The sequence below is a fragment of the Paenibacillus sp. FSL H8-0261 genome, from assembly GCF_045040645.1.
Lineage (GTDB): Bacteria > Bacillota > Bacilli > Paenibacillales > Paenibacillaceae > Paenibacillus_AQ.
The window spans coordinates 6,000,001-6,461,373 of the sequence record NZ_CP150297.1 but is presented as its reverse complement, the minus strand read 5'-3'; the positions used below and the strand labels follow the sequence as shown (position 1 = coordinate 6,461,373).

General features: G+C 44.1%; 414 protein-coding genes, 15 tRNA genes, 9 rRNA genes, 2 riboswitches and 2 other annotated features (2 of these 442 cut by a window edge). Of the genes, 387 read left to right on the top strand and 51 right to left on the bottom strand.

Annotation, left to right across the window (positions count from 1 at the left end):
- From wecB to MHI27_RS28520, 68 genes are all read left to right on the top strand, one after another.
- On the top strand, nt 1-706 hold the 3' portion of the coding sequence (gene wecB, locus MHI27_RS28855) for a non-hydrolyzing UDP-N-acetylglucosamine 2-epimerase (RefSeq protein ID WP_405175189.1). Its footprint begins 455 nt before the window's first position; 706 of the gene's 1,161 nt are visible here — the last part of the coding sequence; its start codon lies beyond the left edge, outside the window; it ends in the stop codon at nt 704-706.
- 177 nt (nt 707-883) lie between these two features.
- Nucleotides 884-1,117 (top strand): AtpZ/AtpI family protein, encoded by a 234-nt coding sequence (locus MHI27_RS28850; protein WP_042192476.1) that lies wholly within the window; start codon nt 884-886, stop codon nt 1,115-1,117.
- Nucleotides 1,110-1,487: an ATP synthase subunit I gene (locus MHI27_RS28845; protein WP_076285650.1), complete on the top strand. Its 378-nt coding sequence runs from the start codon at nt 1,110-1,112 to the stop codon at nt 1,485-1,487. The genes MHI27_RS28850 and MHI27_RS28845 overlap by 8 nt, the downstream gene beginning before the upstream one ends.
- Nucleotides 1,488-1,516: 29 nt before the next feature.
- The gene (atpB, locus tag MHI27_RS28840) at nt 1,517-2,284 is read left to right on the top strand and encodes a F0F1 ATP synthase subunit A (protein ID WP_042192471.1); all 768 of its coding nucleotides are present in this window, start codon (nt 1,517-1,519) and stop codon (nt 2,282-2,284) included.
- A 104-nt stretch (nt 2,285-2,388) separates the two neighbouring features.
- The gene (gene atpE / locus MHI27_RS28835) at nt 2,389-2,604 is read left to right on the top strand and encodes a F0F1 ATP synthase subunit C (protein ID WP_060625974.1); all 216 of its coding nucleotides are present in this window, start codon (nt 2,389-2,391) and stop codon (nt 2,602-2,604) included.
- A 97-nt stretch (nt 2,605-2,701) separates the two neighbouring features.
- Nucleotides 2,702-3,190 (top strand): F0F1 ATP synthase subunit B, encoded by a 489-nt coding sequence (gene atpF / locus MHI27_RS28830; RefSeq protein ID WP_060625973.1) that lies wholly within the window; start codon nt 2,702-2,704, stop codon nt 3,188-3,190.
- The gene (locus MHI27_RS28825) at nt 3,187-3,738 is read left to right on the top strand and encodes a F0F1 ATP synthase subunit delta (RefSeq protein ID WP_405175188.1); all 552 of its coding nucleotides are present in this window, start codon (nt 3,187-3,189) and stop codon (nt 3,736-3,738) included. The genes atpF and MHI27_RS28825 overlap by 4 nt, the downstream gene beginning before the upstream one ends.
- Nucleotides 3,739-3,749: 11 nt before the next feature.
- Nucleotides 3,750-5,261: a F0F1 ATP synthase subunit alpha gene (atpA, locus tag MHI27_RS28820; protein WP_042131369.1), complete on the top strand. Its 1,512-nt coding sequence runs from the start codon at nt 3,750-3,752 to the stop codon at nt 5,259-5,261.
- Between the two features lie 153 nt (nt 5,262-5,414).
- A complete protein-coding gene (gene atpG, locus MHI27_RS28815) occupies nt 5,415-6,284 on the top strand; it encodes an ATP synthase F1 subunit gamma (RefSeq protein ID WP_042131368.1) in 870 nt (289 codons plus the stop codon).
- A 261-nt stretch (nt 6,285-6,545) separates the two neighbouring features.
- Entirely contained in the window at nt 6,546-7,946 is a 1,401-nt protein-coding gene (gene atpD, locus MHI27_RS28810; protein ID WP_042192466.1) for a F0F1 ATP synthase subunit beta, read from the top strand.
- Nucleotides 7,947-8,010: 64 nt separating this feature from the next.
- Nucleotides 8,011-8,427, top strand: a complete 417-nt coding sequence (locus MHI27_RS28805) for a F0F1 ATP synthase subunit epsilon (protein WP_042131365.1) — start codon at nt 8,011-8,013, stop codon at nt 8,425-8,427.
- 196 nt (nt 8,428-8,623) lie between these two features.
- Nucleotides 8,624-8,881 (top strand): DUF1146 family protein, encoded by a 258-nt coding sequence (locus MHI27_RS28800; RefSeq protein WP_076285651.1) that lies wholly within the window; start codon nt 8,624-8,626, stop codon nt 8,879-8,881.
- Between the two features lie 200 nt (nt 8,882-9,081).
- The gene (gene murA, locus MHI27_RS28795; RefSeq protein ID WP_042192464.1) at nt 9,082-10,458 is read left to right on the top strand and encodes a UDP-N-acetylglucosamine 1-carboxyvinyltransferase; all 1,377 of its coding nucleotides are present in this window, start codon (nt 9,082-9,084) and stop codon (nt 10,456-10,458) included.
- A gap of 334 nt (nt 10,459-10,792) precedes the next feature.
- Nucleotides 10,793-11,944 carry a stage II sporulation protein D gene (spoIID, locus tag MHI27_RS28790; RefSeq protein ID WP_405175187.1) on the top strand — a complete coding sequence of 384 codons (1,152 nt, stop codon included), beginning with the start codon at nt 10,793-10,795 and terminating at the stop codon, nt 11,942-11,944.
- Between the two features lie 61 nt (nt 11,945-12,005).
- Nucleotides 12,006-12,740: a M23 family metallopeptidase gene (locus tag MHI27_RS28785; RefSeq protein WP_042192459.1), complete on the top strand. Its 735-nt coding sequence runs from the start codon at nt 12,006-12,008 to the stop codon at nt 12,738-12,740.
- A 271-nt stretch (nt 12,741-13,011) separates the two neighbouring features.
- Nucleotides 13,012-13,299, top strand: coding sequence for a sporulation transcriptional regulator SpoIIID (gene spoIIID, locus MHI27_RS28780; protein WP_019915029.1), 288 nt, complete (start codon nt 13,012-13,014; stop codon nt 13,297-13,299).
- A 129-nt stretch (nt 13,300-13,428) separates the two neighbouring features.
- Nucleotides 13,429-14,427, top strand: coding sequence for a rod shape-determining protein (locus MHI27_RS28775; RefSeq protein ID WP_042192456.1), 999 nt, complete (start codon nt 13,429-13,431; stop codon nt 14,425-14,427).
- 47 nt (nt 14,428-14,474) lie between these two features.
- Nucleotides 14,475-15,353, top strand: a complete 879-nt coding sequence (locus MHI27_RS28770) for a flagellar hook-basal body protein (protein ID WP_149645345.1) — start codon at nt 14,475-14,477, stop codon at nt 15,351-15,353.
- A gap of 52 nt (nt 15,354-15,405) precedes the next feature.
- Nucleotides 15,406-16,227 (top strand): flagellar hook-basal body protein, encoded by an 822-nt coding sequence (locus MHI27_RS28765; RefSeq protein WP_339243781.1) that lies wholly within the window; start codon nt 15,406-15,408, stop codon nt 16,225-16,227.
- A gap of 10 nt (nt 16,228-16,237) precedes the next feature.
- Nucleotides 16,238-16,474 (top strand): DNA-directed RNA polymerase subunit beta, encoded by a 237-nt coding sequence (locus MHI27_RS28760; RefSeq protein WP_042192450.1) that lies wholly within the window; start codon nt 16,238-16,240, stop codon nt 16,472-16,474.
- A 257-nt stretch (nt 16,475-16,731) separates the two neighbouring features.
- Nucleotides 16,732-17,154 (top strand): 3-hydroxyacyl-ACP dehydratase FabZ, encoded by a 423-nt coding sequence (gene fabZ / locus MHI27_RS28755; protein WP_042192447.1) that lies wholly within the window; start codon nt 16,732-16,734, stop codon nt 17,152-17,154.
- Between the two features lie 47 nt (nt 17,155-17,201).
- Nucleotides 17,202-18,923 carry a phospho-sugar mutase gene (locus tag MHI27_RS28750; RefSeq protein ID WP_042192445.1) on the top strand — a complete coding sequence of 574 codons (1,722 nt, stop codon included), beginning with the start codon at nt 17,202-17,204 and terminating at the stop codon, nt 18,921-18,923.
- 134 nt (nt 18,924-19,057) lie between these two features.
- Nucleotides 19,058-21,094 carry a DUF5693 family protein gene (locus tag MHI27_RS28745; protein WP_405175186.1) on the top strand — a complete coding sequence of 679 codons (2,037 nt, stop codon included), beginning with the start codon at nt 19,058-19,060 and terminating at the stop codon, nt 21,092-21,094.
- Nucleotides 21,070-22,206, top strand: a complete 1,137-nt coding sequence (gene csaB / locus MHI27_RS28740) for a polysaccharide pyruvyl transferase CsaB (protein ID WP_405175185.1) — start codon at nt 21,070-21,072, stop codon at nt 22,204-22,206. Before MHI27_RS28745 ends, csaB begins: the two co-directional genes overlap by 25 nt.
- Nucleotides 22,207-22,212: 6 nt before the next feature.
- A complete protein-coding gene (locus tag MHI27_RS28735) occupies nt 22,213-22,968 on the top strand; it encodes a WecB/TagA/CpsF family glycosyltransferase (protein ID WP_405175184.1) in 756 nt (251 codons plus the stop codon).
- A 116-nt stretch (nt 22,969-23,084) separates the two neighbouring features.
- Entirely contained in the window at nt 23,085-24,212 is a 1,128-nt protein-coding gene (locus tag MHI27_RS28730; protein ID WP_042131352.1) for a glycosyltransferase family 4 protein, read from the top strand.
- A 159-nt stretch (nt 24,213-24,371) separates the two neighbouring features.
- Nucleotides 24,372-28,328: an S-layer homology domain-containing protein gene (locus tag MHI27_RS28725; protein ID WP_405175183.1), complete on the top strand. Its 3,957-nt coding sequence runs from the start codon at nt 24,372-24,374 to the stop codon at nt 28,326-28,328.
- Nucleotides 28,329-28,484: 156 nt separating this feature from the next.
- Complete coding sequence (locus MHI27_RS28720) at nt 28,485-28,826, top strand: hypothetical protein (RefSeq protein ID WP_042131350.1); 342 nt, start codon at nt 28,485-28,487, stop codon at nt 28,824-28,826.
- 750 nt (nt 28,827-29,576) lie between these two features.
- Nucleotides 29,577-32,360, top strand: coding sequence for a hypothetical protein (locus MHI27_RS28715; protein WP_405175182.1), 2,784 nt, complete (start codon nt 29,577-29,579; stop codon nt 32,358-32,360).
- 86 nt (nt 32,361-32,446) lie between these two features.
- The gene (locus MHI27_RS28710) at nt 32,447-32,983 is read left to right on the top strand and encodes a hypothetical protein (RefSeq protein WP_234530610.1); all 537 of its coding nucleotides are present in this window, start codon (nt 32,447-32,449) and stop codon (nt 32,981-32,983) included.
- A 153-nt stretch (nt 32,984-33,136) separates the two neighbouring features.
- On the top strand, nt 33,137-33,403 hold the full coding sequence (locus MHI27_RS28705; RefSeq protein ID WP_076285662.1) for an alpha/beta-type small acid-soluble spore protein: 267 nt from the start codon (nt 33,137-33,139) through the stop codon (nt 33,401-33,403).
- A gap of 344 nt (nt 33,404-33,747) precedes the next feature.
- Nucleotides 33,748-34,950 carry a methionine adenosyltransferase gene (gene metK, locus MHI27_RS28700; protein WP_042192431.1) on the top strand — a complete coding sequence of 401 codons (1,203 nt, stop codon included), beginning with the start codon at nt 33,748-33,750 and terminating at the stop codon, nt 34,948-34,950.
- 200 nt (nt 34,951-35,150) lie between these two features.
- The gene (locus MHI27_RS28695) at nt 35,151-39,191 is read left to right on the top strand and encodes an Ig-like domain-containing protein (protein ID WP_405175181.1); all 4,041 of its coding nucleotides are present in this window, start codon (nt 35,151-35,153) and stop codon (nt 39,189-39,191) included.
- Between the two features lie 228 nt (nt 39,192-39,419).
- Nucleotides 39,420-42,152, top strand: coding sequence for a stalk domain-containing protein (locus MHI27_RS28690; protein WP_405175180.1), 2,733 nt, complete (start codon nt 39,420-39,422; stop codon nt 42,150-42,152).
- Between the two features lie 57 nt (nt 42,153-42,209).
- Nucleotides 42,210-43,370, top strand: coding sequence for a sensor histidine kinase (locus MHI27_RS28685; protein ID WP_042131343.1), 1,161 nt, complete (start codon nt 42,210-42,212; stop codon nt 43,368-43,370).
- Nucleotides 43,371-43,374: 4 nt separating this feature from the next.
- Nucleotides 43,375-44,097: a response regulator transcription factor gene (locus tag MHI27_RS28680; RefSeq protein WP_042131342.1), complete on the top strand. Its 723-nt coding sequence runs from the start codon at nt 43,375-43,377 to the stop codon at nt 44,095-44,097.
- Between the two features lie 237 nt (nt 44,098-44,334).
- Complete coding sequence (locus tag MHI27_RS28675) at nt 44,335-44,781, top strand: glycosyltransferase family A protein (protein ID WP_405175179.1); 447 nt, start codon at nt 44,335-44,337, stop codon at nt 44,779-44,781.
- Nucleotides 44,782-44,908: 127 nt separating this feature from the next.
- Nucleotides 44,909-46,921: a DEAD/DEAH box helicase gene (locus MHI27_RS28670; RefSeq protein ID WP_405176813.1), complete on the top strand. Its 2,013-nt coding sequence runs from the start codon at nt 44,909-44,911 to the stop codon at nt 46,919-46,921.
- Nucleotides 46,918-47,736: a ComF family protein gene (locus tag MHI27_RS28665; RefSeq protein ID WP_405175178.1), complete on the top strand. Its 819-nt coding sequence runs from the start codon at nt 46,918-46,920 to the stop codon at nt 47,734-47,736. Before MHI27_RS28670 ends, MHI27_RS28665 begins: the two co-directional genes overlap by 4 nt.
- A 168-nt stretch (nt 47,737-47,904) precedes the next feature.
- On the top strand, nt 47,905-48,315 hold the full coding sequence (locus tag MHI27_RS28660; protein ID WP_076285720.1) for a TIGR03826 family flagellar region protein: 411 nt from the start codon (nt 47,905-47,907) through the stop codon (nt 48,313-48,315).
- A 102-nt stretch (nt 48,316-48,417) separates the two neighbouring features.
- Nucleotides 48,418-48,702: a flagellar biosynthesis anti-sigma factor FlgM gene (gene flgM / locus MHI27_RS28655; protein WP_042192418.1), complete on the top strand. Its 285-nt coding sequence runs from the start codon at nt 48,418-48,420 to the stop codon at nt 48,700-48,702.
- Nucleotides 48,703-48,714: 12 nt separating this feature from the next.
- A complete protein-coding gene (locus tag MHI27_RS28650) occupies nt 48,715-49,215 on the top strand; it encodes a flagellar protein FlgN (protein ID WP_042192416.1) in 501 nt (166 codons plus the stop codon).
- 54 nt (nt 49,216-49,269) lie between these two features.
- On the top strand, nt 49,270-50,853 hold the full coding sequence (gene flgK / locus MHI27_RS28645; RefSeq protein ID WP_405175177.1) for a flagellar hook-associated protein FlgK: 1,584 nt from the start codon (nt 49,270-49,272) through the stop codon (nt 50,851-50,853).
- Nucleotides 50,854-50,868: 15 nt separating this feature from the next.
- A complete protein-coding gene (flgL, locus tag MHI27_RS28640) occupies nt 50,869-51,786 on the top strand; it encodes a flagellar hook-associated protein FlgL (protein WP_405175176.1) in 918 nt (305 codons plus the stop codon).
- 15 nt (nt 51,787-51,801) lie between these two features.
- A complete protein-coding gene (locus MHI27_RS28635; RefSeq protein ID WP_405175175.1) occupies nt 51,802-52,368 on the top strand; it encodes a DUF6470 family protein in 567 nt (188 codons plus the stop codon).
- Between the two features lie 117 nt (nt 52,369-52,485).
- Nucleotides 52,486-52,932, top strand: a complete 447-nt coding sequence (locus MHI27_RS28630; protein WP_341115460.1) for a flagellar assembly protein FliW — start codon at nt 52,486-52,488, stop codon at nt 52,930-52,932.
- A 1-nt stretch (nt 52,933) separates the two neighbouring features.
- On the top strand, nt 52,934-53,179 hold the full coding sequence (gene csrA, locus MHI27_RS28625; protein WP_341115999.1) for a carbon storage regulator CsrA: 246 nt from the start codon (nt 52,934-52,936) through the stop codon (nt 53,177-53,179).
- Between the two features lie 221 nt (nt 53,180-53,400).
- Nucleotides 53,401-54,903 (top strand): flagellin, encoded by a 1,503-nt coding sequence (locus tag MHI27_RS28620; protein ID WP_405175174.1) that lies wholly within the window; start codon nt 53,401-53,403, stop codon nt 54,901-54,903.
- A 173-nt stretch (nt 54,904-55,076) separates the two neighbouring features.
- On the top strand, nt 55,077-55,469 hold the full coding sequence (locus MHI27_RS28615; RefSeq protein WP_341146575.1) for a flagellar protein FlaG: 393 nt from the start codon (nt 55,077-55,079) through the stop codon (nt 55,467-55,469).
- Between the two features lie 18 nt (nt 55,470-55,487).
- A complete protein-coding gene (fliD, locus tag MHI27_RS28610; RefSeq protein ID WP_405175173.1) occupies nt 55,488-57,380 on the top strand; it encodes a flagellar filament capping protein FliD in 1,893 nt (630 codons plus the stop codon).
- A 19-nt stretch (nt 57,381-57,399) separates the two neighbouring features.
- Nucleotides 57,400-57,810 (top strand): flagellar export chaperone FliS, encoded by a 411-nt coding sequence (gene fliS, locus MHI27_RS28605; protein WP_405175172.1) that lies wholly within the window; start codon nt 57,400-57,402, stop codon nt 57,808-57,810.
- Entirely contained in the window at nt 57,803-58,144 is a 342-nt protein-coding gene (locus MHI27_RS28600; protein WP_405175171.1) for a hypothetical protein, read from the top strand. Before fliS ends, MHI27_RS28600 begins: the two co-directional genes overlap by 8 nt.
- A 235-nt stretch (nt 58,145-58,379) precedes the next feature.
- The gene (locus MHI27_RS28595; protein ID WP_019915069.1) at nt 58,380-58,577 is read left to right on the top strand and encodes a cold shock domain-containing protein; all 198 of its coding nucleotides are present in this window, start codon (nt 58,380-58,382) and stop codon (nt 58,575-58,577) included.
- A gap of 387 nt (nt 58,578-58,964) precedes the next feature.
- Entirely contained in the window at nt 58,965-60,401 is a 1,437-nt protein-coding gene (locus tag MHI27_RS28590; RefSeq protein WP_405175170.1) for an S-layer homology domain-containing protein, read from the top strand.
- A gap of 229 nt (nt 60,402-60,630) precedes the next feature.
- Nucleotides 60,631-61,179 carry a ribosome hibernation-promoting factor, HPF/YfiA family gene (hpf, locus tag MHI27_RS28585; protein WP_042131328.1) on the top strand — a complete coding sequence of 183 codons (549 nt, stop codon included), beginning with the start codon at nt 60,631-60,633 and terminating at the stop codon, nt 61,177-61,179.
- 279 nt (nt 61,180-61,458) lie between these two features.
- Nucleotides 61,459-63,966: a preprotein translocase subunit SecA gene (secA, locus tag MHI27_RS28580; RefSeq protein WP_405175169.1), complete on the top strand. Its 2,508-nt coding sequence runs from the start codon at nt 61,459-61,461 to the stop codon at nt 63,964-63,966.
- A 364-nt stretch (nt 63,967-64,330) separates the two neighbouring features.
- Nucleotides 64,331-65,444, top strand: a protein-coding gene (gene prfB, locus MHI27_RS28575; RefSeq protein ID WP_143759238.1) for a peptide chain release factor 2 whose coding sequence is annotated in 2 segments (ribosomal slippage) — nt 64,331-64,402 and nt 64,404-65,444 — 1,113 coding nt in all. Because the reading frame shifts where the segments join, the coding sequence is not laid out codon by codon here.
- A 151-nt stretch (nt 65,445-65,595) separates the two neighbouring features.
- The gene (locus MHI27_RS28570) at nt 65,596-66,480 is read left to right on the top strand and encodes a YitT family protein (protein WP_076297895.1); all 885 of its coding nucleotides are present in this window, start codon (nt 65,596-65,598) and stop codon (nt 66,478-66,480) included.
- A gap of 175 nt (nt 66,481-66,655) precedes the next feature.
- Nucleotides 66,656-67,711: an N-acetyl-gamma-glutamyl-phosphate reductase gene (gene argC / locus MHI27_RS28565; RefSeq protein ID WP_405175168.1), complete on the top strand. Its 1,056-nt coding sequence runs from the start codon at nt 66,656-66,658 to the stop codon at nt 67,709-67,711.
- Between the two features lie 20 nt (nt 67,712-67,731).
- The gene (argJ, locus tag MHI27_RS28560; protein WP_405175167.1) at nt 67,732-68,964 is read left to right on the top strand and encodes a bifunctional ornithine acetyltransferase/N-acetylglutamate synthase; all 1,233 of its coding nucleotides are present in this window, start codon (nt 67,732-67,734) and stop codon (nt 68,962-68,964) included.
- A gap of 41 nt (nt 68,965-69,005) precedes the next feature.
- On the top strand, nt 69,006-69,836 hold the full coding sequence (argB, locus tag MHI27_RS28555) for an acetylglutamate kinase (protein ID WP_076297893.1): 831 nt from the start codon (nt 69,006-69,008) through the stop codon (nt 69,834-69,836).
- Nucleotides 69,837-69,906: 70 nt separating this feature from the next.
- Nucleotides 69,907-71,193: an acetylornithine transaminase gene (locus tag MHI27_RS28550; protein WP_405175166.1), complete on the top strand. Its 1,287-nt coding sequence runs from the start codon at nt 69,907-69,909 to the stop codon at nt 71,191-71,193.
- Nucleotides 71,190-72,158, top strand: coding sequence for an ornithine carbamoyltransferase (gene argF, locus MHI27_RS28545; RefSeq protein WP_341059311.1), 969 nt, complete (start codon nt 71,190-71,192; stop codon nt 72,156-72,158). The genes MHI27_RS28550 and argF overlap by 4 nt, the downstream gene beginning before the upstream one ends.
- A 292-nt stretch (nt 72,159-72,450) precedes the next feature.
- A complete protein-coding gene (locus MHI27_RS28540; RefSeq protein WP_042192353.1) occupies nt 72,451-73,686 on the top strand; it encodes an argininosuccinate synthase in 1,236 nt (411 codons plus the stop codon).
- Between the two features lie 93 nt (nt 73,687-73,779).
- Nucleotides 73,780-75,195 (top strand): argininosuccinate lyase, encoded by a 1,416-nt coding sequence (gene argH, locus MHI27_RS28535; RefSeq protein ID WP_405175165.1) that lies wholly within the window; start codon nt 73,780-73,782, stop codon nt 75,193-75,195.
- A 146-nt stretch (nt 75,196-75,341) separates the two neighbouring features.
- Complete coding sequence (locus tag MHI27_RS28530; RefSeq protein WP_405175164.1) at nt 75,342-76,541, top strand: phosphoenolpyruvate hydrolase family protein; 1,200 nt, start codon at nt 75,342-75,344, stop codon at nt 76,539-76,541.
- Between the two features lie 150 nt (nt 76,542-76,691).
- Nucleotides 76,692-77,900, top strand: a complete 1,209-nt coding sequence (locus MHI27_RS28525; protein WP_405175163.1) for a Tm-1-like ATP-binding domain-containing protein — start codon at nt 76,692-76,694, stop codon at nt 77,898-77,900.
- A gap of 41 nt (nt 77,901-77,941) precedes the next feature.
- Nucleotides 77,942-78,772 carry a phosphoenolpyruvate hydrolase family protein gene (locus MHI27_RS28520; protein ID WP_405175162.1) on the top strand — a complete coding sequence of 277 codons (831 nt, stop codon included), beginning with the start codon at nt 77,942-77,944 and terminating at the stop codon, nt 78,770-78,772.
- A gap of 103 nt (nt 78,773-78,875) precedes the next feature.
- On the opposite strand, the gene MHI27_RS28515 is transcribed toward MHI27_RS28520, so the two are convergent.
- The gene (locus MHI27_RS28515; protein WP_405175161.1) at nt 78,876-79,664 is read right to left on the bottom strand and encodes an alpha/beta hydrolase; all 789 of its coding nucleotides are present in this window, start codon (nt 79,662-79,664) and stop codon (nt 78,876-78,878) included.
- A 188-nt stretch (nt 79,665-79,852) separates the two neighbouring features.
- On the opposite strand from MHI27_RS28515, the gene MHI27_RS28510 reads away from it, so the two are divergent.
- Genes MHI27_RS28510 through MHI27_RS28500 form a run of 3 tightly spaced genes read left to right on the top strand, consistent with a single transcriptional unit; the run spans nt 79,853 to nt 82,723 of the window.
- The gene (locus MHI27_RS28510; protein ID WP_405175160.1) at nt 79,853-80,404 is read left to right on the top strand and encodes a prepilin-type N-terminal cleavage/methylation domain-containing protein; all 552 of its coding nucleotides are present in this window, start codon (nt 79,853-79,855) and stop codon (nt 80,402-80,404) included.
- Entirely contained in the window at nt 80,388-80,924 is a 537-nt protein-coding gene (locus MHI27_RS28505; protein ID WP_405175159.1) for a PilW family protein, read from the top strand. The genes MHI27_RS28510 and MHI27_RS28505 overlap by 17 nt, the downstream gene beginning before the upstream one ends.
- A 14-nt stretch (nt 80,925-80,938) precedes the next feature.
- The gene (locus MHI27_RS28500; protein ID WP_405175158.1) at nt 80,939-82,723 is read left to right on the top strand and encodes a hypothetical protein; all 1,785 of its coding nucleotides are present in this window, start codon (nt 80,939-80,941) and stop codon (nt 82,721-82,723) included.
- A gap of 56 nt (nt 82,724-82,779) precedes the next feature.
- On the opposite strand, the gene MHI27_RS28495 is transcribed toward MHI27_RS28500, so the two are convergent.
- Nucleotides 82,780-87,399: a DUF5057 domain-containing protein gene (locus MHI27_RS28495; protein ID WP_405175157.1), complete on the bottom strand. Its 4,620-nt coding sequence runs from the start codon at nt 87,397-87,399 to the stop codon at nt 82,780-82,782.
- Between the two features lie 375 nt (nt 87,400-87,774).
- On the opposite strand from MHI27_RS28495, the gene MHI27_RS28490 reads away from it, so the two are divergent.
- The 8 genes from MHI27_RS28490 to MHI27_RS28455 all read left to right on the top strand — a co-directional run bounded on the left by MHI27_RS28490 (nt 87,775) and on the right by MHI27_RS28455 (nt 96,240).
- Nucleotides 87,775-89,439 (top strand): GspE/PulE family protein, encoded by a 1,665-nt coding sequence (locus tag MHI27_RS28490; protein ID WP_094871955.1) that lies wholly within the window; start codon nt 87,775-87,777, stop codon nt 89,437-89,439.
- Nucleotides 89,440-89,482: 43 nt separating this feature from the next.
- Nucleotides 89,483-90,532, top strand: a complete 1,050-nt coding sequence (locus MHI27_RS28485) for a type IV pilus twitching motility protein PilT (protein WP_405175156.1) — start codon at nt 89,483-89,485, stop codon at nt 90,530-90,532.
- The gene (locus tag MHI27_RS28480) at nt 90,532-91,737 is read left to right on the top strand and encodes a type II secretion system F family protein (RefSeq protein ID WP_405175155.1); all 1,206 of its coding nucleotides are present in this window, start codon (nt 90,532-90,534) and stop codon (nt 91,735-91,737) included. The genes MHI27_RS28485 and MHI27_RS28480 overlap by 1 nt, the downstream gene beginning before the upstream one ends.
- A gap of 169 nt (nt 91,738-91,906) precedes the next feature.
- On the top strand, nt 91,907-92,374 hold the full coding sequence (locus MHI27_RS28475; protein ID WP_405175154.1) for a type II secretion system protein: 468 nt from the start codon (nt 91,907-91,909) through the stop codon (nt 92,372-92,374).
- 89 nt (nt 92,375-92,463) lie between these two features.
- On the top strand, nt 92,464-93,213 hold the full coding sequence (locus MHI27_RS28470) for a prepilin peptidase (RefSeq protein WP_405175153.1): 750 nt from the start codon (nt 92,464-92,466) through the stop codon (nt 93,211-93,213).
- A gap of 14 nt (nt 93,214-93,227) precedes the next feature.
- Nucleotides 93,228-94,853 (top strand): pilus assembly protein PilM, encoded by a 1,626-nt coding sequence (pilM, locus tag MHI27_RS28465; protein ID WP_405175152.1) that lies wholly within the window; start codon nt 93,228-93,230, stop codon nt 94,851-94,853.
- Nucleotides 94,837-95,442, top strand: a complete 606-nt coding sequence (gene pilO / locus MHI27_RS28460) for a type 4a pilus biogenesis protein PilO (protein ID WP_341146557.1) — start codon at nt 94,837-94,839, stop codon at nt 95,440-95,442. Before pilM ends, pilO begins: the two co-directional genes overlap by 17 nt.
- Nucleotides 95,443-95,637: 195 nt before the next feature.
- Nucleotides 95,638-96,240, top strand: a complete 603-nt coding sequence (locus MHI27_RS28455; RefSeq protein WP_340973148.1) for a DL-endopeptidase inhibitor IseA family protein — start codon at nt 95,638-95,640, stop codon at nt 96,238-96,240.
- Between the two features lie 46 nt (nt 96,241-96,286).
- Here MHI27_RS28455 and MHI27_RS28450 read toward each other — a convergent pair whose 3' ends face one another.
- Both MHI27_RS28450 and MHI27_RS28445 read right to left on the bottom strand, forming a co-directional pair.
- On the bottom strand, nt 96,287-96,688 hold the full coding sequence (locus MHI27_RS28450) for a CBS domain-containing protein (RefSeq protein WP_405175151.1): 402 nt from the start codon (nt 96,686-96,688) through the stop codon (nt 96,287-96,289).
- 151 nt (nt 96,689-96,839) lie between these two features.
- Nucleotides 96,840-98,267 carry a VanW family protein gene (locus MHI27_RS28445; RefSeq protein WP_405175150.1) on the bottom strand — a complete coding sequence of 476 codons (1,428 nt, stop codon included), beginning with the start codon at nt 98,265-98,267 and terminating at the stop codon, nt 96,840-96,842.
- A gap of 229 nt (nt 98,268-98,496) precedes the next feature.
- Between MHI27_RS28445 and ftsE the strand changes: the two genes are divergently transcribed.
- The 5 genes from ftsE to MHI27_RS28420 all read left to right on the top strand — a co-directional run bounded on the left by ftsE (nt 98,497) and on the right by MHI27_RS28420 (nt 104,758).
- On the top strand, nt 98,497-99,183 hold the full coding sequence (ftsE, locus tag MHI27_RS28440) for a cell division ATP-binding protein FtsE (RefSeq protein WP_042192319.1): 687 nt from the start codon (nt 98,497-98,499) through the stop codon (nt 99,181-99,183).
- Nucleotides 99,173-100,087, top strand: a complete 915-nt coding sequence (gene ftsX, locus MHI27_RS28435; protein WP_042192317.1) for a permease-like cell division protein FtsX — start codon at nt 99,173-99,175, stop codon at nt 100,085-100,087. The genes ftsE and ftsX overlap by 11 nt, the downstream gene beginning before the upstream one ends.
- 30 nt (nt 100,088-100,117) lie before the next feature.
- On the top strand, nt 100,118-101,431 hold the full coding sequence (locus MHI27_RS28430; protein WP_339243708.1) for a peptidoglycan DD-metalloendopeptidase family protein: 1,314 nt from the start codon (nt 100,118-100,120) through the stop codon (nt 101,429-101,431).
- A gap of 125 nt (nt 101,432-101,556) precedes the next feature.
- Nucleotides 101,557-103,023, top strand: coding sequence for a S41 family peptidase (locus MHI27_RS28425; RefSeq protein WP_405175149.1), 1,467 nt, complete (start codon nt 101,557-101,559; stop codon nt 103,021-103,023).
- A 382-nt stretch (nt 103,024-103,405) separates the two neighbouring features.
- Nucleotides 103,406-104,758, top strand: coding sequence for a PDZ domain-containing protein (locus MHI27_RS28420; protein WP_405175148.1), 1,353 nt, complete (start codon nt 103,406-103,408; stop codon nt 104,756-104,758).
- A 53-nt stretch (nt 104,759-104,811) separates the two neighbouring features.
- On the opposite strand, the gene MHI27_RS28415 is transcribed toward MHI27_RS28420, so the two are convergent.
- Entirely contained in the window at nt 104,812-105,465 is a 654-nt protein-coding gene (locus MHI27_RS28415; protein ID WP_405175147.1) for a response regulator, read from the bottom strand.
- A gap of 58 nt (nt 105,466-105,523) precedes the next feature.
- Complete coding sequence (locus MHI27_RS28410) at nt 105,524-106,681, bottom strand: sensor histidine kinase (RefSeq protein WP_042192307.1); 1,158 nt, start codon at nt 106,679-106,681, stop codon at nt 105,524-105,526.
- 166 nt (nt 106,682-106,847) lie between these two features.
- Here MHI27_RS28410 and MHI27_RS28405 point away from each other — a divergent pair, with 166 nt between their 5' ends.
- The 6 genes from MHI27_RS28405 (at nt 106,848) to MHI27_RS28380 (ending at nt 115,204) form a co-directional block, all read left to right on the top strand.
- The gene (locus MHI27_RS28405; RefSeq protein ID WP_076297871.1) at nt 106,848-107,783 is read left to right on the top strand and encodes an ABC transporter ATP-binding protein; all 936 of its coding nucleotides are present in this window, start codon (nt 106,848-106,850) and stop codon (nt 107,781-107,783) included.
- Between the two features lie 16 nt (nt 107,784-107,799).
- Nucleotides 107,800-108,972, top strand: a complete 1,173-nt coding sequence (locus MHI27_RS28400) for an ABC transporter permease (protein WP_339243701.1) — start codon at nt 107,800-107,802, stop codon at nt 108,970-108,972.
- Nucleotides 108,965-110,125: an ABC transporter permease gene (locus MHI27_RS28395; protein WP_076285708.1), complete on the top strand. Its 1,161-nt coding sequence runs from the start codon at nt 108,965-108,967 to the stop codon at nt 110,123-110,125. The genes MHI27_RS28400 and MHI27_RS28395 overlap by 8 nt, the downstream gene beginning before the upstream one ends.
- A 117-nt stretch (nt 110,126-110,242) precedes the next feature.
- On the top strand, nt 110,243-110,566 hold the full coding sequence (locus MHI27_RS28390) for an L-rhamnose mutarotase (protein WP_042192298.1): 324 nt from the start codon (nt 110,243-110,245) through the stop codon (nt 110,564-110,566).
- 222 nt (nt 110,567-110,788) lie between these two features.
- The gene (locus MHI27_RS28385) at nt 110,789-111,943 is read left to right on the top strand and encodes a cation:proton antiporter (RefSeq protein WP_042192295.1); all 1,155 of its coding nucleotides are present in this window, start codon (nt 110,789-110,791) and stop codon (nt 111,941-111,943) included.
- Nucleotides 111,944-112,195: 252 nt separating this feature from the next.
- Entirely contained in the window at nt 112,196-115,204 is a 3,009-nt protein-coding gene (locus MHI27_RS28380; protein WP_405175146.1) for an efflux RND transporter permease subunit, read from the top strand.
- 96 nt (nt 115,205-115,300) lie between these two features.
- Here the strand turns inward: MHI27_RS28380 and MHI27_RS28375 are convergent, their stop codons facing one another.
- The 7 genes from MHI27_RS28375 to MHI27_RS28345 form a co-directional block, all read right to left on the bottom strand.
- Nucleotides 115,301-116,488 carry a stalk domain-containing protein gene (locus MHI27_RS28375; protein ID WP_405175145.1) on the bottom strand — a complete coding sequence of 396 codons (1,188 nt, stop codon included), beginning with the start codon at nt 116,486-116,488 and terminating at the stop codon, nt 115,301-115,303.
- Nucleotides 116,489-116,532: 44 nt separating this feature from the next.
- Nucleotides 116,533-117,813, bottom strand: coding sequence for a hypothetical protein (locus MHI27_RS28370; protein ID WP_405175144.1), 1,281 nt, complete (start codon nt 117,811-117,813; stop codon nt 116,533-116,535).
- 16 nt (nt 117,814-117,829) lie between these two features.
- Complete coding sequence (locus MHI27_RS28365; RefSeq protein ID WP_405175143.1) at nt 117,830-119,488, bottom strand: HlyD family efflux transporter periplasmic adaptor subunit; 1,659 nt, start codon at nt 119,486-119,488, stop codon at nt 117,830-117,832.
- Complete coding sequence (locus MHI27_RS28360; protein ID WP_405176812.1) at nt 119,485-121,713, bottom strand: peptidase domain-containing ABC transporter; 2,229 nt, start codon at nt 121,711-121,713, stop codon at nt 119,485-119,487. Before MHI27_RS28360 ends, MHI27_RS28365 begins: the two co-directional genes overlap by 4 nt.
- A gap of 208 nt (nt 121,714-121,921) precedes the next feature.
- Complete coding sequence (locus tag MHI27_RS28355) at nt 121,922-122,170, bottom strand: hypothetical protein (protein WP_036678593.1); 249 nt, start codon at nt 122,168-122,170, stop codon at nt 121,922-121,924.
- A gap of 12 nt (nt 122,171-122,182) precedes the next feature.
- Nucleotides 122,183-122,437 carry a hypothetical protein gene (locus MHI27_RS28350; protein ID WP_036678596.1) on the bottom strand — a complete coding sequence of 85 codons (255 nt, stop codon included), beginning with the start codon at nt 122,435-122,437 and terminating at the stop codon, nt 122,183-122,185.
- 437 nt (nt 122,438-122,874) lie between these two features.
- Nucleotides 122,875-123,348 carry a hypothetical protein gene (locus MHI27_RS28345; RefSeq protein ID WP_405175142.1) on the bottom strand — a complete coding sequence of 158 codons (474 nt, stop codon included), beginning with the start codon at nt 123,346-123,348 and terminating at the stop codon, nt 122,875-122,877.
- 312 nt (nt 123,349-123,660) lie between these two features.
- Between MHI27_RS28345 and MHI27_RS28340 the strand changes: the two genes are divergently transcribed.
- Nucleotides 123,661-124,452, top strand: coding sequence for a LuxR C-terminal-related transcriptional regulator (locus MHI27_RS28340; RefSeq protein ID WP_405175141.1), 792 nt, complete (start codon nt 123,661-123,663; stop codon nt 124,450-124,452).
- A 118-nt stretch (nt 124,453-124,570) separates the two neighbouring features.
- On the opposite strand, the gene gcvPB is transcribed toward MHI27_RS28340, so the two are convergent.
- The 3 genes from gcvPB to gcvT form a co-directional block, all read right to left on the bottom strand.
- Nucleotides 124,571-126,031: an aminomethyl-transferring glycine dehydrogenase subunit GcvPB gene (gene gcvPB, locus MHI27_RS28335; protein ID WP_405175140.1), complete on the bottom strand. Its 1,461-nt coding sequence runs from the start codon at nt 126,029-126,031 to the stop codon at nt 124,571-124,573.
- Nucleotides 126,028-127,380, bottom strand: coding sequence for an aminomethyl-transferring glycine dehydrogenase subunit GcvPA (gene gcvPA, locus MHI27_RS28330; protein WP_405175139.1), 1,353 nt, complete (start codon nt 127,378-127,380; stop codon nt 126,028-126,030). Before gcvPA ends, gcvPB begins: the two co-directional genes overlap by 4 nt.
- Nucleotides 127,381-127,486: 106 nt before the next feature.
- Nucleotides 127,487-128,599, bottom strand: a complete 1,113-nt coding sequence (gene gcvT / locus MHI27_RS28325; RefSeq protein WP_405175138.1) for a glycine cleavage system aminomethyltransferase GcvT — start codon at nt 128,597-128,599, stop codon at nt 127,487-127,489.
- Between the two features lie 185 nt (nt 128,600-128,784).
- A riboswitch (glycine riboswitch) is annotated at nt 128,785-128,883 on the bottom strand.
- 179 nt (nt 128,884-129,062) lie between these two features.
- On the opposite strand from gcvT, the gene gcvH reads away from it, so the two are divergent.
- Nucleotides 129,063-129,455, top strand: coding sequence for a glycine cleavage system protein GcvH (gcvH, locus tag MHI27_RS28320; RefSeq protein WP_042131286.1), 393 nt, complete (start codon nt 129,063-129,065; stop codon nt 129,453-129,455).
- 454 nt (nt 129,456-129,909) lie between these two features.
- On the opposite strand, the gene MHI27_RS28315 is transcribed toward gcvH, so the two are convergent.
- Together MHI27_RS28315 and MHI27_RS28310 are read right to left on the bottom strand one after the other, a co-directional pair.
- The gene (locus MHI27_RS28315; protein ID WP_405175137.1) at nt 129,910-130,746 is read right to left on the bottom strand and encodes a flagellar motor protein MotB; all 837 of its coding nucleotides are present in this window, start codon (nt 130,744-130,746) and stop codon (nt 129,910-129,912) included.
- On the bottom strand, nt 130,743-131,525 hold the full coding sequence (locus MHI27_RS28310) for a flagellar motor protein (protein ID WP_405175136.1): 783 nt from the start codon (nt 131,523-131,525) through the stop codon (nt 130,743-130,745). The genes MHI27_RS28315 and MHI27_RS28310 overlap by 4 nt, the downstream gene beginning before the upstream one ends.
- 277 nt (nt 131,526-131,802) lie before the next feature.
- Here MHI27_RS28310 and uvrB point away from each other — a divergent pair, with 277 nt between their 5' ends.
- From uvrB to galU, 7 genes are all read left to right on the top strand, one after another.
- On the top strand, nt 131,803-133,794 hold the full coding sequence (gene uvrB, locus MHI27_RS28305; RefSeq protein ID WP_339267480.1) for an excinuclease ABC subunit UvrB: 1,992 nt from the start codon (nt 131,803-131,805) through the stop codon (nt 133,792-133,794).
- 118 nt (nt 133,795-133,912) lie between these two features.
- Nucleotides 133,913-136,786, top strand: a complete 2,874-nt coding sequence (gene uvrA / locus MHI27_RS28300; RefSeq protein ID WP_042192277.1) for an excinuclease ABC subunit UvrA — start codon at nt 133,913-133,915, stop codon at nt 136,784-136,786.
- 710 nt (nt 136,787-137,496) lie between these two features.
- Nucleotides 137,497-137,706 carry a DUF2759 family protein gene (locus MHI27_RS28295; protein ID WP_042131279.1) on the top strand — a complete coding sequence of 70 codons (210 nt, stop codon included), beginning with the start codon at nt 137,497-137,499 and terminating at the stop codon, nt 137,704-137,706.
- A gap of 128 nt (nt 137,707-137,834) precedes the next feature.
- On the top strand, nt 137,835-138,968 hold the full coding sequence (locus MHI27_RS28290; protein WP_405175135.1) for a S1C family serine protease: 1,134 nt from the start codon (nt 137,835-137,837) through the stop codon (nt 138,966-138,968).
- A gap of 27 nt (nt 138,969-138,995) precedes the next feature.
- Nucleotides 138,996-140,909 (top strand): stalk domain-containing protein, encoded by a 1,914-nt coding sequence (locus tag MHI27_RS28285; RefSeq protein ID WP_405175134.1) that lies wholly within the window; start codon nt 138,996-138,998, stop codon nt 140,907-140,909.
- Nucleotides 140,910-141,115: 206 nt separating this feature from the next.
- Complete coding sequence (locus MHI27_RS28280) at nt 141,116-143,638, top strand: U32 family peptidase (protein WP_341126698.1); 2,523 nt, start codon at nt 141,116-141,118, stop codon at nt 143,636-143,638.
- A gap of 314 nt (nt 143,639-143,952) precedes the next feature.
- Entirely contained in the window at nt 143,953-144,840 is an 888-nt protein-coding gene (gene galU, locus MHI27_RS28275; RefSeq protein WP_405175133.1) for a UTP--glucose-1-phosphate uridylyltransferase GalU, read from the top strand.
- Nucleotides 144,841-144,911: 71 nt separating this feature from the next.
- Here the strand turns inward: galU and MHI27_RS28270 are convergent, their stop codons facing one another.
- Nucleotides 144,912-147,665, bottom strand: a complete 2,754-nt coding sequence (locus MHI27_RS28270) for an O-antigen ligase family protein (protein ID WP_405175132.1) — start codon at nt 147,663-147,665, stop codon at nt 144,912-144,914.
- A 171-nt stretch (nt 147,666-147,836) separates the two neighbouring features.
- On the opposite strand from MHI27_RS28270, the gene MHI27_RS28265 reads away from it, so the two are divergent.
- The 29 genes from MHI27_RS28265 (at nt 147,837) to MHI27_RS28125 (ending at nt 181,874) form a co-directional block, all read left to right on the top strand.
- Nucleotides 147,837-149,126 (top strand): glycosyltransferase, encoded by a 1,290-nt coding sequence (locus MHI27_RS28265; RefSeq protein ID WP_405175131.1) that lies wholly within the window; start codon nt 147,837-147,839, stop codon nt 149,124-149,126.
- Between the two features lies 1 nt (nt 149,127).
- Nucleotides 149,128-150,204, top strand: a complete 1,077-nt coding sequence (locus MHI27_RS28260; RefSeq protein WP_405175130.1) for a mannose-1-phosphate guanylyltransferase — start codon at nt 149,128-149,130, stop codon at nt 150,202-150,204.
- Between the two features lie 33 nt (nt 150,205-150,237).
- Nucleotides 150,238-151,206: a GDP-mannose 4,6-dehydratase gene (gene gmd / locus MHI27_RS28255; RefSeq protein WP_375104170.1), complete on the top strand. Its 969-nt coding sequence runs from the start codon at nt 150,238-150,240 to the stop codon at nt 151,204-151,206.
- A gap of 18 nt (nt 151,207-151,224) precedes the next feature.
- Complete coding sequence (locus tag MHI27_RS28250) at nt 151,225-152,181, top strand: GDP-mannose 4,6-dehydratase (protein ID WP_405175129.1); 957 nt, start codon at nt 151,225-151,227, stop codon at nt 152,179-152,181.
- Nucleotides 152,182-152,221: 40 nt separating this feature from the next.
- Complete coding sequence (locus tag MHI27_RS28245) at nt 152,222-152,959, top strand: ABC transporter permease (protein ID WP_405176811.1); 738 nt, start codon at nt 152,222-152,224, stop codon at nt 152,957-152,959.
- A gap of 13 nt (nt 152,960-152,972) precedes the next feature.
- Nucleotides 152,973-154,247 (top strand): ABC transporter ATP-binding protein, encoded by a 1,275-nt coding sequence (locus MHI27_RS28240; protein WP_405175128.1) that lies wholly within the window; start codon nt 152,973-152,975, stop codon nt 154,245-154,247.
- 8 nt (nt 154,248-154,255) lie between these two features.
- On the top strand, nt 154,256-155,734 hold the full coding sequence (locus MHI27_RS28235; RefSeq protein ID WP_405175127.1) for a methyltransferase domain-containing protein: 1,479 nt from the start codon (nt 154,256-154,258) through the stop codon (nt 155,732-155,734).
- A gap of 21 nt (nt 155,735-155,755) precedes the next feature.
- Nucleotides 155,756-156,820: a glycosyltransferase gene (locus tag MHI27_RS28230; protein WP_405175126.1), complete on the top strand. Its 1,065-nt coding sequence runs from the start codon at nt 155,756-155,758 to the stop codon at nt 156,818-156,820.
- A gap of 28 nt (nt 156,821-156,848) precedes the next feature.
- Nucleotides 156,849-158,030 carry a glycosyltransferase family 4 protein gene (locus tag MHI27_RS28225; protein ID WP_405175125.1) on the top strand — a complete coding sequence of 394 codons (1,182 nt, stop codon included), beginning with the start codon at nt 156,849-156,851 and terminating at the stop codon, nt 158,028-158,030.
- Nucleotides 158,031-158,206: 176 nt separating this feature from the next.
- Complete coding sequence (locus MHI27_RS28220; RefSeq protein ID WP_405175124.1) at nt 158,207-160,312, top strand: glycosyltransferase family 39 protein; 2,106 nt, start codon at nt 158,207-158,209, stop codon at nt 160,310-160,312.
- A 192-nt stretch (nt 160,313-160,504) separates the two neighbouring features.
- Nucleotides 160,505-161,233: a glycosyltransferase family 2 protein gene (locus tag MHI27_RS28215; protein WP_405175123.1), complete on the top strand. Its 729-nt coding sequence runs from the start codon at nt 160,505-160,507 to the stop codon at nt 161,231-161,233.
- Nucleotides 161,230-161,643 (top strand): DUF2304 domain-containing protein, encoded by a 414-nt coding sequence (locus MHI27_RS28210; protein ID WP_405175122.1) that lies wholly within the window; start codon nt 161,230-161,232, stop codon nt 161,641-161,643. Before MHI27_RS28215 ends, MHI27_RS28210 begins: the two co-directional genes overlap by 4 nt.
- A 346-nt stretch (nt 161,644-161,989) precedes the next feature.
- Nucleotides 161,990-162,937, top strand: a complete 948-nt coding sequence (locus MHI27_RS28205) for a YbhN family protein (RefSeq protein WP_405175121.1) — start codon at nt 161,990-161,992, stop codon at nt 162,935-162,937.
- Nucleotides 162,930-163,940, top strand: a complete 1,011-nt coding sequence (locus MHI27_RS28200; RefSeq protein WP_405175120.1) for a glycosyltransferase family 2 protein — start codon at nt 162,930-162,932, stop codon at nt 163,938-163,940. Before MHI27_RS28205 ends, MHI27_RS28200 begins: the two co-directional genes overlap by 8 nt.
- A 16-nt stretch (nt 163,941-163,956) precedes the next feature.
- The gene (locus MHI27_RS28195; protein WP_405175119.1) at nt 163,957-164,700 is read left to right on the top strand and encodes a sugar phosphate nucleotidyltransferase; all 744 of its coding nucleotides are present in this window, start codon (nt 163,957-163,959) and stop codon (nt 164,698-164,700) included.
- 21 nt (nt 164,701-164,721) lie between these two features.
- On the top strand, nt 164,722-165,273 hold the full coding sequence (gene rfbC / locus MHI27_RS28190) for a dTDP-4-dehydrorhamnose 3,5-epimerase (protein ID WP_405175118.1): 552 nt from the start codon (nt 164,722-164,724) through the stop codon (nt 165,271-165,273).
- A gap of 35 nt (nt 165,274-165,308) precedes the next feature.
- A complete protein-coding gene (gene rfbB, locus MHI27_RS28185; RefSeq protein WP_042192239.1) occupies nt 165,309-166,331 on the top strand; it encodes a dTDP-glucose 4,6-dehydratase in 1,023 nt (340 codons plus the stop codon).
- An 8-nt stretch (nt 166,332-166,339) separates the two neighbouring features.
- Complete coding sequence (gene rfbD / locus MHI27_RS28180) at nt 166,340-167,203, top strand: dTDP-4-dehydrorhamnose reductase (protein WP_341053405.1); 864 nt, start codon at nt 166,340-166,342, stop codon at nt 167,201-167,203.
- Between the two features lie 118 nt (nt 167,204-167,321).
- Entirely contained in the window at nt 167,322-168,344 is a 1,023-nt protein-coding gene (locus MHI27_RS28175; RefSeq protein ID WP_405175117.1) for a glycosyltransferase family 2 protein, read from the top strand.
- A gap of 157 nt (nt 168,345-168,501) precedes the next feature.
- Entirely contained in the window at nt 168,502-169,401 is a 900-nt protein-coding gene (locus MHI27_RS28170; protein ID WP_371916453.1) for a glycosyltransferase family 2 protein, read from the top strand.
- Complete coding sequence (locus tag MHI27_RS28165; protein ID WP_076286915.1) at nt 169,398-170,804, top strand: undecaprenyl-phosphate glucose phosphotransferase; 1,407 nt, start codon at nt 169,398-169,400, stop codon at nt 170,802-170,804. Before MHI27_RS28170 ends, MHI27_RS28165 begins: the two co-directional genes overlap by 4 nt.
- A 121-nt stretch (nt 170,805-170,925) precedes the next feature.
- Nucleotides 170,926-171,792, top strand: a complete 867-nt coding sequence (locus tag MHI27_RS28160; protein ID WP_405175116.1) for a phosphatidylinositol-specific phospholipase C/glycerophosphodiester phosphodiesterase family protein — start codon at nt 170,926-170,928, stop codon at nt 171,790-171,792.
- A 162-nt stretch (nt 171,793-171,954) separates the two neighbouring features.
- The gene (locus MHI27_RS28155; RefSeq protein ID WP_405175115.1) at nt 171,955-172,674 is read left to right on the top strand and encodes a heptaprenylglyceryl phosphate synthase; all 720 of its coding nucleotides are present in this window, start codon (nt 171,955-171,957) and stop codon (nt 172,672-172,674) included.
- Nucleotides 172,675-172,834: 160 nt separating this feature from the next.
- Entirely contained in the window at nt 172,835-175,174 is a 2,340-nt protein-coding gene (gene pcrA / locus MHI27_RS28150) for a DNA helicase PcrA (RefSeq protein WP_076286912.1), read from the top strand.
- A 78-nt stretch (nt 175,175-175,252) separates the two neighbouring features.
- Nucleotides 175,253-177,265 (top strand): NAD-dependent DNA ligase LigA, encoded by a 2,013-nt coding sequence (gene ligA / locus MHI27_RS28145; protein WP_405175114.1) that lies wholly within the window; start codon nt 175,253-175,255, stop codon nt 177,263-177,265.
- A gap of 201 nt (nt 177,266-177,466) precedes the next feature.
- The gene (locus MHI27_RS28140) at nt 177,467-178,174 is read left to right on the top strand and encodes a response regulator transcription factor (RefSeq protein ID WP_405175113.1); all 708 of its coding nucleotides are present in this window, start codon (nt 177,467-177,469) and stop codon (nt 178,172-178,174) included.
- A 19-nt stretch (nt 178,175-178,193) separates the two neighbouring features.
- Nucleotides 178,194-179,306: a sensor histidine kinase gene (locus MHI27_RS28135; protein WP_405175112.1), complete on the top strand. Its 1,113-nt coding sequence runs from the start codon at nt 178,194-178,196 to the stop codon at nt 179,304-179,306.
- A 64-nt stretch (nt 179,307-179,370) separates the two neighbouring features.
- Nucleotides 179,371-179,970 carry a hypothetical protein gene (locus tag MHI27_RS28130; protein WP_405175111.1) on the top strand — a complete coding sequence of 200 codons (600 nt, stop codon included), beginning with the start codon at nt 179,371-179,373 and terminating at the stop codon, nt 179,968-179,970.
- Entirely contained in the window at nt 179,967-181,874 is a 1,908-nt protein-coding gene (locus MHI27_RS28125) for a transglycosylase domain-containing protein (protein ID WP_405175110.1), read from the top strand. The genes MHI27_RS28130 and MHI27_RS28125 overlap by 4 nt, the downstream gene beginning before the upstream one ends.
- Before the next feature lie 21 nt (nt 181,875-181,895).
- Here MHI27_RS28125 and MHI27_RS28120 read toward each other — a convergent pair whose 3' ends face one another.
- Nucleotides 181,896-183,152 carry an MFS transporter gene (locus tag MHI27_RS28120; RefSeq protein ID WP_149645253.1) on the bottom strand — a complete coding sequence of 419 codons (1,257 nt, stop codon included), beginning with the start codon at nt 183,150-183,152 and terminating at the stop codon, nt 181,896-181,898.
- Nucleotides 183,153-183,564: 412 nt separating this feature from the next.
- Here MHI27_RS28120 and MHI27_RS28115 point away from each other — a divergent pair.
- The 76 genes from MHI27_RS28115 to MHI27_RS27740 all read left to right on the top strand — a co-directional run bounded on the left by MHI27_RS28115 (nt 183,565) and on the right by MHI27_RS27740 (nt 248,529).
- Nucleotides 183,565-185,122 (top strand): 16S ribosomal RNA (locus tag MHI27_RS28115).
- 101 nt (nt 185,123-185,223) lie between these two features.
- Nucleotides 185,224-185,299 (top strand) — tRNA-Ala (locus tag MHI27_RS28110).
- A 181-nt stretch (nt 185,300-185,480) separates the two neighbouring features.
- Nucleotides 185,481-188,409: ribosomal RNA gene (locus MHI27_RS28105) — 23S ribosomal RNA — on the top strand.
- 130 nt (nt 188,410-188,539) lie between these two features.
- Nucleotides 188,540-188,656: ribosomal RNA gene (rrf, locus tag MHI27_RS28100) — 5S ribosomal RNA — on the top strand.
- Together the 16S, 23S and 5S rRNA genes with 1 tRNA gene alongside form the textbook arrangement of a ribosomal RNA operon.
- A 420-nt stretch (nt 188,657-189,076) precedes the next feature.
- A complete protein-coding gene (eis, locus tag MHI27_RS28095; protein ID WP_405175109.1) occupies nt 189,077-190,249 on the top strand; it encodes an enhanced intracellular survival protein Eis in 1,173 nt (390 codons plus the stop codon).
- A 386-nt stretch (nt 190,250-190,635) separates the two neighbouring features.
- Nucleotides 190,636-191,097: a CtsR family transcriptional regulator gene (locus MHI27_RS28090; protein WP_042131251.1), complete on the top strand. Its 462-nt coding sequence runs from the start codon at nt 190,636-190,638 to the stop codon at nt 191,095-191,097.
- 30 nt (nt 191,098-191,127) lie between these two features.
- Nucleotides 191,128-191,652, top strand: coding sequence for a UvrB/UvrC motif-containing protein (locus MHI27_RS28085; RefSeq protein WP_405175108.1), 525 nt, complete (start codon nt 191,128-191,130; stop codon nt 191,650-191,652).
- Between the two features lie 28 nt (nt 191,653-191,680).
- Nucleotides 191,681-192,745: a protein arginine kinase gene (locus tag MHI27_RS28080; RefSeq protein ID WP_042192210.1), complete on the top strand. Its 1,065-nt coding sequence runs from the start codon at nt 191,681-191,683 to the stop codon at nt 192,743-192,745.
- A gap of 35 nt (nt 192,746-192,780) precedes the next feature.
- Nucleotides 192,781-195,249 (top strand): ATP-dependent protease ATP-binding subunit ClpC, encoded by a 2,469-nt coding sequence (gene clpC, locus MHI27_RS28075; protein WP_042131248.1) that lies wholly within the window; start codon nt 192,781-192,783, stop codon nt 195,247-195,249.
- A 192-nt stretch (nt 195,250-195,441) separates the two neighbouring features.
- The gene (gene radA, locus MHI27_RS28070; RefSeq protein WP_042131247.1) at nt 195,442-196,809 is read left to right on the top strand and encodes a DNA repair protein RadA; all 1,368 of its coding nucleotides are present in this window, start codon (nt 195,442-195,444) and stop codon (nt 196,807-196,809) included.
- 14 nt (nt 196,810-196,823) lie between these two features.
- A complete protein-coding gene (gene disA / locus MHI27_RS28065; RefSeq protein WP_042131246.1) occupies nt 196,824-197,900 on the top strand; it encodes a DNA integrity scanning diadenylate cyclase DisA in 1,077 nt (358 codons plus the stop codon).
- A 64-nt stretch (nt 197,901-197,964) separates the two neighbouring features.
- A complete protein-coding gene (gene pssA, locus MHI27_RS28060; protein WP_042192208.1) occupies nt 197,965-198,702 on the top strand; it encodes a CDP-diacylglycerol--serine O-phosphatidyltransferase in 738 nt (245 codons plus the stop codon).
- A gap of 179 nt (nt 198,703-198,881) precedes the next feature.
- Complete coding sequence (locus MHI27_RS28055) at nt 198,882-199,970, top strand: PIN/TRAM domain-containing protein (RefSeq protein WP_339267430.1); 1,089 nt, start codon at nt 198,882-198,884, stop codon at nt 199,968-199,970.
- Nucleotides 199,971-200,065: 95 nt separating this feature from the next.
- Complete coding sequence (ispD, locus tag MHI27_RS28050) at nt 200,066-200,764, top strand: 2-C-methyl-D-erythritol 4-phosphate cytidylyltransferase (protein ID WP_405175107.1); 699 nt, start codon at nt 200,066-200,068, stop codon at nt 200,762-200,764.
- Entirely contained in the window at nt 200,761-201,249 is a 489-nt protein-coding gene (ispF, locus tag MHI27_RS28045; protein ID WP_149646630.1) for a 2-C-methyl-D-erythritol 2,4-cyclodiphosphate synthase, read from the top strand. The genes ispD and ispF overlap by 4 nt, the downstream gene beginning before the upstream one ends.
- A 53-nt stretch (nt 201,250-201,302) precedes the next feature.
- On the top strand, nt 201,303-202,766 hold the full coding sequence (gltX, locus tag MHI27_RS28040) for a glutamate--tRNA ligase (RefSeq protein ID WP_339267428.1): 1,464 nt from the start codon (nt 201,303-201,305) through the stop codon (nt 202,764-202,766).
- Between the two features lie 511 nt (nt 202,767-203,277).
- The gene (gene cysE / locus MHI27_RS28035; protein WP_042192199.1) at nt 203,278-203,970 is read left to right on the top strand and encodes a serine O-acetyltransferase; all 693 of its coding nucleotides are present in this window, start codon (nt 203,278-203,280) and stop codon (nt 203,968-203,970) included.
- A 49-nt stretch (nt 203,971-204,019) separates the two neighbouring features.
- Nucleotides 204,020-205,429, top strand: a complete 1,410-nt coding sequence (gene cysS, locus MHI27_RS28030; protein ID WP_042192197.1) for a cysteine--tRNA ligase — start codon at nt 204,020-204,022, stop codon at nt 205,427-205,429.
- Nucleotides 205,426-205,860 (top strand): Mini-ribonuclease 3, encoded by a 435-nt coding sequence (locus tag MHI27_RS28025; RefSeq protein WP_042192194.1) that lies wholly within the window; start codon nt 205,426-205,428, stop codon nt 205,858-205,860. The genes cysS and MHI27_RS28025 overlap by 4 nt, the downstream gene beginning before the upstream one ends.
- A gap of 37 nt (nt 205,861-205,897) precedes the next feature.
- Nucleotides 205,898-206,662 carry a 23S rRNA (guanosine(2251)-2'-O)-methyltransferase RlmB gene (rlmB, locus tag MHI27_RS28020; RefSeq protein WP_042131237.1) on the top strand — a complete coding sequence of 255 codons (765 nt, stop codon included), beginning with the start codon at nt 205,898-205,900 and terminating at the stop codon, nt 206,660-206,662.
- A gap of 2 nt (nt 206,663-206,664) precedes the next feature.
- The gene (locus tag MHI27_RS28015; RefSeq protein WP_076286854.1) at nt 206,665-207,186 is read left to right on the top strand and encodes an NYN domain-containing protein; all 522 of its coding nucleotides are present in this window, start codon (nt 206,665-206,667) and stop codon (nt 207,184-207,186) included.
- A gap of 158 nt (nt 207,187-207,344) precedes the next feature.
- Nucleotides 207,345-207,989 carry an RNA polymerase sporulation sigma factor SigH gene (gene sigH / locus MHI27_RS28010; RefSeq protein WP_036680496.1) on the top strand — a complete coding sequence of 215 codons (645 nt, stop codon included), beginning with the start codon at nt 207,345-207,347 and terminating at the stop codon, nt 207,987-207,989.
- Nucleotides 207,990-208,380: 391 nt separating this feature from the next.
- Nucleotides 208,381-208,530, top strand: a complete 150-nt coding sequence (rpmG, locus tag MHI27_RS28005) for a 50S ribosomal protein L33 (RefSeq protein ID WP_076099620.1) — start codon at nt 208,381-208,383, stop codon at nt 208,528-208,530.
- Between the two features lie 20 nt (nt 208,531-208,550).
- On the top strand, nt 208,551-208,742 hold the full coding sequence (gene secE / locus MHI27_RS28000) for a preprotein translocase subunit SecE (RefSeq protein ID WP_036680497.1): 192 nt from the start codon (nt 208,551-208,553) through the stop codon (nt 208,740-208,742).
- Between the two features lie 21 nt (nt 208,743-208,763).
- Nucleotides 208,764-209,297: a transcription termination/antitermination protein NusG gene (nusG, locus tag MHI27_RS27995; RefSeq protein WP_036680499.1), complete on the top strand. Its 534-nt coding sequence runs from the start codon at nt 208,764-208,766 to the stop codon at nt 209,295-209,297.
- Between the two features lie 75 nt (nt 209,298-209,372).
- Nucleotides 209,373-209,798, top strand: coding sequence for a 50S ribosomal protein L11 (gene rplK, locus MHI27_RS27990; protein ID WP_042131235.1), 426 nt, complete (start codon nt 209,373-209,375; stop codon nt 209,796-209,798).
- A gap of 82 nt (nt 209,799-209,880) precedes the next feature.
- Nucleotides 209,881-210,573: a 50S ribosomal protein L1 gene (gene rplA, locus MHI27_RS27985; RefSeq protein ID WP_036680504.1), complete on the top strand. Its 693-nt coding sequence runs from the start codon at nt 209,881-209,883 to the stop codon at nt 210,571-210,573.
- A gap of 67 nt (nt 210,574-210,640) precedes the next feature.
- Nucleotides 210,641-210,793: a sequence feature (ribosomal protein L10 leader region), on the top strand.
- 64 nt (nt 210,794-210,857) lie between these two features.
- A complete protein-coding gene (rplJ, locus tag MHI27_RS27980; RefSeq protein ID WP_042192187.1) occupies nt 210,858-211,361 on the top strand; it encodes a 50S ribosomal protein L10 in 504 nt (167 codons plus the stop codon).
- 66 nt (nt 211,362-211,427) lie between these two features.
- A complete protein-coding gene (rplL, locus tag MHI27_RS27975) occupies nt 211,428-211,787 on the top strand; it encodes a 50S ribosomal protein L7/L12 (protein WP_036680508.1) in 360 nt (119 codons plus the stop codon).
- A 211-nt stretch (nt 211,788-211,998) separates the two neighbouring features.
- On the top strand, nt 211,999-212,598 hold the full coding sequence (locus tag MHI27_RS27970; RefSeq protein WP_042192184.1) for a class I SAM-dependent methyltransferase: 600 nt from the start codon (nt 211,999-212,001) through the stop codon (nt 212,596-212,598).
- A 423-nt stretch (nt 212,599-213,021) separates the two neighbouring features.
- Nucleotides 213,022-216,567, top strand: coding sequence for a DNA-directed RNA polymerase subunit beta (gene rpoB / locus MHI27_RS27965; RefSeq protein ID WP_042131231.1), 3,546 nt, complete (start codon nt 213,022-213,024; stop codon nt 216,565-216,567).
- A 114-nt stretch (nt 216,568-216,681) separates the two neighbouring features.
- A complete protein-coding gene (gene rpoC, locus MHI27_RS27960; RefSeq protein ID WP_042192182.1) occupies nt 216,682-220,293 on the top strand; it encodes a DNA-directed RNA polymerase subunit beta' in 3,612 nt (1,203 codons plus the stop codon).
- Between the two features lie 179 nt (nt 220,294-220,472).
- A complete protein-coding gene (locus MHI27_RS27955) occupies nt 220,473-220,724 on the top strand; it encodes a ribosomal L7Ae/L30e/S12e/Gadd45 family protein (protein WP_379426063.1) in 252 nt (83 codons plus the stop codon).
- Between the two features lie 133 nt (nt 220,725-220,857).
- Nucleotides 220,858-221,277 carry a 30S ribosomal protein S12 gene (rpsL, locus tag MHI27_RS27950; protein ID WP_036680518.1) on the top strand — a complete coding sequence of 140 codons (420 nt, stop codon included), beginning with the start codon at nt 220,858-220,860 and terminating at the stop codon, nt 221,275-221,277.
- 44 nt (nt 221,278-221,321) lie between these two features.
- The gene (gene rpsG, locus MHI27_RS27945; RefSeq protein WP_036680520.1) at nt 221,322-221,792 is read left to right on the top strand and encodes a 30S ribosomal protein S7; all 471 of its coding nucleotides are present in this window, start codon (nt 221,322-221,324) and stop codon (nt 221,790-221,792) included.
- 47 nt (nt 221,793-221,839) lie between these two features.
- Nucleotides 221,840-223,918 (top strand): elongation factor G, encoded by a 2,079-nt coding sequence (fusA, locus tag MHI27_RS27940; RefSeq protein ID WP_042192180.1) that lies wholly within the window; start codon nt 221,840-221,842, stop codon nt 223,916-223,918.
- Between the two features lie 109 nt (nt 223,919-224,027).
- On the top strand, nt 224,028-225,218 hold the full coding sequence (tuf, locus tag MHI27_RS27935; protein WP_042192178.1) for an elongation factor Tu: 1,191 nt from the start codon (nt 224,028-224,030) through the stop codon (nt 225,216-225,218).
- 259 nt (nt 225,219-225,477) lie between these two features.
- Nucleotides 225,478-226,827, top strand: coding sequence for a protoglobin domain-containing protein (locus MHI27_RS27930; RefSeq protein WP_405175106.1), 1,350 nt, complete (start codon nt 225,478-225,480; stop codon nt 226,825-226,827).
- Nucleotides 226,828-227,053: 226 nt separating this feature from the next.
- Nucleotides 227,054-227,362, top strand: a complete 309-nt coding sequence (rpsJ, locus tag MHI27_RS27925) for a 30S ribosomal protein S10 (RefSeq protein WP_017692074.1) — start codon at nt 227,054-227,056, stop codon at nt 227,360-227,362.
- A gap of 42 nt (nt 227,363-227,404) precedes the next feature.
- A complete protein-coding gene (gene rplC, locus MHI27_RS27920; RefSeq protein ID WP_076286852.1) occupies nt 227,405-228,028 on the top strand; it encodes a 50S ribosomal protein L3 in 624 nt (207 codons plus the stop codon).
- 25 nt (nt 228,029-228,053) lie between these two features.
- Nucleotides 228,054-228,677 carry a 50S ribosomal protein L4 gene (gene rplD, locus MHI27_RS27915; RefSeq protein ID WP_042192174.1) on the top strand — a complete coding sequence of 208 codons (624 nt, stop codon included), beginning with the start codon at nt 228,054-228,056 and terminating at the stop codon, nt 228,675-228,677.
- On the top strand, nt 228,677-228,970 hold the full coding sequence (gene rplW, locus MHI27_RS27910) for a 50S ribosomal protein L23 (protein WP_036680537.1): 294 nt from the start codon (nt 228,677-228,679) through the stop codon (nt 228,968-228,970). The genes rplD and rplW overlap by 1 nt, the downstream gene beginning before the upstream one ends.
- Nucleotides 228,971-228,997: 27 nt before the next feature.
- Nucleotides 228,998-229,828 carry a 50S ribosomal protein L2 gene (gene rplB / locus MHI27_RS27905; protein WP_042192171.1) on the top strand — a complete coding sequence of 277 codons (831 nt, stop codon included), beginning with the start codon at nt 228,998-229,000 and terminating at the stop codon, nt 229,826-229,828.
- Between the two features lie 76 nt (nt 229,829-229,904).
- On the top strand, nt 229,905-230,183 hold the full coding sequence (gene rpsS / locus MHI27_RS27900) for a 30S ribosomal protein S19 (protein ID WP_036652940.1): 279 nt from the start codon (nt 229,905-229,907) through the stop codon (nt 230,181-230,183).
- A gap of 33 nt (nt 230,184-230,216) precedes the next feature.
- Nucleotides 230,217-230,549, top strand: a complete 333-nt coding sequence (gene rplV, locus MHI27_RS27895) for a 50S ribosomal protein L22 (protein WP_036680546.1) — start codon at nt 230,217-230,219, stop codon at nt 230,547-230,549.
- A 13-nt stretch (nt 230,550-230,562) separates the two neighbouring features.
- Nucleotides 230,563-231,228 (top strand): 30S ribosomal protein S3, encoded by a 666-nt coding sequence (rpsC, locus tag MHI27_RS27890; protein WP_042192169.1) that lies wholly within the window; start codon nt 230,563-230,565, stop codon nt 231,226-231,228.
- Nucleotides 231,229-231,230: 2 nt separating this feature from the next.
- Complete coding sequence (rplP, locus tag MHI27_RS27885; RefSeq protein ID WP_042131224.1) at nt 231,231-231,665, top strand: 50S ribosomal protein L16; 435 nt, start codon at nt 231,231-231,233, stop codon at nt 231,663-231,665.
- Nucleotides 231,655-231,852 carry a 50S ribosomal protein L29 gene (gene rpmC, locus MHI27_RS27880; protein WP_019908232.1) on the top strand — a complete coding sequence of 66 codons (198 nt, stop codon included), beginning with the start codon at nt 231,655-231,657 and terminating at the stop codon, nt 231,850-231,852. Before rplP ends, rpmC begins: the two co-directional genes overlap by 11 nt.
- Nucleotides 231,853-231,895: 43 nt before the next feature.
- Nucleotides 231,896-232,162, top strand: a complete 267-nt coding sequence (rpsQ, locus tag MHI27_RS27875; protein WP_042131223.1) for a 30S ribosomal protein S17 — start codon at nt 231,896-231,898, stop codon at nt 232,160-232,162.
- A 38-nt stretch (nt 232,163-232,200) separates the two neighbouring features.
- Nucleotides 232,201-232,569, top strand: coding sequence for a 50S ribosomal protein L14 (rplN, locus tag MHI27_RS27870; RefSeq protein WP_036680556.1), 369 nt, complete (start codon nt 232,201-232,203; stop codon nt 232,567-232,569).
- A 49-nt stretch (nt 232,570-232,618) separates the two neighbouring features.
- Entirely contained in the window at nt 232,619-232,972 is a 354-nt protein-coding gene (gene rplX / locus MHI27_RS27865; RefSeq protein WP_076286851.1) for a 50S ribosomal protein L24, read from the top strand.
- Nucleotides 232,973-233,003: 31 nt separating this feature from the next.
- The gene (gene rplE, locus MHI27_RS27860; RefSeq protein WP_042131222.1) at nt 233,004-233,546 is read left to right on the top strand and encodes a 50S ribosomal protein L5; all 543 of its coding nucleotides are present in this window, start codon (nt 233,004-233,006) and stop codon (nt 233,544-233,546) included.
- 49 nt (nt 233,547-233,595) lie between these two features.
- The gene (locus MHI27_RS27855; RefSeq protein ID WP_013312154.1) at nt 233,596-233,781 is read left to right on the top strand and encodes a type Z 30S ribosomal protein S14; all 186 of its coding nucleotides are present in this window, start codon (nt 233,596-233,598) and stop codon (nt 233,779-233,781) included.
- A 32-nt stretch (nt 233,782-233,813) separates the two neighbouring features.
- Nucleotides 233,814-234,212: a 30S ribosomal protein S8 gene (rpsH, locus tag MHI27_RS27850; protein WP_036680560.1), complete on the top strand. Its 399-nt coding sequence runs from the start codon at nt 233,814-233,816 to the stop codon at nt 234,210-234,212.
- A 30-nt stretch (nt 234,213-234,242) separates the two neighbouring features.
- Nucleotides 234,243-234,785: a 50S ribosomal protein L6 gene (gene rplF / locus MHI27_RS27845; protein WP_042192166.1), complete on the top strand. Its 543-nt coding sequence runs from the start codon at nt 234,243-234,245 to the stop codon at nt 234,783-234,785.
- Nucleotides 234,786-234,869: 84 nt separating this feature from the next.
- A complete protein-coding gene (gene rplR, locus MHI27_RS27840; RefSeq protein WP_042131220.1) occupies nt 234,870-235,238 on the top strand; it encodes a 50S ribosomal protein L18 in 369 nt (122 codons plus the stop codon).
- A gap of 27 nt (nt 235,239-235,265) precedes the next feature.
- Nucleotides 235,266-235,763: a 30S ribosomal protein S5 gene (gene rpsE / locus MHI27_RS27835; RefSeq protein ID WP_036652980.1), complete on the top strand. Its 498-nt coding sequence runs from the start codon at nt 235,266-235,268 to the stop codon at nt 235,761-235,763.
- A gap of 14 nt (nt 235,764-235,777) precedes the next feature.
- A complete protein-coding gene (rpmD, locus tag MHI27_RS27830) occupies nt 235,778-235,963 on the top strand; it encodes a 50S ribosomal protein L30 (RefSeq protein WP_036680567.1) in 186 nt (61 codons plus the stop codon).
- A 40-nt stretch (nt 235,964-236,003) separates the two neighbouring features.
- The gene (gene rplO, locus MHI27_RS27825; protein ID WP_036680569.1) at nt 236,004-236,444 is read left to right on the top strand and encodes a 50S ribosomal protein L15; all 441 of its coding nucleotides are present in this window, start codon (nt 236,004-236,006) and stop codon (nt 236,442-236,444) included.
- On the top strand, nt 236,444-237,742 hold the full coding sequence (secY, locus tag MHI27_RS27820; protein WP_042131218.1) for a preprotein translocase subunit SecY: 1,299 nt from the start codon (nt 236,444-236,446) through the stop codon (nt 237,740-237,742). Before rplO ends, secY begins: the two co-directional genes overlap by 1 nt.
- A gap of 96 nt (nt 237,743-237,838) precedes the next feature.
- On the top strand, nt 237,839-238,483 hold the full coding sequence (locus tag MHI27_RS27815; protein WP_042131217.1) for an adenylate kinase: 645 nt from the start codon (nt 237,839-237,841) through the stop codon (nt 238,481-238,483).
- Between the two features lie 4 nt (nt 238,484-238,487).
- Entirely contained in the window at nt 238,488-239,240 is a 753-nt protein-coding gene (gene map / locus MHI27_RS27810) for a type I methionyl aminopeptidase (protein WP_042192159.1), read from the top strand.
- 11 nt (nt 239,241-239,251) lie between these two features.
- Nucleotides 239,252-239,560 carry a KOW domain-containing RNA-binding protein gene (locus MHI27_RS27805; RefSeq protein ID WP_076300964.1) on the top strand — a complete coding sequence of 103 codons (309 nt, stop codon included), beginning with the start codon at nt 239,252-239,254 and terminating at the stop codon, nt 239,558-239,560.
- A gap of 2 nt (nt 239,561-239,562) precedes the next feature.
- A complete protein-coding gene (gene infA, locus MHI27_RS27800; protein WP_036652996.1) occupies nt 239,563-239,778 on the top strand; it encodes a translation initiation factor IF-1 in 216 nt (71 codons plus the stop codon).
- Nucleotides 239,779-239,831: 53 nt separating this feature from the next.
- Nucleotides 239,832-239,945, top strand: a complete 114-nt coding sequence (gene rpmJ / locus MHI27_RS27795) for a 50S ribosomal protein L36 (RefSeq protein WP_003322638.1) — start codon at nt 239,832-239,834, stop codon at nt 239,943-239,945.
- 19 nt (nt 239,946-239,964) lie between these two features.
- Nucleotides 239,965-240,333, top strand: a complete 369-nt coding sequence (gene rpsM, locus MHI27_RS27790) for a 30S ribosomal protein S13 (RefSeq protein ID WP_036680583.1) — start codon at nt 239,965-239,967, stop codon at nt 240,331-240,333.
- A gap of 19 nt (nt 240,334-240,352) precedes the next feature.
- Complete coding sequence (gene rpsK, locus MHI27_RS27785) at nt 240,353-240,748, top strand: 30S ribosomal protein S11 (protein WP_019908251.1); 396 nt, start codon at nt 240,353-240,355, stop codon at nt 240,746-240,748.
- Between the two features lie 130 nt (nt 240,749-240,878).
- Entirely contained in the window at nt 240,879-241,823 is a 945-nt protein-coding gene (locus tag MHI27_RS27780; protein ID WP_036680585.1) for a DNA-directed RNA polymerase subunit alpha, read from the top strand.
- A 33-nt stretch (nt 241,824-241,856) separates the two neighbouring features.
- On the top strand, nt 241,857-242,222 hold the full coding sequence (rplQ, locus tag MHI27_RS27775) for a 50S ribosomal protein L17 (protein ID WP_019908254.1): 366 nt from the start codon (nt 241,857-241,859) through the stop codon (nt 242,220-242,222).
- Between the two features lie 300 nt (nt 242,223-242,522).
- Nucleotides 242,523-243,317, top strand: coding sequence for a tRNA pseudouridine(38-40) synthase TruA (gene truA / locus MHI27_RS27770; protein WP_042192157.1), 795 nt, complete (start codon nt 242,523-242,525; stop codon nt 243,315-243,317).
- A 217-nt stretch (nt 243,318-243,534) separates the two neighbouring features.
- The gene (gene rplM / locus MHI27_RS27765; RefSeq protein WP_036680589.1) at nt 243,535-243,972 is read left to right on the top strand and encodes a 50S ribosomal protein L13; all 438 of its coding nucleotides are present in this window, start codon (nt 243,535-243,537) and stop codon (nt 243,970-243,972) included.
- A 20-nt stretch (nt 243,973-243,992) separates the two neighbouring features.
- Nucleotides 243,993-244,385, top strand: a complete 393-nt coding sequence (gene rpsI, locus MHI27_RS27760; protein ID WP_025706574.1) for a 30S ribosomal protein S9 — start codon at nt 243,993-243,995, stop codon at nt 244,383-244,385.
- A gap of 235 nt (nt 244,386-244,620) precedes the next feature.
- The gene (locus tag MHI27_RS27755) at nt 244,621-245,313 is read left to right on the top strand and encodes a phosphoadenylyl-sulfate reductase (protein ID WP_042192155.1); all 693 of its coding nucleotides are present in this window, start codon (nt 244,621-244,623) and stop codon (nt 245,311-245,313) included.
- 37 nt (nt 245,314-245,350) lie between these two features.
- Nucleotides 245,351-246,520, top strand: a complete 1,170-nt coding sequence (sat, locus tag MHI27_RS27750; RefSeq protein WP_042192153.1) for a sulfate adenylyltransferase — start codon at nt 245,351-245,353, stop codon at nt 246,518-246,520.
- 78 nt (nt 246,521-246,598) lie between these two features.
- Nucleotides 246,599-247,339: an N-acetylmuramoyl-L-alanine amidase CwlD gene (cwlD, locus tag MHI27_RS27745; protein ID WP_042192151.1), complete on the top strand. Its 741-nt coding sequence runs from the start codon at nt 246,599-246,601 to the stop codon at nt 247,337-247,339.
- Between the two features lie 89 nt (nt 247,340-247,428).
- Nucleotides 247,429-248,529 (top strand): Mrp/NBP35 family ATP-binding protein, encoded by a 1,101-nt coding sequence (locus tag MHI27_RS27740; RefSeq protein ID WP_076300967.1) that lies wholly within the window; start codon nt 247,429-247,431, stop codon nt 248,527-248,529.
- A gap of 58 nt (nt 248,530-248,587) precedes the next feature.
- On the opposite strand, the gene gerD is transcribed toward MHI27_RS27740, so the two are convergent.
- Nucleotides 248,588-249,271 (bottom strand): spore germination lipoprotein GerD, encoded by a 684-nt coding sequence (gerD, locus tag MHI27_RS27735; RefSeq protein ID WP_405175105.1) that lies wholly within the window; start codon nt 249,269-249,271, stop codon nt 248,588-248,590.
- A gap of 129 nt (nt 249,272-249,400) precedes the next feature.
- Here gerD and MHI27_RS27730 point away from each other — a divergent pair, with 129 nt between their 5' ends.
- Complete coding sequence (locus MHI27_RS27730) at nt 249,401-249,991, top strand: KinB-signaling pathway activation protein (protein WP_042132517.1); 591 nt, start codon at nt 249,401-249,403, stop codon at nt 249,989-249,991.
- A 280-nt stretch (nt 249,992-250,271) separates the two neighbouring features.
- A complete protein-coding gene (locus tag MHI27_RS27725) occupies nt 250,272-251,093 on the top strand; it encodes a PPK2 family polyphosphate kinase (protein WP_042192144.1) in 822 nt (273 codons plus the stop codon).
- A gap of 50 nt (nt 251,094-251,143) precedes the next feature.
- On the opposite strand, the gene pdaB is transcribed toward MHI27_RS27725, so the two are convergent.
- Nucleotides 251,144-251,947 carry a polysaccharide deacetylase family sporulation protein PdaB gene (pdaB, locus tag MHI27_RS27720; protein ID WP_405175104.1) on the bottom strand — a complete coding sequence of 268 codons (804 nt, stop codon included), beginning with the start codon at nt 251,945-251,947 and terminating at the stop codon, nt 251,144-251,146.
- 108 nt (nt 251,948-252,055) lie between these two features.
- Between pdaB and MHI27_RS27715 the strand changes: the two genes are divergently transcribed.
- The 20 genes from MHI27_RS27715 to MHI27_RS27620 all read left to right on the top strand — a co-directional run bounded on the left by MHI27_RS27715 (nt 252,056) and on the right by MHI27_RS27620 (nt 259,913).
- Complete coding sequence (locus MHI27_RS27715) at nt 252,056-252,667, top strand: stage II sporulation protein M (RefSeq protein WP_405175103.1); 612 nt, start codon at nt 252,056-252,058, stop codon at nt 252,665-252,667.
- Nucleotides 252,668-252,919: 252 nt separating this feature from the next.
- A complete protein-coding gene (locus MHI27_RS27710; protein ID WP_036680631.1) occupies nt 252,920-253,150 on the top strand; it encodes a hypothetical protein in 231 nt (76 codons plus the stop codon).
- A gap of 358 nt (nt 253,151-253,508) precedes the next feature.
- Nucleotides 253,509-255,066 (top strand): 16S ribosomal RNA (locus MHI27_RS27705).
- Nucleotides 255,067-255,190: 124 nt separating this feature from the next.
- A 5S ribosomal RNA gene (gene rrf, locus MHI27_RS27700) occupies nt 255,191-255,307 on the top strand.
- 45 nt (nt 255,308-255,352) lie between these two features.
- Nucleotides 255,353-255,429: transfer RNA gene (locus MHI27_RS27695), tRNA-Ile, on the top strand.
- Nucleotides 255,430-255,449: 20 nt separating this feature from the next.
- A tRNA-Ala gene (locus tag MHI27_RS27690) sits at nt 255,450-255,525 on the top strand.
- Between the two features lie 170 nt (nt 255,526-255,695).
- Nucleotides 255,696-258,624, top strand: a 23S ribosomal RNA gene (locus MHI27_RS27685).
- Nucleotides 258,625-258,697: 73 nt separating this feature from the next.
- A 5S ribosomal RNA gene (rrf, locus tag MHI27_RS27680) occupies nt 258,698-258,814 on the top strand.
- Nucleotides 258,815-258,820: 6 nt separating this feature from the next.
- Nucleotides 258,821-258,896: transfer RNA gene (locus tag MHI27_RS27675), tRNA-Asn, on the top strand.
- Nucleotide 258,897: 1 nt separating this feature from the next.
- Nucleotides 258,898-258,973, top strand: a tRNA-Thr gene (locus tag MHI27_RS27670).
- 11 nt (nt 258,974-258,984) lie between these two features.
- A tRNA-Glu gene (locus MHI27_RS27665) sits at nt 258,985-259,059 on the top strand.
- 40 nt (nt 259,060-259,099) lie between these two features.
- Nucleotides 259,100-259,175: transfer RNA gene (locus MHI27_RS27660), tRNA-Val, on the top strand.
- Between the two features lie 43 nt (nt 259,176-259,218).
- A tRNA-Gln gene (locus tag MHI27_RS27655) sits at nt 259,219-259,293 on the top strand.
- Between the two features lie 5 nt (nt 259,294-259,298).
- Nucleotides 259,299-259,371: transfer RNA gene (locus MHI27_RS27650), tRNA-Lys, on the top strand.
- 15 nt (nt 259,372-259,386) lie between these two features.
- Nucleotides 259,387-259,470: transfer RNA gene (locus tag MHI27_RS27645), tRNA-Leu, on the top strand.
- Between the two features lie 6 nt (nt 259,471-259,476).
- Nucleotides 259,477-259,551, top strand: a tRNA-Gly gene (locus MHI27_RS27640).
- A gap of 8 nt (nt 259,552-259,559) precedes the next feature.
- Nucleotides 259,560-259,636, top strand: a tRNA-Arg gene (locus MHI27_RS27635).
- A 30-nt stretch (nt 259,637-259,666) separates the two neighbouring features.
- A tRNA-Pro gene (locus MHI27_RS27630) sits at nt 259,667-259,740 on the top strand.
- An 11-nt stretch (nt 259,741-259,751) separates the two neighbouring features.
- Nucleotides 259,752-259,825, top strand: a tRNA-Gly gene (locus MHI27_RS27625).
- 14 nt (nt 259,826-259,839) lie between these two features.
- A tRNA-Pro gene (locus MHI27_RS27620) sits at nt 259,840-259,913 on the top strand.
- A gap of 101 nt (nt 259,914-260,014) precedes the next feature.
- Here MHI27_RS27620 and MHI27_RS27615 read toward each other — a convergent pair.
- On the bottom strand, nt 260,015-260,428 hold the full coding sequence (locus tag MHI27_RS27615) for an ImmA/IrrE family metallo-endopeptidase (protein ID WP_042194594.1): 414 nt from the start codon (nt 260,426-260,428) through the stop codon (nt 260,015-260,017).
- Between the two features lie 31 nt (nt 260,429-260,459).
- A complete protein-coding gene (locus MHI27_RS27610) occupies nt 260,460-260,888 on the bottom strand; it encodes a helix-turn-helix domain-containing protein (protein WP_339267405.1) in 429 nt (142 codons plus the stop codon).
- A 287-nt stretch (nt 260,889-261,175) separates the two neighbouring features.
- Here MHI27_RS27610 and MHI27_RS27605 point away from each other — a divergent pair, with 287 nt between their 5' ends.
- From MHI27_RS27605 to MHI27_RS27500, 22 genes are all read left to right on the top strand, one after another.
- Nucleotides 261,176-261,670 (top strand): ArpU family phage packaging/lysis transcriptional regulator, encoded by a 495-nt coding sequence (locus tag MHI27_RS27605; RefSeq protein ID WP_405176810.1) that lies wholly within the window; start codon nt 261,176-261,178, stop codon nt 261,668-261,670.
- Nucleotides 261,671-262,094: 424 nt separating this feature from the next.
- Complete coding sequence (locus tag MHI27_RS27600) at nt 262,095-262,508, top strand: DUF6838 family protein (RefSeq protein WP_340973021.1); 414 nt, start codon at nt 262,095-262,097, stop codon at nt 262,506-262,508.
- A complete protein-coding gene (locus tag MHI27_RS27595) occupies nt 262,505-262,684 on the top strand; it encodes a hypothetical protein (protein ID WP_340973020.1) in 180 nt (59 codons plus the stop codon). Before MHI27_RS27600 ends, MHI27_RS27595 begins: the two co-directional genes overlap by 4 nt.
- On the top strand, nt 262,684-264,006 hold the full coding sequence (locus tag MHI27_RS27590) for a phage tail sheath family protein (protein WP_405175102.1): 1,323 nt from the start codon (nt 262,684-262,686) through the stop codon (nt 264,004-264,006). Before MHI27_RS27595 ends, MHI27_RS27590 begins: the two co-directional genes overlap by 1 nt.
- A 1-nt stretch (nt 264,007) precedes the next feature.
- The gene (locus tag MHI27_RS27585; protein WP_076285579.1) at nt 264,008-264,478 is read left to right on the top strand and encodes a phage tail tube protein; all 471 of its coding nucleotides are present in this window, start codon (nt 264,008-264,010) and stop codon (nt 264,476-264,478) included.
- A 113-nt stretch (nt 264,479-264,591) separates the two neighbouring features.
- The gene (locus tag MHI27_RS27580; protein WP_042131197.1) at nt 264,592-265,014 is read left to right on the top strand and encodes a phage tail assembly chaperone; all 423 of its coding nucleotides are present in this window, start codon (nt 264,592-264,594) and stop codon (nt 265,012-265,014) included.
- Between the two features lie 191 nt (nt 265,015-265,205).
- Nucleotides 265,206-267,230, top strand: coding sequence for a hypothetical protein (locus MHI27_RS27575; RefSeq protein WP_076300989.1), 2,025 nt, complete (start codon nt 265,206-265,208; stop codon nt 267,228-267,230).
- Between the two features lies 1 nt (nt 267,231).
- Nucleotides 267,232-267,984, top strand: coding sequence for a LysM peptidoglycan-binding domain-containing protein (locus MHI27_RS27570; protein ID WP_076300990.1), 753 nt, complete (start codon nt 267,232-267,234; stop codon nt 267,982-267,984).
- Between the two features lie 9 nt (nt 267,985-267,993).
- On the top strand, nt 267,994-268,956 hold the full coding sequence (locus MHI27_RS27565) for a hypothetical protein (RefSeq protein WP_339243621.1): 963 nt from the start codon (nt 267,994-267,996) through the stop codon (nt 268,954-268,956).
- A 5-nt stretch (nt 268,957-268,961) separates the two neighbouring features.
- Entirely contained in the window at nt 268,962-269,258 is a 297-nt protein-coding gene (locus MHI27_RS27560; protein WP_076301021.1) for a DUF2577 domain-containing protein, read from the top strand.
- A complete protein-coding gene (locus tag MHI27_RS27555) occupies nt 269,255-269,686 on the top strand; it encodes a DUF2634 domain-containing protein (protein ID WP_149647933.1) in 432 nt (143 codons plus the stop codon). Before MHI27_RS27560 ends, MHI27_RS27555 begins: the two co-directional genes overlap by 4 nt.
- The gene (locus tag MHI27_RS27550; protein ID WP_405175101.1) at nt 269,679-270,737 is read left to right on the top strand and encodes a baseplate J/gp47 family protein; all 1,059 of its coding nucleotides are present in this window, start codon (nt 269,679-269,681) and stop codon (nt 270,735-270,737) included. Before MHI27_RS27555 ends, MHI27_RS27550 begins: the two co-directional genes overlap by 8 nt.
- A 1-nt stretch (nt 270,738) precedes the next feature.
- Entirely contained in the window at nt 270,739-271,152 is a 414-nt protein-coding gene (locus MHI27_RS27545; RefSeq protein WP_076300994.1) for a phosphoglucomutase, read from the top strand.
- A 1-nt stretch (nt 271,153) separates the two neighbouring features.
- Nucleotides 271,154-272,176 carry a DUF2793 domain-containing protein gene (locus tag MHI27_RS27540; protein ID WP_405175100.1) on the top strand — a complete coding sequence of 341 codons (1,023 nt, stop codon included), beginning with the start codon at nt 271,154-271,156 and terminating at the stop codon, nt 272,174-272,176.
- Between the two features lie 11 nt (nt 272,177-272,187).
- Complete coding sequence (locus MHI27_RS27535) at nt 272,188-272,523, top strand: phage tail protein (RefSeq protein ID WP_405175099.1); 336 nt, start codon at nt 272,188-272,190, stop codon at nt 272,521-272,523.
- A gap of 4 nt (nt 272,524-272,527) precedes the next feature.
- Nucleotides 272,528-273,139, top strand: a complete 612-nt coding sequence (locus MHI27_RS27530; protein ID WP_405175098.1) for a putative phage tail protein — start codon at nt 272,528-272,530, stop codon at nt 273,137-273,139.
- Nucleotides 273,140-273,150: 11 nt separating this feature from the next.
- On the top strand, nt 273,151-274,734 hold the full coding sequence (locus tag MHI27_RS27525) for a hypothetical protein (protein ID WP_405175097.1): 1,584 nt from the start codon (nt 273,151-273,153) through the stop codon (nt 274,732-274,734).
- 168 nt (nt 274,735-274,902) lie between these two features.
- Entirely contained in the window at nt 274,903-275,025 is a 123-nt protein-coding gene (locus MHI27_RS27520; protein ID WP_405175096.1) for a hypothetical protein, read from the top strand.
- 314 nt (nt 275,026-275,339) lie between these two features.
- Nucleotides 275,340-275,471, top strand: a complete 132-nt coding sequence (locus tag MHI27_RS27515) for an XkdX family protein (protein ID WP_405175095.1) — start codon at nt 275,340-275,342, stop codon at nt 275,469-275,471.
- A 73-nt stretch (nt 275,472-275,544) separates the two neighbouring features.
- Nucleotides 275,545-275,949, top strand: coding sequence for a hypothetical protein (locus MHI27_RS27510; protein ID WP_405175094.1), 405 nt, complete (start codon nt 275,545-275,547; stop codon nt 275,947-275,949).
- Complete coding sequence (locus MHI27_RS27505; protein ID WP_405175093.1) at nt 275,950-276,642, top strand: M15 family metallopeptidase; 693 nt, start codon at nt 275,950-275,952, stop codon at nt 276,640-276,642.
- 13 nt (nt 276,643-276,655) lie between these two features.
- Nucleotides 276,656-276,937 carry a holin gene (locus tag MHI27_RS27500; protein WP_405175092.1) on the top strand — a complete coding sequence of 94 codons (282 nt, stop codon included), beginning with the start codon at nt 276,656-276,658 and terminating at the stop codon, nt 276,935-276,937.
- Nucleotides 276,938-277,039: 102 nt separating this feature from the next.
- Here the strand turns inward: MHI27_RS27500 and MHI27_RS27495 are convergent, their stop codons facing one another.
- The 4 genes from MHI27_RS27495 to MHI27_RS27480 all read right to left on the bottom strand — a co-directional run bounded on the left by MHI27_RS27495 (nt 277,040) and on the right by MHI27_RS27480 (nt 282,166).
- The gene (locus MHI27_RS27495; RefSeq protein ID WP_405175091.1) at nt 277,040-278,350 is read right to left on the bottom strand and encodes an MBL fold metallo-hydrolase; all 1,311 of its coding nucleotides are present in this window, start codon (nt 278,348-278,350) and stop codon (nt 277,040-277,042) included.
- On the bottom strand, nt 278,347-280,026 hold the full coding sequence (locus tag MHI27_RS27490; RefSeq protein WP_405175090.1) for an ABC transporter permease: 1,680 nt from the start codon (nt 280,024-280,026) through the stop codon (nt 278,347-278,349). Before MHI27_RS27490 ends, MHI27_RS27495 begins: the two co-directional genes overlap by 4 nt.
- Nucleotides 280,027-280,031: 5 nt before the next feature.
- Nucleotides 280,032-281,111: an ABC transporter substrate-binding protein gene (locus tag MHI27_RS27485; protein ID WP_405176809.1), complete on the bottom strand. Its 1,080-nt coding sequence runs from the start codon at nt 281,109-281,111 to the stop codon at nt 280,032-280,034.
- Nucleotides 281,112-281,197: 86 nt separating this feature from the next.
- A complete protein-coding gene (locus MHI27_RS27480; protein ID WP_234537508.1) occupies nt 281,198-282,166 on the bottom strand; it encodes an ABC transporter ATP-binding protein in 969 nt (322 codons plus the stop codon).
- A gap of 166 nt (nt 282,167-282,332) precedes the next feature.
- On the opposite strand from MHI27_RS27480, the gene MHI27_RS27475 reads away from it, so the two are divergent.
- The 27 genes from MHI27_RS27475 to MHI27_RS27345 all read left to right on the top strand — a co-directional run bounded on the left by MHI27_RS27475 (nt 282,333) and on the right by MHI27_RS27345 (nt 316,859).
- Nucleotides 282,333-283,226, top strand: coding sequence for a LysR family transcriptional regulator (locus MHI27_RS27475; protein ID WP_042192084.1), 894 nt, complete (start codon nt 282,333-282,335; stop codon nt 283,224-283,226).
- Nucleotides 283,227-283,462: 236 nt separating this feature from the next.
- The gene (gene ppc / locus MHI27_RS27470) at nt 283,463-286,255 is read left to right on the top strand and encodes a phosphoenolpyruvate carboxylase (RefSeq protein ID WP_076285561.1); all 2,793 of its coding nucleotides are present in this window, start codon (nt 283,463-283,465) and stop codon (nt 286,253-286,255) included.
- Nucleotides 286,256-287,136: 881 nt separating this feature from the next.
- Complete coding sequence (sigW, locus tag MHI27_RS27465) at nt 287,137-287,703, top strand: RNA polymerase sigma factor SigW (RefSeq protein ID WP_042192081.1); 567 nt, start codon at nt 287,137-287,139, stop codon at nt 287,701-287,703.
- 121 nt (nt 287,704-287,824) lie between these two features.
- The gene (locus tag MHI27_RS27460) at nt 287,825-288,439 is read left to right on the top strand and encodes a zf-HC2 domain-containing protein (protein ID WP_042192079.1); all 615 of its coding nucleotides are present in this window, start codon (nt 287,825-287,827) and stop codon (nt 288,437-288,439) included.
- A gap of 218 nt (nt 288,440-288,657) precedes the next feature.
- On the top strand, nt 288,658-289,488 hold the full coding sequence (gene cdaA, locus MHI27_RS27455) for a diadenylate cyclase CdaA (protein WP_042192076.1): 831 nt from the start codon (nt 288,658-288,660) through the stop codon (nt 289,486-289,488).
- Entirely contained in the window at nt 289,481-290,938 is a 1,458-nt protein-coding gene (locus MHI27_RS27450; protein ID WP_149647920.1) for a YbbR-like domain-containing protein, read from the top strand. Before cdaA ends, MHI27_RS27450 begins: the two co-directional genes overlap by 8 nt.
- 111 nt (nt 290,939-291,049) lie before the next feature.
- Complete coding sequence (glmM, locus tag MHI27_RS27445; RefSeq protein WP_042192071.1) at nt 291,050-292,390, top strand: phosphoglucosamine mutase; 1,341 nt, start codon at nt 291,050-291,052, stop codon at nt 292,388-292,390.
- A 633-nt stretch (nt 292,391-293,023) separates the two neighbouring features.
- The gene (glmS, locus tag MHI27_RS27440) at nt 293,024-294,856 is read left to right on the top strand and encodes a glutamine--fructose-6-phosphate transaminase (isomerizing) (RefSeq protein ID WP_042192067.1); all 1,833 of its coding nucleotides are present in this window, start codon (nt 293,024-293,026) and stop codon (nt 294,854-294,856) included.
- Nucleotides 294,857-294,993: 137 nt separating this feature from the next.
- Nucleotides 294,994-295,365, top strand: a complete 372-nt coding sequence (locus MHI27_RS27435; RefSeq protein ID WP_094871735.1) for an iron chaperone — start codon at nt 294,994-294,996, stop codon at nt 295,363-295,365.
- Between the two features lie 284 nt (nt 295,366-295,649).
- Nucleotides 295,650-297,419: a sensor histidine kinase gene (locus MHI27_RS27430; protein WP_188114501.1), complete on the top strand. Its 1,770-nt coding sequence runs from the start codon at nt 295,650-295,652 to the stop codon at nt 297,417-297,419.
- Complete coding sequence (locus tag MHI27_RS27425) at nt 297,416-298,219, top strand: response regulator (protein ID WP_042192060.1); 804 nt, start codon at nt 297,416-297,418, stop codon at nt 298,217-298,219. Before MHI27_RS27430 ends, MHI27_RS27425 begins: the two co-directional genes overlap by 4 nt.
- Nucleotides 298,220-298,360: 141 nt before the next feature.
- The gene (locus MHI27_RS27420; protein ID WP_081383083.1) at nt 298,361-299,542 is read left to right on the top strand and encodes an extracellular solute-binding protein; all 1,182 of its coding nucleotides are present in this window, start codon (nt 298,361-298,363) and stop codon (nt 299,540-299,542) included.
- 203 nt (nt 299,543-299,745) lie between these two features.
- Nucleotides 299,746-301,158, top strand: a complete 1,413-nt coding sequence (locus tag MHI27_RS27415) for an ABC transporter substrate-binding protein (RefSeq protein WP_405175089.1) — start codon at nt 299,746-299,748, stop codon at nt 301,156-301,158.
- 62 nt (nt 301,159-301,220) lie between these two features.
- Complete coding sequence (locus tag MHI27_RS27410; protein WP_042192055.1) at nt 301,221-302,207, top strand: carbohydrate ABC transporter permease; 987 nt, start codon at nt 301,221-301,223, stop codon at nt 302,205-302,207.
- Nucleotides 302,197-303,051: a carbohydrate ABC transporter permease gene (locus MHI27_RS27405; protein ID WP_042192048.1), complete on the top strand. Its 855-nt coding sequence runs from the start codon at nt 302,197-302,199 to the stop codon at nt 303,049-303,051. Before MHI27_RS27410 ends, MHI27_RS27405 begins: the two co-directional genes overlap by 11 nt.
- Nucleotides 303,052-303,340: 289 nt before the next feature.
- Nucleotides 303,341-304,306, top strand: coding sequence for a glycoside hydrolase family 43 protein (locus MHI27_RS27400; protein ID WP_405175088.1), 966 nt, complete (start codon nt 303,341-303,343; stop codon nt 304,304-304,306).
- A gap of 301 nt (nt 304,307-304,607) precedes the next feature.
- Entirely contained in the window at nt 304,608-305,441 is an 834-nt protein-coding gene (locus MHI27_RS27395; protein ID WP_042192046.1) for an aldo/keto reductase, read from the top strand.
- A 260-nt stretch (nt 305,442-305,701) separates the two neighbouring features.
- Nucleotides 305,702-306,607: an NAD(P)/FAD-dependent oxidoreductase gene (locus MHI27_RS27390; protein WP_405175087.1), complete on the top strand. Its 906-nt coding sequence runs from the start codon at nt 305,702-305,704 to the stop codon at nt 306,605-306,607.
- 104 nt (nt 306,608-306,711) lie between these two features.
- The gene (locus MHI27_RS27385) at nt 306,712-307,212 is read left to right on the top strand and encodes a cysteine hydrolase family protein (RefSeq protein WP_405176808.1); all 501 of its coding nucleotides are present in this window, start codon (nt 306,712-306,714) and stop codon (nt 307,210-307,212) included.
- Between the two features lie 106 nt (nt 307,213-307,318).
- The gene (locus MHI27_RS27380) at nt 307,319-307,987 is read left to right on the top strand and encodes a Type 1 glutamine amidotransferase-like domain-containing protein (RefSeq protein WP_405175086.1); all 669 of its coding nucleotides are present in this window, start codon (nt 307,319-307,321) and stop codon (nt 307,985-307,987) included.
- A 215-nt stretch (nt 307,988-308,202) separates the two neighbouring features.
- The gene (locus tag MHI27_RS27375; protein WP_379425453.1) at nt 308,203-308,691 is read left to right on the top strand and encodes a DUF2199 domain-containing protein; all 489 of its coding nucleotides are present in this window, start codon (nt 308,203-308,205) and stop codon (nt 308,689-308,691) included.
- 547 nt (nt 308,692-309,238) lie between these two features.
- On the top strand, nt 309,239-310,081 hold the full coding sequence (gene yidC, locus MHI27_RS27370) for a membrane protein insertase YidC (protein ID WP_405175085.1): 843 nt from the start codon (nt 309,239-309,241) through the stop codon (nt 310,079-310,081).
- Between the two features lie 352 nt (nt 310,082-310,433).
- Complete coding sequence (locus tag MHI27_RS27365; protein ID WP_405175084.1) at nt 310,434-310,763, top strand: DUF6678 family protein; 330 nt, start codon at nt 310,434-310,436, stop codon at nt 310,761-310,763.
- Between the two features lie 372 nt (nt 310,764-311,135).
- Nucleotides 311,136-311,540, top strand: a complete 405-nt coding sequence (locus tag MHI27_RS27360; protein WP_038573410.1) for a GNAT family N-acetyltransferase — start codon at nt 311,136-311,138, stop codon at nt 311,538-311,540.
- Nucleotides 311,541-311,608: 68 nt separating this feature from the next.
- Complete coding sequence (locus MHI27_RS27355) at nt 311,609-312,037, top strand: SRPBCC domain-containing protein (RefSeq protein ID WP_405175083.1); 429 nt, start codon at nt 311,609-311,611, stop codon at nt 312,035-312,037.
- A gap of 246 nt (nt 312,038-312,283) precedes the next feature.
- Nucleotides 312,284-312,781 carry an LURP-one-related/scramblase family protein gene (locus MHI27_RS27350; protein ID WP_042192030.1) on the top strand — a complete coding sequence of 166 codons (498 nt, stop codon included), beginning with the start codon at nt 312,284-312,286 and terminating at the stop codon, nt 312,779-312,781.
- Between the two features lie 436 nt (nt 312,782-313,217).
- Nucleotides 313,218-316,859: an alpha-amylase family glycosyl hydrolase gene (locus MHI27_RS27345; protein WP_405175082.1), complete on the top strand. Its 3,642-nt coding sequence runs from the start codon at nt 313,218-313,220 to the stop codon at nt 316,857-316,859.
- A gap of 67 nt (nt 316,860-316,926) precedes the next feature.
- Here MHI27_RS27345 and MHI27_RS27340 read toward each other — a convergent pair whose 3' ends face one another.
- On the bottom strand, nt 316,927-317,520 hold the full coding sequence (locus tag MHI27_RS27340; protein ID WP_405175081.1) for a YdeI family protein: 594 nt from the start codon (nt 317,518-317,520) through the stop codon (nt 316,927-316,929).
- Between the two features lie 188 nt (nt 317,521-317,708).
- On the bottom strand, nt 317,709-318,629 hold the full coding sequence (locus tag MHI27_RS27335) for a phosphotransferase enzyme family protein (protein ID WP_405175080.1): 921 nt from the start codon (nt 318,627-318,629) through the stop codon (nt 317,709-317,711).
- A gap of 202 nt (nt 318,630-318,831) precedes the next feature.
- On the opposite strand from MHI27_RS27335, the gene MHI27_RS27330 reads away from it, so the two are divergent.
- From MHI27_RS27330 to MHI27_RS27270, 13 genes are all read left to right on the top strand, one after another.
- Nucleotides 318,832-319,710 carry an aminoglycoside phosphotransferase family protein gene (locus tag MHI27_RS27330; RefSeq protein WP_405175079.1) on the top strand — a complete coding sequence of 293 codons (879 nt, stop codon included), beginning with the start codon at nt 318,832-318,834 and terminating at the stop codon, nt 319,708-319,710.
- Nucleotides 319,711-319,939: 229 nt separating this feature from the next.
- Nucleotides 319,940-320,503 carry an alkyl hydroperoxide reductase subunit C gene (gene ahpC / locus MHI27_RS27325; protein WP_042192019.1) on the top strand — a complete coding sequence of 188 codons (564 nt, stop codon included), beginning with the start codon at nt 319,940-319,942 and terminating at the stop codon, nt 320,501-320,503.
- Nucleotides 320,504-320,517: 14 nt separating this feature from the next.
- Nucleotides 320,518-322,047: an alkyl hydroperoxide reductase subunit F gene (gene ahpF, locus MHI27_RS27320; RefSeq protein WP_042192017.1), complete on the top strand. Its 1,530-nt coding sequence runs from the start codon at nt 320,518-320,520 to the stop codon at nt 322,045-322,047.
- 225 nt (nt 322,048-322,272) lie between these two features.
- Nucleotides 322,273-323,094, top strand: a complete 822-nt coding sequence (locus MHI27_RS27315) for a methyl-accepting chemotaxis protein (protein WP_076285532.1) — start codon at nt 322,273-322,275, stop codon at nt 323,092-323,094.
- Between the two features lie 114 nt (nt 323,095-323,208).
- Nucleotides 323,209-323,925 (top strand): purine-nucleoside phosphorylase, encoded by a 717-nt coding sequence (gene deoD / locus MHI27_RS27310; RefSeq protein ID WP_076285531.1) that lies wholly within the window; start codon nt 323,209-323,211, stop codon nt 323,923-323,925.
- Nucleotides 323,926-324,162: 237 nt separating this feature from the next.
- A complete protein-coding gene (locus MHI27_RS27305) occupies nt 324,163-325,173 on the top strand; it encodes a cation diffusion facilitator family transporter (RefSeq protein WP_405175078.1) in 1,011 nt (336 codons plus the stop codon).
- A gap of 73 nt (nt 325,174-325,246) precedes the next feature.
- Complete coding sequence (locus MHI27_RS27300) at nt 325,247-325,567, top strand: metal-sensitive transcriptional regulator (RefSeq protein ID WP_042131123.1); 321 nt, start codon at nt 325,247-325,249, stop codon at nt 325,565-325,567.
- A gap of 107 nt (nt 325,568-325,674) precedes the next feature.
- Nucleotides 325,675-325,911 (top strand): glutaredoxin family protein, encoded by a 237-nt coding sequence (locus tag MHI27_RS27295; RefSeq protein WP_042192013.1) that lies wholly within the window; start codon nt 325,675-325,677, stop codon nt 325,909-325,911.
- A 104-nt stretch (nt 325,912-326,015) separates the two neighbouring features.
- Complete coding sequence (locus MHI27_RS27290) at nt 326,016-326,345, top strand: four-helix bundle copper-binding protein (RefSeq protein ID WP_042192011.1); 330 nt, start codon at nt 326,016-326,018, stop codon at nt 326,343-326,345.
- A gap of 207 nt (nt 326,346-326,552) precedes the next feature.
- Nucleotides 326,553-328,985 carry a heavy metal translocating P-type ATPase gene (locus MHI27_RS27285; protein ID WP_340972916.1) on the top strand — a complete coding sequence of 811 codons (2,433 nt, stop codon included), beginning with the start codon at nt 326,553-326,555 and terminating at the stop codon, nt 328,983-328,985.
- 32 nt (nt 328,986-329,017) lie between these two features.
- Entirely contained in the window at nt 329,018-329,641 is a 624-nt protein-coding gene (locus MHI27_RS27280; RefSeq protein WP_076300944.1) for a nitrite reductase, read from the top strand.
- Between the two features lie 238 nt (nt 329,642-329,879).
- Nucleotides 329,880-330,878, top strand: a complete 999-nt coding sequence (locus MHI27_RS27275; RefSeq protein ID WP_405175077.1) for a protoglobin domain-containing protein — start codon at nt 329,880-329,882, stop codon at nt 330,876-330,878.
- 65 nt (nt 330,879-330,943) lie between these two features.
- Entirely contained in the window at nt 330,944-331,528 is a 585-nt protein-coding gene (locus MHI27_RS27270) for a dihydrofolate reductase family protein (RefSeq protein ID WP_405175076.1), read from the top strand.
- 64 nt (nt 331,529-331,592) lie between these two features.
- On the opposite strand, the gene MHI27_RS27265 is transcribed toward MHI27_RS27270, so the two are convergent.
- A complete protein-coding gene (locus MHI27_RS27265; protein WP_156113190.1) occupies nt 331,593-331,763 on the bottom strand; it encodes a hypothetical protein in 171 nt (56 codons plus the stop codon).
- Between the two features lie 201 nt (nt 331,764-331,964).
- Here MHI27_RS27265 and MHI27_RS27260 point away from each other — a divergent pair, with 201 nt between their 5' ends.
- From MHI27_RS27260 to arsC, 11 genes are all read left to right on the top strand, one after another.
- On the top strand, nt 331,965-332,765 hold the full coding sequence (locus MHI27_RS27260; protein WP_405175075.1) for a type II CAAX prenyl endopeptidase Rce1 family protein: 801 nt from the start codon (nt 331,965-331,967) through the stop codon (nt 332,763-332,765).
- A gap of 135 nt (nt 332,766-332,900) precedes the next feature.
- Complete coding sequence (locus MHI27_RS27255) at nt 332,901-335,288, top strand: ATP-binding protein (protein ID WP_405175074.1); 2,388 nt, start codon at nt 332,901-332,903, stop codon at nt 335,286-335,288.
- Nucleotides 335,266-335,922 (top strand): response regulator transcription factor, encoded by a 657-nt coding sequence (locus MHI27_RS27250; RefSeq protein ID WP_076285527.1) that lies wholly within the window; start codon nt 335,266-335,268, stop codon nt 335,920-335,922. Before MHI27_RS27255 ends, MHI27_RS27250 begins: the two co-directional genes overlap by 23 nt.
- Nucleotides 335,923-335,984: 62 nt before the next feature.
- The gene (locus MHI27_RS27245; RefSeq protein WP_405175073.1) at nt 335,985-336,512 is read left to right on the top strand and encodes a DinB family protein; all 528 of its coding nucleotides are present in this window, start codon (nt 335,985-335,987) and stop codon (nt 336,510-336,512) included.
- 16 nt (nt 336,513-336,528) lie between these two features.
- Nucleotides 336,529-336,672 (top strand): hypothetical protein, encoded by a 144-nt coding sequence (locus MHI27_RS27240; protein WP_179085821.1) that lies wholly within the window; start codon nt 336,529-336,531, stop codon nt 336,670-336,672.
- A gap of 370 nt (nt 336,673-337,042) precedes the next feature.
- Entirely contained in the window at nt 337,043-339,004 is a 1,962-nt protein-coding gene (locus MHI27_RS27235) for an ATP-binding cassette domain-containing protein (RefSeq protein ID WP_405175072.1), read from the top strand.
- A 27-nt stretch (nt 339,005-339,031) separates the two neighbouring features.
- On the top strand, nt 339,032-339,700 hold the full coding sequence (locus MHI27_RS27230; protein ID WP_042191977.1) for a response regulator transcription factor: 669 nt from the start codon (nt 339,032-339,034) through the stop codon (nt 339,698-339,700).
- Nucleotides 339,701-341,026: a HAMP domain-containing sensor histidine kinase gene (locus MHI27_RS27225; RefSeq protein ID WP_341146480.1), complete on the top strand. Its 1,326-nt coding sequence runs from the start codon at nt 339,701-339,703 to the stop codon at nt 341,024-341,026.
- A gap of 258 nt (nt 341,027-341,284) precedes the next feature.
- Nucleotides 341,285-341,611, top strand: coding sequence for a metalloregulator ArsR/SmtB family transcription factor (locus tag MHI27_RS27220; protein WP_042191975.1), 327 nt, complete (start codon nt 341,285-341,287; stop codon nt 341,609-341,611).
- A gap of 99 nt (nt 341,612-341,710) precedes the next feature.
- Entirely contained in the window at nt 341,711-343,000 is a 1,290-nt protein-coding gene (locus MHI27_RS27215) for an arsenic transporter (RefSeq protein ID WP_076300950.1), read from the top strand.
- Between the two features lie 20 nt (nt 343,001-343,020).
- The gene (gene arsC, locus MHI27_RS27210) at nt 343,021-343,440 is read left to right on the top strand and encodes an arsenate reductase (thioredoxin) (RefSeq protein ID WP_405175071.1); all 420 of its coding nucleotides are present in this window, start codon (nt 343,021-343,023) and stop codon (nt 343,438-343,440) included.
- A 43-nt stretch (nt 343,441-343,483) separates the two neighbouring features.
- Here the strand turns inward: arsC and MHI27_RS27205 are convergent, their stop codons facing one another.
- Entirely contained in the window at nt 343,484-344,692 is a 1,209-nt protein-coding gene (locus tag MHI27_RS27205; protein ID WP_405175070.1) for an oxalate decarboxylase family bicupin, read from the bottom strand.
- Between the two features lie 169 nt (nt 344,693-344,861).
- Here MHI27_RS27205 and MHI27_RS27200 point away from each other — a divergent pair, with 169 nt between their 5' ends.
- The 9 genes from MHI27_RS27200 to MHI27_RS27160 all read left to right on the top strand — a co-directional run bounded on the left by MHI27_RS27200 (nt 344,862) and on the right by MHI27_RS27160 (nt 354,978).
- Nucleotides 344,862-345,716, top strand: a complete 855-nt coding sequence (locus MHI27_RS27200) for a copper amine oxidase N-terminal domain-containing protein (protein WP_405175069.1) — start codon at nt 344,862-344,864, stop codon at nt 345,714-345,716.
- A 49-nt stretch (nt 345,717-345,765) separates the two neighbouring features.
- On the top strand, nt 345,766-347,322 hold the full coding sequence (locus tag MHI27_RS27195) for an SAM-dependent methyltransferase (protein ID WP_405175068.1): 1,557 nt from the start codon (nt 345,766-345,768) through the stop codon (nt 347,320-347,322).
- 68 nt (nt 347,323-347,390) lie between these two features.
- Nucleotides 347,391-347,651, top strand: a binding site (T-box leader).
- 180 nt (nt 347,652-347,831) lie between these two features.
- Nucleotides 347,832-349,511: a glutamine--tRNA ligase/YqeY domain fusion protein gene (locus tag MHI27_RS27190; RefSeq protein WP_042191961.1), complete on the top strand. Its 1,680-nt coding sequence runs from the start codon at nt 347,832-347,834 to the stop codon at nt 349,509-349,511.
- A gap of 56 nt (nt 349,512-349,567) precedes the next feature.
- Nucleotides 349,568-349,792, top strand: a complete 225-nt coding sequence (locus MHI27_RS27185; protein WP_405176807.1) for a DUF2933 domain-containing protein — start codon at nt 349,568-349,570, stop codon at nt 349,790-349,792.
- Nucleotides 349,793-350,056: 264 nt separating this feature from the next.
- Nucleotides 350,057-351,316, top strand: coding sequence for an Nramp family divalent metal transporter (locus MHI27_RS27180; RefSeq protein ID WP_405176806.1), 1,260 nt, complete (start codon nt 350,057-350,059; stop codon nt 351,314-351,316).
- Between the two features lie 81 nt (nt 351,317-351,397).
- A complete protein-coding gene (locus tag MHI27_RS27175) occupies nt 351,398-352,018 on the top strand; it encodes a TrkA C-terminal domain-containing protein (RefSeq protein WP_256716426.1) in 621 nt (206 codons plus the stop codon).
- A gap of 209 nt (nt 352,019-352,227) precedes the next feature.
- The gene (locus MHI27_RS27170) at nt 352,228-353,367 is read left to right on the top strand and encodes an ABC transporter ATP-binding protein (RefSeq protein ID WP_405175067.1); all 1,140 of its coding nucleotides are present in this window, start codon (nt 352,228-352,230) and stop codon (nt 353,365-353,367) included.
- Nucleotides 353,364-354,020: an ABC transporter permease gene (locus MHI27_RS27165; protein WP_149644861.1), complete on the top strand. Its 657-nt coding sequence runs from the start codon at nt 353,364-353,366 to the stop codon at nt 354,018-354,020. Before MHI27_RS27170 ends, MHI27_RS27165 begins: the two co-directional genes overlap by 4 nt.
- A 43-nt stretch (nt 354,021-354,063) precedes the next feature.
- A complete protein-coding gene (locus MHI27_RS27160) occupies nt 354,064-354,978 on the top strand; it encodes a glycine betaine ABC transporter substrate-binding protein (RefSeq protein ID WP_405175066.1) in 915 nt (304 codons plus the stop codon).
- Nucleotides 354,979-355,050: 72 nt separating this feature from the next.
- Here MHI27_RS27160 and MHI27_RS27155 read toward each other — a convergent pair whose 3' ends face one another.
- Entirely contained in the window at nt 355,051-356,202 is a 1,152-nt protein-coding gene (locus MHI27_RS27155; RefSeq protein ID WP_405175065.1) for an N-acetylmuramoyl-L-alanine amidase, read from the bottom strand.
- Between the two features lie 157 nt (nt 356,203-356,359).
- Between MHI27_RS27155 and MHI27_RS27150 the strand changes: the two genes are divergently transcribed.
- Nucleotides 356,360-357,367, top strand: a complete 1,008-nt coding sequence (locus MHI27_RS27150; RefSeq protein ID WP_042191948.1) for a TIR domain-containing protein — start codon at nt 356,360-356,362, stop codon at nt 357,365-357,367.
- Entirely contained in the window at nt 357,364-357,600 is a 237-nt protein-coding gene (locus tag MHI27_RS27145) for a hypothetical protein (protein WP_076285512.1), read from the top strand. The genes MHI27_RS27150 and MHI27_RS27145 overlap by 4 nt, the downstream gene beginning before the upstream one ends.
- Nucleotides 357,601-357,970: 370 nt before the next feature.
- On the opposite strand, the gene MHI27_RS27140 is transcribed toward MHI27_RS27145, so the two are convergent.
- Nucleotides 357,971-359,056, bottom strand: a complete 1,086-nt coding sequence (locus tag MHI27_RS27140; RefSeq protein WP_076300684.1) for an LLM class flavin-dependent oxidoreductase — start codon at nt 359,054-359,056, stop codon at nt 357,971-357,973.
- Between the two features lie 242 nt (nt 359,057-359,298).
- Here MHI27_RS27140 and MHI27_RS27135 point away from each other — a divergent pair, with 242 nt between their 5' ends.
- The 10 genes from MHI27_RS27135 (at nt 359,299) to MHI27_RS27090 (ending at nt 369,933) form a co-directional block, all read left to right on the top strand.
- On the top strand, nt 359,299-360,654 hold the full coding sequence (locus tag MHI27_RS27135) for a PQQ-binding-like beta-propeller repeat protein (protein WP_405175064.1): 1,356 nt from the start codon (nt 359,299-359,301) through the stop codon (nt 360,652-360,654).
- 149 nt (nt 360,655-360,803) lie between these two features.
- Nucleotides 360,804-362,084 carry an SLC13 family permease gene (locus MHI27_RS27130; protein WP_405175063.1) on the top strand — a complete coding sequence of 427 codons (1,281 nt, stop codon included), beginning with the start codon at nt 360,804-360,806 and terminating at the stop codon, nt 362,082-362,084.
- Nucleotides 362,085-362,268: 184 nt separating this feature from the next.
- A complete protein-coding gene (locus MHI27_RS27125) occupies nt 362,269-363,045 on the top strand; it encodes an ABC transporter ATP-binding protein (protein WP_341129202.1) in 777 nt (258 codons plus the stop codon).
- Between the two features lie 105 nt (nt 363,046-363,150).
- Nucleotides 363,151-363,954 carry an ABC transporter permease gene (locus MHI27_RS27120; RefSeq protein WP_076300680.1) on the top strand — a complete coding sequence of 268 codons (804 nt, stop codon included), beginning with the start codon at nt 363,151-363,153 and terminating at the stop codon, nt 363,952-363,954.
- A gap of 36 nt (nt 363,955-363,990) precedes the next feature.
- The gene (locus MHI27_RS27115; RefSeq protein ID WP_341059467.1) at nt 363,991-364,878 is read left to right on the top strand and encodes an ABC transporter permease; all 888 of its coding nucleotides are present in this window, start codon (nt 363,991-363,993) and stop codon (nt 364,876-364,878) included.
- Between the two features lie 23 nt (nt 364,879-364,901).
- Nucleotides 364,902-366,509, top strand: coding sequence for an FAD-dependent oxidoreductase (locus MHI27_RS27110; protein ID WP_405175062.1), 1,608 nt, complete (start codon nt 364,902-364,904; stop codon nt 366,507-366,509).
- A complete protein-coding gene (locus MHI27_RS27105) occupies nt 366,506-366,838 on the top strand; it encodes a ferredoxin family protein (protein ID WP_076120303.1) in 333 nt (110 codons plus the stop codon). The genes MHI27_RS27110 and MHI27_RS27105 overlap by 4 nt, the downstream gene beginning before the upstream one ends.
- A 48-nt stretch (nt 366,839-366,886) precedes the next feature.
- A complete protein-coding gene (locus MHI27_RS27100; RefSeq protein WP_405175061.1) occupies nt 366,887-367,945 on the top strand; it encodes an ABC transporter substrate-binding protein in 1,059 nt (352 codons plus the stop codon).
- A 39-nt stretch (nt 367,946-367,984) separates the two neighbouring features.
- Nucleotides 367,985-369,595 carry an FAD-binding protein gene (locus tag MHI27_RS27095; protein WP_405175060.1) on the top strand — a complete coding sequence of 537 codons (1,611 nt, stop codon included), beginning with the start codon at nt 367,985-367,987 and terminating at the stop codon, nt 369,593-369,595.
- Nucleotides 369,592-369,933 carry a 4Fe-4S binding protein gene (locus MHI27_RS27090; protein ID WP_076285502.1) on the top strand — a complete coding sequence of 114 codons (342 nt, stop codon included), beginning with the start codon at nt 369,592-369,594 and terminating at the stop codon, nt 369,931-369,933. The genes MHI27_RS27095 and MHI27_RS27090 overlap by 4 nt, the downstream gene beginning before the upstream one ends.
- Before the next feature lie 205 nt (nt 369,934-370,138).
- On the opposite strand, the gene MHI27_RS27085 is transcribed toward MHI27_RS27090, so the two are convergent.
- The gene (locus MHI27_RS27085) at nt 370,139-370,684 is read right to left on the bottom strand and encodes a glutathione peroxidase (protein WP_042191922.1); all 546 of its coding nucleotides are present in this window, start codon (nt 370,682-370,684) and stop codon (nt 370,139-370,141) included.
- A gap of 680 nt (nt 370,685-371,364) precedes the next feature.
- On the opposite strand from MHI27_RS27085, the gene MHI27_RS27080 reads away from it, so the two are divergent.
- The 6 genes from MHI27_RS27080 (at nt 371,365) to MHI27_RS27055 (ending at nt 377,670) form a co-directional block, all read left to right on the top strand.
- Nucleotides 371,365-372,441, top strand: coding sequence for a bifunctional 3-deoxy-7-phosphoheptulonate synthase/chorismate mutase (locus MHI27_RS27080; protein WP_076285501.1), 1,077 nt, complete (start codon nt 371,365-371,367; stop codon nt 372,439-372,441).
- Nucleotides 372,442-372,633: 192 nt separating this feature from the next.
- Entirely contained in the window at nt 372,634-374,076 is a 1,443-nt protein-coding gene (locus MHI27_RS27075; protein ID WP_405176805.1) for a SulP family inorganic anion transporter, read from the top strand.
- Nucleotides 374,077-374,265: 189 nt separating this feature from the next.
- Entirely contained in the window at nt 374,266-374,748 is a 483-nt protein-coding gene (locus tag MHI27_RS27070; protein ID WP_042191916.1) for an Rrf2 family transcriptional regulator, read from the top strand.
- A 21-nt stretch (nt 374,749-374,769) separates the two neighbouring features.
- Nucleotides 374,770-375,768: an LLM class flavin-dependent oxidoreductase gene (locus MHI27_RS27065; protein ID WP_341126863.1), complete on the top strand. Its 999-nt coding sequence runs from the start codon at nt 374,770-374,772 to the stop codon at nt 375,766-375,768.
- Between the two features lie 189 nt (nt 375,769-375,957).
- Nucleotides 375,958-376,731, top strand: coding sequence for a hypothetical protein (locus MHI27_RS27060; protein WP_405175059.1), 774 nt, complete (start codon nt 375,958-375,960; stop codon nt 376,729-376,731).
- A 105-nt stretch (nt 376,732-376,836) separates the two neighbouring features.
- The gene (locus MHI27_RS27055) at nt 376,837-377,670 is read left to right on the top strand and encodes a prohibitin family protein (protein ID WP_042191910.1); all 834 of its coding nucleotides are present in this window, start codon (nt 376,837-376,839) and stop codon (nt 377,668-377,670) included.
- Between the two features lie 96 nt (nt 377,671-377,766).
- On the opposite strand, the gene MHI27_RS27050 is transcribed toward MHI27_RS27055, so the two are convergent.
- Together MHI27_RS27050 and MHI27_RS27045 are read right to left on the bottom strand one after the other, a co-directional pair.
- Nucleotides 377,767-378,759 carry a ketoacyl-ACP synthase III gene (locus MHI27_RS27050; RefSeq protein ID WP_076285496.1) on the bottom strand — a complete coding sequence of 331 codons (993 nt, stop codon included), beginning with the start codon at nt 378,757-378,759 and terminating at the stop codon, nt 377,767-377,769.
- Between the two features lie 10 nt (nt 378,760-378,769).
- Nucleotides 378,770-379,111, bottom strand: coding sequence for a hypothetical protein (locus MHI27_RS27045; protein ID WP_042191906.1), 342 nt, complete (start codon nt 379,109-379,111; stop codon nt 378,770-378,772).
- A 322-nt stretch (nt 379,112-379,433) separates the two neighbouring features.
- Here MHI27_RS27045 and deoC point away from each other — a divergent pair, with 322 nt between their 5' ends.
- From deoC to MHI27_RS27015, 6 genes are all read left to right on the top strand, one after another.
- Entirely contained in the window at nt 379,434-380,111 is a 678-nt protein-coding gene (deoC, locus tag MHI27_RS27040; protein WP_143759565.1) for a deoxyribose-phosphate aldolase, read from the top strand.
- Nucleotides 380,112-380,423: 312 nt separating this feature from the next.
- Nucleotides 380,424-381,716, top strand: a complete 1,293-nt coding sequence (locus MHI27_RS27035) for a homocysteine synthase (RefSeq protein WP_042131076.1) — start codon at nt 380,424-380,426, stop codon at nt 381,714-381,716.
- 209 nt (nt 381,717-381,925) lie between these two features.
- On the top strand, nt 381,926-383,002 hold the full coding sequence (locus MHI27_RS27030; protein WP_405175058.1) for a hypothetical protein: 1,077 nt from the start codon (nt 381,926-381,928) through the stop codon (nt 383,000-383,002).
- Nucleotides 383,003-383,613: 611 nt separating this feature from the next.
- Nucleotides 383,614-385,578 carry a heavy metal translocating P-type ATPase gene (locus MHI27_RS27025; protein ID WP_339798652.1) on the top strand — a complete coding sequence of 655 codons (1,965 nt, stop codon included), beginning with the start codon at nt 383,614-383,616 and terminating at the stop codon, nt 385,576-385,578.
- 156 nt (nt 385,579-385,734) lie between these two features.
- Nucleotides 385,735-386,676: a thioredoxin-disulfide reductase gene (gene trxB, locus MHI27_RS27020; protein WP_042191901.1), complete on the top strand. Its 942-nt coding sequence runs from the start codon at nt 385,735-385,737 to the stop codon at nt 386,674-386,676.
- 69 nt (nt 386,677-386,745) lie between these two features.
- A complete protein-coding gene (locus MHI27_RS27015) occupies nt 386,746-386,979 on the top strand; it encodes a glutaredoxin family protein (protein ID WP_042191899.1) in 234 nt (77 codons plus the stop codon).
- 266 nt (nt 386,980-387,245) lie between these two features.
- On the opposite strand, the gene MHI27_RS27010 is transcribed toward MHI27_RS27015, so the two are convergent.
- Both MHI27_RS27010 and MHI27_RS27005 read right to left on the bottom strand, forming a co-directional pair.
- Nucleotides 387,246-387,446: a hypothetical protein gene (locus tag MHI27_RS27010; protein ID WP_042191897.1), complete on the bottom strand. Its 201-nt coding sequence runs from the start codon at nt 387,444-387,446 to the stop codon at nt 387,246-387,248.
- A 215-nt stretch (nt 387,447-387,661) separates the two neighbouring features.
- Nucleotides 387,662-388,822 carry an ROK family transcriptional regulator gene (locus tag MHI27_RS27005; RefSeq protein WP_076285493.1) on the bottom strand — a complete coding sequence of 387 codons (1,161 nt, stop codon included), beginning with the start codon at nt 388,820-388,822 and terminating at the stop codon, nt 387,662-387,664.
- A gap of 375 nt (nt 388,823-389,197) precedes the next feature.
- Here MHI27_RS27005 and xylA point away from each other — a divergent pair, with 375 nt between their 5' ends.
- The 9 genes from xylA to MHI27_RS26960 all read left to right on the top strand — a co-directional run bounded on the left by xylA (nt 389,198) and on the right by MHI27_RS26960 (nt 404,137).
- On the top strand, nt 389,198-390,514 hold the full coding sequence (xylA, locus tag MHI27_RS27000) for a xylose isomerase (RefSeq protein WP_042131068.1): 1,317 nt from the start codon (nt 389,198-389,200) through the stop codon (nt 390,512-390,514).
- Between the two features lie 272 nt (nt 390,515-390,786).
- A complete protein-coding gene (xylB, locus tag MHI27_RS26995; RefSeq protein WP_076300670.1) occupies nt 390,787-392,283 on the top strand; it encodes a xylulokinase in 1,497 nt (498 codons plus the stop codon).
- Between the two features lie 218 nt (nt 392,284-392,501).
- Nucleotides 392,502-394,289: a sensor histidine kinase gene (locus MHI27_RS26990; RefSeq protein WP_076285491.1), complete on the top strand. Its 1,788-nt coding sequence runs from the start codon at nt 392,502-392,504 to the stop codon at nt 394,287-394,289.
- Entirely contained in the window at nt 394,286-395,827 is a 1,542-nt protein-coding gene (locus MHI27_RS26985) for a response regulator (RefSeq protein WP_405175057.1), read from the top strand. The genes MHI27_RS26990 and MHI27_RS26985 overlap by 4 nt, the downstream gene beginning before the upstream one ends.
- A gap of 728 nt (nt 395,828-396,555) precedes the next feature.
- On the top strand, nt 396,556-397,491 hold the full coding sequence (locus MHI27_RS26980) for a sugar ABC transporter permease (protein ID WP_256716397.1): 936 nt from the start codon (nt 396,556-396,558) through the stop codon (nt 397,489-397,491).
- A gap of 65 nt (nt 397,492-397,556) precedes the next feature.
- Nucleotides 397,557-398,462, top strand: a complete 906-nt coding sequence (locus MHI27_RS26975) for a carbohydrate ABC transporter permease (protein WP_042131063.1) — start codon at nt 397,557-397,559, stop codon at nt 398,460-398,462.
- Between the two features lie 146 nt (nt 398,463-398,608).
- Complete coding sequence (locus tag MHI27_RS26970) at nt 398,609-400,366, top strand: ABC transporter substrate-binding protein (protein ID WP_405175056.1); 1,758 nt, start codon at nt 398,609-398,611, stop codon at nt 400,364-400,366.
- A gap of 118 nt (nt 400,367-400,484) precedes the next feature.
- Nucleotides 400,485-402,857, top strand: coding sequence for a glycosyl hydrolase family 95 catalytic domain-containing protein (locus MHI27_RS26965; RefSeq protein WP_405175055.1), 2,373 nt, complete (start codon nt 400,485-400,487; stop codon nt 402,855-402,857).
- Nucleotides 402,858-402,997: 140 nt separating this feature from the next.
- Nucleotides 402,998-404,137, top strand: coding sequence for a transglutaminase domain-containing protein (locus MHI27_RS26960; protein WP_405175054.1), 1,140 nt, complete (start codon nt 402,998-403,000; stop codon nt 404,135-404,137).
- 77 nt (nt 404,138-404,214) lie between these two features.
- On the opposite strand, the gene MHI27_RS26955 is transcribed toward MHI27_RS26960, so the two are convergent.
- A complete protein-coding gene (locus MHI27_RS26955) occupies nt 404,215-405,693 on the bottom strand; it encodes an amino acid permease (protein WP_405175053.1) in 1,479 nt (492 codons plus the stop codon).
- A 201-nt stretch (nt 405,694-405,894) separates the two neighbouring features.
- Nucleotides 405,895-406,100, bottom strand: a riboswitch (Lysine riboswitch).
- Between the two features lie 103 nt (nt 406,101-406,203).
- Nucleotides 406,204-407,340, bottom strand: a complete 1,137-nt coding sequence (locus tag MHI27_RS26950; RefSeq protein ID WP_405176804.1) for a virulence factor — start codon at nt 407,338-407,340, stop codon at nt 406,204-406,206.
- 243 nt (nt 407,341-407,583) lie between these two features.
- On the opposite strand from MHI27_RS26950, the gene MHI27_RS26945 reads away from it, so the two are divergent.
- From MHI27_RS26945 to MHI27_RS26935, 3 genes are all read left to right on the top strand, one after another.
- Nucleotides 407,584-408,549: an MBL fold metallo-hydrolase gene (locus MHI27_RS26945; protein ID WP_405175052.1), complete on the top strand. Its 966-nt coding sequence runs from the start codon at nt 407,584-407,586 to the stop codon at nt 408,547-408,549.
- Nucleotides 408,550-408,705: 156 nt separating this feature from the next.
- Nucleotides 408,706-410,331: an ABC-F family ATP-binding cassette domain-containing protein gene (locus MHI27_RS26940; RefSeq protein WP_042131056.1), complete on the top strand. Its 1,626-nt coding sequence runs from the start codon at nt 408,706-408,708 to the stop codon at nt 410,329-410,331.
- A gap of 144 nt (nt 410,332-410,475) precedes the next feature.
- A complete protein-coding gene (locus tag MHI27_RS26935) occupies nt 410,476-410,967 on the top strand; it encodes a histidine phosphatase family protein (protein WP_405175051.1) in 492 nt (163 codons plus the stop codon).
- Nucleotides 410,968-411,049: 82 nt separating this feature from the next.
- Here MHI27_RS26935 and MHI27_RS26930 read toward each other — a convergent pair whose 3' ends face one another.
- Entirely contained in the window at nt 411,050-411,235 is a 186-nt protein-coding gene (locus MHI27_RS26930; RefSeq protein ID WP_042191867.1) for a hypothetical protein, read from the bottom strand.
- A 124-nt stretch (nt 411,236-411,359) separates the two neighbouring features.
- Here MHI27_RS26930 and MHI27_RS26925 point away from each other — a divergent pair, with 124 nt between their 5' ends.
- Together MHI27_RS26925 and MHI27_RS26920 are read left to right on the top strand one after the other, a co-directional pair.
- On the top strand, nt 411,360-412,229 hold the full coding sequence (locus MHI27_RS26925; protein ID WP_042191865.1) for a cation diffusion facilitator family transporter: 870 nt from the start codon (nt 411,360-411,362) through the stop codon (nt 412,227-412,229).
- Between the two features lie 201 nt (nt 412,230-412,430).
- Nucleotides 412,431-413,516 carry an SH3 domain-containing C40 family peptidase gene (locus MHI27_RS26920; RefSeq protein ID WP_341146457.1) on the top strand — a complete coding sequence of 362 codons (1,086 nt, stop codon included), beginning with the start codon at nt 412,431-412,433 and terminating at the stop codon, nt 413,514-413,516.
- A gap of 236 nt (nt 413,517-413,752) precedes the next feature.
- Here the strand turns inward: MHI27_RS26920 and MHI27_RS26915 are convergent, their stop codons facing one another.
- Nucleotides 413,753-414,127 (bottom strand): hypothetical protein, encoded by a 375-nt coding sequence (locus tag MHI27_RS26915; RefSeq protein ID WP_076285483.1) that lies wholly within the window; start codon nt 414,125-414,127, stop codon nt 413,753-413,755.
- A gap of 126 nt (nt 414,128-414,253) precedes the next feature.
- Nucleotides 414,254-414,421, bottom strand: a complete 168-nt coding sequence (locus tag MHI27_RS26910; RefSeq protein ID WP_042131050.1) for a DUF1328 family protein — start codon at nt 414,419-414,421, stop codon at nt 414,254-414,256.
- Between the two features lie 188 nt (nt 414,422-414,609).
- Between MHI27_RS26910 and MHI27_RS26905 the strand changes: the two genes are divergently transcribed.
- The 9 genes from MHI27_RS26905 (at nt 414,610) to MHI27_RS26865 (ending at nt 425,099) form a co-directional block, all read left to right on the top strand.
- Complete coding sequence (locus MHI27_RS26905) at nt 414,610-415,116, top strand: DUF948 domain-containing protein (RefSeq protein WP_076285482.1); 507 nt, start codon at nt 414,610-414,612, stop codon at nt 415,114-415,116.
- A gap of 60 nt (nt 415,117-415,176) precedes the next feature.
- Complete coding sequence (locus MHI27_RS26900; RefSeq protein WP_076300663.1) at nt 415,177-415,701, top strand: hypothetical protein; 525 nt, start codon at nt 415,177-415,179, stop codon at nt 415,699-415,701.
- A gap of 235 nt (nt 415,702-415,936) precedes the next feature.
- Nucleotides 415,937-417,109 (top strand): SpoIIE family protein phosphatase, encoded by a 1,173-nt coding sequence (locus MHI27_RS26895; RefSeq protein WP_076285480.1) that lies wholly within the window; start codon nt 415,937-415,939, stop codon nt 417,107-417,109.
- A complete protein-coding gene (locus tag MHI27_RS26890) occupies nt 417,106-420,777 on the top strand; it encodes a response regulator (RefSeq protein ID WP_405175050.1) in 3,672 nt (1,223 codons plus the stop codon). Before MHI27_RS26895 ends, MHI27_RS26890 begins: the two co-directional genes overlap by 4 nt.
- A gap of 87 nt (nt 420,778-420,864) precedes the next feature.
- The gene (locus tag MHI27_RS26885; RefSeq protein WP_042191852.1) at nt 420,865-421,731 is read left to right on the top strand and encodes a protein-glutamate O-methyltransferase CheR; all 867 of its coding nucleotides are present in this window, start codon (nt 420,865-420,867) and stop codon (nt 421,729-421,731) included.
- Between the two features lie 21 nt (nt 421,732-421,752).
- Nucleotides 421,753-423,423, top strand: coding sequence for a response regulator (locus MHI27_RS26880; protein WP_405175049.1), 1,671 nt, complete (start codon nt 421,753-421,755; stop codon nt 423,421-423,423).
- A gap of 99 nt (nt 423,424-423,522) precedes the next feature.
- Nucleotides 423,523-423,861: an STAS domain-containing protein gene (locus MHI27_RS26875; RefSeq protein WP_042131044.1), complete on the top strand. Its 339-nt coding sequence runs from the start codon at nt 423,523-423,525 to the stop codon at nt 423,859-423,861.
- Between the two features lie 18 nt (nt 423,862-423,879).
- Nucleotides 423,880-424,332: an anti-sigma B factor RsbW gene (gene rsbW / locus MHI27_RS26870; RefSeq protein ID WP_042191848.1), complete on the top strand. Its 453-nt coding sequence runs from the start codon at nt 423,880-423,882 to the stop codon at nt 424,330-424,332.
- The gene (locus tag MHI27_RS26865) at nt 424,329-425,099 is read left to right on the top strand and encodes a sigma-70 family RNA polymerase sigma factor (RefSeq protein ID WP_042131042.1); all 771 of its coding nucleotides are present in this window, start codon (nt 424,329-424,331) and stop codon (nt 425,097-425,099) included. The genes rsbW and MHI27_RS26865 overlap by 4 nt, the downstream gene beginning before the upstream one ends.
- A gap of 208 nt (nt 425,100-425,307) precedes the next feature.
- Here MHI27_RS26865 and MHI27_RS26860 read toward each other — a convergent pair whose 3' ends face one another.
- The 3 genes from MHI27_RS26860 to MHI27_RS26850 all read right to left on the bottom strand — a co-directional run bounded on the left by MHI27_RS26860 (nt 425,308) and on the right by MHI27_RS26850 (nt 428,166).
- Complete coding sequence (locus MHI27_RS26860) at nt 425,308-425,640, bottom strand: DUF5665 domain-containing protein (RefSeq protein WP_405175048.1); 333 nt, start codon at nt 425,638-425,640, stop codon at nt 425,308-425,310.
- A 149-nt stretch (nt 425,641-425,789) separates the two neighbouring features.
- Nucleotides 425,790-426,299 carry a YtxH domain-containing protein gene (locus tag MHI27_RS26855; RefSeq protein WP_076285477.1) on the bottom strand — a complete coding sequence of 170 codons (510 nt, stop codon included), beginning with the start codon at nt 426,297-426,299 and terminating at the stop codon, nt 425,790-425,792.
- Nucleotides 426,300-426,405: 106 nt separating this feature from the next.
- Nucleotides 426,406-428,166 (bottom strand): alpha-glycosidase, encoded by a 1,761-nt coding sequence (locus tag MHI27_RS26850; protein ID WP_405175047.1) that lies wholly within the window; start codon nt 428,164-428,166, stop codon nt 426,406-426,408.
- A 453-nt stretch (nt 428,167-428,619) separates the two neighbouring features.
- On the opposite strand from MHI27_RS26850, the gene MHI27_RS26845 reads away from it, so the two are divergent.
- From MHI27_RS26845 to MHI27_RS26830, 4 genes are all read left to right on the top strand, one after another.
- On the top strand, nt 428,620-429,954 hold the full coding sequence (locus MHI27_RS26845; RefSeq protein WP_405175046.1) for a maltose ABC transporter substrate-binding protein: 1,335 nt from the start codon (nt 428,620-428,622) through the stop codon (nt 429,952-429,954).
- 19 nt (nt 429,955-429,973) lie between these two features.
- On the top strand, nt 429,974-431,281 hold the full coding sequence (locus MHI27_RS26840) for an ABC transporter permease subunit (protein WP_340972857.1): 1,308 nt from the start codon (nt 429,974-429,976) through the stop codon (nt 431,279-431,281).
- Nucleotides 431,278-432,114 (top strand): sugar ABC transporter permease, encoded by an 837-nt coding sequence (locus MHI27_RS26835; protein WP_042131038.1) that lies wholly within the window; start codon nt 431,278-431,280, stop codon nt 432,112-432,114. The genes MHI27_RS26840 and MHI27_RS26835 overlap by 4 nt, the downstream gene beginning before the upstream one ends.
- A 364-nt stretch (nt 432,115-432,478) precedes the next feature.
- Entirely contained in the window at nt 432,479-433,483 is a 1,005-nt protein-coding gene (locus MHI27_RS26830) for an asparaginase (protein WP_076285476.1), read from the top strand.
- Nucleotides 433,484-433,560: 77 nt separating this feature from the next.
- On the opposite strand, the gene MHI27_RS26825 is transcribed toward MHI27_RS26830, so the two are convergent.
- Entirely contained in the window at nt 433,561-433,785 is a 225-nt protein-coding gene (locus MHI27_RS26825) for a DUF1128 domain-containing protein (protein WP_042191840.1), read from the bottom strand.
- 144 nt (nt 433,786-433,929) lie between these two features.
- Between MHI27_RS26825 and yyaC the strand changes: the two genes are divergently transcribed.
- The 6 genes from yyaC to MHI27_RS26795 all read left to right on the top strand — a co-directional run bounded on the left by yyaC (nt 433,930) and on the right by MHI27_RS26795 (nt 440,845).
- Nucleotides 433,930-434,457, top strand: a complete 528-nt coding sequence (yyaC, locus tag MHI27_RS26820) for a spore protease YyaC (RefSeq protein ID WP_256716395.1) — start codon at nt 433,930-433,932, stop codon at nt 434,455-434,457.
- 91 nt (nt 434,458-434,548) lie between these two features.
- Nucleotides 434,549-435,355 (top strand): alpha/beta fold hydrolase, encoded by an 807-nt coding sequence (locus MHI27_RS26815; protein ID WP_405175045.1) that lies wholly within the window; start codon nt 434,549-434,551, stop codon nt 435,353-435,355.
- 299 nt (nt 435,356-435,654) lie between these two features.
- A complete protein-coding gene (locus MHI27_RS26810) occupies nt 435,655-436,326 on the top strand; it encodes a DUF6483 family protein (RefSeq protein WP_341126847.1) in 672 nt (223 codons plus the stop codon).
- Nucleotides 436,326-437,132, top strand: coding sequence for a PhzF family phenazine biosynthesis protein (locus tag MHI27_RS26805; RefSeq protein WP_340972852.1), 807 nt, complete (start codon nt 436,326-436,328; stop codon nt 437,130-437,132). The genes MHI27_RS26810 and MHI27_RS26805 overlap by 1 nt, the downstream gene beginning before the upstream one ends.
- A gap of 85 nt (nt 437,133-437,217) precedes the next feature.
- Nucleotides 437,218-438,408, top strand: a complete 1,191-nt coding sequence (locus MHI27_RS26800; protein ID WP_405175044.1) for a class I SAM-dependent methyltransferase — start codon at nt 437,218-437,220, stop codon at nt 438,406-438,408.
- A gap of 244 nt (nt 438,409-438,652) precedes the next feature.
- On the top strand, nt 438,653-440,845 hold the full coding sequence (locus tag MHI27_RS26795; RefSeq protein ID WP_405175043.1) for an O-antigen ligase family protein: 2,193 nt from the start codon (nt 438,653-438,655) through the stop codon (nt 440,843-440,845).
- Here the strand turns inward: MHI27_RS26795 and MHI27_RS26790 are convergent.
- Together MHI27_RS26790 and MHI27_RS26785 are read right to left on the bottom strand one after the other, a co-directional pair.
- The gene (locus MHI27_RS26790; protein ID WP_076285470.1) at nt 440,834-441,487 is read right to left on the bottom strand and encodes an SdpI family protein; all 654 of its coding nucleotides are present in this window, start codon (nt 441,485-441,487) and stop codon (nt 440,834-440,836) included. The genes MHI27_RS26795 and MHI27_RS26790 overlap by 12 nt on opposite strands.
- Before the next feature lie 2 nt (nt 441,488-441,489).
- Entirely contained in the window at nt 441,490-441,825 is a 336-nt protein-coding gene (locus MHI27_RS26785; protein ID WP_405176803.1) for an autorepressor SdpR family transcription factor, read from the bottom strand.
- A gap of 160 nt (nt 441,826-441,985) precedes the next feature.
- On the opposite strand from MHI27_RS26785, the gene MHI27_RS26780 reads away from it, so the two are divergent.
- The 19 genes from MHI27_RS26780 to MHI27_RS26690 all read left to right on the top strand — a co-directional run bounded on the left by MHI27_RS26780 (nt 441,986) and on the right by MHI27_RS26690 (nt 457,551).
- Entirely contained in the window at nt 441,986-442,744 is a 759-nt protein-coding gene (locus MHI27_RS26780) for an SDR family oxidoreductase (protein ID WP_405175042.1), read from the top strand.
- A gap of 357 nt (nt 442,745-443,101) precedes the next feature.
- Nucleotides 443,102-443,716 carry a DedA family protein gene (locus tag MHI27_RS26775; protein WP_042191826.1) on the top strand — a complete coding sequence of 205 codons (615 nt, stop codon included), beginning with the start codon at nt 443,102-443,104 and terminating at the stop codon, nt 443,714-443,716.
- A complete protein-coding gene (locus MHI27_RS26770; RefSeq protein ID WP_042191823.1) occupies nt 443,713-444,279 on the top strand; it encodes a thioredoxin family protein in 567 nt (188 codons plus the stop codon). Before MHI27_RS26775 ends, MHI27_RS26770 begins: the two co-directional genes overlap by 4 nt.
- 4 nt (nt 444,280-444,283) lie before the next feature.
- Nucleotides 444,284-444,913: an MBL fold metallo-hydrolase gene (locus MHI27_RS26765; RefSeq protein WP_405175041.1), complete on the top strand. Its 630-nt coding sequence runs from the start codon at nt 444,284-444,286 to the stop codon at nt 444,911-444,913.
- Between the two features lie 186 nt (nt 444,914-445,099).
- Nucleotides 445,100-445,423: a hypothetical protein gene (locus MHI27_RS26760; protein ID WP_405175040.1), complete on the top strand. Its 324-nt coding sequence runs from the start codon at nt 445,100-445,102 to the stop codon at nt 445,421-445,423.
- A gap of 74 nt (nt 445,424-445,497) precedes the next feature.
- On the top strand, nt 445,498-446,043 hold the full coding sequence (gene sigY, locus MHI27_RS26755) for an RNA polymerase sigma factor SigY (protein ID WP_149644899.1): 546 nt from the start codon (nt 445,498-445,500) through the stop codon (nt 446,041-446,043).
- Nucleotides 446,030-446,365, top strand: a complete 336-nt coding sequence (locus MHI27_RS26750) for a YxlC family protein (RefSeq protein ID WP_405175039.1) — start codon at nt 446,030-446,032, stop codon at nt 446,363-446,365. The genes sigY and MHI27_RS26750 overlap by 14 nt, the downstream gene beginning before the upstream one ends.
- A complete protein-coding gene (locus tag MHI27_RS26745; protein WP_149644901.1) occupies nt 446,362-446,574 on the top strand; it encodes a hypothetical protein in 213 nt (70 codons plus the stop codon). Before MHI27_RS26750 ends, MHI27_RS26745 begins: the two co-directional genes overlap by 4 nt.
- A 52-nt stretch (nt 446,575-446,626) precedes the next feature.
- Entirely contained in the window at nt 446,627-446,818 is a 192-nt protein-coding gene (locus MHI27_RS26740) for a PLD nuclease N-terminal domain-containing protein (RefSeq protein WP_405175038.1), read from the top strand.
- Complete coding sequence (locus MHI27_RS26735) at nt 446,818-447,732, top strand: ATP-binding cassette domain-containing protein (RefSeq protein ID WP_405175037.1); 915 nt, start codon at nt 446,818-446,820, stop codon at nt 447,730-447,732. The genes MHI27_RS26740 and MHI27_RS26735 overlap by 1 nt, the downstream gene beginning before the upstream one ends.
- Nucleotides 447,729-448,499 (top strand): ABC transporter permease subunit, encoded by a 771-nt coding sequence (locus tag MHI27_RS26730; protein WP_076285466.1) that lies wholly within the window; start codon nt 447,729-447,731, stop codon nt 448,497-448,499. The genes MHI27_RS26735 and MHI27_RS26730 overlap by 4 nt, the downstream gene beginning before the upstream one ends.
- A 244-nt stretch (nt 448,500-448,743) precedes the next feature.
- Complete coding sequence (locus MHI27_RS26725; RefSeq protein ID WP_042131017.1) at nt 448,744-449,127, top strand: hypothetical protein; 384 nt, start codon at nt 448,744-448,746, stop codon at nt 449,125-449,127.
- A 122-nt stretch (nt 449,128-449,249) separates the two neighbouring features.
- Nucleotides 449,250-449,537 carry an Asp-tRNA(Asn)/Glu-tRNA(Gln) amidotransferase subunit GatC gene (gene gatC, locus MHI27_RS26720; protein WP_042131015.1) on the top strand — a complete coding sequence of 96 codons (288 nt, stop codon included), beginning with the start codon at nt 449,250-449,252 and terminating at the stop codon, nt 449,535-449,537.
- Nucleotides 449,538-449,564: 27 nt separating this feature from the next.
- On the top strand, nt 449,565-451,022 hold the full coding sequence (gene gatA, locus MHI27_RS26715) for an Asp-tRNA(Asn)/Glu-tRNA(Gln) amidotransferase subunit GatA (RefSeq protein ID WP_405175036.1): 1,458 nt from the start codon (nt 449,565-449,567) through the stop codon (nt 451,020-451,022).
- 11 nt (nt 451,023-451,033) lie between these two features.
- Nucleotides 451,034-452,479, top strand: coding sequence for an Asp-tRNA(Asn)/Glu-tRNA(Gln) amidotransferase subunit GatB (gene gatB, locus MHI27_RS26710; protein WP_405175035.1), 1,446 nt, complete (start codon nt 451,034-451,036; stop codon nt 452,477-452,479).
- Between the two features lie 122 nt (nt 452,480-452,601).
- Entirely contained in the window at nt 452,602-453,072 is a 471-nt protein-coding gene (locus MHI27_RS26705; RefSeq protein WP_149644906.1) for an N-acetyltransferase, read from the top strand.
- Between the two features lie 46 nt (nt 453,073-453,118).
- A complete protein-coding gene (locus tag MHI27_RS26700; protein ID WP_405175034.1) occupies nt 453,119-455,029 on the top strand; it encodes a DUF4097 family beta strand repeat-containing protein in 1,911 nt (636 codons plus the stop codon).
- A 126-nt stretch (nt 455,030-455,155) separates the two neighbouring features.
- Nucleotides 455,156-455,587 (top strand): Fur family transcriptional regulator, encoded by a 432-nt coding sequence (locus MHI27_RS26695; RefSeq protein WP_042191799.1) that lies wholly within the window; start codon nt 455,156-455,158, stop codon nt 455,585-455,587.
- A 242-nt stretch (nt 455,588-455,829) separates the two neighbouring features.
- Nucleotides 455,830-457,551, top strand: coding sequence for a glycosyl hydrolase family 18 protein (locus tag MHI27_RS26690; protein WP_076285463.1), 1,722 nt, complete (start codon nt 455,830-455,832; stop codon nt 457,549-457,551).
- 115 nt (nt 457,552-457,666) lie between these two features.
- Here the strand turns inward: MHI27_RS26690 and MHI27_RS26685 are convergent, their stop codons facing one another.
- On the bottom strand, nt 457,667-458,032 hold the full coding sequence (locus MHI27_RS26685; protein ID WP_042191795.1) for a DUF2614 family zinc ribbon-containing protein: 366 nt from the start codon (nt 458,030-458,032) through the stop codon (nt 457,667-457,669).
- A gap of 127 nt (nt 458,033-458,159) precedes the next feature.
- Here MHI27_RS26685 and MHI27_RS26680 point away from each other — a divergent pair, with 127 nt between their 5' ends.
- From MHI27_RS26680 to MHI27_RS26670, 3 genes are all read left to right on the top strand, one after another.
- The gene (locus MHI27_RS26680; RefSeq protein WP_405175033.1) at nt 458,160-459,038 is read left to right on the top strand and encodes a nucleotidyltransferase-like protein; all 879 of its coding nucleotides are present in this window, start codon (nt 458,160-458,162) and stop codon (nt 459,036-459,038) included.
- 428 nt (nt 459,039-459,466) lie between these two features.
- Nucleotides 459,467-461,024, top strand: a 16S ribosomal RNA gene (locus MHI27_RS26675).
- A 231-nt stretch (nt 461,025-461,255) separates the two neighbouring features.
- Nucleotides 461,256-461,373 (top strand): 23S ribosomal RNA (locus MHI27_RS26670); it runs 2,811 nt beyond the window's last position.

Sequence of the window (461,373 nt, the reverse complement as noted above, 5' to 3'; positions counted from 1 at the left end):
AACGGATTGGTCAGCTAGTAATCTGAGACATGAGAACAAAAAAGAATCAAGTATTTATATCACAGGCAACACTGTAACCGATGTGTTTCAATATACCGTACAGCCTGATTACCGGCATCCTGTTTTGGATTTTGCTTCAGGAAAAAAACTTATTTTGATGACTGCTCACCGTAGAGAATCGCAAGGTGAACCGCATCGGAATATCTTCCGGGCAGTCAAAAGAATCGCTGATGAATTCGAAGATGTAGCCATTGTTTATCCTGTGCATCCGAGTCCTGCTGTTAAGGAACCTGCACATGAAATTTTGGGTGGACATCCAAGAATTAAGCTGATTGATCCGCTGGATGTCGTGGATTTGCATAATTTTTATCCGCATACCCACTTGATATTGACCGATTCTGGCGGTTTACAAGAGGAAGCTCCTTCATACGGAGTACCAGTTCTTGTGCTTCGTGATACGACGGAGCGTCCTGAAGGGATAGACGCTGGAACGCTAGAACTTGTGGGCACGGACGAGGAGAAGGTGTATGCACGGACACATGCTCTTTTGACTGATAATGAGCTCTATCAGTCGATGAGTCGGGCCGCCAACCCGTACGGAGATGGCAAAGCCTCCCAACGAATTGTCAATGCGATTTTGCACCATTTTGGTGTAAATAAGGAGCGTCCTGAAGAGTTTCACAGAATGTTCACAAAAAATAAATAATTTCATTTAAAGTAATATCTGATCTGATTAAAATCAACATACAGTGAAACTGTACGGTTTATATGGTTTTGGAACATTTTGCTGTGATTATTTTCATGTTTTCAAGGGTTTTTGGGCAATGTTCAATGAATTGACAAAGACTCCAGAAATTCAGTAAAATTAGTTGGGATTGTAGCCATGAAAGAACAAAATAGCAGGGACAGCTTGTTACAGACCGCGCTTATCATTGGAAGTGCAGGCACTATACTCGCCGCTTACATTGTTATTGGTTTTTTTGCGGCAAGGTGGCTGAAAGACTTGATGGAGGGGCCGAAATATTGGCTCGCTATTGGCACTATAACCGGAATGATTCTGGGAATTGTGAACGTCGTCCTGTTAATTAAAAAATTTTTGGGGGAGCAGAATGGATAATATGACTCCCATGATCAATACCGTCACTAGAGTTACGCTCGTCCTTATGGCAGGACTCTTAATGGGCTGGGCGCTTCATCATGAGACCAGGGATTTTACACTGGGCATGACTCTGGGTCTGGTGGCGGGATTGGTAAACTTTCGTTATCTGGCCGTCAAGGTTCGACGGGTAACGCAGTCGATTGCGAGCAACGAAGGGAATGCCTTCAGCCTCGGTTTTGTTACACGGATTAGCTTCGCAATTTTGGTCACCATGTTCGCGGTCAAGATTGAGCATTTTTCCCTGGTAGCAACTATTTCGGGCGTATTCATTCCTCAGCTTCTCGCCATTCCTGCGGGGATATATCTGAGTGTGAAGAACAAACTTTAACCAGATTAAAGAGAAAGGGGGATGATACTATGCATGAGATGCCGAAAATCTTTGTCGGGGGAATACCGATAGATATATCAGCCGTATTGATGCTTCTGATCAGTTGTACAGTAGTATTTGTGCTGGTGATGCTGTCGGTTCGTAAGCTTTCGGTTGAGAATCCATCTAAGCTTCAGAATTTTATGGAATGGGTTGTTGAATTTGTAGAGGGTGTCATAAGCAGTGCCATGGACCTGAAGAAAGGAAAACCTTACATATCTTTGGGGCTAACGTTGATTCTGTTTATCTTTGTTTCCAACCTTCTTGGATTGCCTTTCTCAGTTGTAACTGAAGCACATGGACCTGTAACCGTGTTTGGCCATGTGATTGAAGCAACCAGGAACTTGGCGCATGGTGATCATGTTGAGATCTTATGGTACAAGTCGCCGACTGCTGACATTAATATCACTGCAGGATTGGCAATTATTGTGTTTATACTGATGAACTTCCTGGGCATTAAGCTCAACGGCAAGCATTATTTCAAACACTATATTGAGCCGTTTCCAATCTTTTTGCCACTGAACATTATCGAGAACCTGGCAAAACCAGTAGCTCTGGCTATTCGTCTATTTGCTAACATTTTTGCCGGAGAAGTACTGATTACAGTCATTTTGAAACTGGGGATTCTCAGTATTCCTTTCCTTGCTGTATGGCAAGGCTTCAGTATTTTCGTCGGGGCACTACAGGCGTTTATCTTTACGATACTAACGATGGTTTATATCGCACAGATGACGATTCACGAAGAAGAAGCACATTAATGAACTGCTGCGAAGGGAACGGTTATCGTCTGATTTTCTTTCGCGGGAGATATCTTATATCATTAAACACAATATGAACCAAAATTAAAGGAGGATATTTACAAATGGAATATTTAGCAGCAGCAATAGCGGTTGGTTTGGGTGCACTTGGTGCAGGTCTTGGTAATGGTATGATCGTTAGTAGAACAGTTGAGTCCATCGCTCGTCAACCAGAAGCTCGTAATGCGCTTCAAACAACAATGTTTATCGGTGTAGGTATCGTCGAAGTTATTCCGTTGGCAGCAACAGTTATCGCATTCCTAATCATGTTTTCATCTTAATAAACCGTATTTACGGTTTGGCGGGGACGGCCGATGCCATCCGCGCCTTACTTTTGTATACGTCCGCATGACGCGGTAATGGAAGGGAGTGACCTCAGTGGAAATTGTTTGGACAAACATCTTATTTTCAATTGTAGCCTTTGGGATTCTATATTTCTTGCTCAGTAAGTATGCGTTCAGCAAGCTGTTCGCAGTTATGGAGAAACGCCGTGAGCTGGTAATGCAGCAAATGGATGAAGCTGCGAAGACTAGAGAGCAAGCGGTCGCGTATGTGGAAGAGCAGAAGCAGGCGCTGAACAGTGCACGCCAGGAAGCTCAACAGATTATTCAACAATCGCAAATTACTAGTAATCAACAGGTAGAACAAGCTTTGGCGCAAGCTAAAGTTGAAGCTGCACGCGTCAAAGAAGAGGCCGTGCGCGATATCGAGAACGAGAAGAATAAAGCAGTGGAAGAGTTGCGCAGCGAAATTGGAACGGCATCTGTTCGTATTGCTTCTAAACTTCTTAAGAAAGAAGTTAGTGCTAGCAGTGAGCAGGAGCAGCTTGTGAACCAATACCTCAATGAGGTAGGAGGCCGATCATGAGCCGCGATACGGTAGTTGCCAAGCGCTACGCTAAAGCATTGTACAGTGCAGCGGTAGAGAAGGGGATTACCCTTGAAGTAGAAGAACAGCTCAAGGCAGTGGTCGAAGTATTACATTCAGACCAAGAGGTACAGCGCTTTATTCTTGCGCCACGTATCTCGGAGTCCGACAAGCTGAAAGTGCTGCGCACAGCACTTCAAGATAAGCTCTCTCCTATTGTAATGAACATTGTAGAATTGTTAGTAGAGCGAGGCAGAACCGATATTTTTGCCGAACTGCTGGATACGTATATCAAGATTGAAGGAGACGCTCTTGGCATTGGTGATGCTAAGGTATACTCCGTTTATTCTTTAAGTGAAGAAGAACAAGAGGCTGTAGCTGCAGAATTCGGCCAGCTCGTAAACCGTAAAATTCGGGTTACGAATGTGGTGGATCCAAGCCTGCTGGGAGGACTGAAAGTTTATATCGGCGATACGCTGTATGACGGAAGTCTTTCTAGTAAATTGGAACGTCTCGAGAAATCCTTTAATGATAAGCATAGAAGATAGGGGTGAGGATATTGGGCATCAGACCTGAAGAGATCAGCACTTTGATCAAAAGTCAAATTGAGCAATATAAAGCCGATATCGAAGTTGCCGAAGTGGGCACCGTCATTCAAGTCGGAGACGGTATCGCTCGTGTCTACGGTCTGGAAAACGCAATGGCAGGCGAGTTGCTAGAGTTCTCCAACGGTGTAGTGGGCATGGCGCTCAATCTGGAAGAAAGCAACGTCGGTGTTGTAATTCTGGGTGAGTACAAGGAAATTCGTGAAGGCGATCAAGTAAAACGTACTGGACAAATCATGCAAGTTCCAGTTGGAGAGGCCCTTCTGGGTCGTGTTGTTAACGCACTCGGTATGCCGCTTGACGGTAAAGGCCCAATTCAAACGACGGAGTTCCGTCCGGTTGAGAATAATGCTCCTGGTGTTATCGACCGTAAATCGGTTCATGAGCCAATGCAAACTGGTCTTAAAGCGATTGATGCGATGGTACCAATTGGTCGTGGACAACGCGAACTTATCATTGGTGACCGTCAAACAGGTAAGACTGCAATTGCAATCGATGCGATTATCAACCAAAAAGGCAACGGAATGAAATGTATTTATGTTGCCATTGGACAAAAACAATCCACAGTAGCACAGGTTGTAGAAACTCTCCGCCGTCATGGCGCGTTGGAATATACAATCGTTGTAACTGCTTCGGCTTCAGAGCCATCCCCACTGTTGTATATTGCTCCATACGCAGGTTGCGCAATGGGCGAGTACTTTATGTACAAGGGCGAACACGTATTGATCATTTATGATGACCTTTCAAAACAAGCTTCGGCTTATCGCGAATTGTCCTTGCTGCTTCGTCGTCCACCGGGTCGTGAAGCGTTCCCTGGTGACGTGTTCTACTTGCACTCCCGTCTTTTGGAACGTGCGGCTAAGCTTAGTGATGAGCTTGGTGGTGGTTCATTAACCGCGCTTCCGTTCATCGAAACACAAGCATCTGACGTATCGGCTTACATTCCTACGAACGTAATCTCGATTACAGATGGTCAAATCTTCCTTGAATCCGATCTGTTCTACTCTGGTCAACGTCCGGCGATCAACGTCGGTATCTCCGTTTCCCGTGTAGGGGGCTCCGCTCAGATTAAAGCGATGAAGAAGGTAGCTGGCTCGCTCCGTTTGGATCTTGCTCAATATCGTGAACTTCAAGCTTTCTCACAGTTCGGCTCAGATCTTGATAAATCCACGCTTGCTCGTCTGAATCGCGGAGCACGTATGATGGAAGTTCTGAAACAAGGTGTAAATCAGCCGTTGTCTGTTGAGCATCAAGTGCTTAGCTTGTACACAGCTGTAAAAGGATACTTGGATGATATTCCTGTTAAAGACGTAAAACGTTTTGAAAAGGAATTCCTTGCTTACATGGACAGCAGTGCTGCTGAAGTTGCTCAATCCATCAGAGATACCAAGGATTTGACAGCAGATAACGAAGCCGCTCTTAAAGCAGCGATTGATAAATTTAAAAGAGGCTTTGCTACTAGCTAATATAGATCGTACCTAAACGATTCTTACTAAGTGAGCTTTGGCTATGCCGAAGCTCAGGCTATTACTTATAAAGTTGGCTTTGAATTCGTCAAAGCTAAGAAGATGCTTACGAAGTTAGCTTTGACTTCGTCAAAGCTTTAAGGTGGTGAAATCATGGCAAGAAGCATGCGTGATATTAAACGTCAAATTAAGAGTGTTCAAAACACAAGACAGATCACAAAAGCGATGGAAATGGTAGCCGCCTCCAAGCTGAGAAAAGCCCAGGAGAAGGCAATTGCCGCCCGTCCTTATGCTGAGAAGCTGAAAGAGGTTGTATCGAGCATTGCTGCCGGTACAGAAGGCGTTCAGCATCCCATGCTGGTCAGTCGCCCTGTGAAAAAAACTGGTTATCTTATCGTGACCTCTGATAGAGGGCTTGCGGGAGGATACAACGCTAATATTTTACGTAAGGTGACGATGCTCATCGCGGAACGACATAAATCCAAAGATGAGTACGCCTTGTTCGTTATCGGTCGTAAAGGCCGTGACTTCTTACGCCGCCGTGAATATCCGATTGTTCAGGAAGTTACTGAGCTATCGGATGCGCCGAAATTTGCTGACATTAAGTCTATTGCTAATTCGGCAGTACAACAGTTTGTAGACGGTACGTATGATGAGTTGTACGTTTGTTACAACCAATTCGTCAATGCGATTACCCAGATCCCAACCGTTGATCGACTGTTGCCTATGGAAGGCGTAGGAAATCATGAGCATCATGAAGCGACTGCAAATTACGAATATGAACCTTCACCAGAAGGCGTACTCGAAGTACTACTTCCGAAATACGCCGAAACTTTGATTTATAGCGCAATTCTGGATGGCAAGGCCAGTGAGCTGGGTGCGAAAATGACAGCGATGGGCAGTGCAACAAAGAACGCGTCGAAAATGATCGGAGAACTTACCCTTACGTACAACCGTGCCCGTCAGGCGGCAATTACGCAGGAAATTACCGAGATCGTGGCCGGAGCGAACGCTCAGTCTTAAAAATACAAGAACAGTTAAGCAGCGTGCTTGACTTGCCTTGTATTTTACGAGAAACAGTGCCGCATGGAGCGATACATAGTATCGCCCGCTTCTGGAGTATGGCTCCTTAAGAACGGCACTGCAGTTCTTCTTAAAATATAAGTAAGTATAGGTTTTACACTATACAAAATGCTTATATTTCTACGAGAAACGGTTGTCATCTTTATATGACGACAACGTCGTTTCTTCTTGATGTAATAGCTTTCGAGGAGGGAAATGAAGATGAACAAAGGACGCGTTGTAAGCATTATGGGTCCGGTTGTCGATATTGAATTTGAACGCGGCCAATTGCCCGAGATATTCAACGCTATCAAAATTGAAACCGTCTTGGACAATGGTCGCCAGATTAACCTAACACTTGAGGTTTCCAATCACTTGGGAGACAATTTGGTACGTTGTATCGCGATGTCTTCTACAGATGGTCTGGTTCGCGGACTGGATGCGATTGACCAAGGTGGTCCTATTTCGGTTCCTGTTGGGGAAGCGACATTAGGCCGGGTATTTAACGTACTTGGAAATCCAATTGATAATGCTGGTGAAGTTGTTGCTGAAATAAAGAACCCGATTCACCGTTTGGCTCCGACATTTGATGAATTGTCGACACAAGCCGAAATTTTGGAAACGGGTATTAAAGTTATCGACTTGCTTGCACCTTACGCTAAAGGCGGTAAAGTTGGTCTGTTCGGCGGTGCCGGTGTAGGTAAAACAGTAACGATTCAAGAATTGATTAATAACATTGCCCAAGAACACGGCGGTATTTCCGTATTCGCAGGTGTGGGTGAACGTACTCGTGAAGGTAATGACCTTTATCACGAAATGACGGACTCCGGCGTTATTAAGAAAACAGCAATGGTGTTCGGACAAATGAATGAGCCCCCAGGCGCGCGTCTACGCGTAGCTTTGACCGGTCTTACTATGGCGGAATATTTCCGTGATGTAGAAGGTCGCGATACGCTGCTCTTTATCGATAATATATTCCGCTTTACCCAAGCGGGTTCCGAAGTATCCGCTCTTCTCGGACGTATGCCGTCCGCGGTAGGTTACCAACCAACCCTGGCTACTGAAATGGGTCAGTTGCAAGAGCGTATCACTTCTACCAAAAAAGGCTCCGTTACTTCCATTCAAGCAATCTACGTACCAGCGGATGACTACACTGACCCTGCTCCGGCAACGGCGTTTGCTCACTTGGATGCAACAACTAACCTTGAGCGTAAGATTTCCGAGAAGGGGATTTTCCCAGCGGTTGATCCACTAGCTTCCAGCTCGCGTCTGCTAGCTCCGGAAATTGTTGGTGAAGAGCATTACAATGTGGCACAAGGTGTTAAACAATTGCTGCAACGTTATACCGAACTTCAAGACATCATTGCCATCTTGGGTATGGATGAATTGAGTGAGGATGATAAGGTTATCGTAGCTCGTGCTCGTAAAGTTGAGCGGTTCCTGTCACAGCCTTTCCACGTAGCTGAACAGTTTACCGGCTTCAAGGGTAAATACGTGCCAATCAAAGAAACTGTACGTAGCTTTAAGGAAATCCTGGATGGTAAGCATGATGATCTTCCAGAAGCAGCGTTCCTTTTTGTGGGTACAATCGAAGAAGCGGTTGAAAAAGCGAAATCGATGTAACACTGAGCTTATTGAATGCTTTCGAAGCGAGCTTTACTTCGTAAAGCTTTAAGGAGGAATGGAAGTGAATACCTTTTTGTTGGAAATTGTCACGCCGGAGCATCTCGTCTATTCTAAACAAGTGAATAGCTTGACAGTACGGGGAGTCGAAGGCGAGTTGGGTATTTTGCCGGGACACATTCCGCTTGTGACTCCACTTCAGGTTGCTCCGTTATCCGTCAAATCGGACGGTGTTACGATCTCCATCGCCGTTCATGGCGGTTTCGTTGAAGTGCATAAGGACAAAGTAACAGTGCTGGCCGAAAGTGCCGAACTGCCAACGGATATTGATGTTGAACGCGCCGAGGCTGCTAGAGAACGCGCTCAGCGCCGTCTCCAGACTCGTAGCAAACAAGATGATATCGATCACCGCCGTGCGGAGTTGGCGCTGCAACGCGCTGTTACACGGATTAAAGTGTCCACTGGTAAAGGACAACAGTAGGATATAAGCGGTCAAGCTCTAAGCTTGACTGCTTTTTTTGTTATAGTAATCTATGTAGTAAAGGTTAAGTTTTCTTCATTTTTTTGGATATTGGCATTGAATTGTTTAAAAATTTGTAAAAGTACTGGATTCTTTTGCCCTGCGCAAGTATGATATAAGAGTCGATTTCCGAGTAATACGAACACGGAGGGTTAGCATGGGGGATATATTGTCCAATGGATGGTCTAGTGCCGCTGGAACCAGCAGCATGATCTCAATGATTGTTTCTTTGCTCAGTGTTGTATTATCTTGGTGGGCATTGCAGAACCTTAAGCTGGATTTGGTCATAAGATATCCCAAGAGTCCTCAAGGAAGGCTGCTGCACTTGCTTCTGGCTATTGTACTTGGTCGTTTTGTTGCAGGATTCTTTCTGGATTACCTTAGCTGGAGTGGGATGATCCGCTATATGTTTTAGGAATATGTAGTTTGGTTATAAGTGTCATAGGTCGCAATGGTCAAAAAGTGTCGAATAATAAGGTTTTATTATGTCAACACTGAACTTTAAGGAACATGCCCGGCTGAATGGGCGTATTGATGGAGTATGCGAATTTTTTTGCAATTACTTTTAATCTAAAAAATAATTTAAGAAATAATGGACGCGGAGGGAAACCGAAAATGAGCAAATTTATCGTCCGCGGTGGCAACAGATTGACCGGGAGCGTGAAAGTTAGCGGCGCAAAAAATTCCGTATTACCGATCATAGCCGCCTCTCTATTGGCAGAAGAAGGAGTAAGCGTCATTGTGGACGCACCTCCGCTTGATGATGTAATGACGATTTCAAAAATGTTGGAATCTCTGGGTGCAGGGGTTACATATCAAAACGATATTATCCAGGTGGATGCTACAAACATCACTTCCTGTGAAGCACCTTATGAATGGGTACGAAAAATGCGGGCATCTTTTTTAGTCATGGGTCCTCTGTTATCACGGCTTGGTCATACAAGAATTTCTTTGCCTGGTGGCTGCGCCATTGGCACACGACCGATTGATCAGCATTTGAAAGGATTTGAAGCGCTTGGTGCAGAGATTAGTCTCGGCCAGGGCTACATTGAAGCGAAAAGTAACGGTCGCCTGCGCGGAGCCAAAGTGTATTTGGATGTAGCTAGCGTGGGTGCGACCGAAAATATAATGATGGCAGCGGCACTCGCCGAAGGCGTGACCGTGATTGAGAATGCGGCTAAGGAGCCTGAAATTGTCGACCTGGCCAATTATTTGAATGGTATGGGCGGAATCGTTCGCGGTGCGGGTACAGGTGTTATCCGTATTGAAGGCGTAGAACGTCTGCATGGCGTTAAACATCATGTGATTCCTGACCGTATTGAAGCTGGTACCTATATGGCTGCCGCAGCAATTACAGGTGGGGACGTATATGTGGAAGGTGCAATCGCTGATCACTTGGGACCTGTTATTGCTAAGATGGAAGAGATGGGTGTGACCATTATTCCTGATGAGAATGGGGTTCGTGTAATTAGTGACAAACCTCTTAAAGCTGTTGATTTGAAGACTTTGCCGTATCCAGGCTTTCCAACGGATATGCAGTCACAAATGATGGCATTATTGCTGCGCTCTGAAGGAACTAGTGTCGTTACAGAAACTGTATTCGAGAACCGGTTCATGCATGTGGATGAATTCCACAACATGAATGCTGAGATTAAGATCGAAGGTCGCTCAGCAATCGTTACAGGTAATGCGCAATTGGTCGGAGCCAAGGTTTGTGCTACGGATTTACGTGCGGGAGCTGCGCTTATTTTGGCAGGTCTTGTTGCTGAAGGCACTACTGAGGTAAGCGGAACTCATCATATCGACCGTGGATATGTACATTTGGCTGAGAAGCTGTCTGGACTAGGTGCGGAAATATGGCGTATCTCCATGGAAGACACAGCCGCGCAAACGGTGAAGGACGAAACTCTTAAACCAGAAGTAGCCAAGAGCGAATCAAGCAAAAGCGATGAGGTTAAACCTCGCTTTCAGGTTCAAGCAACTTGGGTATAATATCAGTCATTAGGTGAGAACAGGCTGCAGTGATGCGGCCTGTTCTTTTTAAAATATAAGAGTTTATATGTTCTACGCTATAAATTATTCTTATATTTCTCGCATAAACGCTTACCGTCCTTATAGGGACAGCGAAGGCGTTTTTGCTTGTATTATTAGAAAGTAAATCTGAATCCTCATCTAATGAGGATTTTTTTTCGTTTGTGATTTTTTAACGCGGGGCATAGTGATAGATACGAGAAAGCTAGTCTCTTTCTCTCAAATATTGTTCTAGTAGTTGCTGTAAATTCATATCTATAAGAATCAACAGTGACTCACGGAAGGAGCCATAGAGATGAAAGATTTCCGCTACTTGCGACGTAATAAGTCAACGCGCTGGCACTCGCGTCCCCTTGCTCCCCGGCTCAGGCGCCTCGGTCCCGCCGCCTGGCTCGCAGCGCCTATCCTGGCGGCGCTGCTGATTCCACTGGCGGTTGTCCCGCTGCACCGGGGACAACCGGCGCCTCCGGCCTTGCCGACGGTAACGGCTTCACCAGCCGCACCAGCGGGGCCGGAGGCGGCTGCGCAGGAAGCGCCACAGCCGAAGGTCTCCGTCTATTTGTCGCGTAGCGGACAAATAGAGACGTTGCCGCTGGAGGAATACGTCAGCGGCGTGCTTGCGGCCGAGATGCCGGCCAGCTTTGAGCTTGAAGCGCTCAAAGCGCAGGCCGTAGCGGCCCGCACCTTTATCCTTCGCCGCCTGCTGGCTGGCGACAGAAGCGGCGTCCCCGTTCCGGGGGCGGATGTAACAGATACGGTAAGCCATCAGGCTTACGTATCTAAGGACACGCTGGAACGGAAGTGGAAGCTCGGCGGAAGAAGCGCCGACCTCGCAAAGCTTCAGCGCGCGGTCCTTGAGACGCGCGGTATCATTATGACCTATAAAGGACAGCCGATTACGGCCTCCTTTTTCGCCTCCAGTGGAGGATATACCGAGAACTCGGAAGAATACTGGAATGCAGCGATTCCCTATCTGCGCAGTGTAACTAGTCCTTGGGAGAAAGAGATCACCCCAAACTATGCGGTGACATCTACATTCACCATCTCGGAAATACTTACTAGACTTGGGCTAAACGACAGAGTAATCCCTGCTTCAAAAAATACTACCCAATCAGGCATGACAAAAAATATCTCTACTTCCTCTGAATTGCCGGTAGAAGTGTTGTCTCTCACCACCGGACATCGGGTTAAGGAAATCTCTATTGGAGGTACTGTTTTTACTGGAAGAGAAGTGCGAGAAAAGCTAGGGTTACGTTCCAGCCAATTCAGTTGGGGGCGAAAGGGGAATAAAATCTATATAACTACCTTCGGAAATGGGCATGGTGTGGGAATGAGTCAGTGGGGAGCTAATGGGATGGCGAAGGAAGGCGGAACGGCTACTCAAATTCTCAAACACTATTACAGTGGTATCTCTTTTACGCAAATCTCAACTCTTCTGAAAAAATAACTTGAAAGATACGTATAAAAGATAGAAGCCCGGTAACACTGGTTACTGAGGTGATAACCATATGAATGAACAAGACAAAAACAAAACAAACCATGATGAATCTCTCAAAAAATCGCAGGGAGATTCAGGTGCTAAACCTTCTTCATGGAGCAAGATGTTATCTAAACGTTGGGTGTTCCCAGCAGTCTACACGGCGGCAGCGGCAATTATACTAACTTTGGTGTGGGTCTATCAGGATGCCGGCCAAAAACCGCTGGACACCGCCGCCACATCACAGCAAGTAGGAGCTTCGACTAACGAAGCTGGTACTGCAAACAGTAATCCAGATGCCCTTGAAGTTCTTGCTTCAGCGGAAAGCTTGGTTTGGCCAGTAGCCAATCCAGGTGAAGTAGAAGTGGTCAAACCGTATTATGATGAGAATGGTACAGAAGACAATCACGTTGCCGCAATGGTGCAGTATAACGACAAATTTATTCCTAATGTCGGTATCGATCTTGCCCGTGAAGACAACAATACGTTCGACGTCAAAGCAGCGCTTAGCGGTGAAGTTACTAGAGTGGACGATGTTGCAGTGTTAGGTAAGGTCATTGAGATTACCCATCAAGGTAATATGAAGACCGTCTACCAAAGTCTTGGCGAAACGAAAGTGAAACAAGGCGATGTTGTGAAGCAAGGAGATACGCTTGCAACCGCAGGTCGCAGTGAAATCGAGAAGGACCTTGGCAATCATGTACACTTTGAAGTGTATAAGGACGGCAAAGTAGTTAATCCATCAGAGTTACTGCCAGGGCGATAAGAATATTTACTGCAGGGGGCTAATGCCCCCTGTTTTTATGTGAAAAAGGCTTTTCGTAAGCAGCATGCTTATAAAGAGCCTTATTTTTCTATGAGAAACGGTTATTGTCTTTGATGAACCAACGACGTTCCGTCTTGCTAATAACAAGGCTTCTTGGGTTGTCCATTAAATAAAATGAGCCCTCCCAGGCTTGTCATGTCTTGAAAGCGCGAATATATAAGCCCGCCCCTCATATAATGTACCAAACTATCCACAGTTGGGAGGCGGGAGCGTGCACGATTACATCAAGGAACGTACGATCAAAATCGGACGCTGCATCGTGGAAACCAGGCATACGGTCCGGACCATAGCCAAGGAATTTGGCGTTTCAAAAAGCACGGTGCACAAAGACTTGACGGAGCGTCTGCCAGAGATCAACCCTGATCTGGCCGATCAGGTGAAGCACATTCTTGAATATCACAAATCCATCCGACATCTTCGGGGGGGAGAAGCCACAAAAATTAAATATAAAAAAACGACGGGGAAAAAACGTGAGGTTGCTGTAGCATCAAAGCCATAAGATTTTCGGAAATTTAAGGAAATATTCAGCTTTAAAACATTGTGTAGTTCCCCTAAAGTATGTTATTTTTAAATTTAGTACTAACTGCTGTTTTTTCAATTAAAATAACACTTTGGGGGCTCTTTCATTATGTTTAGCAAGGATATCGGAATCGACCTCGGCACGGCCAATGTGCTCATACATGTTAAGGGAAGGGGAGTCGTTCTGGATGAACCTTCCGTGGTCACACTTGAAAGTGATACGAAGAGAGTCCTTGCGGTGGGAGAACAGGCACGTCGCATGGTTGGACGTACACCCGGAAATATAACAACTATCCGTCCTTTACGGGATGGTGTCATTGCAGATTTTGAAGTCACGGAAATGATGCTGAAGTATTTTATCGACCGTGTTGGCGGTCGCACCTGGTATTCACGGCCTCGCATTCTGATATGCGCCCCTACAAATATTACATCTGTGGAACAAAAGTCCATTCGGGAAGCGGCAGAACGCAGCGGGGCTAAGGAAGTATTTATGGAAGAAGAGCCAAAGGCCGCTGCGATTGGAGCGGGAATGGACATTTATCAGCCAAGTGGAAACATGGTCGTCGATATCGGTGGCGGAACGACGGATGTAGCCGTACTTTCTATGGGCGACGTCGTTACCGCTTCTTCGATTAAAGTCGCTGGAGACAAGTTCGATGAGGCCATTTTAAGATATATTAAACAAAAGTATAAATTGTTGATCGGTGAACGGACAGCAGAGGATATTAAGGTTACTATTGGTACGGTTCGACCTGGTTTGATGAAGTCCGAAATGGATATTCGTGGCCGGGACATGGTAAGCGGACTTCCCCAAACGCTCACTATTACGGCGGCTGAGGTAAAGGAAGCATTATGGGATCCGGTTTCTTCCATTGTGGCTGCAGCTAAATCGGTACTGGAGCGTACACCACCAGAATTGTCTGCGGACATCATTGACCGGGGTGTGGTTCTTACTGGTGGAGGTGCTTTGCTTAACGGATTGGACGAGCTACTCTCAGAAGAATTACATGTACCTGTTTGGGTAGCGGAAGACCCTATGCACTGTGTGGTAAAAGGAACAGGAATTATGCTGGACAATTTGGACAAGGTCGTTAAGAAAAAGTTCTAAGCAGCCGATATAAAAGGTAGCATTAGATTCGGAAGGAGACTACCTTCATGATAAGAGGTTTATATACGGCCGCTGCAGGTATGGTTGCGCAGCAACGTAGACACGATACGGCAACACAGAACATCGCTAACTTAAATACTACGGGATATAAGCAGGTTGACAGTGTTAATCATGCTTTTCCGGATGTCTTGATCTCGGCTATGATTAATGGCAATACCACGCCGGTGGGGCGCCTTAACACGGGAGTTTTTGCAGAACAGTCAATATCCCAATATTTACAGGGTGATTTAAGGGAGAGCGGCAAGTCTATGGATTTTGCTTTATCTACAGATTTGCAAGTCGCCGACCCTGTGACGGGTCAAAATATAGCCTTTGATGGTTCAGGGAAATATGTAAGTCCTGAGGGTGAGGTTATTTACCGTCCACAGGCTTTCTTTACCGTTCAGGATGCTGAGGGCAATAACTTATTTACCCGAAATGGAAGCTTCACAGTAAATGCGGCTACGGGAGAAGTGTTGAGCAGTGGAGGCTTCAAGGTTCTGGATTCCACTGGCAAGCCACTTGTCTTGACAGGAAATCAGGACACCCTTAAAGTGGACGGGCAGGGTAATGTACTAAATCCAGTAACAGGACTTCCGACAGGGACCAAGATTGGTGTGAGTGTAGTTACAAAGCCGCAGGAGCTTGTGCGTGATGGTAAAGGTGTGTTTCACGCTGATGATATAGCGGCGGCGGACATTCGTTACTCCAATGCAACTGATAACTTACAGGTGCGTCAAGGGTATTTAGAGGGCTCCAATGTTGACCCTACTCAGGTTACTGTTGATTTGAATGCCGCATACCGGGCATATGAAGCGAACCAAAAGATCGTCCAATACTATGATAGCAGCTTGCAGAAGGCTGTAACTGAAGTCGGCAGGGTATAAGTGCTGCTTATGAAATGGGTTTTACAGGTACAGCTTATAGGAGGTTTGATCTATGAACAACTCAACGATTAGTGCAGCAGTCTCCATGTCCAGCCTTCAGCAGCGGCTTGATATTATAGCGGATAATCTAGCCAATATGGATACAAATGGTTATAAGAGCAAGAAAGGCTCCTTTGAGGATGTGCTGACTCGTGTGCAGCAGCAATCGGATGACTATGATCAGCCGGGCCGCGCTACACCTCTAGGTTTTAATATCGGTTTCGGGACTTATGTGCCTTCGATTACGACTAATTGGGAAGAAGGTCCCCTTAAAGAAACAGGTAATCCAACCGACTTGGCGCTTCAGGGTAATGGGCTGTTTGGAGTTCAGGTCAATGGAACTACAGCTTATACAAGACAAGGTGACTTTCACTTTACGCCTGACACCACCGATACAACCAAGATGGTCCTTGTAGATAATACGGGGAATCCGGTACTGAATACAGCAGGTAATCCTTTAACGGTCCCTGTGGGTGTGAATGCAGCTATCGATGAATCCGGTCGTGTATTAACGAAACAGTCAGAGAATGGACCTGTTCGGGTAGCAGGTACTATAATGATTGTAGAACCTAAGACACAGAATGCTTTAAAGGCAGTGGACGGGAATTTCTATATGCTTGCCGATGGAGTTACAGCACAGCAGGCTTTTGTACAAAGAGCGGCAGGTGAGGCGTCTGGAATTGGAGTACGCTCAGGGTGGCTGGAGCAGTCAAATGTCGATATGACCACAGAAATGACAGAAATGATGCAGATTCAACGTACGTATCAACTCGCAGCTCGGGCGCTTTCTTCCAGTGATCAGATGCTAGGTCTGGCCAATAACATGCGCGGGTAGAGGTGAAGGAATGGAACGTCAGAAAAAGGTGAAGTCGGAAGACAAACCAGAAGACAAGAAAGAGCCGAAGCGGCGAGGATTATCAAAATGGACACTTATCCAGTGGATTCTTATTCCTTTGCTTCTCATAGCTGCACTTGGAGGCGGACTGGTTGTCGGTTACGTTGTCCTTGGCAAAAAAGAGTTTAGCGATGTTCTACAATGGAGCACATGGAAACATGTCTATGATTTGGTTTTTGCTCCATAATTTAAGATGATAACGACTCCCTTCTTGCTTAAGGGAGTTTTCTTTTTTATACGGATAAATGTATAATGGTGGGGGGCCTCGGGCAGCAAAAAGGGCCCTCTCCGCCATGCTATCGCATCCGGTGGAGAAAGCCCCTTATCTCAACCTCCACTTCTGCAGGTGGTGAAGGATATATATAGTTTTTACCGAAGCTGCCTAAATTTATGCAGTTCGGCGAAGAATAAATGAAGTAACATCCGAAAGGAGTTTTGTTAATAATGCTGGATATCAACCAAATTCAAGAAATCATTCCCCATCGGCCTCCATTTCTGCTGGTGGACAAGATCACTGAGATTGAAATGGGTAAACGAGCTGTTGGCATTAAAAATGTAACGATCAACGAACCTTTCTTCGCAGGTCATTTTCCAGGTTATCCGGTAATGCCGGGCGTACTGATTACAGAAGCTCTTGCACAAGTTGGTGCGGTTGCTATTTTAGGGGTAGAAGCGAATCGCGGTCGGATTGGCTTTTTAGCCGGGCTCGATGGATTCCGTTTCCGTGGTCAAGTCGTACCGGGAGATACGCTCACTCTTGAAGTGGAGATTACTCGCCTTAAGGGCAGTATTGGAAAAGGACAAGCTACTGCGTCGGTTGAGGGGAAAGTTGTTGCCTCTGGGGAAATTATGTTTGCGCTCAGCTAATATTAATTAGCGAATATATATTATACATGGAGAAGGAGAGATTCTAAATGACTCAATTAAGCCCAAAAGCGGCAGAAACCTTATCTCGCTGGCTGGAGAACGCATCTGTTGATGAGTCTACGAAGGCGGAGCTGCGCGCTCTGGAGAACGAGCCACAGGAGCTCGAGGAACGATTTTATAGAGATCTAGAATTCGGTACAGGTGGTCTACGCGGTGTAATTGGCGCAGGTAGTAATCGTATCAATCGTTATACGGTAGGTAGAGCTACACAAGGTTTCGCTAAATATATTCTGGAGACGCATACTGGAGCGGGAAGACCTTCTGTTGTTATCGCTCATGACTCCCGTCGTTTCTCGCCTGAATTCACACTTGAGGCTGCTCTTGTATTGGCTGCTAATGGCATTGAGGCTCATTTATTTACTTCTCTGCGCTCAACACCCCAATTGTCGTTCAGCGTGCGCCATTTGAAGGCAACGGGCGGTATTGTTATTACTGCAAGTCATAATCCGCCTGAATATAACGGGTATAAGGTTTATAATTCTGAAGGTGGACAGCTTGTCCCTGACGAAGCCGAAAAGGTCATTTCTTACATATTAGGGGTTGACACTTTTGATGGTGTGAAGCGGATTTCCCAAGAAGAAGCGGAGCGTCAAGGTCTGCTGCACTGGCTTGGTGAGAAGGATGACGAAGCGTTTACCGATACTGTCGCTGCGGTTAGTCTTGCAAGTGAAGAGATCGCCTCTACGCTTGGAAAAGACTTCAAAATCGTATACACCCCGCTACATGGTACTGGTAACCTGCCAGTCCGCCATGTGCTTGAGAAAATAGGTTTCACACAGGTGCATGTTGTACCTGAGCAAGAACAACCAGATTCCGAATTTTCCACTGTAAAATCACCGAACCCAGAAGAACGCGAAGCCTTTACACTGGCTATGAAGCTGGGCGAAGAGTTGAATGCAGACCTCTTAATTGGCACGGATCCCGATGCAGACCGTATGGGGGCAGTGGTTCGCGATAATGAGGGTAAATTTGTTGTTTTGTCGGGCAATCAATCTGGAGCTTTGATGATTCATTATTATTTGAGCCGTTTACAGGAACAAGGTAAGTTGCCTAGCAATGGTGCAGTTGTGAAGACTATCGTGACGAGCGAGATGGGGGCTGCTGTAGCCTCTCATTATGGTGCAACTGTATTTAATACGCTAACGGGATTCAAATATATTGGGGAAAAAATGACTCAATTCGAACAATCCGGAGATTACACATATCTTTTCGGTTATGAAGAAAGCTATGGTTATCTTGCAGGTAACTATGCTCGTGATAAGGACGCCGTTCTTGCGGCTATGTTGATCGCTGAAGCAGGTGCTTATTACAAAGCTCAAGGCAAAACATTATATGATGTTCTTCAGGAATTGTATGAGCAGTTCGGATACTTCTTGGAAAGCCTGGAGTCCCGTACACTGAAGGGTAAGGATGGCGTTGCGCAAATTCAAGGTATCATGAATGATTGGCGTACGAATGCTCCACAAGAAATTGCGGGATCTGCCGTTACAGAGGTGCTGGATTATTCGCTAGGCTTGAATGGTCTGCCGAAGGAAAATGTACTAAAGTATTTGCTGGCTGACGGTTCATGGTTCTGCCTGCGTCCTTCAGGTACCGAGCCAAAGATTAAAGTTTATTTTGCGGTTGTGGGTGAATCCTTGCAGAATGCTAAGGATAAGGTAGCTACACTATCCAAGCAGGTTATGGCTCGTGTTGACGGGGAACAATAAAATAAGAATATAGATCGCGCTCTATATTGTGAAATTATATTTTTTACGTAGAAACGGGTACCGTCTCTAAAAGGATGACGATCCGTTTCTACTTTTGTAAAAAGAGTTTTGAAGTGAAAGAGGAGGTACTTTTGGTGCAGCAAAAATGGCAACGTTGGAATATTTCTTCCCGAAAGTGGCTGTGGATCATAGTTGTGGTTGGCGTTTTAGCTGCCTTGCCAGTTGTCTATGACCGTCTGCAGACGGAGAAGTCTTCCAAGACAGTGGAATTTGTATTTGATTACCGTGATTTAGTTGAAGTAGCAAGCTATCGTGCAAATCCGCAGGATTATATTTCCGAACAGTTAGATCGTCTAAAAGATGCTGGTGTTCAGAGTATGGCGATTTACGAAAGCACGCTGGAAGATTATCGGAAGGCGCGTCGTCTAATGATGTGGGGTGCGGCTGATATCGCTAATCTTACGGATACAATCATTCCGGTGAATGAGAACTATACTTATGTTCTTTTTACTAATCCTGATTACTACCAGGCCCTGGCGCCTGTCATTAAAGAGGCATTCGGTAATCTTGGGATTACTTCGAAGGAATGGAGTTTCCGCGGACAACAAGGTCTTATTATTGAGACTCCAATAGAAGATGCTACACTGAAGCCACTTCAGCCGGATCCATTTACACTGGAGATGCTGCATGACAAAGGGTTCACCATTGTACCGCGTCTTGTGGATTCTTTGACTTATAATAACGCGACAGTTAAGAAGCTGTTAGATCGTTATGAAGAATTGGGTGTAAAACGAATCCTATTCGAGGGAGAGTCCGTTAAAGGGTTTAATGATGATGCCGATACGGCTAGTATCACTGACTTTGCAAATCTCCTTAAGGAACGTGGAATCGGAATTGCAGCAATTGAAAATATTAAGAAGCAGCAGAAGGGCTTTAACAAGCTTGCTTATTTGCTGGACTATAACGTAACACGGTTATACTCCCTTAGCGAAGGGGACTCTGCCTTAGATCCAAAAGTGATCTCAGATCGTTTCGCGCTGGCAACAAAGGATCGCAATATCCGCATGATTTATTTAAATACGATTCCTTCACGGAATACAGCTAAGGCACAGATTACAGATACGCTAGACAACCTTGTCACGAGTCTGAGTGATCCTGGTGGTGCCGTTGAGCAGATCAAAGACAATGGGTTTAAGTTAGGACAAGCTACGGCTTTTGAAGTTGTAGATTCGTCTTATCAGCGTTACTTCAAGCTAGTTGCGGTAGTTGGCGCAGTCTCATTAGTAGCGCTGCTGATTTCTTACTTTATTCCATGGCTTACGATCCCAGCATGGGTGCTAGGATTACTGGGAAGTGCAGGCCTGCTGGTCTTGAAACCAGAGCTATTTGAGCAGGCACTGGCGCTAGCGGCTGCGATAAGTGCACCAACCCTGGCGGTTGTACTTGCCATTCGTAAGGTTAATGAAATGGGACCTCCGCTACGGAACAATACCCTTACCTACAAGGCTATGAGCCCGCAACGTCGGTTTACGCATAGTCTGGTGCTTTATTTGAAGACTTCATTAATTTCTTTGAGCGCTGTGCCATTCGTGATCGCACTGCTCAACAACATAACCTACAGTCTAGTGCTGGACCAGTTCCGTGGTGTTAGTCTGCTCCATATGGCGCCTATCGGCCTTGTAGCACTTTATGTACTCCTCTATCGTGGAGAGTTTGTCTTTAACAAGACAGGTAAGCTGCTGCGTACACCAATCACATTAGCTATGGTTCTTGCCGCTATGGTTCTTGGGGTCGTAGGTATGTATTATTTAAGCCGTACTGGAAATGGTGGTAACGTAACACCTCTAGAAATGGCCTTCCGTACATTCCTAGAGAATACGGTTGGTGTCCGGCCGCGTAATAAAGAGTTTTTGCTCGCACATCCGTTATTAATTCTTGGTGCATTCCTGGCCTTTAGATATCGGAATGCAGCATTTATCATGATCATTGCCGTAATTGGTCAACTCTCCATGGTGGATACCTTTGCACATATTCATTCACCTGTTCTGATCTCGCTGGTTCGTGGATTGCTCGGTCTTGGACTCGGACTGATCATTGGTATAATTGCCGTAATCGTATGGCAGATTGCAGAAGGGTGTTGGAAACGATGGTCGCCACTCCTAAAAAGATAGTTATCTCTGGTTACTATGGTTTCCGTAACAGTGGAGATGAGGCGGTGTTGCAGTCCATTCTAATTGCAATGCAGAAACAGTCTCAAGCTTTGGGTATATCCATTGAGCCTATAGTGCTGTCCATTGATCCTGAGTGGACGAGCGCCACATACGGAGTGAAATCCGTGCACCGGATGAAGCTTGTTGAAGTCCGTCAAGCGATTTATGAGAGCGCTGGTCTGATCAGCGGTGGGGGTAGCTTACTGCAGGATGTCACAGGCAGCAAGAGTATTCCTTACTATTTAGGTATTATCAAGCTTGCGCAGTGGATGGGGAGACCAACCTTTATCTATGCTCAAGGTATCGGGCCAGTGAATCGCAAGCTTTTTCACCCTTTAATCAAATCCGTGTTTCGTAAATGTACTTATATATCTGTGCGGGATGAACAATCCCGCGAGCTTCTCCTATCTATGGGACTGGAACAGAAGAAGATAGAGGTTGTTCCCGACCCGGTTATGGGCTTGTCTTTGCCAGAAGACACGGATGCTACTACACAATCTTCAGAATTATCTGATTCACTTCCGGTGATTGGGATATCGGTGCGTTTTTGGGAGCAAGACCGCAGAGAACTGGAGGCTCTTGCACAAGGCTTGATTAAGGCCAACCGTGAGGTTCCGTTACATTTGCGATTTCTCCCTTTTCACACCCCTTCGGACAATGAGGCTTCACGTTATGTGATGGATAAACTGAAGGGAAATATAACCGAGCATGGTGGGCAGGTCAGTATTTGTGAGGATGCCATTCACCCGCAGCATATGCTACGGGAAGTGGGACAATGCGATGTTCTGATTGGTATGCGACTTCATAGCTTGATCTACGCGGCTGGAAGACGTGTTCCACTGATTGGTATTTCTTATGATCCGAAGATCGATCATTTTCTAGACAGAATTCAGTGCCACCCTGTTGGACCAACGAACACACTTGATGCTGAACATGTTGCTGCCGAGATTGTCCATCTTTTGAATACAGGGCAGGTATGGAGAGCAGCACGGGAAGATGTCCTTTCCAAGTTGATTCAAGAAGCAGAGGCACCAGCTCGGCAAATCGTAGAATATTTTCACCATAAAGGATGATCTAAAGTGAAAGCAGAAAGCGCGGTACCTACAGTTCCTATTTTTGGAATTAGAGTCTCGAAAGTTGATATGGCAGCAACGGTTGCCTATTTGACGGAGGCTGTTCATACCCGTATCCCGCATCAAGTGATTACAGCTAATCCCATTATGGTTATGGCTGCACTGGAAGATCCAGCTTATATGGATATTATGAAATCGGCTGAATTGGTTGTCCCCGATGGGACAGGTGTTGTATGGGCTGCTAATTATTGTAATGAGCCGGTATCAGAACGGGTAGCAGGTTATGATCTGTTACATGAATTGATGCGGCAGGGTGAAAGATATAGTTGGAAGGTATATCTCCTAGGTTCTACGCCTGAAGTGATTCAGGAAACCGCTGAAAGGTTACAATTGCAATATCCGGGTGTTATCATTGCAGGATATCACGACGGTTATTTTGGTCCGGATGCAGATGAAGAAATTGTTGCTGGAATCGTTAAGGCTAATCCTGACTTATTATTTGTTGCCAGAGGTGCGGATAGTCAGGAACCTTGGATTGCTAAATATAAGTCCAAACTGGGCGTTCCGATCATGATGGGGGTCGGCGGCAGCTTTGACGTGATCTCTGGGAAGAGCAAAAGAGCGCCAATAGCCTTCCAAAAAATGAGAATAGAATGGTTGTACCGTCTCCTAAAAGAACCTACACGGTACAAACGAATGCTTGCACTGCCGAAATTCGCATTAAAAGTGGTGCGTGAGAAAGATAAAGTAACAAAAGTCTAGCAAAATGCCGATATTCACCTAGAAAATGAGATAAATAGCCTAAATAAAGGATTGGAATTTGTTTTTGTAACAGCGTATAATTCAATGCGGTAGAGAAATGGGGGTCGACTGATCAAATGTTAATCATATACATCGCTGGATTTATCGTATGCATGGGACTCGCACTTGGCCTCACACCTTTGGTGAAGAAATTCGCCATTAAGATTGGTGCAACAGATGTGCCGAATGCTCGTAAAGTGCACACGAAAATTATGCCCCGCCTTGGCGGATTAGCTATTTTTCTAGCGTTTGTGTTAGGCCTGCTTGCCGTATTGCCGATTATTCCATACGAGTTCACTCCGCGGGAGGTCAACTTCATCAAAGCGCTGCTGTGTGGTGGCGGACTGATTGTACTTATCGGTGCACTCGACGACCGATTCGAATTATCAGCAAAAGTGAAGCTACTGGGCCAAATTATCGCAGCCTGTATCGTTGTTTTCGGCTTTGGTATTACTGTAGATTTTGTGAATATTCCATTTAACAATACGTATTCCTCACTGGAGAGCTGGATTGCTATTCCGCTTACGATTTTCTGGATTGTCGGTGTTACCAATGCCGTTAATCTGATCGACGGGCTGGACGGGCTTGCGGCTGGTGTATCAGGAATTGCAATTGCTACGATTGCGGCAATGGCTTTCGTGATGGGAAACACCATGGTGGCAATGCTGTGTCTGTTGCTTTTGGGTAGCATCATCGGATTCCTGTTCTTTAACTTCCATCCTGCTAAGATTTTCATGGGAGATACGGGTTCGCTGTTCTTAGGCTTTTGCTTGGCATTACTTGCTTTGCTAGGATTTAAACAGATTGCAGTGGTTTCGTTTATTACACCTTTGCTTATTATCGGTGTACCATTGTCGGACACGTTCTTTGCGATCGTGCGCCGTAAGCTGCAAAAGAAACCAATCTTCGCACCAGATAAAGGTCACTTGCATCACTGTCTACGCGAGCTTGGCTTTAGCCACCGCCAGACTGTACTTATTATTTATGGTATTGCTGCGTTTTTCGGTATTCTAGCTGTCATTCAATCATCCGCAGCTCTTTATGAAGCGAACTGGGTTACGTTCGTGGTCATCTGTATCATGCTCTTCTTCCTGCAGATTGGTGCTGAAATCACAGGTTTGATCGGGAAGACTAAACGGCCGCTGATTGATTTCTTTTTAAGAATGCGTATGAAGGCTGATCCGGAAAGAGGCTCTAAGTCCTAAGTGACTAAGCAATTATTCTAAAATTTTCTATAAATAACAAAACTCATCCGATTTCGGATGAGTTTTTTGTTATTTTCCCTAAAAATATCACTACTTATGACCGATAAAGAACAAAGTGAAGGTTTACGAGAACTTATACTCAAAGGAGAGATATAACACATGCAACGCTTTAAGAGACCGTTCGTTTGGCTGATGCTGGCGGCTTTGATCGTTTCTATGTTCCCAGGTAAATACACGCCGATAGCGGCAGCGGCTACCACGAGCTCTACGACTTTCTTCAGTCCGGATGATCTCACATTACGTAATACCGTTTTGTTGAAGCAGGATGTTGTACCAACAACAGATAATCAAAACCCAGAGGGGTTAATTAGTCGTTCTAGTGTCTACAAAATAAGTAATCCTACCTTTTCGATTACAGGGACTTACTCACAGGTAACTTCATCTACAATGAAGGTTACTGTTGAGCAGTTAACTCAGGATAGCTCAACTAAAAAATGGGTAACGGATTCGACTCGCTTGACTACGGGAACAGTTACAACAGATAACAATAGTCCGGACAATCGCTTTGTGGCGTCTGGTCTTGTTTTGTATACGGGGTTTAATAAGATTACTTTCTCCGGTATGCAAGGTAATCTTCAACGTTCAGAATCATTCTATGTGCTATATGATCAAGTGCCTTACGTAACAGAATTAAAAGTATTGGGTGGACCTGCTGCGCTTAATTTGAACGAAGGAACACAGGTTGTTGTGCCGGTATCTACAGTTACTCTTCAAGGTAAAGTAGCGAATGCAACGAAAGTAAGTGTCTCCGTGAATGGCGGGACTGCATTACAGACCTCTTTATTGGAAGATGGAACTTTTTTTACACCTGCTTTGAACTTGAATCCGGGTTTAAGTACTCTTAAAATTGTGATTCAGAATGCTTCGGATTCTATTACCATAGACAGATCGGTATATTTCTTTGATAAGGATCAACCGTTTGCTTCTTTGAACATCAATCATAATTCTGTCGATTATAATATTCTAAATGATAAAGTACCTACATTAACTGCTGATCTTAATCCTAGTGTTGCAGGTTTTACAGGACAAATATTGGTGCCTTACAACGTAGCTCCATTCAAAACAAGTGCTGTACTAACGCTTAATAAAGGTACTACTAGTAGTGAGAAAGTTGTTACGATAAATGAGGTGAAAGAGGAGTTAACTATTCCTGGTCCTGATGGCGTTACTCCCACGTACAAGTTGGTCAAATTTACGACTAACACAAATCTAGATATTCTCCCAGGTGTAAATGACTTTAAACTTTCCGTTGATTATGGCACCCACAGTAGTTCTCATATCTATTCTTATAAATTTTTAAAAGATGAGACTGTCATAACAGAAATGTATTATCTTCCTGGATATACAGGCTCAGGGGCTCTTACAAATATCTCAAAACTGCCTCTAAATGGTCAACAGTTGGAGAGTGATACCTTTTATATTTTGGCAAAAACAAATAAAGCAACTTCAGCTGTTTTAACTGCTAACTATTTACCTTTGAGTAATAAACCGTTAAGTATATCTCCTGTTCCTGAAGCGGTTACCGGTACAAACGAATACGTTTATAAAATTACGGGTTTCTCTAACGGTCAGCAGAAAGTACAGTTCCGATATACAGGATCGGAGTCTTATTATAATGCTGATATTTCATATGTATCTAAAAACTATATTTATGTAAGTAATCTGCAGGACGGACAAACCTACGAATTCGATTCAAGTATCGATAGAACTCTGAATGTTAATGGTGAATATATCGGATTTGAGAATATTGAGAGTGCACAAGTACAGATTAATGGTATTGATAGTAACTATTTACCAGATACTAAGAATTCGGCGGGTACAGTTATTGTAAACAAATTTGCACTTGGTGTAGTGAAGGATGGTTCAACTAGCGACAAGACGACCTTCAATTTTAACTTAGGGATTAGCCAGTCGGGTCCCTTGGTGTACGGTGAGAATAAAATCGTGTTTACAGGGGTCTCTAAAGATAGTACAGGAAATCAGCGGATTATTAAAAAAGAACTGAAACTCTACATCATTGATACCAACATATCTGGGTTGAAGCAGTTCCACCCAACCGTAGGAGATAATCGTCTACCTTTTACGTCAACAACTCTTACTAATGAAGTAGAGCGTAATGCAATTCTTGCATTGCCATCTGAAATTATTTATAAGGACGAAAAATATACAACAAGCAAAGATAAATTTGACTTGGTGCTACAAGGAAGCGGAGCTTCGACGTTAAATCTATATCAGGGTTCAACTCTGGTGTTTACTTCAACAGGACAAGATAAGCTCCTAACAGACAATCCTGAAGGTCCTATTGGTCCAAAACGTTATCCTGATGAGTTGGCTGCAAATGGCCTGTACTATGAGTACATCGGAAGCGCTAAGAACTTTATCTTGCGATTACGTGACATTAAATTTGATGCCCCAGGAAGTCAAGTTTATACACTTGAGCTTATTAATAAGACAGGGGCAAGAACTACACAGCGTCTCGAGGTAGTACGAGAGGTGGCTCCATATCGTCTTCTCTCACCTGTACCAACTGTGGGTAAACAAATCGTTGTTAACAAGAACTTTGTTCGTTTCGATATTGAAGCAGAAGGTGCGACTAAAGTAATTATTGGTAAAGATGAAGCCAAAAAACGCACAGATTTTCCGAATCAAGATCGTTTTACCTATGATTATGTAGGTTTGAAGGCAGACAAATCCACGCCAATTAAGATTCAAATTGTTCGTGCTAACTCTACAATTAGCGATACTATAGATGTCTATTATGCCAGTGCAGTACAGATCGACACGCAGTATATGGCTGAAAAGGTAGCTACGAAGTATAGTGTTTTCAATAAAGCTCTAGAATTGAATTTCCCTAAAGGAACAATTATGAAGGGATTTACTAGCTCTGGTGCTGCGAAATATTATCCTAATACAAAATTATTGTTTGGTATTGCGGATCCCGCTGATGGAGTCGTTGAACGTAAGAATGATTACGGAAATATTATTAACGTCACTGGTAGCGATGACAGAACTGAAGGCGGCGGAGGTCAACTTGTGATCCCGCAGGATCTCGCATTGCGTTTCACATCAACCGTTTCCACGAATAACTTTTCAAGAGTATCCGATATCTACTGGCTCAGCGGTGGCTTAGGAGAAGACGGTGTTAACATTGAAACCAATGGCGTTACTCCGCATTTTGTGGACGCTAGCGGGAAGACGGGGTATTTTACGCAGTACAGTCAAACTCGTAAAATTGTACCTTCTCAACGCGGTGAATTGACGCTTACGTTTAATTCTAGCATCGTAGATGAAGTGGGTTCGACAATTACAGTATTCCGGTATACCGATTCAGGAAAATGGGAAAACGTAGGTGGTGTAGTAGATACGAAGAAACATACCATTACAGTTCCATTTGATGAGTTTGGTTATTATACTGTTATGAAGCTACGTCGTGGTTTTGTTGATATTACGAATCATCCATGGGGCAGAAATATTATGAATGGATTGTACTCTAAGGGTTTCATGACTAATCTTCGTGCAGATGCATTCGGGGCAGATGATTTAACGACTCGTGGCGAGTTTGCTACATTGCTCGTAAAATCATTGAGTATTCCTTTGAACTATGATACCAGTAAACAGACATTCTTCGATATTGTGCCACAAGCGGTTTCGGCCACATGGGATTTCAAACATATTGAGACTGCTGCTAGGGCGGGGATTGTTACAGGACTAAGTGATGGCTTCTTTGGACCTGACCAAGCTTTAACACGTGAACAAGCGGCAGTAATGATCGCTAGAGCGCTGAAGCTGAAGATGTCTTTGAATGACAATAAACTCTTGGCAACCTTAAGTAAATCGTTTGTTGATACGAGTAATATGGATTTCTATTCACGTCCTGCCATTGAGGCTGTGTCCAAAGCTAAGATTATGGAAGGAAGCGCCGTGACGGTTACAGGACAGAAGAAACCCGTATATAACTTTAATCCAAAGGGTAAATTGACTAGAGCGGAGGCTGGAAAGATTACAGTTGCACTCTTGCAAAAGAGTACAAGCATCTTCCCGAAGAACTTTAACTAAAGCAAAAAAAATGTTCACCGGCCTGCGAAAAAATATTCGCAGACCGGTGTTTTAATGTAATGAGAGCAATTACCAAAGACATATATTTTGTATTCTTCTTAGATTTACGATACAATAACGTAGAAAATATTATTTTCTGAAAGGTGAAAGCCAACCATGAAACCGATTTTAGCAAAAGCACAGTTGGATTACATGAAAGCCAAGAATATGTTTGAGAATAGAGCAAAAGTGTTAGAAAAGGAAATTGCGGCTAAGCGGGCACTACAGGAGATTACACAGGAGGTTATGGAGGAGCTTGTGCAGGCTACAGGATTCCATGATTCTTACAATGAGCTTGTCGTTGCTGAGAACGCTCTGATCGAATGGTCTCATACTACAATTAAGCATGAAAAGAGCTATCGCGAGAATCGCGCAGCTATTGATGCAATGTACGACAATGTAAACTCAAGTCCTGAAAAGCGTCAGGAATTGATCCAGTTATCTATGAAGATTCGTTAGACCCTACTGTAATAGACGCAAGCGCCGGCAACGGCGCTTTTTTGTTGCGTTCAACATGGATGCTATCTATTGGGCGGATCACCGAATGGTGACGGTAAGTAGTAGCCATTAGCTTACGAATCATCAAAGTAATGAATCAGGAGGCTAACCAAGAAAGAACATATTTGATTGAACCTATAAGCGAAGGTTTTTAGGTTATAGCTTTAAGAGCTAAAGCTCAGAAGGGGAGCCGCCATATAAACAGCCTACGGTGAATGTGAGAAATCAGGTCTTTCCGCCCCGTTATACTCAAATTTTGTAGGAATGTTTAAATAAATAGCACTAGTGTTAATGATACTTAGTAAATATTGCATAATGACGTTTAGAAAACGACTATGGTATACTATTTTCCGTGGCAACCCAAGATTAACAATAGTTAGTAGAACATACATATGTATCTTCTATTGGGATTGTACCGGGAAACAAAAAAAGAAAAGAATTTTTTTGAGAAACCGCAACTTTTCCAAATCTTCTGCGTTTAAGGTGTAGAGTCATTTACACAGGCAGTTGAAATTAACCGGTGGTAAAGCGAATTTAACAAAATGGAAAAATTAGCTTTACGTGACTTGAGGCACATTGTATAATACTTAGGTATAATTAGGAATCTAGTATTGTCATGTCCTGATCATTGTTTACCAGTTTCTGTGATACCCGTCACAGACATTATTTATACTTAATTTGCTCAACTCTGGAAAGGGGGTGCATCGGCTAATGAGTGACACGAGCTACTCAACTAAAGAAAAATCTCAGTTTATGAACGTCCAAGGAGGAGAAAAAAAGGTTATGAAGAAAATTTTATCCGTAGCATTATCTACAGCAATGGCATTCTCGATGTTTGCCTCTGTAGCGTTTGGTGACGCAGCAGCAACTCCGCAACAAAAATTTGACGCTTTGGCAGCAAAAGGTATTCTCAATGGGTACCCAGATGGTCAAGCTCACCTTGAAAAAGATCTTACTCGCGCTGAATTCGCGAAGATCGTTACTAAATTGTTCGATCTTACTGAAGTAACTAACAAATTGTCTTACAAAGACAAAGGTTACAACACTAAGAACTGGGCAGTTCCTTACATCGAAGCTGTTACTGCAGCTAACTTGATGCAAGGTAAAGATACTGTTAAAGGTATCTTCGACTACAACGGTAAAGTAACAGTTGAAGAAGTAGCGGCTGTATTGTTCCGCGCTTTGAAACTTGAAACACCAGCAACAAGCGACAACAGTGCATCTGCATGGGCTAAAGGTTATGCTCAAGCAGTAATCAATGCTGGCCTGATCGCTAAAGACACTAACTTCAAAGCTAACGCTAGCCGTTCTTTGGTAGTTGAAACTGCTTATGCAGTTGATCAATTGAAAGCAGCTCCTACTGTAGCTTCTGCTGAAGCAGTAAGCCCAACTAGCGTAGTTGTAACTTTCTCTGACAAAACTACTACTACTGTAACTTTGACTACTGCACTTGTAGAAGGCGTTGAAACTTCAATTTCCTTCAAAAACAATAATCATGACTACACTACTAAAGTAACTTTGGCAGCTCCTAAGGTTCTGTCCGTAGAAGCTCCAAATGCTAAACAAGTGGTTGTTAAATTCAACCGCGTAATTAATGCTGAATCTGTAATTGAAGATGGCAAACTGCTTGCTGACACTGTTAAGGTAGTACCGGTTAGCGGTCAAGCTGTAACAGTTGCAGGATCTGATGCGAGCCTGAACCAAGCTGGCACTGAACTGACAGTTACCTTGAATGCTAAAGAACTTGATTACTTGAAAGGTCAATATACTGTAGTAGTAAGTGATGATGTTCTGACAACCGCTGGAACAAAAGTTGCTACTTACACTACTCTGTTGAATGTTGCTGATACAACTGCTGCAACAGTAAAAGCTATCAACTCTGTAGCTAAAGACACTACTAAAGAAATTTATGTTCAATTCAGCGAACCTGTTAAACAATACGGTATCACTGCAACTGTCAATGGCGCACTATCTTCGATCGTAAGAGACTCCGCTGACACATTTAAAATCACTACAAATGCTGATCTGAAATCAGGTACAGCATATGACGTTTCCTTGACTAGCGTAACTGATTTTGCTGGTAACGTAGCAAGCACAATCAAAACAAGTGTTACTGTGACTGCTGATACAGCTGCTCCACAAATCGTTAGTATTACTCCAGTTAGTGATCAATATGTAAATGTTAAATTTAACAAAAAAGTGAACTTCGCTTCTTTGAAAGGTAATGTTTCCTTGTTGAAAGCTGATGGAGATAAAGTTGGTAACATGTATGTTAATTCTGACTCCAACGGAGACACAATTAAATTGCAAGTACCTAGCAATTTTGCATTCCCAAGCTCCAACACTTTCACTGGTACACTGGTATTTGGATCCGCTGTGAAAGATACTTTGGGTAACACACTTGGCTCAAGCCTATCCCAAGCTATCACATTGACTAAAGATACTTCTGCTCCAACTGTAGTAAGTGCTACTTATGGATCTAAGGGTCTTGTAGTTACTTTCAACGAAGATATTAACTATCTGGGAGCATCTGTCAGTGCAATTGAGAATTCCACTGGTAAACTAGTTACAATTGATACTACTGGCGCTGTTAAAAAAGGTGCAAAAGTTACCTTCCCTAAAGTTGTTGGTTTAACTGGTGACTATACACTTCGCATTGCAGCGAATTTGGTATCCGACTTGGCTAAAGACCCTAACAAGTCTGCAGCAACTACAATTGGTTTGACTGCTGAAAAAGTTACTACTAATGATTCTAAGAGACCAGTTGTTACATCCGTAACATATGCAACAGCATCAATTGCTGATATCACTCAACCGGGATATCATCTGTACACTGTAGAAGCTACTGACAATGCTACTGGTGATTCTGGATTGAATGTAGCATCGCTTCGCGATCCAAATAGTTATGTTCTGAATGGTAATGCTCTACCTTCTGGATCTTATGCAATCGTGTCACATTCAGTTGGAGATGTTACTAAACCAACAGCAGCTACAGTTCGCGTGTTTGTTCCAGTAAGTGGAATCACAGAAACTAAAGCTTATAAGTTCGAAGTTGTGGGTATTACAGACGTTGCAGGAAATGGAATCGAAAGCGTTCCTGGAAAAACTTCTACAACGGACACTCTTGTTAATAAAACTGCTCCGAAATTGACTGAAGCTATTATTAACAGTGTTCAAAACAACTACTTGACATTGACCTTCTCCAATGGTATTGCAATTGCAACTTCTGGTACTAACGTTAAACCTGAAGCTAAAGACTTTGTAGTTACCTTGGTTGTTGATGGCAAAGGTGTTACACCATTCGTTTCTGTTGAACCTGGTACAGGTAGTGACAATGGTAAAGTTCACTTGGCATTCTACACTGATGCAACTAAAGCTAAGTCAATCGACTTGAGCACTGCTGATTCTCTCATTGTAAAAGTAGCTAAAGATGCTACCTTCACAGATGGTAATGGCAACGTTGTTACTGGTGAAACTTCAATCACTGTAAGATAATTAGCTTCCTTTACGAAGCAAGAATAGCCTCTTCGGAGGCTATTCTTTTTTTATAGGCATTTACCCCCATAAGAGGAGGAACTTCATTGAAATCGGTATGGAAAGTATCAACAGCAGCTGTATTGCTGGCTGGTGGTGTATGGGCTGGATCACTGTTGAATGTTACTGCTGAAGGTGCAGGTGTTGGTTCACAGCCTGGCACAGCAGATGATCCAGTGGTTACCAAAAGCTATGTTGATCAGCAAATTCAGAAAGCACTTACAGGTGGTACAGGTACAGCTCCAGTAGCTACAGCTACTCCGAGTCCAAGCTCAGCTCCAACAGCTACAACAAACCCGACTACTAGCAGTAATGAATCCGTAATTGTCGATGTGAAACCAGGACAAACCTTAATTGCTTCCGCAGGCGCTGAATTTATCGTTCGTGCGGGTAAAGCGGTTATCTACTCTCAGGATGCAAATGGTGTTGCTGATTTAACGGATGGTAAAGATCTTGCCAATGGAGTAGCTGCACCGACTAACCATTTATTATCTTTCCCTCGTGATGGTCGTGGTATTACTGTGCAATCAGGACAAACTCTTGGCCTTGTTGTCATGGTTCGTGGTGGATATACACTAAAATAATTTGTAATAATATATATTCATAATGCCCGTAAAAGTACTTAATCATACCTTCAAACTGATTTCCAAAGTTACAAATCATTGGCGCGATTGAAGAGTAGCTGTTGGACGCACAATATTCCTGTAATCTTACAAATTCACAGGAGGTGCTGTAACATGGCACGTAACAATCGTACAGTGGTACCGGAAAGTCGGGCAATGCTGAAGCAAATGCAATATGAGATTGCAGCTGAATTTGGTTTATATGGAGCGCATTATGGAGGCGGAGCAGACACAGAGTTTGCTTCTGAATTAGGAGCAATCGGAGGTAGTGGTTCTGGCCGTAGCCAGTATCTTGGACATCTTAGTTCAAGAGATAATGGCTCTGTTGGTGGAGAAATCACGAAGAGACTCATTAAGCAAGCCGAACAGTCTCTTCTTTAATAATATCAGGGGTGAAAGAATTCTTATTAATCCTATCTGATATTTCTTTTTAATACTGTGGAATCAATATTTATACAGTGATGGAGGGGCTTCGGAGTAATTGACACCACCTCCCAAATAAGATAATATGACTTTTGAGGAAAGCCTTAGACCTTTTCCATATGGGAAAGGTTCATTTTTTTGAAGAGTTTAGTGAATATAAACATGAAATACTGCAATCATCCTTCATAAAAAGAACAGGCCCCTGAGTTTCTTTGTTTTATATTTTTTTTATTAATTTGGCCTGTGATTATTAAGGAACTCCTTATACAGTGTCAGACTAACCATAAGGGAGGTTGTTATACTTGTCTATTAAAGGGCGTCATTTGTTTACTTCTGAGTCCGTGACAGAAGGGCATCCGGATAAAATCTGTGACCAGATTTCCGATGCGGTATTGGATGCGTTTTTAGCTAATGATCCAAATGCACGTGTAGCCTGCGAAGTAGCAGTAGCAACTGGTCTTGTTTTGGTGATCGGGGAAATCAGTACCAAATCTGAGTATGTAGATATTCCTGCCATCGTACGCAATACCATTAAAGAAATTGGCTACACACGTGCAAAATATGGTTTTGATTATAATACCTGTGCAGTTTTGAGCTCACTTAATGAACAGTCAGCTGATATTGCTCAAGGTGTAAACTCTGCTCTCGAGCACCGTGATCCAGCACAATTGGCTGAAGAAACAGCAAATATTGGTGCGGGTGATCAAGGCTTAATGTTCGGTTTTGCTACGAATGAGACACCTGAACTGATGCCGCTACCGATCGCTTTGTCTCACCGTATTGCTCGTCGCTTATCTGAAGTTCGTAAGAACGGAACTTTGGAATATCTGCGTCCTGACGGAAAGACACAAGTTACGATTGAATATCAAGATGAGAAGCCTGTACGCGTGGACGCTATCGTAGTATCCACACAACATGCGGAGGAAATCTCTCTTGAACAAATTCAGGCTGATATTAAAGAGCATGTAATTATGCCGGTTGTTCCTGCGGAACTGCTCGATGCTGAAACTAAGTATTTTATTAACCCAACAGGACGATTTGTGATTGGTGGTCCTCAAGGGGATGCCGGTCTAACTGGACGGAAGATTATCGTTGATACGTATGGCGGATATGCTCGTCATGGCGGCGGTGCATTCTCTGGTAAGGATCCAACTAAAGTGGATCGTTCTGCGGCTTATGCTGCTCGTTATGTGGCGAAGAATCTTGTTGCTGCGGGTCTAGCTGATAAATGTGAGATCCAGCTTGCTTATGCCATTGGTGTAGCTACTCCTGTCTCGATTAATGTGGATACATACGGAACAGGTAAAATCAGTGAGGAAAAGATGGTTCAACTGATCAGCAACAACTTTGATCTTCGCCCTGCGGGTATTATCTCCATGCTTGATTTGCGTAAACCAATCTATAGACAGACTGCAGCATACGGCCATTTTGGACGGACTGATGTTGATCTTCCTTGGGAACGCGTAGATAAAGCGGAATTACTCAGAGGTCAGGCAGGATTGTAGTTAATTATATGTTCTTATAATACGTTAAGCCCGCAAGTTGGCACTTAGTGTCAGCTCTGCGGGCTTTTTTTTGTAATGGATAGAATTACTATTGATTCTAATCATAGAGAAGTAGACTACTAAACTTTGTAAGCCCTTTAACCGAAATATAAGAATATACATAAAGACGTTAGTATGGTTTGAGAGGAGTTTATCACGGCATGAAAAGAAAAATTTCAATATGGACGGCAATTTTTCTAGCGGGAGAACTGGTACTTGGAGCAGGGTATCCTTCTATCGGAATTGGAATATCGGCAGTACATGCTGCAGCGGAATTTGGCATTAGTGTGTCGCCAGCACCTGGAGCAACCTATGTAAATATCGGATCATCTCTTAAATTAAGCTTTGATCGTCAAGTAAACCCACAGGCTGGAGAAATTACCATCACTGGTCAGGGTGATAGTACACCTTTTGTGACGATTCCTATTGGTAGTTATGGTTTAATTGGTAGTTCAAAAGATTACGAGCTTAAGTTAGGGCCAAACCAACAATTCACTCCGAATAAGGCATACACGGTCACAATTCCAAAAGGATTGTTCAAAGATAACGAGGGTAATGAATCAGGACTTACTTCATGGGCATTTACCACCGCTCCTGAGAGTAATACGGCTATCACGGCAGGCAACTTTTCACCGGCTAGTAATGCAAGAGTAGATGCCGGGAGTTTAAAGGAACTTAGTCTGACACTAAGTAAGCAGCTGTTAAAAGGTGGGGGCTCTATCCGAATCCTGTCCTCAGCAGATAATACAACAGTGCAAGAGTTCAGAATAAAGGATGATGACACTAGAGTTAACGTTCTGACTGATGCTAACTCTACTACAGTTAAATTAACGTTGGAGAAAGCATTGGCGGCCGGAGGGAATTACTATGTTCTTATTGATTCCTACGCTTTTAAGGATGTTGATAATAGAACGTTCTCTGGTATTTCTAGCGGCAATGTATGGAGTTTCTCTACAAAAGGTGTAGCTGAAATTCCAATGACTCCATCCCCGGCTAACGGTGCAGGCGGTATATCTACCACAGGAGCGTTACAGCTCACTTTTGACCGTCCTATGATGCCTGCATCAGGTGTAATTACGGTGTCTCCAGGGGCAGCTAACGATGCTAGAACAAGATGGCTTAATGTGAACTCCCCAGCCGTTACTGGAGGAAGTAGCAGAACTATAACATTGAATCCAGCATCCACAGCCTCACCTCTGCTAAATGGTACGCAATATACAGTTACGATCCCCCAGGGTGCTTTTTATGATCAAGATGGAAATGTATTTCCTGCCTCGGGCCCGTACACTTGGACCTTCACAACGGTATCTTTGACTGGACTTGGCGTAAGTGCTTTGAATCCATCTGATCGAAGTGAATCTATTGCTAACAACAGATCCTTTTCGATCGCTTTTAATCGGGATGTGAATTACAACAGTGCAGTGGCCAATGGTGTGGCTCTATATAAAAGCGGAGGATCTCAGGTGCCGGTTAACGTTACTCGGAGTACCACTACAGCTAAAGAATTTATAATCACACCTTCTGTAGCGTTAGATAGTGATTCAACTTATTACATTGATATCGCTAAAGGGGCTTTTGTAGACGCAAGTGATGCCAACGTTCTATATGAAGGATTAAGTGGTAAAAATTCATGGAGCTTCAAGACCTTGTCTCTGGACAAAACTGCTCCACAGCTCACATCTGCACAGCTTGAGAACAACCGAACCATTCGTCTGAAATATAATGAGTCTCTCAATTCATCCATAGCGCTGTTAACCTCAAGCTTTGGAGTTACGGTGAACGACGAGAATCGAGCGATTGAAAGTGTTTATATTCAGGGAGGCAGTGCCTACTTGGTGCTGAGTACAGGAGTAGCAGTTGGGCAGATTGTAAAGGTCAGCTATAATGGCGGACTGCGGACGATTCAGGATCCAAGCGGAAATGCAGCGAGCACTTTTAGCTCTAAACAGATCACGAACTCCATTGAGTCCTCCATGCCGACACCTAAAGACGGGCGAATCACGGGGAGATCTGTAGTATTAAATTTTAACGACACACTTAAATCGGTTTCCTATTACGCTCATAACCAGTTCTCAGTGACTGCAGATGGAAGCTCACTTGGGGTCAACTCGATCAGTTCCAGTGGCAATACAGTATATTTAACATTGGGCAGTGAAGCATCAAATGGACAGAACGTTCGGGTGTCCTACTATGCAGGTTCGTATCCTTTGCTGAATTCTTATGGACAAAATATTGCAGACTTTACTGATTTCAATATCCGTAACAGTAACGACACTATTGCGCCAGTGTTTCAAAGTGCAACCGGAGGCGGCACTAAAATCATTTTGAATTATAATGAAGGCTTGTCTACAACCAATCTCCCACTGAATAGCCAATTCTCTGTGTTAGTGGGCAGCACGCCTAATTATGTAACTAATGTATCGGTCAGCGGCACTCAGGTCACTTTGACGCTTCAGACAGCGCTGACGGTGAATCAGAATGTGACTATATCTTATGTGCCGGGTTCTGCCGGGGTGAGCGATTTGAATGGAAACCGAGCGGCGTATATTAACCTGCAGCCTGTATCCATCTCAGAAAACAGCGGCACTACTATACCTGAGATTAATTCAGCGACCGTTTCAGGTGACGAGTTAACAGTTACTTTTGCAAAGAATATGCAGGCATCCGGTTCCCTCTACGCGAATCAGTTTGGAGTTCGAGCAGATGGCAGCAGTTTGGGAGTGCAATCCTACTATATCTCAGGCAATATTCTGAAAATAACGTTATCCTCGGTTGTGAAGACCGGTCAAACAGTGGACCTGTCCTATATGTCTGGTACCGGAACGATTAAGGATTTGAGTGGGAATACACTATCCTCATTCTCAGCTTTATCAGTTCAGAATCTAACTGGCGTGACCACTGGATCTGGAAATCGTCCATCCTACCTAGGAACACTTGCAACGAGTGAGTTTGGAAAAGAGTATGCACTATTAAAGAGCGATTCCTCGCAAATTGTGGATGACCGTTCTGTATATAATCAATCTGTAAAAAGATATACTTTAAACGCAGATCGAATAGCTGCCAGTTATGAATATCTGTATAAGATGAATAATGATGTATTGGCTTTTGAGGTTCCTTCCACGGAGCAAGCAGCTTTTGTAACTGCTCCGCTAAAACCATTACTAGACGCGGTGAATCGTAATAAAAATACTAAGTTCATGATTCGTCATGGAGACAACCTATTTAGCGTAGGGCTCGATGATATTGATATGAATGGGCTGGCGAGCAGCCTAATCTCGGACAGTAAAAATATCTCACTCGTGTTCCGCTTGGATAAAGTTCCAGCAGGTACATTTACACCTTTTGAGCAAAAGCTACAGACGATGGGTATGCGAACTATTACTAGTCTTATGGATGTCCGGGTGACGGCGATCGTTAGCGGTAATTATTCGAATGCCAAGGCACTGACTGTACCAGGAGAATATACCGTACGTACTACTTCTTCATTAAATAGTGCGCAGACATCTGCGGCCAGATTGGACCTTTCCTACTACGATGCGGCTTATCTACCTACAAAGGTCAGTACGGTCGGTAACTATACGGTTATCCGTGCTCGTACCGCTGGTAATCAGATTTTAGGGACTTTCTTGTCCACCAGAGCCTTCACGGATATGGGTAAGCATTGGAGTAATGCAATCGTAGCTGAGCTTAACGCAAAGAATATTATTGATAGCAGCTACGGTAGTGCGTTTAATCCGGAGAAAAAAATTACCCGTGCTGAGTTTGCTATAATGCTCAGTCGAGGTCTAGGCTTGCTAGGAGATCGTGAGACCGCACAACGTTTCCGGGATGTGCAGCCTTCTACACAAACTGGAGACTACATTGGCGCAGCGGCTAAAGCTGGAATTATTACAGGGAACACGGATGGTACTTTCCGTCCGAATGATAATATAACACGCGAGCAGATGGCGATCATGATGATCCGTGCGATGGAATATACCAATCATCCTATTACACTAAGCGGTACTTCTGCCTCAACACTTGCAAGATTCAAGGATAAGGCAAAGATTCAGAATCAAAGTGCGGAGTTCGTCGCAAAGGCAGTGCAGTCAGGGATTATTTTGGGCATGACAGTAAGTGAATTTGGGCCCCAAGGCAATGCCACCCGTGCTCAAGCTGCCGTGATGTTACAACGGATGCTGAAACAGGCTGATTACTTGTAAACAACTCTTATAGATAACCAAACAATTGGTAAAGCCCGGCAATTATGCCGGGCTTTTTTTGTCGTCTAATTATGACAGTTTTGACTCTATAAAGCTTGAAATCTCTCAATTTCGCAACTTTTTGGCTTATTTTCAGTCTATTAAAAGAGTACTAGAAAAATAGGAACCAGTTTCCAGACATTGATATGGACTGATAGAGTACAAAAGAGATGGGAGAGTTACGTTGAAATGAATGAAGTTTTCATGGAGAAGAAGAGTAGCGAGATTGTACGGGGAATAAGATTATCTTCCACTAAAAAGTGGATTGCTGCTTCATTGGCTGGTGTGTTATGGATTATGCCGGTAATCGGCAGTGAAGGTATGATGCTATTTGGTCAGGGGTCTGTACCAATCGCAGCTGCAGCCACAGCTCCTTTTAAAGTAAGTAAGCTGGGAGAAGAAGTGATTACTTCGGGCGCCATTATGATGAAATATAAATATACTACTACACGTTCTGGGGCGAGTGCTTCTGGGCTTGCGGATGTCATTCGTGTAGATCTTAACAATCCATATGTTTCTTTAGATGTAATGACTGGTAAAGGTGGAAACCTGACTACGCGGCAAAGTACTGGCGGGATGGCGAAGGAAACTGGAGCCGTGGCCGCAGTAAATGGCGATTATTTTAATACAGGTGGAGAGGGTGCTCCGATCGGTGGACAAGTATCAGGTGGAGTACTGGTGTCTACCCCTTCACAATTGGATGGAATGTATGCCTTTGCAGTGACAAAAGATCGCAAACCTATTATTGACGAGTACAGCTTCGAGGGGATGGTAACCGCGCCAGATGGCGCACAGTTTGAGATCTCCGGTATCAATAAAGGTGCTTATAGCCCTGAAGGCGGAAGCTCGACTTATAGTCATGCTAATGCTATGTATATCTACACAGATGTATGGACTGCACTCGACCGCCCTAAAAATAGCTCTACCACTCCAACAGAGGTACTTGTTGAGAATGGTGTAGTTACTCAAATCTCAGAAAATGCTGCACTCCCTATGGCGGTTCCAAAGGGAGCTTATATTTTGCGGGCACATGGCTTAGCCGCACGATATGTTACTGCCCATTTGACGGTAGGACAACCTGTAACAAGTGTGTATTCCCTGAAATCTAAGACTACACAGCAATCGCTAGATCCTGCGAGTCTACAAACAATGATTGGCGGACATACGATTCTAGTAAATAACGGAAAAGCAGCAACGTTCTCTCGTTCTACTAGCAGCATTGGAGGCTATCGTGCACGCACGGCTTTAGGATATTCTCAAGACGGACGTTATGTATATATCATAGCTACTGAGAAAAATGGCAATAGTTCAGGGATGTCTCTAACCGAATTGCAATCATTCATGACCAATATTGGAGTCTGGAAAGGTCTTAATCTCGATGGAGGTGGCTCTACAACGATGGTAGACCGGCCCCTCGGTGAAACCTCTACTACACTCACTTTTAATACAGAGTATGGCACAGAGCAACGCAGTATCGTTAACGGGCTTGGTGTCTACACTAACGCACCGCAAGGTGAAGTCAAAGGAATCAAAATTAGCGGAAGTTCCGCACTGCTGGTTGGACAAAAGGCAACATATTCTTTAAAGGGTTATGACACTTACTACAACCCTATTGATGTAGCAGCAGGTAATCCTACATGGGTATCAAGCGGCGGAAGCGCAACGGTAAGTGCAGGTGAAGTAACGGCAGTGAAGCCAGGTACCGTTACCTTAACGGCTAAAAGCGGTTCTGCAAGCGCCTCTACAACTGTTACAGTTCTGGGTGGTAATGATCTATCCAGTATGAGTGTAGGTACAGCTACAGCGCCACTGACAGCCGGAACTACTGTGTCTGTCCCTGTTACAGCGGCAACGAACAGTGGAACAACTATCAATGTTCCGGATTCAGCACTGAAGTGGGAGTTTGTAGGCTTTAAGGGAGCCGTGAAAGATGGCAAGCTTACTGTAAACGCCGTTGATACAGGGGTTACTACAGGTTATGCTATTGCCCGTTATGATGGATTTAGTGCAGTGGTTGTATTATCAACAGCAGCAGCTACAACATGGGAAGATTTCGAGAAGGTAAGCTATCCAATCGACTTTACTACCAATGTTCCAGCGGTACAGGGTACTGCAACAATAGTGGATGGAACGGCTGAAAGAGTAGGCTCCAAGGTGCTGTCACTCAGTTATGATATGACGGCTGGCAGCGGCAAAATGTATGCTTATGCTCAGCTTAATGGTACAAGCGGCAAAACAGTTCCAGCGCTTGCAACTTCGATGTCGGTTGATGTGATGGGCGATATGAGCTTGAATTGGCTGCGTGCTGAATTTGTAGACAACAGTGGAGCTACAGCTTATGTGGATCTTGCGAAGATCATCGATTGGAATGGTTGGAAGAACATTAACATTGACTTGTCAGGCTCAGGCATTAAATTCCCAGCAACGCTGAAGAGACTCTATGTTGTCAACGTAGAGGAAGGCCAAGATGAACGGGCGAAGACGGGTACAGTTGCCGTTGATAATATCAAGTTTACAATGCCATCGCTTTCTAGTGATGCAGGCTTACCGAAAGGTACGGCTTCCATGAGCATTGGTTCAAAAGCAATGACCGTAAACGGAACAAAGAAAGCTATTGATGTAGCTCCAATTGTAAAAGACGGTAGTACTTATGTGCCAATTCGGTATGTTCTTGATGCTTTCGGAGGCAGCGCTACTTGGGATCAGGTGAATAAGAAGATCATGGTATTACGCGGAGCCAAGGCACTGGATCTTACCGTAAATAAAAAAGAATATCTGCTGAACGGCAAACGTCAAAGTGCTGAAGTAGCACCAATCATTTTACAAGGTAGGACTTTAGTACCGTTAAGACTAGTTTCTGAACAGCTAGGATTAACTGTAAAATGGGAACAGAAAACGAAGACCGTAACTATCGAATCGTGATATGTTAATATAAAGGAAAACCTTTAAAACGATTCGATAGAAAAGGGGCAAGCATCCGTGGAATTTCAAGCCGATGCGATTGATCGCGTCATTAAAAATACCATCGACGTGATGGAGAGCAGCAAGTATCAGATTTTTGAAATATTGCAGGTTGCGCGTGATGAACTTGCTGCACTCAACAAAGAACTGCAGCGGGTCATGGACGAAACGGATGAGACATTGAAAAAAGTAGACAAGCTGGAGCTGCAGTATCATCGCTCCAGAATCCGGCTGACAGAGGTCAGCCGGGACTTTGTCCGCTACTCGGAGAAGGATATTCGTATTGCCTATGAGAAGGCTACGGAGCTACAGCTCGAACTCATGATGACGCGTGAGCGAGAGGTCTATCTTCGATCAAGACGTGATGAATTACAGATGCGAGTGCGCAGTGTCGAAAATTCTGTAGAGCGCGCAGAGTCAATTGGTTCGCAAATGAGCGTAGTGCTCGAATATTTGTCGGGAGAACTAGGTCAGGTGACGAGAATTGTCGAATCTGCGAAGAATAGACAGATGATAGGACTCAAGATAATCCTGGCTCAAGAGGAAGAACGGAAGAGAATTGCCCGGGAAATTCATGATGGTCCTGCTCAAATGCTGGCGAATCTAGTCCTTAGGACGGAAATTGTAGAAAGAATGCTGGTAAAGCAGGAATTTGGGTTGGTGCAGGACGAAGTAATAGATTTGAAAGGACAGGTTCGATACAGCCTGGAAGAAATGCGTAAGGTCATCTTTAATTTACGACCGATGGCTCTCGATGATTTGGGATTAATTCCGACTTTGCGGAAATATGTGCATGATTTTGAGGAGAAGACGAAGCTGAGGACGACCTTGGAAACCAGAGGTCAGGAACATCGACTATCTTCAGCCATGGAGGCAGCGGTATACCGATTGGTCCAGGAAGCTTTGTCTAATGCAGCTAAACATGCCTACCCGAGTTTCGTATTGGTAGAGATTACTTACCAAGCGCAGTTAATTAAGATTGTGATTAAGGATAATGGATTAGGTTTTAATGTGCAGAAATTAAAAAATCCGCAGGGCAATCGTGAAAGCTTCGGGCTAGTAGGTATGCGGGAACGTGTAGAGCTGCTTGAAGGCAGAATGGAAATCATATCAGCCGAGAATCAGGGGACAACAATCGTGATCCACATTCCGACGAACGTGGAGAAAGGGAAGGAGTAATGTGATGGAGAACTTAAACTCTACTAAAACGCCCATTAAAGTTCTTTTGGCGGATGATCATCAGCTTTTTCGTGAAGGGCTGAAACGTATTTTGAATATGGAGGAGGATATCGAAGTCATCGGTGAATGTGGTGACGGTATCCAGGTATTAGAGTTCTGTAACGGAACTAAACCAGACATCGTACTGATGGATATTAATATGCCTATTGAGAATGGCGTGGAGGCCACTCAAAAACTGCGGGAGATGTTCCCGGAGGTTAAGGTAATTATTTTATCGATTCATGATGATGAGAGTTATGTGTTTGAAACCCTTCGTAAGGGTGCCAATGGTTATTTATTAAAGGATATGGAGGCTGAATCCCTTATTAATGCGATCCGTTCGGTCTGTGAGGGACACGCTTTTATTCATCCAAAGGTTACCGGAAAGCTAATCAATCAATTGCGGCGCATGACTTACCTTAATGAGACTGGAGTAGCTGCTGATACGGTAGTGAAGGAAGCCGGTGTTAAGTTTGTGGCCGGTGACAACAATCCTCTAACACGTCGTGAAGCAGAAGTACTGCGGCTGATGGCGGAAGGTAAGAGTAACAAAATGATCGGTGAGTATTTATTTATTAGTGAAAAAACGGTCAAAAACCATGTGAGCAGCATTTTGCAAAAAATGGAAGTTGATGATCGTACGCAAGCTGTAATTAACTCGATCAAATATGGTTGGGTAACCTTATAAGAATATTTACAGATTTACGGTACATATAGGAATGAATTCAAGGAGAGCACAGCTTGTTCCTTTAAAATATAAGAAAGTATAAGTTTCACTCCATACTTTATGTCTTATATTTCTCGCTTAAACGCTTACCGTCCTTGCAAGGACGCCGAAGGCGTTTATGCTTGATAGGAACTCTGGGCAGTCACCGACCTTTTAAAGCCGGCATATAGTGTTGGTATACAGAGGAGGTGCATCTCCATGGTAGCCCAGTTGATATGGATTGCGGCTGTTTATGTATCCGCTGCAGTGATTATTCATATGCTGCATAATCGGCAGAAGGTGCGGCAGACACCGCAGTCCGTGAAATGGATTCATTATATTTTGATTACCCGCAATCATGCATCTGTTGTGGAATGGTACATTCGGGCGCTGACATTTCAAGCATGTTTAACCGGAAAACGATTTCGAGTAACGTTCATGGATGATGGCTCGAGCGATGGAACCCTTGGAATTGTTTCCAGGCTGGCTGATAGTGGCTGCTCTATCGATCTTGCAACATCTATGTACACTTTTCAGGTGAGTGAAGAAGAGTTGCAGCAACAAGGGATTGTGGTAGACTTGCGGTTGTCAGGGCAGTCTGTTTCGTTGCCTTTTATGGGGATGGCAGGAAGTAGGGGATGCGAATCAAAGCGCGACAGATTTTAAGTGAATATGTGAGTAACGGGTGAAGCACACTCTCCAAGAAATGGAGGAGTGTGCTTTTTGCGTTTGGCGGTAAGGGGAGTGTTGTGGGGGAGAGTGATTTATGGTGAAAGTTAAGGAGGCGGATTTTATGCGAGCGGCTGTGTATGCCTTGGAATGTAGAGGGATCTGGAGTATTTGGATTTCTTTAGATCTTACAGTAGATAGATGGTGGTGGTCTGGCGCTGGACCGGAGCGTCAAGGCAGAGGCTTAGTAACGGTGGACAAACTGGTCTTATTATCTCCTGTACTGCCGCTGGGGTGGGCGGTGAAGCTCCGCGATTATTTTAAACAAAGGGGCGGAATGAGGAACTGGGGGGCTAAGGAGTGGGGTCAATACGTAAGCAGTGTTCTTGAGCCTGAGTTGAAGGAGGAAAGGGAAACAGGAGGAATGGGAAAGGAAGAGTGCCTTAGTGATGGGGTATCGCTATGGCGACCTTATGAATTAGGTTGGGTAATAGAACAGGGTAAGAAGAACATTGATAGCAGAAGTTACAGTAGAAGAAATGATCTCGATTATGCTTTGCTTGAATCGGAGGCAGAACAACTATCGTGGGCTGTGGCCGGCCGCTCTTTACTGCAGCCGGAAATTGAGGCGCTGCTGGCAGAAGGATTGCCAGAGCTGACAGGTCGTTGGCGCCAGGCGGCACAACTGGCGCATTTGCAGGGGCGGCTGCAACTGACAGCTGCCGTTGGTAGTCGCGCCCCGGCTGAGCTTGGGGCGTGGGCCCGCCAGCTCCCTGCGGGCGCTGGCGCTCTGGCGCGTGCGGCGGCTAGGCTGCCGCACGTATTGTGGCGCGGCGCTGTCGCCCGCCGCGCGGTTTCGCGCTGCCTGCGTTGCGGCAGCGCTCCCACCGGCCGCACGGCATGCGCCGCGTGCGGCCTTATGGGCTGCGCCTATTGCGAGGCCTGCCTCGCACTTGGGCGCAGCCGGGCTTGTGCGCTGCTGCTGCGCAGTGCAGCGCTTCCGGCCGTGCGGTGCACGGCCGCCCTTGACCCCACCGCGGCCGCAGGTCGGTGGGGGCTCAGCCCAGCGCAGGCGGGAGCCGCTGGCGCTGCGCTGGGTTTTCTGGCGGAGCGGCGCGAGCACTCCGCCAAACCGTGCCCAGAGCGGTTCCTGCTCTGGGCGGTGACGGGAGCCGGGAAGACAGAAATGATCTTCCCGCTCCTAGAGGCCGTGCTCGCCGCCGGTGGGCGGGCGCTCGTAGCGACGCCGCGACGCGACGTCGTACTCGAGCTCGCTCCGCGGCTCGCCAAAGCTTTCCCGGCGGAGACTCTCGCCGTGCTTTACGGCGGCAGCGCAGAACGCTGGGTGAGTGGTCGCTTAACGCTCGCGACCACCCATCAGCTGCTGCGCTTCCATCATGGCTTTGATCTCGTTATCATAGACGAGCTGGACGCGTACCCCTATCACAATGATCCTATGCTGGCTTATGCCGCTGAACAAGCCTGTAAGGTAGATGGCTCTTTTATCTACTTATCAGCTACTCCACCACAAGAAATGCAGCGGTTGGTCCGGTTAGGCAGACTTCCACATGCCAGAGTACCTGTTCGCTTCCATGGTCATCCCTTGCCTGTGCCACAGCATCTGACCATGACATCCGTTCAAACATGCCTAAAGCGTGGGATGTTACCTAGATCTCTCATACATACGCTTCGTAAGTCGCTCGAGCGCGAGGCGCAAATCTTTTGTTTTGTGTCGCGTATTGCACATATTGAAGGATTACTGGTTCTGCTTCGTCGGAGCTTTCCCGGCGTAGTTATCGAGGGTACTTCCTCCAAAGATTCCTTCCGGGCAGAGAAGGTAACTGCTTTTCGCGACCGGGCTATCTCCCTATTAGTAACGACTACGATTCTGGAACGAGGAGTTACAGTCCCACGCAGCGATGTATTTATTTTGGATGCGGATAGCGATCTTTTTGACGAAGCCTCCTTGGTTCAGATGGCTGGACGTGCCGGGCGATCTAAGGATGATCCTGCTGGGCGTGTTGTATTTGCCTCTCCCCAATGGACCCGATCACAGCGAGGAGCGATCTCCCAAATCCGTACTATGAACATCATCGCTCGCCGCAAAGGATACATTAGCAAGGAGGCGCCGAGATGAGCTCTCTGTTCTCATGGTTAACCAAATCTCGGGCACTCTTGTCCCCTTCCGTAACTCCATGCTTAACCTGCGGCAAGCGTAATCCTGGATCCTCACAATTTCCTGGAGTTTGCAGAATATGCGTAGAATCCATTCCTTGGATAAGTTCCCCTCGTTGCATGAAATGTGGTCGGCATGTGGGCTGTCCTGACTGTACCCGCAGTAGTGAACCGTCACCGATTATTTGTAATCGGAGTGCAGTGGCCTACACTAGTGTTATGCGAGAATGGTTGGGTCAGTATAAATATCGCGGGAATGAACGGTATGCCCCTTTACTAGGCCTCATGCTGGATAGAGCCTATCTAACCCTAAAAAAAGAGAAGCAGAGCGCTCTTTTATCCCGAAAACCATCCATCATCCATCGTTCTTGGTCTGCTGATTTGTTAGTGCCAGTGCCTGTCAGTGATGCCCGGCTTATGGAGCGAGGATTTAATCAAGCGGAAAGATTGGCGGATGTGCTGTCTAGACGTAGAAAGGTCCCACAGCTTCCGCTGCTAATCCGTACACATCATACGGGAAAACAGAGTTTTAAGAGCCGAGCGGAACGACTAACGGATATGAAGTACGCTTTTGTGGAGAATCCGGCAGTAACAAAACAATTTGCGGATTGGATGAATAGTGAGGTATCTCTAAATCGTCCTCTTCGGATTATTATTGTTGATGATATTTATACAACGGGCAGTACCATTCGTGCGTGCGCTGAGATCATACAACAAATGGGTTCAGATTATGGTTATACGGTAGAGGTGTATAGCCTAACTTGGGCACGTTCCTGAGGAGAGCGAAATGCATGATTGTGAACAGCCCATTCACTTTTTGAAGAGATCCATGCCCGTAATAGCGTTTCTTCCGTCCCATAGACGAATTCTTTGCAATCATGTAATCTAGGAGCATAAGGATATTATGCGTTGTACAGAATGTACGGAGAGGAGCGGCTGCTTGTTATGAATCTAGACAATTGTCCAAGGTGCGGCCGGTTGTTTGTTAAGAATCTTATGGGGTTGTGCCAGCCCTGCATCAAAGAGCTGGAGCATGAATATGAGATCTGCGTGGATTATTTGCGGGAGAACAAAGGAACCAACATTCAAGAGTTGTCCGATGCTACAGGAATTTCGATTAAGGAGATCACCCGCTTTATTCGAGAGGGCCGGATATCTATAGCTAACGCTCCTAATATGATGTATCCCTGCGAGGTGTGTGGAACGCTGATTCGCGATGGGCATATGTGTGATAGCTGCCGTTCTCGGCTAAGGAAGGATCTCTCCAATGCCGCCAAGGAAAGTGCTGCTGAGGATTCTACCAAAAAGACAACAGACGGTGCATATCGTGCCATAGACAAGTTGCGTGACCTATAAAATCTGCAAAAAAACGTTTGCAGCTATAAAGAATGTTTCAGTCTACGCCGATAAACTTAGTAAAGATTATCGGCTTTTTTATATTAGAAGGAAGGTGAAGTTATGAAAATTAACGAGACCGGACGAATTAACGCGATGAATCCGTATCAACGCAGCGCGGATGCGCAAAGGCAGGAACAAATGAAGAAAAGTTCACGCAAGGATGAGGTTTCGATCTCTGATGAAGCAATTCAGCTCTTGCAAGCACAAAATTCTGGTAATGATGCTGAACGTGCGCTTAAGATCGACAGTTTAAAGCAACAGGTCTCCGCAGGTACCTATCAAGTAGATGCAGCTAAGCTAGCAGAGAAACTCGCCCCTTACTTTAAGCAATCCTCCGAGAATTAGGTGAAACCATCCATGGCATTGACGACATTAATAGAACTATTGGAGCGGCTGGACGAAGTGCATAACCAAATGCTGGAGCTGGCCGCTGAGAAAAAACAGACGATTATGGACAACAAGGTGGATGCCTTAATCGACATCCTGAACCGTGAGTCCAAGCTAATGAAGCTGATTGGGCAGCTCGAGGAACAGCGAATCGCGGCAGCGTATACCGTTCTACAAGGCGTAGGTATTCGTTCCAACCTGAACCTGAACCTAACTGAGCTGTCCAGACTTATATTTGACCCTGAAGACAAGGCACGACTGCTGCATATTCAGCAGAAGCTTTCTGGCACTTTGCACCGCTTGAAAGAAGCAAATGAGCTAAATCAGAAGCTGATAGAGCAGTCGCTTACTTTTATAGATTATTCTTTGGATCTGCTGGTCGGAAGACCGAATCAGGATATCACTTATCATCGTCCGTCCGATAAGGGTAATGGCGTGAATCGGTCGGGGATTTTTGATGCACGAGGCTAGAATTGTACTGATGAAGTGTTCTGTCAGAGCAGAACATAAGGAGGAGTAAGCAGCATGACATCCACATTTCACTCGATAGAGACGGCGAGACGCAGCCTTTTTACTCAGACCGCAGCTCTTAATACGACTGGACACAATATCGCAAATGCGAATACCGAGGGTTATACTCGTCAACGTGTAAATATGAAGGCTGCTTTACCTATTGAAGCATACGGATTTAATAAATCTACCGTTCCTGGTCAAATGGGTACAGGGGTGGAATTCTCATCTATCGATCGGATTCGGGAAATGTTTCTGGATGATCAGTACCGTGGTGAGAATTCTGCTTTCGGTAACTGGAAACTTCAAGCAGACACGCTCTCTAAGCTGGAAGCCATCGTTAATGAGCCATCGGATACAGGTATCCGTACCGTTCTAGATAACTTCTGGAAATCATGGTCTGACCTTAGTAAAAACCCTGAGGATCCTACTGCTCGTAAGATTGTAGTGCAAACTGCACAATCTCTGACCGATGCCATGAATTATATGAGCACGCAATTAGATAATCTCGATCGGGATCTAACTACTAATATTGACGTTAAAGCAAAAGAGGCTCAGGGTTACCTGACCGCTATCGCAGACTTGAATAAATCGATCTATAAGATCGAAGGTATGGGCGATCAAGCGAATGATTTACGCGATCAACGTGATCTGATGGCAGACAAGCTATCCAAAATTGCTAATATTACCGTTGTAGAGACGGAAGCTGGTTATAACGTTTCTCTGGGTGGACAGCCATTGGTAGAGGGTGGAGAAGTTACTGCAACCGTAGATAGTGCATTTCTTAATAATGCTTATGCCGCTGGAACTTTGAAGGGCGGCGAGGCCTACGGAATGATTTTCTCCAAAAATACTTATGTTACCGACTACAAGAAACAACTAAACGATATGGCTAGTACGATTGCTACTGGTGACGTTGAAATTACAATACCGGCAGGTTCTAATCTTCCTGAGGGTACCATGTTAACTAATGATGCTAAGATTACTCAAGCGGATGGTACTGTAGTTACTTTGGCCGCTGGTCAGGCAATGCCTAAGGGAGCAACGATGTATGAGGACGCTAAAACCATTGTCAAAGGACTGAACGGACTTCACAAGTTAGGTTATGCGATGGATGGAAGCTCAGGTCGTGATTTCTTTGTAACCTCTGGTGACGCTGGAACGATCAAGTTGAATCCGGAAATTGCTGCAGATGTTAACTTATTCGCAACCTCATTGCGCACTACTGTAGATGCAGCTGGCAACACACAGGTCGTTAAAGGAAATAACACCCTGGCGCTCTTGCTGACAAACCTGAAGGATAGTAAATTCACTACGCCCGACGGTAAAGTTAGCAATACTGTGGGTGGGCTTCTAGGCTCTATGGTTGGCCAATTGGGTATTCAATCGCAGGAGGCAGCGCGTCAAACTGATAACTCAGATTATCTGGTAGAGCAGGTTAACTCCCGTCGGCAATCTGTTAGCGGAGTATCGCTAGATGAAGAAATGTCGAATATGCTAGTGTTCCAGCATGCTTATAGTGCCGCAGCACGTTTTATGACTACTTTTGATGAACTGCTCGACAAATTGATTAATTCCACCGGCACAGTCGGCAGATAAAAGGAGATATAGCGTATGTTGAGAGTAACCTCTAACATGATGAATTCACAGCTTCTGCTTAACCTAAACCGCAATGCACGTACAATGAACGACACACAATTACAGCTTTCAAGCGGACAAAAAATCAACAAGCCTTCCGATGATCCGGTAGGGATTACGTATTCCCTGCGCTATCGTGCGGAGCTTTCTTCTAACGAGCAATATACTAAGAATGTAGATAGCGCTCTTTCATGGCTGGATTATAATGATACCGTCCTAGGTCAAGCCGGAGATGTTGTTCAAAAGATTCGTGAACTGTCTGTACAGGCTGCGACAGGGACTAATCCACAGTCAGCACTGGACAGTATTAATGCCGAAGTGATGCAGTTAAAAGACCAACTTGTGGATATTGCAAATAGTACGTTGAATGGTAAATATATTTTTAATGGTGAGCAATACAACACAAAACCTTATGATTTCACTAAAGGTGCAGATGGCACTTATGATGTATCTAAGGCGATTACAACAGATACCGGACAGATTCAGTTTATTGTAGGTGATGATGTTCGTATGCCTATTAGTACGACTGGCAATGACGTATTTGGTAATACTGGGGATGCTGACAATTTGTTTGCAATCATTAATCAATTATCAGTTGCTTTGAAATCCGGTGATTCCAAAGGAATATCGGCACAACTTGGTTTAATTGATACAAGGATGGAAAAAATTCTGACGGCGCGCTCTGAAATAGGGGCCAAAACCAACCGTGTGGAATTAATGCAGGATCGGCTTAGTGATTTAAATGTAAACTTAACCGATCTCCAAGCGAAGACAGAAGATGCAGACTACGAAGGTTTGATTATGAACTCTAAGATTCAAGAGAATATCTATAATGCCTCCTTATCTGTAGGTGCGAAGATTATTTCAACATCTCTTGTGGACTTTATAAGATAACGGAGGTGGTTCTCGTTGCTTCAGCCGATACTGCAAATCCGTCAGACACCTGCTGTAATTGGAATTGATGCTGATCCGGGCACATACTCAATAACCCAGCCAAAGGCTGAGGTCAATGTTACAACCACTCCGGGGCAATTAACGGTTCAATCCACTCGGCCTGAGCTTACTGTAGATCAATCTCGAGCATGGGAAGCTTATAATGGCGGGAAGATGCTCGATATGAATAGACGGATTTACTCTGGAATTCAGCAGTTGTATCTTCAGGGCATTGCTAGAAAGGTCGAGCAAGGGAATCGTATGGCTCAGTTTTTCAGACCTGGTAACACAATTGCAGAAGTTTACGGCACGGATACCCAGCCCAACTCGTTTCCTGAGATTCGCGGTCCAGCATCATATGACAATGTAGATATTCATATCGAAACGAGAGCCCCGCAAATCGAATTTCGAGCCGCAAAAGTGGATATTCAGGTGGAGAGACGTAATCCAGAAATTGAATATACCCGTGGGAAGTTGAACATATACATGCAGCAATATGCTTCGATTCAGTTTATTCCACCAGAACTGAATGTTCAGTTGTAGCTTCTTAAGCTATAGATGTGCCGGAAAGCGCCTCTATAGCTTTTCTGTTATTTAGAATCCGAATGAAGTAAGTTAAGAACCAGTTTTGCTATGCAGAACTTTTGAGGAGTGAACAACTTGATTATAGAAACACTGTCTTGGGGCAAACTTGAAGTGAACGAGGAACAGCTTTATCATTTTTCTAAAGGAATCCCAGGATTCGACGAAGAAACAGATTTCGCATTGATAGAAATGGCTGAATCTCCCTTCTGGTACTTGCAGTCAGTGAAGAACGAAGGATTATCCTTTCTGCTTGGTGATCCGTTTATATTTTATCCCTCCTATGAATTTGAACTGCTGGATGATGAAGCTGAAGAGCTCCGGATTGGTTCGAATGTGGTTGTCCGTTGCATCATTACGCTGAAGGAACAAGTTGAGCAGTCTACAATCAATCTGCTGGCTCCCATTGTATTGAATCCTGATGGTAAAGCGGGTAAACAAATTGTTCTACACAGAACAGCTTATCACACCAAGCATAGCCTGCTGCAAGAGCAGCCAGCAATAGACGGAAAGGATGGTGGATAATATGCTCGTGCTTTCCCGCAAAAAAGGGGAGTCCATCGTCATTCAAGATCAGATTGAACTAACGGTCTTAAGTGTGGAGGGAGATACGATTAAAATAGGCATTGCCGCTCCCAAGCATGTCGATATTTTCCGTAAAGAAGTATATCTGTCTATACAGGAAGCAAACCGTGAATCGGCTGCTCCGTTGCAATCGGATCTTAATGCGCTGATTCATCGGCTTCGCGTACCCAATGGCAATAACGAATAAGTGTCTACAAAACTCATTCCTGGGGCTGCAGCCTCAGGTTTTTTTGTGATATAGGCAGATTCTCCAAGAAATTTTAAAAAAACTTCGAAATGCTCTAAACAGTTGGGTACATGTCGTCGATATATGTAGTAGACGCTGATCCGGCAGGGCGGCCGACCTTAATGGTTCGGCGTTTACCACATGGATGTGGAACTAACTTAATTTCAGGGAGGAAATATCAAATGATTATCAACCACAATATCGCGGCTTTGAACACTCATCGCCAACTGTCTACAAACACTGCCAACACTAACAAAAATATCGAGAAACTGTCTTCCGGTCTTCGCATCAACCGTGCAGGTGATGACGCAGCTGGCCTGGCAATCTCCGAAAAAATGCGCGGTCAAATCCGCGGTTTGGATCAGGCTTCCCGTAATGCTCAAGACGGTATCTCTTTGATTCAAACAGCTGAAGGTGCTTTGAGCGAAACTCACAGCATCCTGCAACGTATGCGTGAGATCGCAGTGCAATCCGGAAACGATACTAACAACGACCTGGACCGTGGAGAACTTCAAAAAGAAGTTAGTCAACTTGTTGATGAAATCGATCGTATCTCGAACACAACAGAATTCAATACTAAGAAACTATTGAATGGTAACCTTGGAGCTGCAAGAACTGCAACTGCTGGAGTAGTTGAAGGACAAGCTAACTTCAAAAGTTCTTCTACTGCTAATATCACAGGAGCAACCGGTGTTCTTACAGGTAATAAAGTTGGTACACATGAAATTACGTTCTCAACAGGTGTTGCTGGTGAAGTAAAAGGAACAGCTTCTAACTTTAATGGAACAGAAACTCTTGCTTCTCTAGGCATTACAGATGTGGCGGGTCTAGCAGTAGGTGATGCTGGCGCTGAAACTGGACTGACAGGTATTAACCTTAACAGTACTGTGGCAGATTTAATGAATGCAATCACTACACAAACGAATGCTAAGGCTGAATTAGTAGATGGTAAATTGGTTGTTTCCAGCAAGGCAGCTTCAGCTACTGCACTTAGTATTAAGCAAACTACTCCATCTGCAACAGGAGCAACTAATGTTTTGTTCGGAGCAGCAGCCCCAGCTTCGACCAATCACAGCACAACTGCTCTTACAGTAACAGATAAATTCACAGATGCATCTGGTAATGTATCCACTACTGTGGACAGATCCGGTAAAGTTGGAACGGCTGATATCGTTTACAACGGTCTCACTATTAAGAGAGGTGCAGCTGATATAGCTGGTGGAGACAAGCTTGTTGTCGATGGCCTGAAAGCTAAGGATGCTCTTGCAGCAAGAACTGACAGCTCCGCTACTTTCCAGATTGGTGCCAATGAGAACCAAACAATGAAGCTTGACATTGAGGATATGTCTTCTAAAGCGCTTGGTCTTACTATTGGAGGAGAAAAAATCAGCATCGCTACTTCAGCAGATGCTTCCAAAGCTATTACTACAATTCAAAGCGCTCTTGAAAACGTATCTGGTGAACGTTCAAAACTGGGTGCTGTTCAAAACCGCTTGGAACACACCATTAACAACTTGGGAACTTCTTCAGAGAACTTGACAGCTGCTGAATCCCGTATCCGTGATGTAGATATGGCTAAAGAAATGATGCAGCAAACCAAGAACAACATTCTTGCACAGGCTTCCCAAGCTATGTTGGCTCAAGCGAACCAACAACCGCAAGGCGTTCTGCAATTGCTTCGTTAAAATTAATTCTGCTTTGTTCTGGTCCTGGGGATATCCCTGGGGCCTTTTTTTGTTTTGGTAATCAATCTGCTGCTGGAAGTGTTCTTTTTTTTGCTTGACAGGTTAAAGTCCTAAATTATCCCTCAAATAAACCGATATATAGTATAAATCGAGCTTTGTTGGAGGTCGAATTAATGAATATACAATTCTCGCTTACTGCTACTCCCAATATAACGGGACAGAGCGGAGCCGCAGACAACAAGCAAAATACAGGTGCGGGGTCACAGGCTAGTAAAACATCTCTGATCAGAGACACCAGAGATATGAGTGCAAAAGAAATGCAGGGAGTAAACGTGTCAATTGCCGAAAAACAACTCATCCGTACAATTGAACAGGCGGTAAAATCATTACAAGGACCATTGACCACTCTGGAGATTTCAATTCATGAAAAGACGCATGAAATTATGGTGAAGGTACTCAATAAAGACACTGGTGAGTTGATTCGTGAAGTTCCTCCAGAGAAAACGCTGGATCTTGTAGCCAATATGATGGAGATCGCCGGGATTTTGGTAGACGAAAAAATATAACATTATGGGGGTGTTGTTTTGGTTACACGAGTAAACGGATTCTCGGGAATGGATATTGACAGTATGGTCAAGAATATGATGAATGCCAAAAGAGTGCCACTTGAAAAACTTAATCAAGATAAACAGCTTCTGGAATGGAAGCGGGAAGGTTATCGTGAGTTGAACAGTAGGCTCTATGATTTCCGGACTAATAAACTGGGAACTAAGTATGGTAGCAGTTCCGCACTAAATGCTAATAAGGCAGTTGTCACAGGAAATACAGATGCGGTAAAAGCTGAGGCAACGTCGATGGCCAATGGAATTGAAATGAAGATCAGCGTTACTCAATTGGCGACCAGAACGACCTACTCAACACCTGGACTAGGTCAGGGAATAACAGGGTCTACATCATTAGCTAAGCTAGATAATGTTGATCTGTCAGTCATGACCCCAAAAGAAGTGGAAGAGTATCTGAATAAAGGGTTTGATATTAAAATAAATGGTGCAGATTTTAAAGATAAGAATGGTAAGTCGCTTTTTAATGGCAGAACATCCATTTCTACATTGGTAGCAACAATTAATTCAAATGAAAAAGCAAATGCGATTGCAAGTTTTGATGAGATTACAGGAAAGTTAACAATTTCTGCAAAAGATAGTGGTGAGGGTGGAACTGTAGAAATTGTTAATCCCACGCAAGGGAACTCATTAATTGGTCTTTTTTCTAAAACAAAAGTTGTTGAAACAAATGGGTTGGAATCAACGATAGATGCATCTATAACAACAATGGGACAACTGCAAAACTTAACTGTGGAAGAAGCTAATTCGAAGAAATACAATTTTAGTATTAATGGAAAGTCCTTTAATTTCGAGGCAAACACTACAATTGCTAATTTGGTAAAGGAAATTAATGATCAGGTTGGAGCTAATGTTATAGCTAGTTTTGATGGGAAAAAATTAAAAATTGTAGGCAAAGATGATGGTGCAGTAGTAATGGGCGGCGGTTCCTATGAGCTATTAAAGATGTTTAATGGGACAGTGCCAAAAGTAATTGGAAATGATGCTATTGAGAAAGTCATAGATGGGAAGAATGCAAAAGTTACTATCAATGGTGAAAAACTTGATAATATAAAGAGTAATACTTTCACAATTAATGGTTTTCAACTCACTTTGTTGAAGGCGACTGTTGTAAAGGACAGTGGTGGAACAGAGATTGATACCCCCCTTATAGTAAAAAATCAATCTGATCCAGAAAAAGTTTTAGAATCCATCAAGGGATTTATAGAAGATTATAACGATTTGATCAAAATGCTCAACACAAAAGTTGATGAGGCCAAGTTCCGAGATTTCAAGCCATTGACGGACGAGCAGAAAAAGGAATTGAAAGAAGATGATATAAAAAGCTGGACAGAAAAAGCAAAGAGTGGGCTCTTCAAAAATGACGATATCATGAAAACTGTTTTGTCTGAGATGCGCATGGTTATTACTCAACAACTCGGTCCACTCGGTGCGCTTGGTATTACCACAGGAAAGTATATGGAGAACGGTAAATTAATACTTGAAGACGAAACAAAGTTGAAGAAAGCTATCAGTGCCAATCCTCAACTTGCTTTAGATTTGTTTCAAGGTCCAGCAAGTGCTTCAGATTCTGGTTTATTTGATAAGTTAGCTGCTAATATGACAAGTGCGATTCAAAAAATCTCTGATCGAGCTGGTACTAACAGATTTACAATGGACCTGACTAGTAGTTTCAAGGAAGAAAGTGTCATGGGAAGGACACTAAAGGATTATAATAGAAGAATCGGAGTTATGAATAAGAATCTCGTTAATGCTGAAAACCGCTATTACAAACAGTTTACTGCCATGGAAACAGCAATGAGCAAGTTGCAATCCCAGTCCTCCAGTTTACTCTCCAGCTTAGGTCTATCATCATAATAGTTAAAGGGTGAGATTATTGATTAATTCTCCTTACGATAAATACCGGCAGTCTTCTGTTCAGACATCTACGCCTGCTCAACTGGTACTTATGCTCTATGATGGAGCGATTCGTTTCATTCGGGCTGGTTTAGATGGTTTAAAGCGGGATGACCTTGAAAAAACCAATATCAATCTTGGCAAGGCCCAAACCATTGTCAGTGAGCTGATGAGCACTCTTGATAATAATTATGAAGTATCCAAGAACCTGTATTCACTCTATGAATATACAAATTTTCTACTTGTTGAGGCCAATATACGCAAAGATACAACAAAGGCTGAGGAAGCGGTGGGATATTTGATTGAACTACGGGAAACGTGGTTACAGGCTTCCAAAATCGCAGCAGGTCAAGGTCAGCAGCCGTTATCTACGGAAATTTCAAATGGATAAAGATAAGCTTATTATAGAGTTGAAGCAATTGACGCAGAATATAATGGAGCGGTTATACGAAGTCGAATTTGAAGAGTTAGAGTCTTTCGTGGACGAACGTCAGAAATTGATTGATGACATCATCCGACAGTTCTCGTTGATTCCTGCAACGGAAGCGCAAAAAGTCGAAATTGAACGAATTTTGCATCATGATTCAGAAATCACTGCTCGCATGAACACTCTTTGCCTCGAGGCTCTGGACTGGTTGCAGAAGCGTAATCAGGCCAAGGTACAGCGCAGCGCCTACGAGGCCGCTTATACCCCAGATAGTTTTCTAATGGATCGTAGAAAATAATTTATTTCGGTGTTTCACTATAGGAGTAGACGGGTATTAAATACCGTCTGCTCTTTTTTTGATCCTTACGCCGCAGCTATTTCTTGATTATGGTAAATTAAACGTCCTATTTTACGTGGTAAATTATTGCATGTAAACATTTACTTTTCCAATTGACAATGAAGAAGTTACGGTGGTATAGTCGATTTGTGAGCAAGACTCACGTTCATCTGATGACGAAGGGAATGTTTAATCAATGGAAGGTAAAGTAAAATGGTTTAACGCAGAAAAAGGTTATGGTTTTATCGAGACTGCAGACGGTGGCGACGTATTCGTACACTTTTCCGCGATTCAAACAGATGGTTTCAAAACTTTGGATGAAGGCCAATCCGTAGAGTTCGATATCGTTGAAGGTGCACGCGGACCACAAGCAGCTAACGTAATCAAATTATAATCATACGGCTAAGCCGACCTACATATAAGTAGATGGTTAGCAATTTAGACAGCGCTAGCAAGGATCTTGGGATTTCTCCCAAGGTCCTTTTTTTGTGTGCTTGGGGCCCCCGCAAAGTACCTGAGTATGCATCGAAGTAAAGCTCCACTTTGTGGGGATAATTTGTGCTCTCAAAAGCCTCTATTAAGGCAGTTAATAGAAAGAAAATAGCGTACTTTGTAAATTTTTAATATGGAAAATGTTAGAACTCTTCGAAATGTGGGTAATAGCTTTACGTTGAGCTGTTTATCTTACCTCGACGCACACTATGTTAGCCTAGGCCAATACTTCCAAAAAGAGATTCATATAGCCTACGCTATCAAAACTTTTAGGAGGATGATTAGCAGGATGAAAAAGAAGTTGCGCGGTCTCATGACCGGAGTTTTAGGAGTTAGTATGTTATTAGGATCTCTTGGCAGCGTCTCCGCCGCCTCCGTACCTAAGGATATTCAAGGTCACTGGGCCCAAGCTCAGCTACAGGAATGGTTAGATAGTGGATACCTTGGAGGATACCCGGACGGTACGGTTAAACCAAACAAGGCAATTACACGTGGAGAGTATGTGACTCTGGTAAATCGCCTGTTCGGTTTTAAAGAAAAAGCAACTGTAAGCTTTAAAGATATGAAAAGCACAAACTGGAACTACAGTGAAGTGGCTAAAGCCGTGGAAGCTGGCTATATCGGAGGATACGAGGACAATACGTTCCGTCCTAATAGTCCGCTCACAAGACAAGAGGCAGCAGTAATGGCTGCGAAATTACTTAAATTGAGCACCAATAGCACTACTAGCAAATTTAAAGACAACGCACAAATTGCAGCATGGGCAAAAGGTGCAGTAGCCGCTGCAGCGGATAAGAAGATTATTAACGGTTATCCGGATGGAACCTTCGGTCCTAAGAGATCGTTAACACGTGCAGAGGCTGTAGGTATCATCAACACCTCAGTCATTTATTACCCAGGTAGTGGTACAGGTGGTGGAGTAGTTCCTACCCCAACGCCAACGGCTACTCCGACACCAACCGCTACGCCAACGCCAACAGCTACTCCAGGTGGTAGTACAGGTGGTGGATCTGGCGGCGGTAACGGTGGTGACGGAAATGTCACAACACCAACCGTAAGTGGGGCAACCTATGGTAACGTTGGTTCGGTAACAGCCGATGTATACCTGACATCTTCCGTAACTGGCTCAGTGTACTATGTTGTAGCTCCTTATACTGCTAACGTAAGTGCACCGAGTGCATTGCAGGTAGAAAAAGGACAGATCAGCAATGGAACTGCAAGCGAACAACATGGTAGTGTTGCAACTGTAGCCAACACAACGGTTACATTCTCGGTTTACGGATTGAATCCTGGGACGGAATATGCAACATATATCGTAGCAGCGGATGCATCTGGCAATCTGTCTACTGTAACAACAGTTCGATTAACTACTGCTCAGGCAACAGCAAACTCGATTACGCTTTTTGAACCAGGACAAGTAGGTACAGTTACAGCAGATGTGTATGTTAAATATGGCGTGACTGGTGGCACTCCAACACCGGTAAGATATGTAGTATTGCCGGCAAATGAAAAAGCACCTAGCGCAACACAAATTTCTTTAGGGCAGAATAGTGCTGGTAAAGCATTGACTGCTCCATGGACGGACATGCTTACGTTCGCTCCTGGTGTAAAACATACGCATACTTTGACTGGATTAACAGCCAATACCGCCTATAAGGTATACGTTATTACAGGATCAGGTACGCAATTGTCACCGGTAGAAATCATCCATATTCATACCAAGTAACTTAATCTTATACTGTCTCAGTTTGGGAATATAAGAATGGAATTCGTACTATAATAACGACAGGTTTACAATTGGTCCGGTGAGGCGAATAGTTGCTCTTACCGGACTTGTTTTATTTGTGAACACAAGGACAATATTTGTTATCTAATTGTAAGTGCTGTAAGGAATTACTTTTTACTTAGCCTTAACAATTTGGTATAATGAAGGTGTAACTAAAGGAGGAGTGGCCATGCAATTCACCATTCGAGGTCAACAAATTGACGTGACCGACGCTTTGAGAGAGTATGTTGATAAGAAGCTCAGCAAACTTGAGAAGTATTTCGAAGCACCCCCTACCTCTGAAGGGTCTGTGACGCTTGGCGTAGTTCGCGGCCTTCATACGGTGGAAGTAACCATTCCGCTTGCTGGCGTGACGCTTCGTGCGGAAGATCGCAGCGATGACATGTATGCTTCCATAGATGCCGTTGTGGACAAGCTGGAACGTCAAATTCGCAAACACAAAACGAAGATCAATCGTAAGTTCCGTCAAGAGGGACTGAAGACGCTGTTTGTGGATGGAGCTAGTACCGCTGTTGCTGTAGAAGAACAAGATTATGATGATTTAGAAGTTGTGCGGAACAAACGCTTTACAATGAAGCCGATGGATGTGGAAGAAGCAATTCTTCAAATGAACATGGTAGGACATAATTTCTTTGTGTTTTCCAATATCGACACCTCGGAAGTAAGCGTAGTTTACAAACGTGATGATGGTAAATATGGACTGATTGAACAGGGCTAAGATACAATGATGCCAGTTATGCTCTAAGTATAAAGGGCCTCGAGAGTTAGTCAGAACCTAAGAAATTTAAACCGAGCCCCTATTCGCTTGCAGCGAATAGGGCTCTTGTGCGTATAAGCGACTATATTTGAAAAATGTGGCTGATACACCTTGTATTGCGGCATCTCTTACAAACTGTTACAATTTATGAAGCAGCGGAATCGAATTTATAAATGGCCCTTTCAATTTTGTGAGGATGGGCTCGGTTCCACCATCTGTGTTGCATGAAAGGGGTTAACCATGCTAGGACTTGTAAAGAAAATATTCGGAGACACCAACGATCGTGACGTTAAACGTCTCATGAAGACAGTCGATGTAATTAATGGATTGGAACAGGAATTTGTAAAGCTATCTGATGAACAGTTACAAGCTAAGACAGCAGAATTCCGTGCCCGTATTGAAAAAGGCGAAACTCTGGAAGAAATTCTTCCTGAGGCATTTGCAACCGTACGTGAAGCTTCCAAGCGGACACTTGGTATGCGGCATTTTGATGTGCAGTTAATTGGTGGTATGGCTCTGCATGAAGGCCGAATCTCCGAGATGAAGACTGGTGAAGGTAAGACACTAGTAGGTACATTGCCAGTGTATTTGAATGCTTTGCTAGGTAAAGGCGTACACGTAGTAACGGTCAATGACTATTTGGCTCAGCGCGACAGCGCACAAATGGCACAAATCTATAACTTCCTGGGCATGACGGTTGGGGTTAACCTAAGCGGTATGGACCATGCTGATAAACAAGCTGCTTATGCCTGCGATATTACGTATGGCACAAACAACGAATTTGGTTTTGATTATTTGCGTGACAACATGGTGCTTTATAAAGAGCAAATGGTTCAGCGCCCTCTGTATTTCTGTATTATTGATGAAGTGGACTCTATTCTTATTGATGAAGCACGTACACCTCTTATTATTTCCGGACAAGCTGAGAAGTCTACAGAAATGTATTTTTCAGCAGACCGTTTCGTGAAAAAGCTTAAGGCTGAAGAAGACTACACAGTTGATATTAAGGTGAAGTCTGTTGCCTTGACTGAAAAAGGTGTGGCTACTGCTGAGCGCGCTTTTGGTATTGAGAACTTGTATGATCACAGTCATGTAACTTTGAATCACCATATCGTCCAAGCCCTAAAAGCAAATGTAATTATGCGTCGTGACGTAGATTACGTTGTAAACGAGGGTGAGGTCGTTATTGTTGATGAATTTACAGGACGTCTAATGTCAGGTCGTCGCTATAGCGATGGGCTGCACCAAGCGATTGAAGCGAAGGAAGAAATCGAAGTACAGAATGAGAGTATGACTCTTGCAACAATCACATTCCAGAACTACTTCCGTATGTATCGTAAACTCGGTGGTATGACAGGTACAGCGAAGACTGAGGAAGAGGAGTTCAAGAAGATTTATGGTCTTGAAGTTCTTCAGGTTCCTACCAATAAGCCGAACAAGCGTGATGATATGCCGGATGTTGTCTACAAGAGTGAGAACGGTAAGTTCAAAGCTGTTGTGGAAGAAATTGTAGAACGTCACAAAAAGAACCAGCCAGTATTGGTTGGTACAGTGTCGATCGAGAATTCAGAGCTCGTATCTGAAATGCTGAAGCGCAAAGGCGTTAGACACCAAGTGCTTAATGCAAAGCATCACGCTGCGGAAGCAGAAATCATTACCCATGCAGGTCAGCCAGGTACAGTTACGATTGCTACCAATATGGCTGGACGTGGTACGGACATCGTTCTGGGTGAAGGTGTGACAGATCTTGGAGGTCTGCATATCATTGGTACAGAGCGTCATGAATCACGCCGGATTGATAACCAGCTGCGCGGTCGTGCGGGTCGTCAAGGTGACCCTGGTTCTACACAATTCTACTTGTCGCTTGGCGATGAGCTCATGAAGCGTTTTGGTGCTGACAACGTTCTGACTATGATGGATCGTCTCGGATTCGAGGAAGATCAGCCGATTGAGAGCCGCATGATCACGCGTGCTGTAGAATCTGCTCAGAAACGTGTTGAAGGTAATAACTTTGATATCCGTAAAGTCGTATTGCAATATGATGACGTGATGAATCAACAGCGTGAAATTATTTATAAACAACGCCGTGAGATTCTGGAGTCCGATAATATTAAAGATATCGTGCTTGAAATGATCAAGCCTGTAATTGAGCGTATCGTTCTAGCACACTGTAGCGACGATATTCCTGAGAACTGGGAACTGCAAGAAGTTGCTGATTACGTAAACAGCAAGCTTCTTGAAGAAGGTGCTTTGACCCGTGATATTCTATGGGGCAAGGAAGCAGAGGAAATCATCGAGTTCATTTTCGAACTTGTGCTTGAGAAATATGCTGCACGTGAAGAACGTCTGGGTTCAGAACTCGTACGTGAATTCGAGAAGGTAATCGTGCTTCGTTCCGTAGATAGCAAATGGATGGATCATATTGATGCAATGGATCAATTGCGTCAAGGGATTCACTTGCGTGCTTACGGTGGTACGGATCCACTTCGCGAATATCAATTCGAAGGCTTTGAGATGTTTAATACTATGACTGCTACGATTCAAGAAGAAGTAGCTACTTATATTATGAAGGCTCACATCGAGGCGAATCAGGAACGTCAATCCGTTATTGATGAAGACAAGATCTCTACAAACAGCGAACCTGTTGAGAAACGTCCGGTTCATGTTGAGGCTGTGACTGGCCGTAATGATCTTTGCCCTTGCGGAAGCGGCAAGAAGTACAAGAATTGCCACGGTCAAAACGCATAAGACAAACGTTTAGTAGCGCTCATATTCAGGTGTTGAAGATGTAAGTCTTTAACCCTGATCTCTATGGGTATACTAACCATAAAGAGCGGCTGGGCCCGGGGGTATCCCCCGTTTACGGCCCAGTCGCTTTTTTGGATCTTTAGCACTTGAGTGAATGTGGAATGGAGAGAAGGTTTGGAACTGGAGAAACGGAGTGTTCGCCTTTGTTTCGGGATTCCAACCGCTATGCGGTTATCAATTCAAGGAATCTGGAAACAACAGCGATCGGAAGTCCAATCCTTCTCGGAATGGCTGAACATTCACTCATTACTAACTTTCCAATAGCGAAGACCGTAACAACCAATTTTGAAAGGTGAAGTGACCTATGATAGAACCAAATGTAAAGCAGGATCTGCGTGAAATAGGCAAGAAACTAACTGACCTTAGGGGGTCTCTTTGACTTAGATCTTAAGCAAGAGATGATTTCTAACTTTGAAGAGAAAATGGCAGCTCCAGGATTCTGGGATAATAGTGAGCAAGCGCAGAGTGTAATCGCTGAGATGAACGCTGTGAAATCTTCCGTAGATCAATACGAGAAACTTCAACAGGAATACGATGATGCTGCGATGATGGCAGAGCTTGCGGATGAAGAGGGCGATGAGGATCTGGCAACAGAAATCGGAGAGACAATTCGCAGCCTAGGCAGTAAAGTGGATGAATTCGAGCTGCAATTGCTGCTTAACCAACCGTATGACAAGCTGAATGCGATCCTTGAGCTTCATCCGGGTGCAGGCGGAACGGAATCTCAAGACTGGGGTCAAATGTTGCTTCGTATGTACACACGTTGGGCTGAGAAACGTGGATTTAAGGTTGAGGTGCTCGATTATTTACCGGGTGATGAAGCAGGAATTAAGAGTGTTACACTGCTTATCAAGGGCTTCAACGTATATGGATATTTAAAAGCTGAGAAGGGTGTCCATCGACTAGTGCGGATTTCTCCATTTGACTCTTCGGGTAGACGCCATACCTCTTTTGTCTCCTGTGATGTCGTTCCGGAAATTACGGATGATGTTGAAGTTGAGATCCGCACCGAGGATCTTAAGATCGATACGTATCGTGCGAGTGGCGCCGGTGGACAGCATATCAATACTACGGACTCTGCGGTACGGATTACTCACTTGCCGTCGGGCGTAGTGGTAACCTGCCAGAACGAACGTTCACAGATCAAGAACCGGGAACAAGCCATGAAAATGCTGCGTTCCAAGCTCTATGAACGCAAGCTGCAAGAGCAGCAGCAGCAATTGGATGAGATTCGCGGCGAGCAATCGGAAATCGCTTGGGGCAGTCAGATTCGTTCCTATGTATTCCATCCGTATAACATGGTCAAGGATCACCGTACTTCCGTGGAAACAGGTAATGTGGGTGCAGTAATGGACGGAGACCTGGACGCATTCATTGATGGGTACTTGCGTAGCCAGATCAAGGTTGAGGCGGATTAAGGGATTTTTTCGGGAATATAGGAAAGTATAAGCTTACTCCATACTTTATCTTTATATTTTTTTAGGGGAAACGGATACCATTCTTTGATATGGATGGAATACCCGTTTCTTCTTACGTAGAGCAAGATGACACTTTAAGGAGCGCCATGAAATGCAAAAAATCAATTCTCGTAATAAACCCCCGCTGATTCCACTGAATGGACCCGTCCGTCATGTGGTGGATACAATGCTTATTCTGATCGGTTCGCTAATCACGGCATTGGGGTTTAATCTTTTTTTTCTGCCTAATCATATAGCTTCTGGTGGTGTATCGGGTCTTTCTGTACTGGCTGAAGCTTGGTTTGGGGCTGAACCGGCATTTACGCAATGGGCACTTAATATCCCGCTGTTTGTGCTCGGAGTAATCTTCCTGGGTAAACAATACGGCGTTCGCTCGTTGCTCGGGAGCTTTGTGTTGCCGCTATTTATCTTGTTGACAAAAGATTTACCTACACCTACAACTAATCCACTTTTAGCCTCCATTTATGGCGGTATCTGTGTGGGGGTGGGACTTGGCGTTGTGTTCCGCGGACGGGGCTCAACAGGTGGACTTACGATTTTGGCGCAGATCATTCAAAAGATATCCGGTCTCAGCTTCTCGGTTTCCGTTGTGTTGCTGGACGGGACGGTTATTGTGCTGGCTGCATTTATACTCGGTATGGAGCAGGCGCTGTATGCGCTGATCGGATTGTTTGTTACGGGTAAAGCCATTAATGCAATAGAGGTAGGCTTCCGTTATACGAAGGTTGCTTATATTATCTCAGACGAGACAGATGAAATATCTGCGGCGATATTAAATGATCTGGATCGTGGTTTGACGAAGCTGGACGCACATGGCGGGTACACTGGAGATGCACGTACTGTTCTGATGGTTGTGGTAGGTCAGAATGAAGTATCAAGGCTAAAGGCGATTGTCCAATCCGTAGATACAAGTGCATTTGTTATTATTACCGAAGCACATGAAGTGTTAGGCGAAGGATTTAAAAGAGAAGCGTAATCTCTCCTACGGGGGAGGCGACGCTTCTCTTTTTTTCTAAATGAGGTTATATTTAGGATGAATAAAGTTCACATATTGTGTTGTATTTATATTAATAGGGATGTATAATAATACATATTTCTAAGACGGTATGCATTATATTAAATAATATATTCATGATAAGCAGGAAGTGGGGATGACAGTGGAAGGCAAGCTGAGGGCGGCGATTGTTGGATCAACGGGTTATGGAGGCGTAGAGCTGATTCGGCTACTACAAAGTCATCCTAAAGTAGAGATTACTTCGGTAATTTCCTCATCAAGTGCAGGGGATGCGATAGAGGAAGGGTTTCCTCATTTGACGGGCATTATTGACCGAAGGTTGGATGGCGTTGATCCGGCGCAGATGGCTGAGCGGGCGGATGTGGTTTTTACGGCTACGCCGTCTGGTGTAAGTGCAAAGCTGGTGCCGCAGCTGCTGGAAGTTGGACTTAAGGTCGTAGATCTATCCGGTGATTTCCGATTGAAGGATGGCGCAGAGTATGAGCACTGGTACAAACATACAGCTCCTGCTGATGAGTACCTAGAACAAGCTGTGTACGGACTTTGCGAGGTGTTCGGAGAGCGTGTGGCCGGGGTTGATTTTATATCTAATCCAGGCTGTTATCCTACGGCTACACTTCTTGGACTAATTCCTGCGATTCAGGCAGGCTGGATTAAGCATGACAGTATTATTATTGATGCCAAATCCGGGGTTACCGGAGCAGGACGCGGAACGAGCCTGATGGTGCATTATGCAGAGATAAACGAGAACTTAAAAACTTATAAAATAAATAAACATCAACATATACCAGAAATCGAGCAGACACTCACGGAGATTGCTGGAGAAAAGGTAACCGTAACGTTCACCACACATCTCGTGCCTATGAGCAGAGGAATTATGAGTACGATGTATGCAGGAATGACGGGCAATTATACGGAGCAGGATTTTGTGAATTTATATCGTGAATATTATGCGGGCAGACCCTATGTGCGGGTGCGCGATGTAGGTGTGATTCCAGCGACAAAAGAAGTTAGTGGCTCTAATTATTGTGATATCGGATTTGCGACAGATGCTCGTACAGGGCGGGTGACCATAATCTCCGTCATTGATAACGTTGTAAAAGGTGCGGCAGGTCAGGCGATACAGAACCTTAATTTGATGATGGGATGGGAGGAAACCCTTGGCCTCGGCTACACACCTGTGTATCCATAAGGATCAGCGGTACAAATAACATGAGCGAGATTGAATTATTTACTGCCTTGGAAGGTGGAAGCATTACTTCACCTAAAGGATTTAAGTCCGGAGGACTGCACTGTGGATTGAAAAAAACAGACCGCAACGATCTCGGAGTGATTCTTTGTGAGGTTCCAGCTACGGCTGCTGCCGTGTATACGACAAATGTTTTTCAGGCGGCTCCTCTGAAGGTGACGCGTGAAAGTCTTGTGAACGGAACGTTGCAGGCGGTAGTCGTGAACAGCGGAAATGCTAATGCCTGCACAGGCGAACAAGGCGAGGCCGATGCTTATGAGATGCGCGCTGCTGCGGCTCAACATTTGGGTGTAGAGGTTAATGATGTTGCTGTCGCCTCGACTGGTGTGATCGGTGAGCTGCTGAAGATGGATTGCGTACGTAGCGGTATTGCTGCAATACCAGAAAAGCTGGACGGTGGGGCTGCTGGAGCGGAGGAATTCTGTCAGGCCATACTTACAACTGATTTAGTTAAAAAAGAGGTTGCCGTGAAGGTGCTTGTTGGCGGTGTAGAAGTTATTATTGCTGGAGCTGCAAAGGGCTCCGGGATGATTCATCCTAACATGGCTACCATGCTCGGTTTTATGACTACAGATGCTGATATTTCAGCGGAAGATTTACACAGTCTACTTCGTTCTGCTACGAACGTTACTTTTAATATGATTACAGTTGATGGAGATACAAGCACGAATGATATGCTAGTGTCGATGGCTAGTGGGCTTGCAGGTAATGAGAAGCTGACTCGATTTCATCCGGATTGGGACGCTTTTGCTGCTGGATTCACTTATGTGTGCCAGACGCTTGCCAAAGCGATTGCTCGAGATGGCGAAGGTGCAACTCACCTGATTGAGGTTCAAGTGAATGGTGCTGTTCATGACGAAGCTGCTTCAGCGATTGCCAAGACAGTGGTGGGTTCTAGTCTAGTGAAATCTGCTATTTTTGGAGCGGATGCGAACTGGGGACGGATTATTGCTGCGGTTGGACGCGCGGGTGTGCCAGTATCGCCGGAGCGTGTGAACATTTCGTTAGGTGATATCGAGGTGCTACTGCATTCGAAGCCGGTTGCTTTTGATGAGGAGAAGGCTTTGGCCTATTTGCAAAAAAGTGAAACTGTGCTGATCACTGTAGATTTGCATGATGGAACCGGAAAGGCTACAGCTTGGGGCTGTGACCTAACTTACGATTATGTGCGTATTAACGCTGCATACCGTACCTAATTTGTGGCGGCTTAAGCCCACAAGGGAAGGATACCGAACTTATGACGCTAAATAGCGAGCTTGAACTTATTGATGCATTAGATGGTAGTGGATTGTTTGTGATGAAATGCGGCGGCAGTACGCTGGCTGCTCTTCCTGATTCTTTTTTCGAAGATTTACGAGATTTGCAGCAGGAAGGCATTCAACCTGTAATTGTTCATGGCGGAGGGCCAGCCATTTCAGAGAATCTAGCAAAGCTGGGCATTGAAAGCAGCTTCGTGAACGGTCTGCGAGTAACCACCGAGGCAGTACTAGATGTCGTAGAGATGACACTGGCAGGGAGTATCAACAAGGCGATTGTAAGGCGAATTCAAGGAAGTGGCGGTCTAGCTCTAGGGCTATCCGGCATCGATGGAAATATGATTACTGCTAGACCCGTAGCTAATAGCGCTGAAGTAGGGTTGGTAGGAGAAGTAACGGAAGTAAAAGCTGAGATCGTAACTGGTATTGTTGGGATGGGATATATTCCTGTCATTGCACCTATCGGTGTAGATGCTGCAGGTCAGCGCTACAATATTAACGCAGATACAGCAGCAGGGGCAGTCGCTTCTTATGTAGAGTCTCCCCAAATGATCGTAGTTACAGATGTGCCTGGCATTATGAGTACGGTGGAGGGTCGAAAGGTTGTGCTTCCATCCGTTACCGTACAGGAAATCGAAGCTTTAATTGAAAGTGGAGAAATCTACGGCGGCATGATCCCAAAAGTACGGGCAGCTATCGATTGCATTCAAGGCAGCGTTTCAGAGGTTATCATTGTGGATGGAAAAGAACCGCGGGTGCTTAGCCGAGTACTGCAAGGTGAAGCGATAGGCACACGTATTATTCGTTCGTAGAATCATAGATGAATATCAATTAGAGGTGCAGCCTGGTACACAGGAGCACAAGGTGGGAGAGTGACTTAGAATGAGCAAGCTTACACAAGCGGAATTGGATTCGCAAGCAGGGGCACAGCAGACCGATACAGTAGGATCAGGTACACCGGATGTTGCAGCAGGCAAGCTGAGCGCGGTATTCCCTTCTTACGCCAGATATGATCTCAGCTTAGTTAAAGGCAAAGGCACTTGGGTATGGGATGATAAGGGCAATAAGTATCTTGATTTCACAAGTGGATTAGCTGTGACCAGTCTAGGTCATGCTCCTGAAAAAGTCGGTGCGAAGCTGAAGGATCAGATTGATACGCTCTGGCATGTCTCGAACCTGTTCCATATTCCTGGACAGGACAAAGTTGCAAATCTTTTGACAGAAAATAGCTGCGCTGATCAAGTGTTTTTCTGCAATAGTGGGGCAGAAGCGAATGAGGCTGCAATTAAGCTGGCTCGTCGTTACCACCAGAAGATTAAAGCTGTGGATCGTTATGAGGTTATCACATTTGAACAATCCTTCCATGGACGTACATTAGCCACACTAACAGCTACAGGTCAGCAAAAGGTAAAAGAAGGATTCCTGCCGCTTCCAGCAGGCTTTAAGACGGTACCCTTGCATGATCTGCCAGCGTTAGAAGCTGCTATCGGGGATCATACCGCTGCTATCATGCTAGAGATGGTGCTTGCAGAGGGTGGCGTGCTTGAGGTAGAGCCTGAGTTTTTGAACGCTGTAGTGGCACTGTGCAAGAAACACGGATTGCTTCTGATTGTAGATGAGGTACAGACAGGTATGGGACGTACAGGCAAGTTGTTCGCTCATCAGCATTATGGAATTGAACCAGATATTTTCACTTTGGCTAAAGGGATTGCTAGTGGGTTCCCAGCGGGCTTAATGCTTGGCAAAGGGTATTTGCGTGAAGCATTCTCACCTGGCAGCCATGCGTCCACCTTCGGAGGAACACCGCTTGCAACAGCGGTTATGGCAGCGACAATTGAAACGATGCTGGAGGATGAGCTTCCACAACGCGCTGAAGAAATGGGTAAGTACCTGACAGGTCTTTTGAAAGAGAAGCTGGCGGACTGTTCTTTTGTGAAGGATATCCGTGGTAAAGGACTGTTGATCGGGATTGAATGTCAATCACCAGTGGGCGATATTGTTTTGGCTGGACAAAAGAAAGGCCTGTTGTTCGTGACAGCGGGTCCTAATGTCCTTCGCTTACTGCCTAATCTATATGTAAGTAAAGAGGAGATCGACCAAGCGGTAGACATCGTCTCCGAACTCATTCATACTTATGCTAAACAAGCAAACGGGGAGGTAAGCTCATGAGTCAGGGCGTACAGAGTAACAAGCACACCATTGCGCAGCAGCTGAAAGGCCGTGATTTACTGGAGCTGAACGATTACAGCCCGGAGGAAATTACGTATCTGATTGATTCGGCGATTGAGCTGAAGAAGAAGCAGAAGAATGGCGAAGAATTTCAGCCGCTGAAGGGGAAGACGATTGGACTTATTTTTGAAAAATCCTCTACTCGTACGCGTGTATCGTTTGAAGTTGGAATGTACCAGCTGGGAGGGCATGCCCTTTTCTTGAGCAAAAATGACATTCAGCTTGGACGCGGTGAAACGGTTGGAGATACAGCACAAGTAATGTCACGTTATCTTGATGGAATTATGATCCGTACCTTCGGTCATGACAAAGTTGAGGATCTAGCTCGTTACGCTTCTATTCCAGTAATCAACGGTCTGAGTGACCTGGCACATCCTTGCCAAGTGCTGGCGGATTACCAAACCATTTATGAGCACAAAGGAAAGCTCAAAGGCCTGAAGCTGGCTTACATCGGCGATGGCAACAATATGGCGCATTCTTTGATGATTGGTGGAGCCAAGCTGGGTGTTGATGTATCAATCGCTGGACCAGAAGGTTATGAGCCGGATGCAGCAGTTGTAGCAGAAGCCCGTGAGATCGCTAAAGAAACCGGAGCTAAGATTGTGGTTACTAACAGCCCGCAAGAAGCTGTACAAGACGCTGACGTCATCTACACCGATGTGTGGGCGAGCATGGGCTTCGAAGAGGAGCAAAAGGCGCGTGAAGCGGCATTCAAGGACTATCAGGTCAATGAGGAGCTTGTAAAAGGCGCGAAGAGCGATTATCTCTTCCTGCACTGCCTGCCGGCCCACCGTGAGGAAGAGGTTAGCACAGGCGTGATTGACGGCCCTAACTCGGTCATCTTTGATCAGGCTGAGAACCGCCTGCATGCGCAAAAGGCTTTAATGGCTGCGCTGATGAGTTAAGGAATTTAAATAATATAAAATATAAATCACTATATAAATTGAATTAATGTTGAGCGAAGTTAGGTTTTGGACGATGGAGTAATGGAGCGGAATTTTTGGAACTGTAGGAGCGTAGCGTTCGCCTTTATCATCAGATTTCATCCGCATAATGCGGTTTGAAATAAAAGAAATCTGATGATAACAGCGACCAGAAGTCCAAACATTCCGCGTAATTATGATTAATCGTTAAAGTGCTAGCGAGAGCACGGTTATTTTAATTTATGTAGCCCACACGAAAGGAAGTTGCCACACCATGGCTAAAGAAAAAATTGTACTCGCCTATTCCGGCGGACTAGATACATCCGTTATTTTGAAATGGCTTAAAGAAACTTATGATGCTGAGATCATCGCCTTCACAGCCGATATCGGCCAAAAAGAAGAGCTCGACGGTTTGGAGGAAAAAGCACTAGCAACCGGCGCATCGAAAGTATACATCGATGACCTGCGCGATGAGTTCGCTAGCGACTTCATCTACCCTATGTTCCAATCCGGCGCGCTTTACGAAGGCCAATACTTGCTCGGAACTAGTATTGCTCGTCCGCTAATCGCTAAGCGTATGGTGGATATCGCCATCGCTGAAGGCGCTACGGCTATCGCGCATGGCGCGACAGGTAAAGGTAACGACCAAGTGCGTTTTGAACTTGGCGTAGCTGCTCTTGCACCAAACATTAAGGTGATTGCACCTTGGCGTCTGGAAGAGTTCCGCAATCAATTTCCAGGCCGTGCGGAAATGATCGCTTATGCGGAAGCTAATGATATTCCGGTACAAGCATCTGCAGCGAAGCCGTATTCGATGGACCGTAACCTGCTGCATATCAGCTATGAGAGCGGCGTATTGGAAGATCCTTGGTTCGATCCAAGTGCACCTGAGAACAAAGGAATGTTCCTACTGAGCAACGCTCCAGAGGATGCTCCGGATGAAGCGGAATATTTGGAACTCGATTTCGTTAAGGGAGACTGCGTAGCGCTGAATGGTGAGTCCTTAAACCCACTTCAAGTGATGGAGAAATTGAACGAGCTAGGCGGAAAACACGGTATCGGACGTGTGGATATGGTTGAGAACCGTTTTGTCGGCATGAAGAGCCGTGGTGTGTATGAGACTCCGGGTGGAACAATCCTGTTCGTCGCTCATCGCAAAATGGAGTCCATCACGATGGACCGTGAAGTGATGAACCTGCGTGACAGCCTGATCACTCGTTACAGCACTTTGGTGTATAACGGTTTCTGGTTCGCACCAGAGCGTATTGCACTGCAAGCTCTTGTAACACAGAGCCAACAAAATGTAACAGGTACTGTTCGTCTTAAACTGTACAAAGGCAACATCATCGGCGCTGGAGTGAAGAGCCCAGTCAGCCTGTACAACCCTGAAATTGCAACGATGGAAGCTGATCCTACACAAGCTTATGATCAAGGGGATGCAACTGGTTTTATCCACTTGAACGCATTGCGCCTTAAGGTTTCTACAGGTGTAAATGGAGCTTCGAAATAGAACGATAACATAAACTTAAACGGGCATTCCGAAGGCCGTTCCTCCCGTCAGGATAGGAGCGGCCCTCTGGCGTCCAAGAGGAGGAAACTACAGGTGAGCAAGCTTTGGGGCGGAAGGTTTACTAAAGGAACAAACAAGCTGGTGGAGGAATATACGGCTTCCATTGGATTTGATAAGGCTTTGGCCAAAGAGGATGTGCAAGGCAGTCTGGCGCATGTCACAATGCTGGGCAAATGCGGAATCCTTCCACAAGAAGATGTGGAGACGATTAAGCAAGGTCTGAACAAAGTATTGGACAAGGTTAACGCTGGAGAGGTTGTTTTCTCCGTAGCGGATGAAGATATCCATATGAATATTGAAAAACATCTGATCGAGGAAATCGGTCCAGTCGGAGGTAAGCTGCACACAGGACGCAGCCGTAATGATCAGGTGGCAACGGATATGCACCTTTACTTACGGGGGCGTGTAGTTGAGCTAGTTAGCTTGCTGCATGAATTGCAGGAGGCTTTGATCGAGCAAGCCAAAGACAATGTGGAGACGATCATCCCTGGTTATACGCATTTGCAGCGGGCACAGCCGATCCTGTTTGCTCATCACTTGTTGGCTTACGTATCAATGTTCCGCCGCGATGCGGAGCGTTTGACAGACAGCTACAAACGGATCAACGTTCTGCCACTCGGGGCAGGTGCGCTTGCGGGAACGACCTTCCCGATCGACCGTCATTTTGTAGCGGAGCAATTGGGCTTTGACAGTGTGTATGAGAACAGTCTGGATGCTGTCAGCGACCGCGATTTCATCGTTGAGTTTTTGGCAAATGCTGCGCTTGTTATGACTCACCTATCCAGACTCAGTGAGGAATTGGTGTTGTGGAGCAGCACGGAGTTCAGCTTTGTGGAACTGGATGATGCTTTCTGCACAGGTAGCAGCATTATGCCACAGAAGAAGAACCCGGACGTACCAGAACTGGTACGGGGCAAAACAGGCCGCGTTTACGGCAACCTGATTGGCTTGCTGACCGTGCTGAAATCACTGCCACTCGCGTACAACAAGGATATGCAGGAAGACAAAGAAGGCATGTTCGATACCGTTACTACACTGACTGGTGCACTGCAATTGTTCGCGCCGATGATCTCCACCATGAAGGTGAACAAGGGGCGTATGCGTGAAGCCGTGAACACGGACTTCTCGAATGCTACGGATATCGCCGACTTCTTGGTAGGCAAAGGTCTTCCTTTCCGCCAAGCACATGAAGTAATCGGAAAAACAGTGCTCTACTGCATTAACGAAGGCAGGTTCCTGCTGGATCTGACGCTGGAAGAGTTCAAGCAATTCTCGCCGCTGTTCGATGAGAATATCTATGCTGTTCTTCAACCGGAAGCTGTAGTTAACGCCCGTAACGTTTATGGCGGCACAGCCACCGTTCAGGTGAAAGCTGCAATCGAACGCGCGGAGCAAGCACTGCACGAAGCTAATGAATGGGTTGTACAACACGGTGACGCTATATTGTAAACCGTATTAATACCAAATCTTGCCTCAGACTTTTATAGGTCGCAGGCGAGATTTTTTTTATCTAAAGGGGCTCTAATTACAACATGACTGGATTCGCAGTGTTCTTTACGGTTATCCTTAGAGTAGGGATAGGAGGGTGCGTAAGTATGAGTAGAGAGCAAATCCTAGACGAGCTTAGATCCCAATTAGATCTGGGGAATCACATTATTGGAGTAGCCACAGGTGCGGGAATAACGGCAAAGTATGCGAAGCAGGGTGGGGCAGACTTCCTTCTGATGTTAAATTCGGGTAAATTCCGGCAGATGGGGAGGAGCTCTCTCGCTGGGATTTTGCCATTTTGTAATAGCAATGACATGGTGATGGACTTTGCGTCTAGGGAAATCATCCCTTTGGTAAGAGATATTCCTATTATTTTTGGACTCAATGCAACCGATCCGACAAAAGATATGGAGAGCTATATCAGTGAAATAAAGAATAAGGGATTTTCCGGAATTAATAACTACCCCACAGTTGGATTAATAGATGGTCAATTTGGAGAAGCGCTTGAAGAAGAAGAGAATGGTTATCTACTCGAAGTAGAAGCTATAAGAATAGCTCACGAAAAAGATTTGTTTACCATTGCTTTTGTATTTGACGAAATCCAAGCCGCTCAGATGATCGAGGCAGGAGCAGACATTATTTGTGCACATTTAGGCTTAACCGAAGGGGGATTATTAGGAGCAAAAAAAGTATTCTCTCTGGAAGCTGCCAAGGCTAAGGCAGACAAAATTTTTAATACATGCAATGCGCTAAAGCCAGATTTAATTAAATTGGTGTATGGTGGTCCCGTGAAAACGCCAATTGATGTGCAGTATATGTACAGTAATAATCAAAACCTGATGGGGTATATCGGGGGCTCTGCTTTTGAAAGAATTCCCTCGGAGAAGTCCATTACGAATATAACCAAAGCTTTTAAAGTGTCGGGGACGCTGGATGAAGATGATTTTATGGTCAAAATGTTAGATGGCATCACAAAGCACTATGATTATGTTGAATTTGTAAAAGAATACATTGCGCAAAATTATAGGAATGAGATCTTGTTTGCAGATTTAGCTAAGGTGGCGCATGTTTCCCGAAGTTACTTAAGTAGTTTGTTTACCAAAAAAGTAGGCTGCAGCTTTCAAACGTATCTCGTGCAATTTCGGATGGATAAGGCAGCGGAAATATTACATAGAGACCATATCCAGTTATCTGAGCTGGCGCCATTAGTTGGATATCAAGATTATGCGCAGTTTAGCAAAATGTTCAAGAAGTACAAAGGTTTCTCTCCAAAACAATATAAATCTAACATAAACACAAAAACATAAGACATAAAAGCGTTTTCATTCATAATTCAAAGAAGTATGATTAACTCATAAGTTGATCATGCTTTTTTGAAATATAAGAAAGTATAAGTTTCACATTATACATTATCCTTATATTTCTCCTTGTAGATATTTGAAGAGGAGGTTGAAGAAATGAAGACGATTGCCATTGCCGGAACTTTTGACACCAAGGGTGAAGAATATCTCTACATTAAAAATTTGCTGGAAAGCTTGGAGCTAGGTACGTTTACGATTCATACGGGTGTGTTTGAGCCCACCTTTACACCGGATATCTCCAACCGAGAAGTAGCAGCAGCCGCGGGTGTAAGTATAGATGAGCTCGTTGCCAAGAAAGATAGATCATTAGCGACAGAATTATTAGCCAAAGGTATGGAAAAATTAGTACCTGAATTATATAAGCAAGGCAAATTTGATGGAATTATCTCCTTTGGGGGCACTGGAGGGACTTCACTTGTAACCCCTGGTATGCGGGCATTGCCTATTGGTGTACCAAAAGTGATGGTTTCGACCGTAGCTTCAGGGAATACTGCTCCATATGTAGGCACTAGTGATATTGTCATGATGCCATCGGTTGTAGATGTTGCTGGACTGAACTCTATTTCAACAAAGATTTTTACCAATGCAGCCTTCGCCATCGCCGGTATGCTTAAATTTGAGAATAAACAAGTGATAGAGAAAAAACCATTAGTAGCTACAACCATGTTTGGGGTAACAACCCCCTGTGTGACGGCAGCCCGTAATTATCTTGAAGCTAGAGGATATGAAGTGCTTGTATTCCATGCAACAGGTGTAGGCGGCCAGTCCATGGAAGCGCTAATTGAGGCTGGTTTTATTGAAGGCGTATTGGATCTGACGACAACAGAATGGGCGGACGAAATTATTGGTGGTGTGCTAAATGCTGGACCTCATCGGTTAGAAGCTGCTGGAAAACATCATATTCCACAGGTGGTATCGGTAGGCGCGCTTGATATGTGCAACTTTGGCCCTTATGATACGGTACCCGAGAAATTTGCTGGACATAAGTTCTATAAGCATAACCCTACAGTTACTTTGATGAGAACCACGGTAGAAGAAAATGAAGCCATCGGTAAGAAGCTTGTCGAGAAATTAAATATGGCCAAAGAGAAAACGGTTTTAATGTTGCCTCTTAAAGGGATATCCGGCATTGATGTTGCAGGGGAAGCTTTTTATGGCGTAGAGGAAGATCAAATGTTATTTGATACCTTGAGAAATGGTGTGAATAGAAATGTTGTCGAGGTTATCGAAATGGATTGTGCCATTAATGATGTAGAGTTTGCAGAAGCAGCAGCGCAGAAGCTAATAGATCTCATGAGCAAATAACACTAACACAGAACATTTTAATAATGATGGAGGCGTTACACATGAACAAAAATACAAGAACAGAAATCATGGCGAAGTTTAGAGAAGAAGTAGCAAATGGAAAGATTCTTTTAGGCGTGGGAGCTGGCACAGGGATTACTGCAAAAAGCAGTGAAGCTGGCGGGGCGGATATGCTGATTGTTTATAATTCAGGAAGATACAGAATGGCAGGTCGTGGATCACTCGCGGGGTTATTATCTTATGGAGATGCCAACCAAATCGTAGTCGAAATGGGCTCTGAGGTTTTACCTGTTGTGAAAAATACTCCCGTATTAGCAGGCGTATGTGGAACGGATCCTTTTAGAGTGATGGAGGTTTATTTAAAACAACTTAAGGAACAAGGTTTCAGTGGCGTACAAAACTTCCCAACAGTTGGTTTGATCGATGGCGTATTCAGACAGAACCTTGAAGAGACAGGGATGGGGTATGGTTTAGAAGTAGATATGATTAGAGCAGCGCATGAATTGGATATGCTCACAACTCCTTACGTATTTGATCCTGAACAAGCTAAAGCTATGGCAGAAGCAGGCGCAGATATTTTGGTGGCACATATGGGCTTGACTACCAAAGGTACGATTGGAGCTAAAACAGCTCTTACATTGGATGATTGTGTAGAAAGAATTGAAGCGATTATTAAAGCAGGGAAAGCAGTAAATCCAGATATTATGGTGATTTGCCACGGTGGACCGATTGCTGAGCCAGAGGATGCGGCGTATGTAATTGAACGGACAGAAGGTATAGACGGATTCTTTGGTGCATCCAGTATTGAAAGATTTGCTGCTGAAAAAGGGATTACGGAACAGACAGGATTATTTAAAAGAATTACAAAATAAAAGGTTGAAGACAACAAAAGAACCCTCCGAAGAGGGCTCTAAGATAGAGCATATATTAAGGTGTAGCTTATGGCTGCACCTTTTTCTTGTCTTTTCAAAGCAGTTAATTGCTCTTCAAAGGCAACCATGCCAGCACATCGCGGATTTTGGCATCCCAATAGCCCCATTCATGGTTGCCAGGACCTTCATCGTAGGTGAAATCAAGGGAGGTTGCCCGGCATGCATCGCGGAATTTCAAGTTATCTGTGTACAGGAAATCTTCTGTGCCACAACATTGATACAGCGCTGGTTTCGGTCCCGTGGAGCGGTTCGCTTCTTCAAGCAGCCATAGAAGGTCTTCGGGCGTACCGGCGATATCTTCTGTTCCGAAGATCATCTCGTATTCTTTGGTTTTGACGGTAGGATCTTCCCAGTTCATAAAATGATGTGCCATATCGAGTGCTCCCGACAAACTCGCTGCTGCTGCAAAAGATTCGGGTTTACGCAGTCCCAGCTTGAACGCCCCGTAACCACCCATCGATAGTCCAGCTACAAAGTTCTCCTCACGTTTATCTGACAGTGGAAAAAACGAGCGCGCAAGCATCGGCAGCTCTTCACTAATAAAGGTCCAATAACGGCCGCCAACTGCCATATCCGTGTAGAAACTGCGATGTACATTCGGCATAACTACAGCTATTCCCATCTCTGCTACATATCGTTCTATAGAAGTCCGGCGAAGCCAGATCGAATCATCGTCTGACAAACCGTGCAGCAAATACAGCGTAGGGTGAAGTTCACCTCTAGTTACGTTGCTCATCCCGATTTGTGTGGTTGTTTTTTGCGGCAAAATTACAGTCATTGAGGTATTCAATCCTAGTACTTCCGAATAAAATTTGCACTCTATTAAAGCCATTTCATCCATCCCCTCTCTTTCCAAATGATAGCACATAGCAAAAGTGTGAGATATTGTAGAAATATCTGAATTATAAGGGTTTTGAGGATTGCTGTAGCTGGATATGAGAGAATATAATGGAAGTAGAAAATTAAGGAAAAAACGTGCAAATATGAAAGCATTCTCGTAGGCGGGAGGAAGAAAGTAGGATGAAATCAGGCCTAAAGCAGGAAAAAGGATTTACATTGATCGAAGTGCTGGCCGCTATTGTGATCTTATCGATAGTTTCACTGGTACTTACGTCTTACTTTACAAACGCTATGAGTTACTCTAAATCGAACCAAAACAAGACGATCATGGTCAATCTGGCGCGGAACGCGCTGTTTTATGTGGAGAAGCAGGATTTTGATAAAATGAAGGAATACTTTAAATCAGAAGAGAACAATTCGCTAGAAGCATCCAAATGTCAAAAGGTTATCGATGCAGACGATTCTGTGAAATGTGAAGACTATAGACAACTCGTTGAAGATACTACCATCTTAAATCAGGTTTTAAACCCTTCAATCAATGGGGTAAACTATCGAATCGATATTGAGTACCAGCGTAAGTTACATAAAGAAAGTTTAAGTGATTTGGATAAAAAGGATATGGCAGCATATCTATTGCCGGTATTGGTAAAAGTCAGCAGAGTGGATTCTTCTAATGGACCTCAGACCCAATCTGTTGTGGAGGGATATATTACCGATGAGAAAATTCGTTAAGCTTCTCCGCAGAGAAGGTGGCTTTTCATTAGTAGAGTTGATTGTAGCGTTATCATTATTTACGGTGGCTGCTGGAATTATTTCAGGGATCACGATGTTAGGCTTACGCAGCTATCATAAAATATCAATTGAAAACTCTCTACGGGATGAAGGTGATTTGTTGATGTCATCCATTATTACGGAGTTATATACATTTGCACCCGAGAAAGTTACCTCGGCGATCACCCAAAATAGCGAAGAGACGGATAGCTACATTACATTAGAACGGCAAGACGGTATGAAGTCGCGAATTCAGATTGCCAATGGAGTTCTTACGATAGCTAACCCCGATGTAATTAATCCTCCAGAGGACGCAAGAACTACAATTCATTCCAAGTTAGCAGAAGGATCCAAAATTATTTTAGAGTGTCAGAATACCGTTCCGTGTAAAAGTGGTCTGATTTCGATAGATTTATCTCTGGTACAGAGCTATGCGGGAAAAGATTACCCATTAGAATTAAAAAGTACATTCGGATTCTAGGAGGAGTAGAAGAGATGAGAAACCCTAATGAAAGAGGGTCGGCTCTGGTACTGGTTATGTTTGTTGCTCTTCTACTTACCATACTTGGACTAGCTGTACTTGGGGCAACGGTGGGTGGTGCACAGCGAACGGAGACAAGAGAGAATGATGTACAAAGCTTACACTTAGCGCAGAAAGGCTTGGATGAAACGGCTGCATATATACAGACGAAGCTGGATGGTCGGAAGGATATTGATCCTGATCATATGGAAGATGAGATTAAAGATATTGTCTTAGAGATCAAAAACAAAATGGTTGTGGATAGTTATGATGTAAGCACAGATTTATCAGGGGCAGGTGGAACGATCAAGAGTATTGCCTATGAGAAAAAAGATGGGCAAAAATATTATATTAATATAGCTGCCGAAGCCACCGTGAATGGTGTGACAAGACAATTAAAACAACAAGTTGTTATTGATACCTATCCTGATTTTCTGAAGTATGCTTTTGGTTCGGAGGGAACTTTGACGCTAAACGGAGCACCCGCAATTCATGGGAATATTTATGCGGGTGAGAAGCTAGTTATTAGTGATATAGCTAACTATAAATATAAGGGACTAGATTGGCTGTATAAACAGACTCAATACCCGAGAGTAGAGAAAAATCGCACTAGCGCTGCATCTACGGAACCTCTGCCTGAAGTGCATGTACAGTCGCTAGAAAGGATAGAGTATTCGGGGAACGGAGTAGTAAATGCGGCAGTAAATAAAACTAATGCTTCAACCATTCTTCCGAGTATTCTGGGAATTACTAAAGACCAAGTGTTCTTCAAATCGCAGAAAAAGTTCATTCAGATTAATGTGCAGGAATCGTTCGCAGATAAAGTGGTGGAAGCGACAAGCTTGGTAGGATCAAAGGCTGAAATTATGCGGGCTATTGAAAACGGCAGCCTGGGTAACTTCTTAAGTACTATAGCATTGGAAAGATTACCGGATGCTAATCCACCTTTTATTAAACCTACATTAGAAAGCAATCCAACAAAAGAACAAACAGATGCTTACAATCTTGCAATAGCTGATTACGAGATGAAGGTAAGGGTGTATCAGAATAAACTTTTGCTTAATCGGACGGAGTCCGCAATCTATAATAGTGATTTGCTCATTGATGGAATCGAATACAAGCAATTGACGTTTAGTGATGAAGCCAAGATGGGTACCTCTTCTGGCAAACCGAAATGGCTCATTGTGAATGGTAATCTGGAGATAAACAACTATAACTCAGAGCGTTCTAACTTTCTGAATATTCAAGCTAATATTCTGGTTACAGGGAATGTTACGATTAGAGGTCAAGTGAAATTCAATTCCACTATGTTTGTGTTAGGGACAACTACAGTAGAGGATGCTGTCATTCAAGGTCTTGGTGCCAAGGAATTGGTTCTAATTTCTCAAGGGAATGTACTCATTAACCGAATTGATGCTTTTAGTAATCCGCCTGAGGCATCTAAACAGGACGAGTTTTATATGAAAGCTTTTTTTTACACGGATAGTAATGCTGATCTTTACGGAGTTGGGTCAATCTTTTGGCTGAATGGAGGCTTCTTCGCTAAAAAGGATTTAACTGTAAATGCTGCGCTTGGTGAAGTGAAGGAACCTTTAACTCCAGCGGAGGGCTTCGAGGATCAAGGATCAGAACGATATCAAATGGGTCATCGCTTTCAAATCCAATATAACAAGGATGTTTTTACGCATCAGCAGTCCAGTCTCCCGCGTGTACAGCAGGTCAATGTAACGGTTGGACCTTTGGAGCTTGTAAGTCATTAAGCTGTGCTGACAAGATAATAAGGAACCCTTAAGCGAATGCTTAAGGGTTCCTTATTTTAGTATCGATCACCACTATTAGTAGAGTCCGTTACTTTGACTATAATTGTAGCAGTTATTGCTGCTTTACCGGGAATACCAGAATCATAGGTCACTGTAATGGTGGCTGATCCCTTTTTGACACCTGTAACAGTTCCACGGGTATCCTTTTTGGCTCCATTATCGACACTGGCGATTGCAGAATTGTCACTGTCCCAATTTAAGTTATCTTTGATCTGGCCGATCGAGATGGAGGTTGGGAATGCCCATAAAATATCGGTTAGCTGAAAATGATGACCTACCTCAATAGTAATGAACTCATCCCTGAAGCTTAATCCTGTCAGATCAACGATGTTAATAGTATGTGTTGTACTAATGTTACCGGAGTAGACCTTAATTTCCACACCTGCTCTAGCGGTATTCCCAGCCTTTACCGTAACTTTAAAACCATCCGCAGAAGGCGTGAGAGTAGCCAAATTGCGATCAATATCTTGTACAAAATCCCAGGTTAGCGTTGATTCATCTGCATTGGAAGGAGTCCTAATTGTTGCTTCTAAATCAATCTGTCCCCCTACCACAACCGTCGTTGGACCCGTAATCGACAGATCAACTAGTGGGTTAGTGATTGTGATTCGCTTCGTCGCAGTGATTGAATCACGATTACTAGAAGTAACCGTAAGGCTTACTTCGTAGATTCCTGATTGTGGAACACTGAAAATCTGCTTGCTAGGATCATTCGAATACTTTGGGTCGATTGTCATTGCATTAGCAACAATGTCTCCGGTATCAACTTTAGTGACGGTCCAGGCATACTGTGAAATTGCAGATTCTTGATTGTTAAGATTTCCTTGTGAATAGACTCCACTAAAGGGAATATCCTTATTTACTCTACCTGAGTCAGCTCCATCAATTATTAATGAACGATCACTTCGTTTGTCTTTTACAGTTATAGTTGCTGTAGCTGAAGCACTGCTGTTGCCCTCAGCCCTCACAGTAATTTTAGCAGTTCCAACGGCTAAGCCCACAATATCACCGCTGCTAGGATCTACAGACACATTAGATGCGTTATCTGTTGTCCAAGAGAATGCAGAATTACTTAAATCAGAAGGCGTAACGATTGGGATTAGACGGTGGCTCTCATCTAAATAAATTGTTTTGTCATGCAATTCCAGAGACGTAATCCAATAGTCAGCTGTAAAGGTTAAGTTCTCAAATGAAAGCGTAGTACGCGCAACAGTAGGTGGTGATGGGACTGTTGGGACTGGAACAGCTAATGGATAGATTTCCGCTGGTAAATTGCCCGTAAACGGAATATGGAATAAAGTCGCACTTCTCATAGTCATTGATGCGCTTATGATTGTCCCATATACTTGTCCTCCATCAAAGTTTATAGCGGATCTTGGTGCTAGAATGGTTCCGTATACATTGGCTTGTGAAATCCGTATAGGTTTAGAGCCTTGGAAATTAAATATTACACGAGTTCCGTCACTTCCAAGAGGGAAACGAAGGAATGGCTTTTCTGTACCGTCATCTATAACATTAACAATTATAGTTGATCCTTGCGGTACAGTAAGGTTTGAACTCGTAAGCTTACTTAACTTTGATGCAGTGATTTTAACAATATTGATTGGTGAGTTCCCTGACACAGTGAATGTTCCTGAATTTTCATCTGCATTTGATGAAGTATTAGGAACTAGTTTAGCGATGGCATCAGAGAGTGCATGGAGATAACTCTCCTGCTTACTGAAATTCAGAAGTTCTCCATAAGAGATGGTACCATTTTGAATAGAGCCATTTCTTTGATCTCTGACTGCGCCCTTAACTAGTACGTTTCCATACACCGTACCTTCTGGGAGATGAATATCTCCGCCGGTGACTACACCATAGGGTACTGCATTTTTATATTGGCTATTTACATCAATACCAGCGTTGTTAAAGTTGATTGTCCCCCCTGAAGCAATTGGTCCCATGATACTTCCTCCGTTAAGTGAAGTGCCCTGAAGGGCAAAGGAGTTATATTGGTTTGTAATTGCTAGTGGTGATATCGCGTGGATATCGACATAACTAAGTTTGGAATTATTTAAGATGTAGGTTTGGGTCCTGATCGGTTTAACTGTGATTTGGAACGTTATAGGTTGCTCAGGCTCTGGTTTATAGACCTTAGCTCCGTTCTCTGTTTTTAATGAATAAGTAATATTATTTAGATTATGTGTCAGTGTATACCCGCTCGTAACATTCCCTGTGACAACCATGCCGGCAGGGAGTTCTTCTTTAACGATCTCGAGGTTAGGTGGAAGCGTCTCGGCAAATACAATATCTGATATAACCTGTGTGGTGGAGCTTTGGTTGGCCGTGCTTATTTTATCAAAAGGTATTCTCTTTGGAGTAATAGAGTAGCTTATCTTGAGCGGTTCTCCTTTTTTTACGATCCCAGTTGCATGGTCCCCTGTTGCATCATTTTTGGGAAGAGATCGTGTTACGCTCAAGTTAGGTTCCACTTTTTGGACATTTACTCTGATTGTTTTGCTTGAGAGCGCACCACTTGGGTCCCAAGCTTTAATTTCGATGTCGAGTATGCCCCCTTCTGGAAGCGGGTTGTTAACCTCTCTATACATTTTTTGTCCAGATTTGATGTTTGTTCTGCTTATTTCAATATTGGAGATGTAATTGCCTCCCGATTTGAATCGGACTTCGGTTGTCAGGTCACGATCATTAAAGTCCAAGTCAGTAACGGAATAGTCTACAAGTATTGTATTTTGATAAGAAGGAATGATTGATTCATTAGTTGGCGTATGCACAGTAATGTCAGGAGCATGATTGGCACCGATAAAAGCTCGATACATAGTATTAACGAATAGCTTTTGCTCCCATTCAGGGAATTTCTTTAGATTGCTCGGGATATCCGAAACTCCAAAAAAGTGACCGGTACCTGAGTACGTTATATTACCCTTGGAGTATGTGTAATATTGATTCCAGCTATCTTCGATATCACGTTGGTATTGATTGTATTCTCCATTCGGCTTAATTTTGGTGCCTTCAGGCATGCTCTCAATGTTATACCAGGAGACTACCTCAGAGTCTTCTAGATTAAGAGTAAAGTACTGGTTATGTGTGGGTGCAATTTGTGGTTGAATGATATCGATTTGCTTGTTATTTTCATCTCTCTTACTCAGATAAAAAGGGTATTGCATCAGAAGTCCGTCATTCACTGGTTTTACCTTGGTAGATAGGTTGATAGCATTATGACCTAAGTTGGTTTCAGGATCCATTTGGTCTGTGATGCTTTTGAAATTATTGACCCAATCCTTTTTCCCAGAATCTAGATTGATTACAGTATCATGTGTGAACAGAATGCTCTGTTTGAAGGTATCAGTAAATTGTTTTATGGCGTTGATCGCATTAGTGTTTAAATTAGATTTCTTGTAGTATTCGTCAACAAAACCAAAGATGAGCATGTCGTAGGTACCGTTAAGTCCGTAGCTTTGTTTGTTTGATGAATTATATTGAGCATTTACATATTCGTTGAATTCCTTCATTGTTTTGTACTTAATATCGAGCTTGTAATCAGGCTTATCCAAAAATGACTGATCCATATTGTTAGCATATGTGAGATTGCTTTCCGTTAAAGTATCAGGCATGACTTGAAGAATATTTACGATGGTCTTCTCGCCACGGTAACGAATGACGCCGCTGTCGAAGTCTTTTAGTTGCGTATTGTGATAATCATTGACCTCTAGCTTCCAGTACAGTAATCCAGAGTACGTTTTTGGCAAAGTATATTCTATACTCCCACTGGAGGCACTAATCTCAGTTTCAGCAACGAGCTGTTTGTCTCCCATTTTGATAGATTTATCGAGGCCAATATACAGCTTGACGGACAGCGGAGCGCTTTGTTGTGGAGTGGCTGTGAGATTAAAGTTAAAAGAAAGCTTTTCTCCAGGAACATAGATATGGCTATTAGCTGTATTAGAATCGTAGTTAGGAATTCTGTTTGTAATTTGCAGACGGGGGCGTTTTTTGAAGTCGTTTATGTAAGTAGAATTTTGTTTTTTTAAGTCGGCGAAAATATTCGAAAGTCCAGTATCATCAACGAATTTAACCTTTGGGTTAGAGGAGGAAGTACGGTAACTGTTAAAAGCTTGGTACAGAATGCCTTGTTCTGGCTGTGGTCTATTGCTCTTGTCTATAAAGGGCTGGCTATGAAAAATTACATAAAGACCCTTATTGATAAACTCCTTCGTAATTTCATCCGCTTTAAGCTGAGTGATATCATTCTTTACGCTCTTGGTATCCAGTGCCCTTGCTCGATTTTCTTCTGAGGCGGGTTGCTGATTACTCACTTGTGTTGGGCTATAGGTCCCCTTCCCAATATAAATCGCATCATATCTTCCATCCAAATCATCCCGCAGCGCCACAAAGCGCTTCATACTCATGGTATCCACTGTGAAGTTAGATAATCCTGCTTTTAGAGATGTTAACTCGCTGCTTCCACTATCCGTAATTTCAAGCATCCGTATTTGGTAATCATTTGAACTGGCTTCTACATTCATGAAGTGATTTTTGAGTGGCAGAACAAGCAGAAGGAGAAGCAAGATCGTTACTGTAAAAAGATAGATCCGTTTGTTACTGGCAAATTTCATGGTCATCTCTCCCTGATTGTTAACTATTGGTAGATATGGTCGAATTGTATGTTGTATATGCTAGTTTCCGACAGCTTTCTCAGCTGATTTTGTTGTAAAATTATCCAATCTATGTTATATACATTCTAGGACATTTAGCATTGATAGACAACATAAATCTATTGAAATATACCTATAAATTTATTACTAAAGTCCCAAGTCTATTGAAAAATACGCTAGTTTGACAAAAAAGATGAATCCGTAAATATGGAAAAAATAATTTTCGTATTTTGCAGAAATAGAACTGGTAATTTATCTTTGGTTATTCCTAGTATTATCCATTAATGAGGTCAGTGTAAAAGTATAACCAATAACGGCATACGGAGCTGAACGGACATGGCCATCGCCAAAAAGAGACTTGGAGATTTGCTGGTAGAAAATAATATTATTTCGCAGGAACAACTGCTTGAAGCACTTGCGGAACAGCGTAAAAGCAAGCGTAAGCTTGGCGATCTGCTAATCTCTCAAGGCTATATCACGGAGCAGCAGCTGATTGAAGTACTTGAATTCCAGCTCGGCATTCCGCATGTCAGTTTATTTAAATACCAGATTGATCCTGCGATCACGCAGATTATTCCTGAAAGTATGGCAAAGCGATACCAAGTACTTCCCTTCTTAAAAGAAGGCGGTAAGCTGATGGTTGCGATGGCCGATCCGCTGGATTATTTTGCGATAGAAGATTTACGAATGAGTACAGGGTTCCGGATCGAGCCCGCTATTTCCACTAGGGATGAGCTGCAGCGGGCGATTGCGCGTCATTATGGCATGCGTGATTCTATGAATCAGATGTTAGTAGAGCTCCCGACACAGGAAGAAATAGAAGAAACGGAGATTACAGACGAAGACTCTCCAATTGTTCGTTTGGTCAACCAGATGATTCAGCAGGCTGTTGCTCTGCGGGCGTCTGATATACATATGGATCCAGGTGAGAATAATCTAACGATCCGCTACCGCATTGATGGAACCTTACGGACAGAGCGGATTATTCCTAAGCAGATGCAGGGCTTTATCACTGCTCGTCTGAAAATAATGGCCCGACTGAATATCGCAGAACGACGTTTGCCACAAGACGGCCGAATCAAAATGCAGTTTGATTTCAAAATGGTAGATATTCGCGTGTCCTCATTACCTACGATGCACGGGGAGAAGATTGTACTGCGGTTGCTAGATTTGAGTACTGGGGTTAAATCTGTAGATGCTTTGGGATTCAGTGAGGGGAATGCGGAAGCTTTTAAGGAAATGATTGCTCGTCCTTATGGAATTCTGCTAATCACTGGACCTACAGGTAGTGGAAAGACAACGACTTTATATTCAGCGCTGAATCAACTCAATGTAGAAAGTGCAAATATTATCACGGTTGAAGATCCAGTGGAATACCAGCTTGAGGGTGTAAACCAGGTGCACGTAAACTCGGCTATCGGGTTAACCTTTGCCGCGGGATTACGTTCGATTCTTCGGCAAGATCCGAATATTGTAATGGTCGGTGAGATACGGGATGCGGAAACTGCTGAAATTGCGGTTCGTGCCTCATTAACGGGTCATCTAGTGTTGTCTACTTTACATACAAATGATGCCATTAGCTCGGTCTCTCGATTGCGAGATATGGGGGTAGAGCCTTATCTGATTGCCTCTTCACTAATTGGCGTGGTAGCGCAGCGGCTCGTTCGCAAAATCTGCACCGACTGCAAAGAAACCTACAAACCGTCTGAGCAGGAAGCGATTATGCTACGTAGCTTGGGGTTGCCAGCGGATGAACTACATCGTGGCCGAGGCTGCGGTAGCTGTAGCAGTTCTGGTTATCGAGGCCGAATAGCGATTCATGAGGTACTCAGCATTGACGATCATTTGCGGCAGCTTATTACGAACACTGCTTCAGTAGAAGAACTCCGTATCGCAGGCAAAGCGCGTGGACTTGTTCAACTGATGGATGATGGCTTACTCAAAGTTAGTCAAGGGATTACAACGCTTCAAGAAGTAATGCGCGAAACGGTCTCACATTAGGGTCTTTTAGGTGTTTTTCATTTTAAAATAGGGGGAGCAGCGGATGCCAACGTATACGCGGGACATTAGACAGCTTTTGCAGACGGCATACTCCTCCAAAGCTTCCGACTTACATATCTCTGTAGGCTCGCCTCCGGTGATACGTATGAATGGAACACTTCACCCACTTGAGAGTACACCAGTAACAGTCGATGAAGCTGCAGAAATGGCGGAAGCGCTGCTTGGCAGTGAAAGAAGCGAAGTGTTTCGGAATGCAGGCGAGGTGGACTTCTCTTATCCGCTGGATGGCGGCGTAAGATTTCGGGTGAATGTCTATCGTCAGCGGGGTGAGATTAGTATTGCTGCCCGGGCAATTCCAGCAGAGATTCCGAGTCTAGAACAGCTGTCGATGCCTCCAATTTTGTCCACTTTGTCACTTAAACCACAGGGTTTAATACTAGTTACAGGGCCTACTGGCAGCGGTAAATCCTCTACGTTAGCAGCTATGCTGAATTACATTAACAAGACCGAAAGCAAGCATATTGTGACACTTGAAGATCCTATAGAATTTCTGCATAGTCATGGAACCTGTCTGGTGGATCAACGTGAAGTGGGCAGCGACACAGCTAGCTTTGCGAGCGGACTACGCGCCGCATTACGTCAGGATCCGGATGTTATTCTCGTTGGAGAGATGCGGGATCTGGAGACCATTACAGCAGCAGTTACTGCCGCGGAGACAGGTCATCTTGTGATGGCAACCTTACATACAACAGACGCACCACAGACAATTGATCGAATTATTGACGCTTTTCCGGGTCATCAGCAGGGGCAGATCCGTTCACAGCTAGCCTCAGTACTACTGGCAGTTGTCAGTCAGCGGTTGTTTCCAAGGGCAGGAGGACGCGGGCGGATATGTGCAACAGAAATCTTAGTGAATACACCTGCCGTAGCAAACCTCATTCGTACCGAAAAGACACATCAGATTAAAAATGTGATGCAAACCGGACGCTCGCAAGGTATGCATACATTGGATATGAGTATCCGTGAGTATTTATCACAGGAGCTCATTCACCCGGCTGCAGCAAAGGCATTTATGGCGGAGGTGAATAGCTGATGCCTCTTTTTGAATATCAAGTGAAGACAACCGCAGGCAAGTCCATTAAAGGAAAGCTAACCGCAACAGATAAGTCTACGGCCATGGAGGAGTTACGCAAACGGGGCCTTACGGTTTTCTCGCTGATCGAACGCAAAACAACGATTCTATCCATGGATATTTATATCGGTAATCCAGTTAAGCCACTTCATTTCATCATTTATTGTAGGCAGTTTGCCACGCTTATGCGTGCTGGAGTGTCGATTGTAGATGCAACGCGTATTTTGGCAGAGCAGACTGAGAGTAAGCCTCTACGCAAAGCACTTGTGGAAGTCAATTCAAGCCTGATGCGCGGGATCTCGTTCTCACAAGCCGTTCAGGATCATAAAAAAATCTTCCCGCAGCTATTCGTCAGCATGATCCGTGCCGGAGAGGAATCCGGTGATATTGAGGGGACGCTCGACAGACTGGCCATGTTTTTTGAGAAGCAGCATTCCACGACGGAGAAAATCAAATCAGCGCTTACTTACCCGATTACCGTCGGGGTTATGGCAATTGGAGCGGTTATATACCTCCTCTGGGCTATAGTTCCACAGTTTGTAACGATGTTCGACTCGATGAATGCAGAGCTTCCGGCAATTACAAAGATGGTACTGGCACTTAGTAAAAGCATTCAAGGTCAATGGTATTTCTGGATACTCGGAGTTCTCCTCCTAGTGATAGCTTTTCAGATTACAAAACGCACAGAAAAGGGTGCCTACGCGCTCGATTATGCCAAGCTGAAGATTCCGGTGTTCGGCAAGCTGAATCAGAAAGGCTCGATTGCTCAGTTTACGCGAACTTTTTCATCTCTATATGCCAGCTCAGTTCCGATCCTGCAATCTTTGGTGATTGTAGAAGAGGTAGCAGGAAATAAGGTCATTGGGGGATTTATCCGTAGTGCAGGAGATTCGCTGCGACAAGGAAATCCACTTTCTGAACCTCTGAAAAAAGCCTGGGTTTTCCCACCGCTTGTTACACAGATGATTGCGATTGGCGAAGAGACAGGGGCGCTCGACACGATGTTGTCTAAGGTAGCTGATTTCTATGAGATGGACGTAGAAAATACCGTTGATCGTCTGAAGTCACTACTTGAACCTTTGCTGATTGCTTTTTTGGCCGGTGTTGTAGGTGTGATCGTGGCCGCTATTATGCTGCCGATGTTCAGTCTGTACGGTAATATGTGAACCTTGCGGTTCCTTGTAAATATTGAGAGGGGTGACGCCCGAGGGAGCGGGGCAGGGCCACAGATCTTTTGCTGGCGCTGGACAAGGAAGGATCACTAGTGTAGTTGGATTCACTGAAACAAAAAAATATAGGCCTTATTATCACACACCACTTAGAGGGGGAAATAAAATGTTAGCACAAGCCATTAAGAGAAGATTGAGCAAAGAGGAAAATCAAAAGGGGTTTACGCTAATCGAGTTATTGGCAGTTATCGTTATTCTGGGGATCATTGCAGTTATTGCGATACCTTTGATTGGGAATGTAATTAATAATTCGAAAAAAAGTGCAGATGTTGCTACCGCACGCCAAGTGTACGATGCAGCTAGATTATATGTTATTGGTGTGAAAAATGGTGAATTTGCAACTGCTGGTAAAGTGTTAATCAAAGATATTCAAAAGGAGGGTTATTTAGATAAGACATACTTACCTAGCGATAAAAAAGAAATCACTTCAGGATTCGTATATTTTAATGCAAAAGGACAATTAGATAACACTGCTGAAACGGGTAAAACGGATGCTGTTACTTTGGAGACAGGAAGTGAGACAGCAGATATTCATGAATTCAGTGCCGACAAAGTCTTAAGTGCAAAAAACTAGTGGTATTTTAGTAGAATAATAGTCTATCCCTAAAGGAATCGGACTTCCCGATTCCTTTTTTAAAATCCAGAAGTTAATAGAGGACATCCATGACGATATTCATCGCAAGTTACATCACATTACTGGGCCTGACTCTAGGCTCCTTCTATAACGTAGTGGCACTGCGGGTGCCAGCTAAGGAATCCTTGGTTAATCCACCGTCACATTGCCCGAACTGCAATACGCGGCTAAAGGGGCGGGATTTGTTTCCGGTGATAAGCTACATGCTGTCAGGTGGCAAGTGTCGTTATTGCGGTACAAGGGTGTCGCCTTTATACCCGCTAGGAGAAGCGGCAACGGGTTTGCTTTTTCTATGGGTGTACTTACAATTTGGCCTGACGGGGAAGGGAATCCTCGGGTTCGTGTTTGTGAGTTTAGCGGTTATTGTGACGGTTGCGGATTTGAAGTACATGCTGATTCCGAACAAGGTATTGCTATTCTTTTTGCCGATCCTGCTTATTCTTGTATTGCTCTATCCAGAGGGGCCGTTATGGCATCACTTGCTGGGAGCTGTGCTTGGGGGAGGGGCTCTTATCCCCTTTGTTCTGTTTGGAGGGATGGGTGCCGGGGATGTGAAGCTATTTGCGCTGCTGGGCTTGGTGATTGGATTTCCAAATGTGATTTTGGCTTTTCTGATGGCTTGTCTGCTTGGAAGTGTGGTCGGAGGACTGCTAATGCTGCTCGGAATCATCAAACGCAAACAACCGGTTCCTTTTGGACCATGGTTAGCAATAGGGGCTTTAATTAGTTACGGATATGGTTCAGACATCATTGGCGCGTATCTCTCGCTCATCGGATAGGAGGACATCGACATATGCTTGGATTAGGCCCTAAAGTGGCCGGACTTTCAATTGAAGCTACCGGAATTCGTTATATTAGTTTTAAGAATAAACAGTCATGGGAAGTTCGCAAAAAACGGTATCTCCCGCTCCTTCCAGGCATGATCATAGAGAATCAGGTGGCGGATAGCGAGGCGCTTTATGATCGTGTAAGGCAGTGGGTGAGGAAGGAAGGGTTAAGGGGCAGCAAGGTTTCCTTGTCGATTCCACCTTCGCAGATCATTATTCGCAAAATGAGTATCCCAAGTACCAACGATAAGCAGGTTGAACAGCTCGTAAAGCTCGAAGTGGAGACGGGGCTGCATTTGCCATTTGAAAATCCTGTTTATGACTATGTGACGCTCGAAGTGGATGAGGAACATAGCCATTTGCTTGTATTTGCCGCTCCGCGGAAATCGATACAGGATTATGTAGAGATTTTGGAGCGTGCGGGTCTTCGAATAAGCAGTGTTGAAATTTCGGCTACCGCCTTGGCGCGAAGTATAGCAACTGGACATGGGGAAAGCTTTGCGGAAACGATGCTGATTAATCTAGAGCCATCCGTCATGGACGTTTATATGTTCAGAAATGGTAATCCGGTGTTCATTCGTACGATTAACTTGCTTGATCTGCATAAAGGTCGAAATGTTGCGGCATTGGAATTTATGGTAGACAGCGAAGTTTTGGCAGAAACAGCAGTTGCTGTGGAAGAGCAATTATCACCGGAACAAATGGTGGAGATTACTGCGGAAATCTCGCGGATGCTCAGCTTCTACCAATATAGCTTGCACGATGGCTCGACTCGTATCAAAAACTTAGTTATAACAGGTGTCCCTTCCATTCGTAAACAGCTAGATCTAGAGCTTCAGCAGTCGCTGGCAGAACTCGACATTACACCGATAAGCCTAGACCAGATGGGTAAAGATGCTGTATCTGATCTTAAGTTAAATGATTACCGAGTAGCGGCCGGGACAGCTCTAAAAAGCACGATCAGCGTAGACACGATTGACCTACTGCCAAGAGAAGATCGGGAGACGTTATTATTCCCCTATGTGACCATGGGTCTTGTGGCGATCTGGCTGGTGGGAACGATTGGGACGGGGATTTATTTTTCGGCTAATAAGGGTCAAATCTCTAATGGTAAAGAGGAGCTGCAAGGCTTGCAGGATCGCAGTTTAATGCTGCAGGTAGAGCTTGGGAAGCTTAAAAACAGTGGACCTGGGCAGTTAGATCGGAAGACGGCAATCGCAGAGATTCAGAACAATAAGGTAATTGCTGTTCCTATTCTAGATGAAGTAGTCGCAGGGCTGCCGCAGGGTGCTTTTATCCGTGACATTAACTACACCTACCGGACATCAATTGACCTGACTGTAAATGTACCTACTATGGTAGATGCCTCTAACTATTTAAGACAGCTGCGTCAGATGTCCTTCACGGTGGATGCTTCTATTTCGAAGCTGACCGAAGGGACTGTGGATCAGAGTGCGGGGCCAACGAATGCAGCCACTTCCTTAAATATGTATACAGCCATTTATAAAGTAAACTTATTAGCAAATCATCAACAGACAAATGGAACGGATGAAAGCCAAGAGGAGGTGAACAGCGATGGAACAGTTCAATAAGTATCGCTCTCCAATCGTACTGGGTGTATTGATTTTGTTCTTGATGCTGTTTGCCTTTTATATGCTGGGTGTTCAACCGACAAATAAAGAAATATCTGCACAGAACGCCGAGATCAGACAGCTGGAAAAAGAAGCAGAGATTCTTCAAACTAAAATTAATGAACTAAAAAGCAGCGCTACTTCTTTAGATTCCGAACAACAGGAACTTCTGGCAGCACTCCCGAAAGGCGATGACAGCGAAGGCTTGATTGATGATCTACGAGCGGTTGGGATGTCCTCACAGGCACGCTTAAAGGATGTCAGCTTTATTTTGGATGAGGCTAATCCGATTCAGCAAATGACTGGTTCGGCTGAAGTGCTGTTCCCGACGGTCAAACAAGTTAAAATGACTGCTGTAGTAGAGGGCACCTACACAAGCATACGGCAGTGGATGGATGAGCTACAAATACTGGCCCGTATTGTGAATGTAGACTCGTTTAATTTCCAGCAATCCTATGAAGAGCGATCTAAGGATAGTCCTGAAAGTATCTTGACGGCTAACGTAGCTTTCACAGCTTATTATGAGGTTGCTACTCCATCTTCGAATTAGATCTCTAACCGTTGTAATAAGACTATTTCACGACTCCACTTTTCCTGTAAATCAGGAGGGTGGATTTTTTTCTTTACTATAAAATATAAATGCGTTTTCATTCCTCTGTTTATTGGGTATTTTAGCTTGCGGGGTGCATAAGCTGGAACAGTGGCTATCGCCTGTATTTTTCAGATGAAAAAGGAGGAATTCTGAATGAACAAAAAGTGGATGATTGGTTCGTTGGCCCTTTCCATAGGCCTTATCTCAGCAAGTGGGGGAGCTATGGCAGCTTCACCGTCAGCAGGGAGTACGGCAGTCAAGAAGGTGGCTGTGTCTGCGCCTGGGAAAGAGGGCCCTGCTACCATCAATAATTTGACGGTGAAGAGCATCATACCGCTCGTAGTCCATGCAAGAGCTCTTTATTTCTATAGTAATCGAGGCGGAAACATCTTCCCGATAGAAACCTTCACGTATAAAGCGCAGGAGTACCGTTATCTTTCCAGTGACATTGGCACAAAGACGAAGCTGATGAATTACATAAAAAAAGCCTACACTCACAATGCAGCGGCATATTATGTGCAGACTCAATTTTTGGAGTATAACGGAAGAATGTCGCAGGTTAATGCAGATGTGGGCAATTTATTAATGTATGAAAAAGCCACCGCCCGCATGCTCTCTAAAACTGCGACAACCGCTGAATTTGAACTGACCGTTCCTTATCCAGGTGCGCAGGAAAGCAGTGAGTCGGTGTATGTGAAGCTGAAAAAAGTGGAGGGATACTGGAGAATCGACACGTCACCGGATATTCTTTTCTGAGGAAAGGGGAAGGTATTAGAGGAAAGATGATGACAGGGGCAATGAACTAACTACGCTTCAGGTCAGAGATATAAACAACACCTGCGAATTTGCCTTTACGGGTAATGATGACACAGTCATTCTTCATAGGATCTGGGCGGCTCATAGCAGTAGCTAATACGGATTCAAGTGATGTGGAGATATCAAAAATGAGTGGAGTTTTGTTCATGAGCTTCATGGCAGGTTCTTTGTAGAACAGATCTACTCCTGATCTTCCTGTGGCTTTTAAAAAGAAACGGTCGCACATTAACAATCCAAGCGGTTCATTCGTGGCGTTACAGACGACGATGCATTTGGATTCTGGGTGCTGGAACATTACGCGAAGGGCTTCTCTGCAAGTACGTGAGGCGAAAATAGCAGGTGCACTGCGGACAATATTAGAGAGATCATTTACAAGAGCTGTTGACATGGTGTTCATCCTTTCTGATTATAGATCTATTTCTAATGTACCCCCGAATCGTAAATTTTAAAGGCGAGAAAGGTCATCTACAGGTAAAATAGATGAACAAGCAAAAACGGTCAGAACCTCACGAGGTCTGACCGTTTTTTTTGTAGGTAATCTATTCACTTCGAACGCCATCCTCTACCAACTGCTTTCTAGGTGCTTCTGGAATAACAGATTTACTTACGCCTCCACGATTGATGGCGATTAATCGTTTTTGTGCGTAATACACGTCACGGGATAATTTCTTTACCTCAGTGGATTTACCGTCAACAAACCGGGTGCTGTAAGTTTCAACAACATATCCGGTCTTCCCATTTTGTATAACGCGTGAGCCTCCACGGGGGAGGGAAGGGTCGTTTACGTACTTGTCGACTGGAGGCAGTACCTCTACGATTTGTGAGTGGACCTTATATGTAACATTTTTCGGAAAAGTACCGAAGAGCTTGATCGATAGTGATCGACCTTGCACAGCCGCTTTAATGACTAGATATTTGCCAGTCGTATTGCGAAAACGGAAGTTGATATATCCTTCAGCAAAGGTGGCATCCTGGCCTTTGGGTAGATAGTTGACCGGCAAGGAGTGATTGCGGCGCTCCACAATCTCCAGTCCGGTGCGCAAAGCGGCATTGTACAGCGTACTGGAAACTTGGCAGATTCCGCCGCCGACGCCGGCTTGTAGCTTACCGTTCACAATGACTGGCGCTTCGCGGAAGCCGTAATCTATTTTTGCTTTTTCAATAGCTTTGCCATAGTCAAAAACGGCTCCAGGTGGGAGCACGGTTCCGTTCACAGCTTTGGCTGCTGATTCAACGTTGTAGATTCGTCCAGGTCCACTTGCTCCGAGAGAGGTGCTGAATTGCATGATTTTTCGCTCAATGCCTTGCTCCTTTAGAGCGTTTAGAGTGATGTCCGGTTGTAATATGGTTAATGGAACTTCCAAAGTAATTCCCTTCTCTTGCAGCGAGAGTAGTCGACTAAAACGAGTGGGGGCAGCGGCCCATAGTGAGGTCACCATTCCTGTCCAGTCTACCTCAAGGGAAGTCTTCTCGGACGTATACACTACACGATCATCCCCGGTAATTCGCCGTGTAGCATCTACTGGATCACCGAAGGATTCTCTCTCCCAAGCGGGACTTAAGATGGTCTGTAATTGAGCAATATCCAGATGGGCTTCAAGACTCCAATTCTGGGGGAAGCTGTAGCGGGCTTTTACACGATCCCATAGCCGCCCCTCCGTAAGATCTTGTAGACCTTGCTCAAAAGCAGCGGCTTCATAGGTCATTCCAGCTTGTTTAAGCTTGAGGGTAAGCTCAGAATTCCCTTCGACCTGCAACACAAGGGGGATAGATTCAAGGGCCTGTAGCTTTTTCTCCAGTTCGGAACGTACCTCTGACATATTCAGCCCGCCCACCTCCCATCCGGCAAGGGTTGTACCTTTTGGAAGCGTGTTTTTATGACCATATAGTTGAAGTCCCCCATAGATTAATGAGCCGATAAGAATGAGTGCAATGACTATTATGAGGGTAAGATGGATTTTTTTCATGAATAATCTCCTTCCTGAATGGCTTCTGCGAGCGGCACAGTAGGTGCTTTTTATATGTATATGTACAGACATTACAAAACTTTCGAATAGTGGGGCAGTTACGGGGTACTCAATCGGTTACAGATTTGTTACAATAGATACATTGCGGAAATATTGAAGTTTATGGAAACTTAAGCTGTACCCTGTCGATTCACACAAGTGGAAAATGTCATAATTGGGAAGTGAGAAAATGATTGAAATGCAAGATGTATGGAAGACGTACCCTAACGGAACTCACGCACTGCAAGGAGTTTCAGTAAAAATTGACCGCAATGAATTTGTGTATGTTGTCGGTCCATCCGGCGCGGGTAAATCTACTTTTATGAAATTGATTTATAGAGAAGAAGTGCCAACTAAAGGTCAAATTTCTGTGGGAGGCTTTAACATAGGGAAGCTTAAACAACGTAAAATCCCATATGTGCGCCGTAATATCGGCGTTGTGTTTCAAGACTTTCGGTTATTACCAAGGATGACAGCGTATGAGAATATTGCTTTTGCCATGGAAGTTATTGAAGCCCCGAAGAAGGTCATCAAGAAACGTGTGAATGAAGTTCTTGATCTGGTTGGACTCAAAAATAAAGCAAATCGTGAGCCCTCACAGCTCTCAGGTGGAGAACAGCAGCGTATTGCAATTGCTCGGGCTATTGTTAATAACCCATCTGTTATTATTGCGGACGAGCCTACAGGTAACTTGGACCCTGAGACTTCATGGGGCATTATGCAGCTGCTGGACGAAATTAATTTTCGTGGAACAACAATTGTAATGGCTACCCATAATAGAGATATCGTGAATAAAATGCGCAAGCGGGTGCTTGCGATTGAGAACGGAAACATTGTGAGAGACCAGGCGAGAGGGGAATATGGCTATGAGTTTTAAGACCTTCTTGCGACACTTGCGGGAAGGCTTCAAAAGCGTATTCCGTAATGGCTGGATGTCGATTGCTTCGATCACTTCCATCGTCGTCTCTCTTTTTGTCCTAGGTGTATTTATTCTTCTTGTTCTTAATGTGAATGCTGTAGCGGATGAGGCAGACAGCCAGGTACAGATTAATGTGCATTTGGCACTAAATGTAGATCAGAAGTTGCGTGAGACTTTGCAGACTGAAATTGGCAATATGCCGGAGGTCAGCAAGATTACGTTCATCTCCAAGGATCAAGGACTTAAAGATCTCCGTGCAGATATGGGTGAGGACGCGGCTGAGCTTCTGGAAGGGTTCGATGAAGACAATAACCCTCTCCCAGATACGCTTAAGGTAGAAGTTGTCGAACCTACTACGGTATCATTTGTGGCTGAGAAGATTGAAGCACTCAACAAGACACATACTGATCAGCCCATTTACAAAGTGAAATATGGCAAGGGCTCAATAGAAACCTTGTTCAAAATAACACGCGCTGTACGAAACATTGGTTTTATTTTTGTAGCAGGTCTGGGGCTCATGTCTATGTTCCTCATCTCTAATACGATTCGGGTTACGATACTTGCTCGTCGTAAGGAGATTGGCATTATGAAGCTCGTAGGCGCGACAAATTATTTTATTCGCTGGCCTTTCTTTATAGAAGGGGCATTGATCGGTCTGATCGGATCGCTCATTACCTCCGTTGTCTTGTATTTGGGTTACAGCACTTTGGAATCAACCGTACAGGGAGATCCTATGCTCCAATTGCAGCTAATTCCGTTCGATAATATTTGGATGCTGGTCGTCGGTGTACTAGTTGGACTAGGCGTGCTGATCGGCGTCTGGGGAAGTACGGTTTCTATTCGTAGGTTCCTGAAAGTTTAATATTAAAAAGTGAAGGATGGGGAGTGCAAGTTGAAGAAGATTGCTGCCGGACTAGCCGTAATGTTACTAGCTGTCACTATATTCCAGCCCTCTGATGGATATGCCAAAAAAACAAGTGTTGCCGAAATCGATAAGCAGCTAAAGCAGCTGCAAAAAGAGGTGCAGGAAGCTAAGGCGCAGCAGGAGAAAGCGGCGTCCCAAACGCAGGAAGCACAGCATTATAAGAATAAGACGAATCTCAATCTGCAGTATGTCTTACAGCAAGTGGATCAAGTTAAGGGCAAAATGACCGAAATCTCTACCCAAATTTCCGATACAGAACAATCTCTGAATGTTACGGCAACGGAATTGGATAAAGCAGAAGCACGAGTCGCCTCTAGAGAGGAAGTCTTAGGATCCCGTGTTCGATTAATGTATACCGATGGAGCGGTTTCTTACTTGGATGTTTTGCTCTCCTCGACAAGCTTTGCTGATTTTCTGGATCGCGCGGATTCACTTAAGATGATTGTGGATCAGGATCAGGAGCTGTTAGTTCAACATAAGCTGGACAAGCAGACGGTGATAGAGAAGAAACAAGAGCTTGAAGGGCAATATGCCCAAGCCAAGCAGCTGTATACTTCTTTGGAACAACAGAGAAGTTTGCTGAAGGAGAAAGAAGCTGAGAAACAGGAGCTTATCGCATTCTATGATAAGCAAATTCAAGAAAGTGATGATTTAAGTGAAGAGCAGAATGAAAAGCTAGTCAAACTGGCAAGCGAACGCTCTGCGCTGGAAACGCAAAAGGATAAGATTAAGGCGGAGGAAGCCGCTCGCAGAGCAGCAGCGGCTAAGGCGGAAGCGGCTCGTAGAGCTGCGGCGGCTGCCAAGAAGGCTGCAGCTGCAGCTGCAGCTAGTAAGGGAAGCAGTAGTTCTAGCTCCAGCTCTAGTGATACGGGATATTCAGGTGGAGATGGGCCGTTTCTACTTCCTGTAGGATCCGCAAGAATCTCATCCCCTTATGGACCACGGACACATCCAATCACGGGTGAGAAGGGGAAAGTACACACCGGCGTCGATTTTGCGGTTCCACAAGGAACCAATATTCATGCGGCGGATTCCGGAACGGTTATCTTGGCTGAATGGTGGAGCGGTTATGGATATTGTGTAATTATTGATCATGGAGGCGGAGTTTGGACGCTCTACGGACATATACGTAAAGGCGGTCTTAGAGTTAGTGCCGGGGATAAAGTCAATCGCGGAGATGTGGTTGCTGAATCAGGTTCCACAGGTAATTCAACGGGTCCCCACCTTCACTTCGAAGTACGGATTGACGGTAAGATTGTAAATCCTATGCCTTATCTCTAATTTTTAACGAACTTATAACTCATATTATTTGATTGTACGGCATATACTGGAAGAGATACCGTACCTTTCAGGACGGACTTAGGATGTTGTTTACAAGATGGACAAGAAGGGACGGTGGGAACATCATGTTAAAAAAAAGCACCGCGGCGTTTATGATTGTCGCCGCCCTGCTATGCGGTAGTTTAGTAACCTTGGGCGTGACGGGTTATACTCATGTCTTTGGACAAGCTGCAGGACAAGGATTAGCCTCTGCGTTGCAGGTTGCAGGTCTACAGCAGAAGGAATCCCAGAAGCTTGGGACTGCGCTCAGTTTGATTGAGAGCAATTACTACGAGACGGTAGATCGGGAGAAGCTGATAGATGGTGCTGTCAACGGTATGATGGAAGCGCTAGGCGATCCCTATTCCAACTATATGGGTAAAGAAACTGCTGAGAAATTTGAAGAGAGCATTGAGGGTTCCTTTTCAGGTATCGGTGCAGAAGTCTCTTCGGATAATGGTAAGGTAGTCGTGGTCTCCCCAATCAAGGGTTCACCTGCTGAAAAAGCAGGAATTCAGGCTAAGGATGTCATTTTGTCCGTTAACGGAGAATCGCTAGAAGGCATGGATCTAAATGCTGCTGTTGCGAAGATACGCGGACCTAAAGGCAGTAAGGCTACTTTGAAAATACAACGCTCAGGTTCTGTAGAGCCTCTGGAGTTCGCCCTTACACGGGATGATGTGAAGCTTGAGACAGTCTACTCAACCATGGAAAAAGACGGAGTAGGGGTAATCGAGGTTACTCAGTTCTCCCTAAATACCGCAGAACGATTCAAGGAAGAACTTGGGAAGCTAGAGAAGCAAGGCATGAAGGGACTGGTCATTGACGTCCGTAATGATCCAGGTGGTGTCCTTCCGATTGTGATTGAAATGGCTGAAGAGTTCGTTCCAGCTGGCAAAAACATAGTTCAAATTGAGTACAAAGATAAAAAACGCGAAGTTAGTACCTCCAAGGGATCAAGTAAGGCTTATCCAGTGGTAGTGCTAATGAATAAAGGTAGTGCGAGCGCCTCGGAAATATTGGCGGGAGCCTTGCAGCAGTCCGCGGGAGCCAAGCTAATTGGTGATAATTCATTTGGTAAAGGCACGGTGCAGACAAGCTTTGATAAACAGCTTGGAGATGGCAGCTTGCTGAAGGTTACCATTGCTAAATGGCTTACACCGGACGGCACATGGATCCACGGAAAGGGAATCAAACCGGATATCGCGGTAGCGCAGCCGGATTACTTCTCAGTGGCTCCGATTAACAAGAGCGTGACGCTGCAATATAACATGAACAACGGTGATGTAAAGAGTGCACAGACTATGCTGGATGGCTTAGGCTACAAGCCTGGTCGCAAAGATGGTTATTTCGATACTGGTACTAAGAATGCAGTGAAGAAATTCCAGAGTGAAGCGAAACTTCAAGTCACAGGCATGATTGATGCCAAGACTGCGGAGGCGCTGGAGGTGGCACTGATCAAAGTGATCCAGGACCCTGCCAACGACAACCAACGGAATAGAGGGATTGCTGAGATTCAGAAGGAAATTAAGGCGGCAGCGTCGAAAAAGTAAGAAGGCTGAATTCAGCCTTCTTTTTTTCTAGATATATTTAATCGTTCAAGGGTATAGCGCACACGGTGTAGCTCAAAGCTGCTGATGGTTGACTAATTAGTAAGGATAACCGCCGAATAAACCTGCAATAATACATTTATTTTATGGTACGAGAATGGCCGAAACAATAATTCCTGCGAATCTGCAGTAATACTTGCTCCATGAGGAGCTTTCGAGCTATAAGTGAGGTTATTCCTGTACATTTGCAGTATTCGCGCTTAATGAAGAGGATATCTGTACAAAATGCTGCACTTTTACAGGCTTTCTATAGTCTAGCCAAAGTGAATGGTATGAATGAATAAGAGGGATGAACATTTTCACTCTGGTATGTGAACAGGGGTTCATGAAAGTTTTTTTTAGAGTAGGAAGGAGTGTGACGAACAGTTTGAATGTGATTCAGGATTGGTTAGGAAGCTTGGGCACTGCGTTCTTACACTTATTGATCCAGCCATATTACTATATTGCTATTATATTTATTGCGTTGTATTACCGTCGGCAGGTGGCATTAGAACGTAAGCTAATTCATGTGAAGTTACATAGCTGGGGTCAAGAAACGTGGCGAACGGTGTGGAGCGGGCTGGTGATGGGACTAGTGGTTTCTATTGCAGCCATATTGTTAGGAGTATCCTTATCAGGTACAGCTGTGGCCTGCATTTGGGTAGTCAGTATAGTGTTATCGCTATTGCGTGTACGGTATTTGTGCTTCGCTTATTCTATAGGTTTGCTAGGTGTGATTCAATTTGTACTGAATTTCTTTCCAAACGCTTTACATAGCGGAGCGGTCGGGAATATTACAACAGCCATACGGGAGATGGATATTCCCGCATTGCTAGTGCTAGCTGCGCTACTGCACATGGCGGAGGCGCTGCTGGCCCGCTGGCAAGGGGCGAAGCTTGCGACGCCCCTCTTCTTGAAGGGCAAGCGCGGCATGGTTGTCGGCGGCTATCAGCTGCAGGCTTTCTGGCCGCTGCCGCTGTTCCTGCTGATCCCTTCGGGGGCAGGAACGGATCTGCCATGGCAGCCGCTGCTGGGCGGCGGGCTTGGCGTTGTCTCTTTGCCCGTTATCATCGGCTTCAGCGAGATGACGCAGGGCATGCTGCCCGGGCGCAAGGCGGCCCGCACTTCAGGACGGCTGCTGATGTACAGCATCGTCCTGCTCGGCTTAAGCCTGCTTGCCGCTTGGTGGAGCCCGCTGACCCTGCTCGCGGCGCTCGCAGCGATGGTGCTGCACGAAGGGTTAAGCTGGTACAGCGCTCTGGAAGAGCGCAGCATCAGCCCCATCTTCGTGCATCCACCGCGCGGCCGCAAGGTGCTGGCCGTGCTGCCGGGCAGTCCCGGACAGGAGCTGGGCATACTGCCCGGCGAGATTTTACTGAAGGTCAACGGGGTCCTGTTGACCGATGCCGCGCAGCTACATGAGGCGCTGCGCATGAATCCAGCGTTCTGCAAGCTGGAGGTGCAGAACCGTGAAGGGGAGAGCAAATACCTTCAGAGCCCGATCTACGACGGGGACCATCATCAGCTCGGCATCATTCTGGTACCGGAGACAGATGGAGCGGTTACTGCGGAGGCGAAGCCTTCCAGCATCTTCAGCATCATCGCGATGAAGACAGGTACTCGCAGCCGGCATCTTCCGAACGGCCGACTCAAACGGAACAAAGCTACTGAAGCCAAGAAGGAATCAGCGGAAGGATAACTAAAGTCAAGCCCGGACTCTGGAAATAGAGTCCGGGCTTTTTTGTAGAACTCCTATCCACGCCCACCCTTCAAATAGAAAATAGCAATTTGCGTCCGATCTCGCAGCTCTAATTTACTTAGAATATCCGTTATGTAATTTTTGACCGTACCCTCGCTAAGAAACAGCTGTCCGGCGATTTCTTTGTTGGTATGTCCCTGAGCGATGGAGGCGACAACGGCCAATTCCATTTTGGTCAGTCCGAAAGATTCCAGTGGCTGTAGCTGTGGAGATTCTGGACGGGCCGCGGGCTGTAGAAAGGTGGCTAGTTTGCGCGCGATATCAGGGTGAATCAGCATGTTGCCTTCATTAACTGTTTTGACACCTTGTATGATACGGTCAGGCGGTATGTTTTTGAGCAAATATCCACTGGCTCCGTTCCGCAGCGCCTCAATGATATACTCATCGTCATCGAAGGTAGTTAGCATCAGTATCGAAACCTGAGGAAAAGCCTGCTTAATTTTTTCTGTCCCTTCAACACCACCGCAGCCTGGCATCCGAATATCCATCAGAATCACATCCGCCATATTTCCCGCTTGGAGCAAATTCAAGGCCTCATTTCCGTCACTGGCAGCTCCGATCACTTCAATATCGGGGTCCATCCCTATCAGTACTTGCAGACTTTGACGAATAAAAGGATCGTCATCTACAATCATCACCTTAATCATTAGCGTGGCTCCTTCTTCATAATATAGATTTCTTTTTTTGCTTCAAGTCCTACGTTGCCTATACAATCTCTCCCTGCTTATAAATGGGCAACCGCGTAACAATGGTGAATTGAGGCTCCTGCCGCCATTCCAAGGTTCCGCCGATCAGATGTGTTCGTTCGAACATTCCTTTCATCCCGACCCCTCCACTTTCCGGCAGTTTGGTTAGTTTATTGCCTTCGGGAAGCGTCCCGTTGTTGCTGACCTCCATCGTAACTCCAGTATCACTAAAGTCGACTTTAATCGAAATCGCAGTTGCATTTCCGTGACGTAGGGCATTGGTTATGGCTTCTCGGGCGTTCTTATACAAGATCACCTGAATACTAGGATATAGCGGGTAAGGTATCCCATGCACTTGGTATGAGGTCTCAATTCCCGTATCGCGGCCGATCTCTTCTAGCAGACGGTCTAACGCATAAGCTCCCTCTAATTGTGGCGTATAGTTGATACGCTTCACTGCAGAGCGCATATCGTCCATGCTGGCTGACAATTGATCTCGAATGAGCTCCATCATCTGCATTCCGCTTTCAGGGGAGGTGGGTAAGGTGAGTAGCGCGGCTTCCATCATCATTTTAATGCGGATGAGGCGGTGGCCGATATCATCATGGAGCTGGCGGGAGATGCGAACCCGTTCTTTGGACTGGGCTGCATCTTCTATTTGGGCGTTAAACTCCAGCAGTCGGTTGCGGGCTTCATCCAGCTCGAAATGCTTTTTTCGCAGCTCATCGTAAAGATTGAGGGTGTTCTCACGGCCCCGACCCGCCCTCTGTAACAATTCATTGAGATAGGCGATGAGCAGAAAAGTAATATTGATGAATGTGATTATAAGTTTTGGAGAATCCCAGAGCGCTATGTTCAAGGTAATCAGATGCACAACCGTAAACACGAGAGGTACTGCTTGGGGCTGAAGTCTAGAATAATAAAGTAATGCTGAAATGGCCGGGAAAATCATTATGCTGCCGTACTGGTAACATAACCAGGCAGTGAACAGTATTTCCACAATGCTTATTAAGGCATGAAAGGAACGGGGGAGCTTTGGCACCATGACCACAAGGAATAGAAGCATCAGAATATGCAACGTGAAGATTCCATAGTCGGCATATGGATAGATGTAAATGCTAATACAAGCAGGAATTATGATGAGTAGGTATCGCAATAGGGTCAGTTCTCTAGTCACACCTAAGACATCCTTTATAGAGTTTCTTCTAATCTTAGCATATTCGCCTACTTCTTCAGGAGATGACTTAAGTCACCTTCAAAAGATGACTTTTCGTACCTCCGTGGTCAATCCCTTTAAGCTAAAATTGTAAATATAGAAGCGCAAAGACAGGAGCGATGAAAAGATGGCAATCGCCGTATTAACCGATGTGGTGAAACGATATGAAGGTAAATTAACAGTAGATCATGTGAACATGACGATAGAAGAAGGAGAAATCTTTGGCTTGCTAGGCCCGAACGGAGCGGGTAAAAGTACAACGATCAGTATGATCTGCGGCTTGCTTAAGATTGACGGGGGAGACATTGTTATCGACGGTCTGCCCGTGTCCTCGAAATCACTTGAGGTGAAGAAAAGAATTGGTTTGGTTCCACAGGAATTAGCCTTATACGACACGATGACAGCGGCGGATAACGTTACCTTTTTCGGAAGATTGTATGGTTTGCGTGGCAAGCTCTTGAAGGAACGGGTAGATGAGGCTCTTGCGTTCACAGGCCTTAGCGATCGTGCTAAAGAGAAACCCTCAACCTTTTCCGGAGGGATGAAAAGACGTCTGAATATTGCCTGTGCTATTATGCATCGTCCCAAGCTGATTATTATGGATGAACCTACCGTGGGGATTGATCCGCAATCTCGTAATCATATTCTTGAATCGGTTAAGGAGCTCAATCGACTTGGTTCAACGATTATTTATACCAGTCACTATATGGAGGAGGTTGCGGCCATTTGCGATCGGGTAGCCATTATGGATAAAGGGCATATCATTGCTTGCGGCACGGAAAAAGAACTGCGAGAACGCGTTGCCAAGGAAGAAAAAATCGTCATTAAAGCTGCTAATATCACACCGGAGCTTGTTCAGGAGCTGACGCTTCACCCTAGAATTAGACGCGTAGAAGCAAAGGATGAAGTAGTTGAGCTGTATCTGCCTTCTTCACAAGGGGAGCTACAGGACATCCTTTTTATTTTTGCCAAGCATAAGGGGATTATCGGCTCGCTGAATATTGAAGAACCTGATCTGGAGACGTTGTTTCTGAACTTGACCGGAAGGACCTTAAGAGATTAAAGGGGGGATTATTCTGATGAATACTTGGACGATTATGATCTATGAGCTGCGAAGACTATTTAGCTCACGTTCTATGATATTAAATATGTTTTTGCTGCCCCTGTTATTGATCTTTCTCTTAGGTGCTTCGCTCTCCGGTGTCGTTGGTGACAAAGGCTCCACTACTATTGATGTTGTGCGAGTGGCTGTTGTTAATCTTTCTGGTGAGGGCTATGAGAGCTCGGCGATGATGGATAGCTTTTTGAAGTCAACAGAGCTTAAGGATATCATTACTCCGGTTATGGTGGGTAGTCGAGAGGCGGCAGAAAGCGGTCTGCGAACAGGAAAATATGGTTATGCGGTTGTTGTTCCTCCAGGCTTTGATAGTAAGGTACAGAGCGGTGAAGCCGCACAGCTGGAATTTATACTGGGCCAAAAAAGTACAGATAACAGGGTGGCAGGGACGGTTTTCGATAATTTTCTGAGGAATCTTAATTATAAACAGTCTGTGGCGATGACACTGGGTCCAGAAGCTTTGAACGTTATGGCACCTAGTTCCACCAGTAATGAGCCTTCCGTAAAGCTTGGAGAACTGAGCGAGGGAGGATATTCATATACTTCTTCCCAGTTCTATGCGGTATCCATGATGCTGATGTTTTTGCTGTATAGCGGCTTGACGGTATGTACTTCTCTTTTTAATGAAAAAGAAAATCATACCCTCTTCCGGATAAATTCAATGCCAGTCAAAGGCTCAGAACTGTTTATTGGCAAAATGCTTGGTGTGGGTGTTGTAAGTATAGTACAGTGCGCAGCGATTATTATTCTGACGAATGTGCTGTTCGGTGTGAATTGGGGAAATCGCCCGGGCTTGTTACTCCTATTTTGCCTGCTGATGATAGTGGCTTCAATGACCTTATCTATCGTTATTTCTATGTTCAGCAAGACTGGAGCAAGCGCAAGAAGTGTGGTTACGGTACTCACTGTAAGTATGACCTTCATTAGCGGGGGAATGGCACCACTTCCAGAATCGTGGGTGAACTCTATAGGGGCGTTTACGATTAATCATTGGGCAATGCAGGCTATTCTGAAAATGATGTTACATGCCGATGTATCGCAAATCATGCCGAATTTGGGAGTGTTATCGCTGATCTGCCTAGTGTTGTTCAGTGCAGCGGCTATCTCGTACCGGAAGGTGGGTTATCATGGATAAAATCTTAACGATTGCCTGGAACATGGTGAAACGAACCATTGGTACTAGGAAGGGGGTGCTCATCTATATTCTGCTTCCTTGTATTGTACTTGCAGGTATTGTTTCCGTTACTGGAACGATGGGAGAGAACCCAGCTGTTGTGCTATATTCGAATATGGATAACGGGGCAGCAGGTAAGCATTTGCTCACTGAACTAAAGAATTCCGGAGAATATAAATTTGTAGAAAAGACTGACGAGACTGCTTTAAGAGAAGGCGTAGTCGATCAGAATGGAGAAGCGGGGATTCTAATTCCAGCAGGCTTCACTTCGGCACTACTTGCTGGAGAAGAGCCACAAATTAGTGTGTATGAGCTGAAGACGAATGAAACTTCCGTTATGATTAAATTAAAAGCGAGCACAATTGCTGATGAAATGAGGAGTACGGCCGCGATCATAGGGGCAGTTAATAACGGATCTAAGGACGTTGACGCACAATTTACTACGGTTATGCAAAGAGCGGAACAGCACAGTATTGGCAGCATTCGAACTGATTATAATCTATATCCTCGGGAGGGACTGGGAGTCGTTACGGGCTTAACGCTAATGTTTCTCATGAGCCTGGTCACGAGCTCTGTGTCTCTGATTATGGATGATCGGAAAGGCCGGACGATGATGCGAATGTTCAGTGCTCCGGTTCGTTCTTACGAGATTGCTATTGGTAATTTTCTGGGTAGCTTCATGGTCGGACTGATTCAGATCGTCGTAGTGCTCGCCTTAGGTCGCTGGGTGCTGCACTATGATTATGAAGTTCCAATCTATCTCTATTTCCTTGTTCTTGCGGCATTTATGCTGGTGTCTATGGGGATCGCGAGTACAGTGGCAGGATTAATTCGTAATCCTAATAATGCTGGTATGCTGAATTCCCTTATTATCACACCGACTTGTATGCTTGGCGGCTGCTTTTGGCCTTTATCCATTATGCCGGACTATATGCAGAAGGCGGCTAACTTTGTTCCGCAAAAATGGGCCATCCAAGCGGTCGACATCGCTGCAACCGGTGGGGGCTGGAATGAGTTGTGGTTACCCTTTGCCATCTTAGGTCTCATGGCTGCTGTGCTGCTGGCGATTGGTTCTGCCATTCTCCGCCCAAGTGAAGCGGGAATTAATGCTTAGAAAGCATAAGACTAGATATTCATAGCTTGGGCTGTTACCTTCAGGTACAATAATAGGTATCAAATGTATTTGATTCTTATTATGTGCAATAGAGGACATTTCTAGGAGGATGAACAGATGAGCAGCAATAAATTGGCTTGGACATGGCGGGTGAAGGAAGAATGTCTGGAAGAGTATGTAGCGATGCATTTAAATCCTTGGCCAGAAGTTTTGGAGGAGCACAGTAAGGCTGGTATTTCTAACTACTCCATCTTTCAGAATGGTAATCAATTTTTTTATTGCTTTGAATGTGAGGATACAGAAGCGGCTTTCGATTACATTGCTAAAAGTGACGCCTGCAACCGATGGAATGCCATTACTTCAAAGATGGTTGAAGGGTCATTTGATTTCAATGATGAGGTGCCAATGTTGCCTTTACGTGAAGTGTTCTATCTAAAATAGTGAAGCTGATTCTTTATTAACTAAAATTTGCATAAGGTAAAATATCGGCGTATCTTGTTTACAGTCTTTTATATTACGGTTATAATATATTTAATATTGTTTAATTGAATAATTTTTTGTTTTTTGGAGGAGCCTGTCAACAAGGGCTCCTCTTTGTCTTTTTTTGGCTTGGAGATGTCCCTGGTTGGCAGTTCTTATATACAACAAGGGAGTGGATGAAACATGGAGTTTGTTCTATATCTTATGCTGATTATACTATTCACCAAGCTAGCTGGTGATTTATCTGTACGACTGGGACAACCGTCGGTACTGGGTAAGTTAATTGTCGGTATTATACTAGGTCCTGCGGTACTGGGTTGGATTCAAAATGGAGAGTTTATTCATTATTTTTCGGAGATCGGTGTTCTATTGTTAATGTTTATAGCAGGGCTTGAGACTGATCTGGATCAACTGCGCAAGAACTGGAAGTCAGCTTTCGCAGTAGCCGTCGGAGGTATTATTTTACCTTTTCTAGGTGGATTCGCCATCGGAGAAATGTTTGGTTTTGCTTATCATAATGCTATGTTTATGGGTGTCATTCTTAGTGCAACATCGGTCAGTATATCGGTCCAGGTACTGAAGGATATGAATAAGTTGAATACACGTGAAGGTTCTACCATTCTGGGAGCCGCTGTAGTCGATGATATTCTGGTTGTTATTTTGCTCGCTGTATTAATGAGCTTTTTCGGCACAGGAGAATCAGTGTCCATTGGTCTTTTAATTACGAAAAAAGTGTTGTTCTTCGCTGTAGCGCTTGTTGTGGGTTGGTTCGTTGTGCCGCGGGTTATGAAATGGATGGCTCCGTTAAAGGTGACAGAGGCTGTTATCGCAGCGGCGCTAATGATTTGCTTTGCGTTCGCGTATTTTGCTGAAATTATGGGGATGGCAGGCATCATCGGTGCTTTTGCAGCTGGGATTGCTATTTCACAAACCTCCTTTAAGCACACTGTGGAATCTAAGCTTGAGCCTATCGCCTATTCGATTTTTGTTCCGGTCTTCTTTGTCAGTATCGGACTTAATGTTTCCTTTGAAGGGGTTGGCAGTCAACTAGGATTCGTCCTCTTGTTGACGGTGATTGCCATTCTGACCAAGTTGTTTGGTGGCGGTCTGGGGGCGCGTCTTACAGGATTTAATAACCATTCGTCGCTTATTATTGGTTCAGGGATGATTTCGCGGGGTGAGGTTGCATTGATCATCGCGGCAACAGGTCTGCAAAGCGGATTGTTGCAGCAGCAGTATTTTACTTCCGTAATTATTGTTGTCATTGTAACTACACTTGTAACACCACCACTCTTAAAATATATGTTCCGCGATCCAGTGCGCGCTAAACAAAAATAATAATCATAGCAAAAGGGTGTCTCGAAAGCCATTTTACATGGCTTTTGGGGTGCTCTTTTTTTGTTTGCTCTAATTCCCTATCCTTCGGAAGGAGAAAGCCCCCCGTCTTAAGACTGAGTATAAAACCAGCCGTAGGGCTGTTTTGACTTCGACCAAAAATGTCTAAACTAAATCTCGGGATGGAAAATAATACATAATGGGGCAGTCATAAGAGGAGTACCAGAAATATACGGGGTGGAAGGGGAAACGATAATGAAATGGTTAACCAAATGGTCGTTCGGTAACAAGGCGGCGGTAGGGCTTTTAGTGGTAATGGCGCTTGTAGTGGGAGGGCTGAGCTATACTTCGCTACCGATGGAATTTATGCCAGAGGCAGATAATCCGCAAGTGACTGTAACGGTGCTCGGTCCGGGTCAGGATGCCCATGCGATGGAGACGAAGGTTACGAAGCCGATTGAGGCTGGGGCCGCTTTTGTTAAGGGAAAGAAAGAAATACTGTCCACTTCCGGAGACGGATACGCACAGGTGAATATTTTTTATGACTCAAAAACAAATATGAAGGATGCAGCTGGGGAGGTGCAAAAGGTTGTAGATTCGTTGCAGTTCCCTGAAGGGGTGATGGCCCCTTTTGTACTTCAACTGAATACTTCCATGATTCCCGTGTCGCAGGTCACCCTTTCGTTTGACGAAGGTCTGACTAAAGAAAACCTTAAGCTTGCGGAAGAAACGATCATTCCAGAGATGCAACAAGCAGAAGGTGTAGCCAACGTCGCCTTATATGGGAAAGTAACTCCGCAAGTGCGGGTGAAGCTAGATCCAAAATTAATGGCTGAGAAAGGAATTACGACACCTCAAGTACTAGGGTTACTTCAGGGACGTAATGTATCGGCATCCCTTGGGGAGCAGACGATTGGTGGTCAGACAGGTAACGTTAATGTGGTTTCTACAATTGATAGTATCGATACTCTAAAAAAGCTACCCGTATCCTCGGGTGTTAAGCTGCAGGATATTGCTGCCGTCGAATTGAAGGAAGATCAAGAGAGCGTTAGCCGCTCGAATGGGAAAGATGTTCTTTTCGCCATAGTAACCAAAGAAGCTAATGCGAATGCAGTAAGTGTCGGAGATCATATACAGGATACCGTTGCACATATTAACAAAACCATTCCAAATGCAGAGGCAGCGGTCGTATTCAGCACATCAGATATGGTGGTTACCTCTGTGAATAGTATGATGCGTGAAGTATTGCTGGGCGCATTGTTCGCGACGATCGTAATTTTACTGTTCCTACGCAACCTGCGGGCAACCCTGATTACGGCGGTTTCTATCCCGCTTTCTCTAGCTGTTACCTTATATCTCCTTGATATATCCGGCATAAGTCTGAATATTATTACGCTCGGAGGTGTGGCCGTTGCGGTTGGTCGCTTGGTTGATGATAGTATCGTAGTGATCGAGAACATTTACCGTAGGCTGCAAAAAGAACCCTTCTCCCGTGAAATGATTATAAGCGCAACTGGGGAAGTGGCTAGAGCGATTACTTCATCTACGATTGCAACGGTAGCGGTATTTCTGCCGATGGGTCTTCTGCGTGGTAGTTTACAGGCGTTCCTACTTCCGTTTGCCTTAACGGTCACGTATTCACTGTTAACTTCACTCGTTGTAGCTTTGACGGTGGTTCCGCTGTTAAGCTCATGGCTGCTGAGAAGAACTTCAATGAAAGAACACGAGCCGTCTAAATGGTTCACCCGATTCCTCGATTGGAATTTGCGCCGGAAATGGATTACTTTATCGCTAGGTCTTCTCCTTCTGATTGGCTCTATCGCTGCTTATGTGACTATGCCAAAAGGTGCGCTTGATGCTTCAGATGCCAGCTATGTCTCTGTTCAGTTGAATTATCCTAAGGATGTTCCTGTCAAAGAGATTTTAGAAAAAGGAAAGCAGTTAGAGCAAGATTTGATGAAACAGCCTGAAGCGGAAACGGTGATCATGCAATCAGGGAACAGTGCAGATGCGGCCCAGTGGGGGTCTGTCAGCTCGGAGACCTTAGTGGACTATACCGTTGTGATGAAAAAAGGTGCGGATGCGCAAGGCTTCATCGATCATGTCCGTGATGTGAAGGATTCCTACGCTGGGGCAACACTTGTTGCTAATCAAATGAGTATGATGGGTTCAAGCTCCACTAGCGAATATATTGATATCGTGGGTGATAATCTTACAGATATTACTGCTGTTGCAGCAGAAGTTACGAATAAGTTGAAGACTGTGGAGGGTATTCAGAAGGTCAGTAGCAATATGGAGGATACCAAACCTGTCTTTACATTTAAGGTAGATCCAGCACAGACGAATGCACAAGAAATTACCATGCAATTGTCGGCTATGCTGAATCCGATCCCTATGGGGCAAATCGAACTGGACGGTACACTTGCAGGAGTAGTGTTAGATCCTATAGCTGAGCCAAAGTCGGAGCAAGATTTAAAAGCAATGACGCTCATGACTGCTGAAGGTCCAAAGCCGTTGTCTCAACTAGCAACCTATGAGGTTCGGAATGAACCAGCACTGTTGTTCCATAAAGATGGGAAGCCATATGCGAGAATTACAGCGGAAGTGGATCCGAAGAAGGTGTCTGAAATCGGAGCGGATATTAAAAAGCAAACCGATAGTCTTACCCTTCCAAAGGGTGTGACTCTATTTGCAGGCGGAGCCTCGGTTGATCAGTCAGAGGATTTCGCTGACCTTAGTATGACAGCGCTGATCTCCATCGGGTTGGTGTATCTGATCATGGTCCTCACCTTCAAAACCCTTCGTGCTCCTCTGGCAATCATGTTCTCCTTGCCATTGGCTGCGATTGGGGCGATTGTTGGACTGATCGTATCCGGCGTAACACCTGATTTCACTGCCCTGTTCGGGGCTCTGATGCTAATTGGTATCGTCGTCACGAATGCGATTGTGCTTATCGACCGTATTAAGCAGAATGAAACGCATATGGGTATTCGCGAAGCCATTCTGGAAGCGGCAGGAACACGGATGCGCCCGATTCTGATGACGGCAATTGCTACCATTTGCGCCATGACTCCACTGCTGTTCGGCCATGCCGAGATGGGCAGTATCGTCTCGCAAAGCTTGGCGATTGTAGTTATTGGGGGGTTAACTGCGGCAACACTGCTTACGCTGGTTGTAGTTCCAGCGATTTACGAGCTGTTCTACTTCCGTAAATCGGCTAAGGAGCGCAAAAGAGCAGATAAAACTAATGCTCCGGCACTTTAAATAAGCAAACGGCAAGCCTCCGGGTAAATGGGGGCTTGCCGTTATTTTGTGTTACTACCGGTAGGCGAGTTGATTTAGGTCAGGATTCCTCATACTCTATGGAGTCAGCTTATCCACACTAAGCGGATAGGTCTGATCCAGCAACCACTTACCTTCTGTAGATTTCTTTAGCACTGTGACAGAGGTGGAGCGGTTATCCTGAAAGTCAGGACCCTTAAGCTTGATGCTCGTCTGAACCATATATACGGCTGCGGTATCCTTGGTATAATGAATGATTTTAGTCGATTCCAAAGTCGATTTTAGATCATAGGCTGCGAAAATTTGGCTGTAGAGCTGCTTGGTCTGCTCGAGAGCAGGGGACTTAGGATCAATAGTAGACAGCAAGCCTTGTATATTCTCTGCATTGGTATAGTCCAAGTTGCTCTGAAGCACAGCCAATATATCCGTTTCATCCGCTTTCGTTACGGCAGGCTCAGCGTTCAGTAGTTTGTCCGGGAGGATGTATTGTACTGCTTTAATCTGCAAATTGATAATTTTCCAATCTTCAGTGCTGGCAGTACGCGTTAAGCTGTAAATATATTCAGAGGTATTGTCCAAGGTGAACGGGCCGCTGAGATGTGTAGTCGTTTCAAGAGTGTGAACCGTAGCCTCAGTGGGTTGAAGACTGATGATCTCCAATTTGTCCAGCGCCGTGGTCTGATTGTATTGTTCCATTTGAATCTTAATCTGCGGGCCTATGACCGCAAGGGGAGACTTACTGTCTATTAGGCTCATGAATCCGTCGTAGTTCTTATTGTTGGTATAGGTTATGTATTTTTCGAAAAAAGAACTGATTTCCTGCGGGTTTGCCTGATTAGTTTTAGCTGTAATGGCCACTGTCTTCGACTTTGCATTCCAGGAGACCTCATTGCCTGTAGCTTCACCTACGAAGCGTAGTGGAATGTAAGTGGAATTATTAATGAGCTTAGGAGCAACAGCTAGGGGCGTCACCACACCGTTAATGCGGGCATGTTTGCTACCTAATTGAAGAGTAATCGTAAGACCTTTCTTAGTACCGGTGATGGTACCGGTGGCTTGATTCCACTCGATTGAAAGCCCTAGTTTCTCAAAAACCGGGCGGAACGGAACGACAATTGTACCGTTGTCATTGAAGGGAGCCTGTCCCTTCAGTGCGAGCTGTTGCTGATTGATCTGAATGGAGATTGGCTTCTCTGCGGCATGGACAGGCCATGCGATAGCGGTAGAAAGAAGAGTTGCTGCGATTATGCTGGATATGGTTTTCATCTTGTGATTTCTCCTTTGAGTTATGAATGATAATTTAATGGTTATTAGAGGATGACTCCACTAAGAGCCAGAGTAACCTTTGCTTGGAATAAAGTGTACTTTACTTTTTGCTTATCGAATTGCCGATTTAAGTTGAGTAAATCGAGCTTGTTCTGATCTGCCTGAGCTGCTGAAATTAATCCGCTATTTAAGAGAGTATCATTATCCTGGGAGACGCGTACGAGCTCCAGTTGCTGCTCTTTCAGCTCTGAATATTCAAAATCAATTTCATTGGCTTCCGGCCTATAAGTTGCCAGTTTTTCTTCGAGTTGTTGTTGTACTATATTTTTGTGTGAAATCTGGCTGGCCCATAGAACAGAATAATAAGTGACGAGTCCGGCATCGAAAGCTTTGACGGCATCAAGATTATCTTTGGCGAGTGTGATTCGTGCATCTTCCTCGCGTAAATCATAATTGCTAGAGAGGCTGACTACAGTGTTCCAATTCACAGGCTCTGGTGCACTGGAGATGACATCATCCAGCAGGACTTCTGAATAGGATGATAATCCTAACTCAAGCTTAAATTGTTCTAGCTGAGCTTCATAACTCCTAAGGTTACGTTCAAAAGCAGATTTTCGTTCCGCATTTTTACGATTAAAATCGTCCAAACTTCTCTTAGACAGTAGACCATGCTCGTATGATCGCAAGGTATCCACAGAATGTTGAAACCAATATTGGCTTTCTTGTTTGTCATACTCAATCGTTTTTTTTAGAGAAGAGAGTTGATAATATTTCTGCACAGCGTAGTAGCGGATGAGGGCTTCTGTTTTTTGAAGTCGTAACTGATTAATTACTTTATCTGTTTCTAATGTGCGCAACTGGTCACGAAATTCCTTGAGCTGCGCTGTTTTAGTCTCTTGATTGTAACTGTTTTGGCTTTCAGTCTGAGCGCTAACCAATTGATTCAGAGATGTGTTAATCATAATTTGAATGAGAATGGATTGATTAACCCCTGCCTGTTCTTCTTTACTTAAATCAGAGTAACCAGGAATACTATTGATAAAAATATCAGGATTTACTGGCAGCAGTCCGCTAGTTATGACTACATTTTTTTGTTCCAGCTTTTTCTTTTCAGATGATACATACGAGAATTTGGAATCCGTTTCTGCAATATTCCATTGTGAGAGCTTGATATCTACATAGTTAGTTAATGCTAGCTGGATTGTTTCTTCCATGGAAAGCAATTTTGTTGCACTAGATACCTGCGTATCAGCATGAGCTGTAATGGAATGCGGCAATAGGAGTAATAAGAAGGAAAGTATCAAGAGAGCTGTTTTCTTTAACATTTAGCTGGCAACCTCACTATTCCTTTAAGTTGATTTTTTCAAGAACAAAATCAATGATCTTCTTGGAGTCGGTAATAACAGAGGCTTGCGCTATCATCCCTACACGAAGCTCTCCACGTTCACCTCTGCGATCAACAAGTGGGTCATTGGATATCGTTGCTTCCACCAAATAGTAGCTTAGACCGTCTTGCTGAACAATTGAATCTGTGCTGATAGATGTAATCGTACCTTTTTGGGAACCGAAACTTTGTTTAGGGAAGGCTGAAAAGCTGAAATCAACTTTATTGCCAATCGCTATTTTTCCTGCTTCTGCGTTAGGTACGGCGATGCTCATTTTATATTTTGACTCGTTGCTAGGAATAATGGAGATCAAGGCTTCGCCGGATTGTACCATGTCCCCGATGTTGGTTTCTTTTAAAATATTAATGGTCCCAGAAATTGGTGCTATGAGCAGTCTTTTGTTTCGTTCAAGCTCAAGTTGCTTAATAGCCTCTTGCAGCGTAATTAAGGTTCTTTTATTTTCTTCTATTGCTGAATGAATCTGTACAATACGGTCAAGTTTCAACTTTTCCAATGAGGTTTTTTCGGTTGACCGGTTAAGTTTCTCTTGATTCAGTAGATCATTTTGCTGCTCAGCCAGCTGTTTCTTTTGCATTTCTAAAGTTTTTCGTTCTGAAACTGAGGGATCATGCCCATTTATTAGCAAATCGAGGCTGACCTCTATCTCAACCAATTGTTGATTGTAATTGGTGATATTGCTTTCTGCGCTGAGCACGGCTTCGGTTTGGAATTGGTTGATTTGCAAATATGAACTTTCATATAGATGCTGTTCATCTGTAATCTGAGATTGAGGCACAAGGCGGTCCCCCAAGCTGAGCGAACGGTTGTAGATTTCTTTTTTCTCAGCAGATTGTTTAGATAGTTGCACATATTTAATTTGGTATGTATTATATTGTTCCGTCCGTTTTGTATCTGTAGATGGAAGCAGATTTTGATTCTCTTTGATGGATTGCACAAGCAATTTCTCGTTTGTAATTTCAACATTCAGCAGTTTCTTTTTTCGTTCCAGTTCAATTTTATTTTGAAGAGATTTATCCAAACTGGATTCGGCACTAAAGGCAGAAGATTCTTGCAAACCTATATTCTCGTGAATGGCAGCTGTAAGCTGATCCTGGGTTCCTTGATAGGTCTGCTGCTGCTGGCTGTATTCAAGGAGAAATTGTTCTACCATGTCATAATAGTAAACTTCGTCTGCATGTTCAGAAGAAAATTGATTGTTTAAATTGCTAATGCTTTGTTTATAAAGCTCGAGATAGTGCAGTTTCTTAGTGAGCTTATTGATTTCGGAGTTACGATTGGATAATTCTATATCGAGTTCTTTATGCTCAAAGGAAATTAACTGCTCGCCCTGCTTAATTTGCATCCCTTCATGGATATATACCTGTTCCACTTTTCCCACAGATGAAGTCTGAATGGTACTGACTTTTTCATTGGGCCTAACTACAGCAGAGGCTTTGGCGACTTCATCGATCTGGCCAAAATAGGACCAGACCAACGCAGACCCCAATAGAATAAATAAGATAAGTATGAAAATAGAAATCACAGGACTGGTCTTGGATTCCATGATTTCTCTGCTATCGGTCATTTCTGATAAGTTATGTATTTGTGCGCTCATACGAGAGACACCTCGCCTACTCCTGCAGCAGCATATTGAATGGTGTGATCTTGTTTTTGTTCAACCCCGGGGAGTTGATCTTTCCACAAGCCGTAGTACTTTCCACGGTAATCTAGAAGCTCCTGATGTGTCCCACACTCAATAATCCGCCCCTGATCCATGACATAAATTCGGTCACAACGCATGATTGTACTCAAACGGTGAGCGATAATAATCGTAGTCATGTCTTCAAAAGCATTGATCGTCTCCGATACTGCCTTCTCCGTTGTAGAATCCAGGTTACTAGTGGCTTCATCCATAATAAGAATATCCGGCTGTTTGAGCACCGCTCTGGCGATAGCCAGTCGCTGCTTCTGTCCTCCGGAAATATTGGTCGCATTCTCTTCTAACAAAGTGTTGTAGCGGAGTGGAAGCTGATTGATGAATTCGTGAGCCTGTGCGGTTTGGCAGGCGGTAACAATCAGTTCCAAATCCATATCCTGATCGACACCCAGACATAGATTTTCCCGAATTGTTCCGCTAAAAAAGAAAGTATCCTGTGAGATATATGCGATCCGCTGTCTTAAGCTATCTAAATGAATATCTTTAATGTTGTAGTTGTTAATTAAGATATCGCCTTCTTCGTGTTGGTAAAATTGCATAATTAATTTGATTAGTGTGGTTTTACCCGAGCCGCTCTCACCGACAAAGGCAATTTTCTCACCCTGTCTAAGTGTCAAATCGATATCATGAAGTACAAGGGAACGTGTACCGTATCTGAAGCTGACACGATCAAATTTAATATCACCTTTTAATGAAGTAGGTTGAATCTTCTTGTCCTCATCATTATGCTTCTCCGCTTCCAAATCAAGAATTTCTCCTAATCGGTCAGCAGCGACAATGGCCGTTTGCAAAGTGGGCTGGAGGTTGATTAAGTTCTGGATGGGTTGCAGGAAGTAAGCCAATAACGAGTTATAGGTAATCAATTGGCCCATTGTCATATTGCCTTTTATCACTTGTCTTGCTCCGACCCACAGTATGGCTACTCCTCCAACGAGTTGTACAAAACTCTTGAGGGAGGCTTGAATGTTATTGAAAAGACCAAAACTGAAGACAGATCTCAGAAATGAGATGAACTTCTGTTCAGTTTCATAGCCCACTTTCGATTCTGCATGATAGGCTTTAACTGTCTCGATACCATCTATTGATTCAACAATATAGGAGGTGAGCTGAGCATTTTTTTCCATCTGTTCGCGGTTTAAACGGTCAAATGGTTTGTGGAAGCTCCAAACCAATACCAGATACATTGGCACCATAAGTATAGTAATTCCGAACAAAAGAGCACTTTGCGAATATAGAATAATTCCACCGGCAATAACCATGATAATATCGATCATGATGGTTAGTGTTGCGCTGGAAATGGCATCTCGTACTTTCGAAGCATCCATAAGCCTTGATATTATTTCTCCTGTCTTACGTGTACCAAAAAAATTCATTGGGAGCTTTAACACATGGTGGTAATAGCCAAGTATGAGTGAAATATCGAGTTTTTGGCTCAACGTCAGTAAGATATGGCTACGAAAGGCATTTAATAATATTTGAAATATGTAGAGAATGATGACTCCAACAGATATTATGTTAAGTGTTTTTTTTAATCCAAAGGGTAGAATTTCGTCTAAAAGAAATTGGAAATAGAATGCAGCAAGTATACCTAAGATAGTGTAGAGTATAGATGTTAGAAAAATTCCTCCTAGCATTCTTTTTTGAGGAATCAGCAATCCAAAGAAACGAGCAAATAGACCTTTTGTTTGGTCCCCTTTTTTGAATTGAGGAGTGGGTACCATTAAGATAAGGACACTTGTCCAGATTTGGAAGAAATCTTCCGGTGTATATTTAACTATACCTTGGACTGGATCCGCAACAATTATTTCCTTATTTGATATTTTATGGATTACAACATAGTGTAATAAAGTCTGATCTATAATGACATGGGCAATAGCGGGAAGTGGGAAGTTTTCGAAGAAGGCTTCATGGCTTCCCTTGACTCCTTTTGCTGTAAACCCAAGTTTTTCTGCTGCTTTTATGAGTCCATATATATTGGTTCCCATTTTATCAGTTCCGGCTACTTCACGAATTTTAGTGATTGGATATTTGAGACCGTATTGTTTGGAGATAGTTGCTAGACAGGCTGCACCGCAGTCTTTAATATCAAGCTGTTTAATACAATAGTATTTCTTAAACAGAATAAACCCCACCTACTATTAGTGATTTGTACATATTCATTGGGATCAACAATATCTTATCCATGTAGAGAATGATTTCGTAACTGAAACAAAATCTTTTTGTAAATAAGCCTCACTAGAAGATTGCTTCTCTGACCTAATAGAAATCATAATAAGCTCCAAGTGAATGATATTTATTCTCTTGGAGCTACTAAATATTCAGGAAAGTGTTTTATATATTTTTATTAGCAATTCCTGCGGAAATTACAATGATACTAGATGTAGTTAAGGCAGTATAGCCAAAGGCGCATGCTGCTACTACTGGAAGACTAACTGGTGCTGTTGCCGCAACTGCTATTAAAGTGGCTCCAGCAATAACTCCACCTATACCAGTTGCAATTTGTCCCCAAAGAGCACCGCCCTGAATATCGTACAATTCAGATCCTTTTAATAATTCAAAACCACTACTTGAAATTTCCAATTCAATCTCCCCTTATCCAAATATTGCGACTCCTACGCCTGCTACTGCAGCAGCTAAACCTAATGCAGGAAGAGCTGGTACTGTGGCAATTGCTCCTAAGATTGCGCAGCTACTAGCGATTGCTGGTACTCCAGCAGCAGCAACCCCAACGCCCACTACTGAAGAGGCTACGCCGACTGCTTTAGTTAACCAGCCACCACCATTAAGATCCATCAACGAAGATAAATCAAGTTCTTCAAACGTACTATGATTAAAACTGAGTTCCATTATGTCACCTCCTTTAATCATGATTTATATTAAATCGGGAGTGAATGATCAAATGAAAATCCCTGATTTAATTCCATATTCATTTTTCGTGTTTGGCTAGAAAATTCAATCCAATTAATATGAGAGCGATAAATCCTGTGAAACAAAAGGGTATCCATATGGGACCATTAGTAATCCTATTCATTTTGGCTATCAATATAATTCCTGAGCAAATAACTGAAAAATACACCTTCCAAAGCTTAATATTTTGATTTCCCAGTCTAAGCTTATTCCATTCACTGATGATAAATAGATTCAAAATCAAAAGAGTTCCTAATACAGTAATTGTAGTATCTTGAAAGGTATCGATATAATAAATAAAACTCAAGATAGTGAAAATTAATGTGATACTAAAACAGAAAATCACTATTTTTTTTTTCATAGCCGGCTCCTCATTTTTATAAAATAGATGGATTTACACCTACATAAATGTCAATAATCATTTTTTCTAAGGAAGCTTCAGAGTTATCTGAAGTGTACACATTATAAAATGCTGTGATTTGTTGAAGTCCCTTATCTGATATGTACTTTATAATAGATTCATATGTACTTTCTACTCCAACAGGGTTCCCCATGAATCTGCAGGATAGGGCATTAACTAAGTGGAAAATTTTTTTGTGTTTATAAGTTTGATCTGATGGAAAAGGCTTATTGAGAGGAATCATAATCTCCATGTCCATTAAATATTCCCCATTAACAATCTCCGCCGAGAATGTGCTCGTAATAAGGGGTCCTGCTTTCACTGCTTGATATTTTTCTATTATTTTTGCAGTTTGAGCTATTTCTATTTGTAATTCTTCTTGATTCATCTTCTTTCTAACGGAAAGGACATTTTCAAGCAAAATTTCTTGATTTTTTTGAATTTCAAACAATTCAGCACCTCCTAAAAAAGATCATAACTATGTGAATTTTCACAAACCTATCGTAATTGTTAAACTCCCTGATGAGTGGATTAATAACTTTATAGTAACTAGAATATCTATTAAGATACATATCCCTCAGTACATATTCCCTTTTGAGTTAATCTGTGCTAAAATATATTTTTTTTACAATAAATCCACTTTATTTAACAATTTTTTATCTTTTTGATCTAACACAAACCTGACGACTTATGTCATTGTTTTCTTTTGAATGGAGTGTTATGCTCTGTTTAATTAATACCATAAGTTGGGAGAATGGTTTGTTTGGATATTCTTGAATGTGAACGAGCTTGGTTTACGGTAGATGATGTAGATAAAAAATCTAATAATTCCTTGTGTGAATTTTGCCAACCTTGGAGTAACCTCAAAACAGAAAAATCCTTTTCTATAGAAGAGCTGGTTCCCTACGAGGTATTGGTTGAAGTACTACATTCAGAATTGGCGAAAGTAACGGAATTTCTCTTATTGCCCTTTGTTTTTTTCTTAACAGATCAAGCCGGCAATATTATTAATATTGTTAGTCCTTTCGAAGCGTTTCAGAAGAAAGTAGATCATTTTGGAATTAGGAGTGGAACTAACCTTTCGAAGCAATTCTCTGGAGTAAATGCAGTTTCACTAGCGATGGAGGTTAAATCAATTGCAGTAGTGCGTGGAGAAGAGCATAGTATGCCAATGTTTAAAGAGTGGAATTGTGTATGCGCTCCTATAATGATAAATGGTTGTATATATGGATATATCGACATTTCATTTGAAGCCGAGAGGCAAATTGGCTTTTCGATTCTCTTTATTAAACAATTATCCGAAAAGATTGTTCTGAAGTTGAAGGAACGAAGCCCAAAGTTAATTGAGTACAGATTTCAGGAAAAGTGTGATTCGTATCGATTATCGCCCAGAGAAAGGGAGGTAGCGTATCACTGGTCACTAAGAAAAGGTGCGTTGCAAATTTCCAATGACCTTAATGTGAAAGAGGGGACTGTGCGGAATATCGTTAAGAGTATTTATAGTAAGATGGATATCAGCGAGAGATGGGAATTGATAGAAATACTTAAGTTGTAAATTTTGATGATAATCATCAAAATACTCGTTTGTACATAAGATATAAAAGCCATCCTCCGAAATTAATCAACAACGGAGGATGGCTTTTATCTGTCTAGAACATTTTTTTGATAAGTACTTAACCGCAAGAACAATTCAATACCGGCTTACGCGCAGCCTGTGTCTCATCCAATCGGCTAATTTCTGTGGTATGAGGTGCGTTGATTACGATTTCCGGTGTCTCCTGCGCTTCTTTTGCGATCTGGATCATCGTATTAATGAAGCCGTCGAGCGTTTCTTTACTTTCCGTTTCCGTCGGCTCGATCATCATACATTCCTCAACAGTCAGAGGGAAGTACACGGTTGGCGGGTGGTAGCCGAAGTCGAGTAATCGTTTAGCAACGTCTAAGGTGCGCACACCATACTGCTTGAGGTTTTTGCCGGACATTACGAATTCATGTTTACATACGCCCGGATATGGGATTTCAAAATACGGCGCCAGACGGTGCATCATATAGTTCGCATTCAGCACGGCATTTTCGGATACCTCACGCAGTCCGTCTGGACCATAGGTGCGGATATAGGCGTAGGCACGAACGAGAATACCAAAGTTGCCGTAAAAAGCTTTCACGCGTCCAATCGATTCAGGTCCGCCGAAGTCGAGTGAGAAGCTGCTATCTTCGTTTTTCACCACAGTTGGTTGTGGTAGGAACGGAATCAAGATGGATTTTACACCGACAGGTCCGGCTCCAGGGCCACCTCCGCCATGCGGGGTGCTCATTGTCTTATGCAAGTTCAGATGCACAACGTCAAAGCCCATGTCGCCAGGGCGGGTAATACCCATAATGGCATTGGAGTTGGCTCCATCGTAATAGAGTAAGCCGCCTGCTTCGTGCACGATCTCAGCAATTTCGACGATTTGGGTCTCAAACAAGCCGAGTGTGCTTGGATTGGTCAGCATCAATGCGGCTGTGTCACTGCCAACAGCTGCTTTGAGTGCTTCAAGATCAACCATCCCTTTATCTGTGGAAGGGATCGTAATCGTTTCAAGTCCTGCTGCTGAAGCACTAGCAGGATTGGTGCCGTGTGAGGAATCCGGCACGATAACCTTCGTGCGGGTCTCGCCGCGGCTTTCATGGTAGGCGCGGATCATCATGAGGCCGGTCCATTCACCATGAGCACCTGCGGCAGGCTGTAAAGATACAGCATCCATGCCGGTTAGTGCGGATAAGTCATTTTGCAGGGTATACATTAATTCCAGTGCACCTTGAATGCTTTCTTCTGGCTGGTAAGGGTGGATCTTAGCTAGGCCTACGATGCGGGCAACATCTTCGTTAATCTTCGGATTGTATTTCATCGTGCATGAACCGAGTGGATAGAAGCCGTTATCTACACCAAAGTTACGGCGTGACAAGGAAGTGTAGTGGCGAATGACATCCACTTCCGATACTTCTGGAAGCACGACGGGTTCGCTACGGAGTAAACCTGATGGAATCAGAGATTCTAAGCTTTCTTCCTGCGGCACATCGCATAGTGGCAAAGAATAGGCCGAACGGCCGGGACGGCTTAATTCAAAAATTAGACTTTGCTCCGGTTTCATAAACAGCCCTCCAGTGCGCTAGCGAATTGGTCGATTTCGTTTTTGCTTCTTTTTTCCGTAACGGCTACCAGCATATGTCCAGCAAGTTCAGGATAATCACGGCCCAGATCATAACCGCCTAGATAACCTTCCTTCAGCAGCTTCGAATTAATTGCACTTACGCTGCTTCCTTCCGGAAGCTTCACGACAAACTCGTTAAAGAATGGGGAGGAGAAGGTGAGTTCAGCACCTGTTAGTTCGCTTAGTTTATTAGCGGCGTAATGGCTTTTACGAATGTTCAGCTCGCCTACTTCACGCATCCCTTCTTTACCCATTACGGACAGGTAGACGGATGCGCAGAGTGTGAGCAGCGCCTGATTGGAGCAAATATTCGATGTCGCTTTTTCACGACGGATATGCTGTTCACGAGCTTGGAGTGTCAGAACGAAGCCGCGTTTACCGTTACGGTCAACAGTTTGACCAACGATACGACCTGGCATGCGGCGCATTAAATGCTCTGCTACAGCGAAGAATCCACAGGTTGGACCGCCGAGGGAAGCGGGAATACCGAGTGGCTGAGCGTCACCAACTACGATGTCGGCTCCGAGCTTACCTGGTGTTTCTAGTACGCCAAGAGCGATCGGATTTGCACTGACGACGAACAACCCTTTAACAGCATGGATCAGCGGCTCAACCGAGCTAAGATCTTCGATGCTGCCAAAGAAGTTAGGCGATTGCATCAGTACTGCAGCCGTATCACCATCAATGGCCTCAGCAAGCTTAGCCTGATCGGTAACACCGTCTCTATAGTCAATCTCCACTACCTCAAGACCCCAAGCATTAGCTGATGTGCGTAACACTTGGCGCGCTTCAGGATGAACGGTGCGGGAGACAATTAATTTTTTGCGTTTGGTGGCACCAGCTGCGAGGACTGCTGCTTCGGATAATGCGGTTGCGCCATCATACATACTGGCATTGGCAACTTTCATACCGGTTAGTTCGCAAATGTAGGATTGGAATTCGAAGATCGCTTGCAGTTCGCCTTGGCTGATCTCCGGTTGATAAGGGGTGTAAGCAGTGTAGAATTCTGAACGGGAAATGACATGGTTGATCACTACAGGGATGTGATGGTCGTATAGTCCGGCGCCGAGGAAGCTGGCGTGCGAATCGAAGTCAGCATTGCGGTCAGCGAGACCTTTCATGTGACGTAGCAGGGCGTACTCATCGAGTGGTTCAGACATCGGCATAGTGCCTTGATAACGGACGGCTTCAGGGATATCGGAGAACAGCTCATCTATGGACTGAATCCCGACGGTTTCCATCATCTCTACGCGGTCCTGTGCTGTCATGGGCAGATAACGGTGCTTCATTAAGGTTTCACTCCTTGGCTTTTTTAAAATATAAGAAAGTACAATTTTCACGTTATACTTTATCCTTCTATTTCTCGCTTAAAAGTTCACCGTCCTAATATGGACGCTAAAGGCGTTTATACTTGTAAAAAGGGGCCTTAATCACGACAGCCTTAAGCTGCTTGCCGCGTATCTCTACGAAAACCTCTGTGCCTATTTCACTGTAAGCTGTATCAAGCAAAGCTAATCCCAGGTTGCGTTTCAGCGTTGGAGATTGGGTTCCGGTTGTGACCTCTCCGATTTTGATGCCGTCCGCATAGACTGGGTAATGGGAGCGCGGAATGCCTCGATCAATCATTTCTAGACCGACAAGACGGCGGGGAAGACCGGCTTCTTTTTGCTGTATCAACGCATCGCGTCCGATGAAGTCCGCTTTGTCCAGCTTCACGAAGAACTGTACTCCAGCTTCAAGAGGCGTGATGTCAGCCGACAGCTCCTGACCGTACAGTGGCAATTTTGCCTCGAAACGAAGCGTATCCCGTGCGCCCAGTCCAGCAGGTGTTAATCCGTGAGGAGAGCCAGCTGCGAGAAGGCCGTTCCATAACGTTGCTGCCCCATCCAGCGAAGCGTAAATTTCGAAGCCATCTTCACCGGTATAACCCGTACGGGAGATCAGTACTTCTACACCGCAGACGGTTGCGCGTTCGATGAAGTGGAAAGGCTTGAGCGTTGAGATCGGTGCATCAGTAACTTCTGCGAGTATGGTCTCTGCCAGCGGACCTTGCAAGGCGAGCAAAAGCGTCTCGTCAGAGACATTAGTGAGTGTGACTTCACCGAATTCAGAGGTCAGATGCTCTTGCAGCCACTGGAAGTCCTTATCGATGTTGGAGGCATTTACAACGAGCATATAACGGCCTTCACTTAGTCGATACACGAGCAAATCGTCGACCACACCGCCGTTTGGATAACAGAGCAGCGTATATTGTGCCGCACCATCGGTAAGGCGGCTGACATCGTTGGTCGTCATTTTTTGTAAAAAGGCTTCAGCGCCGCTTCCGATCACGATGAATTCACCCATATGCGATACATCGAACAGTCCAGCCTGCTGGCGAACAGCCTCATGCTCCTTCACGATACCTGTAAACTGTACTGGCAGCTCCCAGCCGCCAAAATCAATGCACCTGGACTCCGCATAAGCGGAATAGAGATCATAAAAAGGCGTTCTTTTCAAAGCATCCATGTCGTCACTCCCCTAGTCTGATTACATACGAAAAAAAGGACAGGCAGAAGCAATCATGCATAAATGCACTAATCGCTTTCTGCTCTGTCCTTTGTACCTGAGAGTTACCCTGCGTAACTAACATGCAAGTTTCCCCGTTGGTGACCTGACGCACTCAGCCTCGCGTCTGATGCTCTCCAGAGGTACGTCCGACAAAGGTCCTTTTGCCTGAGAGATTCACCCCTGTTAGGGCTTACTCCTTCGGCGCCGTCTTCAAGTGAGACAGTCTCTCCCTATGCCATCATCCGCAACTGTATTTGTTTCTTATGTCTCCATTAAACGGGTATAGGAGGGCGCTGTCAACAAGAAAAAGTCAAAAAAACGACAAATTTATTTTACTGTTAGTAATATTGACATTATGCTCCGCGATCACTTAGGCTATAACTAAATTTAGAATTCCAATTTGGAAATGAGGCGGCTTGAAATGAGTGAAGTTTTAGATAACCTTCTTTACAGCGAAGAGCATGAGTGGGCACAGCAAGTGGAAGGACGCGTAGTACGTGTTGGGATTACGGATCATGCTCAGCATTTGTTAGGCGATATCGTATTTGTGGAATTTCCTGAAGTGGGTTCGGCCATTTCAGCTGGCGACAGCGTAGGCAGTATCGAATCCGTTAAGACCGTATCGGAACTCTATTCACCCGTCTCAGGGACGGTTACCAAGATTAATGACGGATTAGAAGCTAGTCCGGAGCTGATTAATGATAAGCCGTATGGTGAAGGTTGGATTTTTGAAATTGAAGTGGACGGAGAGTATGCTGATGCTGTAAAAGGACTGCTAGATGCAGCTGGATATCGTGCATTGGTAGGGGAGTAATTCTAATTTTTTTCTGAATATTAATTTCACCGAATGTGATATTTATAGCAGCAAGTTTCCGTTTTTGGGGACTTGCTGTTTGGTGTTTTTATATAGATAGTGGTGGTGATTTTTGAGTTAAATCCTGGGACTCTTTGGAATTATGGGATTTTATTTAAAAGCGAATCTACTGATTGTGGAATTAGGGAAAACCTCCTTATTTTAGACGAATATAGCGTACACAAAGGGTTTTAGGGAATTCCTCCCTAAAATTTCGGTGAAAAGCGCTATTTCTGACTAAATAGGGTATTAATCAGGGAGGAATTCTCTAATTCTGCGCCTGGACAAGGGAATAGGCAGATAATCAGGGAGTATTTCCGTAATAAATAGTGGTGAGCCCATTTGGGTATGTTGATAAGCAGATTCGCTCCCGCACAGGCCTAGCTATTGTAACTAGCTCTGAGTAAAACATTTTTTAGGCACCCTCTTGAAGTTGACGAAGCACAATGATCTCTACACGGCGGTTCTTTTGCTGCCCTGCTGCCGATGTATTATCCGCGGTGGGCTGGGTATCAGCATAACCTGCGTATTGAAAATTGTCGGGATTCAATCCCTCCCGATCTAAGAAAAAGCGAAGCACTGACAGCGCACGAGCACCAGACAGCTCCCAGTTGTCGTTATAGTGAGAAGCCGAAGATACTGGCGTATTGTCGGTATGTCCTTCAATGCTGATCTTTGCGCCGATATCGCTGAACAAGCCAGATAACTGCTGAAGAGCAGGCAGGGCTGGAGACTTCAGGTCTGCCTTACCTATATCGAAGAGAAAACGGTCACTTAGTGTGATTTCTATCCCCTGCGGTTTGTCGGCAACAAAAATTTGTTCTCCGAGATTATTTTCCTCTACATAGTTCGTAATCACACCCATTAATTCAGCAAGTTTAGCCTCTTGTTCTCGAAAAGCAAGTTCACGTGCCGAAGGTGTTTCGTTCTCCGTTTGTTCAGCAGATCCATCATTCGTTCTCGCAGTTGCAGCTGCATTCCCATTCCCGTCTGTACTTTCCGGTTTGTTCTCAATTGATTTCCCAGCATCTAAAATGCCGTTCCCACCCTCAAGGACAGTGCTGCCAGATTTGAAGGTCTCGGATAACGAGCCTGTCACGATGTTATATTTGTCAGTATCCAGGCTGCTCATCGCATACAATATAACGAAAAAAATAAGTAAAAGTGTAATTAGATCAGCATAAGTAATCATCCAACGGTCGTGGCTTTCCCGAGTCTCTACACGCCGCTTGCGCCGGTCTCTTTGTCTCATAGAAGACCTCTAGTTTCCGCACGGTCATTCGTGTCCGTGTCTGAGATGAATGAGTTCAGTTTTTTACGCACCAGCAAGGGGTGATCCCCGTTCTGCAAAGAAAGAATGCCGACGAGCAGCATTTCCATACTATGTAGCTGGCTTTGACTGCGGGATTTGATTTTGGAAGCGATGGGTAAAAATATTAAATTAGCGATGGCAACACCGTACAGTGTTGCGGTAAATGCCACTGCGATAGATGTGCCCAGATTTGACGGATCTGTAAGGTTGCCAAGTACACGGATGAGACCCATCACCGTCCCGATAATTCCCATCGTTGGTGCATATCCACCTGCAGCTTCAAAAATCTTAGCATAGTTATCATGCTTCAATTCTTTAGCATCCATTTCTAATTCAAGGATCTGTCTTACCTGCTCAGGATCAGTGCCGTCGACAATAAGAAGTAGACCTTCACGTGTAAAAGGGTCCGGATGTTCTTCAGCTTGTTTTTCTAACATTAGAACGCCGCCGCGACGGGCCACGGTTGCCATTGCAATAAGTTCTTCTGCTTTTTCTACATCACGATCAGGGTTGCTACCGAAAGCCATGCGTAATGCTGTTGGAATGGAGCGCAGCTTAGATGCCGGGAAACTGATCATAACGGCGGCAAACGTACCCCCGAACACAATCAAAGCTGCATTAAGCTGCAGCAGTCCTGAGAGGCTTCCGCCTTCCCAGAGATAGCCGCCGATTAACGCAGCCAGTCCAGCCAATAGGCCGATTATTGAGGTAATATCCATGCTTCAAGCTCCTAACATTTCTATGTATTATGGTTTGCAACGATCTAGTCAACACTGTATAATGAACGGGAACACATATTCTTATCTTCCATATTTTTTAATTATAAGAAAGTATAAGTTTCACGTTATACTTTAATCCTTATAATTCTCGCACAAACGCTTAACGTCTTTTAGAGACGCCAAAGGCGTTTTAGCTTGCCATCGTATGGAGAGAGAACATTCAGACAACAATTATAATATATTAATCTAGTTTAGACGATAGAGGGGAGACGGGCAAATGAGTGATATTGTCGTCAGTACAAAGACTTTTGAATTGGAGTCCGAGTATACACCCCAGGGCGATCAGCCTCATGCCATAGAGGAATTACTACAAGGCATCCGGCAGGGCAAGAAGCACCAGACGCTGCTGGGCGCGACGGGTACGGGGAAGACGTTTACCGTTGCACAAGTTATTTCCAAATTAAACCGCCCGACGTTAGTTATTGCGCACAATAAGACTTTGGCTGCCCAACTGGCGAGTGAGTTTAAGGAGTTTTTTCCGCATAATTCGGTAGACTATTTCGTCAGCTACTACGACTATTACCAACCAGAGGCGTATATTCCCTCCTCCGATACTTATATTGAGAAAGACTCCAGTATTAATGAAGAGATTGATAAATTGCGCCACTCCGCAACGAGCTCCTTGTTCGAACGGCGTGACGTTATTATTGTGGCGAGTGTGTCTTGTATTTACGGTCTCGGTTCGCCGATGGAATACGGAAGCTTGCTTTTGTCCTTGCGGGTAGGGATGGAGAAGCCTCGAAATGAGATTTTGAGCAGGTTAGTGGATATCCAGTACCAGCGTAATGATATCAATTTTGTACGCGGAACCTTTCGTGTACGTGGTGATGTGGTTGAGATTTTCCCGGCATCTCAGGGTGAGCATGCCATTCGGGTCGAATTGTTCGGTGATGAAATTGAGCGAATCACTGAAATTGATGTACTGACGGGTGAACTGATCGGGGAGCGCGATCATGTCGCTATTTTTCCGGCGTCTCACTTTGTTACCAAGGAAGAAACGATGCGGGTGGCACTGGTCAACATTGAAAAAGAGCTGGAAGACCGCTTAACGGTTCTTCGTGACGCAGGAAAGCTTCTTGAAGCTCAGCGTTTGGAACAACGGACACGTTATGATATTGAGATGATGAAAGAAGTGGGCTTCTGTTCTGGGATTGAGAACTATTCCGGACCGCTCACCTTCCGTGAACCAGGGGCAACACCGTATACATTAATGGATTATTTTCCGGATGATATGCTGATCGTTATTGACGAGTCCCATGTAACGCTTCCGCAGATTCGGGCGATGTATAACGGTGACCGGGCGCGTAAGACGGTACTGGTAGAGCATGGTTTCCGGTTGCCGTCTGCGCTGGATAACCGTCCACTCCAGTTCGAGGAATTCGAAGAAAAGGTGAAGCAGATCGTATATGTTTCAGCGACACCTGGACCCTATGAAATGGAGCACTGCGACACCATGGTGCAGCAGATTATCCGGCCTACAGGTCTTTTGGATCCGATCATTGAGGTTCGTCCTACAGAGGGACAAATCGATGACTTGATTAGTGAAATTCGTGATCGGGTGGAACGAGACGAACGTGTACTCGTCACAACGTTGACGAAGAAGATGTCGGAGGATCTGACGGATTACTTTAAGGAAATTGGGATTAAGGTTCGTTATATGCACTCTGATATCAAAACGCTGGAGCGGATGGCGATCTTACGTGATCTTCGTCTTGGTACATTTCATGTTTTAGTAGGGATTAACCTGCTAAGAGAAGGTCTCGACCTCCCGGAAGTATCGCTGGTCGCTATTCTCGATGCTGATAAAGAGGGCTTCCTTCGTTCCGAACGCTCCCTAATTCAGACGATTGGTCGTGCGGCCCGTAACTCCGAGGGTCGTGTAATCATGTACGGTGATCGAATCACTGATTCGATGGAGAAGGCGATGAGCGAAACGTCGCGTCGTCGCGCCATCCAGATCGCCCATAATGAGAAGCACGGCATTACCCCAACCACCATTAATAAAAAGGTGCGTGACATCATCGAGGCAACGAAGGTTGCCGAGTCCAAAGCGGATTACCTCACGGGTGTTGGTGGCAAGATGAATAAGAAAGAGAAACAAAGCCTGATCCAGCGTCTGGAAGCCGAGATGAAGGACGCTGCGAAGAACCTGCAATTCGAACGCGCGGCAGAGCTGCGTGACGCATTGTTGGAGCTTCGGGCCGAGTAATAAACCTTAAATGCATCACCGATATTTAAAATAAGTAATTGAACGGTGCTGTCCTGGCCGTTCTTTTTGAATAAATAGAAAACAGCTTTGATATTTGATTTATTAAGGAGAGGTTCCGTTGGCGAACGATAATATTGTAATTAAAGGCGCGAGGGCGCACAATCTCAAAAACATCGATGTGACGATTCCACGTGACCGTTTCGTCGTGCTGACGGGGCTGAGCGGCTCGGGTAAGTCTTCGCTTGCATTTGATACGATTTATGCTGAAGGACAGCGGCGTTATGTTGAATCTTTGTCAGCTTATGCTCGTCAGTTCTTGGGCCAAATGGAGAAGCCGGATGTGGATTCGATAGACGGATTATCCCCGGCAATCTCTATTGATCAGAAGACAACAAGTCGCAACCCGCGCTCCACAGTTGGTACGGTTACTGAGATCTATGACTATCTCCGGTTGCTTTTTGCTCGAATCGGTCACCCTCATTGTCCTGAGCATGGAATTGAGATTACTTCCCAGACCGTTGAACAAATGGTAGACCGGATTATGCAGTATCCAGAGAAGACTCGTTTGCAAATCCTAGCGCCTATTATTTCAGGACGTAAAGGTGAACACAAAGGACTCTTCACAGATATTTCTAAGCAAGGGTTCGTACGTGTGCGTGTGGACGGTGAGCTAAGAGATCTGTCTGAGGATATTGAACTTGAGAAGAATAAAAAGCACACCATAGAAGTTGTTGTAGACCGGATCGTCGTTAAAGACGATGTGGAGACCCGGCTGACGGATTCACTGGAGACGGCACTTAAACTTTCGGGCGGTAAAATCCTTGTGGATATCATCGGTCAGGAAGAGCTTCTGTTCAGCTCTAATTTTGCTTGTCCGATTTGTGGTTTCAGTATTGAAGAGCTGGCACCACGTATGTTCTCCTTCAACAGTCCGTTTGGAGCCTGCACAGAGTGCGATGGACTTGGAATGAAGATGGTGGTCGATCCAGATCTGCTTATTCCTGATGCTGAGAAATCCATTGAAGAAGGTGCCTTTTTAGCTTGGACTGGAAGTACTTCTAATTACTATCCGCAATTTCTGAAGTCCGTGTGTGAGCATTTTAATATTCCACAGAACGTTCCAGTGAGCAGCTTAACACCTGATCATATGAATAAACTACTGCATGGTACAGGTAGTGAGAAGGTTCGCTTCAAATATGAGAATGATTTTGGACAAAAGAAAGATGCGATGGTTGCTTTTGAAGGGATTATTCCGAATCTGGAGCGTCGTTACCGGGAGACCGCATCTGACGGTATTCGTGAATTTATTGAAGGATTTATGAGTGCTAAGCCTTGTCATGTCTGTAAGGGTAAACGTCTGAAGAAAGAAATTTTGGCGGTTACGATCAACGAACAAAATATTTCGGATATTACCGATCTCTCAATTGGTGACTGTCAGCATTGGTTTGAAGAAATAAAGTTAAGTGAGAAAGAGACAGCTATCGCCAATCTTATTCTTAAGGAAATCTGCAATCGTCTGGGATTCCTGGTGAATGTCGGATTGGACTATTTGACACTTAGCCGCGCAGCAGGCTCGCTATCTGGTGGTGAAGCACAGCGTATCCGGTTGGCAACTCAGATCGGTTCCAGTTTGATGGGTGTTCTGTACATTCTGGATGAGCCAAGTATTGGTCTGCATCAACGGGATAATGATCGCCTGATCTCTACGCTTGCTCATATGCGTGACCTAGGCAATACGTTGATTGTTGTAGAGCATGACGAAGATACGATGATGGCAGCGGACTATATTATTGATATCGGACCGGGTGCGGGTATTCATGGTGGACAAGTTATGGCGCAAGGAACACCGGAAGAGATTATGAAAGATCCGAATTCCTTAACCGGTGAATATTTAAGCGGTCGTAAGTTTATTCCAGTTACCGCTAAGCGTCGTGCTACCGATGATCGTTGGATAGAAATTCGTGGCGCTAAAGAGAATAACCTGAAAAATGTGAATGTGAAGATTCCATTAGGTGTGTTTACGGCGGTGACTGGTGTGTCGGGCTCCGGTAAATCTTCACTTATTAACGAAATTCTGTACAAGAGCTTGGCACGGCAGCTGAATAAGGCTGTGAAGGTGCGTCCGGGTCAGCACAAAGAAATTCGTGGCTTGGAAAATCTCGATAAAGTTATTGAGATCGACCAATCACCAATTGGGCGTACACCACGCTCTAACCCAGCAACCTATACTGGCGTATTTGACGACATTCGTGATCTGTTCTCGAAGACAAATGAGGCAAAGGTACGGGGGTTCCAAAAGGGACGCTTTAGCTTTAACGTAAAAGGCGGACGCTGTGAAGCTTGCCGTGGGGACGGAATTATCAAGATTGAGATGCACTTCTTGCCTGACGTATACGTTCCTTGCGAGGTATGTAAAGGTAAACGTTATAACCGGGAAACACTAGAAGTGAAATATAAAGGGAAAAACATTTCCGACGTGCTGGAGATGACTGTAGAGGATGCTACAGAGTTCTTCGTGAATATCCCTCGTATTCACCGTAAAATGCAAACGCTGATGGATGTGGGTCTTGGCTACATTAAGATTGGTCAGCCAGGTACAACATTATCCGGTGGTGAAGCGCAGCGTGTGAAGTTGGCTTCTGAGTTATATCGCCGTAGTACAGGCAAGACACTCTATATTTTGGATGAGCCTACAACAGGTCTGCATGTGGACGACATTGGTCGTTTACTTGAAGTATTGCACCGCTTGGTGGATTCCGGAGAATCGGTTCTTGTCATTGAGCATAATCTGGACGTTATTAAGACTGCTGATTATATCATCGATATGGGACCAGAAGGCGGCAGTGGCGGCGGAACCGTACTGGCAACAGGAACACCAGAGAAGATCATTACTGTTACGGAGTCTTACACAGGTAAGTATCTGAAGCCAGTTCTGATTCGTGATACAGAGCGTACTGAAGCGCTTATGCTTGAGACGGCGGAAACTACCTAAGCTATAAATAGCTGGATAGTATAACTACTAAATAATAAAGGTCGCGGCAATTTGCCGTGGCCTTTATTATTTATTGTCCAAAATTATTATTTTGGGAAAACAATTGATCGGTACAATTGCTGGTAGTCACTAGTAAATTAGAGCCTTTATCCGTTCTGATGTGAGTTTTCTAGTAAACGTTATATGACTCCTATAAAAAGAATACTAAATAATAGACGGGATAGGCATATGTAGGGCATGTCCGTCGTAAGATTTAATGAGGAACATGCTGTTACTGTAAGTATACTTAATGGGTAATAGAATAACTGTAGGCTCGATGGTTCCTTGAAAAATAAATAACTAATTGTAATATACATTTTGTTCTATTAAAGGCTTCAGCTACTAGATTGGGGAAGCAGCCTTAGAACTAAAATCAAACCGATAATCGGCTAATTTGAGGGGGCTTAATCCATAACTGATACTTCATTTCATCACCTTCAAAAAATAGAGCATTACTCGTTAGGTTTGTATCGCTTTTGCCGGAAAACATCAAACGTCAATGAACAAAATCATTAATTTATCCGATTTTGCAGTAATAAAATATTTTTTTTGCGACAAATACATAATTTTTCTACAAAACCTATTGCATCGCCCAAATGGTAGCGATAACATAGAAGAGGATATGGGGAATACTGGATCTTGCTTGACAACATTTTTGAGGAGGTAAGGTAATGCTACTTGCAGAAGTTGCCGCGCAAGGACCGTCTAAATTTCATACCTTTGATGTTTTTATGATTTTATTCACCATCCTAATTTTAGTTGGAGTCATTCGGTTACTGAGGGCTCCCCAGAAGAACAAGTTCGCCATTGGTTTCGGAGCGGTTAGTTTATTGGTTTTTATAATCTCTGACTATGCCATGGTGATGCATTGGTTAAGTTAACGGAAGAATTAAATTGAACAGCTTTGCACCAAAAGACTCCTTTAACGCCGTGGGCGCATTGAAGGTGTCTTTTTTCAAATTATATAATGTAAAATTTATCCATTAGCAGAGAGAGGGTCTGGTGAAGGTTGATGAGGATTGGGGAGAAGCTGGTGAAGAAAGGAATGGGCTTGCTGCTGTGCGGTGTGTTGCTGTCAGGAGTATGGAGTGAGTCGGTTTATGCGTTGGGTGATACGACTAAGACGGTTAGCGCGGCGACCACAACCCAGAGAGACAAAATCAAAAATTCAACAGCAGCGGAAGACCCCGTACCAGGGATTATTAAAAGTATCACCCCCTCCGTAGTGGGCATTATCGGCAAAGACGATAGTGGAGGCAATAGCGGACCGGATGATCGATACAATCTGACGCATGGTTCTGGGATTATTGTGAAATCGAATGGATGGATTGTAACCAATGCACATGTCATCAAGGATCTGCAGAATGCTTTGGTAGTGACGTCGGACTCCAAAACCTACAGCATTAAAGAAACATATCTAGATGAAGTTAGTGATCTGGCCCTGATAAAAATCAATGCAACCTCCCTTAAACCTGCAAAGTTTATTCCTTCGACCGGCAAAACCATTGTTGGTGAGAAGGTAGTGGCCGTCGGAACACCGATTAGCTTTTCTCTAAGGAATTCAGCGACCGTAGGGGTTATAAGTGGCCTTAACCGTGAAGTAGCTGCGGCTTATCGTCTGATCCAAAGTGACACAGCGATTAATCCCGGGAATAGCGGGGGCCCGCTAGTGAATATGAAGGGCGAAGTGCTGGGAATAAACAGTCTGAAATACTCAGCGGTGGGCGTGGAGAATATGGGCTTCTCTATACCGTCGGATACCGTGCAGTATATTATGAACCAGCTTTTTAAATACGGTGAAGTAAAACACCCGAGTCTTGGATTGGAGTTAGAGCCGAGTTGGTCCTCGATTGTGGGCTTGCCAACGCTCGATCCCCTGACTGTAACTAAAGTGATTTCTGCTGAAGCACGCAAGGCGGGTGTTGCCGAAGACGACGTCTTGTACAGCATTGACGGCCACCGTGTGGTCTCACTAGTTGATATTAATGAATTGTTTAAAAGCTATTCTCCAGGTACAACGGTACGACTGGTTATGCAAAGTGATGGGGATATCGTCATCCGTAAGCTGGTGCTCACTCAGGGTGATCCCCTATTAAGTGAAGAGGATGCAGGAGCAGATGGAGACGAGCATACGGAAGAGTGATCAGGAAACTTGAGAGGGGGACGGTAAATGGGCTTTAAAGTTTTAAAACAAGGATTGTGTGCGATGCTGGCCTTATTATTGCTATTTTCTATATTACCGATACCAACCGTACGGGCAGCAGAAAAAGACAAGCTGCAGCTGAGTCTTAAAGTTGGCAGTACTTCTGCTACGGTGAATGGCAAGAAGGTGACTATCGAGCGGCCTTATATGGAGAACGGAACGGTTATGGTACCGCTCGGGGTTTTTAAAAAGACATTTGGCAGCACGGTTTCCTTAGAAGGAAATGATGTAGTGAAAGTAACGTATGGCTCTCATACAGGGTTAATGACGATTGGTAGTATTAGTGCCTGGAAGGATGCGACTAAAGTTAAACTCACCTCCGCGCCTCGGATGGTTTCAGGTGTGTTGATGGTGCCGCTGCGTTTTGTGGCGAGTGTACTGGGTGCAACCCTCTCCCAGGGTAACGGTGGTGAGCTGATCATTACCTTAGCTCCTGCTGACAATGAAGGCGATGTGCCAGTGGATACTGGTATTGATAGCGATGTGGGGAAGACGCAAATTGGGAACAGCTATTATCGATGGACACTAAATTATCCGTCTGGACTGATTGCTGGAAATAGCGGTGGTGATGAGAGTGTGGCTACCTTCTCCAGTGCGGACAATCTTTATTATTTGGAGATTCATGCAAGTGATCAGGCAGTTGCTGTTGATGCAGATGGGCTATTAGAACAACTAGTCCGGGAAGTCGAGTTAGGCAGTGAACTGATATTAGACCGGGAGTCGTTCCCGAAAGCCTCTGTACCCTATGCACGATTGGTCAGTAAAGATTCTAGCGGAGCACTCTGGGAAAACAGGCTGATCTATGCTGAAGGTAGACTTTACGAGATTTATTTGACGGATGAGAAAGCCACTAATTATAAGGATTTAGCCAAATATGCGGGGTTACTGAGCTCTTTTCGGCCCTCTTTTGACACTAAGGATAACAAAATCCGTGATCTCTCTACCGTAAAGAATGGCTTAAGTGAAGCCTATAATGAGGACTATGGTATCTCACTACAGGTTCCTGCCGCTTGGACTAAGGATGACCAGCATTTTTATTATGAAAGCAAACAAGGAAGTCATTTGAGTGTGGCGATTACATCGGCACCTGCTGGTTCTACACTAGAGAGCTGGGCTGAAGAGTTGAAGACAAAAACGCAGGAGAACTTTGTAGCGGACGCTTATGTTTTTAAGGATAGCATGAAGTCTGAAATCTCCGGCGTACCTGCGCAAATAAGTGAGACACAGCTGAATTTCGGCAACGGTTGGGCGACAGAATATCAGGCACTCGTACTCAAGAATGGGTACCGTTACTATTTCGAATATGTGACACCTGCTGGACAAGAAGACGATAAGGCCAAATTTAAAGCCATTATATCCTCTATTGATATTGATTTTGATCTGTTGAAGGAGAACTTCGGGCGACTCGCTAGCGATGACTATAAGACAATCAAGAATAAAACGATAACCAAAGTATCTAAAAGATACGGCTATGCCATCGACATTCCACGTTTATGGACACCCAATCAAGATGTATTCGAGACACAGTTGGTAGAGTATCGGTTCATCGGAGGACGTTTCCAGATTAATTCGAAACCTGAGGGCTCAATCGATTATGCGGTGAATATGCTCAAAGATTCTTATCAGAATAAAAATAATGATCCTAAAGGTCCTCGCATTGAAAGTATAGTGGAGTCTACCTTTGCAGGTGTTTCTGCTACGATCCTTAATGTGCATCAAATCAAGAATGGTGTTCCTCTCCGCAGTAAGCACGTTGTTTTTGGCAAAAATGAGGTGGTCTACACGATTACTGTTACGCTGAATGATGCCAATGCTACTGCAGAACAGCAAGCTTTGTTGGATAAAACGCTGCAGTCGTTTCGGTTTACGGGGAATGAGTAGTTTAGAGGTGATTGGAGTTCATGACTAACTAATAGTAGAGTGTAATTCAATTAGATGAGAACGTCCTTGTAGCCTAAATGGCATGGGGCGTTCTTTTCTTTATATAAATGTTGGTAAACACATGGCGCTGAGATGTGATATTTGATACAATTATCAAGTTAATCAACTAGAAATGACCCGCCACATGGCGGTTTGGGAGGATATAAATGAAAGAGCAACAAATACGCAGAGAAGACGTGGAGCTATTGGCACCTGCAGGTGACTGGGACTGCATGCGTGCGGCGGTAGCAAACGGAGCGGATGCTATCTTTTTTGGCGTAGAGAAGTTTAATGCACGGGCGAGAGCGAACAACTTTCGCATGGACGAGCTGACGGAAATTATGGCGTTTTTGCATAGCTATGGTGTGAAGGGTTTCCTGACCTTTAATATACTGGTTTTTGAAAATGAATTGTCCGATGCAAAAGAACTGATTGACGCTTGTGTAGATGCTGGCGTGGACGCGGTGATTGTACAGGATTTAGGTTTGGTCAAAATGATCCGTGAAATCTCACCGGATTTCCCGATTCATGGATCGACACAGATGACCATTACTTCCCCGGAAGCGGTCGAGTTTACTAAGCCTTTCAGTTTGGAACGTGTGGTACTCGGTCGTGAGAACAATCTGAAGCAAATTAAGACGATTGGGGAGCAAGCCCGTCTGCCGATGGAAGTATTCGTGCATGGTGCTTTATGTGTCTCTTATTCGGGTCAATGTCTGACTTCGGAAATGTGGGGCGGACGTTCCGCCAACCGCGGTGAATGCGCTCAAGCTTGCCGTCTGCCTTATGATCTGATGGTGGATGGAGAAGTTAAACCTATGGGTGATGTGACTTATTTGCTCTCCCCTAAGGATTTGGCAGCTATAGATCTTATGCCTGAGTTGATCGAGGCGGGCGTAACTTCTTTCAAAATCGAAGGGCGCCTCAAGAGTCCAGAATACGTTGCGAATGTAGTTAGTAAGTACCGTAAGGCAATTGATCGGTATTTTGATGGCGATATGTCCAAACCATCGAAGGAAGAAGTTCGTGAACTGCAACAAAGCTTCTCCCGCGGTTTCACGCATGGTTTTCTAGATGGAACGAACAATAAAAAGCTCGTAGACGGCACTTTCCCGAAAAGCCGTGGTGTATATCTCGGAACGGTTGAACAAATTCTTCGTGATGGAGTTGTCTGCCGTATTCATGCACCTCTTAAGCGGGGAGACGGAATCGTGTTTGATGCAGGGGATCCGACGAAAAAAGAAGAAGGCGGACGCGTTTACGACCTTCGTCGTAAAGGTGTGAAGCTCGAAGGTGAAGCCGGAGAAGGCTGGATCATCGACATCGTAGCCGGTCGTAATGATGTGGATCTGCGTCGTCTAAATGTCGGTGACCGCATTTGGAAGACAAATGACCCTGCGTTAGACAAGGCGCTGCGCCAGACTTATGAGACAGAGAAGCCGTACCGGGTATTCCCGGTACATGTGCGAGTGCAGGGCTGCGTCGGCGAGAAGCTGACCACCTGGTGGACGGACGTTCAGAAGAACGTTACCGTCCGTGTGGACTCGGAGCTTGCGCTGGAAGCAGCACAAAAGCGTCCGATGGATACCGCGCTGCTGGAAGAACAATTCGGCCGCCTGGGCGGAACCGTGTTCCAGCTTGACGCGCTAGAGTCGCATCTGCAAGGCGACGTCATCGTCCCTATGCGCGAGCTGAACAGCATCCGCCGCCAAGCGGTGGAGCTGCTTGCGGGCGAGCGCCCGAAACCGCCCGTGTACGTGAAACGGGCGATCGAGGTCTACGGCGACGCTACCCGCAGGGGCGTCGCTCCGCAGCGCGCTGGTGAAGCGGAGCTCACCGCGCTGTGCCGCAGCCTGCCGCAGGTGCAGGCTGCGCTCGAGGCCGGCGTGAGAAACATCTACGCCGACTTCGAGTTTATCAAGCAGTTCCCGGCAGCGGTAGATGCGGTACGGGCTGCAGGGGCCAGCATCGCGCTGGCCACACCGCGCATTCATATGCCGGGCGAGAACGGCTACCACGCCAATATTCTGCGCCTGCAGCCTGATGCCGTGTTAGTACGCAATACCGGCGCGCTGTATTATTATCTGCGCCGCCGCCAAGAGCAGCCTGATGCCGTGCATCCACGCCTGATCGGCGATTTCTCATTGAATATTGCCAATCATAAGGCAGTGGATCTGTTCCTTGAGGCAGGCTGTGACATGGTAACACCATCCTATGACTTGAACATTCAACAGATGGTCGACCTGCTTGAACATAGTGATACCTCTCGTATGGAGATCGTAATCCATCAGCATTTGCCGATGTTCCACACAGAGCACTGTGTATACTGTACCTTCATGAGTGAAGGCACAGACTTTACGAACTGTGGTCGTCCATGTGAAGAACATCGCGCTTCTTTGCAAGACCGTATTGGAATGTCACATCCAGTTCGTGTGGATGAAGGCTGCCGTAATACCGTCTATAATGCAGTTGAACAGTCCGGTGCGGAGTATTTGAATAATTTCCGTGATCTAGGCGTATCCTCGTACCGCGTGGAGTTCCTGGAAGAGACACCAGAGCAAGTGGCTGAGGTAATTAGCCTCTATAGCCGCGCACTGCGTGGTGAGATCTCTGGTACGCAGGTATGGAAGAGCTTGAAGGCTACCAACCAGCTGGGGGTTACACGGGGGCAATTGGTTAACGCGAAGTAATTAAGGTTAAGAAATAGGGCTAGGCGACTACCAGAGGGTCTTCTGGTGTTGCTTGGCCCTTTTTTATAGATACGATCTCGTCCTCTTTGTTACTTGCATATACTAGATAATGTATAGGTGAGAGTTAGCAAAGGGGGGGATCTTGTAAAAGACTTATATAATTTCTCCCTCTCCGATTTGATTGGAATAGATATACAAATATAACAAACACTCTGACATTAATCTGTTATAACTGCTATAATTAAAGGAAATATGCCATTTTACTATACAGAGTATTTAAGATGGAAGAGTAACCGACAGAAGGAGTTAATGTGATGAAGATCCGTAAAGCCATTATCCCCGCTGCAGGTCTTGGTACCCGTTTTTTGCCTGCAACCAAAGCAATGCCTAAAGAAATGTTGCCGATAGTAGATAAACCGACGATCCAATATATTGTCGAAGAAGCAGTTGCTTCCGGAATCGAAGATATTATTATCGTGACGGGTAAAGGTAAACGTGCGATTGAAGACCACTTTGATAATTCTTTTGAACTGGAATTTAACTTAGCTGAGAAACAGAAGTGGGACCTTCTTGAATCCGTTCGTAAATCCTCCGAGATGGCTGATATCCATTACATTCGCCAAAAAGAACCAAGAGGTCTTGGACATGCGATTTGGTGTGCGCGTAAATTCATTGGTAATGAGCCGTTTGCTGTTCTGCTAGGTGATGATATCGTTGAGTCGGAGAAACCCTGTCTCAAACAGATGATGGAAGTATATGAGCAGTACAAATCCTCTATTGTAGGTGTCCAACCTGTGCCTTGGGAAGAAGTTTCCCGCTATGGATTGGTGGATGGAACTGAGTTGGCTGAGCGGGTCTATAAGGCCAATCGCCTTGTAGAGAAGCCGAAGAGAGAAGATGCTCCTTCTAATCTAGCGATTCTAGGAAGATATATCCTGACTCCACGCATCTTTGATATGCTTGGTGAGCAGCAGGTAGGTGTAGGTGGAGAAATCCAGCTGACGGATGCGATCTCCCGCTTAAGTGAAGTGGAGCGGATTATTGCTTATGACTTTGAAGGCAAACGTCATGATGTTGGTGAGAAGATGGGCTTCATTCAGACCACCATTCATTATGCACTTCAGCATGAAGAGCTTAAAGATGATTTACTTCGTTATATGAAAGAGCTTATAGATAGCGAAGTTGCTAAGGCAGGGCATTAAATAGAACTCATATCATTGAAAAAAGCGTGCCCTGTAATTACAGCGGCACGCTTTTTTGATTTCTTTCTGTTTTAGAATTGTGAATTTGCGATGGCCTCGATTTGTGCTGCTTCCGCAGGATCAGCTGCGATCAGTGAATTGTATATCGCCTGATCTTCGCCACCAGTTTTCGTCAATGCAGCAAGGTACCAACGGGCAATTTCACGATTCGTTGCATCTGCGAAATCTTGGCTTATGGCTGGTTTCAAGATGGAGACTGCATTTTGTAGCTGTCCAGACATATAATGCATTTTCCCTACCTTCAGTTTCACATCTGGAGCAAGAGTCTTGGAAAGTTCATTATCCGCAAGTACATGATTGTAGGCCAAAAGCCCAACGGCAAAGCCAGCTTTCATATTTTCTAATCTATCTTCATTATCTTGTTGTGCGTAAGCCGCTTGTCCTAAATCAAAAGAACGGCTGATGAGTGAACTGTACCAATCAATATTCCATGGAGTTTCACTATTTATAATATCCGTGTAATTAGCATCTGAACTAAGCTTCAGAGTTGTCTTTGCTGCATCTTCTTGCCCAGATAATAGCTGCATTTTTCCGACGTTCAAAGCCATTGCTGGTGTTACTGAGAAAGGACGCCCTTGCAATTGTTCTGGTGGAAGAGTCTTCAAATGTTCTATACCAGTGAGAACATGATCATAGGCTTCTTGAGCTTCATTGAAATACGCTTGTTTTTTTGTCTCATCCTTTTGGTTAAGGGCTTGCTGACCTAATGCAAAGGAACGGCTGATGAGAGTATCATACCAACTAATATCCCAGTTGAACTTATCAGCATTATCACGGTAAACACCGTATGCAAGATCATTTTGACCTTTTAGGTCATAATAGGTTACTAACTGAGTTAAAATATTTTTGTTGTATGGTTCATCCTCTAGTGCTCGAGTCAGTACACTATAAGCCTCATTTAGAAATTGTTCATCCTGATTCTGCTTAAACACCTGTAGATCTAACGAGGATAGGTATAAGACTGATTCTGGATGACCTGGACGTGTTTTTAAAGCCTCAGTTAATGGTTTCTTAATTTCCTCGTAAGAATTACTAACCCCGATTAGATTTTTACCCTTTAGGGCTGCATTACTGGAACCAATATAGCTAATCGAGAGGAATATCAAGAATACAGTTCCTACTGTGAGAACAGCGGAATATCCAAGCCGCAAACCAGTTTTATTCCAACTTTTACGTAGCTTTTTACTATCCATGACAACTGCCATTCCCGCCAGTCCAAGGAAGACGAGTATTCCCATAAAGGCATAACTCATATTGAAATCTAGTAGACTGTGAACAAGAATGGATAGAGCAATAATTAGATAAAAGAAACCATTCTCAAAATCATTTTTATCCCGTTTCACATACCCACGAATGTATTTATAGAAAATATACAAAATGAATCCCATAAATACGATAAAACCAAGGATCCCAACCTCAATCAAGTATTGTAAAAAGAAGTTATGCACTTGGCGGCTGGTGTAAGGGTTGTTCTGATAGTGCTCATATAATGAGGACCATCCACCACCACCAGCACCAAGAATCGGATAATCCTTAACTACCTTCATCGCATCTTTATAAAAAGTAATCCGCTCAAGAACACTATGTTGCTGGAAGTTGATGTTCTCAAGACGAGTTGCCATATTGCTAGGTAAGATATTTTTTGCGCTTGTACCTATTAGTAGGAAAGCTACAATTCCGACGAGTGCAACAGAACCAAGTGGAATCCATAGACCTGTCAGTTTACGCGACGACCAATTGCTAAGCTTCTTCTCTAGCCAAGGAGCGACAAACCTCTGAATGACCCAAGATACTACAGCAACAGCCATTGAAGCTCCAAGCAGATAACCCCAGCCCTTCAAGGCACCGGAAGAAGTGAAATTCGTATTTAATTCTAATCCTAGGTTAGTCACTGGAGTCGTAATGAGTAACGAAGCAATACCAGCAAAACCAAGATGTAGAATCCAAAGGATTTGCTGTGCAGGTTTCAAGAACATCAGCAGCAATATAAATACTACAGGTAGCAATACTAGGCCACCACGAGATAATGTTAATAAGATTGATACAATGATGGGAACTAACATAAAGCTATGTGTTAACGTTCCGTACCATTTTTTAGAGCGAATAAGAGCAAATATAGCTACAAATAGAAAGGCCATCAAGAACGCTGCGTAGGTATTTGCATATTGAAAGATCGAAGTCAGACGAAGTCCGTTAGAGTCTGTCATAACTGCATCTAAATAGATGCCATTACGAACAGTGTTCGAAAACCAACCTACTAGAACTCCTGCTAATTTATTGCTTCCCAGCCAATTTAGAAGTCCAAAACCTACTATGAAATAAGCAATTGCTAGAATAGCGTTTTGAATGACAACATTTACTTGCTTTTGCTTCAAGAGATAAAAGGCTATAATGAAGACTGCAACATACATGCTCTGAATAAACAACATATTCATTGCCATATAATGCGAAACTGCGACAAACAATGATAGAGCATAAGTCAGAGGCAGTAATATTGAAGCTGAAGCCACTAAGTCCCTCTGTTCATCTAGTTTGAATTTTTTGTAGTATAAGCCAACGCAGACTAGCAGCAAAAGTCCACTTACTAGTGCTGACACATATATAGGCTTCTCGAAGTCTAACTGCTGTCCGTTAAATAATCCCACTTGAAATGGGGCCCAACATAAAAATAAAATAAAAGCAACAACCAAGGCCCATATCGGACTTGCTGTCTTTTCAACATTTCTCGACTGAGCGGCGTTTTTACCGTATACTGGTTTCGACACGTTATAATCTCCTTTTCCTGTAGGTACGACAATATTTTAGCATATAGTATAATCATTGAGCTACTTTAATCCAAGTCTGTGATGTTAAATAACTAAATGTAAAAGAAATACTTTATCTAGATACTGTATGGAGGCTTTATTAAATGAAACGAAACGGGAAGATAAGTTGCTATGTCTAATGCTAAATCTTTTATTTATAAGAGACTTTATAAATTGGCTGTTAAATTAAAACCAATAGCAGTCAAATTATTTTCTTTAGAAACTAGACAGAGGATAAAGAAAGGCTTACTTAAAACTGCCTTTCCAATCCATAAGAATGGCACATCGGAGAATAATAAAGGTGCATTAACGGGTGTGAATTTAGTTGGGTATTCTAGAGCGGAGATGGGTATAGGAGAGTCTTGCAGAATAGCTGCTAAAAGCTTGAATGCAGTAGAAATTCCATTTGGAATTATCAATTTTACAGGTACTAATTCTGCAAGCATGAATGATAATACCTGGGTACATAAGGAAATGGCAGACCCTGAGTATAATCTTAATTTGTTTCATATTAATGCTGAGCAAATGATTGAAGTCTATGCGCATTACGGGAACTCTATTTTTAAAAATCGTTATAATATTGGATTCTGGCATTGGGAATTACCTGATTTCCCAGACGACTGGAAAGAAAGCTTTAATTTAGTAGATGAGATTTGGGCACCTTCTACGTTTGTAGTTGACTCTATTGCTATGAAAAGTCCGGTTCCTGTTGTTAAGATTCCTCATAGTATTGAAGTTAGTATTACTGATGTTAGGGATCGGACTTATTTTAATTTGCCTGAACAAACGTTTCTCTTTCTTTCTATGTATGATCTGAAAAGTTATCAGGCCAGAAAGAATCCTCAAGCTTCTATTATGGCATTTCAATTAGCTTTTCCACCTGATGATGATTCTGTTGGTTTGGTTATTAAGGTGAACAGTGTAGAGCGAGATTCGAAAGAGTTGAATGAATTACATGAGCTTATTGGAAATTACAAAAATATTTTCTTGATAGATAGAACTTTATCTAGAAATGATACCAATGCATTAATTTCTGTAATTGATAGTTACGTATCACTTCATAGAAGTGAGGGCTTTGGCCTTGGATTAGCGGAGGCTATGTATCTTGGTAAACCGGTTATTGGAACAAATTGGTCATCTAATGTGGATTTTATGAACCTTAACAATTCGTGCTTAGTGGATTATAGATTAGTACAGCTAGATCATGATCATGGACCTTATAAAGCTTATCAATACTGGGCCGATCCTGATGTAAAGCATGCGAGCCAATATATGCGTAAACTTTGTGACGATAGGAACTTTTATGAAGCAATTTCGTCTAAAGGTGAGGAACATATAAAGAAGAATTACTCTCCACAAGCGATAGGCGAATTGATTAAAAAGAGATTAGAATATATTTCTTTGTGGAAATTTGGAGGATGAAATGACAATTACTTGTGTAATCATGGCAGGTGGAAAAGGGGAGCGTTTCTGGCCTAAGAGTCGAACGAATCTCCCAAAACAGTTTCTAAATATCTCAGGCAACAAATCGATGATTCAACAGTCAATAGCTAGATTAGAGAAGTTGATAGATATCAGTCAGATCTTCATTGTTACCAATGAACTGTATGCTGAATTGATCAAAGCGCAAATTCCGCATTTACCGCATTCGAATATTATTATTGAGCCAGTTGGGAGAAACACAGCACCTTGTATTGGGTTAGCATCTATTATTATTGAGGACCGGTTTCCTGATAGTACAATGATAGTTATTCCTTCAGATCATATTATTGAGAATGAGGAAGGGTTTATCCAAATTTTAAAAACTGCAGTTGAGGTTGCACAGGATAATAGTAATCTTGTAACTCTTGGTATTCAACCTACCTATCCGGAGACCGGATATGGATACATTGAAAGCAGTGACCAATTCAAGGAAATTAATGAGTTGAATGTTCATAAAGTAAATAAGTTTGTTGAGAAACCTGATTTAGATACGGCTCAAGCTTATCTTGAATCTGGTAATTTCTTTTGGAATAGTGGTATTTTTGTTTGGAAAATCGAGACGATCAGAGGTTACATTAAAGAACTTATGCCAGAGATGCATGATATTTTGGAGACTATGAAAACAGTATTTGACTCTGAAAATCGTGAAACAATCATTCGTTCGGAGTTTCTTAAAATGCCAGACCAATCTATTGACTATGGAATTATGGAGAAAGTAAATAATATCTATGTTATTCCTTGTGTATTCGGATGGGATGATGTTGGTAGCTGGACTGCTCTAGAGAGAATAAGTGATCTCGATGAGAATGGTAATGTTATCAAAGGTAATATATTAAACCTAGATACAAAACGTTGTATTATTGAGAGCAATGGTAAATTAATTGCAACACTTGGTGTTGAAGATTTAATAATTGTTGATACTGAAGATGTAACCTTAATTTGCACAAAAGACAAGGCTCAAGAAGTTAAGCTGCTGCTCAAAGAATTACGTATGCAGAAGCTTGAACAATATTTGTAATTTACAATTAACATTAAAGGGGAAGTTATTACAATGACTAAGCACGCACTCATTACTGGTATTACTGGACAAGACGGTTCATATTTGGCAGAACTTTTGCTTTCTAAAGGATATAAGGTATTCGGTTTGCGACGCAGAACAAGTGTGCCGATTCTTGAGAATATTGAACACTTGAAAAATGAAATAGAATTTATTGACGGGGATTTGCTAGATATGGGCTCTCTGATTAATGCAGTACGCATCTCTAACCCGGATGAAGTATATAACTTAGCGGCACAGTCATTTGTGGCAACTTCTTGGATTCAACCGGTTGCTACAGGACAAGCAACGGGGATCGGCGTAACAAACATGCTTGAAGCTGTACGCTTAGTAAAGCCAGACGCTAGATTCTATCAAGCTTCCAGCAGTGAAATGTTTGGGAAAGTAGTAGAAACTCCACAAAAAGAAACTACGCCTTTTTATCCACGTAGTCCCTACGGAGTTGCTAAAGTATACGGACACTGGATCACTGTAAATTATAGAGAAAGCTACAATATGTATGCTTGCTCCGGTATTTTATTTAACCACGAATCACCTCGTCGGGGTATTGAATTCGTAACACGTAAAGTTACTGATGCTGTTGCAAGAATTAAGCTTGGACTGCAAAATGAACTTCGTTTAGGTAACTTGGATGCAAAGAGAGACTGGGGCTTTGCAGGCGATTACGTGAGAGCTATGTGGTTGATGCTACAACAAGATAAAGCGGATGATTTCGTGATTTCAACTGGTGAAACACATACTATTGAAGAATTGGTGGAAATCGCATTTACCCATGTTGGTTTGAATTGGAGAGATTACGTTGTAATTGATCAGAAGTTTGTAAGACCAGCTGAAGTAGATCTGCTGCTTGGTGACTGCACCAAGGCTAAAGAGAAACTGGGCTGGGAACTTGAAGTTGGTTTTGAGCAGCTAGTGAAGATGATGGTGGATAGTGATTTGGAGAAGTTAAAAAAAATCCACTAATATAAGGATGGATCAAATATGAGAGCTCTTATTACTGGGGTGAATGGTTTTGTTGGGTTACATTTGGAAGAGTTGTTAAAGGTACAAAACATAGAAGTCTGGGGAACTAGTCGTATTCAATCTGATATACAAGATAGTTCACTTAACAGAGTTCAACTTGAATTTAATAATGAAGAAGAAATAATCAAGATTTTGAATGATGTTAAACCTGACTTGATCTTTCATTTGGCTGCTCAAAGTTCTGTAAAGAAGTCCTGGGATAGTATAACTTTTACAATGGAATCAAATGTGATTAACGCTGCTGTTTTTTATGAAGCAATTAGACGTTCTAAGATTGCTGAAATGACTAAGGTCCTTTCCATAGGGTCTTCGGAGGAATATGGTATTGTTTCTGCAGACAATATTCCAATAAAAGAGAACAGTTTCCTTAATCCTATTAACCCCTATGGAATATCTAAGGTCTCTCAGTTTATGTTGGCAAAATTATATGCATCTTTGGGCATGAATGTAGTACATGTAAGACCCTTTAATCATATAGGACCTGGTCAGGGTTTGGGTTTTGTAACTACTGACTTTTCTAATCAAATCGCTAAAATAGAAGCTGGAATGATAGAACCAATAATGAGCGTAGGAAATCTCTCTGCAAAGAGAGATTTCCTCGATGTTAGGGACATTGTTCGTGCATATAGTCAAATAATTCATAGTGGGATACCAGGCGAAGCATATAATATATGCTCTGCTTCCCCACTTTCCATATCGGATGTACTCGATAATCTTATTAAATTATCAACTTATGATATTCAAGTGAACACAGATGAAAGCTTGTTAAGAAATGTTGATATCCCATTATATGTGGGGTCTAATGAGAAAATAAAAAGCTTGATTGACTGGAAACAAGAAATTCCAATTGAAAAGACCCTAGAGGACACTTTGAATTTTTGGCGTGAAAAAATTCAAAAAGAAAGAAGAGTTTAGATTGAAAAAAATATTGCTTGAATTAACGAACTATAGGCAGATGATAAAGAGCATGGTTCTTTCGGACTTAAGAACCAGATACAAAGGATCTGTTTTGGGCTTTTTATGGACGTTTTTGAATCCCTTATTAATGCTATTAGTGTATACGATTGTGTTTTCAACTATTATGAGATTCGACATGCCTAATTACACTATATATATGTTTATTGGTCTTTTGCCGTGGATGAATTTCTCGTCATCGATACTTGGTAGTGCTAGTGTCATTATTCGCAATTCAAATCTCATAAAGAAAATATATTTCCCTCACGAAGTGCTCCCTTTATCAACTGTATTAGGAGGGATAGTGAATTATTTATTTGGTTTGATAATTATGGTGGCTGCTATTTTTATTAGCGGTATGTCAATGTCTGTACATGCCTTTTATTTTCCAATTATTTTATTTTTGCAATTCCTTCTTACCTATGCATTAACTTTGCTCTTTAGTTCATTAAATGTTTATTTTCGAGATTTAGAGCACATATTAGGAGCGATTGTTATGGCATGGTTCTATTTTACTCCTATTATTTATCCAGCAACTATGATTCCAGAAAAATATCAATTTATTTTTAATATCAATCCTATGAAACCTATCGTAGAGTCTTTACAAGATATTTTTTATTATCATCGTAGTCCTGTATTTGGGACTTTGTTGCAATCCTTAGTATATAATTTAGTGCTGTTAGTGGTCTCTTGGGTAATATTCAGAAAACTTAGCAGAAGATTTGCTGAAGAAGTTTAAAGGAGGGAGCGGTTTGTCCTACTCCATAAAAGTTGACAATGTATCTAAAAAATTTAGGCATTATACTGATAAGCAGAGTACCTTGAAGGATAGAGTATTGAATTTTGGAAAGCAAGTTATTAAAGAAGATTGGATTTTGAGAGATATCAATCTAGAGATAGCTGAGGGCCAAGCAGTAGGATTAGTCGGGAGAAATGGATCAGGTAAAAGTACTTTGTTGAAAATTATGACAAAAATTCTCTTTCCGGATAAAGGGATGCTCGATGTTTTTGGTCGAGTTTCTAGTCTTTTGGAATTGGGCGCAGGATTTCATCCAGAGTTTACTGGAATAGAGAATATCTACATGAATGCCTCTATACTTGGTCTCTCTAAAAAAGAAATTGACGCTAAGTTAAAAGAGATAATTTCATTTTCTGAGTTGGGAGAATATATTAATCAGCCAGTCCGGATATATTCATCTGGTATGTACATGCGGTTAGCTTTTTCAGTAGCTATTAGCGTAGATCCGGATATTTTGCTGATTGATGAAGTGTTAGCTGTTGGGGATAGTGCTTTTCAAAATAAATGTATTGAAAAAATCAAGGAGCTGAAGGGTAAGGGGAAAACTATTGTTATAGTTACGCATGATAATAGTATGGTGGAAAAAATATGTGATCGTGCTGTTTGGCTACACAATGGTAAGATTACTGCAGATGGATCTCCTAGAGATGTTATTATGGAATATATGTCATTTCTTTCCGGAGAAGAAAATAAAAGGTTGATAGCTGTTCAAGAAGTAGATAATTCAAATGCGACCACAGTGGAAACTAAACAGATCACAGAAACATTAGAAACATCTAACGTGGAAAGTTTCAAAGATACACGTTTTGGTAATAAAAAGGTGGAGATTGTTGATGTTTGGTTCAGTGATAATCAGGATGAATTGAAAAAGAATTTTAATACTGGTGAATCTATGAATATTAATATCAAGTATAGAGTAAATCACAAAACAGATAGTATTGTCTTTGGTGTTGGTTTTAACACTAGTGATAATATATATTGTTACGGTACAAATACTCATATTGATAGATCAATTAATATTAATGATTTACAAGGAGAGGGGACTCTCCAGTTTAAAATTGACAGATTGTTATTTCTTCCAGGAGTATATAAATTGGATGTTGCTGTTCATCATGAAAATGGAGAACCGTATGATTATTTAACTCATGCATATTCGTTTCAGGTGTCATCTGATATAAATGATGTAGGAGTTGTTCGGTTGGAGCATTCTTGGGAATTGAAAGGATGATTTAGTTAATGAATATTGAAGTAAATGATGAGGAAATAAATGTTCAAGAGATTATAGCGAAAATGAAAGCTGAATTGGGCAAACACAATATAAATGAAGATTTATCATCTGTAACCTTTGAGTACTACGAAAGAACAGATGCTTCCAGCATTGATCTAAAAGAGCTTTACAGCAAGGTCGATATCGTAAATAGATCATGGCATAGCAATCCTGAATTTTCAATTACATCACATCGTAAAGTCCTCGGACCTTTTATTGTCAATGCGAAAAAATTGGTTCGTAAAATGATGCGATGGTATGTAAACCCATATGCGACCTCTCAAAATGAATTTAATGGGAACGTAACACGAACAATGAACGAGATGTTTACACAATTTAAAAATACAGTGGATCAGTTTCAAGTGATTAACAAACAACTTGATGAAGCAAAAGCTAATTTATCAAAGAAAGACGAACAGATTGAGATGCTTCAGAAGCAATATAAAAAAGTCGCAGATAAATATGAAGCTTTAAATAAATCATTAAATGAAGCTGAATATGCAGAACTGAATAAGAAAGTGTTTTATTTAGAACAGTATGTACACTCTATTGAGGGTGCGTTTAATACTAAGCATGAGATTATCGATACTAAGCTTGAGGGGATAAATGCGGGGGCAGAAATAACAACCATAAAAAATAATACTCGAGTTATGGTCGAAAGATTACGGAGAATTGAGAGAAAGTTGAAAGTAATCTCCAATTCAGGGGGTTATGAAGATCACTTTACTCCTATTCTAACTGATCATAATATTTCAAAAGAGAATCAGGGATTGGATTTTGATTATTTTTTATTTGAGGAATATTACAGAGGAAGTAGAGAGGAGATTATTGATAGACAAAAGCAATATCTACCTTATTTCTCTGAGGCAAAAAATGTATTGGATCTTGGATGCGGGCGCGGCGAGTTTACTGAGCTTATGCTTCAAGCAGGAATTAATGTGGTCTCTGTAGACCTAGACGATGATATGGTGGACTATTGCAAAGACAGAGGGTTTAATATTCAAAAAATGAACCTTCTCGACTATCTACAGACCATAGAAGACAACTCTGTAGATGGAATTTTTCTAGGCCAAGTAATTGAGCATATGAAAGCTGAAGATTTAATTTTAATGGTTAAATTGGCTTACAGAAAATTAAAGCCGAATGCTTGGTTAATAGCCGAAACCCCGAATCCGCGTAGCTTATCTATTTTTGCCCAAAGTTTTTATTTGGATCTTACTCATAACAAACCAGTCCATCCATTTACTGCTAAGTTTATTTGGGAAACTGAAGGTTTTAGAGATGTAGAGGTGCAATATTTTTCTCCTAATAATCCTATAGTTCAGCTTCCACCTTTAGAGATTACGTCTATGGACCAAGATGTTTTAAATAAATTTAATACGGGGCTACAACATTGGAATGAGACTGTGTTTGGTAACCAGGATTACTTTGTGGCTGGTAAAAAATAAAATATAAAATGGTGAGATAATATGATTATAAATCAACTTCTCCCAGCGATGAGCTATGGGGATGCAGTGAGTAACTCCGCCTTGAACATGAAGAAGACGATGGAAAGGGCAGGTATTGAATCAAAGATTTACGCAGAACATATTCACCCTAAGCTTTCTAATATTGTTCTACCTGCAAGTTCCATTCCAAAAGATAAGCCAGTTATTTATCATTTAGCTATTGGTTGTGATCTTGCATATGAAATCCCGAAGTTTACTGATAAAAAGATGATTCTGTATCATAATATAACACCCAGCCATTATTTTAGAGGTTACGATGATCAGTCAGGTGATCTCTGTGATAAAGGCAGAGATGAATTGGAGTTCTTAAAAGATTATATCGATGTCGCTTTTGCTGATTCTCAGTATAATGAGTCTGAATTGATTGATGTGGGTTACACTAATACTCATGTGACCCCCATTATTATTAATTATGAAGATTATGAGGGTGCTTACAATAAGGAGCTATTTAAAAAAATACAAAACTCTAAAAAGGGAACCGACTTGATTTTTGTAGGTAGACTTGCTCCTAACAAAAAACAAGAGGATATTATCAAGACATTTTATTTTTACAAAAAGTACTTCGATGTGAATGCAAGGCTATTTTTGGTCGGATCATACACTCGTATGGAGAGATACTATGAGCAACTGAAAGGTCTTGTGAAACAGCTTAGTATAGATGATGTTTATATAACAGGTCATGTACCTTTTAATGATATTCTAACCTACTATAAAAATGCTGATATTTTCTTAAATATGAGCGAACATGAGGGCTTTTGTGTTCCTATACTGGAAGCAATGAAATTCGAAATTCCTATTATTTCATATAAAGAAGCAGCAGTACCTGAGACTATGGGCAATGGCGGACTATTATTCTTGGAAAAAGATTACAAGTCAATTGCGTCATTAATCAAAGTAGTAGTAAGTGATTTGAGTTTACAGGAAAGGTTATTGATAAACCAAAAAGAACGATTACATTATTTCTCGAAAATAAATACTAGTGATATTTTTCTTAAGCAGTTACAAAAAGAGTTTACTTTTGCTTGAAACAAGTGATGGACTATCCGGAGGTAATATGAAGAAGAAAATTGCTTTTGTTGTGCAGAGATATGGTCTTGAGGTTAATGGGGGCTCAGAATTGAGCTGTCGGTTGATTGCTGAAAAGTTAAGTCAACATTACGAGGTGGAGATACTAACAACAAAGGCTCTAGACTATGTAACTTGGGAGAATCATTATACGGAAGATATCGAAAAGATAAACGGTATTACTGTGCGGAGATTTAAAACTGATTTTCCAAGGGAATCAAAAGTCTTTAATAAGATCAATGAACAAGTATTCACTAAACCCCAAAAAAACATTTACGATGAGCTTGAGTGGATGAAAGCACAGGGACCGGCCTCGTTTGAATTAATTGAATATATACAGAAAAGTCAAAATCAATATCATAAAATTATTTTCTTTACGTATCTTTATTTTACAACTTTTTTTGGCCTTCCCCAGGCTGCGGAAAAAGCTATTCTTGTCCCTACTGCTCATGATGAACCTTATATATACTTTTCTATGTTCAAGCCATTATTTCACCTTCCTCAATCTATTGTTTTTCTCACAGAGGAGGAAAAACAATTTGTTCATAAAACCTTTAATAATCAATATATCAATAATGTTGTTGCCGGGGTAGGAGTAGATGTACCGGATAAAGAAATAAATATTCATGCATTTAAAGATAAATTTAAGGTGAATGATGATTTTATTTTGTATGTGGGTAGAATTGATGAATCCAAGGGATGTAAGGAATTATTTGATTATTATCTAGAATATAAAAAAAAGGAACCAGATGCCCCAAAATTATTACTTATGGGTAAATCGGTCATTGATATTCCTAAACATCCCGATATTATCCCCCTGGGTTTTGTTTCTGACGAAGAAAAGTTTGCCGCGATGAAGATAGCAAAAATTCTAATGATGCCATCTAAGTTCGAGAGCCTGTCCATGGTTGTACTAGAGAGTTTGTATTATGAAACCCCGGTATTAGTTAACGGTCATTGTGATGTTTTAGTAGGACATTGTGATCGTGGTAATGCAGGGCTGTATTATACGGACTATAACGAATTTGAATTTTGTCTGAATGTTATGTTAAAGAATAATGACTTAAGAGGCAAGATGGGTACCAGTGGGAAAGAATATGTTATTAAGTATTTTGATTGGGAAATAATCATTAATAAATTTATTGCATGTATTGATCGAGAAAATACTTAGGGAGGCTAAGTCGCCTGAAAAGATAGTGGCATATGGGGACGGATCTTTAAAAAAATACTGATCACGATAAGTAACGTGAAAGAATATACCCTATATATGTGATATTGGGTCGGTAGAGTCTGAACTTCTATGTTCAGGCAATGACGAAAGGCCGCTGGAATTCAGGGAGGAAAAGCATGGTTATAGAAAAAGTCAAAAATTTAAAAGATATATATGTATTGTTAGCCATTTTTTTCGTTAATTTCATAGTTAGATTATACTTAGCAATTAAATTCGTGATTCCAGATACGTTTTACGATGAAGTACTTTGGTATAATTTTGGTAAAAGTATAAATGAATCCTTTGAAATGATATTTAGAGGATTTAATATGGATATTAAAACAATTCTGTATTCAATGTCTATTGCCCCAGCTTTTAATTTGCCTAATGATTACCAGTATATAGGTGTAATATCAATAAATGTATTCCTGATGAGTTCAACTGTATTTTTCATTTATAAAATTATCATAATGCTTACAAGTAGTAGAAAAATTGCATATTTTGGCGTTGTATTGAATTTTCTTATGCCTGAAATGGCATATTCATCCAAAATAGTGCAGGATAATTTGTTTTATCCACTAACATTACTTACTTTATTGGTACTTATTCGATTAATTAAAAGCGATAAAAATAAATATACTACCTCAATTTTGTTAGGGTTCTTAGTGTTTCTATTAACCATTTGTAAGGATTTTGGGTTATCAATATTTATTACGTTAGTTATCTTTTTTGTATGGGAAATATTCAGTAGTAAAAAAGTAAAGCAATCTATTGTAAATTTAGGGAGTTTTGGATGTACATTTATTTTTTTTAACTATGCCTATAGTAAGTGGTTTTACTTTGTTAATAGTGATATAAATAATAATTATGCTACATCATCAATCATTCATGTGCTATTACGGAAATTATTGAATATTGAAGAATTAATCAGATATTTTTATGCGATAAATATATACTTACTTTTATTGTTGCTTTGTACTGGAATATTACCTATTTTATTAATAATTCTTAATTTTAAAAAATTTACAGATTATCAACAAAAGTTTGCTCTAATTGTATTAACGACATGTTTTATTACATTGAGTGTTGCAATAATGTTGACAATTGGTGTTGAATCACCAAATGACTCTAGTATAAGAGTACATTTCAGGTACATTTATAGCTATTTTGTGATTTTAATTACCTTGGGATTATATTCATGGGAGATTGGTGTGAATACTGATCAGCATAAAAAATTGATTAATGCACTGTATATTACTCTTGCTTTTATAAGTATTGCAACATTACGTATTAATGCTGGCTCACCAATTGATTCTCCCATCATTATGAGTTTTCGTTATTTTGATAGATATGCATATGGAGAGTATCTATTGAAAAGTTTTTTTCTTATTGTAATAATTTTAATGTTATATGCAATTCGTAAAAACAAAAAAATAATTTCAATAGGGTTATTCGTGGGCATCCTCGGTTCATTTCTTTTTAATACAATGATTTGGTATAATTGGCAGAATGACACTAAGTTGGGGCAAGAGAGTTTGATTCAGGACATAACTGCAATTAATCATATTGTTGAAAATAAGGATGTATTGGTTATAGGACAAACGGTTGCAAGTGAAAGTAATTTAGAAATGGGTCTTCAGGATGCAGATTATAGATATATGCTCTTTGATGATTTTGTAAATAAATTAAAAGATGAAGGTGATTTTAGTATTGAAAATCTCCCTTTGACTGGATTTCAAATCAATGAACGAGTTGATTTGCCTAATTATCCACAATATATTATTACTCGTATAAACGCACTTCAAAATATAGGTATTGAAGGTTATAAGAAAATGGATACAAATTTAGCGCAATATGATATTTATAATTTGGAATCGATGGATATGAATGTTCAGTACTTAATTAAAAATAGGTATCCTGATAATTGGACTGAGAAAAATTTTAGTATAGAAGCATATGGTTTACAAGGGAAAGAAAAATTTAATCTATACTTGAATATATCCAAAGGAGCAAACCCTAATAGGGTGATTGACATGAAATTTAGTACAGCACAAGCGGATAATCAAATAAAAATAGATAAGGATAATAGTGAAGTATATAAAGTTGAGCTGGAAAAGGATATAAACGAAGATAAAGTTGTTGTAAATGTTTCTTCTGAAAATGCATTCATTCCGAATAATGTTCTTATGAATGGAGATAGTAGAGAGTTACTAGTTCGACTAGAAAGCTTGAAGATAGATTGAATTAAGAAATTTCACAATCTTCTAATGTTTAGTAGTAGTTGTATTGTTATAGCTCATTATTGAAATATTAGGTAGTTGAGAGGCATTTGAGAATAGTTTGATTCATGAACATTTCAGATATCTACTATGTTCAATATCTATACATGTTAAGGAAGCTAAGAACAGTAGATTATTAATAAGAGGTGGGTAACATTGCAAAAAAGAGTCCTTTTAATCATTCCGGCTTATAATGAGCAAAGCAATATTTTAACTCTATTGAATAAAGTTAATAGTCTAAGTATCACTAATGTTGAAATAGAGTATTTGGTTATAAATGATTGTTCCCAGGACAGTACAAGTTTGTTATGTAAGGGGGCTAACGCTACGATTGTGAATTTACCTTGTAATTTGGGAATTGGAGGAGCCGTTCAGACTGGGTATATCTACGCTTACAATAATGATTTTGATATTGCAATCCAGGTTGACGGGGATGGGCAACATGATCCATATTATGTGAAAGATTTGATAGCACCTATTGTTAAGGGGCATGCCGATTTTGTCATAGGGTCAAGATATATAGAGAAAAAAGGATTTCAGTCTACCGTGTTTAGACGAATGGGTATAAGTTATTTTAGTTTTCTGATAGGGATGTTGTATCGTAAAAAAGTAACTGATCCAACATCTGGGTTTAGAGCGTGTAATAAAGATATTATCAAATTGTTTGCTTTAAATTACCCCACTGATTATCCTGAGCCAGAGTCAATAGTGTATTTATTAAGAAATCGATATAGGGTAATGGAAGTAGCTGTAACTATGAAAGAGAGGGTAGGAGGAGTATCATCTATCCAATCTTTTAAGGCTGTTTATTATATGCTTAAAGTTACTCTCGCCGTATTAATTGACACCTTGAGAAAAAGAACAATAATTGAGGTGGAAAAATGATTGAATTAAAACTCCAACTGACCCTGATAATTAGTTCTCTACTAGTATTCATTGTATTAATGAATATGATAAGGAAATATCGTCTTGAGTTAAAATATGCTTTAATTTGGCTAGCTATGAGTCTCTTAATTATTATATTAGCTATATTCCCTGGAATTTCTGTTTATACCGCTCATTCAATTGGCATTGAAACTCCTGTAAATGTATTATTTCTGTTGTTCATACTTTCAAATCTTACAATATCTTTTAGTATGACGATAGTAATATCTAAAAATGCGTCTAAAATTACTAAGCTAACGCAAGAGTTAGGCTTGATTAAAATGGATATAGAACAGTTGAAATCATACCAAATACCAATTAGCAACGAGCAGGTAGAAAAATATCGTATTTATAAAAGTAGTGAAAGGTAAGTGGAAATTATTTTTTAACTATACTATCAGAATAAAATACATCTGTTTTATTGGGGAATCTATAGTTTTCATCGTATTTTATAATTTTCATGAAAATTAAAGTGAATCTTTTTAGATTTAGAGGTAGTGAAAAGCGGTTTTAATAATCATTATTATTGTAAAAAGTAGCTAACGACTAATATATCTAAGGCTAAAGTGCACGAACCTATTCCTCCTTGACTAGTGCTAAGGCTAGTGCTAACCAACTATCAGTGTTTTTTTGATGGGAGATGAATTTGGTGAATTGAAAATTATTGATTGATAAAATAAACGAAGTTATTGTTTATGGAGAGAAGAATGGTGAAAGGTGAATAAAAAAAGACTCTTATATGTTGTTTTAGGGGCTATTTTATGTATTGGATTAATTTTGTTTCTACAGAATAGATTTGGAAATATTAATTATTATTATTTAATTGCAGGATTTTTTGTATATACCTTAGTACTTTTTTTGAGGTCTTTTAAGCTAAATAGAATTCTGAATGTGTACACAAACATTGGTTTTAAGGAAACTTTATCATTAACTGCTTCTAGTCAACTTATGGGTGCATTTATTCCAGGACGGGCTGGAGAAATTCTTGTTTCAGCTTATTTGAAATTTAAATATATAATTGACGTATCTAAGGTTCTACCGATTTTATTCTTAGATAAAATTATAGAGTTACTATGTGTCTTATTGTATTCATTAATTGCAATCTCGATCTTTAGTGGAAATTTATTTTCTTTTGTGAGTGATAATTTTAAAGGTATCCAAGATAACTATTTAATACTGATTGTGGTTATTTTCTGCATAATATTATTTTTTATAATGGTGATAAAAATATTCGGTGCAAGATTAAGGAGTGTTTTAGTTAATATAAAGCAAAGCTTGCTTATTCCCATTAAAGAACCAAAACTCGGCGTTATTATTCTCATTACATCCTTTCTCACAATTATTTCTGAATACTTTTATTTATATTTGATATTTCATGCATTTAATATTGAAATCACAATTGCTAAGATAATCATAGTACATTCTTTAGGTATGATAGTTGGTGTTTTAAGTATGATACCAGGTGGCCAGGGTAGTACAGAAGTAACAATGATTGCTATATTACACTTTTGGGGCTATACAACATTAGCAGTATTATCCCCAATCCTAGCGAGTAAAATCTTAACTTATGTTACATTGTTTATTTATGCTGTTCCACTACTACCTTACAGCATTTCTGTTCTAAAACAAAAGAAGATATCTAGAAAGAAGGTGGATAGTGAATAATTTAATATCTGTCATTATAGTGAATTATAATGGTGCGGATTATATCGGTGAGTCTATTGAATCAATAATCGATCAAACTTACACAAACTTGGAGATTATTGTGTTAGATAATAATTCTAGCGATGATTCTGTGCAGAAAATTAAACAGTATCCCTCAGTAAAACTAATAGAATCAAAGACTAATCTTGGATTTGCTAAGGGTAATAACGTGGCGATCAGAGAGGCTAACGGGGAATATATCGCGCTTCTAAACAACGATGCTACAGCTGAGGCTTCCTGGTTAGAGTCCTTGGCTAAAGTTCTTGATCACAATGATGAGTATGGCAGTTGTGGCTGCAAAATAATCTCATATTATGAGCAAGATTATCTTGACTCAGCTGGTTTACTAATCAATCCTAGTGGAATGTCACGAGCTAGAGGTAGAAATGAAAGTATTCATGATTATAATATTTCCGAACCAATTTTAATACCTAGTGGTTGTGCAGTCTTGTACAGAAAAAAGGCCTTAGATGAGGTTGGATTATTTGATGAAGATTTTTTTTGTTATTGTGAAGATACTGATCTAGGATTTCGCCTTCAAATATCTGGATGGAAGTGCTTCTATGTAAGTGAAGCTGTTGTCTATCACAGATACTCCTCAACTGCAGGGAAGTATTCTCTTTTTAAGACTTACTTAGTTGAACGTAACCATTATTGGTTTGTTATCAAAAATTTCCCGCTTTCTTTGGTTCTAATGAACCCAATGTATACAATTAGACTTTATCTTTATCAACTACTAAATATGTTTAAACAGAAAGGTGCAACTAATGAGTTAATGACTAACACTTCAACGAAAAAATTAGTTTTAACTCTATTAAAAGCGCATAAAGATGTATGGAAAATGCTGTTTGTAATGTTAAAGAAAAGATCTATAAATAATAAGTTGAAAAAAGTAGATAATAGACAAATCAAAGAGTGGATAAAACAGTACAATATATCTGTAGCAGACCTATTTAAGTCTTAACAACTGGAGGTTAGATATGAAAGGTGTCATACTCGCAGGAGGTACAGGCTCACGTCTATATCCTTTAACAAAGGTCACTAATAAACATCTGCTCCCCGTAGGGAAATACCCTATGATTTTTCATTCTGTTTATAAATTAAAACAAGCTGATGTTACAGACATACTAATCGTTACTGGTAAAGAGCATATGGGCGACGTAGTTAATCTATTAGGCAGTGGACGTGAAATGGGTGTCTGCTTTACCTACAAAGTACAAGATGAAGCGGGCGGAATTGCACAGGCTTTAGACTTGGCCGAGCAATTCGTTGGGGATGATCAAATGATCGTTATTCTAGGTGATAATGTATTTGCTGATGATATTTCACCTTATGCACGTAATTTCCGTGAGCAAAAGACAGGCGCAAAGATACTGATTCAGGAAGTCCCTGATCCGAAGCGTTTTGGGGTGCCTGAATTAGATGGCAATCGGATTTTGTCCATTGAAGAGAAACCAAGCGAGCCTAAATCTGGTTATGCAGTGACTGGCATTTATATGTTCGATACCGAAGTATTTAACATTATTAAGACGATTACTCCCTCTGCACGTGGAGAACTAGAGATTACTGACGTTAATAATGCATATATTAAACGTGGAGAATTGACCTTTGATGTTCTTCAAGGTTGGTGGACGGATGCAGGTACACATGCATCATTAGCTAAAGCACACAACTTAGCTCAAGACCTTGTTTTTGGTGAGGAATTCGGAAAGCTGAAACTTTAGATGTGAAGGAGTTTTGTGATTATGAAAGCTACAGCCTTACAACTACAAGGCGCAAGCCTACTAGAACCGGTTGTCCATGGCGACAACCGGGGTTTTTTTATGGAAAGCTACAACGAAGAAATCATGCATAAGCTCGGACTTAACTATCAATTTATTCAAGATAACCAATCCCTCTCAGTAGAGGTCGGTGTTCTACGAGGTCTTCACTACCAACTGAACCCTAAAGCCCAAACAAAATTAATCCGCGTCTTATCCGGTGTTATTTATGATGTTATCGTCGATATCCGTCGTAATTCACCAACATTTGGTCAGTGGGTTGGCGTAATTCTTAGCGAATATAACAAACGCCAACTGCTTGTACCTAAAGGTTTCGCGCATGGCTTCTGCACGTTGGTCCCTAATACCCAAGTGTTATACAAGGTGGACGAATATTATTCCCCTGAGAATGATCGCGGCATATTATGGAATGATCCAGCGTTAGGTATTGATTGGCCGACTTCTAGTCCGATATTATCGGATAAAGATCAACGTCATCCTGTACTGATGGACGCGGAACTTAACTTCGAATTATAAACATAACATTTCATTGAACAAAAGGTGGGCTATAAATGAAACTGCTAGTTACCGGCGGAGCCGGATTTATCGGCAGCAACTTTGTATTATACATGCTGCAACAACATCCTGATTATCAAATCGTTAACGTAGACGCGTTGACATATGCAGGTAATTTGGAGAATTTGAAGTCAATTGAAAATCATCCGAACCACAAGTTCGTAAAAGCAGACATTACAGATGTACAGGCAATGGATGCTTTGTTTAGCCAAGGTGTTGATGTAGTGGTAAATTTCGCGGCTGAATCGCATGTGGATCGGAGTATTTTGGAGCCGGAAGTGTTTGTGAAGACGAACGTGCTTGGAACACAAGTACTTTTGGATGCGGCGAAAAAATATAGCGTTACTAAATTCGTTCAGGTTTCTACGGATGAGGTATACGGATCACTTGGAGCAACCGGTTTGTTTACTGAAGAAACTCCTTTGACTCCGAACAGTCCATATTCGGCAAGTAAAGCTGGTGGCGACTTGCTTGTACGTGCATACCATGAGACATTCGGACTGCCAGTGAACATTACCCGCTGCTCGAACAATTATGGCCCGTACCAATTCCCTGAGAAGCTTATTCCGCTTATGATCTCCCGCGCACTTGCGGATCAAGCGTTGCCTGTATATGGCGATGGGATGAATATCCGTGACTGGTTGTATGTTGAGGATCACTGCAGCGCGATTGATTTGGTTATCCACAAGGGCGTGAACGGTGAAGTATACAACATTGGTGGCAATAACGAACGTACAAATGTGCATATCGTGAACACAGTATTGCAGGAACTTGGCAAACCTGATTCACTGATTACTTATGTTCAAGACCGTCCGGGTCATGATCGCCGCTATGGAATTGATCCTACCAAGATTATGAACGAACTGGGTTGGAAGCCGAAACATACTTTTGAAACAGGTATTAAAGAAACCATCCAATGGTATCTCAATAACCGCGAATGGTGGACTCGCATTCAATCTGGGGAATACCAGAAGTACGCTGAATTACAATATGGCGATCGTTTGGGAGAGTCTCTATAATGGCTCAACTGAAGGTACTTGTTACAGGCGCGGCCGGACAATTGGGTCAGGACGTAGTTTTACTACTCCAGCATCAAGGTCACCAAGTGATGGGCTGTGACCGTCAAGAGATGGATATCACCGATCTGGATCAGTGTATCCAGGTTATTGGTGAGTTTGGACCGGATGCTGTCATTCATTGTGCTGCACATACAGCAGTAGATGCGGCAGAAAGTGACATCGATGCTGCTTATTTAATCAATGCAACGGGCAGTCGAAACGTAGCGCTAGCTTCTGAAAAAGCCGGAGCTAAGCTGGTGTACATTAGTACGGATTACGTATTTGATGGTTTGGGAGTACAGCCTTACCATGAGTATGATAATACAGATCCTAAGAGTATATATGGTAAATCGAAACGTGCGGGTGAGGTGCTCGTTCAATCCCTCTCCTCTAAGTATTTCATCGTACGCACATCATGGGTGTATGGTAAATACGGGAATAACTTTGTCAAAACAATGCTAAAGCTTGGTCAAGAAAAGCCAATGCTTCAAGTAGTCGATGACCAAAAGGGTTCGCCTACCTATACAGTTGATTTAGCTCGTTTCTTGCTTGAGCTTATCCAAACTGAGAAGTATGGTGTATACCATGCGTCAAATAGCGACTCATGTACTTGGTTTGAATTTACACAGGCGATCTTTGCAGAGGCTGAGGATATTTTGGGTTTGAAATTCACCGCTAAGCTTGAACCGTGTGCTACGGAACAGTTCCCGCGACCTGCACCACGTCCTCGGAATTCGGTGATGGAGCATCTGTCGATACGTACGAATGGATTTCAGGATATTCGATCTTGGCGTGAGGGCCTGAGAGATTTCCTCTTAGAGCTAAAAGAATAAGATAGTAGCAATTGAAACTCCCAAATCGTTTATAACGATACGGGAGTTTTTTGTATTCTTTCGTTATAATAAGAAGGGAGTGTGTAGTTAACAAGAAATTACAAAGTCGAGGATACTCATGGATAACAAAACAGTAAGTGTACATATCGTCACCTACAACAGTGCTGACGACATCATAGATTGTATAGAGGCAGTAATGGCACAGGATTATTTGGTCAAAAAAATTGTCGTAGTGGACAACGCTTCAACTGATGGTTCGGCGGATAAGGTCAGAACGTTCTATCGCCAGTTTAACTCGGACTCACCCGCTGCATTCTTGGTGGGGCATGAAGCTATGAACTCCGCAAGGGAGATAAAGCAATATCCAACAATTGACCTTCTGGAGAATGAGCTTAACACAGGCTTCGCCCCAGCCCACAACCAGGCCATTTCGGCCACGAATACAGATTACGTGCTCGTCCTTAACCCTGACCTTACGCTGGCTCCAGACTATATCTCCAGACTAATCACACAGATGGAGAATAATCCACAGATCGGCAGCGCCACAGGCAAGCTTTTGCTGAAGGCGGATCATGGGCTGGTAGACAGCACAGGTCTCCGAATGAACAGAGCACGCCGTGCATTTGATCGCGGTGCGGGTGAGCCAGCTGACCAATGGACGCAATCGGGTCCTGTATTCGGTGTATCTGGAGCGGCTGCGATGTATTCTCGACGGATGATCAACGACATAATTGTTGATGGCGAGTTTTTTGATGCAGACTTTTTTGCCTATAAGGAAGATGTGGATGTGGCTTGGAGGGCGGAGTTATTCGGCTGGCAGGGATATTATGATGCTGAGGCGATCGGGTATCACGAACGTGGCTGGAAAACGTCTGGTCGTAACACTAAGCCGTTGTTCATCCGACGAATATCTTACATTAACCGCTACAAAATGATCTACAAGAATGAACCGACTCGAATTATGCTGAAGACAATCTTCATTTCTCTCCCCTATGAAATTGCAGCTCATGGTTATATGCTTCTGAGAGAGCCACAGTTAATTACAGCGTGGAAATCCTTTTTTACTCAGCTCCCTGCGTTAAAAAAGAAGCGGGAGTATATACAAGCCGCGATAAAAGAGAGAAAGAAACACGAAAGTTAAACCACATCTGGAAAAACCTCCCTAAAACGTCACCTCCTCTCAGGGAGGTTTTATGTTATAATTATTGTCGGTAGATTACTATATTTGTCAGGAGCGTTACGCAGTGAATGTAGATGTAAGCATACTTATTGTTAATTACAACACGTGTCGCCTGACGATGGATTGTCTCAGGTCGGTGTATGACTCTGCAACGAACTATTCCTATGAGATTATTTTAATAGACAACAATTCCAATGATGATTCGGTAGAGAAGATTAGTAGAGAGTTTCCAGGTGTAATGTTGATCGCAAATAACGACAATGTCGGTTTTGCCCGTGCTAATAATCAGGGGATGGAAGCTTCATCCGGACGGTATGTGCTGCTGCTGAATTCAGATACGGTGGTACGTAAGGATACGCTAGAGACGATGATCTCCTTTATGGATAGTCGGCCTGATGTAGGAGCGTCAGGGTGCAAGATTATTTTACCGGATGGCTCACTAGATAAAGCTTGCAAGCGGGGGTTTCCTACACCGTCTGCTTCGTTCTATTATGCTTTTGGATTTAGTAAGCTATTTCCGGATCGTCCGAGGTTTAACGGTTACCAGTTAGGTTATCTGGACCCTGATCTTGATTACCCGATAGATTGTCTGGTTGGTGCGTTTATGCTGCTGCGGCGGGAGACGATTAACCAGGTGGGTGGATTAGATGAAGAGTTCTTTATGTACGGCGAGGATTTAGATTGGTGTTATCGTATTAAAGAGGCTGGTTGGGAGATTTATTATTATCCGAAGACTGCTATCGTGCATCTTAAAGGCGGTAGCGCCAGACGCAGACCGTTTAAGATCGTCTATGAATTCCACCGGGCAATGATTTTATTTCATCGTAAGCATTATAGTAAGAAGTACAACAGTATGATAAATGGAACAGTATATGCCGGCGTAGGTGTGAAGTTCGCACTTTCGCTTTTGCGGAATGCCTTAACTTCGCCTAAAACAGTCCCATCACCTGCTCAGAGTCTTAACTCCGCTAATGAAACAGGTGCACGTAACGAAAAGAATACTGAGGTGAATTTATGATTCGGCGTAATCAGAAATTTTTGACACAGCTCTATATGGTGGCTGACTTTCTTGTCATCCAGCTGTCCTTCCTTATAGCCTGGTGGCTAAAGTTTAGAAGTGGTTGGATGGAGTACGAAAACCCGTTGCCTGTAGAGTCGTACGCTTACTGGAGTATGATTTATGGCGGAATTGCAGTGTTAGTCGGTATACTGCTGTCGCTGTATTTGCCGAAGCGTAAGAAACGGTTTGTCGATGAATTCATTAAGATTTTCCAAGTGCATATTATGGGCATTTTCATTCTGCTTGGTCTGATGTTTTTTGTGAAAGAAATAAATATCTCCCGAACATATCTAGCTCTTTACATGGGATTGAACATTCTTTCTATTATGCTGTACCGTTATGTACTGAAGAAAATGCTTAAATCTTTTCGAGAAAAAGGCTTCAACCGACAGTTTGTACTTATCATCGGTGCAGGTACGCTAGGCAAAAGATTCTACAATAATCTAGAGCAATACCCCGAGCTTGGATATGAAGCGATTGGTTTCCTGGATGACTATCATACTTGGGATGGAATTGAAGAGCAACGATATAAACCGATTCTAGGAACAGTTGACCAGTTGTCTGGAATGCTAGAGATGCTGCCTGTGGATGAGGTTATACTTGCTCTGCCGCTTGATGCGCATTCGAAGTATCCTTCAATTATTGCGGCCTGTGAAAAAGCAGGTGTACGCACACTGATTATCCCTGACTTTTTTGACTACTTACCAGCCCGCCCTTACTTTGATAACTTTGCAGGCATGCCAATGATTAATGTTCGTGATATTCCACTAGATATGACGGGTAATAAGATGGCAAAAAGATTGTTTGATATTGTGTTCTCTTTGTTCGCAATTATTATGATCTCTCCAGTGATGCTTATCGTGGCTCTTGGTGTCCGACTGACCTCTCCGGGACCGATTATATTCCGGCAGGAACGTGTGGGACTGAACCGTCGTAATTTTATGATGTATAAGTTCCGCTCCATGAAGATGCAGCAGGATGGTGAAGAGGATACAGGCTGGAGTACGCGGGAAGATCCTCGTAGAACCAGATTTGGGACCTTTATCCGTAAGACAAGTCTGGATGAGCTTCCGCAATTTTTTAATGTGTTACTGGGACATATGAGTGTGGTGGGACCTCGACCAGAACGCCCATATTATGTGGAACAGTTCCGTGATGAAATTCCGAAGTATATGGTTAAGCACCATGTACGACCTGGAATCACAGGTTGGGCTCAGAGTAACGGACTTCGCGGGGACACTTCCATCGAGGAGCGGATCAAACACGATATTTTCTATATCGAGAACTGGTCTTTACTGTTTGACATTCGAATTATTTTCAAAACAATTCGCAACGGCTTCGTCAACAAAAATGCTTATTGATTCCTGCACTTATTTTGGATTTATTAAACTTTTATACGATCCCCGTTTCTACCTATGGTAGAGCGGGGTATTGTTTTTCTATTGTTTCATAATCTAAACTTCGCAAAGGAAACTATCAACTATGAATAAGAAAAAGATTGTTGCTACCGTAATTGTAATTGGAGCTCTTATCATGTTACTTGTAATCGCTTTTAGTAATGAAGATGAACAGCCTGCAAGCGGCTTTGAAGCTCACAAGGTCATTGCACATGCTATGGGTGGCATTAACGGGCATACATACACCAATGCTTTTGAAGCATTTGTTGCTAATTATGCACAGGGAACTCGCGTATTTGAAGTAGACTTGTTATTATCGGCTGATGATCAGCTAGTAGGTAGGCATGAGTGGTCAGGCAACATGAGTAAGCTTTTAGGTCAGTTGGATGTTCTCCCTGCTAATAAACAAGGGGTGGTACTAGATTTTAAGGAATTCATGGATAGTCCCATCCTGAATATATACACCCCAATCGATGTCAAGAAGTTGCTTGATCTGATGCAGCATTATCCAGATGCCTATATCGTGACCGATACGAAAGAAATCAAACCTGAACTTATAAATAAACAATTTACATTGTTGGTAGAAGCGGCGCAGCGCGGGGATCCAGCCATATTAGATCGGATTGTTCCACAAATATATAATCAGTCGATGCTTGATGAGATCAATAAGGTGTATTCTTTTCCAGAAGTGCTTTACACTCTGTACCAATCCAAGGATACGGATGAACAAGTTATTGAGTTTGTTAATAAAACAGGTGTGGATATTACCATGCCAGTTGGCCGAGCCACCAAGAGCTTTGTTAAAAAGCTGAAGAAGGCTGGCGCTCGTGTATATGTTCATACAGTAAATGAAGAAGCTGAAATTAGGGAACTGGCCCGTATGGGCGTGGATGGTTTTTATACTGATTTTGTACCCGAAGAGGATTTGATTAACATCTCAGGTGTACGTTGAAATCTTAGACTACTTATTACCATTAAAAAATACGAAAAAATGTTCGCATTTTTGTTCGCTTTAAATTGACACACCTGCTGTGCTGGCATAGACTAGATCTATATCTTTTGCGGCGGCAGGAGTGTCTTTGTCTTGCCCAAATGACTATTAAGGATGATTCTCATGAAATCAGTGCAGCAAATGATCAAACCTTGGCGGCATGTATTTAAGCTAGACCCTGACCGGATGATTTCGGATGAGGATTTGGAGGCCGTTTGCTTATCTGGCACGGATGCCATACTGATAGGGGGCTCAACAGGAGTAACCTATGAGAATACAGTGGATCTCCTAGCAAGAGTAAAACAGTTTGAGTTACCTTGTGCACTTGAGGTATCCGAACTTGAAGCTGCTGTTCCCGGATTTGATCTTTATATGATCCCTATGGTGCTTAATACGCCCGATCCAGCTTGGATTGTAGGCCATCATCGCCGAGCTATTGAACGCTATGGATTTATGATTCCATGGGATTCGCTTCTAACGGAAGGTTATATTGTGCTGAATAGTGACTCTTCAGTTGCACGGATTACAGGGGCTGAGACGGCCATTGATGCTGAAGAAGCGGCTGCTTATGCTCAGGTTGCGGACAGGCTGATGTCACTGCCGATTGTTTATCTTGAATACAGTGGTAGGTTCGGGGATATGGAGACTGTGCGGACAGTACGCGAAATGGTGGATCAAGCCCAACTTTTTTATGGTGGGGGCATTACTTGTGAGGCGGAAGCCGAGCAGGCAGCAGCTCTATGTGATACAGTAGTGGTCGGCAATATTATTTATAGTGATGTACAGCAGGCACTGCTAACAGTCGCGGCTGTAAAAAAGACAGTACAAGAGAAATTCGATTAAATTATAAGAAAGTATAAGTTTCACGTGATACATTATCCTTATATTTTTCGCATAAACACTTACCGTCCTTATAAGGACGCCAAAGGCGTTTATGCTTAGTGGTTATTTTTAGGACTACTTATGATTTGTGATTTTATATTTAGAAAGGAGCATGTTACACATGCAACTTATTAGCATACAAGACGCAGTAAGTCGACTGAATCCTCCACAAAGACAGGCTGTCGAAACTACTGACGGACCACTTTTGATTATGGCTGGTGCGGGCAGTGGGAAGACGAGAGTGTTGACTCATAGAATTGCCTGGCTGATTGCCAATCGAAAGGCGCCACCTTGGGCGATTTTGGCGATTACGTTTACGAATAAAGCCGCGCGGGAAATGCAGGAACGTGTATCTAAGCTTGTCGGACCTGAGGGAAGAGATATCTGGGTATCCACCTTTCACTCTATGTGTGTTCGGATTTTGCGGAAGGATATCGAGCGGATTGGTTTTACCTCCAACTTCTCCATTCTGGACTCTACAGATCAGTTATCCGTAATACGTAACTGTATGAAGGAACTGAATATTGATACGAAGAAATTCGAACCAAAAGCTGTGCAGGCTATCATTAGCGCATCCAAGAATGAACTGATCACTCCGGCGCAGTATGAGCAGAAGGTTGGCGATTATTTTGAAGGCTTAGTTGCAAAGGTATATAAGATGTATCAAAGACGTCTAAGAAGCAATAACTCGCTTGATTTTGATGATTTGATTATGAAGACCATCGAACTGTTTAAGGAAGTTCCCGAGGTACTTGATTTCTACCAAAAGAAATTCAAATACATCCACGTGGATGAGTATCAGGATACGAACAGAGCGCAGTATATGTTGTGCCGTATGCTCGCTGATAGCCATCACCGGATTTGTGTGGTAGGGGATAGTGACCAGTCGATTTATCGCTGGCGCGGAGCGGATATTACGAACATTCTTAATTTTGAAGAGGACTATCCAGAAGCGAAGACCATTCTTCTAGAGCAGAACTACCGTTCAACTGCTAATATCCTGAATGCAGCCAATGGTGTGATCGCACTCAATAGTGGACGTAAGCCGAAGAAGCTGTGGACCGATTCCGAGGAAGGCGCCAAGATTAAGGTGTACCGGGCGGACTCCGAGCATGATGAAGGTTACTTTGTAACCGGAGAAATCAGCAAAAATGTGAAACAGGGTCAAGCCTACCAGAATCATGCGATACTGTATCGTACGAATGCCCAGTCACGGGTAATCGAGGAAATTCTAATTAAATCTGATATTCCGTATCAAATCGTGGGCGGGATTAAGTTCTATGATCGTAAAGAAATCAAAGATCTGCTCGCTTATTTACGCCTGTTATCTAACCCTGATGATGATATCAGCCTGACGCGTATTATTAATGTACCTAAGCGGGGATTAGGGGATACAACGGTTGGTAAGCTGGCAGCTGCGGCTGGTGAGCGTGGTGTTTCTATTTTCCGCGTACTGCAAACTGTAGATGATTTGGGCTTTGCCGGACGGACGCGGAATATGCTAGTAGAGTTCTACGATATGATTGAAGCTCTGCACCGTATGGTGGAGTTCTTGTCCGTAACAGAACTGACGGAAAAAATACTGGAGATGTCACAGTACCGTTTGGAGCTGCAAAATGAAAACACTCTCGAATCTCGCTCGCGACTAGAGAATATCGATGAGTTCTTGTCCGTGACGATGGAGTTTGAAAAGAATAACGAGGACAAGTCGCTTGTCTCCTTCCTCACGGATCTTGCACTTATCGCAGATATTGATAGTGTGAATGATGATGAAGAGGACCGTAGTGACGCTGTAGTCCTGATGACGATGCACAGCGCCAAAGGTCTGGAGTTCCCAACGGTATTTATCGTCGGGATGGAAGAAGGCGTGTTCCCGCACAGCCGAGCCTTCCAAGACAACGATGAGCTCGAAGAGGAACGCCGGCTTGCATATGTAGGGATCACCCGCGCCGAGAAACAATTGTTTCTCTCTTGCGCGCGGATGCGTACGCTCTTTGGGCGGACGACGGCGAATCAGCCGTCCCGCTTCATTGAAGAGATTCCGGAGGAGTTGAAGGAAGATACCGCGAAGACGCAGGACCGCTTCCAACGCGGAGGCTCAGAGGTAGGCGGTGCTTACGGCGGACGCGGCTTCAGTGGCGGCAGTCGTGGGAACTTCGGCGGCCGAAGTGGAGCTGCTGGTGCGGCGCCGATTGGCAGCGGAAGCACAGCGTCCGCAGCGACAAGCAAGAGCAGCGTGACCGTAACCTCCGGAGGCGCACAGCGCGCTACTGGAGCAGGGGCTGCAGCAGCTGGCGAATACAAAGCGGGTGATAAAGTTTCGCACGGCAAATGGGGCACTGGCACCGTTGTAGCTGTAAAGGGCACCGGGAATGATACGGAGCTGCAGATTGCTTTTCCGGCACCAGTGGGTGTAAAACGACTGCTTGCAGGGTTTGCGCCGATTACCAGGGTGGAATAATAGTAGGAAACGATTAACGAACGGATATTTAGACCACGCTAACCATTAGGAAACTTATTGACGGAGGGATGTACCTGCATGGATGCTATGCATGTGATGGAAGAGCTTGTTGCGGAGTTAAATAATTATAATTACCACTATTACACGCTGGATGCTCCGCTAGTCAGCGATAAGGAATACGATGTTTTATACGACAAGCTTGTAGCACTGGAGGCTGAGAGTGGCTTCGTACTACCGGATTCACCTACACAACGTGTAGGTGGAGAGCTGCTTAAGGGCTTCACGCCGCATCGGCATCTGGCTCCGCTTTGGAGTCTCGATAAAGCACAGAATATTGAACAGCTGCGGAGCTGGAATACGCGGGTACTCCGCTTAGTGAATGAGTACAATCTTAAGAACCCAGGCAACCCTCTACCTGATCCTTGTTATGCAGTAGAACTGAAGTTTGATGGCTTGACGCTGAATCTAACCTATCGGAATGGTGTTCTCGAACAGGCATCGACGCGTGGTAATGGTGTCATTGGTGAAGGAATACTTGCTCAGGTGAAGACCATTAAGTCTGTTCCATTAACGATTCCTTTTAAAGAAGGTGTTATTGAGGTTCAGGGTGAAGGGATTATGAATCTGTCTGTGCTCGCTGATTATAATACCCGGGCTGCAGAGCCGCTTAAGAATGCACGTAATGCGGCGGCAGGTGCACTGCGCAATCTTAATCCGAAGACTACTGCAGAACGTCGTTTGAATGCATATTTCTATAATGTAGGTTTTGGAGAAGGTGTAGAGTTCGCCGATCATCAGGAGATGATGGATTTTCTACGGAATAACAAATTCAAAGTAAATCCTTATCTGACTTACTGTAATGATTTCGATGATGTGACTGAGCAGCTTGCTGGAATCGAGGAGAGTCGTTCAAGTCTTGATTACCTCATTGATGGAGCGGTGATCAAGGTGACGGATTTCCGTATTCGTGAAGTTCTTGGTTACACTGACAAGTTCCCTCGCTGGGCAGTGGCTTATAAATTTGAAGCTGAAGAAACAACGACCGTGCTTGAGTCTGTTAGCTGGAATGTAGGACGTACAGGTAAAGTGACTCCTTTAGCTCGTGTTGAAGCCGTAGAGCTTGCTGGAGTTACCGTACAGAATTGCACATTAAATAATGTGGGCGATATTGAGCGCAAAAACTTGAAATTCGCCTTAGGCTCACGAGTGTTTATTCGGCGTTCTAATGATGTTATCCCGGAAATTCTCGGCAAGGTAACAGAAGAGAATGACGGAGGAGAAATTATTTTCCCTGAGGATTGCCCGGCTTGCGGATTTCCGCTAGAAATGCGCGGTGCGCATCTTTTCTGTAATAATAAGCTGAACTGTAGACCGCAAATTATTACTCGGATCACCCATTTCGCTTCACGAGATGCGATGGATATTGAGACGTTTAGTGAGAAGACGGCAGGTCAGCTCTACGACGAGCTTAATGTTCATGACTCTGCGGATTTGTATGAATTGTCCTTTGAGCAGCTTGTACAGCTGAACCGTTTCGGGGAGAAAAAAGCACAGAATTTACTGCAAGCGTTAGAAGATAGCAAAGGGCGCGATCTCGCCTCATTCCTCTTTGCGTTAGGAATCCCTAACACAGGTAAAGCAACAACTAAGATGCTGGCTGATCATTTCCGCGATCTGGATGCTGTGATGCAGGCTAAAGCGGAAGAACTTGCCGAGTTGCCGGACATTGGCGGGATTGTCGCCGAGAGCATTGTTAACTTCTTCGCAGATCCTGTAGTCGTGGCGAATGTTGCTCGGTTGCGCGCGCTTGGGGTTGAAGCAAAAGCTCCTGAGGCCCCACGTCCTGTTAGCACGGATTCCTTCTTTAGCGGAAAAACGGTAGTGTTGACCGGTTCATTACAAAAGCTTACACGTGACGAAGCAGCCGAACGTCTGGAAGCACTCGGAGCGAAGGTGTCTGGAAGTGTATCTAAGAAGACGGATTTGGTTATTGCCGGCGAGAAGGCAGGTAGTAAACTGGCCAAAGCACAGCAGCTAGGTATTCAGGTCATCGAGGATGAGGATGAGCTGATTCGACTGCTGGAGATGTAAGCATATTTTTACTAAATTCTAAAAGGGTACCAGTTCCATTTCGTTTAAGTACGAGTGGAGCGGGTACCTTTTTTTGCGTAACCTACTTATTGTCGTTCGATTTTAAGTACATGTTTCTATTTTCGAGGAAAATCATTCGATGGATCTGCTAATATAGAAGCTATAGATAATTATTACTATATTTGAAAGGAAACCCCTCCTGTGAAGAGAGAAACGATATTGTTAGTAGATGATGAGAAGGAAATTGTAGAGCTGTTATCGATATACCTCAGTAATGAGGGCTATCGCCTGCTTAAAGCTTATGATGGGATGGAGGCACTGGCGTGTCTGCAGAAGGAAGAAGTCGATCTAATTATTCTTGATGTCATGATGCCTAAGATGGATGGATTAGCTGCATGCATGAAGATCCGTGAAGAACGGAAGATGCCAATTATCATCCTTTCAGCCAAAAATACGGATATGGACAAAATCTCAGGACTTAGCATAGGAGCGGACGACTACGTGGGCAAGCCGTTTAATCCTTTGGAGATTGTGGCACGAGTTAAGTCACAGCTGCGTCGTTATCACGCTTTCAATAAAGATAGTAGTAGCCTAGGGAGTGACAGCAAACTTAGCTTTGAAGATTTAACTATAGATACGTCTAAGCATGAGGTACATATAGACCAGCAGAAGATTAAGCTGACCCCCCGGGAATTTTCTATTTTAGAGCTTTTGGCAAGGCACCAAGGTCAAGTGCTCAGCTTAGAGCAGATATACGATAAGGTGTGGAACGAACCATTTTTAGATGGGGGTAATACTGTTATGGTACATATTCGTAACCTCCGCGACAAAATCGAAGTGGATTCGAAGCGCCCCCGTTATATCCAAACCGTCTGGGGAGTTGGCTATAAATTAGATGGACCTTCCTGAAAGGATTAGGTGAGGCTTCTTGAATTCAAAATATATAACTACGATTCGTTGGAAGTTTATATACGCCTTTTTGCTTAGTGTGCTTTCCGGTGGATTACTGCTGTTTGCAGGTTACCAGCTCGTTAATTTCATGATCTATCTGAATCCAGTGTCAGAGTCAGCTCCCTATTCACGTATCTTACGTTGGATCATTAATCATATTGGCTCTATGCCACTGCTGACCGCAGCTGGTATTATCAGCTTTTTGCTGTTCTTTTTTATCTATACTCGTAAAGTAGTACTGTATCTGGAGGAGATCACCAAAGGGATTCGGGAAATCACAAGCTCCGGGATGTCGCACCGAATTGAAGTCAGAACCACGGACGAGCTGGGAGTGCTGGCTGAGAATATTAATGAAATGGCTGAACGTTTGCAGCACTCCGTGGAAGAGGAACGTAAAGCAGTGAATGCAAAAAATGACTTGATCACAGGTGTCTCCCACGATTTACGAACCCCCCTTACCTCTGTACTCGGTTTTCTGGAATATATCGAGCAAGATCGATGCCAGGAAGAAGTAGAAATACGATATTACGTGAGCATAGCCTACAACAAATCCCTTGTGCTGCGTAAACTGATCGACGATCTTTTTGAATATACACGCGTAAATAGTGGGGAATACCCTCTGGTTATGGAGCGATTAGATTTAAAAGCATTTATACGGCAGCTAGCGGAGGAGTCAGTTCCCGAACTAACAAAGGCTGAAATGACCTATGAGATCGATGACCAAGCTGGTGAGTTGTGGATAGAGGCTTCCCCTAAAGAATTAGTTCGTGCTTATGAAAATTTGATTACGAACGCGATCCGTTACGGTAGAAGCGGCGGGAAAGTGGAGATTGGTTTCAGTAAAAGGGGAAATGAAGCGGTTGTCCGCATTAGCAATTTTGGAGAGATGATTGCAGAGAGCGATATTCCGTTTATTTTTGAACGATTCTATCGAGCAGAGAAGTCTCGTTCACAGCATACAGGCGGTTCAGGCCTAGGTCTTGCCATTTCCAAAAGTATCATCGAACGCCACAATGGCGTTATTTATGTAGAAAGCTCCCCGCTTCGGACGGATTTTATCACCTATTTCCCATTCTTCATAGAATCTTAAGAAAACTCTTGGCGGGTTCTTAAGATTTGGAAGATATCCTTGTGAGCACAAGGAGGGAATGACTATGCACAAACTTCGGACGGTTCGCATCCATTATCTTTATATTTTTATAGGGAGTGCTCTTTTGAGTGCTGCCTTTCTTTTTGCTGTCCAGCGGGCTGTTGCTTTGCTGTATTCTCATTATTCGGGGAAATCAGGCGTCTTTTTTGTTCGTCTTATCCATTGGACCATTAATCATGTTGGAACAATCCCTAGCGTCATAATTCTATTTGTTCTATTCTTCAGTGGGTTGTTTATTCTCCGTTCACAGAAAATTGCCGACGATTTGCACACGGTATTGATTGGAACCTCAGAGTTAGCAGACAAGGGAGTAACAAAAGAAATCAAGGTTCTCTCTGGAGGAGAAGTAGGCCAAATCGCCGCTAACCTGAATCGCATGCAAAGAATTGAAGTTCCGAATAGAGGCGTAGCAACAGAAACGATGCAGGACACACCAGCTGTAGCTTTATTGATAAGAACTCGGGCAATTCTCCGTGCTCTCCGTGAGGTAGAGGAGGCTGACAACACGGATGATGGGATGGAAGCCCAAGCACTTCTTGAAGCAGCGAGTGTTGAAGCCCGTAGTATGGAGCGGTTCTTAGAGAACCTGATTATAGAATCATGAATGCCGTTACCGAAAAAAAACAAAGTGTAGCCCATTCAGGCAAGGATGGCAGATGGATCGTGCGTACCCGGATACTCCGTCTGGGGTATTTATTATTTGATGGGAGTATCATTGGAATAATAATAGCGCTCGTGGGTTTGCTTTACGTATTTCAATACGGCGGGCAAGTGGTTAAACAGCAAGAGGATAAACTTCAGCTGCCGGAATCGAGCATCATTAAGACCTCGGACGGGACGACATTACGAATGATCCCTTTACCGGGCTCGGGGTATAGACATTCAGCGGAGCTGGAGGAAATGCCTGCATTATTGATAAATACGTTTTTAGCGGTGGAGGACCGGCGCTTTTATAGCCACCAGGGATTAGATTATAAAGGAATTTCTCGCGCTTTTCTAAATAATATTGTGGATATGGATCTCTCCGAGGGCGGGAGTAGTATTACTCAACAGCTAGCTCGCAATCTTTATTTGAACAGGAACAAGAATGTCATACGTAAGCTAAACGAAGCATCCATTGCTCTTGCATTGGAGAGGCAGTTATCAAAACGAGAGATTTTAGGGCTTTACCTCAATCAGATTTACATGGGGCGTGGACAATATGGAGTAAAGGCAGCTGCGGAACGTTACTTCGGCGTATCCGATTTGAAAAAACTAGAAATGTGGCAAATCGCCACCTTGGCGGGAATCCCTAAAGGACCGTCTATTTATAATCCGGTAGACAATAGTACATTATCCAAAACAAGAAGGAATCTCGTTCTACAGATTATGTTAGATCAAGGACTGATTACTAAAGAACAAATGCTTGAGGCCAGAGATAAAAAGTATCAACTTCCCGCTGCGAACAAAGTAGAAGTCATTGGTGTGCATTATGTGGACGCTACGCTTAAGGAAGCGGCTCAGATCACTGGGAAGTCTGTGGAGGAGCTTCGAACGGGTGGCTACACTATCGTTACAGGGTTGAACATTAAAGCACAGCAGGCGCTAGAGCAGGCTTTTCTAAAGGGTTCTTCTTTCCCGCCTGACGGAAAAGATCAGCAGGTAGAAGCAGCTATGACCATAATGGATCATCGTACAGGTGAAGTGGTGGCACTAATTGGTGGGCGTGAACAAAATGAGGGGAGCTTGAACAGAGCTACAATTGATGCGCGGCAGCCAGGCTCCAGCTTCAAGCCGATCATTGATTATGGACCCGCGCTAGAGAGCGGGAAGTTTAGCCCGAATAGCATACTTTCTGATCGCAAATACGCTTATGGAAACTATGTACCTGAGAATTTGAACGGTGTGTATCAAGGTCAAATCACAATGAGTAGAGCGCTGCAAAAATCCGTGAATGCGCCAGCTGTTTGGCTTTTGAAGCAGGTTGGAATCTCTTCTGCACGGCAATTTGCAGCCAAATTAGGAATTGTACTGACAGAGGAGGATAACCATTTATCAATAGCTTTAGGAGGGCTTCATAATGGGGTATCGCCACTTAAAATGACACAAGCCTATGGTGTCTTTGCTAATGGAGGTAAATTCAATGAGGCTCATATGGTACGCACGATAATGGATTCAAAAGGGAAGGTTGTGTATTCACATCTCTCCGAATCACGGCAGGTAATATTGCAGCGAACCGCAGAGGCAATGACGATGATGCTACGTAATGTTGTCAATGAAGGAACGGGCAAAAAAGCGCAAATGAACAGGCCTGTAGCGGGGAAAACCGGAACAACCCAATTGGATCTGCCAGGCGTAAGCAAGAAAGCTAACCGGGATTTGTGGTTTGTTGGTTATACTTCGGAATGGACAGCTGCAGTGTGGATGGGGTTTGATCGTACAAATAAGGATAATTATATGACAGAGGGCAGCGGGAAGGCTGCCGCTCTATTTTCTACAGTCATGAGTAAGGCGTTAAGTGGTTACTGATGTTACTGATGTTACTGATGTTTATTGAGCGGCCCATTCTTCTAGTTTCTCGTCTCTAGGAAGCAGAAGAGCAAGGAAACCCAAAAGAGGTAGGAATCCACAAGCTATAAACACTTTTGAAATTCCAATGCTGTCAATCAGATTGCCGAGTACCAAGGAGCCAATTCCTCCGAGCCCAAAAGCAAGACCAGTGATTAACCCTGAAACTGTTCCGATATTGCCTGGATAAAGCATCTGAGCATAGATTACAGTAACAGAGAAGCTGGACAAAAGGATGAAGCCGCCAATCAGTAAGAGTATAGCTGCCCACATTTGGTTCACGAAGGGTAGAGCCAGTGCGAAGGGCACTGTTCCGACCATAGAGAGAAGAATGAGATTACGCCGTCCGAAGCGGTCTGCCAGTGGGCCTCCAAAGAATGTACCGACAGCTCCAGCTGCCAGATACATAAAAATATAGATTTGGGCCTTATCAAGCGTCATTTGATATTTGTCCATTAAATAGAAAGCGTAGTAACTGCCGATAGAAGCGCCGTACCAAGATCTTACAAAGACTAGGAAAACGAGGATGATTGTTGCCGTTCGAATACTTTTGCGTCGGGCAGGATCGATTGCACGAGCTGTTGATTTTTTATGAAACGTATATCCCGCATCCAGCATCTCTCGATACCAGCGAGCGACATAGGTCTGGACGGCAATTCCGGCAGCCGCAACGATAGTGAAGCCAAGAGCGCCGATCTGCCCAAAGGGAATGAATATCCATTTCGTGAGCATTGGTCCTAAAGATTGTCCAGCATTGCCGCCGACTTGAAAAATAGATTGCGAAAGACCTTTCCGCTGACCGGCGGCCATATGAGCAACACGCATGCCTTCGGGATGAAAGGTAGCAGATCCGAAACCGATCAGCATGACGGAAAACAATACAAGAATATAGTTGTTGGCATAAGCCAATAAAAGTACGCCTAGAAATGTGCTGCACATACCCAGTGGTAACAATATAGGACGAGGCTTACGATCTGCCGCATACCCAATGACTGGTTGGATAACAGAGGACGTCATGTTTAAGGCAAAGGAGATCCACCCAATCTGAGCGAAGGAGAGCATCAAGTTATCTTTGAGAATAGGAAAGATTGCAGGGATGACTGCCTGAATAGAATCGTTAAATAAATGAACAAAGCTGACAGCCAGCAAAATCTTATAGATTGTTGCTTGCTGCAGATTACGCTGCTCCTTGTCCTTGGTGTTTGTTTGGGTCGCAGCACTAGATGGATTGTTTTTCATTTAGACTCCTCTCGTACGTATCATTAGAAGTTAATATATGGGATTACGATAAATTCTATTTAGCCATAAATTAAGGATTATTGGAAACAATTTGTGTTGGTTTGTGCTAGTTTGAAAGTATTTATTCGTAGATTATTTTTATTTCAAAAAAAGCTTGCAAACATAAGAACAGCATGGTATATTATCTCTTGTGCTTATGACGCATCGAACAAATGAAACACAAACGATGAAAAAATAAGTTGACAAGAAATACGACAACATGATATACTATAATTCCTGTGCAAGAGACAGTTGATGTCGAAATGCCGGGAGCAAGTTCTTTGAAAACTGAACAAATGGAACGCGTTAATTTTTAAAAGATTCATTTAATGAATCGTCAGTTTCAAAATGAGCATATCGCTCTTTTCAATACTAATTGGAGAGTTTGATCCTGGCTCAGGACGAACGCTGGCGGCGTGCCTAATACATGCAAGTCGAGCGGAGTTAGTTTGAAAGCTTGCTTTCAAACTAACTTAGCGGCGGACGGGTGAGTAACACGTAGGCAACCTGCCCCTTAGACTGGGATAACTACCGGAAACGGTAGCTAATACCGGATAATTTCTTTTTTCTCCTGAAGGAAGAATGAAAGACGGAGCAATCTGTCACTGAGGGATGGGCCTGCGGCGCATTAGCTAGTTGGTGGGGTAACGGCCCACCAAGGCGACGATGCGTAGCCGACCTGAGAGGGTGAACGGCCACACTGGGACTGAGACACGGCCCAGACTCCTACGGGAGGCAGCAGTAGGGAATCTTCCGCAATGGACGAAAGTCTGACGGAGCAACGCCGCGTGAGTGATGAAGGTTTTCGGATCGTAAAGCTCTGTTGCCAGGGAAGAACGTCCGGTAGAGTAACTGCTATCGGAGTGACGGTACCTGAGAAGAAAGCCCCGGCTAACTACGTGCCAGCAGCCGCGGTAATACGTAGGGGGCAAGCGTTGTCCGGAATTATTGGGCGTAAAGCGCGCGCAGGCGGTCATTTAAGTCTGGTGTTTAAACCTTGGGCTCAACCTGAGGTCGCACTGGAAACTGGGTGACTTGAGTACAGAAGAGGAAAGTGGAATTCCACGTGTAGCGGTGAAATGCGTAGATATGTGGAGGAACACCAGTGGCGAAGGCGACTTTCTGGGCTGTAACTGACGCTGAGGCGCGAAAGCGTGGGGAGCAAACAGGATTAGATACCCTGGTAGTCCACGCCGTAAACGATGAGTGCTAGGTGTTAGGGGTTTCGATACCCTTGGTGCCGAAGTTAACACAGTAAGCACTCCGCCTGGGGAGTACGGTCGCAAGACTGAAACTCAAAGGAATTGACGGGGACCCGCACAAGCAGTGGAGTATGTGGTTTAATTCGAAGCAACGCGAAGAACCTTACCAGGTCTTGACATCCCTCTGAATCCACTAGAGATAGTGGCGGCCTTCGGGACAGAGGAGACAGGTGGTGCATGGTTGTCGTCAGCTCGTGTCGTGAGATGTTGGGTTAAGTCCCGCAACGAGCGCAACCCTTAACTTTAGTTGCCAGCAGGTAAGGCTGGGCACTCTAGAGTGACTGCCGGTGACAAACCGGAGGAAGGTGGGGATGACGTCAAATCATCATGCCCCTTATGACCTGGGCTACACACGTACTACAATGGCCGGTACAACGGGAAGCGAAACCGCGAGGTGAAGCCAATCCCATCAAAGCCGGTCTCAGTTCGGATTGCAGGCTGCAACTCGCCTGCATGAAGTCGGAATTGCTAGTAATCGCGGATCAGCATGCCGCGGTGAATACGTTCCCGGGTCTTGTACACACCGCCCGTCACACCACGAGAGTTTACAACACCCGAAGTCGGTGGGGTAACCCGCAAGGGAGCCAGCCGCCGAAGGTGGGGTAGATGATTGGGGTGAAGTCGTAACAAGGTAGCCGTATCGGAAGGTGCGGCTGGATCACCTCCTTTCTATGGAGAATCGTCTTCTGCAATGAAGACATTCAAATCGGAAGTTAAACTTCCAAAATCATTTAACGCGTATCCATTTGTTCGGTTTTGATGGAATTTGCGGGGCCATAGCTCAGCTGGGAGAGCGCCTGCCTTGCAAGCAGGAGGTCAGCGGTTCGATCCCGCTTGGCTCCACCAACAAACTTCATCTATTTGTTATGTCTAGAATATTTTTAAACTTGATCCTTGAAAACTGGATACCGAAACGAATTTGCGTTTTAGAACATCTTTTAGCTAAAACTTGTGTAAACAAGTACGTTAGTTATTAGCTGGAAGCGAAGATTTTCAATTGTGCGAACAAGCGAAACATCGGAGCGAAGGTTAAGCTAATAAGAGCACACGGAGGATGCCTAGGCGCCAGGAGCCGACGAAGGACGTGGCGAACAACGAAACTGCCTCGGGGAGCTGTAAGCAAGCTTTGATCCGGGGGTGTCCGAATGGGGAAACCCAGCTGTGGTAATTCGCAGTTACTCATCTCTGAACACATAGGAGATGTAGAGGCAGACCAGGGGAACTGAAACATCTAAGTACCCTGAGGAAGAGAAAACAATAGTGATTCCGTCAGTAGCGGCGAGCGAACGCGGAACAGCCTAAACCTAAGAGCTTGCTCTTAGGGGTTGTGGGACGTCTCACATGGAGTTACAAAGGAATATGGTAGGCGAAGAGGTCTGGAAAGGCCCGCGATAGAGGTAAAAGCCCTGTAGCCTAAACTGTGTTCTCTCCGAGACGGATCCCGAGTAGTGCGGGGCACGTGAAACCCCGTATGAATCCAGCAGGACCATCTGCTAAGGCTAAATACTACCTGGCGACCGATAGTGAAACAGTACCGTGAGGGAAAGGTGAAAAGCACCCCGGAAGGGGAGTGAAATAGAACCTGAAACCGTGTGCTTACAAAAAGTCAGAGCCCTATTAATGGGTGATGGCGTGCCTTTTGTAGAATGAACCGGCGAGTTACGTTTAACATGCAAGGTTAAGTCGAGAAGACGGAGCCGCAGCGAAAGCGAGTCTGAATAGGGCGATTTAGTATGTGGACGTAGACCCGAAACCGTGTGATCTACCCCTGTCCAGGGTGAAGGTGCGGTAACACGCACTGGAGGCCCGAACCCACGCATGTTGAAAAATGCGGGGATGAGGTGGGGGTAGCGGAGAAATTCCAATCGAACTCGGAGATAGCTGGTTCTCCCCGAAATAGCTTTAGGGCTAGCCTCGGTATAAGAGTAGTGGAGGTAGAGCACTGATTGGGTGCGGGGTCCGCAAGGATTACCAAGCTCAGTCAAACTCCGAATGCCATATACTTATTGCCGGGAGTCAGACAGTGAGTGCTAAGATCCATTGTCAAAAGGGAAACAGCCCAGACCATCAGCTAAGGTCCCCAAGTGTGTGTTAAGTGGGAAAGGATGTGGAGTTGCACAGACAACCAGGATGTTGGCTTAGAAGCAGCCACCATTGAAAGAGTGCGTAATAGCTCACTGGTCGAGTGACTCTGCGCCGAAAATGTAACGGGGCTAAACACACCACCGAAGCTATGGCTAGATACGTATGTATCTGGGGTAGGGGAGCGTTGTATGTGGGTTGAAGGTGTACCGTAAGGAGCGCTGGACAGCATACAAGTGAGAATGCCGGTATGAGTAACGAAAAGATCAGTGAGAATCTGATCCGCCGAAAGCCCAAGGTTTCCTGAGGAAGGCTCGTCCGCTCAGGGTAAGTCGGGACCTAAGGCGAGGCCGAAAGGCGTAGTCGAAGGACAACAGTTTGAAATTACTGTACCACCGTAATCCGCTATGAGCGATGGGGTGACGCAGGAGGGTAGTGACGCGGACTGATGGATATGTCCGTCTAAGCAGTGAGGCTGATGTGTAGGCAAATCCGCACATCGTTAAGGCTGGGCTGTGATGGGGAGCGAAAATTATAGTAGCGAAGGTCATGATCTCACACTGCCAAGAAAAGCCTCTAGCCAGGAGAAGGTGCCCGTACCGCAAACCGACACAGGTAGGCGAGAAGAGAATTCTAAGGCGCGCGGAAGAACTCTCGTTAAGGAACTCGGCAAAATGACCCCGTAACTTCGGGAGAAGGGGTGCCCCGGTAGTGTGAATAGCACGAGGGGGCCGCAGTGAAAAGGCCCAAGCGACTGTTTAGCAAAAACACAGGTCTGTGCGAAGCCGCAAGGCGAAGTATACGGGCTGACGCCTGCCCGGTGCTGGAAGGTTAAGGGGAGTGGTTAGGGGTAACCCGAAGCTATGAACCGAAGCCCCAGTAAACGGCGGCCGTAACTATAACGGTCCTAAGGTAGCGAAATTCCTTGTCAGGTAAATTCTGACCCGCACGAATGGCGTAACGACTTGGGCGCTGTCTCAACGAGAGATCCGGTGAAATTTTAATACCTGTGAAGATGCAGGTTACCCGCGACAAGACGGAAAGACCCCATGGAGCTTTACTGCAGCTTGATATTGAATTTGGGTACGATCTGTACAGGATAGGTGGGAGCCGTAGAAATCGGAGCGCAAGCTTCGGTGGAGGCGCCGTTGGGATACCACCCTGATCGTATCTAGGTTCTAACCTAGTACCCTTACCGGGTACGGGGACCGTGTCAGGCGGGCAGTTTGACTGGGGCGGTCGCCTCCTAAAGAGTAACGGAGGCGTTCCAAGGTTCCCTCAGAATGGTTGGAAATCATTCGAAGAGTGCAAAGGCATAAGGGAGCTTGACTGCGAGACCTACAAGTCGAGCAGGGACGAAAGTCGGACTTAGTGATCCGGTGGTACCGCATGGAAGGGCCATCGCTCAACGGATAAAAGCTACCCTGGGGATAACAGGCTTATCTCCCCCAAGAGTCCACATCGACGGGGAGGTTTGGCACCTCGATGTCGGCTCATCGCATCCTGGGGCTGAAGTAGGTCCCAAGGGTTGGGCTGTTCGCCCATTAAAGCGGTACGCGAGCTGGGTTCAGAACGTCGTGAGACAGTTCGGTCCCTATCTGTCGTGGGCGCAGGAAATTTGAGAGGAGCTGTCCTTAGTACGAGAGGACCGGGATGGACGTACCGCTGGTGCACCAGTTGTTTCGCCAGAAGCATGGCTGGGTAGCTACGTACGGACGGGATAAGCGCTGAAAGCATCTAAGCGTGAAGCCCCCCTCAAGATGAGATTTCCCAATTAGTAAGACCCCTTGAAGACGACGAGGTAGATAGGTTGGAGGTGGAAGTGCAGTAATGCATGGAGCTGACCAATACTAATCGGTCGAGGGCTTATCCTATACTTAGAACGCAAATTCAATTCGGATTCAGTTTTCAGGCGACTCAAGCCTGTAACACGCTAAGAAATTCATTCTCACTTCTGGTGATGAACGAAATTTCACGCGGCAGCGTCTGTTTCACAGACGCATGTTTGGTGGCGATAGCGGAGGGGTTCCACGCGTACCCATCCCGAACACGACCGTTAAGCCCTCCAGCGCCGATGGTACTTGGACCGAAGGGTCCTGGGAGAGTAGGACGTTGCCAAGCACAATTAGACCACTGTTGAGTAATCGACAGTGGCTTTTTTGCGTTTATTATAGGCTGTGGAAAACTTGTGGATAAACATTTGGATTTGCAGAAAAGTTACGCACATGTGGATAGATGATTGAAAGAGAAATAATCCCTAAATAGTGTGGATTAAATACATATTTATATGGATATGTCAACAGAAAACCTAAGTAGTACACGGGTTGCTGTGGATATAACCGGGATTATGTGGATAGAGCTATTGATAAGTGGATAACTATTTTAACTTGGATGTGACAAGATTTCAAGACTATTTTTAAAACTGCATAGAGCTGTGGATAACTAAAAATAAAGTTATAAATAATGCAATAGATTAGCGCACAATTGACGCTCTTGTTATACTTATCCTAAAAGTAATTTTATAAAGGATGAGGTGAGTTTGTGGTAATAAGACAGTTACGTTCAGAAGAATTCGATGCAAGCATGAACTTGTCAGAATATGCTTTTCAGTACAAGCTTCCTAGTGAAAAAAGGGCAAGTGCTAAGGAAAGATTCAAGGCTGAACAGGTATGGGGTGCTTTTGAGGACGGAACATTGGAAGCTAAATTGACGATTATTCCTTTCCAAGTCTACATACAGGGCAGAGTGGTACCTATGGGTGGTATAGCAGGAGTGGCTACATGGCCAGAGAACCGCAGACAAGGACATGTGGCAAATCTTTTGTCTCATGCACTTCATACGATGAATGAGGCAGGTCAAACGCTCTCTTTTCTACACCCGTTCTTGATTCCGTTTTATCGTAAATTTGGCTGGGAGGTTTATTGTGAATATAAGAAATACTCTATTCCAGTAGCGAAGTTTCCCAAAAAGGTTGAAGTTGAGGGCAAGGTTAAACGGGACATAAAGGATATCGAAGTATTGGATAGCCTATATACTCGATTCGCTGTCAGTTATAACGGGACACTTAAGCGCGATTTGGACTGGTGGGAGAACTCTGTTCTAGATGATGAAGGAAAGAGTGCAGTATTTTACTCCAAGAGTGGTGAACCAGAGGGATATGTGCTGTATAAGGTAGAGAACAGAGAACTGGTCATTGATGAATTTGTTTTTTTGAATGAACAAGCTCGGCAGGGGCTGTGGACATTTCTTGCGAACCATGATTCGATGGTGACCGGTGCATCCTTAAAGCTGGTGCCTTCAGATGACATATTACCTTTCTTGCTGCCAGATCCACGTATAGGACAAGAGAATTATCCTTATTTTATGGGGCGGATTGTTAATGCCAAGTCATTCATTGAAACTTACGCCTTCAGAGGAAACAGTAGTCAAAAGAAGCAGCTTATATATATCGAAGATAAGTATGCACCTTGGAATGATGGGCTATGGGCATGGAATATTTCTAATGAGGGCTCGGCTACTTTGATACGAGTGGAAGGGGAACGGGCGGAAGCAGACTTGAGCTGTGATATAAGCACTTTGACAGCCTTGATGCTTGGATACAAACGACCAACAGAGATGGCTCGTTATGGAAGTGTCTCTGGCCACGCAGCAGCACTGGAATGGTTTGAAGAAATTATTCCACAATCACAGACAGCTTTATTTGATCATTTTTAAAAATATAAGAAAGTATAAGTTTCACGCTATACATTATCCTTATATTTCTCGCATAAACGCTTATCGTCCTAATAAGGACAACGAAGACGTTTATACTTGACAAAAATTAGGCTCTCCCCTTCGAAAGAAGTTGGGAGAGTTCTTTATTTCCGAATACATTCGCTGAAAAAAGTGAAAAATAAGAGAATCCACTTGGAATTAGCACAGAATATGTTATAATATTAAAAAGTCAAAGAAAGTCAAAGTCAACGAAGCTTAATGACAGCGATCCGATCCTCTGAACACGTGGGATTATCCACAAATGTTTAAGTTCAATTAAAGACCATTGTCATTATGAATGCAAGTTGCAATCGGTATTATAAGATTTAAGCACTGGAGGATGAGTGATGCGCAATATCTCTGATATTATCGAACAATATCTGAAGAATATTTTGCATGAAAGTCCCGAAGGTACGGTGGAAATCCAGCGAAATGACCTGGCGGACCAGTTCTCATGCGTACCGTCACAGATCAATTATGTCATCAGTACACGCTTTACTCTAGAAAAAGGTTATGTGGTGGAAAGTAAGCGTGGTGGCGGGGGATATATTCGAATTCAACGTTTTGAATTACCGCCTAACGTGGCACTGCATGCCCATTTAAACCATACTATAGGTGGCGGGATTGATCAGAACGCTGCTGAAGGGCTGATTTATCAGCTGGAGGAAGCTGGTTTTCTAAGTAAGCGTGAAGCGTGCCTTATGCGCGCTGCTGTTTCTCGGGAATGCCTAACGGTTAAGATTCCATACCGGGATGAGATTCGTGCCAAGATTATGAAGGCGATGTTAATCTCTTTGTTAGGCAAATAATTGTCAACCATAAGGGAGGGGCTTTCGCTTATGCAATGCCAGGAATGTGGCGTCAAGCCGGCAACACTCCACTTCACTAAGATCGTGAATGGAGAGAAGACGGAGTTTCATATCTGCGAGAGCTGTGCACGGGAGAAGGGTGAACTCATTCCCGGAACGGCTGGAGGATTCTCCATCCACAGTCTGCTCTCAGGTCTGCTTGATCTTGAAGGTGCCGGCAAGGAGAAGTCGGCTGCAACGAAGACAACGCAGAGTCTGCAATGTGAGAATTGTGGGATGACGTACTCCCAGTTTAGTAAATTAGGCCGTTTTGGCTGTAGCTCCTGTTATGAATATTTTAACAGCGCACTGGACCCGCTTTTTAAGCGAGTGCATGGCAGTACTTCACATGTAGGTAAGATTCCGAAACGTGCAGGAGCTCAGATTGTGTTTAGACGCCAAATTGATGAACTCAAGCAGGAATTACAGGAAAGTATTACACAAGAAGAATTCGAGAAAGCAGCGGAGCTGCGAGATCAGATTCGTAAACTTGAAAAAGAAATAGCACAAGAGTAAAGTCTTTGATATATAGGGGGGATATGACATGTCAAGTCTCCGATTTACTGAACAAGCGCTTAGTGATTGGATGCGTTCTGGAGGTAGTCATTCTGAGATTGTAATTAGCAGTCGTATGCGTATTGCCCGTAATCTAGAGCATCTTCCGTTCCCAATGCTGGCTTCCTTAGAGCAATCGGAAGAAGTATTAGAGCTACTGGCTCCTGTGTTTCATGAGGAAGCAGCTGCAGATTTCGGATCTTTTCAACTCCTAAAGCTTGATGAAGTGAATGAACTGGACAAAAAGGTACTGGTTGAGAAGCATCTAATCAGTCCTAACTTGGCTAATGATTCGCGCAGTGCGGCTGTCTTATTAAATGAAGATGAGTCGGTCAGCATCATGATTAACGAAGAGGACCATCTGCGAATCCAATGTCTGTTTCCTGGTCTTCAGGTTAGAGAAGCATGGGATCGTGCGACGGCGATCGATGATATATTCGAGGCAGCTGTCAATTACGCTTTTGATGATAAAAGAGGATATTTGACTAGTTGTCCCACCAATGTTGGTACTGGGCTTCGTGCCTCGGTAATGCTGCATCTACCAGCGCTTGTAATGACTCATCAGATCAATCGCATATTGTCTGCAGTAAACCAAGTGGGATTGACTGTAAGAGGAATTTACGGTGAGGGTAGCGAAGCAGTAGGGAACATCTTTCAAATTTCTAATCAGATCACTCTCGGTCAAACGGAAAGTGAAATTATAGAGAACCTTCACAGTGTAGTTACCCAGATTATTGAGCATGAGCGAAATGCACGTGAACGGTTGCTTGTTGATTCCGCCCTGAGAATAACAGACCGAGTGAAGCGTTCTTACGGAATTTTATGTTATGCAGCTCTTATGGAGCTTAAAGAATCTGCTCAACGCCTGTCTGATGTGAGACTTGGGGTTGACCTTGGCATTCTGGAAGGTCTTTCGATTTCAGTGCTTAATGAACTTAACGTTAAGACACAGCCAGGATTTCTGCAAAAGATGTTCGGCGATGAGCTGAACGCTACTGAACGAGATATGTATCGGGCAAAACTGCTCCGAGAGACACTGGGAACACAACATTAATATAGATATTTATTATTCATGGAGGTGCAGGAGATATGATGTTTGGAAGATTTACGGAACGCGCACAAAAAGTGCTAGCGCTGGCGCAGGAAGAAGCTGTTCGTTTAGGACACAACAATATTGGTACAGAACATATTTTGCTCGGACTTATTCGTGAAGGAGACGGTATTGCTGCTAAGGCATTAATAGCTTTAGGGCTAGGTCTTGAAAAAATCCAGGACGAAGTGGAGACACTGATTGGCAGAGGTCAAGAACAGCCTACGAACATTGCTTATACTCCTCGCGCTAAAAAAGTGATTGAGCTGTCGATGGACGAAGCCCGTAAATTGGGTCATACGTATGTTGGCACTGAGCATATTTTGCTTGGACTTATCCGTGAAGGGGAAGGTGTCGCGGCTCGTGTGCTTAATAACCTCGGCATCAGCTTGAACAAAGCTCGTCAACAAGTTCTTCAGCTCTTGGGAAGCAGCGAGGCTGCCTCTAGTCATAGCGGGACTCCGGCTAACGTCAGCACACCGACCCTAGATGGTCTTGCGCGCGATTTGACCGCTTATGCTAAGGAAGGTAATCTAGACCCAGTTATCGGCCGTAGTAAGGAAATTGAACGTGTTATTCAGGTACTGAGTCGCCGGACTAAGAATAACCCGGTACTGATCGGTGAACCTGGTGTTGGTAAAACAGCTATCGCTGAAGGACTTGCACAAAAGATTATCAATAATGAAATCCCAGAAACACTTCGCGACAAACGCGTCATGACGCTCGACATGGGCTCAGTAGTGGCTGGAACAAAATATCGCGGTGAGTTTGAAGACCGCCTCAAGAAAATTATGGATGAGATTCGCCAAGCAGGTAATATCGTGCTCTTTATCGATGAGCTTCATACACTGATCGGTGCTGGTGGCGCGGAAGGTGCGATTGACGCATCTAACATTCTGAAACCGGCGTTAGCCCGTGGAGAACTTCAGTGCATTGGTGCGACTACGCTTGACGAATATCGTAAATATATTGAAAAAGATGCAGCATTGGAGCGTCGTTTCCAACCGATTACGGTGGATCAGCCTTCTCCAGAGGAAGCGGTCCAAATTCTTTTCGGACTTCGCGATCGTTATGAAGCGCATCACCGTGTGAAGATTACAGATGAAGCTATTGTGGAAGCAGTGAAGTTGTCCGACCGTTACATCCCGGACCGTTTCCTGCCAGATAAAGCGATTGACCTTATCGATGAAGCAGGATCTAAAGTAAGGCTTCACTCTTACACCATCCCGCCAAATCTGAAGGAACTTGAAATGCGCTTGGATGATATCCGCAAGGAGAAAGATTCCGCAGTGCAGAGTCAAGAGTTTGAAAAAGCGGCGGCCTTGCGTGATACAGAGCAAAAAATCCGTGAAGAGCTTGATACGACAAAGAATCAATGGAAAGAAAAACAAGGTCGCACGGATTCAGAGGTTACACCTGAAGACATCGCACAGGTTGTAGCTAGCTGGACGGGTATACCTGTAAGCAAGCTGAAGGAAGAGGAGACCGACCGTCTACTTAACATGGAGGCTTTACTTCATGAACGAGTGATCGGTCAGGACGAAGCTGTTAAGGCAGTTAGCCGGGCACTACGCCGTGCGCGTGCGGGTCTTAAAGATCCGAAACGTCCAATGGGTTCCTTTATCTTCCTCGGTCCTACAGGTGTAGGTAAAACTGAGTTGGCTCGTGCATTGGCTGAAGCCATGTTCGGCGATGAGAATGCGGTCATCCGTATTGATATGTCGGAATACATGGAGAAACACTCCACGTCCCGCTTAGTCGGAGCCCCTCCTGGATATGTTGGCTATGAAGAAGGCGGCCAATTAACCGAGAAGGTACGCCGTAAACCTTATTCTGTAGTGCTGCTTGATGAAATTGAAAAAGCGCACCCAGAAGTATTCAATATTCTGCTGCAAGTTCTTGAAGACGGTCGTTTGACTGACTCTAAAGGACGGGTAGTCGATTTCCGTAATACATTAATTATTCTGACTTCTAACGTAGGCGCACAAGCGATCAAGAAGAATTCGACACTTGGATTCACAGCTGTGCAAGATGCTGGAGCAGAATACGGTAATATGAAGGGCAAGGTTATGGAAGAGCTTAAGAAGAGCTTCCGTCCTGAGTTCTTGAACCGGATTGACGAAATCATCGTCTTCCATTCCCTCGATGAGAAGCATATTGCTGAAATCGTTACGTTGATGTCTGATGAACTGCGCAAGCGGCTGCGTGAATATGATGTTGATTTCGTACTCACGGATGCGGCGAAGGCTTTCCTGGCTAAGGAAGGTTACGACCCAGCCTTTGGTGCACGTCCATTGCGTCGTGCGATTCAGAAGCATATTGAAGACCGTCTTTCCGAGGAATTGTTGAGAGGAAATATCCAAAAGGGTGATTCGCTCAACATTGATGAAGTTGGCGGAGAACTTGTAGTGAATAAAGTGGATGCTCCTGTAGCGCCATTGCTTGAAAAAGAAGTAGAATCCGAATAAAAAAACGGAATAAAAAAAGCTTCCGCTCCTCAGTTTATAGAGGGGCGGAAGCTTTTTTAATATAAATTTATCACTTAAAAATATACATTTAGTACAAATTCCGAATGACCTTTCGTTAAAGGGGCAGAAATGGTAAACTTTCATTAGAAGAAAATATCCGCAATTTAAAAGTTCGGACCGTAAGGAGAACAAATGGCTAAACCAAAAACTAAATTTTTTTGCACCGATTGTGGATACGAATCGCCAAAATGGTTCGGAAAATGTCCCGGGTGCCAAGCTTGGAACTCCATGGTGGAGGAAACGGAAAGCGTAGTCAAAACACAGGGAATGAATGCCCCTATTTTTCATAGTAAAGAAAAGGCACAATCGATCATAAGTATAGAAAGTGACAAGGAACCGCGCATACTGACAGGTATAGGTGAGCTTAACCGTGTTCTCGGTGGGGGGATCGTACCAGGATCGCTGGTACTAGTAGGGGGAGACCCAGGAATCGGTAAATCTACGCTCTTATTACAGACGTCGCATGCTCTGACAACTCAGGGATTGCGAGTGCTGTATATTTCGGGCGAAGAATCGGTAAGGCAAACTAAACTACGTGCGGATCGCCTCGGTGCGTTGTCAGCTGAGCTATATGTACTATGTGAGACGAATATGGAAAGCATAGAAGAAGCGATTGAACAAATTCAGCCGCAATTTCTTGTTATCGATTCGATTCAGACTGTATTTATGCCAGAAGTAACTAGTGCGCCAGGCAGTGTGACCCAGGTTCGGGAATGTACGACAAGATTTATGCGTATCGCTAAGATTCGGGGAATTGCTACAGTTCTCGTTGGGCATGTCACCAAGGAAGGCGCTATTGCAGGCCCACGGATGCTTGAACATATGGTGGATTGTGTGCTGTATTTTGAGGGAGAGCGGCATCATACGTATAGACTCCTGCGGGCTGTAAAGAACCGCTTCGGTTCAACGAATGAAATCGGCATTTTCGAAATGGGTGAAGTGGGTCTAACAGAAGTAGAAAATCCATCGGAGCTCTTCTTATCGGAGCGTCCACTCGGCGTAGCCGGATCTACAGTTGTGGCTAGTATGGAAGGGACTAGACCGGTGCTTGTTGAGCTTCAGGCTCTTATCGCTGCCACTCATTTCCCCTCCCCACGCCGGGTGTGCACAGGTATGGATCACCAGCGGATGGCACTCATTATCGCTGTACTTGAGAAGCGGATGGGCATGTTCCTGCAAAATCAGGATGCATACCTTAATGTTGCTGGAGGCGTGAAGCTGGATGAACCGGCGATTGATTTAGCAGTAGCTGTTAGTATCGCTTCCAGCTTTCGTGATATTTCAACAAAACCTTACGATGTTTTCTTCGGTGAAGTAGGACTTACAGGTGAAGTAAGAGGTGTTTCACGCGCGGAAATGCGTGTGAAGGAGGCCGCGAAGCTAGGCTTCCGGCGGGTGATCATGCCAGAGAAAAGTTTGAAGGGCTGGAAGCACCCGCAAGATATCCAGATTATTGGCGTCAGTACCGTAGCAGATGCACTATCGGTCGCGTTAGATTAGGGGGCACAGGGATTATGAAAGAATATAACCAATTAGAGAATATGAATGATCTGCTCAGACTGGCGGCACCGGGGACACCCTTTCGGGAAGGTCTTGAGAATGTGCTGCGCGCTAAGACGGGAGCACTAATCGTCGTTGGGTATAGTCCTGAGGTGATGGAGGTAGTGGATGGAGGATTCTCCATTAACTGCGATTTTTCGCCCAATTATTTATATGAGCTCGCCAAAATGGACGGTGCCATTATTCTTAGTGAGGATTTGAAACGAATTTTGTATGCAAATACACAGCTAATTCCGGATTCGTCCATCTCTTCAATCGAGACAGGCATTCGTCACCGGACCGCCGAGCGCGTAGCGAAGCAAACAGGTAAACTGGTTGTTTCTATTTCACAGCGCCGCAATATCATTACCCTGTATCAAGGTTCCATTCGGTATGCGTTAAAAGAAATCGGAGCTATTTTGGCTAAAGCTAATCAAGCGATTCAGACCCTCGAAAAGTACAAAGCGGTTCTTACACAAGGACTGACGAATTTGTCTGCTTCGGAGTATGAGGGAATCGTAACCGTAGCTGAAGTGGTCGGAGTGATTCAGCGGGTAGAGATGGTTCTACGCATAAAAATGGAGATCAAACGATATATAAATGAACTAGGCAATGAAGGACGCTTAATCAGCATGCAGATGGAAGAACTGGTTGGAAATACAGAGGAAGAAGCATGGCTCCTATACAGAGACTATGCTAAGGAAGAGCAAGAAGATAAAATTCGTGAAATTATTGCCGGTCTCAAACGTATTAGTGATGATGACCTAATGGATGACAACCATATTGCTCGATTGCTGGGCTACTCTTCTACGGCAATTTCTTCCGAAGAGGTGGTTACTCCGCGTGGATATCGTCTGCTCAACAAGATTCCGCGGCTTCCAAATGTAATCATTCATAATCTGGTGGAGCGGTTTGAAATGCTGCCTAATTTGATGTCTGCAAGCATAGCTGAACTGGACGAAGTGGACGGAATTGGGGAGGTGCGGGCTCGTAATATTCAGGATGGGCTCAAACGTTTACAGAAGCAAGTTCTTATTGACAGGCAAATGTAAATAACATACAATCACGTAATATTGGAGCTGTTTAAGGCCAATGTGAGAAAATTGAGGTGAAGAAATGATACAAAAATCAATTCCGAGTCTTTTTACCATAGGTAACTTGATGCTCGGAATGTTTGGTATCATGATGGCGTTTGACGGTAAAGTTAGCATGGCCGCTATCATGGTTATTATTGCTATGCTGTTAGACGGATTGGATGGCCGAGTTGCTCGTGCACTTAAATGTGAGAGTGAATTTGGTAAGGAATTGGACTCTTTGTCTGATGTCGTTTCTTTTGGAGTAGCACCGGCTGTTATTATGTACGTCTCAAGCCTGCATGATTTAAATTCTGCATTAGCCTGGACAGTAACTGCAATTTTCCCGGTGTTTGGTGCATTGCGCCTAGCTCGCTTTAATGTTCATCCAGGGGTTCCTGGTTATTTCATCGGATTGCCAATTCCTGCTGCTGGTGGTGTACTTGCCACATTAGCTCTTTTTAATAAAGATGTTTCTGCTCCATTTATGATCGTGGCTACATTGCTCTTATCATATTTGATGGTCAGCACTGTTAAATATCCTAATTTTAAGAAGGTTGGATTACCTAAAAAAGTGGTTGTCGGAGCGCCAGTAGTCATTGTTGTTGCCGTGGCTGTTGCTGTTGTGTTCCCAGAACAAATTGCTAAGCTAATCTTCGTCTTACTTGGGATTTACGCGTTATATGGTTTTAAACAAAACATCGATCGATTGACAGCCAGACGCCGTCACCGTCGTAGAAGACGTTCTGAAGATAAAGTGTATCACTCGAAGAACGGTTAAAGCAGTCTTGTAGTAAGGTTGAACTAATATAATTATAGCTAGAGGCTTTGTCGTCCTTAGGGGATGGCAAAGCCTTTTTGCAATTCCAGCGCTACCCCAAGTTTATCGTCTTGAAAATTGGAACATACTGGTGAGGTATAGATCATTCAAGGATGAATAAAAAGGAGGTGCGTTAGGTTATGTGGAAAAAAGTGATATTGTCTTTTGCTTTAATATGTGGTGCTTGGTCTGGTTTTTCGCTATACCATGCGCTTGAAAAAGGATTCCCCAAGGGGATGGAAAAGCTGAGTGAAAGTTTACCTGTAGAGGGAAGCATTTTATTTACGGTGCTGGGTGCCATTATTTTTTTGTTTGCGGGGTCTTTATGCGCGGAATGGGGAGGTTCAAAACTGCGGGAGGCGGTTCTGTACTGTTCGCGTATACCAATGAATGAATTGGCTGCAGGTGCAGCTGGGCTTACAGGGGGGCTTTTGCTATCTCTTCTGTTATATCCTGCTATGATTTGGCTTGGAAAAGCTGGGCAGTTGCTGCAGGTACCCGTTACGTTAGCTTTTGGATATATGGGGCTGCGGATCGGTCTGGAGAAAAAAGAGGAACTAGCTGCACTTTGGACAACTGGACGCTGGGGGCAAGCGGCTGAACCGGAAGGTCGTGGCCTGGAGGAGCATAAAATCCTCGATACAAGCGTTATTATTGATGGTCGGATCGCCGACATTTGCAAAACTGGATTTATTGAGGGAACGATTGTCATACCGGAATTCGTACTTGAGGAGCTCCAGCATATCGCAGATTCTTCCGATCTACTGAAACGTAATCGCGGACGGCGGGGACTTGATATTCTCAATAAAATCCAAAAAGAGCTCGATGTGAAGGTATTAATCTACGAGGGAGATTTTGAAGAAATCTCTGAGGTGGATAGTAAGCTGGTGAAGTTAGCGAAGGTACTGCGAGGTAAAGTAGTTACCAATGACTTTAACTTGAATAAGGTTTGCGAATTACAAGGAGTCTCAGTCCTGAATATTAATGATCTTGCGAATGCCGTGAAGCCCGTAGTGTTGCCTGGTGAGGAAATCGTAGTTCAGGTCATTAAGGATGGCAAAGAGCATGGACAAGGCGTAGCCTATTTAGACGATGGAACAATGATCGTTGTGGAAGGCGGACGGGAATATATCGGAACTACGATGGAGGTTCTCGTCACGAGTGTGCTTCAAACTTCAGCTGGACGGATGATATTTGCGAAGCCAAAGCTCTTGGAAAAAGCACAATAAGCGTAGATAAAGTGCATGGCAAATGTCCTATGGGTTGGAAATGCCCGCCAAACACGTTATGATGGGAATATACGTGAAAGACAGGAGCCTGAGTAATGTCAAACAGTGTGGGCGTCGTTATTGTGGCGGCAGGCAGAGGAACGCGAATGGGGACTGTAGAGAGCAAGCAATATCTGTTACTGCAGGGTAAACCAATCATCGTTCATACGCTGGAAGTATTTCAGCAGCACGAATTGATATCTGAAATCGTGCTCGTAACCGGTAAGGAAGATATTGAGCGCTGCCGGGAATGGATACAGCTCTATAAGCTGGACAAGGTTAAGGCTATAGTGCCTGGTGGATCTGAGCGTCAGCATTCCGTACATACAGGATTGTTGAAACTTACGACACAGTGGGTAATGGTACATGATGGTGTTCGTCCGTTTGTGCAGCCGAATGAAATTGAGGCATGTTACGAGCGAGCGAAGCAGATCGGTGCTTCAATTCTTGCTGTACCAGTCAAAGATACGATCAAACAGGTAGATAACGAAGGCAAAGTACTGTCTACGCCGGATCGGCGAAGTCTGTGGGCGATTCAAACCCCGCAGACTTTTCGTCTTTCTGAATTGCTGGATGCCTATGCGGCAGCGGAGCGGGATGGATTTCTAGGTACTGATGATTCCAGCTTGGCAGAGCGTGCTGGTATTCCGGTTTCTGTGGTAGAGGGAAGCTACAGAAATATTAAGATTACGACGCCAGATGATTTGGATTTTGCAGAATTCACAGAAAGAAACAGGGGAGAGGGACAATCATGATCGCTGTAGGACAAGGATTTGACGTACATCAACTGGTTGAGGGAAGGCCTTGTATTATTGGAGGCGTTACGATTCCTTATGAAAAAGGATTAATAGGACATTCCGATGCCGATGTGCTGCTGCACGCAGTAAGTGACGCGATTCTAGGCGCACTAGGACTTGGGGATATTGGCAGACATTTTCCTGACACAGATCCAGCGTTTAAGGACGCGGATAGCTTGAAATTATTAGAACAAGTGTGGGCACTTGCTAGCGAGCGAGGTTATAAGCTTGGAAATATCGATTCAACGATTATTGCCCAAAAACCAAAGATGGCGCCATACATTCCACAAATGACGGAGATTATCGCTCGTGCGCTTCACGCAGACCCGTCCAAGGTGAACGTTAAAGCTACGACTACTGAACAGCTTGGTTTTGCCGGTCGTGGTGAAGGAATTGCCGCACAATCTATTGTCTGTCTACTCCAAGATGTGATATCATCTTGAGATGGTCTAAGTAGCAAATCTAAGTTTTAACCATATGAAGCGGAGGGAATATAATGACGGATCAAGTCCGGGTGCGTTACGCACCGAGCCCTACGGGACATTTACATATAGGTAACGCCAGAACGGCGCTGTTTAACTATCTGTTCGCCCGTAATAAAGGCGGTAAATTCATTATCAGAATTGAAGATACAGACGTGAAGCGCAATGTCGCAGGCGGCGAAGAGAGCCAGCTTAAGTATTTGAAATGGCTAGGCATGGATTGGGATGAGAGTGTTGATGTTGGCGGAGAGTACGGACCTTACCGCCAGACTGAACGTCTTGACCTATATCGTGTATATTGGCAGGATTTGCTGGATAAAGGTTTGGCTTACCGCTGTTACTGCACAGAGGAAGAACTGGAAGCAGAACGTGAAGAACAGACTGCACGTGGAGAAACCCCTCGTTATTCCGGCAAACACCGTGATTTGACGGAAGAACAACGCCTTGCCTTTGAAGCTGAGGGACGAGTAGCTAGCATTCGCTTCCGTGTACCAGAAGATCGTACGTACACGTTTGATGATATTGTAAAAGGTACTATTTCTTTTGATACGAAAGAAATGGGTGATTTTGTTATCGTGAAGAAGGACGGAATTCCGACCTATAACTTTGCGGTAGCTGTTGATGATTATTTGATGGCTATCACCCATGTACTACGTGGGGAAGATCATATTTCCAACACACCACGTCAGCTTATGATCTATGAGGCTCTTGGTTGGAAACCCCCAATATTTGGTCATATGACACTGATTGTCGGTGACAACCATAAGAAGCTTAGCAAGCGGGATCAATCTGTAATTACATTTATTGAGCAATATGATGAATTGGGTTACTTGCCTGAGGCTTTGGTTAACTTCATTTCTCTACTGGGCTGGTCGCCAGAGGGAGAAGAGGAGATCTTCAGCAAAGAAGAACTTATTTCTATTTTTGATGCGGACCGTTTGTCCAAAAGTCCGGCTGTATTCGACAAGCACAAGCTGGCGCATCTAAATAATCACTATATTAAGCATGCTGATCCTAAACGGATCTCGGCATTAGCGATTCCACATCTGCAAAAAGCGGGGAAAATACCGGCTGAGCTGAATGATGAGCAGCAGGCATGGGCAGAAAGCCTTGTAGCACTGTATCAAGAGCAGATGAACTCTGCCTCCGATATCGTAGAGCTATCTGAACTATTCTTCCGCAGCCATCTCGAGTTAGAAACAGAAGCGGCGCAGGTTCTGGCGGAAAGCCAAGTGCCTGAAGTCTTGTCTGCTTTCCTAGCTAAGGTTGAAGCTTGTCAGGATTTCAGTGCTAGTAATATGGCTGTACTGATCAAGGAAGTGCAGAAAGAAACAGGGCACAAAGGCAAAGCGCTCTTTATGCCGATACGTGTGGCTTTAACCGGACAAACGCACGGACGTGATCTTAATATAACGATTGCTTTGCTCGGCCAAAACCGTGTCATCGAACGTTTGAAATCACAAATTAAAGGAGCTTAAGGTAGTATTACTTATCATTAAGCCTCTTGTCAGTCCCTTAGCTTTTACGCTAAGATAGAACCATATGATAATAGCTTTGATCAGGAGAAGTACGTCCATAAAGGCAATTGCCAGAGAGAATAACCGAGAAAGGGATACCCTTTCGGGCTGGGAGTTATTCATTTGTCCGGGGCAGAACATGCGCCTGTGAGCTGCACGGTTGAACGATCCTAAAGGCTCGTTAGATCGCGCCGGGTACATCGCCGTTAATGATGCCAAGTGGAACGAAGGAACTCTGCCGATGGTAACAACAGCAGTCTGTTTGATTCGTTCAAGCAGAGTGGAACCGCGGTTAAACGTCTCTGCAGCTTTATGCTGCAGGGGCTTTTTTTGTTTCAGGGTATCTTTTCTAATATAACAAACCAAGCAAACACCCACAGCATATGTATGATAAGAATGATGGATTGGAGACAATACCTTCCTTGTGTACCTGTAAACAGGAGATGGGGGAGTCAAGAAGAGAGGAACCGTGATGTTTAAGCATATTAAGTCGGACATTCGGGCGGTATTTGATAACGATCCCGCTGCCCGCAGCTGGTTCGAGGTTGTCTTCACATATGCAGGGTTGCACGCCATTTGGGGTCACCGGATTGCCCATTCTTTTTTCAAACGCCGCTGGTATACAATGGCCCGTATGGTCTCACAGTTTAGTAGGTTTATGACCGGTGTTGAAATCCATCCCGGAGCTGTCATCGGAAATAGGCTGTTTATCGACCATGGTATGGGGATTGTTATTGGGGAAACCTGTGAAATCGGTGATGATGTTATTATCTATCAAGGTGTTACACTTGGGGGGACAGGGAAAGAAAAAGGTAAGCGCCATCCCACAGTTGGCAACAATGTAGTTATTGGTTCTGGTGCGAAGGTATTAGGATCGTTTCGTATCGGCGACAATTCAAATATAGGTTCGAATGCGGTTGTGCTGCGTGAAGTTCCAAATAACAGTACAGTAGTAGGAAATCCGGGCCGTGTAGTAAAACGTAACGGTGAACGTGTATCCGATCGCTTGGATCATACCAAGATGCCAGACCCGCTTGTAGATTCACTTCGCTTTCTGCAAAAAGAGATCGAAGAGATCAGAGAGAAGCTTGGCGAAGAAGATAAGCAAAAGACCGCGCAGCGGCTAGTCGAAACTCAGCAGTACATTGGTGATTACGAAATTTAAGCATATCCGGTACTTAAGGAATCGGGACAACAGAAAGGGTTGGAATAGGATGGCTTTACAAATTTACAACACAATGACACGCAGCAAGGAGCAGTTTGTGCCCCAAGAGTCGGGCAAAGTGAAAATGTATGTATGTGGTCCAACCGTTTATGGATATATGCATATCGGAAATGCTAGACCTATTATTGTCTTTGATATGGTCCGGAATTATTTGGAGCAACTCGGCAATGAGGTACGGTATGTTACGAACTTCACAGATGTAGATGATAAACTGATACGCAAAGCAGAAGAAATGAACACTTCAGTAGCAGAGGTTGCTGAGATTTTTATTAATGCTTATCGTGAGGATCTTGAAGGGCTTGGAGTAAAACCGGCAACATTGAATCCGCGGGTAACAGAAAGCATGGAGTTGATCATTGGATTCATTAAAGAGCTCGAGGAAAAAGGGTATGCCTACGAGAGTGGTGGCGATGTATACTACCGTACTTCCAAATTTGAAGACTATGGTAAGCTGTCCCGTCAGAATCTAGATGAATTACAGTTTGGTATTCGCGTGGAGGTAGACTCACGGAAAGAGAAACCTGAGGACTTTGTGCTGTGGAAAGCAGCAAAACCAGGTGAAGTGTACTGGCAGAGCCCGTGGGGAAATGGACGCCCAGGCTGGCATATTGAATGCTCGGCCATGGCAAGAGAGTTCTTGGGGGATACGATGGACATCCACGGGGGTGGACAAGATTTGCAGTTCCCGCATCATGAATGCGAATGCGCTCAGACAGAAGCTCTGACGGGTAAGCCACTCTCTAATTATTGGATGCATAATGGATTTATCAACATCGGTGATGAAAAAATGTCGAAATCATTGGGTAACGGATGGCTTGTGAAAGATATCCGTGGGCAATTTAAAGCTGGAACTATTCGTTATTTCATGCTATCGACCCATTATCGTAATCCGTTGAACTTCTCGGTGGATTCAATGACTTCAGCTGAAAAGAGCGTAGAACGTATCTCACTTGCAGAAAGTAACGTTAAGCATCGTCTTGAACTTGCTGCTGAAGGTGCTCAGGGTGAGGTCAGCTTAGAGATTAATGATAAGTTATCTGCTATTGTGGCCAATTTTCATGCTAGAATGCAGGATGACTTTAATACCCCTGATGCGATTACGGCTATGTTTGATTGGGTGAGTCTTGCAAACCATACCCTTGCGAATAGTGAAGCAGCCCCTGCTGATTTTGCTGCGTTGCTGCAAGCTTTTGGGGAAATGAATGCTGTGCTGCGTTTGACACCTGAGCATGAGGAAGAAGAGATCGCGAGTGAAGAAGTTGAACGATTGATCGCGGAGCGGGTTGAAGCGCGTAAAAATAAGAATTGGAGCCGGTCCGATGAGATTCGTGATGAATTAGGTCGCTTGGGCATATTGCTTGAGGATACTCCGCAAGGAATGCGGTGGCGGCGGAAATGAGTGAGGAACGCAAGTTTCAGAACGGGTGGTTTCCTTACGAGCCTTCCAAACCTGCGCGACTCCTCTCGCCAATTGTGCTTGCCTATGTAGGAGATGCCATTTACGAAGTGTCAGTTCGCCAGTATTTAGTATCTCTTCCGAATTTGCGCCCAAACCATTTGCATCGCTCTGCTACAGGACTTGTATCCGCTAAGGCGCAGAGTGCAATTCTTGGATTCTTGGAGCCAAGTCTCACAGAAGAGGAAAAAGATGTCGCCCGTCAGGGGAGAAATGCTAAATCGGGAAGTATTCCTAAGAATGCAGATGTGCTTGAATACCGTCATGCTACTGCTTTTGAGTGTCTGATAGGTTACTTATACTACACAGGTCAACAGGAGAGAATACAAGAAATTGTGAACAGTGGCATACAGTTTATGTTGAAACAGCCGTGATAAGGCTTTTGCGAAATAGAGAATAGGAGAAGTGAACATGGAAGAAGATTTGAAGACAGAAGAGGAAATATTGGCTGGGAAGCATTCAGTGCTTGAGGCGCTTCGTGCGGGTCGTACATTAAATAAAATATGGATTGCAGAAACGGCTCAGAAGCATCTGACCGCACCAATCGTCGCTGAAGCACGTAAAGCGGGGATTGTCATTCAGCATGTGGACAAGCGTAAGCTGGATCAGCTTGCTCCTGGAGTTCAACATCAGGGGGTAGTTGCTCAAGCCGCACCTTTTGCCTATGTCGAGGTAGATGATCTGCTGGCTGCAGCTGAAGCCAAAGGAGAGCCTGCATTCTTGATTTTGCTGGATGAGATTGAAGATCCTCATAACCTTGGGTCCATTCTGCGGACAGCAGATTGTACTGGAGTGCATGGAGTAATCGTACCTAAACGTCGTTCGGCTCAGATTACTGCTACCGTCTCCAAAACATCGGCGGGTGCCGTGGAATATGTTCCGGTTGCGCGGGTCACTAACCTAGGTCAGACCATTGATCGTCTGAAAGAGCAGGGAGTCTGGGTAGTAGGTACGGATGTGGATACAGATCAGAATCTGTTTGGATCCAATATTTTCACAGGACCGGTAGCTGTTGTAATCGGTAATGAGAATAAAGGGATGGGACGCCTGATTCGTGAAAAATGTGATGTATTACTTAAGCTGCCGATGGCCGGAAAGATCAATTCATTAAATGCCTCTGTCGCCGCAGGAGTCATTATGTATGAAGTGGTACGCCTTCGGCAACAGCAGGGATAACTATGGCCGACTGGCGCGATGTGCTGCTTGTGGACGGGTACAATATGATCGGTGGCTGGCCGGAACTAGCGGCACTGTCCCAGATTGGTATGCAGGAAGCACGCGACCGCTTGATGGATTTGCTGGCTGATTACCAGGCTTACTCAGGACGACGAGTTATTGCTGTGTTTGATGCATATCGCGTTCCAGGATTGGGTCGGTCATTTGTCCAGGGCAAAGTCCAGGTGTTTTTCACCAAGGAAAAAGAAACCGCAGATGAATGCATTGAGCGATTGGTTGGAGAATTTAGCAACCGACGTCGGCAGATCTATGTTGCAACAAGTGACTTTGTGGAGCAACATATTATTTTCGCCCAAGGTGCACTGCGGATTTCTGCAAGAGAATTGCACCTAGAAATTGAAGAGAACCAGAAACAAGTGAAAAAAGCTATCGAACCGGGAAGTATCAGTTCTACACGTCATTCTTTGGAAGACAAACTGCCTCCTGATGTGCGGAGTAAACTGGAAAATTGGCGTAGGCAGTGACAATAGGAAAGATTTAGGCAATATTTTTATTCCATTTTATGCTATTCCAGATTGTTTTTGGACAAATCCGGTTGACGGTGTAAGGTAACATAATATATACTGATCCTATATTTCGCGAAGTAACGATGTGTCTTGCGTTGCAGCCGGGGGGATTCTTGGTGAGTGTCGACCTCAAGGAAATAATGCTATCCGAGTATGATTTCATAAGTGATGAAGATATTGTCGAGGCTTTCCGTGGTGGCGACAGTGGCGCATTGGAACACTTAATTAATAAATACCGTAATTTTGTACGTGCTAAAGCCCGCTCTTATTTCTTGATCGGGGCAGATCGTGAAGATATTGTTCAAGAAGGAATGATTGGTCTATATAAGGCTATTCGTGACTTTAAAGGTGACAAGCTCTCTTCATTCAAGGCTTTTGCTGAGCTCTGCATAACACGTCAGATTATAACTGCTATTAAGACGGCCACGCGTCAGAAGCATATTCCGCTCAATTCTTATGTTTCTTTGGATAAGCCCATTTATGATGAAGATTCCGACCGGACGCTTATGGATGTCATTTGTGGAACTCAGGTACTAGATCCAGAAGAGCTAATTATCAATCAAGAAGAATTCATTGGACTTGAAGATAAGATGGCGGAGATTTTAAGTGACCTAGAGCGTAAGGTTCTTATGTTGTATTTAGACGGACGATCTTATCAGGAAATTGCTGAAGATCTGAAGCGGCATGTGAAATCTATTGACAACGCTTTACAACGAGTAAAGCGGAAATTAGAAAGATATCTAGAAGTGCGTGACAATTAATGATATAATGAACACAAGAGGGCTCGTACATCGAGTTCTTTTTTTTAGTCTCATGAAATTGCTTAGATAGAATTAGGAGCTAACACCATAAATTTCTATTTGAGTCGATTTTAGTTGTTGCCGTTGAGGGTAGGTTTATACACAGTCGGAATGCCCCATAATGATAAGGAAGACAGCGAAGTGTGAGGAAGAGATAGACCCAAGGACAGGGTACGGCCATATGACTATAACACCCGAAATTACCCAGTGCAGAACGGAATTCTTTCGTTGACACAGACCTTGACATTATGCTAAAGTGTTTTAGGTAGGCCTAAATTCGCGGCTTTTTTTAGGATCAATATTTACGTCTTCTAATTGTATTGTTAGAAGGACGTCTCGGGAGGTGCACATCATGCGGGTAATTATCACTTTGGCTTGTACAAGTTGCAAACAAAGAAACTATGCGACTACCAAAAACAAGCGAAATCACCCCGACCGCATGGAGATGAAGAAATTTTGCAAGTATTGTAACTCGCAAACTCCTCATCGCGAAACCAGATAGTCTGTGGAGGTGTAGTCGGCATGAAACGTAGTTTCAAGTCTATGTTTTCCTTTTTCACTGAGAGCTGGAGTGAACTCAAAAAAGTTCGCTGGCCAAGTCGTAAAGAATTGACCAACTATACATTGATCGTTCTCGGTACAATTGTAGTTGTCGCTATTTACTTCTGGGTTCTGGACATCGGTATTTCCGCTGTGATTGAAGCGATTATTTAGAGAGGTCCCAGGTGGCTTGATATGGAAAAAAGATGGTATGTCGTTCATACCTATTCTGGGTATGAGAATAAGGTCAAAGCCAATTTGGAAAAGCGCGTTGAGTCCATGGGCATGGAAGACAAAATATTCCGCGTTCTTGTTCCTATGGAAGAAGAAATCGTAAACAAAGACGGTAAGAAAAAAACCGTTATGCGTAAAGTTTACCCGGGTTATGTTTTGGTGGAAATGGTTCAGACTGATGATTCCTGGTATGTTGTCCGCAATACTCCGGGCGTTACTGGATTTGTTGGTTCGACAGGCTCAGGGTCTAAACCAACAGCTTTGCTTCCGGAAGAGGTAGAACAAATTCTGAAGCATATGGGCATGGTTGAACCTAAAGCGAAGATTGATTTCGAAATCAAGGAATCCGTACGTATTATGGTTGGTCCGTTTGCGAATTTTGTGGGATCCGTGGAAGAAATTTTGGCTGACAAGAGCAAGATCAAAGTGCATGTGAACATGTTTGGACGGGAAACCCCGCTAGAGTTGGATTTCACTCAAGTGGAGAAAATATAACATAAGCTAAGGGTTTCTTGTGGGAGAGCGCCAATGGCGTTCGAAGACCACTATTTTTGCAAGGAGGTGTCACTCATGGCTAAAAAAGTTATTAAAATGGTGAAACTGCAGATTCCTGCAGGGAAAGCGAATCCAGCGCCTCCAGTAGGTCCGGCGTTAGGTCAAGCAGGTGTCAACATCATGGCATTCTGTAAGGAATTTAATGCTCGTACTGCCGACCAGGCTGGCTTGATCATTCCGGTTGAAATTACAGTATTTGAAGACCGTTCCTTTACGTTCATCACTAAAACTCCTCCGGCTGCTGTTCTGCTTCGCATCGCTGCTAAAGTAGAAAAAGGATCCGGCGAACCAAACAAGAAAAAAGTAGCAAAAATCGGCCGCGCTGCGGTTCGTGAAATTGCTGAAACAAAAATGCCAGACCTTAACGCTGCATCTGTAGAAGCTGCAATGCGTATGGTTGAAGGTACTGCTCGCAGTATGGGTATCACAATCGAAGACTAGTAGTTTTCGAAGAATCGGTCATTCGTGACCCGCAAGTATGTGGGAGGAATTTCCGCTAACACCACAAAGGAGGAACATTTTCATGGCTAAACATGGTAAGAAATACCAAGAAGCTGCTAAGCTGATCAACAGCGAAGCAACTTACGAGCCTTCAGAAGCTGTAGAGCTTGTGAAAAAGGCAGCGACTGCAAAATTCGACGAAACCGTTGAAGCAGCAGTTCGTCTGGGTGTAGACCCGCGTAAACAAGACCAAGCAGTTCGTGGTGTTGTTGTCCTGCCTCACGGCACTGGTAAAACACAACGCGTGCTTGTATTTGCAAAAGGTGAAAAAGCGAAAGAGGCAGAAGCTGCTGGCGCGGATTTTGTTGGTGATCAAGACATGATCAACAAAATTCAACAAGGCTGGTTTGAATTTGATGTCTGCGTAGCTACACCTGATATGATGAGTGAAGTCGGTAAACTGGGTCGTCTGCTTGGTGGTAAAGGTCTTATGCCTAACCCTAAAGCTGGCACAGTTACATTCGATGTTTCCAAGGCTGTGCAAGAAATCAAAGCCGGTAAAATCGAATATCGTCTTGACAAAGCAGGTCAAATTCACGCGCCAATCGGCAAAGTGTCCTTTGATGCTGCACAATTGAACGATAACCTTAAAGCTCTTATCGACGCTTTGAACCGTGCGAAACCAGCTGCTGCTAAAGGTGTATACCTTAAAGGCATCTCGATTTCTTCCACAATGGGTCCTAGCGCTCGTGTGAACACAACCGTCTTCAGATAAATAAGGGTTGACTCTTTGGGTCAATTTTGATAATCTATAACAGTTGTGAAACTTAAGGTATCAATCTTAACCTTGAATATGCTTACCGTAGACAGTAGGTGCCTTAGTGCTTAATTCCCTACCGAGGTGTTGTGATAGAAACAAGAAGTAACGAGCTCGCTCGTATAACTTTCGTTTTATCAAGCCTTCGTGATTCTGCGGAGGCTTTTCTAATGCCTGCGTAGGAGCGGTGATGCTTTCCTTGGAAAGGACGCCGACACATAAATTTTCAGGAGGTGTATACATTGGCAAATGCAAAAGTAATTCAAGCAAAACAGGATGCGGTTGACGTTGTTACTGCGAAACTGCAAAACAGTCTTTCGACTGTTGTAGCGGACTATCGCGGATTGAACGTTTCCCAAGTGACTGAACTGCGTAAGCAACTTCGTGAAGCTGGCGTTGAGTTTCAAGTCCTGAAGAACACATTGCTACGTCGCGCAACTGCTGCGGCTGAGTTGACTGAGTTGGATGAAGTTTTGACTGGTCCAACAGCTATCGCATTCAGCACAACTGATGCAGTAGCTCCAGCTAAAATTTTGAACGATTTCGCCAAGAAAAACGACGCTTTGAAATTGAAAGGCGGCGTAGTAGAAGGACGTGTCATCGACGCGGACCAATTGAAAGCACTGGCTGAGCTTCCATCCCGCGATGGTTTGCTGTCCATGCTGCTTAGCGTACTTCAAGCTCCAATGCGCAACTTCGCGCTTGCAGTTAAAGCTGTTGCTGAAAAAGAAGAACAAAGCGCGTAAGCCTTTGGCTCTTGCAGCATAAATCAATACCACAAACAAATTTAAATTATAAATGGAGGTTCAATCATGAGTAAAGAAGCAATCTTGGAAGCAATTAAAGGCATGAGCGTATTGGAACTGAACGACCTGGTTAAAGCAATTGAAGAAGAATTCGGCGTAACAGCAGCAGCTCCAGTAGCGGCTGGCGGTGCGGTAGCAGCAGTAGCTGAAGAGCAATCCGAATTTGACGTAATTTTGACAGGCGCTGGCGCTTCCAAAATCAACGTTATCAAAATCGTTCGCGAAATCACAGGCCTTGGCTTGAAAGAAGCTAAAGACCTTGTAGACAACGCACCAAAAGCTATCAAAGAAAAAGTAAGCAAAGACGAAGCCGAAGCTACTAAAGCAAAATTGGAAGAAGCAGGCGCAGCTGTAGAAGTGAAGTAATTCCTTCTATACTGAAAACCCCTTGAACTTGTTCAAGGGGTTTATTTTATAAAAATATAAGAAAGTATAAGTTTCACATTATACTTTATCTTTATATTTCTCGCTTGAACGCTTACCGTCCTTATAAGGACATCAGAGGCGTTTATGCTTGATAGAGTTAGTAGGGTTGTGTGAATACAAACTATTAACATAAAGGAAAGGGAGGATAGAGATGTCGCAACATTATTATTCGCAGCAACCGGAAGTGCGTCATGACAGACGTACCATCGACACCGTTCTAAGAGGCAAAAGCTTTCGTTTCACAAGTGATGCAGGTGTGTTCTCTAAAGGAGACATCGATTACGGTAGTCGAGTTCTCATTGAAGCTATGGATATTCCGGACGGTTCAGCAGTGCTTGATGTGGGTTGCGGATATGGACCGATAGGTATAAGTGCAGCATACCTAGCCCCCAAAGGGCAAGTTACGATGATTGATATTAATAGTCGTGCGGTAGAACTTGCGCGTGAAAATGCCCAGCACAATGGAATCCGGAATGTTACGGTAATGGAAAGCGATGTGCTCGGCGCATTGAATGAACAACAAAAGTTCGATGTGATTCTTACCAATCCTCCGATACGTGCAGGAAAAGCTGTAGTGCATCAGATTTTTGAAGAAGCTTATGAGCATTTAAATGAGGGTGGATTTCTGTGGATTGTTATTCAGAAGAAGCAGGGCGCTCCATCAGCGGTAGCTAAACTTGAAAGCTTGTTCTCAAATGTAGAAGAAGTGGGCAAAGATAAAGGTTATCGTATTATTAAAGCTCAAAAATAAAAATCAATAGGTTATTGACATGTGATAGTGATAATGGTATTATTATAAAATGTCAGTATTAAGATAGGCTCCATGTCTTTAGTTTGCTGAAAATGTCAAGCGATATATTGTCGCCGGCTAGCGCAAGCCGTACGGCAAGTTTTTTGCGAATTGGTTCTCTATGCTCTGGCGTAGCGAGTGTTACGCGGTAATAGATAATAGCGCATAAACTGTTGCTTGGTGACGTATAATATGTACGTTTTGGGCAAATCTACTGGATAAGGAGTATTTTGGTCATGGATAAGTGCGCTCTTTTTTCGAAGATTTCGATAAGGGCTTTTCTTTTATTTATGACTGAATCCTTGTAGTATGGTTCCATTATACGGTTCCAAACAAGGGTTCGCAATCAATTTTTAAGTGAGTAGACATGAGGGGTGAGTAAAGTTGGCAGGACATCTTGTTCAGTATGGTCGACGCACTCGGCGGAGCTATGCGAGAATTAACGAGGTACTCGAGGTCCCGAACCTGATCGAGATCCAACAAAAATCTTATGATTGGTTTTTGGAGGAAGGATTGCGGGAAATGTTTCAGGACATCTCGCCGATCCAGGATTTCACAGGTAATTTGGTACTAGAGTTCATTGATTACAGCCTGGGTGAACCAAAATATACGGTTGACGACGCTAAAGAGCGGGACGTGACGTATGCGGCTCCTCTGCGTGTAAAGGTGCGGCTCATTAATAAGGAGACCGGTGAGGTCAAAGAGCAGGAAGTGTTCATGGGAGATTTCCCGCTGATGACGGAGACCGGCACTTTTATTATTAACGGTGCGGAACGGGTTATTGTCAGCCAGTTGGTTCGCTCTCCAAGCGTCTATTTCAGCACAAAAGTGGATAAGAACGGCAAAAAAACCTACACCGCCACAGTAATCCCGAACCGCGGAGCCTGGTTGGAACTTGAGACCGACGCTAAGGATATTATGTATGTTCGTATCGATCGGACTCGTAAAATTCCTGTTACCGTACTTTTGCGTGCTCTCGGTTTCGGTAGTGATGCCGAAATTCTGGAATTGCTTGGCAATGATGAATATATTCGCAATACGCTGGATAAAGACAACACGGACTCCACGGAGAAGGCGCTTATTGAAATTTATGAGCGTTTGCGTCCGGGCGAACCGCCGACACTAGACAATGCCAAAAGTTTGCTGGTCGCGCGTTTCTTTGATCCAAAACGCTACGACCTAGCTAATGTAGGCCGTTACAAAATCAATAAAAAGCTACACATTAAGAACCGTCTTTTCAATCAACGTCTTGCTCAGCCTTTGGTTGACGAAGCTACAGGAGAAATCCTGGCTGAGTCCGGTCAAATGGTCGATCGCAGACTACTTGATGAATTGATTCCTTACTTCGAAAAGAATGTTGCCTTTAAGAACTATCGTGTTACTGGTGGGGTTATGGACAGCGAAGATATTCCTCTTCAAACGATTGACGTATTCTCGCCAATTGAAGAAGGTCGGGTTATTAAGCTGATCGCTAACGGCAACATCGACAAGTCTGTTAAGCACATTACTCAAGCTGATATTATATCCTCGATCAGCTACTTTATTAATTTGCTTCACGGAATTGGTAATACCGATGATATTGACCATCTGGGTAACCGTCGTCTGCGTTCTGTGGGTGAACTTCTGCAGAATCAGTTCCGTATCGGTTTGTCCCGTATGGAGCGCGTTGTGCGTGAAAGAATGTCGATTCAGGATGCTAATGCAATTACGCCTCAAGCTCTGATCAATATTCGTCCGGTTATCGCGTCCATTAAAGAGTTCTTCGGTAGCTCCCAGCTGTCTCAGTTTATGGACCAGACGAACCCACTTGCGGAACTTACGCATAAACGTCGTCTGTCTGCACTCGGACCCGGTGGTTTGACACGTGAACGCGCGGGCTTTGAAGTTCGTGACGTCCATCACAGTCACTACGGCCGGATGTGTCCAATTGAAACACCGGAAGGTCCGAACATTGGATTGATCAACTCCTTGTCCACCTTTGCTCGTATCAACGAATACGGCTTTATTGAAGCTCCGTATCGTTGGGTAGATCCAAAGACAGGTAAGGTAACTGAACAAATCGATTATCTGACTGCTGATGAGGAAGATAATTATGTAGTTGCTCAGGCTAACGTATTGATCGATGAAGATGGCTCCTTTAAGGAAGACATGGTAATCGTTCGTTACAATAAAGACTCTGACAACATTACAACAATGCCAAGTAATCGTGTAGATTACATGGACGTTTCGCCTAAACAGGTCGTATCCGTCGCTACGGCGCTCATTCCGTTCCTTGAGAACGATGACTCCAACCGCGCTCTGATGGGATCTAACATGCAGCGTCAAGCCGTTCCACTTCTAATTCCTAAAGCTCCGCTCGTCGGAACAGGGATGGAACATAAATCCGCTAAGGATTCTGGCGTATGTGTTGTTTCTAAATATGACGGTATTATCGAACGCTCTTCAGCTAATGAAATTTGGCTGCGCCGGGTTGAAACTGTCGAAGGCAAAGAAGTTAAAGGCGATATCGTTAAATATAAATTACACAAATTTATGCGTTCTAACCAAGGTACCTGTATTAACCAACGTCCTCTGGCTAAAAGAGGGGATATTGTTAAGAAGGGTGACATCCTGGCGGACGGTCCTTCTACAGAAATGGGCGAACTTGCTCTTGGTCGTAACGTAGTCGTTGCGTTCATGACTTGGGAAGGTTACAACTACGAGGATGCGATCCTGTTAAGTGAAAAGCTAGTTAAGGAAGATGTATACACTTCGATTCATATCGAGGAATACGAATCCGAAGCTCGTGACACTAAACTGGGACCTGAAGAAATCACACGTGATATTCCAAACGTTGGCGAAGAAGCTCTGCGCAATCTTGATGAGCGTGGAATTATCCGCATCGGTGCGGAAATCAGTGCTGGTGACATTCTAGTTGGTAAGGTTACTCCTAAGGGTGTAACTGAATTGACTGCAGAAGAGCGTCTCCTACACGCTATCTTTGGTGAGAAGGCTCGTGAAGTACGGGATACCTCTTTACGCGTTCCTCACGGTAGTGATGGTATTATCGTTGACGTTAAAGTATTTACACGTGAGAACGGCGATGAGCTGCCTCCTGGCGTAAATCAATTGGTTCGTGTGTACATCGCTCAGAAACGTAAGATTTCTGAAGGTGACAAAATGGCCGGACGTCACGGTAACAAGGGTGTCGTTGCTCGTATCCTGCCAGAAGAGGATATGCCGTTCCTTCCGGACGGTACGCCGGTACAGGTTGTTCTTAACCCTCTAGGCGTTCCTTCTCGTATGAACATCGGACAGGTGCTTGAGGTCCATATTGGTATGGCCGCATTGCGTCTGGGAATTCACATTGCAACGCCGGTATTCGACGGAGCACGTGAGTACGACGTATTTGATACGATGGAAGAAGCTGGTATGCAGCGTAATGGTAAGACTGTATTGTACGATGGTCGTACAGGTGAACGCTTCGAACGTGAAGTTACTGTCGGTGTCATGCATATGATCAAACTGGCGCACATGGTTGATGATAAGATTCACGCCCGTTCAACAGGACCTTACTCACTAGTTACGCAACAGCCACTGGGTGGTAAAGCTCAGTTTGGTGGACAGCGTTTCGGGGAGATGGAAGTGTGGGCGCTTGAAGCTTACGGTGCTGCATATACATTGCAAGAAATTTTGACTGTAAAATCCGATGACGTGGTTGGTCGCGTGAAGACGTACGAATCCATTGTCAAAGGTGAAAATGTACCGGAACCAGGTGTTCCTGAGTCGTTCAAGGTATTGATCAAAGAACTGCAGTCCCTGGGTATGGATGTTAAGATTCTTAGCGGTGACGAGCAGGAAATTGAAATGAGAGAATTGGACGATGAGGACGAGACGTCAGGCGACAAGCTGAGCCTCAATTTAGAAGGCGCAGAAGTCGGAGTAGAATAATCACGTTGGAACTTTTGAGTTCCATTTTATAAAGGACCGCGCCCTCTTTTGATGTAACAGTCAGAGGAGGGCAAAGCGGTACTAAATCAGGATTAGGTTAAGGAGGGTTGCTCCTTGTTGGACGTTAACAATTTTGAATTTATGAAAATCGGACTCGCTTCTCCGGAGAAGATTCGTTCATGGTCCCGCGGAGAAGTTAAGAAACCGGAAACCATTAACTATCGTACATTGAAACCGGAAAAAGAGGGTCTTTTCTGTGAGCGTATCTTTGGACCGCAAAAAGACTGGGAATGTCATTGCGGTAAATACAAACGTGTCCGTTATAAGGGCGTAGTCTGCGACCGTTGTGGCGTTGAAGTTACTCGTGCTAAAGTTCGTCGTGAACGTATGGGTCACATTGAATTGGCTGCTCCGGTATCTCATATCTGGTACTTCAAAGGTATCCCAAGCCGTATGGGTTTGGCACTAGATATGTCTCCAAGATCACTTGAAGAGATTATCTACTTCGCTTCGTATGTTGTAACTGACCCAGGTGAAACACCACTGGAAAAGAAACAACTTCTATCCGAGAAAGAATATCGTAGCTACCGTGAAAAATACGGTTACGGATTCCAAGCGGGCATGGGTGCTGAAGCTGTTAAGAAGCTTCTTCAAGACATCGACATCGAAAAAGAGCTGGAATTCCTCAAAGAAGAACTGCGTACGGCCCAAGGCCAACGTCGTAACCGGGCGATCAAACGTCTGGAAGTCATTGAAGCATTCCGTAACTCAGGCAACAAACCTGATTGGATGATCATGGATGTTCTTCCGGTTATACCTCCGGAGCTTCGTCCGATGGTTCAATTGGATGGTGGCCGTTTTGCTACGTCTGATTTGAACGATCTTTATCGTCGTGTTATTAACCGGAACAACCGTCTGAAAAGACTGTTGGATCTTGGTGCGCCTGACATTATCGTGCAGAACGAGAAACGGATGCTACAGGAAGCTGTCGATGCTCTCATCGATAACGGCCGTAGAGGACGTCCGGTAACGGGTCCTGGTAACCGTCCATTGAAATCTCTCAGCCACATGCTGAAAGGTAAACAAGGACGTTTCCGTCAGAACTTGCTCGGTAAACGGGTTGACTACTCTGGTCGTTCCGTTATCGTTGTAGGACCGTACCTCAAGATGTATCAGTGCGGACTCCCTAAGAAAATGGCGCTAGAATTGTTCAAGCCTTTTGTCATGAAGGAATTGGTTAATAAGGGCCTAGCCCACAACATAAAGAGCGCAAAACGTAAAGTTGAGCGTGTAAGTCCTGAAGTATGGGATGTACTTGAAGAAGTAATCAGAGAGCACCCAGTACTTCTAAACCGCGCACCAACACTTCACCGTCTCGGTATCCAAGCTTTTGAACCGATTTTGGTGGAAGGTCATGCTATTCGTCTTCACCCACTCGTATGTACGGCTTATAACGCCGACTTTGACGGTGACCAAATGGCGGTGCACGTTCCTCTGTCAGCAGAAGCTCAAGCGGAAGCACGTATTCTCATGCTTGCATCCGGTAATATCTTGAACCCTAAAGACGGAAAACCGGTTGTAACACCTTCCCAGGATATGGTCCTTGGTACTTTCTACCTGACCATGGACAACAAGGAAGAAAAAGGATCAGGTATGATTCTGCGTACCGTAAATGAAGCTGTATCAGCTTACCAACGCGGAACTGCAGGTCTTCATGCTCGTGTAGCTATTCCAGTTAAAGCACTAGGTAAGACTTGCTTTACGGAAAAACAACAAGGCGCAATGTTGATTACTACGATCGGTAAGATTATCTTTAATGAAATTTACCCAAGTAGTTTCCCTTATATCAATGAAGCGACTAAGACTAACTTGCTGCATGGCACGCCAGAGAAATACTTTATCTATGAAAAAGGCGCAGATATTCGCGAGCTGATTGAATCCGCTCCTGAAGCCAGCGCTGTAGGTAAAGAATATCTGGGTCTGATTATCGCACGTTGTTTTGAAACTTATCATACAACCAAAACCTCTATGATTTTGGATAAAATTAAACAACTCGGCTTTACTTACTCCACACGTTCCGGTGTTACCGTTGCTGTGTCGGATGTTATCGTGCCTGAGGAGAAAGTTACGATCCTGAAAGAGTCCGAAGCTAAGGTAGATGTGGTTGCTAACCAATATCGCCGTGGTCTGATCACTAATGACGAACGGTACGACCGCGTTATTGAGATCTGGTCGAAGACGAAGGATGATCTTACAAACATCCTGCTTAAATCGATGGACCGTTTCAACTCAATCATGCTCATGGTTGACTCCAAAGCGCGGGGTAACAAATCGCAGATCACTCAGCTGGGTGGTATGCGTGGTCTGATGGCAACACCTTCGGGTCGGATTTTCGAATTGCCAATTAAAGCGAACTTCCGTGAAGGTCTTACGGTCTTGGAGTACTTTATCTCCACTCACGGAGCGCGTAAAGGTCTTGCCGATACCGCACTTCGTACTGCTGACTCCGGTTACTTGACTCGTCGTCTCGTTGACGTAGCTCAGGACGTTATCGTCCGTGAGGAAGATTGTGGAACGGATAAAGGATTTACAGTTAGTCGTATTCAGGATGGTAAAGAGGTTATTGAGGATCTGTATGACCGTATTGAAGGTCGTTACTGCTTCGAGACTGTTCGTCATCCGGAAACAGGCGAAATCATTGTTCACCGCAACGATTTGATTGACTCCGATAAAGCGGAAGCAATCGTAGACGCTGGTGTAACTAAGCTACAAATCCGATCTGTACTAAGCTGCCGTGCTCGTCATGGTGTTTGTAAGAAATGTTACGGTCGTAACTTGGCAACTGGTAAACACGTTGAGATCGGTGAAGCGGTTGGTATTATCGCTGCACAATCTATCGGTGAACCAGGAACCCAGCTTACAATGCGTACGTTCCATACCGGCGGTGTTGCCGGTGATGACATCACGCAAGGTTTGCCGCGTATTCAAGAGTTGTTTGAAGCCCGTAACCCTAAAGGTCAGGCTACAATCAGTGAGATCGATGGTGTAATCAAGGAAATCCGTGAAACTAAGGATCGTCGTGAAATCGAGGTTCAAGGTGAAGCAGAATCCAAGACTTATTCCATTACTTATGGTTCACGTCTACGTGTCAGCGAAGGCCAAGAAATTGAAGCCGGCGATGAGCTGACAGACGGTTCGATTGACCCTAAAGAAATGCTGCGAATCAAAGGGATCCGTGGGGTACAAAACTACATTCTGCAAGAAGTTCAGCGTGTATATCGTAACCAGGGCGTTGAGATCAATGATAAGCACATTGAAGTTATGATCAAACAAATGCTTCGGAAGATCCGTATCATTGATGCAGGTGACACAAGTCTGTTACCAGGCGCGTTTGCGGATATACATGAATATGAAGCTGCTAACAAGGAAGCCATATTGTCAGGTAAAGAGCCTGCAGTTGCTAAACCGGTCTTACTCGGTATTACCAAGGCATCTCTTGAGACAGATTCCTTCTTATCCGCTGCATCTTTCCAAGAAACTACTCGTGTCTTAACAGACGCTGCTATCAAAGGCAAAGTAGATAAGTTGCTTGGACTCAAAGAAAATGTTATTATCGGTAAGTTGATTCCTGCAGGTACTGGTATGAATCGTTACCGTAATGTTAAGCTAAGTGATCCAAATGCAGAAAGCGCGCTTGAGTCTTTAGAGCCGGTTCCTGCTGAATAAATTAGCAAACATGGTAGTGAATTCGTGTCATACCTATTCATAGGTGTGACACGAATATCTGCTGTGTATAATATTCATAAAAATTATTGCTGAATTTCTTGACACCATCTATTGATAATGCTAAAATGTCTAAGGTGCGTGAGTAGCCATGTTATCCTTGTTCATTGGAGGTAATGATTATGACTGATGATAGAGGACTACAGGATGCTCAGGTCAAGATCGGTACCAAACAAACCGTCAAGGCGGTAGAGTTGGGCCAAGCTGCAGAAGTCTATGTGGCAGAGGACGGAGATCAAAGGCTTACTTCCAGGATAGTTATGCTTTGTAACAAACAAGGTATTAAGATCACATACGTGGATACGATGCTGAATTTGGGCAAGGCCTGCGGAATAGAAGTTGGCGCTGCGATGGCAGCCGTCTTAAAACAATAGCTACGGAAATGTTTTTGTACTGGGGTGAACTCCAGAGGCAAGAACTTTTCATTTGTCTTTTTATGAACCGCCTGGGTCTGTGGGCTTAGAGTTCTTAAATCGGCTATCATTTCAGGAAGGGGGTGGCAACAACATGCCAACAATTAACCAATTGGTTCGTAAAGGCCGTCAAGCCAAAATCGAAAAATCTAAATCTCCCGCTCTTCAAAAAGGGTATAACGCCCTCAAGCGTGAGGCTACAAATTTGAGCGCTCCGCAAAAACGCGGTGTGTGCACTCGTGTTGGTACTATGACTCCACGTAAACCAAACTCAGCGCTTCGTAAATATGCCCGTGTTCGTTTGACGAACCGTCTCGAGGTAACAGCTTATATCCCGGGTATCGGACATAACTTACAAGAGCACAGTGTTGTATTACTTCGCGGAGGTAAAGTAAAGGACCTTGCAGGGGTTCGTTACCATATCGTTCGTGGTGCATTGGATACAGCAGGTGTAGCTAACCGGATGCAAGCTCGTTCTAAATACGGTGCTAAACGTCCTAAAGCTAAGAAATAAGAAAAAATTCTAGAATAATAAACATTTAAGAAAGGGGGATATCCATGCCACGCAAAGGTCCAGTTACTAAGAGAGACGTATTGCCAGATCCGTTGTATAATAGCAAGTTGGTTACTCGTTTGATTAACCGCATTATGCTGGGTGGTAAAAGAGGTGTCGCTCAAAGCATTCTGTACAATTCATTCAAGTTGATTGAAGAACGTACGGGTAAAGATCCGATGGAAGTTTTCGAAGCTGCCATCAAGAATATCATGCCGGTTTTGGAAGTCAAAGCTCGTCGTGTCGGTGGTGCTAACTATCAAGTACCTATCGAGGTTAAACCAGAGAGACGTACTGCTCTGGGATTACGTTGGCTCGTAAACTACTCTCGCAACCGCGGTGAGAAGACGATGGAAGAGCGGTTGGCGGCTGAGATCATCGACGCTTCCAACAACACAGGCGCTTCTGTTAAGAAACGCGAAGATACACACAAAATGGCTGAAGCAAACAAAGCGTTCGCTCACTACCGTTGGTAGGATTAAGGTCATTCAAATAACTTATATTTTGAAGGGAGATCCATTTCATGGCTAGAGAGTTCTCCTTAAAAAATACACGTAATATCGGGATCATGGCGCATATTGATGCTGGTAAAACAACTACCACAGAGCGGATTCTTTTCTATACAGGCCGTACGCACAAAATCGGTGAAGTTCACGAGGGTGCTGCTACAATGGACTGGATGGAGCAAGAACAAGAGCGCGGAATCACGATTACGTCCGCTGCTACGACTGCTGCGTGGAAAGGTCACCGCATCAATATCATTGATACCCCAGGACACGTTGACTTCACTGTTGAAGTTGAACGTTCCCTGCGTGTATTGGATGGGGCAGTAGGTGTATTTAGTGCAAAAGAGGGCGTTGAGCCTCAGTCTGAAACCGTATGGAGACAGGCTGACCGTTATAACGTTCCACGTATTGCATATGTGAACAAAATGGACATTATCGGTGCGGATTTCCTTAACGTAATCGAAACTATGCGTGATCGCCTTCAAGCCAATGCAGTTGCTATTCAATTGCCAATTGGTGCAGAAAGTGATTTCACTGGTATTATCGACCTTGTTGAGCAAAAAGCACACATGTTCAGAGATGATCTAGGCCAAAACATCGAAGTAACGGATATTCCGGAAGAATATTTGGCCAAAGTTGAGGAGCTGCGTCTCGAGTTGATCGAGAAAGTTGCTGAACTTGATGAAGATCTGACTATGAAGTACCTGGAAGGCGAAGAAATTACAGTTCCGGAAATTAAAGCTGCACTGCGCAAAGGCGTAGTTGAAGTTAAATTGTTCCCTGTAATTGTTGGATCCTCCTACCGTAACAAAGGGATTCAGCTTATGCTGGATGCTGTTGTTGATTACTTGCCATCTCCTCTTGACGTTCCAGCTATCACTGGACATCTTGATGATGGAACTGAAGCAGTTCGTCATTCTTCGGATGAAGAACCGTTTGCAGCTTTGGCATTTAAAATCATGACTGACCCTTATGTAGGTAAACTTACGTTCTTCCGTGTATACTCTGGTATTCTAGAGTCCGGATCTTACGTAGTTAATGCTACTAAGAACAAGCGTGAACGTATTGGTCGTATCCTTCAAATGCATGCTAACAGCCGTCAAGAGATTTCCATCGTGTATTCTGGCGACATCGCTGCAGCAGTTGGTTTGAAAGACACCAGTACAGGTGATACACTGTGTGATGAGAAGCATCCAGTAATTCTGGAATCAATGAACTTCCCTGATCCAGTTATCGAAATCGCTGTTGAACCAAAAACAAAAGCTGACCAAGATAAATTGGGCGTTGCTCTCGGTAAGTTGACTGAAGAGGATCCAACTCTTCGTGCTCATACTGATGAAGAAACAGGCCAAACTATCCTGGCTGGTATGGGTGAACTTCACTTGGACATCATCATCGACCGTATGCGTCGTGAGTTCAAAGTAGAAACCAATGTGGGTAAACCACAGGTTGCTTACCGCGAAACGTTCAAGGCACCTGCTCGCGTCGAAGGTAAATTTGTACGCCAATCTGGTGGTCGTGGTCAATACGGTCACGTATGGGTTGAATTTGAACCCCTCGAGCCAGGTACTGGTAGCAAATTCGAAAGTAAAGTTGTCGGTGGCTCGGTTCCTAGAGAGTACATCGCTCCTGCACTTGCGGGTATCGAAGAACAAATGAAAAACGGCGTACTTGCAGGCTTCCCGCTTGTAGACGTTAAAGCTACCATCGTTGATGGTTCTTACCATGATGTCGATTCCAACGAAATGGCATTTAAAATTGCCGGCTCGATGGCGCTTAAAGCAGCTAAAGACAAGTGTAAACCTGTCCTGCTTGAGCCAATCATGAAAGTAGAAGTAACTGTTCCTGAGGAATATATGGGTGATGTTATGGGTATGCTGAACTCCCGCCGTGGCCGTATCGAAGGTATGGATTCCCGTGGTGGAGCGCAAATTATCCGTGCTAAGGTGCCTCTTTCCGAAATGTTCGGATACTCTACAACTCTTCGTTCTGGTACTCAAGGACGTGGCGTATTCTCAATGGAGCTTTCTCACTATGAAGAAGTTCCTAAATCCATTGCGGAAGAGATCGCTGCTAAGAACAAAGGCGGAGAATAATTACTAGTTTTAACTTGCCGTCCGAGTATAATTACTCAGTCATCTAAGATAAACATATATGCGGGCGGCTCAAATATAAGGAACCCCACATTAAGGAGGAACTGTTCAAATGGCAAAGGCAAAGTTTGAACGTAACAAACCGCACGTTAACATCGGTACTATTGGTCACGTCGACCATGGTAAAACGACTCTGACTGCTGCAATCACTACTGTATTGTCCAAAACTTACGGTGGCGCAGCTATCGCATTCGATCAAATCGACAAAGCTCCTGAAGAGCGCGAACGTGGTATCACAATCTCCACTTCCCACGTTGAATATGAAACTCCTAACCGTCACTACGCTCACGTAGACTGCCCTGGTCACGCCGACTATGTTAAAAACATGATCACTGGCGCAGCGCAAATGGACGGAGCTATCCTGGTTGTATCCGCAGCTGATGGCCCTATGCCACAAACTCGCGAGCACATCCTGTTGTCCCGTCAAGTAGGTGTTCCATACATCGTTGTTTTCTTGAACAAATGCGACATGGTTGAAGACGAAGAGTTGTTGGAATTGGTTGAAATGGAAGTTCGTGACTTGCTGAGCGAGTATGACTTCCCAGGCGACGACACTCCAATCATTCGTGGTTCTGCTCGTGAAGCTCTTCAAAACCCAGAAGGCGAATATGCTAAGAAGATTGTTGAAATGTTCGAAACAATCGACGAGTACATTCCACTTCCAGAGCGTCAAACTGACAAACCATTCTTGATGCCTGTCGAAGATGTATTCTCCATCACTGGCCGCGGTACTGTGGCAACTGGTCGCGTAGAACGCGGAACAGTTAAAGTCGGAGAAGAAATCGAAATCGTTGGTATTCACGAAGAAACTAAGAAATCCGTAGTTACGGGCGTAGAAATGTTCCGTAAATTGCTGGATTCCGCTCAAGCGGGCGACAACATCGGAGCTTTGCTTCGTGGTGTAGACCGTACTATGATCGAGCGTGGCCAAGTATTGGCTAAACCGAACTCTGTTAAACCACACACTGAGTTCACTGCTCAAATCTACGTTTTGACTAAAGAAGAAGGCGGACGTCACAAACCATTCTTCACTGGTTACCGTCCACAGTTCTACTTCCGTACAACTGACGTAACTGGCATTATCAACTTGCCAGAAGGTACTGAAATGGTTATGCCTGGTGACAACATCACTGTAACTGTTGCTTTGATCTCCCCTATCGCTATTGAAGAAGGTACTAAATTCTCCATTCGCGAAGGTGGACGTACAGTTGGAGCAGGTAGCGTAGCTTCCATCCAAAAATAAATTCGTTTCTATCTGCGGGTAGACTCTGAATCATAGTGCCCCGGATTCTTCTTGCGGAGAATCCGGGGCTTTTTGTTATTTTATAGGATAAACCATCTTAAATTCGACAATATACGATAAAATAAGTATGAAATTTCGAATAATTCTACAAAATTCAACAAAATTCAACGATAAATTGTTTACAATTTTAATAATCATAGAGTAAAATGAAAGGAAGGTAATATTGTAAAAAAATAGTAATTAAGGGGAGGGTGATAACATGGGAAAATGTCCTTTTTCATTCATGCATGCTATAACATCACGTAATAATAACGAGGATTCTCACACCCCTAATTTAATAGAACATAAACACCAGACTAAGCGTACTGAAGATTTTTTTCATACTCTTGAGGGTTATGACGAACTCAATGAGCAAATGAGAATGATTGATCTATCTGAATCAGATTTGAACTTATTACGTAGGGTGAAGCCTAGCGTTGAAAAGAATATAGACTATATCATTGATCAATTTTATAATTCGGTATTAGGTGTGGATAAACTCGAAGCCATTATATTGGAGCATAGTAGTATCGAGAGGTTGAAAACAACACTCCGCGAGCATATCATTGAAATTTTTGATGGCAAAGTTGATGAAGAATACATAGCAAAGCGAATGAAGATTGCTAATATTCATAAAAGAGTAGGACTTGAGCCTAAATGGTACTTATCTGCTTTTCAAAATCTTCAGAACGTTTTTATACAAGTTATCTATAATGAGACACATGATGACAATACGCGTCTACATGTAGTTAAGACCGTAACTAAGCTGCTTAACCTTGAACAACAACTTGTCCTAGAGGAATACGAGAAGGAGAACGTCAAAGAGAAGGAACAGCAATACCTTTTGGTTAAAAATGAATTAAAGCAGAAAATTGCTGAATTCAGCAGCGAATTAATAGATTTTAGTATCGATACAAATGCCGCTGTGAAGCAGCTAGTAGCCAGTAGCAATGAAGTGAGTAGAACATTCCAACGTACAGCTACATCCGCTGTAGAGTCGCAGGGGTTGGCTACAGATGGACATGAGCATTTGGATAGCTTAACAGGACAGATTAATCTTATTTATCAAAGTACTAGTGAAATGGAACATTCAGTCCACGAATTAAGCAATTCCTCTAATCAAATTCAAAAAATCGTAAACTCAGTTAAAGATATTGCAGATCAAACTAAAATTCTTTCACTTAATGCAACGATAGAAGCCGCTAGAGCCGGAGTGCATGGTAGAGGGTTTAGTGTAGTTGCTCAAGAAGTTAGTCGGTTGGCAGAGGATACGAAGAATACTGTAATTCAGATCGTAGAGCTGACTTATAAATCGGGAAGTCTCACACAACAAGTCGTTGAGGAGATACGTAAGGTACAAGAGCTAACCAAAAGTGGGAAACATCAATCCGTTGAGACTAGTCTTTTGTTTTCCGAAATTGTAGAGGCGATGAGGAGTAGCACACAAGAGATTGTTATAGTAGAAGAAGAAATAAGAACATTGATTCAGACAATAGAGGGAATTGGGTCAGCAACAGCACAGACTGCGGAGTCAGCTGAGATTTTTAAGTCTGTCACTGAGAATCTTTAACCTATTTAATAGTAATAAAGCAACGCATGAAAAAAATATGCGTTGTTTTGTTATTTTAGCTTGCAATACTGCTGCCTATTATATATAATAATAAATGTTGTTCTGAGACGTTGCGATGATGTGAGAGGTTACTGACACACCCGGCCCCTTTGCCATGAGGTCGACGTCAGAAAATTTTCACGGAGTATGTCCGATAATAAATTGGGCGATAGAAGGAGGGACTAAAATGGCAAAGCAAAAAATTCGTATTCGCTTGAAAGCATACGACCACAGAATTCTTGATCAATCCGCAGAGAAAATCGTTGAAACTGCAAAACGTTCGGGTGCTGGTGTATCTGGACCGATTCCGTTGCCAACTGAGAAGCAAATCATTACTATTCTCCGTGCGGTACACAAGTACAAGGATTCCCGTGAACAGTTTGAACAACGGACTCACAAACGTTTGATCGATATTGTGAACCCAACACCACAAACTGTGGATGCCTTGATGCGCTTGGATCTACCGTCCGGTGTAGATATCGAAATCAAATTGTAATTCTATTTTTAGCAACTTAGGAAAAGAAAAGAGGTGTCAACATTGAAAGGTATCTTAGGAAAAAAACTCGGTATGACTCAAGTGTTTACTCCAGAAGGTAACGTAATTCCTGTTACTGTTATCGAAGCAGGCCCTTGTGTAGTACTGCAAAAGAAAGACCTGAATATCGACGGATATGAAGCAGTGCAATTGGGCTTTTCTGATAAAAAAGAAAGTCGCTCCAATAAGCCTGAACAAGGTCACGCCAAAAAGGCAAATGCAACACCTAAGCGCTACGTTCGTGAAATTCGCGGTGTTGACCTCGGGTCTCTCGAGGTTGGACAAGAACTGAAGGCTGATATTTTTGCTGAGGGCGAATTTGTTGACGTAACTGGCACATCTAAAGGTAAAGGTTTCCAAGGTAACATCAAACGTTGGGGACAAAGCCGCGGACCAATGGCACACGGATCGCGTTACCACAGAAGACCGGGTTCCATGGGTTCTATCCAAGCTAACCGTGTTCCGAAGGGCAAACGCCTCCCAGGACATATGGGTCACACGACTATCACGGTTCAAAAGCTTGAAATCATCAAGGTTGACGTTGAACGTAACGTATTGCTGGTTAAAGGCGCTATCCCAGGTCCTAAAAACAGCTTCGTGAAAGTTAAACAAACCGTTAAGAAATAATTACCTAAGAAAGGAGGAACATGAAATGCCAAAAGTAACACTTTTTAATATTAGTGGCAACGAAGTTGGTGAAGTAGAACTGAGCGATACAGTATTCGGTATTGAACCGAATGAGCACGTTCTACACGAAGCTGCGCTTATGCAAAGAGCTTCCCTTCGTCGTGGTACACACAAAGTAAAAGGACGTTCTGAAGTTCGTGGCGGTGGACGTAAGCCTTGGAAACAAAAAGGTACAGGTCGCGCTCGTCAAGGATCCATTCGTTCTCCACAATGGAAAGGCGGCGGCGTTGTCTTCGGACCAACACCACGTAGCTATTCCTGGAAATTGCCTAAGAAGGTTCGTCGTTTGGCGATCAAATCCGCTTTGTCCTCGAAAGTACTCGAGAATGACATTATCGTATTGGATAGCTTGACAATGAATGCTCCGAAGACGAAAGAATTCGCAGCAATCTTGAACAACCTGAAAGTGGAACGCAAAGCTTTGATCGTAGCTACTAGCTATGATGATAACGTAGCACTTTCCGCTCGTAACATCCCTGGGGTGAAATTCGTAGCGGCTGACGGCATTAATGTTCTTGACGTACTGACGTACGACAAACTGATCATCACTAAAGAAGCAGTTCTGAAGGTAGAGGAGGTGTTCGCGTAATGAAAGATCCTCGTGATATTATCAAACGTCCGGTGATTACGGAACGTACTTCCGACTACATGAGCGAAATGAAATACGCTTTTGAAGTGGATATCCGTGCTAACAAAACCGAAATCAAAAAAGCTGTCGAGGCTATTTTCAAAGTAAAAGTAACTAATGTGAACACAATGCGCGTGCCTGGCAAACTGAAACGTTATGGTAAATATTCTGGTTACACTCCAGAGTGGAAAAAAGCCATCGTTAAGCTTAGCCCGGACAGCAAACCGCTTGAATTTTTTGAAGCGGTAGAATAATACTCTTAAAGTAAGGAGGAAACTATAGTGCCAATCAAAAAGTACAAACCGACCTCTCCGGCAAGACGCCATATGTCTGTGTCTACGTTTGAAGAAATCACAACAAACCAGCCAGAGAAATCGTTGCTTTCTCCGCTGTTCAAACATGCGGGACGCAACAACCAAGGTAAAATTACGGTTCGTCACCATGGCGGCGGACACAAACGTAAATACCGTATTATCGACTTCAAACGGACTAAAGACGGCATACCAGGTAGCGTTGCTACAATCGAGTATGACCCGAACCGTACATCTAATATTGCTTTGATCCACTATGCTGATGGAGAGAAACGTTATATCATCGCTCCTAAAGGCCTAAAAGTTGGGGATAAAGTAGAGTCCGGCCCAACAGCCGACATCAAAATTGGTAACAGTCTTGCACTGGAGAACATCCCAGTGGGTACAGTTATCCACAACATTGAGTTGAAACCAGGTAAAGGCGGACAATTGGTTCGTGCTGCTGGTACAGAAGCTCAATTGCTTGGTAAAGAAGAAAAGTACTGTTCCGTTCGTTTGTCATCCGGTGAGGTTCGTAAGATCCTTAGCGTATGCCGTGCAACTATCGGTTCCGTAGGTAACGAAGATCATGAATTGATCAAAATCGGTAAAGCTGGACGTAGTCGCTGGCTGGGCCGTCGCCCTGAAGTACGCGGTGTAGTAATGAACCCGAACGATCACCCACACGGTGGTGGTGAAGGCCGCGCTCCAATCGGACGTAAATCGCCTATGTCTCCATGGGGTAAACCAACCCTTGGTTACAAAACGCGTAAGAAAAACAAGGCATCTGATAAATATATCGTTCGCCGCCGCACAAAATAAGACGCTTCTGGCAAGTTAATAAAGCGCGAAGCGTCGATTCGCGGTTTGAAGAACCGGATGAAGGGAGGATTCACACATGGGTCGCAGTTTAAAGAAGGGGCCGTTTATCGATGGCTACCTGCTTAAAAAAGTTGAGGAACTGAACGAGGCTGAAAAAAAGGTTGTAGTTAAAACTTGGTCCCGTCGCTCAACCATTTTCCCTCAGTTTATCGGACATACGTTTGGTGTATATGACGGCCGTAAACACGTGCCTGTATACGTAACAGAAGATATGGTAGGTCACAAGTTGGGCGAGTTCGCGCCAACACGTACTTACAAAGGCCACGCGGGTGACGATAAGAAAACAAGAAGATAATAATAAGGTCTCTGTTTGAAAGGAGGTTAAACAATGGAAGCAAAAGCACATGCAAGATCGGTGCGGATTTCCGCTCGTAAAGCGAAACTGGTTGTTGACTTGATTCGTGGTAAGCAAGTGGGGGAAGCAATTGCTATTCTTCGCCACACTCCGAAATCCGCTTCTCCGGTCGTTGAGAAGTTGCTTAATTCGGCAATTGCGAATGCTGAGCATAACTATTCTTTGGACGTGAACAGTTTGTTCGTTAGCGAGGTTTTCGTTAACCAAGGACCTACTATGAAACGTTTCCGTCCGCGCGCCATGGGCCGCGCAAGTCGGATCAATAAACGCACGAGCCACATTACACTGGTGGTATCTGAGAAATAAGGAGGGATAACACGTGGGTCAAAAGGTAAATCCAATCGGACTCCGGATCGGGATCATTCGCGATTGGGAATCTAAATGGTATGCAGGAAAAGATTTCGGTACTCTTCTAATGGAAGACGTCAAAATCCGGGAATACCTTAAAGGTAAGTTGAAGGATTCCGCTGTTTCCCATATCGAGATCGAAAGAGCGGCTAACCGCGTGAACGTTACAATTCACACTGCTAAACCAGGTATGGTTATTGGTAAGGGCGGAGCAGAAGTAGAAGTACTTCGCAGCGCAGTTACAGCAATCGCTGGTGGCAAAAAAGTACACATCAACATCAATGAAATCAAGCACCCTGAATTGGATGCAATTCTTGTAGCTGAGAGCATTGCTCAACAATTGGAACGTCGTGTATCGTTCCGTCGTGCACTCAAACAAGCGATTCAAAGAACAATGCGTTCTGGCGCAAAAGGGATTAAAACTCAAGTAGGCGGACGTCTTGGCGGAGCTGAGATTGCTCGTTCAGAAGGTTATAGCGAAGGAACAGTTCCACTTCATACGCTTCGTGCCGATATCGATTACGGAACGGCTGAAGCACATACAACTTACGGTCTTATCGGCGTAAAAGTATGGATCTACCGTGGAGAAGTTCTTCCCCCAGCTAAGAAACAAGCTGCTCAGGAAGGAGGCAACTAATCATGTTGGTACCAAAACGCGTAAAACACCGCAAGCAACAACGCGGACACATGAAGGGTATGGCAAAGGGTGGTACTGAATTGAACTTCGGCGAATTCGGCCTGGTTGCAATGGAACCATCTTGGATCACTAACCGTCAGATCGAAGCTGCTCGTATCGCAATGACACGTTATATCAAACGTGGCGGTCAAGTTTGGATCAAGATTTTCCCAGATAAGCCTATTACTCAAAAGCCTCTCGAGGTTCGTATGGGTAGTGGTAAAGGTAACGTTGAGAAATGGGTAGCAGTAGTTAAACCGGGCAAGATTATGTTCGAACTCGGAGGCGTGTCGGAAGAAATCGCTCGTGAAGCGATGCGTCTTGCCGCTCACAAGCTGCCTGTAAAGACTAAGTTTGTGAAACGTGAAGAATTGGGTGGTGAAGCAAATGAAAGCTAATGAACTTCGCAACTTAACCACTGCTGAGATTGAACAAAAGATCGCTGGATTCAAAGAGGAACTTTTTAATCTCCGTTTCCAATTGGCAACTGGCCAACTGGACAACCCGACTCGGATTCGTGACGTGCGTAAGGAAATAGCTCGTGCTAAAACCGTAATCCATCAAAGAGTGCTTGGGATTAGTTAAGTGAGACGGATCTCAGATCCGTATTCAGGAAGGAGGCTAACTAATGAGCGAAGAACGTAATGCACGTAAAGTGCTAATCGGTAAAGTGGTCAGTGATAAAATGGATAAAACCATCGTAGTCGCTGTTGAAACCTATAAGAAGCATAACTTGTACCACAAACGCATCAAGTCTACGAAGAAATTCAAAGCACATGATGAGGAAAACGTTGCGAAAATTGGCGATACCGTAAAAGTCATGGAAACTCGTCCGTTGTCCAAGGACAAACGTTGGAGACTAGTTGAAGTGGTTGAAAAAGCGGTTATCATCTAAGATAATCAAAAGAGTTTTTCCGGAAGGAGGAAATTATAATGATTCAACCATTTACACGCTTGCATGTGGCTGACAACTCTGGTGCGAAGGAACTGATGTGTATCCGCGTACTGGGTGGTACTGGACGCCGTACAGCAGCAATCGGTGATTTGATCGTTTGTTCCGTTAAACAAGCAACACCAGGCGGCGTTGTCAAAAAAGGTGATGTTGTTAGAGCGGTAGTTGTTCGTACGAAACGTTCCGTTCGTCGTAAAGATGGATCTTACATCGCATTCGACGAAAATGCAGCTGTTGTTGTTAAAGACGACAGAAGCCCTCGTGGAACACGTATCTTTGGACCAGTTGCTCGCGAACTTCGCGATAAAGACTACATGAAGATCGTTTCCTTGGCACCGGAAGTAATCTAATAAACACGAGCACCAATAAGTTGAAGGTTAGTTATAGGAGGTGTAATAAATGCCTAGAGTGAAAAAAGTTCTGGAATCCCATAACAATAAACTGCACGTGAAGAAAGATGATGTGGTGCTTGTGATTAGTGGTAAAGACAAAGGCAAAAAAGGCCGTGTCATCGCTGCTTATCCTCGTGAAAACCGCGTTCTGGTAGAAGGCGTCAATATGGTGAAAAAACACCAAAAGCCGAACCAGCTGAATCCACAGGGTGGAATTATTGAGCAGGAAGCTTCGATTCATGTGTCCAACGTAATGCACATCGATCCGAAGTCCGGCAAAGTAACACGTATCGGTTACAAAGTATTGGACAACGGTAAAAAAGTTCGGATTGCTAAAAGATCCGGAGAGATTATCGACTAATCTAGCCCTTAAGAAAGGAGGTTAAATCTTCATGGCAGCAAGAATGAAAGAACGTTATCTCAACGAAATAACACCTGCTTTGATGCAGAAGTTTAACTATACAACTGTTATGCAAGTGCCTAAGATCGAGAAGGTTGTCATCAACATGGGTGTGGGTGACGCTGTTCAAAACTCCAAAGTACTTGATGCTGCAGTTAATGACATGCAGTTGATCGCTGGTCAAAAACCAGTAATCACTAAAGCTAAAAAATCCATCGCTGGTTTCAAACTACGCGAAAATATGCCGATTGGGGTTAAAGTAACACTGCGCGGCGAGCGTATGTATTACTTCTTGGACAAATTGTTCAACGTAACGCTTCCACGCGTACGTGACTTCCGTGGTGTTTCCACTAAAGCCTTTGACGGCCGTGGTAACTACACACTTGGTCTTAAAGAACAATTGATCTTCCCCGAGATCGAATATGACAAAGTGGATAAAGTCCGCGGTATGGACATCGTTATTGTAACGACTGCTAAGACGGACGAGGAATCCCGCGAGCTGCTGGGTCAGCTGGGAATGCCTTTCGCAAAATAAAGTCGGTTAATCCATTTTCTCCGAAAATGTTTAGGAGGTGTCAGGCTAAGTGGCAAAAACTTCGATGAAAGTTAAACAACAACGTACGCCTAAGTTTAAAGTACGTGCATATACACGTTGCGAACGTTGTGGTCGTCCACATTCGGTACTGCAAAAGTTCAAAATTTGCAGAATTTGTTTCCGTGAATTAGCTTATAAAGGCCAGATCCCTGGCGTGAAAAAAGCAAGTTGGTAAGAAGTTTATAAACGGGAAGGAGGTTTACACACATGACTATGTCTGATCCTATTGCAGATATGCTTACTCGTATTCGTAACGCTAACATTGTGCGTCACGAAACGGTAGAAATGCCTGCTTCTACTATGAAGAAACAAATCGCTGACATTTTGAAGCGTGAAGGTTTCATCCGCGATGCGGAATTCGTTGAAGATAGCAAACAAGGGATTATCCGTATCTTCTTGAAATACGGCCCTAACCAAGAGCGTGTTATTTCTGGTTTGAAAAGAATCAGTAAACCAGGCCTTCGCGTATACACGAAGAGCAATGAAGTGCCTCGTGTACTCGGTGGTCTAGGAATCGCGATTATCTCCACATCTAAGGGAGTTATGACCGACAAAGAAGCTCGTCAATCAAAATCTGGCGGAGAAGTTGTCTGCTACATTTGGTAATAAACGTCACAAGATAAGGAGGTGCAACACATGTCTCGTATTGGTCGTAAACCAATCGCAGTACCTAGCGGTGTAGATGTCACTTTGGACAACGCCGTTATTACAGTAAAAGGTCCAAAAGGTTCTTTGACTCGTGAGCTTCATAAAGACATGAAGGTTACAGTTGAAAATAACGAAATTACCGTTGTTCGTCCGTCGGATAACAAATTGCATCGTTCACTTCACGGCACAACCCGCTCCGTTGTCAACAACATGGTAGCAGGCGTGACTGAAGGTTTCTCGAAATCTCTGGAATTGGTTGGGGTCGGATATCGTGCAAGCAAATCCGGAGATAAAGTCGTTCTGAACGTTGGTTACTCCCACCCGGTTGAAATTACACCGGAAGCAGGTATTGAGTTTGAAGTTCCTGCGAACACGAAGATCATCGTTAAAGGTATCGATAAAGAACGCGTTGGCGCATATGCTGCTAAAATTCGTTCCGTTCGTGAGCCAGAACCGTATAAAGGTAAAGGTATCAAATATGAAGGCGAGCGTATCATCCGCAAAGAAGGTAAAGCTGGTAAGAAGAAATAACCAGTTTGAACTTAATTGTAAGATACCCCGTGCATCTTAAAGTGAAGCTGTTTACGGCAAACTGAAGGGAGTGAAAGGGAAGTCATGATTACAAAAGAAGATAAAAACAAGGCTCGTCTCAAAAGACACCTGCGTGTTCGTAAGAAGATCCAGGGAACTACTGAGCGTCCACGTTTGAACGTATTCCGTTCTTCAAAACACATCTACGCTCAACTGATCGATGATGTTAAAGGGGTTACTATCGTATCCGCTTCTACACTTGATAAAGAACTGAGCGCTAACATCGGTAATGGCGGCAGCGTTGAAGCTGCAGCGAAAGTTGGCCAATTGGTCGCTGAGCGTGCTAAAGAAAAAGGCTATGCAGTGGTCGTATTCGACCGCGGAGGTTACTTGTACCATGGACGAATTCAAGCATTGGCTGACGCAGCTCGTGAAGCTGGTCTTGAATTCTAGAATAATTCTTAAAAGGAGGTTAACGACTTGCGTGTAGATCCGAACAGTTTAGAACTGACAGAAAGAGTTGTACACATTAACCGTGTAGCAAAAGTTGTAAAAGGCGGACGCCGTTTCAGCTTTAGTGCACTCGTTGTTGTGGGCGATGGCAATGGCTACGTCGGTGCTGGTATCGGTAAAGCCGGCGAAGTTCCGGATGCCATCCGTAAAGGCATTGAAGACGCCAAGAAAAACCTGATTCACATTCCAATCGTAGGAACTTCGATTCCCCATCTCGTTACTGGCCACTTCGGCGCAGGACGCGTGTTGCTGAAACCAGCATCAGAGGGTACTGGCGTTATCGCTGGCGGTCCAGTTCGTGCGGTATTGGAATTGGCAGGCGTTGGCGACATTTTGACAAAATCACTGGGTTCTTCGAATTCCATGAACATGGTCAATGCAACTTTGGAGGGACTTTCCCGTCTGAAACGCATTGAAGAGGTCGCGAAACTTCGCGGCAAATCTGTCGAAGAATTGCGCGGTTAAGGAGGGGAACGTCAATGGCAAAATTGCAAATTACCCTCGTACGTAGTGTAATCGGACGTCCAGAAACACAACGTGTTACTGTTAAGACGCTCGGCCTACGTAAACTCAACACGACAGTGGTTCACAATGACAGTCCTGCAATTCGCGGAATGATCAACAAAGTGAGTCACTTGCTATCTGTAACTGAAATTGAAGGCTAATCGCCTCGTATAAATTAACAAACATAAGGAGGTGCAAACGATGAAGTTACATGAACTTGCTCCAGCTCCTGGTTCCCGCAAAGAACGCAATCGCGTTGGTCGTGGACCAAGTAGCGGAAATGGTAAAACTTCCGGTCGCGGTCACAAAGGTCAAAACTCACGTTCTGGCGGTGGTGTTCGTCCGGGCTTCGAGGGTGGACAAAATCCGCTCTATCGTCGTCTGCCTAAACGTGGTTTCGTCAATCCTACCCGTAAAGAGTATGCGATTGTGAACCTTGAAGATCTGAATAGCTTTGCAGAAGGAACAGAAGTGACTCCGCAGTTGTTGCTTGAAACTGGTGTTGTCAAGAATTCCAAAAGCGGCATTAAGATTCTCGGCAATGGTGAGTTAACCGTTAAATTGACTGTACAAGCAAATAAGTTCTCTCAATCTGCGGTAGAGAAAATCGAGGCTGCCGGCGGTAAAACCGAGGTGATCTAATGTTCAAGACGCTTAAGAATATCTGGCATGTGGAAGATTTGCGCAAAAAGATCCTGTTTACCTTGTTCATTCTGATTATCTACCGTATCGGTTCGTTTGTACCGGTTCCTGGTGTGAACAAAGATGTACTGGAAACAGCAAATCAAAGCGGTGACGCTTTGATGGGACTTTTGAACACCTTCTCGGGCGGAGCGCTCAAAAACTTCTCGATATTTGCGATAAGTATTTATCCGTACATTACAGCATCCATCATCGTGCAATTGCTGTCGATGGATGTTGTTCCTAAGTTTGCTGAATGGGCTAAACAAGGGGAGCACGGTAAAAAACAACTAGCGCAAATCACTCGTTATGGTACTGTGATTTTGGCCCTGATCCAAGGTTTTGCTACGTCGATAGGGTTTAACCGGATTTATGGAACTCAAATGATGCCGAATGCGACATTTGCTGACTACTTACTGGTTGCCATTATCTTGACGGCTGGTACTTCTTTCCTGATGTGGCTTGGTGAACAGATTACCGAAAAGGGAATCGGGAACGGGATTTCGATCCTGATTTTTGCGGGAATCGTCGCCGCCATCCCGGGATATATCACGAGTACGGCTAACTCAAGCTTTATTCAGCCGGATCAAGTGTTCCTGAATATTCTTAAAGTCGTTATTGTGCTGATTGTGATTGTAGCGATTATTACAGCAGTTATCTTCGTACAGCAAGGTATTCGGAAGATTCCTGTTCAATACGCTAAACGCGTAGTCGGCAACAAAATGTACGGTGGACAGAATACGCACATTCCGCTGAAAATTAATGCGGCTGGTGTAATTCCGGTTATCTTCGCCGTATCACTGCTTCAGTTCCCAGTTGTTCTCTCCAGTTTCTGGTCAACACATGCCTGGGCTCAATGGATTGCCAAGTATTTGGCAACTGATGCACCACTTGGTATGCTTCTGTATGTAGTGATGATCATCGGGTTCACGTTCTTCTATACGTTCGTGCAGATGAATCCTCAGCAGATGGCTGATAACATGAAGAAGAATGGTGGTTACATTCCAGGTATCCGTCCTGGTAAAGCTACTGAGAAATATTTGACTAGAGTAATGTCTCGTCTGACTATGTCCGGCGCATTGTTCCTGGCTTTGATCTCTGTATTGCCGATGTTCTTCGGTGCTTTATCTGGATTGCCTAAAGAAGTTCGAATTGGTGGTACTTCACTGCTAATCGTAATCGGTGTGGCATTGGATACTATGAAGCAGATCGAGAGCCAATTGATCAAACGCCATTACAAAGGCTTCATCAATAAATAGGCGATAGGTTCCGGTGAAGCGTAATTTTTTATTCTTCCCGGCACCTATTGTGCTGTTTCTTGCTTGGTGGCGAACTTTTGGGGGGAGAGAGAAATCGTGAACATTTTATTCATGGGCCCTCCTGGGGCAGGCAAGGGAACACAAGCGGCTGAGATCATAAAAGAGTTTGGCATTCCGCATATTTCGACAGGAGATGCTTTCCGTTTGGCAATCAAACAAGAGACTCCAGTAGGATTGAAGGCTAAATCATTTATTGATCAAGGTTTGCTTGTACCAGATGATGTGACCATTGGTATAGTTGAAGAACGGCTGCAGCAGTCCGATTGCGAAAAAGGATTTCTATTGGATGGTTTTCCAAGAACTCTTTCGCAAGCGGAAGCGCTGGATGAAATTCTAAGCCGTTTGAATACTTCTTTGGATCATGTCATCAACTTGAATGTTGACCGTGGACTGTTGATGGCGCGTCTTACTGGACGTCGTATCTGCACAGTTTGCGGAGCATCCTACCATTTAATCTTCAACCCGCCGAAGCAAGATGGCATTTGCGACATTGATGGCGGTGAATTGTATCAACGTCCGGATGACAACGAAGAAAGTGTAGGCAAGCGTCTGGATGAGTATGATAATAAGACAGCGCCGCTGCTTGCGTTTTATGATAATAAAGGTCTTTTGCGTCAGGTAAATGGGGAAAACGAAATCAATGTCGTTTCTTCTGAAATCGTATCTTTATTGCGGGGTTAATGTAATGATCATTTGTAAATCCGAACAGGAACTTGCCTTTATGAGGGAAGCTGGTCGAATTGTTGCCGAGAGTCACCGTCTTATTGCTGAGGCCATTGAGCCTGGCATTACAACGGGCGATCTCGACAGAATCGCCGATCAATACATTCGCAGTCAAGGTGCTGTGCCGTCTTTCAAAGGCTACAACGGTTTTCCTGCCAGCATTTGCGCTTCAGTCAACGAACAATTAGTGCATGGATTTCCAGGTAAACGCAAACTGATCGAAGGCGATATTGTAACGCTGGATATCGGTGCAGAGTACCGCGGTTATCACGGTGATTCCGCCTGGACCTACGGTGTGGGCAGCATTTCCGAAGAGGCTCAGCGTTTGCTGGACGTTACGGAAGGCTCCTTGTACGCGGGACTGGCGTTAGTTAAGCCGGATGTGCGCTTGTTTACAATCTCCCATGCTATCCAGCAATACATCGAAGAGGCTGGTTTCTCAGTCGTACGTGAGTATGTTGGTCATGGTATTGGGGCAAAACTGCATGAAGAACCGCAAATTCCGAATTATGGCATAGCGGACCGCGGACCACGTCTGAAACCGGGTATGGTACTCGCGATTGAGCCGATGGTAAACGTAGGAAAGAGACATGTCAGAACGCTGGAAGATAACTGGACTGTCGTTACGGTGGATGGCTCCCTATGTGCTCACTTTGAGCATACAGTAGCAGTTACTCCGGACGGCATGGAAATTTTCACAAAACTGAATGCGTAGGTGATCTCCACTTGAATACTGTGAGCAGCCCGCAGGTTGGTCAATTAGTGAGAATTCTCAAAGGCAAAGATGCCGGAGAGGCAGCCGTTGTTATCGCAGTTGTTGATAGCAGATTTGTATACATTGCAGATGGAGACAAACGTAAGTTTGATGGGCCAAAGAAGAAGAATATTCTTCATCTTGAGCTCATACCCTTCATCAGCAGTGAGGTTGTGAACAGTTTGGAAGAAACTGGGCGGGTAACAAACGGAAAGCTGCGTTTCGCAGTGACGAAGTATGCTGGCCCAACCGGAATAAGTGCTTATGAGAAAGGAGACTAACTGTGGCTAAGGAAGATGTCATTGAAGTAGAAGGTACTGTCCTTGAACCGTTGCCAAATGCAACGTTTAAGGTTGAGCTTGAGAACGGTCATCAAATACTTGCCCATGTATCCGGTAAATTGCGGATGCACTTTATCCGTATTTTGACCGGAGACAAAGTGGTCGTGCAGTTATCGCCTTATGATTTATCAAAAGGTCGTATAACTTACCGTAAATAGATGGGAACTACGAAAAAAGTTTTGCTTCGCAAAACTTTGAGGAGGTAATTAACATGAAGGTAAGACCTTCTGTAAAGCCCATTTGCGAGAAATGTAAAGTAATCCGCCGCAAAGGGACTGTTATGGTGATTTGCGAAAATCCGAAACACAAACAAAAACAAGGTTAAGAAGGGGGTGTAGCGTAAAATGGCTCGTATAGCTGGAGTGGATTTGCCACGTGACAAACGCGTTGAGATCGCCTTGACTTATATTTTCGGAATCGGTAAAACGACTTCTCAGAAAATTCTTAATGAAACAGGCATTAGCGCTAATACACGTGTCCGTGATTTGACGGAAGATGAAGTCAGCAAACTGCGTGAAACGATCGACAAAACGGTTAAGGTTGAAGGTGACCTGCGTCGTGAAATTTCCTTGAATATTAAACGTCTTACTGAGATCGGCTGTTACCGCGGTGTTCGTCACCGTCGTGGATTGCCTGTTCGCGGTCAACGTACTAAAACCAATGCCCGTACCCGGAAAGGCCCGCGTCGTACGGTAGCAAACAAGAAGAAATAATAAGGGGGGATAAGAGACAATGGCTAAACCGAAAAAAGTCGTACGTACCAAACGTCGCGACCGTAAAAATATCGAATCCGGCGTGGCACATATTCGTTCCACGTTCAATAACACCATCGTTACCATCACAGATCCTCACGGAAATGCAATTTCCTGGGCAAGCTCCGGCGGCCAAGGATTTAAAGGTTCCCGTAAGTCGACTCCATTCGCAGCACAAATGGCAGCTGAATCAGCAGCTAAAGCAGCTATGGAGCACGGCATGAAGTCGGTTGAGGTTATGGTTAAAGGACCGGGCGCGGGCCGCGAAGCAGCCATCCGTTCCCTTCAAGCTGCAGGGCTTGAAGTTAACCTTATTAAAGACGTAACTCCGGTTCCTCACAATGGATGCCGTCCGCCGAAACGTCGTCGCGTATAGTGAAATCAGTATTGTAAATGTGGTATAATTCTGACGCATCTGCTAATAATAGGTGTTTAGGCATACTACATGATGCACCTGATGGGGTGACAGTTTCATATAGGAGCGACGTTGAAGGAGGGGTAAACTCGTGATAGAAATCGAAAAGCCGAAGATTGAGACCGTAGAAGCTAATGATGAAGGTACCTATGGGAAATTCGTAGTTGAACCGTTGGAACGTGGGTATGGCACGACTCTGGGGAATTCACTTCGCCGGATATTGCTTTCTTCGCTTCCAGGAGCCGCAGTGACTTCGGTCCAAATTGACGGCGTTCTGCATGAGTTCTCGACCGTTCCAGGCGTAATGGAAGATGTGACGGAGATCATTCTGAACCTTAAAGCCTTGTCCCTGAAGATTCATTCAGACGAGGAAAAAGTGTTTGAGATTGATGCCGAAGGGGAAGGCATCGTTACCGCAGGTGATATCCGTGCGGACAGCGATGTTGAGATCCTCAACCCGGATCTTCACATTGCAACGCTGGGACCTGGTGCGAGACTTCACATGCGTATTTTTGCAGGCCGTGGTCGCGGCTACGTCCAAGCGGACCGGAACAAACGCGACGATCAGCCAATTGGCGTTATCCCGGTTGACTCCATCTACACTCCTATTTCACGCGTTAACTACGGCATAGACAATACACGTGTTGGTCAAGTGACCAACTACGACAAATTGACGCTTGAAATTTGGACAGATGGCAGTATTAGACCGGAAGAGGCTGTAAGCCTCGGAGCCAAAATTTTGAACGAGCACCTCGTATTGTTCGTAGGTCTTACGGACGAAGCGAAAGACGCCGAAATTATGGTTGAAAAAGAAGAAGACAAAAAAGAAAAAGTGCTAGAGATGACAATCGAAGAGCTTGATCTTTCTGTCCGCTCCTACAACTGCCTCAAACGTGCTGGTATTAATACCGTACAAGAGCTTACCACGAAGACTGAAGAAGATATGATGAAGGTGCGTAACCTTGGTCGTAAATCTTTGGAAGAAGTTCAGGAGAAGCTTGAGGAACTTGGTTTGGGACTACGTACAGAAGAATAACTACAGATTGTTACAGTAAAGGAGGGAAAACACATGGCATACCAAAAATTGGGCCGTGATTCCAGTGCGCGTAAAGCGTTATTTCGCGACATGGTAACGGATCTATTTTTATACGAGCGCATCCAAACAACGGAAGCTAAAGCGAAAGAAGTTCGTTCTATCGCTGAAAAGTTGATCACTAAAGCTAAAAAAGGCGATCTTCATGCTCGTCGTCAAGTAGCTGCATTTGTTCGCCGCGAGACTGTTGATGGTGAACAAGATGCAATTCAAAAATTGTTCTCTGACATTGCTCCTCGTTACACAGAGCGTCCAGGTGGATACACTCGTATCCTGAAACTCGGACCTCGTCGTGGGGACGCTGCGCCTATGGTTTATCTTGAATTGGTAGACCGCGCGTAGTATCACAAGTATTGATTTCCGATGCTTCCCTTTCATCCGGCCCTCTTTGGAGTAAAGATGGGGGAAATATCAGCGTTATTGTGCTGCAGAGGCGCAAGACTCTGCTGTACTAATAACCGTGGGAATCACCTTGGTTCAATTGAAGGAGCTCCCGCAGGGGCTCTTTTTTTTGAAGTAATGGAGTGAAGTGTTAATGGATGCCGTCCTTCTAGGGACGGCAAAGCCATTTCTTCCTCTTGAATAAGATCAGACAGTGCTTCGATCGACGTTTCTGCTGAACGGTTTAAAAAGGAGAACGGAATGCGTAATCTATTGATGAAGGTCAATTATGACGGAACAAATTATGATGGCTTTCAGACCCAGCCTCAGGGCAATACGATTCAAGATCGGCTGGAGCAAGCGATACTCCATCTGACAGGTGAGGAGCTTAAGATTACTGCTTCTGGTCGCACAGATGCCGGAGTACACGCCTACGGTCAGCCTTTTAACTTTACGACCTCCTCTCGAATCCCACTTGAACGTTGGTGTCTGGCGCTTAATGCCCGGCTGCCACAAGATATCGTGGTTACTGAGGCTAGGGAAGTACCGCTGACGTTTCACTCTCGTAGAGGAGCTAAGCGTAAAACTTACCGATACACGATTAACGGCAACAGGTTTCCAGACCCGTTTCAACGGCGCTGGCAGCTTCATCATCCGGTGAGGTTGGACATTCCTGCGATGCAGCAAGGCTTAACGCATATTTTAGGGACACATGACTTCACTTCGTTTGCTTCACGGAGGTCTACTAAGGCCTCTCATGTACGAACGATCTTTGAAGCTCATATGGAAGTAGACCGCAGCATGTGCCGACCCTCTTCATTAGATCAGGGAGTGATCCAAACTTATATAACGGGTAGTGGATTTCTTCAGCATATGGTTCGCATTATTATGGGGACTTTGATCCATGTGGGGGAAGGTAAAATAGATGCTGATCATGTTGCTGAGATATTGGCGGCATGTGATCGTTCTGCTGCTGGTCCAACAGCTATGGCCAAGGGGTTGGCTTTGTGGAGTGTAGAATATGACGAGACTGAAAGTGAATCTTTTTTTCTATAAATTTCTTCCTGAATAATAGGCTGAATGTTTAAAAATCACTTGCACTTGTTATGTTTATACTGTAATATAAAAGTTGTGTTTTCTTGATGGCTATCCCACAGCCCCGATCAAGGAAATGCCAAAAAAATGCTTTGCTTAACTCACATAATTGTAATTCAATGAGAAACAAGATATACGAAACAGAAGATTTTCGTACGAGAACAAGGAGGAAACATTCATGCGTACCACCTATATGGCGAAGCCGAACGAAGTTGAACGCAATTGGCACATTATTGATGCCGAAGGCAAGACACTCGGTCGTTTGGCCAGCGAAGCCGCTGCTTTGATCCGTGGCAAACACAAACCGCAATTCACTCCACACGTTGATACAGGAGATTTCGTTATCGTAATCAACGCTGAGAAGATTCACTTGACCGGTAAGAAATTGCAAAACAAGAAATACTACCGTCACTCGATGCACCCAGGTGGCTTGAAAGTTACTAATGCTGAAACTTTGCTGAATACTAAACCAGAACGCGTAATTGAATTCGCTGTTCATGGTATGATTCCTAAGACTCGTCAAGGGGACCACATGAAGCTGAGATTGAAAGTATATGCAGGCGCCGAGCATCCACATGCAGCACAAAAACCTGAAGTTTACGAACTTCGCGGATAAGAATAGAGGAGGACAGTTTCATGGCACAAGTACAATACTATGGGACAGGTCGTCGTAAACATTCGGTAGCACGTGTTCGCCTTGTACCGGGTGAAGGACGCATTGTCATTAACAAACGTGAGATGGACGAATATTTCGGTGTGGAAACACTGAAAATGATCGTAAAACAACCTTTGAACCTGACTGAAACACTAGGCAACTACGATGTAATCGTTCTTGCACATGGTGGCGGCATTTCCGGTCAAGCTGGAGCAATTCGTCACGGTATCTCCCGTGCATTGCTTAAAGTTGACCCTGAATATCGCGGTGCGCTTAAGAAAGCCGGCTTCCTGACTCGTGACCCACGTATGAAGGAACGTAAGAAATACGGCTTGAAGGCTGCACGTCGTGCGCCTCAGTTCTCGAAACGTTAATATTTATCAAGAATTCAACCCTTGGCCTTTACGGTCGAGGGTTTTATTTTTTTTAGCAGCCCCTTTCGAACAAGAAATGGGCTTTTTTTGCATTCATTTACTAATTCTGAGGGTTGAAACTCATTGACTTCCTCAGTAAAAGTTATATACTATTTCATATAGAAATAGTTGGTTTTATTACTTCTTTTACCTCATTTATTCATACGATTAATATTTTGGATGGAGGAATACCTTAATGAACCTGCTCGAGAAAGAAGATTTGATCAGAATAAAGGCCGAAGAATTAGAGAGTGCTTCACCCGAGGATATTATCCGCTGGGCTGTAGAAACATTTCCTAACATTACTTTTGCCTGCAGCTTTGGTGCCGAAGATGTAGTGCTTGTTGATATGCTTCACAAAGTTAGTCCATCTACTGATGTCTTTTATCTCGATACAGATTATCATTTTAAGGAAACCTACGAAACCAGAGATTTGATGGCAGACAAATACGGATTAGAGTTTGTACGAGTGTCTCCGCAACTCACCACGCAGGAGCAAGCACTTCAATACGGTGATGCGTTATGGACGGTTGACCCAAATCAATGCTGTGGTATTCGTAAAGTTGAACCATTGACTCGTATATTATCTCAATATGAGGCATGGATTACTGGAATTCGTCGCGATCAAGCGCCTACCCGTGCAAATGCTAAAAAGGTCGAGTATGATTATAAATTTGGTTTAGTGAAGTTTAATCCTATTGCGGATTGGACGTCAGAAGATGTATGGAACTATATTCGTGAAAATGACGTAATCTATAACCCTCTACATGACCGTAACTATCCAAGTATCGGCTGTGAGCAATGTACACGTCAGGTTATGCCAGGTGAAGATCCGCGTGCTGGCCGTTGGTCTGGATCAGAGAAGACAGAGTGCGGATTGCACAAGTAAGACATATTCCTGTGGGAACATAGAAGGAGAGACTAAGATGACTTCAATACGTCCGCATGGCGGAGCTTTGGTAAACCGTGTAGTAGAGGGTACTGAAAGAGAAGAATTGCTAAATCTCGCACGTGACAGCAAGGCGATTGTCTTGAATACCTGGACTTTATCTGATTTGGATCTTATAGCTGTAGGTGCATTTTCGCCATTAACTGGCTTTTTAAATGAGCAAGACTATCATTCAGTAGTAAAAAGCATGCGTTTAGCAGATGGAACAGTGTGGAGCATTCCAATAACACTGGCTGTAGAAGATGATGTGGCTGCCAGTTTATCAATTGGGGATAAAGTTTCTTTAATCGGTGAAGACGATGGCGAGATTTACGGTTTATTGGATATTGAGAGTATTTATACTGTAGATCAAACGATTGAAGCACAAAATGTCTTCAAGACAACAGATCCTGAACATCCTGGTGTGAGTAAGCTGTTGGCTCGTCCTGCAACTTATGTTGGAGGGCCGATTACAGTCTTGAACCGCCCACAGCCAGAGAAGTTCGGTGAATTTTATTTTGATCCTGCGGATACGCGGAAGATATTTGCTGAAAAGGGCTGGAGAACGGTTGTAGGCTTCCAAACACGCAATCCGGTCCACCGAGCTCACGAGTACATTCAAAAGTGCGCTATGGAGGTTGTAGACGCTCTATTCCTAAATCCACTTGTTGGTGAGACGAAGTCAGATGATGTACCGGCAAATGTACGGATGAAGAGCTATCTGGCGCTTTTGGAGAACTATTATCCTGAGGATCGTACCTTCCTTGGTGTTTTTCCGGCGGCAATGCGTTATGCAGGCCCTAGAGAAGCAATTTTCCATGCAATGGTTCGTAAAAATTACGGCTGTACCCATTTCATCGTCGGTCGTGACCATGCTGGGGTAGGTGATTATTATGGCACTTATGAAGCACAGGAAATTTTCTCGAATTTTAGTGCTGAAGAACTTGATATTACTCCATTATTTTTTGAACATAGCTTCTTCTGTAAAAAATGCGGGAATATGGCATCCAGTAAAACTTGCCCTCATCCTAGTGATGATCACATGACATTGTCGGGTACGAAGGTACGTGCTTTGCTCCGTGATGGCCAATGTCCTCCGCCAGAATTTACACGGCCTGAGGTTGCGCAGATTCTGATTGAAGGTATGACACAAGAAGTTACAGCTTAATCATTAACAGCTAGTACTATTTGACCTTCTTGTCCCATATAGATGAGTATTATCTATCGGGACGAGGGGGTCTTTGTTATGTCTGGCCGAAAGCAGAGTAAAGTCTCGGTCTGGATTTCATGGAGCAGTATCAAAAAAAGTATGCTTGGCGTGATGCTGCTAGCTATAATGATTGGAATTATCGCGTATGACATGCCTACCGCTAAAACACTAAATTATTGGAGTCTGCCCTTGTCAGGAAAAGTTATTGCTCTCGATGCGGGGCATGGTGGAGCTGATGGAGGAGCGGTTAGCCGGGAAGGGCTAATTGAGAAAGATATTAATCTCGCGGTATCGCTTTATTTGCGTGATTATCTGCAGCAGGCAGGGGCTATTGTAGTAATGACTCGTGAAGGTGATTATGATTTGGCTCAGGAAGGTACTAAAGGCTATTCTAAGCGTAAGACAGAAGATCTTAAACAAAGAGTAAGAAGTATCGAAGAAAAAGGCGCAGACCTTTTTATAAGCGTTCACATGAACAGTGTCCCTTCCAATCGTTGGAGTGGAGCACAGACCTTTTACTACCCCAATCACAAGGATAATAAAGCTATAGCGGAGTTTGTGCAGAGTGAGCTGAAGACTACGCTGGAGAATACGGATCGTGTGGCTAAGACAGTGAATACTGTTTATCTGTTAAAAGCATTGAAAATACCAGCGGTACTTGTAGAAGTTGGCTTCTTATCACATCCTCAGGAATCTGCTCTACTTGGAAATGATGTCTATCAGCGTAAGGTTGCGACTAGCATTTATCGGGGGATTCTTCGGTACGCCTCAGAGTAGTCAGGACTACTCATGGGGAGACAGGTAATGCTATAATAGACAAAAACTCCGGAGAATTCTCAACCGGAAAGGAAACAGAGGTGCTTCCCATGCTGACTAAGGAACAAATTCAGGAAATACTGCAGCCATTAACAGACTCTGAAACTGGAAAAAGCCTTGTGGAACTACAGCTGATCCGTGACATTATGATTAAAGAAGACCGTATTTCTTTATCTATCATATGTCTGAATCCTGAAGAGCAAAGTCGCATGGATCTAGAACAACAGGTTCGTGAATTGCTTGAAGCGGGTGGGGTTTCTAATGTACATATCCGGCTTCGTGATGCAACCGATTATGAACGTGCTATACTTCGCGGAGAGAGCGTAGAGGATTTCGATGAACCTGGGAAACTTAAAGGACATGCTGCAGGCCTTGATGACCATGAATTAATTAGCGAGAGCTCTGGCGTGAACTTTATCGCTGTGGCCAGCGGCAAAGGTGGAGTTGGTAAGTCAACCGTAACGGTGAATTTGGCCGTAGCCCTTGCAAGAAAAGGGAAAAAAGTTGGTCTTATCGATGCTGATATTTATGGTTTCAGTATTCCCGATATGATGGGGATCGAAGAGGGACCAGTTGTAGAAGAGGGAACGATTATTCCTGTGGAACGTTTTGGAGTGAAGGTCATGTCTATGGGCTTCTTTATTCGTGAGAATAGTCCAGTTATTTGGCGGGGACCTATGCTGGGTAAAATGCTTCGCCAGTTCTTCAATGATGTTGGTTGGGGTGAACTTGATTATATGCTGCTTGATCTTCCCCCAGGTACTGGTGATGTGGCACTTGACGTGCATCAGATGCTACCTCACAGCAAAGAGATTATAGTTACGACACCTCACGCTACCGCAGCGTTTGTGGCGGCTAGAGCGGGCTCTATGGCTCTACAGACAGATCATGAGATTATTGGAGTCATTGAGAATATGGCTTATTATGAGTGCACTGACTGTGGTAAGAAAGATTATATCTTTGGCAGAGGCGGAGGAGCGAGGCTTGCCGAGACGCTTCATACGGAGCTGCTTGCACAAATACCGCTAGGTGCACCGGACAACCATATTTCCGAACCGGATTTCTCACCTTCTGTATACAAAGAAGAGACACCATCAGGACAATTATTTGCAGAAATTGCTGATAAACTTATTGCCAAATATGAGCACTAACTCTTGTGCATAAAAAAGAGGCCTTCCCACACGTATTAGTGGGATAAGGCCTTTTTTTTTAAGAACTTGAATCATCGCCGCTGCCGCCGCCACTGCCACTGCCACTGCTTTCCTGTTTGTCGCCACCTTCGCTACCCTTTTCTTTTTTCTCTTTTGGTTCAAGTTCTTCTTGTACGACTTTTTTAAGTAAATTCAATACTTCCATGCGAAATAATGGAGTTTGCATGGATTCCTGCATGGTCTTCATGGATTGTTTACGGTAATCAGGTGTTTTAGTGAGATTTAAAAACATTGTCATCATTTCTGGAGACTTCATAATTTCTTCGACTGATTTCTGATAAGTGGGATCCTTAATTAGCTGTAGGTGTAGTTCCTTGCTTTGTGATTGAATGGCTTTAGCAAAATCGCCCGCGAATTTGGGATCAGTCATTATCTTCTCGATTTCCTTCTGATATTCCGGTGCAGTGAGAGTATTTTTAACAGCGAGCTTGATCTCCTCTGTTGTTTGAAGTGGCATCATCTTCATGCTCATTCCACTGGTACCGCTAGAGCTGGAGCTTGATAATGATTCCTCAACCGCTTTTTTACCCTCATCGCTTTTCAATATATCTAAAACCATGGTCTTCGTTTCTTTATAACTGCCTTGTCCGGAAGAAGAACTGCTCTGCTCACTTCCGCAAGCCGTTAAGGCCATAACAAAGCTCAATGCCAAACCCACAGATCCGATAAATCTCCATTTCATTGGCGCTGCCCTCCTTTATAGGATTCTCTAGATGTATTATGCCGAATTAGATCACATTTATGTTGTGGGTGTAATGGTGTTTTGTCGGTATCCTTGGTAAAATAAATCTGACAAGAGGAGGTGAATTGGCTGAGTATAAAAAAATGGTTTCATTTATTTTGGACTACCCTCCTTATAGGAGCGGGTGGGGCTGTAATCGCTGGTCTGGCACTGCAATTCGTAAATGGTAAGATTGATTTCAAAAGTGTCGGGGATTTCTTTTTATACCCGCTGATTCTGCTTGGCTACGGTATGCTTGTAAGCGTTTATTCGCAACTTGGTTTTTTTGCCTATTTGATTTTGAATTATATGGGCAACGGCGTTTTTCCACAAAAGGTTTGGAAATACATACAACTAGTGCTTTCTGTGCTCGCATTGCTTGAACTGATTTTTTTGCGTACCGTCGTTGGTGGAGAAAGAAATGTTATGTCTGATCTAATATTAGGAATCGTTATTTTGCTAGCAGCTATTATTGTGTCTTATTTCAAAGTAAAAAGTACAAACATCTCAGCTTTGATTCCAACCCTCTTTTTTATGACAGCTATTTCAATTGTGGAAGTTATTGGCGTGCTCCGTATAGGTGTTGATAGTGCAACGGTGTTTATTGTTGTTCCGCTTATCGCTTGTAATGCATTCCAAATTTTGATGCTACACCGTATTCTGAAGCCGGCAGCCGGATAATGAATGGGGAAGGCACTAAACAAAGAACCCCGTGCTCTGATCTCAGAAGACGGGGTTTTTTGCTCTAACTGTATCTTAACGATTAAAATCTGATTGTAGAGGTTAATCTTAAAGAACGATACGCTCACAAAACTAAGCGTATGCTTTCGAAGTAAGTTTTGTACGAAGCGTTCCTATGATGTATATGCTTTACAAAACATAGTAGATGCTTCCGAAGCGAGTTTTGTACGAAGCTCCTCAATGATGCATATGCTTTACAAAACTTTTAGGAGGGGAATATATGGACATCAAGCGCTATATGATAAAAGACACAAAAGAAATCCGGCTTAACAAGCTGGATCCGGACGACACAGGTGTTTTTAAATCCAAAAAAGAAGTAGAAGCCAAAACAGAAGAGCTTAAAGCACGTTTGGCAGAGCTCCAGGATATTTTGTTTGCTCAGAAAAAGCATTCGTTGCTTGTTATTCTGCAAGGAATGGATTCCAGCGGTAAGGATGGCACGGTTAAGCATATTTTTTCAGGCATTAATCCACAAGGATTTATAGTGACCAGCTTCAAGAAACCATCTCTAGAGGAAGAGGCTCATGATTTTCTATGGAGGGTTCATCAGAAGACACCTCCTAAGGGATATATCTCTGCATTTAACCGCTCGCATTATGAAGATGTATTGGTACCACGGGTACACGGAGGGTTAAAAAAGGATGACTTGAAGCGTCGCTTTCGTTACATACGGCAGTTCGAGGAAATGCTGGTGGAAGAGGGGACGACAATTATCAAGCTTTTTCTGCATATTTCTAAAGAGAAGCAGCTGAAGAAGATTAAGGAACGGCTTGAAGATCCCAAAAAACATTGGAAATTCGATGCAAGTGATCTCCAGGAGCGGGAGTATTGGGATGATTACCAAGAAGCATATGAAGATGTTTTCAAGGAATCTAGCATAGATAAAGCACCCTGGTACTGGATACCCGCCAATCATCAATGGTACCGCAACTATTTGACCTTATCCATCGTTGTAAAGACACTGGAGAGTCTGGATCTGAGCTATCCGAAGCTGAATACCCCCACACCTGACATATCGGAACTCATTTCTCCACGTCATTAATCCTTTGGACAGATCAACATCCATTACGGCACCAGAGATTGAATATGTTTTTACAGCCCAGCTGCGTCCTCAATGGCATTACTCAGTGAAGCTGAGTCGCGTACTTCTTTACCTTCGGTGTTGCTTTGACTAATCAGCTCAGAGACGGTAACGAATTCATAACCTTGTCTGCGGAGCTCGTCGATAATGAGTGGAAGTGCTTCATGTGTTTGTTTACAGGAATCACTGGCATGTAGAAGGACGATATCACCTGGATGCGCTTTTGTCGTTACACGCTTCACGATATTGTCTACGCCGATGTTCTTCCAGTCCAGGGAGTCTGTATCCCATTGAATGACCTTGTAGCCGAGATCGCTGGCAACCTGAAGGACTCTTTTGTCAAAATCACCATTAGGCATACGAATCAAATTGGGTTCAGTGCCGGTTAATTCGGTAAGTACGGTGTGAGCCGTTGAGATCTGTGTACGAATTTCTTCGTTGCTAAGTGTGCTGTAATTGACGTGTTTATGACCATGACTTCCAATTTCAAAACCTGCATTCTTGATGTTAGCTACAATGTCTGGGTGAGTCTTACTCCATGGAGACGATAGGAAGAAGGTGGCTTTGTCCACTTTCTTGTCTTCAAGTACCTTCAAAATTGGTTCGGGTCTTTTCTCCCCCCAGCTAATATCGAAGGTCAGGGCAATCAGCTTCTTCTCTGTTGGTACACTGTAGATCGCGGAAGGTCCGGATTCAGAAAAAACGGTTATGTTTCCCCTCTCGACATAGACAACTCCAGCAGCAAGAAGCACAGCGGCGAAGATATAGATGAATCGTTTAATCTTTTTGCCGCTGAATACATAAAAAGAATTCATAATGACAGCGCTCCTCTCCCATGCGAAATGCTTGTTTGTTCTAAATGTATGCTCGTACCGCAAGGTTATGACCTAAGAAACAGAGATCACAATTTCAGGAGGGTATTTATGTTGTCGTTCTTCACGTTTATTAAAGATCTAAAAACGATCCGGAAGGCTTTATTGCTATCCTGTCTGCTCTTCGCATTAGGAGCGGTTATAGGGTGGGTAGCTACTAGCAGTCTGGAAAAACTATTGGTTCAGCAATTAGAGGGGCTCAGTGAAATCAGTGGCAACCTTAGAGATTCTTCTAATCCGCAATGGAGCTTCTTTGTATTTATATTTTTGAATAACAGCATCAAGGGTGTTCTTATCATATTTTTAGGAGCGTTGTTCGGTATACTGCCAGCCATATTCTTATTTATTAACGGAGCGGTTATCGGCTATCTGATTCATTTATCAGCACTCCAAGGACAGGATTTATTCGAACTAATAGTAAAAGGACTGCTGCCACATGGGATTATAGAGATTCCAGCAATCATTATTGCTTGTGCATTTGGGCTTCAGTTCGGCGGGAAAGTAGTTGCAAGTCTGTTTAGCTCATCCACTAAAAAAGTGAACAGAGGTGTTGAGTGGTCTTCGTTCATGCGTCAAACACTTACGGCATCTATTTGGACAATAATCCTGTTATTTGTTGCAGCCATCATTGAAAGCACAATAACTTTTTCTCTTTTATCATAAAACTTCCGAGAATGGAGCATAACAGTAAAGCTATTCATCCAAGGATTGCCTAAAGGTCAGAGATATATAATCGTGACGAAACCATAAAGGGAATTTTTAATAATTATGGTTATAAAAAGAGTACTCCGGTTAATCTAGTGTAAGAGGATCTTAAGGCAGCTTTCTCCATGAGATGGACTAACTAATTATGTACAAGGGGTTTTTGGTTTTAGTGAATGTGTTACTTGCAACTTCATGAAGGAGGCCAAGCATATGTTGGGAATGTTGTTCAACGAAAAAGAATGCAAGGAACTGGATTATGTTTTGCGGAAAGAACTTGATGAGATGCTGTTAGATTTGAGCGATCAGCGCTTGGACCAAAATATCAGGCATGCCATCGCCAATAGATATAAGACTGTATTTCGTATGTATGCTCGTTTTGCTCCTCAGAAAGAGCTTTCCAAGTATGCGTGGGGTGGACGTTCTTCTCAGTATAAACACTAAGGATAAGCGGTAAATGCAAGAGTCTTATATAAATTTAAGATTTTTTAATAAAATAGCTTGACTAAAAAGGAGTGCTCGTGATAAATTATATCTCGCGCTCCTTTTGCTTGTGTAAAAGGGAAGCGGAAGGCAAGAAAAGTTGAAAAAAACTTTTTCAAAAAAAAGACTTGCCAAACAACGAAACACTATGATATATTATAAAGGTCGCCGCTGACAAACAACGACGACGAAATGAGAGACATTGATCTTTGAAAACTGAACAACGAGTGAGTAGGAAATCACGAAAGTGAAATCCAAAATTAGAGAATTAATTTTCTCGTCAGATGTTTCAAAATGAGCATATCGCTCTTTTCAATACTAATTGGAGAGTTTGATCCTGGCTCAGGACGAACGCTGGCGGCGTGCCTAATACATGCAAGTCGAGCGGAGTTGTTTTGAAAGCTTGCTTTCAAAATGACTTAGCGGCGGACGGGTGAGTAACACGTAGGCAACCTGCCCCTTAGACTGGGATAACTACCGGAAACGGTAGCTAATACCGGATAATTTCTTTTTTCTCCTGAAGAAAGAATGAAAGACGGAGCAATCTGTCACTGAGGGATGGGCCTGCGGCGCATTAGCTAGTTGGTGGGGTAACGGCCCACCAAGGCGACGATGCGTAGCCGACCTGAGAGGGTGAACGGCCACACTGGGACTGAGACACGGCCCAGACTCCTACGGGAGGCAGCAGTAGGGAATCTTCCGCAATGGACGAAAGTCTGACGGAGCAACGCCGCGTGAGTGATGAAGGTTTTCGGATCGTAAAGCTCTGTTGCCAGGGAAGAACGTCCGGTAGAGTAACTGCTATCGGAGTGACGGTACCTGAGAAGAAAGCCCCGGCTAACTACGTGCCAGCAGCCGCGGTAATACGTAGGGGGCAAGCGTTGTCCGGAATTATTGGGCGTAAAGCGCGCGCAGGCGGTCATTTAAGTCTGGTGTTTAAACCTTGGGCTCAACCTGAGGTCGCACTGGAAACTGGGTGACTTGAGTACAGAAGAGGAAAGTGGAATTCCACGTGTAGCGGTGAAATGCGTAGATATGTGGAGGAACACCAGTGGCGAAGGCGACTTTCTGGGCTGTAACTGACGCTGAGGCGCGAAAGCGTGGGGAGCAAACAGGATTAGATACCCTGGTAGTCCACGCCGTAAACGATGAGTGCTAGGTGTTAGGGGTTTCGATACCCTTGGTGCCGAAGTTAACACAGTAAGCACTCCGCCTGGGGAGTACGGTCGCAAGACTGAAACTCAAAGGAATTGACGGGGACCCGCACAAGCAGTGGAGTATGTGGTTTAATTCGAAGCAACGCGAAGAACCTTACCAGGTCTTGACATCCCTCTGAATCCACTAGAGATAGTGGCGGCCTTCGGGACAGAGGAGACAGGTGGTGCATGGTTGTCGTCAGCTCGTGTCGTGAGATGTTGGGTTAAGTCCCGCAACGAGCGCAACCCTTAACTTTAGTTGCCAGCAGGTAAGGCTGGGCACTCTAGAGTGACTGCCGGTGACAAACCGGAGGAAGGTGGGGATGACGTCAAATCATCATGCCCCTTATGACCTGGGCTACACACGTACTACAATGGCCGGTACAACGGGAAGCGAAACCGCGAGGTGAAGCCAATCCCATCAAAGCCGGTCTCAGTTCGGATTGCAGGCTGCAACTCGCCTGCATGAAGTCGGAATTGCTAGTAATCGCGGATCAGCATGCCGCGGTGAATACGTTCCCGGGTCTTGTACACACCGCCCGTCACACCACGAGAGTTTACAACACCCGAAGTCGGTGGGGTAACCCGCAAGGGAGCCAGCCGCCGAAGGTGGGGTAGATGATTGGGGTGAAGTCGTAACAAGGTAGCCGTATCGGAAGGTGCGGCTGGATCACCTCCTTTCTATGGAGAATCGTCTTCTGCAATGAAGACATTCAAATCGGAAGCTAAGCTTCCACAATAGAACCTTCGGGTTCGAACACTCACTCGTGTTCAGTTTTGAAAGAGTAAGTCTCTTTCATATACGTTTGGTGGCGATAGCGGAGGGGTTCCACACGTACCCATCCCGAACACGACCGTTAAGCCCTCCAGCGCCGATGGTACTTGGACCGAAGGGTCCTGGGAGAGTAGGACGCCGCCAAGCGGACAACCATTCTTTGGTTGATTCACAATGTTATATATGTTATATGGGCTTTTAGCTCAGTTGGTTAGAGCGCACCTCTGATAAGGGTGAGGTCGGTGGTTCGAGTCCACCAAGGCCCACCATATAACTTTATATCTTTTATGGGGCCATAGCTCAGCTGGGAGAGCGCCTGCCTTGCAAGCAGGAGGTCAGCGGTTCGATCCCGCTTGGCTCCACCATAATTTTTAATTCAATACCTTCTTTAAACATTGATCCTTGAAAACTGGATACCGAAACGAATTTGCGTTTTAGAACATCTTTTAGCAACTTGTGCAAACAAGTAAATGTTATTAGTGAGATGATTCCAAAGAGAATGTCATTGTATGATATTTTCCTACGGAAAAATCAAGGTTAAGCTAATAAGAGCACACGGAGGATGCCTAGGCGCCAGGAGCCGACGAAGGACGTGGCGAACAACGAAACTGCCTCGGGGAGCTGTAAGCAAGCTTTGATCCGGGGGTGTCCGAATGGGGAAACCCAGCTGTGGTAATTCGCAGTTACTCATCTCTGAACACATAGGAGATGTAGAGGCAGACCAGGGGAACTGAAACATCTAAGTACCCTGAGGAAGAGAAAACAATAGTGATTCCGTCAGTAGCGGCGAGCGAACGCGGAACAGCCTAAACCTAAGAGCTTGCTCTTAGGGGTTGTGGGACGTCTCACATGGAGTTACAAAGGAATATGGTAGGTGAAGAGGTCTGGAAAGGCCCGCGATAGAGGTAAAAGCCCTGTAGCCTAAACTGTGTTCTCTCCGAGACGGATCCCGAGTAGTGCGGGGCACGTGAAACCCCGTATGAATCCAGCAGGACCATCTGCTAAGGCTAAATACTACCTGGCGACCGATAGTGAAACAGTACCGTGAGGGAAAGGTGAAAAGCACCCCGGAAGGGGAGTGAAATAGAACCTGAAACCGTGTGCTTACAAAAAGTCAGAGCCCTATTAATGGGTGATGGCGTGCCTTTTGTAGAATGAACCGGCGAGTTACGTTTAACATGCAAGGTTAAGTCGAGAAGACGGAGCCGCAGCGAAAGCGAGTCTGAATAGGGCGATTTAGTATGTGGACGTAGACCCGAAACCGTGTGATCTACCCCTGTCCAGGGTGAAGGTGCGGTAACACGCACTGGAGGCCCGAACCCACGCATGTTGAAAAATGCGGGGATGAGGTGGGGGTAGCGGAGAAATTCCAATCGAACTCGGAGATAGCTGGTTCTCCCCGAAATAGCTTTAGGGCTAGCCTCGGTATAAGAGTAGTGGAGGTAGAGCACTGATTGGGTGCGGGGTCCGCAAGGATTACCAAGCTCAGTCAAACTCCGAATGCCATATACTTATTGCCGGGAGTCAGACAGTGAGTGCTAAGATCCATTGTCAAAAGGGAAACAGCCCAGACCATCAGCTAAGGTCCCCAAGTGTGTGTTAAGTGGGAAAGGATGTGGAGTTGCACAGACAACCAGGATGTTGGCTTAGAAGCAGCCACCATTGAAAGAGTGCGTAATAGCTCACTGGTCGAGTGACTCTGCGCCGAAAATGTAACGGGGCTAAACACACCACCGAAGCTATGGCTAGATACGTATGTATCTGGGGTAGGGGAGCGTTGTATGTGGGTTGAAGGTGTACCGTAAGGAGCGCTGGACAGCATACAAGTGAGAATGCCGGTATGAGTAACGAAAAGATCAGTGAGAATCTGATCCGCCGAAAGCCCAAGGTTTCCTGAGGAAGGCTCGTCCGCTCAGGGTAAGTCGGGACCTAAGGCGAGGCCGAAAGGCGTAGTCGAAGGACAACAGTTTGAAATTACTGTACCACCGTAATCCGCTATGAGCGATGGGGTGACGCAGGAGGGTAGTGACGCGGACTGATGGATATGTCCGTCTAAGCAGTGAGGCTGATGTGTAGGCAAATCCGCACATCATTAAGGCTGGGCTGTGATGGGGAGCGAAAATTGTAGTAGCGAAGGTCATGATCTCACACTGCCAAGAAAAGCCTCTAGCCAGGAGAAGGTGCCCGTACCGCAAACCGACACAGGTAGGCGAGAAGAGAATTCTAAGGCGCGCGGAAGAACTCTCGTTAAGGAACTCGGCAAAATGACCCCGTAACTTCGGGAGAAGGGGTGCCCCGGTAGTGTGAATAGCACGAGGGGGCCGCAGTGAAAAGGCCCAAGCGACTGTTTAGCAAAAACACAGGTCTGTGCGAAGCCGCAAGGCGAAGTATACGGGCTGACGCCTGCCCGGTGCTGGAAGGTTAAGGGGAGTGGTTAGGGGTAACCCGAAGCTATGAACCGAAGCCCCAGTAAACGGCGGCCGTAACTATAACGGTCCTAAGGTAGCGAAATTCCTTGTCAGGTAAATTCTGACCCGCACGAATGGCGTAACGACTTGGGCGCTGTCTCAACGAGAGATCCGGTGAAATTTTAATACCTGTGAAGATGCAGGTTACCCGCGACAAGACGGAAAGACCCCATGGAGCTTTACTGCAGCTTGATATTGAATTTGGGTACGATCTGTACAGGATAGGTGGGAGCCGTAGAAATCGGAGCGCAAGCTTCGGTGGAGGCGCCGTTGGGATACCACCCTGATCGTATCTAGGTTCTAACCTAGTACCCTAATCGGGTACGGGGACCGTGTCAGGCGGGCAGTTTGACTGGGGCGGTCGCCTCCTAAAGAGTAACGGAGGCGTTCCAAGGTTCCCTCAGAATGGTTGGAAATCATTCGAAGAGTGCAAAGGCATAAGGGAGCTTGACTGCGAGACCTACAAGTCGAGCAGGGACGAAAGTCGGACTTAGTGATCCGGTGGTACCGCATGGAAGGGCCATCGCTCAACGGATAAAAGCTACCCTGGGGATAACAGGCTTATCTCCCCCAAGAGTCCACATCGACGGGGAGGTTTGGCACCTCGATGTCGGCTCATCGCATCCTGGGGCTGAAGTAGGTCCCAAGGGTTGGGCTGTTCGCCCATTAAAGCGGTACGCGAGCTGGGTTCAGAACGTCGTGAGACAGTTCGGTCCCTATCTGTCGTGGGCGCAGGAAATTTGAGAGGAGCTGTCCTTAGTACGAGAGGACCGGGATGGACGTACCGCTGGTGCACCAGTTGTTTCGCCAGAAGCATGGCTGGGTAGCTACGTACGGACGGGATAAGCGCTGAAAGCATCTAAGCGTGAAGCCCCCCTCAAGATGAGATTTCCCAATTAGTAAGACCCCTTGAAGACGACGAGGTAGATAGGTTGGAGGTGGAAGTGCAGTAATGCATGGAGCTGACCAATACTAATCGGTCGAGGGCTTATCCTATACTTAAGACGCAAATTCAATTCGGATTCAGTTTTCAGGCATCAAGCCTGAGCATTTACGATGTAAATGCCCGTTTGGTGGCGATAGCGGAGGGGTTCCACGCGTACCCATCCCGAACACGACCGTTAAGCCCTCCAGCGCCGATGGTACTTGGACCGAAGGGTCCTGGGAGAGTAGGACGTTGCCAAGCGGATATTCCCTGATAGCTCAGTTGGTAGAGCACTCGACTGTTAATCGAGTTGTCACAGGTTCGAGTCCTGTTCGGGGAGCCATGCTCTCATAGCTCAGCAGGTAGAGTGCTTCCATGGTAAGGAAGAGGTCACCGGTTCGAATCCGGTTGAGAGCTCCACAGATTTGCAAGGCCCGTTGGTCAAGGGGTTAAGACACCTCCCTTTCACGGAGGTAACATGGGTTCGAATCCCATACGGGTCACCAACTTTTACTTGTACTTACCCTTAGAGGGTCCCATAGATATGGAGGCTTAGCTCAGCTGGGAGAGCATCTGCCTTACAAGCAGAGGGTCGGGGGTTCGATCCCCTCAGCCTCCACCATAATCTTCCTGAAAGATTATGGGCAACATAGAGGTACCATCAATGGGGATTAGCCAAGTGGTAAGGCAACGGACTTTGACTCCGTCACTCATAGGTTCGAATCCTATATCCCCAGCCAAGTGCGAGCCATTAGCTCAGTTGGTAGAGCACCTGACTTTTAATCAGGGTGTCGAAGGTTCGAGTCCTTCATGGCTCACTTTTATTATTACATGCGCGTGTGGCGGAATGGCAGACGCACCAGACTTAGGATCTGGCGTTTCACGACGTGGGGGTTCAAGTCCCTTCACGCGCACCACTTATTGCGGACGTGGCTCAGCGGTAGAGCATCGCCTTGCCAAGGCGAGGGTCGCGGGTTCGATTCCCGTCGTCCGCTCCATAATTTTTGCGCCCTTAGCTCAGCTGGATAGAGCGTTTGACTACGAATCAAAAGGCCGGGAGTTCGAATCTCTCAGGGCGCGCCATTTTTTTATTAAGCAATTATAATATTTTAACGGGATGTAGCTCAGCTTGGTAGAGCACCTGGTTTGGGACCAGGGGGTCGCATGTTCAAATCGTGTCATCCCGATTTTCACCTTTGCGGGTGTAGTTCAATGGTAGAACTTCAGCCTTCCAAGCTGATAGCGTGGGTTCGATTCCCATCACCCGCTCCATAATTTTATAGTAACGGGATGTAGCTCAGCTTGGTAGAGCACCTGGTTTGGGACCAGGGGGTCGCATGTTCAAATCGTGTCATCCCGATACTCAGCTTAATTGCTCTTAGAAAGCTCTTACTTCGGTAAGAGCTTTTTTTGTTATGTATAGAATTAAAACACGCATAAATTCATATAACATATGTTCTATCATTCTTCCAAAAGAAACTGTACTTCTGGCGGAATGCCAATCCGTAGATAATAGCTTTTACAGGATTCTTCTTGCTCAGGATTACTGCCTGTGGATAGTAGCTTTACAGCAAAGACATTAGCTTGACGTTCAAGCTTCCCAGGAGAGAAGTAGGAGCTTTCCTCTAGAAAAAAGCGATTAATCCCCTTATGAAGACGATCATGTCCTAATTCATGCGCACAAACGAAGCGCTGCCACTCAACTGGCAACTCATTATGAATGACGATAAATCTTCTTCTTAGTTTTCGGTAATATAATCCCTTTGTGCCTGTCCCAAGGTTCATGAAGCGAATATGAATACCTAGCGCTGAGGCCAGCTCGAACGGACAGTTGGTTTTATATTTTTTAATCAGATTATTGATCAGTTCATCCATATTCTTCACCTGCAGCATGTTAGTGTAGTTATTAAGTGTTGTTGGATTTCTTTCTCTTGTTCATCTGTTTGGCTTCCCAGAATAAGCCGGTCAGTACATCTTTTATCCTCTGTTTGTCATCCTTGTCTAGTGGAATCCCATCAAACATCAGCTCTCCATCATCCTCCAGCATTTTACGGAAGTCACGTTTATCCTTGCTTGTAGCCCACTCTGGGACAATCTCTTCGGTTGGAAGAGTCTGTTCCTGCAAATACCCCGCTTGATCCATTAGCTCCTCGTACGGGACTCCTGTAGCCTCTGCTATTTTGCGTAATGTAGTTGGCTTAGGAACTCCTCTTAGACCATTTTCAATCCGTGAAATCTGTGATCCGCTAATACCTGCTGCTGCTGCCAATTGATTAATAGTGAGTCCCTTAGTTTCGCGAAGTTGCTTCATATAATCCCCAAAATCCTGTTTCATCTCAACCACTCCTTATAGACTGAAGCTTATGTAATTAATATAAGCCATTTTTGCCAATTGGCAAACAACAAAGCGTATATTATTGCCAAAAGGCAAGATAATGGAGGGAAAGCTATTCTTTTTCGCCCAAAACAGACTCAAACGGGGTTTTACGAGATTGGTAGAGAAGTGGTATATTATAGAAAAATACGAACAGAATACGAACACTTTTATATTTTAGCACATTGCTTAGGAAACTTCCGCAATTTAATCTCATTCTGTTAAAACCTAAAGGAGTGCATAAAATGATGAACTTATCTGCTTTACCAGAGTTGGACCGTCGCCGAACCCAGGTCGCTATAGAGAGCATGTTAGAGAAATACCGTATTTTTAAGACCGTTACATTTGAGGCTAAGGAAGCCAGTACTACTTATTCGTATACAGAAAGATTTCATGGTCCTACGAATACTGTTACTGATCAGACTGCTGCGATAGCTTCTTATAATGTGGATATACCGGCTGCCAGAAGGGCTTTTTGCTCGGTGATAGACTCTGTGGTAGAAAGACTCGATACGAGGGAACAGCAATTAGTAAGAGAGCGTTATATGAAAAGAGACGAAACGTACGATTATACGATTTACAATCATGTGTTTGATCCACCGGTAAGTAAGGATACTTACGTGAAGATACGCTCGAAGGCTTTTTATAAGATGGCTTTGGCTTTAACGGATCTCGGTCTACTGTCCCTTAACACTTTAATAACAGCACCTAGAGTGAAGAAAGAGAAGATTAGTATTACTTAAGAGATATAGACGGTTACTAAAGACTGTGTCGTCCGAGCGGATGATGCGGTCTTTTTTTTATGATTTTATATTCCTCCGAAAAACCGCTCTATACCATCCCAAAGCTAGCTTAAACCTCGTCGGTATACCCTCTCTGCAAGGCAAATAGGGGTGTATATTTATAACATGGCAAATGAAGCAAAAAGAACACCGCAAGAGCATGAATGCTCTGCTAATAGTTCAACCCTAGTGGTGATGAGAACAAATCTAGCGGTGAAAGATTCTTTTGGCATTGGCCTAGTGTAGAAGGGTATTATCCAACATCGGATAGTATCCTTTTTGTTCTTAATTTTAGTAGAGGGGGTGTCTTCTTAATGTTAATGCAATTGAAGGTTAACACCATCAAAGATCGGCGATCCGCCGCAGATCAGAAAGGAATGGAGTGATGTCGGTACAACAATTACGAGAACACATTACGAGTGCGCTGGAGAGGTACTTTCCAGATGTGCCTGTATATGTGGAGGGGGAGAAACCTCAGACGGCTTATTTTTATCCCGGACTGATCTCAGCGACTCTGGATCGGCAGCGGGAAGGCCGATATTTAGCGGTCTATCGCTTCGGTATCCGTTATGAACAAGGCAGTCTGCTGGAAGCTGAGAGAATGGCAGATAAGCTGAGTGAGGCAATGGCAGGGATGGAGCAAGAGGGTGGCTCCTTTCGTGTAGCTAGGCAAGCCTGGGAAGCTGGGGTAGAGGGGCATGGGCCGCTTTTTATAACGGACTATATGGTGTATTTGCAAAGTGAGAAGCCTGACCCCATTAAGATGGGACAAATGATAGGAGGAGAAAGACTGAAATGAGCACAAAGGTGAGTAATGGAGAACGTTTTGGTAAAGAGCAGATTGTGAATTCATCGCTTTTTACGGTTAAGGAAAAGGATGTGCTGAACGTTATTTTGCAGGATGACAAAAGTTATACGATCGAAGAAGCGAAGCAATCTATGGGATTGTTTATGAATAAGGAGGTTTTGAACTAATGGCAGGCGGAACATGGACAACTCAAAACAAAGTGCGCCCAGGGGTGTACGTAAATGTAGCATCGAATCAAGGTGCCATCGGCAAAATGGGAGAACGCGGGATTACTGCTTTGGCACTTGCCTTATCTTGGGGAGAACCTGGAGTGATCATGGAGATTACCCCGCAGGACGACGTGAATAAGCTGCTAGGTTATGGTTTGGAACATCTAACATTGCTGCCAGTACGCGAAGCGCTGAAACGTGCGGGAACATTACTGCTCTATCGATTGAATGAAGGGGTTAAAGCGGCGGTCACTAACAATGGTCTACAGGTTACGGCTAAATACGGCGGTGTACGCGGAAACGATCTTTCTGTTGTTATTGAAAAGAATATTGAGAATAATGCTCTTTTTGATGTGAAGACACTGCTGAATGGAACTGAACTGAATAAGCAAACGGTTGGAACGGCTGAAGAGTTGGTCGCTAACGATTATGTACAATTCCAGAAAAATGGCGCAGAAGGCTTGAAGCTAACCGCAGGGATGCCGCTTATTGGCGGAGCTAATGGTACGGTGACAAATGGTGCGCACAGCGATTTCTTGTCTGCTCTTGAGGTGCTTGAGTTCCAAACGGTTGGACTAGTATCGCAGGATAGTACGCTTAAGGCGCTGTATAGCTCTTGGGTAAGACGACTACGGGATACGGAAGGTAAGAAGGTGCAGGCTGTACTATCGGATTATGCTACTGCGGGTCATGAGGGTGTGATCAGCGTGAAGAATGGGGTAGTACTGAGTGACGGAACTAGGATTGATAATAACAATGCTGTTGCTTGGGTGGCCGGTGCTACGGCTGCTGCTGCGGTGAATCAATCGCTGACTTATCAGGGATATGACGACTCCGTTGACGCTGATGTGCGGCTTAGCCATTCTGAGACGACTGCAGCTTTGCTGCGAGGTGAATTGCTCTTTACTTACAGTGGAGGGCGAGCTGTGGTGGAGCAAGATATTAACACGTTTACGGCATTTTCTCCGGATAAAGGCAAAGCGTTCTCCAAAAATCGTGTGCTACGCGTGCTGGATGGGATTGCGAATGATCTGAAGCGTATTTTTGAGAACTACTACATTGGTAAGGTAGCGAATAATGAAGATGGACGGGCTCTGTTCTGGTCACAATGTGCGACTTATATGAATGATCTGCAGGATATGGGTGCGATTGAGGGCTTTAACGCGCAGACAGATGTTGTCGTTGTGGCTGGTGCGGATAGTGATAGTATCGTGCTGGATGTGGCTGTGAAACCGGTAGATTCCGTAGAAAAAGTATATATGAAAGTGAAGGTGGTTTAAGATGGCATTTTTAAAAGCTAGTGATACGATTTCCGGCCAGGAGGGCCGTGCGTATGCCGTGATTGGTACGCAAGCTGAAGAGATGTTCTATGTGAAGACGCTTGAAGCTACGGTAGAAAAAACAAAGGCAGAGGTGAAGACTCTAGGCCGCCGTGGTGTTCAGCATAAAGCGACTGGATGGTCGGGCAGCGGTTCGATGACGATTTTTTATATGACTAGCCGTTTCCGCCAGATGATGCTCGATTATATGAATACAGGTGTCGATCAATATTTCGATATTGAGGTTACGAATGAAGACCCATCGTCCAGTGTGGGAGCACAACGCATTATTTTAAAAGGCGTGAACCTTGATAGTGTCATCATGGCTTCTCTTGATACAGAATCAGATGCGCTGGAAGAAGAAGTGAGCTTTACCTTTGAAGACGTGCAGATTGTGCAAGCATTTGGCGCTCCCGCCGGCTCCGGAAAATAATAAAGACAACTAGATAGGAGCAAGTAAGGCCCGGGCGTGCAGGTGAGCGGCGGGTCTCTTCTCTGTCTAGTTAGTAGTACTAGAAGAAACTAAATCATTTTAGGAGGAAGACAATGAGTGAATTAAGTTTGTTTTTTGCGCAAAATGTAGCATGTGACACGACCGAGGAGTTTGTAGTATCGCAGCGGTTTAAGGATAAGGAAGGAAACGCAGTTGCCTGGAAGCTACGCAGTATGAACGAGGATGAGAATCAGGAATGCCGTAAAGCAGCTACTCGTAAGGTCAAAGGTAAGAACGGAGTGTATACCTCCGAGATTGAACCGAATGATTATATGGCTAAGCTTATGACCTCAAGTGTGGTGCATCCAGATCTGAAAAATGCTGAGCTACAACGTTCTTATGGTGTTCTTGGTGCCGAAACGCTGCTGCGTAAAATGCTGCTTCCAGGTGAATTTGCGGCACTGGGTGAACGGGTACAGGCCTTGAATGGCTTCGGTACAGATATGAACGAGCTGGTGGATGAAGTAAAAAACTAATCAACGAGGGCGACAGTGAAGCGAACTTAGCTTACTACGCCCTCCACGAGCTGCATATTTTACCGCATGAGCTGATGAAGCTGTCTTCGCGCGAACGTGCCGCAATTTATGCGATGATTGCTGTTCGTGTGGAGAAGGAGAAGCGGGATCAGGCACGGAGTAAGGCGAGGAAGAGATGAGGGGGTGAATGAATGGCAGGTATGCAAAACAATATAGCTGGAATCCAGCAAGTCTCCAACCAATGGATCAATGATATAACCAATCAAATTACAACTCAGGTTTCTGCAAATATTTCAAATTCCTTTTCCGCAACCTTAAACCGAATCAGTATGAAAATAGTCAATAAACCCGTGTACAACATTACTAACAATTACAGTGCAGCTTATACCAGAATTCAAGCTTCTATTGGAGGCGCAGTACAGGCTCAGGAGAGACTGAACGGTGCGGCAGAACAAGGAGCAGCAGGGGCTGAACAGCAGGCGGGTACATGGGAAAAGATCACCGGTGCTTTTGGGAAAGCCAAAGGTGTGCTGGAAAAAGTTAAAGGAGTTATGGAAAAGGTGCTTGCGCCTGCAGCTGAACAGCAAAAATGGGAGGATCTTTTTAAAGCGAAAACCGGAAATGCTGATGTTGGTGTGGCAATGTTTGATAAGTTCAAGAAGAGGGCACTAGATACCGGGCAGGATGTAAACAAGTCCATGGAAAGTGTCTTGTCGTTTTATCCTAAAACTCAAAATACGGATCAGTTAGATAAGCTTATGGATTATTCCACAAGGCTAAGCATGATGTCTCCGGAGGGTAAAGATATTGGTGATACTTCATCGGCGATTACTTCTGCTTTTGAGGGGGATTCTAGTGATTTAGCATCCATGCTTCAGGTGGATAAAGAGGATCTGGGTGGACTTGATCTAGTGGCCGGAACGGGCAATATGGAAGCCTTTTTGAGTACTTTGGGAGATATTATGACAACGTCAGGGATGACGAGTGATTCGCTACAAACCATGATGGATTCACCCGTTAATCAATGGCAAGCTCTTCTTGGAAACTATAACAACTCTCTGGCTGGTATGGGAGAAGGTGCTCTTGCGGCATTGTCACCACTATTAGGCATTCTTAACCAGGCATTTTCAGATGGAAGCTTTCAGCCAATTATCGATGGGATAGCGATTGGACTGGCGATACTTGCACAAGTATTCTCGCAGGTCGTACAAGGTGCATTGTATCTCTGGAGTGTTCTTAGCAACCCTGTTGTTTTGCCGATTGTTTTGGGTGTTGTTGCTGGAGTTATTGCCTTAGCAATCGCGATGAATGCCTCAACAATTGCAACTAGAATTTCATCTATTGCTACCGGAATTGCTACCGCAGCCCAAGGCATTTTCAACGCTGTGATGAGTGCTAATCCAATTGCACTTGTAATAGGGCTTATAGTTGCACTTATAGTAGCATTTTTAGGGATTGTGGCAGCCCTTCAGCCTGTGAGGGACTTTTTGGCGAATATGTTCAGGGGACTGGGACAGCTCGTTGCAGAATTTGTGGGCTTTGTTATCGATCTTTGGACCGGATTTGTTAATGGTATTATTGGCGCTGTGAACTTTTTGCTAGATAGTATAAATAAAGTAGTTGGAGCTGTTGGCAAATTTATTGGTATAGAGTCGGAGATCAATCTTCATATTGAAGAGGTTGATAGCAGTCAATTCAAAAAGGATTTGCAAATGGACATTGGAGCTTCTTTTAATTCAGGGGCAGAAAAAATCCAGAATTTTGATATCAATAAGTTTAAAGAAAAATTAAATGTAGGTGGAAATAAGAGTAATAACACCACATTAAATCAGTGGAATACTACCCATTCAGGGGATTTGTCAAAACCTTTGCAAACGCCTACCGTACCTGAAATTCCAGTAGTTCCTACGATGAATACACCTTCAGCTACGGGTTCTTTTCAAAATGCAGGAACTCCAGGTAATCTAAACACCGTAAACCGCGTGAAGCAACTCGACTCCATCAACGACACTGTAGACATCTCTAGCGATGATCTGAAAATGCTGCGTGAGCTAGCGGAGATTCAGGCGATCCAGAATTTTGTGGAGCTTACGCCGACGGTGCAGGTGACGACCGGGAATATTAATAATGCCGGAGACATTGATACGATTATCAACAAGATCGGGCAAAAGCTGAACGAGGAGTTTGTCTCTACAGCGCAGGGGGTGTATACGTAACATGGAAGAGTACGGGATTTTTCTTGGTTTTAATAATCAGGCGGAAGCATTCCGGCTGCCAGTCAACCCGGAGACCTTAGAGATCAAAGAGAGCGGGGATGGAAAAAGCTATACCATTATCGATTTGGGTGAGATCAATACGATTGCTTATCCGAAGCTTACGGAGATTACAATTGAAAGTATTTTTCCGGCACAAAAATATCCGTTCGTATTGGTGCAAGAGGACGGGTTGAAGAGACCTTTTGAATATGTGGAGCTGATTAAGAAGTGGATGACTAGTCGCAGACCTATTCGTTTTGTATTCTCTGGGGTGAGTTATGCTGATGACTTGAAAAAAGCTGATGGGAAGCTAAACAACCCTCAGAAATGGTTAAAGGAATCATCGACTAGTGAGGATAAATCCATAGAAATTGATTTCGGTGTGAACATGGCTATGAGTATTGAAGGTTTCTCTTGGAAGCTCAGTGCGGGTACATCAGGGGATATTGAATATTCTTTATCTCTCAAAAAGTATGTATTCTATCAAGCGGTAGCAGTTAAGGTTGTCAAAGATGAAGTGAAGGTAGAACAGAAGCGGGCTAATGAAAAGCCCAAACCTAAAACGTATATCATGAAATCTAAAGACAATCTATGGAAAATCGCTAAAGAAATTCTTGGAGATGGCAAAAGGTGTGGAGAAATCCAGAAACTTAATGGCATTAAAGATAGTGAGCTGAGGAAGCTTCCAATCGGTAAGGTCATTAAGCTACCGTAGGAGGCTGTTATGGAGCTACTTGTAAAGAATAAGGAAGGACATTTATGGGATATTTCAGGTATCGTCTCCGATATTACATGGAAAACTGCTCGTTCAGGCAAACCATCAACGCTAGAGTTAACACTTGTGGACAGTGGTATCTATCAGCATCCCAAGTTTAGCATCAGCAACGGTGATATTATTCAGTTCAGCAAAGATAATGTGGATGTATTCTACGGGTTTGTGTTCAGCATTGATACAGGCTCGGATCAGGAGATTAAGCTGACTGCTTATGATCAGATTCGTTATTTACTAGGCAATGGTAGTTATGTTTTGCAGGATGTCACGGCTAGCGATGTTATTACTAAAATAACCAAGGACTACGGCCTGAAGACAGGTGTGCTGGAGAATACAGAATACCGAATTCCCTCATTAATTGAAGATGACAAAAAGCTGCTGGACATCATTATGGGAGCGATCGGCAGTGAGCTTCAGTATAAGGGGCGGCTGATGGCTTTTTACGATGACTTTGGTAAGCTGACGCTTCGTAAACCGGAGTCTATGCTGCTTAATCTGGTGCTGGGAGCGGGGCAGTATCTGTACGACTATTCGCTCAAAAAAAGTATTGATGATGATACGTACAACACCATTTTTCTATACAAGGATAACGAGAAGTCTGGTAAGCGTGATTTCTTTCCGGTTAGCGATAAGGATAATGTGAAACGCTGGGGTATCCTGCACTTGTATCAGAAGGCCGATGACAAAGCGAATGCTGCACAAATTCAGGAGAAGGCAAATAATCTGCTAAAAATGCACAACCGTGAAAAGCTTAGTCTCTCCGTACAGGCGATTGGTGATATGCGCGTAAGGGCTGGTAATTTCATTTATGTCCTGCTTGATGAATTCAAGACTCAGGTGTTTCTGGTGGATCAATGTAGTCATAAGATTTCCGGTGGGGAGCATACGATGTCCCTCGATATAAAGGTGGTGTAGAAATGATGTTGGATATTATAAAAAAAGCAAGCTTAGGAGCCGTGGGAAATACAAATCCCGTGGCTTTTTCTTATGGGACAGTAACGGAGGCAGCTCCTTTGCAGATCCAGGTGGATCAACGTTTTATTTTATCGGGGAATGCGCTAGTGCTGCCTGAATCGGTAATGGAATGTAAAGTCGAGCTAGAGGGTAGAGAAGTGGTAGTGCGTCGAGGGCTTGCCTCTGGTGATCGGGTTCTGATGGTTCGGATGCAGGGTGGACAAAGCTATATTGTTCTGGATCGGCTGGTGAGTCCGATATGATTCCTGCGATTGGAAAAGCTGGACCGATAACTGCCCTTCTTGAAGGCGAGGTCAACCTTGAACGTGGGGAAAGCCCCAGTCTAACCTACCGAATGGATTGGGACAGAAAAAGGATCACTGGCCAAGCGGATGGACTTGAGGCAGTGCAGCAGGCAGCGGCCAAAATTCTGCGAACCGATAGATTTGAACATCTGATTTACAGTTCGGATTACGGAACAGAGTGGCAGCTGGTTCTGGGTAAGGATCGGCTGTTGGTCAGAGCTGAAATCAGACGTGTCATTAATGAGGCCTTACTTCAGGATGAACGAATCCTTAGCTTAGAAAATATTGAGGTTTCTTTTACCGGAGAAAACTTAACTTTTGACTGCAAGGTGGTCACACGTTACGGAAATTTTCAGCTGAGAAAGGAGTGGAATGAGGATGTATGAGGATCAGACGTATGAGGCTCTTTTAGAGCGGATGCTGGACCGGGTTCCGTCAGGTCTGGATAAACGAGAGGGTAGCATCATTTATGACGCGCTCGCTCCGGCAGCAGCAGAGCTGGCGCAAATGTACATTGAGCTGGATGTGAATAATAATCTGTATTTTGCAGATACGGCTACCGGTGAGTACTTGGAGCGAAGTATCTCCTGGTCAGGAATTGTAAGGCGTGAAGCGAGCAAGGCGCAACTAAAAGGTATTTTTTATAAAGCGGATGGGGGATTTGTGGATGTTCCTCTCGGTAGCCGCTTCTCACTCGATATGCTGAATTATATGGCTGTGGAGAAGCTATCTCCTGGAGTGTATCGGTTAGAGAGTGAAACCGCTGGAGAAGAAGGAAACCGATATTTTGGTTCTTTGCTGCCAGTAGATTATATTTCAGACCTCGCGCGCGGAGAAATAGCTTCTCTTCTGATCCCTGGAGAGAACGCCGAAAGTGATGAATCGCTACGCCAGCGTTATTTGGATTCAGCCAGACGCCCAGCTACTAGCGGCAATAAATATCACTATATGGAGTGGGCTATGCAGGTTGTGGGGGTGGGAGGTGCACGTGTTTTTCCGTTATGGAACGGTCCTAAGACGGTGAAGGTGATTGTTGTGGATGCCGAGAAACTTCCTGCTTCTGAGCTACTGGTGACTAAGGTTCAGCATTACATTGATCCGGTCTCTGGAGCGGGTGAGGGGCAAGCCCCCGTAGGTGCTGTTGTAACTGTGGCGTCAGCGAAGGGCAAAAGTATTAGTGTAAGCGCAAAAGTAACCCTTGCTTCAGGTTATGCGCTGCAAGCTGTAAATGAAGAATTTAAGGCGATTCTTGAGAGCTATCGCAAAGAGAAGGCTTTTTCAGCAACCTATATTAGCCAGTCTGTAATCGGTGCCCTATTGCTAGCTACTGAGGGAGTCGCGGATTACAGTGAACTGAAGCTGAACGGTGGAGCGGGCAACGTAATGTTGAACGAAGAAGAAATACCTTTGTTCGGCAACGTTTTACTGGAGGTGTAGCATGGGTTACCCGGAGAAAGTTGATATTTTTCAAGAAAAGCTTAATAAAAAAGCAAATGGTGGCAGCTATGTTATTGAAGAGAGATTACCGCTTGTAAATGGCATGTATAGTGGTGCGCTTGCGCATGACAACATCAATAATCAGACCATCGCGGTGTACACAGGGTCACAGTATTCCGGGATCGAGCTACGTAATTTTACGGTGTCTTTTCCGGATGAAGCGCCATGGCGGCGGTTGATTAAGATTTTTGCCGATGTGCCCGAGGTTTATGTGACTTACGAAACCCCCGGGGATACAGTTGAAGCGGATGATATTAATGGTTTGCAGGTAAGTATTACCGCTGTTCAAACTGAAATAGAACGGTATAAGAACAAGGGTCAGATTGACGGAGGATCATTCAGAAGAGAGGTGTAAAATGGCACAGACCATACAAATAAAGCGGGGAACAAAGGCTGAGCTAACGAGTTATGGCGTGTTGAAGGCGGGTGAGCTTGGTTTTTGCAGTGATACTAAGGAAGTTTATATTGGTGACGGCACGTCTAATTCCATGGTCGGAAGGGCGTTGTCCGGGCCAGAAGCTTCGCGTCCGGTTGCAGGAGCCGTTGGCCGTTTGTATTACGTGACTACGGGTACGAATAGCGGATATTTGTATTTTGATGATGGGGCAGCTTGGCGGCGGGTGAACGCGCAGAAGCTTAGCGATCTGACAGGTACAATTGATGATATCGCTGATGGAGCAACCTACGCGAAGGTGCTTAAAGCGGATATTAGTGCGGGACATATCAATAAAGTATCAGATGGCACGAATGTAAAGACTGCCGCTGAGATCAAGACTCACATTGACGATGTGACCAAGCACCGGACGATCAATGATGCCGGGACTACGATTACAGATTTGTGGTCAGCGCAAAAGATTAAAAATGAAATTGAGTTGGCCAAGCATAACATCGAACCGCAAGCGTCGGTAAAAGATCAGAACCTGCTGGCTCCACCTGCCAGTCCGGTTGAGGGTGACCGATACATTATTCCAGCGGGAGCAACCGGGGCATGGGCGGGGAAAACGAATCAAATCGTGGAGTACCAATCTGCTGCTTGGGTATTTTATGTTCCGGTCGTAGGCTGGACCGCTTACGTCGATGATGAGCAAAAGATCTATAGCTGGAATGGCAGCGCATGGGTACGCACGGGTGGTGCGCTACAGACCATTACAGCTGGGAACGGGCTGATTGGTGGTGGTCAGGCCGATGCTGTGACACTGAATATTGGTGCAGGCAATGGAATCACGGTTACTGCAGACGCGATTGCGGTTACGGCTGGAAAAGGGATCTCCGTAGATGGATCCGGTGTAGCTGTAAGTGTGGATGGAAGTAGCATCATTTATGATGCTGCGAATGGCAATAAACTTACCGTAGTCAGTATTGATGGCGGAACTTTCTAGGGGGCTGGACAATGGCTTTAAAGACATTGATTCAAATACGCCGCGGATTGGAAAGTGCGATTGGAGCACTGGCTATTGGTGAGCTTGGCTACTGTACAGACAGTGGGAAGCTATATATCGGTTCTGCTGCTGGGAATGTCTTGCTAGTTGCGGCACAAAGTATCGGGGACATGCTGAAAAGTATTTACGATACGAATAACAATGGCAAGGTGGATTTCGCGCAACAAGCGGATAGTGTAGCTTGGGCGGGGGTAGCGGGTAAACCAGCAGTGTTTCCTCCGGCGGCGCATACACATGATTATTTGCCCAAAGGGCCCCTAACCTGGAATCAACTGAAGGGGGTGTAGGGGGATGAGCTATGGCAACTCTTTATTCAGCGAATTATTGTATTCCGCAGATGAAGATTCGAATCATCCGGGTGAAGTCGAGGCGCCTGATCTAATGCAGTATTTGCCGGATTATTATAAGGATGTCCGTGAAATGGAGAAGCTTCAGGAGACCATCGGGCTAGAAATTGGTGGACTGAAGGTAGGCACTGTAGATGTACTGGATCAAGCGTTTGTTGAAACAGCAACGGTGAGCCTTGGACGTTGGGAGGCTGAGCTTGGACTAAATATTGATTCATCCAAGTCATATGCCACACGCCGAGAGATGATTAAGGCGAAGCTGCGTGGAAACGGGACGACAACGCCGGAGATGATCCAGCGGACGGCGTCCGCTTTTTCAGGTGGAATAGTTGAAGTTAAGGAAGTGCCCGATGAGTACCGTTTTGAGATTCATTTTGTAAGTACGCTAGGCATTCCTCCAAATATGGCAGGGTTGATTCAAATCATCGAAGAGATCAAACCCGCGCATTTGGCTTATGAATTTGTGTTCAGCTATACGTGGTGGGACTCTGTTAAGGCTTTGACCTGGGATAGTGCTCACAATAAAACATGGAACGAATTAAGAACTTATAGATAGGAGAGTGACACATGCAAACGACAGGAAATTTGGGCTTAAAGAAGCCAGAGGGAACAGATATCGTTGATATTGCCGATCTGAACGGGAATATGGACATTTTAGATAATGCCGTTAATGGCAAGGTAGATAAAGTTACTGGCAAACAGTTGTCTACGAACGACTACACCGCAGTTGAGAAAACTAAACTGGCGGGTATTGCTACAGGAGCAACGAACTATACCCACCCAGCTACCCACCCACCAGCTATTATTGCACAAGACGCGAGTAATCGTTTTGTTACTGATGCTGAAAAAACGGCGTGGAATGCGAAAGCCAGTACAGCCGTAGCTACAACTGCTACGAATGGCTTGATGTCTGCTGCGGACAAGACACTACTGAATAACAACACTGGATTCGGTACTACAGCTGGTACAGCCACCGCATATACCATTACACTTAGCCCAGTACCTACTACGCTGATAGCAGGATTGAAATTTAGTTTCAAAACACATATTGCTAGCGGAGCTAATCCTACACTCAATCCTAATGCTTTAGGAGCCAAAGCAATCAAGAAACCCAATGGAAATGCGGCGACACTTGCCCTGAACGGAGTTTACACGGTTGTATATGATGGCACGGCTTTTATCTTACAGGGTGAAGGGGGTGAGTATGGAAATGTATCGGCGCAATTCGTCCTAGTCGGATACCAATTCGGCACCGAGAACGGACTTGCAAACGGAACAATGGTAAATAGGACAAGGGGCGCAGCTGGCGGTTACACTAATGCAGTGTCAACTAGAGGTGATAACTTCGGGAGCTTGGTTATGGAGCCACCTACCGGCTACTATGAATCAGGTAAAAATACTGATGGATTCGGTACTTTAATCGCTGTTGACCCGAATTTTGTACCAGCGAACATTCTACAAGGCAAGCCGATGTTTGGAGTAGATGGCGCGATAGTCAATAGATCTGTGGAGAATAATCACTCCCCGTCAAATGCCGCAGAGATATGGGCGACAGGCGATGTGTTCTTAATGCCGCAAGCGGGCTACTATAATGGGGTTACCTGGACAAAAAGTACATTTCCAACTCTCGTACCTAGTAACGTCCGCGCGGGTGTCTCTATAGGAACCTTAGTTGGCACACTCCAACCCTGGGTCGGTGGGCTTACATCGGTTGACTTTGCAACGCAGGCAGGGGCTAACGGTAAGACTGAGGAAATGTTTAGATTTCCAGCCGGGTTCACTATCGGATCGTTTGCTGGCTCGATTCTTTTCGGAACGTCGAACAACAACAGCCACCAGGATCATTCAATCGTGCTGCAGGACATCCATGGAAATCGGTTAGTGCTAATTCGTCACTTTGTGGACGGATGGTCGATGAGCACAACACAACAAGCTACGGGGCTAATAGTAGATAAGCGGTCGCGGCGAATTACAATGCCTAGTACCATATATATGCAGGGCTTCGGTCACGATGGGGACATTGCGGCGGACGGATCTTTCTCGAAGCCGTTCAATATGGATGGTGAGGTAATGTTGGTTCACGTCGTAGTAGCATCGCTCGGCGGAGGTTACTCTACTGCCTCTGCACGCGGAGCCGCGGTATGGAATTAGAAGGAGGAAAATAGTAATGTACTTTTTGCGCATACAACAGCATCAAAACAGTTTACGCGATCTATCACAACGACTGCAGGCGGTATTACTGTAACTAATTCATATAATCAGATTGTAGCTCAAGAATATAAATGGGTGGCTTAGGGCTAAGAAAGGGAGTGAATATAAATGCAAATAGGCAGAAAAATTTATTATGATAACGCCACAGGTAACGTATTAGTTGATACCGGAGAGCGTTCCAGCGATGTGGTGGAGACAACACAGGCGTTGGATTTAACTATAAAGCACTAGCCGAACGCGTAGCGGAAACGGTGGGTGCTTAGAGCTTGATTACGAGCAATACAAGCAAGACTTTGCAGCGTGCAGCGGCTACAAGGTAAGCATCGAAACGGGAAGATTGGAGTTTAGCTATCCTGACCCTAACATCGAACCTGACGAGCCGCAAGCGCTTGTATATCAAGTACCTATGTCCGAGCGTATCGAGCTTGTGGAATCCGATAATGCCGGGCTGACGCTAGAACTGCGCAAACACAGGCTAGACTCAACCAGGCGGAACAAGACCACGCCGACTTGCTGCTCACTCTTGTAACGGGAGGTGTATTATAATGGATTGGTACGCAATCATTAAAAGCTATTATGACGCAGGATGTTATTCAAAGGATCAAGTTCAAGTATTTGTAACTGCCAACAAAATCACATCAGAGCAAGCTATAGATATTACAGATAGCGCCGCATAGCAGGCGTTTTTATTTTGCCCTCGTATCTGCTACGAGGGCTGTTTTATTTATCACTATAGAGGGGGGCTGTTATATGACCATTGTGGGAGTGAATTCAGGAGGAGGCGATGCTGAAGCAGCGCCCATTGAGCACCGTATAGAAGATGTTGAAAATAGACTCGTAGTCATCCAAGACGAGATCTTTAGATTTGGAACGGAACATCTAAGTTTTAACAATGAGCTTCTATTATTAAAAGAAAAACAATCACGCCATGAGGAAGATGTGAAGCAAATTAAACAATCAACGATAGAAATGAAAATTCAATTTAACGAAATTATGAGGCGTTGGGACACTTTAGACTCACGTGTGTTTCAGTTATTGCAACAATCCCAGACGGACAGCAAGAGCGAACGAAAAGTGTTTGTTGATCTACTTAAATACGTTCTGGCTGGTACTATCTTTGCTATTATTGCCTTTTTATTTAAAGGAGGGGTATAGATGCTCACTTTGTCCCAAATCAAAGAAAAATCAAGTAAACGCCTAACCAACCTACATCCCGTAGTCCGTTCCGCTGCTACTGCTCTAATCGAGCGTTGCTACAAGCTCAACATCTCCATTCTCATTACGCAGGGTCTTCGCACAATTGCCGAGCAGGATGCTCTTTATGCACAAGGACGCACTAAGCCTGGAGCGATTGTCACCAATGCGCGTGGCGGGTATAGCTACCACAATTTTGGACTAGCCGTAGATTTTGCTCTTTTGCTGCCGAATGGATCCAGTGTGTCTTGGGACATGCGCCGGGACGACAATAACAACCAAGTCGCAGATTGGCAGGAGGTTGTAAAAGAGGCCAAGGCACTTGGATTCGAATGGGGGGGCGATTGGACGAGCTTTAAGGACTATCCACATTTTCAGATGGTGTTTGGGTTAACACTCACACAGTTACGAGCAGGGGCAAAGCCCTCAATATCCGCAGTGGAGGCAGCGTACAAGATTATCAATCGGAAGGTGGAAGAAGAATTGAAGGGTGAAGTTATTGCCGCAGTAAAGGTTAACGGAGTAAAAGTTGCAGATGGAGTTCTTGAAAAAGGCATCACCTATGTTCCTGTACGTGTTATTGCAGAAGCGCTAGGTGCACAGGTGGGTTATGATTCCGCCACTAGGACGGTTGAGATTAAAAATACTCACTAAGGAGGTATCTATCATGGAAACTAGAGAGATTTTAGATGATGTTATGGCGTTTGCCTCAATATTAGCTGTATTCGTACTGGCTCTGGTTCAATTGGTCAAAAATAGTATCAACATCCCGCGTAATGCAGTCCCGATGATCGGACTATTAATAGGTTTGCTCATTGGAGCGGCAGCGTATCCTTTTACCGAACTGGATATTGTTCTTCGCCTTTGGGCTGGGGGGCTGGCTGGTTTATCTGCGACGGGGTTGTTTGAGCTAGCTTTTAAGAATCGACCGGGGACGACGAAAGAATAAATGGATAATAGGTACGAATCATAAAAGAGGGCTGTTCCAAAAAGTCTGAATAGACCCAAGGAAGAGCCCCATTGTTTTTTTACGAGATTACATAGTTATTTTTCAGAACGAAAGCGTACTTCCAGGCAGTAAAGAGTACAGCCCTGTAAAACCTTCTCCTTTTAATATAGAAGTGACATGATCGATATGCGATTTGGGAGCATGAACGAGCACCGACCGGCGGCTGGGAACCGTTTGGAGCATTTCTCGAATGTCCGGTAAGCCTTGGTGGACTTTATAGCGAATGAGTGAGATTGTACATCTCGTGTCGCTAGATTCTTCTACCATAGAATGTTTAACGAGACGGTGCCCGAAACTACCTGCCGCCAAATGTCCCGTAAAAATCACATGGTTGTCAGGAGAAGCAGAGAGCTGGTGAAAATACTCTTGTGCTTTTGCCGACTGCATCATCCCGTCATTGGTAAATATGATTGCATTCTTGAGATTCAACAATGCCTTTGCACGTTCCTCTGAATTAGATACAATGCACAAGTTCTTTCTATTAAAAAGCATATCAACGCGCTGAATAGCGCCCTCTTTCAGCCATTCGGTCTTATCGCTCAAACCTCTTAAAGGAGCTATGAGCTCTTCTTCGACGATCAGCTGATCATCGGGGAAGCACTCGCTTGCCCATACGATCAATTCCTGGCTTCTGCCATGGATAGGCACCGGAAGGAGGATTGAACCCCCTTTTTGCAGAGTGTTACAGATCGCTGACTCTAATTGCTGTAACTTTACAAGCTGCTCATCAGGATCCGCGCCGTAGGCGGCATCGATAATGGATAGATCTACGACATCTTTTGTTTCGGCTTCCATAACCGTTGGTGAATCTGCCATGAGCAGCAGCGACTCCTTCGTATAATCCCCTGAGAAAAATACGACTGTTCCATCCCATTCGAGGATCAGCCAAACCGAACCTGCTAAATGTCCGCTGCGCCCCCATTGTACTCGAAGATTAGGCGCAATCCTCAGCCAAGTCTGAGGGGAGATATGGTCCTCTAAATACATGAACTGGATAGATTGCTTATCTATTTCTCCATAAGGTAATGATGCGGACTGAGCAGCCACGTATTTATCCCATGCTTCGAAATAATCGGGAAGCTGTTTAACGGTAGCTTTCGTTGTCCATACCTTACCTGAATATCCATACTTATATAGTAGGGGAAGTGCTATCGAATGATCCTCATGCGCATGGGACAGAAACACTGCCTGCAAATGCGGGATGATGTCTGTATCTAGCAGGGGGTATTCACCTGGGCCTTCTTTTTTGACACCACAATCGAGTAGAATACCAGATTGCCCATCTTTGTTCTGCAAAAGATAGGAGGAACGGCCATGCTCTCCGGCCCCTCCCCAAATCGTTAGTGTGCTCATCGTTGTCTCCGCTTTCTATCTGGGCTTAAATATTCTAATACTAGTAGTAATATAGTAGTAACGCCGACAGAGATTACTGCCATGGCCATCCCCATCGCTACTGCACCTTGTTCAAACTGGGCAAAAATATAGGTCGCCGATGTCTGCATTGAAGGTGGAAGAATGAGTAAGGAGGCTACCAGTTCCCGATTGGAAATGGTGAAGGTCATCATCCATCCAGCCACCATCCCCGGTAGAATGAGTGGGAGCAGGATACGGCGGAACACATAAAGCTTGCTTCCTCCGAATACTTGTCCCGCTTGCATAAGGGAAGAATCGATCTGCCCATAGCTCGCTTTTACATACTGAACAGTATAGGGGATGAATAGTACAACATAGGTAAGTACAACCATCCAGTAGGTATTATAGAGCGGAATAGGCATCCAGCGAGCATTCCATAGCAGGATTAGCCCTACTACAATTACAATTCCAGGAACTGTATTGGGAAGTAGGCTGAATAGATCTGTAATTTTCTGCTTGAATGTAGCACCTTTTCCTACAGTTAAGGCAAACCAAGTCCCAAGAATAACCGCGATACTAGAAGCAACGATGGCTAATGTGAAGCTATTTAATAAGGCCTCAAGACCTTGAGAACCCGGTGATAGCAGCTCTGCATAATGTTTTAAGGTTAAATTGCTCCAAGATACGCCTTCTCCTCGCAGCTTCAATAATGAGGCTGTTATGATTGAAAAATAAGGAATGCCGATAGATGCTAGAAGTAATAGAACAACATACCCCCAACTAAGAACCCCTATGATCGCCGTACTTTTATAACGTTTGGTGCGAGTCCCTTTTCCGCCAATTAGGCGATAAGAGAAGCGACTGCTAATTAGAGTCTGGATGTACCACATGACGAGACAAACCCCGAGCAGCAAGGAAGCTAGTGAAGTAGCCTTTCCAAAATCTATTGGCCAACTAGAGATATACTTATGGATCTCAGAGGTCAGAACGTAAAAGCCGATCCTACGACCAAAGGTCGCAGGGGTACCAAATTCGGCAATCGTTTTGACGAAGATGAGAAGAGCTCCAAGCCCATAGCTGGATAATAGCAAGGGAATGATTACTCTTTTAAATCTGTAAAAGAACGGAGCACCATGAACAGAGGCTGCTTCCTCCAGATTGCCTCCGATCTGCAAAAGCGCATTACGCAGCAGTAAATACAGGAAGGGGAATAAATGCAGGCTCATGATCAGCACCATCCCTCCATAACTAAAGAAATACGGAGTCAGCACGGAGGAAGCGGGCAGAAACTGTTCCATATACCCACCCGTTTGCATAAATAACATCCAACCCATTGAACCAATGTATGGCGGAGTCATAAAAGGGATTAGTAGCACAACATCCAGCCAATTATGATGCCCTAAGTCCGTTTTAGCCATAATCCAGGCCAGAGGTAGTGCAAATAGCGTAGTTAATAGAATAACGCTTACCCCGAGCCCGATAGAATTCAGCAGTACCTCAACCAGATCATGACTACTCATAATGGTTCGTAGTGGCGCGGCTATATCCAGCTGCTCATTGGGATAGATACTGGTCCAAAAAATGAGCAGGAGTGGCAGCAGTACGAGCACTGTCAGTATAAATAAAGCAAGTCCGCCGCTCACCCATTTAAATGAGCGTAAAGAGTTAATATTCATTACGCTTATTTAAAAATTTGTGTGAAGGTCGAGGAAACTTCATCACTATGTTCGTTCATCCATTCCCATTTCACATCAAATGTCTTAATTTCATCGAGATTTGCACGATTCTCTGCTTTCACATCGTTTCTGCCTGGCAATAAGTAGGCTTTAGCAACTAGCGCTTGAGCTTCATCAGATAGAAGATAGTCGATAAAAGCTTTGGCATTATCTACATTCGGGCTTGTCTTAATAATCGCAGCCGGGCGAGGGCTGATCACTGTTCCTTCAGCAGGGTAGACGATATCTACAGGCTCTCCATCAGCTTTTGCCTTATAAGCCATATAATCTACACCCGAGGCAACGACGGATTTAGCACCGGTAATAACCGGATCAAGTGCCTCTTGATTGGCGCCCGCCATCGCTACACCATTGCTTTTGTATTGTTTAAAAAGATCCCAACCGCTGTCCCCTTTAGCGCTTAAATATCCAGTTACAAAATCTAGAGCCGAGCCAGATAGCGAAGGATCTGGAATATTGACGGTTCCTTTCCAATCCGCTTTAGTGAGATCATCCCATGAAGTCGGAGGTGTGCTTACTTTTTTAGTATTGTAGACAATCCCCAGTGCGGATGCGCTATAGCTAAAATAATTGCCATCTGCTGTGTCTGACCAATCGCTAACGAGCTTATCTGCATTAACCGCCTCTTTATATGGAAGCAATAATCCATCATTCTTCATCCCTTGCATGGATGGAAGGGAGGCAAGAACAACAACATCGACTACTGGATTGGACTTCTCTGCTTCCATACGGGCTAGTATTTTTCCAGTAGTGCCTTGGAACATTTCGACCTTCACACCGGTTTTGGCTTCAAAGCCGTCTTTAATTTTATTGGCTAGACCTTCAGGACCTGCGCTGTAGACGACAAGACTGCCACTCAGAGCTTTCTCTGTGGGTTGTGGTGCTTCAGTTTGAGCTGTAGTGTTAGCGGTTGAAGTCGGATTGCTTGCGTTAGCAGCAGGAGTGTTAGTAGAGCTACAGCCGGCTAGACTCGCTCCGATTATAGTTGTTAGAAGAAGTGTACTAAGTCCTTTAGTGTTATTCATTGATTTCAATGTGAATGCCTCCCTAATATTTTTTGCATCTTGCTGCATGGAACAGCATCATACGAGCTATTCCATGCAGTGGACGCTTAATTCAGATGATGGATCTGGTGCTCTGAAGCGTAGACCTGGATCGTTTCTCCAACAGGTAGACGTTGATCATGATAAGCGGTCCAAGTAGTTCGGTTCTCCATGTCCAGAATGACCTCATAGCGATCACCCATATAGCTCACATGTCGAATCGTCCCCGTAAATGGAAGAGAGGAAGCATCCTCCTGAGACCAACGTAAATGTTCCGGACGAAGCATTTGCTTATCGGGAACGATCCAGTTGGATTTTCCAATAAAATGAGCTACAAAAGGATGATTAGGTTTCTGATAAATCTCCTCAGGAGAACCTGTTTGTAAAATAGTTCCACCTTGCATCACGACCACTTCATCTGACATAGACATCGCCTCGGTTTGATCATGGGTGACATATAGAGCGGTAATACCCATGTTCCTCACCAAGGAGGTTAACTCCAGCCTCATTTCATCTCGCAAGACTGCATCCAGTGCACTTAACGGCTCGTCGAACAATACGAGTTGGGGTCTAGTAACTACAGCTCTGGCAAAAGCAACCCGTTGCTGTTGTCCACCGGACAGCTGATGGGGAAAGCGTAGCTCGAGTCCTTCCAGCTTTACGGATCGAAGGGCTTGCTGAACCCTAATCCGTAAATCCTTTTTCTGCTTAGAGGCACGAAGTCCGAAGGCGACATTCTCGAAGACAGTTAGATGCGGCCAGAGCGCGAAATCTTGAAAGACCATGCCAAAGTTGCGGCTATGGATGGGGCGACTAATTTTTTTGTTGCCTGAGAAAATAAACTCGTCATCCATTAGGATTTCTCCAGCATCCGGTGTTTCTAGCCCAGCAATCAGACGGAGTAGTGTCGTCTTTCCACAACCTGAAGGACCGAGTAATGTCGTAAAGCTTCCAGCGGGAATCTTCAGATCTGCAGCCTTCAAGGCATGCACATCTCCGAATTTCTTTTCCAATCTGTGGATTGTAATTTCCTTCATCTCTATCTACCTGCCTGTTCTTAAGCTTGTTCTTAGTGTAAAGGTAAAGAATTCCCGCTATATTTGCTGAATGTAACTGTGATATTAACTTTTTTGCCGATTTATTTTAACATTCATAGAATTCTTCTATGTTACCGTTTAGTGAATAGGCGAGGAGTGGATGATAATGAACCTTAATTTAATCAAGCTGGAAATCGTAGAACTGTTAAATAAACATAAGAAAATAACTACAGTAGCCGATAAACTCGGACTGAAGCAGCCCACCGTTACGTACCATTTGAAGAATTTAGAGCAGCAATTGGGGGAGAAGTTATTTGAATCCAGAATGGATAAAATGATTCTTACGGAGAGTGGAAAAGCGTTTCTTCATTATGCGACTAAAATCAATGCACTAGCTGCAGAAGCGGAGCGGGTTGTAAAAGAGTTCAGTCAGGCGGGGCGAGGAACGCTTAAGATTGGTGCCAGTTACGTTCCAGCTACTTATATTCTTCCGAAAATATTGGGGCTGTTTGGAGAACAACATCCGGGGATTACGATCTCTTTATCGGTTAAGCCTTCCCCTGTAATCAAAGAAATGCTGGCTAGCCATGAGATTGACCTTGGTATTTTGTCTACAGAATCTTTTTATCTACCAGATCTGCATACTCAAGCCTTGTGTGAGGACGAGCTCGTGCTTGTTTTTTCGCCATCTCATGAATTTGCCTCATTTTCTAATCTAAACCCGGCTATGATTGCTTCAGCAAGTTTTATATTACATGACAAGGAGTCGAGTACACGCCAACTGACGGATAAATGGTTTGAGCGTGAGGGGAATGAACCGAGGACCTATATTCTACTGGATTCACTGGAGGCCATAAAGCAATCGCTTATGAGTGGAAAGTACGTTTCGTTTATATCGCGTCTTGCTGTGGAGGATGAGGTAGCCAGAGGAAGATTGCTAATGCGCACCATTCCAGATTATAATTTTCAAAGACATATTTATTATTCGTATAACCGCGATCGTCATTATTCTCCTCTTATTGGCCTGTTCATCGATCAGATTCGAACGCTCCGTATTTAAATACACATAATGAAGGTATGCTAGAGCCATTATATATAAGAAAGAATACATAAAATATAAGGACTGTATAAATTGAGAAATTGGTGTATAATCTTAGATGCTGTGTCGCTTTACAGCGCAAAATAGTTGGAGATTTTCACGCAGTTTTATTGTATGATATGAGGAAACCTTTAATAGGCGATTTTTAGACAGACAATAATTAACACATTGATCCGGAAGAGAATGGGGGGAGCAGCATGACCGAACTTACGACTACCGTCAGCAAAAGCAACTCTAACAATCTGCTGCGACGGGACGTACGGTTCTTGGGGAACATTTTAGGAGAGGTCTTGGTTCACCAAGGCGGTAACGAACTACTAGAGATCGTGGAGAAAATTCGCGAAACCAGTAAATCGCTGCGCTCACTATTTTTACCTGAACTGCACAGTGAATTTAAGGAGTTAATCAATTCTTTGGATCCAGAGAACCGTCATCAGGTAATAAGAGCGTTCGCTATTTATTTTCAGCTCGTGAATATTGCCGAACAGAACCATCGGATTCGCCGCAAACGTGACTATGAACGTTCAGCTGGGGAGACAGTCCAACCCGGTTCTATAGAAAGCGCGATTAAAGAGCTTCGTGAACGTGATTTCTCTCATGAGGAAGTTAACGAGATTATTGCAGGATTATCTCTGGAACTTGTAATGACGGCACATCCAACGGAAGCTATGCGCCGTGCTATTCTCGATATTCATAAGCGGATATCTGATGATGTTATGGGTCTGGATAACCCTACCTTAACCTTCCGGGAGCGTGAACAGCTCCGTGAGAAGCTATTAAATGAAGTGATTACGCTATGGCAAACGGATGAACTGCGTGACCGTAAGCCTACCGTACTCGATGAAGTACGTAATGGGATGTACTATTTCCATGAGACGATCTTCCATGTATTGCCCGATGTTTATCAAGAACTTGAACGTTGTCTCAGTAAATACTACCCAGGGCAGAATTGGCATGTACCAACCTACTTGCGTTTTGGCTCATGGATTGGTGGAGACCGTGACGGTAACCCTTCGGTAACTTCTACAGTTACTTCACAGACCTTGCGCATGCAGCGTAAGCTGGCGATTCGGGAATATCAACGGATTATGCGTGAACTCATGAAATATCTAAGCTTTAGCACAAGTATTGTTAAGGTGACGCCTGAGCTAGTAGAATCCATTGAAGCTGATCGTGAGATCATTAATCTTGGCAAGATGGAAGAATGGCGCAATGATAATGAACCTTACCGTATTAAGCTTAGCTATATGATCTCCAAGACACAAAATGTTCTGGATGATGAGAAAAAAGATACTCTTGAGCGTTATTCTACACCTGAAGAGTTTATCGATGATTTGAACGTGATTGACCGCAGCTTACGGCATCACTATGCCGATTATGTGGCCGACACTTATATTAAGAAATTGATCCGCCAAGTGGAGCTGTTCGGTTTCCATACGGCGACACTTGATGTGCGTCAGCACAGTCAAGAACATGAGAATGCTATGACTGAAATTTTGGCGAAAATGAACATTACGCCGGATTACTCCAAACTGTCTGAAGATGAGAAGATTGAGCTACTGGAGAAGCTGTTGAATGATCCACGTCCAATCACTTCTTCTTATCAGACGTATAGTGAGGGTACAGAGGAATGTCTTGCAGTGTACCGGACGATCTTTGCTTCGCAAGAAGAGTACGGCAAACAATGTATCACTAGTTATTTGATCAGTATGGCAGAAGCGGCAAGCGATATTCTGGAGGTTATGGTCTTCTCCAAAGAGGTAGGACTATTCCGCAAAGATAATGACGGTACAGTCGTATGTACGCTGCAAGCTGTGCCACTTTTTGAAACGATTGATGATTTGCATGAAGCACCACAAATTATGAATAGATTGCTCAGCATGCCTATCTACCGCGATGCAGTAAGAGCAATGAATGATTTGCAGGAAATCATGCTTGGATATTCAGATAGTAACAAAGATGGCGGCGTGGTTACCGCTAACTATGAACTGCGTGTTGCTCTGAAAGAGATTACAGCTACAGCCGATAAGTTCGGAATCAAGCTGAAGTTCTTCCACGGTCGTGGTGGAGCGCTCGGTCGTGGCGGCATGCCGCTTAACCGCAGCATTCTGGCTCAGCCAGCCTCGACGATTGGCGGCGGCATTAAGATCACCGAGCAGGGAGAAGTTATCTCCTCCCGTTATTCGATGCAAGGGATTGCTTACCGCAGTCTAGAGCAAGCGACATCTGCGCTTGTGACTGCAGCGATCAATGCGAGAATTCCACAAGCGGATTTATATGAAGAGAAGTGGGAAGAGATTGTTGCCCGTATCTCTGAAGTTTCGCTTCACAAATATCAGGATTTGATATTCCGTGATCCGGACTTCCTGACTTATTTCAAAGAATCTACACCTCTGCCTGAGGTTGGAGAGCTTAATATTGGTTCACGCCCTTCCAAACGGAAGAACAGTGACCGGTTTGAAGACTTGCGTGCAATTCCGTGGGTATTTGCGTGGACACAAAGCCGTTATTTGCTTCCAGCGTGGTATGCTGCTGGAACCGGACTGCAGAGTTTCTATGAGGGTAAGGAAGAGAATCTGAAGATAATGCAGCATATGTATGAGAACTTCTCATTCTTTACTACACTGATAGATACGCTGCAAATGGCTATTTCAAAAGCGGACCTGATCATTGCTAAGGAATACGCCAGCATGGGCAAGAACGAGGAAGCACGTCAACGGATCTTCGGACAGATTGAAGATGAATTCAAACTGACCTCTGAGTTGATCCTGAAGATTACTGGCCAGCAGGATATCTTGGATAACGTCCCTGTGATTCAGGAGTCGATCAGACTCCGCAATCCTTACGTTGATCCACTTAGCTACCTGCAGGTTCAATTGCTATCTGAGCTTAGAGCGCTCCGTGAAGTTGACGGAGACGATAGCGAATTGCTTCGCGAAGTATTGCTTACCATCAATGGCATTGCCGCTGGTCTTCGGAATACCGGCTGATATAGTCTTAACACAAAAAGTCCGCCCTTTATCGGGGCGGACTTTTTGTGCTGCTTCAGGGTCAAAATGCTGAATTAAAGGGAATTATTACCCGTAAATCGGTATTTTAAGGTCATTTCGATAAAATATAGGGAATTGTTCCCTTTATATCAGCTGAACTTGGTGTAATTAATTGAATTTGGCCAATATACAGGGAGAAATTCCTTATAACTTGGTCATAAAACAGCTGTGACCTAATTTATAGGGAGGTTTTCCCTATAACTTGTTCCATCAAAATGAAACCCTAAACCTACACTGGAGTTCTTACTCGCCAAATCACTGAAAACCCTGCGGAAAGTATAACAATCTCTAATCCATATGCGACAAATTTAAACTAACAGAAGCCTATTCAACCGACGGGATGATTTTGTTGCTTAATACGAGCTACTTTGCTCATAAACTAAATATTGTGCTGCCAAGTGATTCTTTTGTCCTGAAAAATATTGTGGTGCTTTGCCCAATATTGATCTTTCAGGCCCTACCCAAGTAACCGAGATGTAAGCGAAGGTAAATAGTGTGGCACTTATTATTCAGGTGATGGAGTAGCGTAGAGAATGTTTGGAACTGTAGGAGCGTTAGCGATCGCCTTTATTGTCAGATTTCTACCGCAAGTAGCGGTTTTAAATCAGGAAATCTGACAATAACAGCGACCGGAAGTCCAAATATTTCTCGAAGCTGCACTTAATCACCTATACCAAGTTGTCCAGTTTTTAACTCAGTTTACAGAGAAGGTTACAATACAATCCTTGATTTTTACACAAACTTGAATTACGATTTAATTGCTTGTACCGTGGATATTTGAAAATAAATACCAAGGGCGGCAAGTCTGGGGGAGTTAACAGGTGGAGAATTTGGAAGGCAGATTGACAAAGCTCGCCTTAAAAGGCGACCAAAGGGCATTTGCCGAGCTTGTGGAACTATATAAAGACAAAATATATCATTTGGCGTACCGGATGCTGAACAATCGCCATGAGGCGGAGGATATTGTTCAGGAGACCTTTTTGCGTGTGTATAGAAACTTGGATCGGTATGATGATAAACAGAAGTTCTCTACCTGGATTTATCGGATTGGAACGAACCTCTGTATTGATAGATTACGCAAACGGAAACCAACCTATTCGCTCGATGCAGATATGAACGATCAGGAGGGCCTTGACGGCTATTCGTTGATTCCAAGTGATAATGTAACACCTGAGACCGAATTACTGCTCTCTGAGACGCAGGGGCTAATCTATGAGGCCATTGACAGTCTGCCTGTGAAATACAGGTCTGTGATGATTCTTAGATACCTGCAGGATTTGTCGCTTCAGGAAATAAGTGACGTGCTCGACATGCCTGTAACCACGATTAAGACGCGTGTACACCGAGGTCGTGAATTTTTACGTAAAAAATTAGGCCCGAAAATGTAAAAATAGATTTTTTTTATGAAACATCTTTGGGAGAGCGACGTATGTAAGTTAAGCAAGTCTTATGTGTCCTGACCCTTTGTCTTAGGATAATTAAATAGCACTCATGAAAGGATTGGCTCCTATGGAATGCAAACTGGCCGTCTCTATGATGCACGACTACTTGGATGACGACTTGCCCGATCAGCAGCAGAGGGAGTTGAAGGAGCATCTTCTATCCTGTCCAGATTGCCGTGCAAAGTTTAAAGAATTAGAACAGACAGATATGTTGATGTTCTCCCTAATGCATCAGAATCCTGTTGCCTCAGATGATCTTGTGAGCCGGATAATGAGTTCATTGCCAAAGACCAAGAAAGAAAATGCTTTTGTTACCTGGATCAAGAGACACCCTGCACTTACAGCGGCATCTCTGTTTCTTGTCGTAATGCTGATGAGTTCCGTAACTTTTTGGAGTCCAGATAGACAACTTGTAGTTAGAGGTGCAGATCTGGATCAAGTGGTTATCAAAGGGGATACTGTAATCGTACCTTCCGGCAAGATTATTACCGGTGACCTTACCATAGAGAATGGTAAAGCACAGGTATATGGGGAAGTGAACGGCAACGTAACAGTCATTGACGGTTCTCTGTATCAGGCTTCAACAGCTCATATTTCTGGGCAAGTCAAAAGCATAGACCAAGCGGTAAGTTGGCTCTGGTATAAAGTGACGAACATGTTCTCTGAAGTTGCCTACCGTTAAAGAAAGCGACAGTGGTTACCTTGAGCTGGAATATTATTTTGCGCCTCTTTTTCCGGAAAGATGGCGCTTTTTTGTTGCCTAAATTTAGAAAAATTAGAAAATGGGTGAGTGGCTAAACTTGCAACTGGAGCCCGAACGTTATAACCTAGATATTGATACAGATCTAACAGACATTTTACATAAACCCAGCTAATATGAAATGACGGGGGTTTTAGGCAATGAGTTATTTTACAGACTTAACATGGAAAGATTCCATTAAAGATATTATTGATATACTGATCGTCAGCTACATTATTTATAAAGTGCTTAATATGGTCCGCGGAACTCGAGCGATTCAGCTGCTGAAGGGGATTCTGGTCCTGGTTTTGATTTGGGCTGTAAGTACCATGCTAGACCTCTATACGCTCAAATGGCTAATGAATCAAATGTTTACATTCGGGGTGCTGGCGGTCTTTATCATCTTTCAGCCGGAACTACGAAGGGGACTGGAGCAGCTTGGACGAGGTAAATTTTTCGGACGGGCTGGGGAAAGTGATGAAGAACTCAGTAAATTAATTGGCGAAGTGATTAAAGCCGTAAATTATTTATCACATAGAAAAATAGGGGCATTAATCGTATTCGAGCGAGAGACAGGCCTTAATGAATATACGGAATCGGGTATCGCCATGCGTTCTTTAGTCAGCTCTGAGTTGCTGATTAACATCTTTATACCTAACACCCCTCTGCATGACGGAGCCCTTATTATGCAAGGGAATCAGATCGCCGCGGCTGCATGTTATTTACCTTTGTCCGAGAACCCTTTTATTAGCAAGGAACTGGGGACAAGACATCGCGCGGCTATCGGGATTAGTGAGGTTGCGGACTCGGTGTCTGTCATTGTCTCGGAGGAGACAGGACAGATTTCTCTGGCCATCAATGGTCAAATTGTAAGGGACATTAAGGAAGAATCAATGATTTCGAAGCTCCATCAAGAGCTGAGTGTAAGTTCATCGCTGAAGGAGAAAGGTTCAACTTTCTGGAAACGGAAGGGGGACAAAAATCATGGATAAGTGGATGAACAATAACAATTTCAATAAGATTCTAGCCCTTGCATTTGGGATCATACTGTTTACTATGGTTCGTATCGACACTGCGCCTGTTGGACAGACCACGGTCGATACTAAATCGAAGATTATTGAGAATGTAAAGATCGAAGAGATCGGTCTAGATAAAGATAAATTTGTACTGGAATACAAGGATGTAGATAGTGTGAGTATGGAGGTTAAGGGGAAGAACTCGGATATCTCTTTTCAGTTCTCGGACGACTATAAAGTGACCCTTGATTTAAGTAAGGTTGAGCCTGGAGATAATACGTTGCCACTCTCATATTCATTACCTAGAGGTGTAACTCTTGTCAGAATGACTCCTAAAGAGGTCAATGTACATGTAGAGCTGCGAAATACAAAGTCTTTTCCCATAACATTGGTTACCAAGGGAGAACCAGCAGCAGGGTATCAATTAGGTACCCCAGTCTTGCAGCCTACGGATACTGTTGAGGTTACGCTGCCAGATAATGAGTTAAGCAAAGTGGTGAAGGTACAAGGCACCATTGAGCTAAATGGCGAGAACGAAACCTTTAAAGAGAAGAAATTGAAGCTGCATGCTTATGATAATGAAGGAAAAGAAGTAAAGGATGCCGTCATTGAGCCGGCTACCGTTTCGGTGGAGTTGCCAATTACCTTGCCTTTTAAGAGCTTACCGCTGGATATCGGCTTTACCGGACAACTTCCGGGTTCTCTCGTCTTATCAAATGTGACACCTGAGCTGGAATCAGTCGTGGTATATGGCCAAGCCAATGCATTAGCTGCATTATCTACCTATGAAGCAAGTGTCGATCTTAGCGCTATAGATTCTGCAGGAACGAAGCAGCTGAAGGTAGAACTGAAACCTCCGGCAGGAACTGAGAAAGTAATGCCTGAAACCGTGAATGTTTCATTAACGATCTCAGAAATTGCTGAACGGACGGTTGAAGCGGTACCCATCAAGTTACAGGGTGTCGGTGATGAGTTTGAAGGAAGTATTGTTAATCCAACAAGCAAGGATATAGCCCTTACCTTAACAGGTGCACCTACTTTGCTAAATCAACTAAATAAAGACGATATAGGTGTTGTGGCTGATGTGACTGGCCTGACTGCCGGGACTCACGAGGTTTCTTTACGGGTATCACTGCCTAAATTCATCGCACTGGCTAATTCAAGTGTGCCTCTTACGGTAACTGTACAGTTGCTGTCACCTGCAACGCCGGTGCCTACGCCTCATCCAGACACGGGTAGTGTAACTACTCCTGAGCCAAGCTCTGAACCTGTTATAGGCGATGAGGAGGCCACTGAGAAGCCTACACATAGCGGAGAAGTTGGAGCTACAGCGACGCCTGTCCCCACGGATAGCAGTCCAGAGAATAATGGCACAGCTAACACAAGTACGAATTCCGAGAATCCTGTAGGTACAGGGGGCACGTAACCTTTTATTGAAATACGTCTTTTAGGATATGTCCCAAAGGTACACCAAAATAGTATTCAAATCATAGGATAGAACATTAAGCTAATGTAGCGTATTCAAAGGAGAAAAATAATGGGGAAGTATTTTGGAACTGACGGTGTGCGGGGAGTAGCAAACCGTGAATTAACTGCAGAAATGGCTTATAGCATTGGTCGCTGTGGAGGATATGTACTAGCGGGTAATGTGCATAAACCAAAGGTTGTCATTGGGATGGATACACGTATTTCCGGACCTTTGCTGGAATCGGCTCTTATTGCTGGTTTGCTGTCTATTGGGGCAGATGTAATCCGTATAGGTGTAGTGAGTACACCTGCTGTTGCTTATATTACGAGATTATTAAAGGCAGATGCAGGGGTCATGATTTCGGCATCACATAATCCGGTTGAAGATAATGGCATTAAGTTCTTTGGCGGAGATGGTTTCAAGCTTACGGATGAAACTGAGCTGCGTATTGAAGAACTAATGGATGCTGAAGTTGATGAATTGCCTCGTCCTATCGGCTCTGGTTTAGGTATGGTTACGGTTGATAATGACGCCAAGTACCTCTATCTGGAGTATTTGAAGACAACCATTTCTCAAGATTTCAAGGGAATTAAGGTTGTACTCGACTGTGCTCACGGCGCAGCGTATGAACTTGCACCAAGATTGTTCAGAGAGCTAGGCGCTGAGGTTATTTCTATTGGTGCTGAGCCTGATGGATTGAATATTAATGCTGGATTTGGTTCAACACATCCAGAGACTTTGCGTGAGGAAGTATTACGTCATGGAGCGGATTTGGGACTTGCTTTTGACGGAGATGCTGACCGATTGATTGCGATCGATAATAAAGGCGATGAAGTTGACGGAGACTTTATTCTCTGTATTTGTGGGGATGCAATGAACCGTGCTGGTAAGCTGAAAGATAGCACGATTGTATCAACGGTTATGAGTAATATCGGATTCTACAAAGCTACCGAGAAATTATCCCTGAACACTGCTAAAACAGCTGTAGGCGACCGGTATGTGATGGAAGAAATGCGACGTGGTGGTTTTAATCTAGGTGGAGAACAGTCTGGACATGTTATCTTCCTTGATTATAATACAACAGGTGATGGTATTCTGACGGCTATCCAGCTGGTAGATACGCTTAAAGCTTCCGGTAAGCAGCTTAGCGAGGTTAAGAGCATGATGACGAAATACCCGCAGGTGCTGGTCAATGTTCGTGTACAGGATAAGACCAATTATCCTAACAACCAGGCTATCGAAGCAGCTATCGCTGAAGTAGAAGGCAAGCTGGGCGACAATGGACGTGTGCTTGTACGTCCGTCCGGTACGGAGTCTCTAATCCGTGTCATGGCAGAAGGCCCTGATAAGGCAGATCTAGATCTTTATGTGAATCAAATTGTAGAAGTTGTTCAACGCGAATTGGTATAATTCATTACCATACCTATATAGCCGGTGTAGAGAGCCATTCGGACTCGTTACACCGGTGTTTATTATTTTTGGATGGATCGTCTGAACAGGGATTTGTGAAATTTAGGTTGGTGCAGCATTGCCAAAGTAATGTAAGGTGCATATAATAGATTAAGTGTCATTCTAGAAGGAAAGCGGGGATTGTGAGGTTTGCAATAGCAAGCGCCAGAGCTTGGTCGAGCGCGGGGGAGAAGGGAAAGCTGCTACATAGTTATGTAGACAAGGGCTTGAACGGATCACGGCAGACGTAAGCTGACGAGGTGGAGGTGTTCGAAATGTTCGGCGGGGACCTCCCGGTGATGCACCAGAGCCGTAAATGGAGACGGAAAATGGAAGGGCGACCTTTCACACAACGTTTTCATGGGTGCATAAGAAATATAAAATTCATGTGTGCGCGCATCGTAAAGAAACACGTTGGTTCTGCCACGGCAGAGAAGAAGGCTGTGCATTTCATGAACATAAGATGTAAGTGACAGTTTATTTTGTTGATCCAAAAATACAACAGAATATTTGCTTTTTCTCAAAAACATGCCGCACGGCACGTTTCTTTCCTTATGCCGCCACATTACGATAACTCGGACGGGGGAAATAATAATGTGTGGTATTGTAGGATATATTGGTAATCAGAATTCGCAGGGGATCTTGGTTGAAGGTTTGAAGAAGCTGGAGTATCGGGGATATGATTCTGCTGGTATTGCTGTATTCACTGGGGAAGGACTGCAAGTAGTGAAAGCACAAGGCCGTTTGGCGAATTTGCAGTCGAAGCTGGAAGGCAGCCCACTGGCAGGTAGCGCAGGTATCGGACACACACGCTGGGCAACTCACGGTAAACCATCCGATGAGAACTCCCATCCACATACGGATAACAGCATGAAATTCTCGGTCGTTCATAACGGTATTGTCGAAAACTATCTGGATCTGAAAGAAGAGCTGATCGCTGGCGGATGCCACTTTGTCTCCGAAACAGATACAGAAGTTATTTCACACCTGATTGCTCGCGAATATGATGGAGATATCGTGAAAGCTGTGCAAAAAGCGATTACCTTCATGCGCGGTGCTTTTGCATTAGGCGTCCTGACTGAATATGAACCAGATAAATTGGTGGCTGTGCGTCAAGCAAGCCCGCTCATTATCGGTCTTGGCGAAGGAGAAAACTTTATCGGGTCAGATATTCCTGCACTGCTTGAATATACCCGTAACGTATATATTTTGAACGACGGCGAAATGGCAGTCTTGACAAGAGATGCTGTCGAACTGATGACGATTGAAGGAAACTTTATTTCTCGGGAAATGATTACTGTCGATTGGGATGCAGTTACCGCAGAAAAAGGCGGCTACGAGCATTTCATGTTGAAAGAAATTCACGAGCAGCCTAAGGCTTACCGCGACACTATGCGTGGTCGTATTAATGCTGAAGGCAACAAGGTTGTTTTGCCAGAGTTGAACATCACAGAAGAACAAATCAAGAACATCCGTAACATCCAAGTTGTTGCTTGCGGAACGGCATACAACGCTGGTGTGGTAGGACGTACTATGATCGAATCTTTGGTTCGTATTCCAGTAGAGAATGACATTGCTTCGGAATATCGTTACCGTTCACCAATCGTGACCCCGGAAACTTTGGTTATCGTTGTCAGCCAATCCGGTGAGACTGCAGATACTTTGGCAGCTCTTCGTGAAGCGCAAGCTAACGGTGCACATGTTCTGGCAATCACAAACGTAGTGGGCAGCTCTATTGCTCGCGAAGCGAATGATGTGTTGGTAACCTTGGCAGGTCCAGAAATTGCAGTAGCCTCGACCAAAGCCTACACTTCACAATTGGTCGCTTTCGGATTGTTTGCTCTTTACTTGGCTGAAGTTCGCGGTACACAAACCGAAGCACAAGTGGCTAAGATACTAGCAGCTATGCAAGCTCTACCAGAACAAGTGGAAGAGATCCTAGCTCAAAAAGAAGCGATCAAAGGTTATGCAGAACAAATTTCTGAGCACAAGAACCTGTTCTTCATCGGCCGCGGCGTAGATTATGCTGTTGCTCAAGAAGGTTCCTTGAAGCTAAAAGAAATTTCTTATATTCACTCCGAAGCTTATGCTGCAGGTGAATTGAAACACGGTACGTTGGCTCTGATTGAGGAAGGCGTTCCGGTTATTGCCCTGGCAACTCAGGAAGCTGTGCTTGAGAAGACCGTCAGCAACATCAAAGAGGTGAAAGCTCGCGGCGCAGACGTGCTTGCGATCACTCACCAAGAGCATTTGACTGACCTGCTTAGATCAGTGGATCAAGTGTTTGTTATTCCTAAGACATTGCCAATGCTGACAGCAGCGTTGTCCGTAGTACCTCTGCAATTATTGTCTTATTATGCTTCTCTTGCGCTAGGTCATGATGTGGATAAACCACGTAATTTGGCGAAGAGTGTTACTGTGGAGTAGGGTGTAACCTTTCCCACACAATAGTACCGTTATAAAAAGTTGCACCCTATCACCTCGTTAGATATGATAATCTAACGGGGTGTTTTTTTGTAACTACGCCTGAACAAAAGGCGATTCTGAGGTTAGGAGTGATCGACATGGAGGTTTTTGCAGACTATTTAGCGCAAATTGATAACCCGCAGCATCGGGAGCGAATGGAAGAGGTGTTGGCTTGGGTAACTAAGAAATTCACAGATTTAAAACCAAAAATTGCGTGGAATCAGCCTATGTTCACTGATCACGACACCTATATTATTGGCTTTAGCGTATCCAAACAACATATGGCTGTTGCGCCTGAAATCGCAGGAATTAATCATTTCTCAGATGAAATTGTACAGGCAGGCTATGATCACACCAAGCAGTTGTTACGGATCCGATGGGATAGTCCGGTTGATTTCTCATTACTTGAGAAAATGATCGAGTTTAACATTATGGACAAGGCAGATTGTTCAACTTTTTGGCGAAAATAAAAAATGAAGCAGTAGTTAGCCTCGATGATGAATACATCATCGGGATTTTTTTAATTAGGAGTAAGACACTCCTACATAAAAGGTTGCTAGAAATGGAGCTAATGACCTCGCCTGTCGGTATTGGGGGCGAAAATATTAGTTCTTTTTGTCGAATCCATAATTCTTTCTTAGCGGATCATTAGCAAACATGCTAATATAATGACTGAAAAGGTTGAAAGCCCTTACTTTTTTACGGATAGGGGCGATCATCTCATGCTCACATGACAAAGAGAGGAAGAGACTGCATGCGGCGGATACTGTCGATGTTAAAGTTAAATACGCTGCGAAATCAAATGTTGCTCGGTTTTCTCGCCGTCATGCTCATCATTCTGACGTTCGTTGGAGGGATTACGTTCCATTCAGTCTCGACGCTACTCAAGAACAATGCGGAGAAGCATATTCAGCAAACCGCGATTCAGGCTAACGGCCGTTTGGAAAGCGTTCTCGAACAGATTAATTCTCTGACGACGCTGGTCTCGACTAACGATTATATTCAGCAACTCCTTTTACGCGATATAGAGGGTCATCCCGCTACCTTTACGGAACGGCAAGCGCTGCCATCTATTATCAATCTGGTACAAATCTACACGGACGGCATCAAATCTGTTGAGCTTTATAATAAAGACGGAGTGAGGCTGTATCCTCTCGACGGCAGTACCCTTAGAGATAAGGTACCCGAGGATTGGATCGAAATGGCGACGAGAAAGGAAGGCAGTCTCGTTTGGTTCGGTATTGATCCGCTCGATCCTACATCGCTTGTGGCGATTCGACAGATCAGCCTTATTGATCGGCATTTCACAACTGGAGGGTATTTACTCATTCGCTCAGACCGAGATAAGTTTGCACTTAAAGACTCTTTATCCGGGGAAGGGGACGGAGAAACAGTATTACTTCTCGCTCCTGATGGGCAGTTCATCACGTCTAACGATGACAGTATTTCACAAAAGACAGCAGCAAAGCTGGTGGAGGAATCCGACGATCAGAATGTTTCCATCGGCAAACGGTCCTTTATCGTTGTCAAACAGCGGTCTTCCGTGACAGGATGGACGCTACTCATCTTAACCCCGGTTAACGTCATCACCAAGGGGATTTCGGTCTTGCGGACGACCATTGTCGTATCGGCTTTGATGGGTACCTTACTGTTCACCCTGCTTTCTTTTTTCCTATCTATACTTATTACCAGACCTGTGTTCAGGTTGATCAAAGCTATGAGAAGTACCCGTCTAGGCATCCTGAAGCCTATCGAGAATGTATCGTCCACTATGGAAATTCAGGAACTGAATTATTCCTATAACAAAATGGTTGATAATATCAACGAGCTGATCCAGTTGGTTTATGAGAAGGAGTTATCCCGGAGTCATACGGAGTTGAAGGCACTTCAAGCGCAAATTAATCCGCATTTTTTGTTTAATACCCTAGATGTTCTGTACTGGTCGCTGCTGGATAGGGATGAAGATCAACTGGCGGAGTATGTTGTCGCCATGTCTGATTTATTCCGCTATACGATCACCGGCTCGAGTAAAGGGGGATGGGTGAAGTTACAGGATGAGCTGGAGCATGTAAAGCGATATTTGCTTATTATGAAGATGCGATTTGAAGATCGCTTGGAGTGGGAAATTGAGGCTCCTCCTGAATTTTCGAATGTGGAGTTACCCCGACTGTTGCTGCAGCCCCTTGTAGAGAATGCCGTATTGCATGGGGTCGAGAGCAAGATTGAACCGGGATGGATAAAGCTAACGGTTGCTGGAGATGAAGAATGGGTCACCATTACGGTGGAAGATGACGGGATGGGTATGGACGAGGAGATGCTGCGCTCTCTTGTGGAAGGGCTGGATAGCGGAAAGGTATCTTCTTCAAAAGATTCCGGCGTCGGAATCGCTAATGTGCATAGAAGGCTTCAACTATTTTTTTCGAGAGAGAATGAGCAGGGTGCGGCAATGACCATCGATAGCCAAAAAGGTCAAGGCACCCGTATAAACATCAAAATTCCTGTTCGAGGAGACAAAATGCCATGAGAAGCCGAACGATTCTTATTGTCGACGATGAACCGAGATCTAGAGAAGGAATGAAGAAAATACTAGAGGTGTGGGCAGCCGGTCATTATGAAATCCTTACGGCAAGCAATGGGATCTCGGCTATTGAAATTCTGGAGGAAATACCGGTGGAGCTCATGATATCGGATATCCGCATGCCGGGAATCAGTGGTCTTTCTTTAGTTAGCCAAATAAGGGATAAAAAAATACAGCGTCAGCCATCCGTTATTCTCATCTCCGGTCATGCCGAGTTCGAGTATGCTCAGCAAGCGATTCAGTTGTCCGTAGTTGAATATTTGCTCAAGCCAGCCAGCCGGGAAAAGCTAATCGCATCTGTGGAGAATGCCCTGAAGGCAGGGGAGGAGCAGGAACATATCGGCTTCATGCGGAAGATGGCTGATCCACAATTAATGGCCATAAGAGATGAAGATGCCGCATTAAGTGATCCGGTCCGTCAGGCGATAGACTATGTGGAAATGCATATAGAAGAGGCGATCAGCCTGCAGGAAGTAGCCGGACTTGTTCATCTGAACGGGAGCTATTTCAGTTCTCTTTTCAAGGAGCAATGCCAGATGAATTTCAGCGAATACGTCGCCCGTAGAAAATTGCAGAAAGCGAAGGAATTACTGCTGAAAACGAATCTGCCTATAGCGGAAATTGCCAGCCTTACGGGTTACCAGACGGTTAAATATTTCAACAAGCTGTTCAAGGAATACGAAAGAATGAGTCCAGGGCAGTATCGTTCTTCCATGAGGAATGGTATAGAAGCGAATATCCAATAACGGCTCGGCAAGGGGGGAATATCTACGAAGAGGATCGGATTATCCATTACCCTTTTCTTAACATTGTTGTTGATAACAACTGCTTGCAATGGGGATAAGGGGAGTAACAGCAAGAGCGACGGCGAGAAAATCACTTTAAAAATGATGCATCTATGGCCGGATAGCAATAACTCCGCGCAAAACAAAATGGTAAAAGAAATCATCAGAGAATTTGAAGAAGCTAATCCGAATATCACCATCAAGACAGAAGTTCTTGAAAATGAGCAGTATAAAAGCAAACTGAAGGTACTTGCCGCTTCCAACGATCTACCGGACATCGGATTCACCTGGGCAGCAGGCTTTATGGATCCTTATGTTAGGGGAGATAAGTTTGCAGCCGTGGACGATCTTTTACAGGATGAGTTGAAAGGAAAATTCGTAGCTGGTACGACGGAGGGGTACTCCTTTGATGGGAAGACGTATGCCCTTCCTGTCGAACTAAACATAGTTCCGGTCTACTATAATAAAGAAATATTTTCAGAATTTAATCTGCAGCCTCCCCAAACCTTGGATGATCTCAAAGCGATCATTCGAACACTGAACAACAATGGCATAACACCTGTTACTCTTGGAGGCAAGGACGGTTGGCCGGCTTCCTTCTGGTACATGTATCTAGCTGATCGTATTGGGGGACCTAACCTGATGGATAAAGCTGTTGCGGATCAGGACTTCACAGATCCTTCCTTGCTAGAGGCTGCAAGACAAGTACAAGAGTTGGTAAACCTGAACACATTCATCAAAGGCTACAACGGATTATCCAATGATGAAGCCAAGGTACAGTTCATGAACGGAAAGTCAGCCATGTTCGTTACAGGGACTTGGGAGCTGCCAGATTTCACGACCACTACAAATATAGCCCAAGAATTTAAAGTCAACATCGGTTATTTCAAGTTCCCGACAGTTGAAGGCGGCAAAGGCAACGTGGATGATTGGGTCGGTGGTCCGGGCACTGGATTGTTCGTTTCCAAAAATTCGAAGCATGCTCTGGAGGCCAAAGAATTCGTCAGCTTTTTCGTTCAAAAGTGGGGAGAGCATTCTGTTGTCAATGCAGGCGTAATTCCGGCTACCAAAGTAGATACTGCGGCCATCAAGCTACCGCAAATGTTCATTGATCTATTAAACGAGTTAAATAAGGCTAATAAAGTAACTCTTTATCTGGATACACAAATGAAGCCAGTCGCATCTACTATACACATGAATCAGATTCAGGCATTGTTTGGTGAAGCCGTCACACCAGAAGAATTCATCAAGAAACAGGATGATGCGCTAAAAGCGGATAAGTAATGATCAGAAATATAAACAGAGTCATGGAGACGCCAAGGGATAGATCCCTTGGCGTCTCTTTTTTTGCGCTCTATAGAACTGAATCTAAAAATAGTGGAAGTTTTCCTAAAGAGGGTGTCCTTATGCTTAAGGATTGTAGGATCTATAATTATGTATGCGGTTACATAAAACCGAAGTGATAATACAAAAGGGGAGGCAAAGATATGAAAAGTATGAAACGTAGTTTAGTGGGGATCTCTACATTGCTCGTGATGTCATCTGCTCTCGCAGCATGTGGTGGGAACTCGAATTCTAATTCTAATTCATCTAGCTCAAGCCCAACGACTGCACCAGCAGCAAACGCTACCGAAGCTCCATCAAAAGGAACAGGTGAGAAAGTCACTATCAATCTCTGGAGCTTTACAGATGAGATACCTAATATGACCAAGAAGTACATGGAAACTCATCCAGATGCGAATGTTGAGTTCAAAACTACGGTTATTGCAACCACTGATGGTGCTTATCAGCCTGCTCTTGATCAGGCTCTGGCAGCTGGTGGAAAAGATGCCCCGGATATTTTTGCAGCTGAATCAGCATTTGTGCTCAAGTATACACAAGGCGATGCATCCAGCTATTCGGCCAACTATTCTGACCTGGGCCTTGACGACCAAATGGTTAAGGACGCTGGCATCGCTCAATACTCGGTTGACATCGGTAGCCTAGACGGCAAATTGAAAGCCCTCGGCTATCAAGCGACTGGCGGTGCCTTCATCTATCGCCGTTCCATTGCGAAGGATGTTTTTGGAACCGACGATCCAGCCACTATTAAAAATGAAATTGGACCAGGCTGGGATAAATTCTACGAAGCAGCCGCGAAGCTGAAAGCTAAAGGATACGGCATCGTTTCCGGCGACGGAGATATCTGGCATCCAATTGAGAACAGCTCGGACAAGGGTTGGATTGTTGATGGCAAGCTTCATATCGATCCGAAGCGGGAAGAGTTCCTTGACCTCTCTAAAAAGTTAAAAGACAATGGCTACCACAACGATACAACGGATTGGACGGAAGCTTGGTACGCCGATATGTCAGGCTCTGGAGCCCAACCAATCTTCGGTTTCTTCGGTCCTGCTTGGCTCATCAACTACGTGATGAACGGTCAAGTAAAAGACACGAATGGCGACTGGGCGGTTTCCGAACCACCAACAGGGTTCTTCTGGGGTGGCACTTGGCTGCTTGCCAACAAAGACGTCACCAAGGACGATGCCAAGAAACAGGCTGTTGCAGACTTTGTGAAGTGGGTTACACTCGACACCTCCGAAACGGGACTCCAATATTACTGGGCTAACGGTACGATGAAGGAAGGCGAGCAAGGTACGAAGGACAGCGTTGCTTCCTCCGTTGTCATGTCGAAATCAAACGGTGAAGTTCCACTGCTCGGTGGTCAGAACATGTTCGACGTGTTTGTACCGGCCAATGCAAACGCTTCAGGTAAAAACTTGACCCAGTACGACGAAACAATCAACAAGCTCTGGCGTGATCAAGTGCGTGAATACACCGCGGGCAACAAGGACCGTGCCAAAGCGATCGAAACCTTTAAGCAACAAGTCAAAGACCAACTTGGCATTGAAAGCGAATAAGAAGGATTCGGAGGGGCGGGGGAGTAATCCCGCCCCTTCATATCAACTAAAGAGGTGAGAGCATGCGCCGCAAAAATGTGAACTATTCGAAATACGGTTATATTTTTACCTTTCCGTTTGTCCTGGCATTTCTGATTTTCTCACTGTATCCCATTTTATATACCGCAGTCATTGGATTCACCGATATGAAAGGAATAATACCAAAACCGATCCATATTCTTGATAATCCTTTTCAAAACTTCAAAGATCTTCTCTTTGATAATCCTTCGTTCCGGAAGTCTTTGATCAACACTGGATTGCTCTGGATTACTAACTTCGTTCCCCAGATGCTTCTCGCGCTCTTGCTAACGGCATGGTTCACGAATAAGCGTCTCAATATAAAGGGACAAGGCTTGTTCAAGGTTCTGCTCTATATGCCTAATATCATCACAGCGAGTACGATTGCCGTGTTGTTTAGCACTTTATTCGCCTATCCGATGGGTCCTGTAAACAGTTTGTTTCAAATGTTGGGGTGGACCGACGCTCCGGTGTTCTTCCTGCAGGATAAGACGACAGCACGGGGCATTGTCGCGTTCATCCAGTTCTGGATGTGGTACGGCAACACCATGATCGTCCTGATTGCTGGCGTTATGGGTATAAATCCTGCTCTCTTCGAGTCTGCATCGATTGACGGGGCCAACGGGTTTCAAACCTTTTTCCGCATCACACTGCCGAGTCTGCGTACGATATTGCTGTTCACACTGATTACATCGATGGTGGGTGGTTTGACCATGTTCGATATTCCGCAATTATTCCTTGCAGGCGGGCCGGACGATTCTACGCTTACCACGTCCATGTTTATCTACGGGCAAGCATTCAAGGGCAGCTATATGTACAATCGTGCTGCAGCAGCGAGCATGATTATGTTCTTGATTTCGGCAATATTGGCCGGAATACTGTTCTACGTGATGCGTGACCGTGATGCGTCAAGACTTAAAAAAATACAAAAACAAAAGAATAGAAAAGCTGCTATAGCAGCCCGTGAGGGAGGTGTAACACATGGCAAATAATCAGAAAAGCGGAACCGTTAACCGAAAGATCAACAAGACAATTATCTATGTTGTTTGCATCTCTTTGGCGGTGCTCAGTATCCTGCCGTTTTGGATCATGTTTGTAAATGCCACACGCTCTACACCGGAAATTCAAAGCGGACTTTCTCTGCTTCCTTCGAGCCACATGATGAGCAACCTGAGAGTGTTGCTCGATAAGAGCTTCGATCCGCTTCAAGGGTTCCTAAATTCATTTATTATTGCCAGTTCTGCAACCCTCTGTACAGTCTATTTCTCGTCCTTGGCGGCCTATGGGCTCGTCACTTACAGCTGGAAGCTACGGGGGCCATTCTTTACCTTCATCATGTGCGTGATGATGATTCCTTCCCAAGCAAGCGCAATCGGATTCTATCAGTTCATGTATAAATTACATTGGACCAACAATTTTCTCCCGCTGATTCTACCAGCAATTGCTGCACCTGCGGTGGTATTTTTCATGCGTCAATACTTGCTCGCAACTCTGTCGATAGAGATCGTGGAAGCTGCACGTGTAGATGGGTCTGGTGAATTCTTCACTTTCAACCGGATTATCTTACCGCTGATGATGCCGGCAGTAGCAACACAAGCCATCTTTGCCTTTGTGGCTAACTGGAACAACCTGTTCATGCCGCTGATATTGCTGACACAGAAGGAGAAATATACTATGCCAATCATGGTAAGCTTGCTCCGAGGTGATATCTACAAAACGGAGTTCGGCTCGATCTATATGGGTCTGGCTTTGACGGCTTTACCGTTGTTTATAGTTTACTTCTTGTTATCCAGATACATTATCGCGGGCGTAGCGCTTGGCGGTGTCAAAGAATAACCCCGGTAAGCTGGCTTCGAATAAGGTAGCGCAGTGGAACCAATCAAATCCAATCTAGGCCTGTTGATTAGCTAAATTATAGTTATGGAAGTGTGAGAACATTAGCTGAAAATACTTTAGGAGCGCCTTAGTGTACCTTTTTTTGAAATATCAGAAAGTATAAGTTTCACATGTCTACTCATGTTCTGATATTTCTCGCAGAAACGGAATCGTCCCTATAAGGACGGTAAAATCCATTTCTGCTTGGCTAATCAACAGGCGTAATCTCAATCAGGAGGAGAGTCCTATTATGGCAACAAAAAATGAACCGTTAGTTACCCATCTCTATACAGCCGATCCCTCCGCTCATGTATTTGAGGGCAAGCTGTATATTTACCCATCCCATGATATTGACCATGATGGACCTACAAATGATAATGGTGACCAATATGCGATGGAAGATTATCATGTGTTTTCCTTGGAAGATCCTACATCCCCTTGTGTAGATCATGGAGAGGCGCTTCATCTTCGGGATGTGCCTTGGGCTTCGAAGCAAATGTGGGCGCCCGATGCCGCGTACCGGCAGGGGACGTATTATTTGTTTTTCCCGGCCCGGGACAAGGAAGGTATTTTCCGTATCGGAGTGGCTACGTCTACTTCTCCGTCTGGTCCTTTCCAGGCTCAAGAAAGCTATATCGAAGGGAGCTTCAGCATCGATCCAGCCGTATTCGTGGACGAGGACGAAAGAGCCTACATGTATTTTGGCGGCTTATGGGGTGGACAATTAGAAAAGTGGCAAGACGGTATTTTTCAACAAGATGCGCTAGAAAAGGGTCCAGAGGAACCGGCTTACGGTCCTTGGGTGGGTGAGCTGAGTGAAGACATGTTGTCATTCAAATGTGACCCTCAGGAGATTACCATTATTGATGAAGAAGGGAACTCAATCCTTGCGGGTGATGAAGACAGGAGGTACTTCGAGGGTCCATGGATGCACAAGTATAAAGGGAAATACTATCTCTCGTACTCTACTGGCACAACCCATAAGATCGTCTACGCGGTGAGTGATAAGCCTTGCGGACCTTTTGTTTTTCAAGGAACGATCCTGAATCCAGTCGTTGGCTGGACGACTCATCATTCTATCGTGGAATTTAACGAGAAATGGTATTTGTTCTATCATGACGCATCGCTTTCTGGCGGCGTGGACCATAAACGTAGTATGAAATTTACAGAGCTTCATTATGAAGAAGACGGCAGAATCCGGCCGGTAGAGCTCTAACCGAACGACTCGACACTTTCTATGAGTTCCTTATGAAGACCTACTTAAGGATGTCTTGAAGCTAATACTTCAGAGACATCCTTATTTGTCTTTTCATCTTCATATTACAGGAAAAAATTTCTAATATTCTGATTGCTTTTTTTATAAATAAGTTTTAAGTTTTATTGAAGAACTACATTCAACATGGAAAAATAATTGAGACTCCAGAGCTTATTCAAGGAATAGAAAGAAGTTGCTGGAATGCTATCAGAATCGACTGACTCAGCTGATATAAAATAATAGTGTATGGGAGGATTATTCTATGGAAAATTACCTATTAAATAATGGGGTTTTGTTACCAAAAGTCGGATTGGGTGTATACCAAATGAAAAATGAACACGAAGATGCAATCATTTGGGCATTGAGAAATGGATATAAGCATATTGACACCGCCGCTTTTTATCATAATGAGGAACTTGTTGCAAGTACAATTAAAAAATCAGGTGTAAATCGAAAGGATATATTTATTACAACAAAACTGTGGAATTCAGATCATGGTAAAAGAACGAAACAGGCTTTTGAAATGAGTTTGAAAAAACTGGGGACAGATTATATAGATCTTTATTTGATCCATTGGCCATCCCCAAAATATGTTGAGAGCTGGTTGATATTAGAGGAATTGTACAAAGAGGGTAAAATCAGAGCCATTGGTGTGTCTAACTTTGAACAAACGCACCTGAGTGATGTATTGAAGCATGGCTCAATAGTACCTGCAGTAAATCAAATTCATACGAATCCGTTTTTACAGCAGCCCGACTTGCATAATTATATGGTGAATAAGAATATCCAACATGTAGCGTGGAGTCCTTTTGGACATGGAAATAAAAATTTATTCGATAACCCTATATTAACAAGCATTGCTGAAAGACACGGTAAAACAACGGCTCAAGTTATGTTAAGATGGAACATTGAGCGCAATGTTGGGGTTATTCCCAAGTCGGTTAATCCTGCAAGATTAAAGGCGAATCTGGAAATCTTTGATTTTAGTTTATCTGATGAGGAAATGAAACAAATATCGACATTAGATAAAAACAAAAAGGGATTTGTTAATCCTGACAACAAGCTGTTTTTATGGGCTACTACACTTTTGCGGTAATTTAGTTGGAATTCCAAGAGGGCAATGATTAAATAGAAAAATCCTTGCCTTTTAGATTTATTAAAGTTATTATAGATTCACAAAGTCTTTAATTGGAATACTTAAAGGAATTATTCTTAGTATCTAGAAACAAGAAAATAGTGGATCTGGCAACAATTATAATGACGGAGTAAGATCCGTTCTTTTTTTAGGAAAAATTAGAGATAACACAAGTCTCTAATATCTTTAATGTAAATTGAAAAGCGAAAGGGAGAATTAGTATGACTCATGATTGTGTAATTATCGGTGGAGGACCGGCAGGTCTAAATGCTGCTCTGGTGCTAGGCAGGGCAAGAAAAAGTATGGTTGTTATTGATGAAGGACGCGCACGTAATAGGGTTACTCGAGAAACGCATGGCTTTCTTACTAGAGATTCTATAAGTCCAGGCGAATTTAGGAGGATTGCGAAGGAGCAGATTAGTGCCTATCCATCCGTTACTTTTGCGGAAGATACCGCCCTATCGATTACGGGAACCGATGGCGATTTTCAAATTACGACGGTTCAGGGTCAGACTTTTCAAAGTAAAAAAGTGCTCTTCGCCATAGGGATGAAGGACCTCCCGATGGATATTAAGGGACTCTCAGACGTATATGGTAAAAGCGCCTTTATCTGCCCCTATTGTGATGGATGGGAACTAAGAGATCAGCCTCTTGTCGTAATTGTTAAGGGAGCCGATGCAACGCGTATGGCCCAAGTGTTATCTGGTTGGACAAAAAAGATTACCATATGTACTAATGGATCTGATGACTTAACGGATGCACAACGCGAGGAACTTCAGCAACATAACATTCCTGTCTTTGACACACCGATTCAGTCGATCGAATCTGACAATGGCATGGTGCAGCAAGTTGTGTTGAAGGATGGTACTAGCATCGTATGTACGGGGATATTTTTTAGACCGAAGCTTATGATCGGGTCCGATTTGCCACAAGCCATTGGTTGTGAACTCACAGAAACAGGAACAGTCATCGTTGATAATCTCGGTAAAACGAACGTTCCAGGCGTTTATAGTGCCGGTGATGCAGCAACACATCTTCATCAAGCCATTATTGCCGCTTCTATGGGCTCCTTAGCTGGGGTCGGCATTAACAACGAGCTGAATGAAGAGGAATGGCGTAACGTATGATGCTATTGTACAAAATAGTCTAATTCATTTATTCCCTTGAGCTGAATCTACATCCAGATTAATATAGAAACTAGCTATATTTATTCTGAGAGGGGTAGTTCAAAATAAAAATTGGATTCCTAATTGTTGATATGCAAAATCTTTTCTTACACGATCATATGGAGAAATTAAATGTAAGTGAGGCTTGTGAATACATTAATCATGTGTCTGGGTTACTTCGTGCGAAGGACCAAATCGTCATCCATATACAAGACATGGAAGGGGCGAATTCGGATACAGATCCAGAAGCAAGAAATAGTATACCGGAAATTACAGTAGCACCCACGGACATCCAGATGGCGAAAGAATTCTCTAATGCTTTTTGGAAAACGGATTTGGAACAACTGCTACGTGAACATGGTGTTGAATTCATCATCGTTGCGGGCTTCGCCGCAGAACATTGTGTAACCTTTACTATTAACGGTGCACAAGAAAGAGGCTTTCAAGCAGCCCTTTTACAGAAGGCAATCCTTAGCACACGGCCAGATGCTATTACCTCGATTTACCGTGATCGGCATATGATCTCTTACCCGGTGATCGAATTTTTAATGGAGACCATTGCTTGAGATTCTACTAATAGAAGCTATTGTTTATAATTGGAGTTACGTATTAGATAACTAATATGTAACTTCATTTTATTATTGTGAAAAATACATATGGAGGTAATTAAGTTTGAGTACTCACTACTATCTCAGTTGGTTTAATAATTTTTTTCCAGAGAGGCTGGTCCATTGTTTGCATGAGGATATACAAGACAGAAAATCGCTTGTTATGATTAGCGCTGAACCGTCTGGTTATACAGGTGAGCAAATTAACATTGATGATGTTTCTGAATGTACATGGTTAAATCAGGCTAACATTATTTTTGATGAATATCATTTCATCGATTACCGCATGCAGAAGGAAGATGCCCAGCGATTAATTCACAACGCTTCTGTCATTTTTTTATGTGGTGGAGATTCTGTTTTGCAAAACGATTTTTTGGCGGATTATGAATTATCAAATGTTATTAAGAACAGCAATGCCGTTATAATGGGTGCCAGCGCCGGTGCGATAAACATGGCTGCAAAATGGTTATGCTTGAAAAACACTGGCAATGAAGTTGAAACAAGTACTATTTATGATGGTATTGGCTTTGATCATTTTGCCTATGAATCTCATTCTAAACGCGACTATGCTACGTTTGTTCAAGGTTACCTGTTCCCCTTGTCTGAAGAGATTGATGTTTATGCGGCAGAACAGGAGAGTGCAATGCGTGTAAAGGAAGGCAAAATAGAAATAATGGGTCCTGTATATTTAATTTCCCACTCAAAGATTCAGAAATTGGTTGAGACGCTCTAATTAGGCTTACAGCGAATCATCTCAGGTTTTTAATATCCCCAGGACTTATTGTTGGGCAGAAATGATAAATTTTTTAGACCGCCTTCAATGGCGGTCTTTCTATGTCCGGCAGATGCTAGCTGTTCATTTTATTGAACTAACGGGCAGGATAACTCAGTAATTTCGCGAATAAGACGTTATAAGAAATCAGCGAGAAACTATAAGGAGCAGAAAACATGAAATGCCCTCACTGTAACAACGAATTAAGTGAACTTCCTTTATGTTACGGAAGTGAAGCACCCTATTATTTTTACACTGTACCAGAAGAGAAAAGAACAGAATTAATTAGAGATTTTTGTGTAATTGATGAACAGCATTTCTTTATTAGAGGACATATTGAAATACCAATAATTGATAGTAAAGAGAAATTTATATGGAGTGTTTGGGTTTCTCTTAGTGAAGAAAACTTTTTGAAATCTAATGAATTATTGCACGTAGAAGGAAGGGAAACTGAAAAACCTTATTTTGGTTGGTTATCGACTGAACTTTCAATATATCCAATAACTACATTATCGTTAAAGACAATGGTACATACACAAGAAGTTGGTGCTGTTCCGTTAATAGAATTAGAACAAACGAATCATCCACTTGCAGTTGAACAAAGAGAAGGAATTACAATGGAGAGAGTTAAAGAAATTGCTCATTTAATAAATCATAGTCTGTAAGAGAAGAATTTGAAAGTTGCTCTCCTTGGTCTGCTAAGGGTTTTTCGGTGAGGCGTAATCAGCAGATAACCCTGCAAGGCTAAGTCTATCGGACTGGTGCGTAATGTCGATTAAGCAAGCGGGGCACATTAGTGGGATAGCGGTTGCTTCGGCAGCCATTTTTTATTTGTTCAACTAACGGGCAGGTTAGTGAAACCACACAGTTTTCTCTAACGTATAATCATTATTCAAATTTTTCCAATATGGCTCATACAGAGGTGAACTTGGCTGGAGCATTTTTATGACTTGGTTCAATTGGCGTTCTCGATCGCTCTCATCTATTCCTTAGTGTCAATTCCATTCACCTATTTTTCTACACAAGAGATACACTGGGGTTATGAAATTGCTCCAGCCGGTTTAACTTGGTTTGTAGCTGTCAGACTGTCACAACCGAGCAGCATTCAGCGGTGGATAGTACGTACCGCCAGACGAAGAGAAGCACCTAATGAAGAAGACCATAGTCCTTCCCCACATTGATATTCCATACTTTCAATTAGGGAGGACAACGATGAAAAAGATTTTGTTGCTTCAAAAATGGGCCAAGCCCATTCTCGTCATGATGATTGGAGTTATTCCGATCATTGTGCTCAGCGGGTGTTCGACAGCATCCCAATCAAACTCGATTAATGCCGATTCAGCAGGGATATTTAACCACTTTTTTATTTATCCATTTTCGATCTTGATCAAATTCTTCGCGAATGCATTTCACGGAAACTACGGATTATCGATCGTGCTGATGACTTTCATCATCAGACTCGCGATCATGCCGCTCATGATGAATCAAACCAAGAAACAAATGGACATGAAAGAAAAGATGGCCGTCCTCCAGCCGGAGTTAACTGCACTTAAGGAGAAGTATAAGAACGACGGCAGTGCGGATGCAAAAAAACAACAGCAAGTCGAGATGATGCAGCTCTACCAGAAGCATCAATTTAATCCCTTAAATATGGGGTGTTTACCGATGCTTCTCCAATGGCCGATCACCCTCGCATTTTACTACGCCATTCGTCGTACCCCAGAGATTGCAGCGGACGATTTTCTGTGGTTTAGCTTGGGGAAAACAGATATGATTTTGCCGCTTATTGCCGCTGCGGTGTATTACGTTCAGTTCCGCGTGTCTCAATCCGTTTCAGCGCAGTATCAGCAAAATCAAAATAACCAAATGGCTTTCATCGGATTGTTGTCACCGATCATGATGGGTGTATTTTCTTTTCAGATGCCCGCCGCGTTACCATTATATTGGGCAGTTGGCGGTATATTCATTATCGTGCAAACGATCATACTCAATAAAATGTACACGAAGCCAAATGTAGCGAGTAAAAACTTACCCACCGGTGTAGAAGATTTATGAAATTGAACCAGGTCATAAAACAATACTAAATACAAGGCATCTGAGGCGTGACCTCAGATGCTCTGTTTTTTATGTTGGCGGCTCGTTAACGGGGAACATAGTTCAACATAATGAGAAAAATGAAAGGGCCATCCCACAAAAGGATGGCCCTAAAACTTACCGTTACAGACAGCGCGGAGAACCGTATCATAAATAACGATTAAGCTAATGGGAAACTATAGCTCAATAACACCAGAACGAAGCTGCCGACTTGAATCGGCAGCTTTGTTCTGCTAACGGGCAGTTTTGTACAAGAGAAAATGATAAGCTGGAATAAACACTTGCAGTACTGATGGGAGAAAAAGGTGAATATATGGATTCAAATGAACTAAAACCTTTAATGAACAACACAAAATGGGAAGAAATAAGACAAGCAATGCTCAACTATGCTGTTCCAACCAAATGGAGGACTAAAGACATTGATACTGGCTATATCAGCCTTTGGGATGGAGATTGGTATTACCATTTTTCAGATGGTGGCTACAAATTTATTGAGTGGTTAGAAATTCATGCTGAAGATGACTTGATAAAAACTGATTTAATTCAAATCCTGAAAAAAATACATGTTCCAGGTGAAGTAACTACTGACTCCATCATAATTTATGGATATAACAAAACTAATGAATTCATTGATTATATTTGAGTAATTACACCAATGGGTAGCGTTAGCTCAAATACGATTAGGCAGCCGTCAGTCAACGCGATCAGCTGCCTTTATTCAACTAACGGGCAAATTAACGCTATAAACCTCTTAGGATTAGTATGCTTAGGTAAAAGAAGTATTCTCATGAATCCTTTAATGTAAATAAATACAAATTCCACTTCAGTTAATCCATTTTCTATACATATTTTTAAGAGTATATTGAGGTAATTAAAGTGATTATTCACTTTGATAAATCCGAAATTGCTTTGTCTATATTATTTTATGGCTTCGTAAGGATTGCAAAACCATCGAAATATGGGAGTTTAAAACAGATGTTGTGCCGTAGTTAGTTTTATGAAAGGAAGGTATAGGGTGAGTATTTATTACGCTTCAAGCAAAGAGGATATCACTAAGGATGCACTCCAAGAGTTATTTCTTTCGGTAGAATGGGAGTCTGGCAAGTACCCAAACGAGCTTTTACAAGCAATCGGAGGGTCTCATTCAATTGTTACCGCTTGGGAAGGAGGAAAGCTTGTGGGTTTAATAAATGCTTTGTCAGATGGTGTTTTAACGGTATATTTTCATTATATGCTTATTAATCCGAGTTATCAGAGTATAGGTATAGGTAAGGAAATGATGAATATAATGCTTGATAGATATAAAGGGTGTAAAACAAAAGTATTAATTTCTTATCCTCATGCAGTGGATTTCTATAATAAATTTGGCTTTAATACAGAGGATGGAGCTACACCAATGTTCATCTCAGAGTTGATATGATTGATGGTATAATTTTCGTATACAAATAATTACATAAATTAAATCCTTAAAAAAAGGGGATGAGCAATATGGCAAATATCGAGCACTTACAGACCGTGAATGTTCCAGCTTCAACGGTATATGAAGCATTAACCACTGCAAAAGGACTTTCAGAAATATGGACAAATGAACTAATAGTCAATGATCAGATCGGTTGTATAAATGAGTTCCAATTCGGCGGCAAAGGTTTAACAAAGATGCGAGTTGATGAGCTTGTTCCCGATAAAAAGATTTTGTGGCAGTGTGTTGATTCAGATCCAGAATGGATAGGTACGACAATTTCTTTTGATATGAAGGAAAAAAACGGGAAGACTTCAATCATTTTTCGTCAGATGAATTGGGAGGAGGTGACTTCATTTTATCGCGTATGTAATTATAACTGGGCTATTTTTTTGTACAGTCTTAAACAGTATTGCGAAGAAGGCGAGGGTCTTCCGTATCATAAACGGAAGTTTTAGAACCATTGAAAACACGGATGGGTGACTAAAGTACATGATCCCGAGAAATGATTTCGGAAATACTGGGTAAGTACGAAGAAGTTTTCACCCAAGTTTTTACAATCATTCGGTTCAACTATTGGGAAACTATAGTTCAATAATGAGAGGGTTAACGAAAGGTAGTTCATGGTTAGGTGGCTATCACTATTAATATCTATGATGAAATCTGCGCTTTAATAATATGCTTATATCGAAGGAGGTATTGGAATGAAGCAACTTTATATAAAGCAGAAGGTATTCAGTCTAAGTGGTAAATTTACGGTAAAGAATCAGCAGGAGCAGGATGTCTATTATGTAGAGGGCAGTTTTATGCAAATACCAAAGACGTTCTCCATTATGAATACAACAAGAGATGAAGTCGCACTTATTACGAAGAAGGTATTTAGTTTTTTACCGAAGTTTTTTGTTGAGGTCAATGGCCGAGAGGTGTTAACGATTAAGAAGGAGTTTTCTTTCTTTAAAGCACGCTATACGATTGATGCGGCTGACATTGAGGTACATGGTAACTGGTGGGACATGGATTTTCAGGTCTTGCAGCATGGTGTAGTCATAGGTAAAGTGAATAAGGAGTGGTTCACTTGGGGTGATAGCTACAAGGTTCAAATACTAAATGAGGAGATGGAGGCAATCATAATTGCGTTCGTTGTTGCAATTGATTGTGTAAAAGCTGACCAAGCAACTGCTTCCTCATCAGCGACGATTTAATTTAGGGACATACAAAATAATATGTTTAAGGAATTAATATTTCATAAAATCATACTAGAATAGTTACGAAAGTATAGAGCCTAGTTCTATAAATAGCGGTAGTTTAAGATTTTAAAATGCCTTGAACAACTGATGAATGAAAACGATTGAACTTTTGTATTTAAACTCTTAAATTTTTATGTTTTTAGCCTAAAAGATGCATTGACCCGGAAAAGGTTGGAGCCTATAATCATAAACAGGGAAAATTCATTAGATATGGAGCTATCTGTAACCTGAGGATTTCTCAATAGTTCTATTTGTAAACGCATACAATGAGGTTTTTCCATATTTTCTATGAAGGAGGAGATTGATAAGTTAGATTGTTTCTTTTTTTTTCATTTTTGCAAACGTTTGCGCAACGTAATTTGCACTTAAAATTAATGAGGAGGTTATTTAATTGGTACGAAAACAATCTAGGCGGTTTGTTTCTTGGTTGATCATTTTTTCGCTAATCTTTAGTTTATTCGGTTTATCGGGCGGGGCTTCAGCCAGCAACACTGATTATACAGTCTCCTATACGAACACCACAGCATCTTCTGTGACACTGCATTGGACTACGAATAATTGGACGAATACTACGGACACAGTCATGTCTAAAAGTGGAACCACGTTTACGGCCAACCTCAATGTGCAGGAGGGCGCAACACTCATTTATTGTTATCACATCACAGCCCCGACGGATAGCTGGGACAGCAACGGAGGGAAGAACTGGACGGTAGTTATTCCGGTTGCTGGGAAGTATGAAGCTGAGAGCGCAGCCTTGTCAGGTAGCGCAAAAATAAATACGAATCACACCGGATATACCGGCACTGGTTTTGTTGATGGATACACAACCACAGGAGCAACTACCACCTTTAATGTTCAATCTTCCGCTGCAGGCGCCTATAATGTCACGCTTCGCTATGCCAATGCGACTGGCAGTGCCAAGCAAGTTTCCATTTATGTGAATGGAGCAAAGGTAAAGCAGACCACTTTAGCGAACTTGCCAAATTGGGATGCATGGGGTGACCAAACAGAAACGCTCTCCTTACAGGCAGGAAATAATACGATCGCTTACAAATATGACTCGGATGATACTGGGAATATCAATATCGACTATCTAACTCTTTCAGCCACAGAAACGCCAACACCTACCGCAACACCAACACCAACCGTAACACCAACGCCAACCGTGACGCCTACACCAACACCAACCGTAACACCAACGCCAACCGTGACGCCTACACCAACACCAACCGTAACACCAACGCCAACCGTGACGCCTACACCAACACCAACCGTAACACCAACGCCAACAGTGACGCCTACGCCAACACCAACCGTAACACCAACACCAACGCCAACACCAACACCAACACCAACACCAACACCAACACCAACACCAACCGTAACACCAACGCCAACTTCGGCTGGCTTAACGGTTCATTTTAAGAAACCAGCAAACTGGAGCTCAACGATCCGAATCCATTACTGGAATCTGAGTCCGACAACGGTTCCGACAAGCGGAGCTTGGCCAGGAATTCTGATGAAATCGGACGGAAACGACTGGTACAGCTATACTATTGCCAACGCCACCGGCACAAGCCTTATCTTTAATGATGGCAACGGCAAACAGACGGCCGACTTGTCCCGCAATGTAAAAGAGAGCTGGTATAACGCAGATAATGTGTGGTATGACGCTAATCCAGAAATTCCGAAGATCCCCGTGATTTCAGTCTCTCCTACGCCGAAGACATATGATTCTACCCAAACTGTGAAGCTCTCCAGTATCAATACTGGCGATAAAATCTACTATACGACAGACGGGTCGACACCAACGACATCTTCTACCTTATACACGGCTCCAATCCAAGTAGTTTCTACTACGACTATCAAGGCTTTTGGTGTTAACTCCTTAGGTCAAGCAGGCAGTGTAGGCACTTTTGCTTATGTCATTGACCTAAATCTCGACCTGCAGGCCCCAACGATAACCGCGAATTTACCTGTTGGGAATTCAAGCTCTGCGGTTACCGTCTCTTTTAATATAAAAGATAACAAAGCGGCAACGACCACTGCATATTACACAGATAATGGGACGGAACCAACTACCAGTTCAAATCTCTATATCTCGGGCAATGCTTTAACTGCTCTGGCAGGACCGTCCATTCTTATTAATAAGACGACGACACTTAAATTCCTGGTGGTTGATAGTGCCGGAAATGAAACGAAACAGAGCTTTGTTTATACGATTGGAAATAAAGGCGATTTCCGTGAAGACACCATTTATTTCGTAATTACTTCACGATTCTATGATGGTGATCCGAGTAACAATGTACATTCATGGGAGGATGCTAAAGCAGGAAATCCGGATTCAGACCCAGCTTGGAGAGGTGACTTTAAGGGACTGATTCAAAAGCTCGATTACATCAAAGCGCTCGGATTCAGTGCTATTTGGATTACGCCAGTGGTGCAGAATGCCAGCGGATATGATTATCATGGCTACCATGCGATTAACTTTTCCAAAGTAGATCCAAGATATGAATCAGCGGGAGCCTCTTATCAGGAATTGATTAATGCAGCTCATGCCAAAGGGATAAAGGTTATTCAGGATGTTGTTGTAAATCATACCGGTAATTTTGGGGAAGAGAATCTGTTGCCTATGTTCAAAAAAGATCCGACTGCAGCGGACACCATAAATAACATGCTTAAAATTACGGATAAACTGCCAGCTAACTATGATACGATGACCCCTGATCAGCAATATCAGGCCAGACTCGCAATCATGAAAAATGCGGAAACCAACAATAACATGTACCATACCGAAAAAAGTCTTTCCTGGGAATCTTACACCGTACAGACAGGACAGATTGCAGGAGACGCCGTGGACTTGAACACGGAAAATCCTGTAGTGAATCAGTATCTAATTGACAGCTATAATCAGTATATTGATATGGGTGTTGATGCTTTCCGGGTCGATACTGTGAAGCATGTGAGTCGGTATATTTTTAACAAATACTTTGTTCCTGCTTGGAAAACAAGAGGGGGCTCAAACTTCTTTGTCTTTGGTGAAGTGGCTACTCGGTACAGAGATGTATGGAATAGTGGGATTCCGGCAATATCGACTCCATTCTATACATGGAAAAGCTCGAAAGCCTATCCGGGTGATGGACAAAATGACTACGCTTCCAACAAGCTGTCAGTGGAACAAGAGTGGGCAGATAACTCTACTACAGCAGGGCAGCCAACCTCGAACAATGCTTTTTTAATAGGCAATAATTATCACGCGCCTGACTATTCGATGAAATCGGGTATGGATGTTATTGATTTCCCGATGCATTGGGCATTCAAGACTGCGCAGGAAGCATTCAGTATGAAGAGCGGTGATCAATATTATAACGATGCTACTTGGAATGTAACTTATGTTGACTCTCATGACTATGCACCTGACCAAGCCCCAGAGAATCAACGATTTGCTGGGACACAAGACACTTGGGCTGAGAATCTCTCGCTGATGTTCACCTTCCGGGGAATACCTGCGATCTATTATGGTTCTGAAATCGAGTTTAAAAAAGGATCAGTCATCGATGTAGGCCCGAATGCACCGCTTAGCTCAACAGGGCGTGCTTACTTTGGTGATCAAATTGAGGGTAGCGTTACTGTTCAGGACTACGGTAAGTATACAAATGCTACTGGCACACTTGCCGATTCATTAAACTATCCTTTGGCAAAACATATTAGACAACTCAATTTAATCAGAAGAGCTGTTCCAGCCTTGCAAAAAGGCCAGTATTCCACAGAAAATGTATCCGGTGATTTGGCATTTAAAAGAAGATATACCGATAGCGCGAAAGGCATCGATAGCTTTGCGTTAGTTACGATCTCAGGAAATGCAACATTTACCGGAATTCCGAATGGAACTTACGTGGATGCGGTGACTGGCGATACCAAAAACGTTACTAACGGTACAATCACTCTGGTATGCTCTGGAAAAGGAAACGCTAGAGTGTATGTATTGAACGGTAGCGGTGGAATTGGAGTAACCGGAACCTACCTGAAGTAGTAAAGAGAGAAGAAGCAACCTCAGTTCGGATTGTTCACCGATCTAAGGTTGCTTCTTCATATACAACTTAATCATTTAATCCTTTTCCATCCAGAATTTGCGGCATCCATTTTTCAACCCTAGATACTCGAGTTTTGGATTGCTTGGGCTCATTAAAATGATGAAGGTATGCTCTTTGCCGCCCGGGCGTCAAGGCTTCAAAAGCATTTTTCAAGGCAGGCATTTCATCAAGTTTAGTTTGAAATTCATCAGGAATGATGAAATCTGTATTCTTTTTAAATTCCACTTCTAAACCAGCTTTTTCAACTTCGATGGCTTCATAAATATAGTCTTTTATAATGCTTTCTTTTTCAAGGATCTCTTGAACATTGGTGAACCGGATTTGGCGTGCAGCTTGTACATTCTCCGTTTGTTGAATCAGAATCCCATGGGTATCCTTTAATAAGACACCTTTATGAAACAGCAGTGCAATATATTCTTTAAATCCATGGATTAAGACTATGTTTTTGTTCTCAAACGTGTAACAAGGATGCATCCATTTAAAGTCTTCGGTCAACTCACAGTCAAGAACGATATTTCTCAACGTCTCGTATTCTTCCTGCCACTGTTTTACTTTCCTTAGAAATCCGTCCACTTTAGGATTCGTTTTACTATTAGTCATTAAGGAACACCCTTCTTCCTCGTAATCATATTAAGATTTCAACTTGCTTAGCTTGTCCCTTTTGTGGCTGATCTAATTGCATAGTTTGCATACAGACACTAGTAAAGCTAACATAATATTAGATGTCTCTTATGGAAATGGCTAGTAAAACTTATGTTAGCGAGGTATATATGAACCGAATAGAAGTATCAATGTTTAATGCAAACTTCCTGCCACTTCATAAGCCAGTGATATTGTTGATCGCAAAATTCTTTGGATATACATTGTAATCCTTGGCATTGTACTATTCTTGAGATAATTTGAAAATGTCTGATCGCAATAAAATCGAAAATCGCAAGAAGTTCCCTGTCGCTCAGTGTGCGTATTTTACTATATCCATTATAAAAGCGTTCGTATAAACGTAAGGTTTGATCATACATTGATTCATGAAATTCATTAAAATGGGTATCATCACACATATATGCAACATCCATACTCGAATAATCACCTGAAGCGTCGTCAAAGTCAAAGAGAACATATTCGCCATGCTCGTTTCTGATCATATTTCCCGTATGAAGGTCACCGTGACAAAAGTTTTTTGGGAGCCTAGTGATGCGTTCCCATAATTCATTACCGTATTGATTAAGTTCTAGAATTTTTTCTGGATCAAAATGGAGTTCTTTCATATTGGAGATATAGCCATCGATGTAATCGACTTTCGTCCTGTTAATAAGTTTATTGGGATATAGTTTCATTAGGTTATGGAGTTCTGCAATCTGATTTCCGATACTCTCGGCCTCAAGCTTAACCTCGGGCATTGTGCCCTCGACATAATCGTATAATATACCTACGCAGCTACCAACCTGATTACTAAGCATAATATGGCTATCATTTTCGACAGTTCTAACCACAGATACTGCTGGATATGAATTTGCTTTTAAATAATCTAAGATCTGAACCGTCTGCAAGGCGTCATCCGATTTAAAGTTACGGTATATTTTAAACATATACTTTTGTTCTTGATTCTGTAAGTAATATACTTTACCGATCATTTCTCGATGAAGTTCGATATTCTCTATATTTATTTGATAGGCTCGCTTGATTTCACCGATAAGACTATCAACTTTCATAAGCTGAATTCTCCTTTGAGTAGAACTTGGGCTATATAAATTATCTTTACTGTATATCCAATATGTAAATACTAACGATAGCTTATGTCACAAACAAATATACGGAAGTATTTTACAATAATGACAGCGAAGTTGAATATGGGCTGTTCAGCGATATTTTTTATGATAGGTGACAAATAACTTTTGTTTGGAGAGATAAACATTGAATACAATTACCGTCGATTTAGTTGCAAGATTAATTAATGAACAATTTCCCGCGTGGTCCGATTTAGAGATTAGGCCAGTAAAATTCAGCGGGAATGATAATCGTACGTTTCATTTAGGTGAGCATATGAGCGTGAGGTTACCAAGTGCAGCAGCTTATGCTCCACAAGTAGAGAAAGAGCAACTATGGTTGCCCATATTAAGTAAAGAACTCACGTTACCTATTCAAATACCATTAGTCAAAGGGAAGCCTAACGAAGAATATCCATTGCCGTGGTCTATCAATAAGTGGGTAGAGGGTGAGACATTAACGTACCAAAATATTAATAATCTTAACCAGTTTGCAAGAGATTTGGGAGCATTTTTAATAGAATTACAATCTATTGATGCTAGTGGGGGACCTTTAGCAGGAGAACATAATTTCTATAGAGGTGGATCTTTAGCTGTATATGATGAAGAGTCTAGACATGCGATTGAGCATAATAAAGATATTTTTAAAGAAGATCTATTGAGAGAAATCTGGGAATTAGCATTAGATTCTAAATGGAATTCCAAGCCGGTTTGGGTTCATGGAGATATTGCGCCAGGGAATTTACTAGTCAAAGATGGAAAGCTGTGTGCAGTCATTGATTTCGGAATCTTGGGTGTAGGCGATCCTGCTTGTGATGCGGCAATGGCATGGACCTTTTTTGATGAGGATAGTAGAAAGGTATTCAAGGATGTATTACAGATGGATGAAGAGACTTGGAATAGAGCAAGAGGATGGGCTTTATGGAAAGCGTTAATCACATATAATGGAAATCGGTACTCTAACCCAAAGGTAGCGAGAGAATCTTTAAATATTATCAATTTAATAGCAGATGACTTCGAATTGTAGAAATTGCTCTACATAAAACATGTAAACTAACCCATACTAGTTCATAAGTATGATAATTTATGAACATTTAGCGACTGACAACGATTATCATATTAGAATTATTATAAATAACTTGACAGGCCTTAATTTGGTTAATTATAATAATTACAAATAGTATTCAGATATGTGATGTTTGCAGATTTGAATATTGTATCCACAAAAAATAAAACTTAAAGGAGATTTAAATAATATGTCACTTATCGGAACAGAAGTCCTACCATTCAAAGCAAGCGCATTTCAAGATGGGAAATTCATCGATGTATCAGAAGAAAACTTTAAAGGTAAATGGAGTGTAGTTTGCTTCTACCCAGCTGACTTTACATTCGTATGCCCAACTGAACTTGAAGATCTGCAAAACCAATATGAAACCCTGAAACAATTGGGTGTTGAAGTATATTCCGTTTCCACAGATACTCACTTTACACATAAAGCATGGCATGAAAGCTCTGCAGCTATTGGCAAGGTAAAATACATTATGATCGGCGATCCTTCTCATGTGATTTCCCGTAACTTTGATGTTCTGATCGAAGCTGACGGTCTTGCTGATCGTGGTACATTCATCATTGATCCAGACGGTATTATCCAAACCGTTGAAATTAATGCTGGTGGTATTGGTCGCGATGCTAGTGCACTTGTTAACAAAATCAAAGCAGCACAATATGTACGTAATCATCCAGGTGAAGTTTGCCCAGCGAAATGGTCCGAAGGTGCAGAAACTCTTAAACCAAGTCTCGATCTTGTAGGTAAGATTTAAGGAGCGAAAGCTAAATGAAATTAGATCAAGAAATAAAAGCTCAACTAGCTCAATACCTAGAACTCTTGGAAGGCGACGTAGTACTGAAAATCAGTGCAGGCTCTGACGAAGCATCTCAAGAGATGGAAGCGCTGGTTGATGAAATTGCCAAAATGTCAGCTAGGATAACGGTAGAAAAAACCGAACTGCCTAGAACCCCAAGCTTTAGCGTAAATCGTGTGGGTGAAGATACGGGCGTAACCTTTGCTGGAACTCCGCTAGGACATGAGTTTACTTCATTAGTGTTGGCTCTACTGCAAGTTAGCGGAAGAGCGCCTAAGGTTGAGCAAAGTGTTATTGATCAGATCAAAAGCATTAATGGCGAATATAAGTTTGAAACTTATGTCAGCCTAAGCTGTCATAATTGCCCTGATGTTGTACAAGCACTGAACCTAATGAGTATCTTCAATCCTGGCATTACCCATACGATGATTGATGGCGGAGTGTTCAAAGAAGAGGTAGAACGCAAAGAAATTATGTCTGTTCCAAGCGTTTACCTTAACGGTGAATTTTTCGAAAGTGGTCGTATGACGGTTGAAGAAATTCTAGCTAAAATGGGTAGTACTGTAGACGCATCAGAGTTTGACAATAAAGCTCCTTATGATGTTCTTGTTGTTGGCGGTGGCCCAGCAGGTGCAAGTGCAGCAATTTACGCAGCGCGTAAAGGAATTCGCACAGGGATTGTCGCTGAACGCTTAGGCGGACAGGTTAACGACACACTTGGCATTGAGAACTTTATCAGTGTAAATTACATTGAAGGTCCTCAGCTAGTGGCTAAACTCGAAGAGCAAGTGAAAGAGTATGGCATTGATGTGATGAAGTTACAACGTGCCACACGTTTAGATAAGAATGATTTAATTGAAGTTGAACTCGAGAACGGTGCTGTTCTAAAGAGTAAGACGGTCATTCTGTCGACAGGTGCTCGTTGGCGCAATATGGGTGTGCCTGGTGAAGCTGAATTCAAGAATAAAGGCGTAGCCTACTGCCCACACTGTGATGGTCCTTTGTTTGCAGGCAAAGATGTTGCCGTTGTCGGCGGCGGTAATTCAGGGATTGAGGCAGCTATTGACCTTGCGGGTATAGTGAAACATGTAACGGTTCTGGAATTTGCTCCAGAGCTCAAAGCAGATGCTGTACTGCAAGATCGTCTTTACAGCCTACCTAACGTTACTGTGCTTAAAAACGTGCAAACGAAAGAAATTACCGGAACTGATAAGGTAGATGGTATTTCTTATATCGATCGTGCGACAGAAGAAACTCACCATATTGAATTACAGGGTGTGTTTGTACAGATCGGTTTGGTTCCGAACACAGATTGGTTAGGTGACATGGTTGAACGTACTCGCGTTGGCGAGATCGTTGTAGATAGCCATGGTGCTACAAATGTACCAGGAGTATTCGCTGCTGGCGATTGCACTAATAGTGCTTATAAACAAATCATCATTTCGATGGGATCCGGTGCAACTGCAGCTTTAGGTGCATTTGATTATCTGATCCGCAACTAATCGATACTGTTAATAAAAGCAAGTAACCCAAAGCCCTCACTTTTCACAAAGTGGGGGCTTTTTTGGATGTTATCCGTATGATGTGGGAGAAAAAAGGGGATTTGTAAACTTTTTTGGAGGATTTTATGAGAATATCTCGAATACATATTTCAAATATGAATTAAACAAAATTAAGAATTTAGCACGGTTGGAGAAACCTTTTGCTGGAATGGAGACTATATTTCTGTGATTAATAATATTGAATCTTTAGACAAATTTATCGCGATTATACCTATAATAAAATTATCTATTCCGGCTGATTTATCCATAGCCATATGTGATTTGGATCGGTTTGTTGCTTATTTTCCTGGCGATACCATTAATTTAAACATTACCGAAGGACAGCTTTTAAACAAAGAAGAACCGCTTTACATAGCTATACGAGAGAATCAAGCATTAAAGTCCGATGTTCCGGCCAACTTTTATGGATTCGAGTTTACGGGTACAGCGACACCTCTTCACGATAAAAACGGTCAGGTCATTGGCGGGATTGCAGTTCAGATTCGTAGACAAAGTGAATTAAAGGCTATTGTAGAACAGATCTCAGAATCACTGACCCAAGCCAATGAGCAAATCAATAATATTTCGTATGGATCCAATTCACTTGCGGATTACTCTCAGCAACTACTTATTCAATCCCAACAAGCTGGTAGAGATGTGGAGAATACTACAGAGGTCCTATCGATTATTAAAAAGGTTGCTGACCAAACGAATTTACTCGGGCTGAATGCAGCAATAGAAGCAGCTCATGCAGGTGAGAAGGGAAGAGGGTTTGAAGTCGTAGCTAAGGAAATTCGGAAATTTTCACGGGAAACCGTTTCTTCAACTCAAAACATAAATGAAACCATGTTACAGATTAAGGGGATTACGAACCAAATGGCTAATTCGATAGAGAAGATAGCGGCGATCGGACAAGAACAGGCTGCATCTGTTCAGCATACTTCTGCATTTATTGAGGAAATAAAAATAATGTCCCAAAAGCTTAACGAGTTTGCGAATAAATTGTAGCAAGAGAATCAGTTCTTTTTTTGTTGAAACAAAAGAATATTTTAAACGTATATTTAAATTCATGGATGGTATAGTAAGATAGTAGTTGAGTAACAAACTTAGGAGGAATAAATTATGTCAACGCCGCACAATGCAGCACAAAATGGTGAAATCGCCAAAACAGTATTAATGCCAGGAGATCCGTTAAGAGCGAAGTATATCGCAGAAACCTATTTGGAGAACCCAACCCAATTTAATACGGTACGGAATATGTTTGGATATACAGGCACTTACAAAGGTAAAGAAGTGTCAGTAATGGGTTCGGGAATGGGAATGCCAAGTATCGGTATTTATTCTTATGAACTATACAAAAATTATGGTGTGGAAAACATCATTCGCATCGGTAGTGCAGGTGCCTACACAGATAAATTGAATTTATTTGATGTGGTACTGGCGGATAGTGCGTGGAGTGAATCTACATACGCCTATGTGCAAAGTGGTGTAGAAGGAGACGTACAGCTGCCAAGTAAAGAATTGAACGAAGTCATTGAAGAAGCGGCTAAACGTATTAACAAGCCACTTTTGACGGATAGAATTCATTCAAGCGATGTATTCTATCATGAAGATAACGTGCCAGGCCACAATGAATTTTACAATGAACATGGCTGTGTATGTGTAGAAATGGAGAGCTATGCATTGTTCCATAATGCGAAAGTATTAGGTAAACAAGCAGCATGTATTCTTACTATTTCAGATTCATTAGTTACTCATGCAGTAACCACGGCAGAAGAAAGACAAAATTCTTTCAACAGCATGATGGAAGTTGCATTAGAAGCAGCGATTTCTCTTTAAGATTAAGAAGTGAAAGATAAACTAAAACATCTTTATACAGAAATTGTATAGAGGTGTTTTTTTGTGTTTTCAAGACTAAAGAGGATATACCCTTAGGTTCGTTATTGACAAGAAGAAAAATCCAGATCATAATAACATATGAGCACTTGTTCATATGTTATTATGATCTGGAGCTTTTGAATACCACTGCGCGCGCATACAAATACTATCTTGCTGAAGGTAAATAGGAGGTAAATCATGAAGGACAAGAAGAATAATCACAATCATCAGATTGAGCAAGTAGACGGGCAACACTCCGATCACGATCACAGCGATCACAATCACTCCCATGCAGGACATGATCATTCCCATGGGCCTCACGGTCATCATCATTTTGATCCTAGTGGAAACAAAAAAGGACTAATGATTGCATTAATAATTACAGTAGGAATTATGTTTTTGGAGTTTTTTGGCGGACTGATCACTAACAGCTTAGCGCTGCTATCGGACAGTGGGCATATGCTAAACGATGCAAGCTCCTTAGCATTAAGCCTAGTAGCGGTCTGGTTTGCAACTAAACCTGCATCTCCCAATAAAACATATGGATTTCATCGGTTTGAAATTCTAGCGGCACTATTGAACGGGGTCACCTTATTTGTAGTTGCTGGTTTTATCATCGTGGAAGCTTATGGCCGATTCTTCGAGCCGCCTACGGTTGCAAGTGGTTCTATGATGCTGATCGCATGTATAGGTCTTTTAGCCAATGTTGCTAGTGCTTGGTCTCTTATGAGAAAAGGAGATGTAAAGAATAACATTAACCTTCGCAGCGCTTATCTTCATGTGCTTGGCGATGCTTTAGGCTCGGTAGGAGCTATTATTGCAGGTTTAGTTATGATGATTTTTGGCTGGTATATTGCTGACCCGATTATAAGCGTACTAGTTGCTCTATTAATTCTTAGAGGTGCTTGGGGAATCATCAAACATACCGTTCATGTTCTTATGGAAGGTACACCGATTACAGTGAATCCTACTGAGGTGAAGGCAGTTCTAGAAAATATCGAGGGCGTTATAAATGTTCATGATCTTCATATTTGGACAATTACCTCGGGTCTTGATTCACTAAGCTGCCATCTCTTAATCAAAGATCAGGAAGATGATCAACGTATTTTGCAGCAAGCCATTCAGTTAATAGCGGAACGCTTCAAAATCCAGCATACTACTATTCAAATTGAGACATCGGTGATATCCCATGAAGTGATGAAAGTCTAATTATATTTTATATTTTGAATAGATTAGGGGGGCTATAGTATAATAAAACTATATGGAAAGGAGTGATTGGTGCATGGAAGATCATACGCACGAGCACGAATCATGTAGCACGGGTGAACGAAAAAGTCATCACTCTGAGAAGACTAAAAAGAACCTGGTTAGCCGACTCAATAGAATTGAAGGACAAGTAAGAGGGCTAAAGGGATTAATTGAGAAGGACACCTATTGTGATGATGTGCTGCATCAAATCTCTTCGGTCCAATCTGCTTTGAACGGCGTAGGAAAGCTTTTGTTAGAACATCATATGAAGAGCTGTGTCGTAGAACGAATTCAAGATGGTGAAAATGAAGTGTTAGATGAGTTATTAATTACCATCAATAAATTAATCAAATAATTGATAATAGAAAGGATTCGTTGGAATCCTTTTTTATTTAGATTCATATATAGTATAGGGGGGTATACTAATGTTGTTAGAAAATATACTGAAGGAGGACGACCCATATGAACGTAGAGGTATTTACAACACCGACTTGTGAGGATTGCAGAAATTTTAAAAAGTTCTTGAATGAGCATCATATTCCATTTACTGAATTTAATATTGCAGATCATCCTGACCATGCAGATACGTTATTTAATCGAACGGGAAAAAGATTGGTTCCTACCATTTTCATTAACAATCAGGTATTCTTCGGATTTGTGTTCAATCGTCAAGAAATTGAGAAACAGCTGCATGTCTAATGTTCAGTTCGGACAATTTCTCTGAGCATGATAAGTTAGCTCACGATTGGGTATATATAGAGTAGGGGACTATACTAAATTACATCTTGAGAGGAGCTTTTATGATGTCACATCAAAACTACAAAGCGTGTATTGAAGAATGTTTAAAATGTATGGTGGCTTGTAATCACTGTTACTCATCTTGCTTGGAGGAAGATCATGTTGGAATGATGAAGGAGTGCATTCGCCTGGATCGTGAATGTGCAGAAATATGCGGATTCACTGCACATGCCCTGTCGATGAACAGTAAATATGCCAAGGCCTTATGTTTAGCTTGTGCAGAGGCTTGTGAAGCCTGTGGCAACGAATGCAAAAAACATGACCATGATCATTGCCAGCAATGTGCAGAAGCATGTTTTGCCTGTGCGAAAATTTGCCGAGAAATGGCTGCTTAACTCAGTAGGACTCTCTTCAGAGAGGACGGATTCATGAAGGAGTTTTCTCAGAAACAGGATTTCTGTTACTGAGAAAACTCCTTTTTAAGTGCTTTGGTGTATAGCTTGTCGCTTGACAAAATATAGGGTAGGGGGGTATACTAGCGTCAAGAAGATGATGATACAAACAATGGAAATCATCACAAAAGTGAAAGAGGTGTTTATATAATGACTACTGCTGCGGCGGGACAATCGCAAACTTCATTACAAATCACAGGGATGACTTGTGCTGCTTGTGCGAACCGCATTGAAAAAGGCTTGAATAAATTAGAAGGTGTAAGTGAAGCCAACGTAAACTTTGCAATGGAAAGGGCTACAGTGACTTATGATCCGAACATAGTGGACGTTAGTAAGATGGAAGCAAGTATTCAGAAGCTTGGGTACAGCACAGCTAAAGAAGCTGTAGAATTACAGCTTGTAGGTATGACATGCGCTGCTTGTGCATTGAAAATTGAGAAGACTCTGAATAAACTGCCTGGCGTAAGCACTGCCAATGTGAACTTTGCGATGGAAACAGCACATGTCGAATATAATCCCGTTGAAGTTTCTGTATCTGACATGCAGAAGCGGGTGGAGAAGCTTGGATACAAGGCTGTTCCCAAACAAGAGCAAGGTGACCCAGCGGAACAGCGACAACAAGATTTATCCAAGCAAAAACGTAAGCTGCTGATCTCCGCGATTCTATCGTTTCCACTACTGTGGGCGATGGTGAGCCACTTTTCCTTCACTTCGTGGATATGGCTGCCTGATCTTTTTATGAATCCATGGTTCCAATTGATTTTGGCAACACCAGTTCAATTTTATATTGGTAAACAATTTTACATCGGTGCTTATAAAGCACTTCGTAACGGCAGTGCGAACATGGATGTTCTAGTTTCACTTGGGACCTCAGCGGCCTTTTTTTACAGCCTTTATTTAACCATTGTTTGGGCTGTCGAAGGTGGGAGCGCGCATCATGGACCAGAAATGTATTATGAAACGAGTGCAGTATTGATTACTCTGGTTCTTATGGGAAAATTGTTTGAATCCTTGGCAAAAGGACGGACCTCGGAAGCTATTAAATCTTTGATGGGACTACAAGCCAAGACAGCTTTAGTTGTCCGCGACGGTGAAGAATTAAGCATTCCGGTAGAGGAAGTTATTACTGGTGATATAGTACTTGTTCGTCCAGGGAATAAAGTACCTGTGGATGGTGAAGTTCTGGAAGGGATCTCTTCGGTAGATGAATCCATGCTGACCGGAGAAAGCCTCCCTGTTGAAAAGAAAGCCGGAGATTCCGTCATTGGAGCGACGATTAATAAAAACGGCATGCTTCGAATCAAAGCAACAAAAGTAGGTAAAGAAACTGCTCTTGCGCAGATCATCAAAGTGGTAGAAGAAGCGCAAGGCTCGAAAGCTCCTATTCAACGGGTTGCTGACGTCATCTCCGGTATCTTTGTTCCTATCGTAGTTGGAATTGCCGTTATTGCATTTTTAGTGTGGTACTTCATCGTAACACCGGGTGATTTTGCAGGAGCTTTGGAAAAAGCAATCGCCATTCTGGTTATCGCTTGCCCTTGTGCTTTGGGTCTGGCTACGCCAACCTCCATTATGGCTGGTTCCGGACGTGCAGCTGAACTAGGAATCCTGTTCAAAGGCGGAGAGCATTTAGAGCAAACACATAAAATTGATACGATTATCTTGGATAAAACAGGCACAGTAACAAAGGGCAAACCTGAGCTTACCGATATTTTGGTCGAAGGCAACGAGACAGAATTTCTTAGACTGGTGGGTGCAGCTGAGAAAAATTCAGAACATCCACTTGCAGAAGCTATTGTCGCAGGCATCTTGGAAAGAAATATTGAATTGCCAGGGACAGAATCTTTTGAAGCTATACCGGGTTTTGGGGTCAAAGCTGTCGTGGAAGGCAAAGAGCTGTTAATTGGTACTCGGCGTCTCATGGACAAATACGGTGTAGAGGCAAGTCATGCTTATAACATCATGTCTACTTTAGAAGAATCCGGTAAAACAGCAATGCTTGTTGCTATAAATAAAGGGTACGTGGGTATGGTAGCTGTTGCGGACACCATTAAAGAAACCTCTCAGGCTGCTGTCAGTCGGTTGAAAGGAATGGGCATCCAGGTCATCATGATTACCGGAGATAACGAACGTACGGCAAAGGCGATCGCAGCTCAAGTTGGCATTGACCATGTACGCGCTGAAGTGCTTCCAGAAGGAAAAGCGGAGGAAGTGAAAAAATTACAAGCGCAAGGAAAGATAGTAGCTATGGTCGGCGATGGTATTAATGATGCTCCAGCTCTAGCTACTGCAGATATTGGGATGGCAATCGGTACGGGTACGGATGTGGCTATGGAAGCTGCAGATGTTACTTTAATGCGAGGCGATCTATCCAGTATTCCTGATGCCATCTACATGAGCCGTAAAACGATGACTAATATTAAACAAAATCTATTCTGGGCGCTTGGATACAACTCCCTTGGGATTCCAATCGCAGCACTTGGTTTCTTGGCTCCATGGGTAGCGGGTGCAGCAATGGCGCTCAGTTCGGTTTCCGTTGTACTTAACGCGCTTCGTCTACAACGTGTGAAGATCCGTAACTAAATCGCTTGAGGAATGGAGACGGAGATAAGGATATGGGAGAGATAACGAAAATCGCAGTTGCGCCTCCAATTCAAGTGGGAGGAAGCCTGTTCACACCAGAGCAGCTTGCTACTATTGGAGCTATTGTAGGGACAAATGCAAGAATTGAAATGACATCTTTTAAACAGCTATATCTGGAGGTACCTCTGGAACATCGTGAAGAGATTGTGGAACAACTTGAGCGTACGGGCTTGGAAGTATATCCAGCGGGTTTTGTCACGAAAAGCCTGATTGCTTGTAATTTTTGTAAAGGAGCTGAGGAAGCAGGTCTGGCAGTTGCACAGAAATTAAATCAGTCCATCGCAGGGATTGAAACACCTATGCCACTGAAGATTGGTTATGCGGGCTGTGCACTCGGAACAAGCGAGCCTTTGTTGAAAGACATTAGTGTTGTCAAAATGCGTAATACCTATGAGGTTTTTATTGGAGGAGAACCTAAAGGACTTAAGACTTCAATCGCACAATCTCTTAGATCAGGGCTAAGTGAAGATCAACTCATTCCAGTGATTTTGTCATTGATTAACTACTATAAAGCCAACGCCAAAGGCAAAGAGAAATTCAGAAAATTCATTGACCGGATGACGATAGAATTGCTGCAACAAGTTGTTGCAGTGTAGGGTAAGGTTATAATTTTAAGAGGGGCTTCCTTTATAGGAGCTCCTCTTTTTAGTGTGATCTAAGAATAATGCTACGAAATGCAAAGTTTGTAAAATTAATAAACTATTTAAGTAAATAAAGTGTTAAAATTTATAAAAATAATACCTTTATTATCAAGATAAATAGATGCCATAGGGGATGGCATGGAAGATGCGATGATCATTATATAAACAGAATGAGAGGGAAGTTGACCAAATTATGATCAATCTTAGTTCAGAGCGACAACAGCAAGTTAGCTATATTGGGATTACTGAGGCTGATTTAAATGTATTGAAAAGTAAGGAGAAAGAATTCAAGCAAATCGTAAGCTCCCTTGTAGATGAATTGTATAAGCAGATGATAGAGGAACCTGAGCTACTTCACATCATTGAACAACACAGTACGCTTGATCGATTGAAGGAAACACAACAGTGGTATTTTTTATCCATGGCCTCGGGTGTGATTGATGAAGCATTTATTGAAAGACGACTGCTTATAGGCAAAATTCACTCGCGTATTGGTCTGACAACAAATTGGTATTTGGGCACTTACATATTATATTTGGATCTCGCTACAGCTTATTTTGAACGGATATTACCGACTGATTGGAAACCCGTCATTCATGCATTAACCAAGATGTTTAATCTGGATTCACAGTTGGTTCTGGAAGCCTACGAAGTCGATGAAAAAGCAAAAATAGAAAATTTATTAGAAAAGCAAAACCACTTGCTTACAGGTGTTAGTTCTGCGGTTCAAGAATTAGTATCCTTAATGGTTCAACTGAAAGATAGCAGTGAATCCATCGAGGAATTAGCTAGTAAGAATGCTGATTATCAAGAGAAAACACATCAAACTGTGTTATATCTTGACAAAGAGGTAGATTCTATTCATCAAGTGGGTACAATGATTAGGGAGGTTGCTGATCATACGCATCTTTTGGGCTTAAACGCAGCCATTGAAGCGGCAAGAGCAGGGGAGTACGGTAGAGGCTTTGAAGTCGTCGCGAATGAAGTACGCAAGTTAGCTCGTCGCTCTAAAGATTCAATCGGAACGATTGATGAGAAGCTAAATAATATCAACTCTACACTGTCCAAGGTGAAAAAAGAATCGGAACACAATTCCATGTATTCCAGAGATCAGGTGAAGGGCTCTCAAGAACTGGCTTCCTTCGTGAATCTGATTGAAAAAGTGACTGTCGAGTTAGAAAACTTGAAATAAACAAGAATGTCTTATATTGCGGATCGAGTGTTAAGTATTCATATCTGGTACAAGGAGCGATGAGTGTGCCTGTAGATCATCATGAACAAGATGCAGAAAATTCATCTAGAAAGATTGTGGCAGGTTTATTCATGTCGCTGGATGGAGTGGTAGACTCACTTGAGGCCTCACCTAAGAAGTGGGGGAGCAATGAAATGAATGAGACGATTGCTGCCGGTGTTGCACAGGCAGATACTGTACTGCTTGGACCACGTACTTACAAGATGTTAGCCCAGTTCTGGCAGCATCAGAGTGACGATCTACCCATGGCAAGATTCCTGAATCATTCTGACAAATATCTGGTCTCCAGTACGATTACGGAGGACATGCTCGAATGGCAACCTGCGAGTCTGATCAAGGGCAAGCTCTTCGAGGAGATAATGAAGCTAAAGCAACAGCCTGGAAAGAACATTCAGATCCCTGGTAGTCCGAAATTAGTCAGATCCCTATTACAAAATGGATTGTTAGATGAGCTTAGGCTTAATATCTGTCCCGTAGTCGTTGGCTCTGGCATGCGTCTTTTTGACGAGATCACGAATCAAGTACCACTTCATCTTGTGGACTCAAAAGCTTACAGTAACGGTGTAGTAGGCTTAACGTATCGCATATAATCTTTGAAATGAAACACTCCTTCAGAATATTCTGAGGAGTGTTTTTTTTGTTTAACAGTGCGGTTTAGACGTCGGTTTTGGAAACACCGTTTAAGCTGGGAACATAATCGGCAGCTTTATCGATGTTTACCATCTGAGCCGCTTCATTAAAGTTATTGTTATTCTGTGCATTGTTTTTCTTACTTGGTTGATGTTTGCCTGGTTCACCTTTGGGACTGGCGTTATTTTTTGGCATGACATTCACCTCCATATTCTCCCCATAGTATGAGAAGGTAGTTTGAATTTTATGCCAGACAAGGAGGTGATGGGGTGCACCACCGCAAAAGATTTGCGGTTTTAACGGCAGTTATTTTCGGTGAAAAGACCTGGCTGCCATTGTAGAATTGGATTAAATAGGAAAAATAGGCGTTTAATTATAAAAAGGTAGGTGAGAATATTGCTCTCTGACAAGAAACAATCTCTTCTATTTATTATTATTGTGTGGGCAATGGCACTTGGGATGCTTCTACTCCCAGAATCAGCACAAGGTCTGTACGGATTTACCCCGTTACTCACAGTATTTCTCATGATGTTCTTGATTGTACGAGATGGTTATCGTGCTGAGGGCTGGAGAAGGTTAGGTTTCAGATTTAGAGGAGGGAAAGAATACATATTGGCTTTGGTTATTCCCTTAATTTCACTGGGAGCGGGTTATGCTGTTTATTGGACAGGATGGGTATCAAGCTTGATCCCTCCAGATTCATGGATCAAGACGGCTATATATTTGGTCGTTTATATTGTTCTGGGTTCGCTATCTGCATTGGGGGAAGAAATAGGCTGGAGGGGCTGGCTGCTTCCGCGCTTTCAATGGATGGGAAGAGTTAGTTCCAGTATCACAATGGGTTTTATCTGGGCAATATGGCATTATCCAGCGATTCTTGGCCCACGTGCCTATCATTCTTCAGGGGACCGCTGGCTTGTGTTGACCCTGTTCACCTTATCCGTTGTATTTGCGGGAATTATTATTAATGAACTGCGTCTGACCTCTGGTAGCATATGGCCGGCAGTGCTTTTACATGGAACTAATAATGCTATAGATAGTGTGTTGCGCAATATTACTGCGAGTTCATCCCCGATGCTAGAGTATGTAGCTGGAGAGAGTGGTTGGGTCCCGGTAATTTTATATGGCGCTGTAGCTGTTTGGATTCTGAATCGAAACCTCAGGATTAAACGGCAGCCGATCAGTTTAGCGCAATAACACTTGCGTTCGTTTATAAATGAAGGAATATCATGCATAAAAGTATATTATTCCCTATTGAATTCATTTAAAATGGTATAGGATACATGATCTGAATTACAAATATGTATAATTTTGTTCTTCCGGGGGATTCAAATGAGAGTGAAACTCCGTTTTTTTTTCATATCAGGGTTACTTTGCGTTTTTGCCTTTCTTATCATTCATTTTGTGGGAATCATTCACTCCAACATCTTACTTGAAGTTGGTCTGGAGCAGAATGAACAAGGACAATATTATATCGCAGAGGTCGACGTTTCCAGTGAAGGCTATAAGCAGAATTTACGGGAAGGGGATATTTTAGTAGCGGTTAATGGAACACCTATTGAAAAAGTAGATGGACCGGTGAGATACGGAAATCTCACGCAAGTTCAATCCATTGACCTCCTCCGTATTTCTAAAGAGGGTACCCTGATCGCAGAACATTATGATATCAAGAATAAATCCTCGGTATATCATACGTTCACACAGCTTGTAGTACCTGGAGCAACCTTTGTTTTTTTGGTGGTGTTAAGTCTTCTTTTATATCGTAGAAAAAGTGGAGAACGCGCAGCTGAACTGCTAATGTTGTTCTTTTTATTGGTGGGAGTGACGTACTTCGCCGGATATGCCTCAAGCAGATCAGATCTCATCGGTAGAATTACTATGAGTGGCTTGCTACCTCTAATCCCGCTGGTGTTTATCCACTTTGTCCAAGTATATCTGAAACGATTTAATGTTCTATTTCTTTCTGCTTTTCTAATCAAGACATACTACGGATTCGTCATTTTACTTGGTATGGTTTCAAGCTTTAGTTTAGTTATTTACTCCTGGGATAGAGCCTTATATTCCTTTATGCGTCTGATTATTATTGGGCTCTTTGTTGTAGGCATCCTATACAGCATATTTAAGCTGCTCTATGTATACATCAATTACCGGAGCACAGCACTTAAATCGATGCTTAAAATTATGTTAACTGGACAGATCCTTGCGTTTACACCGTTTGTTCTTCTTTCAGCTGTGCCGATTGCGTTTGGGGTCGAATTAATTCCTTACGAAATCACTACGATTTTCTTGTTTTTAATGCCAGTTTCCTATTTTTATCTACTCACTGCTAAACAGCTATTTGATATTGATTTCGCTTTTAGTCGATTTAAATATGATCTGTTCATTGCTTTCATTCCGGCGCTAATGATTGTGGTAGTACTGGCGATCATTCAGAGTAGGCCGGAATATGATTGGATCAAATGGGTTCAGATGTTTTTGGTGGTGTATTTATCGATTACGACTTTCTTATTTTTTAAGGAGAAAATAGATCGTTATTTCCGGCCTAAGCTGGTCCATGAACTTCATCATTATCAAGGGAGTTTGGAAAGATTCTCTAAGCAAATCTCAAAGGTTATGAAGATATCTGATTTGGAAGCTGCACTCAACAAGGAGATCAATGAGATTTTACCGGTTAATCGGTCGGCTTTTTTTGAGATAGATGAGGATGAGAATTTGCGTAGTCTCGAGCCAATCGTGGACGATTCAGGCCAAGACATCCATATACAATTTGTATCACAATATCCTGTTCTTAAAGTAGGGGAGGTCATTCAACTCCAGCAAGGGATCCTACTAGTGATAGGCAGTCATAAAAAATGTGTTCATCTCCTATGGATCGATCATAAGAAGAATCATATCAAGATGAATATGGATGAGCTAAATTGGTTAAATACCATCGCAAACTATGCAAGCATCGTCTATGAGAATTTATATCTGATTGAAGGTCTGATTGAAGACCTTGAAGTTGAAATGAAAAAAGACGAACATGGGGCACCCTGGGTTCTACGCCTGATTTTTAACTTGTCAGAGAATGAGCGAAGAAAGCTGGCGGCGGATTTACATGATTCTGCCCTTCAAGATCAACTTATTTGGCTTCGCAGGCTAGAAACGCTGATCTCCGATCACGACATTCCAACGAAAATCTTACCGGAGCTACTTCAGATCAAAGAGGGACTGCTGGATGTTATCTATCAGATTCGGGAGACTTGCAATGAATTGCGTCCTCCGCTTCTTAGGGAAGCTGGAATTGTGAAGGCGCTGGGAATTTTATTTGAGTATGCTCAGCTGCAGTCCAATTATATTATTAGCTTTACATCAAGTCCGGTAGGCGAGTTAAGTGATGAACTGGTGATAGCCCTTTATCGAATTGTGCAGGAACTTCTGAGAAATGCCGGGAAGCACGCCAAGGCAAATCAGATTGAGATTGAACTGGATCAGAAAGAGCATCTCTATTTCCGTTACAAGGATGATGGGGTAGGCATGAATATCGTAGATATTAAAGAATCATATCAGCATATGGGCTTGTCTGGCATCAAAGAGCGTGTAGCGAGTTTAGAAGGAAAATGTACGTTTAACTCGGAGAAGGGTAAAGGGTTGGAGGTTATTATTTATTTACCGACAACGACTTTTGTGGAGAAGAAAAATAGAGGAGGCGATGACGATGATACGTATCTTGTTGGTTGATGATCATCCTTCAGTTGGAGAAGGAACCAAGAATATGATTGAGCAGGATGCTGATATGGAGGTAACCTTTGTTTTGTCAGCGATGGAAGCTTTCGATATGCTGGAGCAGCAAGGATTTGATGTGATATTATGCGATCTTAATATGCCTACAATTAGCGGACTCGAATTCACCAAAAGAGCCGTTCAGCGTGATCCCGAATCTAAAGTGGTGATTTATACCGGGTATGAAATCAGTGCGCATTATAACCTGTTGATGGAGTCAGGGGTTACAGGATTTATCTCTAAGACAGCTTCCAGAGAACAGCTGTTAAATACCATTCGTTGCGCACTAAGAAATGAGGCTGTCATTCCAGTTTCTTTACTCAAGCAGCTGCGCAGAAGTGATATCAAGATATCCAATAACCGGGATAATCAGTTCATTCAAGAAGTATCTATTAATCAAAAAGAACAAGAAATACTCCAAGAAGTTGCCAGTGGAAAAAGCAACAAAGACATAGCCAGCAAACTTTTAATGTCACAAAGGACTGTGGAGTATAATCTGACGAGAATCTTCGAGAAGCTGAGTGTACATTCCAGATCCGAAGCTATCGTAGAGGGAAAACGGCTGGGACTTGTTAGAACGGAGCAATTTTGAGCTGGACAAATACATAGTCTTGTGAATTTACAATTTCGAAGATAAGAAGGGGAGAACTCATTATGATCGATATGGAACAAATATATCTAATTACGGATATCCCAGGTTATACGCCAGAAATTAGTCGTCTTTTATCCATGATGAACTATGCCAGACACACAACACTACAAGCCGTTGCAGGTCTAACAGTGGAACAATTGGACTACTTATTGGATTCAGAGAGTAACTCTATTGGATCATTATTATTACATTACGCTGCGGTAGAATATGCGTATCAAGTGGCAACGTTTGAGGGAAGAGATTTGTCTGAGGAAGAATTAACAATATGGGGGCCAGCGTTAAGCTTAGGAGACGAAGGGCGAGCGATGATTAAAGGGAATGATCTTAACTATTATTTAGACCGTTTAAATGAAGTAAGAGAAAGAACGTATGCATTGTTCGCAACCGTTGATGATGACTGGTTATATACAGAAGAGGAATTCTGGCATAACAAACAGGCGAACTACTATTTCATGTGGTTTCATGTATTCGAAGATGAAATTAATCACAGAGGCCAAATTAGATTGATACGAAAAAGAGCGCTAGCTTAAAGAAAGGGGAACATAAATGGAGTTCATAGAGAAGAGTATTAAGCCTTTATTTAACAAGTATCCGTTGCTCTCGAAATTTATCTTAGCAGTGCTAATCTTTGATATCGTCTATTACACAGGTAAAGAAGTTGGGCGAATTGCCTATTATATGACTCACTAAATCTTTATAAAATGTGCCTAACAGAAAAAGGCGAATTCGACTCCATGCTGAGTGAGAATTCGCCTTTTTCTATGACTTGACCTAAAAATAAACGGAGGAGAGTTACGAAGGGGCAATTTGGAACTGTAGGAGCGGTAGCGACCGCCTTTGTCTCCGAATTTCATCCGCTAACAGCGGTACAATTCAGGAAATTTGGAGACAACAGCAGCCGGAAGTCCAAAAGTTCCCCGTAGTTACCACTTCCTCCTTAAATGTATTGTCTCAAGATGTGGAGGTATTCCAGTTCATTATCAGTTCACACAAATTTGTTAGGATTGGAAACATCAAAGGCAGAGAAAAAGAGCGTGACCCAGGAGAGGAAGAGATCGGAATGAACATATTAGAGGTTAAGAATGTTAAAAAATCGTATACTTTATATGGTAAGGAAAAGGTTCCAGTACTCCATGATGTGAATTTAAGCTTTGAGACAGGTGAATTTGTCTCTATCCTCGGTGAATCCGGTTGCGGCAAGTCCACACTAATGAATATTATTGGTGGAATGGACTCTGATTATGAGGGCGATGTCCTTGTTCGCGGGAAGAACCTAAGCAAGATGACCGAAAAGGAAATGGATGACTATCGTAAGAATAACATTGGCTTCGTATTTCAAAACTTCAATCTGATTCCACACTTATCAGTCTTGGAAAATGTTACGGTTGCGATGCAGATGACGAATACAAGCGAGAAAGAACGTAATAAGCGTGCTATAGAAATTTTGACTGAGGTAGGATTAAAGGATCATCTGAAAAAACGTCCAAATCAACTGTCCGGTGGACAGAAGCAACGGGTATCCATTGCACGCGCATTGTCGAACAATCCAGATATTATACTGGCAGATGAACCTACGGGTGCGCTGGATAAGGATACAGGTGATCAAATCTTAGTTTTGTTGGACAGCATAGCGAAAAGAGGAATCTTGGTCATTACCGTGACCCACTCGCAGAAAGTAGCTGATTACGGTAGCCGTATCGTTAAGCTTGAAGAGGGATTGGTGAAAGACGATATTCATTTGAAGGAACGTTCCATGGCTACCTATGATGGGGGAGATGGTTCGGCCCGAAATCTCAGCTTAATGGCTTCTTTCAAAATGGCCCTTCAAAATATGAAGCTTAATGCCAAACGTAATGTATTGGTAGCTTTGGGTGGATCGATAGGTATTTTAAGTGTACTCTTGATGCTCTCCTTAGGAAATGGGATCACTAGCTATATTAATAATGAAATTAATTCAAGTATGGACCCTTTGCTGGTAGATATCACTAAGCCAAATCCAGAAGCCAAAGACATGAAAGGCCCAGAAGCGATGATGTTACCGGGTGTTTCGTTTACAAAGGCCGATGTTGAAACGATTCGTAACCTCCCAAATGTAGATCATGTGGAGACTATAACAACGATTACAGGTAAGTCTACTACGGTTTTTGGAGAACAAACGGGTAGTCTCACACAATTAACCACCTTAAACGATACATTTGATAAAGCGACAATTAAAGCAGGGACTTTACCGAAAGAAAATGAAGTGTTATTACCAACAAAAATAGCGAGTCAATTAAGTGGAAATGACCAACCAAATGCTATGGTAGGGAAGTCAATTTATCTGTATATTAATGAAATGGATGCTCATCATAAACCGCTAACGTTGGAAAAAGAAATTACGGTCTCTGGTGTTTATGAAGCCACTGATCCAAGAGCACAAATGTCACCAACAGGATTTATTCCAACACAGACGCTGGAGCAAATGTATACTGATAAAGGGATTACCATTGGTCCGATTCAGGTTAATGCTTTTGCAACGGATATGAAATATGTAAATGATATTAATAAAGCGGCTGTTGATGCGGGTTTCTCGGGCTCTCAAACGGCATCAATCATGGAGCGTATTACGACTTATGTGGATATGGCTACGATCGTTCTATCTGGTATCGCAGGGATATCACTCATCGTATCAGGGATTATGATATTGGTTGTACTTTATATTAGTGTAGTCGAACGGACTAAAGAAATTGGGATCCTTCGTGCGATTGGGGCAAGAAAGAAAGATATCAAGCGAATATTCTTTTCCGAATCCGCATTATTGGGAATATTTAGTGGTGTTTTCGCAATAATCTTTGCAGCGATCATTAGCTTTGGCTTAAATATACTTCTGGAAAATGCTTTTGGCGTAAAGCTTATTAACTTATCTGGATCTTATATCGTATTCGGATTAGTTGTAAGTACAGGGATCAGTATTATCGCTGGTTTGATGCCTTCATCGAAGGCTGCCAAGCTCGATCCAATGGAATCTCTACGATACGAATAAATATAATGTTGGAAAGGAAATTGATGTATGAGCACAATTCTAGTGGTTGATGATGATTCCCATATCCGCAAATTAATACGATTATATCTTGAAAAAGATCAGTTTTCCGTAGTGGAAGCGGAAGATGGTCAAATAGCATTAGACATTCTAGCTCATACAAAAATTGATTTAGCGATTGTGGATGTGATGATGCCTCATATCGATGGTATAGAACTGACAGAAGATATTCGATCTTATATTGATATGCCGATCCTAATGGTTACAGCCAAAGGAGAGTCTAAGGATAAAGTCAGAGGATTTAATGCGGGGTCAGACGATTATTTAGTAAAGCCGTTTGATCCCATTGAATTGGTACTGCGTGTGAAATCTTTATTAAAGAGATATCATGTAACCCCTTCGAATGTTATTCAATTAGGGGGAGTAACGATTGATCTAGGGAATTTAACAGTCGCTAATGCCGATCAAATGGTTGAATTGAAAAAGAAGGAATGTGAACTGTTATTTGCTTTGGCGGGTTCGCCAAGGCAAATATTCACCCGCACTCAGCTAATAGAGAATATATGGGGAATGGATTATGAAGGCGATGAGCGGACGGTTGATGTGCATATCAAACGCTTGAGAGAACGTCTTGAACCCATCCCTCAGTTCATCATTTCTACAGTAAGAGGACTTGGTTATCGTCTGGAGCTAGCCTAGATGGTGAGAAAAAGCCTGCGTCTTCGAATCGTCGTTACGTTCATTGGTATTGTTTTAGTCAGTTTAATTATTTCCTTTTTTCTTTTTATGCAGTTTTCAGAAAAAAATAATACCCCAAACCATATGTTTATTAATATTGCTAAAGATATAGCAAAGGTGACAAATCTGATAGATGATCCGGAAAAAGTAAACGCATTTGCAGATCTGCTTAATCGATTTGGTATAGATATAGCGGTTGTTAATGAGCCAAGTGAGTCTATTTTTTCTTTAGACAAGGAGAAAGTTGCTATCTTATTCAATTCCAACACAACCGATGCGGTCTTTCTATCGGGTAGGGGTGGACTTGCTATCGTAGGGGTTCCTAAGATAGATGATGGAAAAGGTGCTTTCATTATTAAGATTGATTTTTCATCGATTGTAAGAGGCTTGAGAATTACGCTTCTGTTTACACTTTTAGCTGTACTAGTCATCGGAAGCTTGCTTATCTTGTTCATGTCCAGGTATATTGTGAAGCCTATTAAGAAGCTAACTGTTGCAGCAAAGGAAATGGCGTCAGGCAATTTATCTGTCCGATTGACTTATCGTAATAAAGATGAATTTGGTGAACTGATGGAGAGCTTTAATCGTATGGCAAGTGAGCTGCAGAAAATGGACTCAGTTCGTGATGATTTTGTCAGCAATGTTTCTCATGAAATGCAGTCACCACTTACATCGATTAGAGGATTTACAAGAGCGCTGCAAGACGGTGTCATTCCATTAGAAGAGCAAAAAGAGCATCTGGATATTATCTATGAGGAAACCTTACGCCTATCTAGGCTTAGTGATAATCTGCTCCGATTAGCCTCACTCGATTCGGAGCACCATCCGGTTAATCCCACCACATTCCAATTAGACGAACAATTAAGAAGAACGATCGTATTAGCGGAACCACAGTGGGCACGGAAAGATATTATGATTGAATTGGATTTATTGCCTTGCGAGATCACGGTGGATAAAGATTTATTTGATCAGGTCTGGCAGAACTTAATAAATAATGCTATAAAATATACGGGGCAAGACGGTACCATTCATGTTGAAATTGAGATGAACGCGCAATTTGTGAAGGTATATATCAAAGATTCTGGTAAAGGCATTCCTGAGGAAGCACTTCCGCTTATCTTTGATCGATTTTATATGGTGGAGAAAGCGCGTAGCAGCGCTCTTAAAGGGAATGGACTTGGACTTTCCATTGTAATGAAGATTCTGAAAATACATGATTGTAATATTGATGTGGAGAGTAAAGTTGGAGAAGGAACCCAGTTTGTTGTAACGATTCCTAGAACCTAAACCACATACTAAACAAGTCCATAGAAATAGATAAGGCTGATAGTTCTCGCGAGAGAGCTGTCGGTCTTTTTTTATAAATATGATCTGACAGATTTAAACGTAATATTAAGTCATATGAATAGTTAACGGACTGAATCAAAATATAAACTCTGAGAACAATTAAGAGAAGCGAGTACATAAAAGTCTTGCTTCTAAATGTCTAGTTCATTACAATATAAGTATTCGCTTATATAAGTGTTGGAAGGAGGAGAAGTAGGGATGCAGTCACTGACGGATATTGCAGATGATTTGAAGCTCTTAGGAGATAAGACGCGACTGGCCATGCTTTCACTTTTGAAAGAACGGGAATGGTGCGTGTGTGAATTTCTTGATATTTTTGATATATCCCAGCCGGCGATTAGTCAGCATTTACGGAAATTGAAGAATAGAGGGATCGTGAAAGAAAGCAAACGAGGGCAGTGGGTGCATTATTCATTAAATGTCGAGGATAAACCACATCTTAAGGCTGTTCTTCAACAAATGCCCAGCTCAGCCGCGATATTGGCTAGTTTGAATAAAGAAGTTAAAGCACCGTGCTGCGACTAAAATATAGTTGTAGTTTTTTAAAGTGTATATAACTATATAGTTATATGGTGATATAGGATTTATTAGGATTTATTCGTAGATTATAGGAGTGTTGAGAAAGTGGTCATTTTAGCCATACTTATTTTTATGGTAACTTTAATTTTTGTAATCTGGCAGCCTCGAAATTTATCGATTGGATGGTCAGCCTGCGGCGGAGCGATCATTGCTTTACTAGCTGGGGTAGTTAGCTTTAATGATGTTCTGGATGTAACACAAATGGTGTGGAATGCGACGTTGGCGTTTGTTGCAATCATCTTAATTTCCTTAATTTTAGACAGTATTGGATTTTTTGAATGGGCTGCGTTACATATGGCGCGAGCAGCACGGGGGAACGGAACACGAATGTTTGTCTATGTCATCGTTCTTGGTGCGTTGGTTTCTGCCTTTTTTGCAAATGATGGAGCGGCGCTAATACTTACCCCTATTGTACTTGCTATGGTAAGAGCGCTGAATTTTGATGAGAAAAAAGTATTTCCATTCATTATTGCTAGCGGCTTTATTGCGGACACCACCTCATTGCCGCTTGTGGTTAGCAATCTTGTGAATATCGTATCGGCTGACTTTTTTGGAATTACCTTTATGGAGTATGCGGGGAAAATGATTGTACCTACGCTATTCTCATTGATAGCGAGTATCGTGGTGCTTTATTTCTTTTTTCGCAAAAGTATTCCGAAGCGATTTAATGATTCCGAACTAAAAGATCCGCAAGAGGCTATTAAAGATAAGAAGATGTTCCGTCTATCATGGATTGTACTGGCTATTCTTTTAATAGGGTATTTCGTTAGTGGATTCTTGAAGATTCCGGTATCAGTGGTTGTGGGAATCATTGCAATTTTGTTCATGCTCCTCGCGAGAAGAAGCCCTTCCGTCAAGGTGAAACAAGTGCTTACAGGAGCACCTTGGGCGATTGTGTTCTTCTCCATTGGAATGTATGTCGTGGTATATGGACTTCGGAATGCGGGTCTAACTGATCTACTCGCTAAGGCGATAGGAATGATTGCTGATCAGGGTCTATTCGCTGCAACTATGGGTATGGGGTTCATTGCTGCATTGATCTCATCATTGATGAATAATCTGCCTACTGTAATGATTGACGCACTCGCAATTGATGCAACGCATACAACCGGAGTTATAAAAGAGGCATTAATATATGCGAATGTTATAGGTTCAGACTTAGGGCCTAAAATCACCCCGATTGGCTCACTAGCAACGCTGCTGTGGCTCCATGTGCTTTCGGCTAAAGGTGTGAAGATATCCTGGGGAACGTATTTTAAAACGGGCATTATATTAACTATCCCAACGTTGTTTATTACACTTTTAGGTCTTTATCTGTGGTTGTTGATTACTTAATTTGAAAAGGGGAAGATCAGATGGACAAGAAAACGATTTATTTTTTATGTACAGGAAACTCTTGCCGGAGTCAGATGGCTGAGGGCTGGGCGAAGCAATATTTAGGGGGAGAATGGAACGTGTACAGCGCTGGAATTGAAGCCCATGGTCTAAATCCAAAAGCTGTACAAGCTATGAGCGAAGTAGGCATAGATATCTCTGGACAGACCTCGGATATGATTGGTTCTAATCTGCTGAATAATGCTGATTTAGTCATTACGTTATGTGGGGACGCTGCGGATAAATGTCCAATGACGCCTCCGAAGGTCAAACGGGAACACTGGGGCTTCGATGATCCGGCAAAAGCGCAAGGGACCGATGAAGAGAAGTGGGCAGTGTTCCAGCGTGTGCGTGACCAGATTGAGGAAAGAATCAAACGATTTGCGGAGACCGGCGAATAGTTACCCCTTATCCTTATATTTCTCGTAAAACGCTTACCGTCCTTTAGCCTTTAGGGACGCCGGAGGCGTTTTTGCTTGGCTTAGGATATTTCACAACGGGCCATTTCACTTTCCTTAAGGCGTTCATTACCTCTGGTCCAACGTTCAGGTTACTTTGAACCAATTCATGGGGAGTGAGAGCCATCCATTGATTCAGTGAAACGTCGGCAAAACGATCGCTTTTGAACATTTCAAGGAACCATAAGGAGTCGTCGCCTGTATTCTGAATATAATGTCCAAACGCAAAAGGAACATATCCTACATCGCCTGCTCTGTAGTTGAAGGTGCGTGCTACACCATTTCCAGCGAATACGGTCATGCGTCCTTTTCCGGTAAGATAATACTGCCATTCATCGTTATTTGGATGCCAGTGCAGCTCTCTCATCCCTCCGGGTTCAATTTCTACCAATGCGGCAGCTACGGTTTTGGAGATGGGAAAGTTACTGGAATCGACAATTCTGACACTCCCGCCGGGAGTCTTCAGCGGAGGTTGAGCCAATAAGGAATGTTTAAAGGTTTGTGGGATCTCTCCGTATGGAGATTCTACCCTTTGACTTTGCAATGAACCCGGAACCTGATCCTGATAAATATAGACCTGTTCGGTGGGAATGGAGTCAAATGCAGCGGCAGGCACCCCAAAGTTAGCCGAAAGCACTTCTTTCGGAGTATGAGCAAACCAATCGGAAATGGACAAGGTGTTTAGATCAGAGAAACTTCCATCGTCGAATACAAGCAGAAACTCACAGCCTTCTTCAAGACCTTGTATAGAGTGGGGAATACCTGGCGGAAAATACCATAGATCACCTGGCCCCACATCTGCTATGAAGTTTCGACCATTTTGATCTACGGCAGAAATTCGAGCTCGACCTAGCAGCATATAAGACCATTCCGCTTGCTGATGCCAGTGGAGTTCACGAACTCCACCGGGGGTTAGGCTCATGTTGACGCCAGCTAGTGTAGTGGCGATGGGGAGGTCTCTGACCGTCACCTCTCTCGACCAGCCACCATGATTAAGCTGCATATGTGCATCGGAGAAAGAGAATTTTAAATTGGGGACGAGACCGGCATCGGTCACGGGAGGGACAAACATGTCGGGATTCTCCAAATCCCGCATTATATCACGTGGTCCTTTATCTAATCCCCCTGCGCCATCGCTTCGAATGGGCTGAGGGATATTTGTCTTTCTTGGCGAATCCTGTCCATCTGCAGTCATCCATCGCACTCCTTTCATGATTCTAAATAACTCAATGAAAATATATGCGGAATCCTGTCTTATATGATGAATAACAAAAGTGGAACAAGTTGACATGCGCAAGGGGATCATTGATTATTACTAATAGAGGCTTTGTTCTAGACGGAGTAGAGAGGGAGAGGGGTTTGAGATGAATCACATTAAGGAGTCCTTACAACGATTAGGGAGAATAAGAGCTTATGTCATAGGTCTATTGGTAATTATGTTCGCCGCGGGTTCCGCGGTTACACCTACATCGGTGTCGGCAGCTGTCCAGTTAGGGACTCAGGTAATGCCACTGTCATACGGGGGGTATTACGTCCTTTTTCCAGGTAAACTCGCTCCTTATTTTAAATCAGGTAAATTAATGGTGCCGATTCGGGCTTTTTCGAGTGCGATAGGTGCAGATTTGCTCTATGACGCATTAACGAACAGCGTTACAGTTTCACTACTGGATCGCTCTGTAGGGAAGATTAAAGCAGGGCAGCTAGAGGCAGAATTTAATGGAGAGACAGAAGATTCATTAGGCATCGCCCCAGAGATCAAGGATGGAATCCTGTTTGTTCCAGCATCCCCTATTCTAGAGGGGTTAAAGACATTTCGCTGGGAAACTCAGTTCAATAACGTGAATAAATTAACCCTTGGCATTGGCGCCAGAAAAGGGGAGGAATGGGCGAAGCCTGAGGCAGATCGTGCGCTCACGCCTTACCCAGTGGAGACGACAGCACATCCGTATCCGTTATATCCTTTTAAGCTAACACAAGCTCAATCCGGAAAAGAATTCAGACTAACCTTAGGCGTGCAAAATACCTCCGGCTTCGTCATCCCTAAAGGGAATGCGGAACTAGAGCTGGTGAGTGTGGACCGCAAGGGGAATTCTTACTACCAAACCTTAAAAGGACCTGATGTGTTAACCTCCAAGGCGGCATTGTTGTCATTTTCCGTTTCCATTCCTACAGAAGCTGAATACGTCATTTTCAGATCTCGTACATTGAGAGCGGAATAAGTATCATAGGTGTTCTAACAAGATATACAGAGAGCAGGTTAAGAAATAGATGACAGGAAACGAAGGGCAGCACTATCGCTTCAGTGAAGCACCCATTTGGGAATTGCAGCGGGCTTATTATGAAGAACAGGGATTAAAGGCTTGGAATAATGATCAGGTTCCGCAGTATATTACGAGTAATCCTATGATTGCGACTGCATACGCAGAAATGATCTTCGGATTCCTGCAAGATCGGGCTGGACAAGGTCATCTCTCTGAAACAGTCACCATACTGGAATTGGGAGCAGGAGCGGGTCGATTAGCGTACCATATCCTTAAGAAACTATGCGAAATCATAGATTATGCGGGAACTCCGCTTCCTCCTTTTCGTTATGTGATGAGTGATTTACCCGCTAAAAATATAACCAGCTGGCAGCAGCACCCAAGCCTACTTCCATTCGTAGAGCAGGGTATACTGGATTTCGCACGTTTTGATGCAGTACAGGATACTGAACTGTATCTAGTGCACGCTAAGCTCAGCATCAAACCTGGTGATTTACAGCAGCCGCTGCTACTTGTAGCGAATTATTTTTTTGACAGTATCCCGCAGGAATTAATTTATGTGGATGAAGGTAAAATATTTGAATGTGAGGTGTCGATTCAGTATTCAACGGATTCAGATTCGGACAACCCCTCAGATGTACTCGGCAAAATCATTCCTCAGTATCATTATCGCCGTGCGGCTAATTACGAAGCGGAGACCTATCCCTATCATGACGTTATAGCGCTTTATCAGCAAAAGCTGGAGGATTCCCATATCCTGTTTCCGGTGGTGGGGCTTACATGTCTGGAGCGGCTTGCTAGGTTGTCTAAAGAAGGTTTCGTACTACTAACAGCAGATAAGGGAGATCACCGTATCGAGAATTGGGAATTTGCCGAGCCACCTGAGCTTATTCATCACGGAAGTTTCTCCTTAACGGCGAACTATCATGCGATTCAGCATGTGTTGGAGAAAAAAGGGGCTCAATCCTTATTTACCACACATCACTATAAAAACTTGAACATCGGATGTATTCTTATGCTGGACGCGCCGATGAGCTATACGAACACTCGGCTGGGCTACAAACGGTTTGTAGAGCGTTTTGGTCCGGATGATTTCTTCAGTATGAAGGAATGGGGCGACCATCAATTAGACGCTATGGAGATACAGCAAATTTTGGTCTTTTGGCGATTAGGAGGGTACGATGCGGAATGGTTTATCCACAGTGCTGAACGGATTTCTGAGCTATTACCCACTGCAAGTGATGAAGAAATGCTGGATCTTCAGCAGGGGATACGATTAATGTGGACAGGTTACTATCCGATGGAACAGAGCTATGACCTATCACTGGATGCCGGGTTACTGCTGTATGAAATGGATAAGTTCGAGGAGGCGTTAGCCTACTTAGAGCGGTCTATGCATGTCAATTCGGAAGAACCATTAGCCTCGGTGCTTTATAGTATGGCGATTTGTAATTATGAGCTTGGAGCTGAAGGGGCTGCACTGGATTACGCGCGTAGAGCTTTTGCTGTAGAGCCGGATAATGAAGTAGTGTTGGAACTAATAACGGCTCTGAGCGAGGATTAAATCGTAAGAAGACAGAAGTACAGCACCATTTACACAGGACCCTCAATTTGGTATCCTATACAAAATAATTAAACGCGATGACGAGAAGAGTAAATAAAATCATTCCTTCACAGAGAGCCCTGAATGATGAGAACAGGGTAAGGGAGATTTTATCGAAACAAGCCTCTGAGCGGCATATCGGAACCGATCGACGGGGATGGTATGACGGGAGCTCCTGTTATAGAGCTAGAGTATAAGCGCTGCGTAAGCTGCATTGCCGTACTTGATGAGATTAATATGGCGACATATTAATGAACCTGGGGTGGTACCGCGAGAATTTCGTCCCCAAGACCATAAGTCTTGGAGGTGAGGTTCTTTTTATTTAAATATAAGAAAGTATAAGTTTCACACTATACTTTATCCTTATATTTCTCGCATAAACGCTTACCGTCCTTATAAGGACGCCGAAGGCGTTTATGCTTGTGCAGAATAATCAGGCGGATATCACTTATAAACAGGAGGTAATACCAATGAACAAGGAACCGGAAGTATTAGCAGAGAGTTACATCGACAGATTGATTCAAGAAGAGCTGGAAGCTGGGACTTACAGTAGAGATATTTGCACGAGATTCCCACCGGAGCCTAATGGGTATTTGCATATTGGCAGTGCGTATGCTATTCACACGAACTATACGACTGCGAAAAAGTATGGCGGGAAGTTCCATTTGCGGTTCGATGACACCAATCCTTTAAAAGAGGATCTGGAGTATGTAAATGCTATTTGCGAAGATATGCTATGGATGGGCTACCCGCCAGACCATACTTTCTACGGATCAGACTATTCGGAAAAAATATATAATAGCGCGGTAAAGTTAATTCAAAAAGGAAAAGCCTACGTCTGCGATTTATCACCTGAAGAGGTGTCAGCTTATAGAGGAACGCTTACGGAGCCGGGAAAGAACAGCCCTTATCGGGAGCGTTCTGTGGAAGAGAATTTGAAGTTATTCACGGAGATGAGGAATGGAGCCTATCCGACGGGAGCCAGAGTATTACGGGCCAAAATAGATATGAGCTCACCTAATATCAACTTGCGTGATCCAGTGATTTACAGAATCATTCATGCGGAGCATTATAGAACCGGCAACGATTGGTGCATCTATCCGATGTATGATTTTGCCCATCCTATACAAGATGCGATCGAAGGGATTACGCATTCCCTATGTTCTATTGAGTTTAAGGATCATCGACCACTGTATGAGTGGGTACTGAATGAACTGGATACCCCTGAGGCTCCAAAGCAAAGGGAGTTCGGACGCGTGAATATCACCGGCGTCGTTACTAGCAAACGGTATATTAGACAACTGGTTACAGGACATTATGTGGATGGCTGGGATGATCCAAGACTTCCAACGCTTCGCGGACTGCGGAGAAGAGGTTTTACGCCGGAGAGTATTCGGAATTTTGTGAAGGAAATTGGTTTTGTTAGAAATAGCACCATTGTAGATATTGCCATGTTAGAACATTCGCTTAGACAAGATTTGAAGGCGAAGGCAACTAGCGTGATGGCTGTTCTAAAGCCTCTAAAGGTGGTTATTACTAACTACCCTGAGAATCAAAGCGAATGGCTGAAGATTGAGAATAACAGTGAGGATAAGACGCTTGGGGAAAGGGAAGTTCCTTTTTCACGGACGCTTTATATTGAACAAGAGGATTTCATGGAGGAGCCACCCAAAGGTTATCACAGGCTGACTATAGGGAATGAGGTTAGGTTAAAGGGCGCTTACTTCATTAAGTGCAATGAGGTGCTCAAGGACGAAGCAACTGGAGAGGTTATAGAGCTTCGCTGCACCTATGATCCGAGAACGAAGAGTGGAAGTGGATTTAATGAACGGAAGGTTAAAGCGACTATCCACTGGGTATCGGCAGAGCACGCGATCAAGGCGGAAGTTCATCTATATGAGCGGTTGCTAAAAGATAACGACGGTCCTAAAGAAGAGGATGAGCGCTGGGACGCGTATCTTAATCCAGATTCCCTAACCATTCTGAAGGATTGTTTGTTGGAGCCTTCCATGGCGAGTGCACTTCCAGAAGATAAATTTCAATTCATCCGGCATGGATTCTTCTGTGTGGATAAGAAATATACCACAGCAGATAAGCTGGTACTGAACCGAATTGTGCCGCTGAAGGATACATGGAAGAAAAATTCGTAATTCACAGCACATCCTTTCTCCACAACTTTTCTTTATGATATAGAGGTCATAATGAAATTGTAGGAGGTAATGTTATGAATTGGTCTTGGTTAATCACATTGATCTGTCCTTTGATGATGTTATTTATGATGTTCGGACTGGGTGGGAAACATGGACACGGGCACGGGCATGGGTCGAGAAAGCAAGCATCGCCTGATTATCAGGAGCTTCAGAAAGAATTGAATGAGCTGAAAATGCAGAATGAACAAATGAGAAGAGATATTCAAAGTTTCACACCATAAGCTTTCGGAGTAATTGGCTTAAACCGGGCGAAGATCGGGTAATTCCTGATGTCGTCCGGTTTTTTTGTTCTTGGTCGTAGGTGGACAAGCATATGAAAATTTCTAATGAAACATATTTACATTTTTCAGAAATGAGCATATACTTTAAATATAAGTTGCACAGAGGAAACTTTCGTGTATATAGACAACTTTTTTTGGGCAAGAGGAGGAATTGACATGTTGGAACAAACTTTAATAGAAAAACCACATATAGAACAACCGCATATGAGACAACATAAAAACTCCATTTCGGCGCAAGCCGTACTTAATGGGGAGACCAAAGGAATTAAAAGATTACTTCCTTTCTTAGGTCCAGCGTTTATCGCTGCGGTTGCTTATCTGGATCCAGGTAATTTTGCCACCAACATTACGGCGGGTTCAAAATACGGCTATCTCCTATTATGGGTGATTGTAGCCTCGAACTTAATGGCCGTTCTTATTCAGGCCTTATCCGCCAAGCTTGGTATTGCTACAGGAAAGAACCTGCCGGAGATCGCTCATGATCGTTTTCCGAAGAGTGTATCGATCTTCTTATGGATTCAAAGTGAACTGGTGATAATAGCTACGGATCTGGCGGAGTTTATCGGGGCAGCATTGGGGCTTTATCTATTATTTGATATTCCCATGCTGCCGGCAGCACTCATTACTGCGGTCGGTTCATTTGCTATCCTAGAGCTTCAGCGCCGGGGTTACCGTTCCCTTGAGGCAGGAATTGCTGCAATGATCCTTATAGTTGTATTAGCCTTTGCTTTTCAAGTGATTGTAGCTAAGCCAGATATGGGAGCTGTTGCTGTAGGTATGTTTACACCTAAGTTTGAAGGGGTAGACAGTATTCTCTTGGCAGCAGGGATTCTAGGTGCAACAGTGATGCCACATGCCATTTATCTACATTCATCACTTACACAGAACCGTATCGTAGGAGTAAATGAAGCGGAAAAGAAACAGATTTTTAAACTGGAATTCATAGATATTATTATTGCGATGATTATTGCAGGGGCAGTGAATCTGGCAATGGTTATTGTCTCAGCCGCATTATTTTTCAAAAATGGTATCGTGGTTGAGGATTTGGATGTTGCGTTTCAGCAATTTAGTCACTTAGCTGGACCCGTAACGGCGATCTCGTTTGGTTTAGGACTACTCATCGCTGGACTATCGAGCTCTTCTGTAGGAACTATGGCTGGTGATGTAGTGATGCAAGGCTTCATCAACAAAAGAATTAACCTGTACTTACGCCGTGCGATTACGATTATTCCACCTTTGGCTATCATTGGTTTTGGTGTAAATCCAACGAAAGCACTCGTTATCAGCCAGGTGATCTTGTCCTTTGGGATTGCCTTTGCTCTGGTACCACTGGTTATGTTTACAAGCAATCGTCAGATTATGGGCGGGTTAGTGAATCGTAAGGTGACAGCTGCTCTCGGCTGGCTTATCTCTGGTCTGGTTGTATCGTTAAATTTATTTTTGGTATATCAAATATTTGGATAAGGCAGGACATCTTTATTTGGTGAGTGAAAAAAGGTATACTTGAGCATGTTTATAATTCACGCCAGAGTAAGGAGATCGACAATGTCCATGCAAGAAATATCCGGTTATAAGTCTATAGCCCTTGATATTGCACAAAGAATTGTAAGCGGGGAATTTCCCGTACAGAGTAAGCTATCCGGGCGTTCTCTATTGGCAGGGCAATATCATGTTTCTCCAGAAACGATTCGTAAGGCTATGGGATTATTGAAGGATGAGAATATAGTGTTTGTTTCGCAGGGAAAAGAGATTATTGTCATCTCTGATCAAAAGGCGTATGAGTATATCACCAGGAATAACTATCTGAAATCAGCTTATTCATTGAAACAGGATCTACAGCAATTATTGCTTGAAAAGAAGAAGCTCGACGGTAAATTTGAGAAGCTACTAACTGGAATTATCGAGGCATCAGACCGGATGAAGAATTTAAAACCGTACCACCCGGAAGAAATTACAATCCATGAAGAATCACATGTGGTTGGTAAAACCATTGGAGCATTACAATTTTGGCAGAATACAGGGGCTACGATTATAGCGCTTCGCCGAGGTGCTGATATAACCATCTCTCCAGGTCCGCATGTCATACTCAGAGAAAATGATGTACTTGTAGCCGTTGGTGATGAGAAAATGTACCAAAGAACGGAACAATTTATCAATAAAAATTGAGAAAATCATTTATAATAATAGCTTGAAAAAGGCTATCCAGCGGGGGTTATCACTGGATAGCCTTTTTTTTATAATTAACATATTACAATTATTAACAAACAACCTATTGAATGCATGTAGGTTGTCAGTTTGGGGATTGTTTGTTATAGTTTAACTTACAGAGTAATTAGAGAGATGATCTGACGATAGATATTAGAAGGAGGAACCTCATGCTGAAATTTGAAGGAGTAGGTAAGAAGTATGCTAATGGTTATGAAGCAGTTAAGAACATTAGTTTTGAAATCGAAGCTGGAGAAATACTAGTACTGATCGGTCCCAGTGGTTGCGGAAAGACAACAACAATGAAAATGATAAATCGTCTTGTCCCGCATACATCAGGCCATATTTATATCCACGGCAAAGATATTACCAAGGAGAACCCCGTAAACCTCCGCAAGAACATCGGTTATGTTATTCAGCAAGCTGGTTTGTTCCCGCACTACACCATAGAAGACAATGTTGGCCTGATTCCCGATCTAAAGGGGTGGGATGTGAAGAAGAAAAAAGAACGGGTGCTCGAAATGCTCCGTCTAGTCGGACTTGATCCGGTTCTATATGCCAAACGTTATCCGAAACAATTATCAGGTGGGCAGCAGCAGCGTGTAGGTGTAGCCCGTGCATTGGCAGCTGATCCCGAGATTATATTGATGGATGAACCGTTTGGTGCTTTGGACCCTATTACCCGTGAGCAGCTGCAGGATGAATTGCTGCGCATGCAACAAGAAGTGAAGAAGACAATAGTATTTGTAACACATGATATGGATGAAGCACTGAAGCTTGGAGATAAAATCGCTATTCTTAAAGATGGTGAAATCGTTCAACTAGATACACCGTATGAGCTGCTCAGCCGGCCTGCTAATGATTTCGTAGAGTCATTTATCGGCAAAAACCGTATTTACCAAAACCCTGAGTATATCCCCGTAACAGAAGTCATGCGTGACAATCCATCCACATCCCTTCCAAGCCGCACGTTGGGTAAAGCTCTTACCTTTATGCGTCAACGCAAAATGGATACACTACTGGTTGGAAACGAGAAAGGTAAGCTGCTTGGCATAGTCTCCGCTTATGATGTTACCGCTAAAATGGAACAAAGCCTTACTATCGAAGAAATTATGACACCACCTGGGGTGGTGCTGCAGGATACAGCAACAGCAAGAGACGCATTATCATTGATTACGGAAGCTCCATACGGCATTATTCCGATTGTAACCGCTGAGGGGAACATTGCCGGGATTGTTACAAGAGGCAGTCTTCTGACGGCGTTTGCTGCACAATGGGGAGGCGCGAAAGAGGAGGAAGTGTCTGTATGAGAGATCAATCGTTATGGCAACAACTCATATATCAATTAGATTTACGTAGGGAAGATTTGATTCATTCTATGGGAGTGCATATGCAACTTGTGCTCTTGTCCATGTTATTTGCAATTATTGTTGGTATTGCGCTTGGAATTATGATTACACGGGTTAAACCTCTGAAAGGTATTACGCTTGGTGCGGCTGGGATTCTTCAGACAATACCTAGTCTGGCGATGCTCGGATTTATGATTCCTCTATTTGGCATAGGGATGAAGACAGCAGTTGTAGCTTTGTTTCTGTATTCACTGCTGCCAATTATCCGCAACACCTACACGGGAATTACTGATGTGGATCCGTCTATAGTAGAAGCGGCCCGGGGAATGGGAATGAAGAGCTGGCAGATTCTATTCAGGGTTCAACTCCCTTTAGCTTTAAGTGTAATTATGGCGGGGATCCGTACTGCTGCAGTTATTAATGTCGGGACAGCAACACTGGCAGCCTTTATCGGTGCTGGCGGATTGGGTGAATTTATTTTCCTAGGTATTCAACGGAACATCGAAGCACTAACCTTACTTGGCGCTATTCCGGCCGCGATTCTTGCACTCGTGCTGGATTATCTGCTTGGATTGCTTGAACGGTTAACGACTCCAAAGGGATTGAAAGTATAACTAAAACTCTGGTCTCGAAAGAATATAAAAGGGGAGATTATATATGAAAATTCCAAAATTGATGACAGGCGTTTTAACTACAGTATTAATGGGGGCGCTACTTGCCGGGTGTGGTGGCGGGAATAATAATGCTGCTACGGGTAACAGTGGAGAAATCACAATTGGCTCCAAAAACTTCACGGAGAATGTTTTACTCGCTCATATGATGGCAGATCTGATAGAAGATAAAACAGATATTAAAGTGAAGCGCCAGATGAACTTGGGAGGCTCTAATGTAGCTTGGAGTGCACTTGAGAATAATAACATCCAGCTATATCCGGATTACACCGGTACCATTGTAGCTAATTACTATCAGGAGAAGACAGGAAACTCCGAGCAATCGTTGGCCAAAACCAGAGAACTGCTTGAAAAAGATGGACTGGCCTTTCTGGATCCATTCGGCATAAATAATACCTATACTTTAGCTGTTAGCCGCAAAACGGCTGAGAAGTACAATCTAAAGACTTTCAGCGATTTGGCGAAAGTATCTGGAGAAATGGTTCTTGGCGTAGAGTTCGAGTTCTTGGATCGTGAGGACGGGTACCCAGGTATCCAGAAACTTTACGGTATGGATTTCAAGCAGAGCAAAGGAATGGACCATGGTATCATGTACCGTTCGATCGACGATGGGGAAACAGATGTAACCAATGCATATGCGACGGATGCGCAAATTAAAGTACATGATCTGGTGATTCTGCAGGATGATAAAGAATTCTTCCCACCTTATGATGCAGGACCGATTATTCGTCAGGAAACGTTAGATAAATACCCTGAATTGAAAGGCGTCTTAAATCAATTGAACGGACAAATCAGTGACGAAGAAATGCAGCAATTGAACGCAGAAGTTGATGTGGATGCGCTCAAGGAAGAGGATGTAGCTCGTAATTTCCTGATCAAAAAGGGATTAATAGAAGGCTAAATATGAAATATAAACTAAAGCAGGCTAGGGAATTTCCTAGCCTGCTTCTTTGCTGATTATTTATAGGTCTGTCTAGTTTCTGAAGTAGTCTGCCAATCCTTCGGCGATAGCCTTGGCTGCTTTTTTCTGATAGGAGGATTTACGGACAATTGACTCATCTGTAGGGTTGGTAAGAAATCCGAGTTCAACTAAGGTAGCTGGAATTCGATTCTCCCTTAGGATGTGATAATCACCAAAGGATAACCCATTGCTCTTTAGACCGATGCCTTGTCCCAGCCGGGTTTCAATCGCCCGTGCCAGCTTTAGATCATCGGACTCGGAGTAAAAGAAGGTTAGTGTCCCAGATACTTTTTTCGGAGAGGAATTATAATGAATGCTTACAAATGCATTTGCACGCAGGTCCTCACTCATCTGAACACGCCGTGCGAGCGTAGGCTTCTGATCCTCTCGGGTACGTGTCATCTCAACCCGTGCACCTTTAGCTAAAAGGGCATCGCGGAGATAAAGTGCGGTTTGCAGATTCAAATCCTTCTCCATGGTGTTATATGTAGTGCCGAGCATTCCCGGATCACTGCCGCCATGACCGGGATCTACGACGATTAATTTTCCTCGTAAATTTCCTGTGTGCGAAATGCTGCTTGTAGTGCTTGTGCTTCTTGGCGTGGTTCCAGATCGGATGTATTGTGCTGCGACCCAACCGATGTCACCGCTAGCTGTTCGAATTCGTGCCCAATCGTCCTGACGAAGGAGGAGGATAGCTGTATCCTTAGCTTTTAAAGAACCGAGTACCTTATATTGTGTGCCTGGACCGCTTCGAACGCGTAGTGAATCTGCCGTAACTGTAACCTTTGTGGTACTACTCAAGGTGCTGGTTGAGGTGGAAGAAGTAGTGCTGGGTTTGGAAGCTACCGATGATCCAGAAGCGCCAGATTGCTTGGAGCTATTGTTCACCTTTTTAAGGTAATAGCCGGCTACCCAGCCAGAGGTGTTCCCCGTCTTAACCTTCAACCACCCGTCTTGTTCATCGGTCACAGTTACTTTTGCTCCGTTCTTAATAGATCCTACAACAGTTGCATTCTTTGCCGGCTCACTGCGTACATTTAAAGAGTTCGCGTATACCTGAGCGGTATAACTAACTGCTGCCGTTTTAGCTTCAGCAGGCTGTGACGCTGTTATACCCATAAGGCTTGCTGCAAGCAATGTGACACCTATCATTTTTTTCATAGTATCCTCGCTTTTTCAAAGTAGTCGTAATTTTTTACCCACTTTACGAGGTTTAGAATAATATTTTTTGAGAAATTTATGAGAACTTGGCCTCTTTTCCGGTGGTCTAAAGACTTGTATAATTATTACATATTGGGAAGGATGAAGGAGCACTGCCGTGACTAAACCAAAGCTATTCATTGGATCTTCCAGAGAATCCATACGTTATGCAAGAGCGATTCATGAGCAGCTGAAGAGGGATGCTGAAGTACATCCTTGGTATGCCAATGCCTTTCGAGCGAATGAATACACGATGGAGGCACTGGAGAGAAATTTGGATGAGAGCGATTTTGCCGTATTTGTGTTCTCGCCAGATGATGTCGCCAAAATACGCGGTAAATTTTATTATGTGACTCGTGATAATACGGGGTTTGAAATGGGATTGTTTTGGGCCAGATTACGGCGTAATCGTGTTTTTTGCTTAGTGCCGGATCAGGTGACTGCCCGCGACGATTTAATCCCTGGACAGAATGTTGAAGAATATCATCTGTTGTCCGATTTGTCGGGAATTACAGCTTTAGAGTATGAGATGCACCATGATAATCCTACGGCTGCTGTGGATGTGAGCTGTGGTAAGATTATTGATAGTGTCCAGGGGTTTGGAAAATTCCGTGACCCGGTGAAAGATTTAGAGCAGCTAAAGATGGAATTAAGGCGCAAAGAAAGTATCCTTCATTTTTTTTGGCAATATAATAGTAATGTGACCATCTCTGAGGATGGAGAGAAGTATCACGCACTCAGTGAGGCGATCCGCAATTCTTTCTTACCTCCGAAGCATTGTCGTGTGATCGGTGCTGCGATCTGGCAGGCTCAAGAGAAGGAACAGCTTGTTCAGGTGGGAGGGAATGTCGGACGTGGGCACTCCTATTCCTTGACTGTTACGAAAGGGAATGAGAAGCAGCCTAGTGTGGTAGATGCATTTTTATCGAGCAAATGGACTTTTTTTCAACGCACGGAAGTTGCGGAGGTATATATCCTATGCTATCCTCTAGGTAAGAAGTATGTTCTTTCCGTACACTTTTCAGGGAGTGATGGATTATCTGCGGATGATCTTAAGGCGGTAGTTGCGAATAACCAGGATTTATTCCGTACCATCAATCATTTAGTAGGGGAGGATTCAGCATGAAGCGAATAAAGGGTATTAACAACTTATCGGGTGCTGTTCTCCGCTCTGCAAGTGGTGGAAGCAGGAGTGCAGAAGATAATAAGAATACCACAAGCAAAACAGGGTCGAGCCATTCCGCTCAGCAACCAGCTTCAGCTCAAATTTATACTGCGCCTTCTTTAGATGGTGGAGACGATGAATATAAGAAGCTTATTAGCGGGAAGGTAGACAACAATAAACCATCCTTTGCGTGATGAGCATAAGTGCTGTCTCAAAAGTAGTGAATCTACTTAGGGGGCAGCTTCTTTTTTTTGAGAGTAATTAGGGAAAAACTCCCTGAGAATAGCTGCTAATTACTCTAAATGAGTGAAATCAGGGAATTCCTCCCTAAAAATCGGGGAAATATCTATATTTACCGCCGAATCAGGTTAATTATAGGGAGGTATTCCCTAATTGTTAGTCTATTGAGTAGAAATCTCCGATTTTCAGGGAGATATTCCCTAATTCTTGAGCAGAGCATCCGGTTCATTTCTTACAGCAAGACACAATGTTGCAACAGCGCAAAAAGCACTTCTCCACGAGCGGGAGAAGTGCTTTTTTATTAACTGGTACAGCCCCTCAGTTCTATCGGCTATTCTTCTTGGCAATCTCACGTCGTACGACAGGGGCGACCTCAGTTGCCAATAGTTCAATAGCTTTGGCTACCTTGGCGTAAGGAAGGCCGCCGATGTCGAGCTGAGTCATAAAGCGGCTATGGCCGAACAGCTCATGCTGATAGAGGATTTTTTCAATAATTTGCTGCGGGCTACCTACAGCCATCGTGTTATCAGCAGATACATATTGCCCAAAGTCGTCACGAGATACACTGTATTCTTGACCAGGTTTTGGGCTGATGGAATTACGATAACTATAGTAGTATGGGTAATATTCATCGAGCGCTTGCTGTGAAGTTTCGGCAATGTAGCCGTGGCTAGTAATCGCAATCTTTAAAGATTCAGGGGCATGACCCGCCTGAATTCCAGCGCGTCGATAAGTTGCAGCAAGCTCTTGGAAAGGTTCTGGACTACCGCTAAGAATGGCGATGGCCATTCCAGTTCCGAGTACGCCAGCTTTTTCCGCGCTTTCAGGAGAACCACCTACACCAATCCATACAGGAAGGCTTTGCTGAAGAGGGCGTGGTGCAATCTCAGAATCCTTCAAGGATGAGCGGAAGGAACCCTCCCAGTTCATAATTTCATGCTTATTAAGCTCGAGAAGCAGATTAATATTCTCGGCGAATAGTCGATGATAGTCTTCAAGTTCGTACCCAAAGAGCGGAAAAGATTCCACAAAAGCACCACGTCCAGCAATAATCTCTGCACGGCCATCTGACAGTAAATCAAGTGTGGCGAAATCCTCGAATACGCGCACGGGATCAATGGTGCTTAATACAGTAGTGGCGCTCGTCAACTTGATTCTGCGAGTAACCTGGGAGATGGCTGCCAGCACGACTGGAACCGAAGAAATCGCAAAATCAAGACGATGATGCTCACCTACACCGAATACATCAAGCCCCGCCTCATCCGCCAGCTTGGCCGCAGCTACAACTTCGTCGAGTCGTTGTTTCGGGCTGATCTTATTCCCGGTATGACAATCAGCCACAATGTCTCCTAAGGTGTAGATACCGAATTCAAAATCGGATGCTGGTGCTGTGGTTACCTCGTTACTCATAATTACAAACCCCTTGTTATTCATATATTTGATAAAGCTTGTTCGTTTATAGAAGAATGTGATTATTATAACACAATAACTTACAAATTGTAAGTTTATGAGTAAATGTTTTGATTTCTACTCTTGCAGATGTCAAAATGAGGAATAATAATCCATGTTCTTACATTCTGCTCGTCATTAGTATTATATTTTTTTTTGAGAATCTATCCAATTGAGGCATTTATATGAGGAGGCGTGTGGTGGTGAGAGGAACATTATTGAAGTCGTATCTTCGTACTGCGATTATTGGTTTAGGGGTATTGCTTATGGTAAACCCGGTACAAGCTGCTGCGGTTGATTCGCACACCTCGTATGTAGGATCGAATTTTGAAGATTATTATGCAAACCTGCCTGCTGCGAAGGTGGAGTGGTCCACTACAATCGATGTACCAGCTGCTGAAAATTCATCAACGGATTACCTCATGGGTAATGGGGTTGTTTCTGTAGGAGAAGGGAAAGCTTTTATCCTACAAAAGGGTCAACTACTCGCTATTAATGTTCAGACTGGAAAGGTAGTATGGAAATATGGCGCCAAACTAAAGACACCACTGCTCTATCAAGACGGAGTAGCTTATGTGACTTCTGAAGCGGGTACCATTTATGCTGTTCATGCGGCTACTGGTAAAAATAAATGGAGCTCATTCATAAATAGCAAAGGTATCAGTCAATTGGTTATTGATAAAGACCAGCTATTTGCTACCGCAAGTGGTGATATTCAAAGTTACAATCTGAAGGATGGCAAGCTGCAGTGGCGTGATAATTTTAATGCACCGCTGTTTGATCCATTCGTGATTGAAGATAATTTAATATTAGCTGAAAACTCAGAATCCGGCGCTTATACGTATAACATCTTACATGCATTTGATCGTATAACCGGTAAGGAGCTCTGGAATAGTCGGAATCATAGTCTTCCGATTGCAGCAGGTAATGGAACGCTCATCTCACAACGGCAAGCTACCTTGATGGATCTTATCCCTTTGACAACGCTCGATCATCTAGATGTGAAGACAGGTAAGGTTGTAAAGACGGTAGAGTATAATCCTAATAACATTGACCCTGAGAACCCAGTGACAGAAGATGGATATATAAGTAGTGGCGGTATAGCTTGGATTATTGGGGACAGAATATATATCGGGGGACAAAAAGGGGTATTCAGCTATCCAGCAAATGCTGATCCTGCTACCGTAACACGAGATAATTACACTTACGCATCTATGGCAAGTAAGCTGTCCTATGCGGCAGGCCCTTATGATGGAAAAATTCTTTTCAGCGACAATCAAAGTATTTATGGTGTGAAAATGGTGAATAAAACCGCAGTCCAGTACGGCGGATTAAGCAATCCGATTGCCCGCTTCGATCTGCTCGGACATGGCATGTATGTAGCCCAGACGGATGGTAAACTAGTGGCTATAGATTTGATTAGTGCCAAACCGATTTTACAGCTTAAAACATCTGATCGAGTATTTGGACCCACACTGCTTGAGAACGGAATGATTATTGTACAAAGCAAAGGGAAGTTAACTGCTTTCAAGGAGCCTCAGGCTCTGAAGATGAAATAATAAAACGCATCAGCGGCTCGCCGAAGAATATTCGGTCGGGCCGTTTTCTATGAATTGGACTCTAAAATCCCAGTGCGAAAAACACAAATCTAATTTATAATTAATAGGTTATAGGTTTAAAAGATTACTAAGAAGGACCGGGGGATATCATGGAACAGCAAGCGATTTGGGCGATAGGTATTTTTCTACTGATTTATGGACTGATTATTTCTGAGAAAATTCACCGTACGATCTTAGCGATGTTAGGCGCTATTGTTATGGTAGCGATGGGCATTGTGGATCAGGAGACGGCACTACATCACATTGATTTTAATACCATCGGATTACTTGTAGGCATGATGATGATTGTAGGGATTACTGCAGAGACAGGACTTTTCAAATATGCGGCAGTGAAATCAGCAAAGCTGGCGAAAGGGAAGCCGAGAAGAATCCTGATTGCTTTGTTTGTTGTTACTGCTGTGGCTTCTGCTTTCTTGGATAATGTTACAACAGTGCTACTTATGGTGCCAGTTACCTTCAGTATTACAAGGCAACTGCGTATAAATCCGCTGCCTTTTTTGATGTCACAAATTATTGCATCGAATGTCGGTGGGACAGCAACATTGATCGGAGATCCACCGAATATTATGATCGGCAGCGCTGTGAAAGAGCTGACGTTTATGTCCTTTATCAGCAATCTAACGCCTGTGATTATCATCATTATGTTAGCGTATATCCCGCTTTTACTACTGATGTTTGGTAAGCAAATTAAATCCACTCCGGAATTGCAGCAAAGTATCATGAACATGGACGAGAAGGCAATGATTACGGATCATAAGCTGTTGCGAAAATGTTTGATCGTACTTGGAATTACGATTACGGGCTTCTTTTTACATCAGGCGTTACATTTGGAGTCAGCGACGGTTGCCTTAGCGGGGGCTTTTTTACTGCTCTTATTAACCGGAGGAGAACACATGCTGGAAAAAGCTTTTCACAGCGTGGAATGGATTACGATCTTCTTTTTTATCGGACTGTTTGTTTTGGTATCAGGACTCGTCGAGACAGGTGTCATCGCGGAGCTGGCTGCCAAAGCGATTGATTTAACGGGTGGGGATGTGCTCATGAGCTCGATGATGATCTTATGGGTCAGTGCAATTGCTTCTGCGTTTCTTGATAATATTCCTTTTGTAGCAACGATGATTCCTTTGATACAGGAGATGGGGCAGATGGGGATCACCAATCTGGAGCCCCTCTGGTGGAGTCTAGCCTTGGGTGCCTGCTTGGGTGGCAATGGTACATTGATCGGTGCCAGTGCTAATCTGATCGTTGCTGGTCTAGCTGGAAAAGAGGGCTATCCGATTACATTCATGAAGTATTTGAAGGTGGGTTTCCCTTTAATGCTGCTGTCCATTGTGATCTCAAGCATATATTTATATTTAAGGTATCTGTAGTAAACAAGTGTGTCTGAAAAAAGTTTTATTGTTGACAGCTTTTCAAATGGATGATATTTTAAATATTATAATTCCAATTGATTTACTTTGAATAAAAATTACCGACTGTTCCTACAGAGGTATTGCGAATGTAAAAGCGCAATACCTCTGTTTTTTTGTATACAGAATTTAAGGAGGGGTCACGATGGGAGAAGCGTTGCTGTCGATTTCAAATCTAAATAAACGTTTTGAGTCGACCGGAGGTCATGTTCAGGCACTGTATAATGTTGATCTCCATGTGCAAGAGGGTGAATTCATTACGGTCATCGGGCCCAGTGGCTGTGGCAAAAGCACGCTGCTGCGCATCGTGGCCGGTTTGGACAGTGGATATACGGGGAGGGTTACCTTAGGAGGGACGGAGATTGGGGGTCCCGGAATCGATAAGGGATTTATTTTTCAAGAGCATCGTCTCTTTCCTTGGCTCACCGTAGAGAAGAATATTGCTTCTGATTTGCCGCTAGGCAACAAAGAAATTAGACGTAAGGTCGATGAGTTGATTGATCTCGTCAAGTTAAATGGGTTTGAGAAATCCTATCCCCGGGAGTTATCGGGAGGGATGGCCCAACGGGTGGCGATAGCCCGTGCGCTACTGCGAAATCCCAAAATCCTGCTGCTGGATGAACCGTTTGGTGCACTGGATGCGTTCACTAGAGCGCATATGCAGACGGTGTTACTGGACATTTGGCGGGCCAACAAAACAACCATGATTTTTGTAACGCATGATATTGATGAGGCTGTATTTCTAGGTAATCGGGTAGTGATTCTAGAACCTCGCCCCGGGAAAATACGTAAGATTGTCCCGGTTGATTTGCCGTATCCACGTAAAAAAACAACGTCTTCTTTTCAAGAGTTACGCCTGAAGGTGCTGAATTATTTTGAAAAAGTCGATGAGCTTGAGCTTATTGACGGGGCAGGAATATAAATATGTCGACCATACCAATGGAGACCTCCGAAAGTGTTCAATATTCGAGGGTCTCTTTTTGTTATTTAAAGAGATTGTAAAGCTAAAAAAAGGTGGGTGCAGAGCATGACAAACCGGGCTATAGCCGTAAGAACTTCCGGACGCCCCGGAAAGGTAACAACATTTGGACTGGGCCTTCTGCTGCCGGGCACTGTACTGATTCTGTGGCAGACCCTTGGACACTATGGAATGATCTCAGAGATGCTGTTCCCGACGCCGTATACCATTGCAGAATCATTTGTAACTTTGGCTGCTTCAGGGGATTTATGGCCGAACTTTAGGATCAGCTTGGTCAGAGCCCTTGCCGGATTCCTGCTCGGTGGTGGACTTGGTCTGCTATTAGGCATTCTCGTAGGTCTGTTCCGCAGATCAGAGAAATTGCTAGATCCATCCCTGCAAATGATTCGCATGATACCAAGCTTGGCTGTAGTGCCGCTATTCATTTTATGGTTCGGGATCGGTGAGGAGTCTAAAGTGCTGTTGATTGCTAAAGGAGCATTTTTTCCGCTTTATATTAATACGTTCATGGGTATTCGCGGCGTGGATAACAAGCTGTTCGAAGTATCTCGAGTGCTTGGATTCAGCCGGTTAAAACAGGTTGTAAGACTTGTACTTCCAGCGGCATTGCCGAATATTATTCTCGGAGTGCGCCTTTCCTTGGGGCTCTCTTGGTTAGGTCTGGTAGTCGCAGAGCTGATTGCTTCCACTTCAGGCATTGGGTATATGATGTCGGACGCGCGTCAATTCGCGGATACACCTGTGGTGTTCGTGGGAATTATTATTTTTGCCATTGCAGGACTGGTGAGTGATTCTATTGTTCGCTACATTGAACGTCGGCTGCTGAGATGGCAGGACAGCTATCGCGGATAAACAGAAAACGCGCAAGAAACGAAAGGGGGATGCGCCATGAGTGATGGAGCAGAAGCTATTTTGAATAACACTACAAGAGCAAGAGAATCGCTAGATAGCAGTGATATTGCTCCTTTATCGACTAAGAAATTGGAGAAATCCGCGGTACCTATAGCATGGAAATCTCTACTGTCAGATTGGGGAACGGGCGCTATCATTCCGGTGATTACAATAGTACTTTGGCAGCTGGCAGGAAGCACCGGACTGATCTCCGCGCAGTTTCTGCCGACTCCATTGTCGATCGCCAGAGCTTTTACAGGCCTATTGGTGACTGGAGAGTTAACTCATCATCTAGGTGTCAGTATGGGGAGGGCGGGAGTTGGATTTCTTATCGGAGGTGTTCTAGGCCTTTTATTCGGAGTACTGACTGGCTTGTTTCGCAGTGTGGAATATGTGCTCGATCCTAGTGTACAGGTCCTTAGGCTTGTTCCTCATCTAGCTATAGCACCGCTGATTATTTTGTGGTTCGGATTTGGGGAGATGTCCAAAGTAGTGATCATTCTGACAGGGTCATTCTTTCCACTCTATATTAATACGTTTATGGGCATCCGCAATGTGGACAATAAGCTGTTTGAGGTGTCCCGGGTGTTAGGCTTTAGTCCTTACCAAAAGCTGCGCAGGCTGATATTGCCGGCAGCATTACCCGGGATTTTGTTAGGATTGCGGCTGTCATTGGCTGTAGCATGGATCGGTCTTGTTGTAGCTGAACTCATTGGATCACAATCCGGCATTGGATTCCTGATCAATGAGGCGAAGCAGAACTCTAATACAGAGGTTGTGTTTGTAGGCATTATTATCTTTGCTATTGTCGGGAAGCTAATCGATTCTTTGTTCCGAATCATTGAACGCAAGTTTCTGTTCTGGCGCGATAGTTACGAAGGGTAAATCATTTGAGGAGGTCTTGAGCTATGAGTGGATCGATACAAAAAGGATCGTTGAATTTGGTGGCGGATGTGCTTGTTATAGGTGGAGGACCGGCAGGAACATGGGCAGCCCTTACGGCCTCAGCGAAGGGGGCGAAAGTTGTCCTTACAGATAAAGGCTACTGCGGTTCGAGCGGTGCAACGGCCCCCTCAGGAACAGGAGTCTGGTATGTGAAGCCGGATGAGAAGCTCCGGGAGGAGGCCAAAGCAAGTCGTTATACATTGGGCGGTCAGTTGGCTGAATCCCGCTGGATGGACCGAGTGCTAGACCGTACCTATGCCAATATGAACAAACTTGGCGTTTCAGGATATCCATTCCCTGTAGATGAGCAGGGTAACCAGTATCGTAAGAGTCTTCAGGGACCGGAATATATGAAATTAATGCGTAAGCTGGTGAAAAAGGCGGGCGTTAAAATTCTAGATCATAGCCCAGCCATGGAGCTCCTAGCGGATGAGCATGGCGTAGCTGGAGCGGCTGGAGTCCATACGCAGAGTGGCGACACCTGGACTGTTCAGGCAGGAGCGGTTGTTATTGCAACTGGTGGATGTGCTTTTCTAAGTAAGGCGCTTGGTTGCAACGTGCTTACTGGTGATGGTTATTTATTCGCTGCTGAGGCTGGCGCGAATCTGTCAGGTATGGAGTTCTCTAATGCCTACGCAATTTGCCCAACGTTCTCATCGGTGACCAAGACGGCGTACTACAACTATGCCAGCTTTTATTATGAGGATGGAAGCATTGTGGAAGGGGCCGGTTCCAAGAAAGGGCGTTCAGTTATCGCTCGGAATCTGCTAGCAGGCAATCAGGTGTATGCCAAGCTGGATGGAGCGCCCGAGGATTTAAGACCGCTGCTGCGGGTGGCGCAGACGAATTTTTTCTTGCCCTTTGATCGACAAGGGATCGATCCTTTCAAGGATGCTTTTCCGGTTACGCTTCGTCTCGAAGGAACGGTTCGTGGGACGGGTGGTATTCATATCACGGACGAAAGCTGTGGCACAGGTGTTCCCGGACTTTATGCGGCAGGAGATGCAGCTACCCGTGAGCTAATTTGCGGGGGATTTACTGGTGGTGGCAGCCATAATGCGGCTTGGGCTATGTCATCCGGCAGTTTTGCAGGAGAAGGGGCTGCTGTCTATGCGCAGAGCCTTGGCTCGAATGCAGCGTACCGTAATCCAGTCGGCTTATCATCTTCTCCACTGGTTCATCAAGAAGTGAAGCCTGGAGTATCAGCTCATACGTCAGAGGTTGTGTCTGCTGTGCAGGCTGAAGTGAAGCCGTATGACATTAATTTATTCCGTACGGATAAAGGGCTGACCTCTTCATTAGGTCGTCTGGATGAATTGTGGAAAGATCAGCGTAGCCGTGAGATTCAGCGTACACCTGAAGGGGTTAAAGCGCGTGAAGCTGAAGCCATGACTGCAACCGCCCGCTGGATGTACAATTCCGCGCTTGCCCGTACGGAGACGAGGGGCATGCATAAGCGTGAAGATTTTAAGGGAACGGATCAAGAACAGCATCATCGCTTGATTAGCGGTGGATTGGATCAGGTATGGGTGAAGACAGAAGCCGTGGCCAAGGAGGGTGTTCTATCATGATTGAGGTGATCAGCGCTGCTAGATGTGTAGAGTGCAACCAATGTGTATCGGTCTGCCCGACCAATGTCTTCGAACGGGTAGAGGATGGCATTCCTGTTATTGCCCGGCAGAGTGATTGCCAGACTTGCTTTATGTGTGAGCTGTATTGTCCTGTGGATGCTCTATACGTTGCGCCAGATTCAGAGAAAGTGATTGGGGTGACAGAGGCAGGGCTTCAAGAGCAGGGATTACTTGGTGGTTATCGTGAAAAGGTAGGCTGGGGCAAAGGCAGACAACCGGTAGCAAGTCATGACTTTATGTACAAATTGGCGTCGAGGGCAGGGTTCTGACCTTGATTAAGATTAAGATAAATAACATAAATCTAGGGGGAGAAAGAAATGAAACCAGCGTACAGAGAGATTCAAGGGAAAGGTTCTAAAAGGATACGATTTGCACTTTTAACTACGATTATGATGGTTATGCTGGTTCTTCAGGCTTGCGGAAATAACGCTGGAGGAAATGGAGCATCTGCATCCGGCAGCTCTAGTACAGAGAAATCTGGAGGCAAAGCCGAAAGTAACGTTCCAGCGGTACTGAACTTTGGTTTTATAGGCTCTAATAAGCTGAATGTGCCAGGTGGCGCGGAGGGCTGGGGCTTTTATAAAGGGATCATTCAAGAAGAGTTGAAGAAATATGGCATTACTGAAGTGAAGCTTACGGGCTTTCCAAACGGTCCTGATCAGACAGAATCCTTAATTAGTGGTCGATTAGATATCGGCAGCCTTGGGGATACACCTGCTATTATTGCTTATGCTTCTGGCGCCAAGACACGTCTGATTTCACAATCCTCAGCCAACACTATCGGTTATCTAATCGGTAAGAAGGATGGACCAAAGACGGTGAAGGATCTGCAAGGGAAGACAATTGCCATTCAAAAAGGCTCTTTCATGCACCGCTATGTGGTTGGATTACTTCAGGAGGAAGGCGTAACTGACTATAAACTCGTGCATATGCTCATTCCGGATGCTACCGCAGCTTTGGCCCGTGGAGATGTAGATGCTACGACTAATTTGGGTGTACCTGCGCTGAAGTTAATTGACCAAGGTTACACTCACTTAGACGATGCCTCGAAGCATCCGAACTTGCTCGGCACTAGTGCAACTGTCGTGTCCGAGGACTATCTGGCGAAATTCCCTGACTTTCCGAAGGCGTGGAACGAAGCCCGTGAGAAAGCCTTGGCGGATTTGAAACAACACGAGGATGAATATTATCAATTTTTGGCCGAAATCGGAGATACAACGCCAGAGCTGGCGAAGCAAGTAAATCCAATCAGTGATATCAAAGATACCGCGTTCACTGACGAAGGAACCAAGCTACTGGAGGGTACCAAGAACTTCCTTGTCGAAGAAAAATTAGCGAAAAAAGACTTTAATATTAGCGATTGGCAGCTGAAATAACAATTGCTTGGAAAGCGCAAATGCTTGGGAGGAAAAGATATGTCGCAGCTTAAGAAGGAAATGACAGTGGATGTCCTCGTGCTTGGCGGAGGTCCCGCAGGAGCTTGGGCGGCATGGAGTGCAGCGTCACAGGGTGCAAAGGTAGTCCTGGCCGATAAGGGCTACTTGGGCACAAGCGGCGCCACTGCTCCGGGCGGTACAACGCTGCTCGTTATCCCTCCAATTGCCGAGCTGCGTGAGCAGGCGGTTCAATCCAGACTAAAATCTGGTGGATATCTGTCGGAGAATGCTTGGATTCACCGAGTGCTGGATCAGGTAGAGCAGAATCTGGCTCTAGTCGAGCAGTGGGGTTATCCTTTTCCGAAGGATGATGAAGGTAACTCACTGCGTACACATCTGCATGGACCAGAGTACATGCGGATTATGCGAAGAGTTGTCCGCAAGGCGGGGGTCACGATCCTCGATCAGTCGCCAGCGCTAGAGCTTCTTCATGATGAACATGGGGTTGGCGGGGCGCGTGGGATCAACCGTCTGACAGGGGAGTCTTGGGAAGTGAAGGCAAATGCCGTTGTGATGGCAACCGGAGGCTGTGCTTTTCTCAGCAAAGGTCTTGGCTGCAACGTACTGACAGGCGAAGGGCTGTTGATGTCCGCTGAGGTGGGAGCCGATTTGTCAGGCATGGAATTCAGCCGCCAATACGCTCCGAGCTTTGCAGATGGAACTGTAACACGTGGCCGTATGCTAGCTTGGGCAACGCTTTATGATGCGGACGGTCATCCGCTGCATAAAGGGGATCGGACCTTTGGCAGCATCCCTGAAATGATGCTCAAGGGGTCGGTTTATGCCTCGCTGGATCTGGCAGATACAGCGGAGAAACAGGATTTTCTGCGAAAAGCGCATCCGATCTTCTTTATGCCGCTTGAGCGGGCGGGAATTGATGCGTTTAAGCAGAAATTCCCGCTCACCCTGCGCTATGAGGGAACCATGCGCGGCACTGGGGGTCTGCGCCTTACGGGCACGGACTGCCGGACGACCGTGCCCGGACTCTATGCGGCCGGAGATGCCGCATCTCGCGAGAAAGTGACCGGCGCCATCTCCGGCGGCGGGGCTTATAACGCTTCCTGGGCCATATGCAGCGGAAGCTGGGCAGGCCAGGGAGCCGCGCAGCATGCGCGGTCCTGCCGAGGACAGGCGAACAGCCGCAATCTGACCGCAGCGGGACGCTACGGTTTGGCGGCTGGCGCCGACACCTCGGAAACGCTGGAGGTGAAGCCGCTAGTCGCGGCGATCCAGCGTGAAATCTTACCGCTGCAGATTAATTATTTCCGCAGCGAACCGGGCATTTCTTCAGCCTTGAAGCGGCTGAATGCCTTGATGCCCTTGTTGAACGGGCGCGTTCCCGCCACCGTACAGGGCATCGTGCAAGCACGCGAAGCCGCGGCTATGCTCGCGGTCGGCAGATGGATGTACACCGCCGCGCTGGCCCGGAAGGAGACGCGCGGCCTGCAAAAGCTCGCGGAATATCCGGAGCTTGATCCGCATCAAACCCACCGGCTGATTGTATCCGGTATAGAGCAAATAAGCATCGGTACCGAGGCTGTGCCCCATGCTCATGAACTGAATTTACTAAAGGAGGGGCAGGCGATATGATTGAACTAATCAGCGTGGAACGCTGCGTGGGTTGTAAACTGTGCACGAAAGTATGTCCGACAAACGTATTCGAAATGCAGGGGAAGATTCCGGTTATTGCGCGTCAGGAAGATTGCCAGACTTGTTTTATGTGTGAAGCTTATTGCCCTGTAGATGCACTTTATGTAGCGCCACAGGCAGATCAGCTGATCGGTGTAAATGAGGAGGCGCTAATCCAGACAGGGTTGCTAGGGAGCTGGCGGGCTGAGATCGGCTGGGGACCGGGCGCTAATGGCTCAATGGCTGAAAGGGATACCACCCCTTATTTTGAAGTGTTTACCGAGCAGTACCGTACGTGAAAAAGCCGCCCAGAGTTGGAGTCTGGGCGGCTTATTGTTGTATAGAAATTCAATCTATGTAGGCCTTTGTCCCGGGATTTCCACCGCGAAGAGCGGTTTCAATCAAGAAATCTGGGGACAACAGCGGCCGGAAGTCCAATTATTCACCGCAGTGACTACTGTGCTTTAAGTTGATATCATTAGTTCGGTATATATCTAAAAAAAACTATAGCAGTGCTTCGATCGCTGGCTCAATATCCAGCGGATCCACAGTAGATTCGAATCTTGTAATTACATTGCCTTCGCGATCAATTAGAAATTTAGTAAAGTTCCATTTGATTTCGTCATTGTTCAGTGCTTCCGGATCTTTGCTCTCAAGCATGCTTTGAAGCAGCTTTCCTGAAGAATGGTTCATGTCGAAACCTTCAAATCCAGCCTGCTCAGTAAGGTGAGTGAAGAGGGGATGTTTATTTTCGCCCTTTACTTCAACCTTCTCAAAGAGAGGGAACGTAACGCCGTAATTGATTTGGCAAAATACATTCACTTCTTCATTGCTGCCAGGTTCCTGTTCCCCAAACTGATTGGAAGGGAAACCGAGAATTTGGAAGCCACGATCTTCGTATCGCTCATAGAGCTTTTGCAGGTCGGAGTATTGGTGGGTAAACCCACACTTACTTGCTGTATTCACAATCAAAAGTACTTTACCTTTGTATTCCTCTAGTTCGATCTCTTTTCCTCGAATACTGCGTGCTGTATATGGATAAATGCTCATGCTGCTACATCCCTTCAGTTATGTATTGTCAACGCTAAAGCTGCCAGTGAATAAGAACAGGAAATATTTTCAATGATTTAATTGTAAACAATCAAAATATCGCTGTCAACTTCATACATAGAAAGGGATTGGAACCTTTTAATCAGTGGCAGAATAGTATGGGTATGGGTTATTTCATACTTCAAAGCCTATTCTAGCGAGTTGTTATAAGAATAATTGTATCTCATATGATTTTATTGCGTTAAAGCTACTCAGCGTTCCATTATTATCTTGCATCGGAAACATTTTTTGATTAAGATAGCAGAAACCAGCGCAAAAGACGCGCTGACATAAATAAGACTATGACGAAGAGAGTAAGCATTATAGCGGATCTTAACAGGGAAGGTGTGCCGGAGACTGAGAGCACCCTCATGAGACGATTAATGCCGAAGTTCACTTCCGAGTCGGCCCCTGAAGTAGTTTGTCACAGGTCGTGACAGGTATGAGTAGGGAGGCCCGCGCCCCGCGTTACCGGGTTTAAGATAGAGTTAATCTTTAGTCGAGGGAATCCGATTTTCTATTCCTTTGTGCTAGTTTAAGGGTTAATTCTAAATAAGGGTGGTACCACGGCTCCTCGTCCCTTGCGACGGGGGGCCTTTTTGCGTTTCAAATTATAAATAAGAAGAGGGAGTGGAAGGGTAATGAGTAACGTAGAATTGGATGTTCTTAGAGGTCGTCTGGATGAAATTAATGGGCAATTGCTGGAGCTGATCTCCGAGCGGGCTAAAATTGTGCAGGAGATTGGAGTAGTTAAAGAAAAGCAAGGTGTGCCTAAATTCGATCCAGAACGTGAAAAGAAAATGCTGGATCAGCTCGTAGCGAGCAACAAAGGACCTTTCACTAACGGAACCATCCGCAGCCTCTTCAAACAAATTTTTTCAGCATCTCTGGACTTACAATCCGATGAACATAAAAAAACTTTACTAGTAGCGCGTAAGAGTCACAAAGAAGACACTGTGATTGTTCTGCCGGGAGATGTTACTGTTGGCGGTCCTTCTTCACTGATGGTAGCTGGTCCTTGCTCTGTGGAAAGTGAACTACAGACCCGCACCGTAGCTGCAGCCCTGCAAAAAGCTGGTGTACGTGTTATGCGTGGAGGTGCCTTCAAGCCGCGGACTTCTCCTTATGATTTCCAAGGTCTAGGTATGGACGGCCTAAGAATATTACGTGAAGCAGCAAATGATTATGGTCTGCTGACCATCAGTGAAATTGTAGATCCAAGACATATTGAAGAGTCCTTAGATTATGTAGATATTATCCAGATCGGTGCACGGAACATGCATAATTTTGAGCTGCTTAAAGCGGTCGGAGAAGTCAATAAGCCTGTGCTTCTGAAACGCGGATTGGCTGCTACGCTCGATGAATTCATACATGCAGCGGAATACATCATGTCTCGTGGTAATACACAAATCATGTTGATTGAACGCGGAATTCGTACGTATGAAAAAGCGACCCGCAACACGCTCGATATCTCAGCAGTGCCTATTCTTAAGCAGGAATGCCATCTGCCAGTATTGGTCGATGTTACTCACTCCACAGGACGCAAAGATATTCTTATCCCTTGTGCAAAAGCCGCACTCGCAGCCGGAGCCGATGGTATTATGGTCGAGGTTCATCCTGATCCTGCAACTGCGTTGTCCGATGCTGCGCAGCAGCTGAATATTGATGAGTTCAATAATTTCTTTAATGAAGTGAAAGCTTCCGGACTATACCGGTAATCTAGAAATATAGAATTTGAATGATATTTCAAGGATTGGCTAGAAAATGAGGTGAATAAGCGCTTACAAGTCTATCTAATCTTTTTGTGAAGGTGAAGGCGGGTCGAGTACAATAAGGAACATTAGCGTTGCACCGGCCCCGGGTCTTTTTGAAAAGGCCTATATACCTTATTAGTCACAGGAGGAAATTAGATTTTGAAGCAGCTTACCTTAAATAATGGGTGGTTTTCTAACACTCGAACCGATATTTTATCGGGGATGACCGTAGCCGTTGCACTGATTCCTGAAGCGATCGCTTTTTCGATCTTGGCGGGAGTAAGTCCGATGGTTGGTTTATATGCCTCTTTTTGTATTGCAATTGTAACCGCACTTGCCGGAGGCAGACCCGGAATGATCTCGGCGGCTACAGGGGCTATGGCCCTATTAGTCGGAAGTCTCGTACTAGAGCATGGAATAGAGTATCTGTTCGCGGCAACTGTACTGGCTGGTGTGTTTCAGATATTGATGGGGATGCTAAAGCTGGGCCGATTCATCACTTTTTTGCCACAGCCGGTCATGACGGGGTTTGTCAACGCGCTGGCGATACTGATTTTCATGGCGCAGCTTACCCATTTTAAGGGACAAGGCTGGGTGATGTATGGACTGGTAGCTCTGACATTGCTTATTATCTATACGGTTCCTCGGTTTACCAAAGCCGTACCCTCAGCGCTTGTAGCGATTGTTATCGTTTCTGTTCTTAGCATCGCTCTTCATCTGGACGTAAGAACCGTAGGCGATATGGGGAATATTACAGCAACTTTGCCACTATTCCATTTACCGCAGATTCCGTTCACGCTGGATACTCTGCTTATTATTTTGCCATATTCACTCTCGCTGGCCGTAGTTGGGTTATTGGAATCACTGATGACTGCCACCTTAATAGACGATATTACAGGCACAGGTAGTGATAAGAACAGAGAGGCGAAGGGACAGGGGCTGGCGAATGTAGTCACTGGTTTTTTCGGAGGGATGGCAGGCTGTGCGATGATTGGCCAGTCAATGGTTAACATGAAGTCAGGAGGACGCACGCGTCTGTCTACGTTTGTATCAGGGATCTTTTTATTGTTCCTAATTATCGTACTTGGCGATGTGGTTAAGCAGATTCCGATGGGCGCGCTCGTTGGCGTAATGATAATGGTCTGTATCAGCACCTTTGAATGGGGCTCGCTTAAATCTCTAACCCGTGTTCCGCTTAGCGATGCGCTGGTTATGATTGTGACGGTGGTCACCGTGGTGGCTACAGACAATCTTTCTATTGGCGTTTTGTTTGGGGTTCTGCTAAGTGCTTTAACGTTTGCTTGGAAAATAGCTTCGATCCGCTTAACAGTTCAGGAAGCTACCTCTTCCAAAACATATTCGGTTACCGGCCAGCTGTTCTTCGGCACGACAAGCCACTTCATTCATGAATTCGCCTACGATAGCGATCCCGATCATATTATTATCGATTTTTTACATTCCCATGTGTGGGACCAATCCGCAGTTCATGCCATAGCGAAGACGATGAGCAAATACGCCGAGCGTGGCAAAAAAGTCACCATTACCGGACTTAATGATCAGAGCTCACAGCTGGTTCAGCGGGTGGGACTATCCATATAAAAAAAGATTGCGCTATATGCGCGATCTTTTTTTTATAGCAGATATTAACTGTAAGAGAAGACGAGCAGGGTTTTACTTTTGGTGCAAACTGATATAAAGTATAAAGTGGATAATGTTTATCCGCTTTATACGCGGGTGGTATAGTCTACAGTTTATATTAAGCAATTTATGTAGATCGAGGTGCTGTACATGCATATGAAAACAGGGGTAGAACAGTCAGTGTATGCACTGGTTCTGCTTAACATGCTGCCGGACAAAGCGGTGTTGTCTGGAGAAGCGATTAGCCAGCAGCTCGGAGCATCGGCGACCTATTTTCAGAAACTGTTAAGAAAGCTGGTAACCGCAGACATCATCACGTCTGTTCCCGGCATTAAAGGTGGCTTTAAATTAAAGAAGAGACCTGAAGATATTCGTGTATATGACGTTTACCTTGCGGTGGAAGGCCAGCAGTCGCTGTATTCATCCAATGGTATTCTGGTAGACATGTTGGATTTAGAGAAAGAAGATAGCTGCTGCCTGTTAACCAATCTGATGGAAGAAGCTGAATCCTCTTGGAAAGCTGTATTAAAGCGGGAGACTATTGCTTCGTTGTCGGAGGAAATGCGTGGTGAACGCTTTAAAGATAAGATTGCAGCCTTAGAGGAATGGATCAGCAATAAAATGGTCATCTAACCAAAGAAGGGATGTATTCGCATGAGATTAAGCGTATTGGATCAGGCACCCGTGACAAGTGGTAACACAGCGGAAGGTGCTCTGAATAAAGCAGAAGAACTAGCTATTTTAGCAGATGAGTTGGGATATAGCAGAATGTGGATGGCAGAGCACCATGGCGGAAATACATTTGCTAGCTCAGCTCCAGAAGTAACGGCAGCCCGTTTAGCCGCTAAGACCAACCGTATTCGAATCGGCACCGGCGGTGTTATGATGATGCATTATTCTCCGCTTAAGCTGGCGGAAGTATTTAAAACGTTAAGTGCTTTTACCCCAGGGAGAATAGATTTCGGTGTGGGACGAGCTCCTGGTGGCGATACAAGTGCTATGTACGCTCTGTCTGAAGGCCGCGAGTTAATGCTGCATAACATGTATGATAAGCTTGGCATTACTATGCAGCTGCTTAGTGATCAGATTCCGGAAAGTGAGTTGTATACCAAAAATCTTGCCGCTCCAACGAAGGTGGCGCTCCCCGAGGTATGGTTGTTAGGCTCGAGCGGCAACAGTGCGCGAAAAGCAGCACAGATGGGAGTCGGATACTCCTTTGCGCAATTTTTTAATGGTGCGATGAGTAATGAGATTTTGGATCAATATCGGAATAACTACCAGCCTTCTATCTTCATGGACAAACCTGAGATTAGTGTATCCTATATGGTGACCACCGCAGAAACGAAGGAAGAAGCTGAGTATGAGGCATTACCGCAGGATATTTTTCGGTTGATGATGAGCAAGGGCAGAATTACTCAGGTATTGACACCAGAAGAAGCTCAGAACATATCGTTATCGGAAATTGATCGGATGTCAATCAAGGAAAGCCGTAAGATTCATTTGGTTGGTGCGGTTAAAGACATTGCCGTACGTTTGCAAGAAGAACAAGCACAATATGGATTCCAAGAAGCAATGATATGCAGCATCCCACATTCGCAGGAGAAACGGCTAGAGGTTTACCGACTACTGGCGCGTGAACTGCTAGGCTCTTGATTCTTTCCTCTCAAACCCGCATTTGATGCGGGTTTTTTGTGTGCCCAATTTAGCTTTTTGATCGACGCATGCCCTCAAAAGACAATAAATTAACCCTCTCGCCCCCTAAAAGTAACATTTGATTATCTAACTTCATCTATGATTAATGAAAGATTTGATTTTAAAAAGAGGATAGGAAGTGAATAAGAGATGTTTCCTCTACATAAATCCGTTACGCTGACAGCTTTGCTTCTAATGAATCTGCTGGCAGGTTGCCAACATCAGGTGGACCCATCCCCCTCTCAATCGGCTAACGACTACCACACCTCAAGACCGAAGCCAACGGACACCGCTGCAAATCTCATTAAGCTAGAGTGGAAGCTGGTGGATACAATCCCGGTAGTCTCTCAACTAAGTGATCCACCTACAGGCGCTACTTTAATTACAGAGAAGAAGCTGGATAATTTCGGAGGAGTCAAAGTGAGGGTGTATACGATGGCTAGTGACGAAGACTACGTGTATGCCAACATTTCTACTTCCAAAGGACAATACAGTCTAGGGGCGATAGGAACTTATAATTATCGTCAGCCGGAGGATATCAAGGTAGAAGTGGTGCGAATTTTTAGCGAAAAGGTGCTGAAAATCACCGGTGGACTAGGAGCAAATAATTCGCTCACTAACTATTATTTAATCGACGAGAGTGGTAACCCCTCGGGATTGCTGCAGATAGATACCGGACATTCCAAAGAGCTGGATGTTGATGGGGATGGATCTATTGAGGGTGTAGCCGCGCATGGAAATCCGATGAGTGCCTACATTTACCGCTGGAATGTTGATCACGCTGAGGTAACTTACGTTAATGATGCTTTGAAGGCGGACTCCGTAGTGCTAACGGATGAAGGAATATATGAAGCTTTTAATATCGGGGACAAGCAGAGCAAAAGATTCCGATTGACCCTAGAAGGACTGATCCCAGAGCGGTAACGCCATGACCACTGCTGCTGAAATATTTCCTGCGACCAATTCCCTCAAACCTCCGTATAGACGATTAAGCTTAAATGATTATCCATAATCTAGGAGGGGTATTGGATGAATATGCAAATGAATCCGAAATTGAAACAGCTGCGACCGGGGAAAATAGTTAGTGGTGTTGCAGCGGTGCTCATTGTATTGTTGATTGGCGCGAACTCTTTTGTATCTGTGGAATATGGGCATGTAGGTTTGTACAAAACCTTTGGTAAATTAAATGACAATACGTTGTCACCTGGCATTCATTTTAAAGTTCCGTTTATTCAGACGGTGATTCAAGTCAATACGCAGGTAACGAAAGCGGAGACCGATACCTCAGCCTCTTCAAAAGATCTTCAGCCCGTATCCACACATGTAGCGGTGAACTATTCCGTAAATAAGGCTTCTGCCTTTAATCTGATGAACAATATCGGAGGTAATTTTGATAATGTAATTATCAATCCGGCCATTCAAGAAATCGTTAAAGAAGTGACAGCCAAATATCCAGCAGAGGATTTGATTACACGCCGTGATGTAGTGTCGAGTGAGATCAGTGAGCACTTAACCGCTAGGCTGGCAAAATATGATCTGATCGTCAACGATATTAACATTGTTAACTTTAAATTCTCTGAGGCGTTTAACCAGTCGATTGAAGCGAAGCAGGTCGCCCAGCAGCAGGCGCTGAAAGCCGAAAATGATCTCCGGCGGATTGAGATTGAAGCGAAGCAAAAGATCGCCCAGGCGCAAGCTGAAGCCGAATCTTTAAGACTTAAGAAGCAAGAGGTTACGCCTGAGCTGGTGCAGCTGAAGCAAATAGAGGTTCAGGAGAAAGCGCTGGAAAAATGGAACGGCGTACTGCCATCTGTAACAGGGGGAGCCACTCCATTTGTGGATGTTCAATCCCTGACTAAATAATTCATTATTAGATTTCTGATTTATTTCACAAATTGCTAACATCTGCTCCTCTGATGGGAAAGCCCTACTTCTATAGAAGTAGGGCTTTTTATGCTATTAATATTGATAAAGCATTGTAGGAATTTGCCAACCAGCACCAACCGACCAGAAGAAGACATAGTCGCCACGTTTGATTCGTCCGTCTTCGACTCCGCGTTGAAAGGCGATAAAAGGACTGCTTGTAGCCGTATACCCGAACTCGTCACCTACATAGATGAATTTCTCATCAGTAAGTCCAAGACCCTCTTGGATGAGTTCGATATTTTTGAGAGAGAATTGTGAAAGGCAGAAGGCAGATATATCATCTGTAGTCAGGCCGTTTCTTGAGAGAAGCTCTTTCATGTCTGCAACCGCCGCATTTACACAAACAGTACCGTCAAAGGGTGTCCAGCGTATCCGAATTTGCTCAGGTGTAATGTCCTCGTGATAAATATTCGATAAACCGCAAGCAGGGAACATAATATTCTCAGATCCCTCAGAATCAGTGTAATAAAGGGAGTCAATGAAGCCTGATTGCTCGCTACTTCGTTCCAGAATGACAGCTGCTGCGGCATCCCCGAAGTTAGGGTAAGTAATTTCATCATCCGTATTGCAGTGCACTGAGCTATAGTCGCTTCCCACGACGAGTGCGTACCGGATACTAGGATTAGCTTGCATATAACGACTTGTCTGCTCTACAGCAGACACCATTCCTGCACAGTTGGCATTGGAATCTTGCGTAATGGTCCGATGTTTACCTTGTAGCATGCGGTGCAGCAGGAGTGCGTTGGTAGGATAGGTATATTCCGGTGTCTGTGAAGCGAACATGATCATATCCATATCTTCACCTTGTAAATTGGCTTCTTGTAGCGCTTTTTGGGCGGCCTTGAGTCCCATCGTTAGGGCATTTTCATCCTTATCGTTTACGATGTATCTCCGGTCACGACCCATGACTTCTAGGAATCGCTTAATGTCCTTGCCCATACTCTGGAAATGCTCCAGATAATAATCATTAGATACGACATGTTCCGGATGGTAATAAGCGGCTTGGCGGATGGTTATATGTCCCAAATGAAACCTCCTATGCTTCAATAATTTCGTAATTTTCTAATTTTGTTGCCCGGGCTACTCGGCTTAGCTGCATTTTTAGGACAGGGCTTTTGGCAATAATGAAGGTTACTTTTTTAAATCCTGATTCTTTATACAGTATGTAGCATTGCTCAAGCATAGGAAGAGTGTCGGGCGAGGATACGTTTAATGTCTTGCAATCTAAAATGATCTCATATTGTGCTGGGTCAAATGTACTTACGATTTGGTTGTACTCCTGAATGAAGCGCCCGGCGTCCTCCGGTGACATAGAACCTTCTACTTGTACATTCAGTTTTTGGGCTGCAGCGTTTGAGGTGAAATTAAAGTTTCCCATTTTAAATCGATCTCCTCCTAAATATGATGAAAGAAAAATTTAAATAAATAGGCTAAAAAACCCATTTATATAGATATTATCGTATTTTTTAATGGGAAAGTTTAGGGGGATTATCCTTTATATTTTAAAAAATACAAGAAGGTATAAAATTAACTTGAAAAGATAATTTAGTAAATAATGACCTTCTCTAAGTGTATTTATATGAGTTAATCGAGGTTAGGGTGGGTCTGATCGTCCAGTCGACTTTGCAAAGCAGAGTTCTATTGGTATGATTACAGAGATGAAAAAAACTCACTATCCAAATCATGGAGGAATGACAAAAATGAGCGAAATTACACTATCGCGGATTATTGATCATACACTGCTTAAAGCAGATGCACGGAAAGAAGATATCGTTAAATTGGCAGAAGAAGCAAAAGCCTATAAGTTTGCTTCGGTCTGCGTAAACCCTGCTTGGGTAGCTACTGCCCATGAAGTGTTGAAGGATACGCCTGAGGTTAAAGTATGTACAGTTATCGGCTTCCCGCTCGGATCCTCGACAACAGAGACCAAAGCATTTGAGACTACCAATGCTATCGCTAATGGTGCAGGTGAAGTGGATATGGTCATCAACATCGGAGCGCTGAAAGATGGTAACAATGAGTTGGTTAAACGTGATATTGCAGCAGTTGTAGACGCAGCTCGCGGCAAAGCACTGACTAAGGTTATTATCGAGACCTGTTTATTAACGGAAGAAGAAAAGGTTCGCGCCTGCAAGCTTTCTGTTGAAGCTGGAGCAGACTTCGTAAAAACATCCACAGGATTCTCTACAGGTGGGGCAACGAAGGAAGATATCGCGCTGATGCGTGCAACGGTTGGACCTAATGTGGGTGTGAAGGCTTCCGGTGGTGTTCGTAGTGCAGAAGATGCACATGTAATGGTACAAGCTGGTGCAAGCCGTATTGGTACCAGCGGCGGTGTAGCGATTGCTAAGGGAGAAACAAGCCAAAGCAATTACTAAAAGAAGATAAGTAAAATGGTAGCGGTGAGATGAGGTGGACAAGCTTTATCCGCCGCTATTCTGTTTTTTATTGCGTAGATGTTCTGTGTCAGGTACATATGGTTATACATGTTTCTTCGGCTTAAAAATTTTTATTGAAAGCGTTATCTGATGTTCATCGGACATGCTTTCCTTTAAATAAATTAAAATATAATAATTCGCACCGGAATAATAAGATTTTTTTCTTTTCAAATGATGTCGTTTATGAGAGAATGGGTACAATTATTATTTGTTAAAGATTTCTATTCTTATTTATAAAGGGAGGAAATACCTATGTCAGAAGACCGTAAGCTGTCATTTGAAACTTTGACTGTTCATGCAGGCCAGGAAATTGATCCAACTACTTTCGCACGTGCTGTACCGCTTTATCAGACCACGTCTTATGGATTCCGTGATGCTGATCATGCAGCGGATCTGTTTGCGCTCAAAGAATTCGGTAATATTTACACTCGGCTGATGAATCCGACTACAGATGTATTTGAACAGCGTTTGGCAGCACTAGAAGGTGGAGCAGGTGCACTTGCTACAGCTTCCGGGGCAGCGGCTATTTCTTTCTCCATTCTAAATATTGCGGGCGCTGGGGATGAAATTGTATCTGCGGCAAGCCTATACGGTGGAACTTATAATCTTTTTTCTACAACGCTGCCTAAGCTTGGCATTAAGGTGCATTTTGTGGATTCGGATAATCCAGAGAACTTCCGTGCTGCGATTAATGATAAAACCAAAGCTTTGTATGCAGAAACCATTGGTAACCCACAGGGGAATGTACTAGATATTGAAGCCGTTGCAGCGATCGCACACGAACATGGAATTCCTCTTATTGTGGATAATACGTTCCCAAGTCCATATTTACTGCGTCCGATTGAGCATGGAGCTGACATCGTTGTTCATTCGGCAACTAAATTCATCGGCGGGCATGGTACATCTATCGGTGGAATTATTGTGGACGGTGGTAAGTTTGATTGGAAGGCAAGCGGTAAGTTCCCAGGACTTACAGAGCCTGATCCAAGTTATCATGGCGTTGTTTATACGGAAGCTGTTGGACCGATTGCTTATATTATCAAAGCCCGCGTTCAATTACTTCGCGATTTAGGTGCTTCTATTTCACCATTTAACTCTTGGATGCTGTTGCAAGGGCTCGAAACACTCCATTTGCGGATGGAACGTCACAGCCAGAATGCACTAAAGGTTGCGCAATATTTGGAGGCACACGCAGATGTAGAATGGGTAAGTTATTCTGGACTTCCTACTCATCCATCTCATGAATTAGCGCAAAAGTATTTACCTAAAGGTCAAGGCGCGATCCTTACCTTCGGTATTAAAGGTGGAAGTGCTGCGGGACGCAAGCTGATTGAAAATGTGAAGCTGTTTTCGCATTTGGCGAATGTCGGTGACTCCAAGTCATTGATTATCCACCCTGCAAGCACAACACATGCACAGCTGTCGGATGAAGAGCAAACCACAGCGGGAGTAACTCCGGAATTGCTTCGCTTATCGATTGGTACGGAATCTATTGATGATATTATTTATGATCTGGAACAGGCCATTGCCGCCAGTCAACAATAGAACAATGAAGTTCAAGGAAGGCATCTGCTGCTATGTGGCGATGCCTTTTTTGTGATTTAATAAGGCAAATTATTCATATGATTTGGCAACGCTTGCATATTTCATGGGAGGTTCCCGTATTTATAAGTGTGGTAATAAGATGTCGGTAGCATGATGTTTATTTACTAGGCGTACCGGCAGCAATCCAAAGATAAAGGGTGGGTGCGAAGATGAAGGGTGAACGTCAGCAGGATGGTTTTCGGAGTAGTGAAGAGCGCCCGTTCAAGTTCATGTATAAGGCCGGTGATCGGGCTGTTGGGATGGAAATGAGCCAAGCCGGATCCGTTGCCTCCGCTGCCGCAGAATTTATCACCGGAGTAGAGCAGAAGGATGTCGTAGAACCTTTGAACCGTTCTTATTTTAAGCGCCCTGGGGAACAGTCGGCCTTCTTAGTGCTGCGTGAAGGACGAGAAGAACGTGAAGAGCGCCCTACTACAAGAGAAGGAACAAGATCCGTTCAAGCTGGACCTTGTCTGATACGGAGTGAGGAATGGCTGCTTGAACCTGAATTGTTCTGTCTTTATGAGAACTGGTTATCCAGTGAAGATGAGCTGCAGGCTAATCGAATGCTGCAGCGGATTTATTATCGATTGCAGGCAGCGACCACAGCGCTGCTGGAATCGCCGGATGGTGAATGGGCAGCGCTCACCCTGCTGCATCCAGAGGAGCTTGCGGCGCAGCCCGCCAAGCTCACCGCGCTTCAGGACGCGCAGCTCGAAGCGCTTTTTACTGCGGTGGCGGAGAGCCAGCGGCAAGGCGGCGATTGCCGCCTTGACCTGCTGGTCGCCTACACCGCAAGCGGAGCCGAATTCGCGGCAAAGCGCGAATTCATCGAGGTCGTGGCCGATCAGACACTCGGCCACGCTTATGCGGCGGCGTGCCGCATCGGGGCGCTGATCGCGCCCGATGTGGAGCCCTCCGCCGCCGCGGAAATCGCGCGCATCGCCGATTTCCTAGTGCTCGACGGCGCGGCGAGCGAGCTCGCGCTGGAAGGGGCCGCCGCAGAGGGCTTCGCCCTGGCGGCGGGGGAGATCCTTGCCGCCGTGCGGAGCGTGAAGCCGGCAGCGGTAGTTCTCGCCGCGGGGACTCCGGCGGCGTCGGCTTTGGCCGATCTGTATCAGATCGGCCTCAGCGGGATCTTTTGCAGCGCAGGTCAGCGGACCGAAGCGCTGCTTAGAGCAGCCTGTCTGATCTGGATCGCCAGGCAGCAGGAGACACTGGATACTGCCGCCGGTGGAAGGCAGTAGGACAACAACGAAGCGGCTGTCACATAAGCCGCTTTCTCTTCTAAATAAGACGATACGTTTCATTTAGAATCGATAAAAAGACAAAAGAGCAGTGATTCTGCCGTTATTGGAGAATCACTGCTCTTCGTTATTGAATGATCACTGTAATTTATGGTTGGGAGCTCTTCTTCAACAGAGCTTTTAGATAAAATTCGCCACTAAACGGGCAGCTAACACATATTCTGAAATAAATGGCGTTTAGCTGAATAGATAGGCTTTACTTTTTAATTCCTGGTGGTATGATTAAAATATAAGTTGCACTAAGGAAATATAGTTGTACTATTGCAACAATGATTATCATTCTCACTACCTATAGTTATCAATCATGCTGTCCCGGCTAAGCCGGGGCAGCATGTGTCATTTTAGGGGTCTTAATAATGGCTCTCATTCTCACTTGGCAGAAGCAAAACTCCACAAAACAGAGCGTATGCTCACGAACTAAGTTTTGTTTCGAAGAAAAACCAATGAAGTTAGGCTCCACAAAACAAAGCGTATGCTCACAAAGCAAGTTTTGTTGCGAAGTAGAGTCAATGAAGTAAAACTCCACAAAACTTTAAAGGACGGCGATTATTATGCAAGCAACATCAAAACATTTACCCAAGCAGTCATCTATCTCTGGCAGCATGAAGAAGCCAGGCGCTCCAAAGCGCCGGTTCGATCCGCGTGCCATGCTCAGCAATTCTGAAATGCAGGCTGCTCTGGGCAGCGGACTGCTTATGCTTTTTGCTTGGTCAGTTGGTGGATGGTCAGAAATTCTTTCCATAGCGCTCTATGTCATTTCTTATACGATTGGTGGCTGGAACAAGGCAAAGGAAGGCGTAGAAACGCTCGTCAAAGAACGAGATCTCGATGTGAACCTATTAATGATTGCAGCCGCACTAGGCGCAGCTTCCATTGGATACTGGAATGAAGGTGCTATGCTTATTTTCATTTTTGCACTCAGTGGAGCATTAGAGAGTTATACGATGGAACGTAGTAAAAAGGATATTTCCTCGCTGATGGCACTCAAACCGGCTACGGCTATGCGCATTGAAAAAGGAAGTATGAATGAGGTTAATATTGACCAGTTGGTGATCGGAGATCTGCTGCTTGTGCGCCCGGGAGATTTAATTCCGGCAGACGGCAAGGTATATCGGGGGGAATCGGCAGTAGATCAGGCTTCCATTACGGGAGAATCGGTTCCTGTAGAGAAATGTGCCGGTAGCGAGGTTTTTGCAGGCACTGTTAATGGAGAAGGCCCCCTTTATATTGAGGTAACGAAAGCAGCTGAGAACACCCTTTTTGCTAAAATCATCAAAATGGTAGAAGAGGCAGAGACGGAAGTTCCTAACTCCCAGCGTTTTATTAAAAGACTAGAAGCCATCTATGCACGGGTTGTCGTAGCCTCGACAGTGGCGCTGATTATCCTTCCACCGTTTTTGCTGGACTGGAGCTGGAGCGCAACCTTCTATAAAGCGATGGTCTTTCTAGTAGTAGCATCACCTTGCGCTTTGGTCTCTTCCATTATGCCAGCGATGCTGTCAGCCATCTCCAAAAGTGCGCGAAAAGGGGTTCTGTTTAAAGGCGGGGTCCATCTGGAAAATATGGCTCGCACAACGGTTGTGGCATTCGATAAGACAGGGACGCTTACAGAGGGAACTCCTCAGGTAACTGATTTTATTGCAGGTGAAGGCTACAGTCGGCAAGAGTTGCTAACGGTTAGCGCATCCATTGAGCATATGTCCCGTCATCCACTGGCGGAAGCGATTGTGCGTAAAGCAGAAGAGGAAGGTTTAGCGCTACAGGGAGTAGAAGACAGTAAAACCATCACAGGTTGGGGAATTGAAGGTCAAATCGACGGACATCTCTGGAGAATCGGAAAGTCTAATTTGCTCGATGAGCTGACTCCATCTGCTATGAATCCTGAACTAGAGCATTGGAAACTTAAGCGGCAGCAGTTGGCTGAAGAAGGGAAGACCGTCTCCATCATTCTGGACGGTGAGCAAATTGCCGGAATGATTGCTTTACAGGATACGGTTCGCCCACAAGCAGAAGCCGCAGTGCGTAAGCTGCAGGAGCTCGGGATTAAAGTGGCAATGCTTACCGGTGACCGTGACGCTACAGCTCAGGTTATTGCAGGTACTACTGGAGTGGATATGGTATTTGCCGATCTATTACCGGAGGATAAAGTAAAGCATATCAAAGCACTACGTGAAAAGTATGGTCACGTTGTTATGGTAGGTGATGGTGTGAATGATGCACCAGCTTTGGCGACAGCAACCGTAGGCATGGGAATGGGCATGAAAGGAAGCGGCGCAGCACTTGAAATAGCCGATGTAGTGCTTATGAATGATAATATAGAAGAGATCGCTTCAACGATATCATTGGCGCGTCGTTCGCAGCGAATTGTGAAGCAAAATATGATTTTTGCTGTGACTGTGATTGCAGTGCTTATGATCAGCAACTTTGTGCAAGGGATCGCACTTCCTTTTGGCGTGATAGGGCATGAAGGCAGTACGATATTAGTGATTCTAAATGGACTAAGATTATTGCGATAATATTTTTTAAAATTAAATTGTTCACAAAATAGTTTCGGAACTTGGGAGTCTGGCATATTGACATATTTGCTTTCAGTTATCATAATTAACACTACATTATAATTATTTTAAATAAGAAGCGACGTCATTGCCGTTTAGCTCAAGGAGGACATAGATATGTATAAATCAATAATTGTTGGTACTGGACCGGCAGGATTAACCGCCGCTATCTATTTGGCTCGTGCCAATTTGAACCCACTAGTCATCGAAGGACCTCAACCCGGTGGACAATTAACCACAACTACAGAAGTGGAGAATTTCCCTGGATTTCCTGAAGGAATCATGGGCCCTGACTTGATGGATAATATGCGTAAACAAGCTGAACGTTTTGGTGCAGAATTCCGTACGGGCTGGGTGAACAGTGTAGAACTTGGAGAGCGCCCTTTTAAGCTGAATGTTGAAGGAATGGGTGTTCTTACTACAGATACATTGATCATTTCCACAGGCGCTACAGCAAAATACCTCGGTATCCCAGGGGAGCAAGATAACGTAGGACGCGGTGTGAGCACCTGCGCTACCTGTGACGGATTTTTCTTCCGTAATAAAGAGATCGTGGTTGTTGGTGGCGGAGATTCCGCACTTGAGGAAGCGGGTTTCTTGACTCGTTTTGCTTCCAAAGTGACTTTGGTGCACCGTCGTGGAGAATTGCGTGCTTCGAAGATCATGCAGGATCGTGTACGCGCTAATGTTAAAGTAGACTGGAACTTGAACCGTACTCCTCTGGAAGTGACTTCGAGCGAAAGAGGCGTCAATGGACTAAAAGTGCTTAACAATGAGACTGGTGAAGAAGAAATCATCGAAGCAAGCGGCGTGTTTGTTGCGATTGGCCACCACCCTAATACCTCTTTCTTAGGTGGACAGATCACAACCAATGCGGATGGCTATATCATGACGAACCCAGGCACTTCCGAAACTAATATCCCAGGTGTGTTCGCATGTGGTGATGTACAGGATACTCGTTACAGACAAGCGATTACTGCAGCAGGTAGTGGATGTATGGCAGCTATGGATGCTGAGAAATATATCGAAAGCTTGGAGCACAGTGCAGTTATTCTATAATTTGGTTTGAAAAACCCTCAATGCTACAATTGATATCATCACTGTATATCTTTTATAGGAGGTCATACCATGGAGAATGTAATTGTATATACCTCAACAAATTGCCCGCATTGCCGTCAGGTGAAGAGCTTTTTAAGCGAGAAAGGCGTATCCTACGAAGAACGCAATGTCGAGCAGAACGATGATTTTGCGCAGCAAGTATGGGACATGGGAGTGAGGGCTATTCCTGTAACTGTAATCGGTGAGCATAAAATTGTTGGCATGAACAAAACTCAGTTCGACAAAGCACTCGCGACTGTTTGAAAATATAAGAATTTATATGCTGTACAACTATAATATTCTTATATTTCTACGAGGAGCCGATGTCGTCTTAATAGGACGATAAAGTCGTTTCTTCTTGTTAAATAAGATTTCCATAAGGAAATTGTAATGGGCCGCTTCCGATCAGGAGGCGGTCTTTTTTGAAATATAAGAAAGTATAAAATACCTGCGAGCTTTAAGCATACAAAAAATAGTCTGACGCATCTGTGCGCAGACTATTTTTATGAAAGTAGATCTAGAAGTAGAGTTTAGGTTTGAGTGAAAGATGTAATGAGCTGAAATAGTACGTATACAGCAGCGCCGCTGCCAATAAGAATAAATCCTGATTTCTTTTTAGCTTGAAAAAAACGGAGCACGCCGAGGCTGATCAAAGGGGCAATAATGAGCAGAAAAAGCAACACAGTGATGAACATCTGTGCCGAGATATCAGACGTATCAACATAGGTCATGGACTCGCTCTCCATTTCAAAAAAGGGGTTGTAGTGATAAATGTCACACTAGCTTGACCTTTATTATATAGGATTTCTGTTCTTTTTACTGCACTTTTGATTCACTCAAATGCGTCAATTTTACGTCAATTATTTCAAAATATAAGAATGTATATGTTCCACGCTATAAATTATTCTTATATTTCTCACATAAACGCTTCGCTTACCGTTATGGATTATAGGGTCACCCGAATATCGCCCAGGAAATGCATAACAGCAGAGAAACCTGCGCCGATCATCGTTCCACGGCTGCCGAGCTTAGAGAATGTAATTTCGAGTTGCTGCTTATGGTAAGGAAGAGTACGCTCAGCTACAACCCGACGCAGCGGTTCGCCTAGCCATTCTTCAGCCTCAGACAATGCCCCACCGATCACAATAAGCTCTGGATTGAAGCTATTGATTAGATTGGTCACCCCGATACCGAGATATTCACCCATCGTTGAGAAGTGATGCAGGGCGTCTTCTTGCCCGCCGGCTGCAAAGCGAACCAGCTCTGGCGTAGTATGGGCAGGGAGGGAGAGATCGGGATTATCATAAGTTTTCTCAGAGGCATATAACTCCCAACAACCACGACTCCCGCAACTGCAAGGCTTGCCTTGTGCTTCAATCGTCATATGTCCGGTTTCGCCGGCATATCCTCTTGCACCCTTGTACAGCTCCCCACCAATAATAATTCCAGATCCAATCCCTGATCCCGCACTGATGTAAAGGAGATGCCTTACCTCTCGTGCCGCTCCAAAGTTGAGTTCACCCTGTGCACCCGCGTTCGCTTCGTTATCAATGGTGACAGGAACGGAAAATTCAGCTTCGAGTATCGCTCGCAGCTCGACCATTTCCCAGCCAAGGTTGGGAGCGAAGAGTACAACACCATTTTCATCCACCATCCCGGGGACACCTACTCCGATGCCGACGATGCCGTAAGGGGATTCTGGGGCGTTGATAATCAAGCCTGAGATAAGTTTTTTCATTTGTTCCAGAACGTAAGGGAAATCATGGTTTTCTAAAGAGAAATCGCTTTCGTAAAGAATGCCCCCGCTCAGATCACATAAGACCGCTGTTAGCTGCTTTACCCGTAATTCTATGCCGATTACACTACCAGCCATCGTGTTAAAATGCAGCATTAACGGTTTGCGGCCACCGCTTGATTCCCCAGGTCCGACTTCAGTTACCAATTCTTGCGTGCACAGCTCGGCTACCAAATTGGACACAGTAGCTTTATTCAGTCCGGTCATCTCTGAGACCTTCGCGCGCGAGAGTGGAGAGTGTCTTCGAATGGTATGTAGTACAATCGATTTATTTATTTTTTTGACCAGCGCTTGGTCTCCAGTAACCTTCACAAATCACACATCCTTCTTAAATTATAAGAAAGTATAAGCTTCACGGTATACTTTCTCCTTATAATTCTCGCATAAACGCTTACCGTCCTTAAAAGGACGCTAAAGGCGTTTAGCTTGGCATAGTTCCCATTTGTTGTATGCCACTTAGTCTAGAGTGATGTGCTGCAAATTGCAATACGTAGCGTCCAGAGGAAATTTTCCAACAGGGATCTCCTATATTTGGGAAGAGGAGAGAGGAGGCTAGACAGGGTCCCAAAAAATGGACAAAAAAAACTTATCAAAACTTTGTTTAACCAATATACAAAGTCCGAAAGATGTGTTAAGATGATCCTGTAAACGCTTGCGGGCGAAGCACAAATTGAGGAGGATTACACAATGGCTTATTTTGAGACAGTGAACAAAATCTCTTACGAGGGAAGCCGTTCCACCAACCCTTTCGCATTTAAATTTTACAATCCTAAAGAAGTCGTAGCCGGCAAAACTATGGAAGAACATCTGAAATTTGCAATGGCTTATTGGCATACATTAACTGCTGGCGGTTCTGATCCGTTTGGCGCTGAAACAGCAATTCGCAGCTGGAACAAATTGAACGGTCTGGACAAAGCTAAGGCTCGCGCTGAAGCAGCATTTGAATTTATGGACAAGATGGATCTCCCTTACTTCTGCTTCCATGATGTAGACATCGCACCAGAAGGCGCATCTTTGCGTGAATTCTACAGCAACATCGACACCATCGTTGATATCCTTGAACAAGGCATGAAGACTTCCGGCAAGAAATTGTTGTGGAATACAGCTAATATGTTCACTAACCCACGTTATATGCACGGTGCAGGTTCTACACCTAACGCTGATGTTTTCGCACATGCAGCAGCACAAGTGAAGAAAGGTCTGGAAGTTGGTAAACGTCTGGGCGCTAGCAACTATGTATTCTGGGGCGGTCGTGAGGGTTACGAAGAATTGCTGAATACAGATATGGGTCTTGAACAAGACAACATTGCTCGTCTGTTCAGCATGGCTGTAGATTACGCTAAGGAAATCGGCTTTGACGGTCAATTCCTGATCGAGCCTAAACCAAAAGAGCCTACGAAACATCAATATGATTTCGATGCAGCAACAACGATCTCTTTCTTACAAAAATACAACCTCGACAAGCACTTCAAGCTGAACCTTGAAGCTAACCATGCTACGCTTGCAGGTCATACTTTTGAACATGAGCTTCGTGTAGCTCGTATCAACGGCATGCTCGGATCGCTTGATGCTAACCAAGGTGATACATTGCTCGGATGGGATACAGATGAATTCCCAGTTAACATCTACGATGCAACACTTACACTGTATGAAGTACTCAAGAATGATGGTCTTGGCAAAGGCGGAATCAACTTTGACTCTAAAGTACGTCGTCCTTCCTTTGAGCCTGAGGATCTGTTCCTAGCACATATCGCTGGTATGGATACTTATGCAAAAGGCTTGAAGGTAGCTGCTAAATTGATCGAAGATCGCGTATTCGAAGATTTCGTTGAAAAACGTTACAGCAGCTTCAATGAAGGCGTTGGTGCGGACATCGTATCCGGCAAAGCAACTCTGGCTTCCTTGGCTGAATATGCTTTGAACAATGAGAACCCACGCCCTAACCAATCCGGACGCCAAGAATACCTGAGAGCTACCCTTAACCAATACATCTTAGCTGAGTAGTCTTTACAGGGAGCTTGAAGCTTAGGCTTTGAATCCAGTTTGAACAAATGCAACGGGGGTTGCTGAAGAGAGCATTCTTCGGCAGCCCCCTTTTTGTACAAAGATATTCTAGAAATGCTCATAAATCTAAGTGGATGCTTACGAAGCGAGTTTTATTCGAAGTAGTTCAATGAAGCCTATGCTCATAAAACTAAGCAGGATGCTTTCGAAGTAAGTTTTATTGCGAAGAGAATCAAGTAGCTAAGCTCCATAAAACTTTTAGGAGGTAAAAAATGAAATACGTTATAGGTGTAGATTTGGGCACTAGCGCAGTGAAGACTGTTCTAGTGGACCCACAGGGCAAGGTGGCTTTTGAGCATTCCGAGTCCTACCCGCTAAGCAGACCGCAGCCGAACTGGAGCGAACAAAATCCTGAGGACTGGGTAAAAGGCACGCTGGTCAGTCTTCGTCGTTTGATTGAAGTATCGGGCATAGATCCATCACAAGTTGATGGTCTTAGCTTCTCCGGGCAAATGCACGGATTGGTACTAGTGGATAAGGAAGGGCAAGTGCTTCGTCCGGCCATTCTTTGGAATGATACTCGTACTACTGCACAGTGCAGAAGAATAGAGAAGACGCTCGGAGCAAAGCTTATTGAGGTTGCTAGAAACCGTGCACTGGAAGGCTTCACACTTCCTAAAATTCTATGGGTACAAGAGAATGAACCTGAGGTATTATCACAAGCGTATCAGTTCCTGTTGCCAAAAGACTATGTGCGTCTCCGGTTGACCGGTGATTATGCGATGGATTATTCCGATGCTGCAGGAACGCTTCTATTAGATGTAGGTTCTAAAACGTGGAGTGCTGAAATTGCTGAAGCTTTTGAACTGCCGCTTTCCCTTTGTCCTAGACTGGTAGAGTCCTTTGAACAGACAGGAACGTTATTGTCGGATATTGCGGAAGCATCAGGTCTTTTATCATCAACAAAGGTATTTGCTGGTGGTGCGGATAATGCATGCGGGGCTCTTGGAGCAGGTGTCCTTGGTGAAGGCCGGACGATGTGCAGTATTGGTACATCTGGTGTAGTTCTTTCCTATGAGAGCAACAAAGACTTGAATCTCGAAGGCAAAGTCCATTTCTTCAACCATGGTGAAAAAGATGCCTACTATATCATGGGCGTTACTCTAGCGGCTGGTCATAGCCTTACATGGTTCAAAGAAACCTTTGCGGCAGACAAAAGCTTTGATGAATTGCTAAGTGGAGTAGCTTCCATTCCAGCGGGTAGCGGCGGACTGCTCTTTACACCTTATATCGTAGGGGAACGTACACCACATCCAGATGCGAATATTCGCGGAAGCTTTATTGGTATGGATTCTGGGCATACGTTGACTCATTTTACACGTTCCGTATTAGAGGGCATCACCTTTTCGCTACGTGAATCTATTGAGATTGTACGTGATTCAGGTAAAGAGATTACAGAAATCATTGCGATCGGTGGCGGGGCTAAAAATGAGGCATGGCTCCAGATGCAAGCAGATATTTTCAATGCATCCATCGTGAAGCTTGAAAGTGAGCAAGGTCCGGCTATGGGAGCAGCGATGTTGGCAGCGTACGGTAGCGGTTGGTTCACATCACTTAGTGCATGTGCAGAAGCTTTCATCCGACCTGCGGATGTATATAAACCAGATCCGAAGCAAGCGGCAATCTATGACGGCTTATTTAACCTCTATCAGGAAGTCTACGATCAGACCCGTGAACTGAATAACAAGCTGGCAGCGTACCGCCAATAATTAAGGACGCCGAAGGGTTTATGCTTGATATGTCTGATAAAAAAGGTCTTTCGCATATGGCGAAGGACCTTTTTTATGACCATCTCGTTTATTGATCTAAGGATAGGCTGTATTCGAAGTTGTTGCCGTTCCTATTTTTCTTCTGTAAAGTATGGGGTATCTCCAGGGCAGCGTTAAACTCTGCATGAGATAGTGAAGGTTTCGGGGGGCGGAAGGCCATGTTCCAATGGATTGTTAAGCTGTTGAATGACATCAAAATCCGCAATAAGCTGTTGCTTGCTTTTTTACTCACCACGTTACTTCCGGTATTACTGGTAGGCGGTTATCTTACGTTTGAGATGAGAACCATGGCGTTTCAGAGCGCACTGGAACAAGCTTCAATTAACGTAGATCGGGTAAAGAAAAGAACAGAAGAAGTCATCGGTGTATCTCAAGATATCGCATATCGCTTGAGCAATGATGCACGGTTGAAGAGACTTGCCATACGTCAGTATGTTAGCACTTATGATGTGGTGGAAGCTTACCGCGATTATTCGGATATGCGTGAGTATCTAAGGTTGTATAAAGATATATCCAACATTCGCTTATACACTGACAACGCTACGCTGCTTAACAACTGGGAGCTGATCAATCCTTCACCTGAGATTAAGGAGAGCCAGTGGTATCAGAGAGCACAGCGGTACGATAGTCTTGTCGGTTGGGAATATATCGAAGATGAGCGTGATAAGCGGAATTATTTAAGTCTTGTCCGCAAAATCGAGCTGGAGGGCTCCAGTAAGATCGGTGTACTCGTTATTAATGTGAACAGTCAGCAGCTTGCATCCATTCTAAGCCAGGAATCTTTTGATACCATGATCGTCGATGATCAAGACAATATCATTGCAGCGAACCGGAAAGATCGGACAGGTAAAAAGCTGGTGGATGTTTCTTTTGACACGAAGCTCTTGGGGCAGGGAAGTGGAAGCTATGAAGCAGTAGTAGATGGTGAAGCTTCCAAAATTGTGATCGAGGAGCTTAAACCACAAGCCAGCCGAAATGCACTACGAATTATATCTGTTTTTTCGATTGAAAGTATAGTTAAAGAACCCAATCAAGTGATTAAGCTTTCGATTACTGTGGTTGCGATAAGTGTTCTATTGGCCTTTTTAATTATATATAGCTTCTCCTCTTTGTTTTCACGACGATTGCTGCATTTAAGCAGACATATTAACCGAGTCAGTACTGGGGATTTTGATACGACATTAAAGATTGATGGCAAGGATGAAATCGCCCTGTTAGCTCGTCAATTCAATTCCATGGTACGCAGCATTAATGATTTGATGTATGAGGTACAGGAATCCAATGCACAGAATAGTCTGCTGGAACAGAAACAAAATGATATACGATTCAAAATGCTGGCCAGCCAGATTAACCCGCATTTCTTATTCAATGCACTAGAAGCGATTCGGATGGAAGCTCACATGAAGGGGCAAGTGGAAATTGCCCGTGTGGTACGTCTTCTAGGTAAAATGATGCGCAGTAACCTGGAGGTAGGCCGAAGTAAAATTTTGCTTAGTCAGGAATTAGAAGTGGTACGTTGTTACTTGGATATTCAGCAATTCCGTTATGAGGAGAGGTTGAAATATCAATTTACTGTAGACCCTGCCGTTGAATCTCTTTATATGCCCCCGCTTCTTATTCAGCCACTTGTTGAGAACGCAGTAATCCACGGACTGGATAATAAGATGGAAGGTGCATTTGTGACGGTGGAAGTTGTACAAGTTGGGGATCATGCTAAATTTACGATTACAGATAACGGAGTAGGAATATCTCCAATTCAGCTGGAGGAATTACTGAACACGCTTGAGCGTAAGGAAGAGCGTGAAGGTGAGCGAATTGGACTTCGTAATGTACATGACCGGCTAAAACTATCCTACGGCGCAGAATATGGGCTAACGATTGAAAGTAGACCTAATGTAGGAACGGTTATTTTCTTCTGCATACCAATGGAGGACAACAATCTATGATAAAAGTGATGATTGTCGATGATGAGCCGAAGCTACGGGAAGGACTTCGAAGTCTGATCCCATGGGAGAAGCTCGGTTATACGGTGGTAGCTACAGCAGCTAATGGCTTGCAAGCACTTGAAAAGTATCATACCTTCTACCCGGAGCTGATCGTTGCTGATATTCGTATGCCTGGAATGGATGGTCTGGAAATGATTAGTGAGCTTCGTAAAGAAGGCTCAGAAAGTCATGTACTCATTTTGAGTGGACATGCTGATTTTGAATATGCTAAGCGGGCGATTGGATATCGGATCGACGGCTATTTGCTGAAGCCAGTGGATGAGGATGAGATGATCGTATGTCTGGAACAGCTACATGAAACGATCGAGCAGGAGCAGCGGTTCAGTGACTGGAATGAGGAGGAGCCCGCTCGCAATAGGGAAACTTTACTCCGAGCGCTTCTACAGCCAACCTCAGAGGAAGAACTGGAGGAGGACCTTAGCAGACATGTGGATGCGCTAGGACTCGATCAGGGAAATTATGAAGTCATTCTCATTGAGTTAAGAAAAACAGCTGGTGCAAATGATGAGGATCTCCGGGGAATCAAAACAGTAATGGAACAGCATTTTAGTAATCATCCTAGTGCATCATTCTTTACATTGTCACAGTATTTGGGCATTCTCATGAAGGATCCGGACCAGAGCGCGAGCAAGCGGGAAGAATTATATAAGGGATTATCTGCAGTGATAGAACCAAAGGGTTACGACTTCATTGCAGTAGCGGGGGGAGTAGTACCTCGACCTGAAATGGTGGGAGAATCGTTTAATTCAGCACGTGAACTGTTAAGACATTCCTTCTTCTTCAAAAAGGGGATCATCATCAGTACAGATCCTTCAGGATTTCTGATGGAGATGAAGGAGAAGACTGAAGAGGATCAGGAGACGGAGAGTCGTCTGCTGCTTGCAGTAGAAACCGGAAGTCTGAGCGCGATCCGACCGATAGTGCAAACCATCTGTGCTGAACTTATATCTGCGGGCAGTGATGAATTGCGAATTAAAGAGACCTTTGTGAGACTCCTTAGTACTGTTCTGGCTCGTCTGGAGCCTACGTATCCGGAAATTCGCACCTATGCAGCAGAGCATTCCCCTCCAATAGGGGAGCTTTATCAAAGTTATTATTTGTCTGATTTGCAGGATCAGGCTGTCTCATTTCTCGAAGAAATTGCGGGCCAGATGACCAGTGGTCGTGGAAATGAAATTAAGAAAATTACAGAAATAATCAACCGTCGCTACAATGAGAACCTAAAGCTAGAGACCTTATCCGAGTTATTCTGCTACAACAGCGCTTATCTCGGTAAAATGTTCAAGAACACCACAGGAGAATACTTCAATACGTACGTGGATAAAGTGCGGATTGAGAAGGCTAAGGAATTTCTGACGCAAGGGATGAAAGTATACGAGGTGGCCGAGAAGGTAGGGTATATGAACCCTGATTATTTCAACGCTAAGTTCCGTAAATATGTAGGAATCTCACCAACTTCTTATCGGAAAAGCATCTAAGGATAGTGTGGTGTTCTTGTTTGATATACCTGCGGCTGTGGATCAGATGTTTTTCTGAACCACAGCCCGCAGGTCTTTTTTTTCTACTCCCACCAATTGTACGTGGTGAAGTATTAATGCAGTTAAATAGACACCTGCTTAAGCTTATGCGGGTGGAGGGCTAATGCATTTTCTTTAGAATCAGGGCTCTAAACATCTGCTGGTAAAGGAGCGAAGAGGAATTTTTGGAACTGTAGAAGCGTTTAACGCTTCTAATTTTAAAAGGGCGACTGGTAGAAGAACGAAGAGGAATATTTGGAACTGTAGAAGCGGAGCGTTCGCCTTTCTCCTCGGATTTCTACCGCGAGAAGCGGTTCAAATCAGGAAATCTGAGGATAACAGCGATCGGAAGTCCAAATATTCCGCGTAGTGGCTGGTTACCAGAAGCTTAGTTGGAAAATTCGAAAAAGGTGCGATCGAAAGTCCAAATATTCCGCGTAGCGACTAATATCCAGCAGATTGTTTTATGAACCGTATCAAAAGAATAATGCAGACGCAGCAGCATTAGCCCCTCTGTGTCGATGAGAAATGAGAATTCACCCCGGACAAAAATCTCTAATTTTCACCTGATTTTAAGTCGAATTTATAGGGTACTGCAATCGCTTACAAAGTTTTAGAATTAAGGCATAGAGAGGAGGGGCTTTATGAAAGCGGACACAGTAACTGCTCAAATCCCGCCGGACACCCGAATGCGCAACAAAAAGCCTGCTTCAGGAGGACGGTTTTGGAGAAGCTTTAAGAATCAAAAGTATTTGTGGATGATGTCGATACCTTTTGTAATCTGGGCATTCGTCTTCAGTTATCTCCCATTATGGGGCTGGACGATGGCTTTTCAAAAGTACAAGCCCGCACGTGGCTTTTTTGAACAAGAATGGGTAGGTTTTGAACACTTTAAGACACTGTTCAGTGACTCGCAATTTCTTCTGGCGCTGCGTAACACGCTGGCGATGAGCGGAATGGGCTTGGTCGCAGGCTTTATCTTTCCGATAACGTTTGCAATATTGCTCAATGAATTGCGTCTTGGATTTTTTAAACGTTTTGCTCAGACCGTCTCGTATTTGCCTCACTTTGTATCATGGGTGGTTGCAGCGGGAATTGTAACTAAAATGTTATCTAGCGAAAATGGTCTTGTAAACGATCTCTTGTTAACAATTGGATTTATAGACTCACCTATCCAGTTCATGGCTCAGGGCCATCTCTTCTGGGGAATCGTTACTTTATCAGATGTGTGGAAAGAAACCGGATGGAATGCGATTATCTACCTTGCGGCCATCTCGGGTATTGGACCTGAACTGTACGAAGCGGCCCGAGTAGACGGTGCCAGCAGGCTCCGCCAGGTATGGCATATCACCCTTCCAGGTATCCGGCCGACCATTACAGTGCTACTCATTATGTCGATTGGTAATTTGCTGAATATCGGCTTTGAGAAGCAATTCTTGCTTGGAAACAACCTCGTTACCGACTATTCTCAGGTGCTGGATCTGTACTCTCTGAAATACGGACTAGGCATGGCGAGATATTCCTACGGTACCGCGATCAATATATTCAACTCAGTGATCAGTGTAATCCTGCTGTTTACGATTAATGGAATCTTCAAGCGTACAACTAAAGAGAGCCTTCTGTAACACAGAAGGCCCTTCTACCAATCGTGGCAGCAAAATTGCCCTTTTCTTGAAAGGAGAGCGTTACAGTGGGAAATACAGCTATCACCGGAAAGTCGTGGTCAGACCGGATCTTTGACTTCATTGTATACTTTGTAATACTGTTCGTGGTTGTAATCACGATCTATCCGTTTCTGAACGTGCTTGCGATCTCGCTGAATGATTCAGTGGATAGTGTGCGCGGCGGTATCACCATCTATCCTCGGGAATTTACCTGGGACAATTACTTGAAAATCTTCAGTTTCTCAGGGCTGATCACCGGGTTTAAAATATCCGCTTTGCGGACAGTCGTCGGTACTTTGTTCGGTCTGATCAGTGCCTCGATGCTAGCATTTACGATCAGCCGTCCTGATTTTGCAGGCCGCAAGTTCGTCTCCACATTCTTGGCGATGACCATGTATATCTCTGGAGGAATGATTCCAATATACATGCTGATCAAGGATCTCCATATGATGAACAGCTTTGCAGTCTACGTATTGCCTGGATTGGTTAGTGCTTTTAATGTCTTCGTTATCCGCTCCTTTATTGACGGCCTGCCGTATGCACTGCAGGAATCGGCGAAGCTTGATGGAGCTAATGACTTTACCATCTACTGGCGTGTCATCCTGCCGCTGATGAAGCCGGCTCTAGCAACAATCGCGTTGTTCCTAGCGGTAGGTCAATGGAATGCATGGTTTGATACGTATTTGTATAATGGTTCAAGCCCTCATCTGACGACATTGCAATATGAACTGATGAAGGTTCTGCAGAGTACAACCAGTGGTAATGGTGGCGATTATCGCTCCAACATTGCTTCTCTAGCTTCGAATCAGGTCTCGCCAGAGTCTATCAAGATGGCGATTACGATTGTCGTAACCGTGCCAATTTTGTTGGTGTATCCGTTCATTCAGAAATATTTTGTTCAAGGTATGACACTTGGCGCTGTGAAGAGCTAATCACAGCTAACAGGGGAGCATAGTCTCCCCTAAGCTTTAAGAGTATTTTGTATCCGTTTTCTTTTCTTGTGGGAAGTTTTGGGATAAGTATTAACAGGATTTATCTGTGATACGATAGATAAACAATTTTAAGGAGGGTTTATGTAATGGGGAATAATAGAAAAATAAAAGCTAAAGCAACGGCACTTACACTTACTTCTATTATGATGCTCGGCATGCTCGCAGGTTGTGGTGGAAACAACGGCAATAACGCAGCTGGAGATGCAGCTGGAAATGCAACAAATAAGGGGAATGCAGCTAATTCGGCCAATGCGGTTGAGGATACTTCTCCGCTCACGATGACTTTCTTCAGTGCTGACCCTAACCCGAACTGGACAGGCATGCAAGATGAAGTAGGTAATGTGATTACGGAAAAAACGGGAGTTACCTTGAATGCTGAATACGCGGTTGGTGACCCTGCTCAGAAAGTAGCGTTGATCGCAGCAAGCGGTGATTATCCGGATCTGATCAGTGCCAAGACCGACGTAAGCAAGCTGGTGGATGCAGGCGCAATGCTTGATCTGACAGATCTGATTGAAAAATATGCTCCGAACATCAAAAAAGTATTAGGCGAAGAAGGCATGAAACGCTCACGCTACAGTGACGATGACCACGCGATCTATGCTATCCCTACGTATGCAGGTGTGGATAACAAATACTTTGATGCTGGCGGCGGATTTGAATTACAGCACCGTGCTGTTAAAGAAGCGGGATATCCTGCAATTAAAACTGTCCAAGATTATGAGAACGTAATCAAGGCTTACCTGGAAAAACATCCAACCGATGAAAATGGTAACAAAAACATCGGTCTGACCCTAAATGCAGATGATTGGTACATGTACATTACAGTAACTAACCCAGCATTCACTACTACAGGCTCTCCTGATGATGGTGAATATGCAATCGATATCGACACACAAGAAGTAACTTATCACTTCCGTCGTCCTGCTGAGAAAGAATATTTCCGCTGGCTCAACCATATGAACGATATCGGATTGCTTGACCCGGAAAGCTTCGTTCAAAAGTATGATCAGTACAAAGCTAAAATCGCTACCGGCCGTGTTATTGGTTTGATCGACCAAGACTGGGGTTATGGCGATGGAGAAAGAGCATTGAAAGCTGAAGGTAAGCTGGATCAAGGATACGGACACTATCCAGTAACCCTGTCTGAAGAGTACAAAGAAACTTCCTTCTGGCCTACAGGCTTTATGGGTGGTAATGGCATTGGGATCAGCGTAGATGCTAAAGATCCGGTACGTGCAATTAAATTCTTGGACTACTTAGCTTCAGATGAAGGTCAAGTATTGGTTAACTGGGGTATCGAAGGCAAGCATTACAACGTAGTTGACGGCAAACGCGTCATTCCTGAAGATGTGAACAACCGTAAATATAATGACACTACCAATTTCCAAAAAGAAACAGGACTTGGCAATGTCGGATCAAACTACGCTCTGCTTAGCGCTCACTATGGTGACGGCGTATTGGATCCAACTGGAAACTACTATACAACTCGTTTCCCTGAGCAAGTAACAGTAGGCTACAATGCAGTTGAAAAAGAAACACTTGCTGCTTATAAAGCAACAACTTGGAAAGACCTCTTCCCAAATGAAGATGAATTCAAAGTTAAACCTTGGGGCGCGGCATGGAACATCACGATTCCTGGGGATAGCGAAATTGTCGTTCTCGACAACAAGCTGAAGGATATCAGTTGGAAACGGATTCCTGAAGCCATCTTGTCCAAGCCAGCTGATTTCGACAAAGTTTGGGATGCTTACATGGCTGAACTGGATAAAGCTGGTGTGACGAAAGCTGAAGATTTACGTGAAGAGCTGGTTAAACAACGCGTGAAACTTTGGAATGAGTAATTATTCCTGAAACACGGCTAATAAAATAAAAGCATGAAGATGGCGGGAAGTCCGAACGAAAGTCCGGGCTTCCCGCCGATTTGTTTTCATCTGTAATTACAGGATAGGAGGAATATACGTGGAAGAAAGTAAGAACACTGGGCGGCATAAGCTCTGGTATAAGCAGCCGGCAGCTGTATGGGAAGAGGCACTGCCAGTGGGTAATGGCCGTTTGGGCGGCATGATCTTTGGCGGAACGGAAGAAGAACTCATTCAACTAAATGAAGACACCCTATGGTCGGGATTTCCGCGGGATACAGCTAATTATGAGGCGCTGCGTCATTTGGCTCCGGCCAAACAATTAGTGGCAGAGGGGAAATACAAGGAAGCGGAAGCACTGGTAGATTCCAAAATATTAGGCAGACGGACTGAATCCTATCAACCGCTCGGAGACTTGCGAATGAAGTTCAATCTTGGTGGTCCTGTAGAGGGTTATCAGAGGGGGCTTGATTTGGATCAAGCACTTGCTACGGTATCCTATACTGCTGGGGATGTAAGGATTGTGCGCGAAGTTTTGGCCAGCAGACCAGATGAACTTATAGTCATTCATATCCGTGCAGAGGGGAAAGAGGGGCTGGGTATTTTGCCGGATTTCTCAGTGGCTCTGACTTCGCCGCATCCTTTCCGACTAGAGATCACTTCGGATGGCGCGCTGATGATGACCGGTCGCGCTCCATCGCATGTGGCTGATAATTATGTAGGAGATCATCCGCGTGCCGTATTATACGAAGAGGGGCTTGGCATAAGTTTTGCCGCTGCAATGGAGATCCGTACAGATGGCGGCAAATGTAATGCTGAGAACGGCATGTTGTCGGTTTCAGGTGCGCGCTCCATTACGATCCGCCTAGCTGCCGCAACCGATTTTGTCGGGTATGACCGGATGCCAGGAAGCGACGGTAAGCTACCTTCGGAGTTGTGCCTAGAGCAATTGGCTTTGTCCTCTAATGGATATGCAGAGCTGAAGCAGCGCCATCTAGAGGATCATCAGTCCTTGTTCCGCCGTGTGGAGTTGACGCTTGCACCTTCGTCCTCCCGGATAGAGATTCCCACGGATGAGCGACTAGTACGGTATCAGGAGGGGCAGGCAGATTCTGCGCTAGAAGCGCTGCTGTTCCAGTATGGCCGCTACCTGATGATTGCTGGCTCACGACCGGGGACGCAAGCTCTGAATTTGCAAGGGATCTGGAATCCCTATCTTCAGCCGCCATGGAACAGCAATTATACGACTAATATAAACACTGAAATGAATTATTGGCCAGCCGAGTTATGCGGGTTGGGTGAATGCCATGAATCTCTAATCGATTTTATTACGGAGCTTAGTATGGCTGGCAGCCGTACAGCAAATATTCATTATGGCGCACGTGGCTGGACGGTGCATCATAATACAGATTTGTGGCGTATGACGTCTCCGTCAGACGGCAAGGCGATGTGGGCATTTTGGCCAATGGGAGGCGTTTGGCTCTCTCGCCAATTGTGGGAGCGTTACGCTTTCCGTCCAGATGAGGAATATTTGCGAAACACAGCTTATCCTTTGTTAAAGGGAGCCGCGTTATTTTGTCTGGATTGGCTGGTAGAGCTACCTGATGGAAGCTGGACAACGGGTCTGTCTACCTCACCGGAGAATGTATTCTTGACTGCTGATGGCACGCCATGCAGTGTTTCAGCTGGCTCAGCTATGGATTTATCGCTGATCGCTGAGCTGTTCAAGCATTGCATTCAGGCTGCTGAGATTTTGAATACCGATGCCCAGCTGAGGCAGGAGCTACGCCAGAAACAGGCACGACTCGCTCATCCTGGGATTGCACCGGACGGACGTATTCGTGAATGGAATGAGGATTTTGCTGAACAAGAGCCTGGGCACCGCCATGTCTCTCATTTGTATGATTTATATCCCGGGAATGTAATTAGTCCTTCCTTCACACCAGAGCTAGCTGAGGCGGCAGCGTTATCGCTTAAGAAGCGCTTGGAAGGCGGGGGCGGACACACGGGCTGGAGTGCAGCCTGGCTACTTAATCTATATGCGCGTTTGAAGGATGGAGAGAGTGCGTATAGCTGTTTACGTCGTATTTTGCAAGATTCAAGTCTGCCGAATTTATTCGGTAATCACCCTCCATTTCAAATTGACGGTAACTTCGGAACTACGGCCGGAGTTGCTGAGATGCTCTTGCAGAGTCATCAGGAAGGGCTTGAATTATTACCCGCTCTTCCAGAAGAATGGTCTGAAGGCAGTGTGAAAGGCTTGGTAGCCCGAGGCGGCTTTATCACAAATATAGAATGGCGTGAGGGACGCTTAATGAAGGCGGAACTGACCTCGACGCATGGGCAAATATGCAGAATTTACAGTCGCGAGCCTTTACTCATTCAAAGACCAGATGGTTCACGAATAGGGATAGAGATGGAATTTGAAACCGTTATAGGAGAGACCTATATCATTACACCGCAAAGCGAATAAAACACATCGTTCTAGCATATAGGCTGTTCTCAGAGTAGAATTATTCTACAGGGAGCAGTCTTTTTTTGCCTAAACGCTCATTATCTATTAAATGGTAGGGTTCATTACAAGTCTATAGGAGCCGGAGGAACGAAATATATATGTGGAAAAAACGTTTCACATTAGTAAAGATCATTCTGGGAGGAGTGATTATATTCGCTGCTATTCCACCGATGATTTATTGGGGCTGGGGTCATGCTTATGCGGCTTCGAGTTCACCCACCCTTCGTTCTGTAAATGAAGTAGCGCAGAAGCTAACGGGTGCAATGAACAACCGCAGGGAGACCATTACTTTTACTTATGAGAGCAAAGCTTCAAATTTGAAAACGAAAATACAAGCGGCTCTGGATCAAGCGATGGCTAGTGACCCTTATTTGTATTACATTATAGACAGCTACGGATATACTTATCGAGGAAGCGCAAGCTCTGTAAAAGTTACGGTGGAAGTGAAATATTTGGAGACGCTGGAGCAGACGGCTTTTGTGAACAAAGAAGTGAAGGCTGCGCTGAAGAAGATCATAACGCCGGGCATGAACAATCATCAGAAGGTGAAGGTTATCCATGATTGGGTTGTGCTTCATCTGAAGTATGACACTTCGTATCGTAAATATACGGCTTATGAAGGATTGAAGAGTGGCAGCGCCGTTTGCCAAGGGTATTCGCTGTTGACCTATAAGCTGTTAAAGGAGGCTGGATTCACGAATGAAATCGTTGAGGGTACAGCCAAACAGCCTGGAGGACGTAGCCAGTTGCATGCCTGGAATCTTGTGTTGTTAGATGGACGGTGGTATCATCTCGACACGACTTGGGATGACCCGACACCTGATAAGGCAGGTGTGGTTAGCACAGCATACTACTTGAGAACGGATGCGCAGATGCGTCAGGACCATAGCTGGACGAAGTCTTATCCGGCAGCTTCTGTAGGTTATCATAAGACCTTGTCTGCGCTTGTGGAGCGTGGAGGACAGAATGCGGCTGTCTATAAACAGCTTCAGAACGATCTCAATTATGAGCTATATGCCGAGGAGCTAATTGTACGTTCGGTAGGAGATCTGACTCGGCTAGCGAATAAGGCAATTGCCTCCGGTGAGGTGTCTATATTATTCCGTTATCAAGGGAGTGGGACCAAGCTTAAGAATGACCTGCAGGAGCTATATAAGCTTGGACTAGAGGATGTATCTTACTCCAGTTCTGCTTTTGACAATACAGGCGATCTCAAAGTGTTTGTGACCTGGGAATAGAAGGATAACCAAAAAGGACATCCCATAAGCCTAAATGGCTACGGGACGTCCCTTTTTTGTTTTTTACCGGGTCTATTTTATTCTGGGTGAGTACTTAGGTCGCATTTATCCAAAGGAATAATATTACTCTTCCGGAACCAGCGATAGCCGACCCAGATCAAGACAAACAGCGGCAAGCTGATATAGGAAACGGCGATACCATACCAGTCGATATTTCCACCTGAGAAGGCGCCCATATTCTGACCGAGGATAGCTACAATACAAAGTCCTAAGGCAAAGATAGGTCCGAATGGGAACCATCTAGCTCGGTAAGGTAGTTCATCTAGCGAATGCCCTTGTGCTATAAAAGCACGTCTGAAACGGTAATGGCAGACCGCAATACCCAACCAGTTAATAAATCCGCACATACCAGAGGCGTTCAGTAGCCAGTTATATACGGCACCGTCACCAAAGAATGAAGCGAGAAAGGCGAGCATTCCGACAGCCGTAGTTACTAGCAAAGCGCCAACAGGGACACCACGGCGATTGAGCTTACCCAGTGCGCGCGGAGCCATGCCATCCTTAGCCATTGCATACAGGACACGGGTGGAAGCATACATTCCAGAGTTCCCTGCCGACAGTACAGAACTGAGAATGACGGCATTCATTACGGATGCAGCAATTGCAAGCCCGGCTTTATTGAACACGATCGTAAACGGACTGACTCCGATATCATCGATGCCTCCACGCAGAAGATCTGGATTCGTATAAGGAATCAACATTCCGATTACAAATATAGCAAGGATATAAAAGATTAATATACGCCAGAATACTTGGCGGATCGCAATAGGGACGTTGCGGCGTGGGTTCTCGCTCTCACCAGCAGCAACGCCGATTAGCTCGGTACCCTGGAAGGAGAATCCGGCTGCCATAAAGACCCCGACGAAGGCGAAGAAGCCACCGTGGAAAGAGCTGCCCCCGATTTGGAAGTTACTGAAGCCTACGGCTTCTCCACCCATAATGCCGAATATCATGAGGACACCGACAACGAGGAAAGCGATAACGGTAATGATTTTGATAATGGCAAACCAATATTCTGATTCCCCGTAGCCACGAGCAGATAGGAAGTTTAGGCCGAACATCAGCAGTAGGAACACCAGACTCCAGAGAAAGGAAGGGCTGTCCGGGAACCAATATTTAATGATGACGGTAGCCGCTGATAGCTCTGCTGCAATCGTAACCGCCCAGTTATACCAGAAGTTCCAGCCGATGGCGAAGCCAAAGGCGGGGCTGACGAAACGAGTGCCGTAGGTACTGAAGGACCCGGAGTCCGGTAAATAGGTGGCGAGCTCCCCAAGACTAGTCATGAGAAAATAAACCATTACACCCACTGCCGTGTAAGCTAGAAGCGCTCCACCAGGTCCTGCTGAAGCGATCGCGCCGCCACTGGCTAGAAACAGACCCGTACCAATAGATCCGCCAAGCGCGATCATGGTCAAATGTCTTGCTTTGAACGATTTTTTTAGCGCAGGCTGATTTATGTCGCCTTGCGCTGGGTTTTGTTGATTGCCCTGCATGAATATGACACTCCTTATGATCTAATCTTACTGTTCATGAACGGGGAGTGCTGAGCTGTTGACTCCCGCAAGGCGGGAGGTATACTTCGTGATTTCCAGAAGGTTATGGAAGACTGTACGAAACATACAAATTCTGTAAACGCAAAGAAGCCGCAAACTATGTCTGCGGCTTCCATCTATACAGCTCCGCATCATACTCCCTGTGAAGATAGCGCAACACACTGCAGTCTGCTACTTACGCAGGCTGTACAATGTGACAGTTCCGTGCCTTTCGGCAACGGCCCCAGCCTGCACCGCTGTAAGAGCTACAGCGCAAGCTTCGGCGGATATTCCTTTCGGCGTGGTTCATAGACGGCTCTAACGTCTCCACACGCGTACTCTTTATATCCGCGACCTCTACCTCATCTTAGTATGACGAGGCTATCTTTACTTCATTCATTTATAAACAACAGGAATTAGTATAAAGCAAGTTTACTTCTCAAAGCAATGACAAAATCAGGTACTTCCGTGTTAATTACGACGGCGTTCTGACATCTGCTGCCATACGGTGCCTGCTGCGGCTTCACCTGAGGCGATACGCTCCAAAGCCATCTTGGCCTGAAGGCCAACCTCGAACTCTGGATCATCCGCTGCAAGTGTGAGCGCATCTTGAGCTTCGGATGTGCCAACTTCATAAAGAAAACGAGCTGCGCGCCAGCGGACAAGCTTGCTCTTATCTGTTAGCGCCGCCGTCATCACTGGCGTGGCGGCAGGATCGCCGATGTCGGATAGCGTATCGCCAGCCGTACGTCTTACGGCTGGGGCGCTGTCAGCCATCGCCTCATAGAGCAGCTCCATCGCCTCAGGCGTGCGAAGGTCGCCTAGATACACGACCGCAAGCCTGCGAATATGCAGCTTGGAATCGTGTAGTGCCGCCTTAAGCTCCGGCAGGAGCTCCGCCGTCGGCGTAAGATCCTCTAGCGCGGCGTAGCGCACGCGCCAATCCTCATGCTTCAGGTCTCGCAGCAGCTCATCCTGTGTACGAGTTCGTCTCTGCTCGACGAACTCACCTTCGGCTCCGTGCGCAATGGCTTGCTGTACGAGGGAGTCGAGGCGTTCCTGCGGATACGCTGCCTCGATCTCTTGCTCGACCTCGCGCGCAATGTCCGCGGGCTCGCCATAACGCACGCCGTAATCGATGAGCTTGCGCTCTTTGATCATCACGGCGCTAGCCACATCCATAACCGCTTTAGTAAAGCGTTTAGCTAAGGATATGCGCTCTTCATTTGCGCCCGTTTTGACGCGAATTTGCATCGGAATTCCGCGGAATAATTGGACGAAGACTTGCGCTTCCCCAAAATGAGCACCGGCATTCTCGTCAGCTAGGCTCCAATCTCCAGTTACACCTTCGCTGTTAGCGAAGCGGCTTTGAACTTCTCTTAGAATGGCTGCCCAATCGGCATTGCCTTTGCGCTCAAGTGCTGCGAAGTCAGCAGCATGATAAATGCTAATAACGCCCGGTATCGTTAACATTTCACGTGCCCAGGCAGGTGCGGAACGCTCACTTTCTGGAGTATAGGTTCTGCGAATTCCGGGTTCTAAACTTTCGTCCAAATGTAGCTTCATCGTATTTGGACTTGGAGTCGGTTCAATAAAAGTAATCTTCATACGTAGCTCCCCCTTGAACGGTATATGCACCGCCATACTTTATACACATATTATCTCATTTCTGGTGTGAAACCAAAAGAACTCTTCTATTATTTCGCTAAAGTCTGCAATTGTGAGGAATAAAAGGGCGAACCTTTACCATGCTATTTGTATATTTTGCAAAATACGCTGCTGTTCAATATAGTTGTAGTATATTCGCTAAAGCTAGGGTTGCTCGGTAAACTTCTGTAGAAGAGGTGTTGTATGCCTAAAACTCGTTACCATAACGTCGATAATGTAAGTACCGATAAATCATTAAAGGAATTTCGCCAGTGGCGTGAGGAGCGTCGTCGCAAGAAGAAGGACTATTCATATGTTGTACCGAATACGCCGCCCAGATTATCTTATCTGTCTGAGAATCGATTGGAGTCTACCATTACGTGGATTGGGCATTCAACATTTTTCCTTCAATATGAAGGGATGAATATCATTACAGATCCCATCTGGGCGAGAAGGCTGGGCTTTGAGAAAAGACTGGGACAACCTGGGATTCCACTTAGCGAAGTGCCACCGATTGACCTGATTCTGATTTCGCACTCTCATTATGACCATTTGCATATTGCCTCTATCCGCAAATTATATCGGGCAGGGACAACGCTTGTAGTTCCTGTTGGTCTGAAGCGAAAAATGCTTCGCAAAGGGTTCCACAACTGTGTGGAAATGGAATGGTGGCAGGAGATTAAGCTAGGTAAGATCAAGCTTAGTTTTGTGCCTACCCAGCACTGGACGCGGAGAACGCCATGGGATACGAATACTTCTCATTGGGGTGGGTACATCTTGGAGCCCGCTGATTCCGGAAATCAGAAGTCTTCTCCGAATCTTTATTTCGCTGGGGACAGCGGTTATTTTCCTGGCTTTAAGGAGATCGGAAGTCGTTATAAGATCGATATCGCGCTTATGCCGATTGGGGCCTATGAACCGGAATGGTTCATGACCTCTCAGCATGTAAATCCTGAGGAAGCCATACAAGCTTTCCTAGATGTAGGGGCGGAGACCATGATTCCGATGCATTACGGTACCTTCAGACTTGCTGATGATACCGCCCGGGAAGCACTGGATCGCATGGAGAACGCCCGAGTTAAACACGCGATTTCGGAGGAAAAAATTCGTACACTCGGTTATGGAGAAACACTGGTCGTACAAAAGGAGAATCGCACATCTGGGGAATAATTGAAAAAATTCCTCCTTAAAAGTTGTCGCCGTAAAACAGTTGGAATAAGTTTCGTAGGAGAGAGATCAGCTTAAATGCCTATTTCACGGGATTTTTGCACTGATTTTATGCTATAATGAGCCGAAACCCTAAAGTGAAAAGGATGGTAATGCGTAATGATTAGCACAAGCGGCGTAACACTCCGCTACGGAAAACGCGCTCTCTTCGAAGATGTAAACATAAAATTCACCCCTGGTAACTGCTATGGTTTGATTGGTGCCAATGGTGCTGGTAAATCAACCTTTCTGAAAATTCTGTCTGGGGAGATTGAAGCGAACACGGGTGATGTTCATATAACACCAGGTGAACGCCTTGCAGTTCTGAAGCAGAATCATTTCGAGTACGATGAATTCCCAGTACTTGAAACAGTAATTATGGGTCACACTCGTCTTTATGAAATCATGAAAGAAAAGGACGCGCTTTATGCGAAGTCTGATTTCACGGAAGCAGATGGTCTACGTGCCGGTGAGCTTGAAGGCGAATTTGCAGAACTTAATGGCTGGGATGCAGAGCCAGATGCGGCGGCTATGCTGATCGGTCTTGGCATTATGCGTGAACTGCATGATAAGAAAATGGCCGAACTGAGCGGCAATGAGAAGGTACGGGTACTCTTGGCACAAGCCTTGTTTGGCCGTCCAAACAACCTCCTGCTCGATGAGCCTACCAACCACTTGGATCTAGAATCGATTGGCTGGTTAGAGAACTTCCTCATGGATTATGAAGGTACTGTTATCGTCGTATCCCATGACCGTCACTTCCTGAACAAAGTATGTACGCATATTGCGGATATTGATTTTGGCAAAATCCAGATGTACGTTGGTAACTACGACTTCTGGTACGAGTCCAGTCAGCTTGCTCAAGCTTTACAGCGTGATTCGAACAAGAAGAAGGAAGACAAGATCAAGGAACTGCAAGCCTTTATTCAGCGTTTCTCGGCCAATGCTTCCAAGTCTAAACAGGCGACTTCTCGTAAGAAACAACTCGAGAAAATTACGTTGGATGACATTCGTCCATCTAACCGTAAATATCCGTTCCTCAACTTCAAACCTGAACGTGAAGCAGGTAAGCAGCTTCTGACGATCAGCGGATTGACCAAATCGGTTGAAGGTGAGAAGGTTCTTGATGAAATCAGCTTTGTAGTTAACAAAGGTGATAAGATTGCTTTCGTGGGTCCTTACTCCCAGCCTAAATCACTTCTATTTGATGTGATCATGGGTGAGCAGGAAGCGGATGCGGGTGAATATGCGTGGGGCGTCACTACAACTCAAGCTTATTTCCCAAAAGACAACTCCAGCTATTTCGATGGCGTGGACTTGAATCTCGTAGAATGGCTGCGTCAGTATTCTAAAGATCAGGATGAGACGTTCCTGCGCGGATTCCTTGGACGGATGCTGTTCGCCGGAGAAGAAGCACTGAAGAAAGCGAGTGTATTGTCCGGGGGCGAGAAGGTTCGCTGTATGTTGGCGAAGATGATGCTGAACGGTGCGAACGTGCTTGTATTCGATGAACCTACCAATCACTTGGATCTGGAATCCATTACGGCACTGAATAACGGACTGATCGATTTCGACGGGACTATTCTCTTTACTTCCCATGACCATCAGTTCATCCAAACGATTGCTAACCGTATCATCGAGATCACACCTACAGGTGTAATTGATCGCACGATGACTTACGATGAGTATTTAGAGAATCCTGAAATTAAGGAAATGCGCCAACGCATGTATCCTGTAGAAGTATAATATTTTACTTTCCGTTATGCGGAAGGAACCCGTTAAGCAGCTACTCTAATCCTATTAGGATTAGGGTAGCTGTCTTTATAATTTCGATTTTGAAAAGGTAACGGTAGATGAAGCATGTGGACAGAACTATTTTTATTATGAGGCATGGGGAGACTGCTTCGTTATTCGGTGGAGCATCCCTCCGAATGGAAGGTGATTTCAAGTCCACTTGGGAGAGCGCTGCAAAGCACACAAATTTTGTGTGAAATCTTAGGTTATGATTTCAATAAAATAGAAACGGATTCCAGGTTAAGTGAAGTTTCCGTTGGTTCTTGGTCAGGGCTAACGCTCAAGGAAATTGAGCAGGGCTGGCCAAATAGTCTTGAAGATACGAGTATGTATGATTGGTATTTTCGTTCACCAGATGGAGAGAGCTATGAAGCGGTTCAGGAGCGTGTCACAGACTGGCTGGATAGCTTGTCCTCCACTCCGCGGGTCATTGCGGTTACACATGGATTAACAAGTAGAATTCTACGGGGAGTATACGCTGGGCTTACAAGACAGGAATCCTTATCACTTGAGGTTTCCCAAAGCGCATGTTTTCAGTTGTCTAATTGTACAATAAAGAGAATCAGTTATGAATTTGATGAGTTCTAGCCCATCCTTTAAGGCAGACGAACGCATAAAAGGCTGCGTTGTCCCTGAGGGATGCGCAGCCTTTTATGTTTATAAAATAGTACTAGGATCCGCCGGTACGACGGCGTTGGTTGTTAGGCTTTTTGTTATTCTGACTTTTTAGTGGTTTAGCGGATCCGGCCTGAAAAGTTGATCCAGGTTTGGAGGAAGATTGTTGTTTCTTCTGCTCCAGCTTTTGCCGGATAGCTTCAGCTAAATTGATTTTTCCTTTTTCATTGTTTTCGCTCATTATGATAACCTCCTTTGAAGCAAGTCCTTCACTTTATTCTAATTGTTTTTAAATGCTGCTACAAGGGCAAGAATAATTGAAAGAATTCTTTTCTAACAAAACAGAAAACGAGGAGATAGCCAAAATGGTTGATATTTACGAAGATATACGTAAAGGCGAGCGTGGCGCTTGGGTTAGCATAGCGGCTTACCTCATTTTATCGACTTTCAAGCTGGTTAGCGGTTATCTATTCGCCTCTAGTGCATTGGTCGCGGACGGAGTCAATAATTTAACTGACATCGTAGCATCTGCAGCCGTGTTGGTTGGTCTAAAGATTTCGCGGAAGCCACCTGACTCTGACCATGCTTATGGACATTTTCGGGCAGAGACAGTAGCTGCATTGTTGGCTTCTTTTATTATGGCGGTAGTAGGTATTCAAGTGATTGTGGAGGCGGTGCGGTCCTTTTTCGATCGTGCAAAGGAAACCCCGCAGCTATGGTCTGCTGGTGTGGCTCTAGTGTGTGCAGTAGCAATGATGGGAGTATACATATACAACAAAAGGCTGGCTAAGCAGATAAATAGTAGTGCACTCATGGCAGCGGCGAAAGATAATTTTTCCGATGCTATGGTTAGTATAGGTGCTGCTGTTGGGATTGTAGGTGCCCAGTTCGGACTGCCATGGATTGATTCTGCGGCGGCAGTAGTTGTCGGACTGATTATCTCTAAGACGGCATGGGATATTTTTCGTGACTCGACCTACCGGCTTACGGATGGCTTTGATGAAGATAGATTGATGGATCTACGTAGTACGATTGCTCGAACACCGGGAGTAGAGGGGATTAAAGATGTGAAGGCACGGGTTCATGGGAATCATGTACACGTGGATGTTGTAGTGGAGGTAGACGCGAATATTACAGTGGTGGAAGGTCATAGGATCAGTGACTCCATTGAAGAGAGAATGAGCAAGCTACACAATATTATGAATGTACAGGTGCATGTGGAACCTAAAGATTAAATTTGAAAAATTCTATTTTAAGGAAAAAACAAACATATTTAAGGAGGATTCAAGACTTTAGTCCTGTATTTTACCATAAAGTGGCATGATTATATGTGCAATTTGGAGCATGTTCCAAATCCCGGGCAAGCCTATAATGAGGGCATAAAGGAATGTAGTTCACACCTTTGTTGAAATCTCATCATGGTATTGGGGGAACGTATGATTAAATCACATAAGCAATTAACAGCATCCTTATTGGTTTCAGCTGCAATTGTTGCAGGTTTAGGAGTATCTGCTCCTGGAAATGCAGCAGCAGCCTCAAGTCCATCAAATTCAGTTATGGCAGCAGCAGCCGGTCAAACAGCGGTCATCGAGGCAAGTGTTCGCCTTCGCAGTACACCTTCTACAAGTGGAGAAGTAGTGAAGTATTTGCAAAAAGGAGATCAAGTGCAGATTGTGGCACAACCGAATAGCTATTGGTATCAGGTGAAAGCAGCGGATGGATCCGTAGGCTATACAAGTACAGATGATAAGTATATCAGCGTAAATTCATCTTCAGTAGGTACACCAACAGCACCATCAGCACCATCAGCACAAACGGGAACCATAAAGTACGGAGTGAATCTTCGAACTGCTCCTTCTACAAGCGGAAAAGTACTGAGGCTTCTGAAGAAGGGGGAACAAGTACAGCTTCTGGCACAGCCGAACAGCTCCTGGTATCAAATTCAAACCTCTGATGGTAGCATTGGATATATAAGTTCAAGTGATCAATATACTTCGTTCGCTAATAATGGGGGGACTGGGACGGTAACGCCGACACCAACGCCGCCAGCACCAGTACCACCTATTTCTACACCTGGGGCTTCTGCCCAAATCGAGAGTGTAATCTCAGCAGGTATGGGCTATCTGGGTACACCTTATGAGTTTGGTTCCAGCAGATATGATACAAGCACCTTCGATTGTTCTGATTTTATCCGGCAAATTTTCATGGATGCTGTGAATTTGAAACTGCCTGCTGATTCCCGTCAACAGGGAGATTGGGTGAAATCGAATAGTACGGTAGTTACGTCTACTTCCGGTTTGAAGCGCGGCGATCTAATGTTCTTTATGGATTATAAAGGGAACTCCGCTTCAGCGTATGAAGGGATCGACAAATCTAAGGCAAGAATATCGCATGTTGCTATGTATCTAGGAGATGGACAAGTTCTCCATACGTATTCCGTAGCTTCAGGCGGGGTGAAAGTAGATAAATTAAGCGCTTCTTGGACGAATCGTTTCCTCTTCGGGGGATCGGTCATCCGATAATTATATAGGTATACAGAAGCGGCAGCATCGCATGTTTGTGACGGGTGAACAAAGGCGGCGTAAGCGCAAAAGCTACCCCCTCAGTAGAATGATCTACTGAGGGGGTAGCTTTTTGTAAATATAAGAATTTATATGTTCCGTTCTATAAATTATCTTTATATTTCTCGCTTAAACACTTGCCGTCCTTATAGGGACGCCGAAGGCGTTTATGCTTGTTATCATCTTTTTTATACTAATTACATAGTTACATTGGCAGCAACAGGAACCTTTACCCACGCTTTTCCTAGCCAAGTGTAGATTTCTCTCCATTCATTGCCCCAAGTATCCGTAATCACTTCACCTGTGGTATCAAGCGTTTGAGCGCTAAGCCAGCCTGCGGGAATCATACTGCCAACTGAAAAGTGGAAAGCTGTTTTTTCGGTTAGAACAATTTGTGGTGTGGCTGGAGTAATATCCGATGGGGTAATGATCGTTTCAAAAGATGTTGTGTAAGTGCTTCCAGTTCCGGGCGTAGAATCTGTAGTTGTCCCTGTTACCTCAGCGGCTGATGCTGTAGCTGCTATTGAAGCCATAAGTCCCAAGGCAAGTGTAATGCTGGCGAATTTTTTCATGTTAAGTTCCTCCTCATTATGATCTAACTTCAAAACTTTTTCTTATTTTCTCAAGTGACATCTGTGTGGGAATGACCTATACTTTCTGCATGATGAATAAGATATATGGATAGATATGGGAGGAGGCTACATCGATCTACCTCTGCGTCCCGTGAAGAGGGAAACAACAAACAGAACCAAGAATACGAAGAATAGTATCTTTGCAAGACCAGCAGCGGCTGCTACAAGATTGAAGAAACCAAAGATACCAGCGATTACAGCTACAACTAGCAGAATTGCGGACCATTTTAACATTACATATCACCTATCCTTTTTTTGATTTGTAGTCATTGTATAAACGGGGACTTTGATTCTGAAACAAAGGGGAGCAGGGAGTTTTGACAACGCTCGACAGATTGTTTCGGCATATGGTAGTAGGGGTAACTATGCAGTATACAAGGCTGATTAGCCACTATTTATGAGATTTGGAAGGGGTTATGAATATGATCATTGAACTTAGTGTAGCTCTCGTTGCTATCGCATTCGCAATACTTGTTTTCTTTCTAATTAAGACTTTGCAGTCAGCGAAGCAATCCCTCGACAAAGTAAGCCAGACCTTGGTGGAAGTGCAGAAGACGATGGATGAACTGACTTATGAAGTGAAGACTACAGTCAGACATGCAAATGAAATTACCGCTGATGTACAGAATAAAATTCAGAAGATTGATCCTGTCATAGATTCTGTGAAGAATTTGGGAGAAGTTATGAATGAGTTAACCTTAACCGTTAAGCAAGTTTCAGTAACTGTGATTGAGAGATATCGTAAATCACATGAACTGAGGGAGAAGCGTAAGGGGGTATCCATAAAAGAAGCTCCGCTGACTCCAGCTGAGGAACGTACGGTAAACTCTTATGATGCTGTTAATAACGAGAAAGCACCGGGGAAAATAGCTACTGTGTTAAAAAGTGTAGATGTAGCTGCAACTCTTTGGAAAAAATTCCGTCATTAAAGTTAAGGCAGCAAGTCCTCTGTAAATGGCGGCTGCAGATAAGAAAGGTGGGATAACAACATGAACATTATCATACTCTTGTTTAGTCTACTTTCCCCATACTTTGATGCGTCTCCACAGTTGACGCCTATCTCGACTTTTAGTGATCAGCCTAAGACAGTTCTTACATTTGAACATTCCTCAGAAACGAGCCCTGCTATAAATCAGTTTGATTCACTGCAAGGTGTTGCTTTATATGCTACGAAGGAAGAATTGCTTCTGGCCAAGGGCAATCCGCTGGCGGTAACAAATGATCCATTGCAAGGGACAGAGGAGTACCAATACGCAGATGTAACAGTGGGTGTTGGTGAGGGGTTTGTACTGTATGTGCATGTCTCACCTTCTCAAGCACAGCAGTTTGGGCTACAGGTAAATGGGGTGGGAATTGATCCCGTGAAGGATAATGTGCAATCGACCTTGGGTAAACCGTATTTTATTGCCGAAGATGGTGATGTATATATGAGAGGAAACAATGCGCTCAAAATATATCGAAATTTGGCAGGTGAATTTGAAGGTATTGATTTATTTGATAGTATTTCTTCTTAATATGTTTCACTTTTGATCATTTTGGTTAATAAACAGAGGCTGTCTTTACCATAGAGTAACCTCCCGAACCACTACATGTAGTGGTTCGGGAGGTTACTTTGCTGAAGGCGTAAATGAACCTATTACTATATTTACATATATTAAAAATAGAAATAACACATTTAAATAGCGTATGATATAGGTAATGAGTCGCAGAATTTTACGTTCGTAATACTATTCGTGTGAGGTGAAGATGATGAGAATCTTAATCGTAGATGACAATCCGACTAATGTTATCATTATCCGTGAAATCCTGAAAAAAGAAGATTACCGAAATTTCGTAACCGCATCCTCTGCAAAAGAGATGCTTACACGGTTGGGTATCGGTTCTGTGAGTGAAGATGGACGTCCTCGGATGTCAGATATCGATCTGATTTTACTGGATATGATGATGCCGGAAATGGATGGAATCGAGGCATGTCGTGTTGTACAGCAATACGAACACCTAAAGGATATTCCAATAATAATGGTTACAGCTGTTGGCGATTCCAAGAAGCTGGCAGAAGCACTGGATGCAGGTGCAGTAGATTATGTTACGAAACCCATTAACAAAGTGGAGCTGATGGCCCGAATTCGGCTCGCGCTGCGGTTGAAGCGAGAGAAAGATTGGCATAAGGAACGAGATCAGCGAATTCAAGAAGAATTGAGACTGGCCGCACTTGTTCAGAATGCTGTGTTGAGCTTGCCTCTTCAGGAAGAGAATTTTGAGGTCAATGCCATCTATCAGCCATCCTCTGAGCTTGCCGGTGATTTATACGCGTGGTACCCCCTTGGTGATGGCCGATATGGCGTGATCCTGCTGGACATTATGGGACACGGAATATCGTCATCTCTTTTTTGTATGTTTCTTGCTTCTGTGTTAAAGGACACGGTAACTACGTATGTAGAGCCGGAAAAGGTAATTCAGGAGCTCAATCGAAGGTTTAATCAGCTCTATATTGAGAAAAAGCTGATCCAATATTACTTTACGACCATTTATCTTGTGATAGATACCCGTATGAAACGTATTGACTACGTCAACGCCGGGCATCCACCTGCGCTATTTTTTGAAGGTGTGGCTAAGACTCCAGTCATGCTGGAAAGTAACTGTCACCCGGTAGGTTTGTTTGAACGGATTGATATTCAGCCACAGAGCTTAACCTATGAAGATGAAGGGCATCTAGTTCTTTATACAGATGGTCTATTGGAACTGGTTGAGGGCGAACAAGAAGAGCAGCTGAAATTTATGATTCAACATTTAAATGTTGAACATGAGTGGAACGAAGAAGCTATTCGAGCTGCTTTTTTCAATGTTGAGGTTCCTAAAGAGCGTGATGATGATAAGTGTATTGTGTGGATCTCACTGAAGAAGGGAACAGATAGAGAATGAAGATAAAGGCTAAACTCTTAATTGGCTTCAGTGCCATGTTAGCGATTATGCTTGCACTTACGATGATAGGATACGACCGCTTAAATTATATGAATAACCAACTGGAAGGGTATCAGGATAGATATATGAAGGGGCGGTCTTCTTCGGGGATGCGTGGAGAAGTCAATGATATGGCGCGAATATTAACCACGACCATGTTAAGTGCAGATGCATCATCGGTAGAATCTCAAAAGAATGAGATTGATAAAAAGATCACTAAAGCGAATGAGCACTACGAGAAAATAAAAGCGTCGATGACTAGCGCTGAAGAAATGCAAATGGTTAGTCAAATAGATGGTGCGTACACCACTTATTTAAATTATCAGGAAAAGGTATTGAAACTGCTATCGGCTGGTTATTTTCAGAATGCTAGCACGTATTCCAACACAGAGGGACAAGCGATTCAGAATGCCGTGTTAAACGCTCTGAACAGTCTCTCTGATTATAATGCTTTTATTATGAATGAAGAGAGTACGAAGGCCAACGAAGCTTATAAAAGTTCGACTCAGATGGTAGTTCTAATGATGATTATGGGCTTACTTCTCGGACTTGGAGTGGTTCTATGGATCATCCCAAGCATCACTCGGGGGCTTAATGTCGTTTCGATGATGATTACCAGCTTTGGCAACGGTAGAGTGAGGGCCATACGGCGTATAAAGGTTACTACTAAAGATGAAATTGGTGAGGTTGCTCTTGTCTTTAAGAAGATGGCTTTAGATCTTGAACAGAAGCAGGAAATGGAACAGGCCTATGCGCAAGCGCAGAATGACCAATCCTGGCTGAATGCGAATGTTGCTCGGGTGACGGAACTATTGCGAGGTGTTAGCTCCTTGGATCAGGTCTCACAGACCTTCATCAATGAGTTTACCCCTGTGCTGGGAGCACAGTTCGGAGCTGTATATTTAAAAGATGCCAATCGTCCTGATTTTTTACGAAGCAGTGGATATTATGCAGTAGATAATGATAAGAAACCTAAGGACGGGTTTGTGATTGGAGAAGGGCTTGTAGGACAAAGTGCGCTCGATATGCACCCGATCAGACTGGAGAAGGCTCCTGAAGACTATTCATCCGTTAAGTCCGGATTCGTGGATGCGCAACCTGGATATATTTCTATCCATCCGCTTATTTTTGAAGACGAACTGCTAGGCGTAGTAGAATTTGCTTCATTCCAACCTTTTAGCAGTTTGAAAAATGATTTGCTGCAACAACTCGCTAATAATTTAAGTATTATTTTTAATAATATTAGCCGTCGTTTGATCGTGGAAAAATTGTTGCGTGATTCACAAGCTCTTACGGAAGAGCTGCAGTGTCAGTCGGAGGAATTACAGACTCAGCAAGAGGAATTGCGCCGTTCCAATGAGAACTTGGAAGAGCAGACGGATGCGCTTAAACGTTCGGAAGAATTGCTCCAGCGTCAGCAGGAAGAACTGGAGCATTATAATACGGAACTTATTGCCAAGACCCGCGCTTTAGAGGAACAAGTGCAGGAGGTTGAAGAGAAGAAAGATGAAATTGAGCATGCAAAAATTCAATTAGAGAAACAGGCCAAGCAATTATCCGTTACTAGTAAATATAAATCAGAGTTCTTGGCGAATATGTCTCATGAATTGCGAACTCCGCTCAACAGTCTCTTGATTCTGTCGCAGCTACTCACGGAGAATAAGGATGGCAACTTGTCAGAGAAACAGGTTGAATTTGCACATACGATTTATATGTCAGGTGCAGACTTGCTTAAGATGATTGATGAGATTTTGGACTTATCCAAGGTTGATGCAGGCAAAATGGAACTGAACCAAGAAGAAATTAAATTAACGGAGCTGAAGAGCTTTGTGAAGCAGAATTTTGCTCCGCAAGCGCTCAAAAAGGGACTTTCTTTAAAAATTACCTTTAACGAGCCACTGCCAGATAGTGTCATTGCCGATGGTCATCGGTTGAAGCAGGTGCTAAGAAATCTGCTTTCTAATGCCTTTAAATTTACGATGGAAGGATTTATTGAGTTCTCGGTTAGCCAAGCAGATGACAATCTTATTCCGCTAGATCTGCCAGGTGAAGTTGAATATATTGCTATTGCTGTGAAGGATAGCGGAATTGGTATTCCGGCAGACAAAACTGATATTGTGTTTGAAGCCTTCCAACAGGTGGATGGAACTACCAGCCGTAAATTTGGGGGGACAGGCTTAGGTTTGTCCATTAGCCGTGAGTTAGCACGTTTAATGGGTGGAGCTATTGTACTGGAATCCCGTGAGGGCCAAGGTAGTACTTTTACTATGTATTTGCCAGTTATAGGGAATTATATTAAGCAGCAACCTGCAGTAATAGAAGCTGCTGCTTCTAGAGAAGATGCAACCTTCGAGGGGTATATTGGAGATATACTTCCAACCCTTGTACCAACGCAGGCTCATGCACCTATCCCACAATTAGTGATCGATGATGATCGTGATCAATTAACTGCAAATGATAAGGTTCTGCTTATTATTGAAGATGATGAGAGCTTCGCAAAAATACTGCTGGATATGGCTCATGGCCGCAACTTCAAAGGACTGGTAGCCCTCCAAGGGGATACCGGATTGCAGATGGCGAAGACTTATTTACCAGACGCGATTATTCTTGATATACAGCTGCCGGTTATGGATGGCTGGACCATCCTTAGAGAACTAAAGAGTGCATCACAGACTCGCCATATCCCTGTCCATGTCATCTCTGTAAATGATGAAGTGAAGCAGGGGCTTATGATGGGGGCAATGGCTTATTTAAGAAAACCTTCTTCTAGAGAGGCGCTTGAACGGGCTTTCTCGCAAATCGAGAACTACACCTCCAGTACGTTGAAGTACTTGCTGATTGTAGAGGATGATGAGATTCAACGTCGTTCGATCATGGAATTGATTGGTCATGACGATGTGGCTATAACCGCAGTTTCAACTGGCGGGGAGGCACTGAATGAGCTGCGGAAGCAGAGATATGATTGTATGGTTCTAGATTTGATGCTTGAGGATATGACAGGTTTCGATCTGCTGGATCAGATTCGTGATGATGAGGAATTAAATGATCTGCCTATTATTATTTATACGGGTAAGGATTTGGATGGCAAAGAAGAGACGCAGCTGCGCAAATATGCGGAATCAATCATTATCAAGGATGTACGTTCTCCAGAGCGGTTGTTGGATGAGACAACATTGTTCTTGCACCGGGTAGAAGCAAATCTTCCGGAAGATAAACGTAAGATTCTGCAGAAGCTTCATAATAAAGAAGAATTGTTCGAAGGAAAGAAAATATTGCTCGTCGATGATGATATTCGCAATGTCTTTGCGCTCTCCAGCGTACTCGAAGAGTATCATATGGAAGTGAAGTTTGCGGAGAATGGACGCGAAGCGCTGGAAATGCTGGTAGAGCAAGAAGATTTTGATCTTGTACTAATGGATATGATGATGCCAGAAATGGACGGATATGAGGCTATGCGCCGGATTCGCGAGATGCCACAGTATCAGAAACTGCCTATTATTGCGCTGACCGCCAAAGCTATGAAAGAGGATCGTGCCAAATGCATTGAAGCTGGAGCCTCTGACTATATGAAGAAGCCAATTGCAACAGGTCAACTTCTATCTTTAATGCGAGTCTGGCTGTATTCGTAACCTTAATATTGGGGTAATACTTTAAAAGAACTAACAAAAAGCCATTCTTCAAAAGTACGGCGTGTTGATAAGGGAGTCGGGATAACAATGAAAGCAATAGAACACGGATATGAGGAGCAACCCGTTCTGGCGGGAAGTGACGAACTGGAGCAAATTGAGATTGAGCTGCTTCTTGATGGGGTACACCGTTTATATGGCTATGATTTCCGGAATTATGCGTTGCCTTCATTAAAACGACGCATCTGGCATCATGTTCATGCGGAGAATGTACTCACCATATCCGCGCTGCAAGAGAAGGTTCTGCATGATCGGGCTTGTTTTGAACGATTTGTCTACAGTCTCTCTATTCCTGTGACTGAAATGTTCAGGGATCCGGGATTATTTCTAACTTTTCGCCAGAAGGTAGTTCCTTTGTTAAGAACTTATCCCTATATTCGTATCTGGCATGCCGGATGTTCCACTGGGGAAGAAGTTTATTCTATGGCCATCCTGCTTCATGAAGAAGGGCTTTATGATAAGGCTCGAATTTATGCCACAGATATGAATGAGCGTTCTTTACAGCAGGCTAAGGAAGGCGTTTATGATATTAGCAGAATGAAGCAATACACAAAGAATTATTTGGAGGCAGGAGGTACTCGGGCATTTTCCGAATACTATACTGCGAAGTATAACTCAGTTATTTTACAACCTTATTTACGCAAAAATATTATTTTTGCTGAGCATAATTTAGCTACTGACACTTCATTTAATGAATTTAATGTTATTCTCTGCCGGAATGTAATGATCTATTTCAATGATGAGCTTCGTGATCATGTTCACGGGTTGTTTCATGAAAGTCTAAGTCGCTTTGGAATCCTTGTTCTGGGCTCTAAGGAGTCCATTCACTTTACGAAATATAGCGATTGCTATGAATCTTTAGACAGAGTGGAGAAAATATACCGTAACATAAAATAACGCATGTAGGAGGGTGGTCCTATGGGGTTTCAAGAACCAATTCATATACTACTAGTAGACGACCGTCCTGAAAATTTGCTGGCGCTGGAGGCAGTGCTTGAGAGCCAGCATTACGAGCTAATTAAAGCTACCTCCGGTGAAGAAGCGTTGCGCTGTTTGTTAAGGTATGATTTTGCTGTCATTGTACTGGATGTACAGATGCCGGGTATGGATGGAATTGAAACTGCCAAATTGATCAAGGCCAGAGAGAAAACGAAGGAAATTCCGATTATTTTTATCTCTGCCAATAGCAAAGAAGCGGAGCATTTATTCGCGGGCTATTCGGCAGGGGCTATTGATTATATGGTCAAGCCTTTCATTCCGCAAATTTTGAACTCTAAGATACAAGGCTTTGTCGAAATGTACATCACGAGCAAGAAGCATCAGACTCAAACCATGCTGCTGCAGCAAAAGACGAAAGAACTGGAAATCATTAATAGTGAGCTTATCAAGGCAAAAGAAGAGGCGGAGATTGCCTCCAAAGCAAAGTCAGAATTTCTAGCCATGATGAGTCATGAAATTCGTACACCTATGAACGGCGTAGTTGGCATGATCGATCTGTTAATGGAGACGGATCTTACTTCTGAGCAAAAGGAATATTCGGAGATCATTCGGAAAAGTGCGGACACGTTGATTACGGTAATTAACGACATTCTTGATTTTACTAAAATGGAATCCGGAAAAATGGAAGTTGAAGAGCACTTATTTGAACTTCGAAATTGTATTCAAGAGGTGTTCAGCCTCTTCTCGATAGAAGCGGGAAAGAAGAACCTGGAGCTCGCTTATTTTATTGATCAGAAATTGCCTCGGCTTTTATATGGGGATATGGCTCGTTTACGCCAAGTTTTAATTAATCTGATCGCTAACGCAGTTAAATTCACAAATCAAGGTGGGGTCTATCTAGTCGCCTCGATCAAGAGTGTTGCGGATCATAAGATGGAAGTTGAATTCACAATTATGGATACGGGGATTGGTATTTCTCCGGAGAAATGTGACCGATTATTTGAGCCCTTTTCGCAGCTTGATTCTTCCATGACACGGAAATATGGGGGAACAGGTCTGGGACTAGCTATATGTAAATCTCTTGTCGGAATGATGGGCGGAGAAATTCGGGTAGAATCGATGGAGCAAAAAGGAGCTACTTTTATCTTTACAATTCAGGCATCCATGCCAGGAGAAGATTTGATAGGTGGATATCAAGAAGAGGAATCCACGCATCCTGTTCCCAATCAAGAGGGGAGAAGTAGAATCCTTGTTGTGGATGACCATCCGATTAATCAGCGTCTAATGGTCAGCATGCTGGATAAGCTGGGCTATGCGGCCGATATGGCTGAAGATGGTCAACAGGCTGTGGATATGGCGATTAAACATCCTTATGATTTTATCTTTATGGACCTTCAAATGCCAGTGATGGATGGCTTAGAGGCGACCGCTCAAATTCGTCGAGAGGGTGGTCCTGCTGCCGAGAAGACCATTATCATTGCAATGACGGCGAACGTCATGGAAGGGATTCAGAATCGCTGTAAGGCCTCTGGAATGGATGATTACATCAGCAAACCGCTGAAGATGAGTAGTATAAAACAAATTATTTCTCGATATTCTAGCAACGACAATGTATTAGTAGAACCTGATATATCTATTTTCCAAGCGTAATCTAGTATTTACCAATCCGTTTTTTTAACGTTATCTGATTCAAAGGTATATCATTAAGGTTATTAATATAGAAAATATTTGTTCAGGAGAGATCGTCTAATGAATACGCATAAAAGTAACAAGTTCCATGCTAAGACAGAAACCAAAGGGAATGTATGCACAGTTTTCCTGAGTGGTGAACTTGATTTATCAGTTGCTTCCGATTTCCGCCTGGTTATGGAGCCACTTGTGGGAGATACCAAACTTGATCTAGTTATTAATCTAAAAGAATTAAAATACATCGATAGCACAGGGATTGGTATTCTACTTTCGATCCTGAAATCAAGACAAGGAATGGACGTTAAGTTTATGGTTGAGGATGTTCCTCCACAAATTCAGAAGCTGTTTGACATGACTGGTATTTCCAAGTTTTTTGCCTCCCAAGAGAATTCCCACTAGGAAAGGATAGAACAAAGAATGAGTGATGATGTGCAAAAAGTAATTCTTCAGTTGCCTGCTAGCGCAGAGTATGTGGATATTGTTAGGTTGAATTTATACGGAATTGCCTCGAAAATGGGTTTCACCTATGAGGATATAGAAGACATGAAAGTGGCAGTGTCAGAGGCGTGTAACAATTCAGTATTATATGCTTATGGCCAAAAAGACGGAGTAGTAGATGTTATTTTTGAGGTAGAAGAAAGCTCCTTATCCATTACAGTCAAAGACGAAGGGGAGAGCTTTGACGGCTTGGACAAGTCTAATGAACGTATGACACTGCACGATAAGGAGTTAAGTGACGTTCAGGTTGGCGGGTTAGGGTTCTACTTAATGCAAGCGTTGATGGATGACGTTAGTGTCGTAAGTGAAGCCGGAAAAGGGACGGTGGTAACTTTGAAGAAGCACCTTAATTTTAGCGAGGAGAAAGTATGAGTGACAAAGTGACTCCCCCCGAGTCCATGAATGAAGCAGTCACCCAAATTTGGGAGTATCAGCAGACCAAGGATAACGATCAGGCGACGTTGCTGATACAGAAATATGAGCCTATGGTGAAAATGGCTGCTGGGAAGATTTCCCGTAATCGCCCCGACTTGTATGAGGATTTATATCAGGTCGGGCAAATGGCGCTCATCCGGTTACTGCAGCAATATGATATCAGTCTCGGAATCCCTTTTGAGCCCTATGCGATGAAAAGCATGATTGGACATATGAAGAATTATTTGCGTGATAAATCTTGGTACATACAGGTTCCTAGACGGATTAAAGAAAAAGGAGCGCTTGTTCAACACGCGATTGATGAACTTACAGTGAAGCTTGAGCGTTCTCCTGCGGTCGATGAGATCGCTCATTATCTTGATCTGTCTGTTGAAGAAACTGTAGAAGTACTGGCAGGCAGAGAATGTTACCATTACGTATCTCTAGATTCACCGCTTTCTCAAGAGGAGACTGGAGCTACGCTAGGGGAGCTTATCAGCTCTGATGCGAACGATTACGAGACTGTAGAGAAACGAATGGATCTGCAGCAAGCACTAGGACAATTGAAGGAGCAAGAGCAGCAAGTGTTGCTGCTAGCCTTCCAAGATGGTCAATCCCAGCGGGCAATTGCTCAGAAGCTGGGGGTTTCACAGATGAGCGTTTCACGGATACAGAAGCGGGCCACTGAGAAGTTAAAGCAGATTATGGCCAACTCATCCTATTGAGCTCCTTTATGTGTAATATACATTACCTGGATTTGAATTCTACTGTTCGACGATAAGGACATGCCTCTCTCCGTGCCTGGAGAATAGCATGTCCTTTATTTGTGTTCCACAACGCCCTTACCCCGCTTGTCCGGCTAATCCTTCACGGTTAGCCGGACAAGCGGGGTAAGGGGGAGCGGTGATAGATGGGCGATAAATAGCCCACTTGTTAGCTGTTCGCATCAATGTATTTTTTGATCTCGCCAATGTACTCACCGATCACGGGAACATCAAGAAATAGACTAAGAATGTAGCCCAGAACACCAAGGACTACGAACGTTCCGAGAGATAGGCCGAGACCTCGGGATATACCGGCCATCAAGTTTGTGATAATTCTTTTTTTGGGATCTGAGTAGTTATCAAGGATGTCCTTAAATTCTGATTTTTCTAGTGAGTCAGCAATCTTATCCAGACGATTGTTTAAGCGTTTGACCTCATGCCGTAATTCGAAAGGATGTTCATCAATTTCATATGCTTTTGTTTGGCTATTTGATTCTCCCATGGAGCACCCCTGCTTTCTGTAGCCCGATCGGGCATTCATTAAGGATCTATTCAATCAGATGAAACTTTATATAGGGTATAACTAAACAACAGCCAGCTGCGGACAGCTGGCTGTTGTCGAATGAAATGATAGCTGTATTATGCCGCAGATTAGTAACTGGATTTATAGGAGGATTTAACATCCTCTTTCGCATCTTTAGCCTCATCGGCGACTTCTTTAGAGGATGCTTTGGCTTCGTCAGCCACTTCTTTAGAAGCGTCTTTAACATCAGAGGCTACATTATTTGAGGCTTCACTTACAGTGTCACCAATTTTGCTGCCTGCGTCTTGAAGGGTAGCGGCAATTTGCTGCTTGCTATCACTGACAGTAGTGTAGATATCAGAGGCTTTGACTGAAACCGTACTAGCCAGATCGGTTGCTTTTTCACCTACCGTTGTGGCAATGGCTTTGGTCTTGTCAGTTACGACACCAGCAACTTCTTTTGTTTTGTCAGTAGCAAGCGTAAGTTTATCGGACAGATCACTGCGCATTTCACGACCAGGCTTTGGTGCAAATAATAGGGCTGCTGCAGCACCTATTAAGCTACCAATAAAGATGCCTTTGAAAAAGTTGCTTCCGTTTTCTACTTCATGCTCTACTTTATGTTCTACGTTACTCATCACCAATCACTCCTTATAAGTTATCTTACTTCGTATTTAAACTTTGGCGTATAGGCTGAAACAATTGATGAGCAAGGCGTAGATGGCGAGGGGCTCTTGTTATGGACTATTTATTAACAGCTTGGAATACCGCATAGCCAAATTCGGGCAGATTCAGATGTAGTAATGATGTGGATTTTTCTGTTCGCTTCTGCGTCTCTAGGTTTACCCATATAGCGTCCATCCTGGGTACAGGAATAGTGGCGTTGACTAACACCTCTTCATTGTTGAGCACGATTAAGAAGCGGTTATGTTCGTCCCACCGTTCATATACAAGCAGACTTGGGTGGTCCGGGATCTCCAGCGATTTAAAGCCGCTACTACGGAACGCAGTATACGACTTACGAAGACCGATCGTCCAGCGATAGTATTCGAACAGTTCCCTGTTCTGTTTCTGGATGTCCCACTCCATACATTTACGATTATCTGGGTCATATTCACCTTCCATACCGATTTCATCGCCATAGTAAATACATGGTGCTCCCTGAAAGGTCATTTGGAACAAAACGGCCAGTTTTAATCTCCGGATGTCACCACCGCAAAGGGTCAGGAAACGAGTTGTGTCATGGCTGTCTAATAGATTAAAAGTGGCCTCTGTAATTTGCTGCGGGTAATTTGCTAGCATAGTAGCAATCGATAGAGAGAATTGTGAAGCATTAATTTGTCCGTGAGCAAAGAAATTAATCTGAATATTGGTTAGTGGGTAATTCATAACGGCGTCAAATTGATCGCCAAGTAGCCACGGCAAGGAATCATGCATAATTTCGCCTACAAGATAGGCTTCTGGATTAATGCTTTTGATCGTATTACGGAATTGTCGCCAGAACGTATGAGAGACTTCATTCGCGACATCAAGCCGCCAACCGTCTACACCGATTTCCTCAATCCAATAACGACCAACGTTCAACAGATAATCTCTGACTTCAGGATTCTCAGTGTTGAATTTTGGCATGATAGGCTCGAATGCAAATGTGTCATAGGTGGGAATTCCGTCGATGACTTGTGGTGGCCACTCACGCACATGAAACCAATCGGCATAACGGGAAGAGCGCCCGTTGGTGAGCAGATCAACAAATGGCGGAAAGGTATGGCCGCAATGATTAAAGACACCGTCTAGAATGACGCGGATCCCTTTGGAATGACAGGCGTCGACAAGTTCTTTTAGCAAAGCGTTGGTTCCCAAATGAGGGTCCACCAAGAAATAATCCTTTATATCATATTTATGATTGGTGGTTGCCTCAAACAGAGGATTGAAATAGATGGCGGTAATGCCCAATTCACAGAGATAATCCAAATGATCTAGTACACCTTGCAAGTCTCCTCCGAAGAAATTCCGGGGACTCGGCGTACCACCCCAATCTAGCACATCTGCCGGATCGTTAGTAGGATCGCCATTTGCGAAACGCTCTGGAAAAATTTGATAAAATACTGCATCCTTCACCCATGCTGGAGGGGAGTGTACATCTTCACGGTTCAAGAAAGGAAAGTCGAATAAGCCCTCATATATTATGACTGGAGGCTCTGAGAAGAAGCCTTTTTCCAAATAATAAAGGACCTCATCTTTGTTATAAAGTGCAAAATAATAAGTGAGTCTGCGATAAACAGGACGGACCGCAGCCTGCCAATAATCGAATAAGCTGTCAGAAGCCATGTGCTGCATGGGAATAACCTCATGGGTTTTGTCCCAACCGTATTTATCTCCGCAAAAAAGATCAATCTTTGACACGTTATCCCGTTTAGTTTTTATGCGAATATGCAGTGTAGACTCATCGTAGGCATATGACCAATTCTGCCCCATGCGATGATAAACGGCTTCTTGTTGAATCATAATCAATTTCCATCCCTTCGCGGCATGTAAACGCAAAAAAGGGCCAACCTCATGATAATCAGAGGTTGAACCCTTGGCGGTTTCATTGCCTTTAAATTTTGTCTGAATCTTATCATACCCCTCAAGATTAAAGCAAGAGATTATTTCACATGAATTCACAATATGGAATATTTAGTATGTAGTTAAAAAAAGGAGAAAATATAAGGAAAAACAAGAAAAGTGCTATTAAATAACCCCATTCGGATCTATACTCTGATTGCAATCCAAATTATGGGTATTATAGAATGAGGGCGAACGAACTTGATTTTTCTTAATACGCAAACAAATTAAAGGCACTGTTACCTAAAAGGTACAACCTCGGCACTTTGTGCGAATGAGGTTGTACCTTTTTTGCATGCTCTTTTTCTATGCGTGTTAGGTCTGATCACTTATGAATAAAGGGGAGATGAGCAAATGAAGAAGAGTAAACGATCTAAAATGCAAGCGGTATCATTTAGTTTGACCCTAAGTCTGCTGTTGGCATTGACGGTTACGGCTTGCGGTTCAGGCAATGGGAACTCTACGGCTCAGCCGAATTCAAGCCCGAATTCCACAGTGAACGAGCCGGGGGGAACTACAAATGAGACGAATCCCGCCGAAGAGGAGCTGAAACCGGAAGCTGGGGCCGAATTAACGGTCTGGGAAGCCAAGGAGCAGGTTGAGTACATGAAGCAGTTAGCCGCTGATTTCGAAAAAGAATACGGCGTTCCTGTCAAGGTTGAGGAAATGGCGGGCGGCGATCAGGGAACAAGGTTGGCGACAGATGGCCCGTCCAAACTAGCGGCCGATGTGTTGACTCTCCCGCATGATCAGATCGGTCAGGCTGTCAAAGCGGGATTGCTTTTGCCAAATGATGTGTTTGAGGAAGAAACGAAATCAACTATGGTGGAGACAGCTATTCAGGCATCGACTTATGACGGTATCCTTTACGGCTATCCTAAATCGGTGGAGACCTATGCGCTGTTCTACAACAAGGATCTGATATCCGAAGCTCCAAAAACTTGGGATGAGGTGATCGCTTTTGCCAATACGTACAATAAGCCGAAAGAGAACAAATTTGCGATCATGTGGGAATTCGTCGGGTATTACAGCTATCCATTCATTGGCAGCTTCGGCGGATACATTTACGGGGACAACAATACGAATGTCAAAGATATCGGCTTGAATAATGAAGGCACCGTCAAAGGATTTACCTTTCTTCAAAGCTTAAAAGGAATTCTCCCATTGAATGCAGGAGATATCACCTATGACGTTAAAACTCAATTGTTTCAGGAAGGCAAGCTGGCGATGAACATCGACGGGCCTTGGTCCATAGCGATGTTCAAGGATCATGTCAACCTTGGAGTGGCGCCTCTTCCGAAGGGCCCTGAAGGACAAGACAGCATTTCTTTTTCCGGTGTTAAATCGTATTATGTCAATTCCTATACGGTATATCCGGTCGCTAGCCGCTTGTTCGCACATTTTGCAAGCAGCAAGGAGAATCAGCTAAAGAACTTTGAAATGACGGGTGCGATTCCTGCGAGCATTGAAGCTGGAGAAGCGCCGGTAATCAAAGATGATCCGATTATAAGTGGATTCTTCGAGCAATTCCAACACTCCGTGCCGATGCCTTCCCTATCGGAAATCAAATCCGTCTGGGAACCGCTAAAGGCAGCATTTGTATCCCTGTGGAACGATCCGGGTCTTGATGTTAAGCAGACGCTCGATAAGACTGTATCAACGATTCAGGCCGATCTGGATTCGAAGTAAAGGACAGGTGATTTGAGCTATGCACAAAAAAACAGGTGCAGCGCTACTCTCGGCTATTATTCCGGGACTGGGCCAGTTCTTCAATCGACAGTGGCTGAAAGGATTAGTATTCCTGCTGGTGGGGTCTGCTGGAATCTATTTTATTGCTCATGATCTAATGGGTTATTTGCGGGGGTTGATCACACTTGGTGAATTTCCAAGCCGTATGGTCAAGGTAGGTAAATTAACCCGGATGGTGGAGGGCGATCACTCCATTTTTATGATGATCAATGGTCTGATGTCATTGCTGGCGCTGCTGTTTTATACAGCTTTTCATTTACTGAATATCAGGGATGCCTTTCTAGTTGGAGCTGCGCGGGACCGGAATGAGCCCATTCATTCATTCGGTGAATCGCTCAGACATATGGGGCGTAGAAATTTCGCTTATCTTGTACTTGCGATTCCTTTTGTGGCAGTGGTTTTTCTGACGATATTGCCGCTTGTTTTTTCGGTGCTACTGGCGTTTACGAACTATGCCGACCCGATTTTACCGCCTGCGCATCTAGTAGAATGGGTGGGTTTCGGTAATTTTAATAAAATGCTAAGTTTGGATGTATGGAGTTCAACCTTCGGCGGAGTGCTGACTTGGACACTGATCTGGGCGATTATTGCTACTGCGACGACTTACATTGGAGGTGTGCTCATCGCCGTACTTATTCACCAGCCCCGTGTTCGGTGGAAAAAGCTTTGGCGTACACTGCTGATCGTTCCCTTTGCTATTCCTAATATGATTTCTCTGCTCGTCATGCGTAATATGTTCAATAATCAGTTCGGACCGATCAATAGTTATGTAAGAGCTTTGGGATTGGAGGGGGTGGCCTGGCTGACTAATCCTTTCTGGGCAAAGGTCACCGTAATTCTGGCTAATATGTGGATCGGAATTCCGGTTACCATGATTCTGGCCTTTGGGGTACTGACAACGATTCCAAGGGATATGTACGAAGCTGCTGAAGTGGACGGAGCTGGGGCATTCTACAAATTCCGCATGGTTACACTGCCTATGGTGCTGTTCGCGACCGCTCCAATCCTGATTATGCAGTTTGCCGGTAACATTAATAGCTTTAACGTCATTTACCTGATGACCAACGGAGAACCGGTTAATCCGAATTACCAGTATGCGGGCCATACCGATCTGCTGGTGACTTGGCTCTACAAACTGGCGCTTAACCAATCGCAATACAGCTTTGCTTCCGTAATCGGGATTGTCATCTTCCTGTTGGTCGCGACCTTCTCCATCTGGAGCTACCGCCGAACGCGATCCTACAAAGAGGAGGATATGATTGCATGAAGCCAAAACTGACAGAAGCGTTTAAAACGATTGGAAGCCATTTGCTACTGATTGTGCTCAGTTTTATTAGTCTTTTTCCAGCGTTTTGGATTATTATGTCTTCATTCAAGACGGGAAACAGTTTGTTCAGCGACTCGTTGATTCCTAAAAATTTCACGTTCATTCATTACAAGGAACTGTTTGAGCAAACTAAATATTTGATTTGGTTCATGAATACACTAAAGGTTGCAGCGCTGTCTACTCTACTTGGCACTTTTCTGCTGCTGTTGACTTCGTATGCCATCTCTCGCTATCGGTTCACGGGCAGAAAAACGACACTGACCGCGCTTCTAGTTCTGCAAATGTTTCCGGGATTCATGGCTATGATTGCAGTTTACGTGCTGCTGAACACGCTTGGGCTACTGAATTCCCATTGGGCACTTGTGCTTGTATACAGCAGTGGCGCCATTATCACCAATGTGTTTGTGGCTAAAGGTTTTTTTGATACTATTCCTAAAAGTCTGGAAGATGCTGCGCGGATGGATGGGGCGAGTCATATGAAAGTTTTTCTATCTATAATGATCCCGCTGTCCAAACCGATGCTTACCTATGCCAGTCTTATGATATTTAATGGCTGCTTTGTGGATTTCATATTCGCTGACCTTGTATTGCGTACGGAAGAGACGAGAACGCTCGCTGTCGGGCTTTTCCGGATGGTGAATCAAAGCAATTCGACCGAATTCACATTGTTCGCCGCCGGAGCGGTGCTGGTTGCTCTCCCGGTCACGCTACTGTTCATTTTCCTTCAGCGTTTCCTGGTGGACGGTCTGACCGCAGGTGCAAGTAAGGGTTAATTCGATTTGCGCTCCCTCTCTACAGCAGTACTGAATTCCATAAAAACCACTTCCTTTTCAGAAGAGCAAGAATCTGAGGCGGAAGTGGTTTTTTAATTTAAAAGCTTCATTTATGTTCCTGTCATTCAGGATTTATTGCTGATGGAATTGTTTTTGTGTGGTTTCTAAAATCTTCTTGGTGCGGAGAGGATTGAAGAATGATGAAAATAGGAGTAGAATTCCTCATGGAACTAACACTTAAGGGAGTTTGTGATGTACAAAAAATCCCCGGAGCACGGGGTTATTTTCTAGCATTTATTAAATGTAGAATCCTAATAAATCCTTGTGAGTTATAGAGCAGCAAAGAGAAAAGAGGAGAGTTACCATGGAAACAGTATTAGTAAGAGAATATCGGTCAGATTTGCTGGAATGTGTCCATAGCGGACATATTGCAATCGTAGGAGAACACGGGAACGTAAAGGGCTATGCAGGTGATCCTGAGTTTGTATCCTTTACCCGTTCTGCGGCCAAGCCACTTCAGGCTATCCCAGGCATTCGTGGAGGAATCGTGGAGCATTATGGTTTTACACCCGCAGAGGTTGCCCTAATGACTGCTTCTCACCGAGGAGAGAGCTACCATGTTGCCGCGCTAGAGAGTATTTCCTCCAAGATTGGGATCGATGAGCAACAAATGATATGTGCCACTAGCTATCCACTGGATTATACGAGTAGAGAGAATGCCATTCGCGGCACGGGCAAAAGAAAGTTCTATCATAACTGTGCGGGCAAGCACATGGGGATTTTGTCATATAGTAAGCTCAAAGGACTACCACTTGAAGAATACTCTCAGCCGGAGCAAACGGTTCAGCGTGAAATTATAGATACAATTGCTTATATGGCTGGTGTAGCACCAGACAGTATTGGTCTAGGTACGGATGGATGCGGTCTGCCGGTATTTGCCATGCCTTTGACAGCCTTGGCGACTGCGTATTTGAAATTAGCCAATCCTGATTTAATTGCTGACGAGGCAACTCGCAAAGCGGTTACTACGATTACTGCGGCCATGAATGCTCATCCGGAGATGGTTTCTGGGTCTGGTCGCCTTGATTCAATCCTTTTGGAAGATGAAAATATTATTGCTAAGGGTGGATTTAAAGGCGTATATTGCTTTGGGTTGCGCCGCGAGCGACTAGGCATTGCCTTCAAGATTCTGGATGGATCAGAAGAAGAGTGGGGACTTATTGTACAGGGGATTTTAAATCAGATTGGATACAGTCAGAAAAATACTTTGGAAAAGCTGCGTAATACATTTTCAGGTGTGATCTACAATGATGGTGGTACACGGGTAGGTCATGCAGATACAGAATTTCAGCTTCATTTCATGAAATAGGAACTTAAAAAGGAGCCCGTCGCTGCGCATCCATCTCGGATTCGCAGCGACGGGCTCCTTTTGTAAACGAAGAACAATTATTTCTGACGTAGACGGCCGAGTTCGGAGACGAGCGCTTCCACCTGAGAAATACTGAGTCTATCGCTGCCCATGGCTACCTCATAGACATCGAAGATATCTTCATATTTATCTACTGAAAAAGCGGAGGCTTGCATTGCAGCAGCACTTGCCATCTTCAGTTTGTTCTTGATGGCCTCGATCATATATTCAACATTTTCCTGACTAGGTTGTGTTAAATCCATAGGGTTATTAACATCCTTTCTGTACACTGATTCATGTATTTTACCATGATTGTGAGCTTGATCACCATTTTTTTGTCGGGCTCACAGAAATCATGTTAAATTAAAGGCATGAAATCAAAAATATCATCGAAAGGAGGAAAGGTATTGGCAATTAGAGAACAGGGAAGCAGTAAACGAAGCAAAATGGACGATGTAGGATTGGTGTCCTTTTTTATGGAAATTGCAGCGCTACATTCAGCTAAGAAAGTTACCTTTCTGTGTATCGGAACGGATCGATCTACAGGTGATGCTCTCGGTCCACTAACAGGCAGCAAACTTCTGGAATATGGCTTTCCGCACGTAATCGGTACGTTGCCATCTCCTTGCGATGCAGATAATTTGGTGGCCAGAGTCGCTGAGATTCCATCTGAGCATATCATTATTGCTGTGGATGCTTGCCTAGGACCTCCAATAGCTCTTGGATATTACTTCGTTTCGAATGAGCCGCTTCAGCCAGCACAATCGGTGGGGGTATGCCTTCCCGCAGTGGGGCATTATAGCTTGGCGGCGATTGTAGATATCAACGGTCCCAAGCCCTATCGGACGCTGCAGACGACTCCACTACATAGAGTTATGGTTATGGCTGAACAAATTGCCGCCGCAGCAGCAAAAGGGTTTGGAATTGGGCGTTAAGAATAGGATGCCGGTTTCAAGGAGAGCTGTTTTGCTTAATAATAGATATTAGTTAATATATCTTAAGTATTTTGGAAAGAGGGAAGCAGCCATGGAAAGAGTACGTTGTGACGGAAGCAATATTTGCTACAGTGATCAGGGGAAAGGCGAGGTTATTGTATTACTGCATGGCTTTTGCGGAAGTGCTGAATACTGGGAACAAATCATTCCCATCTTAAGCAGCGACTACCGAGTGATTGCTCCCGATTTACGTGGTCATGGAGCTTCAGAGGCTCCACTAGGCCCTTATACTATTGAACAAATGGCAGACGATGTTCTGGGCTTGTTAGATACACTAGAAATTTCTGAATGCACCATGCTGGGACATTCTCTTGGTGGGTATATTACACTTTCGTTCGCACAGCGGTATGCCTCTCGATTGAAGGGCTTCGGATTAATCCATTCTACTGCGTATCCGGATAGTGAAGAAGCTCGGGAGAATCGATTGAAAAGTGTCAGCAGGATTCAAAATGAAGGCATTACTCCTTTTGTGGACAGCTTCGTCCCAGGAATTTTTGCTAAAACAACCGCTACTGCATCACCACAGCTGCTGGAGCGAGCCAAAGAAATTGGTTACAAAACGCCTCCACAAGGAGCAGCGGGAGCTGCACTGGCGATGCGCGAGCGTCCAGATCGACGTGATGTGATCACAGCTACCACGTTGCCGGTACTACTTGTTGCTGGCGAGCAGGATGGACTGATTCCTGCGGAGCGCACCTTTACTTCGGATAAACCAAATATAACGCAAGCTACGATTTCTGGAGCGGGCCACATGAGCCTCTTTGAAGCTCCTGAACGGTTAGCTGAGGTTATCAGGGAATTCACCCAAGCTACGGTTAGTATTAACAGCCATTCGTGATCGCTGAAATAATAATTCAAAAAGAGGCAGCTCCGCGTCAAAGTAACTGGCGTGGGCTGCCTCTTTTTTAGGAGACTATTGAAATTTACGGATTCCCAATCCGGCAATAGCTATGATTGTTACGCCGCTAATGAGGCACGGCATTTAATGTCAATAAGTAGAAGGATTCTAGTCATTATTTTTCCCGGAATTGCTTTAGTGGCATAGCGTAGTGCAATGGTTTAAGATAAATGAATAAAACACATATAATACCTAGATACAATAGCTTCACAGTTACAGTATGGAAAAGGGGGAAGTTCATGTTCCGAAGAGACTATATTGTCCGAATGATTGAAGATATGACGGCGATGGTTGCAAAGGTTCTAACGCTGAAGCAAGAGCGGAAGACAACGGAAGCCTTATGGGAAATTGATGAGCTATTGAACCGACATTTTCCGCTGAACTCACGTCTTTTAAATTCACTATCTGTAGAAGATATTATAGATATGTTCCGGTTTAATGGTGTATTGGAGTCAGATAAGCTTCAAGGTGTAGCTAAGCTACTTAAGGAAGAGGGCAGCATTTATGCTGCAAATGGCGATCATGACGCGGCACTATTCAGAAGTATGAGATCGCTGCATTTATATTTGTACGCAGATTTGCACGGCGCTGATCGAGAAATGCTGCAGATGACAGAGGATATTAATGAACTTCTGGAGGAAGTCAAAGCGTATCGTCTTCCAGCCAAGACGGAACGGCTGCTTCTAGATTATATGGAGTCAATCGGACATTATAGTAAAGCGGAGGACAGTCTGTATCGACTATGGGAGCAGGGGGAAGATGTCTCACTGGAAGGTGATGAGCTGTACAGACGGCTGCTGCTTAAATCACCGGAAGAATTGGAACAAGGCTCGCTTCCTATCCATGAAGTGGAACAAGGATGGAAAGAGTGGCGCCGGATCACAGAAGTTCGAAGGGAGTCGGAAGCCTAATGAATACCCCTTTATTTATTATCGATGCCTTTGCAGGAAAAGCATATTCAGGAAATCCGGCAGCAGTATGCTTGCTGAAGCATCCAGTCGACGAGGCATTTATGCTTAAGACAGCAGCAGAAATGAACTTGTCAGAGACGGCATTTCTCTGGCCGGAGAATGATGGATATCGCCTGCGCTGGTTCACGCCCAAGGTTGAGGTTAATTTATGTGGCCATGCTACTCTAGCGAGTGCACATATATTATGGGAGGTGGGATTGCTGGATCCAGAGGTGGAAGCTAGATTTTATACACGCAGTGGGTTGCTTAGAGCTTCTCGTGCGGATGACCTCATCTCACTGTACTTCCCGCCTTATGAGCTTAAGTCTTCTCCTACAATTCCGGCTCTTATAGAAGCACTTGGTATTACAGAAGCAAATGTGGTAGAAACTATGCTATATGCTGACAATGTACTTGTACGGCTTGATCAGGAATCCCTAGTTCGTGAACTTAGCCCAGACTTTGGGGCTTTATCCCGGCTTGAAGAGCGAGCCTTTGCGGTTACTGCAGAAAGCTCCATCGAAGGCATTGATTGTGTGTCACGGTTCTTTGCACCGAAGATGGGGGTAAATGAGGATCCGGTCACAGGCTCAGCGCATACTGCGCTAGCACCTTTCTGGGCTAGTCGACTTAACCGTACGCAGTTGACCGCTTATCAAGCTTCCGAACGAGGAGGCTTACTTCAACTTGAGGTAAGCAAAGATCAGATTAAGATGTCTGGCCGAGCAATAACTATTGTTAGTGGAGAGCTGCATGTGAAGCCCTGATAGGATAACTCTTGTAGAGCCGTGATATAATGGAACGATGATGGTTAGGAGACAATGATTCTCCATTTTTAATCCCGAAAGTGAGATGTGCGTTGTGGAATCTTTAAAAGCTCTTATTGAACAACTGATTAGTGACCGAACCTTGATTATGGCTACCTTAAGCCAAGTACGTAACAAAGGGGAGACCTGTACCAAGGTACAGATTAAACCTGTCGAACTAAAAGGTAAGTTGCATTATCAGTTTGCGTCCTATATTGGTACAAAGGTTGAACATCGCAACGTACCGGCAGAATTAGCAGCGGAGGACATGACTCTTTTATTTAGAGAATCATATCGCCAAGGCTTGTTATGCACGGTGGAAGCGGATTATCAGGTGCTGATTAGCAAGAAATTCAAAGTATCCATCCTTACCAAGTCTCCCAGTAAAAAAGAAGAGCCGGATCTAGCACACAACCGCCGCAAGCGTTATGTGCTGGAGGATGGAGAACCTGTGCCATTTCTTGTGGAGCTTGGCATAATGAACAGAGAAGGAAAAGTGCTGGCCAAGCGATACGATAAGTTCCGGCAGATCAACCGTTTCTTGGAGATGGTTGAGGATGTGCTTGCCGATCTGCCAACGGGACGGGCATTAACGATTGTTGATTTTGGATGTGGTAAATCCTATTTGACCTTTGCTCTTTATCACTATCTGACCGTCCGCAAGAAGCGGGAGCTTAATATTATTGGACTTGATTTGAAAGCGGATGTAATTGAGCATTGTAATGAGCTTGCTGCGAAAATCGGTTATGATCACCTGAAGTTCCTTGTGGGTGACATTGCCGAGTACGATGAGCTGGATCAGGTAGATATGGTTATAACGCTTCATGCTTGTGACACAGCTACAGATGCTGCACTCGAAAAAGCAGTACGTTGGGGCGCCTCCGTCATTTTGTCTGTGCCTTGCTGTCAGCATGAATTGTTCGCGCAGATTGAGAATGAAGTAATGAGTCCGATGCTGTCGCATGGGATACTTAAGGAGCGTTTCTCTGCCTTGGCTACGGATGCTATCCGTGCCAAATTGCTCGATATGATGGGTTATAGCAGCCAGCTGCTGGAATTTATCGACCTGGAGAATACACCGAAGAATATTTTAATCCGCGCCGTTAAAAGCTCGGGTGGTGATAACTCCGTCAAATGGCGTGAATACACCGCATTCCGTGATTTTATAGGGGCGAAACCTTACCTTGAGCGCGTATGTGCTGACCTGCTTCCAAGTGAAATTTCGGTGGAGGGGTAGCACGAGCAATTTTCCCCATCCGGCGGGATTTTTCGAAAAATAGTTGTACATTATGCAATTACATTAGGATACAGTAGCGAATATCAGAGGTTAGTTGCACTCTTTGTAACTATCAAGCTTTTTTGATGAGAATTGGGACGGTACAGCTCCTTCGTGGAGAGGTATCGTCCTTTTTGCATTCTAGTTTTGCGAAGGGGAAATGTGGAAAGGATAGAGATAACTTAACGAATATAGGGGTATCTAAATGGGGAGCGTTAACAGAGAGCGGAGTCTGGATTCAATAATCGTATATTTTAGTGCAGCCTTAGTCATCGCAGCCGGAGTAGGAGCTTGTTTGCTGCGTGGATTTTTTTTTACAGAGGAGATGTACCTCTTTCTGACCCTATGGTTTGTGATGTGTTCTGTGGCTTTGCTTTATTTGTACATTGGAGTAGGCAAGTGGAGAAGTAGCACAGGGGGAGCAGGTGGAGTACGTAGAGCTTTGAAAATAATGTTGACTGCACCTTTAATAGTTCTATCACTCTATCTGATTCATTGGCTAAGAGATCCTCTTTCGGCACAGGGAACAATGAATGAAATATTACGGTGGGGCTTGTATGCTAGCTTTGCATTTTTGGTTTGTTTTTGCGCGTTGAATCGGGTGGGGCGTCAGCTTATCATTGCTGCGTGGTCTATTTTGGGCATGTTCTTAAGCATAAGTGCTTTGCTGGCAGTGTGCGGGGTGGTAGAGTTACCTTTCGCTATAGCTTACAGCAATTCATCGGAAGTAAGCATTACAGGTGCCAGATTAGCAGGGGTGATGGAATATCCTAATGCCTTTGGTGCTGTGATGGCTGTTTTTCTACTGGAGCGGCTGTTTGCTGTCGCTGCTTATTATGAAAGACCTCAGAAGAGTGTGGATGGATGCGATAGATTGGAGCGGCGAGAACCGCGAAGCACGGCCGCCGCGCTGCTGCGCTTGCTGCCGCTGTTCCCGTACGCCGCCGCGCTGCTCCTCAGCGAGTCGCGCGGCGCGTGGCTGACGGCGGCTTGCGCCTGCGCCGCCGTCTTGCTCTGGAAGCGGCAGCTCATCGCGCCGCTTCTTGCCGCTGGTGCCGCGCCCGTGGTCGCCGCGGCGCTGATCTACCGCCAACTGGCCCGTGCCGGGTTGGCGGTAGATCCTTTGCCCGGCCTGCTGTTGCTGGCCGGGCTTTGGGCCGGCGCGTTGCTAGCCGGCCTATGGCTGTGCCGCCGCCAGCGCAGCGCGGCGGGTATTGCCCGAGCCGCCATGCTGGCATTGGCGGCAGCAGGTTGGACGGCGGCGGGCACCGCCGTCCTCCTGCACGTGCGCGAGCGGATCACCGGACCGTCATCGACGGTATCCGCGCGTGGTCTGTTCTACCGCGACGCCTGGCGGCTGGCGGTAGAGGCACCTTGGCTGGGGCGCGGGGGCGAGACTTGGCGGAGTTCATACCTCGCCGCCCAATCTCGCCCTTATGTTGGCAGCCAAGTGCATAACGGTTATCTCGACATCCTGTTGAACCTAGGATTTGTTGGCCTGGCAGCCATACTGCTTATGCTGCTAGCAGCAGGCTGGCTGCTGGCTAAGAGATCGCCGCGTCTGCTGCCGCCATTTTTGGTTATCGTTATGCATAGCGCAGTCGATTTTGACTGGAGCTACGGATTAATCTGGCTGCTGCTTTTTTGGCTGTCAGCACTTGCCCTGTCTGAATATGAGCAGAAACATCAATCTGCGAATACCCGCTTTACGTCCATAAGTTTGCTCACCACTCATTTCGCATCCGCGAACCTCGGCGCCACTATCCCTGCATTCGCGAGCCTGTCACATCCATATCCCCGCCGACTATTTATCACTGTCGCCTGCTGCCTTTGTCTCATGCTATCTGTATTGTCCCTTCAGGCCGCACAAGGAGAGAGGTACTACCGGCAAGCAGTTCAGACGGTTGATCCCTCGGTGAAGGTAGATTTGCTAGAGCAATCACTAGCGTGGAATCCCCAGTCTCCCAAAACAGCTGTAGCATTATCCAGGCTACTTACGGGTGAACAAAGCGTGAGTATACTCCAGCAGAGTTTGAAATATTCTCCGGATAATGCAAGTTTAAACTGGGAAATGGCTAGACGATGGATGTACAGTGATGATCCGGGAGCTGCATTATATTGGATACGTCGAAGTATTCAGCTTGATAAATACAACTCTGTTAAGTGGGTCAAAGGGATTGAAGGCATGCTTATGATGGGCCGGAAAAAGTTAGCGGAAGGGAATCGAATGGAGGCCATAAGCTGTATTGCCTCAGGGAACGAGCTTCTGCGGGAGTATAGAGTGTTGGCAGAATACGAGGGAAGTAAAGGTGAGCAGCATAATGACCGGAAGTTCCAAATAACAGAACAAGCCGACGACCTGAGTCGACGGCTTAGTGTACTTGCTTCACGATTTTAACTGACGTGAAATGATCCAAGAGTATAGAACAGGAACGAGAATAACAAGTACAAGAGCTGTAATAATAAGGGTCTGAGACAAGACGCCGCTCAAAAAGGCTCCCCCAAAAATAAGCAACCCGCCGATCATCCACATTCTTCCGGAAAGACGATGTGTTTTTCGCCACACCTCTGGGCTAGAGAGCGTCCATGCTGTGCGAACACCGAACAAATAATTATCTTTTACCTGTGGCATGTAGTTGCCGAGCGCAATAAACATCACTCCTAGGGCTCCTATAGCAATTTTACCCACATTAATATCTTTACCCAGACCGTAAGCAACCGTGAGCACGAGCATGAGATTAAAAAGCACCCCAATGGCGAGTCTGCTCATAGCATAGGCATTTTCGAACTTCTTATAATTTTCCCGTTTAGGATCGATGCTACGTGTGAATTGCATGATCAGCGGAAGCACAATACCCAGGATTCCGAACATAAAAATAGCTATGTTTTTATCCCAATACCGGTTGACTTTACCCGAAATTCCCCACTGCGCGGGCAGCTCCTGTGGCAGCTTGCCATAATTGATTAAAGCATAAGCTAATGAAGCTAAACCTAATATCACAATCAGTGTATCTTGCCATCTCCATTTAAAATCCTTCATCTTCAATCAGCCTCCTTCTCAGAATCCATACCACGGCTTTGTTTTCCGTCCAGTGATTTGCTTTCCGTCTCCGTTTGCTTTCCCATACCTGTAAGCTCGAGCAACCAGCCAAGAACCTCTTCGAGAACCGTCGTATTTAATGAATACATAATGAATTGACCTTTTCGTTCATCCTGTACGAGATCGGCATGCTTCAGTGCATTCAGATGGTGAGAAATGCTTGGTTTTGACATGTTGAAAAAATCAGCAATTTCACCTGCGGTTCGGTCCTTCTCCCTTAGTAACCGAATGATTTGGCGACGGGTAGGGTCAGCTAGTGCTTTGAAAGACTCATTCATATTCTTATCTGTCAATGTGTATTCTCCTCATTTTAATTGAGAAAGAAATTGTCACCGAATCTTTGAATTTACCGCCGTTTGAGGCTATGCCCTTGCTAATACTAACTGTGGGCAAGTACTCGATGAATGGTTCGAAACATAGAAGCGGAGGAGAGGATATATGATGCTGACGAATAAGGTTGCAGTTGTTACAGGTGCGGGTTCTGGGATTGGAGAAGCAATTGCTCTTCTTTTTGCCCAGCAGGGGGCTAAGGTTATTGCAGCGGACATCCATCTGGGGGGTGTTGAAGCGGTGGCCAAGAAGGCAGAACAAGGTCATGGCAACGGGGTGGTGTATCCTGTAAAGGCAGACGTTTCGAAGGAAGAGGACACTCAGCGGATGATTGATGCCGCAAGTACACAATTTGGTGGACTTCATATTCTCGTTAATAATGCGGGGATCATGGATAAAATGACCCCGGCTCATGAAATCACAGACGACTTATGGGAGAACGTAATTGCAGTGAACGTCACCGGACCCATGAGAGCCATTCGTAAGGTCTTACCGATTTTCATGGCACAAGAAGGTGGATGTATCATCAATGTAGCATCGATCGGCGGCTTAGAGGGATCACGTGCAGGAGTGGCCTATACTGCCTCCAAGCATGCTGTCATCGGTATGACTAAAAATGTAGGGTATCAGTACTCGAAGCTTGGAATTCGCTGTAATGCTATAGCACCAGGTGGGGTAAAGACGAATATTGATTTGTCTAATCCGAGTGCTTTTGGTAGTCAAAAGGCAGGAGAGGGTATGGCGTCAATGCCGCGAACAGGGGAAAGCAGCGAGATCGCATCGATAGCTTTATTCCTGGCTTCAGAAGCTGCGAGCTTCGTGAATGGAACGGTAATAACGGCGGACGCCGGATGGACCGCTTATTAAACAGCTTTTACATTTTAGACAAAGAGGTGTCCATTTCCATCTTCTTTGCTGGAAGTGTACACCTTTTCTGGTTATACAGGTTGTTCTAACTCTTTTTAAGAGAGGGTCGATATAGGGTAATGGCCTCGCCGCTGTAAGTAGATGTGATAAGGTTGCTTGTGCTAGAATAGGCTAAGAGAAACTGGAAAATAGAGCAGAGCGGCAGAGCTTTTAAAAATATAAGAAAGTAAAAGTTTAGTATCTATACTTTATGTTCTTATATTTCTTGCTTAAACGCTAAGCGTCTTTATATAGACGCCAAAGATGTTTATGCTAGATACATAGCCATATTCTGCGGAAAAGGGAGGAGGAGTACGGTTGCATGTTATTTCTGATCTGATCTCAACATTGTTTGAATGGATTCAGAGTCTTGGTTATTTTGGGATTATGATCGGACTTATGATTGAAGTTATTCCGAGTGAAATTGTACTGGCTTTCGGTGGCTTTTTAGTATGGAGTGGAGATATTAATTTTTTTGGCGCCGTATTATTCGGTACGATTGGCGGAGTCATTGCACAGATTTTTGTATATTGGATTGGTCGTTATGGTGGCAGACCCGTTTTGGAGAAATACGGGAAATATATTTTCATTCAAAAGAAGCATATTGACCATTCGGAAGAGTGGTTCAATAAATACGGGACTGGCGTAATCTTTACAGCTCGTTTTATTCCGGTTGTTCGTCATGCCATTTCCGTTCCAGCTGGGATATCGAAAATGCCTTTAGGTAAGTTCACTTTGTTGACTACGCTTGCTGTTATTCCATGGAGTGCTCTGTTTGTATATCTGGGTATGACCTTGGGGAATAAATGGGAAGATATTGACAAAGTAGCAGCTAAGTATACCAACGAAATTATACTTGTAGCGATCGCTCTGATCATCATTTACTTTGTGTTTAAATGGTACAAATCCAAGAAAAAGGGGACTACAAAATGAAGCAGAATGTAGCTCAAAAGTTTGGAAAAGGCCTAACACCGCGCCAATTCGTAGAAAGTATGACGAAGAATCAACAGGCTTTTGAATCCTGGTATGAGAAGTTTAATTGGGAAGATGAGAGCGATAAGGAATATTTCGAAAGTCTGAACCATCGCGACGATTTGCGGGTACTTATCCTAGCAGCGGATTGGTGTGGAGACGTAGTACGCAATGTTCCTGCTGTATTCCGTATTCTGGAGACAGCGGGAATGAAGACAGAGGTATTTATTTTGGAAGAGAATCCGGAGCTTATGGATGATTTCTTGACCATGGGTGGGAGATCTGTCCCAGTCGTGATTTTTGCAGACACTGGAGGATATGTGCTCGGACATTGGGGTCCTAGACCAGAGCATGTGCAGCGTATAATGAGAGAGTTCAAACGTGAGAATCCTGACCGTGAGGCCGCTGATTACGACAGCAAAATCGCAGAAGCACGCAAGGCCATGGGGCAAGCCTATGGGGAAGGAACGGAATATCAGGCAGTTATCGCAAAAGAACTGCGTAGTCTGATTTCCGGATTCTAGACCGATGCTAAATATACGTTCATTTAATCTGGGTCCGCTTCAAACGAATGCCTACCTACTGACAGGTGCGGATCCTACGAAGGGTATCATCATAGATCCTGGTATGAATCCTGCTGCATTAGTGCGGAGTATCGAAGGAATGGAAATCGAAGCTATTTTGTTAACACATGCACATTTTGATCATATGGGCGGTGTAGACGAAATTCGTAAAGCTAAGAAATGTCCTGTTTATTTACATCCACTTGAAAGTGAATGGCTAAGTAGCCCCAAGCTGAACGGTTCACTAATGTGGTCGGAGGTGTCACCTCCTCTAGCTACAGATCCTGCGGAATATGATCTGGCAGAAGGGCAAGTTCTGCAGTTCATTGGACACACCTTCCGTGTGTACCATACACCTGGTCACTCTCCAGGCAGTGTAAGTTTCCTTTGTGGAAATGATCTATTCTCCGGAGATGTACTCTTTAAAATGGGAGTTGGGCGCACAGATTTACCTGGTGGTAGGGAACGGGATCTGTTCGATTCTATTCGTGGCAAGCTATACAAAATGGATGACGAAGTGAAGGTTTATCCAGGACATGGTCCACGGACAACCATTGGATTTGAAAAGATTCGCAACCCTTATGTTCCTCAATAGATGTTGGTTCTAGTAGAACCGACAAAAACCGAGGAAGTTTTAATAGACAAAAGACTACAAAAGGACTAGAATGAGGTTAATTAAATGTAACATTAACCTCGCGAAGCACGCAGACTGCGGAATTAATCCCGGTTTGCGTTCTTTTTTTTGTCTTCATATAGGCTTAAAAGCATGGAGGGAAGTAGAATGGAGAAGAATATATACTACCCGCTGGACTACGGTTGGTATGACTCCAAGGAGAAATGGAACCATTTTTGCAGCAGTAATTGCCGATTTTTTTCGGAGTGTTCAGGAAAGGGTGGCTTTTGTTCATCCATAGAACGTAGAGACATACAATTTGAAAATAAGGAACTTCGTAATGGCTTGCTTCAGGAGACCTGTGGGGTTTACGGGGGAGTACCAGTGGTTTCAGGAGGCGAACTTAGAAGAACGCCTCTTTTTTGGCATTTTCCGGCAAGGGTAGGGATAATTCAGCCCTGGCGGCGCAAGTTGTGGGATCTCAAAAAATAATTATTAGCGGAATGAACGATTCATAATACATATTCGTACTACAGATAGAAAAGAAATCTTGAATGGAGGGGCAGATGAGCGATCAGTCGCTGGAGAGAATCAGACGGGCTCAGCAGGGAGATACTTCAGCACTGTCTTCACTGCTGCGAGAACACTATACTTTTTTATTCAAATATTTAATCAAGGTGACCATGGACCCGTTGCTGGCAGAGGATCTTGTACAGGACACCATGGTCAGATGTATGGAGAAGATCAACACCTATAACGGAACTTCTTCCTTTTCCTCTTGGTTAATCACAATTGCTACCAGAATATTTATTGATCGAAAGCGGCGCTGGAAGCGTGAAGCGGAATGGAAACAGCGGGAGCAACAGGAACAGGGGATCCGTTCGATTCGTTGGCGATTTGAGAGCAGGGGGGAAGAGTGGAGTGAAGTGCTGGATTCCCTCTCCAGATTACCTTCTGCGCAAAGAGTGGCCGTGCTACTGAAGCATTACTATGGCTATAGTTATGACGAAATTGGCGAAATCCTGCGAGTTCCTTCAGGTACAGTCAAGTCGCGTGTATCCCTTGGACTTAACCAACTACGAAAGGAGCTGAATGAGGATGGAGAAGGATAAAGATAAGGAGCCTGAGTTGTATTTGCATAAGCTTTCAGATGAGCTTGACCGGTTAGATGCACAATATAATGACATCACACCACCTTCATTACAGGAACTGGAGAGGTTAATAGTTGATGCCTCTGTGCATAGAAAGAGCATGGAACGTAAAGAGCTGTTGTTATTCTGGGGCATATCGCTGATTCTGATCAGTGTATTTCTATCCATTCTCGGTTCTGCACCGATGATCTATTGGATTATTCAAGCGCTTATTCCTATTGCGGGACTCAGTGCTCTAGGAATAGCGAGGATCAGGAGGAACAGAGAAGGTGCGCGAGAATGAATGAGCTGCAGGATGTGCCTCTATGGTTATGGTTTTGCATAGCGATAGCATTAATGCTGCAAGGGACATTGCTATTCCGGGACGCAAGACGACGCGGAAGAAAAGCCTGGTTCTGGGGTCTATGGGCTATAACTACAGTTCCTTCACCCGCTTTGGTCTATTTACTTGTTGTCATTCTACCGGAAAGACGTAGGAGAAAGAATTTGTGAAGGTCCAGGATATGAGCTCGTTCCTTTCATAACACAAAAGGAGTGGTACTTCATGGAAGCTGTAAATTGGGGCTTAATTATGCCGTTAATCATTCTGCAGGCTTTGCTTGCTATTATTGGACTGACATCTCTGGCCAAAGCGGATAACGTTCGTGGTCCAAAATGGATGTGGATTCTTATCATTATTTGCGGAAATATATTAGGCAGCGTAGCTTATTTTACAATAGGAAGGAAAGATGTCTGATGTCACTCCTTCAAGTTACAAATTTACGCAAAAACTATGGGGCGCATATTTCCGTACATGATATAAGCTTTGATATTGAAAAAGGGAGATGTGTCGCTTTACTAGGACCCAATGGTGCAGGCAAGACGACCACACTACGTATGCTGGCGGGTCTTCTAGAACCTACCTCTGGAATGATTTCGTTTGAGGGGAGCCGTCCTGGAGCAGAATATCGCAGAGGACTAGGATATGTACCGCAATCTCCAGCCTTTTACGGTTGGATGACTGGACAGGAATATGTTGTGTTTGCTGCAAAGCTTAGTGGAATGGGAGCTAAAGAAGCAACAAGCAGCGCTTTGGAATCGCTTATACGTGTAGGCCTCAAAGACGATGCACGCCGCAAGATTGGTGGATATTCCGGGGGGATGAAGCAGCGGTTGGGTCTCGCACAGGCACTTGTGCATCGCCCTCGACTGCTTTTACTGGATGAGCCCGTATCTGCACTTGATCCGATCGGCCGCAGGGAAGTGATGGAATTGCTACGAGAAATACGTGAAGAGACAACGGTAGTTTTCTCCACGCATGTGCTGCATGACGCGGAAGAGATTTGTGATGATATTATTTTAATGAATCATGGACGCATTGCTGAGCAGGGGTCTCTGTCGCAGCTTCGTTCACAATACAGCCTTCCTGTTATTCGTTTACGTACCGAGAAGCACAAAGAAGCCATTCAGTGGCTGGAATCTCTTGCCTCCAAGCCGTTTGTACTGGATTCGGAGTTGTTTGGAGATCATGCGGTATTTAATGTGCATGATGTAGAAAAGGCCCGCCAGACGATTTTGCAAGAAGCAGCGCAGCTCGAAATTCCATTGCTGCAATTTGAAGCAGGCTCTTCCACATTAGAGGATTTATTTATGAAGGTGGTGGGCGTATGAGCAGCACCTGGGTCCTTTATCGAAAAGAAATGCTCGAGATGGCTCGCAGTTATAAGCTAATCTGGATACCTGTCGTGTTCATCATTTTAGGCATTATGCAGCCTTTAACTATTTATTATTTGCCGGAAATATTAAAAGCCTCCGGGGATGTGCCCCCAGGTCTGCTGGAAGGGTATGAAATACCGCATGCCGCAGTTGTGATGGCGCAAGCACTGGGACAGTATGGAACAATTGGAATGCTGGTATTGGCGCTAGGCTCGATGAATACTTTAGCTGGAGAACGCTATAGCGGAACTATGGAGTTAATTCTAGTAAGACCTGTTTCTCCCGCAGCAATAGTGATCGCTAAATGGACAGCTCAACTGACCCTGCTTGTTGTTGCGCTTGGATTGGGTGCAGCGGGTGCAGCTTATTACACGGAGCAGCTAATTGGTTCAGTACCGTGGGGCGATGCTATCGCAGCTTCAGGAGTATATGGTTTGTGGTTATTATGTGTTGTCTCGGCTACGTTGTTGTTTAGTGCCTTTTTAAGACCGCCAGTAGCTGCTTTTTTAGCACTGGCGTTAATGGCTGGATTGTCATTAGGCTTAAGCTTATTGCCTACATGGTTTGACTGGACACCCGCAGGACTTTCCGGACTGTCAGCAGGAATTCTTACAGCTGGAGAGGGCTTTAGAGCAGGTCCATATCTTTCTGCAAGTGTATTGATCATAATTTGCCTTGTTGGGGCTGCGCTTTTGACAAGAAAGAACAACTTTCCCGATTGATTATTAAGCTGTACTGTATCGAATATAGTATATTTAAAAATATAAGAAAGTATAAGTTTCACACTATACATTTTCCTACTATTTCTCGCATAAACGCATATCGTCCTTAGGGGACGCCGAAGGCGTTATTGCTTGGTAGAATTTTCAGGATCGTCCGGCCTGCCGCTAGACAGTTCTATCTTTTTTTAGTAGACTGTTGAAACAAGCAAAATCATGATAGATTTTGGGGTCAGGAGGTAGGGCGATGCTGCGTTTAGGAGAAAAGATTGTCATTGTTGCGGACGCTTTTGAGCAGAGTCTTCCTATCGGGGAATACGGCTACCTAATTGCTTACGACCGCAATCCCGATAATGCGTTTGACTATGTTATACGTGTACCGGAAGCCAACAGGAACTTTTATGTTCCGGCTGAAGACATTGAGGCGGAAGAACATTTATTAGTAGCTGAGGCTGAAAGAGCAACGCATGAAGCGTTAATTGATTATGCTTTGTCCACGTACAATGAGAAGCTGTTCCATCATTTGATGAACGGTGAAGATATGGATACAGAAGAGACGGAAACAACGTCAACCGAAAGCATGTCCCAAGCAGATTTCATCAAACAAGTGAATCTTAGAGCTTGGATTTAAGGAAGGCCGGCGAAAGCCGGCTTTTTTGTTATAACCCCATCATTGAATTGTCCAAGCTTCTACAATATAATTAAAAACGTTATCCGGGCGCTTTAGCCCTTTAAACAGGAGGGATTTATCTTATGAGCATTACCGTTAAAGATGTGCAGCATGTGGCCAAGCTGGCTCGTCTGCAATTGAGCCCGGAAGAAGAGGCAACCTTTACAGAACAAATGAATGCTATTTTACAATATGCTGAGAAGTTGAATGAGCTAGATACGGAGAATGTGAAGCCGACCACGCATGTACTGCAGGTCAGTAATGTGATGCGTGATGATGTTGTGAAGGAAAGCCTAACGCAAGAGGAAGCACTTCTTAACGCGCCGGATGATGAAGACGGACATTTCAAGGTTCCAGCTGTTTTGGAATAACTACATAATTAGAAAGGGGGAAGAATCTTGAGCCTGTTTCAAAATCGATTGCCTGAAGTACATCGCATGTTAACTGCTAAAGAAGTATCGGTCAGTGAACTGACTGAAGAATCGCTGGCGATTATCGCTGAGCGGGATAAGAAAGTAAATGCATTTTTGACCTTGAACGAGGAGGGCGCTCGTAGCACCGCACGCGCTTTGGACGACAAACTGGCATCTGGAGCAGCACGTGGATTGCTGTTTGGTCTTCCTGCCGGAATTAAGGATAATATTGTAACTAAGGGACTACGCACGACCTGTGCCAGCCAATTTTTGAAAGATTTCCAGCCGATTTATAACGCTACTGTGGCTTCTAAACTGCAGCAGGCAGATGCTGTAACGATCGGTAAATTGAATATGGATGAATTCGCAATGGGTGGATCTAATGAGAATTCAAGCTTTGGTCCTGTACGCAATCCTTGGGATTTAGAGCGTGTGCCCGGCGGTTCCAGTGGCGGATCTGCTGCTGCAGTAGCTGCTGGCGAAGTATTCTTCTCACTAGGTTCGGATACTGGGGGTTCCATCCGCCAGCCTGCTTCCTATTGTGGTGTTGTAGGTCTCAAACCTACTTATGGTCTTGTATCACGTTATGGACTGGTAGCCTTTGCTTCCTCACTCGATCAGATTGGACCATTAACACGTAATGTAGAGGATTCTGCATATGTGCTTCAAGCGATTGCTGGTTATGATGCCCAGGACTCTACTTCAGCTAAAGTTGAAATTCCTGATTATTTGAGTTCTCTGACTGGTGATGTTTCCGGACTTCGCATTGCTGTACCTAAGGAATACTTAGGAGCAGGTGTCGATGCTTCTGTGCGTGAGACAGTCTTGTCCGCACTTAAGGTGCTGGAAGGAATGGGTGCTGTCTGGGAGGAAGTTTCGTTACCACATACGGAATACGCAGTAGCAGCTTATTATTTGCTGTCCTCTTCGGAAGCTTCATCTAACCTTGCGCGTTTTGACGGTGTGCGTTATGGTGCACGTGTAGATGAAGGCGGAGGGTTGCTTGATCTATATCTTAATTCCCGCAGTCGCGGCTTTGGCCCTGAGGTCAAACGTCGTATTATGCTAGGGACTTATGCGCTTAGCTCCGGGTATTACGATGCTTATTATTTAAAAGCACAAAAAGTGCGTACTTTGATTAAACAGGACTTTGATGACATCTTTAAAAAATATGATGTGGTCATCGGGCCAACAGCGCCTACGGCAGCATTCAAATTAGGTTCACAGACGGAAGATCCGCTGACCATGTATCTGAACGATATTCTCACGATTCCTGTGAGCTTGGCAGGTATTCCTGCCGTTAGCGTTCCTTGTGGCTTTGCGGAAGGCATGCCAGTAGGTTTGCAAATTATCGGTAAAGAATTTGACGAGAGTACGATTCTGCGTGTTGCTCACGCTTTTGAACAAAATACTGATCATCACAAGCAGCGTCCACAGCTGTAGTAAAGGAGGGAATGGGACTACTTATGTCTAAATACGAAACGGTCATCGGCTTAGAGGTTCACGTAGAGCTTCATACCAACTCTAAAATCTTTTGCGGATGCTCCACTGAATTTGGAGCCCCGCCTAACACGCATACCTGTCCTGTCTGCCTGGGTCACCCCGGCGTATTGCCAGTTCTAAACAAACAAGCGGTAGATTACGCTATGAAAGCAGCGATGGCGCTAAATTGTACCATTGGTGATGTTAGTAAATTCGACCGCAAGAACTATTTTTACCCGGATTCACCGAAAGCTTATCAGATTTCGCAGTTCGATCAGCCTATCGGTTTGAACGGCTGGATTGACATTGAAGTTAATGGAGAGACCAAACGAATCGGCATTACTCGTCTTCATTTGGAAGAGGATGCAGGTAAGCTCACTCACGTTGATGGCGGTTTTGCGTCGCTTGTCGATTTTAACCGAGTGGGAACACCGCTTATCGAAATCGTATCTGAGCCAGACTTGCGCACGCCAGAGGAAGCTCGGGCTTATCTGGAGAAAATCCGTGCGATTATGCAATACTGCGACGTATCCGATGTCAAGATGGAAGAGGGATCGATGCGCTGTGACGCGAACATCAGTCTACGACCAGAAGGACAAGAGGAATTCGGCATTAGAGCAGAGCTTAAGAACATGAACTCCTTCCGCGGAGTACTGCGTGGACTGGAGTATGAGCAATATCGTCAAGCTGAGATCCTGGATGATGGTGGAGTGGTTGTGCAAGAGACTCGCCGCTGGGATGAAGCACAAGGAAAAACTTTATCTATGCGTGGGAAAGAAGAAGCACACGATTATCGTTATTTCCCAGATCCAGATCTGATCGTGCTGCATATTGACGATGCCTGGAAAGAATCCATTCGTTCGACGATCCCGGAACTACCGGATGCAAGACAAGCTCGCTACAGTGAAGAACTGGGTCTTACAGCTTATGATGCTGGCGTGATTACTTCCTCTAAACCGCTAGCGGACTTTTTCGAAGGATGCCTTACTTATACGCAGGATGCCAAGGCTGTAGCTAACTGGATCATGGGTGAGTTGCTTGCTTATTTGAACAGTAATAACCTGGACTTGTCTCAGGTCAAAATTACGCCGCAAGGGCTCGGGGAAATGATCGGCCTCATTGCAGGCGGAACCATCAGCAACAAGATCGCTAAAACGGTATTTAAAGAAATGCTAGAGAGCGGTAAATTGCCTGCTGCAATCGTTGAGGAAAAAGGTCTGGTACAAATCAGCGATGAAGGTGCCATTAAAGGAATTGTGGAAGCAGTCGTAGCTGCTAACCCGCAATCTGTAGAGGATTATAAAGCAGGTAAACAGAAAGCCATTGGCTTCCTTGTGGGACAAGTTATGAAAGAAAGTAAAGGTAAGGCAAATCCAGGTCTTGCGAATAAACTTCTGATCGAGGTATTGAGCAATTAAAACGATTATCGTCTTTAGTAGTCGATAACGTTGTTTATACTTGGGGTAATATACTTATGTAATAAGCTAAGGGCTTGTCGGCAACGGCAGGCCCTTAGCGGCATATAAGGGGACTAGTAGGGATGAATACAATTATTAAGCTAAACCTCCAGGATGATAGTACCGTTAATGAACTATGGAGCCTCCAGCATAAGGCCTACCGGCTAGAAGCGGAGTTAATAGGGTTTCGTGAGATCCCACCGCTTATGGAGACGAGGGAGATGCTCAGCCACTCTAAAGAGGATTTTTACGGCTGCTTTGATGAAGATGAAGAACTGATGGGTGCTATTGCTATAGAAGAAGAATCCCCGGGCAAACTCACGATTACACGGATGATGGTGGGACCGGACTTTTTCCGCAGGGGTATTGCAAGCAGTCTCTTGGAATATGTATTTGAACATTTTTCAGGGATGGAGCAATACATCGTATCTACGGGGAAGCTAAACCTGCCTGCCGTTTCTTTGTACAGCAAGCATGGTTTTGTACCTATGGGATCGCAGGAAGTTGCTCCCGGTGTGGAATTGATTGATTTTTATCGGAGTGGTTCACTTTGAAGAAGCATATACACAGACCCATGTTTACGAAAGGAGGAGCCGAGATATGACAAATGATTCTGCAATACTCTCAGCGCAGGAAGAGCAGCGGGGTTCAGCCGATCTTGAGACTACGGAGAGTGAGATTCAGAAGAAGATAATCCCTCCACGTCCAAAACGGCGCCGCCGCAAACGCAAATTTATCGCTGGACTATTGGCAGCTCTCATCCCAGGAACTGGGCACTTATACTTTGGGCTTCTCCGCAAAGGAATTACCTTTATCTTCTTGATACTATTGGATATCTCAGCTTTAATTTATTTTTCATCCATTGGAATGCAGATTAATGTTCCGTTGCTTATTTTACTTGCACTAATTATTCCGGCGATATATTTCTATAATGTGTATGATGTACTGCAATCAGCGGACAAGATTCTCCGTTACCCTGAAGATCAAGAGCTTGATGATTCTGTGGCAAAAATAACTACACCTCCTAAGCGTCGTAGTATCGTCAGTGAACCTGGCGTATCCTTTGGATTTCTACTTCTTTTAGGGGGAGCGCTTCTCATTCTGTTTCGCCAAAAGCCAGCATGGCTGCAATTTTTTATTGAGCATTACTCCGAAGTGGCCGTGTCTGCAGTTTTATTATGTGGTGGTATATATGTAGGAGCGAGAGAAATTGTCAGAGGAATCGTTTCGCGCAAGAAAAATGAGTCTCATAACCGGCGAGTAGGAAGATATACGGCATCGGTCTTGCTTATTGCTATTGCCATCCCGTTGTTTCTGGATTGGAGAGACGGGTCGGATTATATGCTTTTACTCTTGAAGTGGTGGCCGGTCATCCCAGTGTTATGGGGGATTGAGTTCCTGTTCATGTATTTCTTCTCTGGTCGTTCAGGCTCTGTACAAAAGGGAACAAGAATCAGATTGGATTTACGCGGCCTTTTATCTGCTATATTGCTTGCTGCGAGTGTGTTTATCGTTGCCGAACAAGAACATTACTTATATCTGTGGAAAAATGTGAGTCTCAACCTTACAGCAGCTGCAGTCGACTATGGCGAGGCGAAGGGAAGTAAATTTCAGAAGGCTCCACTTATTGTTCCGGTGAAGCTAAATACAGCCAAAATATCCGTTGATGGTATTAATGGGGATATTTTATTGCACCGGGCTCCCGTAGATAATATTCAAATTACTACTACAGTTTGGGTAGATCAATTGGAAGGTCCGATGGCTGAGGCCATTTCGGAACAGTCCTTTGTGGATGTTGTTGAAGGACCAACTATAAAAATCACTTCAAACAGCAAGGCGTACGGAGAATCAGGTAAGCGTCAGCCGCGAATGGATTTGGACATTTCTTTGCCGGAAGACCGCCGGTTTAATCTCGATGTTCGCACTATGAATGGTGGGATCACCCTGCAGAACATAGAAGCGATCGAAGATATTTCGCTGGAAACGGGGAATGGAGAACTTATTCTTCATCGTATCTTTGGTAATGTGAAGGGGAAAACACTGAATGGAGCTGTGCGTGCGAGATCCGTCCAGGGCAGTGTTGATTTATCAACGAGCGGTGGCAATATGAATGCTTGGAATGTCACAGGAGCCTTGAAATTATCAACGGCAGTTGGCAATATCGGTGCAACCGGGAATGAAGCCGAGATCGATATTTCTAGCAAAAATGGTAATTTAGAGATTGATGGAGCCAGATCAAAGCTGCATGCAGAATCCTTGAATGGCATCATTGATGTTCGTTCGCATGAAGTCGGAGGAGACTGGGACATTTATAGTGCAGTTGGCGATATTCAATTGTATTTGCCGCAGTTAGGGAACTATAAGTTGAATGGCTCAAGTGGATATGGCGATATTATTTCAGATTTACCTACCTTAACCATTGATAAGAAGAAGATATCTGGTGAAGTGGGCACAGGTGAGTTCAAGATTCAGGTTGAGGGAAACAGCAACTTAAATGTGAGAGGTTATTGAAAAAAGTAATTTTTCTTATATAATAATGAATATAATGTATCGACTTCGTTGACAAGATTGAAAACCCAGTCTTACAATTATAAGAAATATTTCTTTTATTTTTAAATTTAAAAGGCGGTGACAGTCATGGGGAGTGGCGTACAACATGCATTGGAACAATTAAAAACAACAGGTGTCCGTATAACGCCCCAGCGTCATGCGATTCTTACGTATTTGATGGAAGCAATGAATCATCCTACAGCTGACGATATATATCGGGCATTAGAGCCTAAATTTCCGAGCATGAGCGTGGCAACCGTATATAATAATCTCAAGATGTTTATGGAAGCTGGCATGGTTCGTGAGTTGACCTATGGGGATAGCTCCAGCCGTTTTGATGCCAATGTGTCTGATCATTATCATGTTATATGTCAGAAATGCGGTAAGATTGAGGATTTCAGTTATCCTTCGCTTAGGGATGTAGAGCTGCATGCTGAGCAAGCTACAGGCTTTAAGATTACAGGATTGCGTATGGAGCTGCATGGATTTTGCAAAAGTTGTAGAGAGAAGCAGCATTAAGACTAGAATAGAACGGTATCAAGGCGATCTACCAAGTTATCACTAAACGTGCGAAATCCGAAAGCGGAGGACTCACGTTTTTATTTTTTTACAAATATAAGAACGACAACGTCATTTCTTCATGAATATAACAATTTGTAGGATAAATGACTATTTTCTACTGGTTATATGAAACCAAGTGGATGTTATAATCGTAATGTTAGACTCTATTAAAAATCATATTATTATCTGGAGGATATATTTTGGACAGAAGACTGGGACAGAGGCGCGTCAAAAAGCGCGGAGGTTTTTTTAGGCGGTTATTTGGACTTTTAATCATTGTAGCAGCAGCATATTGGGTAGTGTTTTATGTATTGCCAAATCGTCAGCACATAGATGTAGATTGGAAAGCTCAAGCGCACCCCATCTTTGTAAAAGGAGAGCATACAGGTTATTCTGCCTCGGGGACTGGAGATAGCATGCTATTACCATTACCATTGTTGCAAGAGTATGTGGATCCTTCCATTCGTTATGAAGAGAAGACGAAATCGGTCATCCTATCAACGGATAGTGAGCTCCTTTACATGCAGGAGGATAAAACCGATGCTAGTCTGAATAATCGTCCGCTGCAGCTGCGGTTAGCGCCTGAAGTAAAGGAAAAAGTGACCTACCTTCCTGCGGATGTATTAGAAGATCTATATGGGTTTGAAATACAGGAGGATACGAATACCGGAGCAATACTACTAATGACGGCAGGAGAGTCTGTCTCGTTAGGAAAAGTTAAAGGTGAAAAAGGCGACAAGTCAGTAGCTCTACGAAATGAGGCATCCATCCACGCACCTATAGTTGCGGATATGTCTCCTGGGGCAGTCGTGAATATTTGGAATGAAGAAAATAAGGACTGGCTGTTTGTACAATTAAGCAGCGGGTATGCAGGTTATGCCAAGGCAAGTGACATTGTTCGGGATGGTCAAAAGACAGTGGAACCGAAAAAACCCACGCCAACACGCGCTGAACGTAACTGGAAAGGGAAGTCAGTGAATTTGTATTGGGAGGCTGTTTACCAACGCAAACCTAACCCAGAAACCTTCGGTGAGCTACCAGGCGTTAACGTGGCTAGCCCAACATGGTTTAGTATTATAGATGGCGATGGCAATGTGCGCAGTCAGGCCGACAGTGCGTATGTGCAGTGGGCGCATGGGCGCGGGTTAGAAGTATGGGGGTTGCTTAGCAATAGCTTCGATCCAGACATGACTACTGAGGCATTGTCCAGCTATGAGAAACGGATGAATGCAATCGTACAGATCTTAGAATATTCGGATTTATACAATTTGGATGGAATTAATATCGATTTTGAGAATGTGTATACGAAAGACGGAGAGAATGTCACTCAATTTATGAGAGAGCTAAAACCGATGGCTCAGGCTAAGAATCTAATCGTCTCCATAGACGTGACACCTAAATCCAATAGCGAGATGTGGTCAGCATTCCTTGATCGTAAGGCTCTTGGGACATTAGTCGATTATCTAATCGTGATGGCTTATGATGAACATTGGGCAGCTAGCCCTATCGCGGGCTCTGTTGCCTCCTTACCTTGGGTAGAGAATTCAATAAGCCGGATCATAGAGGAAGACAATGTGCCGCCTGAGAAGGTGATTTTGGGGATCCCATTGTACACCCGCATCTGGACTGAGGCTCAAGTAGATGGCAAGACAAAGGTAAGCTCCAAATCCGTTAGTATGAATGCCGTTGAAAAAATTATCAAAGAGAAGAAGCTAACTCCTACATTTGATAAGGCTGCTGGGCAGAATTACGTAGAGTACAAGGAAGATGGCGCTCTTAAGAAAATATGGATAGAAGATAAGGTGAGCTTAAAATCAAGAGTTGAGCTTGCTAAGTCCATGGGGCTTGGAGGCATCGGATCATGGAATCGCAGTTTTAGCAATCCATCAGCATGGGAAGCATTACAAGAGATTCATAAGTAATCATAATTTCATTTATAACAAACAAAGAGGCTCCCATATCGGGGGCCTCTTTGTTGTATTAGCAAATATTTGAGTGCATTTTAACTAGTTAGTAGTGAGCCTCTGTAAGGTGTGTTTAGTGGTTTAGTTGCTGATGCTCAAGCTGATCTGCAGTAATAGTGGCCTCGGCCGGATCCATAGTAAGAATGGTGTGGCAGAACATACAGCGGTCTGTTTTACCGAGCATCTTGGTCAGCTTGTGACACTCAGGGCACTCTAGCTGAACTGCACTTGTTGAGAGCATGCCAGCCCAGAAATAGATCGCAAGACTTGCCATCATGGAAATTAAACCGATTACAAGTCCGATTCCAGCGAATACTTTCCCAGTCGATCCCCAGAATACGATGCCTGCTGTACCCAAAACCATAAGTCCCATTCCGAGCATTGTGAGCAGTAATCCCCATGTGCGAAAAGCGTTGATCTTAGCCGTTTTAAACTTCATGAGTGTTTGCTCCTAACTAAATATAGTTGGGTTGTCCAGAAGGAACTGTCTTTCATATGTAGAATAATAATTATAACTGAATTATAACTGACTGGACGCAAATTCGCCAAATTTAATGGAGGGAAGCATGGAATTATCCAATGTAACTTTGTTGAGTGGAGAAACGTTTGAAGAAAATGTTTTAGGAGCTGTCGCTTTGCGGCAGAAAGGGAGTACTCCTTTTCAAAGCGCGCTACTTCACGATTTTGATATGATTGTGTTAGTTTTACATGAGGAACAGGATTTAGAACATATTGTTCGCCACACCATTGCCGGTGACACACGGACCCAGTCAGTCCATATTGGCCTTTCCGCTTTGGAGCGGGCTGTCATGGCGGGAGATAATAACGAGCTCCTTACTAGTTTGATGATTGGGGAAGTGATCTGGGATCCCAAAGGAATACTAGGGGATATGCGCCGGGAGATTTTACAATTTGAAGGGCCTCTTAAGGAACGAGTTGAGTTCATGGAGTTTGCACGATTCTTGCATTTGTATGTGAAATCTAAACGGTATATAGAAGCTGGCTACATTATGGATGCATATAACTGTGTATTGATGGCTCTATATCATTGGGCAAGAATAGAAGTGAGTGAATCTGGTTCATTTCCAGAGCCGGCTGTTTGGGAGCAGGTTAAAAGTATGAACACTTCTGTCCATAAACTATATGAGGAACTAACCATCAGCACGGAGACCTTAGAGCAAAGAGTAGAGCTTGTTCTTCTAGCATGTGAATTTGGGATCATGTCCAAAATGACGGATTGTTGTGCATTGCTTTTCAATATTCTGAATAGCCGTAAGGAAGCGTGGAGTATAAAAGAATTACTACAGCATTCTGGCCTGTGTCAATTAGAGGCTGAGTTGCCCCTAGTTTTACGAAAGCTTGTTTCTCGTTCGCTAATCCGTGAGATTACTTTATGGGCTGACGGTCATGGGGGAGAGGGTCATGCGATCCGATATACCTTATAGAGAAGAAATTAGATGCAGGATTTGCCGGTAATCTATAGATAAAATAAGTAGGGATAGGGAGAGGCTGAGCACTCTCTTTTTTGTTTGTTCGCTATTATGATGCGCTCATATTTATTCTAATAAATTTATGGTTGACTCTTTCCTAGTTCATGTGTTAAATTATAACTCGTCCCTCTGACACAGAGATGTGCTTTCGAAAACATTCGAAAGACAACCGAAAAAAGAAATTAAAAAAAAGGTTGACTAAAACGAGGACGCTGTGATATATTATAAAGGTCGCTGCTGAACAACACAACGACGAAACAAACAGCTTGATCTTTGAAAACTGAACAACGAGTGAGTAGGAAATCACGAAAGTGAAATCCAAAATTAGAGAATTAATTTTCTCGTCAGATGTTTCAAGATGAGCATATCGCTCTTTTCAATACTAATTGGAGAGTTTGATCCTGGCTCAGGACGAACGCTGGCGGCGTGCCTAATACATGCAAGTCGAGCGGAGTTAGTTTGAAAGCTTGCTTTCAAACTAACTTAGCGGCGGACGGGTGAGTAACACGTAGGCAACCTGCCCCTTAGACTGGGATAACTACCGGAAACGGTAGCTAATACCGGATAATTTCTTTTTTCTCCTGAAGAAAGAATGAAAGACGGAGCAATCTGTCACTGAGGGATGGGCCTGCGGCGCATTAGCTAGTTGGTGGGGTAACGGCCCACCAAGGCGACGATGCGTAGCCGACCTGAGAGGGTGAACGGCCACACTGGGACTGAGACACGGCCCAGACTCCTACGGGAGGCAGCAGTAGGGAATCTTCCGCAATGGACGAAAGTCTGACGGAGCAACGCCGCGTGAGTGATGAAGGTTTTCGGATCGTAAAGCTCTGTTGCCAGGGAAGAACGTCCGGTAGAGTAACTGCTATCGGAGTGACGGTACCTGAGAAGAAAGCCCCGGCTAACTACGTGCCAGCAGCCGCGGTAATACGTAGGGGGCAAGCGTTGTCCGGAATTATTGGGCGTAAAGCGCGCGCAGGCGGTCATTTAAGTCTGGTGTTTAAACCTTGGGCTCAACCTGAGGTCGCACTGGAAACTGGGTGACTTGAGTACAGAAGAGGAAAGTGGAATTCCACGTGTAGCGGTGAAATGCGTAGATATGTGGAGGAACACCAGTGGCGAAGGCGACTTTCTGGGCTGTAACTGACGCTGAGGCGCGAAAGCGTGGGGAGCAAACAGGATTAGATACCCTGGTAGTCCACGCCGTAAACGATGAGTGCTAGGTGTTAGGGGTTTCGATACCCTTGGTGCCGAAGTTAACACAGTAAGCACTCCGCCTGGGGAGTACGGTCGCAAGACTGAAACTCAAAGGAATTGACGGGGACCCGCACAAGCAGTGGAGTATGTGGTTTAATTCGAAGCAACGCGAAGAACCTTACCAGGTCTTGACATCCCTCTGAATCCACTAGAGATAGTGGCGGCCTTCGGGACAGAGGAGACAGGTGGTGCATGGTTGTCGTCAGCTCGTGTCGTGAGATGTTGGGTTAAGTCCCGCAACGAGCGCAACCCTTAACTTTAGTTGCCAGCAGGTAAGGCTGGGCACTCTAGAGTGACTGCCGGTGACAAACCGGAGGAAGGTGGGGATGACGTCAAATCATCATGCCCCTTATGACCTGGGCTACACACGTACTACAATGGCCGGTACAACGGGAAGCGAAACCGCGAGGTGAAGCCAATCCCATCAAAGCCGGTCTCAGTTCGGATTGCAGGCTGCAACTCGCCTGCATGAAGTCGGAATTGCTAGTAATCGCGGATCAGCATGCCGCGGTGAATACGTTCCCGGGTCTTGTACACACCGCCCGTCACACCACGAGAGTTTACAACACCCGAAGTCGGTGGGGTAACCCGCAAGGGAGCCAGCCGCCGAAGGTGGGGTAGATGATTGGGGTGAAGTCGTAACAAGGTAGCCGTATCGGAAGGTGCGGCTGGATCACCTCCTTTCTATGGAGAATCGTCTTCTGCAATGAAGACATTCAAATCGGAAGTTAAACTTCCAAATCTCAGGTTTAGGCCTGTTACTCACTCGTTGCTCAGTTTTGAGAGTTTAAGCTCTCAGTAAGACTTGATCCTTGAAAACTGGATACCGAAACGAATTTGCGTTTTAGAACATCTTTTAGCAACTTGTGCAAACAAGTAAATGTTATTAGTGAGATTTTTCTTAGGAAAAATCAAGGTTAAGCTAATAAGAGCACACGGAGGATGCCTAGGCGCCAGGAGCCGACGAAGGACGTGGCGAACAACGAAACTGCCTCGGGGAGCTGTAAGCAAGCTTTGATCCGGGGGTGTCCGA

Bases quoted from the DNA above. Each gene is read 5' to 3' on its own strand.
- MHI27_RS28850 (WP_042192476.1), top strand. From the start codon at position 884: ATGAAAGAACAAAATAGCAGGGACAGCTTGTTACAGACCGCGCTTATC.
- MHI27_RS28845 (WP_076285650.1), top strand. From the start codon at position 1,110: ATGGATAATATGACTCCCATGATCAATACCGTCACTAGAGTTACGCTC.
- atpB (WP_042192471.1), top strand. From the start codon at position 1,517: ATGCATGAGATGCCGAAAATCTTTGTCGGGGGAATACCGATAGATATA.
- atpE (WP_060625974.1), top strand. From the start codon at position 2,389: ATGGAATATTTAGCAGCAGCAATAGCGGTTGGTTTGGGTGCACTTGGT.
- MHI27_RS28825 (WP_405175188.1), top strand. From the start codon at position 3,187: ATGAGCCGCGATACGGTAGTTGCCAAGCGCTACGCTAAAGCATTGTAC.
- atpG (WP_042131368.1), top strand. From the start codon at position 5,415: ATGGCAAGAAGCATGCGTGATATTAAACGTCAAATTAAGAGTGTTCAA.
- atpD (WP_042192466.1), top strand. From the start codon at position 6,546: ATGAACAAAGGACGCGTTGTAAGCATTATGGGTCCGGTTGTCGATATT.
- MHI27_RS28800 (WP_076285651.1), top strand. From the start codon at position 8,624: ATGGGGGATATATTGTCCAATGGATGGTCTAGTGCCGCTGGAACCAGC.
- murA (WP_042192464.1), top strand. From the start codon at position 9,082: ATGAGCAAATTTATCGTCCGCGGTGGCAACAGATTGACCGGGAGCGTG.
- spoIID (WP_405175187.1), top strand. From the start codon at position 10,793: ATGAAAGATTTCCGCTACTTGCGACGTAATAAGTCAACGCGCTGGCAC.
- MHI27_RS28785 (WP_042192459.1), top strand. From the start codon at position 12,006: ATGAATGAACAAGACAAAAACAAAACAAACCATGATGAATCTCTCAAA.
- MHI27_RS28775 (WP_042192456.1), top strand. From the start codon at position 13,429: ATGTTTAGCAAGGATATCGGAATCGACCTCGGCACGGCCAATGTGCTC.
- MHI27_RS28770 (WP_149645345.1), top strand. From the start codon at position 14,475: ATGATAAGAGGTTTATATACGGCCGCTGCAGGTATGGTTGCGCAGCAA.
- MHI27_RS28765 (WP_339243781.1), top strand. From the start codon at position 15,406: ATGAACAACTCAACGATTAGTGCAGCAGTCTCCATGTCCAGCCTTCAG.
- MHI27_RS28760 (WP_042192450.1), top strand. From the start codon at position 16,238: ATGGAACGTCAGAAAAAGGTGAAGTCGGAAGACAAACCAGAAGACAAG.
- fabZ (WP_042192447.1), top strand. From the start codon at position 16,732: ATGCTGGATATCAACCAAATTCAAGAAATCATTCCCCATCGGCCTCCA.
- MHI27_RS28750 (WP_042192445.1), top strand. From the start codon at position 17,202: ATGACTCAATTAAGCCCAAAAGCGGCAGAAACCTTATCTCGCTGGCTG.
- csaB (WP_405175185.1), top strand. From the start codon at position 21,070: ATGGTCGCCACTCCTAAAAAGATAGTTATCTCTGGTTACTATGGTTTC.
- MHI27_RS28730 (WP_042131352.1), top strand. From the start codon at position 23,085: ATGTTAATCATATACATCGCTGGATTTATCGTATGCATGGGACTCGCA.
- MHI27_RS28725 (WP_405175183.1), top strand. From the start codon at position 24,372: ATGCAACGCTTTAAGAGACCGTTCGTTTGGCTGATGCTGGCGGCTTTG.
- MHI27_RS28720 (WP_042131350.1), top strand. From the start codon at position 28,485: ATGAAACCGATTTTAGCAAAAGCACAGTTGGATTACATGAAAGCCAAG.
- MHI27_RS28715 (WP_405175182.1), top strand. From the start codon at position 29,577: ATGAGTGACACGAGCTACTCAACTAAAGAAAAATCTCAGTTTATGAAC.
- MHI27_RS28705 (WP_076285662.1), top strand. From the start codon at position 33,137: ATGGCACGTAACAATCGTACAGTGGTACCGGAAAGTCGGGCAATGCTG.
- MHI27_RS28695 (WP_405175181.1), top strand. From the start codon at position 35,151: ATGAAAAGAAAAATTTCAATATGGACGGCAATTTTTCTAGCGGGAGAA.
- MHI27_RS28690 (WP_405175180.1), top strand. From the start codon at position 39,420: ATGAATGAAGTTTTCATGGAGAAGAAGAGTAGCGAGATTGTACGGGGA.
- MHI27_RS28680 (WP_042131342.1), top strand. From the start codon at position 43,375: ATGGAGAACTTAAACTCTACTAAAACGCCCATTAAAGTTCTTTTGGCG.
- MHI27_RS28675 (WP_405175179.1), top strand. From the start codon at position 44,335: ATGGTAGCCCAGTTGATATGGATTGCGGCTGTTTATGTATCCGCTGCA.
- MHI27_RS28670 (WP_405176813.1), top strand. From the start codon at position 44,909: ATGCGAGCGGCTGTGTATGCCTTGGAATGTAGAGGGATCTGGAGTATT.
- MHI27_RS28665 (WP_405175178.1), top strand. From the start codon at position 46,918: ATGAGCTCTCTGTTCTCATGGTTAACCAAATCTCGGGCACTCTTGTCC.
- MHI27_RS28660 (WP_076285720.1), top strand. From the start codon at position 47,905: ATGAATCTAGACAATTGTCCAAGGTGCGGCCGGTTGTTTGTTAAGAAT.
- flgM (WP_042192418.1), top strand. From the start codon at position 48,418: ATGAAAATTAACGAGACCGGACGAATTAACGCGATGAATCCGTATCAA.
- MHI27_RS28650 (WP_042192416.1), top strand. From the start codon at position 48,715: ATGGCATTGACGACATTAATAGAACTATTGGAGCGGCTGGACGAAGTG.
- flgK (WP_405175177.1), top strand. From the start codon at position 49,270: ATGACATCCACATTTCACTCGATAGAGACGGCGAGACGCAGCCTTTTT.
- flgL (WP_405175176.1), top strand. From the start codon at position 50,869: ATGTTGAGAGTAACCTCTAACATGATGAATTCACAGCTTCTGCTTAAC.
- csrA (WP_341115999.1), top strand. From the start codon at position 52,934: ATGCTCGTGCTTTCCCGCAAAAAAGGGGAGTCCATCGTCATTCAAGAT.
- MHI27_RS28620 (WP_405175174.1), top strand. From the start codon at position 53,401: ATGATTATCAACCACAATATCGCGGCTTTGAACACTCATCGCCAACTG.
- MHI27_RS28615 (WP_341146575.1), top strand. From the start codon at position 55,077: ATGAATATACAATTCTCGCTTACTGCTACTCCCAATATAACGGGACAG.
- MHI27_RS28600 (WP_405175171.1), top strand. From the start codon at position 57,803: ATGGATAAAGATAAGCTTATTATAGAGTTGAAGCAATTGACGCAGAAT.
- MHI27_RS28595 (WP_019915069.1), top strand. From the start codon at position 58,380: ATGGAAGGTAAAGTAAAATGGTTTAACGCAGAAAAAGGTTATGGTTTT.
- MHI27_RS28590 (WP_405175170.1), top strand. From the start codon at position 58,965: ATGAAAAAGAAGTTGCGCGGTCTCATGACCGGAGTTTTAGGAGTTAGT.
- hpf (WP_042131328.1), top strand. From the start codon at position 60,631: ATGCAATTCACCATTCGAGGTCAACAAATTGACGTGACCGACGCTTTG.
- secA (WP_405175169.1), top strand. From the start codon at position 61,459: ATGCTAGGACTTGTAAAGAAAATATTCGGAGACACCAACGATCGTGAC.
- MHI27_RS28570 (WP_076297895.1), top strand. From the start codon at position 65,596: ATGCAAAAAATCAATTCTCGTAATAAACCCCCGCTGATTCCACTGAAT.
- argC (WP_405175168.1), top strand. From the start codon at position 66,656: ATGACAGTGGAAGGCAAGCTGAGGGCGGCGATTGTTGGATCAACGGGT.
- argJ (WP_405175167.1), top strand. From the start codon at position 67,732: ATGAGCGAGATTGAATTATTTACTGCCTTGGAAGGTGGAAGCATTACT.
- argB (WP_076297893.1), top strand. From the start codon at position 69,006: ATGACGCTAAATAGCGAGCTTGAACTTATTGATGCATTAGATGGTAGT.
- MHI27_RS28550 (WP_405175166.1), top strand. From the start codon at position 69,907: ATGAGCAAGCTTACACAAGCGGAATTGGATTCGCAAGCAGGGGCACAG.
- argF (WP_341059311.1), top strand. From the start codon at position 71,190: ATGAGTCAGGGCGTACAGAGTAACAAGCACACCATTGCGCAGCAGCTG.
- MHI27_RS28540 (WP_042192353.1), top strand. From the start codon at position 72,451: ATGGCTAAAGAAAAAATTGTACTCGCCTATTCCGGCGGACTAGATACA.
- MHI27_RS28530 (WP_405175164.1), top strand. From the start codon at position 75,342: ATGAGTAGAGAGCAAATCCTAGACGAGCTTAGATCCCAATTAGATCTG.
- MHI27_RS28525 (WP_405175163.1), top strand. From the start codon at position 76,692: ATGAAGACGATTGCCATTGCCGGAACTTTTGACACCAAGGGTGAAGAA.
- MHI27_RS28520 (WP_405175162.1), top strand. From the start codon at position 77,942: ATGAACAAAAATACAAGAACAGAAATCATGGCGAAGTTTAGAGAAGAA.
- MHI27_RS28515 (WP_405175161.1), bottom strand. From the start codon at position 79,664: ATGGCTTTAATAGAGTGCAAATTTTATTCGGAAGTACTAGGATTGAAT.
- MHI27_RS28510 (WP_405175160.1), top strand. From the start codon at position 79,853: ATGAAATCAGGCCTAAAGCAGGAAAAAGGATTTACATTGATCGAAGTG.
- MHI27_RS28505 (WP_405175159.1), top strand. From the start codon at position 80,388: ATGAGAAAATTCGTTAAGCTTCTCCGCAGAGAAGGTGGCTTTTCATTA.
- MHI27_RS28500 (WP_405175158.1), top strand. From the start codon at position 80,939: ATGAGAAACCCTAATGAAAGAGGGTCGGCTCTGGTACTGGTTATGTTT.
- MHI27_RS28495 (WP_405175157.1), bottom strand. From the start codon at position 87,399: ATGAAATTTGCCAGTAACAAACGGATCTATCTTTTTACAGTAACGATC.
- MHI27_RS28490 (WP_094871955.1), top strand. From the start codon at position 87,775: ATGGCCATCGCCAAAAAGAGACTTGGAGATTTGCTGGTAGAAAATAAT.
- MHI27_RS28485 (WP_405175156.1), top strand. From the start codon at position 89,483: ATGCCAACGTATACGCGGGACATTAGACAGCTTTTGCAGACGGCATAC.
- MHI27_RS28480 (WP_405175155.1), top strand. From the start codon at position 90,532: ATGCCTCTTTTTGAATATCAAGTGAAGACAACCGCAGGCAAGTCCATT.
- MHI27_RS28475 (WP_405175154.1), top strand. From the start codon at position 91,907: ATGTTAGCACAAGCCATTAAGAGAAGATTGAGCAAAGAGGAAAATCAA.
- MHI27_RS28470 (WP_405175153.1), top strand. From the start codon at position 92,464: ATGACGATATTCATCGCAAGTTACATCACATTACTGGGCCTGACTCTA.
- pilM (WP_405175152.1), top strand. From the start codon at position 93,228: ATGCTTGGATTAGGCCCTAAAGTGGCCGGACTTTCAATTGAAGCTACC.
- pilO (WP_341146557.1), top strand. From the start codon at position 94,837: ATGGAACAGTTCAATAAGTATCGCTCTCCAATCGTACTGGGTGTATTG.
- MHI27_RS28455 (WP_340973148.1), top strand. From the start codon at position 95,638: ATGAACAAAAAGTGGATGATTGGTTCGTTGGCCCTTTCCATAGGCCTT.
- MHI27_RS28450 (WP_405175151.1), bottom strand. From the start codon at position 96,688: ATGTCAACAGCTCTTGTAAATGATCTCTCTAATATTGTCCGCAGTGCA.
- MHI27_RS28445 (WP_405175150.1), bottom strand. From the start codon at position 98,267: ATGAAAAAAATCCATCTTACCCTCATAATAGTCATTGCACTCATTCTT.
- ftsE (WP_042192319.1), top strand. From the start codon at position 98,497: ATGATTGAAATGCAAGATGTATGGAAGACGTACCCTAACGGAACTCAC.
- ftsX (WP_042192317.1), top strand. From the start codon at position 99,173: ATGAGTTTTAAGACCTTCTTGCGACACTTGCGGGAAGGCTTCAAAAGC.
- MHI27_RS28425 (WP_405175149.1), top strand. From the start codon at position 101,557: ATGTTAAAAAAAAGCACCGCGGCGTTTATGATTGTCGCCGCCCTGCTA.
- MHI27_RS28420 (WP_405175148.1), top strand. From the start codon at position 103,406: ATGAAAGTTTTTTTTAGAGTAGGAAGGAGTGTGACGAACAGTTTGAAT.
- MHI27_RS28415 (WP_405175147.1), bottom strand. From the start codon at position 105,465: ATGATTAAGGTGATGATTGTAGATGACGATCCTTTTATTCGTCAAAGT.
- MHI27_RS28405 (WP_076297871.1), top strand. From the start codon at position 106,848: ATGGCAATCGCCGTATTAACCGATGTGGTGAAACGATATGAAGGTAAA.
- MHI27_RS28400 (WP_339243701.1), top strand. From the start codon at position 107,800: ATGAATACTTGGACGATTATGATCTATGAGCTGCGAAGACTATTTAGC.
- MHI27_RS28395 (WP_076285708.1), top strand. From the start codon at position 108,965: ATGGATAAAATCTTAACGATTGCCTGGAACATGGTGAAACGAACCATT.
- MHI27_RS28390 (WP_042192298.1), top strand. From the start codon at position 110,243: ATGAGCAGCAATAAATTGGCTTGGACATGGCGGGTGAAGGAAGAATGT.
- MHI27_RS28385 (WP_042192295.1), top strand. From the start codon at position 110,789: ATGGAGTTTGTTCTATATCTTATGCTGATTATACTATTCACCAAGCTA.
- MHI27_RS28380 (WP_405175146.1), top strand. From the start codon at position 112,196: ATGAAATGGTTAACCAAATGGTCGTTCGGTAACAAGGCGGCGGTAGGG.
- MHI27_RS28375 (WP_405175145.1), bottom strand. From the start codon at position 116,488: ATGAAAACCATATCCAGCATAATCGCAGCAACTCTTCTTTCTACCGCT.
- MHI27_RS28370 (WP_405175144.1), bottom strand. From the start codon at position 117,813: ATGTTAAAGAAAACAGCTCTCTTGATACTTTCCTTCTTATTACTCCTA.
- MHI27_RS28365 (WP_405175143.1), bottom strand. From the start codon at position 119,488: ATGAGCGCACAAATACATAACTTATCAGAAATGACCGATAGCAGAGAA.
- MHI27_RS28350 (WP_036678596.1), bottom strand. From the start codon at position 122,437: ATGGAACTCAGTTTTAATCATAGTACGTTTGAAGAACTTGATTTATCT.
- gcvPB (WP_405175140.1), bottom strand. From the start codon at position 126,031: ATGAAACCGGAGCAAAGTCTAATTTTTGAATTAAGCCGTCCCGGCCGT.
- gcvPA (WP_405175139.1), bottom strand. From the start codon at position 127,380: ATGAAGCACCGTTATCTGCCCATGACAGCACAGGACCGCGTAGAGATG.
- gcvT (WP_405175138.1), bottom strand. From the start codon at position 128,599: ATGGATGCTTTGAAAAGAACGCCTTTTTATGATCTCTATTCCGCTTAT.
- gcvH (WP_042131286.1), top strand. From the start codon at position 129,063: ATGAGTGAAGTTTTAGATAACCTTCTTTACAGCGAAGAGCATGAGTGG.
- MHI27_RS28315 (WP_405175137.1), bottom strand. From the start codon at position 130,746: ATGAGACAAAGAGACCGGCGCAAGCGGCGTGTAGAGACTCGGGAAAGC.
- MHI27_RS28310 (WP_405175136.1), bottom strand. From the start codon at position 131,525: ATGGATATTACCTCAATAATCGGCCTATTGGCTGGACTGGCTGCGTTA.
- uvrB (WP_339267480.1), top strand. From the start codon at position 131,803: ATGAGTGATATTGTCGTCAGTACAAAGACTTTTGAATTGGAGTCCGAG.
- MHI27_RS28295 (WP_042131279.1), top strand. From the start codon at position 137,497: ATGCTACTTGCAGAAGTTGCCGCGCAAGGACCGTCTAAATTTCATACC.
- MHI27_RS28285 (WP_405175134.1), top strand. From the start codon at position 138,996: ATGGGCTTTAAAGTTTTAAAACAAGGATTGTGTGCGATGCTGGCCTTA.
- MHI27_RS28280 (WP_341126698.1), top strand. From the start codon at position 141,116: ATGAAAGAGCAACAAATACGCAGAGAAGACGTGGAGCTATTGGCACCT.
- galU (WP_405175133.1), top strand. From the start codon at position 143,953: ATGAAGATCCGTAAAGCCATTATCCCCGCTGCAGGTCTTGGTACCCGT.
- MHI27_RS28265 (WP_405175131.1), top strand. From the start codon at position 147,837: ATGTCTAATGCTAAATCTTTTATTTATAAGAGACTTTATAAATTGGCT.
- MHI27_RS28260 (WP_405175130.1), top strand. From the start codon at position 149,128: ATGACAATTACTTGTGTAATCATGGCAGGTGGAAAAGGGGAGCGTTTC.
- gmd (WP_375104170.1), top strand. From the start codon at position 150,238: ATGACTAAGCACGCACTCATTACTGGTATTACTGGACAAGACGGTTCA.
- MHI27_RS28250 (WP_405175129.1), top strand. From the start codon at position 151,225: ATGAGAGCTCTTATTACTGGGGTGAATGGTTTTGTTGGGTTACATTTG.
- MHI27_RS28245 (WP_405176811.1), top strand. From the start codon at position 152,222: ATGATAAAGAGCATGGTTCTTTCGGACTTAAGAACCAGATACAAAGGA.
- MHI27_RS28235 (WP_405175127.1), top strand. From the start codon at position 154,256: ATGAATATTGAAGTAAATGATGAGGAAATAAATGTTCAAGAGATTATA.
- MHI27_RS28230 (WP_405175126.1), top strand. From the start codon at position 155,756: ATGATTATAAATCAACTTCTCCCAGCGATGAGCTATGGGGATGCAGTG.
- MHI27_RS28225 (WP_405175125.1), top strand. From the start codon at position 156,849: ATGAAGAAGAAAATTGCTTTTGTTGTGCAGAGATATGGTCTTGAGGTT.
- MHI27_RS28220 (WP_405175124.1), top strand. From the start codon at position 158,207: ATGGTTATAGAAAAAGTCAAAAATTTAAAAGATATATATGTATTGTTA.
- MHI27_RS28210 (WP_405175122.1), top strand. From the start codon at position 161,230: ATGATTGAATTAAAACTCCAACTGACCCTGATAATTAGTTCTCTACTA.
- MHI27_RS28195 (WP_405175119.1), top strand. From the start codon at position 163,957: ATGAAAGGTGTCATACTCGCAGGAGGTACAGGCTCACGTCTATATCCT.
- rfbC (WP_405175118.1), top strand. From the start codon at position 164,722: ATGAAAGCTACAGCCTTACAACTACAAGGCGCAAGCCTACTAGAACCG.
- rfbB (WP_042192239.1), top strand. From the start codon at position 165,309: ATGAAACTGCTAGTTACCGGCGGAGCCGGATTTATCGGCAGCAACTTT.
- MHI27_RS28175 (WP_405175117.1), top strand. From the start codon at position 167,322: ATGGATAACAAAACAGTAAGTGTACATATCGTCACCTACAACAGTGCT.
- MHI27_RS28170 (WP_371916453.1), top strand. From the start codon at position 168,502: ATGGATTGTCTCAGGTCGGTGTATGACTCTGCAACGAACTATTCCTAT.
- MHI27_RS28165 (WP_076286915.1), top strand. From the start codon at position 169,398: ATGATTCGGCGTAATCAGAAATTTTTGACACAGCTCTATATGGTGGCT.
- MHI27_RS28160 (WP_405175116.1), top strand. From the start codon at position 170,926: ATGAATAAGAAAAAGATTGTTGCTACCGTAATTGTAATTGGAGCTCTT.
- MHI27_RS28155 (WP_405175115.1), top strand. From the start codon at position 171,955: ATGAAATCAGTGCAGCAAATGATCAAACCTTGGCGGCATGTATTTAAG.
- pcrA (WP_076286912.1), top strand. From the start codon at position 172,835: ATGCAACTTATTAGCATACAAGACGCAGTAAGTCGACTGAATCCTCCA.
- ligA (WP_405175114.1), top strand. From the start codon at position 175,253: ATGGATGCTATGCATGTGATGGAAGAGCTTGTTGCGGAGTTAAATAAT.
- MHI27_RS28130 (WP_405175111.1), top strand. From the start codon at position 179,371: ATGCACAAACTTCGGACGGTTCGCATCCATTATCTTTATATTTTTATA.
- MHI27_RS28125 (WP_405175110.1), top strand. From the start codon at position 179,967: ATGAATGCCGTTACCGAAAAAAAACAAAGTGTAGCCCATTCAGGCAAG.
- MHI27_RS28120 (WP_149645253.1), bottom strand. From the start codon at position 183,152: ATGAAAAACAATCCATCTAGTGCTGCGACCCAAACAAACACCAAGGAC.
- MHI27_RS28090 (WP_042131251.1), top strand. From the start codon at position 190,636: ATGCGCAATATCTCTGATATTATCGAACAATATCTGAAGAATATTTTG.
- MHI27_RS28085 (WP_405175108.1), top strand. From the start codon at position 191,128: ATGCAATGCCAGGAATGTGGCGTCAAGCCGGCAACACTCCACTTCACT.
- MHI27_RS28080 (WP_042192210.1), top strand. From the start codon at position 191,681: ATGTCAAGTCTCCGATTTACTGAACAAGCGCTTAGTGATTGGATGCGT.
- clpC (WP_042131248.1), top strand. From the start codon at position 192,781: ATGATGTTTGGAAGATTTACGGAACGCGCACAAAAAGTGCTAGCGCTG.
- radA (WP_042131247.1), top strand. From the start codon at position 195,442: ATGGCTAAACCAAAAACTAAATTTTTTTGCACCGATTGTGGATACGAA.
- disA (WP_042131246.1), top strand. From the start codon at position 196,824: ATGAAAGAATATAACCAATTAGAGAATATGAATGATCTGCTCAGACTG.
- pssA (WP_042192208.1), top strand. From the start codon at position 197,965: ATGATACAAAAATCAATTCCGAGTCTTTTTACCATAGGTAACTTGATG.
- MHI27_RS28055 (WP_339267430.1), top strand. From the start codon at position 198,882: ATGTGGAAAAAAGTGATATTGTCTTTTGCTTTAATATGTGGTGCTTGG.
- ispD (WP_405175107.1), top strand. From the start codon at position 200,066: ATGTCAAACAGTGTGGGCGTCGTTATTGTGGCGGCAGGCAGAGGAACG.
- ispF (WP_149646630.1), top strand. From the start codon at position 200,761: ATGATCGCTGTAGGACAAGGATTTGACGTACATCAACTGGTTGAGGGA.
- gltX (WP_339267428.1), top strand. From the start codon at position 201,303: ATGACGGATCAAGTCCGGGTGCGTTACGCACCGAGCCCTACGGGACAT.
- cysE (WP_042192199.1), top strand. From the start codon at position 203,278: ATGTTTAAGCATATTAAGTCGGACATTCGGGCGGTATTTGATAACGAT.
- cysS (WP_042192197.1), top strand. From the start codon at position 204,020: ATGGCTTTACAAATTTACAACACAATGACACGCAGCAAGGAGCAGTTT.
- MHI27_RS28025 (WP_042192194.1), top strand. From the start codon at position 205,426: ATGAGTGAGGAACGCAAGTTTCAGAACGGGTGGTTTCCTTACGAGCCT.
- rlmB (WP_042131237.1), top strand. From the start codon at position 205,898: ATGGAAGAAGATTTGAAGACAGAAGAGGAAATATTGGCTGGGAAGCAT.
- MHI27_RS28015 (WP_076286854.1), top strand. From the start codon at position 206,665: ATGGCCGACTGGCGCGATGTGCTGCTTGTGGACGGGTACAATATGATC.
- rpmG (WP_076099620.1), top strand. From the start codon at position 208,381: ATGCGGGTAATTATCACTTTGGCTTGTACAAGTTGCAAACAAAGAAAC.
- secE (WP_036680497.1), top strand. From the start codon at position 208,551: ATGAAACGTAGTTTCAAGTCTATGTTTTCCTTTTTCACTGAGAGCTGG.
- nusG (WP_036680499.1), top strand. From the start codon at position 208,764: ATGGAAAAAAGATGGTATGTCGTTCATACCTATTCTGGGTATGAGAAT.
- rplK (WP_042131235.1), top strand. From the start codon at position 209,373: ATGGCTAAAAAAGTTATTAAAATGGTGAAACTGCAGATTCCTGCAGGG.
- rplA (WP_036680504.1), top strand. From the start codon at position 209,881: ATGGCTAAACATGGTAAGAAATACCAAGAAGCTGCTAAGCTGATCAAC.
- rplL (WP_036680508.1), top strand. From the start codon at position 211,428: ATGAGTAAAGAAGCAATCTTGGAAGCAATTAAAGGCATGAGCGTATTG.
- MHI27_RS27970 (WP_042192184.1), top strand. From the start codon at position 211,999: ATGTCGCAACATTATTATTCGCAGCAACCGGAAGTGCGTCATGACAGA.
- MHI27_RS27955 (WP_379426063.1), top strand. From the start codon at position 220,473: ATGACTGATGATAGAGGACTACAGGATGCTCAGGTCAAGATCGGTACC.
- rpsL (WP_036680518.1), top strand. From the start codon at position 220,858: ATGCCAACAATTAACCAATTGGTTCGTAAAGGCCGTCAAGCCAAAATC.
- rpsG (WP_036680520.1), top strand. From the start codon at position 221,322: ATGCCACGCAAAGGTCCAGTTACTAAGAGAGACGTATTGCCAGATCCG.
- fusA (WP_042192180.1), top strand. From the start codon at position 221,840: ATGGCTAGAGAGTTCTCCTTAAAAAATACACGTAATATCGGGATCATG.
- tuf (WP_042192178.1), top strand. From the start codon at position 224,028: ATGGCAAAGGCAAAGTTTGAACGTAACAAACCGCACGTTAACATCGGT.
- MHI27_RS27930 (WP_405175106.1), top strand. From the start codon at position 225,478: ATGGGAAAATGTCCTTTTTCATTCATGCATGCTATAACATCACGTAAT.
- rpsJ (WP_017692074.1), top strand. From the start codon at position 227,054: ATGGCAAAGCAAAAAATTCGTATTCGCTTGAAAGCATACGACCACAGA.
- rplD (WP_042192174.1), top strand. From the start codon at position 228,054: ATGCCAAAAGTAACACTTTTTAATATTAGTGGCAACGAAGTTGGTGAA.
- rplW (WP_036680537.1), top strand. From the start codon at position 228,677: ATGAAAGATCCTCGTGATATTATCAAACGTCCGGTGATTACGGAACGT.
- rpsS (WP_036652940.1), top strand. From the start codon at position 229,905: ATGGGTCGCAGTTTAAAGAAGGGGCCGTTTATCGATGGCTACCTGCTT.
- rplV (WP_036680546.1), top strand. From the start codon at position 230,217: ATGGAAGCAAAAGCACATGCAAGATCGGTGCGGATTTCCGCTCGTAAA.
- rplP (WP_042131224.1), top strand. From the start codon at position 231,231: ATGTTGGTACCAAAACGCGTAAAACACCGCAAGCAACAACGCGGACAC.
- rpmC (WP_019908232.1), top strand. From the start codon at position 231,655: ATGAAAGCTAATGAACTTCGCAACTTAACCACTGCTGAGATTGAACAA.
- rpsQ (WP_042131223.1), top strand. From the start codon at position 231,896: ATGAGCGAAGAACGTAATGCACGTAAAGTGCTAATCGGTAAAGTGGTC.
- rplN (WP_036680556.1), top strand. From the start codon at position 232,201: ATGATTCAACCATTTACACGCTTGCATGTGGCTGACAACTCTGGTGCG.
- rplX (WP_076286851.1), top strand. From the start codon at position 232,619: ATGCCTAGAGTGAAAAAAGTTCTGGAATCCCATAACAATAAACTGCAC.
- rplE (WP_042131222.1), top strand. From the start codon at position 233,004: ATGGCAGCAAGAATGAAAGAACGTTATCTCAACGAAATAACACCTGCT.
- rpsH (WP_036680560.1), top strand. From the start codon at position 233,814: ATGACTATGTCTGATCCTATTGCAGATATGCTTACTCGTATTCGTAAC.
- rplF (WP_042192166.1), top strand. From the start codon at position 234,243: ATGTCTCGTATTGGTCGTAAACCAATCGCAGTACCTAGCGGTGTAGAT.
- rplR (WP_042131220.1), top strand. From the start codon at position 234,870: ATGATTACAAAAGAAGATAAAAACAAGGCTCGTCTCAAAAGACACCTG.
- rpmD (WP_036680567.1), top strand. From the start codon at position 235,778: ATGGCAAAATTGCAAATTACCCTCGTACGTAGTGTAATCGGACGTCCA.
- rplO (WP_036680569.1), top strand. From the start codon at position 236,004: ATGAAGTTACATGAACTTGCTCCAGCTCCTGGTTCCCGCAAAGAACGC.
- secY (WP_042131218.1), top strand. From the start codon at position 236,444: ATGTTCAAGACGCTTAAGAATATCTGGCATGTGGAAGATTTGCGCAAA.
- map (WP_042192159.1), top strand. From the start codon at position 238,488: ATGATCATTTGTAAATCCGAACAGGAACTTGCCTTTATGAGGGAAGCT.
- rpmJ (WP_003322638.1), top strand. From the start codon at position 239,832: ATGAAGGTAAGACCTTCTGTAAAGCCCATTTGCGAGAAATGTAAAGTA.
- rpsM (WP_036680583.1), top strand. From the start codon at position 239,965: ATGGCTCGTATAGCTGGAGTGGATTTGCCACGTGACAAACGCGTTGAG.
- rpsK (WP_019908251.1), top strand. From the start codon at position 240,353: ATGGCTAAACCGAAAAAAGTCGTACGTACCAAACGTCGCGACCGTAAA.
- rplQ (WP_019908254.1), top strand. From the start codon at position 241,857: ATGGCATACCAAAAATTGGGCCGTGATTCCAGTGCGCGTAAAGCGTTA.
- truA (WP_042192157.1), top strand. From the start codon at position 242,523: ATGCGTAATCTATTGATGAAGGTCAATTATGACGGAACAAATTATGAT.
- rplM (WP_036680589.1), top strand. From the start codon at position 243,535: ATGCGTACCACCTATATGGCGAAGCCGAACGAAGTTGAACGCAATTGG.
- rpsI (WP_025706574.1), top strand. From the start codon at position 243,993: ATGGCACAAGTACAATACTATGGGACAGGTCGTCGTAAACATTCGGTA.
- MHI27_RS27755 (WP_042192155.1), top strand. From the start codon at position 244,621: ATGAACCTGCTCGAGAAAGAAGATTTGATCAGAATAAAGGCCGAAGAA.
- sat (WP_042192153.1), top strand. From the start codon at position 245,351: ATGACTTCAATACGTCCGCATGGCGGAGCTTTGGTAAACCGTGTAGTA.
- cwlD (WP_042192151.1), top strand. From the start codon at position 246,599: ATGTCTGGCCGAAAGCAGAGTAAAGTCTCGGTCTGGATTTCATGGAGC.
- MHI27_RS27740 (WP_076300967.1), top strand. From the start codon at position 247,429: ATGCTGACTAAGGAACAAATTCAGGAAATACTGCAGCCATTAACAGAC.
- gerD (WP_405175105.1), bottom strand. From the start codon at position 249,271: ATGAAATGGAGATTTATCGGATCTGTGGGTTTGGCATTGAGCTTTGTT.
- MHI27_RS27725 (WP_042192144.1), top strand. From the start codon at position 250,272: ATGGACATCAAGCGCTATATGATAAAAGACACAAAAGAAATCCGGCTT.
- pdaB (WP_405175104.1), bottom strand. From the start codon at position 251,947: ATGAATTCTTTTTATGTATTCAGCGGCAAAAAGATTAAACGATTCATC.
- MHI27_RS27715 (WP_405175103.1), top strand. From the start codon at position 252,056: ATGTTGTCGTTCTTCACGTTTATTAAAGATCTAAAAACGATCCGGAAG.
- MHI27_RS27710 (WP_036680631.1), top strand. From the start codon at position 252,920: ATGTTGGGAATGTTGTTCAACGAAAAAGAATGCAAGGAACTGGATTAT.
- MHI27_RS27615 (WP_042194594.1), bottom strand. From the start codon at position 260,428: ATGGATGAACTGATCAATAATCTGATTAAAAAATATAAAACCAACTGT.
- MHI27_RS27610 (WP_339267405.1), bottom strand. From the start codon at position 260,888: ATGAAACAGGATTTTGGGGATTATATGAAGCAACTTCGCGAAACTAAG.
- MHI27_RS27605 (WP_405176810.1), top strand. From the start codon at position 261,176: ATGAACTTATCTGCTTTACCAGAGTTGGACCGTCGCCGAACCCAGGTC.
- MHI27_RS27600 (WP_340973021.1), top strand. From the start codon at position 262,095: ATGTCGGTACAACAATTACGAGAACACATTACGAGTGCGCTGGAGAGG.
- MHI27_RS27595 (WP_340973020.1), top strand. From the start codon at position 262,505: ATGAGCACAAAGGTGAGTAATGGAGAACGTTTTGGTAAAGAGCAGATT.
- MHI27_RS27590 (WP_405175102.1), top strand. From the start codon at position 262,684: ATGGCAGGCGGAACATGGACAACTCAAAACAAAGTGCGCCCAGGGGTG.
- MHI27_RS27585 (WP_076285579.1), top strand. From the start codon at position 264,008: ATGGCATTTTTAAAAGCTAGTGATACGATTTCCGGCCAGGAGGGCCGT.
- MHI27_RS27580 (WP_042131197.1), top strand. From the start codon at position 264,592: ATGAGTGAATTAAGTTTGTTTTTTGCGCAAAATGTAGCATGTGACACG.
- MHI27_RS27575 (WP_076300989.1), top strand. From the start codon at position 265,206: ATGGCAGGTATGCAAAACAATATAGCTGGAATCCAGCAAGTCTCCAAC.
- MHI27_RS27570 (WP_076300990.1), top strand. From the start codon at position 267,232: ATGGAAGAGTACGGGATTTTTCTTGGTTTTAATAATCAGGCGGAAGCA.
- MHI27_RS27565 (WP_339243621.1), top strand. From the start codon at position 267,994: ATGGAGCTACTTGTAAAGAATAAGGAAGGACATTTATGGGATATTTCA.
- MHI27_RS27560 (WP_076301021.1), top strand. From the start codon at position 268,962: ATGTTGGATATTATAAAAAAAGCAAGCTTAGGAGCCGTGGGAAATACA.
- MHI27_RS27555 (WP_149647933.1), top strand. From the start codon at position 269,255: ATGATTCCTGCGATTGGAAAAGCTGGACCGATAACTGCCCTTCTTGAA.
- MHI27_RS27550 (WP_405175101.1), top strand. From the start codon at position 269,679: ATGTATGAGGATCAGACGTATGAGGCTCTTTTAGAGCGGATGCTGGAC.
- MHI27_RS27545 (WP_076300994.1), top strand. From the start codon at position 270,739: ATGGGTTACCCGGAGAAAGTTGATATTTTTCAAGAAAAGCTTAATAAA.
- MHI27_RS27540 (WP_405175100.1), top strand. From the start codon at position 271,154: ATGGCACAGACCATACAAATAAAGCGGGGAACAAAGGCTGAGCTAACG.
- MHI27_RS27535 (WP_405175099.1), top strand. From the start codon at position 272,188: ATGGCTTTAAAGACATTGATTCAAATACGCCGCGGATTGGAAAGTGCG.
- MHI27_RS27530 (WP_405175098.1), top strand. From the start codon at position 272,528: ATGAGCTATGGCAACTCTTTATTCAGCGAATTATTGTATTCCGCAGAT.
- MHI27_RS27525 (WP_405175097.1), top strand. From the start codon at position 273,151: ATGCAAACGACAGGAAATTTGGGCTTAAAGAAGCCAGAGGGAACAGAT.
- MHI27_RS27520 (WP_405175096.1), top strand. From the start codon at position 274,903: ATGCAAATAGGCAGAAAAATTTATTATGATAACGCCACAGGTAACGTA.
- MHI27_RS27515 (WP_405175095.1), top strand. From the start codon at position 275,340: ATGGATTGGTACGCAATCATTAAAAGCTATTATGACGCAGGATGTTAT.
- MHI27_RS27510 (WP_405175094.1), top strand. From the start codon at position 275,545: ATGACCATTGTGGGAGTGAATTCAGGAGGAGGCGATGCTGAAGCAGCG.
- MHI27_RS27505 (WP_405175093.1), top strand. From the start codon at position 275,950: ATGCTCACTTTGTCCCAAATCAAAGAAAAATCAAGTAAACGCCTAACC.
- MHI27_RS27500 (WP_405175092.1), top strand. From the start codon at position 276,656: ATGGAAACTAGAGAGATTTTAGATGATGTTATGGCGTTTGCCTCAATA.
- MHI27_RS27495 (WP_405175091.1), bottom strand. From the start codon at position 278,350: ATGAGCACACTAACGATTTGGGGAGGGGCCGGAGAGCATGGCCGTTCC.
- MHI27_RS27490 (WP_405175090.1), bottom strand. From the start codon at position 280,026: ATGAATATTAACTCTTTACGCTCATTTAAATGGGTGAGCGGCGGACTT.
- MHI27_RS27485 (WP_405176809.1), bottom strand. From the start codon at position 281,111: ATGAATAACACTAAAGGACTTAGTACACTTCTTCTAACAACTATAATC.
- MHI27_RS27480 (WP_234537508.1), bottom strand. From the start codon at position 282,166: ATGAAGGAAATTACAATCCACAGATTGGAAAAGAAATTCGGAGATGTG.
- MHI27_RS27475 (WP_042192084.1), top strand. From the start codon at position 282,333: ATGAACCTTAATTTAATCAAGCTGGAAATCGTAGAACTGTTAAATAAA.
- ppc (WP_076285561.1), top strand. From the start codon at position 283,463: ATGACCGAACTTACGACTACCGTCAGCAAAAGCAACTCTAACAATCTG.
- MHI27_RS27460 (WP_042192079.1), top strand. From the start codon at position 287,825: ATGGAATGCAAACTGGCCGTCTCTATGATGCACGACTACTTGGATGAC.
- cdaA (WP_042192076.1), top strand. From the start codon at position 288,658: ATGAGTTATTTTACAGACTTAACATGGAAAGATTCCATTAAAGATATT.
- MHI27_RS27450 (WP_149647920.1), top strand. From the start codon at position 289,481: ATGGATAAGTGGATGAACAATAACAATTTCAATAAGATTCTAGCCCTT.
- glmM (WP_042192071.1), top strand. From the start codon at position 291,050: ATGGGGAAGTATTTTGGAACTGACGGTGTGCGGGGAGTAGCAAACCGT.
- glmS (WP_042192067.1), top strand. From the start codon at position 293,024: ATGTGTGGTATTGTAGGATATATTGGTAATCAGAATTCGCAGGGGATC.
- MHI27_RS27435 (WP_094871735.1), top strand. From the start codon at position 294,994: ATGGAGGTTTTTGCAGACTATTTAGCGCAAATTGATAACCCGCAGCAT.
- MHI27_RS27430 (WP_188114501.1), top strand. From the start codon at position 295,650: ATGCGGCGGATACTGTCGATGTTAAAGTTAAATACGCTGCGAAATCAA.
- MHI27_RS27425 (WP_042192060.1), top strand. From the start codon at position 297,416: ATGAGAAGCCGAACGATTCTTATTGTCGACGATGAACCGAGATCTAGA.
- MHI27_RS27420 (WP_081383083.1), top strand. From the start codon at position 298,361: ATGATGCATCTATGGCCGGATAGCAATAACTCCGCGCAAAACAAAATG.
- MHI27_RS27415 (WP_405175089.1), top strand. From the start codon at position 299,746: ATGAAAAGTATGAAACGTAGTTTAGTGGGGATCTCTACATTGCTCGTG.
- MHI27_RS27410 (WP_042192055.1), top strand. From the start codon at position 301,221: ATGCGCCGCAAAAATGTGAACTATTCGAAATACGGTTATATTTTTACC.
- MHI27_RS27405 (WP_042192048.1), top strand. From the start codon at position 302,197: ATGGCAAATAATCAGAAAAGCGGAACCGTTAACCGAAAGATCAACAAG.
- MHI27_RS27400 (WP_405175088.1), top strand. From the start codon at position 303,341: ATGGCAACAAAAAATGAACCGTTAGTTACCCATCTCTATACAGCCGAT.
- MHI27_RS27395 (WP_042192046.1), top strand. From the start codon at position 304,608: ATGGAAAATTACCTATTAAATAATGGGGTTTTGTTACCAAAAGTCGGA.
- MHI27_RS27390 (WP_405175087.1), top strand. From the start codon at position 305,702: ATGACTCATGATTGTGTAATTATCGGTGGAGGACCGGCAGGTCTAAAT.
- MHI27_RS27375 (WP_379425453.1), top strand. From the start codon at position 308,203: ATGAAATGCCCTCACTGTAACAACGAATTAAGTGAACTTCCTTTATGT.
- yidC (WP_405175085.1), top strand. From the start codon at position 309,239: ATGAAAAAGATTTTGTTGCTTCAAAAATGGGCCAAGCCCATTCTCGTC.
- MHI27_RS27365 (WP_405175084.1), top strand. From the start codon at position 310,434: ATGGATTCAAATGAACTAAAACCTTTAATGAACAACACAAAATGGGAA.
- MHI27_RS27355 (WP_405175083.1), top strand. From the start codon at position 311,609: ATGGCAAATATCGAGCACTTACAGACCGTGAATGTTCCAGCTTCAACG.
- MHI27_RS27350 (WP_042192030.1), top strand. From the start codon at position 312,284: ATGAAGCAACTTTATATAAAGCAGAAGGTATTCAGTCTAAGTGGTAAA.
- MHI27_RS27340 (WP_405175081.1), bottom strand. From the start codon at position 317,520: ATGACTAATAGTAAAACGAATCCTAAAGTGGACGGATTTCTAAGGAAA.
- MHI27_RS27335 (WP_405175080.1), bottom strand. From the start codon at position 318,629: ATGAAAGTTGATAGTCTTATCGGTGAAATCAAGCGAGCCTATCAAATA.
- ahpC (WP_042192019.1), top strand. From the start codon at position 319,940: ATGTCACTTATCGGAACAGAAGTCCTACCATTCAAAGCAAGCGCATTT.
- ahpF (WP_042192017.1), top strand. From the start codon at position 320,518: ATGAAATTAGATCAAGAAATAAAAGCTCAACTAGCTCAATACCTAGAA.
- deoD (WP_076285531.1), top strand. From the start codon at position 323,209: ATGTCAACGCCGCACAATGCAGCACAAAATGGTGAAATCGCCAAAACA.
- MHI27_RS27305 (WP_405175078.1), top strand. From the start codon at position 324,163: ATGAAGGACAAGAAGAATAATCACAATCATCAGATTGAGCAAGTAGAC.
- MHI27_RS27300 (WP_042131123.1), top strand. From the start codon at position 325,247: ATGGAAGATCATACGCACGAGCACGAATCATGTAGCACGGGTGAACGA.
- MHI27_RS27295 (WP_042192013.1), top strand. From the start codon at position 325,675: ATGAACGTAGAGGTATTTACAACACCGACTTGTGAGGATTGCAGAAAT.
- MHI27_RS27290 (WP_042192011.1), top strand. From the start codon at position 326,016: ATGTCACATCAAAACTACAAAGCGTGTATTGAAGAATGTTTAAAATGT.
- MHI27_RS27285 (WP_340972916.1), top strand. From the start codon at position 326,553: ATGACTACTGCTGCGGCGGGACAATCGCAAACTTCATTACAAATCACA.
- MHI27_RS27280 (WP_076300944.1), top strand. From the start codon at position 329,018: ATGGGAGAGATAACGAAAATCGCAGTTGCGCCTCCAATTCAAGTGGGA.
- MHI27_RS27275 (WP_405175077.1), top strand. From the start codon at position 329,880: ATGATCAATCTTAGTTCAGAGCGACAACAGCAAGTTAGCTATATTGGG.
- MHI27_RS27265 (WP_156113190.1), bottom strand. From the start codon at position 331,763: ATGCCAAAAAATAACGCCAGTCCCAAAGGTGAACCAGGCAAACATCAA.
- MHI27_RS27255 (WP_405175074.1), top strand. From the start codon at position 332,901: ATGAGAGTGAAACTCCGTTTTTTTTTCATATCAGGGTTACTTTGCGTT.
- MHI27_RS27250 (WP_076285527.1), top strand. From the start codon at position 335,266: ATGATACGTATCTTGTTGGTTGATGATCATCCTTCAGTTGGAGAAGGA.
- MHI27_RS27245 (WP_405175073.1), top strand. From the start codon at position 335,985: ATGATCGATATGGAACAAATATATCTAATTACGGATATCCCAGGTTAT.
- MHI27_RS27240 (WP_179085821.1), top strand. From the start codon at position 336,529: ATGGAGTTCATAGAGAAGAGTATTAAGCCTTTATTTAACAAGTATCCG.
- MHI27_RS27235 (WP_405175072.1), top strand. From the start codon at position 337,043: ATGAACATATTAGAGGTTAAGAATGTTAAAAAATCGTATACTTTATAT.
- MHI27_RS27230 (WP_042191977.1), top strand. From the start codon at position 339,032: ATGAGCACAATTCTAGTGGTTGATGATGATTCCCATATCCGCAAATTA.
- MHI27_RS27225 (WP_341146480.1), top strand. From the start codon at position 339,701: ATGGTGAGAAAAAGCCTGCGTCTTCGAATCGTCGTTACGTTCATTGGT.
- MHI27_RS27220 (WP_042191975.1), top strand. From the start codon at position 341,285: ATGCAGTCACTGACGGATATTGCAGATGATTTGAAGCTCTTAGGAGAT.
- arsC (WP_405175071.1), top strand. From the start codon at position 343,021: ATGGACAAGAAAACGATTTATTTTTTATGTACAGGAAACTCTTGCCGG.
- MHI27_RS27205 (WP_405175070.1), bottom strand. From the start codon at position 344,692: ATGACTGCAGATGGACAGGATTCGCCAAGAAAGACAAATATCCCTCAG.
- MHI27_RS27200 (WP_405175069.1), top strand. From the start codon at position 344,862: ATGAATCACATTAAGGAGTCCTTACAACGATTAGGGAGAATAAGAGCT.
- MHI27_RS27195 (WP_405175068.1), top strand. From the start codon at position 345,766: ATGACAGGAAACGAAGGGCAGCACTATCGCTTCAGTGAAGCACCCATT.
- MHI27_RS27190 (WP_042191961.1), top strand. From the start codon at position 347,832: ATGAACAAGGAACCGGAAGTATTAGCAGAGAGTTACATCGACAGATTG.
- MHI27_RS27180 (WP_405176806.1), top strand. From the start codon at position 350,057: ATGAGACAACATAAAAACTCCATTTCGGCGCAAGCCGTACTTAATGGG.
- MHI27_RS27175 (WP_256716426.1), top strand. From the start codon at position 351,398: ATGTCCATGCAAGAAATATCCGGTTATAAGTCTATAGCCCTTGATATT.
- MHI27_RS27170 (WP_405175067.1), top strand. From the start codon at position 352,228: ATGCTGAAATTTGAAGGAGTAGGTAAGAAGTATGCTAATGGTTATGAA.
- MHI27_RS27165 (WP_149644861.1), top strand. From the start codon at position 353,364: ATGAGAGATCAATCGTTATGGCAACAACTCATATATCAATTAGATTTA.
- MHI27_RS27160 (WP_405175066.1), top strand. From the start codon at position 354,064: ATGAAAATTCCAAAATTGATGACAGGCGTTTTAACTACAGTATTAATG.
- MHI27_RS27155 (WP_405175065.1), bottom strand. From the start codon at position 356,202: ATGAAAAAAATGATAGGTGTCACATTGCTTGCAGCAAGCCTTATGGGT.
- MHI27_RS27145 (WP_076285512.1), top strand. From the start codon at position 357,364: ATGAAGCGAATAAAGGGTATTAACAACTTATCGGGTGCTGTTCTCCGC.
- MHI27_RS27140 (WP_076300684.1), bottom strand. From the start codon at position 359,056: ATGAGTAACGAGGTAACCACAGCACCAGCATCCGATTTTGAATTCGGT.
- MHI27_RS27130 (WP_405175063.1), top strand. From the start codon at position 360,804: ATGGAACAGCAAGCGATTTGGGCGATAGGTATTTTTCTACTGATTTAT.
- MHI27_RS27125 (WP_341129202.1), top strand. From the start codon at position 362,269: ATGGGAGAAGCGTTGCTGTCGATTTCAAATCTAAATAAACGTTTTGAG.
- MHI27_RS27120 (WP_076300680.1), top strand. From the start codon at position 363,151: ATGACAAACCGGGCTATAGCCGTAAGAACTTCCGGACGCCCCGGAAAG.
- MHI27_RS27115 (WP_341059467.1), top strand. From the start codon at position 363,991: ATGAGTGATGGAGCAGAAGCTATTTTGAATAACACTACAAGAGCAAGA.
- MHI27_RS27110 (WP_405175062.1), top strand. From the start codon at position 364,902: ATGAGTGGATCGATACAAAAAGGATCGTTGAATTTGGTGGCGGATGTG.
- MHI27_RS27105 (WP_076120303.1), top strand. From the start codon at position 366,506: ATGATTGAGGTGATCAGCGCTGCTAGATGTGTAGAGTGCAACCAATGT.
- MHI27_RS27100 (WP_405175061.1), top strand. From the start codon at position 366,887: ATGAAACCAGCGTACAGAGAGATTCAAGGGAAAGGTTCTAAAAGGATA.
- MHI27_RS27095 (WP_405175060.1), top strand. From the start codon at position 367,985: ATGTCGCAGCTTAAGAAGGAAATGACAGTGGATGTCCTCGTGCTTGGC.
- MHI27_RS27090 (WP_076285502.1), top strand. From the start codon at position 369,592: ATGATTGAACTAATCAGCGTGGAACGCTGCGTGGGTTGTAAACTGTGC.
- MHI27_RS27085 (WP_042191922.1), bottom strand. From the start codon at position 370,684: ATGAGCATTTATCCATATACAGCACGCAGTATTCGAGGAAAAGAGATC.
- MHI27_RS27080 (WP_076285501.1), top strand. From the start codon at position 371,365: ATGAGTAACGTAGAATTGGATGTTCTTAGAGGTCGTCTGGATGAAATT.
- MHI27_RS27070 (WP_042191916.1), top strand. From the start codon at position 374,266: ATGCATATGAAAACAGGGGTAGAACAGTCAGTGTATGCACTGGTTCTG.
- MHI27_RS27065 (WP_341126863.1), top strand. From the start codon at position 374,770: ATGAGATTAAGCGTATTGGATCAGGCACCCGTGACAAGTGGTAACACA.
- MHI27_RS27060 (WP_405175059.1), top strand. From the start codon at position 375,958: ATGTTTCCTCTACATAAATCCGTTACGCTGACAGCTTTGCTTCTAATG.
- MHI27_RS27055 (WP_042191910.1), top strand. From the start codon at position 376,837: ATGAATATGCAAATGAATCCGAAATTGAAACAGCTGCGACCGGGGAAA.
- MHI27_RS27045 (WP_042191906.1), bottom strand. From the start codon at position 379,111: ATGGGAAACTTTAATTTCACCTCAAACGCTGCAGCCCAAAAACTGAAT.
- deoC (WP_143759565.1), top strand. From the start codon at position 379,434: ATGAGCGAAATTACACTATCGCGGATTATTGATCATACACTGCTTAAA.
- MHI27_RS27035 (WP_042131076.1), top strand. From the start codon at position 380,424: ATGTCAGAAGACCGTAAGCTGTCATTTGAAACTTTGACTGTTCATGCA.
- MHI27_RS27030 (WP_405175058.1), top strand. From the start codon at position 381,926: ATGAAGGGTGAACGTCAGCAGGATGGTTTTCGGAGTAGTGAAGAGCGC.
- MHI27_RS27025 (WP_339798652.1), top strand. From the start codon at position 383,614: ATGCAAGCAACATCAAAACATTTACCCAAGCAGTCATCTATCTCTGGC.
- trxB (WP_042191901.1), top strand. From the start codon at position 385,735: ATGTATAAATCAATAATTGTTGGTACTGGACCGGCAGGATTAACCGCC.
- MHI27_RS27015 (WP_042191899.1), top strand. From the start codon at position 386,746: ATGGAGAATGTAATTGTATATACCTCAACAAATTGCCCGCATTGCCGT.
- MHI27_RS27010 (WP_042191897.1), bottom strand. From the start codon at position 387,446: ATGACCTATGTTGATACGTCTGATATCTCGGCACAGATGTTCATCACT.
- xylA (WP_042131068.1), top strand. From the start codon at position 389,198: ATGGCTTATTTTGAGACAGTGAACAAAATCTCTTACGAGGGAAGCCGT.
- xylB (WP_076300670.1), top strand. From the start codon at position 390,787: ATGAAATACGTTATAGGTGTAGATTTGGGCACTAGCGCAGTGAAGACT.
- MHI27_RS26990 (WP_076285491.1), top strand. From the start codon at position 392,502: ATGTTCCAATGGATTGTTAAGCTGTTGAATGACATCAAAATCCGCAAT.
- MHI27_RS26985 (WP_405175057.1), top strand. From the start codon at position 394,286: ATGATAAAAGTGATGATTGTCGATGATGAGCCGAAGCTACGGGAAGGA.
- MHI27_RS26980 (WP_256716397.1), top strand. From the start codon at position 396,556: ATGCGCAACAAAAAGCCTGCTTCAGGAGGACGGTTTTGGAGAAGCTTT.
- MHI27_RS26970 (WP_405175056.1), top strand. From the start codon at position 398,609: ATGGGGAATAATAGAAAAATAAAAGCTAAAGCAACGGCACTTACACTT.
- MHI27_RS26960 (WP_405175054.1), top strand. From the start codon at position 402,998: ATGTGGAAAAAACGTTTCACATTAGTAAAGATCATTCTGGGAGGAGTG.
- MHI27_RS26955 (WP_405175053.1), bottom strand. From the start codon at position 405,693: ATGCAGGGCAATCAACAAAACCCAGCGCAAGGCGACATAAATCAGCCT.
- MHI27_RS26950 (WP_405176804.1), bottom strand. From the start codon at position 407,340: ATGAAGATTACTTTTATTGAACCGACTCCAAGTCCAAATACGATGAAG.
- MHI27_RS26945 (WP_405175052.1), top strand. From the start codon at position 407,584: ATGCCTAAAACTCGTTACCATAACGTCGATAATGTAAGTACCGATAAA.
- MHI27_RS26940 (WP_042131056.1), top strand. From the start codon at position 408,706: ATGATTAGCACAAGCGGCGTAACACTCCGCTACGGAAAACGCGCTCTC.
- MHI27_RS26935 (WP_405175051.1), top strand. From the start codon at position 410,476: ATGGGGAGACTGCTTCGTTATTCGGTGGAGCATCCCTCCGAATGGAAG.
- MHI27_RS26930 (WP_042191867.1), bottom strand. From the start codon at position 411,235: ATGAGCGAAAACAATGAAAAAGGAAAAATCAATTTAGCTGAAGCTATC.
- MHI27_RS26925 (WP_042191865.1), top strand. From the start codon at position 411,360: ATGGTTGATATTTACGAAGATATACGTAAAGGCGAGCGTGGCGCTTGG.
- MHI27_RS26920 (WP_341146457.1), top strand. From the start codon at position 412,431: ATGATTAAATCACATAAGCAATTAACAGCATCCTTATTGGTTTCAGCT.
- MHI27_RS26915 (WP_076285483.1), bottom strand. From the start codon at position 414,127: ATGAAAAAATTCGCCAGCATTACACTTGCCTTGGGACTTATGGCTTCA.
- MHI27_RS26910 (WP_042131050.1), bottom strand. From the start codon at position 414,421: ATGTTAAAATGGTCCGCAATTCTGCTAGTTGTAGCTGTAATCGCTGGT.
- MHI27_RS26905 (WP_076285482.1), top strand. From the start codon at position 414,610: ATGATCATTGAACTTAGTGTAGCTCTCGTTGCTATCGCATTCGCAATA.
- MHI27_RS26900 (WP_076300663.1), top strand. From the start codon at position 415,177: ATGAACATTATCATACTCTTGTTTAGTCTACTTTCCCCATACTTTGAT.
- MHI27_RS26895 (WP_076285480.1), top strand. From the start codon at position 415,937: ATGAGAATCTTAATCGTAGATGACAATCCGACTAATGTTATCATTATC.
- MHI27_RS26890 (WP_405175050.1), top strand. From the start codon at position 417,106: ATGAAGATAAAGGCTAAACTCTTAATTGGCTTCAGTGCCATGTTAGCG.
- MHI27_RS26885 (WP_042191852.1), top strand. From the start codon at position 420,865: ATGAAAGCAATAGAACACGGATATGAGGAGCAACCCGTTCTGGCGGGA.
- MHI27_RS26880 (WP_405175049.1), top strand. From the start codon at position 421,753: ATGGGGTTTCAAGAACCAATTCATATACTACTAGTAGACGACCGTCCT.
- MHI27_RS26875 (WP_042131044.1), top strand. From the start codon at position 423,523: ATGAATACGCATAAAAGTAACAAGTTCCATGCTAAGACAGAAACCAAA.
- rsbW (WP_042191848.1), top strand. From the start codon at position 423,880: ATGAGTGATGATGTGCAAAAAGTAATTCTTCAGTTGCCTGCTAGCGCA.
- MHI27_RS26865 (WP_042131042.1), top strand. From the start codon at position 424,329: ATGAGTGACAAAGTGACTCCCCCCGAGTCCATGAATGAAGCAGTCACC.
- MHI27_RS26860 (WP_405175048.1), bottom strand. From the start codon at position 425,640: ATGGGAGAATCAAATAGCCAAACAAAAGCATATGAAATTGATGAACAT.
- MHI27_RS26855 (WP_076285477.1), bottom strand. From the start codon at position 426,299: ATGAGTAACGTAGAACATAAAGTAGAGCATGAAGTAGAAAACGGAAGC.
- MHI27_RS26850 (WP_405175047.1), bottom strand. From the start codon at position 428,166: ATGATTCAACAAGAAGCCGTTTATCATCGCATGGGGCAGAATTGGTCA.
- MHI27_RS26845 (WP_405175046.1), top strand. From the start codon at position 428,620: ATGAAGAAGAGTAAACGATCTAAAATGCAAGCGGTATCATTTAGTTTG.
- MHI27_RS26840 (WP_340972857.1), top strand. From the start codon at position 429,974: ATGCACAAAAAAACAGGTGCAGCGCTACTCTCGGCTATTATTCCGGGA.
- MHI27_RS26835 (WP_042131038.1), top strand. From the start codon at position 431,278: ATGAAGCCAAAACTGACAGAAGCGTTTAAAACGATTGGAAGCCATTTG.
- MHI27_RS26830 (WP_076285476.1), top strand. From the start codon at position 432,479: ATGGAAACAGTATTAGTAAGAGAATATCGGTCAGATTTGCTGGAATGT.
- MHI27_RS26825 (WP_042191840.1), bottom strand. From the start codon at position 433,785: ATGGATTTAACACAACCTAGTCAGGAAAATGTTGAATATATGATCGAG.
- MHI27_RS26815 (WP_405175045.1), top strand. From the start codon at position 434,549: ATGGAAAGAGTACGTTGTGACGGAAGCAATATTTGCTACAGTGATCAG.
- MHI27_RS26810 (WP_341126847.1), top strand. From the start codon at position 435,655: ATGTTCCGAAGAGACTATATTGTCCGAATGATTGAAGATATGACGGCG.
- MHI27_RS26805 (WP_340972852.1), top strand. From the start codon at position 436,326: ATGAATACCCCTTTATTTATTATCGATGCCTTTGCAGGAAAAGCATAT.
- MHI27_RS26800 (WP_405175044.1), top strand. From the start codon at position 437,218: ATGTGCGTTGTGGAATCTTTAAAAGCTCTTATTGAACAACTGATTAGT.
- MHI27_RS26795 (WP_405175043.1), top strand. From the start codon at position 438,653: ATGGGGAGCGTTAACAGAGAGCGGAGTCTGGATTCAATAATCGTATAT.
- MHI27_RS26790 (WP_076285470.1), bottom strand. From the start codon at position 441,487: ATGAAGGATTTTAAATGGAGATGGCAAGATACACTGATTGTGATATTA.
- MHI27_RS26785 (WP_405176803.1), bottom strand. From the start codon at position 441,825: ATGAATGAGTCTTTCAAAGCACTAGCTGACCCTACCCGTCGCCAAATC.
- MHI27_RS26780 (WP_405175042.1), top strand. From the start codon at position 441,986: ATGATGCTGACGAATAAGGTTGCAGTTGTTACAGGTGCGGGTTCTGGG.
- MHI27_RS26770 (WP_042191823.1), top strand. From the start codon at position 443,713: ATGAAGCAGAATGTAGCTCAAAAGTTTGGAAAAGGCCTAACACCGCGC.
- MHI27_RS26765 (WP_405175041.1), top strand. From the start codon at position 444,284: ATGCTAAATATACGTTCATTTAATCTGGGTCCGCTTCAAACGAATGCC.
- MHI27_RS26760 (WP_405175040.1), top strand. From the start codon at position 445,100: ATGGAGAAGAATATATACTACCCGCTGGACTACGGTTGGTATGACTCC.
- sigY (WP_149644899.1), top strand. From the start codon at position 445,498: ATGAGCGATCAGTCGCTGGAGAGAATCAGACGGGCTCAGCAGGGAGAT.
- MHI27_RS26750 (WP_405175039.1), top strand. From the start codon at position 446,030: ATGGAGAAGGATAAAGATAAGGAGCCTGAGTTGTATTTGCATAAGCTT.
- MHI27_RS26745 (WP_149644901.1), top strand. From the start codon at position 446,362: ATGAATGAGCTGCAGGATGTGCCTCTATGGTTATGGTTTTGCATAGCG.
- MHI27_RS26740 (WP_405175038.1), top strand. From the start codon at position 446,627: ATGGAAGCTGTAAATTGGGGCTTAATTATGCCGTTAATCATTCTGCAG.
- MHI27_RS26735 (WP_405175037.1), top strand. From the start codon at position 446,818: ATGTCACTCCTTCAAGTTACAAATTTACGCAAAAACTATGGGGCGCAT.
- MHI27_RS26730 (WP_076285466.1), top strand. From the start codon at position 447,729: ATGAGCAGCACCTGGGTCCTTTATCGAAAAGAAATGCTCGAGATGGCT.
- MHI27_RS26725 (WP_042131017.1), top strand. From the start codon at position 448,744: ATGCTGCGTTTAGGAGAAAAGATTGTCATTGTTGCGGACGCTTTTGAG.
- gatC (WP_042131015.1), top strand. From the start codon at position 449,250: ATGAGCATTACCGTTAAAGATGTGCAGCATGTGGCCAAGCTGGCTCGT.
- gatB (WP_405175035.1), top strand. From the start codon at position 451,034: ATGGGACTACTTATGTCTAAATACGAAACGGTCATCGGCTTAGAGGTT.
- MHI27_RS26705 (WP_149644906.1), top strand. From the start codon at position 452,602: ATGAATACAATTATTAAGCTAAACCTCCAGGATGATAGTACCGTTAAT.
- MHI27_RS26700 (WP_405175034.1), top strand. From the start codon at position 453,119: ATGACAAATGATTCTGCAATACTCTCAGCGCAGGAAGAGCAGCGGGGT.
- MHI27_RS26695 (WP_042191799.1), top strand. From the start codon at position 455,156: ATGGGGAGTGGCGTACAACATGCATTGGAACAATTAAAAACAACAGGT.
- MHI27_RS26685 (WP_042191795.1), bottom strand. From the start codon at position 458,032: ATGAAGTTTAAAACGGCTAAGATCAACGCTTTTCGCACATGGGGATTA.
- MHI27_RS26680 (WP_405175033.1), top strand. From the start codon at position 458,160: ATGGAATTATCCAATGTAACTTTGTTGAGTGGAGAAACGTTTGAAGAA.